This window comes from Mesorhizobium sp. WSM2240, from assembly GCF_040438645.1.
Lineage (GTDB): Bacteria > Pseudomonadota > Alphaproteobacteria > Rhizobiales > Rhizobiaceae > Allomesorhizobium.
Window position 1 is genome coordinate 1089207 of the sequence record NZ_CP159253.1, and the last position, 453544, is coordinate 1542750.

403 protein-coding genes, 5 tRNA genes, 22 pseudogenes and 1 riboswitch (2 of these 431 only partly in view) are annotated in these 453544 nt (G+C 62.6%); of the genes and pseudogenes, 260 read left to right on the forward strand and 170 right to left on the reverse strand.

All coding sequences use genetic code 11. The features are described from left to right. Positions 1–683, reverse strand: partial view of an acetyl-CoA carboxylase biotin carboxylase subunit family protein gene (locus tag ABVK50_RS05185; RefSeq protein ID WP_353642566.1) — the 5' portion only. It extends 544 nt beyond the left edge of the window; only the first 683 of its 1227 coding nucleotides appear in the window; it begins with the start codon at positions 681–683; the stop codon falls past the left edge of the window. 7 nt (positions 684–690) lie between these two features. Continuing rightward, positions 691–1071, reverse strand: coding sequence for a hypothetical protein (locus ABVK50_RS05190; protein ID WP_353642565.1), 381 nt, complete (start codon positions 1069–1071; stop codon positions 691–693). 1212 nt (positions 1072–2283) lie between these two features. Between ABVK50_RS05190 and ABVK50_RS05195 the strand changes: the two are divergent. The 3 genes and pseudogenes from ABVK50_RS05195 to ABVK50_RS05205 form a co-directional block, all read left to right on the forward strand. Next, positions 2284–2367 (forward strand): annotated as a pseudogene (locus ABVK50_RS05195) (transposase); the annotation flags it as partial. Between the two features lie 213 nt (positions 2368–2580). Next, positions 2581–3657: a recombinase family protein gene (locus ABVK50_RS05200; protein WP_353642564.1), complete on the forward strand. Its 1077-nt coding sequence runs from the start codon at positions 2581–2583 to the stop codon at positions 3655–3657. Then, the gene (locus ABVK50_RS05205) at positions 3638–4660 is read left to right on the forward strand and encodes a helix-turn-helix domain-containing protein (protein ID WP_353642563.1); all 1023 of its coding nucleotides are present in this window, start codon (positions 3638–3640) and stop codon (positions 4658–4660) included. Before ABVK50_RS05200 ends, ABVK50_RS05205 begins: the two co-directional genes overlap by 20 nt. A 193-nt stretch (positions 4661–4853) precedes the next feature. Here the strand turns inward: ABVK50_RS05205 and panD are convergent, their stop codons facing one another. Continuing rightward, positions 4854–5303: an aspartate 1-decarboxylase gene (panD, locus tag ABVK50_RS05210; RefSeq protein WP_353642562.1), complete on the reverse strand. Its 450-nt coding sequence runs from the start codon at positions 5301–5303 to the stop codon at positions 4854–4856. 537 nt (positions 5304–5840) lie between these two features. On the opposite strand from panD, the gene ABVK50_RS05215 reads away from it, so the two are divergent. The 21 genes and pseudogenes from ABVK50_RS05215 to ABVK50_RS05315 all read left to right on the forward strand — a co-directional run. Further along, on the forward strand, positions 5841–6455 hold the full coding sequence (locus ABVK50_RS05215) for a transposase (protein WP_353647011.1): 615 nt from the start codon (positions 5841–5843) through the stop codon (positions 6453–6455). A 26-nt stretch (positions 6456–6481) separates the two neighbouring features. Then, the gene (locus tag ABVK50_RS05220; protein ID WP_353642560.1) at positions 6482–7051 is read left to right on the forward strand and encodes a transposase; all 570 of its coding nucleotides are present in this window, start codon (positions 6482–6484) and stop codon (positions 7049–7051) included. Between the two features lie 628 nt (positions 7052–7679). Further along, a pseudogene (locus ABVK50_RS05225) lies at positions 7680–7925 on the forward strand (transposase); the annotation flags it as partial. A 772-nt stretch (positions 7926–8697) separates the two neighbouring features. After that, complete coding sequence (locus ABVK50_RS05230; RefSeq protein WP_353642559.1) at positions 8698–9948, forward strand: methylaspartate ammonia-lyase; 1251 nt, start codon at positions 8698–8700, stop codon at positions 9946–9948. A gap of 15 nt (positions 9949–9963) precedes the next feature. Next, positions 9964–11115 (forward strand): CaiB/BaiF CoA-transferase family protein, encoded by a 1152-nt coding sequence (locus tag ABVK50_RS05235; protein ID WP_353642558.1) that lies wholly within the window; start codon positions 9964–9966, stop codon positions 11113–11115. 135 nt (positions 11116–11250) lie between these two features. After that, positions 11251–12153, forward strand: a complete 903-nt coding sequence (locus ABVK50_RS05240) for a CoA ester lyase (RefSeq protein WP_353642557.1) — start codon at positions 11251–11253, stop codon at positions 12151–12153. Between the two features lie 127 nt (positions 12154–12280). Further along, on the forward strand, positions 12281–13207 hold the full coding sequence (locus ABVK50_RS05245) for a LysR family transcriptional regulator (protein WP_353642556.1): 927 nt from the start codon (positions 12281–12283) through the stop codon (positions 13205–13207). Positions 13208–13403: 196 nt separating this feature from the next. Then, positions 13404–14837 (forward strand): NAD-dependent succinate-semialdehyde dehydrogenase, encoded by a 1434-nt coding sequence (locus ABVK50_RS05250; protein WP_353642555.1) that lies wholly within the window; start codon positions 13404–13406, stop codon positions 14835–14837. 6 nt (positions 14838–14843) lie between these two features. Beyond that, on the forward strand, positions 14844–16388 hold the full coding sequence (locus tag ABVK50_RS05255; RefSeq protein WP_353642554.1) for a fumarate hydratase: 1545 nt from the start codon (positions 14844–14846) through the stop codon (positions 16386–16388). 206 nt (positions 16389–16594) lie between these two features. Continuing rightward, positions 16595–17080 carry an Lrp/AsnC family transcriptional regulator gene (locus ABVK50_RS05260; RefSeq protein ID WP_353642553.1) on the forward strand — a complete coding sequence of 162 codons (486 nt, stop codon included), beginning with the start codon at positions 16595–16597 and terminating at the stop codon, positions 17078–17080. A gap of 172 nt (positions 17081–17252) precedes the next feature. After that, positions 17253–18659 (forward strand): aminotransferase, encoded by a 1407-nt coding sequence (locus tag ABVK50_RS05265; RefSeq protein ID WP_353642552.1) that lies wholly within the window; start codon positions 17253–17255, stop codon positions 18657–18659. 189 nt (positions 18660–18848) lie between these two features. Beyond that, positions 18849–19079, forward strand: a complete 231-nt coding sequence (locus ABVK50_RS05270; RefSeq protein WP_353647043.1) for a hypothetical protein — start codon at positions 18849–18851, stop codon at positions 19077–19079. Beyond that, positions 19021–19454, forward strand: a pseudogene (locus ABVK50_RS05275) (electron transfer flavoprotein subunit beta/FixA family protein); the annotation flags it as partial. The gene ABVK50_RS05270 and the pseudogene ABVK50_RS05275, both read left to right, overlap by 59 nt. Before the next feature lie 76 nt (positions 19455–19530). After that, positions 19531–19833 (forward strand): annotated as a pseudogene (locus ABVK50_RS05280) (FAD-binding protein); the annotation flags it as partial. Between the two features lie 150 nt (positions 19834–19983). Further along, complete coding sequence (gene purU, locus ABVK50_RS05285; RefSeq protein ID WP_353646014.1) at positions 19984–20838, forward strand: formyltetrahydrofolate deformylase; 855 nt, start codon at positions 19984–19986, stop codon at positions 20836–20838. 135 nt (positions 20839–20973) lie between these two features. After that, positions 20974–21108: pseudogene (locus tag ABVK50_RS05290) on the forward strand (porin); the annotation flags it as partial. Between the two features lie 45 nt (positions 21109–21153). Beyond that, positions 21154–21602 (forward strand): annotated as a pseudogene (locus tag ABVK50_RS05295) (lytic transglycosylase domain-containing protein). A 26-nt stretch (positions 21603–21628) separates the two neighbouring features. Continuing rightward, positions 21629–22116 (forward strand): annotated as a pseudogene (locus ABVK50_RS05300) (IS21 family transposase); the annotation flags it as partial. Between the two features lie 839 nt (positions 22117–22955). Beyond that, entirely contained in the window at positions 22956–24008 is a 1053-nt protein-coding gene (locus ABVK50_RS05305; protein WP_353646013.1) for a KamA family radical SAM protein, read from the forward strand. Positions 24009–24087: 79 nt separating this feature from the next. Further along, positions 24088–24933: a LuxR family transcriptional regulator gene (locus ABVK50_RS05310; RefSeq protein WP_353642550.1), complete on the forward strand. Its 846-nt coding sequence runs from the start codon at positions 24088–24090 to the stop codon at positions 24931–24933. A 189-nt stretch (positions 24934–25122) separates the two neighbouring features. Continuing rightward, positions 25123–25919, forward strand: a pseudogene (locus tag ABVK50_RS05315) (transposase); the annotation flags it as partial. 304 nt (positions 25920–26223) lie between these two features. On the opposite strand, the gene ABVK50_RS05320 reads toward ABVK50_RS05315, so the two are convergent. After that, complete coding sequence (locus tag ABVK50_RS05320) at positions 26224–27444, reverse strand: IS110 family transposase (RefSeq protein WP_353646012.1); 1221 nt, start codon at positions 27442–27444, stop codon at positions 26224–26226. 248 nt (positions 27445–27692) lie between these two features. Here ABVK50_RS05320 and ABVK50_RS05325 point away from each other — a divergent pair. Continuing rightward, positions 27693–27887, forward strand: a pseudogene (locus tag ABVK50_RS05325) (IS256 family transposase); the annotation flags it as partial. A 168-nt stretch (positions 27888–28055) separates the two neighbouring features. Here the strand turns inward: ABVK50_RS05325 and ABVK50_RS05330 are convergent. Both ABVK50_RS05330 and ectB read right to left on the reverse strand, forming a co-directional pair. Beyond that, complete coding sequence (locus ABVK50_RS05330) at positions 28056–28895, reverse strand: hypothetical protein (RefSeq protein ID WP_353642549.1); 840 nt, start codon at positions 28893–28895, stop codon at positions 28056–28058. Further along, on the reverse strand, positions 28888–30144 hold the full coding sequence (gene ectB, locus ABVK50_RS05335; RefSeq protein WP_353642548.1) for a diaminobutyrate--2-oxoglutarate transaminase: 1257 nt from the start codon (positions 30142–30144) through the stop codon (positions 28888–28890). The genes ABVK50_RS05330 and ectB overlap by 8 nt, the downstream gene beginning before the upstream one ends. Positions 30145–31340: 1196 nt before the next feature. Between ectB and ABVK50_RS05340 the strand changes: the two genes are divergently transcribed. The 5 genes and pseudogenes from ABVK50_RS05340 to ABVK50_RS05360 all read left to right on the forward strand — a co-directional run. Next, positions 31341–31544, forward strand: a complete 204-nt coding sequence (locus ABVK50_RS05340; protein WP_353642547.1) for a hypothetical protein — start codon at positions 31341–31343, stop codon at positions 31542–31544. Then, positions 31541–32083 (forward strand): response regulator transcription factor, encoded by a 543-nt coding sequence (locus ABVK50_RS05345; protein WP_353642546.1) that lies wholly within the window; start codon positions 31541–31543, stop codon positions 32081–32083. Before ABVK50_RS05340 ends, ABVK50_RS05345 begins: the two co-directional genes overlap by 4 nt. Before the next feature lie 1268 nt (positions 32084–33351). Then, positions 33352–34071 carry a LuxR family transcriptional regulator gene (locus ABVK50_RS05350; protein ID WP_353646011.1) on the forward strand — a complete coding sequence of 240 codons (720 nt, stop codon included), beginning with the start codon at positions 33352–33354 and terminating at the stop codon, positions 34069–34071. Between the two features lie 189 nt (positions 34072–34260). Continuing rightward, a complete protein-coding gene (locus ABVK50_RS05355; protein WP_353642545.1) occupies positions 34261–35913 on the forward strand; it encodes an MFS transporter in 1653 nt (550 codons plus the stop codon). 392 nt (positions 35914–36305) lie between these two features. Beyond that, positions 36306–36448 (forward strand): annotated as a pseudogene (locus ABVK50_RS05360) (ribonucleotide-diphosphate reductase subunit beta); the annotation flags it as partial. A 284-nt stretch (positions 36449–36732) separates the two neighbouring features. On the opposite strand, the gene ABVK50_RS05365 reads toward ABVK50_RS05360, so the two are convergent. Continuing rightward, the gene (locus ABVK50_RS05365) at positions 36733–37515 is read right to left on the reverse strand and encodes an SDR family oxidoreductase (protein ID WP_353642543.1); all 783 of its coding nucleotides are present in this window, start codon (positions 37513–37515) and stop codon (positions 36733–36735) included. Between the two features lie 20 nt (positions 37516–37535). Next, positions 37536–38324 (reverse strand): annotated as a pseudogene (locus ABVK50_RS05370) (transposase); the annotation flags it as partial. Positions 38325–38945: 621 nt separating this feature from the next. Between ABVK50_RS05370 and ABVK50_RS05375 the strand changes: the two are divergent. The 6 genes and pseudogenes from ABVK50_RS05375 (at position 38946) to ABVK50_RS05400 (ending at position 43545) form a co-directional block, all read left to right on the forward strand. Further along, positions 38946–40210 (forward strand): annotated as a pseudogene (locus tag ABVK50_RS05375) (pitrilysin family protein). Between the two features lie 172 nt (positions 40211–40382). Then, positions 40383–40583, forward strand: a complete 201-nt coding sequence (locus ABVK50_RS05380) for a hypothetical protein (RefSeq protein WP_353642542.1) — start codon at positions 40383–40385, stop codon at positions 40581–40583. 16 nt (positions 40584–40599) lie between these two features. After that, the gene (locus ABVK50_RS05385) at positions 40600–41481 is read left to right on the forward strand and encodes a pitrilysin family protein (protein ID WP_353642541.1); all 882 of its coding nucleotides are present in this window, start codon (positions 40600–40602) and stop codon (positions 41479–41481) included. A gap of 584 nt (positions 41482–42065) precedes the next feature. Further along, positions 42066–42704 carry an acyl-homoserine-lactone synthase gene (locus tag ABVK50_RS05390; protein WP_353642540.1) on the forward strand — a complete coding sequence of 213 codons (639 nt, stop codon included), beginning with the start codon at positions 42066–42068 and terminating at the stop codon, positions 42702–42704. A 33-nt stretch (positions 42705–42737) separates the two neighbouring features. After that, positions 42738–42992, forward strand: coding sequence for a DUF6499 domain-containing protein (locus ABVK50_RS05395; RefSeq protein WP_353642539.1), 255 nt, complete (start codon positions 42738–42740; stop codon positions 42990–42992). A 37-nt stretch (positions 42993–43029) separates the two neighbouring features. Further along, on the forward strand, positions 43030–43545 hold the full coding sequence (locus ABVK50_RS05400; RefSeq protein WP_353642538.1) for a DUF2285 domain-containing protein: 516 nt from the start codon (positions 43030–43032) through the stop codon (positions 43543–43545). A gap of 30 nt (positions 43546–43575) precedes the next feature. Here the strand turns inward: ABVK50_RS05400 and ABVK50_RS05405 are convergent, their stop codons facing one another. Beyond that, positions 43576–43857, reverse strand: coding sequence for a DUF2285 domain-containing protein (locus ABVK50_RS05405; RefSeq protein ID WP_353642537.1), 282 nt, complete (start codon positions 43855–43857; stop codon positions 43576–43578). Positions 43858–44010: 153 nt separating this feature from the next. Between ABVK50_RS05405 and ABVK50_RS05410 the strand changes: the two genes are divergently transcribed. The 3 genes from ABVK50_RS05410 (at position 44011) to ABVK50_RS05420 (ending at position 47665) form a co-directional block, all read left to right on the forward strand. Next, positions 44011–44208 (forward strand): helix-turn-helix transcriptional regulator, encoded by a 198-nt coding sequence (locus ABVK50_RS05410; RefSeq protein WP_353642536.1) that lies wholly within the window; start codon positions 44011–44013, stop codon positions 44206–44208. Between the two features lie 1056 nt (positions 44209–45264). Next, entirely contained in the window at positions 45265–46533 is a 1269-nt protein-coding gene (locus ABVK50_RS05415; RefSeq protein WP_353642535.1) for a hypothetical protein, read from the forward strand. Between the two features lies 1 nt (position 46534). Further along, entirely contained in the window at positions 46535–47665 is a 1131-nt protein-coding gene (locus ABVK50_RS05420; protein WP_353642534.1) for a hypothetical protein, read from the forward strand. Positions 47666–47892: 227 nt separating this feature from the next. On the opposite strand, the gene ABVK50_RS05425 is transcribed toward ABVK50_RS05420, so the two are convergent. The 6 genes from ABVK50_RS05425 to ABVK50_RS05450 all read right to left on the reverse strand — a co-directional run bounded on the left by ABVK50_RS05425 (position 47893) and on the right by ABVK50_RS05450 (position 52084). Then, positions 47893–48327 (reverse strand): hypothetical protein, encoded by a 435-nt coding sequence (locus ABVK50_RS05425; protein WP_353642533.1) that lies wholly within the window; start codon positions 48325–48327, stop codon positions 47893–47895. 2 nt (positions 48328–48329) lie between these two features. After that, positions 48330–49034 carry a hypothetical protein gene (locus tag ABVK50_RS05430; protein WP_353642532.1) on the reverse strand — a complete coding sequence of 235 codons (705 nt, stop codon included), beginning with the start codon at positions 49032–49034 and terminating at the stop codon, positions 48330–48332. Further along, positions 49031–49639, reverse strand: coding sequence for a hypothetical protein (locus ABVK50_RS05435; protein ID WP_353642531.1), 609 nt, complete (start codon positions 49637–49639; stop codon positions 49031–49033). Before ABVK50_RS05435 ends, ABVK50_RS05430 begins: the two co-directional genes overlap by 4 nt. Positions 49640–49695: 56 nt before the next feature. After that, positions 49696–50478 carry a hypothetical protein gene (locus ABVK50_RS05440; RefSeq protein WP_353642530.1) on the reverse strand — a complete coding sequence of 261 codons (783 nt, stop codon included), beginning with the start codon at positions 50476–50478 and terminating at the stop codon, positions 49696–49698. A gap of 747 nt (positions 50479–51225) precedes the next feature. Next, complete coding sequence (locus tag ABVK50_RS05445) at positions 51226–51561, reverse strand: MucR family transcriptional regulator (protein WP_353646010.1); 336 nt, start codon at positions 51559–51561, stop codon at positions 51226–51228. A 91-nt stretch (positions 51562–51652) separates the two neighbouring features. Then, on the reverse strand, positions 51653–52084 hold the full coding sequence (locus ABVK50_RS05450) for a hypothetical protein (RefSeq protein WP_353642529.1): 432 nt from the start codon (positions 52082–52084) through the stop codon (positions 51653–51655). A 278-nt stretch (positions 52085–52362) separates the two neighbouring features. Between ABVK50_RS05450 and ABVK50_RS05455 the strand changes: the two genes are divergently transcribed. Beyond that, positions 52363–53373 (forward strand): ATP-binding protein, encoded by a 1011-nt coding sequence (locus ABVK50_RS05455; RefSeq protein WP_353642528.1) that lies wholly within the window; start codon positions 52363–52365, stop codon positions 53371–53373. A 52-nt stretch (positions 53374–53425) separates the two neighbouring features. Next, positions 53426–55972, forward strand: coding sequence for a S8 family peptidase (locus ABVK50_RS05460; RefSeq protein ID WP_353642527.1), 2547 nt, complete (start codon positions 53426–53428; stop codon positions 55970–55972). A gap of 1119 nt (positions 55973–57091) precedes the next feature. Here the strand turns inward: ABVK50_RS05460 and ABVK50_RS05465 are convergent. After that, on the reverse strand, positions 57092–58264 hold the full coding sequence (locus ABVK50_RS05465) for an IS110 family transposase (protein WP_353642526.1): 1173 nt from the start codon (positions 58262–58264) through the stop codon (positions 57092–57094). A gap of 356 nt (positions 58265–58620) precedes the next feature. Here ABVK50_RS05465 and ABVK50_RS05470 point away from each other — a divergent pair, with 356 nt between their 5' ends. From ABVK50_RS05470 to rlxS, 8 genes are all read left to right on the forward strand, one after another. Next, positions 58621–59583 (forward strand): zincin-like metallopeptidase domain-containing protein, encoded by a 963-nt coding sequence (locus tag ABVK50_RS05470; RefSeq protein ID WP_353642525.1) that lies wholly within the window; start codon positions 58621–58623, stop codon positions 59581–59583. Between the two features lie 50 nt (positions 59584–59633). Continuing rightward, positions 59634–60053: a DUF2958 domain-containing protein gene (locus tag ABVK50_RS05475; RefSeq protein ID WP_353642524.1), complete on the forward strand. Its 420-nt coding sequence runs from the start codon at positions 59634–59636 to the stop codon at positions 60051–60053. A gap of 76 nt (positions 60054–60129) precedes the next feature. Further along, positions 60130–61860 (forward strand): ParB/RepB/Spo0J family partition protein, encoded by a 1731-nt coding sequence (locus tag ABVK50_RS05480; RefSeq protein WP_353642523.1) that lies wholly within the window; start codon positions 60130–60132, stop codon positions 61858–61860. A 382-nt stretch (positions 61861–62242) separates the two neighbouring features. Further along, positions 62243–62566: a DUF736 domain-containing protein gene (locus ABVK50_RS05485; RefSeq protein WP_353642522.1), complete on the forward strand. Its 324-nt coding sequence runs from the start codon at positions 62243–62245 to the stop codon at positions 62564–62566. A 154-nt stretch (positions 62567–62720) separates the two neighbouring features. Beyond that, positions 62721–62990 carry a helix-turn-helix domain-containing protein gene (locus ABVK50_RS05490; protein ID WP_353642521.1) on the forward strand — a complete coding sequence of 90 codons (270 nt, stop codon included), beginning with the start codon at positions 62721–62723 and terminating at the stop codon, positions 62988–62990. Beyond that, positions 62987–63535, forward strand: coding sequence for a S26 family signal peptidase (locus ABVK50_RS05495; RefSeq protein WP_353642520.1), 549 nt, complete (start codon positions 62987–62989; stop codon positions 63533–63535). Before ABVK50_RS05490 ends, ABVK50_RS05495 begins: the two co-directional genes overlap by 4 nt. Beyond that, on the forward strand, positions 63523–64209 hold the full coding sequence (locus tag ABVK50_RS05500) for a transglycosylase SLT domain-containing protein (protein WP_353642519.1): 687 nt from the start codon (positions 63523–63525) through the stop codon (positions 64207–64209). Before ABVK50_RS05495 ends, ABVK50_RS05500 begins: the two co-directional genes overlap by 13 nt. 177 nt (positions 64210–64386) lie before the next feature. Further along, positions 64387–66357, forward strand: coding sequence for a relaxase/mobilization nuclease RlxS (rlxS, locus tag ABVK50_RS05505; protein ID WP_353642518.1), 1971 nt, complete (start codon positions 64387–64389; stop codon positions 66355–66357). Between the two features lie 753 nt (positions 66358–67110). On the opposite strand, the gene ABVK50_RS05510 is transcribed toward rlxS, so the two are convergent. From ABVK50_RS05510 to ABVK50_RS05535, 6 genes are all read right to left on the reverse strand, one after another. Further along, positions 67111–68457 (reverse strand): IS5 family transposase, encoded by a 1347-nt coding sequence (locus tag ABVK50_RS05510; protein WP_353642517.1) that lies wholly within the window; start codon positions 68455–68457, stop codon positions 67111–67113. 244 nt (positions 68458–68701) lie between these two features. Next, complete coding sequence (locus ABVK50_RS05515) at positions 68702–70636, reverse strand: UvrD-helicase domain-containing protein (RefSeq protein ID WP_353642516.1); 1935 nt, start codon at positions 70634–70636, stop codon at positions 68702–68704. Next, positions 70620–72587, reverse strand: a complete 1968-nt coding sequence (locus ABVK50_RS05520) for an AAA family ATPase (protein ID WP_353642515.1) — start codon at positions 72585–72587, stop codon at positions 70620–70622. Before ABVK50_RS05520 ends, ABVK50_RS05515 begins: the two co-directional genes overlap by 17 nt. 248 nt (positions 72588–72835) lie before the next feature. Continuing rightward, a complete protein-coding gene (locus ABVK50_RS05525; protein WP_353642514.1) occupies positions 72836–73288 on the reverse strand; it encodes a hypothetical protein in 453 nt (150 codons plus the stop codon). Then, on the reverse strand, positions 73285–74694 hold the full coding sequence (locus ABVK50_RS05530; protein ID WP_353642513.1) for a radical SAM protein: 1410 nt from the start codon (positions 74692–74694) through the stop codon (positions 73285–73287). The genes ABVK50_RS05525 and ABVK50_RS05530 overlap by 4 nt, the downstream gene beginning before the upstream one ends. Next, positions 74691–75281, reverse strand: a complete 591-nt coding sequence (locus ABVK50_RS05535; RefSeq protein ID WP_353642512.1) for a hypothetical protein — start codon at positions 75279–75281, stop codon at positions 74691–74693. Before ABVK50_RS05535 ends, ABVK50_RS05530 begins: the two co-directional genes overlap by 4 nt. 175 nt (positions 75282–75456) lie before the next feature. Between ABVK50_RS05535 and ABVK50_RS05540 the strand changes: the two genes are divergently transcribed. From ABVK50_RS05540 to ABVK50_RS05620, 17 genes are all read left to right on the forward strand, one after another. Next, positions 75457–76110: a hypothetical protein gene (locus ABVK50_RS05540; RefSeq protein WP_353642511.1), complete on the forward strand. Its 654-nt coding sequence runs from the start codon at positions 75457–75459 to the stop codon at positions 76108–76110. Beyond that, positions 76107–77027 (forward strand): Kiwa anti-phage protein KwaB-like domain-containing protein, encoded by a 921-nt coding sequence (locus ABVK50_RS05545; RefSeq protein ID WP_353642510.1) that lies wholly within the window; start codon positions 76107–76109, stop codon positions 77025–77027. Before ABVK50_RS05540 ends, ABVK50_RS05545 begins: the two co-directional genes overlap by 4 nt. Before the next feature lie 318 nt (positions 77028–77345). Beyond that, entirely contained in the window at positions 77346–79376 is a 2031-nt protein-coding gene (locus ABVK50_RS05550; RefSeq protein ID WP_353642509.1) for a conjugal transfer protein TraG, read from the forward strand. 114 nt (positions 79377–79490) lie between these two features. Further along, positions 79491–79904, forward strand: coding sequence for a CopG family transcriptional regulator (locus ABVK50_RS05555; RefSeq protein ID WP_353642508.1), 414 nt, complete (start codon positions 79491–79493; stop codon positions 79902–79904). After that, positions 79901–80869 (forward strand): P-type conjugative transfer ATPase TrbB, encoded by a 969-nt coding sequence (gene trbB, locus ABVK50_RS05560; RefSeq protein ID WP_353642507.1) that lies wholly within the window; start codon positions 79901–79903, stop codon positions 80867–80869. Before ABVK50_RS05555 ends, trbB begins: the two co-directional genes overlap by 4 nt. A gap of 12 nt (positions 80870–80881) precedes the next feature. Further along, positions 80882–81190, forward strand: a complete 309-nt coding sequence (locus ABVK50_RS05565; protein WP_353642506.1) for a TrbC/VirB2 family protein — start codon at positions 80882–80884, stop codon at positions 81188–81190. Then, positions 81190–81462 (forward strand): VirB3 family type IV secretion system protein, encoded by a 273-nt coding sequence (locus ABVK50_RS05570; RefSeq protein WP_353642505.1) that lies wholly within the window; start codon positions 81190–81192, stop codon positions 81460–81462. The genes ABVK50_RS05565 and ABVK50_RS05570 overlap by 1 nt, the downstream gene beginning before the upstream one ends. Continuing rightward, positions 81456–83891: a conjugal transfer protein TrbE gene (gene trbE / locus ABVK50_RS05575; RefSeq protein ID WP_353642504.1), complete on the forward strand. Its 2436-nt coding sequence runs from the start codon at positions 81456–81458 to the stop codon at positions 83889–83891. The genes ABVK50_RS05570 and trbE overlap by 7 nt, the downstream gene beginning before the upstream one ends. Before the next feature lie 14 nt (positions 83892–83905). Continuing rightward, on the forward strand, positions 83906–84628 hold the full coding sequence (gene trbJ, locus ABVK50_RS05580) for a P-type conjugative transfer protein TrbJ (RefSeq protein WP_353642503.1): 723 nt from the start codon (positions 83906–83908) through the stop codon (positions 84626–84628). A 33-nt stretch (positions 84629–84661) separates the two neighbouring features. Continuing rightward, the gene (gene trbL / locus ABVK50_RS05585; RefSeq protein WP_353647014.1) at positions 84662–85984 is read left to right on the forward strand and encodes a P-type conjugative transfer protein TrbL; all 1323 of its coding nucleotides are present in this window, start codon (positions 84662–84664) and stop codon (positions 85982–85984) included. Then, entirely contained in the window at positions 85985–86716 is a 732-nt protein-coding gene (gene trbF / locus ABVK50_RS05590; RefSeq protein ID WP_353642501.1) for a conjugal transfer protein TrbF, read from the forward strand. After that, positions 86706–87731: a P-type conjugative transfer protein TrbG gene (gene trbG / locus ABVK50_RS05595; RefSeq protein WP_353642500.1), complete on the forward strand. Its 1026-nt coding sequence runs from the start codon at positions 86706–86708 to the stop codon at positions 87729–87731. The genes trbF and trbG overlap by 11 nt, the downstream gene beginning before the upstream one ends. Positions 87732–87742: 11 nt before the next feature. Then, positions 87743–88960, forward strand: coding sequence for a TrbI/VirB10 family protein (locus ABVK50_RS05600; protein WP_353642499.1), 1218 nt, complete (start codon positions 87743–87745; stop codon positions 88958–88960). Positions 88961–88999: 39 nt separating this feature from the next. Continuing rightward, positions 89000–89272 carry a DUF2274 domain-containing protein gene (locus tag ABVK50_RS05605; protein ID WP_353642498.1) on the forward strand — a complete coding sequence of 91 codons (273 nt, stop codon included), beginning with the start codon at positions 89000–89002 and terminating at the stop codon, positions 89270–89272. 482 nt (positions 89273–89754) lie between these two features. After that, the gene (locus ABVK50_RS05610) at positions 89755–90264 is read left to right on the forward strand and encodes a hypothetical protein (protein WP_353647015.1); all 510 of its coding nucleotides are present in this window, start codon (positions 89755–89757) and stop codon (positions 90262–90264) included. A gap of 208 nt (positions 90265–90472) precedes the next feature. Further along, the gene (locus tag ABVK50_RS05615; RefSeq protein WP_353642496.1) at positions 90473–92083 is read left to right on the forward strand and encodes an adenylosuccinate synthetase; all 1611 of its coding nucleotides are present in this window, start codon (positions 90473–90475) and stop codon (positions 92081–92083) included. An 8-nt stretch (positions 92084–92091) separates the two neighbouring features. Continuing rightward, on the forward strand, positions 92092–92793 hold the full coding sequence (locus tag ABVK50_RS05620) for a hypothetical protein (RefSeq protein WP_353642495.1): 702 nt from the start codon (positions 92092–92094) through the stop codon (positions 92791–92793). Here ABVK50_RS05620 and ABVK50_RS05625 read toward each other — a convergent pair. Both ABVK50_RS05625 and ABVK50_RS05630 read right to left on the reverse strand, forming a co-directional pair. Next, positions 92790–94154, reverse strand: a complete 1365-nt coding sequence (locus tag ABVK50_RS05625; protein WP_353642494.1) for a hypothetical protein — start codon at positions 94152–94154, stop codon at positions 92790–92792. The genes ABVK50_RS05620 and ABVK50_RS05625 overlap by 4 nt on opposite strands. Before the next feature lie 882 nt (positions 94155–95036). Continuing rightward, positions 95037–95366, reverse strand: coding sequence for a hypothetical protein (locus tag ABVK50_RS05630; protein ID WP_353642493.1), 330 nt, complete (start codon positions 95364–95366; stop codon positions 95037–95039). A gap of 79 nt (positions 95367–95445) precedes the next feature. Here ABVK50_RS05630 and ABVK50_RS05635 point away from each other — a divergent pair. After that, positions 95446–96473: pseudogene (locus ABVK50_RS05635) on the forward strand (AAA family ATPase); the annotation flags it as partial. An 815-nt stretch (positions 96474–97288) separates the two neighbouring features. Here the strand turns inward: ABVK50_RS05635 and ABVK50_RS05640 are convergent. Then, positions 97289–97732: a hypothetical protein gene (locus tag ABVK50_RS05640; protein WP_353642492.1), complete on the reverse strand. Its 444-nt coding sequence runs from the start codon at positions 97730–97732 to the stop codon at positions 97289–97291. Between ABVK50_RS05640 and ABVK50_RS05645 the strand changes: the two genes are divergently transcribed. After that, on the forward strand, positions 97718–98938 hold the full coding sequence (locus ABVK50_RS05645; protein WP_353642491.1) for a histidine kinase dimerization/phosphoacceptor domain -containing protein: 1221 nt from the start codon (positions 97718–97720) through the stop codon (positions 98936–98938). The genes ABVK50_RS05640 and ABVK50_RS05645 overlap by 15 nt on opposite strands. A 176-nt stretch (positions 98939–99114) precedes the next feature. On the opposite strand, the gene ABVK50_RS05650 is transcribed toward ABVK50_RS05645, so the two are convergent. From ABVK50_RS05650 to ABVK50_RS05660, 3 genes are read right to left on the reverse strand one after another with little or no spacing between them, the layout of a single operon-like run. Then, positions 99115–99348, reverse strand: a complete 234-nt coding sequence (locus tag ABVK50_RS05650) for a hypothetical protein (RefSeq protein ID WP_353642490.1) — start codon at positions 99346–99348, stop codon at positions 99115–99117. Next, positions 99345–99530, reverse strand: coding sequence for a DUF3606 domain-containing protein (locus ABVK50_RS05655; RefSeq protein WP_353642489.1), 186 nt, complete (start codon positions 99528–99530; stop codon positions 99345–99347). The genes ABVK50_RS05650 and ABVK50_RS05655 overlap by 4 nt, the downstream gene beginning before the upstream one ends. A 15-nt stretch (positions 99531–99545) precedes the next feature. Then, positions 99546–100004: a DUF892 family protein gene (locus tag ABVK50_RS05660; protein WP_353642488.1), complete on the reverse strand. Its 459-nt coding sequence runs from the start codon at positions 100002–100004 to the stop codon at positions 99546–99548. A gap of 418 nt (positions 100005–100422) precedes the next feature. Here ABVK50_RS05660 and ABVK50_RS05665 point away from each other — a divergent pair, with 418 nt between their 5' ends. Together ABVK50_RS05665 and ABVK50_RS05670 are read left to right on the forward strand one after the other, a co-directional pair. Beyond that, entirely contained in the window at positions 100423–100605 is a 183-nt protein-coding gene (locus tag ABVK50_RS05665) for a DUF982 domain-containing protein (RefSeq protein WP_353642487.1), read from the forward strand. A 404-nt stretch (positions 100606–101009) separates the two neighbouring features. Beyond that, entirely contained in the window at positions 101010–101843 is an 834-nt protein-coding gene (locus tag ABVK50_RS05670) for an SIR2 family protein (RefSeq protein ID WP_353642486.1), read from the forward strand. Between the two features lie 964 nt (positions 101844–102807). On the opposite strand, the gene ABVK50_RS05675 is transcribed toward ABVK50_RS05670, so the two are convergent. Then, on the reverse strand, positions 102808–103020 hold the full coding sequence (locus ABVK50_RS05675; RefSeq protein WP_353642485.1) for a hypothetical protein: 213 nt from the start codon (positions 103018–103020) through the stop codon (positions 102808–102810). A 748-nt stretch (positions 103021–103768) separates the two neighbouring features. On the opposite strand from ABVK50_RS05675, the gene ABVK50_RS05680 reads away from it, so the two are divergent. Then, on the forward strand, positions 103769–103915 hold the full coding sequence (locus tag ABVK50_RS05680; protein ID WP_353642484.1) for a hypothetical protein: 147 nt from the start codon (positions 103769–103771) through the stop codon (positions 103913–103915). Between the two features lie 252 nt (positions 103916–104167). Next, the gene (locus ABVK50_RS05685) at positions 104168–105685 is read left to right on the forward strand and encodes an FAD-dependent oxidoreductase (protein WP_353642483.1); all 1518 of its coding nucleotides are present in this window, start codon (positions 104168–104170) and stop codon (positions 105683–105685) included. Here the strand turns inward: ABVK50_RS05685 and ABVK50_RS05690 are convergent. The 3 genes from ABVK50_RS05690 to ABVK50_RS05700 form a co-directional block, all read right to left on the reverse strand. Further along, entirely contained in the window at positions 105675–106157 is a 483-nt protein-coding gene (locus tag ABVK50_RS05690) for a DMT family transporter (RefSeq protein ID WP_353642482.1), read from the reverse strand. The two genes, ABVK50_RS05685 and ABVK50_RS05690, sit on opposite strands and share 11 nt — an antisense overlap. Positions 106158–106335: 178 nt before the next feature. Continuing rightward, the gene (locus tag ABVK50_RS05695) at positions 106336–106608 is read right to left on the reverse strand and encodes a DMT family transporter (RefSeq protein WP_353642481.1); all 273 of its coding nucleotides are present in this window, start codon (positions 106606–106608) and stop codon (positions 106336–106338) included. Between the two features lie 309 nt (positions 106609–106917). Continuing rightward, positions 106918–107433, reverse strand: coding sequence for a Crp/Fnr family transcriptional regulator (locus ABVK50_RS05700; RefSeq protein WP_353642480.1), 516 nt, complete (start codon positions 107431–107433; stop codon positions 106918–106920). A 115-nt stretch (positions 107434–107548) separates the two neighbouring features. Between ABVK50_RS05700 and ABVK50_RS05705 the strand changes: the two genes are divergently transcribed. Then, positions 107549–108640: a helix-turn-helix transcriptional regulator gene (locus ABVK50_RS05705; RefSeq protein WP_353642479.1), complete on the forward strand. Its 1092-nt coding sequence runs from the start codon at positions 107549–107551 to the stop codon at positions 108638–108640. Between the two features lie 426 nt (positions 108641–109066). Here ABVK50_RS05705 and ABVK50_RS05710 read toward each other — a convergent pair. From ABVK50_RS05710 to ABVK50_RS05725, 4 genes and pseudogenes are all read right to left on the reverse strand, one after another. Beyond that, a pseudogene (locus ABVK50_RS05710) lies at positions 109067–109150 on the reverse strand (hypothetical protein); the annotation flags it as partial. 438 nt (positions 109151–109588) lie between these two features. Next, a complete protein-coding gene (locus ABVK50_RS05715; protein ID WP_353642478.1) occupies positions 109589–110035 on the reverse strand; it encodes a MucR family transcriptional regulator in 447 nt (148 codons plus the stop codon). Between the two features lie 538 nt (positions 110036–110573). Beyond that, on the reverse strand, positions 110574–110972 hold the full coding sequence (locus ABVK50_RS05720) for a DUF982 domain-containing protein (protein ID WP_353642477.1): 399 nt from the start codon (positions 110970–110972) through the stop codon (positions 110574–110576). A gap of 666 nt (positions 110973–111638) precedes the next feature. After that, positions 111639–112277 carry a TetR/AcrR family transcriptional regulator gene (locus ABVK50_RS05725; protein WP_353642476.1) on the reverse strand — a complete coding sequence of 213 codons (639 nt, stop codon included), beginning with the start codon at positions 112275–112277 and terminating at the stop codon, positions 111639–111641. A 47-nt stretch (positions 112278–112324) separates the two neighbouring features. Between ABVK50_RS05725 and ABVK50_RS05730 the strand changes: the two genes are divergently transcribed. From ABVK50_RS05730 to ABVK50_RS05740, 3 genes are all read left to right on the forward strand, one after another. Continuing rightward, positions 112325–112849: a class I SAM-dependent methyltransferase gene (locus ABVK50_RS05730; RefSeq protein WP_353647016.1), complete on the forward strand. Its 525-nt coding sequence runs from the start codon at positions 112325–112327 to the stop codon at positions 112847–112849. Positions 112850–112854: 5 nt separating this feature from the next. Further along, positions 112855–113109 carry a hypothetical protein gene (locus ABVK50_RS05735; RefSeq protein ID WP_353647017.1) on the forward strand — a complete coding sequence of 85 codons (255 nt, stop codon included), beginning with the start codon at positions 112855–112857 and terminating at the stop codon, positions 113107–113109. Between the two features lie 947 nt (positions 113110–114056). Beyond that, positions 114057–117134 carry a DEAD/DEAH box helicase family protein gene (locus ABVK50_RS05740; protein WP_353642474.1) on the forward strand — a complete coding sequence of 1026 codons (3078 nt, stop codon included), beginning with the start codon at positions 114057–114059 and terminating at the stop codon, positions 117132–117134. 620 nt (positions 117135–117754) lie between these two features. Here the strand turns inward: ABVK50_RS05740 and ABVK50_RS05745 are convergent. From ABVK50_RS05745 to ABVK50_RS05795, 11 genes are all read right to left on the reverse strand, one after another. Beyond that, complete coding sequence (locus tag ABVK50_RS05745; protein WP_353642473.1) at positions 117755–118951, reverse strand: integrase arm-type DNA-binding domain-containing protein; 1197 nt, start codon at positions 118949–118951, stop codon at positions 117755–117757. Positions 118952–119163: 212 nt separating this feature from the next. Further along, positions 119164–119239: transfer RNA gene (locus ABVK50_RS05750), tRNA-Phe, on the reverse strand. A 158-nt stretch (positions 119240–119397) separates the two neighbouring features. Next, complete coding sequence (yacG, locus tag ABVK50_RS05755) at positions 119398–119601, reverse strand: DNA gyrase inhibitor YacG (protein WP_353642472.1); 204 nt, start codon at positions 119599–119601, stop codon at positions 119398–119400. Then, positions 119598–120227 carry a Maf-like protein gene (locus ABVK50_RS05760; protein ID WP_353642471.1) on the reverse strand — a complete coding sequence of 210 codons (630 nt, stop codon included), beginning with the start codon at positions 120225–120227 and terminating at the stop codon, positions 119598–119600. Before ABVK50_RS05760 ends, yacG begins: the two co-directional genes overlap by 4 nt. A 27-nt stretch (positions 120228–120254) precedes the next feature. Beyond that, the gene (infA, locus tag ABVK50_RS05765) at positions 120255–120473 is read right to left on the reverse strand and encodes a translation initiation factor IF-1 (protein ID WP_019172992.1); all 219 of its coding nucleotides are present in this window, start codon (positions 120471–120473) and stop codon (positions 120255–120257) included. A gap of 87 nt (positions 120474–120560) precedes the next feature. Next, positions 120561–120971, reverse strand: a complete 411-nt coding sequence (locus ABVK50_RS05770; RefSeq protein WP_353646009.1) for a low molecular weight phosphatase family protein — start codon at positions 120969–120971, stop codon at positions 120561–120563. Positions 120972–121021: 50 nt separating this feature from the next. Further along, a complete protein-coding gene (locus ABVK50_RS05775) occupies positions 121022–121507 on the reverse strand; it encodes a UPF0262 family protein (RefSeq protein ID WP_353642470.1) in 486 nt (161 codons plus the stop codon). An 8-nt stretch (positions 121508–121515) separates the two neighbouring features. Then, on the reverse strand, positions 121516–122808 hold the full coding sequence (gene hisD, locus ABVK50_RS05780) for a histidinol dehydrogenase (RefSeq protein ID WP_353642469.1): 1293 nt from the start codon (positions 122806–122808) through the stop codon (positions 121516–121518). 7 nt (positions 122809–122815) lie between these two features. Further along, the gene (locus ABVK50_RS05785; RefSeq protein ID WP_353642468.1) at positions 122816–123253 is read right to left on the reverse strand and encodes a DUF2948 family protein; all 438 of its coding nucleotides are present in this window, start codon (positions 123251–123253) and stop codon (positions 122816–122818) included. A gap of 85 nt (positions 123254–123338) precedes the next feature. Further along, positions 123339–124628 (reverse strand): UDP-N-acetylglucosamine 1-carboxyvinyltransferase, encoded by a 1290-nt coding sequence (gene murA / locus ABVK50_RS05790; RefSeq protein WP_353642467.1) that lies wholly within the window; start codon positions 124626–124628, stop codon positions 123339–123341. Positions 124629–124740: 112 nt separating this feature from the next. Beyond that, positions 124741–124929, reverse strand: a complete 189-nt coding sequence (locus ABVK50_RS05795; protein WP_353642466.1) for a hypothetical protein — start codon at positions 124927–124929, stop codon at positions 124741–124743. 144 nt (positions 124930–125073) lie between these two features. On the opposite strand from ABVK50_RS05795, the gene ABVK50_RS05800 reads away from it, so the two are divergent. Beyond that, positions 125074–125148 (forward strand) — tRNA-Thr (locus tag ABVK50_RS05800). A gap of 38 nt (positions 125149–125186) precedes the next feature. Here ABVK50_RS05800 and ABVK50_RS05805 read toward each other — a convergent pair. From ABVK50_RS05805 to ABVK50_RS05850, 10 genes are all read right to left on the reverse strand, one after another. Next, positions 125187–126176, reverse strand: a complete 990-nt coding sequence (locus tag ABVK50_RS05805; protein ID WP_353642465.1) for a branched-chain amino acid ABC transporter permease — start codon at positions 126174–126176, stop codon at positions 125187–125189. After that, positions 126173–127060 carry a branched-chain amino acid ABC transporter permease gene (locus tag ABVK50_RS05810; protein ID WP_353642464.1) on the reverse strand — a complete coding sequence of 296 codons (888 nt, stop codon included), beginning with the start codon at positions 127058–127060 and terminating at the stop codon, positions 126173–126175. Before ABVK50_RS05810 ends, ABVK50_RS05805 begins: the two co-directional genes overlap by 4 nt. 90 nt (positions 127061–127150) lie before the next feature. After that, a complete protein-coding gene (locus ABVK50_RS05815) occupies positions 127151–128344 on the reverse strand; it encodes an ABC transporter substrate-binding protein (protein WP_353642463.1) in 1194 nt (397 codons plus the stop codon). A gap of 50 nt (positions 128345–128394) precedes the next feature. Next, on the reverse strand, positions 128395–129141 hold the full coding sequence (locus tag ABVK50_RS05820) for an ABC transporter ATP-binding protein (protein ID WP_353642462.1): 747 nt from the start codon (positions 129139–129141) through the stop codon (positions 128395–128397). After that, positions 129134–129889, reverse strand: coding sequence for an ABC transporter ATP-binding protein (locus tag ABVK50_RS05825; protein ID WP_353642461.1), 756 nt, complete (start codon positions 129887–129889; stop codon positions 129134–129136). The genes ABVK50_RS05820 and ABVK50_RS05825 overlap by 8 nt, the downstream gene beginning before the upstream one ends. A 110-nt stretch (positions 129890–129999) precedes the next feature. Next, positions 130000–130953: a hypothetical protein gene (locus ABVK50_RS05830; protein ID WP_353642460.1), complete on the reverse strand. Its 954-nt coding sequence runs from the start codon at positions 130951–130953 to the stop codon at positions 130000–130002. Beyond that, a complete protein-coding gene (locus ABVK50_RS05835) occupies positions 130954–132261 on the reverse strand; it encodes a TRAP transporter large permease subunit (RefSeq protein WP_353642459.1) in 1308 nt (435 codons plus the stop codon). A 5-nt stretch (positions 132262–132266) separates the two neighbouring features. Continuing rightward, positions 132267–132800: a TRAP transporter small permease gene (locus tag ABVK50_RS05840; protein ID WP_353642458.1), complete on the reverse strand. Its 534-nt coding sequence runs from the start codon at positions 132798–132800 to the stop codon at positions 132267–132269. Between the two features lie 65 nt (positions 132801–132865). Then, on the reverse strand, positions 132866–133840 hold the full coding sequence (locus ABVK50_RS05845) for a TRAP transporter substrate-binding protein (RefSeq protein WP_353642457.1): 975 nt from the start codon (positions 133838–133840) through the stop codon (positions 132866–132868). A 26-nt stretch (positions 133841–133866) separates the two neighbouring features. Beyond that, positions 133867–135114 carry an FAD-dependent oxidoreductase gene (locus ABVK50_RS05850; protein WP_353642456.1) on the reverse strand — a complete coding sequence of 416 codons (1248 nt, stop codon included), beginning with the start codon at positions 135112–135114 and terminating at the stop codon, positions 133867–133869. Positions 135115–135308: 194 nt separating this feature from the next. Here ABVK50_RS05850 and modA point away from each other — a divergent pair, with 194 nt between their 5' ends. Genes modA through ABVK50_RS05870 form a run of 4 tightly spaced genes read left to right on the forward strand, consistent with a single transcriptional unit; the run spans position 135309 to position 138272 of the window. Beyond that, positions 135309–136103, forward strand: a complete 795-nt coding sequence (modA, locus tag ABVK50_RS05855) for a molybdate ABC transporter substrate-binding protein (RefSeq protein ID WP_353642455.1) — start codon at positions 135309–135311, stop codon at positions 136101–136103. A gap of 9 nt (positions 136104–136112) precedes the next feature. Next, complete coding sequence (gene modB / locus ABVK50_RS05860; RefSeq protein WP_353642454.1) at positions 136113–136805, forward strand: molybdate ABC transporter permease subunit; 693 nt, start codon at positions 136113–136115, stop codon at positions 136803–136805. Further along, entirely contained in the window at positions 136802–137911 is a 1110-nt protein-coding gene (gene modC, locus ABVK50_RS05865) for a molybdenum ABC transporter ATP-binding protein (RefSeq protein ID WP_353642453.1), read from the forward strand. Before modB ends, modC begins: the two co-directional genes overlap by 4 nt. A 19-nt stretch (positions 137912–137930) precedes the next feature. Continuing rightward, positions 137931–138272 (forward strand): LysR family transcriptional regulator, encoded by a 342-nt coding sequence (locus ABVK50_RS05870; protein WP_353642452.1) that lies wholly within the window; start codon positions 137931–137933, stop codon positions 138270–138272. 12 nt (positions 138273–138284) lie between these two features. On the opposite strand, the gene proC is transcribed toward ABVK50_RS05870, so the two are convergent. Genes proC through ABVK50_RS05885 form a run of 3 tightly spaced genes read right to left on the reverse strand, consistent with a single transcriptional unit; the run spans position 138285 to position 141442 of the window. Next, complete coding sequence (gene proC / locus ABVK50_RS05875) at positions 138285–139100, reverse strand: pyrroline-5-carboxylate reductase (protein WP_353642451.1); 816 nt, start codon at positions 139098–139100, stop codon at positions 138285–138287. A gap of 58 nt (positions 139101–139158) precedes the next feature. Further along, complete coding sequence (locus tag ABVK50_RS05880) at positions 139159–140475, reverse strand: O-antigen ligase (protein WP_353642450.1); 1317 nt, start codon at positions 140473–140475, stop codon at positions 139159–139161. Further along, entirely contained in the window at positions 140444–141442 is a 999-nt protein-coding gene (locus ABVK50_RS05885; RefSeq protein WP_353642449.1) for a glycosyltransferase, read from the reverse strand. Before ABVK50_RS05885 ends, ABVK50_RS05880 begins: the two co-directional genes overlap by 32 nt. A gap of 165 nt (positions 141443–141607) precedes the next feature. Here ABVK50_RS05885 and ABVK50_RS05890 point away from each other — a divergent pair, with 165 nt between their 5' ends. Genes ABVK50_RS05890 through ABVK50_RS05900 form a run of 3 tightly spaced genes read left to right on the forward strand, consistent with a single transcriptional unit; the run spans position 141608 to position 144470 of the window. After that, on the forward strand, positions 141608–142783 hold the full coding sequence (locus ABVK50_RS05890; RefSeq protein ID WP_353642448.1) for a glycosyltransferase family 4 protein: 1176 nt from the start codon (positions 141608–141610) through the stop codon (positions 142781–142783). Continuing rightward, entirely contained in the window at positions 142780–143559 is a 780-nt protein-coding gene (locus tag ABVK50_RS05895; protein ID WP_353642447.1) for a WecB/TagA/CpsF family glycosyltransferase, read from the forward strand. The genes ABVK50_RS05890 and ABVK50_RS05895 overlap by 4 nt, the downstream gene beginning before the upstream one ends. Beyond that, complete coding sequence (locus ABVK50_RS05900; RefSeq protein ID WP_353642446.1) at positions 143556–144470, forward strand: DUF6492 family protein; 915 nt, start codon at positions 143556–143558, stop codon at positions 144468–144470. The genes ABVK50_RS05895 and ABVK50_RS05900 overlap by 4 nt, the downstream gene beginning before the upstream one ends. 3 nt (positions 144471–144473) lie before the next feature. Here the strand turns inward: ABVK50_RS05900 and ABVK50_RS05905 are convergent, their stop codons facing one another. Then, positions 144474–145769, reverse strand: coding sequence for a lipopolysaccharide biosynthesis protein (locus ABVK50_RS05905; RefSeq protein WP_353642445.1), 1296 nt, complete (start codon positions 145767–145769; stop codon positions 144474–144476). 183 nt (positions 145770–145952) lie between these two features. On the opposite strand from ABVK50_RS05905, the gene ABVK50_RS05910 reads away from it, so the two are divergent. The 4 genes from ABVK50_RS05910 to ABVK50_RS05925 all read left to right on the forward strand — a co-directional run bounded on the left by ABVK50_RS05910 (position 145953) and on the right by ABVK50_RS05925 (position 152327). Then, positions 145953–148556: a Wzz/FepE/Etk N-terminal domain-containing protein gene (locus tag ABVK50_RS05910; protein ID WP_353642444.1), complete on the forward strand. Its 2604-nt coding sequence runs from the start codon at positions 145953–145955 to the stop codon at positions 148554–148556. 117 nt (positions 148557–148673) lie between these two features. Next, a complete protein-coding gene (locus ABVK50_RS05915) occupies positions 148674–149573 on the forward strand; it encodes a bifunctional methylenetetrahydrofolate dehydrogenase/methenyltetrahydrofolate cyclohydrolase (RefSeq protein ID WP_353642443.1) in 900 nt (299 codons plus the stop codon). A 51-nt stretch (positions 149574–149624) separates the two neighbouring features. Next, positions 149625–150587 (forward strand): GlxA family transcriptional regulator, encoded by a 963-nt coding sequence (locus ABVK50_RS05920; RefSeq protein ID WP_353642442.1) that lies wholly within the window; start codon positions 149625–149627, stop codon positions 150585–150587. An 84-nt stretch (positions 150588–150671) separates the two neighbouring features. After that, positions 150672–152327: a VWA domain-containing protein gene (locus ABVK50_RS05925; protein ID WP_353642441.1), complete on the forward strand. Its 1656-nt coding sequence runs from the start codon at positions 150672–150674 to the stop codon at positions 152325–152327. 2 nt (positions 152328–152329) lie between these two features. Here the strand turns inward: ABVK50_RS05925 and edd are convergent, their stop codons facing one another. From edd to zwf, 3 genes are read right to left on the reverse strand one after another with little or no spacing between them, the layout of a single operon-like run. After that, positions 152330–154153, reverse strand: coding sequence for a phosphogluconate dehydratase (gene edd, locus ABVK50_RS05930; RefSeq protein ID WP_353642440.1), 1824 nt, complete (start codon positions 154151–154153; stop codon positions 152330–152332). A 58-nt stretch (positions 154154–154211) separates the two neighbouring features. Then, a complete protein-coding gene (pgl, locus tag ABVK50_RS05935; RefSeq protein ID WP_353642439.1) occupies positions 154212–154910 on the reverse strand; it encodes a 6-phosphogluconolactonase in 699 nt (232 codons plus the stop codon). Positions 154911–154915: 5 nt separating this feature from the next. Next, entirely contained in the window at positions 154916–156388 is a 1473-nt protein-coding gene (zwf, locus tag ABVK50_RS05940; RefSeq protein ID WP_353642437.1) for a glucose-6-phosphate dehydrogenase, read from the reverse strand. A 185-nt stretch (positions 156389–156573) separates the two neighbouring features. On the opposite strand from zwf, the gene ABVK50_RS05945 reads away from it, so the two are divergent. Then, positions 156574–158049, forward strand: coding sequence for an aldehyde dehydrogenase family protein (locus ABVK50_RS05945; RefSeq protein ID WP_353642436.1), 1476 nt, complete (start codon positions 156574–156576; stop codon positions 158047–158049). 7 nt (positions 158050–158056) lie between these two features. After that, positions 158057–158803, forward strand: coding sequence for an SDR family oxidoreductase (locus ABVK50_RS05950; protein ID WP_353642435.1), 747 nt, complete (start codon positions 158057–158059; stop codon positions 158801–158803). 6 nt (positions 158804–158809) lie between these two features. Here the strand turns inward: ABVK50_RS05950 and ABVK50_RS05955 are convergent, their stop codons facing one another. Then, positions 158810–159844 (reverse strand): GlxA family transcriptional regulator, encoded by a 1035-nt coding sequence (locus ABVK50_RS05955; protein ID WP_353642434.1) that lies wholly within the window; start codon positions 159842–159844, stop codon positions 158810–158812. A gap of 145 nt (positions 159845–159989) precedes the next feature. Here ABVK50_RS05955 and ABVK50_RS05960 point away from each other — a divergent pair, with 145 nt between their 5' ends. Further along, positions 159990–160961, forward strand: a complete 972-nt coding sequence (locus tag ABVK50_RS05960; RefSeq protein WP_353642433.1) for an alpha/beta hydrolase — start codon at positions 159990–159992, stop codon at positions 160959–160961. A gap of 246 nt (positions 160962–161207) precedes the next feature. Here ABVK50_RS05960 and ABVK50_RS05965 read toward each other — a convergent pair whose 3' ends face one another. From ABVK50_RS05965 to aceA, 5 genes are all read right to left on the reverse strand, one after another. Continuing rightward, positions 161208–162494, reverse strand: a complete 1287-nt coding sequence (locus ABVK50_RS05965; RefSeq protein ID WP_353642432.1) for an FAD-binding oxidoreductase — start codon at positions 162492–162494, stop codon at positions 161208–161210. Between the two features lie 16 nt (positions 162495–162510). After that, entirely contained in the window at positions 162511–163944 is a 1434-nt protein-coding gene (locus ABVK50_RS05970; RefSeq protein WP_353642431.1) for a glutamine synthetase family protein, read from the reverse strand. A gap of 66 nt (positions 163945–164010) precedes the next feature. Beyond that, positions 164011–164466 (reverse strand): response regulator, encoded by a 456-nt coding sequence (locus ABVK50_RS05975; RefSeq protein WP_353642430.1) that lies wholly within the window; start codon positions 164464–164466, stop codon positions 164011–164013. A 208-nt stretch (positions 164467–164674) separates the two neighbouring features. Next, positions 164675–164920: a hypothetical protein gene (locus tag ABVK50_RS05980; protein ID WP_353642429.1), complete on the reverse strand. Its 246-nt coding sequence runs from the start codon at positions 164918–164920 to the stop codon at positions 164675–164677. 140 nt (positions 164921–165060) lie between these two features. Continuing rightward, entirely contained in the window at positions 165061–166350 is a 1290-nt protein-coding gene (aceA, locus tag ABVK50_RS05985) for an isocitrate lyase (RefSeq protein ID WP_353642428.1), read from the reverse strand. A gap of 283 nt (positions 166351–166633) precedes the next feature. Between aceA and ABVK50_RS05990 the strand changes: the two genes are divergently transcribed. Next, positions 166634–168082, forward strand: coding sequence for a short-chain fatty acyl-CoA regulator family protein (locus ABVK50_RS05990; protein WP_353642427.1), 1449 nt, complete (start codon positions 166634–166636; stop codon positions 168080–168082). 7 nt (positions 168083–168089) lie between these two features. On the opposite strand, the gene ABVK50_RS05995 is transcribed toward ABVK50_RS05990, so the two are convergent. The 3 genes from ABVK50_RS05995 to ABVK50_RS06005 form a co-directional block, all read right to left on the reverse strand. Continuing rightward, the gene (locus ABVK50_RS05995; RefSeq protein ID WP_353642426.1) at positions 168090–169307 is read right to left on the reverse strand and encodes an MFS transporter; all 1218 of its coding nucleotides are present in this window, start codon (positions 169305–169307) and stop codon (positions 168090–168092) included. Next, positions 169304–169852, reverse strand: a complete 549-nt coding sequence (locus ABVK50_RS06000) for an NAD(P)H-dependent oxidoreductase (protein ID WP_353642425.1) — start codon at positions 169850–169852, stop codon at positions 169304–169306. The genes ABVK50_RS05995 and ABVK50_RS06000 overlap by 4 nt, the downstream gene beginning before the upstream one ends. Before the next feature lie 166 nt (positions 169853–170018). Then, entirely contained in the window at positions 170019–170894 is an 876-nt protein-coding gene (locus tag ABVK50_RS06005; protein WP_353642424.1) for a LysR family transcriptional regulator, read from the reverse strand. Positions 170895–170924: 30 nt separating this feature from the next. Between ABVK50_RS06005 and ABVK50_RS06010 the strand changes: the two genes are divergently transcribed. After that, a complete protein-coding gene (locus ABVK50_RS06010; protein WP_353642423.1) occupies positions 170925–171236 on the forward strand; it encodes a hypothetical protein in 312 nt (103 codons plus the stop codon). 23 nt (positions 171237–171259) lie between these two features. Here the strand turns inward: ABVK50_RS06010 and ABVK50_RS06015 are convergent, their stop codons facing one another. Then, on the reverse strand, positions 171260–171958 hold the full coding sequence (locus tag ABVK50_RS06015) for a YrbL family protein (protein ID WP_353642422.1): 699 nt from the start codon (positions 171956–171958) through the stop codon (positions 171260–171262). 245 nt (positions 171959–172203) lie between these two features. On the opposite strand from ABVK50_RS06015, the gene ABVK50_RS06020 reads away from it, so the two are divergent. From ABVK50_RS06020 to ABVK50_RS06040, 5 genes are all read left to right on the forward strand, one after another. Beyond that, positions 172204–173157 (forward strand): DMT family transporter, encoded by a 954-nt coding sequence (locus tag ABVK50_RS06020; RefSeq protein ID WP_353642421.1) that lies wholly within the window; start codon positions 172204–172206, stop codon positions 173155–173157. 327 nt (positions 173158–173484) lie between these two features. Continuing rightward, the gene (locus ABVK50_RS06025; protein ID WP_353642420.1) at positions 173485–174585 is read left to right on the forward strand and encodes a polyamine ABC transporter substrate-binding protein; all 1101 of its coding nucleotides are present in this window, start codon (positions 173485–173487) and stop codon (positions 174583–174585) included. 71 nt (positions 174586–174656) lie between these two features. After that, the gene (locus ABVK50_RS06030; RefSeq protein WP_353642419.1) at positions 174657–175796 is read left to right on the forward strand and encodes an ABC transporter ATP-binding protein; all 1140 of its coding nucleotides are present in this window, start codon (positions 174657–174659) and stop codon (positions 175794–175796) included. Positions 175797–175802: 6 nt separating this feature from the next. Next, a complete protein-coding gene (locus tag ABVK50_RS06035) occupies positions 175803–176777 on the forward strand; it encodes an ABC transporter permease subunit (protein ID WP_353642418.1) in 975 nt (324 codons plus the stop codon). Beyond that, the gene (locus ABVK50_RS06040) at positions 176774–177592 is read left to right on the forward strand and encodes an ABC transporter permease subunit (protein ID WP_353642417.1); all 819 of its coding nucleotides are present in this window, start codon (positions 176774–176776) and stop codon (positions 177590–177592) included. Before ABVK50_RS06035 ends, ABVK50_RS06040 begins: the two co-directional genes overlap by 4 nt. Positions 177593–177597: 5 nt before the next feature. On the opposite strand, the gene ABVK50_RS06045 is transcribed toward ABVK50_RS06040, so the two are convergent. Beyond that, complete coding sequence (locus tag ABVK50_RS06045) at positions 177598–179424, reverse strand: AsmA family protein (protein ID WP_353646008.1); 1827 nt, start codon at positions 179422–179424, stop codon at positions 177598–177600. A gap of 209 nt (positions 179425–179633) precedes the next feature. Here ABVK50_RS06045 and ABVK50_RS06050 point away from each other — a divergent pair, with 209 nt between their 5' ends. Then, positions 179634–181592, forward strand: a complete 1959-nt coding sequence (locus ABVK50_RS06050) for an acetoacetate--CoA ligase (RefSeq protein ID WP_353642416.1) — start codon at positions 179634–179636, stop codon at positions 181590–181592. Positions 181593–181870: 278 nt separating this feature from the next. On the opposite strand, the gene ABVK50_RS06055 is transcribed toward ABVK50_RS06050, so the two are convergent. The 3 genes from ABVK50_RS06055 to ABVK50_RS06065 all read right to left on the reverse strand — a co-directional run bounded on the left by ABVK50_RS06055 (position 181871) and on the right by ABVK50_RS06065 (position 188651). Beyond that, complete coding sequence (locus ABVK50_RS06055) at positions 181871–183565, reverse strand: iron ABC transporter permease (RefSeq protein WP_353642415.1); 1695 nt, start codon at positions 183563–183565, stop codon at positions 181871–181873. Positions 183566–183663: 98 nt separating this feature from the next. Next, on the reverse strand, positions 183664–184713 hold the full coding sequence (locus ABVK50_RS06060) for a Fe(3+) ABC transporter substrate-binding protein (RefSeq protein WP_353642414.1): 1050 nt from the start codon (positions 184711–184713) through the stop codon (positions 183664–183666). A gap of 254 nt (positions 184714–184967) precedes the next feature. Continuing rightward, on the reverse strand, positions 184968–188651 hold the full coding sequence (locus ABVK50_RS06065; protein WP_353642413.1) for an ATP-binding protein: 3684 nt from the start codon (positions 188649–188651) through the stop codon (positions 184968–184970). A 245-nt stretch (positions 188652–188896) separates the two neighbouring features. Here ABVK50_RS06065 and ABVK50_RS06070 point away from each other — a divergent pair, with 245 nt between their 5' ends. The 3 genes from ABVK50_RS06070 (at position 188897) to ABVK50_RS06080 (ending at position 190400) form a co-directional block, all read left to right on the forward strand. Continuing rightward, a complete protein-coding gene (locus ABVK50_RS06070) occupies positions 188897–189361 on the forward strand; it encodes a phasin (RefSeq protein WP_353642412.1) in 465 nt (154 codons plus the stop codon). A 325-nt stretch (positions 189362–189686) separates the two neighbouring features. After that, positions 189687–189763 (forward strand) — tRNA-His (locus tag ABVK50_RS06075). Positions 189764–189959: 196 nt separating this feature from the next. Then, positions 189960–190400, forward strand: a complete 441-nt coding sequence (locus ABVK50_RS06080) for a hypothetical protein (RefSeq protein WP_353642411.1) — start codon at positions 189960–189962, stop codon at positions 190398–190400. A gap of 166 nt (positions 190401–190566) precedes the next feature. Here the strand turns inward: ABVK50_RS06080 and ABVK50_RS06085 are convergent, their stop codons facing one another. Both ABVK50_RS06085 and xseA read right to left on the reverse strand, forming a co-directional pair. After that, positions 190567–190830 carry a hypothetical protein gene (locus tag ABVK50_RS06085; protein ID WP_353642410.1) on the reverse strand — a complete coding sequence of 88 codons (264 nt, stop codon included), beginning with the start codon at positions 190828–190830 and terminating at the stop codon, positions 190567–190569. A gap of 132 nt (positions 190831–190962) precedes the next feature. Further along, positions 190963–192594, reverse strand: a complete 1632-nt coding sequence (gene xseA / locus ABVK50_RS06090; protein ID WP_353646007.1) for an exodeoxyribonuclease VII large subunit — start codon at positions 192592–192594, stop codon at positions 190963–190965. A gap of 88 nt (positions 192595–192682) precedes the next feature. Here xseA and ABVK50_RS06095 point away from each other — a divergent pair, with 88 nt between their 5' ends. Continuing rightward, the gene (locus tag ABVK50_RS06095; RefSeq protein ID WP_353642409.1) at positions 192683–193678 is read left to right on the forward strand and encodes a DMT family transporter; all 996 of its coding nucleotides are present in this window, start codon (positions 192683–192685) and stop codon (positions 193676–193678) included. 1 nt (position 193679) lies between these two features. Here the strand turns inward: ABVK50_RS06095 and ABVK50_RS06100 are convergent, their stop codons facing one another. From ABVK50_RS06100 to ABVK50_RS06110, 3 genes are read right to left on the reverse strand one after another with little or no spacing between them, the layout of a single operon-like run. Further along, positions 193680–193979, reverse strand: a complete 300-nt coding sequence (locus ABVK50_RS06100) for an addiction module antidote protein (protein ID WP_353642408.1) — start codon at positions 193977–193979, stop codon at positions 193680–193682. After that, positions 193979–194314, reverse strand: coding sequence for a type II toxin-antitoxin system RelE/ParE family toxin (locus ABVK50_RS06105; RefSeq protein ID WP_353642407.1), 336 nt, complete (start codon positions 194312–194314; stop codon positions 193979–193981). The genes ABVK50_RS06100 and ABVK50_RS06105 overlap by 1 nt, the downstream gene beginning before the upstream one ends. A 16-nt stretch (positions 194315–194330) precedes the next feature. After that, a complete protein-coding gene (locus tag ABVK50_RS06110; protein WP_353642406.1) occupies positions 194331–195287 on the reverse strand; it encodes a LysR substrate-binding domain-containing protein in 957 nt (318 codons plus the stop codon). A gap of 176 nt (positions 195288–195463) precedes the next feature. On the opposite strand from ABVK50_RS06110, the gene ABVK50_RS06115 reads away from it, so the two are divergent. After that, positions 195464–195754 carry a DUF1127 domain-containing protein gene (locus ABVK50_RS06115; RefSeq protein WP_353642405.1) on the forward strand — a complete coding sequence of 97 codons (291 nt, stop codon included), beginning with the start codon at positions 195464–195466 and terminating at the stop codon, positions 195752–195754. A gap of 126 nt (positions 195755–195880) precedes the next feature. Here ABVK50_RS06115 and ABVK50_RS06120 read toward each other — a convergent pair whose 3' ends face one another. The 3 genes from ABVK50_RS06120 to ABVK50_RS06130 form a co-directional block, all read right to left on the reverse strand. Further along, a complete protein-coding gene (locus tag ABVK50_RS06120) occupies positions 195881–196753 on the reverse strand; it encodes an alpha/beta hydrolase (protein ID WP_353642404.1) in 873 nt (290 codons plus the stop codon). A 176-nt stretch (positions 196754–196929) separates the two neighbouring features. Beyond that, positions 196930–197832 carry a DUF937 domain-containing protein gene (locus ABVK50_RS06125; protein ID WP_353642403.1) on the reverse strand — a complete coding sequence of 301 codons (903 nt, stop codon included), beginning with the start codon at positions 197830–197832 and terminating at the stop codon, positions 196930–196932. A gap of 134 nt (positions 197833–197966) precedes the next feature. Then, positions 197967–199340: a glutamate--cysteine ligase gene (locus ABVK50_RS06130; RefSeq protein WP_353642402.1), complete on the reverse strand. Its 1374-nt coding sequence runs from the start codon at positions 199338–199340 to the stop codon at positions 197967–197969. Positions 199341–199829: 489 nt separating this feature from the next. On the opposite strand from ABVK50_RS06130, the gene ABVK50_RS06135 reads away from it, so the two are divergent. Beyond that, positions 199830–200486: a TerC family protein gene (locus tag ABVK50_RS06135; RefSeq protein WP_353642401.1), complete on the forward strand. Its 657-nt coding sequence runs from the start codon at positions 199830–199832 to the stop codon at positions 200484–200486. Between the two features lie 190 nt (positions 200487–200676). Here ABVK50_RS06135 and ABVK50_RS06140 read toward each other — a convergent pair whose 3' ends face one another. The 3 genes from ABVK50_RS06140 to ABVK50_RS06150 form a co-directional block, all read right to left on the reverse strand. After that, a complete protein-coding gene (locus ABVK50_RS06140) occupies positions 200677–201411 on the reverse strand; it encodes a 16S rRNA (uracil(1498)-N(3))-methyltransferase (protein ID WP_353642400.1) in 735 nt (244 codons plus the stop codon). A 56-nt stretch (positions 201412–201467) separates the two neighbouring features. Next, positions 201468–202160 (reverse strand): pentapeptide repeat-containing protein, encoded by a 693-nt coding sequence (locus ABVK50_RS06145; RefSeq protein WP_353642399.1) that lies wholly within the window; start codon positions 202158–202160, stop codon positions 201468–201470. 107 nt (positions 202161–202267) lie between these two features. Beyond that, positions 202268–202915, reverse strand: coding sequence for a hypothetical protein (locus tag ABVK50_RS06150; RefSeq protein WP_353642398.1), 648 nt, complete (start codon positions 202913–202915; stop codon positions 202268–202270). A 73-nt stretch (positions 202916–202988) separates the two neighbouring features. On the opposite strand from ABVK50_RS06150, the gene ABVK50_RS06155 reads away from it, so the two are divergent. Beyond that, complete coding sequence (locus tag ABVK50_RS06155; RefSeq protein WP_353642397.1) at positions 202989–203687, forward strand: type 1 glutamine amidotransferase; 699 nt, start codon at positions 202989–202991, stop codon at positions 203685–203687. A gap of 343 nt (positions 203688–204030) precedes the next feature. Next, entirely contained in the window at positions 204031–204162 is a 132-nt protein-coding gene (locus ABVK50_RS06160) for a hypothetical protein (RefSeq protein WP_353647059.1), read from the forward strand. A 32-nt stretch (positions 204163–204194) separates the two neighbouring features. Here the strand turns inward: ABVK50_RS06160 and ABVK50_RS06165 are convergent, their stop codons facing one another. The 5 genes from ABVK50_RS06165 to ABVK50_RS06185 form a co-directional block, all read right to left on the reverse strand. Then, on the reverse strand, positions 204195–204890 hold the full coding sequence (locus ABVK50_RS06165; RefSeq protein WP_353646006.1) for a metallophosphoesterase: 696 nt from the start codon (positions 204888–204890) through the stop codon (positions 204195–204197). Positions 204891–204998: 108 nt separating this feature from the next. After that, entirely contained in the window at positions 204999–205673 is a 675-nt protein-coding gene (locus ABVK50_RS06170; protein ID WP_353642395.1) for a lactate utilization protein, read from the reverse strand. After that, positions 205670–207103, reverse strand: coding sequence for a LutB/LldF family L-lactate oxidation iron-sulfur protein (locus ABVK50_RS06175; protein WP_353642394.1), 1434 nt, complete (start codon positions 207101–207103; stop codon positions 205670–205672). The genes ABVK50_RS06170 and ABVK50_RS06175 overlap by 4 nt, the downstream gene beginning before the upstream one ends. A 117-nt stretch (positions 207104–207220) precedes the next feature. Continuing rightward, positions 207221–207994 carry a (Fe-S)-binding protein gene (locus ABVK50_RS06180; RefSeq protein WP_353642393.1) on the reverse strand — a complete coding sequence of 258 codons (774 nt, stop codon included), beginning with the start codon at positions 207992–207994 and terminating at the stop codon, positions 207221–207223. 22 nt (positions 207995–208016) lie between these two features. Beyond that, a complete protein-coding gene (locus ABVK50_RS06185) occupies positions 208017–208796 on the reverse strand; it encodes an FCD domain-containing protein (protein ID WP_353642392.1) in 780 nt (259 codons plus the stop codon). A 206-nt stretch (positions 208797–209002) separates the two neighbouring features. Here ABVK50_RS06185 and ABVK50_RS06190 point away from each other — a divergent pair, with 206 nt between their 5' ends. The 4 genes from ABVK50_RS06190 to ABVK50_RS06205 all read left to right on the forward strand — a co-directional run bounded on the left by ABVK50_RS06190 (position 209003) and on the right by ABVK50_RS06205 (position 213294). After that, positions 209003–210499 (forward strand): FAD-linked oxidase C-terminal domain-containing protein, encoded by a 1497-nt coding sequence (locus tag ABVK50_RS06190; RefSeq protein WP_353642391.1) that lies wholly within the window; start codon positions 209003–209005, stop codon positions 210497–210499. A gap of 103 nt (positions 210500–210602) precedes the next feature. Continuing rightward, positions 210603–211808 (forward strand): glycolate oxidase subunit GlcE, encoded by a 1206-nt coding sequence (gene glcE / locus ABVK50_RS06195; protein WP_353642390.1) that lies wholly within the window; start codon positions 210603–210605, stop codon positions 211806–211808. Position 211809: 1 nt separating this feature from the next. Further along, entirely contained in the window at positions 211810–213111 is a 1302-nt protein-coding gene (gene glcF / locus ABVK50_RS06200; RefSeq protein WP_353642389.1) for a glycolate oxidase subunit GlcF, read from the forward strand. A 15-nt stretch (positions 213112–213126) separates the two neighbouring features. After that, positions 213127–213294 carry a hypothetical protein gene (locus ABVK50_RS06205; RefSeq protein WP_353642388.1) on the forward strand — a complete coding sequence of 56 codons (168 nt, stop codon included), beginning with the start codon at positions 213127–213129 and terminating at the stop codon, positions 213292–213294. A 21-nt stretch (positions 213295–213315) separates the two neighbouring features. Here ABVK50_RS06205 and ABVK50_RS06210 read toward each other — a convergent pair whose 3' ends face one another. Both ABVK50_RS06210 and ABVK50_RS06215 read right to left on the reverse strand, forming a co-directional pair. Further along, on the reverse strand, positions 213316–214236 hold the full coding sequence (locus ABVK50_RS06210; RefSeq protein ID WP_353642387.1) for a bifunctional 5,10-methylenetetrahydrofolate dehydrogenase/5,10-methenyltetrahydrofolate cyclohydrolase: 921 nt from the start codon (positions 214234–214236) through the stop codon (positions 213316–213318). Between the two features lie 197 nt (positions 214237–214433). After that, complete coding sequence (locus tag ABVK50_RS06215; protein WP_353642386.1) at positions 214434–215189, reverse strand: L,D-transpeptidase; 756 nt, start codon at positions 215187–215189, stop codon at positions 214434–214436. Positions 215190–215407: 218 nt separating this feature from the next. Between ABVK50_RS06215 and ABVK50_RS06220 the strand changes: the two genes are divergently transcribed. From ABVK50_RS06220 to hisG, 4 genes are all read left to right on the forward strand, one after another. Continuing rightward, positions 215408–216046, forward strand: a complete 639-nt coding sequence (locus ABVK50_RS06220) for a DNA-3-methyladenine glycosylase I (protein WP_353642385.1) — start codon at positions 215408–215410, stop codon at positions 216044–216046. A 795-nt stretch (positions 216047–216841) separates the two neighbouring features. Beyond that, positions 216842–218368: a histidine--tRNA ligase gene (gene hisS, locus ABVK50_RS06225; protein WP_353642384.1), complete on the forward strand. Its 1527-nt coding sequence runs from the start codon at positions 216842–216844 to the stop codon at positions 218366–218368. A 147-nt stretch (positions 218369–218515) separates the two neighbouring features. Continuing rightward, on the forward strand, positions 218516–219637 hold the full coding sequence (locus ABVK50_RS06230; RefSeq protein ID WP_353642383.1) for an ATP phosphoribosyltransferase regulatory subunit: 1122 nt from the start codon (positions 218516–218518) through the stop codon (positions 219635–219637). Beyond that, on the forward strand, positions 219634–220332 hold the full coding sequence (hisG, locus tag ABVK50_RS06235; protein WP_353642382.1) for an ATP phosphoribosyltransferase: 699 nt from the start codon (positions 219634–219636) through the stop codon (positions 220330–220332). Before ABVK50_RS06230 ends, hisG begins: the two co-directional genes overlap by 4 nt. Before the next feature lie 3 nt (positions 220333–220335). On the opposite strand, the gene ABVK50_RS06240 is transcribed toward hisG, so the two are convergent. After that, positions 220336–221250: a hydrogen peroxide-inducible genes activator gene (locus ABVK50_RS06240; protein ID WP_353642381.1), complete on the reverse strand. Its 915-nt coding sequence runs from the start codon at positions 221248–221250 to the stop codon at positions 220336–220338. Between the two features lie 139 nt (positions 221251–221389). On the opposite strand from ABVK50_RS06240, the gene katG reads away from it, so the two are divergent. The 5 genes from katG (at position 221390) to guaA (ending at position 228080) form a co-directional block, all read left to right on the forward strand. Beyond that, positions 221390–223624 (forward strand): catalase/peroxidase HPI, encoded by a 2235-nt coding sequence (gene katG / locus ABVK50_RS06245; RefSeq protein ID WP_353642380.1) that lies wholly within the window; start codon positions 221390–221392, stop codon positions 223622–223624. A gap of 172 nt (positions 223625–223796) precedes the next feature. Next, complete coding sequence (locus ABVK50_RS06250) at positions 223797–225086, forward strand: RsmB/NOP family class I SAM-dependent RNA methyltransferase (RefSeq protein ID WP_353642379.1); 1290 nt, start codon at positions 223797–223799, stop codon at positions 225084–225086. 168 nt (positions 225087–225254) lie between these two features. Continuing rightward, positions 225255–225713, forward strand: coding sequence for a PaaI family thioesterase (locus ABVK50_RS06255; RefSeq protein WP_353642378.1), 459 nt, complete (start codon positions 225255–225257; stop codon positions 225711–225713). A gap of 43 nt (positions 225714–225756) precedes the next feature. Further along, positions 225757–226365, forward strand: coding sequence for a 5'-methylthioadenosine/S-adenosylhomocysteine nucleosidase (locus ABVK50_RS06260; RefSeq protein ID WP_353646005.1), 609 nt, complete (start codon positions 225757–225759; stop codon positions 226363–226365). A gap of 152 nt (positions 226366–226517) precedes the next feature. Next, the gene (gene guaA / locus ABVK50_RS06265; RefSeq protein WP_353642377.1) at positions 226518–228080 is read left to right on the forward strand and encodes a glutamine-hydrolyzing GMP synthase; all 1563 of its coding nucleotides are present in this window, start codon (positions 226518–226520) and stop codon (positions 228078–228080) included. 310 nt (positions 228081–228390) lie between these two features. Here the strand turns inward: guaA and ABVK50_RS06270 are convergent, their stop codons facing one another. The 4 genes from ABVK50_RS06270 to ABVK50_RS06285 all read right to left on the reverse strand — a co-directional run bounded on the left by ABVK50_RS06270 (position 228391) and on the right by ABVK50_RS06285 (position 231601). After that, a complete protein-coding gene (locus ABVK50_RS06270; RefSeq protein ID WP_353642376.1) occupies positions 228391–228822 on the reverse strand; it encodes an Rrf2 family transcriptional regulator in 432 nt (143 codons plus the stop codon). Between the two features lie 24 nt (positions 228823–228846). Next, a complete protein-coding gene (locus ABVK50_RS06275) occupies positions 228847–229767 on the reverse strand; it encodes an NAD(P)/FAD-dependent oxidoreductase (protein WP_353642375.1) in 921 nt (306 codons plus the stop codon). Positions 229768–230146: 379 nt separating this feature from the next. Beyond that, positions 230147–230545 carry a RidA family protein gene (locus ABVK50_RS06280; RefSeq protein ID WP_353642374.1) on the reverse strand — a complete coding sequence of 133 codons (399 nt, stop codon included), beginning with the start codon at positions 230543–230545 and terminating at the stop codon, positions 230147–230149. Between the two features lie 207 nt (positions 230546–230752). After that, positions 230753–231601, reverse strand: coding sequence for an SDR family oxidoreductase (locus tag ABVK50_RS06285; protein ID WP_353642373.1), 849 nt, complete (start codon positions 231599–231601; stop codon positions 230753–230755). Between the two features lie 100 nt (positions 231602–231701). On the opposite strand from ABVK50_RS06285, the gene ABVK50_RS06290 reads away from it, so the two are divergent. Continuing rightward, positions 231702–232604, forward strand: coding sequence for a LysR family transcriptional regulator (locus ABVK50_RS06290; RefSeq protein WP_353642372.1), 903 nt, complete (start codon positions 231702–231704; stop codon positions 232602–232604). Between the two features lie 79 nt (positions 232605–232683). Here the strand turns inward: ABVK50_RS06290 and ABVK50_RS06295 are convergent, their stop codons facing one another. Next, a complete protein-coding gene (locus ABVK50_RS06295) occupies positions 232684–233094 on the reverse strand; it encodes a hypothetical protein (protein ID WP_353642371.1) in 411 nt (136 codons plus the stop codon). Next, positions 233073–233258, reverse strand: coding sequence for an epoxide hydrolase N-terminal domain-containing protein (locus ABVK50_RS06300; RefSeq protein WP_353646004.1), 186 nt, complete (start codon positions 233256–233258; stop codon positions 233073–233075). Before ABVK50_RS06300 ends, ABVK50_RS06295 begins: the two co-directional genes overlap by 22 nt. A 994-nt stretch (positions 233259–234252) precedes the next feature. On the opposite strand from ABVK50_RS06300, the gene ABVK50_RS06305 reads away from it, so the two are divergent. Together ABVK50_RS06305 and ABVK50_RS06310 are read left to right on the forward strand one after the other, a co-directional pair. Beyond that, the gene (locus ABVK50_RS06305; RefSeq protein ID WP_353642370.1) at positions 234253–234627 is read left to right on the forward strand and encodes a hypothetical protein; all 375 of its coding nucleotides are present in this window, start codon (positions 234253–234255) and stop codon (positions 234625–234627) included. 282 nt (positions 234628–234909) lie between these two features. Further along, complete coding sequence (locus tag ABVK50_RS06310; RefSeq protein ID WP_353642369.1) at positions 234910–235695, forward strand: DUF899 domain-containing protein; 786 nt, start codon at positions 234910–234912, stop codon at positions 235693–235695. A gap of 160 nt (positions 235696–235855) precedes the next feature. Here the strand turns inward: ABVK50_RS06310 and ABVK50_RS06315 are convergent, their stop codons facing one another. The 4 genes from ABVK50_RS06315 to ABVK50_RS06330 form a co-directional block, all read right to left on the reverse strand. After that, positions 235856–238069, reverse strand: coding sequence for a xanthine dehydrogenase family protein molybdopterin-binding subunit (locus ABVK50_RS06315; RefSeq protein ID WP_353642368.1), 2214 nt, complete (start codon positions 238067–238069; stop codon positions 235856–235858). Next, positions 238066–239043, reverse strand: coding sequence for a xanthine dehydrogenase family protein subunit M (locus ABVK50_RS06320; RefSeq protein WP_353642367.1), 978 nt, complete (start codon positions 239041–239043; stop codon positions 238066–238068). The genes ABVK50_RS06315 and ABVK50_RS06320 overlap by 4 nt, the downstream gene beginning before the upstream one ends. Before the next feature lie 3 nt (positions 239044–239046). After that, positions 239047–239562 (reverse strand): (2Fe-2S)-binding protein, encoded by a 516-nt coding sequence (locus tag ABVK50_RS06325; protein WP_353646003.1) that lies wholly within the window; start codon positions 239560–239562, stop codon positions 239047–239049. Between the two features lie 366 nt (positions 239563–239928). Next, positions 239929–240690: an AraC family transcriptional regulator gene (locus ABVK50_RS06330; RefSeq protein WP_353642366.1), complete on the reverse strand. Its 762-nt coding sequence runs from the start codon at positions 240688–240690 to the stop codon at positions 239929–239931. Positions 240691–241160: 470 nt separating this feature from the next. Here ABVK50_RS06330 and ABVK50_RS06335 point away from each other — a divergent pair, with 470 nt between their 5' ends. The 8 genes from ABVK50_RS06335 (at position 241161) to ABVK50_RS06370 (ending at position 248351) form a co-directional block, all read left to right on the forward strand. Continuing rightward, positions 241161–241490, forward strand: coding sequence for a metalloregulator ArsR/SmtB family transcription factor (locus ABVK50_RS06335; protein WP_353642365.1), 330 nt, complete (start codon positions 241161–241163; stop codon positions 241488–241490). Further along, positions 241487–241951 carry an SRPBCC domain-containing protein gene (locus ABVK50_RS06340; RefSeq protein ID WP_353642364.1) on the forward strand — a complete coding sequence of 155 codons (465 nt, stop codon included), beginning with the start codon at positions 241487–241489 and terminating at the stop codon, positions 241949–241951. The genes ABVK50_RS06335 and ABVK50_RS06340 overlap by 4 nt, the downstream gene beginning before the upstream one ends. Before the next feature lie 36 nt (positions 241952–241987). Beyond that, a complete protein-coding gene (locus ABVK50_RS06345) occupies positions 241988–242401 on the forward strand; it encodes a GFA family protein (RefSeq protein ID WP_353642363.1) in 414 nt (137 codons plus the stop codon). Positions 242402–242631: 230 nt separating this feature from the next. Further along, positions 242632–243789 carry a fumarylacetoacetate hydrolase family protein gene (locus ABVK50_RS06350; RefSeq protein ID WP_353642362.1) on the forward strand — a complete coding sequence of 386 codons (1158 nt, stop codon included), beginning with the start codon at positions 242632–242634 and terminating at the stop codon, positions 243787–243789. 139 nt (positions 243790–243928) lie between these two features. Continuing rightward, positions 243929–244939 (forward strand): ATP-binding cassette domain-containing protein, encoded by a 1011-nt coding sequence (locus tag ABVK50_RS06355; protein WP_353642361.1) that lies wholly within the window; start codon positions 243929–243931, stop codon positions 244937–244939. Then, positions 244936–245742 carry an ABC transporter permease gene (locus tag ABVK50_RS06360; RefSeq protein WP_353642360.1) on the forward strand — a complete coding sequence of 269 codons (807 nt, stop codon included), beginning with the start codon at positions 244936–244938 and terminating at the stop codon, positions 245740–245742. Before ABVK50_RS06355 ends, ABVK50_RS06360 begins: the two co-directional genes overlap by 4 nt. A gap of 145 nt (positions 245743–245887) precedes the next feature. Further along, the gene (locus tag ABVK50_RS06365) at positions 245888–246148 is read left to right on the forward strand and encodes a DUF982 domain-containing protein (RefSeq protein WP_353642359.1); all 261 of its coding nucleotides are present in this window, start codon (positions 245888–245890) and stop codon (positions 246146–246148) included. 181 nt (positions 246149–246329) lie between these two features. Then, positions 246330–248351, forward strand: coding sequence for an OmpA family protein (locus tag ABVK50_RS06370; protein ID WP_353642358.1), 2022 nt, complete (start codon positions 246330–246332; stop codon positions 248349–248351). Between the two features lie 649 nt (positions 248352–249000). Here the strand turns inward: ABVK50_RS06370 and ABVK50_RS06375 are convergent. Together ABVK50_RS06375 and ABVK50_RS06380 are read right to left on the reverse strand one after the other, a co-directional pair. After that, positions 249001–249531 carry a dihydrofolate reductase family protein gene (locus ABVK50_RS06375; RefSeq protein ID WP_353642357.1) on the reverse strand — a complete coding sequence of 177 codons (531 nt, stop codon included), beginning with the start codon at positions 249529–249531 and terminating at the stop codon, positions 249001–249003. A 108-nt stretch (positions 249532–249639) separates the two neighbouring features. After that, positions 249640–250197 (reverse strand): dihydrofolate reductase family protein, encoded by a 558-nt coding sequence (locus ABVK50_RS06380; protein WP_353642356.1) that lies wholly within the window; start codon positions 250195–250197, stop codon positions 249640–249642. Positions 250198–250297: 100 nt separating this feature from the next. On the opposite strand from ABVK50_RS06380, the pseudogene ABVK50_RS06385 reads away from it, so the two are divergent. After that, positions 250298–250473, forward strand: a pseudogene (locus ABVK50_RS06385) (transcriptional regulator); the annotation flags it as partial. Between the two features lie 108 nt (positions 250474–250581). Further along, positions 250582–251124 (forward strand): RNA 2',3'-cyclic phosphodiesterase, encoded by a 543-nt coding sequence (locus ABVK50_RS06390; RefSeq protein ID WP_353646071.1) that lies wholly within the window; start codon positions 250582–250584, stop codon positions 251122–251124. A 195-nt stretch (positions 251125–251319) separates the two neighbouring features. Here ABVK50_RS06390 and ABVK50_RS06395 read toward each other — a convergent pair whose 3' ends face one another. Further along, positions 251320–252234 carry a LysR family transcriptional regulator gene (locus tag ABVK50_RS06395; protein ID WP_353642355.1) on the reverse strand — a complete coding sequence of 305 codons (915 nt, stop codon included), beginning with the start codon at positions 252232–252234 and terminating at the stop codon, positions 251320–251322. A 101-nt stretch (positions 252235–252335) separates the two neighbouring features. Between ABVK50_RS06395 and ABVK50_RS06400 the strand changes: the two genes are divergently transcribed. Then, positions 252336–253517 (forward strand): MFS transporter, encoded by a 1182-nt coding sequence (locus ABVK50_RS06400; RefSeq protein WP_353642354.1) that lies wholly within the window; start codon positions 252336–252338, stop codon positions 253515–253517. A 34-nt stretch (positions 253518–253551) separates the two neighbouring features. Beyond that, a complete protein-coding gene (locus tag ABVK50_RS06405; protein ID WP_353642353.1) occupies positions 253552–254586 on the forward strand; it encodes an aldo/keto reductase in 1035 nt (344 codons plus the stop codon). A 52-nt stretch (positions 254587–254638) separates the two neighbouring features. On the opposite strand, the gene ABVK50_RS06410 is transcribed toward ABVK50_RS06405, so the two are convergent. The 4 genes from ABVK50_RS06410 to ABVK50_RS06425 all read right to left on the reverse strand — a co-directional run bounded on the left by ABVK50_RS06410 (position 254639) and on the right by ABVK50_RS06425 (position 258019). Beyond that, on the reverse strand, positions 254639–254806 hold the full coding sequence (locus ABVK50_RS06410) for a hypothetical protein (RefSeq protein ID WP_353642352.1): 168 nt from the start codon (positions 254804–254806) through the stop codon (positions 254639–254641). Positions 254807–254851: 45 nt separating this feature from the next. Continuing rightward, the gene (locus ABVK50_RS06415; RefSeq protein ID WP_353642351.1) at positions 254852–256204 is read right to left on the reverse strand and encodes a TRAP transporter large permease subunit; all 1353 of its coding nucleotides are present in this window, start codon (positions 256202–256204) and stop codon (positions 254852–254854) included. Then, complete coding sequence (locus ABVK50_RS06420) at positions 256201–256812, reverse strand: TRAP transporter small permease subunit (protein WP_353642350.1); 612 nt, start codon at positions 256810–256812, stop codon at positions 256201–256203. Before ABVK50_RS06420 ends, ABVK50_RS06415 begins: the two co-directional genes overlap by 4 nt. 91 nt (positions 256813–256903) lie before the next feature. Then, a complete protein-coding gene (locus tag ABVK50_RS06425; protein WP_353642349.1) occupies positions 256904–258019 on the reverse strand; it encodes a TRAP transporter substrate-binding protein in 1116 nt (371 codons plus the stop codon). 178 nt (positions 258020–258197) lie between these two features. Between ABVK50_RS06425 and ABVK50_RS06430 the strand changes: the two genes are divergently transcribed. The 11 genes from ABVK50_RS06430 (at position 258198) to ABVK50_RS06480 (ending at position 273210) form a co-directional block, all read left to right on the forward strand. After that, positions 258198–258803 (forward strand): ANTAR domain-containing response regulator, encoded by a 606-nt coding sequence (locus tag ABVK50_RS06430; protein WP_353642348.1) that lies wholly within the window; start codon positions 258198–258200, stop codon positions 258801–258803. Continuing rightward, positions 258800–260035, forward strand: coding sequence for a CmpA/NrtA family ABC transporter substrate-binding protein (locus ABVK50_RS06435; RefSeq protein ID WP_353642347.1), 1236 nt, complete (start codon positions 258800–258802; stop codon positions 260033–260035). Before ABVK50_RS06430 ends, ABVK50_RS06435 begins: the two co-directional genes overlap by 4 nt. Positions 260036–260382: 347 nt before the next feature. Beyond that, the gene (locus ABVK50_RS06440; protein ID WP_353642346.1) at positions 260383–261678 is read left to right on the forward strand and encodes a nitrate/nitrite transporter; all 1296 of its coding nucleotides are present in this window, start codon (positions 260383–260385) and stop codon (positions 261676–261678) included. 17 nt (positions 261679–261695) lie between these two features. Continuing rightward, positions 261696–264146 carry a nitrite reductase large subunit NirB gene (gene nirB / locus ABVK50_RS06445; protein WP_353642345.1) on the forward strand — a complete coding sequence of 817 codons (2451 nt, stop codon included), beginning with the start codon at positions 261696–261698 and terminating at the stop codon, positions 264144–264146. 5 nt (positions 264147–264151) lie between these two features. Then, on the forward strand, positions 264152–264481 hold the full coding sequence (gene nirD / locus ABVK50_RS06450; RefSeq protein WP_353642344.1) for a nitrite reductase small subunit NirD: 330 nt from the start codon (positions 264152–264154) through the stop codon (positions 264479–264481). A 3-nt stretch (positions 264482–264484) separates the two neighbouring features. Then, entirely contained in the window at positions 264485–267268 is a 2784-nt protein-coding gene (locus tag ABVK50_RS06455) for a molybdopterin-dependent oxidoreductase (protein ID WP_353642343.1), read from the forward strand. A 187-nt stretch (positions 267269–267455) separates the two neighbouring features. Continuing rightward, positions 267456–268364, forward strand: coding sequence for a GlxA family transcriptional regulator (locus ABVK50_RS06460; RefSeq protein WP_353646002.1), 909 nt, complete (start codon positions 267456–267458; stop codon positions 268362–268364). 107 nt (positions 268365–268471) lie between these two features. Continuing rightward, positions 268472–269776, forward strand: coding sequence for a Xaa-Pro peptidase family protein (locus tag ABVK50_RS06465; RefSeq protein ID WP_353642342.1), 1305 nt, complete (start codon positions 268472–268474; stop codon positions 269774–269776). Next, complete coding sequence (locus ABVK50_RS06470; RefSeq protein WP_353642341.1) at positions 269777–270460, forward strand: isochorismatase family protein; 684 nt, start codon at positions 269777–269779, stop codon at positions 270458–270460. A gap of 145 nt (positions 270461–270605) precedes the next feature. Beyond that, positions 270606–272243: an ABC transporter substrate-binding protein gene (locus tag ABVK50_RS06475; RefSeq protein ID WP_353646001.1), complete on the forward strand. Its 1638-nt coding sequence runs from the start codon at positions 270606–270608 to the stop codon at positions 272241–272243. Positions 272244–272265: 22 nt separating this feature from the next. Next, on the forward strand, positions 272266–273210 hold the full coding sequence (locus tag ABVK50_RS06480; protein WP_353642340.1) for an alpha/beta hydrolase: 945 nt from the start codon (positions 272266–272268) through the stop codon (positions 273208–273210). Positions 273211–273283: 73 nt separating this feature from the next. Here ABVK50_RS06480 and ABVK50_RS06485 read toward each other — a convergent pair. From ABVK50_RS06485 to ABVK50_RS06495, 3 pseudogenes are all read right to left on the reverse strand, one after another. Further along, positions 273284–274244, reverse strand: a pseudogene (locus tag ABVK50_RS06485) (substrate-binding domain-containing protein). Continuing rightward, positions 274231–275554: pseudogene (locus ABVK50_RS06490) on the reverse strand (ABC transporter permease). Before ABVK50_RS06490 ends, ABVK50_RS06485 begins: the two co-directional pseudogenes overlap by 14 nt. After that, positions 275551–276698 (reverse strand): annotated as a pseudogene (locus ABVK50_RS06495) (sugar ABC transporter ATP-binding protein); the annotation flags it as partial. The pseudogenes ABVK50_RS06490 and ABVK50_RS06495, both read right to left, overlap by 4 nt. 269 nt (positions 276699–276967) lie before the next feature. On the opposite strand from ABVK50_RS06495, the gene ABVK50_RS06500 reads away from it, so the two are divergent. Beyond that, positions 276968–277987 (forward strand): LacI family DNA-binding transcriptional regulator, encoded by a 1020-nt coding sequence (locus tag ABVK50_RS06500; RefSeq protein WP_353642339.1) that lies wholly within the window; start codon positions 276968–276970, stop codon positions 277985–277987. 156 nt (positions 277988–278143) lie between these two features. On the opposite strand, the gene ABVK50_RS06505 is transcribed toward ABVK50_RS06500, so the two are convergent. Next, complete coding sequence (locus ABVK50_RS06505) at positions 278144–278719, reverse strand: DUF1349 domain-containing protein (RefSeq protein WP_353642338.1); 576 nt, start codon at positions 278717–278719, stop codon at positions 278144–278146. A gap of 145 nt (positions 278720–278864) precedes the next feature. Here ABVK50_RS06505 and ABVK50_RS06510 point away from each other — a divergent pair, with 145 nt between their 5' ends. From ABVK50_RS06510 to ABVK50_RS06525, 4 genes and pseudogenes are all read left to right on the forward strand, one after another. Beyond that, positions 278865–280193, forward strand: a complete 1329-nt coding sequence (locus ABVK50_RS06510) for an NAD(P)H-dependent oxidoreductase (protein WP_353642337.1) — start codon at positions 278865–278867, stop codon at positions 280191–280193. Positions 280194–280195: 2 nt separating this feature from the next. Continuing rightward, positions 280196–281230 (forward strand): thiamine pyrophosphate-dependent dehydrogenase E1 component subunit alpha, encoded by a 1035-nt coding sequence (locus ABVK50_RS06515; RefSeq protein WP_353642336.1) that lies wholly within the window; start codon positions 280196–280198, stop codon positions 281228–281230. Further along, positions 281231–282229, forward strand: a complete 999-nt coding sequence (locus ABVK50_RS06520; protein ID WP_353642335.1) for an alpha-ketoacid dehydrogenase subunit beta — start codon at positions 281231–281233, stop codon at positions 282227–282229. Between the two features lie 2 nt (positions 282230–282231). Then, positions 282232–283687 (forward strand): annotated as a pseudogene (locus ABVK50_RS06525) (pyruvate dehydrogenase complex dihydrolipoamide acetyltransferase). A 189-nt stretch (positions 283688–283876) separates the two neighbouring features. Here the strand turns inward: ABVK50_RS06525 and ABVK50_RS06530 are convergent. Next, a complete protein-coding gene (locus tag ABVK50_RS06530; protein ID WP_353642333.1) occupies positions 283877–284575 on the reverse strand; it encodes an HAD family phosphatase in 699 nt (232 codons plus the stop codon). 109 nt (positions 284576–284684) lie between these two features. Then, on the reverse strand, positions 284685–285326 hold the full coding sequence (locus ABVK50_RS06535; RefSeq protein WP_353642332.1) for a hypothetical protein: 642 nt from the start codon (positions 285324–285326) through the stop codon (positions 284685–284687). A gap of 193 nt (positions 285327–285519) precedes the next feature. Between ABVK50_RS06535 and ABVK50_RS06540 the strand changes: the two are divergent. The 5 genes and pseudogenes from ABVK50_RS06540 to ptsP all read left to right on the forward strand — a co-directional run bounded on the left by ABVK50_RS06540 (position 285520) and on the right by ptsP (position 290300). Next, positions 285520–285956: pseudogene (locus ABVK50_RS06540) on the forward strand (transcriptional regulator GutM). 56 nt (positions 285957–286012) lie between these two features. Next, positions 286013–286771: a PTS glucitol/sorbitol transporter subunit IIC gene (locus ABVK50_RS06545; protein ID WP_353642331.1), complete on the forward strand. Its 759-nt coding sequence runs from the start codon at positions 286013–286015 to the stop codon at positions 286769–286771. A 14-nt stretch (positions 286772–286785) separates the two neighbouring features. After that, the gene (locus tag ABVK50_RS06550; RefSeq protein WP_353642330.1) at positions 286786–287805 is read left to right on the forward strand and encodes a PTS glucitol/sorbitol transporter subunit IIB; all 1020 of its coding nucleotides are present in this window, start codon (positions 286786–286788) and stop codon (positions 287803–287805) included. Positions 287806–287879: 74 nt separating this feature from the next. After that, complete coding sequence (locus ABVK50_RS06555) at positions 287880–288260, forward strand: PTS glucitol/sorbitol transporter subunit IIA (protein ID WP_353642329.1); 381 nt, start codon at positions 287880–287882, stop codon at positions 288258–288260. Positions 288261–288314: 54 nt separating this feature from the next. Beyond that, positions 288315–290300: a phosphoenolpyruvate--protein phosphotransferase gene (gene ptsP, locus ABVK50_RS06560; protein ID WP_353642328.1), complete on the forward strand. Its 1986-nt coding sequence runs from the start codon at positions 288315–288317 to the stop codon at positions 290298–290300. Here ptsP and ABVK50_RS06565 read toward each other — a convergent pair. Further along, the gene (locus ABVK50_RS06565) at positions 290297–291121 is read right to left on the reverse strand and encodes a hypothetical protein (protein ID WP_353642327.1); all 825 of its coding nucleotides are present in this window, start codon (positions 291119–291121) and stop codon (positions 290297–290299) included. The genes ptsP and ABVK50_RS06565 overlap by 4 nt on opposite strands. A gap of 127 nt (positions 291122–291248) precedes the next feature. Here ABVK50_RS06565 and ABVK50_RS06570 point away from each other — a divergent pair, with 127 nt between their 5' ends. Continuing rightward, a complete protein-coding gene (locus ABVK50_RS06570) occupies positions 291249–292292 on the forward strand; it encodes a sugar-binding transcriptional regulator (protein ID WP_353642326.1) in 1044 nt (347 codons plus the stop codon). A 40-nt stretch (positions 292293–292332) separates the two neighbouring features. Here ABVK50_RS06570 and ABVK50_RS06575 read toward each other — a convergent pair whose 3' ends face one another. Further along, positions 292333–293241 carry a LysR substrate-binding domain-containing protein gene (locus tag ABVK50_RS06575; protein WP_353642325.1) on the reverse strand — a complete coding sequence of 303 codons (909 nt, stop codon included), beginning with the start codon at positions 293239–293241 and terminating at the stop codon, positions 292333–292335. Positions 293242–293340: 99 nt separating this feature from the next. Between ABVK50_RS06575 and ABVK50_RS06580 the strand changes: the two genes are divergently transcribed. The 3 genes and pseudogenes from ABVK50_RS06580 (at position 293341) to sbmA (ending at position 296219) form a co-directional block, all read left to right on the forward strand. Next, on the forward strand, positions 293341–293544 hold the full coding sequence (locus tag ABVK50_RS06580; protein ID WP_353642324.1) for a hypothetical protein: 204 nt from the start codon (positions 293341–293343) through the stop codon (positions 293542–293544). 227 nt (positions 293545–293771) lie between these two features. Then, positions 293772–294825 (forward strand): annotated as a pseudogene (locus ABVK50_RS06585) (YbfB/YjiJ family MFS transporter). A 119-nt stretch (positions 294826–294944) separates the two neighbouring features. Further along, entirely contained in the window at positions 294945–296219 is a 1275-nt protein-coding gene (sbmA, locus tag ABVK50_RS06590) for a peptide antibiotic transporter SbmA (RefSeq protein WP_353642323.1), read from the forward strand. 22 nt (positions 296220–296241) lie between these two features. Here the strand turns inward: sbmA and ABVK50_RS06595 are convergent, their stop codons facing one another. Further along, positions 296242–297228 (reverse strand): polysaccharide deacetylase, encoded by a 987-nt coding sequence (locus ABVK50_RS06595; RefSeq protein ID WP_353642322.1) that lies wholly within the window; start codon positions 297226–297228, stop codon positions 296242–296244. Positions 297229–297387: 159 nt separating this feature from the next. Between ABVK50_RS06595 and ABVK50_RS06600 the strand changes: the two genes are divergently transcribed. The 9 genes from ABVK50_RS06600 (at position 297388) to ABVK50_RS06640 (ending at position 304343) form a co-directional block, all read left to right on the forward strand. Then, positions 297388–297957: an NnrU family protein gene (locus ABVK50_RS06600; RefSeq protein WP_353642321.1), complete on the forward strand. Its 570-nt coding sequence runs from the start codon at positions 297388–297390 to the stop codon at positions 297955–297957. A 118-nt stretch (positions 297958–298075) separates the two neighbouring features. Continuing rightward, the gene (locus ABVK50_RS06605) at positions 298076–298741 is read left to right on the forward strand and encodes a tetratricopeptide repeat protein (protein WP_353646000.1); all 666 of its coding nucleotides are present in this window, start codon (positions 298076–298078) and stop codon (positions 298739–298741) included. Positions 298742–298747: 6 nt separating this feature from the next. Continuing rightward, positions 298748–300187 (forward strand): ribosome biogenesis GTPase Der, encoded by a 1440-nt coding sequence (der, locus tag ABVK50_RS06610; RefSeq protein ID WP_353642320.1) that lies wholly within the window; start codon positions 298748–298750, stop codon positions 300185–300187. A 109-nt stretch (positions 300188–300296) separates the two neighbouring features. Next, complete coding sequence (locus ABVK50_RS06615; protein WP_353642319.1) at positions 300297–301484, forward strand: cell wall hydrolase; 1188 nt, start codon at positions 300297–300299, stop codon at positions 301482–301484. Positions 301485–301715: 231 nt separating this feature from the next. After that, positions 301716–302129: an AtpZ/AtpI family protein gene (locus ABVK50_RS06620; RefSeq protein ID WP_353642318.1), complete on the forward strand. Its 414-nt coding sequence runs from the start codon at positions 301716–301718 to the stop codon at positions 302127–302129. A gap of 34 nt (positions 302130–302163) precedes the next feature. Then, positions 302164–302913: a F0F1 ATP synthase subunit A gene (locus ABVK50_RS06625; RefSeq protein ID WP_353642317.1), complete on the forward strand. Its 750-nt coding sequence runs from the start codon at positions 302164–302166 to the stop codon at positions 302911–302913. 73 nt (positions 302914–302986) lie between these two features. Continuing rightward, positions 302987–303211: a F0F1 ATP synthase subunit C gene (locus ABVK50_RS06630; RefSeq protein ID WP_165025109.1), complete on the forward strand. Its 225-nt coding sequence runs from the start codon at positions 302987–302989 to the stop codon at positions 303209–303211. A gap of 67 nt (positions 303212–303278) precedes the next feature. Beyond that, positions 303279–303854 (forward strand): F0F1 ATP synthase subunit B, encoded by a 576-nt coding sequence (locus ABVK50_RS06635; RefSeq protein WP_353642316.1) that lies wholly within the window; start codon positions 303279–303281, stop codon positions 303852–303854. 9 nt (positions 303855–303863) lie between these two features. Next, complete coding sequence (locus ABVK50_RS06640) at positions 303864–304343, forward strand: F0F1 ATP synthase subunit B (RefSeq protein WP_353642315.1); 480 nt, start codon at positions 303864–303866, stop codon at positions 304341–304343. A 51-nt stretch (positions 304344–304394) separates the two neighbouring features. Here ABVK50_RS06640 and ABVK50_RS06645 read toward each other — a convergent pair whose 3' ends face one another. Both ABVK50_RS06645 and ABVK50_RS06650 read right to left on the reverse strand, forming a co-directional pair. Next, positions 304395–305084, reverse strand: coding sequence for a ribonuclease HII (locus ABVK50_RS06645; RefSeq protein ID WP_353642314.1), 690 nt, complete (start codon positions 305082–305084; stop codon positions 304395–304397). Positions 305085–305222: 138 nt separating this feature from the next. Beyond that, a complete protein-coding gene (locus ABVK50_RS06650; protein ID WP_353645999.1) occupies positions 305223–306377 on the reverse strand; it encodes a PA0069 family radical SAM protein in 1155 nt (384 codons plus the stop codon). A gap of 151 nt (positions 306378–306528) precedes the next feature. On the opposite strand from ABVK50_RS06650, the gene ABVK50_RS06655 reads away from it, so the two are divergent. Together ABVK50_RS06655 and ABVK50_RS06660 are read left to right on the forward strand one after the other, a co-directional pair. Next, entirely contained in the window at positions 306529–307035 is a 507-nt protein-coding gene (locus tag ABVK50_RS06655) for a glycosyltransferase (protein ID WP_353642313.1), read from the forward strand. A gap of 196 nt (positions 307036–307231) precedes the next feature. Further along, entirely contained in the window at positions 307232–309493 is a 2262-nt protein-coding gene (locus ABVK50_RS06660) for a VCBS repeat-containing protein (protein WP_353642312.1), read from the forward strand. Between the two features lie 44 nt (positions 309494–309537). On the opposite strand, the gene moaB is transcribed toward ABVK50_RS06660, so the two are convergent. The 6 genes from moaB to ABVK50_RS06690 all read right to left on the reverse strand — a co-directional run bounded on the left by moaB (position 309538) and on the right by ABVK50_RS06690 (position 313183). Then, complete coding sequence (moaB, locus tag ABVK50_RS06665) at positions 309538–310086, reverse strand: molybdenum cofactor biosynthesis protein B (RefSeq protein WP_353642311.1); 549 nt, start codon at positions 310084–310086, stop codon at positions 309538–309540. Next, positions 310073–310978, reverse strand: a complete 906-nt coding sequence (locus ABVK50_RS06670; RefSeq protein ID WP_353642310.1) for a 4-(cytidine 5'-diphospho)-2-C-methyl-D-erythritol kinase — start codon at positions 310976–310978, stop codon at positions 310073–310075. The genes moaB and ABVK50_RS06670 overlap by 14 nt, the downstream gene beginning before the upstream one ends. A 1-nt stretch (position 310979) precedes the next feature. Beyond that, positions 310980–311165: a hypothetical protein gene (locus ABVK50_RS06675; RefSeq protein ID WP_353642309.1), complete on the reverse strand. Its 186-nt coding sequence runs from the start codon at positions 311163–311165 to the stop codon at positions 310980–310982. Positions 311166–311240: 75 nt separating this feature from the next. Beyond that, positions 311241–312110, reverse strand: coding sequence for a S49 family peptidase (locus ABVK50_RS06680; protein WP_353642308.1), 870 nt, complete (start codon positions 312108–312110; stop codon positions 311241–311243). Positions 312111–312184: 74 nt separating this feature from the next. Then, positions 312185–312952: a methyltransferase gene (locus ABVK50_RS06685; RefSeq protein ID WP_353642307.1), complete on the reverse strand. Its 768-nt coding sequence runs from the start codon at positions 312950–312952 to the stop codon at positions 312185–312187. A 6-nt stretch (positions 312953–312958) separates the two neighbouring features. After that, the gene (locus ABVK50_RS06690; RefSeq protein ID WP_353645998.1) at positions 312959–313183 is read right to left on the reverse strand and encodes a DUF2007 domain-containing protein; all 225 of its coding nucleotides are present in this window, start codon (positions 313181–313183) and stop codon (positions 312959–312961) included. Between the two features lie 328 nt (positions 313184–313511). Between ABVK50_RS06690 and ABVK50_RS06695 the strand changes: the two genes are divergently transcribed. After that, complete coding sequence (locus ABVK50_RS06695) at positions 313512–314528, forward strand: polyprenyl synthetase family protein (RefSeq protein WP_353642306.1); 1017 nt, start codon at positions 313512–313514, stop codon at positions 314526–314528. A 42-nt stretch (positions 314529–314570) separates the two neighbouring features. Here ABVK50_RS06695 and ABVK50_RS06700 read toward each other — a convergent pair whose 3' ends face one another. After that, positions 314571–315419, reverse strand: coding sequence for a sterol desaturase family protein (locus ABVK50_RS06700; RefSeq protein ID WP_353642305.1), 849 nt, complete (start codon positions 315417–315419; stop codon positions 314571–314573). Between the two features lie 96 nt (positions 315420–315515). Continuing rightward, complete coding sequence (locus ABVK50_RS06705; RefSeq protein WP_353642304.1) at positions 315516–316565, reverse strand: helix-turn-helix domain-containing protein; 1050 nt, start codon at positions 316563–316565, stop codon at positions 315516–315518. Between the two features lie 293 nt (positions 316566–316858). Between ABVK50_RS06705 and ABVK50_RS06710 the strand changes: the two genes are divergently transcribed. Continuing rightward, entirely contained in the window at positions 316859–318856 is a 1998-nt protein-coding gene (locus tag ABVK50_RS06710) for a tetratricopeptide repeat protein (protein ID WP_353642302.1), read from the forward strand. Positions 318857–318979: 123 nt separating this feature from the next. After that, positions 318980–319885: a glycine--tRNA ligase subunit alpha gene (locus ABVK50_RS06715; RefSeq protein WP_353645997.1), complete on the forward strand. Its 906-nt coding sequence runs from the start codon at positions 318980–318982 to the stop codon at positions 319883–319885. Between the two features lie 12 nt (positions 319886–319897). Here the strand turns inward: ABVK50_RS06715 and ABVK50_RS06720 are convergent, their stop codons facing one another. Further along, on the reverse strand, positions 319898–320080 hold the full coding sequence (locus ABVK50_RS06720; protein ID WP_353647018.1) for a hypothetical protein: 183 nt from the start codon (positions 320078–320080) through the stop codon (positions 319898–319900). Between the two features lie 259 nt (positions 320081–320339). On the opposite strand from ABVK50_RS06720, the gene ABVK50_RS06725 reads away from it, so the two are divergent. Then, positions 320340–322931, forward strand: coding sequence for a glycine--tRNA ligase subunit beta (locus tag ABVK50_RS06725; RefSeq protein ID WP_353647019.1), 2592 nt, complete (start codon positions 320340–320342; stop codon positions 322929–322931). A 70-nt stretch (positions 322932–323001) separates the two neighbouring features. Here ABVK50_RS06725 and ABVK50_RS06730 read toward each other — a convergent pair whose 3' ends face one another. Next, positions 323002–323481 carry a hypothetical protein gene (locus ABVK50_RS06730; protein WP_353642300.1) on the reverse strand — a complete coding sequence of 160 codons (480 nt, stop codon included), beginning with the start codon at positions 323479–323481 and terminating at the stop codon, positions 323002–323004. Positions 323482–323587: 106 nt separating this feature from the next. Between ABVK50_RS06730 and ABVK50_RS06735 the strand changes: the two genes are divergently transcribed. From ABVK50_RS06735 to ABVK50_RS06745, 3 genes are all read left to right on the forward strand, one after another. Further along, the gene (locus ABVK50_RS06735) at positions 323588–324562 is read left to right on the forward strand and encodes an L-threonylcarbamoyladenylate synthase (RefSeq protein ID WP_353642299.1); all 975 of its coding nucleotides are present in this window, start codon (positions 323588–323590) and stop codon (positions 324560–324562) included. A gap of 8 nt (positions 324563–324570) precedes the next feature. After that, the gene (locus tag ABVK50_RS06740; protein ID WP_353642298.1) at positions 324571–326001 is read left to right on the forward strand and encodes an FAD-binding oxidoreductase; all 1431 of its coding nucleotides are present in this window, start codon (positions 324571–324573) and stop codon (positions 325999–326001) included. A gap of 259 nt (positions 326002–326260) precedes the next feature. Continuing rightward, positions 326261–326833, forward strand: a complete 573-nt coding sequence (locus ABVK50_RS06745; protein ID WP_353642297.1) for a DUF6101 family protein — start codon at positions 326261–326263, stop codon at positions 326831–326833. Here the strand turns inward: ABVK50_RS06745 and ubiA are convergent. Then, positions 326828–327811 carry a 4-hydroxybenzoate octaprenyltransferase gene (gene ubiA, locus ABVK50_RS06750; protein WP_353642296.1) on the reverse strand — a complete coding sequence of 328 codons (984 nt, stop codon included), beginning with the start codon at positions 327809–327811 and terminating at the stop codon, positions 326828–326830. The genes ABVK50_RS06745 and ubiA overlap by 6 nt on opposite strands. A gap of 126 nt (positions 327812–327937) precedes the next feature. Here ubiA and purD point away from each other — a divergent pair, with 126 nt between their 5' ends. Then, positions 327938–329212: a phosphoribosylamine--glycine ligase gene (gene purD, locus ABVK50_RS06755; protein ID WP_353642295.1), complete on the forward strand. Its 1275-nt coding sequence runs from the start codon at positions 327938–327940 to the stop codon at positions 329210–329212. 15 nt (positions 329213–329227) lie between these two features. Here purD and ABVK50_RS06760 read toward each other — a convergent pair whose 3' ends face one another. The 3 genes from ABVK50_RS06760 to ABVK50_RS06770 form a co-directional block, all read right to left on the reverse strand. After that, a complete protein-coding gene (locus ABVK50_RS06760) occupies positions 329228–330106 on the reverse strand; it encodes an aminoglycoside phosphotransferase family protein (RefSeq protein WP_353642294.1) in 879 nt (292 codons plus the stop codon). Positions 330107–330181: 75 nt separating this feature from the next. After that, on the reverse strand, positions 330182–331276 hold the full coding sequence (locus ABVK50_RS06765) for a GH25 family lysozyme (RefSeq protein WP_353645996.1): 1095 nt from the start codon (positions 331274–331276) through the stop codon (positions 330182–330184). A 134-nt stretch (positions 331277–331410) separates the two neighbouring features. Then, positions 331411–331641: a hypothetical protein gene (locus tag ABVK50_RS06770; RefSeq protein WP_353642293.1), complete on the reverse strand. Its 231-nt coding sequence runs from the start codon at positions 331639–331641 to the stop codon at positions 331411–331413. 165 nt (positions 331642–331806) lie between these two features. On the opposite strand from ABVK50_RS06770, the gene ABVK50_RS06775 reads away from it, so the two are divergent. The 3 genes from ABVK50_RS06775 (at position 331807) to ABVK50_RS06785 (ending at position 335433) form a co-directional block, all read left to right on the forward strand. Beyond that, the gene (locus ABVK50_RS06775; protein WP_353642292.1) at positions 331807–333585 is read left to right on the forward strand and encodes an acyl-CoA dehydrogenase; all 1779 of its coding nucleotides are present in this window, start codon (positions 331807–331809) and stop codon (positions 333583–333585) included. 24 nt (positions 333586–333609) lie between these two features. Next, positions 333610–334362, forward strand: coding sequence for a crotonase/enoyl-CoA hydratase family protein (locus tag ABVK50_RS06780; protein WP_353642291.1), 753 nt, complete (start codon positions 333610–333612; stop codon positions 334360–334362). Between the two features lie 111 nt (positions 334363–334473). Continuing rightward, positions 334474–335433, forward strand: a complete 960-nt coding sequence (locus ABVK50_RS06785) for an adenylate/guanylate cyclase domain-containing protein (RefSeq protein ID WP_353642290.1) — start codon at positions 334474–334476, stop codon at positions 335431–335433. A 13-nt stretch (positions 335434–335446) separates the two neighbouring features. Here ABVK50_RS06785 and pdxH read toward each other — a convergent pair whose 3' ends face one another. Continuing rightward, positions 335447–336064 (reverse strand): pyridoxamine 5'-phosphate oxidase, encoded by a 618-nt coding sequence (gene pdxH, locus ABVK50_RS06790; protein WP_353642289.1) that lies wholly within the window; start codon positions 336062–336064, stop codon positions 335447–335449. A 40-nt stretch (positions 336065–336104) separates the two neighbouring features. Between pdxH and ABVK50_RS06795 the strand changes: the two genes are divergently transcribed. From ABVK50_RS06795 to ABVK50_RS06820, 6 genes are all read left to right on the forward strand, one after another. Next, on the forward strand, positions 336105–336566 hold the full coding sequence (locus ABVK50_RS06795) for an RT0821/Lpp0805 family surface protein (protein ID WP_353642288.1): 462 nt from the start codon (positions 336105–336107) through the stop codon (positions 336564–336566). A gap of 75 nt (positions 336567–336641) precedes the next feature. Next, positions 336642–337580: a DnaJ C-terminal domain-containing protein gene (locus tag ABVK50_RS06800; RefSeq protein ID WP_353642287.1), complete on the forward strand. Its 939-nt coding sequence runs from the start codon at positions 336642–336644 to the stop codon at positions 337578–337580. A 170-nt stretch (positions 337581–337750) separates the two neighbouring features. Further along, positions 337751–338407 carry a LysE family translocator gene (locus tag ABVK50_RS06805; protein ID WP_353642286.1) on the forward strand — a complete coding sequence of 219 codons (657 nt, stop codon included), beginning with the start codon at positions 337751–337753 and terminating at the stop codon, positions 338405–338407. Positions 338408–338529: 122 nt separating this feature from the next. Further along, a complete protein-coding gene (locus ABVK50_RS06810; RefSeq protein WP_353642285.1) occupies positions 338530–340293 on the forward strand; it encodes an adenylate/guanylate cyclase domain-containing protein in 1764 nt (587 codons plus the stop codon). Between the two features lie 74 nt (positions 340294–340367). Then, on the forward strand, positions 340368–341186 hold the full coding sequence (fabI, locus tag ABVK50_RS06815) for an enoyl-ACP reductase FabI (RefSeq protein WP_353642284.1): 819 nt from the start codon (positions 340368–340370) through the stop codon (positions 341184–341186). Positions 341187–341243: 57 nt separating this feature from the next. Continuing rightward, entirely contained in the window at positions 341244–341831 is a 588-nt protein-coding gene (locus tag ABVK50_RS06820; protein WP_353642283.1) for a histidine phosphatase family protein, read from the forward strand. Between the two features lie 12 nt (positions 341832–341843). Here the strand turns inward: ABVK50_RS06820 and ABVK50_RS06825 are convergent, their stop codons facing one another. Beyond that, complete coding sequence (locus tag ABVK50_RS06825) at positions 341844–342092, reverse strand: DUF1344 domain-containing protein (protein ID WP_353642282.1); 249 nt, start codon at positions 342090–342092, stop codon at positions 341844–341846. 185 nt (positions 342093–342277) lie between these two features. On the opposite strand from ABVK50_RS06825, the gene aroC reads away from it, so the two are divergent. After that, positions 342278–343378, forward strand: a complete 1101-nt coding sequence (gene aroC / locus ABVK50_RS06830) for a chorismate synthase (protein ID WP_353642281.1) — start codon at positions 342278–342280, stop codon at positions 343376–343378. An 87-nt stretch (positions 343379–343465) separates the two neighbouring features. Further along, complete coding sequence (gene ribB / locus ABVK50_RS06835) at positions 343466–344566, forward strand: 3,4-dihydroxy-2-butanone-4-phosphate synthase (protein ID WP_353642280.1); 1101 nt, start codon at positions 343466–343468, stop codon at positions 344564–344566. Between the two features lie 51 nt (positions 344567–344617). On the opposite strand, the gene ABVK50_RS06840 is transcribed toward ribB, so the two are convergent. Further along, the gene (locus ABVK50_RS06840) at positions 344618–345841 is read right to left on the reverse strand and encodes an MFS transporter (RefSeq protein WP_353642279.1); all 1224 of its coding nucleotides are present in this window, start codon (positions 345839–345841) and stop codon (positions 344618–344620) included. A 119-nt stretch (positions 345842–345960) separates the two neighbouring features. On the opposite strand from ABVK50_RS06840, the gene ABVK50_RS06845 reads away from it, so the two are divergent. Then, complete coding sequence (locus ABVK50_RS06845; RefSeq protein ID WP_353642278.1) at positions 345961–346557, forward strand: TetR/AcrR family transcriptional regulator; 597 nt, start codon at positions 345961–345963, stop codon at positions 346555–346557. Between the two features lie 12 nt (positions 346558–346569). Here ABVK50_RS06845 and ABVK50_RS06850 read toward each other — a convergent pair whose 3' ends face one another. Further along, positions 346570–347817, reverse strand: coding sequence for a S41 family peptidase (locus tag ABVK50_RS06850; RefSeq protein ID WP_353642277.1), 1248 nt, complete (start codon positions 347815–347817; stop codon positions 346570–346572). 130 nt (positions 347818–347947) lie between these two features. Here ABVK50_RS06850 and ABVK50_RS06855 point away from each other — a divergent pair, with 130 nt between their 5' ends. After that, positions 347948–348925 carry a hypothetical protein gene (locus ABVK50_RS06855; RefSeq protein ID WP_353642276.1) on the forward strand — a complete coding sequence of 326 codons (978 nt, stop codon included), beginning with the start codon at positions 347948–347950 and terminating at the stop codon, positions 348923–348925. A gap of 9 nt (positions 348926–348934) precedes the next feature. Here the strand turns inward: ABVK50_RS06855 and bluB are convergent, their stop codons facing one another. Further along, positions 348935–349759, reverse strand: a complete 825-nt coding sequence (gene bluB / locus ABVK50_RS06860) for a 5,6-dimethylbenzimidazole synthase (RefSeq protein ID WP_353642275.1) — start codon at positions 349757–349759, stop codon at positions 348935–348937. Beyond that, positions 349717–349901, reverse strand: a riboswitch (cobalamin riboswitch). It overlaps the preceding gene by 43 nt. A gap of 121 nt (positions 349902–350022) precedes the next feature. On the opposite strand from bluB, the gene ABVK50_RS06865 reads away from it, so the two are divergent. The 12 genes from ABVK50_RS06865 to ABVK50_RS06920 all read left to right on the forward strand — a co-directional run bounded on the left by ABVK50_RS06865 (position 350023) and on the right by ABVK50_RS06920 (position 360269). Next, complete coding sequence (locus ABVK50_RS06865) at positions 350023–350949, forward strand: histone deacetylase family protein (protein WP_353642274.1); 927 nt, start codon at positions 350023–350025, stop codon at positions 350947–350949. A 3-nt stretch (positions 350950–350952) separates the two neighbouring features. After that, positions 350953–351204 carry an exodeoxyribonuclease VII small subunit gene (locus ABVK50_RS06870; RefSeq protein ID WP_353642273.1) on the forward strand — a complete coding sequence of 84 codons (252 nt, stop codon included), beginning with the start codon at positions 350953–350955 and terminating at the stop codon, positions 351202–351204. A 90-nt stretch (positions 351205–351294) separates the two neighbouring features. Further along, positions 351295–351561, forward strand: a complete 267-nt coding sequence (locus tag ABVK50_RS06875) for a DUF2277 domain-containing protein (RefSeq protein ID WP_353642272.1) — start codon at positions 351295–351297, stop codon at positions 351559–351561. A 53-nt stretch (positions 351562–351614) separates the two neighbouring features. Then, entirely contained in the window at positions 351615–352535 is a 921-nt protein-coding gene (locus ABVK50_RS06880) for a pirin family protein (protein ID WP_353642271.1), read from the forward strand. Between the two features lie 10 nt (positions 352536–352545). Then, complete coding sequence (locus ABVK50_RS06885; RefSeq protein ID WP_353642270.1) at positions 352546–352746, forward strand: hypothetical protein; 201 nt, start codon at positions 352546–352548, stop codon at positions 352744–352746. 24 nt (positions 352747–352770) lie between these two features. After that, positions 352771–353568 carry a cupin domain-containing protein gene (locus ABVK50_RS06890; protein WP_353642269.1) on the forward strand — a complete coding sequence of 266 codons (798 nt, stop codon included), beginning with the start codon at positions 352771–352773 and terminating at the stop codon, positions 353566–353568. Between the two features lie 144 nt (positions 353569–353712). Continuing rightward, on the forward strand, positions 353713–355626 hold the full coding sequence (dxs, locus tag ABVK50_RS06895; protein ID WP_353642268.1) for a 1-deoxy-D-xylulose-5-phosphate synthase: 1914 nt from the start codon (positions 353713–353715) through the stop codon (positions 355624–355626). A 158-nt stretch (positions 355627–355784) separates the two neighbouring features. After that, the gene (locus tag ABVK50_RS06900) at positions 355785–356732 is read left to right on the forward strand and encodes an IS630 family transposase (protein ID WP_353642267.1); all 948 of its coding nucleotides are present in this window, start codon (positions 355785–355787) and stop codon (positions 356730–356732) included. Positions 356733–356851: 119 nt separating this feature from the next. Next, entirely contained in the window at positions 356852–357169 is a 318-nt protein-coding gene (locus tag ABVK50_RS06905) for a hypothetical protein (RefSeq protein ID WP_353642266.1), read from the forward strand. Between the two features lie 39 nt (positions 357170–357208). Further along, positions 357209–357970, forward strand: a complete 762-nt coding sequence (locus tag ABVK50_RS06910; protein WP_353642265.1) for a TlyA family RNA methyltransferase — start codon at positions 357209–357211, stop codon at positions 357968–357970. Further along, complete coding sequence (locus ABVK50_RS06915; RefSeq protein ID WP_353642264.1) at positions 357967–359208, forward strand: class I SAM-dependent RNA methyltransferase; 1242 nt, start codon at positions 357967–357969, stop codon at positions 359206–359208. The genes ABVK50_RS06910 and ABVK50_RS06915 overlap by 4 nt, the downstream gene beginning before the upstream one ends. 632 nt (positions 359209–359840) lie before the next feature. Next, positions 359841–360269: a DUF930 domain-containing protein gene (locus ABVK50_RS06920; RefSeq protein ID WP_353642263.1), complete on the forward strand. Its 429-nt coding sequence runs from the start codon at positions 359841–359843 to the stop codon at positions 360267–360269. A 30-nt stretch (positions 360270–360299) separates the two neighbouring features. Here ABVK50_RS06920 and tldD read toward each other — a convergent pair whose 3' ends face one another. Further along, positions 360300–361712 (reverse strand): metalloprotease TldD, encoded by a 1413-nt coding sequence (gene tldD / locus ABVK50_RS06925; protein WP_353642262.1) that lies wholly within the window; start codon positions 361710–361712, stop codon positions 360300–360302. Between the two features lie 78 nt (positions 361713–361790). After that, positions 361791–362309 (reverse strand): invasion associated locus B family protein, encoded by a 519-nt coding sequence (locus ABVK50_RS06930; RefSeq protein ID WP_353642261.1) that lies wholly within the window; start codon positions 362307–362309, stop codon positions 361791–361793. A 359-nt stretch (positions 362310–362668) separates the two neighbouring features. Here ABVK50_RS06930 and coxB point away from each other — a divergent pair, with 359 nt between their 5' ends. The 6 genes from coxB to ABVK50_RS06960 all read left to right on the forward strand — a co-directional run bounded on the left by coxB (position 362669) and on the right by ABVK50_RS06960 (position 367925). Then, positions 362669–363535: a cytochrome c oxidase subunit II gene (gene coxB, locus ABVK50_RS06935; RefSeq protein WP_353642260.1), complete on the forward strand. Its 867-nt coding sequence runs from the start codon at positions 362669–362671 to the stop codon at positions 363533–363535. A 37-nt stretch (positions 363536–363572) separates the two neighbouring features. Continuing rightward, positions 363573–365222 carry a cytochrome c oxidase subunit I gene (gene ctaD, locus ABVK50_RS06940; protein ID WP_353642259.1) on the forward strand — a complete coding sequence of 550 codons (1650 nt, stop codon included), beginning with the start codon at positions 363573–363575 and terminating at the stop codon, positions 365220–365222. 72 nt (positions 365223–365294) lie between these two features. Beyond that, positions 365295–366239: a heme o synthase gene (locus tag ABVK50_RS06945; protein WP_353642258.1), complete on the forward strand. Its 945-nt coding sequence runs from the start codon at positions 365295–365297 to the stop codon at positions 366237–366239. 3 nt (positions 366240–366242) lie between these two features. Beyond that, positions 366243–366401: a hypothetical protein gene (locus ABVK50_RS06950; protein WP_353642257.1), complete on the forward strand. Its 159-nt coding sequence runs from the start codon at positions 366243–366245 to the stop codon at positions 366399–366401. Positions 366402–366409: 8 nt separating this feature from the next. After that, positions 366410–367039, forward strand: coding sequence for a cytochrome c oxidase assembly protein (locus ABVK50_RS06955; RefSeq protein WP_353642256.1), 630 nt, complete (start codon positions 366410–366412; stop codon positions 367037–367039). 1 nt (position 367040) lies between these two features. After that, positions 367041–367925 carry a cytochrome c oxidase subunit 3 gene (locus tag ABVK50_RS06960; protein ID WP_353642255.1) on the forward strand — a complete coding sequence of 295 codons (885 nt, stop codon included), beginning with the start codon at positions 367041–367043 and terminating at the stop codon, positions 367923–367925. A 199-nt stretch (positions 367926–368124) separates the two neighbouring features. Here the strand turns inward: ABVK50_RS06960 and ABVK50_RS06965 are convergent, their stop codons facing one another. Next, positions 368125–368805 carry a peroxiredoxin-like family protein gene (locus tag ABVK50_RS06965; RefSeq protein WP_353645995.1) on the reverse strand — a complete coding sequence of 227 codons (681 nt, stop codon included), beginning with the start codon at positions 368803–368805 and terminating at the stop codon, positions 368125–368127. A gap of 352 nt (positions 368806–369157) precedes the next feature. Here ABVK50_RS06965 and ABVK50_RS06970 point away from each other — a divergent pair, with 352 nt between their 5' ends. The 5 genes from ABVK50_RS06970 to rnhA all read left to right on the forward strand — a co-directional run bounded on the left by ABVK50_RS06970 (position 369158) and on the right by rnhA (position 372830). After that, positions 369158–369544, forward strand: a complete 387-nt coding sequence (locus tag ABVK50_RS06970) for a DUF983 domain-containing protein (protein ID WP_353642254.1) — start codon at positions 369158–369160, stop codon at positions 369542–369544. Then, on the forward strand, positions 369541–370281 hold the full coding sequence (locus tag ABVK50_RS06975; protein WP_353642253.1) for an SURF1 family protein: 741 nt from the start codon (positions 369541–369543) through the stop codon (positions 370279–370281). Before ABVK50_RS06970 ends, ABVK50_RS06975 begins: the two co-directional genes overlap by 4 nt. A 70-nt stretch (positions 370282–370351) precedes the next feature. After that, a complete protein-coding gene (gene ispH, locus ABVK50_RS06980; RefSeq protein ID WP_353642252.1) occupies positions 370352–371362 on the forward strand; it encodes a 4-hydroxy-3-methylbut-2-enyl diphosphate reductase in 1011 nt (336 codons plus the stop codon). Continuing rightward, the gene (locus ABVK50_RS06985) at positions 371362–372324 is read left to right on the forward strand and encodes a homoserine kinase (protein WP_353642251.1); all 963 of its coding nucleotides are present in this window, start codon (positions 371362–371364) and stop codon (positions 372322–372324) included. The genes ispH and ABVK50_RS06985 overlap by 1 nt, the downstream gene beginning before the upstream one ends. Then, entirely contained in the window at positions 372321–372830 is a 510-nt protein-coding gene (rnhA, locus tag ABVK50_RS06990) for a ribonuclease HI (protein ID WP_353642250.1), read from the forward strand. Before ABVK50_RS06985 ends, rnhA begins: the two co-directional genes overlap by 4 nt. Positions 372831–373017: 187 nt before the next feature. On the opposite strand, the gene ABVK50_RS06995 is transcribed toward rnhA, so the two are convergent. Both ABVK50_RS06995 and ABVK50_RS07000 read right to left on the reverse strand, forming a co-directional pair. Then, the gene (locus ABVK50_RS06995) at positions 373018–373503 is read right to left on the reverse strand and encodes a peroxiredoxin (protein WP_353642249.1); all 486 of its coding nucleotides are present in this window, start codon (positions 373501–373503) and stop codon (positions 373018–373020) included. Between the two features lie 74 nt (positions 373504–373577). Further along, positions 373578–374381 (reverse strand): protein-disulfide reductase DsbD domain-containing protein, encoded by an 804-nt coding sequence (locus tag ABVK50_RS07000; RefSeq protein ID WP_353642248.1) that lies wholly within the window; start codon positions 374379–374381, stop codon positions 373578–373580. Between the two features lie 148 nt (positions 374382–374529). Between ABVK50_RS07000 and ABVK50_RS07005 the strand changes: the two genes are divergently transcribed. Next, a complete protein-coding gene (locus tag ABVK50_RS07005; RefSeq protein WP_353642247.1) occupies positions 374530–375138 on the forward strand; it encodes a YqgE/AlgH family protein in 609 nt (202 codons plus the stop codon). Here ABVK50_RS07005 and ABVK50_RS07010 read toward each other — a convergent pair. The 4 genes from ABVK50_RS07010 to thrC are packed head-to-tail and all read right to left on the reverse strand — an operon-like array spanning position 375129 to position 381335. Further along, entirely contained in the window at positions 375129–377990 is a 2862-nt protein-coding gene (locus ABVK50_RS07010) for an EAL domain-containing protein (protein ID WP_353642246.1), read from the reverse strand. The genes ABVK50_RS07005 and ABVK50_RS07010 overlap by 10 nt on opposite strands. Positions 377991–378020: 30 nt before the next feature. Further along, complete coding sequence (locus tag ABVK50_RS07015; RefSeq protein ID WP_353642245.1) at positions 378021–378617, reverse strand: GNAT family protein; 597 nt, start codon at positions 378615–378617, stop codon at positions 378021–378023. 16 nt (positions 378618–378633) lie between these two features. Beyond that, positions 378634–379926 carry a pitrilysin family protein gene (locus tag ABVK50_RS07020; RefSeq protein WP_353642244.1) on the reverse strand — a complete coding sequence of 431 codons (1293 nt, stop codon included), beginning with the start codon at positions 379924–379926 and terminating at the stop codon, positions 378634–378636. Positions 379927–379937: 11 nt separating this feature from the next. Beyond that, on the reverse strand, positions 379938–381335 hold the full coding sequence (gene thrC, locus ABVK50_RS07025) for a threonine synthase (protein WP_353642243.1): 1398 nt from the start codon (positions 381333–381335) through the stop codon (positions 379938–379940). Between the two features lie 140 nt (positions 381336–381475). Here thrC and ABVK50_RS07030 point away from each other — a divergent pair, with 140 nt between their 5' ends. Then, positions 381476–382042 carry a hypothetical protein gene (locus tag ABVK50_RS07030; RefSeq protein ID WP_353642242.1) on the forward strand — a complete coding sequence of 189 codons (567 nt, stop codon included), beginning with the start codon at positions 381476–381478 and terminating at the stop codon, positions 382040–382042. Between the two features lie 43 nt (positions 382043–382085). Here ABVK50_RS07030 and ABVK50_RS07035 read toward each other — a convergent pair whose 3' ends face one another. Continuing rightward, positions 382086–382772 carry an HAD family hydrolase gene (locus ABVK50_RS07035; RefSeq protein WP_353642241.1) on the reverse strand — a complete coding sequence of 229 codons (687 nt, stop codon included), beginning with the start codon at positions 382770–382772 and terminating at the stop codon, positions 382086–382088. Positions 382773–382932: 160 nt separating this feature from the next. Here ABVK50_RS07035 and ABVK50_RS07040 point away from each other — a divergent pair, with 160 nt between their 5' ends. Continuing rightward, a complete protein-coding gene (locus tag ABVK50_RS07040; protein ID WP_353642240.1) occupies positions 382933–384063 on the forward strand; it encodes a site-specific DNA-methyltransferase in 1131 nt (376 codons plus the stop codon). An 86-nt stretch (positions 384064–384149) separates the two neighbouring features. Here ABVK50_RS07040 and ABVK50_RS07045 read toward each other — a convergent pair whose 3' ends face one another. Continuing rightward, positions 384150–384761 (reverse strand): HAD family phosphatase, encoded by a 612-nt coding sequence (locus tag ABVK50_RS07045; RefSeq protein WP_353642239.1) that lies wholly within the window; start codon positions 384759–384761, stop codon positions 384150–384152. Then, positions 384758–385876, reverse strand: coding sequence for an A/G-specific adenine glycosylase (gene mutY, locus ABVK50_RS07050; protein ID WP_353642238.1), 1119 nt, complete (start codon positions 385874–385876; stop codon positions 384758–384760). The genes ABVK50_RS07045 and mutY overlap by 4 nt, the downstream gene beginning before the upstream one ends. Positions 385877–385943: 67 nt before the next feature. Here mutY and ABVK50_RS07055 point away from each other — a divergent pair, with 67 nt between their 5' ends. The 3 genes from ABVK50_RS07055 to smc all read left to right on the forward strand — a co-directional run bounded on the left by ABVK50_RS07055 (position 385944) and on the right by smc (position 390840). Continuing rightward, a complete protein-coding gene (locus tag ABVK50_RS07055) occupies positions 385944–386441 on the forward strand; it encodes a DUF721 domain-containing protein (RefSeq protein ID WP_353642237.1) in 498 nt (165 codons plus the stop codon). Between the two features lie 139 nt (positions 386442–386580). Then, positions 386581–387321, forward strand: coding sequence for a DsbA family protein (locus ABVK50_RS07060; protein WP_353642236.1), 741 nt, complete (start codon positions 386581–386583; stop codon positions 387319–387321). A gap of 60 nt (positions 387322–387381) precedes the next feature. Continuing rightward, positions 387382–390840 carry a chromosome segregation protein SMC gene (gene smc / locus ABVK50_RS07065; protein ID WP_353642235.1) on the forward strand — a complete coding sequence of 1153 codons (3459 nt, stop codon included), beginning with the start codon at positions 387382–387384 and terminating at the stop codon, positions 390838–390840. 58 nt (positions 390841–390898) lie between these two features. Here smc and ABVK50_RS07070 read toward each other — a convergent pair. Then, positions 390899–390973 (reverse strand) — tRNA-Gln (locus ABVK50_RS07070). A gap of 147 nt (positions 390974–391120) precedes the next feature. Continuing rightward, a complete protein-coding gene (locus tag ABVK50_RS07075) occupies positions 391121–391465 on the reverse strand; it encodes a VOC family protein (protein WP_353642234.1) in 345 nt (114 codons plus the stop codon). Positions 391466–391652: 187 nt separating this feature from the next. On the opposite strand from ABVK50_RS07075, the gene ppdK reads away from it, so the two are divergent. Both ppdK and ABVK50_RS07085 read left to right on the forward strand, forming a co-directional pair. Beyond that, complete coding sequence (gene ppdK, locus ABVK50_RS07080; protein WP_353642233.1) at positions 391653–394325, forward strand: pyruvate, phosphate dikinase; 2673 nt, start codon at positions 391653–391655, stop codon at positions 394323–394325. A gap of 87 nt (positions 394326–394412) precedes the next feature. Then, entirely contained in the window at positions 394413–395462 is a 1050-nt protein-coding gene (locus ABVK50_RS07085; RefSeq protein WP_353642232.1) for a GSU2403 family nucleotidyltransferase fold protein, read from the forward strand. 79 nt (positions 395463–395541) lie between these two features. On the opposite strand, the gene ABVK50_RS07090 is transcribed toward ABVK50_RS07085, so the two are convergent. The 3 genes from ABVK50_RS07090 to ABVK50_RS07100 all read right to left on the reverse strand — a co-directional run bounded on the left by ABVK50_RS07090 (position 395542) and on the right by ABVK50_RS07100 (position 397854). Further along, a complete protein-coding gene (locus ABVK50_RS07090) occupies positions 395542–395955 on the reverse strand; it encodes a DUF427 domain-containing protein (protein WP_353642231.1) in 414 nt (137 codons plus the stop codon). Between the two features lie 49 nt (positions 395956–396004). After that, a complete protein-coding gene (locus tag ABVK50_RS07095; RefSeq protein WP_353642230.1) occupies positions 396005–397399 on the reverse strand; it encodes an aminotransferase in 1395 nt (464 codons plus the stop codon). Positions 397400–397497: 98 nt separating this feature from the next. Next, on the reverse strand, positions 397498–397854 hold the full coding sequence (locus ABVK50_RS07100; RefSeq protein WP_353642229.1) for a hypothetical protein: 357 nt from the start codon (positions 397852–397854) through the stop codon (positions 397498–397500). Positions 397855–398012: 158 nt separating this feature from the next. Here ABVK50_RS07100 and ABVK50_RS07105 point away from each other — a divergent pair, with 158 nt between their 5' ends. Beyond that, on the forward strand, positions 398013–399644 hold the full coding sequence (locus ABVK50_RS07105) for a fatty-acid--CoA ligase (RefSeq protein ID WP_353642228.1): 1632 nt from the start codon (positions 398013–398015) through the stop codon (positions 399642–399644). 66 nt (positions 399645–399710) lie between these two features. Beyond that, positions 399711–400505 carry a DUF1499 domain-containing protein gene (locus ABVK50_RS07110; protein ID WP_353642227.1) on the forward strand — a complete coding sequence of 265 codons (795 nt, stop codon included), beginning with the start codon at positions 399711–399713 and terminating at the stop codon, positions 400503–400505. A 13-nt stretch (positions 400506–400518) separates the two neighbouring features. Here the strand turns inward: ABVK50_RS07110 and ABVK50_RS07115 are convergent, their stop codons facing one another. Beyond that, positions 400519–401424: an MBL fold metallo-hydrolase gene (locus tag ABVK50_RS07115; protein WP_353642226.1), complete on the reverse strand. Its 906-nt coding sequence runs from the start codon at positions 401422–401424 to the stop codon at positions 400519–400521. Positions 401425–401543: 119 nt separating this feature from the next. On the opposite strand from ABVK50_RS07115, the gene ABVK50_RS07120 reads away from it, so the two are divergent. The 4 genes from ABVK50_RS07120 (at position 401544) to cysQ (ending at position 406036) form a co-directional block, all read left to right on the forward strand. Further along, on the forward strand, positions 401544–402137 hold the full coding sequence (locus ABVK50_RS07120) for a biotin transporter BioY (RefSeq protein ID WP_353642225.1): 594 nt from the start codon (positions 401544–401546) through the stop codon (positions 402135–402137). A 266-nt stretch (positions 402138–402403) separates the two neighbouring features. Beyond that, entirely contained in the window at positions 402404–403309 is a 906-nt protein-coding gene (gene cysD / locus ABVK50_RS07125; RefSeq protein ID WP_353642224.1) for a sulfate adenylyltransferase subunit CysD, read from the forward strand. 2 nt (positions 403310–403311) lie between these two features. Further along, positions 403312–405246 (forward strand): sulfate adenylyltransferase subunit CysN, encoded by a 1935-nt coding sequence (cysN, locus tag ABVK50_RS07130; protein WP_353642223.1) that lies wholly within the window; start codon positions 403312–403314, stop codon positions 405244–405246. A 10-nt stretch (positions 405247–405256) separates the two neighbouring features. Then, positions 405257–406036 (forward strand): 3'(2'),5'-bisphosphate nucleotidase CysQ, encoded by a 780-nt coding sequence (gene cysQ / locus ABVK50_RS07135; protein WP_353645994.1) that lies wholly within the window; start codon positions 405257–405259, stop codon positions 406034–406036. A gap of 13 nt (positions 406037–406049) precedes the next feature. Here cysQ and ABVK50_RS07140 read toward each other — a convergent pair whose 3' ends face one another. The 3 genes from ABVK50_RS07140 to ABVK50_RS07150 all read right to left on the reverse strand — a co-directional run bounded on the left by ABVK50_RS07140 (position 406050) and on the right by ABVK50_RS07150 (position 409687). Beyond that, positions 406050–407189, reverse strand: a complete 1140-nt coding sequence (locus tag ABVK50_RS07140; protein WP_353642222.1) for a DegT/DnrJ/EryC1/StrS aminotransferase family protein — start codon at positions 407187–407189, stop codon at positions 406050–406052. A gap of 243 nt (positions 407190–407432) precedes the next feature. Continuing rightward, positions 407433–408356, reverse strand: a complete 924-nt coding sequence (locus ABVK50_RS07145; protein WP_353642221.1) for a carbohydrate kinase — start codon at positions 408354–408356, stop codon at positions 407433–407435. Between the two features lie 113 nt (positions 408357–408469). Next, the gene (locus tag ABVK50_RS07150; RefSeq protein ID WP_353642220.1) at positions 408470–409687 is read right to left on the reverse strand and encodes an ROK family transcriptional regulator; all 1218 of its coding nucleotides are present in this window, start codon (positions 409685–409687) and stop codon (positions 408470–408472) included. Between the two features lie 223 nt (positions 409688–409910). On the opposite strand from ABVK50_RS07150, the gene ABVK50_RS07155 reads away from it, so the two are divergent. The 14 genes from ABVK50_RS07155 (at position 409911) to ABVK50_RS07220 (ending at position 431498) form a co-directional block, all read left to right on the forward strand. Beyond that, the gene (locus ABVK50_RS07155) at positions 409911–410927 is read left to right on the forward strand and encodes a sugar ABC transporter substrate-binding protein (protein WP_353645993.1); all 1017 of its coding nucleotides are present in this window, start codon (positions 409911–409913) and stop codon (positions 410925–410927) included. A gap of 87 nt (positions 410928–411014) precedes the next feature. Next, complete coding sequence (locus ABVK50_RS07160) at positions 411015–412100, forward strand: ABC transporter permease (RefSeq protein ID WP_353642219.1); 1086 nt, start codon at positions 411015–411017, stop codon at positions 412098–412100. After that, positions 412100–412882, forward strand: coding sequence for an ATP-binding cassette domain-containing protein (locus tag ABVK50_RS07165; protein ID WP_353642218.1), 783 nt, complete (start codon positions 412100–412102; stop codon positions 412880–412882). Before ABVK50_RS07160 ends, ABVK50_RS07165 begins: the two co-directional genes overlap by 1 nt. 131 nt (positions 412883–413013) lie before the next feature. Beyond that, positions 413014–415482, forward strand: a complete 2469-nt coding sequence (locus tag ABVK50_RS07170) for a glycogen/starch/alpha-glucan phosphorylase (protein WP_353642217.1) — start codon at positions 413014–413016, stop codon at positions 415480–415482. A 45-nt stretch (positions 415483–415527) separates the two neighbouring features. Then, positions 415528–417744: a 1,4-alpha-glucan branching protein GlgB gene (gene glgB / locus ABVK50_RS07175; protein ID WP_353642216.1), complete on the forward strand. Its 2217-nt coding sequence runs from the start codon at positions 415528–415530 to the stop codon at positions 417742–417744. Between the two features lie 17 nt (positions 417745–417761). After that, the gene (gene glgC / locus ABVK50_RS07180; RefSeq protein ID WP_353642215.1) at positions 417762–419027 is read left to right on the forward strand and encodes a glucose-1-phosphate adenylyltransferase; all 1266 of its coding nucleotides are present in this window, start codon (positions 417762–417764) and stop codon (positions 419025–419027) included. A gap of 2 nt (positions 419028–419029) precedes the next feature. Continuing rightward, positions 419030–420481 carry a glycogen synthase GlgA gene (gene glgA, locus ABVK50_RS07185; protein ID WP_353642214.1) on the forward strand — a complete coding sequence of 484 codons (1452 nt, stop codon included), beginning with the start codon at positions 419030–419032 and terminating at the stop codon, positions 420479–420481. Next, entirely contained in the window at positions 420478–422106 is a 1629-nt protein-coding gene (locus ABVK50_RS07190) for an alpha-D-glucose phosphate-specific phosphoglucomutase (protein WP_353642213.1), read from the forward strand. Before glgA ends, ABVK50_RS07190 begins: the two co-directional genes overlap by 4 nt. A gap of 37 nt (positions 422107–422143) precedes the next feature. Beyond that, positions 422144–424171 (forward strand): glycogen debranching protein GlgX, encoded by a 2028-nt coding sequence (gene glgX, locus ABVK50_RS07195; RefSeq protein WP_353642212.1) that lies wholly within the window; start codon positions 422144–422146, stop codon positions 424169–424171. A gap of 2 nt (positions 424172–424173) precedes the next feature. Next, the gene (locus ABVK50_RS07200) at positions 424174–425805 is read left to right on the forward strand and encodes an alpha-glucosidase family protein (RefSeq protein WP_353642211.1); all 1632 of its coding nucleotides are present in this window, start codon (positions 424174–424176) and stop codon (positions 425803–425805) included. A 287-nt stretch (positions 425806–426092) separates the two neighbouring features. Next, a complete protein-coding gene (locus ABVK50_RS07205; RefSeq protein WP_353645992.1) occupies positions 426093–427610 on the forward strand; it encodes a peptide ABC transporter substrate-binding protein in 1518 nt (505 codons plus the stop codon). Between the two features lie 190 nt (positions 427611–427800). After that, positions 427801–428724, forward strand: a complete 924-nt coding sequence (locus ABVK50_RS07210) for an ABC transporter permease subunit (protein WP_353642209.1) — start codon at positions 427801–427803, stop codon at positions 428722–428724. Continuing rightward, complete coding sequence (locus tag ABVK50_RS07215; protein WP_353642208.1) at positions 428717–429865, forward strand: ABC transporter permease subunit; 1149 nt, start codon at positions 428717–428719, stop codon at positions 429863–429865. The genes ABVK50_RS07210 and ABVK50_RS07215 overlap by 8 nt, the downstream gene beginning before the upstream one ends. A gap of 1 nt (position 429866) precedes the next feature. Beyond that, positions 429867–431498: an ABC transporter ATP-binding protein gene (locus tag ABVK50_RS07220; RefSeq protein ID WP_353642207.1), complete on the forward strand. Its 1632-nt coding sequence runs from the start codon at positions 429867–429869 to the stop codon at positions 431496–431498. A 39-nt stretch (positions 431499–431537) separates the two neighbouring features. Here the strand turns inward: ABVK50_RS07220 and ABVK50_RS07225 are convergent, their stop codons facing one another. Beyond that, a complete protein-coding gene (locus ABVK50_RS07225; RefSeq protein WP_353642206.1) occupies positions 431538–431729 on the reverse strand; it encodes a hypothetical protein in 192 nt (63 codons plus the stop codon). Between the two features lie 189 nt (positions 431730–431918). On the opposite strand from ABVK50_RS07225, the gene ABVK50_RS07230 reads away from it, so the two are divergent. Further along, complete coding sequence (locus ABVK50_RS07230) at positions 431919–432503, forward strand: peptidase S14 (RefSeq protein ID WP_353642205.1); 585 nt, start codon at positions 431919–431921, stop codon at positions 432501–432503. Between the two features lie 102 nt (positions 432504–432605). Here the strand turns inward: ABVK50_RS07230 and ABVK50_RS07235 are convergent, their stop codons facing one another. Further along, complete coding sequence (locus ABVK50_RS07235; protein ID WP_353642204.1) at positions 432606–433625, reverse strand: LacI family DNA-binding transcriptional regulator; 1020 nt, start codon at positions 433623–433625, stop codon at positions 432606–432608. Positions 433626–433977: 352 nt separating this feature from the next. Here ABVK50_RS07235 and ABVK50_RS07240 point away from each other — a divergent pair, with 352 nt between their 5' ends. The 16 genes and pseudogenes from ABVK50_RS07240 to purU (ABVK50_RS07315) all read left to right on the forward strand — a co-directional run bounded on the left by ABVK50_RS07240 (position 433978) and on the right by purU (ABVK50_RS07315) (position 450181). Beyond that, complete coding sequence (locus tag ABVK50_RS07240) at positions 433978–435585, forward strand: extracellular solute-binding protein (RefSeq protein ID WP_353642203.1); 1608 nt, start codon at positions 433978–433980, stop codon at positions 435583–435585. Positions 435586–435661: 76 nt separating this feature from the next. Then, complete coding sequence (locus ABVK50_RS07245) at positions 435662–436522, forward strand: carbohydrate ABC transporter permease (RefSeq protein ID WP_353642202.1); 861 nt, start codon at positions 435662–435664, stop codon at positions 436520–436522. Between the two features lie 26 nt (positions 436523–436548). Next, a complete protein-coding gene (locus ABVK50_RS07250; protein ID WP_353642201.1) occupies positions 436549–437478 on the forward strand; it encodes a sugar ABC transporter permease in 930 nt (309 codons plus the stop codon). Beyond that, complete coding sequence (locus tag ABVK50_RS07255; protein WP_353642200.1) at positions 437475–438575, forward strand: ABC transporter ATP-binding protein; 1101 nt, start codon at positions 437475–437477, stop codon at positions 438573–438575. Before ABVK50_RS07250 ends, ABVK50_RS07255 begins: the two co-directional genes overlap by 4 nt. Continuing rightward, positions 438568–439629: an ABC transporter ATP-binding protein gene (locus tag ABVK50_RS07260; RefSeq protein ID WP_353642199.1), complete on the forward strand. Its 1062-nt coding sequence runs from the start codon at positions 438568–438570 to the stop codon at positions 439627–439629. The genes ABVK50_RS07255 and ABVK50_RS07260 overlap by 8 nt, the downstream gene beginning before the upstream one ends. Before the next feature lie 35 nt (positions 439630–439664). After that, complete coding sequence (locus ABVK50_RS07265) at positions 439665–440756, forward strand: Gfo/Idh/MocA family oxidoreductase (protein WP_353642198.1); 1092 nt, start codon at positions 439665–439667, stop codon at positions 440754–440756. Positions 440757–440784: 28 nt separating this feature from the next. Continuing rightward, positions 440785–441699, forward strand: a complete 915-nt coding sequence (locus tag ABVK50_RS07270) for a sugar phosphate isomerase/epimerase (protein ID WP_353642197.1) — start codon at positions 440785–440787, stop codon at positions 441697–441699. Positions 441700–441728: 29 nt separating this feature from the next. Continuing rightward, positions 441729–442667: a substrate-binding domain-containing protein gene (locus tag ABVK50_RS07275; RefSeq protein ID WP_353642196.1), complete on the forward strand. Its 939-nt coding sequence runs from the start codon at positions 441729–441731 to the stop codon at positions 442665–442667. Positions 442668–442762: 95 nt separating this feature from the next. Next, a complete protein-coding gene (locus ABVK50_RS07280) occupies positions 442763–443713 on the forward strand; it encodes an ABC transporter permease (RefSeq protein ID WP_353642195.1) in 951 nt (316 codons plus the stop codon). Further along, on the forward strand, positions 443710–444492 hold the full coding sequence (locus ABVK50_RS07285) for an ATP-binding cassette domain-containing protein (RefSeq protein WP_353642194.1): 783 nt from the start codon (positions 443710–443712) through the stop codon (positions 444490–444492). The genes ABVK50_RS07280 and ABVK50_RS07285 overlap by 4 nt, the downstream gene beginning before the upstream one ends. Further along, positions 444492–445679 carry an aldose 1-epimerase family protein gene (locus ABVK50_RS07290; protein WP_353642193.1) on the forward strand — a complete coding sequence of 396 codons (1188 nt, stop codon included), beginning with the start codon at positions 444492–444494 and terminating at the stop codon, positions 445677–445679. The genes ABVK50_RS07285 and ABVK50_RS07290 overlap by 1 nt, the downstream gene beginning before the upstream one ends. A gap of 88 nt (positions 445680–445767) precedes the next feature. Further along, a complete protein-coding gene (locus ABVK50_RS07295) occupies positions 445768–446862 on the forward strand; it encodes a fatty acid desaturase family protein (RefSeq protein ID WP_353642192.1) in 1095 nt (364 codons plus the stop codon). A gap of 67 nt (positions 446863–446929) precedes the next feature. After that, positions 446930–447256: a MocE family 2Fe-2S type ferredoxin gene (locus ABVK50_RS07300; protein ID WP_353642191.1), complete on the forward strand. Its 327-nt coding sequence runs from the start codon at positions 446930–446932 to the stop codon at positions 447254–447256. Beyond that, the gene (locus ABVK50_RS07305; RefSeq protein WP_353642190.1) at positions 447249–448481 is read left to right on the forward strand and encodes an FAD-dependent oxidoreductase; all 1233 of its coding nucleotides are present in this window, start codon (positions 447249–447251) and stop codon (positions 448479–448481) included. Before ABVK50_RS07300 ends, ABVK50_RS07305 begins: the two co-directional genes overlap by 8 nt. Before the next feature lie 11 nt (positions 448482–448492). Beyond that, the gene (locus tag ABVK50_RS07310; protein WP_353642189.1) at positions 448493–449293 is read left to right on the forward strand and encodes a 3-methyl-2-oxobutanoate hydroxymethyltransferase; all 801 of its coding nucleotides are present in this window, start codon (positions 448493–448495) and stop codon (positions 449291–449293) included. Next, positions 449290–450181: pseudogene (gene purU, locus ABVK50_RS07315) on the forward strand (formyltetrahydrofolate deformylase). Before ABVK50_RS07310 ends, purU (ABVK50_RS07315) begins: the two are co-directional and overlap by 4 nt. Before the next feature lie 89 nt (positions 450182–450270). Here purU (ABVK50_RS07315) and ABVK50_RS07320 read toward each other — a convergent pair. From ABVK50_RS07320 to betA, 3 genes are all read right to left on the reverse strand, one after another. Beyond that, a tRNA-Pro gene (locus ABVK50_RS07320) sits at positions 450271–450347 on the reverse strand. A gap of 125 nt (positions 450348–450472) precedes the next feature. Then, positions 450473–451936, reverse strand: a complete 1464-nt coding sequence (gene betB, locus ABVK50_RS07325) for a betaine-aldehyde dehydrogenase (RefSeq protein WP_353645991.1) — start codon at positions 451934–451936, stop codon at positions 450473–450475. A 59-nt stretch (positions 451937–451995) separates the two neighbouring features. After that, on the reverse strand, positions 451996–453544 hold the 3' portion of the coding sequence (betA, locus tag ABVK50_RS07330) for a choline dehydrogenase (RefSeq protein WP_353642188.1). It continues 104 nt past the right edge of the window; the window shows 1549 of its 1653 coding nt (coding positions 105–1653); its start codon lies off the right edge, out of view; it ends in the stop codon at positions 451996–451998.

The following is a 453544-nucleotide window of genomic DNA, read 5'->3' on the forward strand; positions in this document are numbered from 1 at the left end:
TTACGAAAGACGAAATGCGGTGGGGCGCCGAAATCAACGGCGACAATCCCAACAACCTCATTTCCCATTATCTCGACGCTATAAAAGGCGCCTTGTGCGAATTCTTCAACCAGTATCCTAGGCGAAGACAGCAAAATGTGCTCCCCGCCCAACAGGTAACTCGTATGTTCGGCCAGCTCATCGACGTTGTGGCACAATCGAACCCCCATGCTGCCGCCGCCCACGATCGGCTTAAGAATCACTGGCAGGCCGATCTGCAAGGCAGAGCTTTCTACGTCCGCCGCATTCGCTGCCACGCGATAACCAGGTATTGGAATGCCAGCCTGCGCGAGGAGCTCACGTTGGGCAAATTTGTCACAGCATCGTTCAATGGATGCAGGGTTCGGTCCCGCTAGACCGAAATACTGACAGAGCTTGGCGGCTGTCGCATAGAACCTCTCCCTGGCGCTCGTTATGCCAGCAATGTCATAGGTCGCACGCAGCCGGGAACATTCGAGGATCAGGGAATCGAGATTGGCAGTATCGACACGGATAGCCTCAAGACTTTCAGGTGCAAGATAGTCGTACTGAGCTGGATCAGCCGACAGGGTAATTGGATGGAGACCAAGACGAAGGGCCGCTTGGATGAACAGCGGGCCATTGTTCTCTATGCCTTCAATCAGGATGAGCGCTCTTCGTGCCATTGTCTATCTATTGACCTTCCGTTTCGTGCTGCGCCGCTATCAGCTTTTTAGCCCTGCCTGACCTCAGGCTTTGTGGTGAGCGCCATTGATTTGCTGAGCAAGTAACATTGTTTGCAATCTGCCGTCGTAAAATTCCTGTAAATCTATTTGAAGGATTTATTTGCAACGGCTGAAGTATGACGCAAGGAGGATCGGCGAGCCACTGGCCGGGCGCGCGACTGGCGAACTGCTCGGCCAAGGAATTTCGGCAAGGGCCGCCAGCACCTCCATCGGCTGTTTTAAGCCAGGTGCAACGTATGGCATTCACGATCGCGATGGTTGATGCGGACTCGGGATCAACAGCGACCTCGATCCCGTCACCGCGGCCGTTGCGGTCGCCTTCGTCCATTCGCGGCTTGGCGGGGCGACGCGTGTTGAATCGCTGGCGGCCCCCGCGAGGCCCAATGCTTGCACTGGTTTGCGGAAGCCATATCCATGCTCGATATATCGAGCTTGCCATTGGGATCGCCTATCGCTCCGTTCGCTCCTATCGTAACGCCCCGACGGAAAGCTTGGCGCCGCAAACGCTTACTACGTTGCCGTGGTCGCGATCCGACTTGGCCTGATTGGATGGAGGTTGCCTCTATTCAGTCGGACGGGAAGGCTTCGGAAGCACTGATATTTCGTCGAGAACGACTGCGGCCTTGATTTCGAATTTGCGGGAAATCGCATGTTTGCGGATCGTTTTCTTTGCGGGTTGCGGCGGTTTCGCGACCGAGCGAAGCAGTGTTCATTGCCCTCATCGCCGTGAACGGAGTCACAGGGGATGGTCAAACGACGCGAGCCGCGCGCTGCGGGGCGCGCAATTTGGGCATGCCGTGTTGCCGACTGGGCTGATGGCCTTGAATTCTTGTGCATAACTTCGACCTGTCGGACGAGGGTTGTGCGCGCGCTGGGTCGAAAATTAGCAAACATCTCGATCGAGCGGTGGTCGCGCAATTCCGCGGAGCCGTCTCCGGTCACCTCGTCCATCTCGTCGAAGCCGACTCATGTGAAGACCATTGAGGGGCAGTAGCCGAGGTCGAAACCAGCCTGCAGAGCGCCGCAGGCGATCTGCCGTAGTTGTCGGCCGGTGGAGATCGTGGCTGGTCCGCCAAGATCGAGATAGTCGCGATCCCATATATCGGCCCGACGATGCGCCAGCGACCGACCAGGTGGCACCCTGCTGGCGCAGTCATGCCTGCACCGTCAGCAGCTTCGGAGGGCACCAGATTGTCCGCGGCGGCAGCGAAGGTGAAGGCCCACTCGACGCGATGGCGCCCCCGGGAACTTTGTCTTGTCCTAGCTCTAGAAAACATCCTAGTGAGGCAACGGCAGGATCATTTGGGAGCATTCATAGTGAGGCAATCCGAATCTTATCCTGATCGCCGCACCGCACCAGAAGCCGTCTAGTCCAGCCGCCTGGATGACAATGATCCGGAAGCGCTCCCCCGGTTCGTGCCCGAGCCTTTTCCCGGACCGTGCAAACAGTTCCAGGAAACCCGCAACGTCCCCGCTCCGCAGAGAATGCTTGGACATCTTCTCCCCGCCACCCGGCGACATCCAGGCCAAGGCCTGGGACATGCGAGAGGCGATCGAAGCTACCCGTGCAAGGCTAATGTTCCTGCCGCCCTACAGTCCTGACTTCAATCCGATTGAAGACGCATAGTCGGGAGACCTCTGAAGGTGAGGTTCCGTTGATACCACGCATTGGCCACAAAGCGCTGATTCTGTTGGTTCAATGGATAGTGAGTCGCGATGAACCAGAAGCGGACACACATCCGATGGACGGATTTGCCAGCAGACCGGCGTCGACGCCTCGTGGCGATGATCAGCAGTCTGATACAACGGAATGTGTCGACGGATCGGGAGATCGGTCATGAATGCGGAACCGAGCCTGCTCACCTTCGCGTTGCCGGAAAAGATCCACAGCCGCCACAATGATCGCCAGGCCATCGTGTACGTTCGGCAGTCGACGGTTCGACAGGTCGAGCACAACCGCGAGTCAACACTGCTTCAATACGCCTTGGCGGATCGAGCACTCCGGCTGGGATGGCGTCGTGACCAGATAACGGTGATCGATGACGACCTGGGCCGCTCGGGCGCATCGGCCCTTGATCGGCCGGGCTTCCAGCGCCTCGTCGCGGAGGTTGGGCTTGGCCATGTCGGAATGGTCATTGGCATCGAAGTATCCCGCCTCGCACGATCATGCAGGGACTGGCATCAGATTTTGGAAATGTGCGCGTTGTTCGACACGCTGATCGGCGATGCCGACGGCATCTACGATCAGAGCACCTACAATGACCGGCTGTTGCCCGGCCTGAAGGGTACGATGAGTGAGGCTGAACTTCATATCCTGAAGGCCCGTATGCACGAAGGGCGCAAAGCCAAGGCGCGGCGCGGCGAACTCATTCTCGGTCTACCGCGCGGTTACGTGCTGAAGCCCTCGGGCGAAGTGGCATTGGACCCGGACGAGGGGGTTCAAAGGGTCATACGCCTGGTCTTCACCTTGTTTGAAAAGCGTCGCTCGATCAGTGGTGTCCTACGTTACCTCGTGGACCATGACATTGCGCTTCCCGATCAAATCCGGAGCGGACCTGAAAAGGGCGACGTGTGCTGGAACCGGCCTAATACAGCGACGCTCGGCGACATGCTTCGTCACCCTGGTTATGCCGGCGCCTATGTCTTTGGGCGCCGACGCCACGACGGCCGGCTCCGGGTTCCCGGCAAACCTCACAGTGGCCGACGCTTTGTTCGCGATCCGCAAAAATGGATGGTGCTGCACCAAAGCGCACTTCCGGCGTACATTGACTGGCAAACGTATGAGCGGAACCAGGAGCTGATGGCGGCAAACCGTTCGCGATATTCCGGCGTCGCGCGCGGTGGCGCAGCACTGCTTGGCGGCTTGATCTCGTGCGGCGTGTGTGGCCGAAAAAATGGTGACCGGCTACAATGACGACGGGCGGGAAGCACGATATAGCTGCAGCTATGAGGCCACCACCTACGGCGGTCCACGGTGCCAGTCGATCAGCGCTCGTCCGGTGGACACCTGTGTGACCGCGTTGATGCTCGAAGCCCTCTCACTCTCGGCAATCGACGTCAGTCTTCAAGTTGCCGAGGATATCGAACTCGAACGGCAGCAGTTGCACGAAGGCTGGAAGCAGCGACTGGAACGCGCGGATTATGAAACGGCGCTCGCGCGCCGACGCTACGAAGCTGTCGACCCTGACAACCGCCTGGTCGCGCGGACGCTGGAACAAGACTGGGAAGCAGCACTGGCGACGAAACAGGCGCTCGCGGATGACCACCAGCGAGCCCTTGCGCGACAACCTGAGCGGCTAACGGCACAGGAAAAGGACGCGGTTCGCCAGTTGGCAGAAGATGTGCCTTCCCTGTGGAAGGCGCAGTCCACTACATCGCGAGACCGACAGACTATCGCCCGTATGATGCTTGATCGCGTGGTCATCCGGGTGTTCGGAGACACCGAACGTGCCGAAATAAAATGCCACTGGGCAGGCGGGATCGTGACAACACATCCGATCATTCGAACCGTGAGACGCTTTGAACAACTCGAGCATCACGACGAAATACTGGATCGGATCGCTGTGCTGCGTGCCGAGGGGGCGACCGCTCGACAGATCGCCGAGGATCCCAATGCGAAGGGCTGGACGCCTGCGAAGAAACCAATGTTCGACGCCCCGATCGTCCAGAAGCTCCTGGTGCGAAAGGGACTTGGAAAGAAGCGACCGATCTGGTCCGGCAACGTTCCCCGTTGGAATGACGACGAGGTGACACTGCAGGAACTCTCCGAACAGCTCGGGGTCCATCGTCAGACCGCCTACGGTTGGCTCCGACGCGGAAAGCTCAAGGGGCGCGTCGCGAAAGTAGGGGCACAACGAATCTGGCTTGTCAGCCTGTCTCACGCCTCAACAGGAGTCCGGACTGGAGAGTCATCATGACAACACGATCGAAAACGCCTTCGCAAAGCTCAAGACGCTCCTGTGGGCGAGGCCGAGCGAAGAATCGTAGCCCTATGGGACACCGTCGGCGCGCTCGTCGACCTTTTTACCCAGAATGCGCAAACTACTTCAAGGCCGCAGGCTATGAACCGGCGTAAACCGGACGTGCTCTTGGTCCGTCCCTCTTGAGTTATCAGCGATTGGCCCGACCGGGGTTTAGAGCGTTGCCAGGAGAGCCCTTGCGAATCGCGAACGTCATCGTTCCATCATCGTTGAACCCACAATCGTAGAACAAGCGATCGCGGAGGGAATTGTCCCGGTCGAAAGTTAGCACTCGCGGTTTGATTTCTACGATCTGATGCTCCTCAATGTATGTGGAGGAGCAAATGATTATCTCATCTCCGATCTGGCAGGTGCGCGCGGCGGCTCCGTTCAGAACACAGCAACGAGAACCCCTCTCACCGTAAATGACATACGTGCTGATTCGCGCGCCTGAAGCCCTATTCCAGATCTCAACGAATTCTAGCGGAAGAATACCCGCCTCATCGCAGTGATCTGGATCCAACGTTATTGATCCGTGATAGTTCAGATCCGCGTCGGTCACGGTGATGCCGTGAAGCTTGGCGGCAACGACTTTTCTCATCTGGTTTTCCTCTTACAGTCGTGGATCGCCGCGCCCACGGGCTACGGCGGTGGGGTCCTTAGTCGCAGGGACACGGAATTGGTCGATGCGCTGCGATAGATCGAAGCGTGGCTTTCAGAATGGATCGGCAATCACGCCGGAGATCGCCGTCATCGTGTGCCAGCAGACGGAGAAGGTTAGGCGCAGGTTGGCTCGCTGCGAGGTGGAGGCATCGCGGGTCTGCAGATGCCCTCGTTCCACGGAATGAGATCTGACGGATACCTGACACGTCTGTTTCCTTAGCAATTGTCGCCCAGTCGACAGCTTCCGCCGCCTTACAACCAACTCAGCAAATCTCACGCCAAATAGCTGATCGAGCCACAGAAAACTTATATGGCAGCTTTTCAGCTGTGCAGTCTCAGGCCAACAAAAGATTGGTACAAAAAGCCTGTCGCGGACCCGACAAGATGTCGGTGTGCGTATTGCAGGCGATCGTGAGCACGGATTGATTTCGGTCGCGTCCCGCTGAGTAGATGCTATGGGGCGAGCGGCGAGGGTGTGGCATCCTTCGGCGCTGTTGGATCCACCATCAGAAGGAGGCACCCGATGTCGCAGTCTTTTGACGCGAGCCGGTCCCTTTCCGCTCTTGAACAGGATAACACGGTCATCGCCGTCATCGAAATGAGCAAGGCGAAATGGCTGATTGCCGCGCTCGTACCCGGCCTCGAGCGCCAGCCCCTCAAGAAGATCGATGCCGGCGCACCATCACTGTTGAAGCTGCTGCAGCGCTGGCGCGACGAAGCCGGCCAGGCCGGGCATGCGATCAAGCGGATCGCCATCGCCCATGAGGCGGCCGGCGACGGCTTTTGGCTGGCACGTTGGCTGTGGGCGCGCGACATCGAGGCGTATGCCATCCACCCCGCCAGCGTTGCGGTGTCGCGTGAGCACCGGCGCGCCAAGACCGATCGTCTCGACACCGAGCTTTTGATGCGCGCCTTTCTGGGCTGGCTGCGCGGCGAGAAGCGCCATTGCAGTATGGCGGCAATCCCGACGCTCGAAGAGGAGGACGCGCGGCGGCCGAATCGCGAGCGGCAAACCTTGGTCGGTGAGCAGACGCGGCTCATCAACCGCATCAAGGCGATTCTTGCTCGGGCATTCGCAGCTTCCGCTTAAGCCTGCGCAATGCGGCCGACAGGCTCATGGCCATCCACACAGCGGAGGGAACGCCGCTGCCAGACAACACCCGCGCCGAGCTGCACCGCTTGCTCGAGCGGCTCGACCTCGTACGTGCGCAGATCCGCGTCATCGAACAGGACCGCCTGCGTAGGCTCGCCGCGGCTCAGGCTGCACCAGAAGGCCGGCATGCGATGGTGCGCCTCATCGCACGGATCATTGGCGTCGGGGTCGAGACGGCGGACATGCTGGTCCACGAGATCTTGTCGCGCGGCTTGCGCGATCGCCGCGCGGTGGCGCGCTATGCCGGGCTCACGGGGTCGCCGGATGAGAGCGGCAAACGCCGCCGCGAGAAGGGGCTGGCATGCGCCGGCAGTGCCCGCGTGCGGCGCGGTATGATCCAATTGGCCTGGCGCTTTCTCCTCTTCCAGAAGGACAGTGCCCTCGTCCAATGGTTCCATACGCGCACGGCCGACGGCCGCAAAGCCACGCGCAAGACGATGATCGTCGCGCTGGCGCGCAAGCTTGTGATTGCGCTGTGGCGCCTCGTCACCACGGGCAAGACGCCGCAGGGCGTCAGTTTGCGTGCGGCGTGACGGGGGCATGTGGAAGAGGAGAGCAAACGCACATCCGATTGGCTGGCCCGCAGCAGGGTCTGCCGATGATGATCCGAGCGGCAACCCGAAGCTACACATGGTCCTCGGACCGCGGACGTAGAATGGGCCCGCCGCCCCGGAGCTTCGCCCACCGATGTGCATGCTGCATCATGGTTCAGATCCACTGAGATCGACCGAATACAAGTCTGCCGCGCGGCACCCGCGCCTGCTTATGGCGAACTCCGCCTCGGAATCCATTGTCGGCACCTCGCAGGGCTCCCTGCCGACCGAGCAAGCCTGCCACCATGCTCGTGACCGTCAAGGACAAGTCGCTGCGCGATCGGGCCTGCAGCCCTGCCTTGACCGTTACTGCGCGCGGCGGCCAGAGCAAAGGTAGGTCGGGGCGAGGAGATGGTCACCAATCGGCCGAACTAGGAGATGGACGAAATGAAGCAGGAGCTGGCTTGACAATCATCGCCCCATACAGGTGTAGCTGGGCGGTAGTGCAGCCGCTCGCGAGCGCGCCCTCGACAGCGCTGTAGCGAGCGAGCGGCGGAGCGGATGGTCATCGATGTTTCTTCGGTAGGGTCGGGTTGCTGAACACCAACCTGATTCGAAGGAACGACTGATGACCGACGACATGATGAACCTGCGCGCGTTCGTGGAGAAGTCCCCCGATGCCGATCTCTTGCGCGAGATGATCGGCTTTGCCGCCGAACGGGTGATGGAGCTGGAGGTGGGTGCCGCCACCGGCGCCGCCTATGGCGAGAAGACCCCGCTGCGGACGGCGCAGCGCAACGGCTACCGCGACCGCGACTGGGAGACGCGGGCCGGCACGGTCGAGCTGCGCATCCCGAAGCTCAGGAAGGGACACTGACCCGCAAGTATTCCGCGTCGCGGCGCGAAACACATGGTTTTGCCCTCTTACTCGCATGATCTCTTTGTTGGCTCGCCGATTGCTGAGATGTTAGAACGTGGTCGCTTTGGAGCGCCACAAACATCGGGTAGGAGCACCCATGAAGTACTTTGTTGGACTTGACGTAACTTTGGAAGAACCGTGATCTGTGTGGTCGACGAAATGGCCGGGTCGTAAAGGAATGCGCGCGGCGAGCGAGCCTCGGGCCCTTTCGGCCGCCTTGCGGGACGTCGATCTACCAATGCAACGGATAGGTCTAGAAGCGTGTTCGCTGGCGGCTTGGCTTCATGATGAACTGTGCGCCGAGGGTCTGCCGGCGATCTGCACCGTCTGCGGCGACGATGGGCAAGGCGATCTCGTTGAGAGTCCAGAGCCTGTGGGTCCGGATGCCGCAAGGTCCTAGCACAGATTGAGACGCCTCGCCCTCCTGAGCCCGTCATGCGGCGGCCTGCGCTGACCGTGAAGAGAAGTGCGTGACCCGCGGACGATACGATCCGGAAAAAGAACAGAGCTTGACGTCAGCGATCCCAACCAGAGAGGACTCCCAGGAATATTTGGCCCTTTCGCTTTGCGTCGGCGCCGTTTGGCAGGTGCCTGCCATCTGGAAACGCGATGGCAACATCCGGGAGATTATATTGGCGACCTGAATACCATATGGCGCATATTGGCGAGCAGTGGCTTGTACTACATCCGTCCACCAACATAGTCCGGCAGAAATTGAGCAAAGCAAGTGCAGATCAAAGACGTCCTTCTTGCGGCTGGCAATGGTGCATTTTTCTATGACGATCAAGCTGCGATCGGGGCCGGGGTCCCGCAGGACGGTTTCATCTATGTGGGCGAACCTGTCACATCCGGCTTCATAGCCATTCGCGTTCCAGCATCTTCGCTTAGCGTCGGATTGGTTCTAACCGACGATACGGTTGTCTGGGGCGATATGATGAGTGTCCAGTACTCTGGTGCTGCCGGGCGCGATTCTTTGTTCGACGCCGATCGAATCTCGTACCTGACGTCGCAGGTCGTGACGCGGCTTGTGGATGTTGACGCGTTTCGCTACCTTGATGCCTGTGCGAAGGTCTTCGAGCCATTCGAACAAGAGCGGATACCCCTCGCGCTTGAGTATGGCGTCAGCCAGGCTCTGCTTCGCGCAGCGGCACATCTTCAACGCACGACAATGGCGGAGATCATATGCGCGGAGTTTGATCTGCCGCTACCGATGCGCAGAGTCCCGATCTACTGCCAGAGCGGCGATGCTCGCGAAATTAACGTCGATAAGATGGTTCTGAAGGGCGTGGATGTGCTTCCCCACGGTCTGATCAACTCACGGCAGAAATTCGGCGTTAACGGCCAGACGTTCGTGGAGTTTGTCAAGTGGGTTGCGACGCGCACGCGTGAAATCGGCCGCCCCGGCTATCACCCGGTGCTGCATTTCGATGTGTATGGTTGGATAGGGCTGGAATTCGGCCTAGAGCCGCAGCGGATCGCCGACTTTATCTGCGGGGTTGCCGATACCGTTCCGGGCTTTACGCTCAATATCGAGTGCCCGGCGGATTTTGGCTCGACGCAAGCCCAAATTGATAACTACGCCCGGATTGTATCGATTTTGGATGACCGGGGTTCCAGCGCTCGCATTGTCGTAGACGAGAGGTGCAATACGCTCGAGGACATCCAGCTCTTTGCCGAAGCAAAAGCCGCGCATCTCGTCCAAATCAAAACCCCCGATGTCGGCTCAATTGCCGACACAGCGCGTGCCGTTCTCCTGTGCAAGGCAAACAAAGTCGGAGCGTATGTCGGAGGAAGCTGTACCGAGACAGATCTCTCCGCACAGGCTTCGGTCCATGTATCAGTGGCAACCCAGGCCGATATGATGCTTGCAAAGCCCGGAATGGGTGTTGACGAGGCATTCTCGATTGTTGGGAATGAACAAAACCGATTGCTGGCGATGCTGAATCGTCGTCGGGCTCAGAACGAAAACGTTGGATGAAGAGCACGGTGTCGCATGCAGAACTCTCTTGAAGGGGTCACCGTCGTTGCGGTGGAACAGGCCGTGGCCGCGCCTTACGCATCGTCGCGCCTTGCGGACGCAGGCGCCCGCGTCATCAAGATCGAACGGCCCGAAGGGGACTTTGCCCGCAACTACGACAAGTTGGTGCGGGGGCAGAGCGCTTACTTCGTTTGGCTCAATCGGGGTAAGGAGTCGGTCTGTCTGGACCTGAGGTCGGAGGCGGACCGCGCCGTCCTGGACACGCTCATTGCCAGTGCGGACGTCTTTATTCAAAATCTGAAGCCGGGCAGCATCGAAAAATTGGGTTTCGGGACTGCTGATCTCCGTCGACGATATCCGCGGCTGATCACCTGCGACATCTCTGGGTTTGGGCAGACAGGGCCGTATTCCCACTTGAAGGCTTACGATCTCATCGTCCAGGCCGAAACAGGTCTGTGTGCGATTACCGGCAATCAACAAGGGCCCGCGCGTGTAGGGGTTTCGGTTTGCGATATCTCGGCGGGCATGACGGCGCATAGCGCCATTCTCCAGGCGCTGTATCACCGCGAGGTGACCCGCGAAGGAACAAGCATCCAGGTGTCCCTGTTCGATGCCATCGCCGACTGGATGAATGTGCCGGTTTTGCAAAGCGACTACAGCGGCTATCACACGGTGCGTGCGGGCGTGAAACATCCGTCGCTGGTGCCCTATGGGGCTTATCGTTGCACCGATGGCAAAGAGGTCATCTTTTCCGTTCAGAATGACCGCGAATGGGTGAATTTCTGCGAGAAATTCCTCAAGCGCCCCGAGCTCACACGCGCACCTGGTTTTGCTGACAACATGGAGCGCCTCGGTAATCGGGTGCAACTTGATGAGATTATCGAACTGCGGTTTTCCGAACTATCCTGCCAGGAAGCAATGCAGGAGCTCGAGGCGGCCGGTCTGGCTTATGGCCGGCTGAACGAAGTGGCAGATGTTACAAGGCATCCACACATTCGCAGGGTGCAGGTTGGCACACCCGATGGGACTGTCGAGACGATAGCGCCGGCCGCGATTTTCAACTCTGAGCGCCCCTCGCTACGTCCAGTACCGGCTCTTGGCGCTCACACTGAGGCTATCCGCGAGGAGGTTCTGGGGCTTTTACGCGAAAGAGCCGCGTCAGCGTGAAGCGCGCGTCTCAGCAAGTTGCGTGCGCTCGCGATTTACAAAGAGACTGTGTACCTCGGTTCATCTCAGCGCATCGGCCGACCAGCAAGCTTCACCGCCACCGGTCTCGTTAAAGTCGACCGCAGAGGCGATTTCATGATCAGGAAATCCGTCCCGGCCGTTGAAAGCGCGATGTCTGTACCTCGTTGGAGATCCCTACTTTTCGTGCCCGCCCACGTTCCACGCTTTGTGAGGACGGCCCATGAGCGGGGTGCGGATGGCGTCATTCTCGACCTGGAGGACTCCGTTCCCCAGCATCAGAAAGGCGAGGCGCGCCGCCAGCTGCCTGATTCCGTGGCAAAGGTGGGCCGTGGGGGTGCTTCGGTTTTGGTCCGGGTCAATCGTGGTTTGCGCGCATTAGCGGCGGATCTCGATGCAGCCGTCATAGCGGGTGTCGACGCGCTTGTTCTGCCGAAGACGGATTCAGCGGAGTGGGTGTCAGAGATCGCGAATGCGATATCGGACCTTGAACGAGAAAGAAATCTTCCGCTGGGACGCATCCGGTTCCTTGCCCAGATTGAAACCCCGGGCGCCTTGCAAAGGCTCGCTGCCATTGCGTCGGCGCATCCAAGGATAGTCGCAATGGCGCTTGGGCCTGAAGACTTCAGCGCCGCTGTTGGCGGCGCCCCGGAATTCGACCTTCTGTTGGCGCCGAACCTTTCCGTTCTGTTTGCTGCCCGTGCTGCCGGATTGCTTCCGCTAGGCTTCGTTGGAAGCATCGGCGAAATTTCCGACACTGAAAAACTTCTGGAGGCCGCGACACATGCGCGGCGGCTTGGCTTTGCCGGAGCTTTGGCGATCCATCCGACACAGGTCGCCATATTCAACGAGGCTTTCTCGCCAAGCGCACAGGAACTCGAGTGGGCCCATCGTGTCGTCGCGGCGGAAAACGATGCCGCCATGCACGGACTATCTGCATTCGCGATGGATGGGAAGATGATTGACTCGCCCGTGGTGCGGCGGGCCCACCAAATCCTAATCCTCGCCGGCGATGACTGACCTCTATGCACAACTGGACAGGGAGCTTATTTCCGGTCAACTCGGCTATATTGCAGCTTGCTCGCCATCTCGTTACGAGATAGATATGAAGAGGGTAGAAACAGCGCCCGGGTTGGGTCCCTAAACCGTGGACATCAGGCAGTTAAGATACTTTGTCGGCGTCGTCGAAGCCGGCAGTTTCACGAAGGCAGCTGCGACCCTCAACGTTGCTCAAAGCGCTCTAAGCCTGCATGTTCGGCAACTGGAGGAAGGATTCGGCACCCAACTGCTGGTTCGCGACAGGACCGGTGTCAGCGTCACGACGTCCGGGGACAAGCTGCTTGAACACGCGCGGACCATCCTGAGGGAAATTCAGCTCACTGAAGCCGCACTGACCAGCTCGGTGGCTGCTCCTTCCGGAGAGGTGACCATAGGCATTCCGTCCGGAGCCGCTCGGGTCCTTAGCGGTCCGCTGCTTGAATCGGTAAGAAGCGAATTGCCGAGGATCTCGCTTAAGATGATCGAGGGCATGACGGGGCCGCTGGAGGAGTGGATGGCTGCTGGCCGCTTCAATCTGGCTGTCTTGTACCGCACTGCCGAGAGCGTGGGGCAAATGACGGTGTTGGCTCGCGAAGAGCTTTCTCTGGTGGCGCCGACGGAGGAACCGCCTTTCGAAGACTCCGTATGTCTTGCGGACCTGCACGCGTTCGCGCTGGCGGTCCCTATGCGAAATAACAATGTCAGGCGTTCCGTGGCTGATGTCGTTGCACAGCACGGTTGTATGCTGGATGTCAGGTTTGAAGTGGACTCCCTCTCGACCATCATCAACATGGTCATAGAGGGAAAGGCATATTCTATTCTCGCCCCGTCGGCCGTTCAGAAAGAAGCCGCTCAGGGACTGGTTCGGACGGTCAAAATCGTAGATCCGGTGATTACCCGTTCCGTCGTGCTTGCGGTAAACCCGAAAGATGAGCGTTCTCCGGCCGTCTCCGCGGTCCGCAAACTAATCCCCAAGGTCGCAAATACTTTGATCGAGAGCAAGCACTGGTCAGCCACGGCCCCGGACCGGGCTTAGGCACATCCCAATCAGTTTCAGTGCTTTAGCTCCTTCGCGGCTGCCTGAGCCGTATCAATCTGTATTCGAGATGGTTTTGGTCGATATTCCGTATTTGACCGGGCGTGGCCATCGCGATGAAACTGCAGAGAAGTGGGCCTATGTTCGATATCGGCGGGCCTCCATTGGCAGGAATTCAGTTCAAGCGGAGCATGCGATGTCCAACGACCCGAGCTATCAGCTTTTCATCAATGGCAGGTGGCGAGCCGGTAGTGATGGAACTACTCTGCCCGTAATCAATCCGGCGACAGAGAAGGTGTTTGGCTCGGTGGCGGCCGCTTCAGCGTCTGATCTGGATGAGGCCCTCGCTTCGGCAGAACGAAGCCGCAGGGCCTGGTCCTCACGGCCTGCAAAAGAGCGCGGCGAGATCCTTTTGGCGGCCGCTAGGATCCTTGCCACGAAGGTGAAAGGCGCAGCGAAGGATTTGTCGACCGAACAGGGAAAGACGATTGCCGAAGCGACAGGTGAGTACGCGCGCGCTGTAGAAACACTGGGGTGGAACGGCATCCACGCCGAAGAGCTGTCGGACTCGATTCCGATGGGCCCGAACCGGATGATCGTACCGGAGCCCCTTGGCGTCGTCGCTGCCTTTACGCCTTGGAACTATCCCGCCGTTCTCATCGCCCGCAAGCTCGCCCCCGCTTTGGCGGCAGGCTGCCCGGTGATCCTCAAAGGGGCTGAAGAGACACCAAGCGCAGCTGTCCATTTCGTCGAAGCCTTGCGACAAGCGGGTATTCCGGACGGCGTGGTCAATCTCGTCTTTGGTGTGCCTGTGCAAATATCCCGCCATCTCCTCAGTTCGCCGATCGTCAAAGTGCTAACTTTCACGGGTTCTACCGAGGTTGGAAAACAGCTCGCCAAGCTCGCCGCGAATAACTTGCAGCGGTGCATCCTCGAACTCGGTGGACACTCCCCGGTCGTTGTATGTGAGGATGCCGACCTGGCGACGGCCATACCGGCAATTTCAGAATACAAGTTCGAGTGCGCGGGCCAAAGCTGCAACGCGCCCAGCAGGATCCTCGTCGCGCGGACCCTATATGAGGAATTCCTATCCCGGATGACGGAAGCCGCTCGCAAGATCAAGATCGGCCCACCGGACAACCCGGCAACGGAGATGGGCCCGATGGCAAACGCCCGGCGAATCGAGGCCATGCAGCGTCTGGTCCAGGATGCTGTCGATCGCGGCGCCCGGATCGAAACTGGCGGCACACGCCTTGACCAGCCGGGCTTTTACTGGCCACCAACCATCCTGACGGGGGTCCCAAAGGATGCAAAAGTGCTTCATGACGAGCCGTTCGGGCCGATCCTCACCGTGGCGCCCTTCGACACGATCGATGAGGCAATCGAAGAAGCCAACGCCACTGAGTATGGCTTGGCTGCCTACTTCTTCACCGGCGCCAACGATGCGAAACGGACGCTGATCGGCGGTCTTGCGGCGGGCGCGATCAGTGTAAATTACCTGAAAGGGGTTTCTGCAGATGCACCATATGGGGGCGTCAAACAAAGCGGCTATGGATATGAGGGGGGCGAGCAGGGGGTACGGAGCTTCCAAAGCCTGAAACTGGTCAACGGGTTCGGGTCATTCGGATAAGATTTCATGGATAAAAAAACGCGGACCATTGCCGGCGAGGATATAACAAAGAGCGTCGCCGACGCCCTTCAGTACATCTCGTACTACCATCCCCCTGATTACATCCGGTACCTTTCGCAGGCATACGTGCGCGAACACAGCCCGGCGGCTAAAAACGCCATCGGGCAGATTCTGCTGAACTCCCGCATGGCGGCCTTCGGACGGCGTCCGATCTGCCAGGACACCGGTTTCGTGGTTGTCTTTGCAAAGGTCGGCATGGGCGTCCGCATCAAATCAACGGCCAGTTTCGCAGACCTCGTGAATGAGGGCGTCCGTCGGGCATATCTCGACCCGGACAATCCCCTTCGGGCATCGATCGTGGCGGATCCGCTCGCCGGACGGGTCAACACCCGTGACAACACGCCGGCGGTTATCCACATCGACCTTGTGCCCGGCAATCGGATTGAGATCATCATTGCCGCAAAAGGGGGAGGGTCGGAAAACAAGGCGCGTTTCACCACCCTGAACCCCAGCGCGTCCGTTGCCGACTGGGTGGTCGACACCGTTTCGACCCTTGGCAGCGGATGGTGCCCGCCCGGCCTGATCTCGGTTGGCATCGGTGGTAGTGCTGAAAAGGCGATGCTGCTGGCCAAGGAGGCCATGAACGAGCCCATTGACATGTCGGAACTGATCGCCAGAGGGCCGTCAAGCGCGGAGGAGGCACTGCGGATTGAGCTGTATGAACGAATTAACGCGCTGGGCATCGGCGCCCAGGGCCTTGGTGGTCTGACGACAGTCGTTGACGTCAAGGTTGCGACCTACCCTACCCATGCGGCGTCCAAGCCCGCGGCGCTAATTCCGCAATGCGCCGCCAACCGGCACCTGAAGTTTAACTTGGACGGCTCTGGACCTATCAGGCTTGAGCCGCCCGATTTGCGCGAATGGCCAGAGATTGGGATCGAGGAATTGAAGCCAGCCAGCGTCCGGCGTGTTAACCTAGATGCGCTTACGAAGGAAGAGACGGCATCGTGGCGCTGCGGGGAGACCCTCCTCTTGTCCGGAAAGATGCTGACGGGTCGTGACGCCGCCCACAAGCGAATGGTCGAATTGATCGATGCCGGCAAGCCGCTTCCGGTCGATCTGCGGGGACGCGTGATCTACTATGTCGGACCAGTCCGCGCGGTCAGGGATGAGGTAGTCGGGCCGGCTGGCCCAACAACCTCCAGCCGTATGGACGGCTTTACCGATAAGATGCTTGCCGAAACCGGGCTTTTCGCCATGGTGGGTAAGGCGGAGAGGGGTCCGGCGGCCATCGAGTCGATTGTCAGACACAGGACCCCCTATCTCATCGCAGTGGGTGGCGCTGCCTACTTGATTTCAAAATCGATCAAGTCGGCGCGGCCCGTTGCCTTCGAGGACCTGGGCATGGAAGCCATCCATGAATTCGAGGTGCAGGACATGCCGGTCATCATGGCTGTAGATGTTGAGGGAAACTCCATTCACAATTCCGGACCTGTTGAGTGGCGTATGCGCATGGCGGCCGACAGCATCGCGCGCAGCATCGGCCTGTAAATCTTTGCCGCTATGCAATCGGGCCGGCCTGTCGAAGCCCGTCGAAGCGCTGCACAAGTTCCAGCGGATCGTCTTTTGCCCCGATCACCGGAAGCCAACATACTACAGAAAAATCGCTCCCCGCCTACCGGTTTGACGGAATTGAATTCAACAATAGATTGGTTGGGCATCAATTCCACGCCGACAGCGGGTTAGAGTAAAAAGTCATGAAGTCGAAACCCAACACTGTGCGCCTAGACGCCTGGGACATCCGGATTCTTTCGGAGGTCCAGGCAGACGGTCGGATTTCGAAAAGCGAGCTTGCGAGACGCGTTTATCTTTCGGCTTCGGCTTGTTCGGAGCGGCTCCGTATACTCGAAGCTGCAGGGATCATTGAAGGATATTACGCGCGGCTGAGTCCGACTCTCACTGGGGGCGTGATCTTCGTGATGGTGGAAGTGGTGCTGAACCGCCATCGTCTCGAGGACCAACGACATTTCGAGACCGCGATTCAAGAGATCCCGGAAATCCTGGACTGCTGGGCTATTGGGGGACGGATCGACTACCTGATGCGCGTCGCAGCTCCTTCTATGGCTGCGTATCAGGATCTCATGGAGGGACTGCTGCAGGCAGGCTTGGGAATCGATCAGTACTACAGCCTTATTGTGACGAAACCCGTGAAATCCAATTCCGCGATCCCCTTGGCCGCCTAGGGATCGGTGACTTCGGGAGGCGTTGTTTCGACGCCAACTAAGGCCAATTCCGTGAATTCGTCGGCTACGGACGCGCATTCCCGCGAAACGCGAGGTGTGTTTGCCGATATGATTGTTTCTAAAGAAGCGGTTAACCGGGTGTTCTCCGCCGAACGATCGCAAGGAGAAGACGATGAGCCTGATCAATCTAGGAACCGAGCAACTCCGCGAGAAGGATCGAAGCTTCGTTTTTCATCCGTCCACGCACTTAGCCAAGCACAGTCGCGGTGAGACGCCGAACCGGATCATGGCCGGTGCAGAAGGCGTCTACATCTGGGATACGGATGGCCGAAAGAGCCTCGATGGTTTCGGCGGGCTCTACTGCGTCAATATGGGATATGGATGCACGGAGATTGCCGATGCCATTGCCCGGCAAGCGCACGAGTTACCTTTCGCGCATGTCTATGCCAGCCAGGGCACGGAGCCAGTCGTCCTCTTGGCGGAGGCAGTAGTCGAATATTTCGGGCAGGAGATGCGAAAGGTCTATTTCGGCCTTTCAGGCTCTGACGCAAACGAAACCAACATCAAGCTGGTCTGGTACTACAACAACATTCTCGGCCGCCCTGAAAAGAAGAAGATTATTTCGCGACATCGCGGCTATCACGGATCCGGGCTGGTCACAGGAAGCCTGACGGGCCTTCCCTTCTTTCACGACTTTTTCGACCTACCTCTGGACTTGGTGCGCCATACAACGGCGCCGCACCACTATCGCCAGGCGCATGACGGCGAAAGTGAGAAAGCCTTCTCCCGGCGTTGCGCCGACGAGCTTGAAGCTCTTGTCCTCGCTGAAGGCCCGGAGACGGTTGCAGCCTTTATCGGAGAGCCGGTACTTGGGACCGGTGGCATCGTTCCGCCCCCAGAGGGATACTGGACGGCCATCCAAGGGGTGCTCGACAAGTACGATATCCTGCTAATCGCAGATGAAGTCGTTTGCGGCTTCGCGCGAACCGGCGCGAAATTCGGGTCCCACCTCTATGGTATGCGTCCGGACTTCGTCACCATCGCCAAGGGTTTGAGCTCCGCCTACCTCCCTATCTCGGGGTCAATAATTGGTGACCGAGTCTGGTCGGTATTGGAAGAAGGAACGGAAAAGCATGGCCCTCTCGGCCATGGCTGGACATATTCTGGTCACACCCTTTGCGCTGCGGCCGCACTCGCGAATATCCAATTGCTTAGGGAAAGAAACATCTTGGAACATGTCCAGGACGTCGGGCCCTACTGGCATACTCGCATGAAAGCCGAACTGGGGGGCCATCCCATGGTCGGAGAAGTTCGCGGCGTCGGCATTCTTTCCGCCGTGGAGCTAATGCAGAATCCAAAAGAACGGGTACCATTCAAGCCCGAACTTCAGGTCGGCGTTCGCGCCGCCGCAACTCTGCTTGAAAACGGCGTCATCGCGCGGGCCATGCCGCATAGCGATACCCTCGGCTATGCGCCGCCGCTGATCATCACCCGCAAGGAGATCGACGTCATAGTCGACGCGACTGCAAAATCAGTGGATACGACCTATCGCGCGCTGAAGGCGGAGGGCACTATATGACCCTGACGGAGGCGGTGAATACCGCCAATAAGTCAAATTCCCCGGCCACTCGTGTCCGCACAGCAGGCACTCGAGGTTTTTGGCGCACCGCGCACCCGGTAAGGCGCGTAGAGATGTTGATGGGTTATCGCGGTGGAGACGGAACGCGTGGGCGGCAAGGCGTTTTGGTATTTCCGCGGCGGCGAGGCCGTGGCCATCGACACGATCAATGACGCAAAGACGCATATGGCCGCCAGGCGACTGTTCGGATCCGGGTTGCACCTGTCACCGGACCTGCTCTTGGCCCCCAATTCGATCTATTACGGCATGGTCGCGCGGACGCGGCGGCATCGTGACGACTTACGGCATGGAGCAGAATACCATGAAGATCCTTGTCCCGGTGAAGCGGGTTGTGGATGCGAACGTCAAGGTCCGGGTTAAGGCGGACGGTTCGGCGGTTGAACTCGCCAACGTCAAGATAGCGATGAACCCGTTCGACGAGATCGCAGTGGAAGGGGCGATCCGGCTGAGGGAAGCCGGCAAGGCCGAAGAGATCATTCGTATCAATCGGGCCCGCGGCAGGCGCAGGAAACGTTGCGCACCGCGCTCGCCATGGGTGCCGACCGCGCCATGCTGGTAAACACTGATGAGAAGACCGAGCCGCTGGGGGTCGCCAAGGTGCTGAAGGGCGTGGTGGACGCGGAGAAGCCCGGCCTCGTCATCCTTGGCAAGCAGGCGATCGACGACGATAGCAATCAGACCGCGCAGATGCTGGCCGCCCTTCTCGGCTGGGCGCAAGGCACCTTTGCCTCCCGACACGTTCAAGGGGTCGATCTACGCCGGCAACGCTATCCAGACCGTGCAGGCGAGCAATGCCAAGAAGGTCATCACGGTGCGCACCGCTTCCTTTTCAAGCGCCTCCCAAGGCAATGCGGCTGCCGTCGAGAATATCTCGGCGGCAGCCGACCCGGGTCTCATCGAAAACAAGCTCTCGGATACAGACCGGCCGGACTTGACCTTGGCCAAGATCATCATTTCGGGCGGCCGCGCATTGGGCTCCTCCGAGAAGTTCCAGGAGGTCATCCTTCCGATCGCAGACAGGCTCGGCGCCGCCGTCGGCGCCTCTCGCGCCGCCGTCGATGCCGGCTACGCGCCGAACGATTGCCAGGTCGGCCAGACCGGTGAGGTGGTGGCACGCGATCTCTACATCGCCGTCCGTATCTCCGGCGCTATCCAGCACCTCGCCGGAATGAAGGACTCGAAGGTTATTGTCGCCATCAACAAGGACGAGGAAGCGCCGACCTTTTCGTTGTCCTGCCCTCCAGATCAATTTGACCCCGTTACAATGTCTCAACTCCAGATTCTAACTCTAACCTGCGATGACCGCCCCGGCATCGTCGCGGCCGTCGCAACCGGACTGGCTGCGCTCGGCGCCAACATTGCCGAAAGTAGCCAGTTCTGGGACCGCCTCAGCAATCGCTTCTTCATGCGTCTGGCGGTTCAAGGACACGGGTCGCTTTCGACCGCGTCAATCGAACGTGCGCTCGAGCCAGCAAGCGACCGCTTTGGTTTGTGTGTTCACGCCGTCGATGCGCGACGTAGGCCGAAGATTATCATCATGGTGTCAAAGTTCGACCATGGGATGCTTCATCTGCTTTACCAGATCAAGGCCGGTTGGCTGAACGCGGACGTGGTCGCGATTGTCTCCAATCACGAAGACTGCCGTGGAATCGCCGAGGGGGAAAAGGTCGCCTATCACTACTGGCCCGTATGTAAAGATAACAAGACCGAGCAGGAACAAAAGCTGTTGGATCTCGTACGCGAGACCGGGGCGGACCTCGTGATCCTGGCCCGGTACATGCAAGTCCTGTCCGACGACTTGTCAACTCGCCTGTTCGGCAAGATGATCAACATCCATCATTCCTTCCTGCCCTCCTTCAAGGGCGCAAAGCCCTATCATCAGGCATACGAGCGCGGAGTGAAGCTCATCGGCGCAACCGCGCATTACGTAACGCCTGACCTCGACGAGGGTCCCATCATAGATCAGGAGACTGAGCGCGTAACGCATGCGATGAGCCCGGAGGATTTGGTCGCGATGGGCCGCGACATCGAAAGTCGGGTTCTTGCGCGGGCCGTCAAGCTACATTTGGAGCGGCGGATCATGCTCAACGGAAACAAGACGATCGTGTTCTCACGTTGACTGACACACCGTGATGAAAACCACTTCCGGGCAGGGGGGCAATCAGCCGGGAAATCCTCGATGCGGTCAGCAGCCGAACACGGGTTTTCATGGCGGAGACGGCTGTAACCCCGCATCTAGCTGTGATCCTCGTCGGTGAAGATCCCGCGAGCCATATCTACGTGCGGTCGAAGGCTAGACAATCCGAACTTCTACGGCAACTGGGGTGGCGATTGGGCCGTCTGGGGCGGTGGCACCTTCACTGTTTCGGAAAAGACCAAGATCAACGTCCAGCTCTCCTATGACGAAGACGAAGACTTCGCTGCCGTTGCGAACGTGAACTACGCAATGGGCCTCATGCAAATGATGCCCGGCACCTGGCGGGAGATGCGTGTCGAGCACGGTCTGGGCGCCAATCCGCACGAACCGCGCGACAACATTCTCGCCGGAACTGGCTATCTGCGCACCATATATGATCGCTTCGGATTCCCCGGCCTGTTCGCCGCCTACAATGCCGGCCCCGAGCGCTACCAAGAGCATTTGCAGAAGAGTAAACCGCTTCCGAAGGAGACGATTTCCTGTGTTAAGGCGCTCGAAGAAGCGAGGGTTCGGCCGCCGACATGGATGAATTCAAAGGCGAATCCGACGGTTCAAAGTGGCGAAACGGCCCGTCCGGACGGTCGCTGTTCTTTCCTCGAGGCGGCCTCCCCGAAAGAGAGTCGAACGGCGATCTCTTCGTGCCGCTTGGGCGGGATCACACTCGGCCGGAGGAGCGGGATCGCTAGCTATGGTGCGGACGGTGCGCCCGAGGGAGGGGCGGGTCGAGAGCCACGTCGGGCTGGTGCGCGAGCGCTTCTTCACACGGCGCCTGCGCTTCAAGAGCTATGAGGAGCTGAACGCCTGGCTCCTCGACTAGTGCGTCGCCTGGGCCAAGGCGCATCGTCACGTCGATCAACCGGAGCGCACGATCTGGGAGATGTTCGAGGACGAGCGCGGCAAGCTGGTCGACCACCGCGGTCCCTTCGACGGGTTCCACACGGTGCCCTCCTCAGTGTCGAAGACCTGCACCGTGCGCTTCGACAACAACAAATACTCGGTGCTGTCGACCGCCGTCGGCGTCCGGTCGAGATCCAGGCTTATGCCGATCGCATTGTCAACGGCGCGCCTTTCCAGGACTGGGCTCTGCCATCGGCCATGGAGCGGGTGCGGCGCAGGTTGAAGGCCGCCGATGATGGGGACCGCCAGATGGTGGCGATCCTGGCCGCCGTTCTCGGCGATGGTGTCGCGGCCATTGAGGCCCTTGTGAACGCATTTATCTGCCTGCAGTTGGCTATCCCCGACTGAGTTGAGTTCAGATTTGCTTCCCGATTCCCTATCAGGCACGTACCACCCCTGAGCTGGGAACACATCAATCAAGCGCTGGCGCGAGAAACAGCAGAGACCGGAAATGCACCCAAGCTGGCCGCCTGAGGCCACCATTTTTCCCATGCTCCCATACCGTTGTGTGTCCACCTGCGTCCGGTTGGAGACGTCCATGTTCGGAACCTGACACACTGTCGCACAAGCATTCCGCGTTGCGGCCCGATACACGTGGTTTTGCCCCTCAATCGCACAACCTCTTTGGCCCGCTGATTGCATGGGACACGGTGGAGAACCATTACGAAGTTTGCGATCTGGCGGTCTCCGACAGATGAGGTCCATGTGAAATTTGCTCAACCGATGCAACTTCATGCGATATTCTACTGGACTGTTGAGTGCTGTCCCGCCAATCGAAGGTTTTCCGTGTTCGGCGCTGGCGCCGCTGTCGTTCACCCAGCAGCGGCTTGGTTCCTTTCTTGTCTGTCGGCGGCAGCGAGACCTCTCCCTTGCAACTGCGGGCTTCGGCTTTGCGGGAAGCTGGACGAGGGGCCGCAGTGGGCCTTGGACGATTGGTGGCGCGCCATGAGATGCTACACACCGTTGTGCTTGGGGCGGAGCCCTGCCAGGACCTTGGGGCGCAGGCGAAACAGACTCGGCAGGCAATTGTGGTTTATTGCGAGGACCGGAGTATGATCGATCGTAAGAGGGATGCGCGGACGACCTCGGCGCCGGCGCCTACATACCCCACTAACTGGGACTCGCCGTACCGTACCGCTGCCATGAATTTCATCGAAGGGACGCGCGAGGTAACCAAGGGTGAGCTACAAGCCCACAGTATCACGCGTTATCGTGTGACAAAATTCTACCGTGAACAAATCACAGACGGTGACTATTATGATCAGCTTAAACACATCGTCGAACCATCATTGAAAGAGTTTGAGAGTCCTGGCAATCTGGATACGAGCGGCGAGCACGACAACACGGTTGCACCCGGACTTCAACATAAGTATGCCCAGACGGGATTGTTGCTGGTGACGGACCGTTGCGCTTCATATTGCCGTTATTGCTTTCGGAAACGCATTGTCGGCCAGAATTCCGATGAAATCGCAACAGATTTCTCTCAGATTGCACAATATATTAGAGATCACCCCGAGATGACCAATGTGTTGCTTTCGGGGGGCGATCCCTTCGTGCTCAGCACGGCCAAGCTTCACAAAATTCTTGATCATCTGCTGCCGATCCCGCATTTGGATTCAATTCGATTCGGCACAAAAGCAGTCGCCTACGAGCCCAAGCGATTCGAAGATCCCACTCTGCCGGCTTTATTCCAACGAATCCATGAAGCAGGTAAGACCGCAGTCATCGTCACACATTTCGATCACATCGGTGAAATCTCACCAGCCGCAGAACGCAACATTGGCTCCTTGCGCGCTCAGGGCGTGCAGTTCCTCAACCAGGCCGTGCTCCTCGCGAAGGTCAACGATGACTCTAGGATCTTGGCGGCGACCTTCGCCAAATGTCATCAAATAGGGGTTCGCCCTTATTACCTCTTCCAGAGCAGGCCAGTGAAAGGCGCATCGCATTTCCAGGTTTCGCTGCGCCGCGGAATAGAGATTGCGCGCGGCATCAACCAACGTCTCAGCGGCATCCAAAAAACATTCAAATACATCATGTCCCATTACACGGGAAAGATCGAAATCCTCGACCTTGGGGCCGACGGCCGAGTGTATATGCGATACCATCAAAACAAAACTCCCGAAAAGATCGGAAAGATCTTTTCCCGACCTCATCTTGAGGGCGCGGGCTGGTTGGACGATTTGCCGGAAGGATGAGATCGAAAGGCGCGGATTGCTGACCGCCGTACCAGCTGGAGTGAACATCCTGCCCCCAAAACGCTGCTGAGAAGAGACTATGGAACGCCCGCAGATGAGTGCGGCCTCCCATTTTCTAGGGCTGGCAACCAGAGTGTCCGACCAGTTTTCTTTGGTCCCGTCGCTGCATTTCCCGAAGGCCCATACAGGAGCGCTTGCGGTCGAGTTTGGTCGCTTTCTCGAACAGACTGATGGTGTTATTCAATCCGAGCAATTGTTTGAACTACTATCTGCTTTTGCCTTGAATCTTGATTTTCCGTGGATCGCCTATGACACTCTTACACCCGACCAAAAACGTTTAATGCTTGTCCGACGCGATGCGGCGGTCATGCTGAACTATGCTGATGAATGGCAGAAGCGCCATTTTGAAATGGGTTATGACAGGATAGCCCCCATTTTAAAGACGTGTCGAAAGCGGGCAGGCGCCATTCGATGGAGCGAGGTGTATAACGACGCAAGCACGACTGAAAACGAGCGGCGCGTTTTCGATGAGGCTGCGACGTTCGGCTTGAGGTCAGGCATTAGCGTTCCATTGCACGGCCCCCATGCCACCTTCGCGATGATGAGCTTTGCTCAACCCTGGGCCTGCGAACTCCAAAATAGAACAATAACTTATTTGCAGCTTGCCGCGTTACAATTCCATCTTAAGGTCGCGAAATACACGAATCCGAATGATCGCAAGGAGGCGCCTCAGCTTACTGTAAGAGAGAATGAATGCATTCTATGGGTGGCGCGAGGGAAATCGTCTTGGGAAATAGGCAGAATACTAGGAATATCCTTAAACACTGTCAATTTCCATATAAAAAGTGTAATGCGAAAATTGGAGTCTGCTAATAGAAGGGTCGCTGCTGTAAAGGCTTTAAACTTAGGAATTATAGAGTTGTAAAAACGGCCAAATACTTAGCTATCGCTGCCGCGACCGGCAACGTCTGAAACGTCAGGACAATCAGAATGATGCCGGTCCTTCGAAGGTGCCGTCCGGGAAGTGGTTGGAATTGGGAGTTGGCGTGGTCTCCGGGGTGTCAAAGCTCGAATCATCCGGCGTTGGAGCGCCGGACAGGAGACCGCGCCATGACAAGGACCGCGGATGCGCCTCGATGTCGACGAGGACAAGACGGCGGAATGGAAGAGCAAGGGCTTGCGCGCCTATCAGCGGCGCACGATGGCCGCCGACGCGCTGATCGCCTCCGTTTATCTGGCCGGCACCAACACCAGGCGGGTGCGGCGTGCGCTCGGCGGCGCGATCGGCAAAGGACGTCGTCAGTCGCATCTTGCGCAAGGTGAAGACTGACTGGGACGCCTGGAATGCGCTCGCTGGCCGACGAGCCGATCGTGCGCCTGATCCTCGACGGGACGGTGGTTCGTGTCAGGCTCGACCGCAAGGCGACCGCGATCTCGCTGCTCGTGGTCATCGGCGTGCGCGAGGACGGCCAGAAGATCCTGCTCGCGGTCAAGAATATGGGCGGCGAGACGACCGAGGCCTGGCGGGCCATCCTCGACGATCTCGTCGGGCGCGGCCTGCGCCGACCTGAGTTTCTCATCGTCGATGGCGTGCCCGGCCTGGACAGAGCGATCGCCGCGCTGTGGGACGGGGTGCCGGTGCAAAGATGCACGGTTCACAGGCACAGGAATCTGCTTGCCCACGCTCCCGAACGCCTGCACGAGGAGATCAGCGCCGATTACACCGACGTGATCTACGCGGCCACGCCGGAGGAGATCGAAACCCGCCGCAAGGCCTTTATCCGCAAATGGCGGCTCAAGTGCCGCGCCGTGGCCGATAGCCTGGAGGAAGCCGGCGAGCGTCTCGTCCCCTTCACCCGCCTACCGCCGAGCCAATGGAAAAGCGCCAGAACAACGGATGAGATCGACAAGCGCTATGTTGTGACGAGCCCTAAAACCTCCCCGAGTATGTTCTTTGGTTCGACCGCGTCGCTGGTGTTCTTCCGTCACGACCGCCCCATTCACAGCCGCCGCGCGCAGGGGGCAGTCAAGGCTGGCCGCGTTTTTACGCGGCCACCGCAAGGCTTGGGCCTTGACCGACCCGAGCACGGCGGCCCGATCGGATCGGGTTGCAAGGCGCAACTGGAAATACCCGACGCAGTCCGCTATTGTCGTCGTGCGCGGGCGACCTCGTGGCGAAGCGTGGTGCATCGGCTGAAAGCGCCGCCGGGCCGCCTTATTCGAGCCTTGCCGGACTGAGGCGCCCGCGCGCCTTTTCCTTTGGCAGGCGCGGGCGCCAAGCCTCAACGAAGTGTTCGTATCCTTTCTGGGCCTGCTCGGCGATGCGCATCTCCTGGTTCCGCAGATCCTTGACATTGTAGGCATAGGTCGGTCCGCGGCTGTTGCCCTTCTTCTGCGGCTTGCCGGCCTGCAACTCCATGCTGCGCATCTTGTGTGCAACGAGACTGGGTCTCGCCCAGAGGTAGTCCGCCTCTTTCGTCAACATATGCCAGACGAGCACAGTCAGCTTGTGCGCCACGGCGACGGCGGCAACCTGATGGCCGCGCCGGGCCCGGATGCGGACAAAGAACGCATGGAGCGGCCCCGGGGTCTTGGCGGCCGCCCAGGCGGCTTCCACCAGCATCGCGCGGGCATGGCTGCGTCCGACCTTGCTGATCCGTCCGTGATGGGCAGCGCCGAGCCCCGACTGGCGCACTCGTGGGTTCAGGCCGAAATAGCTCACCAGCTTTTGCGGGCTGGAAAAACGGCCGATGTCGCCGATCGCCGCCATCAACCCGGCCGCCACCGCCAGATTGACGCCAGTGATTGTGAGCAGCCGTTTGATCGCCGCATCGTCGAGCGCGCGCTCGGCAATCTCCCGGTCAAGCACGCGGAGATCGTCACCCAGCCGATCCAGTTCCCGGATATGGCGCTCGATTGCGGCGCGCTCGTCATCCGGCACCGGCTGTCCGATGAGCCAGGCACGACCGAGCCGCCCGAACAGGTCCGCATGGGGACACCGTGGAATCAGATGAGCGTAGAGGATCGAATGTACCTCGTTCTTGATCCGGGTCCGATGCCGCACGACCTGGTAGCGCCGCGCGACCAGTCTGCGCATCCGCTCGGTGGCGGCATCCGGTGTCCAGATCTCCGGCAGGTAGCCGGCTGCGTACAAGCTGGCCAGCGTGCCGGCGTCGATCTTGTCGGTCTTCACATGGGCGTGCGCGATCGCCTTCACCTGCAGCGGGTTGGCGATCACCACCCGCTTCACGCATGGCGACAGCACCCGAGAGACCGCCATGCAGTTGCCAGTGGCTTCGATGACCACCTCGTCGTCGGCCAGAAGGGTTTTGCCGAAGCCTTCCAGCGCGGTTCGCGTCATGTCGACCCGGCCCACATGCCGCAGTCGACCATCTTCCCAGATCACCACCTCCCCAAAGGTGCGGTGCGTGTCGATTCCGATTACACGTCGCATTCCCTTGTCTCCTCTCGATCAGTTAGTGGGGAGCCGCGGGCGACACGACAACTACGGATTCGCGCTCTCAGCGCAACCGGGCGAGTCGCAGAGGCGGCCATCTACTAACACGAGCTCGCAGCTCAACGTACTGGATCGGCCTGCCCGCACCTTCGTGCTCCCGGTGCCTCTGTCCCGGATGGTCGCACCATACGCCGCGATCGCGAAAACCGCAGAATCTTATACCGGTTACAAACGCGATTGAGCGTCTGCATGAGGAGTTCAAGCGGCGCATCAAGACCCAGACCGTTCTGCCTTCGGCCGAAACCGCGGCAATGTTGTTCTGGGCCTTGATGGCGTCCGGCCAGATCTCGATGCGAAAGATCAACGGCTGGCAAACGCTGCCTACGAAGCCACTCGATCAGCAGATTGACGTCGCCGCATGAGACGATAATCTTAACCTACCGGAGGCTGCTCCGCCAAATTCCACACGATCCGCTACGGGCACCCCTTCGAACAGCACGACAGTCTGTGACGGGAGGGGGTTCCCGTCACAAAGGATGTTGACGCCTTAACTGCCGGCGGAAGCAGGTTCAGTTGCTGCGACGTCGACTTCAAGTCCACCAGAGAACAAGATCCGGCCGCGCAAACCCGAAAAAGCTATTCAGCACTATGCGAGGCTTTCCAGTCCCTGATTGACCGGTGACGCCGTGGACGAACCCGCCGTCGATCAGGCCGATGTCCCCCGCCTTGAGTTGGAATTCGTGGCAAGGAACGGCTTGGAGATAATCTGCGGAATAGGGATAGCCCGTGGCCTCCACACCCTGCGACTTTCGGTCGGTGACGGTCGGTTTGTGGCTCCAAAGCCGCAGATTACCGCCTTCCTCGGCCATGCTGGGATAGAAGTTGAGCGCTGCTACGATGTTGTTCGCCACCGCAGGAAGCTCGTAATCGTTCCCGGCATTTAGGACTTGAGCGACATCGTCGTGAGGCTCCAGGGAATACGTGCCCCCGCCAGTCCAGCTAAGAGCGCGACAAACGTTAGCCTGTCCGTCCGCCGACCGTGCCAGGCGCAATTCAATGCCCTGGTCGTGCAGTTCGCGCTTTAGGGCGTCGAATACTCCGCGGACCGGATCAACCAAATTGCCAAAAAGCGCGTCGACATACGGCCGCGCATTTTTTGCCTCTGCGAAATAGTTGGATGCATCCTTCCTGTAGTGAGAAGCGCCGACGTATTCTCCTGGGACACCGTCTTTGCGCTCCTTGCGGCCAGGATTGCGAATAAAGTTGGCGGTGATCTCTTCGGCTACTTGCGTGCTGAAAGCTTGCTTGATGTGCACAGCGGTGATCTCACCTTTCAGCACCGAGATTATCTCCGCAGTGCTGATCGAGCCGGTTCGTTCTTTAATAACAACAGGGGAGATGGTTGGCTCTTGAGATACGTGGTCAGTCATTGTCTTGCTCCTGTAGTGCCTGATCGAGGATGGCGATGCCATCATGGAGTTCGTCATCGCTGATGGTTATTGGCGGGAGGACTTTGATGACGTCGCGATTTGGTCCTGATGATTCGATCAGCAGGCCGTTTTCGAACGCGACATCGTGCACACGGCCGACAATGGCCGGTGAACGGCACTTGAGACCGGCCATCAGGCCGCGGCCGCGCTTTTGTTCGATGCACTTGGGAAATTTCGCAACGAGGCGATCAAGGAGTGCTTGCAGTTTGACGGCTGTTCGCTCGACGCCTGCAGTAAACTGCCTGTCGGACCACAATTTGCACATTGCCCCTGCAGTCACGAAGGCGAGATTGTTGCCTCTGAAGGTCCCGCTATGTTCTCCGGGATTCCATATGTCTAAATCGGGGCGGATCAGAACAATGGAAAACGGACTGCCTGAACCGCTGAAGGATTTCGAAAGGCAGACGATGTCGGGTTGGATTTTGGCGAACTCGAACGAAAAGAAGTCGCCCGTTCGCCCCGCACCTGCCTGAATGTCGTCGACGATGAAAACGACGCCGTGCTTGCGGCAAATGCGCTGAATGTCTGTGAGCCACGCTGCGGATGCGGTGTTCATGCCGCCTTCTGCCTGGATGGTTTCCAGAATGATTGCGGCGGGCTTTTCTATGCCGCTTCCTGGGTCGCCCAATAGGTGATCAATGTAACTCGCGGAATCGAAAGCTTGATTTGGATAGCCATCGTAGGGAACACGGATCACATCGTGGCGAGCAACGCCGCCGAGCTCCCTGGTTGACGCCGAACCCGACACCGCCAGCGAGCCGAGCGACATGCCGTGGAAGGCATTTGTGAAGGCCATGACGCTCGATCGGCCCGTATATTTTCGCGCCAGCGCCAGCGCCGCTTCGTTAGCGTTTGTGCCCGTTGGCCCGGGGAACTGTATCTTGTAAGAAAGGCCCCGGGGTTTCAGAATCGAATCGACAAACACCTCGATGAATTCCCTCTTTGCTGCTGTATGCATGTCCAGCGATAGAAGGATGTTCTCGCCAACGAGATATTCAATCGCTGGCGCCATAATATTTGGATTGTTGTGTCCGTAGTTGAGTGCGCCGGACCCCACAAGAAAGTCAATATAAGTCTTGCCGGCCTCGTCCCAGATTGTCGCCCCAAGGGCCTTCGTGAACACGGTGGGAAACGACCGCCCATAGCGCTGAACGTTGGATTCATGAGCCGTAAAAACGTCGGTATTCATTTAGGGATCCCTCTGCACGTAGGCATTGCGTTCAACTAGATGGCAACTAAACGCGTTTGGTCGGCGATCGACATTCTTGGCCAATCTCCGAGCCACAGGGTATGGATCACGCATTAAAAGCGATTCATTTGGTGATACATACCGGTGTGGCGCCTTGCCAATCACTCCATCCATGGTGGTCTCCTTCGCAAGTAAGTGGTTTAAATGACCACAAGCGTGCTGTTCTCAGATCGGGCGAGCTGTGCGCGATAGCGGGCCGTAACGTGCGCGCGTTTCGGCGGAAGTTAACTCACATTGCGTGACGCGTGTCCGCACTCGATAACCTCAGAAATGCGAACGACCAACCTACTAAGGCTGGTAGTCTCCTCGGATCCAGTGGTACTTCTTTATCCTGCCGCATAGGCTCGCGTCGTCCATTCTGGATAAACTGACGCGTTTCAGTGTTGCGATGATCGGCTTCCGACCTAAGAGGATCAGGAGCTGTTAACGTTTGGTACGCGGCCGACTGAGGTGGTCCCGCCTCAGACTTGCGTTGTCTGCTGGGTCGTCGAGGTTGGGAGACACTTGCCTCGCGAGAAAGTACCCTACATCGGCGCTCTGCCTCTCCCGGGAGCGGCCAATGGAGACCGCGCTCAATTTTCGACAACGCGCCCCCAAGCCGGCGTCGGCCGATGCAATGGAAGCGGTGCTTTAAGGGGTCTACGTCCACGCCACCTATTAGCTGTGGGCGGAGCGTCGCCGGCAAAGTCGAGACGCCCTTCGTGCGAGCACGATCTATCTGATGCAGGCCTGACACATTGGCTTCCTTTCGTCGTTCCATCGTTCGCGATGTCATCACGAGATGATACGGCAGCTCCTGCCGTCTTCTGAAAGGGAGCGTCAAAATTCATGCCAACTAAAAGTTTATTATTAAGGTCTAACGAGTTGCAGCAGCGAGCCAGACCGAACGCCACCGTGTCACGGACTCGACAAACCCGACATAAGGTGTCGGTTGCGCAGCATTTTCCAGGAATGGTGGACAGGATTTCTATTTTGGGTACATCTGTTTACGGCAACCCGAATTTCCAGGCCGTCGCGGGGGATGGTCGGTAGGATCGGGCAGATGAAGCGATGTGGCAGGCGCAACGGACCGGCCCTTACGAGTAAGTTGCCGACGACACTGGTGCCGCTCCTTGATTGAGGCAGGGAGCCCGCAGATGAAGCCACTGGTTCTGATCTGTTCGGAGGATGCTGAGTTCTACCTGTACCTCAGCCTCATCCTGGAGGTGGACGGCTTCGCGACCGAGCTGGCCGGCGGCGTCGAGGAAACGGTCGGGCAGGCCCTGAGCGAGAGCCCCATGCCGTCGTTCTCGACTGCCAGCCGGCCAGCGCTGTGGGGCAGGCGATCTGTGCCCGGTTGAAAGGCGAAATTCGGACCAGCGCCCGGCCCGTAGTCGCCTTAATCGCGCCCGGCGCCGAGCACCAGCACCTCGATTTGCTCAAGACCGGCATCGACGAGAGTTTCGCGCGGCCCTTCGCGCCGGCCAAGCTGCTCGCCTATCTGCGCGCGGAGCTGGGGATGGCGCCCCTTGGTTCCGATGGCGGGGAGGGCGGGGGGTCGCTGATCTTCGGCGAGCTCGAAATCCAGCCTGCCAGCCACCGGGTGCGCTGCAATGGCCATCAACTCCATTTGGGGCCGATCGAGTTCAACCTCCTGTATCATCTGATCGAGAATCCCGGCAAGGCGTGCAGCCGCGACGAACTGATCGGCGCGGCTTGGCCCGCTAACATCCATGTGGGCCCGCGCACCGTCGACGTCCATATGAGTCGGCTCAGAAGGACCCTGAAAAAGGTCTCGTCCGAGAACGTCATCCGTACCATACGCTCGGCCGGCTATGCCCTCGAAGAGGAGGGAAGCTGGCCTGACTACGCACCGGCAGCTATTGCTAAAGGGCAATAACTTTGGCTTAGGGGTGATATGGCTTCCCGACCAGGTCGACCGCCTCGTTGATTGCGTCATAGAGCCGGTCAAGCTCCGCCGCAGTTGCGCAAGGCGCCGAATGTCCCCCGCGAAAGCGGCGGATCGGCGCGACCCACCGCAGACTCTGCCGTCTTATTTCGCTGCCCCTGTGGCACACGGAAGCAGAGTAAATTGGTGGTTCGACGGGCTTCGAGTCATCTCGCTTCCAGATGCCGAGGGTATGTAAACTGAATTTGACGCAAGCCGTTCGGCGGTTGATCCTCAAGGGAAAGGCGCGTAGCGCCATCGAAATCGGGAATCTGCAATGCAAGGGGGTGAGACCGTCCGGAATCTCCAGAACGAGGCAACCATATGGCACCGTTACCTCCATCACAATCGTGATCTGGATCTCCGGCTACAGGCCACTGCAAGGTTCGTTACCGAGCAGCGGGTCTCATTCGGTATCGCCCACATCATAACTGGGATATCTGAAGCCGCCGTCGCCGCTTCGATTGACTTAAGCGGCAAGCTGGAAGCCGAGTTCAACCCTCAGAGAGGCGGAGACGGTCGAGAACGGCGCTGCCAAACTCGAACACAGGGATCGCTGTAACCGGTGCCAAGGTGGGGAGGGCGCGCTTCTTTATGCAGCGGCTGGCACCTCGAACCAATGGATTCGTCCGATGTCGTGGTATGCCGCGGTCCGGTGTCGGCATGCAACGAGGACGCGTTGATTGTTCTTCATCAAGCCAGGTGCGGCCCCAAAAGACAAATAATCGCCGCCGCTTTCCGGTCGCCACGTGGCCGCGAGTTTTGCGCGGCGTGCCCTGCCGGTGTGCCTCCCAACCGGCAGGGCAGTCTTTCAAAGCGCCGGATGGCGCTTTCGCAAATCGATGTTTGAGAAGAAGGTGATCCGCGTATTGGGAAGGCACATTGAGCTCTCGCATCTCCGCTGCGCCACCGCCCACCGCCAGCTTCCGGCGCGCGGCAGACGTGCGTTACAGCAAGGTGTCGATACTGAGCCGGTGCTTTCTACCCTTGAACATCGGGTTCGCTGTCGAAGGCGACCCGGTGGGGTACGGCTTGACCAAAGCCCAATGAAGATCGAGCACAGGTCGCGGAACCGTGTCTGGACCGTGCGTCACAAGGGAGCCAACCGCGAAGGAGACTGCCCGCGACCACATCGGTCGTATGGGGATCTGCTTCCGTAAGGCTGGATCATGCGCGGCAGACGGATCGAGGGGATTGCGTTCAAGACAATGATGAAGGGAATGCAATTTGTATTTGAAACATTCCTGGAACAGCTCTCTGAAAGCGTCGATGAGACGGATTTCCGCGAAGCCATGGCGCGTGCAGCCGCAGCACTCGATCTCCTAACATTCGCTTATCTGTCCTTGCCACCGCGTCCTTCGGGCAAGCCAAGGCTGATCTCGAATTATCCGCCTCCCTGGACCGCACATTATCTGAACAACGGTTATCAGAGAGTCGACCCCGTCATTACGCGGGCGCAGTGTGGCGGATGCCCATTTCGCTGGGGACCTGAACACAGCCGCAATTCAAAATTCGAGCAGCAGCTGTTCGAGGAAGCGGCCGAGTTCGGCATCCGCTGGGGCCTGACGATCCCGATCGTTGATAGGCGGGGTTGCGTTGCGGCGATGACCTTTGCCGCTGCTCAGCCCAATCCCGCTTTCCTCAGCGTCGCGGAGCGATATGAACAGGCTCTTCAGTTCATGGCGACCTGCTTTCACATTTTTGCCCGCCGCAAGCTCTCAGCCGGTCGAATCGTAAACGGCGTTCCGCTGACGCCCCGCGAATATGAGTGCCTGCAATGGGCCTCGCGCGGCAAGTCCGCCTCGGATATCGGCTGCATCTTGGGTATCAAGCGCCGCACAGCAGCGTTTCATCTGGACAATGCGAGGAAGAAGCTTGACGTGCGCACTCTCATGCAAGCCGTCGCGCAATTTTCCGCCTCCAAAAACTTTTCGTCGTGACAAAGCGTCTTCACCTGTGCGGCTGCACAGGCTGTTTCGAAATGACGGTTCACCTCCAAATGGCACGGGAAGCATGTCGATCGGATTTCCGATGCGAATATCAGCGAGGCGGGCGCCAAATGATACTCTCGTTTTTTTGCAGTCGGGAAGACTCAGCAACGGCATGGCGGTCCAACGTGAAGACTTGATATGAGCAAGGCGGCGCGCACGAATGGGGCTCCAGTTTCGTCGGCGACATTTGCGCCGCTGAGCAACCAGACGTTCCGATCGATTTGGCTCGCCACCCAGGTGTCCAGTCTCGGCTGGCTGATACAGACCGTTGCCATTAGTTGGCTTATGGCAACGATCTCACCGTCTGACCTTATGGTCGCGTTGGTACAAGGTTCATCGACGCTGCCCGCGTTCTTTCTATCCATATTCGCTGGGGCCATTGCCGACAATTTCAGCCGTCGCAATATCATGTTTGCTGGTTGGTGTCTGATAGCGTTGGCATCGGCGATGCTGACCGGCCTTGTGGGGCTGGGCGTTGTCGATCCGTTGATCATCCTCGGCCTCAGCTTTTTGGTGGGATGCGGCGCCGCTTTCACCGATCCCGCTTGGCACGCTTCGGTTGGCGATATCTTGAACAAACGCGATGTACCAGCTGCCGTCACGCTCATGTCGGTCGGGTACAATGCTGTCCGGAGTGTCGGCCCGGCGCTCGGCGGGATCATCGTTGCCTCCTTTGGATCTCTGACGGCGCTCGCCCTGGCGACGCTTAGCTATCTGGCGTTGCTGTGGACGGTAGGGCGCTGCAGCTGGAACGGTCCGTCTTCTCCCCTGCCGCGCGAGCCTATGTCTACCGCGGTCCATGACGGTGTGCGGTTTACAGCGATGTCCTCGGAAATCAAGGCAGCAATCGCGCGCGGAACTCTTTTTGGATTGGCGAGCATCTCTATATTGGCGCTGCTCCCTCTGGTTGCTCGCGATCAGTTGGGGGGAGGGCCAATCGCTTATGGCACCCTGATGGCTGGTTTCGGCACCGGCGCCTTGGTCGCCGGCATCAGCAACAACTTCTTGAGAAGGATCATGTCTCAGGAGCGGCTGACAACACTCGCCTGCCTCGCCTGCGCCGCATGTTCTTTTTCTCTTGCTTTGACCTCTTCGCTTGCACTGGCGGCCATGGTACTCGCGCTCGGCGGCGCGGGTTGGGTCATCACTTGGACTGGCCTGGACGTCAGTGTGCAATTGTCGAGTCCGCGGTGGGTCGTAGGTCGCACGCTTTCGATCTATTATGCCCTTTCTTACGGCGGCATCGCGGCCGGCAGTTGGGTGTGGGGTACGGTAGCCCAGGATTACTCGCTGCCGCTGGCCCTGGAGGGCTCCGCTGTCGCTCTCTTGCTGGTCGCTGCCACCGGGTTCCTGTTGCCCATTCGTCAATGGAAAGAATCTGACCAAGACCCTTTGGAGTTCACGGCGCCGGAAGTTGCCCTCGATCTGAAGCCAAGAAGCGGCCCCATCGTCGTCAAGATCGAATATCTAATACCAGGGAAAAACGTGGAAGCGTTCCTGGAGCAGATGCACGAACGGCGGCGTCTGCAGAGCAGCGCCGGTGCTCGGCACTGGAGTCTCCAGCGAGACCTCCAAGAGCCGTCCGGCTGGACTGAGACATTTCGCACGCCGACCTGGACGGACTACCTTCGCCTCAACTATCGCCACACGGCAGCGGACAAGGAACTGGAGAAACGTCTACTCGAATTGCACACGGGAGAGCGCCCGCCGCAATTGAAGCTTTCAATTGAGCGACCGGCGGGCCCTGTGCGCAAGCGTGATCAACCGGCGCGTTTTCGCTCCTATCCTTGAGCCCGTTGGCTTGTCTATACCGAGGATGAGTTGATCGTGTCATCCTTCATCGGCGCGGCAGAGCATTGCCAACAAAGAGCGCGAACGTAGGCACACGTGACCGCAGCCATGCCGGTCTGCTTCCGTAAGTCTGGATGGCGCGCAGCAGAAGGATTGAGGGGACAAGTAAGCGAATGCAAATTGTCTTCGAGACATTCCTGGAACAGCTCTCTGCAGCGTCCTGACGCGTCGCTAATGCTCGCGCACTCTGGGCACTCTGGCAGCCAAGTGACGGGAATCGCCTAGACTTTTTTGGGGACGTATTTCAAGTTCGGCTGACCGCCTTACAGGATGAGGTGCGCGGCATGCTGCGGTCAGCCGAACTGGGAGCCGCCGGCCTGTGGGCGGGACACGTGCCCCGCGGCTTCTCGGGCTCAACGCTGCGCTCTGCGAGAGTATATCCCACTTCATCGCGAACCGCCGCTGCGCCCAACTGGGGCTGGCTCCCGTGTTCGCGGAAGCCAAGAACCCGTTTCCTTGGATGTCGGAAGCAATGTACGCCTCCGGCGAGGCTTCACCGGATGCATACGGCGATCCTGACCTGTGTAAACGATCATCTGTATGGGCTAGGCGCGCGCACCTGCCTGTTTCTCGGTCCAGCGGCGTTTGTGCGTATGGCGGTATGGCGGAACGGCTGGATTGGGAGTACAGGGTGCTGGAATTCCTAGTGGTAAAAGCCTGACACTTGGTACCCGTGGGGCAGCTCAGGCTGAAAGACCGCCAATCAGGCAATCACGGACAAGATGGAAGGTCAGCCCCGCAATCGCGCGCAGGGCGTCCTCAATAAGCCCGAGTGAATCCGCCATCGTGTACAATGTTCAAGCCTGTCATGTGATCAGTGAGGGGTGACAACAAGCCCTCGACGACGACGGCAACTTCAGACGGCGTCCCATACTTTTTGAGTGGAATATTGCCGGTCTCGACCGCAATCCTTTCTTCAAACGTCACGCCGGCGTCCTGCGCTCGCCTGCCAATTGCATCCCGATACCGGGGCGACAGCGTGCCGCCGAGTGAAAGAGTGTTCACATGAATACCTCTTTCGCCTAGCGCAAAGGCAAGCGTCTTCGCTTCTCCAAGCCACGCGGTGCGGATGACGTTGGCGGTGGCGTAGTGGCTAAGAACCTGAGCCGAAGAAATGCCGGAAATGATTACGACCTTGCAGCGACGGCCTGCTTCAGGCGCCGGTTCCATCCGAGCGATTGCCGACTTCAACAGGGACAACGGCCCAACGAAGCTTGTCTGAAACAGCGTTCGCCAGACCTCCGGCTCGGGCATAGGGTCAGCGGACGAATGCGGTTGGGGCGGCATAAGAACGACCCCATCAAGCTTGAGGCCCGACGTGGCGAGGTGTCGATCAAACTCGCCCAACGCGGCTTCCGATGCCATATCAACAGGTATAGCTTTATGCGAACCGTCGGCTGGTGCAGGCAGGGTCGAAACCAGCGACTCAAGCCGCACCTGATTGCGGGCCGCCACCATCAGCCGCGCGCCACCGGCCGCAAGCCGTTCGCAAATTGCTTTCCCGATCCCACCCGTTGCCCCAGTCACAAGTATGGTCGACATCACACCACCCCGCCAGTTTCGAAGACCCTTTCGCCCTCCTTGATGCGCTCCAGGATGTAATCAGCAAGCATCTGCAGCTCGAAGCCCAGATGCCCCATCCAGTGCGCCATCAGCGATCGGCTGAGTTCGACGCCATCACGCAGATAGATCGCCTCCTGCCGGAAAAGCGGAAGGCCATCGGCGTATTTCGACACGGCGATATGGGCAAGCAGCCGCTCTGTCGGCAGGCCGCTTTCGATGATGCGCGCCAGCGCCAGTGCCTGAACCACGCCGTCCCGATCCCGGAAGGCATATTTGGGACGGCGCGTCACGATGACCCGGAACTTCGGCGGCACGACGTCCAGCCGCTCGGACCGATCCTCGCCGATCAGAACCTTTTCCAGCCCTGCGCAGTCGGCTGGGATTTCCGGTTCGACAACTTCCTCGATGCGCTCGAGATGAACGGCAAAGCCCTTGCGCGGACGCGGGGCACGCTTCGGCTTGTCCCCGACCGCGTGATCGAATTCGCTCTGGATCGCGGAAAGGCCAGTCTCGACCTCTTCGAAGGCAAAGGATGCCTGCTCATCGTTGATTGACAGGTGCAGCCGTTCGGAACGCTTGCCGTATTGCGCGCGCTCCAGCACCTTCACGATCGACGTGAGGTTGGCGATCCGCTCGTTGGCGCTTCTCTCGACGGCCGTCAGCCGGGCGACCTCCGCCGTCGCTGCTGCAAGCTGAGCTTCGTTTGCAGTCCGCTCGCTGGCCATCGCGAGGATCATCGCCTTCAGCGGATCGACGTCGTCCGGCAGGTCGGGAGCAGGCAAAACCATGGCGGAAGGAGAGCACAAAAACAGCCGCCTTCCCAACTGTTACAGCCGCATGATTCATCTTGCCGCAGCCAGCGCCTCCGCAACAAGCCGCGCCTTGTCCTCGTCCGACCAATGACGCGGCTGCCGATCCGAACGGGTGAACTACTGGACGCGACGTGGGACGAGGTCGTAAAATTTGGCGCCTATGGTTCAATATCTTAGATCCAGTGCGGCAGGAGGCGATCCCGATCACTCCCACTCTGTCGCGGACTCGCCAACCCCATGAGTAAGTATCGGTTGCCCGGCCTTATCGGTAGTGGCGCACAGGATTCCTCTGCTGGAGAAGCTGCATTCACGCGCATTCACCACGTTTCGGCGGTGTCCGATATATCCGACAAAGGTCCGAAACCCTGCACAAATGTCGGACTTACACATACCGGCATTATCGCCGCATTGTTCTGAAACGATTTCGGTCTTGGCACGGTGCATGCTCGATGATCCGCAAACCCGTCACGGAATGAGGAGACATCGTCCCATGATCACGCTCTCCGAAAATGCCGTCGGATGGCTACCGGCGACCACGTTGGCTTTTATTACGACCGCGCCGGCGCTGGCCGCCGAAACGCCGCCGGCAGGTCTCAGGTGAGGCATTTCCGGCTCGACAACGGCATGGAAGTTGTCGTCATTCCGACCATCGCGCGCCGATCGTCACCCATATGGTCTGGACCAAGATCGGCAGCGCCGACGAGCCCCCCGGCAAATCCGGCATAGCCCATTTCTTCGAGCATCTGATGTTCAAGGCAACGAGCAATCACGCCGCCGGCGAGTTCGAGCGCGCTGTGGCCGAGGTCGGCGGCTCAATGAACGCCTTCACTTCTTACGACTATACCGCCTACTACGAGACGGTGCCGCCCTCGGCCCTCGAGCAGATGATGGGTTTCGAGGCCGACCGTATGCGCAACCTCGTCCTCACCGACGACGTCGTCAAAACCGAGCGCGACGTGATCCTGGAGGAGCGCCGCTGGAGTATCGACAGCAAACCCGAGGCGGTGCTCAACGAAGCAATCAAAGCCACGCTCTGGCAGAACCAACCGTACCGCATCTCGGTGCTTGGCTGGATGCAGGAGATGGAACAGCTGAATCGCACCGACGCCGAGGCATTTTACGACAGCTACTACCGGCCGAACAACGCTCTGTTGGTGGTGGCGGGCGATGTCGATCCGGATACGGTGAAAGCGATGGCCGAAAGGACCTACGGCAAGGTGGCGCGCGGGCCGGATCTGCGACCGCGCATCCGCCCGGTCGAGCCGGAACAGAAGACGAGGCGCACGGTTACGCTCACGGACGCGCGCGTTTCGGTGCCGAGCTTTTCGACGCAATGGGTGGTGCCGTCCTATCGTACGGCGCAGCCTGGCGAGGCCGAGGCGCTCGACCTGCTGGCCCAGATCCTGGGCGTCGGCAAACGCAGCCGCCTCTACCAGCAGCTGGTGGTCAAGCAGGGCATCGCCGCCAAAGCCGTCGCCTCGTTCCAGGGCACCATGCTCGACGACACCCGCTTTACCGTTTATGGCTCTCCGCGCAGTGATGCCAAGCTTGCCGAAGTCGAAGCGGTGGTGAATGCCGAGATCGCCTGCATCGTCAAGGACGGCGTGACCGACGGCGAGCTTGAGCGGGCGAAGATTCGCTCTGTCCGCTCGATGATCTTCGCCCGCGACAGGCAGGATCTCATGGCCATGCTGTATGGCCGGATGCTCGCCACCGGCGGCAATGTGCAGGATGTGGAGGAATGGCCGGACCGCATCCGCAAGGTCACTGCTGATCAGGTGAGCGCCGTGGCCGCCCGCTACCTGGTGCTCGACCACTCGACCACCGGCTATCTCTTGCCGCAGCAACAAGCGGGGAATTGATGATGAGCTCTGCCCTGATGCCTAGGCGCCGCACGTTCCTCCCTTCTTGCACGAAGGGGGAAGGAAAGATGGCGCGTGCTTTCGATACCCTTTGTTTCGCGCTTTTCTTGCTGCTGCTGCCGGCGCTTGCCGCGCGCGGCTGCTGCTGCCGGCGCTTGCAGGGCGCGCCGATATGAACATACTGGAGGTCAAATCGAAGAAGGGCATCACCGCCTGGCTGGTCGGAGACCATTCGATCCCGCTGATCGCCATCCGCTTCGCCTTTGATGGCGGCACGGCGCAGGATCCCGCCGGCAAGGAAGGTCTGGTCAACCTGATGACCGGCCTGTTCGAGGAAGGCTCCGGCGACCTTGACAGCGAGGCCTTCCAGTGACCGCATTCGCGCCAAAGTGCTCTCCGGCATTTTGGCCGATGAGCGCGAACCCAATACGGTGGCGCAGAAGCGCTGGCTACGTGCGATCTATGGCGAGCATCCCTACGCGCAGCCTGACAAAGGGACCAAGCACAGCCTGACCACCATCACGTCGAAGGCTATCAAGGCCTTCCATAGGGCGAATTTCGCCCGCGGCGGCCTGCATGTGGCGGTGGTGGGCGACATCGACGCGGCAACACTAAGCGGCAAACTGGACGACGTGTTCGGCGATCTGCCGGAGAAGCAGATGCTGACTCCCGTGGCCGATGTGACGCCGAAGCTCGGCCAGCAGCTCGAGGTAAACTACGAGCTGCCGCAGGCCTCGCTGCGGCTTGCCTGGCCTGGCGTGAAACGCAGTTCGCCCGATTTCTACGCTGTGGAGTTGATGAATAATATCCTCGGCGGGCGGGCTTTCACCACGCGGCTGTGGAAGGAGGTACGCGAAAAGCGGGGCCTTGCCTATAGCGTTGGTTCCACACTGACCGACGACCGGCATTCCAACGCGCTTATCATCACCACCGCGACGCACTCGGATCGTGCGTCCGAGACGCTGGGCATCGTGCGCGACGTAGTGAAGAAAATGGCTGAGGAGGGCCCGACTGAGGCCGAGCTGGAAGCGGCCAAGAAATACATGATCGGCGCCTTTGCCATTAACAATCTCAACTCGTCTTGCGCCATTGCCGCGACGCTGGTCGAATTGCAGCTCGATGAATCCGGCATCGATTATATGCAGCGCCGCCCCGGCCTCATTAACGCGGTGACGCTGGACCAGGTGAGGGCGGCGGCAAAGAAGCTGCTTCCAGTTGATCCGGCAGTCATGGTCGTCGGGCCGCCGCTGGGCCCGGGTGGCAAGGGATAAGCCGGAGCCCCATTTCCCAGCACAGGCCCGCGCCGGTTCAGCAAGCGGGCAGGGCCGGGCAATCGCTTCACGTTATTTGCCCCGTTTTTCCTGGTTGGCGCCGCCCCTCATTCACCTACCGCCCATTCTCCCGGTACAGGGACGGGCAGGAAGGGATCTGCGGCTGCGGCGCCCTTCTTTGTGACGCCGGCGGTTGGCGAACTCGCGGGCAACATCAGACGCTATATCCTCACGGGCGGGCATCGGCTCCTTGTTGCACTGTGTCTATCGTCCTCGGCCAGGCGATCGGTGGTAAGCGGCGTTCCGCGACGCCCCGCGAATATTGTGCCTGCAAATGGCCAGCGGACAAATCGGCCTGGGAGATCGGCTGCATTCTGAGGATCAAGCGCCGCACAGCAGCGTTTCGTCTGGACGATGCCAGGAAGAAGCTCGGCGTGCGCACTCTCACGCAAGCCGTCGCGCAATTTTCCACCTCGAAAGACGTTCTTAGCTGACGAAGCGGCTTTCACCTGTATAGGTGCACAGGCTGTTTCGAGATGACGGTTCACCTCCAATGGCAGGGTCATTCCTGCAAGGAGGCCCGCATGATCCAGCTAATTGCACCCGAATGGTACGGCGACTTCGCTGACCATCTTCACGCGATGCACCGTCTGCGACACCGCGTCTTCAAGGAGCGGCTCGACTGGGACGTGGGAACCAGTGGCGGCTACGAGATCGATTCCTTTGATGCGCTCAGACCGCATTATCTCTTGCTGGGCGGTACCGGCGCTGACGTCGACGGTTGCGTCCGTCTTCTTCCCACGATCGGACCGATCATGCTTCGCGACACTTTTCCGGTCCTGTTGGAAGAACAGACGGCGCCGCAAGATCATCTCATCTGGGAAAGCAGCCGTTTCGCGCTCGACCTTCCAGCGTCCGCCCCGAAGGGGGCGGGTGGCATTGCCATCGGCACTTACGAACTCTTCGCCGGCATGATCGAGTTCGGGCTGTGGCAAAGTCTCAGCCGAATTGTCACGGTCACCGATTTGCGCATGGAGCGCATCCTTCGTCGAGCACAGTGGCCACTGGAGCGGATCAGCGAACCGCGCACGATCGGCAATACCCGGGCCGTAGCAGGATATCTAGACGTTTCCACCGAGAGCCTTGATGCGGTTCGACACAACGGCGGTCTCAGCAGCCCGGTGCTGTGGGCGCCGGTAGTCCACAGGCCGCGTGATGCTTGACGGTTGCCTCCATGCTTCAGGCGGGGACGCATCATGAGCCTGGCAGATGGCACCGCCGCCCACCAGCCGGATTGGTGGGATGAACGGTCGTACGACTACGCCACTCAGCTGACGCGACGCGGCTGGGCATGGGAGTTCTTGCGGCGCAATCCGGCCTTTCAGCGTGACCTGATCGCTGCGCAGGAACAGGTCAGATATCAGGCAAGCCGGCCACCCCTGGACGTGATCGAGTCGGCCGCCGATCTGTCGCGCTGGGGCGTTTCGTTTCGCGGGCTCGCTAGGGTTTGATGCGGCCGTGCTTTGGTGTCCGCGCCAGTGCAAGCACGTGCTGCCTCTCATCGCCGAACCGGTATCCTCGTCATCCACAAGATCGCCGTTTGATTTGGTGGCGCTCCCATGCCAGGCAACAGTCCAGCTCACCTCCGACGACAAGCAACATGTCCTGCTGCGGACCGCCGATCGTCACCTTCAGCTCATCGTGACGGGCGCCAGCGTTTTGCAGCCGGTTGGACTCCGCGCCGACGCGGTGTGGCCCGCGGATCTGCCGAAGCACCGCCTATGGGCGCTCGAATGTCTCAATGCTCTTTGCGCGCACGGACAGCTCCCTGCGAGATTGTTTCCGCACGAAAAGCGCAGCCGCCGTCTGCATTTTGTCATTCGGGCGCTCGACGGCTCGCTTGCCGGAGCCTCGCACCGTGACATTGCCCAGGCCGTGTTCGGCAAAGGGCGCGTCCGGGCCGACTGGATGCATCCCGGCGATCACCTGCGCGACCACATCCGCCGCGCCGTGAGGCGTGGCCGCGCCCTCATGAATGGCGGTTACAGAGATTTCCTTGACTGACAGCATCGAGGAAATGCGTTGCCCGCTTTTTCAGCTGGCGAATAATTCCTTGTAGCCACTCGTGACCATCCAGTTCGCACGGTCCAAATGGCTTCGCAGTGCCTTTTGGGCCCGTTCCGGTTCGCGTGCCGGATCGATACCGAGGATCAGCTGTGCCATTTCCTCTTCGCTGGCATCGTCAGCAGCCGCGTCCAGGAGCCGAAGATAGATGGTGAAGTGCTCGTTGTCGTAAGCCGTGAGGCTGTCCGACCAAGGCACTTCGTCAGACAGTTGCGATTTTTGAGCCTCATCAGTTTGGGTTGGTCGATTCATTCTCTGCTGCGATCCTCGTGTCTTCGCGTGCTGGAGCGAAGCAGAATATCCCAAAATGGGATAATCCGAAACCGGGATTAGTCGCTGAGCCGGTCATTTCCCGACCGGTTCGCCCACATGCCCAAATCTCTCCGATCGCCCCGGCACCTGCGATTGCTGGATCAACTGATTTCGCTACGCAAGGCCAACAACCTGACCCAGACGCAGGTTGCCGAGAAGCTTGGTCGCCCGCAATCCTTCGTCGCCAAATACGAAGGTGGAGAGCGGCGCCTCGATGTTGTTGAGTTTCTCGAGGTGACGGCTGCGCTTGACGCGGATCCATGCGAGATTCTGTCCAAGCTTCGGTCATAGTTGGGCGCCCGGCCGCCTGACGGCGCTCGCCGGCTCCTCGTAAACCGAGCCCGCTTTCCTTCGGCAGGCTCAGGCGGTTTTGGCCATTCGGCTTAGCCGCCCGGCGTGGAGCGCTGGCCGATCAGCCGCCCCTGGGGTGAGGGGAAGCACAATTCACCTGCGCTACCACGGTTTCCTGTGATTCGGCAGGCGGGAAACATCCTCGTGCAATGCCTGTCGCTGCCTTGACACTACAGGGGTCGCAGGTTCAATCTCTGTCACGCCCACCATCCAACCTCCTGTAGAGACTTCGTTTTCCGCTAAGCGACACCCGCCTCAGGACTGATCGAATTCGTAGCTGTCACACTCTTGTCATAGTAAAAGGGTTCGGCCACAATTCGCAAGCGGCGGGCCAAATGGCAGGTCCAAATCCGGCGGAGGGGAATCGCCCCGATAACATGTTCTTTCGTCACGAAGGCGGATGCTAAGGCTCGGGACCGAGAGGTTCTAGCTGACCGGCAAGACCTACCCGCCTAACCCAAAAGTTTTGGAACAATCACGTTGCGGGACCTCGTGGTTCGATATCGCGATGAGGTGGTTCCGGCGAAGCGGGGTGCCGAGACTGAAACCATCGTGCTGAACGCGTTCCTCCGCGATCCAATTTGTGCCAAACGCCTGTCGAGACTTACCACGTCCGATTTTGCCAATTATCGCGACCGGAGACTTGACAAAGTAGCCACTGCGACGCTCAGGCGCCGGTTAGCCCCTCTCCACAACCTGTTCGAAATTGCACGAACGAGTGGCATGTTCCGCTGAAATCAAACCCCCTCAGCAAAATTGCCTTGCATGGATTCGACAGGAAAAGCGCAGCAGGGCTGAAGTTGTATGTCCATTCGATTGCCCTGGGTCGGATCGCGAACTAGGCATTCCCTTCGAAAAATTGCGGCAAAACACGGCATTTCGGTGAGTACGTGCACAAATTGGCGTGCGCGCTGCCCTCACACCCCTAGTTAAACGCGCCACGTCGTCTAAAAGGGCCTTGGGCAAAATGGGGAGTGGCGAGTCGCGCCAAATTGCATGGAAAAGAAGACGAAAGGCGCGTGGCTTCTTGCCCAGTCTAAAAACTTAGATTCCGTCACTGGAGCCGGTGCCGCTCGGTTGGAAACAATTTCCTATGCTGGACGGGTCGGCAGGCTTTATAATCTCCTCCGACGCAATATCGCCGATAATCCAAATCCAACCCTAGATAAACGGACGATTTCCAAGGTCTGCCAGCTGAATGGCATTGATCGTTCCACGCGTGAAGTCGGGCTCAATATTTTACAAGATCTTGGGCGTATAGATGTTGCTAAAAATGAATCTGTGAGCGTCCTTGGTGCGACAAGCACCGCTGTTCTGGAGGTCACTGCTGACATTTTCACCGACGCGACACCCACCACGGACGAAGAAGCCGTAATCGAGCTTTCAGAAAAGGTGGCAGAAAAGCCGCTTAGCCGAAAAGACGCTATGGAATATGTTGCTGACGTTTTTCATATAGCAAGCAATGATACGTCGAACCTGATCGAACTCTGCAAAACCACTGCAATTATCGACGAAGAGACCGATCGCGGACGAACGATCCTATTCAATTCCAATACATTTCGGGACGGTCAGTATGCAGCGAAAGCTCTCCTTGTTTTGGAGGGCCTCACAGATTTGGAGAAATCTAATCTACTGGAGGTTCAGGAAAAACTTCGAAGAAACGGCGCGCTTTTCGACAGAGAGGTCGAAAGGATTCTGGGCCAAGATTTGTACAGGCGGTTAGTAAGTGTCGGCTTCTTTGACAGAATGGAAGTTAGCAACAGCACCGAAGCGGTTGGTTATATAGCGTCACCCAATGATTTTCAGAAGTTCGGCAGACCTTTTGAGGACGATCCAATCGATGATGCAAAGGCTCTTCTTGCCTCGCTCACATATGGCCAAACCAGGAGCAACTACGTCAGGGGAAGTATCACAATGCCCGACGCCCTACTTAGAGCTTTGATCGCAGGACGAGAGATTGGAAAAAACGGCGTTCGCGCTATTGGCGAAGATTATCGGGAGCTTGAAGCTCGACAGGTTGTCCAGGTCCATGAGCGTGGGTATGGACGCTACACTATGAGCTTGCTCAAGAAAGATGTTGGTGAACTCGCTCTAACGATCGTTCGCGGCGGAGCGGCTGCGCAGGAGGCTGTTCTTATGGATGATTCAGCCGCGACTTCCTTTAAGGGACCGCACAATGTGCGATCGGACGTTAGGCAAAAGAACACCGTTGGCGACAAGCGTTTCGTGACCGACGCTTTGGACCGCCTGAGAAGCGGAGGCTAGAATGGCGGCGGCACCGAAGGGCGCAGCGCTAGAAGAACTTGTTAGGGCATACTTCGCCCGCCAGGGTTTCTTCGCGCTAAGGGGTGTTTCGTTACGCTTCGACGAGGAAGAGGTAACAGATATCGACGTCTGGCTTTATGGTAGACAGTCGGCCAGCTTGAGAACCCGCACCATCGTCGACGTTAAAGACAAGCGCTCACCAAAGGCATTTGAGCGGATTTTGTGGACGAGGGGGGTTCAGCTGGCGCTTGGGTGCGACCGAGGGGTGGTGGCCACGACCGACAACAACCCAAAGATAGTGAGGTTTGCCCAACAGCAAAAGGTTGCCCTCTTGACGAGGCAATTTCTTGAGCGCCTGCAAAAGAATGTGAGCACCGAAACTCGCCAATCGGCCGAGCAGTTCGTGGCGAATATCCAGAGCAATCCCAATCACAAGCAGGACGGAGATTGGCTTCGCCGGATAGCTGACGCGAAATCAGCACTTATTAGCCTTTCCGGATATCCAGCATTTAACAAGGCGATCTCGACGTTTCGCTTTTTTGGAGAGCGGGCGGAAACGAGGCCACTACATCGAGAGCAGGCGTTAAGGGGGGCCTATATCGCAGCTGCGTTGGCGTGTATCGCGTTGGACAGTGCTCTAGAGCGTTCCGTTTATGAGGACGCCGCGACAAGATTCAGGTCAATTGCGAACGGTGTTACGTATGGTGACGCTGGTGATGGGCGCGTTCAATCGAGCATTGATTCGGTTTTGACCGTATTGTCTGGCGCAATGGAAAATGGGCGGGTGGTAGCGACTCAGGCTAGAGATGCTTTTGAGCGTCTCTTTGAACAAGTCAGATCAGATATAATAGCAGAATTTTTTTCAAGGGAGCACAATTCTTCGTCGCTATTTTCGGTCGCTAGGGAATTCGACGAGAAAGCGCACAGTATTGATCCGTTGACTATGCTAGACCTATCGACCGAAGCGAAATCGGTTTTGGGAGTATTTGCCGATTTTGTAGCTGTAAAACGGGGTCCACTGTTCGCAGGACAGTCTCAGAGGAGCTCAGGGAACAGAGCCTCCGAAACTGGTCAACCCAAATCAGCCGATGATCAGGAGCCATCGAAATTGAAACAGGATAAGCTGCTTTAGCCAAGGCAATCGGGCCTAGTTGAAGCTATGTCTTCCTGTCACACTCCTGTCACAGCGGGATTCGAAAATATTCAAAGCCGGCTTCGGATTGCGTGTAGCCAAAGAAGATCGTAGACTGCGCTAAGCAGCTGAATTTATTCAATCTTTCGATAAGAGTGTAGCGAAGCGGAACTCTCTCTCAGCGGGAGAGCCCTGCATTGACATGGCAGCGCGGAAAGCCCGCCAAATCAGGGGAACGTTATTCTCACCAATTTCGGATCGTGATCGCTGACCCTCCGGCTATCCGGCTGGACCGAATTCACATGGAGCGCCTGCATCGACGCTGCCTGGTCATTTCCCAATTGGACAAGCATGTGATCGAGCGACTGCGAATTGCCTTCGAAGACATAGCTGATGCGTTCAAGCGGCGGCTCGTCCAGCGCGAGGTTCCTGAACGCCGGCTCGGCGCCGGTAAGCAGAAGCAGTGGCGTTTCGTACCAGAACGCGTTGAAGTCTCCGAGGACGATAACTGTCCGGTTCGCGTCGTGGGGTAGTCCTCGTACAAAGTCGCGCACAGCCCGCACCTGGGCGATCCGTGCCGGCTCCGCCGGATCCACCGGTGGCCGCACGATGCCATAGACGCCGCCGCTGCCAGCCTTCGATGAAAGGTGCACGTTTATCAATTTCACCTCACGGTCACGAAACGTGAAGGTCGCAACGAGCGGGAGCCGGCTTCTGCCGAACGCCGGCGCAACGATCTGACTCGGACCGGCGGGGTCGGCGCTGATACGAGCCGATTGAAGAGATCGGCCACCCGGATATTGCCGCCAGGCTGACCGCCGTATGTGTCATCAATCGGATCGATGGACAATGGCTCATACCGCGGACCACCAGCGTCGATGATCGCGTCAATGAGCGTTGTCAGCGTCACATCCGACGCAACGACCTCGCTGTATTCGCCGCCGTCATTGTCCTGCACTTCCTGCAAGGCCAGAATGTCCGGTGAGCCGAGAAGTCTGACGACGTGATCCGCGATGGAGCTGAATTTTCCGCCGCTGACATCATCATCAGGATCGCCGACCGGCGTGCGCTCGACACGCTCGAGAACAGGGTCCAAGTTCTCAACATTGTAGCCGGCGACCGTAAGGACGTCATCGGCAGGAGCGACACTTATGGCAACGATCTCCTGCTCGTTCCGGCTGGCGCCGCTCGCATTCACCAGCCGTAGTTCGTAGAGGCCGCGGTCAAATGCAATGTAGCCTTCGATGCTTGCAAACGTGTCGCCGACGGTGTGCTGGAACTGCGGCGCCTGCGCTTTCGTCACCTGTATCTGAATTCGTTCTGGGTTGCTGTCCCCGGGGGTTGCCGAAATACCGCTGAGTGAGTTCATCCCAGTTGCGCCGACACCGCGTTCAGCCACCACCCAGAACTCGCCGAACTCATTCGTTGGGCCGACGACAACCGGGTTGTTGATTCTGACAAGGGTGTGCTCTCGAGGCTTTCATAGAAGTCGGTACCGGAAATCGACGGATCGCCGCTGTCCTCTGATATGTAGAGCACCTCGGTGGGCGGCATCCTGCCGCCAGTTCCAATTGCTACCGGCGCAAGCGGAGCCCCAGAAGGCAGTTTCTCGAACACTGCATCGGCTATGACCGTCGTAGTTCTAGTCTCATCGCGCTCGTCAGACTCGCGAACGGCGCCCTCGACTCGAACCCGGTCTCCGACGGCAAAGCCATCCGCCTTTCGCCGGACGATGATGCTGTCGGAGTTTGCGTCGTTTCCATCACCTATCTCACGCACAATGAAGTTGTTGCCGAATATGTACGTTACGACACCTTCGAAGATCACCGGCGATCGAACGTGGGGAGAGGTGTGCCCGCTATCTTGAATCTGTGGAACTCTTAGTCTTTCGGCAGCCTGAAGGTCGGCAGCTCCAGCTGCCGCGACGCCTAAAAGCAATAACGCTATCCATCGTGCCCTCATGCCATCCACCATAAGACGTCTCCAACTATACCGTAGATCAGCAAGTCCCATGGACTCACGACGCTACGCTATGCCCTCGGCCAGATGGACTTGGCTCCTGCCTGCCCGTCAGCTATTTCGGGGACTTGGTTGCTAGGTTTGCCCGGCGCTGTCTCATTGTTGAACCACTCAAATATCTCTATCGAAACTCTTGTGATCCTGATGGCAAGGGCCGCGGCGAGAAGAAAGAAGCCAAAAAATCTGTATTGCGCGAGCACGCCGCGAGCGTCGTGAACAAATAGGCTCCCCCTTAATCCCTCGACGATGGATCGGATGTTCACGACATCGGGCGCCAAGAAACTGTCCTCTGGATTGTCGAGTACATGGTACTCGTTTTGTAGGGCGCGGGCCCATCTTTCCAGACCCTCGATCCCGTCAATGGTCGGCTTGAGGTTCACCTCGTTCAGTCGGAAGCGGAAATTCGTTGGAATTTCCTGCAGGGCCTTGCATTTGTCGGATTGGTCTTTGTCTTGCTGGCACATGAAGGCGAGATCGTCCATCACCACGGGAAGCTGTGACAACGCGTCAAGTGCGCGCTCGAACGCCGCACGAACATCGGCCTCGTATTGCTGCCGTGAAAACTCGAGCCCCGCCGCTAGCAAGCCGACCGCAGTGACACCCAGATAAAGATAGTCGATGTATTTGGTGACGTTTTTTGTATGGAACCGGCGTACAAAGTAGAACCACGCATGGTAGACTGTTAGCGCGATCGCGAAGCATATGGCTATTTCCAACGGAACGTCTTGGTCCGTGCCGAGACGACGCGATATGAAAGACCCCGCGACAGCGACGCCGATCACGATCGCGGTCAATAAGGCAAACTCAAGAGCGACTGACGCTCTCCGCATTTTTCCAGGCATCTCAAGCTCTCACCCTCCTGCCGCCGAGCGTATGCCTTTTGCACGCTCAGTCAAAGGGCTGCCATCGCGCGTCCAAGTCGCCCGTCAGCCAGGTCGCACCGACGCCACAGCTCTTCTGCAAGGCCAACGCGGAACCACCTCGGCGGGGGCACTAGCGTTGACCAGAAGTAATACGCCCTGCGGCGGACCGCCCGTATAGCATCTCTCGCGCATCAACGAGCTCGACGAGCCTCGGTCGAGCGCCACGGGCATAAAGCGGCACCGACTTTTGCTCCGGACAACCCTACAACCCTTCGTAAGGCGCGGCACGGTAACCGCCACATCCCTACCATCAAGCCGAAGCAGCGCGTAGGCGGAGGCGTTGGCGGGCATTGCGGGTGCTCCGTCCGATCGAGCAGGGCGAGGAGCTGCACCGCACGGGCGTATCGACACAATTTTTCCTTGGCGGCAGAAAATAAGGCCCCCTTTCCTCGCAATGACGAGGTGCTGGTCCGAATGAAAGTCATTGTGATTGCAGAAGCGTGATTGCGACAATCCCAGCTTGCCGCTCGGTGAGGCTTTTCATAAGGAAAAGACCCGTCCGACGTTGTGGCGGGGGGCGGGACGCCGGACGGGTCGATGCGGGCAGGCAAAGGTCCGCCGCGAGGTGGTATTGGCACGACTAGCTGAGTCGGGCAATGCGTGGCCCGACCAGGCCCGCTAATCAAGGGACGGCGGAAGGACGCAGCCTTCCCTACGCGGCCTTCTTGAGGCCCCGGCGCGTATACCGGCCTCACGTCCCAACCCTGATGCTTTGGCCGGTCGCGAACGCGCGGCCGCGTAACTCGGCGCCACCATCGGCAGATTCCATTTCGCCCGGTATTCGTCCGGAGTCATGCCGGAGCTGGTCATTAGATGGCGCTTCAGCGGCTTGAACGGTTTGCCGTCTTCAAGGCATAAGATGTAATCCGGTGTCACCGATTTCTTGACCGGAACGGCGGGCTGCTGCGGTTCGACCTCGACCGGAACTGTGGTGCCGTGACCTGCGTTCACCATAAGGATACATCTGGCATTGTGTCGGGGAAGGTTGCCAATGATCCGGCTTTTATGCACCGGAAAACTGGCTCGGTTGCGATAGCAGGATCATTTACCGTGCACCTGCGTCATACAAGATCGCGTCATAGCGATTGACGATATCCTCAACCCACGGCGTCATGCGTGATGCGGTTGCGCGCCACTCTTGGAAATGGTGGAGCGTCTTATCCCAATCAACGAGGCCCTTTGCGTTGGCGATTTGCTTCTTATAGTCCTCGGCCATCGCCATGATCTTCAATGCCGCGTCCCTTTGGTCATTGAGGACTTTGACCATGCTGTCGCACATTTCGGGACTGTCGCCGCAGACTTGAGCGCAGCGACGGGTCAGGCGTGGCATGGCAGCGGTGATGATATCGAGCGCCCGACCTGCTTCACTCGCGACCTCAGCGTTCAATTTGGCTATCTCGGCGCGCCTGTCGCTCCGGTGCATCGCCCTATCGCCAGCAATCCCGATTAGCGCGAGAAGCCAAGAAACGAAATCCATCGCGGTGATCCTCCCAAGCTGGAGGATCATATCTCACAGGATGCCGCCGGGCGATGCCCTCCCGAATTCGCTGAACTGGCCCCTGGAACCCTACACACCGGGAAATCGGAATCTCCCTATCTGCACGACGCCGACGATTTTGTTTCCACAGCTGATTCCAGCTGCGTCAAGATGGGCAGTCTGGAAAGTGCCCCATGATCATGTTATGTTCTGTCGGCCAGCGTAGAAACTTAACGTTTCTGCGCTTTCTTTGTGATTCGAAATAAGGGGAGGCGAGCATGTCGACGAAGCATATCCTCGCGCTCCTGAGTTCGCATGTCGAGGGAGACGAAGAGCAGCTGCTTTCGATCGCCTTGCAGATCGCGGCACAGGAAGCCCGTCAGGGCCGCGCCGAGGACGCCGAAAAGTTGAAACGGCTCGTTCAGAAGGCTCGCGATCAGCGCCGAATCGGCAAGCCTGCAGGCGGCCAGACGCCGATCCCGCTTGCCCGCCCCCGAGGAGAATTGCAGGGGCTTGTCGAAAGCACCTATCCGAAAATCAAGCTGGCGAACATGGTGCTGTCCGACGACGTTGCCAAACGTCTCGCACGCATTGTGCGCCAGCAGCAGGAGCGCGTAGCCCTACGCGAACATGGGCAGACGCCTGCCACCCATATGCTGCTTGTGGGCCCGCCTGGAACCGGCAAAACGATGACGGCCTCGGCGCTGGCTGGCGAACTGCATCTGCCGCTCTTCACGGTGCGTCTCGAAGCCCTGTTCAGCCGCTTCTTTGGAGAGACTGCGGGCAAGTTGCGTTTGCTTTTCGATCAGGTCGCCCAGACGCGGGGTGTCTACCTCCTCGACGAGTTTGATGCGATCGGTGCTCGCCGAGGCGACCCTAATGATGTCGGAGAGATACGCCGTGTTCTAAACTCCGTCCTTGCCTTTATGGAGGAACCCAACTCCACCGACAGCCTCGTTCTGGCGGCGACAAACCATGTCGAGATCCTCGATCAGGCTTTGGCACGGCGCTTTGACGAGGTGATCGAATACACGTTGCCCGACGCGAAGTCCGCCCGAGCGATAATCGAGCGGCGGTTGGGCAAGTTTAAATTTAAGGCCGGGTCCTGGCTCACGCTTGAAACGGTCCTCGAAGGGCTAAGCCAAGGAGAATTGGTGCGGGCCGCCGATGCCGTCGTCAAGGATGCCATCCTCGAGGGTGCATTGAAGGCTGCGCCGGAGACATTGCGTGACGCATTGGAGAACCGTCAATCGCTTAGGAGCAAGTTCCGTCGCTCGTCCGGCAGTTAGGCAGGCTCCGCCGACCGGATCAAATGGAATGTAACTTACCAGGTAGGGTCTTATGGCGGAGCCTGAAAACGACGACGAAAGAAACCGTTCCCATATCAAGATCGACGTCTTCCGCGAGGAGGCCGCCTACGAGTATCCGTCGCGCAACCAGCAGCGCAAGCCGATGCGTGACGACTATGCCGCCCACGCCGAGCATCTCCTTGACCAACTGGCGCAAGCACTTGGCGATCAGCCGGCCGCAGGCGCCGATCAGCGGTTGCCCATTCAAGGACTGAAGCCCGGAACGATTGTCGAGGTCGAAACGGTGCCTCCGGCTGAGGGTTCGCGGACCAAGGCCGTGAAGGTGCCGACCAATCTCGAATTTCCCAACCAGGATGTGGTCGTCCTGCGGTCTAGGCGAAATGACGATCGCACAGAGAGCGCGCTTTTATTCGTGCCGGATGATGCGCGTGACTTCCTGCGCGGCCGGATCGAAAACTACGGTCGCGATCCTGGAAACCAGCGCCGGCCGGATGTGGACCGTTTCGAGGCGATCGACCACGTTCGCGCCATCGAAGCGACGGCACTCTTCACCGGCGAGGTGGACTTAGCCGCGCCGGCTGCAGCCTGGTGGGAACTGTGGGTCCGCCAACCGGTTGCGCTTGCGGAACGTATTGCTGCCGCCGCGCAGAACGCGAACATCGACGTTCACGCGGATCGTCTGCTTTTCCCCGATACCACCGTGCTCTTCCTGCACTGCGCCGCCGGGAGTGTTGCTGCTTTCTCAGCACGCATTCCCGGTGCCGTCATGGAGATTCGTCGGGCGACCGGCACGATCGAGATTTTTCTTGCGGGCGGCGGCGGTTTGGACCAGCACGATTGGGTTGCGGAGTTGGCGCCGCGTGTCGGAGCTCCACCCGAGAAATCTCCGGTCGTTTGCACCCTCGATACCGGTGTAGCCGCCGCCCACCCACTGATTGCCCCTGGGCTTCGCGGCGCTTGGGCCTACGACGTGGGATGGGGCGCGGATGATCACCATCCCAATGGTGGTCATGGAACACCCTTGGCCGGTCTCATCCTTTATGGTGATCTCGAGCCGCTGATGAACGGGATCCAGCCCGTTCAACTGACCCACGGCGTCGAATCCATGAAGCTCCTGCCGCCGCAAGGCTTCCCGCCCACTAAACCGCCGAGCTACGGCGTTGTCACGCAGGGCGCGGTCAGCGCTGTGGAGATCGAACAGTCAGATGTTCTGCGCAGCTTCTGTCTGGCAATCTCGACCACTGATTTCCCGCCGAGCCGGCCGTCGACCTGGAGCGGCGCACTCGATCAGATTGCCGCCGGCGCCATGCACGGGGAAGCGGCAGAAGGAACACCAGCATCGGAACGGCCGAAGCGCCTGCTTGTGGTTGCGACCGGAAACGTGTTGGAGGGCATGGCAGTGGACGTGCTGCCATGCCAGTCGCTTGAAGACCCATCCCAAAGTTGGAATGCCGTGACGGTCGGCGGCATCACCCGCAAGGAGCAAGCTCCGGCACCGCCACCCGCTCTCAGCCCCGCTGTTCCGGCCAATCATCGCAGCCCCTTCAGCAGGGGATCGCAGTCGCTTCCCGACGATCTGACGCCGATCAAGCCGGAAGTCCTGTTCGAGGCTGGAAACATGCTCTCGGCTGCTACCGGCCTTTGCGATTGGCATCCTGCCGTCTCGCTCTTGGCGCCGGGATCGGATGTTGTTGCGGAACCTTTGGTGCCATTCTGGGCGACCAGCGCGGCCGTCGGCATGGCCGGCAACTTCGTCGGGCAACTGCAGGCCGCGCTGCCCGATCTCTGGCCTGAGACACATCGCGCGCTCACAGTTGATTCGGCCCGCTGGCCGGAGCCTATCCGCAAGAATTTCATCGGACGCGGAGCCCATTGGAAGACCGGGAAAAACGCCACCAAAGCGAAGGTGCAGGAAATGCTTCGCGAGGTCGGCTACGGCGTGCCGGATATCACCCGGGCGATCATGTCCGCGCGGAACGACGCCACAATGATCGCACAGGCGGAGATTCAACCATACACGATGGGCGCGGCAGGCGCTGCTGTGTTCAACGAGATGCACTTTTACGACCTGCCTTGGCCTAAGACCGCGCTGGAGCAACTCGAAAATGAAATCGTCACGATGAAAGTGACGCTCTCATATTTCATCGAGCCGAACCTTACCGGCAAGGCTGCCACACGTCCGGACACTTATCGGTCCTTCGGGCTCCGCTTTGACATGAAGAAGCGAGGCGAAACAGATGCGCGTTTCCGCAGCCGTGTTTCTGCCAGTCAGGAGAAGGACGGCACGCAATCCGATAGCGAGCAGAGCTATTGGCTGCTCGGCCCCAAAGCAGTGCAAGCCGGATCGCTGCATTGTGACCTCTGGCGTGGCTATGCGGCCGACCTCGCCTTGCATGATGCGATCGCAGTCTATCCGGTCGGAGGGTGGTGGAAGTCCCACGCAGGCCAGAAGCGCATTACGGACAAGGCCCGATACGCCTTGGTCATCTCAATCTCCGCGCCGGGGCAGAACATTGACCTCTATTCCGAGGTCACGGCCCTTGTTGAGGCGAAGGAGGTCGAGGTGTTGGTGGGATGAGGGCTAATTGAAACAGGACCACCATCGAACTCGTATCAATGGTGGGGGATTGGTGCGGATCTACCCGTCGAGTGCTGGGGGTGTGTCATATTTCGTGTGTGGCGCACTCAGGAGCCTTTGTCTCAATGCGTAGCGCTCCTCCGGCACACTCAACTGCTAAAAGCCAATAAAGGTGCTAACCAAACTTGCTAATTAGCCTTGTTAAGCCGCTGATTTTTTGAGAAAAACAAGCTGTCTGGAAAGCCTAGATTCGAACCGGGACTAACGGAGTCCTTGTCCGGACAATACATCTCCTGCCGCCGAAAGTGCGGTCAGCGTTCATGGGCAGGGGAAGGGAACATTCCGCAACTTGTCCAACCGCGTGGACTGCGGGCCCGGCCGCAGCCCCCAAATCTCTTCATACGACGCTGGAGAGCGGCGCCTCCATACCGTTGAATTTCTCGACGTGACGGCTGCGCACGGCTCGGATCCATGCGAGATTCTGTCCAAGCTCCTGTATAATTGGGCGCCCGCGCGCCCTTGGCGCGCACCGGGTGCTCGTGAACCGAGCCCGCTTTTCTTCGGCAGGCTCAGGCGGTCTCGGCCATCCGGCTTCGCCCCCTGGCGCAGGGCAGCCTCTCGGCTGCTGATGGCCGCCGTCCTTCGGCCGGCGCGGTTTGTTTGTCAGCCTGTCCCGGTGGCGCGGGGTGGGCGGCACTCCCTTCTAGGCCCGCCGCGGCGGCCCGCAACCCTTCGCTTGTCGCTCCGGGTCCTCCACCTCCGTTCCGGTCCTGCGGATGCAGACCGCCTTTGACGGCGGGCCTTTCCGGTCGCGTCTCGCCGCCCACCCCACTCACATGGGGACTTTGTCGTCAAGGCTATCTTCGCATATCAACCTCAATGCGTTGTGATCCAAGGTCCGAGCCTCTCGTCTTGGCGCGGTGACAACACCGGTCCAAACTCACATACGGTCGCTGCGCTGTGGCAGCTGCACCAACATCCCGCTTTCGTCGGTAAGGCTCAGGGGAACGCGACCAGTCTTCCGGACGGCATTTTTAGGCCAAGTGGGGTGGGAGGTTCGTTCGCCCTGGATCAGCCGGGAGCGATCAATCCCGGCGGATGGGACAGAGAGTACGTTGATTATGCCGGCTTCATGACCGCGCCCTCAATGACAGCACCATGGTGAACATACTTCCACAGCGCGATCAGAAGTTTTCTCGCGAGCGCTATGATGGCCGGCTTGCGGCGCCTGCCACCGTCGAGTGTGACCCGCTCCTGGAACCACTGTGCCAAAGCCGATCGAGGTTGATGCAAAAGCCAGAACCACGACAATTGCACCATCACGGTCCTCAGCCTCGGATTGCCCGCCTTCGATACGCCCTGTTCCCGGCTGATCGATCCGCTTTGCCACGGTGTCGGTGTCAGGCCAGCATAGGAGGCAAGCTGCCTTCGGTTCGCGAATTCGCGGTACAGTCCCTCGGACCACAGCACCTCGGCAAAGTCCGCGCCCACGCCGCGCAGCTGTTTGAGCATCGATATCCCATTGGCGACCTTTGACGGGGCGCATTCGTTGCGGGCCACTTCGTCACGCGCTGCTTCCACGTCCTTGATCTGCCGAAGCACGAGTTCAATCCGGTCCAGGGCACGCCCAATCTCCGTTTTCAAATTCGGCGGCAGCTCCCGGCCGTCTCCGGTTCTGAGCTCTTCCAGCCGAGTGCGTCGGTCCTGCTTCAGCGGCTCAAATCCAACGACACCTTGCGAGAACAAGAGCCCCTTCACCCGGTTCACGATTTTGATCCGCTCCGCGATGAGAGCGCGTCGCTCGCGGCTGTTGCGCTTTCGGTCCTCTTCCTCCGGCGTTGGTGGAACGACCATAGCGCAGACACGCGGCTCGCCGCGCTTGTAGGCAAGCAGGGCGCGAAGGAGAGTCTCGCCGTCCAGCTTGTCTGTCTTCGCTCGGCGTTTCTTACGTGACGTGGCGATGGATGCGGCATCGACCACATGGCTTTCGATTCCGTCACGCTCAAGGATCCGATGTATCCAGAAGCCGTCTAGGCCAGCCTCCTGGATTGCGATCACCGGCACGTCACGGCACGTTCTGCGCCGAACCGTCGTCTTTAGCTGGCGGACAAGGTCCAACAATCCGGCCGTATCGCCCGCCTTGACGACACGCTTTGACATCTTCTCTCCGTTGCACGGCAACAAGCTCGTCACCAACCAGGTCGAACGACTGAGTTCCATGGACAGGAAGATGGCGCCGAGCGTCGTATGGACCGCATTGGTTTCAATCTCAGTCGCGTATTCAGTCTTCATGTGTCTGGTCCCTCCAAGTCTTCATGAGCAATATGTTGGTCAAAGCGAGTTGATCGCAGCTGCGGTCATCGCTTCGCGATGCGGTTTGATTGTTGCCCGCCCCCGTTTCGCGGGGTGGGCGACGCTCCTTTCTAGGCCCGCTGCGGCGTGCCGCAACGCTCGCTGCGCTCGCATCCTCCACTCCGTTCCGGCCCTTCGGGTGCGGCCCGCCTCATTCAGCGGGCCAAGCCAGTCGCGTTCTGCCGCCCACCCCACTCAACGGGGGCAGGCACGCGAGATTGGGATCGAGCGCTGCCTCCACCTCCCCATGGGATCTTCCGGGGAAAGGCGCGCGAGTGGGAGCGGAGGACCAGACGATGCGCGCAACCGAAAAGCGTTCTGCCCGAGGCGAGGCCGGCGCAAAGAAGGGCAGCCGCCCGAACGCGAGCCTTTATCAGGAGATCACCGACCGCATCATTGCCGATCTGGAGCGTGGCAGCGTGCCGTGGGTCAAGCCATGGGGCAGGGCCAATGCCGGGCTCGGTCTGCCGAGGAACGCCGCCACCGGGCGCTGCTATTCCGGCATCAACATCCTGATCCTGTGGGGCGCGGTCATCGAGCGCGGTTACCACAGCCAGAACTGGCTGACCTTCCGGCAGGCGCTTTCCCTTGGCGGCAATGTCAGGAAGGGCGAGCGCGGCGCCACCATCGTGCATGCCGACCGCTTCATCCCGAAAGACGAAAAAGAGCGCGCCAAGGACGAAGGCGACGAGCCGCAGGCCGTGCCTTACCTCAAGCGCTTCACCGTCTTCAATGTCGCGCAGTGCGACGGCCTGCCCGAGCACCTCTGTGCCGCCGCCGAGCCGCTGCCCGAGCGCGAAATCTTGCCGCAGGCCGAGGCGCTCATTCGCGCGAGCGGCGCGGATTTCCGGATCGGCGGCGAGCGCGCCTTCTACAGCCAGTCCGCAGACTACATTCAGGTGCCGCCGCAGCCGGCCTTCTTCGAGCAGATCGACTATTACCGCACCTGCTTCCACGAGCTTGGCCACTGGACCGGACACCCGAGCCGGCTTGCCCGCGACCTTTCCGGCTCTTTCGGTTCCAAGGCCTATGCCCGCGAGGAACTGGTCGCGGAAATTGCCGCTGCCTTTATCTGTTCCACGCTCGGCATCGAGCCGACCGTGCGCCATGCCGACTATATCGGCTCATGGCTAAAGGTGCTGCGCGAGGACAATCGCGCCATCTTCCGCGCCGCCAGCCTTGCCTCCAAAGCCGCCGATTTTCTCCTGGCTTTCCACCAGGATGAAGCCGAGCCGCCGCAGGAGGAGATCGCGGCATGAGCAGGCGCGCGGAAAATCAACTCGACCTGTTGTGACGAGGAGAACCCGACATGATCCTGATCACCGATGAACTGCGCGCGCGGCTCCTCGCCAACGGCGCAGCCGATGCCGAAACCGACCATGTCCCCATCGTGAAACTGTTCGATCCGGCGGGGGCGGCGACCTGGCTTCTGACCGAACTGGACGCGGACGGCGACACGCTCTTCGGACTTTGTGACCTTGGCTTCGGCTTTCCCGAACTCGGCAGCGTCAGCCTTGCCGAGCTTCAAACCGTCAAGGGACCGCTTGGCCTCGGCATCGAGCGCGATCTCCACTTCGCGACGCGGTTTCCGCTCTCGGTCTATGCCGAGGCCGCGCGCATCGCCGGCCACATCACCGAGGCCGAGCGGCTCCTCCGGCAGGCCGCGGCGGCACTTTCAATTCCCGTTTCCGAGCTTCCGCCCGACACGGCGGAGGACAAGCGCCGTTAGGCGCAAAACCGTCCCCGCCGCTCGGCCTTCGGCCTCGCGGCGGGGCTATTTTCACCCACCCCAAAGGAGACAAACCATGCAGCTTGCCCACATTTCTATCGACCAGTTGAGCGTGTCAGCCATCAATATGCGGCATTCCAAACGCGCGCCCGACATCTCCGACATCCTGCCGTCCGTCCGTGCGCGCGGCGTGCTCGTGCCGCTTCTGGTGCGGCCCAATGGCGAGCCGGAAACGTTTGAAATTGTCGCCGGGCGGCGACGCTACTTTGCCGCCAAGACGGTCGCCGACGAGCGCGGCGAGGCCGAACCACTGCCCTGCGCGGTTCTGGAGGACGGCGACGATGCCGATGCGCTCGAAGCCTCGCTGATCGAGAACCTCGCCCGCCTCGATCCCGACGAGGTGTCGCAATGGGAGACATTCGCCCGGCTCGTCAGGCAAGGCCGAACCGTCCCCGACATCGCCGCAACCTTCGGCCTTACCGAGCCTCTGGTAAAACGCATTCTGGCGCTCGGCGACCTCCTGCCGAAAATCCGCGAGGCCTATCGCCGCGAGGAGATCGACGCGGAGACGGTGCGCTATCTGACCATGGCCTCCAAGGCTCAGCAGAAGGACTGGCTGGCGCTGTTTGCCGATCCCGAAAAATATGCGCCCCGTGGCTACCAGCTGAAACAATGGCTGTTCGGCGGCCAGTCGATATCGACGGCGGTGGCGCTGTTTGCTGTCGAGGACTATCCCGGCCTGATCGTCTCCGACCTGTTCGGCGAGGACAGCTATTTCGCCGATGCCGACCTGTTCTGGGAAAAGCAGAACGCGGCGATCGCCGCCAGACGCGATGCCTATCTGGCGGACGGCTGGGCCGAAGTGATCGTGCTGGAACCGGGTCAGCATTTCCACTCATGGGATCACGAAAAGACGCCGAAGAAGAAGGGCGGCAAGGTCTTCATCACCGTCTCGCATCGCGGGGAGGTCGAGTGCCACGAAGGCTGGCTGTCGCGCAAGGAAGCCCGCCGCGCCCGCGCGAAAGGCGAGGGCGGTGGGGAAGCGGAGACGGCTGCCAAGCCCTCGCGGCCGGAACTCTCCGGCCCGATGCAGAACTATGTCGACCTCCATCGCCACGCCGCCGTGCGCACGGCCATGCTTGACCATCCGGGAGTCGCGCTGCGCCTGATGGTGGCGCATGCCCTCGCCGGTTCGGGCCTGTGGCAGGTGCGCCCCGAGCCGCAGCGCGCCGCCAACGAGGCAGTGGCGGCGAGCATTGCCGGCAGCAAAGCCGAGGCCGCATTCTCCGAAAAACGGCGCGAGGTCTTGGCCCTGCTCGGCGCGCCGGATGAGGACGGAACCGTCTCCGGGGGGAATGGCGACGACTATGCCAAGGCCCGCGTCTTCGCCCGCTTGCTGGCACTCTCCGAAGACGATGTCATGCGTGTTCTCGCCATCGTCATGGCCGAGACGCTTGAGGTCGGCAGCGCCGTGGTCGAGGCGCTCGGCAATCATCTGAATGTCGATATGGGAAGCTGGTGGCAGCCGGACGATGCCTTCTTCGATCTGCTGCGCGACAAGGAAATCGCCAACGCCATGCTGGCCGATGTCGGCGGCAAGCACGTTGCGGACGGCAATGTCGCCGAGAAGGTGAAGACGCAAAAGACGATCATCCGCGATTGCCTCTCGGGTGAGAACGGCAGGCAGAAGGTCGAGTGCTGGCTGCCGCGCTGGCTGAAATTCCCGGTCGAAAGCTACACCGAGCGTGGCGGTTTCCGCACCGCAGATCAGTGGGCCAGGGTCCGGTCGCTGTTTACCTCCGAATAAGCCCGTCACGCCGGGCGGCGGCTTGTCGATAGCCGCCGCTCGGCGCTTTTTTAGGGTTGCACTGCTGCACATTCTCGCCCTTGCAACCCGTCTCGCGCGGCAAGAATCTGGCCGACAACCTCGTCCCTGTCCGCGCTCGATCACCACGCCGGCATGTCTGCCGGGGCTGCCGGTCGCATGGGCACATCTGTCGATCCGGCAAAGCATCCAAGCGGACGCATACCTGTCGCCGCACGTCGTCTGCTCGTTGCGTTCACCGCGATCAGGCGACCTGTCTCCTTGCGTCTTGAAGGACCATTTCCCTGCGGCTGGCTTGTCGACCTATGGGCGGTCCGCCATCGCAGGGGAATGGTCCCCGGCGACAACAAAAGGAGACTTCGAAATGACCGCGATCGGTTACGTCAACAAGCAGGAAAACGGCGGCTACAAGGGCCAGCTGAGGACGCTCAGCGTCCGCGCCGACATCGACATCGTGCCCAACCAGAGCAAGTCCGCCGACAACCATCCCGACTTCCGGGTGCTGACTCAGGGCGTCGAGGTCGGCGCCGGCTGGATCCGCACCGGAGAGATGTCCGGCAAGGACTATGTGAGCTTGTCCATCGCCGCACCGGAGTTCGGTCCGCGCAAGCTCTACGCCAATCTCGGCCGCGCCGCCGGCCAGGACGATGACGACACCTACGCTGTCATCTGGAACCCGGCCGACTGACCGGCCGATTTGAGCCCTCGCGCCGCGGCCGGCGCGGGGGCTTTTGCCTTCCGAAGGGGCGGCGAAAACTCCCACCCGACTCTTCGCCCGTCCCGGAAGCGCTCTCGCTCGCCGATCCTCGCCGTCTCCTTCCGTGAGCGAAACGAGGACCACCATGGACGACGAAAACGAGCGCGCGGCCCGCGCCAAAAAGGGCAGTCCGTTTCTCAACACCGCGCAGGCCGCCTTCTATATCGGCCTGTCGCAACGGACGCTGGAAAAGATGCGGCTGACCGGCGGCGGCCCGAAATACCGCAAGCACGGCCGCTATGTCCGCTACCACATCGACGAGCTCGACGACTGGTCGAAAGGCCGCTCCCAGCACACCAAATCCGAGGATGATCGCGGCGGTTCCGGCTCTGCCGGCGATGGGGGCCGGTCATGACGGGGCGGCCTTCGATCCATCTGATCGGCAGCCGGCTGAAGCGCGCCCGGGCGCGCCGGACCATCGCAGTTGCCTCGATCGGCCTGAGCCTGATCGGTTTCACCGCCTTCGTCAAACCATCGCCCTGGCTGGTCTGGAACCCCTCGGCGAGCGCGCCGGTCGGCTTTTACCGGATCGCAAACGACGCACCGATGCGCGGCGATCTCGTGCTTGTCCGCACGCCTGAATCCGTCGCCAATCTCGCCGAAAAACGCGGCTACCTGCCCCGCAACGTGCCGCTGGTGAAGCGCATCGCCGCGCTGCCTGGCGAGCATGTCTGCGCCTTCTACCACCTCATCATCATCGGCGGCGAGATCGTCGCGCGCCGCCTCGAGACGGATGTCCAAGGCCGTCCGCTGCCATGGTGGAACGCGTGCCGCAGGCTCTCCGGTAACGAGGTCTTCCTGCTCAGCGGCGAGGCACCCGGCTCTTTCGATGGCCGGTATTTCGGGCCGGTTCCGGTCGGAAACATCATCGGGAGGCTCGTGCCGCTATGGACCGAGTGACCCTCCTGATGCTGGGCATGATAGCAGTCGCCCCATGCGCCTGTGCCGCCTCGACCGGCGCTGAACCGGTCGCCATCTCCCATGATCCGCAGCTTGAACGATGGCAGGCGTTCGTATCGCAAGCAAGCCGGCGTTTCGGTATTCCTGAGCCCTGGATTTACGCCGTCATGGACGCTGAGAGCAACGGCGAGACCATGCTCGAAGGCCGTCCGATCACCTCCCACGCCGGCGCAATGGGCCTCATGCAAATGATGCCTGGCACCTGGCGGGAGATGCGTGTCGAGCACGGCCTGGGCGCCAATCCGCACGAACCGCGCGACAACATTCTCGCCGGAACAGCCTATTTGCGCGCCATGTATGACCGCTTCGGATTCCCCGGCCTGTTCGCCGCCTACAATGCCGGACCCGAGCGCTACCAAGAGCATTTGCACAAGGGCAGGCCGCTTCCGAAGGAGACGGTTTCCTATGTGAAAACGCTCAAAGAAGCAGCGATTTCGGCTGCCGACATCGACGAATTCAAAGGCGAATCCGATGCCTCCAAGAAGCCGGACACACCTTCCGGGCGGTCGCTGTTTTTCCTTCGCGACGGCATTCGCGCCCGTGAATCAAAGGGTGATCTGTTCGTGCCGCTCGGCAAGGAACGTGTTCGGCAGAAGAAGCCGGATCGCGGGTGATGTGTGGGCGGTGCGGGCAGGGGGAAGGGGCGGGCGCGTAAGGCAAGATAAAGGCACCGCCTCCACGAGGCGGTTAAGTTCCTGTCTGCACATCGTTTTTGTCAGAGGCTGCTTGCACGCGCCGGAGGCTATGACCTGAAAGTCGCTGATCTTGCTGCTAAATATCCGGAGGCTGGCGTGAAGGATGACGAGTTCAAGCCCAGGCTTGGCAAGATCCGGTCGAATGGCTCGAAAGCAGGAACGCGCTACGCCAACCAGCTTCGGTCGGCGATCAATCGGGCAGGCGGCAAACACCAGCGTGGCGCCCGTTTCAGCGGAAGCCGGGCAGGACGCGGCGGGGCGGTCGCGACACTGCTTAAGTCACGCGACCGCCATGCCGCGTTTCGCCAGCGCCGGGTGATGGTCAAGGCGCGCATCGTCAAGCTGGCCGGCAAGGGTATTGACGGGGCGCGGGCGCATCTGCGCTATATCCAGCGCGACGGCGTCACCCGCGAGGGCGAGCCCGGCGAACTCTACGGCGCCGAGAATGATCACGTGGACGGCAGGGAATTTGTCGATCGCTCGAACAGCGATCGTCATCAGTTCCGCTTCATCGTCGCGCCGGAGGACGGCATCCAGTATGACGACCTCAAGCCGCTGACCCGGCGCCTGATGGCGCAGATGGAGGAAGATCTCGGCACCAAGCTCGACTGGGTCGCCGTCGATCATTTCAACACAGGCCATCCCCACACCCACATCATCGTCCGCGGCAAGGACGACAGGGGCGAGAATCTTGTCATTGCGCGGGAGTATATTGCGAGCGGCATCCGAGAACGAGTGGCCGAGCTGGTCAGCCTCGATCTCGGCCCACGCACCGACCGCGAGATCGAACTTCGCCTGCGCCTGGAAATGGACCAAGAACGCTTCACCAGCATCGACCGGCAGCTGCTGCGCATGCGCGACGATGATGGAATGGTCTCGCCGGTGGGCCGCGACGCGCCTCGCCAGACGCTTCACCAGCGACGCCTGCGCAAGCTGGAGCGGATGGGTCTGGCCGAAGAGACCGGTCCGGGCCGCTGGCGCCTGAACGATGCTCTCGAGCCCACGTTGCGCCGCATGGGCGAGCGCGGCGACATCATCAAGACCATGCATCGCGAGCTGACCGGCAAGGGGCTCGTCCGCAGTGCCGCCGACTGCATCATCCACGATCAATCCAGCGAGCCGGCTCAGCCTGTCGTCGGCCGCGTCGTGGCGCGCGGGCTCGCCGACGAGATCAACGACCGGCATTATCTCATTGTCGATGGCGTGGACGGCAGAACGCACTGGATCGATATCGGCAGGGGCGAGGCGACGGAACCGACGACTGAAGGCTGCATCGTGCGCGTCACGGCAAGCAACACCGAACCCAGGCAGGCTGACCGCACCGTCGCCGAGATCGCCGCCGCCACTGGCGGGCGCTACAACATCGACATCCATCTGAAACATGACCCGTCCGCAACCGAACGTTTCGCCGAAACGCACGTGCGGAGGCTAGAGGCGATCCGTCGTGCGACCGGCGGGCTGGAGCGCGAGCCGGACGGCACCTGGATCATCGCGCCGGATCATCTCAGCCGTGTGGCGGAATACGAGCGTCAGCGGGCCAGGGCCGAGCCTGTCACCATCGACAAGCTCTCGCCTTTGTCGCTGGAGCAGCAGGTCGGTTTCGATGGCGCTACCTGGATCGACCGCGAGCTGGTTTCCGATAGACCGGAGCCCTTGCATGATTCGGGCTTCGGCCATGACGTGCGAGAGGCGCAGACTCGTCGGCGGCAGTGGCTGATTGCAGAAGGCCTTGCGCGTCAAGAGCAGGATCGGGTCGTCTATCGCACCAACATGCTGGCGGTTCTGCGCCAGCGCGAGCTGATCCGTGTTGCCGGTCAGCTCTCGGAAGAACTCGGTCTGTCCTATACCGAAGCGCGACCCGGAGACCGGGTAGAGGGAACGCTCCGCCGTTCAGTTGAACTCGCCAGCGGCAAATACGCCGTCATCGAGAAATCGCGTGAGTTCACGCTGGTGCCGTGGCGGCCGTTGCTGGAGCGGCATATCGGCAAGCCGGTTGCCGGCGCTATGCAGCGGGAGGGGATTTCCTGGACAATCGGGCGGCAGAGAGGGGGACCCGGCGTTTCTTAGGTCGGAATGGATAGCGTCATTGACCGCAGAGCGGAGCTCAGCGCTATGGCCCGCCGAGCGCATTTGCGGGCATTGGGGGCCGCACCAGGGCTCATCAGAAGCGTCTCTACAGAGCTAATGTTCGGCGTAGTCCCGTCGCAATTTACAAAACCGCTCCTACATTGGCTTCCCAAGCGATGCGCACCAAGCATTGAGATCCGAGTGGAAAATCGAAGTAGGGCCGCGATTGCCTTCAACTCACATCCGCAAGAAAAACTGCAAATGCGCGTCGGAGCGGCCGGTCGTACTGAGATGGCTATGCGGGTCTATTCCCGCAAGCCGGTAAGCGTGGGGAACAGCAAACCTGTTTGTCCGGCTCGCAAGACGCTGAGCGCGCTGCGAATGCAGCTCCGGTCGATGCGGGCAAGCTCGTCGAACTTGCCGTAGCGTCACATGGGCGAGGTTCGTGTCGTTGTCCCGAAACGTCACGATCAAAAGGAACACTTTCAAGGCGTTTAGTTCAGCCACGCTCCGAAGCTTGAAATCCGAAAACGCCGCGATCACCCTACCGCCGTAGAGACTTGCAGGCAGCTTTCCCCATCCTTCGTTCGGATTGAATCCCACCCGCTGGAGAAATTTAGCCGAGGAGAACGTTTATCTTCTAGAGACAGTGCGGGGGCAATTAGGCCGTCGATTGGATACTTTCCTTTTAATCAGAATGATGGGTTCACAATTGACGGTTCAGGAATGTGTCGACCGTGAACAATCCGGGTCCTAAGCGGCGACCTGTTTTTCCCGGGGTTGAAGCACAGCGATCAAGAGCGACAAAAGCGCCTTCAGCCACCTGAGCAGGAGGGAGAAGTTGTAACCCGCGGCGGCCAGGATGGCGTTGATCGCGTCGCCTTGGGCGTGGGCGAGGTCGTTGCGGCCCATCCTGTGTTCGCTTTTGATATGGCCGATCACCGGCTCGACCGCGGATCGTCGTCGCATCTGGCGTTTGATGGCCGGCGTCACGCGACGCTTCTGGCCTGCAGTGAAGACCCTAAACCTGTGACTTTGCGGCGCGTTGTGGCCGCGGTAGCCGGCGTCTGCGAGGATGCGCTCAATCTCGGCGCCGATGGTGTCTTCCATCGCGGGAATGACCGTTCCCAGCGTGTGCCCGTCATAGGGGTTGCCGGGAAGGGCCATGGCGTGCAGGGCGAACTGGCCGCCCTTCGAGCGCTTCAGCGTGGTGGCGATGGAGACTTTGACGCCGAATTCGTAGGGCGCGTGCGCCTTCCCCTTGCCGATGCACTCGACCTCATGGGCGTGCAAGCTGTAGATCTTGCGGCCGCGCTGACGCTGCCTCTGTTCGAGAACGGTCGAGGCCTGGTAGAGCGGCCACTTGAAGATCGTGTCCAGCTCCGCATCCTCGGCGATCTGGCGCTTGATGTCGCGGATGATCCGCCCGAGATAGGTCTTCAGTTTGCGCAAGGCCTTGCTCGCCCTCTTGAACTGCTTGGCGTGCGCATAGCGCTGATGCTTGATCAGCGCCAGCTTGCCGACCCGGACATAGCTCTGGCGCAGGTCAAGCCCCACTCTTTTCGCCAGCCGCACCAGCCGCTCGCGGGCGCGATGGATGAGCTTGGCGTCGGTCGGGAACATCACATTCTTGGGCTGCACCGTTGTATCGACGATGACCCGCCGCGTGTCCTGCGGCTTCATCGCTCCGGTCTTCACCGCCACCGCCAGGCTTTCCTGCAGCAGGGCCGTGATCCGCTCCTCGCCCATGCGCTGACGCCAGCGCGTCATCGACGAGCGGTCAAACGGCAGTTCATGTTGGAAGAACTCCTCGCCGCACAGGTACTGGAAATAGGGATTTTCGATCCAGCGCTCGCACAGTGCCTCGTCCGACAGGTCGAAGGTGTGCTTGAGGATCGCCAGCCCGGCCATCAGCCGTGTCGGCAAGGGCGGCATGCCCGGTCCGTCGGAATAGACCGCGCCGAAACGCTCTTCCAGCACCGACCAGTCGATGGCCTGCGTCAACCGCACCAGTTCGTGCTTCATGTTGAGAATCTGATCAAGGCGGGCGCGGAACAGATCCTGTTCTCCCCTCTCGCGCCGCTCGCGTGGTTTGCCCATCCCCTGGCTCTCCGATTCACCGCGATAAGGGCAGTGAATCACGCTTTGCCGGGCAGGAAAACCACAAACTGGAATTGCAAGGAAACGACCCACAAATAGGCCGTTTCCTGCAATCTCGAAGTCAACACCGCAGCCATTATCTACGAAATATCAGTGGCTTCCGAATTCTTCACGGCCGACGAATGTATCTGAAACAGTTCACGAACGACGCCTTGTGAACTATTAGGTCGCCAAACCGCCTGCGTCAGACGGCGAGAGTAACAATCGCCCAGCCCTTGACACCTTGAAGAGCGTCACGATGTGCGGCCGAAATCCGATCCCGGTGCACCGCTAGACAAATCAGATGACGTGCGCGGCTGGTTGCAACATAGAGCTTCTTCATGAAGCCGGCGCGCAACGAGGCGTTGGTCTTTGGATGCGCGGGGTCGAAGGCAGGCCTTTGGAGCCCGTCGTCGATGAGAAAGGGCAGCATCTCGGCCACGTCAAAGAGCTTGTTCAGCTTGGTCTCCAGCACCAGGGTTGCATCGTGCGTTTCGCCTTTGACGCCGTGAATTGTCGAAACCTCCATTATGATTCCGTTCGGCGCGGCATAGACGTTGCCTGGAAGGGCAGCCGCGTCTTGAAGCTCGGCCGGGACATCGGAAAATGCCATGAACGGAGCGACTTCCGCACTGGCAATATCGACTTCGCAGCATTCTCCCAGTTTCGTCGCCAAAGAGCCCCAGTGTTCCGGGGAAAGACGATCCGTCATCATCATTTCGGCCATCAGGCGATTGAAGTTCTCACCCTCGTTAGTGCCGGCAAAGTAGCGGCTTAGGTTCGCCAGCGAAATCGCCCCCGCTTTGCCGTTGCGTCCGACTAAGGTTTTGCCCCCCAGCCGAAGTAGTTCGACGGCGCTCTGCTTCAGCAAATGATAATGGCTGTGAACGGGACCATCTTGAAGTTCAACGCAGAGCCGAAGCGCACCGCAGAACGTGGAAGGGAGGGGAGCGCGATGGCCGCGCGAGCGATCAAAGGCAGGCCAATAGCTCTGAATGTTAAGCGGATTGTTGGCGCCTTCTGCATTCTGAGAGATTCCACCTACTACCTTGATTGTGCGGCGATGCTCCGCCGGGAGGCCCTCAACGATTTCACCGAATTTCGCGAGCACGTCACCTATCGTGGCATCGTCATAGACAATCACAGTGCAAATGGGGGAGTCCGGGAGCGCCGCCCTCGAACCGGTAAGGGCGATCCGGCGCGTGCTAAGGCCGCGCACCTTCGACGCGATCGCTTGAGTGAACCGGCCACTGTCTGGAATAGGCTGCAAAACCACGGCGGCACCGTTGAAGCTTTCGTTGGGCTGGTCGCCGGGCATTCCATCGAAAATTGCCTGATCCGGATCACCGACTTTCTGAAACTTAACGTCGTCCGAATTCGAGAAGAGTCGCCCAAGGAACTCGTCCTGGTATTTCTGTGTGTCTTGCATCTCATCGATCATAACGATCGGGAAGCGGTGCCGCAGCGCGGCCGCGACAGCAGGATTGGAAACCATCAAATCCTCTGCCAAGGCGAACATTTCCGAGAAGAAAAAGAATCCGTTTTCTATGGCGGCTTTCTTGGCCGCCATCATGAAGTTGTATGAGTGGGTGTGCGCTCCCGGATTGCCCGGAACCTTGATGGTAAGCGCGCCATTCTCAAACACAACGCGCAGGTCCGAGACGCTCGCGTGTTTGTTCAGTAGAAACGTGCGAGTTCCAACTGGCAGTTTGCGGAACAGAAATGCGTCGGTCGAGGCGTCGTCGATACGTTGCGCTGGATAGCCCTTCGATCGGCAAGCCGGCAGCGCCAGGAACGTGTGCGTGAAATCCTGGATCGTCCCGATGAAGTGGGGGTAGGAGAGAAGGCGCCGTCCCGAGGCATCTCTTTTGATGCGGGACAGAATTTCATCCTTCGCGATATTGGTATGAGTGAGTACGCATACTCCCTGGTGCGAGGCGGACCATTTTTGCGCCAAAAGCATCAGCTTCAGGGCAATAACGGTCGTCTTTCCTGCTCCTGGGCAAGCGTGGATATGTTGGTAGTCTCGAATTGCGCCGCGTCGCGCATCGTCCAGCACAAGAACCCGATCGGCGCTCGCCCCTTCATTGAGGCGAACGAGCAAAGCCTCGATGGCCTCATCCTCAAGCTGCGGCAGCATTCACTTCGGCCTCCTCGGCGGGCGGTGCCAAAGGAACGCCCGTGATGTACCCCAAGGCAGCGAGGATATAACGGGGCAGCTTCGCTCTTAGTGCGTCTTTGCGGGCGAGACTTTCGGCCTCAGCTGCCTTCTGACGACCTTCGGCCTGCTCTGGTGTCTCGCCCGCGACGGGGAGGGAAATCACTGGTCCGTAACGCTCGGCCAGCAGCGCGGAGAGTTTGTAGGCAACGGATGTTTTACCTCCGCGCGATTCGGCGATTTCTTTGAAAATCGCGATTGCGCGCAACTCCTCGTCCGCGGGCAGTTCAGCAAAACCATTGGTGCTGCCTTTCAACGCCTCGTACACCTCGGCAGCGAGGCCCGACCGAATGAGCGCGTATTCAAACGTCCAGTGATCAGAAAGTTCGACGCGGACATTCTGACCGGCAAGCGCTTTACGATTGTTCATCCATTGGGTCCGACCAGCGGCATTCCCCGCGTAGTGCGATTCCCAATAGTGCTGATTGCGTTCTTTGGACTCGATGAAACCGTACGGATTTCCTTCGGCAATCTTCGCCCTCTCGGGCCAGAGGTCGAGATCACGCAGGCAGGCTATCCGGGTGCTCAGCCATTCGACGGGCTCTGCATCTTTGCCTCTGCGCTGGAATATGTTGGCAAACGGCGCGAACGCGATGCTCCCGACATTTATGACGGACACCCCGAAATCCTCGAAGGATGCGCCCAGGAGATCAGCAAATGTGGATAGGAGAATATTCTCTCCGTCGCCTTCCACCAAGATGACGCCCTTTGCGAAGAAGAGATTCGATTTCGTCACGTCGAGAAATTTCTCAAGGTAGACGTAATTCTCTGGCGCGAGTTGGGTCTCTTCCTTACGCAGAGAGAAGGCCTTTCCCGCCGACATGATGATGATGCTTTCGAGGGGAGCTTTCGACGCGAGGTTTGGGCTGTGTGTCGTAAGGACGCTTTGAAGGGACGAATTTCGCCCGCCGAAGCCTTCGCGCAGCGCTTTCAGAAACTTCATCTGAAGCTGGGGATGCAAATGCGCTTCAGGTTCTTCGACCAGGAGCAAGGGAAAGTCGTGCTGCTCCTGCTCTAACAGCAAGAGCTCCGTCGCTATAAATAGTAGGTTGCTGTAGCCGAGTCCTTGATAGCGCTCATGTGCATCAATCAGCAGCTGAAGCCGTTCCAGAATGGCTTTGAACATTTGCCGCCGCTCGACGTCTGTAAGCAGCGCGAGGTCGGTCCCACCCATAATGCTGATCAATGGACTCAAGGGATTTGTCTTGAAATCCAGATCGCGAATCTGGGTTTGAACGCGATCTCGCGCGGAAGTGACGCCCTCATTTCCCATGATCGTCTGATTAGCCGTAACGATCGCAGAGAGCAGCTCGTCCACCACGTTCGCCTGCCCGAATTGCTCTGAGGCATCCAAAATTTGCGCAAGGCGAGAGCCGCGCCCGCCCATCAGTTCAGCTTCTGCATCACGCAGCGGCCGAAGGTAGGTTGTCGCGAGAAATTCGCGCGCTTCACGTTCGATACTCGGCCCGTCCGCATTCGGTCCTGAGCGGATCTCAGTGCGAATTTGCCGTGTCCCTCGAGCCAGCGGCGAAGTCTGCTCGGCCAAAAGATTTAAGTACAGAACCGACTTGCGACCTTGTGCGTCCGTCAGTTTTTCGTGGGTGAGGTGCTCGACGAATGCAGCAGCCTGACGGCTGTTGATGTCCTCAAATTTCAGCTGAATAGAGAAGGATGTAGCGCCCTTCCGGAAATCGCGGTCCTGAATGCGTACCCACTCGCCGGAATTGACCGATAGTGCATACCGCAGCGCGTCGATGAGCGCTGTCTTTCCACTGTTGTTCTCGCCAACGATAATGTTGATTCCAGAGTTCAGGCGAACCTTGAAATCCGCAAACAGCCGGAAATTCCGAATCGTGATCTCAGACAAAAACATATCTTCCCCCAACGCCAGAATAGTCGCCGCGCGTGCGTCCGGCTACCGAATTTCGCGAACCAGACTGAGTATGCGTCGTTTGAAATGCTACACTTCGCCCCAATGAACGTTGTTCCCTGCACTGGCCGCGGTTAAGCTAATCCGATCCGCGGACGAGGAAGCAGGCGATGAAGTGCTGTTTCCTTGTGTATCCATTATGGGGACGACGGCACAGCCAACAATGCTCTGCAGCCGCATTTCTCGAAGAGCTAGGCGATCTCAGTCATGGCAACGGCCAGCGAAAGCTCGCGAGCGTAGGCATCACGTCGGCTTGCTGGTTGACGCAACGCGTAGGATGGATGCTGGAAAAAGTATATCGGTGTCCGGGTCGGACGTTCAGCCTGCAGCACTTCAAACGCCCGCTTGGCCTCGCCGCCGAACACCACAACGGCTGCCAAGGAACTGTTCTGCCAAAGACGATGCTTGCGCAACCACGGCAGAAGCTCGGCCCACGTAGGGTTCCGCTCGTCGCCGTCGGGTCCTTCCACAGGACCAGGAATAATATTGTCCCGCGTGATTGAGATACGGTTTAAGGGCAGATCAGCAAGGAGGGAAGTGAGAAAGCGGCCCGACCGCGAGGTTGGTGCGAGTGGCGCGTGAAGTCCGCCTTTGGCGTTTTTCTTAGCACACAGGCCCAGGAACAGGATTGTCTTATCTGTCATCTTGCATGCTGTAACGCCATAATGGTGTATAAATTCTTTCTAACCTGGTCCACGGGAACCTCTCCGAACTGCAGACCGGTCGAAAAGTTGAACTCGTCGCGGCCGACCGAAGCCCCGGTCTCAACGGAGGCAGGTGAACCATACCAAAGCATTTCGGAAGCCGAATAGCCGGATCGAAGGAGCCGGTTCCAGTCCGGTGTCCCAGGGTAGGGCCGGTACTCGAACGCGCTGCATCGGAATCTGCCCGGCATTCCCGCGGTTAGATTCCAGAGATTCTCGATCAGCCGCAGCGTCGCTTGATGCTCTGCGTGGGTTTCGGTGGGCAGCCCCAGCATGAAATAGCCTTTGACCGAGATGCCGGCCCTGCATAGCCGGGTTACAACGCGCATCACTTGCGCAACAGTGATTTTCTTGTCGATGTGACTAAGCAGGCGGTCGCTTCCAGTTTCAATGCCGAGAGCAACTTCACGACACCCCGAATCGACCATGAGATCGATGATCGACTCCGGCACCTTGTCGAGAATATTGATGCGACCGGTGGCGTCCCACCTCAAACCCAGAGAAGCGTTGGAAAATGCACGAAGCGTGTTTGTGATCACCTTGGGACTGGCGAGGAATAGGTCATCAACAAAGCGGATTCGGGTCACGCCATAGCGGTCTCTCAGCTCTGTCATTTCGGCGATGATGTTGTCTGCCGTGCGAATTCGGATGCTGACGTCGGGATTGCCGCTGATCGCCGCCCCGCAAAAGGAACAATCAAACGGACAGCCGCGGGACGCAACCATGGCGGACTCCACCTGATCCTCATCGATATACGGATCTTGCGGAAGGAACGAACGGTCCAGCAACGGAAGCGCATCAATGTCCGGCGCCAGCAATGCCCTCTCGCCTTGCAGCCGGGGAACCATCGCTTTATCGCCATCGCGCCATCCGACCAGGGGCATGTCTTCGCGAGCGCAGATATCGCCAAGCAACAGCGGGATGCGTGTCTCCGCCTCGCCGACGACCAGAGCATCAATGCGAGGAAGGATCGGGTCCGCAAGAATTTCCGCCGGCATAGCCTTCGCCTGATGTCCGCCTAGCATGACGTGTATCGACGGATCCGCTTTGGCGAGTACCGCTTGGCTATAGCGATATGTTGGGGCGAGAAGGTTCAAACCGACCCAGCGAGGGGCAGCTTCGTTGATAATCCTAGCTGTCTCGTCGATTCCGACGCCAAGCGCTTCGCTGTCGAGCAAGCCGACCGCGAATCCTGCTGCTGTGGCTACCGTCGCTATGTAGCCGAGACCGAGGGTCGGCAACGTGAAGTCGTTGACACGGCGCTCGTGCCCATAGTCTTTCAGCGGAGAGTTTACGAGCAGAAGATCAAGTGTGTTGGCCGCGCCTAGAATCCGGGAATCCTTCATGATGCAATGTCCAGGCGTCCAATGATGTCAGCAACCTTCATTGCAGTCGCTGCCGCGTCCTCATTGGCGTTAACTGAGATGACCGGATGACCTCGCGCCCGCAGGAACGCAATTCCTTCACCGTAAAGGGCAATTTCGTCCTCAAGCCCCAGACTTCGCTTGAAAAAGTCAGATTGGTTTGATTGCCGGGTCTCCCGTCTACCGGCAATAACCTGAGCCCGCGCCTCAAGGGCGACAGTGACAACGCCAGCGAGGAGCGGCGCGTTGATCTGATAAATGTACTCCCGGTCGATCCCCGAGAAAGTCTGGTAGACGAGGCTGGATAGCACGTACCTATCAACCAGCAGGTTGCCGGTTGTCCTCTCAAGCAGCAACGCCCTCGCCGCTGCCAATGCCAGACAAAGCGCAATCCCGGGTTTTTCGCTTCGGGCAAGCTCGCGGATCAGTGGCTGGAGGCTGGTCGTCTCGACGTTGCTAGTCGCTTGGAAGGGCGGAGCTCTCTTCGCCAGCGACGGCATCAGTCGCCGTAGCAACTCCGACTTGCCGATTCCGCTGGGGCCTTCGATGGCAATGATCAGGCGGCTCATCGGCCTCGTTAGCCAGAGAAACAAAGCATTTCGAATCAAGTTCGACGTGGAGATAAGCGCCTCGGCTACTGTGGAGTCAAGTATACCGAGGAGTGAATATCAGTCTTTGAGGAAGGGCCGAATTATGCAGTTGATATGTTGACAAGCCTGTTGACGGCCCACGTGGGATACACGATTGCTGGTAGCGATCTGGACCCGCAACCCGACGGAACCCACCGCAGTGCAACTTAGGCTTCCCGTCGCGGCGATCATTTTCGTGGGAAGCTACCTGCCGCTTAGCCTGATATTGTTGGCTCAGGACTATAATTTTACGATGCTTAGCAGGCCGATATGTTGGGGGTGGATCCGAGGGGCACCTGACTGCGTGCTCCCATTTCAGAACCCCGGGTACTCGATCAGTATCTTTGCCGGCTGCCTGCTGTGCTTCCTAACCACACTACTCGCTCTTTGGCTATTGCCAGCCAAGCGCACCATAACGATAGTCGAGGCAGAGTACATCGCGGTCGATTTGATGAATTACACATTGCCATATGTTGTTTCTTTCATGAGTATAGACTATCGCGATAATGGAAAATTTCTTGGCCTGCTTATATTTTTAGCATGGATGTTCTGGCTTACTTATCGATCTGGTCAGATCATTCTAAACCCATTGCTAATCGCGTTTGGCTGGCGTCTTTACAACGTGAGATATCGCCATGCCGGGTCGGATAACGTCCATATTAAGCACGCCCTGGCAAAGGGCATCTTGACAGCGGAGCGCCCGGAAAAATTCGCTGAAATGCAGGACGTGTTCATCATCAAGCCGAAACAGACCGAGAGCCTTCCGTGACAGCACTCAACGACTTGCGGGATTTCGATGTTGACGCAGCAGAGGTTACGCTTTGGACGTTTAAAACGTCGAGGGCAGGTGGCACATTGGGCTTCAAGGGCAGGTGGGTCGAAACATCCGAGGCATTGGATAACGCGCTGCGCGAAGCCGTGAAAGCCGAACGGGCACACATTGAGGAGATGATTGAGTATGGCCTGCTCGCTCAGAACAACGAGGCAAGCGCCCTCAGGCTCGACGCGGATGAAACGCATGCCTCATGGATTGTTGATGTCGCGGAGGACGACTCAGCTCAGAACCGGGTCCGGAACCTGAAAGATCTTCGAAACTCGGGATTCTATGCGATTAAGCTCGTGCAAGGCGAAACAGTGCTATACGGCGTGAAGAAAACAGACGCGTCATGGCACACCCGGAGAGTCCAGAATGCGGTTTCCGCCATATTTGTGGAAGACGTAATGGGGATTGAAGAATCGCCGAGCTTTGACATCGCCAAAAGCGTCGATTTCTTCATAGTTGGTGACTCCCTCCTTGTTGCGGACAAAGGCAGGTTCGAATCCATCATGCAATACAAAGCGGCTCACCGAGAGGATTTCGCTGCTTTGACGGCCGAGCCTGCTTTCCTTGCCATTTTGGCGGACGTGGGGCCGATCGTAGCCTTCGTTGGAGACAATAAAATCCATCTTCGGCGAGCCTCGGCGATCCGTCAGAAGGCCTATTATTCCGACGCGGCCTTCATGAACAACCTCCGCGCGCGGCGTGATGAAATGGGCTTCAATTTTGAATTCGACGCGGTTGGTCGGATAATTGCTACAGCCGAGCATTGCCGAGAAATCTTTCAGGCCCTCTTAGATCATAGGCTTTTGTCAAGGCTTTCGGAAAACATTTACGACGTTCAGGACGCTGTCTCGATTGCGGTCTGAAACTATCATTGCATCTGTGAGAGCCGGCGCTCGATAGTGAATCTTCGTGCGGCCCGCCAGCAACACCGCGGCGCGCCCTTGAATCCGCTAAGTCTGCCAGCGCATTGCCAATCCGCGGACGTATCATCTCCAAGGCCGGATGTTTCAGTGGCCTAACCGAGGACGTGGCACTGCCCCCATCGTCTTTGAAATCGCGCCTGTGGCGGTTTCAAATTCTCAGCACTGCCTATCGTATCAAGTAGTACGTATGGGCCGTTCGAAATTTGCATCGCCCGGCGAGATGTTTGTTCCACCTGTCCAGAACAGAGGAGCAACCCAATGACACCCACGAAGCTGCTTATTGGGCAGATCGCCGTTGTGTTCGCAATCGTCATTCTCGGCGTGTGGGCGGCGACACAATGGTGCGCCCATAGGCTCGGCCATCAGCCGGCACTCGGCGGGCCATGGTTTGAGGCGGCCGGCTGGCCAATCTATGGGCCTTGGAAACTCTTCGAATGGTGGTTCCAGTTCGATGCTTATGCACCAGAGGTTTTCGACAAGGCCGGCATGCTGGCGGCGGCCAGTGGCTTGATGGGATGTGCCGCCGCGATTGCTGGCTCGCTGTGGCGGGCACGGCAGCGTGGCCTGGTCACCACCTACGGCTCCTCGCGATGGGCTGCGAAGAGCGAGATTGAGAAGGCCGGACTGTTTCAGCCGGCAGGCGTTTTCCTCGGCAGGCTGAACAATCGCTATCTGCGCCATGACGGGCCCGAGCATGTCATAGCCTTCGCGCCGACACGTTCGGGCAAGGGCGTCGGCCTGGTCGTTCCTACACTTTTGTCCTGGCCCGGCTCGGCAGTCATCCACGACATCAAGGGCGAGAACTGGCAGCTGACCGCCGGATGGCGCTCGAAGTTCTCGTACAGCCTCCTGTTCAATCCGACCGATCCGAGATCTGCGCGCTACAACCCATTGCTGGAAGTACGCAAAGGCCCAGACGAGGTACGCGACGTCCAGAACATAGCTGACATCCTGGTCGATCCCGAAGGCGCGCTGGAGCGGCGGAACCATTGGGAGAAGACCAGTCATTCACTCTTGGTCGGCGCCATCTTGCACGTGCTCTACGCGGAAGAGGAAAAGACACTTGCTCGCGTCGCCACTTTCCTGTCGGACCCTCAGCGCTCGTTTGCCGCGACGCTGCAGCGGATGATGACCACCAATCATCTCGGCATTGCGGATAAGCCTCAAGTGCATCCGGTCGTTGCCTCTGCAGCGCGCGAAGTGCTCAACAAGTCAGAGAACGAGCGTTCAGGCGTTCTCTCGACCGCCATGTCGTTTCTCGGGCTCTATCGTGACCCAACAGTCGCGGCGGCAACATCGGCCTGCGACTGGCGCATTGCTGACCTCGTGGATGCGAAGCGACCGATCTCGCTCTATCTGGTAGTGCCGCCATCCGACATCTCGCGTACCAAGCCTCTGGTGCGACTGGTGCTTAATCAGATCGGCCGGCGGCTCACCGAACGGCTGGAGGGTGACCCAAAGAAGAGCCGCAAGCACCAATTGCTCATGATGCTGGACGAATTTCCGGCGCTCGGCCGGCTCGATTTCTTCGAGACGGCGCTCGCCTTCATGGCGGGTTACGGCATCCGAGCCTATCTGATCGCGCAATCCTTGAACCAGATCTCCAAGGCCTATGGCGAGAACAACGCCATCCTCGACAACTGCCATGTCAGGATCGCTTTTTCTTCCAATGACGAGCGCACGGCCAAGCGCATCTCCGACGCGCTCGGCATGGCGACGGAGCTGCGTGCCATGCGCAACTATGCCGGCCACCGCCTCGCGCCCTGGCTCTCCCACGTCATGGTCAGTCGCCAAGAGACCGCCCGCCCGCTGCTGACGCCCGGCGAGGTGATGCAATTGCCGCCGGCTGACGAATTGGTGCTGGTCTCTGGGCTTGCGCCAGTCCGGGCAAAGAAGCTGCGCTACTACGAGGACAGCAACTTCACCGAGCGGGTGTTGCCTGTGCCAGACCTCGCAGACGGTCCTTATGCGGACCGACCGGCGCCACGGGCCGACGAATGGAGCGGGCGGGTACGCGGCGTGGACCGTCGGCTTCTCACAGGCGAAGAGCGTTCGGGCGCAATTTCCGAAGATGAAGGCGGCGTGCAGCAGCAGCGTCATCCCGGCCTGCCCGAGGAAGATGCCGTCGCCAAACAAAAACCTGGGCAGGATGACCTGTTCGGACCGCCCGATGACGAAGGCGATATGGCGGCCGAGAAGAAGGTCATCGACCGGATTTCCAATGTCGCGCGGGCGTACGGCATCAATGAAGGCGGGGGCGAAGACAAGGACATCCTGCCCGGCTTCTGACCCTCCAGTGCCGGGCGCATCTCAGCGTAAATAAGGGGCGTAAGCAATTTCGGGCTTCTGAACGATGCTTGTTCGGAGCGGGCGCAGCAGCGCCGGCCAACCGGAATGAGCAGCATGAAACCCGCACGCATCCGCCATCAGTTTCTGCTGGATTCAGAGCTGAGCGAAAAGCTCGCTCAGCTCAGCCGCAATCCTTCAACCACCAAATCGGAGGTCGTGGCGAAGGCGGTCCAAGTCTTCATCGATCAGCGCGGGGAGAACGAGCTCGACCGGCGCTACGGCAAGAGGCTCGACCGTCTTTCCCGTGACCTCGACAACGTCAGGCGCGATGCCGAAATGATCCTGGAGAGCCTGGCGCTCTTCATCCGCTTTTCCATCACGTTGCACGCTCACACGCCGGCGCCTGACAAGGCAACCCAGGCGATCGCGCAGGAGCGCTTCCAAAAATTCGTCGAGCAAGTCGGCCGCCAGATCGCGTCCGGCAAGCGCTCCCTGCGCAACGAAAACAGTGGGGGAGGGGGCGAATGACTTCTCATCCCGAGGCCGATCACCGTCGCCGCGCCATGTTGCGCACCGCCATGGGCCAGGCCATCGCGGAAGCGTTGGCCGATCCAGCCGTCATCGAGGTGATGGTCAATCCCGACGGCGTGCTACGGCTCGACCGTCTAGGCGAGGGTCGTGTCGACACCGGCGTGTGCATGCACCCGTCCGAGGCGGAACGGATCGTCCGCCTGATCGCCTCGCACGTTCGCGCGGAGGCCCATACGGACAATCCGATCGTCAGCGCCGAGCTGCCGTCCGGCGAGCGTTTCGAGGGCCTGCTGCCGCCCGTGGCGCTGGCGCCGTGCTTTTCCATTCGTAAACCGGCGGCGCGTGTCTACAGGCTCGCCGATTACATTGCCGACGGCATCATGATGCCGCTGCAGGCCGATGCCTTGCGCAAGGCTGTCCGGGAGCGCCGCAATATCCTGGTCGCCGGGGGAACGTCGTCGGGCAAGACGACGCTCGCCAACGCGCTGCTGGCGGAAGTGGCGGAATGCGACGAGCGGGTGATCCTGATCGAGGATACGCGCGAACTGCAATGCGCGGCCAAGGATTGCGTCGCGCTCAGAACCCGCCGCGGCTCCGTCACGCTTGCCGATCTTGTGCGCTCCACACTGCGGCTCAGGCCCGACCGCATCATCGTCGGCGAGGTGAGAGGCGCCGAAGCCCTCGACATGCTGAAGAGCTGGAACACGGGCCATCCGGGTGGCATCGCCACGGTTCATGCCAATTCGGCGCGCTCAGCCCTCTATCGCATCGAGCAGCTCGCCCAGGAGGCCGTCGTCACCGTTCCCCGCCGTCTTATCGCCGAAGCCATCGACCTGATCGTCTTCATCGCCGGGCGCGGCTCGTCCCGCCGGGTCGATGCGATCGCCGAGGTCACCGGTCTCGACGGCAATGGCGACTATGCGGTCACCCAGCTCACCCTCGCTCAACTCCAGCAGCTTTGAAAGGCCTCCCTCATGCGCAAGAAACTTCGATTTTTATCATCGGCCGTCATCACGTTTGTCCTCACGGCGCCGGCCCATGCGGCCGGTTCCGGCATGCCGTGGGAAGAACCGCTGCAGCGGATCCTTGAATCGGTGCAAGGGCCTGTCGCCAAGATCGTCGCGGTGATCATCATTATCGTCACCGGCCTGACGCTCGCCTTCGGCGATACGGCTGGCGGGTTTCGCCGGCTGATCCAGATCGTCTTCGGCCTGTCGATCGCATTCGCGGCAAGCTCCTTTTTCCTCTCCTTCTTCTCCTTCGGCGGCGGGGCGCTCATCTGATGGCGGCCGGCGAGCAGCATAGCGAGGGCTTCGAGGTTCCGGTTCACCGGGCGCTGACCGAGCCGATCCTGCTCGGCGGCGCGCCGCGGGCCGTGGCGATCCTGAACGGCACGGTGGCCGCGGCGATCGGGCTTGGGATGCAGCAGTGGATCGCGGGCCTGGTGCTCTGGATAGCCGGCCACACGCTCGCGGTCTTCGCCGCCCGCCGCGATCCGGATTTCGCGAGCGTGCTCGTCCGCCACCTCCGCCTGAAGGGCTGGCTCGCATGCTGAACCTTTCGGAATACCGCTCCCGCGCCGACCGGCTTGCCGACCATCTTCCATGGGCGGCATTGGTCGCGCCCGGCATCGTTCTCAACAAGGACGGCAGTTTCCAGCGGACCTTCCGATTCCGCGGGCCTGATCTCGAAAGCGCGACGGAAGCCGAGCTCGTCGGAATCTGTGCGCGGGCGAACAATGCGCTGAGAAGGCTCGGCTCTGGCTGGGCATTTTTCTTCGAGGCCGAGCGCGTCGAGGCGCTCGATTATCCTAAATCGGACTTTCCCGACGCCGCGTCATGGCTGGTCAACGAGGAACGGCGCGCGGCCTTCGAGGGCAAGGTCGCGCATTTCGAGAGCCGCTACCACCTGACCTCACTGTTCATGCCGCCGCCGGATGGCCAGGCGCGAGCGGAGAGCGCACTGGTCGACGCCGATCGTGAGAATGGGAAACGCGACTGGCGTCAGGAACTGACGCGATTCCGCGACGAGACCGACCGTGTGCTCGATCTGCTCTCCGGCTTCATGCCCGAGGTGCGCGCGCTCGACGATGCCGAGACGCTCATATTCCTGCACGGTACGATCTCGACCAGGCGTCACCCGGTCACTGTACCGCAGACGCCGATGTACCTCGATGGCGTCCTGGTCGACACGCCGCTTACGGGTGGACTGCAGCCGATGCTGGGCGAACAGCATCTGCGCATGCTCACCATTCTTGGTTTGCCGAATGTCACCCGGCCCGGCATCCTCGATGCGCTCAATCACCAGGACTTCGCCTATCGCTGGGTGACGCGGTTCATTCCACTCGACAAGACGGAAGCCGCGAAGACGCTGACCCGCCTGCGCCGGCAATGGTTCGCCAAGCGCAAATCGATCGCCGCCATCTTGCGCGAGGTGGTCACCAACGAGCCGGTTCCGCTCGTCGACAGCGATGCCGAGAACAAGGCGCTCGACGCGGACGCCGCGCTGCAGGCGCTGGGTGGCGACCATGTCGGCTTCGGCTATCTCACCGCCACGGTGACAGTCTGGGACGACGACCGCCAGGCCGCCGAGCAGAAGCTCCGCGCGGTGGAGCGGATCGTGAATGGACTCGGCTTCACCACGATTCGCGAGAGTGTCAATGCGGTCGAGGCCTGGCTCGGCTCCCTGCCAGGTCACGTCTATGCCAATGTCCGCCAGCCACTCGTCCATACGCTAAACCTTGCCCATCTCATACCGCTATCGTCGGTGTGGGCCGGGCCGGCTCGCAACGAGCATCTGGGTAAGGTCATTGGGACAGAAGCTCCGCCGTTGCTCATTGCCGAGACCAGCGGCTCGACACCGTTCCGGCTGTCCACCCATATCGGCGATGTCGGCCACATGCTGATAGTCGGGCCGACCGGCGCCGGCAAATCGGTGCTGCTTTCCCTTATCGCTCTGCAGTTCCGCCGCTATCCCGGCGCGCAGGTCTATCTCTTCGATAAGGGCAATTCTGCGCGAGCCGCAACGCTCGCCATGGGCGGCGAGCATCATGCTCTTGGCGCTGACGGTTCATTCGCCTTCCAGCCCCTGCGCAACATCGACGACCACGCCGTCCGCGGCTGGGCGGCGGAATGGATCGCTGGACTGCTCGCCCACGAAAGCGTCACTGTCACCCCAGAGGTGAAGGAAGCCGTCTGGTCGGCGCTCACCAGCCTTTCCACCGCTCCGGCGGAAGAACGCACGCTCACCGGCCTATCGGTGCTGCTTCAGTCTAATGCACTGAAGGCGGCACTCATGCCCTACACGCTCGACGGCCCTTTCGGCCGGCTGCTCGACGCCGATGACGACCGGCTGGCGCTGGCGGACGTGCAGTGTTTCGAGACCGAGGAATTGATACACAGGCAAGGCGTGGTCTTGCCGGTGCTCACCTATCTGTTCCACCGGCTCGAGGAACGCTTCGACGGGCGGCCGACGCTACTCATCCTCGACGAAGCCTGGGTCTATCTCGATAACCCCCTGTTTGCCGCTCGCATCCGCGAGTGGCTGAAGGTGCTGCGCAAGAAGAATGTTTCGGTGATCTTCGCCACGCAGTCTCTGGCTGACATCGCGGGCTCTGCCATAGCGCCCGCGATCATCGAGAGCTGCCCGCAGCGCATCTTTCTTCCCAATGACCGGGCGGTCGAGCCGCAGGCGCGCGAAGCCTATGAGCGTTTCGGATTGAACGAGCGACAGATCGAGCTGATCGCCCGCGCCACGCCAAAGCGCCACTATTATCTGCAGTCGCGGCGCGGCAACCGGCTGTTCGAACTGGGATTGGGTCCCGTCGCGCTCGCCCTTTGCGGCGCCTCAGATCCGGCCGCGCAGACTCTCATCGACACGGTCATATCCGAGCACGACCGGAGCGAGTTCGCTTCCCGATTCCTGAGCGCTCGCGGCCTCGAATGGGCCGTCGAGCTTCTCGGGGATTTCCCCCAACCAGAATAGGAGCATTCAGAATCATGCGGCGCCACCTTGTCACGGGTCTTGTCACCGTCTCCCTTATCCTCAAGCCGATCGCCGGATTTGCCCCACCGGCTTTCGCCGTCACTGTTTTCGATCCCAAGAACTACGCGGAAAACGTGCTGACGGCGGCACGCTCGCTGGAGCAGATCAACAACCAGATCCAGTCGTTGCAGAACGAGGCGACGATGCTGCAGAACATGGCGCGCAACCTTCAGCGCCTGGATTTCTCCTCGCTAGGCCAGCTGACCGGCGCGCTCAACCGTATCGATGGACTGATGATCCAGGCCGACGGGCTGAGTTTTGACCTTGGCCAGCTCGAGAGTGAATGGCGAGAAAAGTATCCGGAAAGCTACGACGGCACGATCAAGGTGAACGACCTGGCCTCAGCAGCACGCGAGCGCTGGCAAAGCGCCATGAAAGCCTTCCGCCAGACAATGCGGGTGCAGTCGCAGATCGTCGAGAACGTCCAGGCCGACGGCGACCTGCTTGCTGAGCTCGTCAACCGCAGCCAGGGCGCCACCGGCGCACTAGAGGCCCAGCAGGCGACGAATCAGCTGATGGCGCTGTCGGCCAAGCAGCAGATGCAGATCCAGACGCTGCTTGCGACCCAGTACCGCGCCGAAGCCGAGGACGCCGCCCGCAAGGCGCAGTCGGAGGAAGCCGCGCGCAAGACGACGCGGCGCTTCCTCGGCTCTGGCAAGGCCTATTCCGGCAACTGAGCCGGCATCGCCTGAAGCGAGGAAATCGGCAGCATGAACGATCTCGGCGTCATCGACCGGTTCATGGAGACCTTTATCCGCTACATCGACAGCGGGTTCGGTCTGCTCTCGGGCGACGTCGCCTTCCTCACCACCATCCTGATCGGCATCGACATCACGCTGGCCGGTCTGTTCTGGGCGTTCGGTGGCGAGCCAAATATTCTCGGCCGGCTGGTCCGCAAGGTTCTATATGTCGGTGTCTTCGCCTTCATCCTGAACAATTTTTCGAACCTCGCCGGCATCATCTACCGCTCCTTGGCCGGCCTCGGGATCAATGCGTCGGCCGGCAACCTGTCGGCCGACGATCTGCTGCGGCCGGGCCGCATTGCCGCCGCCGGCTTCGAAGGCGCCTGGCCGCTGCTGGATCAGGCAAGCCAGCTTGTGGGCTTCCCCGAGTTCTTCGGCAATGCGCTGACGATCTTCGTGCTGTTGCTCGCCTGGTTCCTGGTCATCATTGCCTTCTTCATCCTCTCCATCCAGCTCTTCATTACCATCTTGGAGTTCAAGCTCACCACGCTCGCCGGCTTCGTGCTGGTGCCGTTCGCGCTGTGGAACCGCTCGGCGTTTCTGGCCGAGCGCGTGCTCGGCAACGTAATTTCCTCCGGCATCAAGGTGATGGTGCTTGCCGTCATCGTCGGCATCGGTTCGACGCTCTTTGGTGAGTTCGCTTCCGCCCTCCAGGGCCAGGAACCAGATCTTGCCGCCGCCATGGCGCAGGTCCTGGGCGCGCTGGCTCTGCTCGGTCTCGGCATCTTCGGACCAGGCATTGCGTCCGGACTCGTTTCTGGCGCACCTCAGCTTGGTGCAGGCGCCGCGCTCGGAACCACAGCAGCGGCGGCCGGCGCGACGCTCGTTGCCGGCGGCACGGCATTCGCTGGCGTCCGTATGGCTACCGGCGGCAGTCTGGCCGCGGTCCGCGCCGGCTCGACCATGGGCTCTGCTACCTCGACGGCCTACCGCTTCGGAAGGATTACATCCGGCGAGTCTGGTCTGTCAGGTGTGGCGGCTGGAATGGGCGGAGTCGCACGAGCCGCCGGCGGCGCAGTGATGCAGAGCGCACGGTCCGTAACAAATCCGATGCGTCAAAGCGTTGAAGCCGGCCGCGACGCCGCCGGGGCGGCGACGGGCGGTGCTCCGACCTCATCCCGGCAGGAACCCGCTGCCAACACGGCGGTCAATGCCGCGCCAGCGTGGGCAAAACGCCTGCGTTCCGAGCAGACGGCCCGAGCCCATCGCCACACTGCCATGCAGGCCGTCCGTGATGGCGACCGGCCAGGCGGCGGAGCCAATCCCTCCCTCAACGACAAGGACGACTAGATGCTCTTCAAGCGACCCGTTCAGCGTTACGGGAAGACACCCGAACCCGTCACGCCCTATCAGAAGGCGGGGCAGCTCTGGGACGAGCGCATCGGTTCGGCGCGCCTGCAGGCCAGGAACTGGCGGCTCATGGCCTTTGGCTGCCTGGCCCTGGCGACCGGCCTTTCCGGCGCGCTCTTATGGCAGTCGATGCAAAGCCGCGTCGTGCCTTACGTCGTCGAGGTCGACCGTTTTGGTGAGGCGCGCGCCGTCGCGCCGGCCATCCAGGACTATGAGCCGTCCGATGCCCAGATCGCCTGGCATCTCGGCCGATTCATTTCGAATGTCCGCTCTGTCTCCACTGATCCAGTACTGGTGCGGCAGAACTGGCTGTCGGCCTACGACTTCGCAACCGACCGCGCCGCGCTTTTCCTCAACCAATACGCCAAGGCGAACGACCCGTTCGGCAGAATCGGCACGCGCAGCGTGTCGGTGCAGGTGACCAGCGTGGTCAGGGCGTCCGAGAGCTCGTTCCAGGTCAAATGGACCGAACAGGTTTTTGAGCGGGGTAGCCTCGCCAGCACCACCCGCTGGACCGCGATCCTCACGATGGTGATCCGCCCGCCAGACAACACCGACCAACTGCGCAGGAACCCGCTCGGCGTCTTCGTCAATGCCATCGACTGGTCTCGCGAACTCGACAGCGCCGCGCCGACACCCGTTTCCCCGAAGGAGCCAGCAAATGAAGAATAGAGTGCCATTGTTCCGCGCTGCGCTGATCGCATCAACCTCGGCGCTTGTCCTTTCGGCCTGCGCGTCCAAGCCGGTGCCGCCGCCCGAAATTTCCTACGATGCGGCGGGCTTCAAACCGGCGGCAATCGAGAAGGCGCCGGTCAAGCCGGTCAAGATCGTCGAGGTCCCAAAACCTCTTCCGCTGCCGGGCCAGTTGCAGCCCGAACCGGGAATAGTGGCCAAGGACAAGCGTCCGCCCACGGAGCGCGTCGCCGATGCCAATAAGGCCGCCACTCAGGAGCCCACGAAACATGGCTATGTCAACGCGGTCCAGGTCTACCCATACGCTGAAGGCGCGCTCTACCAGCTCTATGCGGCGCCCGAGCGCGTCACCGACATCGCGCTGCAGCCGGGCGAGACGCTCACATCGGTGTCGGCCGGCGACACGGTGCGCTGGGTGATTGGCGACACGGTGAGCGGCACCGGAGACAACCAACGCACCCATGTCCTGGTCAAGCCTTTCGCGCCGGGACTGACGACTAATCTCGTCGTAACGACGGACCGACGCTCCTACCATCTACAGCTCGAAAGCACGGAAAAGACCGCCATGGCAGCGATTTCCTGGACCTATAGCGAGGACCAGATCATTGCCCTGCGCCGGCGCAATGCTGAAGCCGAGGCTGCCATGCCGGTGGCGTACAACGTGGCGCTGGACGATATCCGCTTCCGCTATTCCATTACCGGCGACACGCCTCCCTGGCGCCCGGTGCGCGCCTTCGACGACGGCCATAAGGTCTATATCGAGTTCCCGCGCCGCATCGACCAAGGCGAGGCCCCGCCGCTCTTCGTGGTCGGCGTCAAGGGCGACAACCAGCTCGTCAACTATCGGATGCGAGGCAACTACTACGTCGTTGACCGGCTCTTTGCCGCCGCCGAACTGCGGCTTGGTACGCAGCCGCAGCAGGTGGTGCGCATCACGCGGACCGACGGCAAGCCACGGCGGCATCCATCGCTCTTTGCCCGCTCCGGCCGGTGAGGGGAGGTGTCATGACCGGCACATTCCAATCCGATGTTCCTCCGAAAGCCGATCCCGAGGATCTGCAGCTGCGAGCGTCGCCGCGCCGCGTCGTGCGGTTCAGACGCGGCGTCATCATCGCCATCGCTGCGCTTGGTTCGGGCGCCATTTTGGGCGTCACGATGATCGCGCTGCAGGGACCGGCTCTGCGCATCAAGGAGCAGGCCGAAGAGCTCTACGACACGGAGCGTAAACCGACAGCGGAGGGGCTTGAAGCGCTTCCTGGGGACTACTCCAAAATCAAGCGCGAAGCGCCGCTGCTCGGACCGCCTCTCCCGGGCGACCTTGGGCGACCGATCCTCGAGCGCCAGCGCCAGCTCGGCATTGCGCCGGGACAGGACGTTTCCGCCGAGGAACAGCGCCTGGCGGAGCAGGCGATTCAGGCACGTGAGTCGGAAGTGTTCTTTCGAATCGAGAACAGGCCGGGGGAGAAGGATACCGCACGGAACAGGCAGGATGCGCGTTCGCAGTTGGGGGCAACGCTCAAACAGCCCGACACCGGGCAGGCACGCGCTTCCGTGGCGCCGGCCGAAGGTGACCAGAACAACCAGCAGCGCAAGCTGGATTTCCTGCAATCGCGCGACACCGGCGGCATCTACAATCCGCACGCACTGCAGGTGCCGGCCTCGCCCCATCAGGTCATGGCCGGCAGCGTGATTGCCGCGAGTCTGATCACTGGGATTAAGTCCGACCTGCCGGGTCTCGTCGTCGCCCAGGTCACCGAAAACGTCTACGACACAGTCACCGGCAGTGTCCTGCTGATCCCGCAGGGATCTCGCCTCATCGGTACCTATGACAGCGTCGTTGCCTTCGGCCAAAGGCGCGCGCTGCTCGTCTGGCAGCGCATCTTGCTGCCCGACGGCTCCTCCATCGAAATCGACAACCTGCCCGCCAGCGACACCGCAGGCTACTCCGGCCTTGAGGACGAAGTGGACTTCCATACGTGGCAGCTGATCAAGGGCATCGCGCTCGCCACGCTGCTCGGCGTCGGCACTGAGCTGAGCCTAGGCGAAGATGAAAGTGATCTGGTCCGTGCCATCCGCGAATCCACCCAGCAGAACGTCAGCCGCGCCGGCCAGCGCATCACCGAAAAGAACCTCAACATCCAGCCCACCATCACTGTCCGTCCCGGATGGCCGCTGCGTGTGATCATCCATAAGGACCTCATGTTGCGGCCGTACAGTGGCTGAACTGTTTACGCGAACGATCGGACAGGGGAGGGATCACCAATGGCAAATTTGAAGCTGGGAAAGCTGCCCGACCGCTCGCCCTCGAAAATCACCATCACTGTCAGTGCTGAGCTCAACCGGGCGCTTCACGACTACGCATCGCTGTATCGTCAGACTTATGGCGAATCCGAATCTGTCGCTGAACTCATCCCGTTCATGCTTGAGGCATTCCTGGAAAGCGATCGGGCGTTTGCGAAGGCGAAAAGGGATGGCTTGGCGGCCGCCGATATGTCAAAGGAATCGCGGCGCCGACCAATTTCTGGTTCAGAATAGGGAGTTAAGGCCTGGGGCCGATTAGGCGCGGTTCTTCCACTTTGTGAACAAAAAGATCGCGCACAGGAGCGGCCACTCGGCGGCGCGTCAACAAATGGCCAAATTGACCCAAAGAGACCTGTCGTGCGCGCACAACATGGCTGTTCCGCTCGGAATCGGACAATCGATTACCGGTATGCTTCTCGCGAAAAAGTCTGATGAGCACCAAACAGAAGCGTCTAAGGCTTTCATGCGAGGAGCCACTCGATGCGGTTTCGTTTATCGTTGCTGCTTGGTCTACCTCATCCATGCTCAACAACTTTTCCCTCAATCGAATTTGGTGAGGGGTGTCGACAGTATGGCGCGTCCAGGCTATTCGCATCAGCAGTTCGACCGCGGTGACGACGGCACACGCGTGCCGACCTAGCGGGTAGGCAGTAGTAACCATGGGGTGTCGACGGATGCAGGTGACGGCGTTGAAGGTGGAAGTCGGGCCATCAATCATGCTCCACAGCGGGGCATGGCTTGATCTTCGCTCGCCGGCAACAAGCAAGTTCACCATCGAGGACATCGCTCAAGGGCTGGCAAACCTTTGCCGCTACGCTGGGCAGTGCCGCGGCTTCTATTCCGTTGCTGAACACAGCATTCTGGTGAGCGAAATGGTCCAGGAGCATGCCCTTGAGGCCTTGCTCCACGATGCCGCCGAGGCGTTTCTGGGGGATATAACTCGGCCATTGAAGCAAATGTTGCCGGACTATCGGAGGATCGAACGTGAGGTACAGGACGCCATCCTGAAGCGTTTCGATTTGCCGGTTGAGCCGATCCCAGCCGTCAAGCGGGCCGACCTGAGGGTTCTGGCCGCCGAGCAGAGCCAGATCATGCCGGCTGGGACCGATGCTTGGGCCAGGGCGGAAGGCATAGAGCCGGCACCCATTGTCGTCCGATATCTGGCCCCGGAAGCGGCGAAGGAAGAGTTTCTCGTCAGGTTCGATCGGCTGAGCGCCGGCCGCTGAGCGTGACAAGATTCCCGAGCCCAGCCCTGCAAGGCATTCTCCTGTGCTGTGTTGCTCCCGACCTTGTCGAATCGCACCCCTCCCTGCTATTCAGGCTTACCAAGTATTTGAGGTGTCCAGACAGGCGATTGCAAGCTGTCGTGCTTGAGCGCGACAGCCCAGCGAAATCGACGGCATGGACAGTTCGAATTCACGCCCGAGGGGGGCCATGCACACAATCTTCCTGCTGTCCGGCGCAATGTCGTCCGGCAAGTCTCAGCTTGCTGGAGCTTTCAAGGCTCGCTTCGGCGCTAAGCACGTATCCACCCGAGAGCTGCTGTTGCAGGTGCAGCCGGATGCCGACAGAAAGGCTCTAATCGCTCTAGGCCTCCGATTGGACGGGGAAACCGACGAGAAGTGGGTGCTCGACGAGTTCCTCAAGGCAAGCGGAACGAAACTCGACAAGCACGTCTGGTTAGTGGATGCGGTGCGGACGATAAAACAGGTCGAGCACTTCCGCGAGCATTTCACGGAGCGCCTGGAGTATCAGATCGTGCATATCCATCTCACTGCACCGTTAGGTGTGCTGCGCGACCGCTATCTCAAGCGACCTCAGGATATCCAGGAATTTCCCAGCTATGACGAAGCAAGGAAGCACGGCACTGAGGCCAACATAGAGAACTTGGCAGCTATTGCTGATCGAGTACTGGAGACGCATCGCTGCGATGCGTCATCGCTTCTGGCACGCGCCGTCGCGGGACTGGGGCTGTTCCCAGGAGAGGTGGAACGTTGCGTCGATGTACTGGTCGGCGCTCAGTTCGGCAGCGAGGGCAAGGGCAACATCTGCGCGCACATCGCCGACGAGTACGACGTGCTAATGCGTGTCGGCGGCCCTAATGCCGGGCACAAAGTGGCTTACCCGAAATACGACTACGTCCAGCTGCCCGCGGGGACGCAGTCCAACACGAGTGCTCAGATTCTCGTCGGTGCAGGTGCCACCCTATCCATCAAGCAAGTGTCGAAGGAGATCCAAGATCTCCGACTCACTGGAGAGCGCCTGTCGATAGATCCCCAGGCGATCATCATCGAAGACACCGATATCCAGCAGGAAGAGGGCAGCCTTGAGGTAATCGGCTCGACCAAGAAAGGGGTGGGGGTTGCCACGGCACGCAAGATCATGGGGCGGGATAGCGAGGAGTACTGGGGCAGCCGTGTCCGCCTCGCTCGGGACATTCCCGAGTTCAAGGACTTTGTTCGCTGCACTAAGACCGAGCTCGAGAAGGCGTTCGCCGTGGGAAAGAAGGTGCTACTGGAGGGCACTCAGGGTACGGACCTCAGCATCCATCATGGGAGCTACCCGCACGTGACCTCGCGAGAGACTACGGCCTCTGGCTGCCTGGCAGACGCCGGTATCGCTCCGACTAGGGTTCGCAAAGTCATCATGGTGATGCGAACCTACCCCATCCGAGTGGGCGGCACGTCTGGGCCGATGATGGAGCAAATCCAGTTCGATGCCATCGCGGAACGCAGCGGGATTACGGTGGAGGAAATAAAAAAAATCGAGGTGGGCACCGTGTCTGGCAAGCAGCGTCGTATTGGCGAATTCGACTGGGAGCAAGCTCGCCGTGCGGCGGTTCTAAACGGCGCCACGGATATCGCGCTGACTTTCGCCGACTATATCGATATCGCAAATCGAAAGGTCCGTCGGTTCGATCAGCTGACGTCGGAAACCAAGGCCTTCATCGAGGAGGTGGAGCGGGTCACCAACGCCACAGTCTCTCTGATAGCCAAGGACTTCGGCAAGGACGCCGTGATCATCGACCGTCGCAACTGGCGCTGAGGACTCGATTGGACGAGCAAGAACTCATTCGCATTTACCCGCGCCTCTTCCACATGGCAGAGGATGCGTCGTTCGACTCCATCCGCGCGCAGGGCTTGCTGAGCACGTCGGCGCTGCTCGATCGGTACGGCATAGTGGGTCAGGAGCGGGTTCTTATTGAGAATCGACGGCGGCCGAACAGCGTGATCATTCGACGGCAGGGATTCCCCGATGTAACCATTCGGGACAACAAGCCGATGAGCGACTCCGCGCTTCTGAAATGTCTTGGCGACGGTCTGGTCCCCAGTGATTGGTATCGCACTCTTAACCGCAAAACCTTCTTCTGGCTGCACCGGAAGCGTCTTTGGCGGCTGCTCCGCGCAAAGGCGTACCGGTCCTCGCCTCATACCATTCTCACCGTCTCTACCGCATCCCTGGTAGAGGCACATCAGGACCGCATCCTGCTTAGCCCGATCAATAGCGGCTCGACCATCATGAGCGCGCAGCCGCGGGGCAACGGCACGTTCGTGCCGATCGCCGACTACCCCTATGCCGAGCGCCGCAGTAAGCCTCGTCCTGTGGAGGATGCCCTTGTCGAGCTGGTAGTGACGGACGCCGTGCCGGACATTATGGATCACCTGATCGCTGCTCACCGCTTCTCGGACGGGCAATTGACCGAGCTGTGGCGCCGGAAGGGAACGGCGCCCGACGATGGACCCTTCGAAGCTTAGGCAGGAACGGCGATCCTTGCCGGCTTGCGCGCCTTCCGGATCAGGTCGGCTAAGTGGCTGGTCAGACCAATCTCTCCCTCGATCGAAACCCCGCCGTCCTCGGGGACGTCTCGGAGGAAGGCACGCAACGCCTCCAGTCCGTTGGCGGCCTCGAAACGATACCAGCGGCTGGCTTCCCCGGGGACCAGCACGGTCCCGGATGTGACCGTGGCGCCACGATGTAACTGAACGATCCACACCTGCTTGCCATCGTGGACCCATTCGAAGCGAACAGCGCCAAGCATGCGGGAGAGTTCGGTAAAGACGTTGGTCACGTCTTGATGAATTTGCAGCGGCAGCTGTTCCGGATGGTCGTGCCCCAGCATCAGACCATCTCCTTCGCCCGCGCGGCCCTCGATGTGCAGAGCGCCTCCTATTGTGACGATAGCCGCGCCCGAATAGGTTGCAGGAACCGCATCTTGGCTGATCACGGATGCTATGGCCTCGTGCCTGGGATCTTCCTCCGCCATGAGGCGGAAGGGATCGGTCCAACCTTTGCGTGTAGTGTAGAGGCCGGGCTCGGGCTCATGGGGGCATGTCCGAGTCCAAACCTCGCAACTGCCAGTAGGTTTCCCGAAGGAGAACGGCGCAACGCGACGCCCGATTACGGTGGTGCGGGGAACGCTTAGCCCCGCGACATGCGCCATCAACAATCCGTACGCCTTATCGCCAATATGGCGGCTGAAGCGGTTAGGCCAGGTTAATGTCGGTTTTGGACTCGCTTCGCTGAGCCGCTCCAGCTCCCAAGCCAGAGTGTGACTCTGCTTCCACCCCCTGGGTCGCGGATGGATGCTGAACTCAAGCCGACTCTCCGAACCTGTGTCGATGTCGGGAGAAAAGCCGTATACGATTTTCAGCATGGCAATAGCCCATGCCTTCGGCAGCGATGCTACGCCTGGCTTTTCCACACAACGTGGCGTATCATCGGGAGCGAACTCTACGATGTCCCCCTGCACGACACCGGACACGCCGCCATCGTTAATGTCGATCGTTTCGTTAGCGATGATGAACAGCCCCTGTGCAGCGAGGCGATGCGCTGCGGCAACAGCCTCGTCCAACGACCGTAGGCCGTAGACGAACTCGTGGCTCCTGGGACTATCAGGGGCGTAGCTGCGAATGTTGACAGAGAGGTCGGAGCTCCTGGAGAGCAGAGCACCCAGCGCTTCCTCCAGATCAGCGAACTCGTAGTTGGGCTCGAACCCGGTGACACGGGAATATTGCTGTTTAAGCTTTCCCGCCGCAGCCGGCATGAAGCTAACGAATTGGGCAACATTCCCCGAGCGAGCCAAGGTGTCGAGAGAACGATCCTTGCGGAGCTCCATGTCAGTACTCTTTCTTCACGCGCGTTGAGTACTGCATACCCCAGACGTTTCGAGTATGCACCCTGTGGATCTCGATCAGAGCCACGCCGCGTGTAATCTTCCCCAGGTTGGGTGAAGTTTTGCACAGGCACACCGTATGGGGCACTGTTGAGCCAAAATTACAACTGGAATACCGGCTCGTTTCCCGGGGCGGCAGCAATATCGTCGATCAGCCGCCGACCGAGCTTGGGGGATATGCGCCTGTAAGGCTGATCGTCGACGGCCAGGGCGATGGACGAGGAACGAAGGGTTGTCTCTTCCAGGGGTACGAGCAATTCGGCGAGCCAAGACGGTCTGATCGGTCGGATGAGGCCGAATACGACGCGTGAATAGAAGTTGCCGCGGTCTGGAGGGAGCGCACCCATCGCAGCGCGCGACATCGTGCGGAAAAGTCAACGAGAAGCGAATGCTGCGATGCCGCGTCTTCTCAATGTTTTCTCGCTCATCCTCGCTGAACCGGAGAAGAGCGAGCCCGCGCCGGGAGAGTTCCTTTAGTTCTTTTTTGTCCATAGTGTCAGATCGGCTTAATTGCCCCACCGGATTCTGGCTGCCATGGCAGAATTGGCAACGCCCTTTGCACCTACTGTCTTGAAGCAATTGCGAGGGCGCTCGCGCCAAGTGGCCCGGTCCTTCGCGCAAGGGATCGTTCCGAAGGCCGAGACGCGCGTTTCCCGAAGGGCGCGGCTCTCTGATCGCCTTGCGCCGGAAGTTCAGGAAATCGTGAAAAAATTGCATGGCATTTCGGTATCGAGAAACGTCAGGGGATTGCTCGGGCCAAGGACATATTCGGGCCATTGCATCGCAAGAACATCGACCGCCTTGACGGCGGAGGAAACACCGTCGTCAAAATCGGAAAAGCAGCGCTTCCTGTGGTCCGGCCGCAATGTGTTGTGCGCTGCCTCGGCTATTTCCTGAAGCATCGGCACGATGGACGGCCCTGCCGGAAATGCTGGGAACGGTCAACCTGATCGAGCTGCGTTGAGCATTCAGACAGACATGGCACAGCTGCGGATGAAACCGGCGCGTTTGTTTGAGGAAGGAACCATAGTCAAAAATTCGGCTGCGCCGTCCAGACATCGTCACGTCATAAAAGAATCCAGGACGCCCCATGACCGATCCAGGCTGCCGCGCGTTTAGCCAAGGGCGGCGCAGAAACTCGACCGTGACGGCCATTGTCAGGTCATCGGCGCATGTCCGATACGAGCAAACGTGTTTGGCGTGATTTCCGTCCACGGAACGGGTCAAGATGCGCCATGACGAAAAGGAGCAGACGCTGAACCAGCTCCTGGTGGAACTGGATGGCTTCGATTCCTCGGCCGGACTGGTGCTGCTTGCAGCAACGAACCGGCCCGAAATTCTCGATCCCGCTCTTTTGCGAGCTGGCCGTTTCGACCGGCAAGTCCTGGTCGATCGACCGGACCGGGTCGGCCGCATTCAGATCCTCAAGGTGCACCTGAAGAAGGCGAGACTCGGCCGCGATGTCGACGCAGAAAAAGTTGCAGGGCTGACACCCGGCTTCACCGGCGCCGACCTTGCCAATCGGGTCAACGAGGCGGCCCTGCTCGCGACCAGGCGAGGTGCGGACGCGGTCACCATGGACGACTTCAACAATGCGGTGGAGCGCATTGTCGCCGGCCTGGAGAAGCGCAACCGTTTGCTCAATCCGCGCGAGCGCGAGATCGTTGCCTATCACGAGATGGGGCACGTCACGCTGGCGCTGCCAGGGTCGATCCCGTGCACAAGGTATCGATCATCCCACGCGGCGTGGGCGCTCTCGGCTATACGATCCAGCGTCCGACAGAGGATCGTTTCCTGATGACCCGCGAGGAACTGGAAAACAAGATGGCGGTTCTCCTGGGCGGCAGGGCGGCGGAGTGGATTGTGTTCGGGCATCTATCCACCGGCGCGGCAGACGATCTTGCCAAAGTCACAGACATCGCCCGTGCGATGGTGACCCGGTATGGGATGTCCGAAAAGCTGGGCCATGTCGCGCTGGAAAGCGACCAGCGGACCTTCCTCACGCCCAATCCTGTGGCAGGAGGTCCTCGCGATCGCGATTTTTCCGACGAGACTGCAACGGCCGTGGACGAGGAGGTGCGGGAGATCGTAGACCCAGCCTTTGCCCGAACGGTGAAAATGCTCGCCGAGCGACGTGACCTGCTCGAGACGACCGCGCGCACGCTGCTCGAGAAGGAGACGCTGGATGAAGCGGAACTGAAGGCGCCGCTGGATGCGAGGGCTAATGCAAGAGAGACAGCCTACTCATCCCGCGAAGCGTAGACGAATGACCGCTTCGCAAACCTGCGACGGTCGACGCGATGGGGCCCCAAACGATGGCTGTCTGTCAGCAACTTCGTCCCGAAAGCCGATTGACGGCTTCCGTGAAGAGTTTCGGGCGCCGGCAGGCGTACGAAAATCCCCGAGGAAGGAACCCGCGGGCCACAGGCGAAGGCTATGGGGATTTCGGTTTTTCGGCTGGTGTCGGCGATGGCACGACCGGTGTCGGGAAGCTCTGGGGGTGAACGCGGACAGACTGCTTCGTTGCGCCTTCGCGCGGTGTTGTCGAGATGGTGGGCGGCTGGGCGCGGGTCTGTCGGAGTCGATAATCACCATAGACGTACGTCGGTCCTTGCCGGACGCTGTATGCCTGCCGCTTGAGACTGGCCATGCCGGGTCATGGGTGGTTCTCCGGGTTCGGTGTCGTTTTGTCGGGGGTCCGCGCGGCTGCCCCCATCGGTCGAAGGTCTCGATGACGATCATGCGTCCGCCGCAGCAGGGGCACGGCGGGCGGAAGTCGTCCGGTTCGTCCGGGGTGTTGTCATCGGGCGGCGCGGCGACGTTCAGAAGTTCGCGAGCAAGCGCAAGGCTGGCCTTGCCACAGAGCGCTTGAAGGAGCAAGTCGGCGAGCTGGCGGAGAAGATCGGCGAATTGGGTGCGAGACGGCGGAAGCAGTGAAGGAGCAAACAACTGAGCTGGCTGGTGCCGTCAAAGAGAGAGTGCGGGATTGGAGCGCCGGGACACCGAACATAGTTGACGATATGCGGCAGACCTCCGGCGAGGCGGCCCAACGAGTAGCCGCCACAGCCAGCCGGGCGTCATCGGCTGTTCAGGGCGTCCTGAGCGATCAGGAGATGCGTGACAAACTCCTGCTTAGGGCCGCGGGAGTAGCCATAGCTGCCGCCATGGCCTTTGCGTATCAGCGGCGGGATGAGGAGAGGACGGCGGGCGATCGACGGCGGAAGCCTCAGTCGATGGGTTCGAAGCCGAAACGCTGAGCCGACGATAAAACGTTGCGAGGCTGCTTTCCTGCTGCCCAAGTGCCCAGGATGCAACTGCCGCCGTTGATGGAATTTGCGGGCCGGCAACAATGATGAGCCGTCAATATTCGCCGAATGTGGCTTCACGTGTTGCGGCATGGTTCGTGGGCTGCCGCAGCGCTTCCGAACGACCCAGATATTCTTTGGATTTGGGGAACTTCCACCGTCTTTGATCGCTTTGAGCAGATAGGGAGGGAGAAACGTCTGTTGATAGCGGAACACCCCAAAACCCCCGCAAACTCACCCGAGCAGGGCAGCGCTGCCGAAGAGCTGCGCTATCGTTTGCGCCAGCAGCAGCTCACCGGCGAATACGCATACTTCGCCCTCCAAACCCACGATGTTCAGGCCTTGCTACAAGAAGCAACGAGGGTTTGCGCTGAGGGGCTCCAAAGCAAGATGTGCAAGATCATGGAGTACCTCCCGGCTGAGCATCAGTTCCTGGTGCGAGCCGGCGTCGGCTGGAAACCGGGCGTCGTCGGGCAGGCAAGGGTCAGGGCCGATACCACGAGCCCCACCGGCTACGCCTTCAAGACAGGTGAGCCGGTTATCTCCAACCACCTGGAGGGGGAGAGCCGCTTCCGGACACCCGCACTTCTTGCCGAACATAATGTCAAGCGGGCCATCAATGCCTTGATCCACAGCGGCGGCGAACGGTTCGGGGTTCTTGAGGTGGACAGCCCCGTCGAAGGACGGTTCACCGAAGCAGACCTGGTTTTCGTAAAGGGCTTTGCCAACCTGATAGGAGTAGCCCTTGAGCGGCAGCGCACAGAAGAGGCTCTGAAGCAGCAAGAGAACCTGCTGCAGGATGCACTACGCCATCAGGAATTTCTTACCAAAGAGATCAGCCACCGGGTCAAGAACAGCCTGTCCATGGTCGCCAGCTTGTTGAGCATGCAAAGCCGCGCGACAGACGATCCCGCGCTCCTGCAGGCACTCGCCGACGCTCAAGCACGCGTGCAGACCATTGCCAGGGTGCATGACCAGCTATGGCGTAGGGACGATATCCGGGCTGTCGACCTTGCCGATTATCTTGGCGATCTGTGCGACCATATTCGCGCCTCGGCGCCGAACCACCAGTTGATATGCGACGTGGCGTCCGTAAGCGTGCCGACCGATCAGGCCATACCTGTCGGGCTTCTCGTCAACGAACTGATCACCAATGCCGTGAAATACGCCTATCCTGAAGGCTTCGGCGAGGTGCGGCTTGTCATTGCTCCAGCAGAACAGGAAGGCCAGCTATGCCTAGAAATATCGGACCGAGGCATCGGCCTTCCCGCCGGTCAGGACTTCGCAAAATCCGGCGGGCTCGGGACAAAGCTGGTTTCGACGTTGAGCCGTCAGTTGGGCGGAGAGGTCCAGTGGCAGGATGCCAAGCCCGGAACACGTTTCGTCATGGTCTTTCGACCCCAGAAGAACCATACGCAATAGCGTTTGAGGCAGGCAATCTCACAGAGTAGGGGGGTACTGTGATGCTGGCTAGGATCACCATTGCACAAGACCCACAGCCCGGTTGCAGCGCGAGGCTCGCCCGCTTAAGGGATGGAGCGACCGCAATAAACCACCCATAGAAAATCTAGCCGAGACTACGTGTACTGAGGCGGGACCTATTGGCTCGTCAATGGGGCACGGCAGATCACCTTCTTATAGATCGAGCCGGTGCGGTTCAGCGACCGCAGCATGGCGAGTGTCTTTCGGTCATCCAGCGTATCTCCCCAGCTTCCTTCGATGCACAACAGCGCGAAGTCCCGCGGGCCGTATTTTGTCCTGGCGATAGCTATCTGACGGCGAATTTTGGCCTTGATGTCATCGTCGAGCGGAACGATTTCGGCGCCCTTCATTTCTTCAGTTTCCTCGCCTCGCGCTCAAGTGTCTCGCGGTCAGTGCCGAAGCGCTCAATCAGATCGCGAGCCTCGCCTGAGGAGATGCCAAACTTATCAGCGAAGTCGCGGACTTCGTATTCTTGGCCTCCGGCGACGCGGATGCGATCCGCTCCGCCGGTCTTGCTCTTATTGTCTGCCATGACAAGGTTCCTGCGCTACCTCTTCGCCTCGTCGCGATCGGCTTCGGCCCGGGCCAGGAACATCGCAGTCGTCGGGTCCAGGTTGCGGCGCAGCCATTCCGCCATCGCCTCCTCCTCCCGCAGATTTTGCTCGCAGACCCTGACCACATCGGCTTCCCCGGCGGCGTTGGCTGCCGCGATAAGGATCGTGTAGGAGGCAATTTCCATGTGTTCGAAGGTGTAGCTGGCGAGCGATCCCTTCATGACCTCATCGCCCGCGAAAACGCCGCTGACAGATTGCGCCGTAGCCATCAGCTTGCCGCCGGCATCCTTCATCGTCGAGGTGCCTTCGCCGATCCTGTCCAGGCATTCTTTCAGCCTGGAAGCCTGCTGCTTCGTTTCATCGAGGTGGAGCTGGATGCGCTGGCTTAGCTCCGGGTAATTCTCAAGCCGGCTTAACTGCCCCGACAACATGGTTTCGGCCTGCTCCTCCATGGCATGAGCATCCCGCAGCCATTGGATCAGCCATTCACGAGCTTCTGACATTGCACTCTCCCGTTCGATTGCTGGCCACAAACCCAAGAGCGTGGTGAATGTTCCGGAAAAATGTGTGGCTTGATAGCTTGGTATGTTTGAGCTTGCGACCGGGGGCTGGCAGTGGGGCGATGCTATTCGCAAGCACGGGCTCTTTTGGGCGCGATCCAAATTGCTAAGGCACGAGAATGGTCTGAAAGTGCACAAACCACACGATCGCGACCGAGGACGACGCCGGCAAGTCGTCTCGGGCTGGTCGCCCACCGGGCTCGGATCCATGATCCAAGAGTAAACGTGACAGCTTCGGCGGCGCTGGACTGTCACGAGTATCCATGATCAAATTCGGAACACGAGCGTAAGACGGACGTTCCGGAGCGTGATGAAACAGATCCACTTCGATCGACCGGTTCGCATCAGTTTCGGTAAAGTTGGGAAAACCCGCCTTGTTCACACGGTCTGGGAAGCGATGAAATGCCTTTCCAGCGACAAATGGCCGAACCGTGCCGGCCCGATGTGTGCAATGGCGGACAGAGCCTGCGCGGAACCATCCAGGGACAGGTGACCGCCGAAGAAGCTGGCCGCGCATTCGCTGACGCGGCGCTCGAGGCGCGAATACTTGTAGAGGCTGACCCGCAAACAGGAACCCATCACCATCCAGCGACCTCGTCCAGGTCTTCGTCTTCGGGGTCGAGAGGCGGCGCGGAGACCATCTAAAGGACCTCGGAACACAGCGGCGAAGTCGATCGGTAAGCTAAGCCGGGCTCTGGCCGCGTCCCTTTTTGCCTCTCGCGTGCGAGTCCTTTTTGGCGGCGCAGCTGCCTGCGAACTGGATAGCAGCGCGGCGCTCTTCTCCGATAGCCCAGATCTGAGGCATAAAACCAGATGCTCCGGTTAGCCGTTGCAGTGTCTGCTCACTGCTGCCGATTCGATGGAACGCCCATCATATTTGCCGGTTAGGCGCCAATGATGAAGACGAGGCGATGTGCAGGCACCATCGAGGACCTCGCCAAAGCGGTCCGGGAGCGGAAGGCGATCCTCTTCGTGGGCGCCGGCGTCTCACGAAGTGTCGGGCTTCCGTCTTGGGAGACGCTGATTGACCATATAGCGTCGGAACTCGGGCTGAACGAGCGGCGCGCGGAGAATGGCGTCAATCATCTCACGCTCGCCGAATATTACCGGTTGAAGAAGGGCAGTCTTGGTGCGCTGCGCAGCTGGATGGATCGCAATTGGAGCGTATCCCGCAGCGAAGTGGAAAAATCGGTTCTTCACCGGCTGATCGTAACGCTTGATTTCCCCATCATCTACACCACCAACTACGACCGCAACCTCGAAGTCGCGTTCGAGATTCTAGGAAAGGAATTCGTCAAGGTCGCCAATGCGCGCGACGTGGCACGGGCACGCGAGGGCGTGGCCCAGATCGTCAAGTTCCATGGTGACTTCGATGACGATGATTCACTGGTTCTGACGGAGACGGATTATTACGACCGGCTCTCCTTCGACTCACCGCTCGATATCAAGTTCAGGGCCGACGCGCTTGGCCGTACAATCCTGTTTATCGGATACAGCCTATCGGACCTGAACATCAGGCTCCTCCTACACCGCCTGTGGCAGACCTGGAAACACTCCGGCTATGCGAAGGACCGGCCGCTATCCTTTGTCTTCATGGCGCGTCGGGACCCGATCGAGGAGGCTGTGCTGGCGAATTGGGGAATTGCCGCCCTCAGTGGCGAATCTGACGATGCGCAGCAGGCGTTGACGGAATTTCTTGAGCGCCTGACCGCCATCGTTGCAGAGGCTTAGTGGCCGCCGCAGTCGAGTGGTCGAGGTATTCCCGATTAAAAAGCGGACTGGCGGCAAATCCGGGCCAGCAGGTTCCTTGCGTTCGAGACCTGCCACTGGAACCGGTCTGCCCCCGTGATGCAGGCCGGGCGTCCTCTGGCTGCCGCTTCGGCGGCATTGCTCGGGTTGCCGTGCCTGGTCCCGCTGCGCTTTCGCGAGGAGAGGGCGGCTCTGGTCCGTTCCGAGATGAGCCTGCGCTCCCTTAGAGGTGAAGCATGAACAAACCGGCCTCCGCCCGTTGGTGATGGCTCCCTAGCCGTAACTGCGGGGCCGCTGGGTGCCACTCGCCTCTGCCGTCTGTCCCGACAAGGTGGAGCGGAAGCCTGCCGTTCCGCGGAAGCACGCCATGTTTGAAGAAAAGTCAAAGAAGCGATTGCCGACGAGTTTGAAGCGCCAGGCGGAGTTGTGACCGGACGCGTTGCGCGGTGCGCGTGACTCCAAGATCTTTGTAAACGGCGAGATCGATCTCGACGATTTGGCGATGGTGGTGATTGCCTCAGTGGCAGGTGGCCCTTAATCCTAGAAAACCCTGGCCACGAATGCGGCGCTCGAGCGCGACTTTCTCCATCTCGGGCCTTAACGCCCACGACGTCCACCTGGATTTCCGCACCCGACCCAACGAGCTTATCGGCGCCCCCGGTACTGCGTGCCTGCAACAGCCTTGCCACTCATCGACACCTTCCATCGCGGTCAGAACGGCTCCTAAGGCTTTGAAGTTCCTTCGCTTCGGAGTTCAAACGCAGAAGACGGCTCCTGAGAACTCAGTTCCGAACACAAAGACCCCGCCGCTCGCAGTTGCCGAACGAGCGGCGGGGATTTTGGCTCTTTCAAAGGAGGGGACGCCTTTGAAGCTTCAGAATCAAGAAACCTGCGGCTTTGTTCCAGCTTAGATGCATAGAAATCCGCACGTCGTCGGATGGGCGGATCACCTCCCACCATTCTGATGCGCAATCGCTTCGAGGATGACCGCGGCTATGCTGTCCAGGTCTGGTTCCGTCTCGTTAATCCGGATGCCTTTTCCCGCCGCAGCCGCGGCGGCCAGCTCCGCCAGTTGTTCGACAGACGTCCAGCCCAGTTCCCGTCCAATGACGTTCTCGCCGATCCAGCGGTGCAGGAAGTCTGCAGCCTTGCCACTCATCCTCAACGCATTCGGAGCCATCGCGCAAGAACCGCTCAAGGGCTTTGAAGTTCCCTTGGAAACGAAAACTACGTGTTCAGTCCTAGAGCGGAGGACGCGGAATCATTCGCCAGTTTGACGGCTGTCGCTTCATCTCCGACAAGAATGGCGGCGGCGACTGGCCGGCATGTTCGGGAACATTCTGTCGCTGCCGTTATTGAGGTCGGGTAAAGGGGGCCTTGAAGGTAGAACCCGTGCGCAACATCCTATTTGGAGCTTTGGCGGGCATATCGGCCACTTTGGCGATGACGACAGCTATGCGCCGGCTGTTCAGAATGCTTCCTGATGGCCACGATTATCCGCTGCCGCCGCGCGAAATCATTGAGCGGGTGGATGTTGCCGGAACTCGCGAAGCTGGGCTGCGTACCGCAACCGTGACGGCCCATTTCGGTTACGGCGCCCTCGCAGGGATTATCTATGCTCTGCTGCCGCGGCGGATGATCAGCGGCGGCAGCTATGGCGTCCTAGTCTGGGCGCTGAGCTATCTCGGCTGGATACCTTTTGCGCGGATACTCTTGCCCGCCACAGAGCACCCAGGGACGCGCAATCTCCTGATGCTCGGGGCACATCTAGTGTGGGGCGCGAGCCTCTCTGCGAGCCTCCACGAACTCAGACGGTCAACCGGGGACGTCTTCAGCCGGGGACCTCTTTTAGATGCTCGGCACCCACGGCGCTTGGCGCGAGGCATGCCTCGAACAGGAGCAGGCGAATGAAACGTCCCGAATACAACTGGCCGTTCTGGTTTCCATCAGACGAGAATGCGAAATCCTATCCGCCGCTCGCGGACAGCATCTCCGTGGACGTCGCGGGCGCAGTTCATGACCAAATGACCGCTGTTGAACCACGCGCGACGTAGAACACTGTTGCCGTACGGCAGAGCCGAATCCTTTGGCTCACTCGATCGCGCGCCCTTCCCGAAATTCCGGGCGCTTCTTCAGATCCTGCACGACAAGCGGGCTTGACAGGGACGCTCATGGGACCTCGGAGTTTGCATGCCGTTGGCCGACAGAGGGAGCATTCGCCCCGGGCACCACACACGCCTCCGTTGCTTAGGAACTCCGGCCGTGAAAGCGAGTTGTGAGGAGAACCGCATCCGTCGAGGTTCTCCATGAACGCCGAGAAGGAACGTAGCCGCTCGCTTTGGATGGAACACCCGATGGACCAAGATGGTCCACAACTGGTGGGCGATTCGGCGACGGAAGTGCTGGTGATCGGCTCCGGAATCGCAGGTCTTTCATGTGCATACGAATTGGTCTGCTCGGGCCACCAGGTGGCGGTGGTAGACCGAGGGCGGATCGGCCGCGGCATGACTGCGCGTACGAGCGCTCATCTGGCCTTCGAACTTGATGACTTCTTCGAAGAGCTGCGTTCACTGCGCGGAGAGGATGTATGCCGGCAGTATTATGAGAGCCAGAGCGCGGCGGTGGATCGCATCGAAGACATCTGTCGGCAGGAAGCGATCAACTGCGATTTTGCGCGGGTCGATGGCTATTTCGTTCCGGTGGAAGAGAAGGATATCGACTATCTGCGCAAGGAGCTGGATGCAGCTCGTGCCGCAGGCTTCACAGACGCGGAATGGGTCGAGAACGGCCCCGGCCCATGGCGCTCCAACCCAGCCGTGCGGTTCCCGCGGCAGGGGCGCTTCCACCCACTGAAGTATCTCGACGCACTCGCCGAGGCTCTGCGCCGCCGAGGTGCCACCCTCTGCGCCGAAAGCCCGATCGTCGGCCTCGACGAGAAGGATGGTCAAGTGCGCGCCAAGACCGGAACCGGGGGGATCATCACGGCCGCTCACGTTGTGGTGGCGACCAACTCTCCCTTTCACCTTCGTATTCCCATCCACACCAAACAGGCCCCCTACCGCACGTATGTGATCGTCGGCCCAATTCCAAAGGGCGCAGCCCCTGATGCGCTGATCTGGGACACCTTGGAGCCTAGCTATCACTACGTTCGTATCCATCCGGGACGTGACGAGGACATGCTCATCGTCGGCGGTGAGGATCACAAGGCCGGCGAAGCAGACGATATGGATGAGCGTCTATACCGGCTTGAGGTCTGGGCACGGGAGCGCTTTCCGGAACTCGGCCCAATAAGCCACAAGTGGTCGGGACAGGTGTTCGAGCCCTCGGATTACGTGCCGTTTATAGGCAAAAGCCCAGGATACGAGCGGGTCTACCTTGTCACCGGTGACAGCGGAGAAGGCCTTACCGCCGGGGTGGCCGGTGCGCTGCTGATCCGGCATCTGATAGACCAAGGTGCGAGCCCATGGTCCGACGTTTATGACCCCGATCGCCTGATGATGCGCGGCGCGATCGAGTTCGCAAAAGAGAACCTGCACGCCGCGAAGCATTGGGCGGCCCATCTCGGCGGCGGCGAAGTACGCTCGGTCGACGACATCCCTCCCGGCGAAGGGGCCCTGGTCAGGATCGATGGTAAAATGACTGCGGCTTTTCGAACTGACGAGGGCGATCTCAAGCTGTGCAGCGCGAGCTGCACCCATATGGGCTGCGTCGTGCGCTGGAACCCCTTCGAACAGTGTTGGGATTGCCCCTGCCATGGATCCCATTTTTCGGCGGACGGCGAGCCACTGCAAGGTCCTGCTTTCGAGCCGCTTTCTAAGCTCTGAACTTGCGGACCCTTACCGTTGTTTGGCGTACTTTCAACGCGATGCAGGAGTGCTGACATACTGGCTTCTCCTGACCTGCCGCCTGAACCGGCCACCTGCCTTTACGCCCCCTTGAGTCGTCATGTCGCGACATTCGGGCGTGCTCCCACGAAATTAGCAGAACCCCGGCGAACACTACGGCAAACCCCAGAAGGTGCATCCAGCGGAAGGCCTCTCCCAACAGTACGTAAGAGAGGACGAGCGCCGAGGCGGGCATGACGCCCATGAATGCGGCCGCGATCGAACCCTCAGCCTCGGAAACGCCCGAATACCAGAGCCAGCTGCCAAGCGCGAGCGTGCCCAAGCCATACCAGGCGAGGGCCAGCCAGGCGCCGACAGTGACCTCTGACGTGTCGAGCATCATCCATTGCCAGTAGGCAAATGGCAGGAAGATCGGCAGCGAGAGGCCTGCTGCAAGGCCAGCCACAACCACGGGTCAGTCCTCTCGGATGCGTGTTTGCCCAACAGCGTATAAGCTGCCTCGCAACAGACGGCGCCGAAAACAGAGCAGCGCCGACCCACGGATTGCCGTCTTGACCATTCCCTCCAACCTGTCCGAGCTGGAGGATGAGCACGCCGATGACCGCTAGCGCCACGGCAGCGAAATTGCGCTAGGTCGGGTGTTCCTTGAGGAACAGGATTGCGCCGAGGGCAGTAACGGCTGGGGTCGTGCTCATAATCGTGGCGCCGACGACACCGCTGACCAACTGCATGCCGTAGAGCATGAGCGCGGTGAAGCCGAACATGCCGAAAAGCGCGATCAGTCCGATCAGAAGCCAGTCGCGCCGTTCGAGCCGCGCAATGCCCACAGGATGGGACCGATCATGATGGAGATGAGCGTGCCGATCATCTGCCTGTTCAAAGCGGTATCGCGCATTGGCCATCACCCGATCAGCCGCGGAAAGACGTGGATCAGGACCAAGACGAAAAGCCCTTGAGCGCTGGTGTAGTAGTGAAAAGGGCCGCGTTGTTGAAAGTGACGCGCCGCCGGTTGTCGAGCTGCCCGACAAGGCCGACTAGGCCAAGGAAAGTATTCCAATCGTTCTGACCGATTCCAACCACCGCGTCGTACCGAGCTTCAGGACAGACGTGGCCGTGTTCTCTTCACCGCGCCCATGTGTTCGAGATCCTGATCGAACCGGATGACCAAAGGGGCAGGCGGGAAGCAGGCGGCGGGAAGCAATCCGGTAGCATCAGTGGGAGTTGGCCTTAGAAGCAACTGCGAGCAGGTTTCCTTGCGCCGGCCCGGCAATTTTGCCGATCAGCCTTTCATATTCGGCTTCGGGAACCCCATATGACCCAGCTGACGCGGCAACCAGACCTCCTCGATCGCGGACGATGACGACACCGCGATTCGCTCGGATGAGACCGTTTCCTTCGAGTAGCTGTATAGCCACCGTGACACCCGGCCTGCGAATGCCGAGCATGATTGAAAGATATTCGTGAGTTAGGTTCAGGTGGTCTCCGTGCACACGATCTGCGCACATGAGCAGCCAGCGCGCCAGGCGCTGTTCGACGTTCGAGCGTGCATTGGCCAGCGCGGTGAACTCAGTTTGGATCGAAAGGCTCTGAGCGTACCGCAAGAGGAACAGTCGGTCGGGCTGGTGCTCAGGGCTGAAGACGCGGACGGCATTGCCGATCACGTCGGCGGCAGTCTCAAAACGCTTCATTTGAAGCTGGCGCAGAGGTAAAATGAGTTGCGTTGTCAACAAAGCGCTGCAAGTTATTGGCATGTTGCTGCCGCGCTGACATCCGGAATGCACGGCGCTGTACGAAAACTGGGAGCGGGATCCAGTGACGCTATCGGCGACTGAGGACAAACTGGTGGATGCCATCTATGGCACCGTTTTCGGGGAAGCGACTTGGCATGATTTCCTCGACAAGCTGAGCCGGATACTTCCCGACGGTCGGTCCACCCTTTTTTACCATGATAGCAGACGAAGCAAGGGTGCCTTCAACCTCAACTCCGGCTTCGATGCCGACGCGGTCGCCAGGTACGGAGAATACTACTCCAGCATCAACCCGTGGATGCCGGCTGCGGCGGTCAGGAAAGTAGGTGTGGGTGTGGTCGCCGAGCAGATGTTCCCGCGCGACCGCTTGGTGAAGACCGAGTTCTACAATGACTTCTGGTCGAAGAACGGCGGGGAGTCGGCAGTGGGAGTGACAATCGTCAGGGAGGAAGGGCGCTCGTTCCTCCTGTCGACGCTGACGTCATGTCCGGATCCGGAAGCGAACAGGCACGCCGCCGACACCCTGACCAGGCTAGCGCCGCACCTTCGCCGCGCGTTCAGACATTTCAAATCCGAGCCGGGCCAAAAGACAATAGCGGAAATCGGAGGTGAGTTGTTCGATGCTGTCGACATCGGCATGGTGGTCGTCGGCGACAGCGGCATCATCAAGTCCATTTCCCCAGCGGGCCAGAGAATAATCGACACAGGCCATTGCCTGCGGGCAAACCTGCTCGGAAAAATCAACGTCTGCCAGGAGAGGGCGAACCATGTGCTCAGCCAGATGCTCGACAGGTCGTACCAGGGACCGCGAGTGGCGAGCTGCATGGTTGACGCCTATAAACTGACCTTCATCCAAGTCGCCAAGGACCCCCTGTCATTCTACTTCCAGGGGCCGACGATCGTCGTCCTAATAGAACATGGAAGCACCTCGCAGCGGATGAACGGGGAGTATTTCTCGAAAGCGTACGGGCTGACCGCGGCGGAGACACGGGCGCTGGCGGGCATCATGGCGGGCAAGAGCGTCGACGAGATCGCAGATGCTGCCGCGCTTTCGCGGGAGACAATCCGATCACAAATGAAGAGTCTCTACGCCAAGACGGGAACGAAGGGCCAGCTCGACCTGCTCCGACTTGCCAAGTCATCCCTCCTTCCTATCGAAGCGGCGAGCGGCGAAAGGGGCCGATAACAGGAGCGCGAGTTGTCCGATGCCCGCAAGGCGGTTGCTCTTACTGTAAGGCTTGGTTGAACTGCCTGACCTTTTTGCAGGGCATATCGGAATCCCCTGATGCGGGACAGGAAACTTGCAACCGCTTTGCGGCGGCATTTCGGAATACGGGTTATCGCTCAGCGACGCATGTCTGCCGGCCAGTGCGATTTCACCCTTCCGGGTGAAGCGCCTTCTCGCCGTTCATGTCATACAAGCAGCGGGTCCTCCCGGAGCCAATTGCATCTGAGACCCGGCAACGATGCCGTGTGTTGGCGGGGGCCGTATCCAGGCCCCACACGGCTCCCGCCCTTTTCACGATCATTTTCCAACGGACTAGAAGTGCGACGCGGTGTGTGAGTCGTCTCTTTTGTCTTCTCTTACAACCGAATTCCGCTATCGAGAGCGCCTCCCGAAGACGCTTCTGATCGCCGCAATTTCCCCGATATCGCCGACTGGCGTGGAGGTCGTGTGGGCATTGAGGTGGCTAACCGACGTGCCGCGCGAGTTCGAACTGACGCAACGGTCAGAGAGTGGCGATGGCGCGGCGTTCCATTCCCCCGATGGAGCCCTCCTCGCCGTCTGGGGCATCAACCTTGAAGAAGATGACCTCCTGTCTCGGATTAAAGACCAGATCAGTCGAGACGAAAAGGACGGCTGGGAATTCACCTATCGGCGGCTGACGCGTGAATGGGCGAGTTACTCGGGAATCAAAGACGATCAGATCCGCTACGTCAGAGCCATAACCGTGTGCAGCGACCGTGCCGCTTTGTTCCCATGGACTACAGCAGGGATAAAAAAGTTGCCTACGATCCGGTCGTCACCCGGATGGTGCGCTCGCCCAAGCCTGAAAATTGCTGACAACTAGGCGGCAAGGTCGATCAGAAAGCGAAGAGGCGGGTTAATCACCCCGCCTCTGTTTCTTGCTTGCTAGGCCGCCTTTTTGCGCGCCCGCTTTACAGGTTCCGCTGCCTTGGGTTTGCGGCCGAGCCCCATCTTCTTGGCGAGTTCCGAACGCGTCGCCGCGTAGGACGGAGCGACCATCGGGTAGTCGGCCGGCAGATTCCACTTCGCCCTGTATTCTTCAGGCGTTATCCCGAACGTTGTCTTCAAATGCCGCTTCAGGGATTTGAACTTCTTCCCATCATCGAGGCAGACTATGTATTCCGGGGTCACCGATTTCTTGATGGGAACGGCGGGTACAGGCTTTTCCACCGGCTCAGTCGCGGAACCATTCGTCAGTCCAACCAAAGATTGGTGGACCTGCGCGATCAGAGCGGGCAACTCCGACACAGGAACCGGATTGTTCGAGACGTAGGCCGAGATCACGTCTGCAGTCAGGCCGATGGGGTCGGTATTGTTTAACTCGTCAGTCAAATTGGTATTCCTTATATGTTCGTAAAGATCGCCCAGCGCGTAGATATTGCTTCTTGGAGAGGATGCAACCCTATCGGGTGTTGATTAAGGAAGTCCGATTGACGCGCTGGCATAGTTCCGAGCCAAATAGATCCAGGGACGTTTGCTGGCGTGATCGATCCGATGGCGGCCTTGCAATCAGAACCGAATGACTGCAACGGGTGTGCGGAGCGGGCTATAACCAGCGACAACTCGCCTCCTTCCCACCGGGCGGCGAGTTTTTTGCATTTGAGCCGGAGCAGGCATTTGTCTTGACGGTGTTGAGTTCCCCAAGGGTCCCCTCGACGCCACCCCTTTGGAACAGAGAAGCCCGCCGTTGCTCCCTTTCGGTTGCTCTTGGCGGGTTTCTTGCGTTCTGGCGCTACTCTGAAAGGGGCAGGGCGGTTTGGGCGCGGCTTTTGACAGCGCGCCTGCAGAGTTGAAGCCGACCATCATGGCCGTCGCCAAGCTGGGGCAGGGATGCGCCGGAGTGACACTTCGACAGGCTCAGGACAATGGATCAGCGCCTGCCCGGCTTGTGGACGCGGTCGACGTCGCCGATGAGGTTGCCCGCTTCTTCAACGGCCAGGCGGAACGCCAGGCGAGCAACTTCAGCATCGCCACCGTCCAGGGCCGCGACGCAGGCTTGCCGCGCCGCGCGCGCCTTGAGGCTGTCAATCGCGCCGTCCGGCCATTCGTAGAGCAGCCAATCCGAGGCCTCGCGCGCGCTGCCGATATTGAAGACATCACCGGCTCGATGTCCATATACCGCAACCGCCTGGCCGAAAGACTTGTCGTCGGGCAGCTTCATCTTCTGCAGTTCCGGCGGCAGCGCATGCATCTCGCGGATCGCCTGGCTGTTGCGGCGCGCTTTCGCGAGCGCCGCGCCGAAGCGTCCGATTTCATCGACCATGGGCATGGCAAATCTCCCTCAAATAGTCACCGACACGGAGTCTTCCGCATGAGGCGGCGGATCAATGCGCCACCGATGTTTCAGGACGATTTCAGCGAAAAAGCCTTTTGGTTTCAAAGCTGAAACATTTGCATGCGAACGAGATGCGGTCGCGCCGATCCAGGATACGCTGGGCGCTCAGCGTAGCGACTGCCAGTATGCCGACTGGAAACGCGCTCCGCTTCGCGAGCTTTGAGCCGCAGGCCAGCGGATTTTACCCGAAATCCTTATACGATCGCGTGGCGAAGGCGACAACCTTTATCAAATATCGGCGGTAGGGCCGTAGATAGCTAGCGACCGCTGACCACCACCGATCTGAGCCGTCCAGGTCTTCTTTCGGCCGACCATTGGCGACGTTCATCGCGCGGCGCGCAATGACCGCTTTGCGCCCCCAAAGTCGGCCGTAGAGATCAGCTTTGCCGCTTCCTGAAAGAAGACATGCCAGAGATCACCCTGCGGCACCTTCGGACAGCGGCGCGGCTTCAGCGCACAGGCGTCGCAATCATGCTTGCTCGCCCGATAGCGTAGCATATTGTCTTTTTCTATCCGGTCCGTGGTGCCGAGAATCGTCGACGGTAGTGCCGGAGACGCTTGCCACCCGGGCAGCGGTAGGTATCGCCCGCATGATCAGGCTCACTCTTGCGATGGTCCCTTCAGTGCGCGCTGCGAGCGGTAACCGTCGATTAATGCAGAGAGCGCCTCGCGCCACATCCGCTCCTCGTGACCCGGCGGAAGCAATCCGCGCATTTCGAGAGCGGCCAGCCCCTCGCATAATGCGTGGAATTGGCAAGCCTCTTCGTCAATGGATCCTCTGCCCAGAGCGTCATGCTCGTGGAGGCGCTCGAACCGTAAATGGAGCCTGCGCAAGGCGCTCCGGGCGGCACTTCGGAACTGCCCCATGAGATGAACGGGTACATCGCGGTGCTGGACGCCAATCTTGAACAGAGCCGGGTGGTCGACGGTCAACCTCCGGAACACAAGAACGCCGGCTTCCACCAGATCCCTGGCCGGATCGTTGCTGGCTGGAAGTTCATCCATTGCCCGACCCAGCAAGTCGAATGCCCGCTTGCCCAGAGCAACAATAAGCCCCTCTTTCGATCCAAAGACTGCGTATACGGCACGGGTAGTCGTGCCCGTCTGGTCGGCGACGCGCCGGACCGACAGCCCGGCCATGCCGTCCGCCTGTATGATCTTCTCGCAGGTGTCGAGAAGCGCCTCGCCGGTTTCGGTATCGTGTTCTTTTGGACGTCCCATATTGACCGGATAACGCAACAATCGTGACGTAACAACTGTTTCGTATTCCGAAATGGGAGGAAATGATGCAGGCACCGAGCCTGGACTGGAGTATTGGGGGTTACGAGACGATCGCCGCCCTGTTGTTGCCCGCGGCAGAGACTGTCGTTGCTGCCGCCGGACTGAAGCGTGGCGACCGGGTTGTGGACATTGGCTGCGGGACCGGCAATGCAGCCCTTTTGGCGGCAAGGCAGGGGGCCGAGGTGATCGGGGTCGATCCGGCATTGCGGCTCATCGAGGTCGCAGCCGAGCGGGCCGCTCGTGAGGGGGTGCAGGCGAGCTTCCGCCAGGGCGAAGCCGCTTCCCTTCCCATACCCGATGCAAGCATGGATGTTGCGATATCCGTCTTCGGCATCATCTTTGCAGGCGATGCCGCGGCCGCTATAGCCGAAATCGATCGCGTGCTGACGGCGCCTGCCCGGATCGTGTTAAGCGCCTGGCTGCCCAGGGGAGCCGTGTTCGAGATGAACGCGGCGGCCGCGGCCGCCGTCAGAGCGGCGGTCGGAGCTCCCCGCCCCCGGCATTCAATTGGAACGACCGCGACGAGCTGACCCGGTTGCTGCAGCCCTACGGGTTCACGCTCTCGACCGAAGAACATGAACTTGCCTTCACGGCCACCTCGGCGCGAGATTTCCTTGAGGAGCAATCCAGGGACCATCCGCTCGCGGTTGCCGGCCTGGGGCTGCTCGCAAAATTTGGAAGGGCCGAGCGGGTCCGCAGTGACCTTCTCGATATCCTCGAGAAGGGAAACGAAGATGCTACTGCGTTCCGCGCGACCAGCCGCTACATCGTGGCCGTGGCACACCGCTGATCCGCTGAATTGCAGTGTCGTCAACACCCGTGATGTCGGCATTGATGGACTAATGGCGCCAGCGAAATCCGATGCTTGAGGGGCGCGTTGCCCGGACGCCATTGGGGCAGACAGCGGAATGGCGGCTTCTGGCGTCCAAGGGATGATCAGTGCACGCCGCGACGACCTCGGCCTGGCGGATCGCACGCCTAGCCTAGACGTCTACGATGACGGCATGGTCCATGTCGATCAAATATAATTGACCCCGAAGCGAAGGCGATTAAACCGAAACGCCTTGAACGGCCGCTCTTCTACTTCCGCGCCTTTAAGCGGACCGCCTGCTCCCGGCCCCCAACCTGCCTGAATGAGTCCTTCCCGACCCGGAGCATCAGGGGCGGACGGGTAGGACTTGATTGGGGTGGGAAACAGACTGGCAGGTTTCGGGCGGCTACGTATAAAAAGCTGCCTTCATCTAGTCGACGAGCTTCGGCGGCAACGCGCCGCCATCCCAGTCATCCCGCCGACCCTATGCTGCCGTTCGCGGAAACCAAGCACCGACTGGTTGAAGGACCGGGTGTGGGAACATTGCTGCCGGGCAGCTTTTGGATCGCAGCGAGCGAAAGCTGCTCGATGGCGCCTAAAACGTCGGCGCAATTGGCGAAGATGTAGAAGACGCCGTCAGGGGTCTTGGCCGAAGGCTCCGGCGCCTAGTTGATCAGCTCGACGGCGGCCGGCTGATCGCCAGCATGCTCCGTGCGATGATCGATCGACTTTGAAGAGTGCGATGCGCCGTTCAATCGCGGACTCCGAGGCGCTGCATATGAATATGTGCCAGAGACCTTATTCCGCACCGCCTCCGTAAAATCGCCATAGCGGCGCAGGTTCATCTGGACCTTTGAGCCGTTATTCCTTTCGGGAGACGAGTGAGCTAAACGGGAAATCTATTTGGGCTTTTGGGGGAGAGCGATTTGCTTGGGGGCGAACTGTCCAGGATCGCGCTTGCGCTGTGGCCGCATCAGCATGCGGCGCTCGACACGGTCGACGCTTATTTCGCGTCGGCGAGCGCCCGCGCGTGCCTCGTCAATATGCCGACAGGCACCGGCAAAACCGGGGTGATGGCGACGATCGCGCGCCAACGCGCCCAGGTCCGGCCGGTGCTAGTCGTCTGCCCTTCGGCGGCTTTGGTCGAGCAGCTCATCGCCCAGTTCGAGGACCGCTTCTGGGATAAGATCGGCGCCAACCCGGCCTGGAAGCCCGACAGGGTCTGGAATGTTCTGCCGAGTGATATCGAGAGCCTCGCGCAGCGCCTCGACGGTCATGGTGGCGAGCGGATCATCGTGGTCGGTACCGTGCAGGCCATCCAGCAGATCGACGCTGACGGCAAGATCGATCAGCTCCATGGCCGCATCGGCACGATACTGTTCGACGAGGGTCATCGCGAGCCTGCACCTAGCTGGGCGCGCGTCGTCCGCGGTTTTGCTGTACCTACCGTCCTGTTCAGTGCCACGCCGTTTCGGGGCGATCTCAAGATCTTCGACGTCGATGACGATCATATCCATTTTCTCGGCTTTGCCGACGCGGTCGATCAGGGCCTCATCCGTGGGGTTGAAATCGACGAACAGCCATTGCCCCTGTCGCCGGACGACTATGCCTTGGCGCTGATCGCCAGAGTCGACGCGCTCATGGCCGAGGGGCGTTTCACGGCTGCCAACAAGGTGATTGTGCGCTGCGACAGCGAGGAGTCGGTCACCGAAATGCACCAGGCGCTGACCGCGGGGCTTGCCAGTCGGGCCGACGGGGTCCTCGCGATCCATCATAATTTCCCCGAGCGGCCCGATGACGGCATTTTCGACGCGGTGCCGCGGGACCTGGCGGCGCGGGCCGAACGCTTTCTCGTCCACCAGTTCATGCTGATTGAAGGGATCGACGATCCTCGTTGCACGATGCTCGCGCTCTACGAACCGTTCACGAATACGCGCATGCTGGTCCAGCAGATTGGCAGGCTGATCCGCCATCCGGGGCCGATCGGCGACGCCGCGCCGGCCGCCTATGTCCTCGCGCCTAAGGGTCGTGACATCGCCAACGAATGGAACAGCTTCCTCGCCTTTGACGCAGCCTCGAAGGCGAATGGCAACAAACCGTTCGTCCGCAACGACGCGACGATCCTGGAAAACCTGATCGCGGCCCTGCCGACCCTCGACTATGTTATGGGGCGCTTCCGCGAACGACCTGATCTCGACGATCCCGGTCTCCATGACGACCTGCGCTTCCCGAGCGCGGCGGTCGCCTTCACGATCGAGCCAGATCTCGATCTGGACGAGCTCCAAAAGGCGATCAAGGCCGAACTCATTCGCGAGGATCGCCACGAAGCGCTCACCGGTCGAACCGCCGACGGCCATTGCCGCTATCATATCACGCTTCGGCTGACTCCATCACCGTTCCTGTCGGGCAGCCTTTTTCAGGCGCCGAGCCTCGAGGCGACGATCTATGCGAAGAAGAACAAGCGTCTCTTCTTCTTCGACAGTGCGGGGCTCTGGATCAACGAACTCGATGGCATCGGTCCGCGCGTCAACGCCAAGACCTTGCGCGCCCTTCTACCCGATGGACACGACAACAGCATTTCTTTCATGAGCGTCAAAAATACCGATCTTGGGCCGCTGGCGCTGCGATCGCGCAGTCTGTCGGCACGCTCGCTCGATCGGTCGGGCGTGTTCATGGGCGAGCATCTCAACGTCGTGACCCGCGCGACCGGCTATATTCACCCCAAGGCGGCCGAGGATGGGATCCGCCGGGCGGTTGGTTTCTCGCGATCGCGCGTGCGCGACGGCAAGGGCAATGATCTGACCGCGCAGCAATATGCCGATTGGTGCGGCACGGTCGATGCGCAGCTCGACGCCGCCGCCCGGACAGCATCGATCTTCACCCGCTTCGCCGTTCCCGACACGGTGCCTGCGGACACGACGCCGCTCAATATTCTCGTCGACATGGTCGAGATGGGCGATCAGTTCGTCGCCAAGGGGCAGACCGCGGCGGTCAGGATCGAGGATCTGTGTGTCGCGGTCGAGGAGGACACCGACCTCAAGGCGCCGGCGCGGTTCCGCTTCCTCCTGCATGTCGATGGAGAGGAGCATCCGGTCTGGATCGACTGGAACGCCAAGAAGGCAAAATATTGGCTGGTGTCGCCTGGCCTTAGCCGGATCAAGACCAAGGACAATCCGAAGATCTCGCTAACTCGTCGCTTGAACCAGCTGCAGCCTTTCCGGATCATCACCCGCGATCTCGCCCACACCTATGTCGGCGGGGATTTTTACCGGCTCGACCTGGATCTCACCGACCCAAAGGGTGCCGCGAGTTTGGTTCTCGATCTGATTACCGCGATCCCCGGTCTCGGCGCGGTGACGTCGGAAAAGGGTGTGCTGGTCGACGGCCATGTCGATTATTGGGCCGACGGCTCGCTGTTTGAGTTTCTCGATAAGGCGCTCAGGCCCGACCGTGGCCCGGCGCTGTTCGGGCGGAGTTTTCCTGATCTGGTGTGCGACGATCTTCAGGACGAGGTCGGCGACTTCCTCGGCTTAGATGAGACATCGGCCAGTCCGGCGGCGGTGGCCGTCGCAGGCAAATGGAAAAGCGGCAATCCCGGCGTGTCGGCGTCAGCCTTCTACGACGTCTGCGCGCAGGGCCTCAAAAATCTCGCATATATGAAAAGCGACGGGGTCGTTCTGCCGGGCAGCCAAACTCGGTTCGATGGCCGTTGGCGACTGTCAAAGCGCAATTCGCCCATTCCCCAGACGGTCGATCGCAAACGGCATGGCCGCGGATCGAAGGCCTTCGGCGGCGCCTTCCAGCGTCTGCGCGCCGCCCCGACGACCGACCGGACGATCTGGCTGGTCTGTTCGGGCGGGATGCTCTCGCTCGCCAAGCTCAAGGCCGAGTTCGCTAAACTCCAGCCCGAGCCGCACGTTCTCCAATTCTATCACCTGGTACTCTCGACATATTCGGCGTGCCAGTCGGTCGGGGTTCAACTCCGGATCTTCTGCGCTGAATAGCGCCCGACCACCCGGCCACTTCGACAGCCCTTGTTGTCAGCGCGTAAGTGCGCGATTGCCATCGATGGATGTCGGCTTTAGGCAACCGCGCCGGCAGCCGGGAATGGCTGATGTTGGTCGGCACCCGTCACCGCGGGCCCGCCGAGGAAAGGGCAGCCATTCGACTTTTGCCGTCCAAAACCTGCTAGGCCGAAGTCGGCCCCGGCTCTGCCGTTTGGCGGAACAGAACGAATGGCAAGTTTCGGGCGGCGACGGCAGCATTCCGAGCGACGACAATGGGGGTCGGAAGCCGTCCTAGAGATCAGCCCTCGTTGACGGCAGCTATTCGACCCCTCGACGCCCCAAGCGGACGATCTGAAAACGGGCCCCAAACGCGACGTCCGAGAAATGGTTTGGCCATGACCAACTGGGTGGGGGTCTAGATCAACACATCGCCTGCTAATATGCCCAGGGTGCTCGGGACTTCGGCCTCAAATCAGTCCTTGTCTTGATCAAGAGGTTCGCCAGACCATACGAGATTATACGAGGGAAACGGGTCGGCGAACCAACTGCTAACGTATTGATTTTTTCGTGTAGAACCCTGGCCCTCTGGGCCCACCAAGTGCTGCGGCGAATTTCGCCTATCGAAGTCGAACTACTGCTCGGTCGTTGCGCAGCTTGTCTAGGTAATCTGCCCACCATTGCATCATCTTGACACGCTCGTCCCAATGCTCAGCGCGGACATAGGCGCGCCGAACGCTGTTGTTTTCAATGTGGGCCAGCTGTCGCTCTATGGCGTCCGGATGCCACTTGCCGCATTCGTTCAGCAGAGTTGATGCCGTTGCTCGAAAACCGTGCGCCGTTGCTTCTTCCTTGCTGTAACCCATGCGACGCAACGCGGCATTGAGCGTGTTGTCAGAAATCGGACGGGAACCCGATCGCACACTTGGAAACAGCAGCGTCCCGGCGCCGGAAATTGCTCTAAGCTCAGTCAGGACGCTGATAGCCTGTCTTGAGAGGGGAATACGGTGCGGCCGCCTCATCTTCATGCGTGCTTCTGGAATGGTCCACACCGAATTCTCAAAGTCGAACTCGTCCCATGCGGCGGCGCGTAGTTCGCCGGGCCGCGGAAATAAGAGCGCCATCAAGTTCAGGGCTGCTCGGGTTTCAGGTTGCCCGTCAAATGCATCGATGGCGCGGAGCAAGCCGCCCAAGGCCTTTGGATCAGTGATCGCGGCACGCGGAGTGACCGTTGGCCTGATGAGCGCGTTCCTCAGCGCGGACGTTGGGTCTGTGTCGGCGCGCGCGGTCGCGATCGCGTATCGAAAGACGCTGCCAATCGTGGAGCGCAGCCGCCTGGCTGATTCGTATCGACCGCGCACCTCCACGCTACGAAGGGCGGCAAGGATAGTGGCCGCATCGATCTCCCGAATGCATTTGTCGCCAAACTTGGGATGGGCAAAGTCGAGCAGCCATTTGACCTTGGTGATCGTCCGGTCAGCACGTCCCTCCTTCCGCAATTTGTCAACATATTCCTTTGCAATTGAGCGAAAGGTGTCCTTCGCCGAACTCTTGCGCAACTTCCGATCCTGTCCGGGGTCGAGGCCGCCAGCGAGCAGGTGTTTGGCGTCATCTCGCGCCTGGCGGGCCTCAGCGAGGGAAGTGAGGGGATAGCTGCCCAACGCCAAAACCTTCTGCTTGCCGTCAAAGCGATAGGCGAGGCGCCATAGCCGCGCTCCCGAGGGCTGCACCCAGAGCTGAAGCCCACCGCCATCGGACAGCTTCTGGAGCTTGGTTGTGGGACGAGCGTTCCGGCATTTCACGTCGGAGAGAGCCATTTTCGGAACCTCCCATTGGCTGCTTCGATACCAACAGGTTGTCAGATACCACCAAAAATACCAACACTTCACCTCGTTGGACCAAATACACCCAAGTGCCCTGAAACACGCTTATCCACGCGATGCGTGTCGAAAATACCAGCAAATTCAGGCAATTATCGAAGCTGCAGCGTAGCGGCTTCGGTGAAGGGGAATGTCGGGAGAAAAGGGAGTGGTGCCCAGAGGCGGATTCGAACCACCGACACGCGGATTTTCAGTCCGCTGCTCTACCAACTGAGCTATCTGGGCCTGTTTCGATGGCCGGCTGCGCAGGCGTCCGAAACTCGCGAGGCTTGAGTGAAACCTGCGAAAGCGCGTGGGTTATAGCACGGGATTTTGCGCTGTCCAGCGCCGGCGAAGCGTTTTGAGGAAGAAACCGAACTTCGTTCGTTTCCGGGTTCGCGACGCTATTTCGGCTCGCTCTCGTCGCCGTCTTCCTCGTCCTCCCGGACCGGAATCGTATAGCTGCCGGACAGCCAGCGGTTGAGGTCGACCTGCTTACAGCGCATCGAGCAGAATGGATAGGCTTCACGCGATGAGGGCTTGCCGCATTCGGGGCAAGGGCGCTTGGGTCGCAGCGGGGCGACATTGCCGGTTCCTTCGCCGCTCATGCGCGTGTGCCCGACAGCCAGTTGAAATGCACCTTGAAGCCTTCAGCCGTCAGCAGGCCGACGGTTTCGTAGAGCGGCAGGCCGACGACATTGGTGTAGGACCCGACGAGCTTCACGACGAATGTGCCGGCAAGCCCCTGCACGGCATAGCCGCCGGCCTTGCCGCGCCACTCGCCCGAGGCGAGATAGCTTTCCAGCTCTTCGCGGCTGAGCCGCTTGAAGCGAACGCGGGTTTCCACCAGCCGCTGCCGCAGCTTGCCTTCCGGCGAAATCAGGCAGACGCCCGAATAGACCCGGTGCGAGCGGCCCGAAAGCAGTTGCAGGCAGTTCGAAGCCTCGTCCACCAGTTCGGCCTTAGGCAGGATGCGCCGCCCGACCGCGACGACGGTGTCGGCCGCCAGTATGTAGGCGCCGGCGAAATCCGACTCAATCTGCAGCGATTCGAGCGCCTTCTCCGCCTTTGCCTTGGACAGCCGCTTGGCCAGCGAGCGCGGATGCTCGGCGCGCAGCGGCGTCTCGTCGACTTCGGCCGGGACCGCCCGGTCCGGCTCGATGCCGGCCTGCTGCAGAAGCTCGATCCGGCGCGGCGAACCCGAGGCGAGCACAAGCTTCTGGAAAACGCTCATCGTGTCCGGTCGCGGCCTGCGGCCGTCCTATTTGAAGCGGTAGGTGATGCGGCCCTTGGTCAGGTCGTATGGCGTCATTTCCACCAGGACCTTGTCGCCCGTGAGCACCCGGATGCGGTTCTTGCGCATGCGGCCGGCGGTGTGGGCAATGATCTCGTGCTCGTTTTCAAGTTTTACCCGAAACATCGCGTTCGGGAGCAATTCCGTGACAGTACCCGGAAACTCGAGGACTTCTTCCTTCGGCATTCTCTACCTTTGGTTTGGATGAAATTTCCGACGCCCGGCCGGAATTTGCGCGGAACCTATATGATTATAGGCTCTTTGTGAACACGCTTAATCGCCGGCCCTTTCGGACGCTCCTTCGGTGAAGCGCTGGACGATCCTGGCCTTCAGCCGCTCGCGCACGTCGCGATAGGCCGCCATGATCTGCTCGCGCGTGCCGGCGGCCGTCGTCGGATCAGCCGTCGGCCAATATTCCACCTCGACCGCCATCGAGCGGGTGAGTTCAAGCGCGGTGTGATGGGCTTCCGGCGCAAGCGTCACGATCAGGTCGAAATAGAAGTCCTCCAGATCGTCCAGCGTCCTTGGCAGCCGCTCTTCGAGCGACAGGCCGTCCTCGGCGAGCACGGCGTCGACGAACGGATCACGCTCGCCCACCCGTACGCCGGCCGAAGCGACGAAGATCGTCGGCGGCAGCGCCTTTCGCGCAATCGCCTCGGCCATCGGCGAACGCACGGCGTTCATTCCGCACATGAACAGGATCGAACGGGGATGCTGAAGAGCCGAAGCCAGGGTCAGCCCCGCCAGTGCAGCACGCAGACCAGCGTGAAGACGCGGCGAGCGGTGTCGAAATCGATGTCGATCTTGCCCGCCAGCCGGTCCATCAGCGTCTGCGAGCCCTCATTGTGCAGTCCGCGCCTGCCCATGTCGATCGCCTCGATCTGGCTCGGCGTCGAGATGCGGATGGCCTCATAGTAGCTCTCGCAGACCATGAAATAGTCCTTAACGATGCGGCGGAACGGCGTCAGCGACAGAATATGCGTGACGACCGGCGAGCCGTCCTCGCGCGAAACGGCGAAGACAAGGCGTGCGTCCGCGAGCGACAGTTTCAGCCGGTAGGGGCCGCAGCCGTCATCGTCGACCGGCTGAAAACTGTTCTCCTCGATGAGATCGAAGATCGCCACCGCCCGCTCATGCTCGATGTCGGGCGTCGAGCGGCCGATGGATTCGTCGAGTTCGACGTCGATCAGCCTTGAGCGTTGCCCTTCGTTCCGCGCCATCCCATGCTCTAAATATTCAGCCGGATGGCGACGGAGCGTCCGTGCGCCTCCAGCCCCTCGGCCTTGGCCAGAGCGATAGCGGCTGGCGCCAGCGCGCGCAACTGCTCCGGCCCGAGCTTGAGGATCGAGGTTCGCTTCATGAAGTCCAGCACCGAAAGTCCGGACGAGAACCGCGCCGAGCGCGCGGTCGGCAGGACGTGGTTCGATCCGCCGACATAGTCGCCGATGACCTCCGGCGTGTGGCGTCCGAGGAACACCGCTCCGGCATTGCGGATGTGCGGCAGGAAGGCGTCGGCATCCCTGATCGCAAGTTCGAGATGCTCGGCCGCGATGCGGTTGATGAGCGGAATCGCACGGTCGAGCGTTTCGACAAGGATGATCGCGCCGAAATCGCGCCAGCTTGCGGCGGCGGTCCCGGCCCGCGGCAGCGATTTGAGCTGGCGCGTCACCGCAGCTTCGACCGCGCTTGCGAGGGCAAGATCGTCGGTGATCAGGATTGATTGCGCGGCGGCATCGTGTTCGGCCTGTGCCAGGAGATCGGCGGCGATCCAGTCGGGATCATTGTCGGCATCCGCCACGACAAGCACTTCCGACGGGCCGGCGATCATATCGATGCCGACGGTCCCGAACACCTTGCGCTTGGCCGCGGCGACATAGGCATTGCCCGGCCCGACGATCTTGGCGACCGGCCGTATCGTCCCGGTGCCATAGGCGAGGGCGGCGATGGCCTGCGCACCGCCGACCCGGTAGATCTCGGAAACGCCGGCGATGTCGGCCGCCACCAGCACCAGCGGATTGATCGCGCCGCCCGGCGCCGGCACCACCATGACGATGCGCTCGACGCCGGCGACCACAGCGGGGATCGCATTCATCAGCACCGAACTCGGATAGGATGCGGTGCCGCCCGGCACGTATAGCCCGACCGCCTCAACCGCCGTCCAGATCGAGCCGAGCTCGACGCCGGCCGCGTCCGTGTAGCGGTCGTCGGCCGGGCGCTGGCGCTGGTGGTGCGCCCGGATCCGGTCGCGCGCGAACTTCAGCGCCTCGACGGTCTCGGCGTCGGCTTCGCCATACGCATTGGCGATATCGGCTTTCGAGACCGCGATGCCTAGGCTGCGCAAATCGGCTCCGTCGAATTTCCGCGTATAGTCGGCCAGCGCCTCGTCGCCCCTTGCGCGGACATCGGCGATGATAGCGGCGACGGCGCTGTCGACATCGGGCGAAGCTTCGCGCTTGGTCGTCAGGAAGGCGGCGAAACTCTCCTCGAAGCCGGCGTCGGACTGGTTGAGTGTGATGGCCATAAAGCGCTCAGACTTTGTGATGCGGGCGTGACGACGCCTGCCATGCGCCGCCGAGATCGGCGAGGCGGACCTCCACGCATTCGACGTCGAGCATGATCGCGCCGCCGCCCGAGAAGATGAGTTCTACAATGCCGGCGGGCGCGTCCATCGGCACGAAGCTGATGGCGAGCAGCGACAGTATCTCGGCCGGCTGGTCGCGCTTGATGCCGCTGGTCTTGGCGTTGAGCACACGGTCGAAATGCAGCACGCTATTGCGCCGCTGCGGGCGCGGCCGGAAGAATAGGCGCGGCTTGCCTTCCCACACGAAGCGGTTCATCGGCACGATGAAGCGTTTGAGCGAGGGCAGGAATTCGAGGTCGCCGACCTTCATGACGGCGTCCTGGACATGCGCCGACACGATTCTCAGGTCCTCTTCGTCGAGGGCGACAAGTTTCAACTGGTCCATATCTCAACGCCTGTGGAAGGTGATCGCGCCTGCCGCCTTGTTAGGCGGTCTCGGCGAAGCGCGCAACCGAGGGAGATGCGGACCCTTACGACGAGATGCGCTCGATGGTCGCGCCGCAGCCGGAGAGCTTTTCCTCCAGCCGTTCAAACCCGCGGTCGAGATGATAGACCCGGTTGACCACGGTCTCACCTTCGGCTGCCAGCCCGGCTATCACCAGCGAAACCGAAGCTCGCAGATCGGTCGCCATCACCGGTGCGCCCTTGAGCTTCCGCACGCCGTCGACGATCGCCGTCTGGCCGGCCAGCGTTATATGCGCGCCGAGCCGGGCGAGTTCCTGCACATGCATGAAGCGGTTCTCGAAGATCGTCTCGGTGATCCGCGACTTTCCTTCGGCCATGGTCATCAGCCCCATGAACTGGGCCTGGAGGTCGGTCGGAAAGCCCGGGAATGGCTCGGTCGTCACGTCGACCGGCGCGATGCCCGAGCCGTTGCGCCTGACGCGGATGCCGGAATTGACCGGGATGATTTCGGCGCCTGTCTGGGCGATCACGTCGAGCGCGCCCTGCAGCAGGTCGGCGCGCGCTCCCTCGAGGATGACGTCGCCACCGGCCATGGCCACCGCCATCGCATAGGTGCCGGTCTCGATGCGGTCGGGAATGACATGGTGGCGCGCGCCGGACAACGCCTCGACGCCGTCGATCACGATCGTCGAGGTGCCGGCGCCGGTGATCTTTGCGCCCATGGCGTTGAGGCATTCGGCAAGATTGACGATTTCGGGCTCGCGTGCGGCGTTTTTCAGGACGGTCTCGCCCTTGGCGAGCGACGCCGCCATCAACAGCACATGGGTGGCGCCTACGGAAACTTTGGGGAAGTGATAGCGGTTGCCGGTTAGACGCCCGTTCGTTTTTGCGATGACATAGCCGTTTTCGACGTCGATCCGGGCGCCGAGCGCCTGCAAGCCGTCGAGAAACAGATCGACCGGACGCGTGCCGATGGCGCAGCCGCCGGGCAGCGATACCTTCGCCTCGCCCATCCGGGCAAGCAGCGGTCCGATCACCCAGAAGCTGGCGCGCATCTTCGACACGAGCTCATAGGGGGCGGTGGTGTCGACGATGCTGCGGGCGGTGAAATTGATCGTGCGCGAGTAGCCTTCGTTCTGGCGCTCGCGGCGGCCGTTGACGGAATAGTCGACGCCGTGATTGCCGAGGATGCGGATCAACTGCTCCACATCGGCAAGATGCGGCACGTTCTCAAGCGTCAGCGTGTCATCGGTGAGCAGCGACGCGATCATCAGCGGCAGGGCGGCGTTCTTTGCGCCCGAGATCGGGATGCGGCCATTGATCTGGTTGCCGCCGACGATTCTGATGCGATCCATGGAAATTCATTTCTCCGGCTGTTGGTCGTTGCCGAGCGGCCCGTCTAGACCATCACGTAAATCGGTTCAAGGAATAGGATTTATCCCACGGCGCCTCCTATAAGAAGCGACGTCACCGCTCCGTCTTTGGTTGCGGTGCTGCAATCGCGATGCCTTCCGGCCGATTGTCGGCTTCGCCGGTGCGGCGCGAACGCGCCTGCGCCTTTCGCTTCTGGAGATTGGCGCGGAGTTCTTCCGCGAGCCTTTTCTTGCGCTCGACGCTGCTTCCCGTTTGGCCGCTGGCGGTGTTTTTCGTGTTCATCCGGCTGTTTCGTCGCGAACTGCTTCGACCTTATTGAAATACGTATCATTGTGGCCGCGCAATGTCGAAAAACTTGAGGCTGAAAACTCTGCACCCAACTTGCGCTAGCCCGATTGATATGGCAGAAGTCCGCCGCATTCGGCGGCTGCGGTAGCTCAGTGGTAGAGCACTCCCTTGGTAAGGGAGAGGTCGAGAGTTCAATCCTCTCTCGCAGCACCAGAATGCAGGCCGCGGCCTTTTAGTCCCGCAGGATACGCCTACAGCGGCTTCTTCAGCGCCTTCGACAAAATTCCGATCACGCCTTCGCGGAACAGCATCACGCTGATCACGAAAATTGTCCCCTGGATGACGGTGACCCAGGCGCCGAACGTAGCGAGATAATTCTGCATCGTGACGATGATCGCGGCGCCCACGATCGGGCCGAACACGGTACCCATGCCGCCAAGCAGCGTCATCAGCACCACTTCCCCGGACATGGTCCAGTAAACGTCCGTCAGCGACGCAAGCTGGAACACAATGGCTTTCGTTGCGCCGGCCAGTCCGGCAAGCGCCGCCGACAGTACGAACACCAGGAGCTTGTAGCGGTTGACCCGGTACCCGAGCGAGACCGAACGCTGCTCATTATCCCGGATCGCCTTCAGAACCTGTCCGAAAGGCGAATGGATGATCCGGTAGATCGCCAGCAGGCCCGAAAAAACGATCGCCAGCACAAAGAAATAGAGGTTGAGGTCCGGAGCCATGTCGAACAGGCCGAACAGATGCCCGCGCGGTACCGACTGGATGCCGTCCTCGCCACCAGTGAACGGCGCCTGCAGCGAGAAGAAGAACACCATCTGGGCAAAGGCGAGTGTGACCATTGCGAAATAGATGCCCTGGCGGCGGATTGCCAGCGAGCCGATCAACAGCCCGAGCAGCGCCGCGCATCCGGTACCGAACAATATCGCCAACTCCGGAGTGAAGCCCCAGATCTTTGCCGCGTGGGCGCTCGCATAACTTGCCGAGCCGAAGAAAGCGGCATGTCCAAAGGACAGCAGGCCGCCGAAACCGAGCAGCAGGTTGAAGGCGCAGGCAAACAGCACAAAGCAAAGAACCTTCATAAGAAATATGGGATAAAGCAGGAAGGGCGCCGCCAGCCCGAACACCAGCAAGCCGGCAAAGATCGCCACATGATGCCGGGGCGTGCTGGTCGAATGCGACTGCAACAGCGGACCCACTCCTGCCCCTGTCTCGGTATCGGCCGCCATCATGCCGCCCTTCCGAAAAGGCCGGCCGGCTTCACCAGAAGCACGATCGCCATGACCACGAAAATCACCACGGCTGAGCCTTCCGGATAAAATACCCTGGTCAGGCCTTCGATCAGGCCGAGGCCGAAGCCGGTCACGATCGAGCCGAGAATCGACCCCATGCCGCCGATAACGACAACCGCGAAGACGATGATGATCAGGTCCGCACCCATATTGGGATTGACCGCATAGATCGGGGCGGCGAGCACACCCGCGAAAGCAGCGAGCGCGACCCCGAACCCGTAGGTCAACGTAACCATGCGAGGCACATTGATGCCGAATGCACCGACCAGGGTCGGGTTCTCGGTCGCGGCGCGCAAATAGGCGCCCAGCCTTGTCTTCTCTATAATGAACCAGGTGGCGAGACATACGATCAGGGACGCCACAATGACCCAGCCGCGATAATTGGGCAGGAACATGAAGCCGAGATTCTGGCCGCCCGACAGCACATTTGGGATTTGATAGGGCAGGCCGGATATTCCGTAGTAGTTGCGGAACAGACCTTGGATGATCAGCGCCAGGCCGAATGTGAGGAGCAGGCCGTAGAGATGATCGAGGTGGTAGAGCCTCGAGATGAGCAGGCGTTCGATGATGACGCCGGTGATTCCCACGATCACCGGCGCCACGATCAGCGCCGCCCAATAATTTATGCCGAGGTAGTTGAGCAGCATCCACGCCACGAACGCGCCCATCATGTACTGCGCGCCATGGGTGAAGTTGATGATGTTCAGCAGGCCGAAGATGATCGCGAGCCCGAGGCTTAGAAGCGCGTAGAACGAACCGTTGATCAGTCCGAGCAGCAATTGCCCGAACAGCGCCTGCGGTGGAATTCCCAAGAGCTCGAACATGCGTCCGTCCTGCGACCTCGCCGCCCGTCCAGGGCGGCATTCGGGGAATGGGTGGACATGCCGGCGGGCCGGCATGTCCTTGGCGTCAGCTTATTTGACGAGTTCGCAGCCGCCGTCGGCGAGCGGCCGGAACGCCTTGTCGGCCGGGATCGTGGCGACCGTCTCGTAGAGGTCCCACTCGCCCTTGGACTGATCCGGCTTCTTGACGCGGAAGAGATAGGCGTCGTGCGTTTTGCGACCGTCGGCGCGGACCACGCCCTTTCCGAACAACGGGTCGTCGGTCGGCATTTCCTTCATCTTGGCCATGACCTTCGTGGGATCCTTGTCGCCAACCGCCTCGACCGCCTTGAGGTAGTGCAGCACCGCCGCATAGACACCCGCCTGGATCATCGACGGCTTCTTGCCGGCTGTCTTCTCGAAGCGGGCAGACCATTCGCGGGTCTGGTCGTTGAGATCCCAGTAGAAGGTCTCGGTTAGCACCAGGCCCTGCGCGATATCGAGGCCGAGCGCATGCACGTCGTTGATGAAGACCAGCAGGCCGGCGATCGCCTGGCCGCCCTGGGTGATGCCGAACTCGGCGGCCTGCTTCATCGAGTTGATCGTGTCGCCTCCGGCATTGGCAAGGCCGATCACCTGCGCGCCGGACGACTGCGCCTGGAGCAGGAAGGACGAGAAGTCGGTGCCGGGGAACGGCGTCTTGACGCTGCCGATGATCTCGCCGCCTGCTTCCTTCACGACCGCCGCGGTGTCACGCTCCAAAGCGTGGCCGAAGGCATAGTCGGCTGTCAGGAAGAACCAGGTCTTGCCGCCGGCCGCCACCATCGCACCGCCGGTTCCGTGGGCGAGCTGCCAGGTGTCGTAAGTCCAGTGCACGGTGTTGGGCGAGCACTTCGCCCCGGTCAGGTCCGACGTTGCGGCGCCCGAGTTCAGGAAGATCTTGTTCTTCTCGCGGGTGATGTCGTTGACGGCGAGCGCGACCGACGATGTCGGAACGTCGGCGATGACGTCGACGCCCTCGGTGTCGTACCACTGGCGGGCGATATTGGACCCGACGTCCGGCTTGTTCTGGTGGTCGGCCGACACGATCTCGACGTTGATGCCCTTGTCGGCGGCCCCGAAGTCCTCGACGGCCATGCGCGCCGCGATGACGGAGCCTTCGCCGCCGATATCGGAATAGATGCCCGAGCGATCGTTCATCACACCGATCTTCACGTCTGTCGCGTAGGCCGAGCCGGCCATCAGCAGGCCGGCGAGCGCTCCCAGTATCTTTCCTGTCGTCTTCATTGTGTCTGCTCCTCCTGTTTCGACGCACCGCGCCATTCTTTTCGTTGGTCTCAGACGCCGAGATACCCGTGAAGCTTTTCGATGTTGGCGTCGAGTTCTGAATTGGGAATCGTGTCGATCACGCGCCCCTGTTCCACCACGTAGTGACGGTCTGCGACCGACGCCGCGAACCGGAAGTTCTGCTCAACCAGAACGATGGTGAATCCTTCGCGCTTCAGCCGCGCAATGGTAAGCCCGATCTGCTGGACGATGACGGGCGCCAGGCCTTCCGTGGGCTCGTCGAGCAGCAGGAGCTTCGCGCCCGTGCGCAATATGCGCCCGATGGCCAGCATCTGCTGCTCCCCGCCGGAAAGCTTCGTGCCCTGGCTGGACAGCCTCTCCCGGAGATTGGGAAACAACTCGAAGATCTGCTCGACGGTTAGCCCGCCCTCGCGCACCCGCGGCGGCAGCATCAGGTTCTCCTCGACCGAAAGGCTGGCGAAGATGCCGCGCTCCTCCGGGCAGAAGGCGATGCCTGCCCTGGCGATGGCGCGCGCCGGCAGCGAGACGGTTTCGCGGCCGTCGAAGGTGATCGAGCCCTTGCGCTTGGCCAGGATGCCCATGATCGCCAAAAGCGTCGTGGTCTTGCCGGCGCCGTTGCGGCCGAGCAGCGTCACGACCTCGCCCTCGCGCACGTCGAAATCGATACCATGCAGGACATGGCTCTCGCCGTACCAGCCTTGGAGGTTCCTGACCGAAAGCAGCGCGCCGGGCGAGGCGGCGGAAGATGCGCGCTCCATGGTTTCCGCCTCAGGCATGTCCGGCTCCGATATAGGCCTCGACGACGCGCGGATCCTTCGACACGCTGGCGTAGTCGCCCTCGGCCAGCACCTTGCCGCGTGCCAGCACCGTGATGTAATCGGACAGGGCGGCGACAACGGACAGATTGTGCTCGACCATCAGGATCGTCCGGTTGGCCGAGATTCGGCGGATGAGCTGCGAAATGCGGTCCACGTCCTCCTGCGCCATTCCCGCCATGGGCTCGTCGAGAAGCAGCATTTCCGGCTCGAGCGCCAACGTGGTGGCGATCTCCAGAGCGCGCTTCCGGCCATAGGAGAGTTCGCCAGCGCGAACTGCGGCGAACTCGGACAGGCCGACATCGTCGAGAAGCGCGGCGGCCCTGCCGTTGAACGCCGTCAGCACGCGCTCCGAGCGCCAGAAATCGAAGCTGTCGCCACGCTTGCGCTGCAGCGCTATGCGGACGTTCTCGATGACAGTCAGGTGCGGAAACACCGCTGAAATCTGGAAGGAACGGACTATTCCTAGCCGGGCGATGTCGGCCGGCTGCTTCCTGGTTATGTCGCGATCATTGTAGATGATCGTGCCGCGGCTCGGCTGCAGGAACTTGGTCAGGAGGTTGAAGCACGTGGTTTTGCCGGCGCCGTTTGGCCCGATGAGCGCATGGATGGACCCTCTTTCGATCTTGAGATCCACATCATTGACGGCAAGGAATCCCTTGAATTCCTTGGTAAGTCCGTTCGCGGACAAGATGATGTCTTGCGCCATCCGCTCCCCATGATCTCGCCAAGCGCTGCACGCCGAATAGCGACGCCAACGAGGCAGTGCACCACGATCGACTGGCGGCGGCCATACGCCTAAAGTCTAACGAGCGCCCACTACACCCCGCCATCGCCATTCCGACGCGCATCGGCGTTACGATAAAATCGCCCGAGAAGAAGCGGCGTGAGATACATCGGAATCTGGTAGCAGCCGATGAAAAGAAGCAGCGGATCGGTAATGGTGGCGGGCAGTGCCGTCAGGAACAGCGCTATGTTGCGGTTGCCGGCCACGATGGCGAGCGGCGTTGCGAGCCGGTATCTGCCGCTACGGCGCAGCAGCATCGCCACCATGATCTGAAGGCCGAAATTCGCGCCGAAGGCTACGGCCAGATTGATCGCGAGGCTGGAGGGATCGGAAAAAATCGCCGGCCCGACCGCCGACATCAGCCCAACAACCACCACCGCCATTGCGATGGCCGATGCGCCGTCGATCGCTTGCAATTTACTGACGCTCAAGTCACTCAGAAATCGCCAGCGCAGAATGAAGGCAAGACCGCCCGCCGCAAAGATGATCAGGAGCAGTCGGCCGGCCGCGGCGAAGACCTCCGATGTGTTGTCGAGCGCGGGGGTGAGCCAGAAAGCCGGCAGCACGGTCAGCGGCAGCAGCGCTGTGCCCACGATCAGCAGGCGAAGCGCAGGCGCCGGATCGTGACCGGTCATGACGGTCAGGTTCGGGCTGCCGGAGATCGACGATGCTGCCGCCATGAGCACCAGCGCCGTCGGCAGAATCCCGGTCCAGCCTATACCGAGCATGACCAGGATAAGCGCGACCGGAAACAGCACCTGGAAGACGAGTACAATTCCGACCGAAAATCTGATATCGCGCGCGGCGCCAAGCGCTTGGCGTGGGCCGACGCGAAGCGCTGCCAGGAACAGCAGCGCGGCGACCATCTCGCCGATCCACGGCTTTAGTGTTAGCGCCAGATCAGGCAGCGCGATGCCGGCGACCAGTCCAAGCACCAGCAGCAGGCGACCGTGTTTAGCGGCCTGGGTGAGGAACGCGTTGAGCAACTAGCGCGCCTGCCGCATGTTCTCGGGCAGCCAGGTCGCCAGTTCCGGAAAGGCGATCAGGATCAGCACCATGAGCGCCATGATCAGGAACATCGGAAGCGCCGCGCGTGTGATGTACCCCATAGGATGTCCGGTCATGCCCTGCAGGACGAACAGGTTGAAGCCTATCGGCGGCGTGATCTGCGCCATCTCGACAACAACAACAATGAATATGCCGAACCAGATTATATCAATACCCACCTGCCGGATCATTGGTTCGACGATGGCGATCGTCAGCACCACGACGGAAATCCCGTCGAGAAAGCAGCCGAGAATGATGTAGAAGAACAGAAGGACCATCAGCAGTTCGAACCGGCTGAGCTCGATCGATGCAATCCATTCGGCAAGCGCTCGCGGCAGTCCGGTAAAGCCCATCGACAAAGACAGGAAGGCAGCCCCCGCAAGGATCAGCGCGATCATCGCCGAGGTTCTCGTCGCGCCCATCAGGCTCTCGAAGAAATTCCCGGCCGTCAGCGCGCCCTGCGCGGCAGCCAACGTCAGCGAGCCGATAACGCCGATCGCGGCGGCTTCGGTCGCGGTTGCGACGCCCACATACATAGAGCCGATTACGGCCGCTATCAGAAGCAGGACGGGGGCCAGGAACCGCGACCGCTTCACCTTGTCCCAGAAAGGCAGTGTCGGCTCGGCGGCCGGATTGTAGTCCTTCGAGACCATAGAAACGACGACGACATAGCACATGAAGAGGGACGCCAGCACGAGCCCGGGGAGGACACCGGCAATGAACAGCTTTGTGATTGATTCATTGATCGCCACCCCATAGACGATCAGCGTCAGCGAGGGTGGGATCATCAGACCGAGCGTCGCCGCGCCGGCAAGCGTTCCGATAGTCAGGCGTTCCGGATAGTTCCGCCTGCGCAGTTCGGGGATGGTCATTTTGCCGACGGTCGTCAGCGTGGCGGCCGAGGATCCGGAAACCGCGGCAAAGATCGTGCAGCCGGCGACATTGGTGTGAAGCAGTCCGCCCGGCAGCCGGCCCATCCAGGGAGCAAGCCCCTTGAACATGTCTTCCGATAGTCGCGTCCGGTAGAGAATTTCTCCCATCCAGATGAACATCGGCAGCGCCGTCAGCGACCAGGACGACGACGAGCGCCAGATCACCGTCATCATGGCGTCGCCGGCGGGCCGGCTGGTGAACATCTCCATCCCGACATAGGCGACGCCGAGCAGGGCAAGACCGATCCAGACGCCGGACCCGAGCAGCAGGAAGAGGACGAAAAGAAAGATGCCGATGGCATAAAAGGGTTCCATCGGCGTTATTCCGCGTGGCTCTGCTCGGCGAGGTCGTCGCGGATGTTGTCGCGTCCGGTAACCAGCAGGGTGATGAGGTTGTCTATCAGGCAGATCGCGAGAATGACGGCGCCGACTGCCATCGGGGTTTGGGCGATCCACAACGGCGTCACGTCCTGACCCTGGCTGACATCATTCAGCTTCCACGACCAATAGACCATCTTGACCGCATACCAGGCGAGATAGGTCGAAGCCGCCGAGGCGATAGCGAGCGACCAGAGTTCGCCCCAGAAACGCCGTTCGCCCAAGGCGGTCAGAAGCAGGCCGACGCGGATATGGGCGCCGCGGTTCAGTGTATGCGCGAAGGCCAGGAACGAGGCCGCAGCCATGAAGTAGCCGGCATATTCGTTGGAGCCGTGGAAAGGAATGCCCATCCAGCGGGCGGCAACCTGCGCCGTGATGACGACCAGTATCGCAATCAGACACAAGGCCGACAGCCAGGCTGCGAAATCATAGACGAAGTCGAGGCTTCGGCGGATTATGCTGGCTTCGCCGTCCACGGAACGCTCCTGGATAGAATGAAGATGCAGACCCGGCGCTACCGCCGGGTCCCGGGCCGGCTATGTCAATTGGCGCGGTAAGCGTCGATGATAGCCTTGCCGTCGTCGCCGGCGCTTTTCAACCACTCGTCGGTCATGATCTGACCGAAGCCTTCGAGTTCATTCGCCAACTGCTCGCTGGGCGGCGATACCTTCATGCCGTTCTCTTCCAGCGTCTTGAGATAGCCGCCCGAAAGCTCCTTCACCTTGGCGAGACCATCCGCTGCCGCCTTTTCGCCGCAGGTGGTGATCGCCGCCCTGGATGCGTCGTCAAGCGCGGTCCAAGCATCCTTGTTGACGAAAACGACGTTGCGCGGCAGCCATGCCTGCACGTCGTAGAAATGCGTGAGCTGTTCCCAAACCTTCGAATCAACGCCGGTCGCGCCTGACGAAATGAAGCTTTCGACGACGCCGGTCGCCAACGCCTGGCTGAGTTCGGCCGCCTCGATCTGCACCGGCGCCATGCCGGCGAGTTCGGCGATCCGCGCGGTCGCGGCGTTGTATGACCGGAACTTCACGCCCTTCAGATCAGCGACCGAATTGACGTCCTTCTTCATGTAGAGGCCCTGCGCGGGCCACGGCACCGCGTAGACATAAACCAGGTTTTCGGCATCGAGAGCTGCCTTGAGCTTGTCGCTTGCAGCGGCCCAGAGCTTTTCCGAGGCGTCGAAGGATGTCGCGAGGAAGGGGATGGAGTCTATGCCGTAGAGCGGGTTTTCATTGGCGTGCGCCGAAAGAAGCCGCTCGCCGATGGGAGCCTGACCGGTCTGCACGGCCCGCTTGATATCGTTGCCGCCAAACAGCGAACCCCCCGCATGGGTCACGATCTCCAACTGGCCGTCGGTGCCTTCGCCGACGCATTTCGCGAAGGCTGCTGCGTTCTCGGAATGGAAATTGGTTGCTGGATAAGCCATCGGCATATCCCATTTTTCCGCGAAGGCGGCGCTTGCGGAAACGGCGGTAAACGCGGTCGCCGCCATCAGGCGTGCAAAATACTTCATTGCGATTCTCCCATTGAATTCGATTGTTACCGCCTAGTGAAACGTGAAGGGGCATAGGGCGCAAGGTCTAAGTTCGGTCGTTGGCCCGAAACCAGTTGCGCGAGAAGCCTGCCAGTCCTGGGCCCTGTCGTAAGCCCGATATGGTGATGGCCGAACCCGAGCCAGGCGCCTTCAATGCCCGGCACGGCTCCTATCACAGGGATGGAGTCGGGTGTTGCGGGCCGATGCCCCATCCATTCCTTCGCGTCACGCCAGGTCAGATCCGGCATTGTGGCGCGTATGTTCCTGAGCAGCAGATCGATAGGTGCGCGGGAGGGCGGCGCGGCCAGCCCGCCGAACTCGACTATGCCGGCAAGCCTGAGGCGGCCTTCCATCGGTGTTGCGACGAATTTCGCTGACGCGAACATCACCGGCGATCTGAGCATCCGGTTCGGCTCGTGCAGGTCGATGTGGTATCCGCGTTCAGTCTCAAGCGGCACCTCAAGCCCCAACTTCTTGGTCAATGAGCCCGACCACACCCCCGCCGTGACGATCGCGGCGGAGCAGGCGATGGTTTCGCTGCCGGCGCGGACGCCGGTGACGCGGCCGTTTTGATGCACGATGTCGGTCACTTCGGCGCGGATGACACGCCCGCCGCGGACTTCTACGTGCCGCGCCAGCGCTTTGACGTGGCCTCCCGGATCAGTGATGCGGCCATGCCCGCCCAGCCGAATTGCAAAGCTCAGGTCCGGCCGGAAGATCGGGTCATGCTCGCGAAGCGCTGTTCCGTCGAGTTCGTCCCATCGGAAACCATGTTCCCTGCGGATCGACCAGCCGAGGGTGTCGGCCTCGAACTGAGACCGATCGCGATAGACGTAGAAATAGTCGCAAGGCACGACGAATGGCTCCGCTCCGGTACCGTCGGCAAGCGCCTGATGCTCGGCAAGACTGTCGCCGGTAAGGGCAAAGAGCGCATTGGCGATCCGTCGCGTGTCTTCGGGCGTGCAATGGCTGAGATATGCTCTGAGCCAAGGTGCGAGCTTTGGGAGGTGTCGCCATTTCAGGAAAAGCGGTTGGCGCGGATCGAAAAGCATGCGAGGCGCCTTGCGCAGCAGGCCCGGCACCGTGACTGGAACGATCGCGCAGGAGGCAAGGACGCCGCCATTGCCGTAGCTCGTCCCTTCGCCGGGTCCGCCACGGTCGATCAGGATTACTTCATGACCTTCCCGCTGCAGCCAGATGGCCGCCGACACGCCCACAATGCCGGCTCCGACAATGACAACCGCTCCCTTCATGCTTTCAGTTGTTCCTCCCGCCCGTTGCCTTCCGATAAGCGGCCTCTCGATGCATATCGTGGACTAGCACGGATCAGTATGGCCGTGCCGCATCTCGGCGTTGTACCAGCCGCACTGGCTAGTGTTATATTCATCTGGATATATCGCTAGCCTTCGCATAGGTTGATTGCGATCTGCTTTGGAGAGTGGTCGAGATGGGCAGAAATGGATGGAGGTTCGCCGCGCTGATTGGCGCGATGGTAATGGCGCTTTCATCCGCGCCTTCCGTTCATTCGGCCGAGAAAGTGGTCGTGTTTGCGGCCGCCAGCCTCAAAAACGCACTCGATGCGGTCAATGAGACTTGGCAGACCAAGACTGGCCAAACGGCGACCATTTCCTACGCGGCAAGTTCGGCGCTGGCCAGGCAGATAGAGCAGGGTGCCCCGGCCGATATTTTTATTTCGGCCGATCTCGACTGGATGGAATATCTGTCGGAAAAGCAGCTTATCGCGCCCGGCTCCCGGACAAACCTCCTCGGCAACCGCATCGTCCTGATCGCAGCCACAGGCTCGACAATCGAAACCAGCATCGCGCCGGATTTCCCGCTTGCCGAGCTTCTCGGCAATGGCAGGCTGGCAATGGGCGACGTGAAGGCCGTGCCTGCCGGCAAATATGGCAAGGCAGCGCTCGAGAGGCTCGGCGTCTGGGCCGAGGTCGAAGACAAGGTGGCGCAGGCGGAGAATGTTCGCGCCGCGCTCAAACTGGTTGCGATCGGCGAGGCGCCGCTCGGCATCGTTTACCAAAGCGACGCCGTAGCCGAGCCGGCTGTAAAAGTGATCGGCATATTTCCGGAGGAGACGCATCCGCCGATCGTTTATCCCGCCGCAGTGATCGCGGATTCCAAAAATCCGGACGCCGTGAAATTTGTAAAACATCTGCAATCGGCCAAGGCGAGGCGACAATTCGAGGCGCAGGGCTTTACGGTGCTCGCTCCGGTCGCCTCTAACTAGCAATCTCGCATGGAACTGACGCCAGACGAATGGAATGCGGTGCGGCTGTCGATCAAGGTCGCTGTCTGGGCCATGCTGGGGAGCCTGCCGCTCGGCCTGCTCACGGCTCTGATTCTAGCGCGGGGGAATTTCTGGGGAAAGTCGCTCCTCAACGGCATCGTCCATTTGCCGCTGATCCTGCCGCCCGTCGTCACCGGCTATCTCCTACTGCTGAGCTTTGGCAGGCGGGGGCCGGTGGGCGCGTTCCTCGCCGAGCATTTCGGCATCGTATTCTCGTTCCGCTGGACCGGGGCCGCGCTCGCCTGTGCGATCATGGGTTTCCCGCTGATGGTGCGCGCGATCAGACTATCCATCGAGACCGTCGATCGGCGGCTGGAGGCCGCCGCCGGTACGCTCGGCGCAGGACCAGTCTGGGTCTTCGCGACCATCACCCTGCCGCTTATCCTGCCCGGGATTATTGCGGGCATGATCCTGTCTTTCGGCAAGGCGATGGGCGAGTTCGGCGCAACCATCACTTTCGTGTCGAACATCCCCGGCGAAACGCAGACTCTGCCGTCGGCGATCTACACGTTCACGCAAATCCCCGGAGGCGATGCGGGCGCGTTGCGGCTCACCCTGATTTCCGTTGCAATCTCGATGGCGGCGCTCATGGCTTCGGAAGCGCTCGCCCAGCGTGCCACCCGCCGGATCGAGGGCGCATGACCATCTTAGTCGATATCAATCACCGGCTCGGTGGCTTCCAGCTGGAGGCGCGGTTCGCGAGCGCAGGTCACCTGACGGCGCTGTTTGGACCGTCGGGTTCGGGCAAGACCTCGATCATCAGTATGATCGCGGGACTGATCCGGCCCGATCATGGCAGCGTTGCGGTTGACGGCCGCGTGCTCACCGACCGGATGTCCAACGTTTTCGTGCCGCCGCACCGCCGCCGCATCGGCGCGGTGTTCCAGGATGCGCGGCTGTTTCCGCATATGAGCGTCCGGCGCAATCTTGGCTACGGCAAGTGGTTCGCTCCGGCACGCGAACGTTACGCGGACACCGGCCGCATCGTGGAGCTGCTCGGCATCGGCCATCTGCTGGAGCGCAGGCCGAATTTGCTTTCCGGCGGCGAAAAGCAGCGTGTCGCCATAGGCCGGGCCTTGCTCGCCAGCCCGCGGCTGCTGCTGATGGATGAGCCGTTGGCCTCGCTCGACGAGGCGCGCAAAAGCGAGATCATGCCCTATATCGAGCGGCTCCGCGACGAGCTGAAAATCCCGATCGTCTATGTCAGCCATTCGATTGTCGAGGTCGCCAGGCTTGCGACGGATATCGTCGTGATATCGGACGGCAAAGTCGCTGCGGCCGGCCCGACCGGCGAGATCATCCAGAGGCTCGATCTTCTCCCGGCCGAAGAACGGGGCGAGGGCGGCGTCGTGCTCGATATGATTGTCGCCGATCACGACATCGGTTACGGCATGACAGTGCTGAAGTCGGCCGCCGGCGAAATCCGGGTTCCGCGCTTACGCACTGAGACCGGCTCGGCTATCAGGCTCCGGCTCCGGGCGCGCGACGTCATGATCGCGACCACCGAACCGGTCGGGCTCAGCGCCCAGAACATATTGCGCGGGAAGGTCGCGCGGATTGCCCATGCGGGCGATCCGCTGGTTGAGATAAATATCGATTGCCAAGGGCAGCAGGTGCTGTCGCGGATCACCCGCCTGTCCCTTGATGCGCTTCGGCTGCATGTCGGCCAGGAAGTCTTTGCGGTGATAAAATCTGTGGCTTTCGATCAGGAAAACCTGTCGAATAGCCTGATCGACCAAGGCTTCTGAATGGGAGCGCCTTACAAGAATGCCTTCGCTCAGCTTGCGGATAAATCTCGACCCCGAAGGCCGGATTGGACCCGGCAAGATCGCGCTGCTCGAAGAGATTTCTTCGTCGGGTTCGATCTCGGCGGCGGCCCGCGCCATGGACATGTCCTACAAGCGCGCCTGGGATCTCGTGGACGATCTCAACCGTCTGTTCGGCAAGCCGCTCGTCTCTGCCCGTACCGGCGGGAAAAGCGGCGGCGGCGCAGCGCTGACGCCCCTCGGACTTTCGGTCGTCACCCGGTTTCGCGCCATCGAGAACGCCGCAGTCGCCGCAGCCTCGCACCAATTGGCGGCGCTGCAGGCGGAGATCGAGGCGGGGTAGTCCAGGCGGGCGCTATTTGCCCAATTCTATGCTTCTGATCCTCGCTGCCTCCACCGCATCCGTAACCAACCGCTTGAGCCGGTCCTCGCCCATCAAAACAGCGAGCGCCGCCGCCGTGGTGCCGTTCGGGCTGGTCACCTGCTGGCGCAGCACGCCCGGATCCTCATGGCTTTCAGCAGCCAATGAAGCCGCCCCATAGACCGTCTGCATCGCCAGCAATTTTGCAGTCTCCGTCGGCAGTCCGGCGCTTTCTGCCGCCGCCGTCAGGCACTCGATGAAATGGAAAATATAGGCCGGGCCGGAACCGGAGACGGCGGTCACCGCATCCATGAGGCGTTCGTCGTCGATAGAGGCGACCTCGCCGCTGGCCGAAAGCAGGTCGGCGACGAATTTGCGAGTGCCGTCCGACACTCGGTCATTGGCATACGTAACCAGCATGCCCTTGCCGATTGCAGCCGGAGTGTTGGGCATGCAACGGATGATCGGCACGTTTTCTCCGAGGATTTCTTCGAATGTCGCCATCGCTGTTCCCGCCGCGATGCTGAGAAATATCGTGCGGCCGTCGCCGAAGCGCCGGTACCCGGCCGTCACCTCGCGTATCACTTGCGGCTTCACCGCCAGTACGACCAGGGCAGGGACGGCGCTCGGCGGAATGTCGCCGGCGTCGCTGCCCACGCTGCTGCCGAGTGCTCCAGCCCGTGCCCGCAATTCTACATTGGGCTCGATGACGAAGGTCTCGTCTGGCCTGAGCTTGCCCGATTTCAGCCAGCCCGAAAGCATGGCGTATCCCATGTTGCCGCAACCGGCGAGCACGACCTTCACTGTCATTCCGAGCCTCCGTCCTGCCTCCGTTTAGACGGTCCGGCACTCATGCGAAAGAGGCCGATTAGTCCGGATTGGAAGCCTTGAGTGGGAAGCGGGCGGTCAGCCTGAGCCCGATGACGCTGAACACGAAGAACAGCCATACGGGGTCGACACGCCGGAAGAAAAAGCTCTCCAGAAAAGAATTGAGAGCCGTGAACAGCAGGACCATCATGAAGAAATCGCCGAGAAAAATGTTCTCCTTGCGCAAAGGAATGCGCATGTAGTCTCGCAGCGGTGCGATGAGGAACGCCCAGATGGCGACAAACATTGCGGGCAGGCCCATTGTCACTGCGATATCGAGATAGCCATTGTGGCCATGGACGATGCCGCGCACGTCCCAGGCACGATCGAAAGGCTGGGCCGTACTGGTGACGGCGTCGGTGCCCCAGAAGCTGATATAGCCATAGCCGGCCCAGGGACGCTTGGCGATCATCTCGCCGACAAACTCCCAAAGCGTCGTACGCCCCGTATAGGTAAGCTCGGGGAAATGCTCCGCTGCAAGCTGCTTCAGAGGGTCGATGAAGACGATGCCAAGCGTGGCGAGCGACGTGCCGATCATCGCAAGCGCAAACAGCAACGGCGTCATCAGCCGCATTCCGAACAGGCTCGGCACGACTACGACGAGGATCGAAGCCGGCACCAGACCTGCTGTCGTCTTGGAGCCTGTGTTGATCATGAAGACCATCGCGCTGACAAACAGCAGCACGCCTGTCGCCTTCCAGCCGCGTCGAAAGAGGTAGATACCACCGAAGCTCAGGCAGGCCATCACCGGGCCGGCGATGTTCTTGTGGCTGAAGACGCCACGCCAGAGCCCGGCGTGCTCGGCCTCGATGGAATCGGCCGTGTGCATGGCGTCGTTCGGAAATATTATCAGGCCGGCGAAGCTCAGCCCGATGACGAAAAGCCCCGCCACCGCGATGACGGTCGAGAACGCGTCGGCATCGCGGGGTATCGCCAATACAGTCGCCATCGTCAGAATGCCGATGAGCGTAAAGGAGGCGGCGCGCATCGCGGCATTTGGGTCGGTGGCGTTGAATGCCGAAAGCAGCAGGAAGCCGATCATCAATAGAAAGGTCGGGCTGAACAGGGCGCTGACAACGCGCGGATTGGCAAAGGCCACCAGTGAGAAGATCGAAAGCGCGCCCAGCGAACCGAAGCCGAGCTGATTGACGATATCACCGCCGTCGCCGACGTTCGTGGCAGCTGGCTGGAATGGCTTGAACGACACCATCGCGACGGTCAGCAGGATCGTCGCGATGGCTGTGGTGACGCCGCTCCGCGAAAATGCCGCCGTGATCGGCGCGGCGTCAGTTTTTTTCGGGCTGACGGTACTGTTCATTGGCGTATCCGAACTCGGCCAGAACCCGGCCGAGCGCGACATGGACCGGATAGATGCCGATCGCCGGTGAGCCGGTCCTGGCGGTCCGGGCCAAAGCCCGGAGCGGCGACGCGGCGAGGAGCGCCAGGCTCTTTGCAAACACTCGAGCGTTGGAAAGGGGCGTGCCGGCCCGCTTCTTCTTCTCGACCAGCGTGGAGATGACGCCGTTGCGAAGGCTGCGTGCGCGGATCCAATCGGTCTCGACCCGGCGCGGTGGCACCGCTTCATGCACCGGCGCCTCGGCGCACCAGGCCAGCTTGAACCCGCGCTGCGCTGCCCGGCTCAGGAAGTCGGAATCGCCGCCGCCCATGAAGTTGAATTTGAGGTCGAGAAATGGCGGACCCATAGCAGCCAGCACATGCCGGCCAACCAGCAGATTGCCTGACGAATAGAGCGCGCCGACCCTTCCGCTCTTCGTGTAGGGCGGCGCAAAGACGGGATGCTCCGCCCATTTGGCGTGCGCCGGGCTGGCAAAGACCGGAACCTGCGGTCCGCCCACGATGTCCGCTTCGTACTTCTCCGCAGCGGCGCACATGTTTTCCAGCCAGCGGCGGTCGGCCACCTCGTCGTCGTCGATGACCAGCAAGTACCTGAAACCCGGAAAATGCATCACGGCGGTCTGCCAACCGGCATTGTAGGCGCTGCAATTGCCGCGCTCATGCGCGATGATGACCATCCCCTCCAGCGCGCCCGTGTCGAAAAGCGGCACCGCGGCGTAGGCGCCCTCGCGCGCATCCGCCTCGTTTTCCATCACGATCACTGCGAACGGGCGCGCCGTCTCCTGCAGCCGCAGCGATTCCAGCGTGGCCAGCAACTGTTCCGGCCGACGGAATGTCGGCACCGTCACAACGGCCTCGATCGTCGCCGGGACCAGTCCCGGAGATCGGCCGGCGATCGAAACCGGTCCATCTTTTTGCAAGGGCTTCATGCGAACGTCCGTAACTTCCTGGCTTGAATAGCACCGGCGGCGATAAGGATTCGTTAAACACCTTTCGCGGATGGCTGTCTGCTTGCCGCGGTTTGCCCCCGCCGGGTCGGCATTTTAAGCAAGGCTTCACTGGGTTTGGCTATTCGACATCTCAGGATAGGTGAGATGCATCTGCTGTTTGCCACTTCGATCGTGCCCGACGGCGGGCTTGGCTCGGGTTACGAGATCGCCAACGCCGCGATCATCGCGGCTTTGCGCCGTGCAGGCGTTCGCGTGACCGTAATCGGCTTCACCTGGCCCGGCCGGCAGGCACTGGATCCCGAAAACACGATCGTTCTTGGTTCCGTCGACGTTCGCAACGAGCATGCGTCGATCGCGCAGAAGCTCAGATGGCTCGCCAAGGCGGTACTGGCCGGCCTGACATTCTCCTCGGTAAAGCTGCGGCTGGTCAGCCCGGAACGTCTGCACCGCGCCGTCACAGGGGCCGGGCCCTTTGACGGCTACGTGCTGAACTCCGTGCAGTTTGCCGGCGCCTTCGAAGACCTGTTCGACGACCGGCCCTCGATCTTCGTCGCCCACAATGTCGAGCATGTCTCGGCAATGGAAAACGCGACCGCCGCGAAGGGCGCTTTCGAGCGTTTCCTGTTCCGGCGTGAGGCGCGGCTTCTGAAACGCCTGGAGGCGCGGCTCTGCGGCAAGGCACGATTTGTCTTCACGCTTGCGGAAGAAGACCGGGCGGCGCTGGGCGTGGCTTCCGATGCCAAATCGGCCGCACTGCCATTGGTGACTCGGCCCGATGCCCCGCCGTCACCGGCCGCACGCCGCAGGGATTGCGACGCAGCCCTTGTGGGCACCTGGACATGGCAGCCCAATCGCATTGGTCTCGACTGGTTTCTGGGTGAGGTCGTGCCGCGCTTGCGCCGCGATTTCACGATCCGCATCGCCGGCTCCAAACCCGCCGGCGTCACCTCGTCCCATCCGGGCGTGACATTTGTCGGTCGCGTTCCCGACGCGCAGGATTTCGTCTGCAGTGCTGCAGTCGTGCCGCTGATCAGCAGGGCAGGGACCGGCGTGCAGTTGAAGACCATCGAGGCATTCGAACTCGGTCTGCCGACCGTCGCCACGAGCTCATCGTTGCGCGGCGTCGGGCATATTCCCGCAAACTGCTTCGTTGCCGACGATCCGGCGGCCTTTGCGGCAGCGCTCGAGCGCGCCGCCGCAGGCGAGATCGCCGATGCCGACGGCGCCGCGTTCTATCGCCGCCAGCGCGCCGAACTCGACGCGCAGGTCAGGCGCGGCCTGGAAGCGCTCGGCCACCAGCGGCACGAGGCGTTGGCATGAACATGCACGCCGCCAACGCCATCGGCATTTCCGCCTGCAAGACCATACTCGGCATCTCCGTTGCAAGCGCCGGGTGGGACGAAGCGATCGGCCTCTTGAAGCGCATGCTGGCCGAACGAAGGTTCACCAAAGTCAGTTTCCTCAATGCGCACAACGCCAATGTCGCTTCCATAGACGCGGCGTTCGCCGATGCGCTCGAAGATTTCCTCATCCTGCCGGACGGCGTCGGTGTCGATATGGCGGCGAAGATCCTTTACGGCTCGCCTTTTCCGGCAAACCTCAACGGCACGGATTTCATTCCGGGCTTCCTCAGGGCCGCTTCCAAACCGCTGACCGTCGGGCTGCTCGGCGCAACACGCCGCAACGCCGACGCGGCCGCCGGCAAGCTGGCTGCCATCGCTCCTCAGCACAGTTATATCGTGATCCATGACGGGTATTTTTCACCGCAGGAAGAACCGGGCGTCATCGAAGCCATAAGAGAGTTACGGCCGGATGTGCTGCTGGTCGCCATGGGCGTGCCGAGGCAGGAACTCTGGATCGCGCGGAATCTGACGGATAAGCATTGCACGCTGCCGATAGCTGTCGGCGCGCTGCTCGATTTCCTGAGCGGAGCCGTGCCGCGCGCGCCCGGTTGGATGCGGCGCATGCGCCTGGAATGGCTTTTCCGGCTGATTATAGAGCCCGGGCGCCTCTGGCGACGCTATATTGTCGGCAATCCGCTCTTCCTTGCGCGCGTCCTGCGCCAGAAGCTCGCCCGTGGCAGGGGCAGCCGGTGAACAGCCGCTTCTTGCCGCAAGCGGCCGCGCTCGGTCTGATCGGCAAAACGGCCGCTTCCGCCATGGTGACGGCCAGCTATGCGCCCGATTTCGAGCGCTGCCGCCTGCTTTGCGAGACGGTGGACCGGCATGTGACCGGCTTGTCGCATCATTACCTACTGGTCGAGCGGGACGACGTGGCGCTGTTTCGCCAGCTTGAAACGAGGTCACGGACCGTGGTCGACGAGCGCGACCTGCTCCCAACGTGGCTCCACGCGGTCAGCGATCCTGCGAGCCTCTTCCGCCGCCGCATCTGGCTGAGTTGGAAAACAATGCCACTGCGCGGCTGGCACGTTCAGCAGCTTCGGCGCATCGCCATCGCTGCCCATGCGGAGGAGGACGTTCTCGTCTATTGCGATTCCGATGTGGTCTTCCTGAAACCCTTCGACTGCGCGGCGTTTCGGAGTGACGGCCGGCTGCGGCTGTTCCGGCGCGACAATGCGCTGCCGGGCACAGGCGATCACGCAACCTGGTCTCGAAACGCCGGCGCGGCCCTGGGCATCGAGCATCCGGCGATTTCGCCGCATGACTATATCTCCACCCTGATAGCCTGGAGCAGGCGGGACGTTCAGGGGATGTGCGCGCAAATCGAGCGGCTGCACGGCCGCAACTGGGTCGAAGTGGTCGGCTCGTCCCGCAAATTTTCCGAATGCCTGATCTACGGTCGCTTCGTCGACGAGGTGCTCGGCGGTGCCGGGCATTTCCATGCCGGCGAGGAATTCTGCCGCGTCCACTGGACCGGTTCCGCCATGTCCGACGACGAATTCCGGCGCTTCGTCGCCGGCATGTCGCCACAACAGGTGGCGATCGGAATGCAATCTTTCATAGGCACCGATATCGACCGTATCCGTCGCCTGACCCAGGCGGCGTAGCCATCAGACCGGCTTGGCCGGCATGCGCAGCGCCGAATAAGTCAACAGCGCCGACACCAGATAGAGTGCGGCGAACATCGCGTTCAGCGACCATATGAAGACCGCGGTGTCGAGGCTGTTCGTCATGATGAAGATCAGCAGGACGGCCTTCGCACCCGCCAGCAAGGCAAGATTGAGCGCCCGCACGAGCGTCTGCCCGCGCGCGAACAGCAGTTCGGCCTGATACTCGACTAGGTTGCGCAGCCCCGGTACGAAAACCGCGAGTCCGACCAGCGGCGCGGCCTCCGCTACGGTTCTGCCTAATGCCGCCGGGAAAAAGTGAAGGACTATAGCAAGGCTCAGCAACGCGCCCGTCGAAACAGCAAAGATGCCGGCTTCGATGCCGCCGCGCATGCGCCAGCTTTTCAGCATGTCGGGGGTGCGCATCATCCGCTGCACCAGCATCATCGAAAACGTGCGGATCGGGATAGCGGTAAGATCGACCAACCGCATGACGATCGCATAGAGGCCTGCAAGCTGCGGTCCACCGATGGCCAGCACGAGCAGTTTGTCGAACTCCATCTGCAGGTAGAACAGGATCTCAGCCCCTGCGACATAGAGCGAATCGGCAAGCCGCCGCCAGTAGAGACGCGGCTGGAAACGTAGTCGCTGGCGCGGATAGAACAACGCGACCGCCGCAATGAGCGCGATGGCGTTGACGGCGATATAGATGCCTGACCAGGCGGCCAGGCTGTCGATCGGCCAAAACGCGAACACGACGGCGCCAGCCGCCCGCATCACAGTGCCGAAAATGGTCAGCGAAGCCGCTCGCCCGAACCGGTTCAAGCCGTTGTTGACGATGATGACGACTTCGAAGGGCCGCCACAGCAGCACCTCCGCGAATATCACGGCCGCAAACAGGGAAAGCGCCATCTGGCCGGAAAAGAACAGCAAATAGGTCAGCCAGGACGCGGCTGCTACGACCGGCAGCGATAGCGCCGCTATTGCGCCGAAGCCCGCGGTATACGTACCGATCAGGTTCGGGCGGATTGTCGCCGTTCGGTAGAGCGCCGAGATGAAGCCGAACGCCAGGATCCGCGACAGCATGACGCCTGCGGCCGATGCGGTTGCGAAAAGCCCGAAATCGGCCAGTGACAGCGTGTTCGCCAGCGCGACGAAGTAGAGCAGCGAAAACACCAGTCGGCCGCCGGCGCCGCTGATCGCCGCGAAATAATCGCGCAGGAGACCACGCCGCTCCGAAAGGAACGCGCCAATTCTGGCGAAAGGCCGCCTTTGCCGGATATCGCTTGCCTCGGTCATGTCTGGGCAATGCTAATGCGGAAAGTTTAATGGCCGGTTCCGGGAGAGGCCGACATAGGTTCAAGGACCAAATGATGCACGTCTTCAAACCAGGAAATTAACCTTTTGTTTTCCATGGCTGTTTAGCGTGGCTTAACGTTTGCATTCACCAATCCGGCATGCGTCGAGAAACGGCCGCAATCCATGTTTGACACCGACCAACGCGACGATCCACGGCGTGAGCGCTCGTTGCTTTCGTTTGGCGATCCGCGCCCGGGCGAGGAGGTGTCGCGGCGGTCCGGGTCGCTTCTTGCTGCAGCGGAGCCGCCGCGCTCTGACAATGCTGCCGCTCGCCATCAAGTCGCCCGGCAGAAGCGGGAAATGTGGAGCGATCCGCCTCAGCAGCGCCTCGAAAACGCCCCCGCAATCGATCAAAAACCTGCCCCCTTGGCCGAGCCCGCGTCAGCCAAGACGGGCCGGATCGGCCGCCTCCTGCCGGACTGGATTAGGCGGCCCCTGCAGGCCGAAAGCGATGAGCCTCGTCCAGCTTGGGATGCCCCCGTCGGCCGCCGCGAGCATAGCCGCGTCGATATCTCTAAGGTCGAAATCGCCGAGCCGGCTGCCGATCGCGACGTACCGGACGAACATTGGAAGCCGCTCATCGACCCCGGCAAGGTGGTCGCCGGCATAGCCAAATCGAAATGGATCATTGTCGGCACGACACTCCTCGGTGCGATTCTGGGCGTCATGATCGCCCTTTCCACCCCGAAGAAATACGAGGCCACAGCCGAGCTGCTGGTCGATCCGCGCGACCTCAATCTGGTCGAACGCGATATCACCCAGAGCGGGCTCTCCAATGAGGCAACTCTGGCGATCATCGAGAACCAGGTCCGGATTCTGACCTCCGGCACGGTTCTGATCAAGGTCGTGGATCGCCTTAACCTCGCCAGCGATCCCGAATTCAACGGCGAGGGCAGCGATGGCGGGATCGGCGCGTTTATCTCGAATCTCCGCTCGCTTCTGTCGCGCAGCGATGGCGATGGCGCCGGTGACAGACGGCACACCCTTGCCGTCCAGAATCTTTCCGAGGCCCTGACGGTCGAACGTGGCGGCAAGACATTTGTCATCATGATCAGCGCGGTCACCAGGGATGGCGAGAAGTCGGCGCTGATCGCCAACACGATGACCGATGTTTTTTTGCAGACCTACGGCCAGATCCAGTCCAATACGGCCGGGCGGGCCGAGGAGGAACTGACTTCGCGACTCGACCAGCTCCGCGCAGGCGTCGAGGCGGCCGAGCGCAAGGTCGAGACCTTCAAGGCGGAAAACGACATCATCGACGCCCAAGGTCGCCTGATCACGGATGACGAGATCGTCAAGTTGAACGAGCAGCTTTCGGTGGCGCGTGCGCGAACGCTTGAACTGAACGCAAGGGCAGCGTCGACGCGCTCGGTCAATGTCGATGCGGTGCTCGGCGGAACTCTGCCGGAAGAACTCACTTCGCCGACGATCCAGGAGCTGCGCGCCCAATATTCGGCGCTGAAAAGCGACGCCGACCGGATGGCGGTGCGGCTCGGCCCACGTCACCCCGAACGCATGGCGGTCGAGGCGCAGCTTGCGGGCGCACGCGACATGATCAACAGCGAGTTGCGCCGCATCGTCTCGTCGACGCAGACGGAGTTGAAGCGGGCGGTCCAACTCGAACAGGAACTTGCCTCGCGGCTCGCGCAGCTTAAGGTGCGCCAGGGCGACCTCAGCAATGAACTGGTCACGCTGCGCGAACTCGAACGCGAAGCGTCCGCCAAGCGCGCCGTCTACGAGGCATTCCTTTTGCGTGCACGGGAAACCGGCGAGCAGAAGGACATCAACACCGCCAATATGAGCGTGATCTCCAAGGCCTGGCCGCCGCTCAACGCCAATCCGCCTTCGCGTTCGACAATGGCGCTGACCGGGCTGATGCTCGGCTTCTTCGCCGGCGTCGGCTTCGGCGGGATGCGCGGAGCCTATGAGAGCCTGAGCGAAACCGCCAGTTCGCGCTCGGCGCGACAGAAGCCGCGAAGGCGCGATCCATCCAGCCCGATTACTCCTGCAAAAGGCCCGGAAGGGACTGGCTCATCCCTGCCGGCGGATCAGGAAACCGGGTATCGCGCCGTCCGGCCGGAAACGAGCAGCCAGCAAGCCGCTCCGGCCGACGTCGCGCCCGAGGCGCAGCCGGAGCCGCAGAGCGCGCCGCGCCGCCATGAGACGTCCGAAAGATCGAGGGGAAGTTCGATGCAAGATCCAGTCTATGCCTATCCACCCTTTGGCGCGCCACATCCTGCGTCCGCCCCTGCGGTCTATCCGATGCAGCCGCAGGCCTACCCGCAGCCTTATCCGCCGGCACAGCCGCAGCCCGTTTACGGGCAGCCGCAGATGCAGCAGCCGTACTATGCAGATCCCAACGCACCTGCGACGCACTATGCGCCGCAGGTGGCTTACCCGCCTGCCCCGCTCCAGCAGCCGCAGCATTGGCAGCAGCCGCAGATGCCGCCGCAATCTTATTATCCCTATGCGCAGCAGGGGCAGCAGCCAGCGGGCTTCTATCCGGCGCACATGCCGCCGCAGACGCTTTATCCTCAGCATGCAGCAGTGCAACCTTACGCATCGCACGCTGCGGCGCCGGCTGCGCCTTTCCGGCAGCCGGAAGCTCCTCCTCCGCCTGTGGAGACGCAGCAGGCCCCGATCGACGAAATCCGGTCCAGCCTGCGCGAATTTCGCGAGGCCGTGCGCGACTTCACCGAAGCCCGGCAGCGCCGCCGCTATTTCTGAGCGACGAATTCCGCAGCGGTTTCGAGTTTACGCCACGCGACGCCGCTTTGGCGGATTGCGCCGGCAATTTTTCGCCACTATGCCGCAGACTGCCAAGCTCCAGTCAAAGGATCGATCATGGCCGAAATCATTGACGGAAGAACCGTAGCCGATGAGGTCGTGCAGACTGTAAAGCGGCTCACAGGTGAACTGGTGAATGCCAAGGCGATCACGCCTGGCCTGGCGGTCGTCATCGTCGGCGAGGATCCGGCAAGCCAGGTCTACGTCTCCTCCAAGAGCCGCAAGGCCAAGGAATGCGGATTCCATTCGGTTCAGCACACGCTGCCTGCCGAAACGTCGGAGGAACAACTGGTCGCGATCGTACGCGATCTGAATGCGGACCCGGCGATCCATGGCATATTGGTGCAGCTGCCGCTGCCGGCCCACATCGATGCCGGCCGCATCATCCAGACCATCGCGCCCGAAAAGGACGTCGACGGCTTCCATTACATCAATGTCGGCAAGCTCGGCACTGGTGAACTCGACACCGCCTTCGTGCCCTGCACGCCGGCAGGCTCCATGCTTCTGATCGAGCGTGTGCGCGGCAAGGATCTGTCCGGCTTGAATGCTGTTGTTGTCGGCCGCTCGAACATCGTCGGCAAGCCGATGGCCAACCTCCTGCTGGCCGCAAACTGCACAGTGACCATTGCCCACAGCCGTACGAAGGATTTGCCGGCGCTTGCCCGCACCGCCGACATCCTGGTTGCCGCCGTCGGTCGGCCAGAGATGGTCAAGGGCGATTGGGTAAAACCCGGCGCCACAGTCATTGACGTAGGCATCAACCGAATCGCGGCGCCGGAAAAGGGTGAGGGCAAGTCGCGGCTGGTCGGAGATGTGGCATTCGCCGAGGCCGAAAAGGCCGCCGGCGCGATCACGCCGGTGCCGGGCGGCGTCGGCCCGATGACAATTGCCTTGCTGATGGCCAACACGTTGGTTTCCGCATATCGTGCCGCGGGTCTCAAGCGCCCGACATTCTAAACCCAGGTCCGAGCTTTGCCCCCGCTTCCTGTTGCTGTAGAACGGCCGGCCATGCCCGACCAAATCCAGGGGGGCCGGCAGTTTGCGTTTCTGCTGGTCGACAAATTCTCGATGTTTTCGCTGGCCGCCGCGATCGACACGTTCCGATCGGCGAACCGGCTGCTGGGCTATGACTACTACGGCTGGACCACTGTGTCGGCGGACGGCGACGCGGTCATGGCGTCGAACGGCCTGCCGCTGAAGATCGACTACAGCGTCGCCGATCTTCCGCCTGTCGACATTCTGTTCGTTTCCGTCGGCCTGACCACCGAATTTCCGGGCAAGAGCAAGGTGCTTGGCGCGCTCCGCAGCTGGGGCAGGCGCGGCGGCGCGCTCGGCGCGCTTTCAGTGGGTTCCTTCCTTCTTGCTGAGGCCGGCCAGTTGGAAGGCCATCGCTGCACCATCCATTGGGAAAACCGGGCCGGCTTCATGGAAAAATTCCCGGATATCGAATGCACCGGCAACGTGTTCGAAATCGACCGCAAGCGCTATACCTGCGCCGGCGGCACGACCTCCATCGACCTGATGCTGGAGATCGTGCGCACTGACTTCGGCTCCGGCATCGCCAACGGTGTCGCCAACCAGTTCCAGCACGAGCGCATCCGCTCCGCTGGCGACCGCCAGCGCGTCGGTCCGGAGCGCGACCTGACCGGCAAATCGGAGAAGCTGCGTAAGATCGTCGAACTGATGGCCGACAATCTCGACGAGCCGTTCTCGGCGGTGCAACTGGCGAAGTCCGCTGGGTTGTCGGTGCGTCAGGTCGAACGCCTGTTCCTGCGCCATCTCAACGTCACGCCCGGCCGCTATTACATGCGGCTCAGGCTCGAGCGGGCGCGCGAATTGCTGCGCCAGACCAACATGCCGATCCTTGATGTGGCGATCGCCACCGGCTTCACTTCGCATTCCTATTTCGCGCAGAGCTATCGGCTGCAGTTCGGCCGCCCGCCCTCGGAAGAACGCCGCACCACCTATTGAGCTTGGATGCCCCTACGGGTTGTCAGCCCCTGGCGGCTTCGTTAGCTTGCGGCCGCGAGAGAACGGCGGATCGAGGGGGACATCATGATCGCATTGTCACGAGGCGTGCTGGCTACCTTTCTGGTCTTCTGGATGGCGGCCGCGGCCGCAGCTACGGATCGCACGATCATCGTGCTCGATGCGTCGGGCTCCATGTGGGGCCAGATCGGCGGTCAGCCCAAGCTCGAAATCGCACGCCAGACGCTGAGGACGGTGCTCCAGACCATACCGGCCGACATGGAATTGGGGCTTCTGGCCTATGGCCATCGTGAAAAGGGCAATTGCGACGACATCGAACTGGTGGTCGCGCCCGCGCCGGGCGCAGCCAGTTCCATAACCGCCGCGGCGGATACGATGAAGTTTCTCGGCAAGACGCCGCTTTCCGCCTCGGTCCGGCAGGCCGCCGAAGCACTGCGCTACACCGAGGACAAGGCGACAGTCATTCTGATCACCGACGGCCTCGAAACCTGCAATGCCGACCCTTGCGCTGTCGGAACCGAACTCGAGCAGGCGGGCGTTGACTTCACCGCCCATGTCGTCGGCTTCGGCCTGACGGCGGAAGAGGGCAAGCAGGTGGCGTGCCTCGCCGAGAACACCGGCGGCAGATACATCCGGGCGTCGGATGCAGGCGCACTGAAGGATGCGCTGATGGCGACGGTTGCGGCTGCTCCCGAACCGGAACCGCAGCCCGCGCCAGAACCTGCGCCCGAGCCGGCCGCGCCCGAATTCAACTTCATCCCGCAGACGATCATGGCCGAGGGCCAGCCGGCGTTGAACGAAGCTGGAAACGCTTACGAAATCTATGCGGTGAAGGCTGATGGCACGAAGGGTGAGCGCGTCGCAACGGAATACAACAACTACAAGGGCAGTCTCGAACCCGGCGATTATATAGTCAGGGCGACGCTCGGCGAGGCTTCCGCCGAAATGCCGGTCAAGATCGAAGCCGGCAAGGTCGCCGAGCCGGCCTTCGTGCTCAACGCCGGCACGTTGATCGTCCGGCCGCTTGCGAGCGAGGGCGCGGAGGTCAGCGACGGCGCGACCGTCGTCACCGAATATCCGGGCGGCAAAGCCACCAATTACGGCCTGACCAGGATTGTCCTGCCCGCCGGCGAGCAGAAGGTTACTGTCAGGATCGGCAAGGGCGAAGTCACAGAGCCGCTGAGCTTGGCCGCCGGCCAGACTGTCGAGAAAGATGTGGTGCTCGGCATTGGCAGCGTTATCGTCAACGCCCTTTATGCCGAAGGCGGCGAAAAGGTCGGCGCCTCCGGGCTCGACGTCAAGATATTCAAGGCCAAAAAGAACATCGACGGCTCGCGCGAGCAGGTTACCTACGGCTTTGGCCCCGATACAAAATTCGAGCTGTCGCCGGGCGACTACGTCGCGATGGTGCGAATGGATAAGGCGGAGGCGGAGCAGCCCTTCAACATCCGCGCCGGCGAGGCGAAGGACGTCACCGCTGACCTGAACGCAGGCGTGCTTGCCGTCTCAGCACCGGGCGCGAAGCATATTGAGGTGTTCGAGGCCAGGAAGGACATTCAGGGCAACCGCAAGGCGTTCGGCTATGCCTTCGACGAGAGGCACCAGGCGACCTTGCCTGCCGGCGACTATGTGATTGTCGCCGATCGAGGCGACAATGGCGGCAAGAAGGAAGCGACTGCGACGGTCAATGCCGGCGAGCGAACCGAGGTGACAGTTCCTTAGCGTTATGCCGTCCCGAACGCACTGGCTCCATGGTCGGCGCGTGCGACCATCTGGCGGAAGCCGGCGAACAGTTCACGACCAAAGCCGTGCTCGTTGGCCGAAAGGTCGATATCCGGGACTTTCCGCACCGCCAGTTCGGAAGCGGGTGCAAGCACCTCGAGCGCGCCGTTGTCGGCGTCCAGCCGGATGATGTCGCCGTCCCGGATCTTGCCGATGACGCCGCCCTCGAGAGCTTCCGGCGTCACATGGATCGCCGCCGGAACCTTGCCGGAAGCGCCTGACATGCGGCCGTCAGTGACAAGCGCCACTTTGTGACCGCGGTCCTGCAGCACGCCCAGTATCGTCGTCAGCTTGTGCAGTTCGGGCATGCCGTTGGCCTTGGGTCCCTGGAACCGGATCACTGCCACGAAATCGCGATCGAGCTGGCCGGCCTTGAAGGCGTCGTTCAGCGCCTGCTGGCTGTCGAGCACGATCGCCGGCGCCTCGATCAGCCGCCGTTCGGGCTTCACCGCCGACGTCTTGATGATGGCGTGGCCGATATTGCCCGCGAGAACCCGCAAGCCGCCGGTCGGCTGGAACGACCTAGCGAAGGTGGTCAGAACCTTGTCATCGCCGCTGATCTTCGGCGCAGCCTCGCGAATCACACCGCCATCGAAGCCAAGCTTGGCTTCGACAGCGTATGGACGCAGGCCTTCGCCCCAGACGGTCTGAACGTCTTCATGCAGCAGGCCGGCATCGAGCAGTTCACGGATCAGGAAGCCTAGCCCGCCGGCAGCGTGGAAATGGTTCACGTCGGCCAGCCCGTTCGGATAGACCCGTGCCAGCAGCGGCGTCGCTTCGGAAAGATCGGAAATGTCCTGCCAGGTGATCTGGATACCCGCAGCCTGAGCCATCGCGATCAGGTGGATCGTGTGGTTGGTCGAGCCGCCGGTCGCGTGCAGCCCGACGATGCCGTTCACCACCGATCGCTCGTCGATCATCCGTCCCACCGGCGTGTAGGCGTTCCCCATGGCCGTGATCGCCAGCGCCCGCTTCGCCGCCTCCCTGGTCAGCGCATCGCGCAGCGGCGTGTTGGGATTGACGAAGGAGGCGCCCGGCGTGTGCAGCCCCATGATCTCCATCAGCATCTGGTTGGAATTTGCAGTGCCGTAGAAGGTGCAGGTGCCCGGCCCGTGATAGGATTTCGACTCGGCCTCCAGCAGCTCGGCGCGGCCGACCTTGCCTTCCGCGTAAAGCTGGCGCACCCGCGCCTTCTCGTCATTCGGAATGCCGGTGGTCATCGGTCCGGCCGGGATGAACACCGCCGGCAGATGACCGAAGGTCAGCGCGGCGATCACCAGGCCTGGCACGATCTTGTCGCAGACGCCGAGATAGACGGCGGCGTCGAACATGTTGTGGCTGAGGCCGATCGCGGTCGCCATGGCGATCACGTCGCGCGAAAACAGCGACAGCTCCATGCCCGGCTGGCCCTGCGTGACGCCATCGCACATGGCCGGCACGCCGCCCGCCACCTGTGCGATGCCGCCCGCCTCCTGCGCAGCCTGCTTGATCAGTTGCGGAAACGTCTCGAAGGGCTGGTGCGCCGAGAGCATGTCGTTATACGAAGTGATGATGCCGAGATTGGGCACCCTGTCTCCGGCGAGCGCGGTCTTTTCGGCGGGCGCGCAGGCCGCGAAACCGTGAGCGAGATTGCCGCAGGAAAGCACCGCGCGGTTGGCGCCGCTGCTCGCGGCGTTATCGATCCGCTCCAGATAGATGTCGCGCGAACTCCTCGAGCGCTGCCGGATGCGTTCGGTGATGGCCTCGATATCTTTTCTGGCGGTCATGACGGCAGATCCTCTTCGGTGATGCCGGAGCGGGAGACTTCCGGCATCGGCATTCAAACTACGGCGCCCAGAACACCTGTACCGGCTGTGGCGCGTGATCCGGCACCGCACGAACCGGCAGATGCTCTTCCGTGCTGAACGCTGCCTCCAGCACACGGCGCTTTTCCGCACCTTCGATATGGAGGGCGACGAAGCCTGCTTCCACGATCCGCGCCAAGGTCAACGTCAGTCGAGGCTCGCCGCCGCTTGCCGCATGGACCGGCGCGACTATTGCTTCGCTGGAAGGGTCGAGCAGCGATCCCAGATTGCCGGCGTCCGGAAAAAACGAGGCGGTGTGGCCGTCGGTTCCCATGCCGAGGACCACTGCATCCAGCGGAAGCGAAAGGCGGCTCAACCTTTCGCCGGCCCTGTCCGCCGCGTCTTCGACCGTGCCCACGTCCGAAAACAGCCCGGTGAACCGGGCGGTCGCCGCCTTGTTCCGGAGCAGGTTTTCCCGGACCAGCCGGGCATTCGAGCGAGGCGAATCTTCCGGGACGAAGCGCTCGTCGACAAGCGTGACGGTCACACTGTCCCAGTCGAGTTCCTGTTGCGACAGTTGGCGAAAGAATAGCGCAGGCGTGCTGCCCCCGGAAACTGCCAGCAGCGCAGTTCCGCGCCTCTCGATCGCCCCTCGCAGCACGTCCGCAACAGCGCTCGCCAATCGTTCGGCGAGTTCCTCGCGTGAGGCGAATTCGTGCCGGGTAACGCCGTCGGCCATGCCGCTCAGTCACTCTCGTGCCACGTGCGGCCGTCGCGCTCGATGAGCGCGATCGAGGCGGACGGACCCCACGTGCCGGCCGTGTAGCCCTGCGCCTCCTGGCGGCTGTCTTCCCATGCGCCGAGGATCGGGTCGATCCACTTCCAAGCGGCTTCCACCTCGTCGCGGCGCATGAACAGCGTCTGGTTGCCGCGCACCACATCCATGACCAGCCGTTCATAGGCGTCGGGATTGCGCTCATTGAAAGATTCCGCAAAGCTCATGTCGAGCGCGATCTGCCTTAGCCGCATGCCGCCAGGCCCGGGATCCTTGATCATGATCCACTGCTTGACGCCTTCATCGGGCTGCAGCCGGATCACCAACTGGTTGGCGCAGATATTGCCGGCACCTTCGCCGAAGATGGAATGCGGGATCGGCTTGAACTCGATGACGATCTCAGAGACTCTCGAGGCAAGGCGCTTGCCGGTCCTGAGATAGAAGGGCACGCCGGCCCAGCGCCAGTTGGCGATTTCAGCTTTGATCGCCACGAAGGTTTCGGTGTTGCTGTGGCCGTTGCCAAGTTCCTCGATGTAGCCCTTCACTGCGCCGCCGGACGACGCACCCGCGCGATACTGTCCTCGAACCGTCGATCGTGGAGCCTCGGCGCCATTGATGCGCTTCAGCGAGCGCAGCACTTTCAGCTTCTCGTCGCGAACGGAGTCGGCTTCCATGGAGCCTGGCGCTTCCATTGCGACGAGACATAGAAGCTGCAGCATATGGTTTTGCACCATGTCGCGCAGCGCGCCCGCCTTGTCGTAATAGGTGACGCGGTCTTCAAGCCCGACGGTTTCGGCCACGGTGATCTGGACGTGGTCTATATGGGCGGAGTTCCACAGCGGCTCGTAAAGCGCGTTGGCGAAGCGCAGCGCCATAAGGTTCTGCACCGTCTCCTTGCCGAGATAGTGGTCGATGCGGAAGATCTGCTGCTCGTCGAACACCGCGCCGATCTGGTCGTTCAGCGCACGCGCAGACGCCAGATCCCGCCCGATCGGCTTTTCGACCACGATGCGGGAATTGGGCGACACGAGACCGTGTTCCTGCAAATTGCCGGCGATGTCGCCGAAAAGCCCCGGTGCGACGGCGAGATAGAAGACGCGGATCACCTCCTTGGACCCGATCGCCTTGTTCAGCTTGGAAAAACCTTCGCCGGTCTTGGCGTCAACCGAAACGTAGAACAGCCGGGTAAGGAATCGCTCGACCTGGTCGCCTACAGTGTCCTCCGGCTTGACGTGTTCGGCGATGGCCTTGCGGGCGAAAGCGCGGAACTCGTCGTCGGTCATCTTGGAGCGCGACGCACCGATGATGCGGGTCGGTTCCGAAAACTGGCCGGCGCGCTGGCGGTGGTAGAGCGAGGGCAGGAGCTTGCGCTCGGCGAGGTCGCCGGTACCGCCAAAGACGATGAAATCGAACGGTTCCACGGGGATGATCTGACTGGTCATGGTGATTCCGTATACCTGACGGTCGCTGCTATAATCTAATCGATTTAACGTGGCCAGTGTCACACTGTCACATCTTCAAACTTGACACTGGCGCAACCCACTTGTTTGTCGAGGGTGGTAGTCGCGCTTGATGACGGCGGCGCAACATAGGCGTGGCGCGGGCGAAAGCCAAAGGAGAATGGCCGATGGGCACGCATCTTTCCGCAACGGTCGCCGAGGGCCGCGCCTTCATGCAGTTCATCGACGGCAAGCCGGTGGACGCGCTGTCGGGTGAGCGCATCGACGTGGTTTGTCCCTCCGACGGCAAGGCGTTCGCCTCCATCCCTGCCTCCGGCGCCGCCGATGTCGACCGGGCGGTGAAGGCCGCGCGGCGTGCCTTCGACGAAGGTCCGTGGGCGAGAATGTCGGCGGTGGAGCGCGGGCGCTGCCTGACCAGGCTTTTCCATCTGGTCGAACGCGACGGCGCCGAACTCGCCGCGCTTGAGTCGCGCGACACGGGCAAGCCGGTGCGGCAGGGCAGGGCGGATGTCACCGCTACCATGCGCTACTACGAGTTCTACGGCGGCGCCGGCGACAAGATTCATGGCGACACCATCCCGTTCCTCGACGGCTACACGGCGCTGACATTGCGCGAACCGCACGGTGTGGTGGCGGGCATCATCCCGTGGAACTACCCGCTGCAGATACTTGCCCGAGTCGCTGGCGCGGCGCTGGCAATGGGCAACACGCTGGTCGTAAAACCCGCCGAGGATGCGTCGCTGACCGCGATCCGCATGGCCGAACTGGCGCTGGAGGCCGGTTTTCCCGAAGGCGTCTTCAACGTCGTGACCGGCTACGGCCGAGAGGCGGGCGCAGCGCTCTCGGCGCATCCGCTGGTCGACTACGTCACCTTCACCGGCTCGCCGATGACCGGAACCGCTATCCAGCAGGCGGCGGCGATCAACAATCGCGGCGTGACCATGGAGCTTGGGGGCAAGTCGCCGCAGATCGTCTTCGCCGACGCCGATATCGACAAGGCGCTTCCCGTTCTCGTCAACGCCATCATCCAGAATGGCGGTCAGACCTGCTCGGCGGGAAGCCGCGTATTGATCGAAAGGTCGGTTTACGAACAGGTGGCCGCAGGGCTCGCCGAGCGGTTTTCGAAGCTGGTCGCCGGCCCGCACGATGCCGATCTCGATCTCGGCGCGCTGATCAATCCCAAGCAGAAAAGCCAGGTTGCCGGCATGGTCGCGGCGGCCGAAGAGATGGGGATTCCGGTTCTCGCCAAAGGCTCGGTGCACCCGGATGCGCCGGCCGGCGGCTATTATTACGCGCCGGTGCTGTTCGGTTCGGTCGATCCCGAAGCCGCGATTGCGCGGCAGGAGATTTTTGGCCCCGTGCTGACGCTGTTCCCGTTCGAGGGCGAGGACGAGGCGGTGAACCTCGCCAACGGCACCGATTTCGGCCTGGTCGCCGGCATCTGGACAAAGGATGGCGGCCGTCAGCACCGCGTCGCCAAGCGCGTGCGCGCCGGCCAGGTCTTCGTCAACGGCTATGGCGCGGGCGGCGGCATCGAACTGCCCTTCGGCGGCTTCAAGAAATCGGGCCACGGTCGCGAGAAGGGTTTCGAGGCGCTCTACGACATGTCCGCCACGAAGACGATCGTTTTCAATCACGGGTAAAAAAAGCATGCGTCTGAAAGACAAGGTCGCCATCATCACCGGCGCGGCGTCGGGTTTCGGCGAGGGCATGGCGAAGCGCTTCGCCGAAGAAGGCGCGAAAGTCGTCGTTGCCGACCTGAACGCCAAGGGCGCTGAGCGCGTCGCCGACGAGATCGGCAAGAACGCCATTTCCGTCCAGACGGACGTTTCGCTGCAGTCGGAATTCGATCAGATGGTGGCGGCGGCGATGGACGCCTTCGGCCGCATCGACATCATGGTCAACAATGCCGGCTACACGCACCGAAACGGCGACATGCTGGCGGTCGAGGAGGACGTGTTCGACCTGATCACCGCCGTCAACATGAAGGCGATCTACCATTCCGCCCGCGCCGTCGTGCCGATCATGGACGCACAGGGCGGCGGCGTCATCATCACCACCGCCTCGACCGCGGGCCTGCGTCCGCGTCCGGGCCTGACCTGGTACAACGCCTCCAAAGGCTGGGCGATCACCGCGACCAAGTCGATGGCGGTCGAGCTTGCGCCGAAGAACATCCGCGTCAACTGCCTTTGCCCGGTGGCCGGCGAGACCGGCATGCTGGCCCAGTTCATGGGCGAGGATACGCCGGAACTGCGGGCTAAATTCCGCGCCTCGATCCCGCTCGGCCGGCTGTCGACGCCGCTCGATATTGCCAACGCCGCTTTGTGGCTCGCCTCCGACGAAGCCGCCTTCATCACCGGCGTGGCGCTGGAGGTCGATGGCGGGCGCTGCATCTGAAGTGTTTCAGGCCGGCAGGCCCGCTGCCTCCAGCGGCGTGGCCGCCCGGCTCTCCTCCAGGTCCCCCACGAAGAAGCGCCGGCGGTATTCGCCGGGCGACAGGCCGAGCACCCGACGGAAGATTTTTCGGAACGCGCCGACGTCCTCATAGCCGATCTGCCATGCGACCTGCTCTACCTTCAGACTGGAGATCTCCAGCAGCTCGCGCGCCTTGGCGATGCGCAACTGCTGCAGATATTCGGTCGGGTTGAGGCCGGTGGCTTTCTGGAAACGGCGCAGGAACGTCCGCTCGCCCATGCCAGCCTTCTCGGCCATCATCTGGAGCGACACTCTGTCGGTGTGATGCGCCTGGAGCCAGTGCTGGATCTTCAGCACCGCGCTGTCGCCGTGGTGCAGTTTCGGTGCGAAGGTGGTGTAGAAGGCCTGCTCGCGCCCGGCCGGATCGACCAGCATGAAGCGCGCAGTCGCCAGCGTGACGCCCGGGCCCATGAACCTTCCGACGAGCTTCAGTCCGAGATCGATCCACGCCATCATCGCGCCTGACGTTATGATGTCGCCGTCGTCGATGATGAGCTTGCCGATATCGAGGCGAATGCGTGGAAAGCGCGCGGCGATCTGCTCGGCATGGCTCCAGTGAGTCGTGGCGAGGCGTCCGTCGAGCAGTCCGGCCTCGGCCAGCAGATAGGCGCCGCCGCAGATCGAGCAGATCATCGCGCCGGCTGCATGCCGGCTCCTGATCCAGTCGGGCAGGCAGCCGACGCGGTCGCCGACCGGCAGTTCCGTGGTCAGGCTCGGCGGCAGAAGCAGCGCGGCCGGGCCGGCGCTCGGCCCCTTATGGCTGTCGAAGACTTTCGCGACCTCGCGCCCGTCCGCCGTCATCTGCCAATGCGTGACCCTGAGCCGCGCCGGAGCGCGGCCGCCGCGCTCCTCGCTCATCAGATTGGCGACATGAAAGAGATCGGTCAGCCCGTGGATCGCGGCCCTCTGCGCCTCGGGATAGATCAGTATGCCGATTTCGACCGGCTCGTCGCCCATCGTCATATTTGTCAGTTCCGTCGCGGTTAATGTCAGTTTCGCCAAGCGCGAGCTTAGGAGCCGCGGGCTATCAACACAACCAGACGGCGGCGCAGTGCAGACATGCAAACAGCGCCGCCGTCTCGAAACCGAAAGCCCGAAGGAGCCGAAAATGACCGACCAGACATCGTTCGCCGACACCGTTCTCTCTCGCCGCAACTTGCTTGCCGGCAGCGCCGCCGCCGCCGGGCTTGCAATCGCGCCCGCAGCAGCGGCAAGTTCCACAGCAACCTCCACCCAAGCAGAAGGAAGAATGACCGTGAGCAAGATCGTCACCCGCGACGGCGTTGAAATCTACTACAAGGATTGGGGCAAGGGGCAGCCCGTCGTGCTCAGCCATGGCTGGCCGCTCAGCGCCGACAGCTGGGAATCGCAGGCGCTCCATCTGGCCTCCAACGGCTTCCGCGTCATCGCCCACGACCGCCGCGGCCACGGCCGCTCCAGCCAGCCATGGGACGGCAACGACATGGACCACTATGCCGACGATCTGGCGGACGTCATCGAGGCGCTGGACCTCAGGGACATCTTCCTGGTCGGCTTCTCCACCGGCGGCGGCGAGATCACCCGCTATATCGGCCGCCACGGCACCGGCCGCGTCGCCAAGGCTGGGCTGATCTCCGCCGTGCCACCGCTGATGGCCAGGACCGAAGCCAATCCCGAAGGACTGCCGATCGACGTGTTCGACGGCCTGCGCGCGGCCTCGATCACCGACCGCTCGAAGCTCTACCGCGATCTCGCCAGCGGCCCCTTCTTCGGCTTCAACCGCCCGGGCGCTACCGCCTCGCAGGGCATGATCGACGCCTTCTGGCTGCAGGGCATGATGGCCGGCCACAAGAATGCCTATGATTCGATCAAGGCGTTTTCCGAAACCGACTTCACCGAGGACCTGAAGAAGTTCGACGTGCCGACCCTGATCGTCCACGGCGACGACGACCAGATCGTACCGATCGGCCGCTCGGCCCACGCCGCCGCCAAGCTGGTCCCGAATGCGACGCTAAAGGTCTATCCCGGCGCGCCGCACGGGCTCGGCGACACGCACAAGCAGCAGCTCAACGACGACCTGCTCGCCTTCGCCAGGGGGTAAAGGCGCTTCACTGCAGCGATGCCCTAACTCCCTTTGACGGGAGGTAGGGCATCTGCGCGCATCATCATTGCCACGCCCAGTCTGCCGCAGGGGAAGTTTACTTTTTGGCCCTAGCGCGACATCGCCACGGCCCGAGTCTTTCCGGGCCAAGAAAGTAAACTGTCCCTATCGCCACGGCAGCCTTGCAGCCGTAAACCAAAAAGCCCTCAGGTGCGGAGCCGGAGCGAAGCCGACCGCATTCCTCTCCTAAATCCGGTCCCTCAGCGCGAACCAGTTGAGCGCGAGGAACAGCAGCGGGGCGCGAAGGCGGCGGCCGCCGGGGAAGGCCGGGATCTTCAGTTCCTCGAACAGATTCAGACGGTCGCGGTTGCCGGCGACCGTCTCGGCGTAGAGCTTGCCGACGAAATTGGACAGCATGACGCCGTGGCCGGAATAGCCGCCGGCCGAGATGACGCCCGGCATGACTTCGCGGACGAACGGCTTGCGCGGCACGGTGATGCCGACATAGCCGCCCCAGCCATGGGTGATCTCGATGTCCTTCAGCGCCGGATAAATCTCGGCGATCTGGCGGCGGATGTGGATGTGTATGTCCTTCGGGTCTTTGGCCGTGTAGATCTCGCGCCCGCCGAACAGCAGCCTGTGGTCCCGCGTCTTGCGGAAATAGCGCACCACGAAGCGTGAATCGTCGACCGCCTCACCACCCGGAAGCACCGGGCTGTCGGCCGGAAGCGGCACGGTCGCGCCGATGAACGAGCCGATCGGCATGACGTGCGAGGCGCTGACCGGCTCCAGTTCGCCGCCATAGGCGTTGACCGCGACCAGGCATTTTTCGGCGGTGATCGCGCCGGTCGGCGTCGTCACCCGGATCTTGCCGCCCATGGACGAAATGCTTGTCGACCGCGTGTTCTCGAAAAGCCGCGCGCCGGCTTCGGCCGCAACCCGCGCCGTGCCGATGAGCAGCTTCAGCGGGTGGATATGGCCGGTGCCCGTGTCGCGTATGCCGCCGTAGTAATGCGTCGAGCCCAGGCGTTCGGCGGTCTCGGCCGCGTCCATGAACGTCATATGCGGATAGCCGGCCTTGTCACGCATGTAATCGGCGTAGCGGCGGTAATCGTCGACATAGCGTTTCTTGTGCGAGACCGAGAGCTGGCCGGGCATGAAGTCGATGTCGATTGCGTTGACGCGCGCGAACTCCAGAAGGTGCGCCTTGGCCTCCTCGGCGAGATCGAATAGCGCCTTGGCGCGCGTCCAGCCATAGGCGGCCTCCAAATCGTCGAGCGAGCCGCGCTGGCCGGTGCCGAGCTGACCGCCATTGCGGCCCGACGCACCGTCGCCGAAGCGGCTCGCATCGATCAGGACGACATCGACGCCGGATTTTGCGAGGTGCGCGGCCGCCGACAGGCCGGTGAAGCCGCCGCCAATGATGACCACGTCGGCTTTCGCGTCGCCATCGAGGGCGGGGTAGGTGGGGCGCGGGCCGGCACTGTCTTCGTACCAGGAGACACCGGGGGAAATGGGAGATTGGTAGGTCAATGAAGCACCTACTCCCCTACACGTTGAGCAGCAGATATTCCCGCTCCCACGGGCTGATGACCTCCATGAAGGTCTCGAACTCGGCCCGCTTGATCGCAGCGTAGGTGGCGGCGAAGGAGTGGCCGAGCAATTCCTTCAAATCCTCGTCGGCCTCGAACAGGTCGACCGCTTCGAGCAGGCTGCGCGGCAGGTCGATCTCGTCCTCGTTTGCGGTTGTCAGCACCGCCGCGTCGGGCGTGATCTGCTTCGACATGCCGATCAGCCCGCAGGCGAGCGAGGCTGCAAGCGCCAGATACGGGTTGGCGTCGGAGGAGGGGATACGGTTTTCGAGACGGCGCGCAGCGGGATCGGAGCGCGGCACGCGGAAGGCGACGGTGCGGTTGTCGTAGCCCCATTTCGTGTTGACCGGCGCCGACGCCGCCTGCGTCAGCCGTCGATAGGAATTGACGTAGGGTGCAAACATCACCAGCGCGTTGGGCACATGCTTCTGCATGCCGCCGATGAAATGGCCGAAGGCCTCGGTTTCTGTGCCATCCGCATTGGAAAAGACGTTCCTGCCGGTCTTCTTGTCGATGATCGACTGGTGGATGTGCATGGCCGAGCCGGGCTGGCCCTGGATCGGCTTGGCCATGAAGGTGGCGTAGGTCTCGTGCTTCAGCGCGGCCTCGCGGATGGTGCGCTTGAACAGGAACACCTGGTCGGCGAGTTCGATCGGATCGCCGTGGCGAAGGTTGATCTCGAGCTGGCCGGCGCCCTCCTCGTGGATCAGCGTGTCGATCTCCAGGCCCTGGCTTTCGGAGAAATGATAAATGTCGTCGATCAGCTCGTCGAATTCGTTGACACCGGCGATCGAATAGCCGGCGCCGCCGCCGATCGGACGGCCCGAACGCCCGACGGGCGGCACCAGCGGATAGTCGGGATCGGGGTTCTTGCGCACGAGATAGAACTCGATCTCAGGCGCCACGACCGGCTTCAGGCCGCGCTTGTCATAGGCGGCGACGACGCGCTTCAGCACGTTGCGCGGGGTGAACTCGACCGAGCGGCCATCCTGGTGGACGAGATCGCAGATGACCTGCGCGGTCGGATCGGTCTCCCACGGCACCGGCGACAGGGTGGAGAGATCCGGCATCAGCTTGAGGTCACCGTCATCCTCCGGATAGGAGAAGCCGTTGCCGTTTTCGGGGTAACCGCCCGAAATCGTCATCATGAACACCGCCGAAGGCAGCGCCAGCGAGGTGTTGGAGGTGAACTTCTTCGACGGCATCATCTTGCCGCGGGCGACACCGGCCTGGTCCGGGGTGATGCACTCTATGTCCTCGATGCCGCGCCATTCCAGCCACTCGCTGGCTTCCTTCCAGTTCTTCACGCCGCGCAGGTTTTTCACGAATGCGGGCGTGCGGGCTCGTCCCCCGCGGCTCGACGGACGGGCTTCCTTCTTTGCAGGTGGCATCAATCACCAGATTGTGGTTGCGGATTTTCCCACTATAGCCGGGCCGCAACGCGGAAAGGAAGGGGGCTACTGTCGCGCGCGCTCGAGCAGGCGGTCGATGACCGGCTGCAGCAATTCGGTGGTGATCGGCTTGGCGACCACCGCGTCGACAGCGGCGAGCGGCGCCGGATCGGCCTCGCAATGCGATTTCGTCGCCAAAAGGATGACGGAAGGCGCGTCGTGGCGGCATTCGCTGCGCAACGAGGCAAGCCGCGCCATCAGGCTCTCGCAATCCCTGTTATCGGCGCCGCCGTCGAGAATGACGGTGCCGGGGAATACCGAGCGCAGCATCTTTGCCGCCGCTTCCGGCGTTTCGGAAATCGGCTTGAGCCCCGACTTTTCAATGATCTTCGAGACGACGACCCGGTTTACCGGCGACCGTCCGACGACGAGAACCCGGGAAAAGTCCGGCGCCAGCACTACGCCCAGGGGGACTGCGTTCGTAAGCCGGCGGCGTGCCGGTTCGTGGCCTGATTTGGTCATGCTGGCAATGCCGATCGTCAAGCGCTCAATTTACGGTTGCGGACGGAACATAGCCGGCATTACGCTTACGTCAAGCTCAAAATGGGCTACATTTCTTCAAGTCTCAAGAAAACAAAAGCAGCCGGCCTTCAATCGTGAAGGCAGGCTGCCCTTATAGTCTGGAACGAAATGTGGCCGGCTGGATGTCGACTGCCGGATAGGTTGTATTTTAGTCGTTTTGTCTGGACTGCGTGACGATCACCGGGATCAGCAGATCGCCCCAATTGCCATTGCCGCTATGGTGGCGCGCCGAGCGAACCAGTTCGACCGACACGCCGGCCTCCACCGCTTTCATCACCGACTGGTTGAGCCGGTGCAGGTCGTTGGCCAGCATCCGGATTGTCGCCTGCTGATCGGAGTTCATGGCCGACGACTGTTCCTCGGCCCTTTCCTTGACGCGGCTGATCGATGCCATTGAGATTCTCCTTCGTGCCTGTTCTGCCCTTTCGGGCGTTATTTTTGATGGGTGCCGGGGACAGTTTACTTTTTTCCGCCCGTGCCGACCTGGAGGCGTCGCGGCCTTTCGCGGAAAGAAAGTAAACTGTCCCCTGCGTCTTACTCCGCCGCCGGCTTGAACTGGTCGTGCTCGGTCGATTCTTTCATCGCCGTCGTCGAGGACTGGCCGCCGGTGATCGCCATTGAGACGGCGTCGAAATAGCCGGTGCCGACCTCGCGCTGGTGCTTGGTGGCGGTGTAGCCGTTCACTTCCGATGCGAATTCCGCCTCCTGCAGCTCCGAATAGGCAGCCATCTGGCGGTCGCGATAACCCCGCGCGAGCTCGAACATACCGTGGTTCAGCTGGTGGAAGCCGGCCAGCGTGATGAACTGGAACTTGTAGCCCATGGCGCCGAGCTCGCGCTGGAACTTGGCGATTGTCGCGTCGTCGAGGTGCTTTTTCCAGTTGAAGGAAGGCGAGCAATTGTAGGCGAGCAGCTTGTCCGGATGGTGCCGCCGCACGCCTTCGGCGAATTTCCTGGCCTGCGCCAGATCCGGCTTGGAGGTCTCGCACCAGATCAGGTCGGCATGGGGCGCATAGGCGATGGCGCGGGCAATGCAGGGCTCGATGCCGTTCCGGACCTGGTAGAAACCTTCGACGGTGCGGCCGGCGCTGTAGTCGACGAAGGGCTGGTCGCGCTCGTCTATGTCGGAGGTGAGCAGCTTGGCGGCCTCTGCGTCGGTGCGGGCGATGACCAGCGTCGGCGTGCCCATCACGTCGGCGGCGAGCCGCGCGGCGTTGAGGTTGCGGATGTGCGCCGCCGTCGGAATCAGCACCTTGCCGCCGAGATGGCCGCACTTCTTTTCCGACGCCAGCTGGTCCTCGTAGTGGACGCCTGCGGCGCCGGCCTCGATGAAGGCCTTCATGATCTCGAAGGCGTTGAGCGGACCGCCGAAGCCGGCTTCGGCGTCGGCGACGATCGGCGCGAACCAGGTGTCGACGGAGAGGCCTTTGCCTTCCGAGGTCTCGATCTGGTCGGCGCGCTGCAGCGTCTTGTTGATGCGCTTGGCGAGTTCGGGCGCGGCGTTGGCGGGATAGAGCGACTGGTCGGGATACATGGCGGAAGCGGTGTTGGCGTCGGCCGCGACCTGCCAGCCCGACAGGTAGATCGCCTTCAGGCCGGCGCGCACCATCTGCATGGCCTGGTTGCCCGAGAGCGCGCCGAGCGCGTTGACGAAATCCTCCTCGTGGATGAGCTTCCACAACCGGTTGGCGCCCATTTCGGCCAGGCTGTGCTTGATCTGGACCGAGCCGCGCAACCGCGTGACGGCCTCCGGCGTGTAGGGTCGTTCGATGCCGTCGAAGCGGCCTTCCGGCGCGGAGGGGACGAGGTTGTAAAAGTCAGTCATAGATCGGCTCCAGATGGTCGAGGTCTCGGACGGTCTTCCCGTATGGATAGCTTATCCGTGTATGACTTCATTTACATTGCAGTGCGATAGAGGCGAGAGAAATCACTGGATGCGGGAGAAAATAAGGGAAAACCTGTGTTGTGTTTGACAGAAAGCGGCTGTAATTTGTCAAAATTGTAAATCTCCAGTGACGATGACGGGGTCGGACGCCATGTCAATTCCAGTAAATTTGCCAAGGCGTGCACTCCGCGTTGCCTCCCCGCAAGGGGCGCGGCGCTGACCTATGGCCGAGCAAAAAATCTTCGCCGGGCCGCGCATCCGCCGCATCCGCACGGCCCGCGGCCTGACCCAAACGGCGATGGCCGAGGGGCTGGGCATCTCGCCCTCCTATCTAAACCTGATCGAGCGCAACCAGCGCCCGCTGACGGTGCAACTCATCCTGAAGCTGGCGTCAGTCTACAAGGTGGATCCGGAGGAGTTGCAGGGCGAGGCGCGGGGCTCAATCGCGGCGCTGCGTGAGGTTTTCGCCGATCCGCTTCTCGCCGGCGAATTGCCGGGCGACCAGGAATTGATCGAGGTCGCCGAGGCGGCGCCAAACGCGGCGGCGGCGATGATAAAGCTGTTTCGGGCCTACCGGGAGCAGGCCGAAAGGCTGTCGGACCTCTCCGAGCTTCTGGCGCGGGAGGGCAGGGCGACCGCGCTGCTGGGCGCCAGGCTGCCCTACGACGAGGTGCGCGAGATTTTCGAGCGACGCCCGAACCATTTTCAGGCGATAGAGGAAGAGGCGGAGGCGTTCACTACGCTGCTCGATCCGGGCGACGATTTGTTCGGCGCGCTGAAGGCGTGGCTGAAGGGCGAATACGGCATCGTGGTCAAGGTGCTGCCGGTGGCGACGATGCCGAACTGGCGCCGCCGCTATGACCGCCACTCGCAGCGATTGTTCATCTCCGAGCGATTATCGCCCTTCGACCAGTTGCGCGAAGTGGCGATGGAAGCATGCCTGATGCGCATGCAGGTCGCCGTGGCGGGCGAAATCCAGGGGCTGAAGCTGTCGTCCGACGAGGCGCGGCGCATCGCCCGGTTCGAACTCGGCCGTTATGCGGCGCATGCGCTGATGATGCCCTACCAGGCGTTTCAGGCGGCGGCTGTTCGCGCTCGTTACGACATCGACGTGTTGAAGTCGCGGTTCGGCGTTTCCTTCGAGCAGGCGGCGAACCGGCTGACGATGCTGCAGCGCCAAGGTGCTTCGGGCGTGCCGTTCTTTATGCTCGAGGTCGACAATGCCGGGCACCGCTTCCGCAAGGCGGGTAGCCAGGGTTTTCCGCAAAACCGCTTCGGCGGCGGCTGCCCGAAGCTGCCGGTGCACGCAGCCTTCACCCAACCGGGCCAGATCTTCGTCGAGGCGGTCGAAATGCCGGACGGCGCGGAATTCCTCTGCGTGGCCCGCACGCTCGAAGGTCCCCAGGGCGCGTTTTCGGAGCGCCCGCGCCGCACGGCGCTGCTTCTCGGCTGCGACGTCGGCTTCAAGGACGAGATCGTCTATGGCGCGGCGCTTCCGGGCCGTCCGGCCGGGGTTGGCTCGAAGCCCGGTGCGGTTCTGTCGACGCCGGTCGGGCCGGCCTGCCGCCTCTGCGAGCGCTCCGGCTGCCTCTCGCGCGCCGAGCCGCCGGTGACCCGGCCGCTCGGGCTGGACGAAATGGTGACAGGGTTGAGCGCCTTCGATTTCCAGTAGGCTCTCTTCAGGATGCGGTCGCGGCGGCAACTCGTCGCCTGCGCAGCAGGGCGGCCGCCGCAGCGCCGGCCGCTATCAGGCCGACGACCAGTCCCGTATAGATGTAGGTGTCGGCGAAGCCGAAGGCGGCGATCATCGGCTGGCTGACGAAGGGCGATATGAAGTGCCCGGCAAAGACGCTCGCCGTCATTCCGCCGGCGACGCGCCCGCGCATTTCGGGCGCTGCCGCGGCCATGGCTGCCGCCGCGATATTGGGCATTACCATGCCGAGACCCAGGCCAACGACGCCGGCGCCCGACAGCACCACGACCAGCGAGTTCGCCTGTCCTAGCAGCACATAGCCTGTGGCCATGAAGCCGAAGGCGAGGCCGAACACGCCGGTCACGCCAAAACGGGCGCGCAGCCGGGCGTAGAGGAGAGACGCAATCGCCCCGATCATGTTGCCAAGGCCGATAGCAAGCCCCGCCAGCGTAGGCGAGCCGATGCCCATGGAGTTGAGATAGAAGGGCAACTGCGTTGGGATCAAATAGAAGGCGACGCTGTTCAGCACAGCGGCCAGATAGACCGCTGCGACGGCGAGCCATAAGGTCACCTGGGCCGCTTGCGCGGGAATTGCGGCAGCCGCGGGATGGCTGCGCGCCGGCTCGTTGATGAACGCAAACACCGCCGGGATCAGAAGCAGCGACAGGCCATAGACGGCAAAAGGCGCACGCCAGTGCAGTTCGGCCAACATGCCCCCGCCTGTCAGGAAGACGAGCCCGCCGATGCCGACGAATGCCGCCTGCAGTCCCATGAAGCGATCACGCGCCGGCCCGCTGAAATAGTCGCCGACAAGGGCGGTGGCCGTCGTCATCACGCCGGCGACCGCGACGCCGAGCAGCGCTCGGCCGACGAGGAGCCCCGGCAGGCTGTCTGTCAGCAGTCCGTACATGCCGCTCAGCCCGTAGAGCAGCGCGGCTGCGATCAGCAGCGGCCGGCGGCCGAAACGATCCACAAGACTGCCGGCAAGTGGTGCGCACACGACGATGAAGAGCGCCGGCAGCGTGAGTACGAGCCGGGTGAGGATCTCGACATTGTCGCTACCGACAAAATGACTTTCGATGGCCGGCAGCGATGGCGCGATCGTGGCGCCGGCCATGATGGTGAGCATGCTGACCAGCAATAGTGTCGCGTTGCGGCCGATGCGTGTGGTTTCGGCCGGCTCGATCCGCTGAAGCGCGTTCATGCCGCCACCTCGGCGTAGGGCGCGTTTGCGCGGGCATCCCGCAGGTTGATAGCCCACCATTGCAGCCGCGACAGCAAGACGTTCATCGCCCGGCGGGCCTCCCGCGGCTCGATCAGTTCCCCTTTTTCGTCGAACTTGCTCCAGGCGCTGGTAAAGCTCACCGTGTCGCGGATGGCCACGACGTGAAGCTCGGCGAATACCAGGCGCAACTGCTCGACGGCGCGCAAGCCGCCCGAGATTCCGCCATAGGACACGAAGGCGAGCGGCTTGGCCTGCCATTGCTTGCTGTAGGCGTCGATCAGCGATTTGAGATCGGCCGTGTAGCCGTGGTTGTATTCGGGCGTGACGACCACAAAGGCGTCGGCGTCGCCCAGGCGGCGCGCGAGTTCGGCGCGGCCAATGGTGAGATCGCGCGGGTCGATCAGGTTTAGGGTGAACTGTTCGCGGCCGCGAATCTCGCTCGCGACCCAGTTGGCGACCGTGTCGCAAAAGCGGCCTTCGCGGGCGCTTCCATAGATCAGGCCGAGCTTTATTTTCTGAGGCATTGCGGAGTGGCTCCGTTTCGGGATTCAAGTGGGAGCCTCGTCTATAGAACCTCAACTAAGGTTTAGGTCAAGGGCGAAAAGCGCGACGGCGATGCGATACGCGAACCCCGCTCAATGCCGATTGCCGTGACATCCCGACGACCGCAGGATGGGAGGCCAGTATCGCCTACCCCTCGCCAAACGGCCTCTCCCCCGCAAATAGCGCGGAATGTGCAGTGACGAGCGCAACAATGCGGTCGATGACGGTGCGCACCTCGCGGCGGTGACGATCGTCATTATGCATGACGATCCACTGGCCTTCGCGTAGTTCCTCGATCGTGCCGCCGGCCCGCTCCAGCAACGGGTCGCGATCGCCGGCAAAGCACGGAAGCACTCCTGTGCCGACGCCGGCGCGAATGAGGTCATGCAGCGTCCGGGGTGTATTCGCCCAGGCGGCTATGTCGATGCCCGGTTGCGCTGCGACCCAGTTGGCCGAGCGGGTCGCCCGGTCTTCCGGGGTGATGGCAACCCAGTCGTCCCGCTGGGCGCCGGGACGGTTGCGGGCGCGGAACGGCGCCTGCGCTACTTCGACGGTGCGTCGCGCCGCAAGATTGGGGCTGTCGGGCTGGCGGTTGCGCACGCCGATCTCGACTTCGCGGTGAGCAATGTCGAGCTTTGCTTCCGTGGTCTTGAAAGCGATGCGGAACGGATCGGAAGGCGTCCACAGCCGCGCGAAGTTTTCCGCGAAGAAATTGGCCGTCCAGGTGCCGGCCGAGATACGCACCGTGGCTCGATTGTCGTCCGCTTCCAGCCATTCCTCGATCGGCCTGGCGCTCGCCTCGACGGCAAGCGCCTTGGCGAGCAGCGCACGGCCATGCTCGGTCAGTTCGTAACCGGTCTGGCGCCGCACGAAGAGCGGCCGGGCCAAAACCTGTTCAAGCGCCAGCATGCGCCGCCCGACCGTGGCGGGGCTGGAGCCGAGTTCGGCGGCGGCCGCCGACAGCCCGCCGCCGCGTGCCACGCGAACGAAAATCCGAAGATCGTTCCAGTCGATGTTTTTCATTGCTGAAAAACATACTGCGGATTTCAGCCGATGAACAGCTTGGCAACGAGCCTTATCATTCAATTACGAAACAGCGGCGAAAGGATATATGCCGTGGAACAGATGCTTGTCTGGACCTTCATTCACCGGGAGGTGTTGCGGACGCGGGCCAACAGGAGGCCTGTCGATATCGTCGATATCTGCGAAGATAATACGTCCACGCTTGGGCTTTTCCGGCGCATCGGCCGTGTGCTCAACTGGGTGACAACGCGGCGAGAACTGCGCAAACTCACATCGGACCGCGGATTGGAACCGCCGAAGGAAGGCCGGCAGTGCCTGGACACATGCGATCTGCGGCGATGAGGCCGCAACGCTTCTAGGGGCGGTCAGGCCTGCACGCCGGCGAGACCAACCGCCGGGGCGGGTTCCGTCGAGGCTTTCCCAAGGCCGTCAACGAACTTCCAAATCCTTTGAGCGTTGCGCCGAGTGCGGCGCGCGTTGAAGAATTTGAACCAGTCCCTGACCGGCAACAGCGTTTTGGCCCCGAGCCCGTCGATCGCAACGAAACGCCCGCCATTCTCGATGTCGCCGGCAAACACGATGTTGCTCGGATGCGGATCGCACATGCAGATGTGCCGTTCTTCCAGATCCTGGAGAAAGCGCTGCAGCGCCGCCCGATGGCGGGGTGAAAATTGCCTGCCACGAACCAGAGCGACCAATGTCGGCGCGAGTCCACCGTCCGGCGCTGTCAGTTTTTGGGTCAGCACTCCGAGGCCGATTTCGGTCTCGACGAATCCGAACATCTTCGCGATTGGCCATTGTTCGCCGCGGTTGGAGCGTCTTGCTTGAAACGCGAGGAATTCTGCGATTTCGCGGTTGACCTGTACAAACGCGCCCAGGCGGCGGCGGAATTTCATCCTCTTCCGCTTCTTGCCGACGAAATGTCCTTCGTCGTCTATGGCGTCGGGCTTGTAGACCTTGATGAGCATGCCCGGAAAATCATCGTGCTCGTAAACAAACCTTACGCCTCCCTGCGCGACCAGACGCGCCTGGGAGAGATCAAGGGAACCCATGAATGCCGGCATGCATCGCGCCTCCCGCTATGGCCGATACTCTTCCCCCCATGGCCGTTTATTCGAAGACCGCCAACATCATAGGAGTTTTTGTCGGCTAAGAATAGCGATTGTACGCAAAAGGCCTGCCTTTTGCCCGAAACGTGCCACAAAGGGAGCAGGCCGCTGGACCACGCGGCGGCCAGCCGTTTCGGATACGCCGCTCGTGTCCGCCTGTGCCTGTGATCCGGCGGCTCCTCGAACCGCCGATGAACCGCATGAACGACAGAGCTTCGCAACAAGCCGCCGCCGCGCCGCAGGTTTCGCGGCGCGAGGAGAATATCGGCCTGCTGCTGGTGTTCCTGTCGGCGCTGTTCTGGAGTTTTGGCGGGGCCATCGGACGCTTCATCGAAACCGGCGACAGCTGGACGGTGGTGTTCTGGCGCTCCTTCTGGGCGGCCGCCTTCCTGTTCGGCTTCATGATGTGGCGCGATGGCTGGCGCGGCATGCTGAAGATGTTCGGCGATATGGGTCTGCCCGGCTTCGCCGTTGCGCTGTGTTTCGCCACCGCCTCGACCTCCTTCGTCGTGGCGCTGGCCTACACCACCGTCGCCAATATACTTCTGATGCAGGCCGGCGTGCCGCTGATCGCGGCGCTGATCGCCTGGGTGCTGTTTCGAGAGCGCGTCGCCGGCGCCACCTGGGCGGCGATCGCCGCCGTCATCTGCGGCGTCGCCATCATGGTCTCGGAATCCTTCAATGGCGAGGTGTCGCCGGTCGGCGACGGGCTGGCTCTGCTTATCGCATTCGCATTTTCGATCGCGACCGTCATCACCAGGCGCTTTGCCCATGTGCGCATGACGCCGGCGACCTGCCTCGGCACTGTGTTCGCTGCCCTTTTTGCCTTCACCCAGGCCGAATACCTTGGCGTCGCGCCGCGCGATATGGGCTTCCTGTTCGCATTCGGCGCGCTCAATCTCGGCCTCGGGCTGGCCTTCTTTGCCACCGGCGCAAGGCTGATCCCGGCGGCTTTCGCGGCCCTGCTCGGCACGTTCGAGACCATACTCGGACCGGTCTGGGTCTGGTTGATCCATGCCGAGGTGCCGTCGGCGCGCACCATCCTCGGCGGCGCGGTGGTGTTCCTCGCGCTGCTGGTCCATATCGGCCTGGAATTCAAGCGCCAGACGCGGCCACAAAAGCCCGGCACGACCGGAATGCCGTCCCCCCATTGACATCCGCTTGCAGGAGCGGGCAGGCTGGCGCATCGGCAACCAAAGCACAGGCGTGTCTTGCCATTTCCGAAGGCCGAAGCGGCGGGCGTCGGCACACAGATACACTTCATGGAAGCGTTCGCGCAGAACTTCGCGTCGCACGTTTTCGCTGCCGAAACGCCGGTAAAACTCAACGTTAAATCAACAATATATGCGGGGCGCACATGCGGCCTTCGGGCACGCCGAATGCGGCTTGTCGCACCGCAAAAACGCCAATAGGATTCACCCGATACCCGGCCGCAAATCCTTCGAACGAGCCGGGACGGACGCCGAACAGAGGAGAACACCATGATCCACAAAGCGCTATGGCTATCGGCCGCTTCGGCAGCTCTTGCCGCAGCCTTGACAGTTTCCGCGCAGGCGCAGGAACGCGTCGTCAACATCTACAACTGGTCGGACTATATCGACGAGTCGATCATCACCGACTTCACTAAGGAAACCGGCATCAAAGTCGTCTACGACGTCTTCGATTCCAACGAGATCCTGGAAACCAAGCTCCTCGCCGGCGGCTCTGGCTACGATATTGTGGTGCCGACGCATAATTTCCTCGTCCGCCAGATCGAGGCCGGCGTCTACCAGAAGCTCGACAAATCGAAGCTCCCGAACATCTCCAATATGTGGGACGTGGTGAATGAAAGGGTCGCGAAGTTCGACCCGGACAATGCCTATTCCGTCAACTGGATGTGGGGCACGGTCGGCATCGGCTACAATGTCGACAAGGTGAAGGAAGCGCTCGGCATCGAGAAGGTCGACAGCTGGGACGTGTTCTACAAACCCGAAAACCTCGCAAAACTCGCCGGCTGCGGCGTCTATGTGCTGGATTCGCCGTCGGACATCATCCCGACCACGCTGAATTACCTCGGCCTGAACCCCGAAAGCACGTCCACCGAGGATTTCGCCAAGGTCGAGGAGGCGCTGCTCGCGCTACGGCCGCATATCCGCAAGTTCCATTCGTCCGAATACATCAATGCGCTGGCCAATGGCGACATCTGCCTCGCGGTCGGCTGGTCGGGCGACGTCTTCCAGGCACGCGACCGCGCCGCGGAGGCCGACCAGGGCGTGGTCGTCGACTACGTCATTCCCAAGGAAGGCGCGGAAATGTGGTTCGATCAGATGGCCATTCCCGCCGACGCCAAGAACGTCGACGAGGCGCATGAATTCCTGAACTACATCATGAAGCCGGAAGTGGCGGCCAAGGCGACCAATTACGTCTACTTCGCCAACGGCAACAAGGCCTCGCAGGAATTCATCGAGAAGGAGATCCTGGAGGATCCGGCGATCTATCCGGACGAGGCGACGCTGCAGAAGCTGTTCACGGTCAATCCCTACGACCCGAAGACGCAGCGCGTGGTGACGCGCACCTGGACCAAGATCGTCACCGGGCAATAGCACCCGGCTGAAAACCCCTGCGCATCGCGCCGGGGTTTCCGCGCTGGCCGCCAAAAATGTCGGAGCAGAACATGAAGTCGCTTGGCAGCATCCGCAGGGATTTCGCGCCCTGGGCCGATCCCGGCGCCAAGCCTTACATTTCCTTCGAGAACGTCACGAAAAAGTTCGGCAACTTCACCGCCGTCAACAATCTGTCGCTGAGCATCTACGAGCGAGAATTCTTCGCGCTGCTCGGCGCGTCGGGTTGCGGGAAGTCGACGCTGCTCAGAATGCTGGCCGGCTTCGACGATCCGACTTCGGGCCACATCCTGCTCGACGGGCAGGATCTGCGCGGCATCCCGCCCTATCGCCGCCCCGTCAATATGATGTTCCAGTCCTATGCGCTGTTCCCGCATATGACGGTGGAGGGCAACATCGCCTTCGGCCTCAAGCAGGACAACATGCCGAAGGCCGAGATCGAGGCGCGGGTCAAGGAGATGCTGCGCCTGGTCAAGCTCGAGCAGTTCGCCAAGCGCAAGCCGCACCAGCTCTCCGGCGGCCAGCGGCAGCGCGTAGCGCTCGCGCGCTCGGTCGCCAAGCGCCCCAAAGTGCTGCTCCTCGACGAACCGCTCGGCGCGCTCGACAAGAAGCTGCGCGAGGAAACGCAGTTCGAATTGATGGATTTGCAGCAGTCGCTGGGGCTGACCTTCGTCGTGGTCACCCACGACCAGGAAGAGGCCATGACTATGGCCGATCGCATAGCCATCCTCGACAGGGGTGAGGTGATGCAGGTGGCGACGCCGGCCGAAGTCTACGAGGCGCCGGGTTCGCGCTTCGTCGCCGGCTTTGTCGGCACGGTCAACATGTTCGAGGGGCGTGTGGCGGCGCGGGATGCCCGTAGCGCCCGTATCACCGGGGCGAGCGGCGCCGAGATCATCGTGGAGAATGCCGGCGACGCCGAAACCGGTAACGCCGTGTCCTTCGCCATACGCCCCGAGAAGATCAAGGTCTCGTCGCGCCGGCCCGAAAGTGCTGTAAATGCTATGGAGGGCGAAGTTTTCGACCTGGCCTATCTCGGCGATATGACCGTCTACCACGTCCGGCTCGATGACGGCCAAGTGGTCAAGGCGAGTTCGCTCAACGCCTCGCGCGTCGCCGAGGATCCGCTGACCTGGAACGACCGCGCGTGGATTTCATTCGCGCCGGACGCCGGCGTCGTGCTGACCCGGTAGGCCGCGATGTCGGATGCGGTGATCGATCGCGAGAATGGAGCCGTTGCTGCGGCGCAGGACCGCTCAGTCGCGGATCGCGCGGTCAATGCCGTCGCCAGCCGGCTGGTCATACTGGTGCCTTACCTCTGGCTCCTGTTCTTCTTCCTCGCCCCATTCGTCATCGTCTTTAAGATATCGCTGTCGCAGACGGCGATTGCCATGCCGCCCTACGATCCGGTGCTCAGCCTCGCGGAGGGCGTGTCGGGATTGCTCGAACAATTGCGGCAGCTCAGCATCGACAATTATGTCTGGCTCACCGAGGACGCGCTCTATTTTAACGCTTATGTGTCAAGCGTTGTCATCGCGGCGATCTCGACATTCCTGACGCTGCTCGTCGGCTATCCGATCGCCTACGGCATGGCGCGCGCGCCGGTGTCGTTTCGGCCGACGCTCCTGATGCTGGTGATCCTGCCGTTCTGGACCTCGTTCCTGATCCGGGTCTATGCCTGGATAGGCATCCTTAAGCCTGAGGGACTGCTCAACCAGTTCCTGATGGCGCTCAACATCATCGACAGCCCGCTTATAATCCTGAACACCCACACGGCGATCTTCATCGGCATCGTCTATTCCTACCTGCCCTTCATGATCCTGCCGCTCTATTCGTCGCTGGAGAAGATGGACTATTCGCTGATCGAGGCTGCCAAGGATCTGGGCTGCACGCCGAACGGCGCGTTCTGGAAGATCACCTTTCCGTTGTCGCTGCCGGGCGTGATCGCCGGCTGCATGCTGGTGTTCATCCCGGCGGTCGGCGAATTCGTCATTCCCGACCTGCTCGGCGGGTCGCAGACGCTGATGATCGGCAAGACGTTGTGGAACGAGTTTTTCGCCAACCGCGATTGGCCGGTCTCTTCCGCCGTGGCGGTGATCCTGCTTCTGATCCTGATCGTGCCGATCATGATCTTCCAGAATGCGCAGGCGCGGGCTCAGGAGCAGGAGCGATGAACGCGACCTGGAGCCGCTTCAATATCGCCTCGATCGTTCTGGGTTTTGCATTCCTTTACCTGCCGATCGTGCTTCTGGTGGTCTTCTCGTTCAACGCGTCGAAGCTGGTCACGGTCTGGGGCGGGTTCTCGACGCGGTGGTACGGCGAACTGTTCAACAATCGCGGCCTTATGGACGCGGCGTGGGTGACGATCCGCGTCGGGATGATCTCGGCCACCGTCGCGACAGTACTCGGCACGCTCGCGGCACTCACGCTCACCCGCTACACGCGGTTCCGGGGACGGATGCTGTTCTCGGGCATGGTGTTCGCCCCGCTCGTCATGCCCGAAGTCATCACCGGCCTGTCGCTGCTGCTGCTGTTCGTCGCGATTGGCCTCGACCGCGGCTTCATGACGGTGACGCTTGCGCACATCACCTTCTCCATGTGCTTCGTCGCGGTCGTCGTACAGTCGCGCCTGGTCAGTTTCGACCGTTCGCTTGAGGAAGCGGCGATGGATCTCGGTGCACCGCCGGTCAAGACCTTCTTCCAGATCACGCTGCCGGTAATCATGCCGGCGATTGTGTCAGGCTGGATGCTGGCTTTCACTCTTTCGATCGACGACCTCGTGATATCAAGCTTCACCTCGGGGCCGGGCGCCACGACGCTGCCGATGAAGATCTACAGTCAGGTGCGGCTGGGCGTGACGCCGGAGATCAACGCCGCCTGCACTCTGCTGATCGCCGTCGTCGCGATCGGTGTGATCGTGGCGTCGCTCGCCAATAAGCGCCGCGAAGTGCAGCGCCTGCGCGACGAGCAAACTGCGCTGAGGGGGTAAGGCCGCTATTCCGCCGGCTGGGACGGAATAACCGGCGAGATGAACGGTGCGCTCCAAGAGCCGCCGACGAAGAAAGCCGCATTGCCGTCTTGCGCGCCTTCGACGGTCGACGTGATCCCGCCCGAGAGCGCGAGGCCGCGGCCGACATAGGGCACGATGCCTTTGAGCCACAGCGTGTGGCCGGTGGCTCGGGCCTCGGCCTTTTCGATCCGTGCCACGCCATCCACGACGGCGGCCTTAAACTCCGCGCCGCTAATCGGCACGGTTCCTTTGGACACCTCGTCGAGCGCGAAGAATCCGCCTTTTTTTACGCGCGTCAGCAGCCCGGCAAGGTCGAGGCCGGCCAGCGCTCCCTGTCCGAAGCGGGCTGAAATCGAGCCGTTGGCGTTCTCAAGTATGGATTCCCACGAGGCGCCCGGACCCTTGAGGATCATCGAGATCGTGCCCTGGCCTATCGGTACCAGCTTCGTCATCCCGGCGGCACTGACCAGCGCGCCACCGTCTATATTGGAGGCCAGGAGCCGCATTTCGGCATAAGGGCCGTCCTGCTTGCGGTCGAAACGGACACTTGCCTGAACGATACCGCCGAAAGCGGCTGCATCCGAGACATCGAACACCGTAAGCCCATCCTTTACCTGCACGGTGGCGGCGACATTGGCCAGCTTGATCGTCCCGGCCACCGCACGTTCCGCCGACAGCCGGAGGTCGATGTCAAGCACGCTGGAAAGGTCGGCTTCAGCTTCTTCGGCATCGCCATCGAAGGCGAGCGTCAGCGGCGTAAACACCGAAAGCAGCGATCCGAGATCGATCCCGTCGAAGGCCAGAGAGCCCGACAGTGCCGGCCGGCGCGGCTCGAATTCGAGGTTGAGCGCGCCCACGCCACGGTTTTGATCGAGCGAAAGCGCGACGTTTTCGAACTTCACACGGGCTGCATCGGCGACGATGCGGCTGGTGAACGCCACCTCGCCGACCGGCGAGACCGACGGCATGTGTGATCCGAACCATTCGGCCGCGCGAGTTACCGAAGGGATGGAAAGTTTGGCGTCGCCGTCCAGATAGCCATTCCTGGCCAGCTTCGCCGAGCCTGTGAAGGAGACTGTGGCCGGCGCCGCGGCGATGTTGGCAGTGAGGGGCGCCGCGCCGCCCGCAAACAGCGGAAGCGGGTTCTCCGAAGCTAAGTCGATCTTCACGGTTTCGCCGCGCCAGAGGCCGCTGGCCGAGAGCGAGCCGGCCCTATCGAAGGCAGGCCAGTCGACCTTGCCGGCAATTCCGGTGACGATGTCCGTGACCTGTCCGCTCTGATGGAGCGCAATCCTGCCGCCGCTGATTTCAACCGTGCCGAATGGATCGGACGGAAGATGGCGTGGTTCTCCAGAATCCTCCGCGATCGCATTGCGCGCCCGCGCGATCGACGCGGCAATGCGGCCGCCGCCGGGCAGTTCGGGCATGTAGGCGCCGTTCGCCGTTCGCTCGATATGCAAAGTGGGGTTGACGAAACGGGCGTTGGAAAAAACGACATTGCCGCGCAACGCGGCGAGCGCCGACAGTTCGATCTCGACGCGCTCGGCAGCGATGACCGGCGGGCCGGACGAACTCTGCCAGGGCGAGAGCCGGACATCGGTGAGGATAGCCCGGAAAGTCGGCCAGACCTCGATCTCGGGCGGCGCGCCTATGCTGACGCGGTATCCGCTCCATGAACTCATCTCCAGCGCGATACGGTCGCGGACGATGCGCGTCGAGGCGATGGTCGGAAGCAGGAGCGCGATCAGGACGGCAAGGAGAACGGCGATGCCGATCCCCCATATGCTTCGCCTGACGATAGGTGATGGCATGATGCCCCGTTTGGTGACCTGTCCAGATCGGATGCCGCGCTGTGCGTGGCGGTCGCTCCAGCAGGTGTGGTCCGATGGCTCCCGCATTTCAAGCCTTTGTGGCCTTGCAATGGCATTTGCGCACAAGTGGATGGCGCGGCCGGCGCCACGTCTTGCCCTGCTGCGCTGCAATATGCATAACCGGGAAAAATTTGTCAGGGAGGACAAGCATGGCCGAGACCGCTCCGCTCTGGACGCCGACGCAGCACCAGATCGCGTCCGCGCCCATGACCGCCTTCATGGCGGCGGCTTCGGACCGGGCGGGAGTTGATTTCTCGAATTATCCCGAACTGCACCGCTGGTCGATCGACGAGCGCGAGGCATTCTGGGCCCTTGTCTGGGAGTTCTGCGGCATAATCGGCGAGCGCGGCGAGACCGTGCTCACCGATGGCGACAAGATGCCGGGCGCGGCCTTCTTCCCAGACGCGCGGCTGAACTTTGCCGAAAATCTTCTGAGCAAGACGGGTGGCAGCGACGCCCTCGTCTTCAGGGGCGAGGACAAGGTCGAGCGGCGCATGTCGTGGGACGAACTGCACGCGCTGGTCTCGCGGCTGCAGCAACTGTTCCGGTCGCTCGGCGTGAAGCAGGGTGACCGCGTCGCCGCCATGATGCCGAACATGCCCGAAACAGTCGCCGCGATGCTCGCAGCCACGTCGCTCGGGGCGGTCTGGTCGTCATGTTCGCCGGATTTCGGCGAGCAGGGCGTGCTCGACCGGTTTGGCCAGATCGAGCCGGTGATCTTCATCGCGCCCGATGGCTATTGGTACAACGGCAAGGCCATCGAGGTGGCCGAGAAGATCGCGGCGGTATCGGCGAAGCTGCCGACCGTGCGGAAAGTGCTGATCGTCGACTATCTCGGCACGTCGGGCGACGTCGCTGAAACCATCGACAAGGCGGATGCGCTGGAGGCGGCGATTGCACCGTTCGCGCCGGAAAAGGTTGCGTTCGAGCGGCTGCCTTTCTCGCATCCGCTCTACATCCTGTTCTCCTCGGGCACGACCGGTATCCCGAAATGCATTGTCCATTCGGCCGGCGGCACGCTGATCCAGCATGTCAAGGAACAGCGGCTGCATGCCGGCATCGAGGATGGCGACCGCTTCTTCTACTTCACCACCTGCGGCTGGATGATGTGGAACTGGCTGGTCACCGGCCTGGCGTCCGGCGCAACCCTGCTGCTCTATGACGGGTCGCCCTTCTACCCGGACGGCAATGCGATCTTCGATTTCGCGCAAGCCGAGAAGATGACCTATTTCGGCACCTCGGCGAAGTTCATCGATTCGGTGCGCAAGTCGGGGCTGAGGCCGATCGAAACACATGATCTTTCCAGTGTGCGCACGCTGTCATCAACCGGGTCGCCGCTGTCGCCGGAGGGTTTTGCCTTCGCCTATGACGGCATCAAGAGCGATGTGCATCTCGCCTCGATCTCCGGCGGCACCGACATCGCGGCCTGTTTCGTTCTCGGCGTGCCGATCCAGCCGGTTTGGGTCGGCGAGATCCAGGCTCCAGGTCTCGGTATGGCAGTCGATGTATGGGACGATGACGGCAGGCCGGTGCGTGGCGAGAAGGGCGAACTCGTCTGCACGCGCGCGTTCCCGTCGATGCCGGTTATGTTCTGGAACGACGCCGGTGGCGAAAAATATCACGCCGCCTATCTCGAGCGCTTCGACAATGTCTGGTGCCATGGCGATTTCGCCGAATGGACCGAGCATGGCGGCATCATCATTCATGGCCGCTCCGACGCGACGCTCAATCCCGGCGGCGTGCGCATCGGCACTGCGGAAATTTACAACCAGGTCGAACAGATGCCGGAGATCGCCGAGGCGCTATGCATCGGCCAGGATTTCGAAGGCGACGTGCGTGTCGTGCTCTTCGTGCGCCTCGCGGCCGGGGTGAGTCTCGATGCGGAACTGGAAAAGCGCATCCGGACGAAGATCCGCACCGGCGCCAGCCCGCGTCACGTACCGGCCAAGATCGTTGCGGTGGCCGACATACCGCGCACCAAATCCGGCAAGATCACCGAACTCGCTGTGCGCGATATCGTCCATGGCCGCGCAGTCAAGAACAAGGAGGCGCTGGCCAACCCCGAAGCGCTCGAACTGTTCCGTGACCTGGAGGAATTGCGCTCGTGAGGCGGCGCAATATGGTTAAGCAAGGATGATCTGCAAATTTACCTCGTTTTCACGAGTGGTACACTTCCGTAAACTTTCTGGGATCCCGGTAAGGATTTGTTAAGGGCCGGCGCTGATATTCGCAGGTAACTTGACGGAGAAATCCGGTTCCTCCGCCCCCGAGGAAGCGTAGTTCGCTCAAGCCCCGTTGTGACAGCATCCCAACAATTCAGGCGCCCCTTTCGGGCGCCTTTTTCTTGGCGATCGTTGCAAATCCACCTTGCGTTTCCGAGGGATAGCTACATCGTTGCGGCGCGGTCGCGGGCGAGCGCCCTCGACAATAGAATGACGGGCACGGTCGCGGTCACGATGATCAGCAGCGCCGCCACAGCCCCGTCCTCGACCACCGCGCGCGAGGCGTTCTCATAAACCAGCGTCGCTAGCGTGTTGAAGCCGAAGGGTCGGAGCAGGATGGTTGCCGAAAGCTCCTTCACCGTGTCGACGAAGACCAGCACCAGCGCGGTCAGTATCGCCGGCTGCAGCAGCGGCAGCAGTACGAGCGCCGCGCTCTTCGCCGGCGTCTTGCCGAGGCTGCGGGCGGCTTCGTCGAGGTGAGGGGGCAACTTCTCCATGCCGGAGCGGACCGCGCCTTCAGCCAGCGCCAGGAAACGGATCGTGCAGGCGAGGATGACGGCGGCGGCCGATCCCGTCAGCAGGAGCCCGGTCGAAACGCCGAACGCCTCTCTGGCGAAATGGTCGACGGCGTTGTCGAAGCGGGCGAGCGCGAAGAGCAGGCCCAGGCCCAGGATCGTGCCGGGCAGCGCGTAGCCGACCGAGCCGATGCGCACCAGCCAGACGGTCAGGCGCGAGCGCGACAGCCGCACTGCGTTGATGAGGAGCAGCGCCAGCGCGATGGTGAGCAGCGCGGCAGCGCTCGCCGTGAAGATGCTGTTGACGAAAGCCTTCGCGAGATCGGCATTGAGCAGGTAGTGGAGCCGGCGCGAGGCGTATTGTCCGAACACGAGAAGCGGAATGCCGAAGCCGAACAGGACCGGCAGGCTCACCGCGACCAGCACGCCTATCTGGCCGGGCACGCTCAGCCGAACGCGCGGCGGACGAGCCTTCAACTGGGTGGCGCGTACGTTGTGGAAGCGCTGCCTGCGCCTGGCGAACTGCTCGGCGGCTAGCAAAAGCAGCACGAGGATGAGCATGATCAAGGCGAGCTGGGCGGCGCCCTCCAGGCTGCTGCGGTTGATCCAGGTTGTGAAGACGGCGGTGGTCAATGTGCGCACGCCGAGAAACTCTGACGCGCCGATGTCGTTGATCGTCTCCATCAGCACCAGCGCGACACCCGCGCCGATCGCCGGCCGCGCCACCGGTAGGAGCACGCGGAAGAAAACCTTCGCCGGCCTTGCGCCGAGTGTGCGCGCGACATCGGCGATGTTGCGGCCCTGCATCAGGAACACCACGCGGCTGGTCAGATAGACATATGGATAGAGGACGCAGGTGAGCACGAAGGCCGCGCCCCCGGTCGAGCGGATTTCGGGGAACCAGTATTGCCGCGGATTGTCGAAACCGAACACCGCCCTCAAAGCCGACTGCACCGGGCCGCTGAACAGGAAGAATTCGCCGAACGCGTAAGCCGCCAGATAGGGCGGCACGGCGAGCGGCAAAACCAGCGCCCAGGAGAAGAACGGGCGCAGCGGAAAATCGTAGCCAACGACAAGCCAGGCGGTGGCGACGCCGATAATCGCGGTGCCGATCGACACCATGACCAGCAGATGGAGCGTGGTGAGGGTGGCGCCGGGCAGGACGTTGCGGGCGAGGTGAGGCCAGTCCTCCCCCGTGCCGGAGAGAGCGATTGCCGCCAGCGTGATGACGGGGAGCAGGACGATGGCGCAGATGGCCACGGTCAACGCAACGACAAAGGGATGGCGATAGCGCTTCACGCGCCCGGTCGCGGCTGCCTGCGGCAAGTCCACGCCAGTGGTCATTTGCGGTGCGTCGTCTTTGGCCAGCATCATGAACTCGCAACGAGAAAAGGCCGGACCGCTTTCACGGACCGGCCTTCGCGCGTCTTCACAAACCAGGCTTAGCTCGACGGGCCGTCATCGACGCCGACGCGGTCGACCATCTCGGAAGCCGTCTTGCGGTTCTTTGCGATGTCGGCGAGCGGCAGCGTGTCGGCCTTAAGTTCGCCGAACGCCTTCACCACGTCGGACGGTTCGAGGCCCGGCTCGACCGGATATTCGAACACCTGCTCGGCATAGATCTGCTGCGCCTTGTCGCTCGACAGGAACTGGATCAGCTTCACGCCGTTGTCGCGGTTCGGCGAGTTCTTGGCGAGGGCTGCGCCCGAAATGTTCACATGCGTGCCGCCTTCCTCGAAAGTCGGGAAGATCACGTTGATGGCTGCCGCCCATTCCTTCTGCTCGGGCTCCTTCTCGTTGGTCTGCATCAGACCGACATAGTAGGTGTTGCCGAGCGCGATGTCGCATTCGCCGGCCGCAATGGCCTTGGCCTGGTCGCGATCGCCGCCGTCGGGCTTGCGCGCCAGATTTGCCTTAAGACCCTTCATCCATTCTTCGGCCTTTTCCGCGCCCCAATGAGCGATGGCTGCCGAAAACAGCGCGAGGTTATAGTCGTGCTGGCCGGAGCGGATGCAGATCCTGCCCTTCCATTTGGGGTCGGCGAGATCGGCGTAGGTCAGCGCCGTGTCGGTCACCCGGTCCTTCGACGCGTAGACGACGCGGGCGCGCTTGGTGACGCCGAACCAGTGGCCTTCCGGATCGCGGTATTCGGCCGGCAGGTTGCCGTTGACCGTCGCGTCGTCCAGCGCCTGCGTGACGCCCTTTTCCTTGGCGTTGGTAAGGCGGGCGATGTCGACCGTCAGGATCACGTCGGCCGGCGAATTCGTGCCCTCTGCCAGGATGCGGTCTTCCAGGCCCTTGTCGAGGAACAGTACCTCGGTCTCGATGCCGGTTTCGGCCGTGAAGGCATCGAGCACCGGCTTGATCAGGTCGGGCTGGCGATAAGAATAGATGTTCACCGTGCCGTCGGCGAGCGCCGAGCCGGCGAACAATGCGGCAAATGCGAATGCTGCGCAGCCGGCCGCTTTCGACCGGGCTTTCGTGAAGGTCATGACACTCTCCTGTCCGTCGAGGGGTTAAAGGCCCCGGGGAACGCGTTCCTCTGTCGGCTCCGTCGTCGAAACCGAACGTCTATTGGGCGAAATCCGGCGGAGGGTCAATAGAAAGAGCAACAAATTCAATAGTTTAGAATAATTCTAAACTGGACTAATATACGCAGCTTTTCAATGACTTGTGCGAGTATCGCTTCAAAACGCAACGCAAATCCGTTTGCTGCGGCTTGACGTAACGTCAAGAAAGGCCCTGCTCAGTCCGCCAGCACCCGCGTGGAAGGGAAGGTAATCTCGACCAGCGTACCTTCACCGGGCGTCGAATTGATGGAGAATCGCGCCCGGTTGGCCTCGACCATGGCCTTGGTGAGCGGCAGGCCGAGCCCGGTGCCGTCTCCGCGCGTCCGCTTCAGCGAATTGATCTGCTTGAACGGTTTCAGCGCCTGCTCGATCTCCGCCTGGCTCATGCCCACGCCGGTGTCGCGCATCCGGATGACGACATCGCCGGATGGTTCGTAGGCGGTCGAGATGATGACCTGCCCGCCGGCCTGCGTATAGCGCACCGCGTTCGACAATATGTTGAGCGCGATCTGGCGCACGCTGCGCAGATCGGCGACGACTTCCGGCAGCTTGGAAGCGAAACTCGAGCGGATGATGACCCGCTCGCGATTGGCCTGCGGCTGCATCATGGCGACGGTCTCGGCCAGCGTGTCGTTGAGCGAGACGGCCTCATAGGCCATCTCCTGCTGGCCGGCCTCGATCTTGGAAATGTCGAGCAGATCGTTGACGAGGTCGAGCACGTGGTTGCCCGAGCGGTTGATGTCGCGCAGATAGTCGCGGTAGCGGTCGTTGGCTATAGGGCCGAAGCGCTCGTCGACCATCAACTCGGAAAAGCCGATAATGGCGTTGAGGGGCGTGCGGATCTCATGGCTGACCCGCGCCAGGAAGTCGGTCTTCTGCGAAGACGCCCGTTCGGCAAGCGCGCGCGCTTGCGTCAATTCCTCCTCGGCGCGCTTCCATTGGGTGATATCGCGCACCACGGCGCAATAGCCGCTGTCATTGGGCAGCTTGCCGATGGTCATGAACAGCGGGATGAAGCGGCCCTGGGCCTCGCGGCCGATGACCTCGCGGCCGTCGTTCAGAACGCTCGCCACGCCATGATCGGACAGGCCGTTCAGATAGTCGCGCGCCGCGCGCTGGCTCTCGATAGCGAACAGCGAGATGAACGGCTTGCCGGCGACCTCGTCGCTGTCGAAGGAGAACAGCGCCTCCGCCGGCCGGCTGATCGAGCGGATGGAGCCGTCATTGGCAATCAGCACCACACCGTCGGTCGCCGTGTCGATGATGGTGCGCATCTCCGCCAAGCGGGTGCGCAATTCCTGCACTTCGGCGGAACGGTCCGGCGCGGGCTCGGCCGGGAGCTCTTCCTCTCCGGTGCGCCGCACAACCAGCATCAGCGCCTTGCCGCCGTTCCAGGGCACCGAGCGCAGCAGCGCGTCGATCGGGAATTCCAGCCCATCGCGAGTCGAAAGCCTGAGCGAGCGGTCCGCCTCGTCATGCTGGTCGTCGCCGTAAGGAGCGGAAAACAGCGCGTCGAGCCCGCCCGCTTCCGCCAATTGCTCGACGGAATCGTAGCCGGTCAGATGTAGGAATTCGTCATTGGCGTAGTGAAGCGCGTCGCCCGAATGGATCAGCACCGGAACCGGCAGTTTTGCCAGTATGCCGGTATTGGCCGCCAGTATTTTCCGCGGCTCGGCTTCGGCGGCTTCGCCCGCTTCGCTTGGTTCTGCGGCTTCGCCCGGCTCAACACCGTCGCTTTCTGCCGCGCCTGAAAGTTCCACAGGCTCCGGAACTTCGGCCCCTTCTTCCGCGTCTGGTTCGTTCTCGGCAGGCTCGGAAGGCTCGGCCTTAGCTTCCGCTTCGACGGCCTCTGATTCCCCAGGCTCTGTGATCTCCTCGGCGGCGGCTTCCGCAGCCTCTTCGATTTCCACGGCCGCTACCGGTTCCGTGGCCGCCTGATCCTCGGCGGGGGCAATTGGCTCGGGGAGCTGCTGCGCTGGGGCCTCGGCGGCCGGCGGAGTTTCGTCCGCGGCTTCGGACGGCGTGGCGGTGGCCTCGCCCTTTTTCGACCGAGCCTCGGCCGCCGCCTTGGCGGCTTCCTCCAGCATTTCGGCTTCGGCCGTCGGAGCTTCGGCGACAGGGCTTGGGGGCTGCGCCTTTCCGGCGGCATCGGCCGCAGTTTTTTCGGCAGCGGGGGTGGCCTCCTGCGTGGCCGTCGCCTCCGCTTGCTCTGGCGCGGTGGGCTCGCCGATCAGCCTCAGCCGCTCGCCGATTTCGCGGAACGCGCTGCGCTCGATGCTCGACAGGCCGCCCCTTTCGGGAGCGGACTGGCGGTGCTCGGCGAGTCGGATCACCTTGTCCGCGAAACGGCGGTCCGGCTTCGGGACGATTGCCAGCGCCGGCACCTCGCCCTTGAACGGGTCGGCGGTATCGGGTTCGCTTCCGTCAGTCTCGTGCTGCGGGGTCTCGGCCGGCGGTTCGGCAGGCTGAGCCGCAGCCGTTTTCTCGGGCGGCGCAACCAGGACCATGCCGATCTCCTCCGGGTCGGCGACCGCGTCGCCGCTGCGCGCCACGCCGAAGCCGCGGAAGCCCTGGAAATCGCGGTCGCGGCCATAGACGGGCAGGGCGGCCAGGTCGACCGGAATTTTCAGCGCGGTTCCGGCGACCGGCCACAGCACCGATCGGCCCGACCAGGTGTCACGGCGGTCGAGCAGGCCGGCGATATCGCCCGACGGGTCAAGCGCGAAAGTAGCGGCGACATCCTCGAAGCGCCTGCCTACGACATCAGCCGCGAGCGCGCCGACGGCATCGGCGAATTCAGGCGAGACGGCGCTGAACCTGCCTTCCGCGTCGGTGCGCCAGACAAACCGCACCGGCGTCGTTGCGCGCTCCGTCGCGACAGGAGCGGGTGTTTCCGCCTCCCGGGTTTCTGGCTGCTCGCCGACCTGTGATGATTGATCATGCGAAGGCTCGCGGGCCGCGCTGAAATACCAGTTGTCGAGCTGCGCCGGCGCTTCGCCGGCGGGCTTTTCGCGGACATCCGGCGTAGGCTTCTCGTCGGCGGCTGGTGCTGCTGCCGGCTCCGCGGCCGCGCGCGTTGCCGAATTGTCCTGCTCGATCGCATCGGCGCCAGCCACAGGTTCCGGCTCTTGCTCGCGACCCGCGGGTTGGGCCCCGTCTGCGCCTTCGTCAGTCGCAAATTCTTCGCCGGCGGCCCGGCGTTCGTCGATCACCACCAGGAGGTGCCGCGCCGGCTCGTCGGTGAGCCGCGCCAGACCCGCCGGCAACCGGGCCGATCCGCCGCGGATGACGCGCCGGGCAATACGCTCCGGTCCGCCGCCGATTTCCGCGACGAGGGCGGCGAGCGTCTCATGCGAAATGCCGAGTTCGTCAAAGCCGGCTGAAGCCGCCTCGACCTCGCCGCGCCCATCGATGAAGGCGACGAAATGGCCGGGCTCGTTGAAGCCGCCGATCGCGCGCTCGGCCGCTTCCGCCGGACCGCGTGACGCCGCTTGCGCGATAGGGGCCGCCAGCAAAATTGCCTTTTCGCCGTCCGGAAGCGTCAGCGCGCTGGCGATGAAAGCGACGGCATGGCTGGTTACGCCCGTTGTCATGCGCACCATCAGCGGCCTGTCGCGTCCGATATCCGGATACCCTCTCACGGCCATGATCTGGCGTCTGGCGGGCAGGCTGAGGCGGCTCGGCGCGCCGATGATCGCCTCGATGTCGTCATGGCCGAACAGTGCTGCGCCCGGGCCATTGGCCCAGATCACCTGTTCGAGATCTGTTGAAAGGATCGCCAGCGCATCGCCGGCGGCAAAGCGCTCGCGCACCTCGTCGAGCACGACAACGTCGATGAAGGAATAGGCTTCTGACGGCATAAGCTGACTTGACCACCCTTGCATGGACGCCGCAATTAACCGTTTGTTAATAAAACTCGCGGGTTCGCGCGTCCACAAAACAGCGCGTGAGCAACCCCGGAAACTCGGTGTTTGGTTAACGCGGAATCGCGGATTTGGTGCAACGCAACAATTATGTTGCAACGCACCATTACTTGTAGTATATGCACGTCATGCATGAACGAGACGGCCTTCGTGAAGGCTGTCCACCGAAAAAGGATGGAAATATGTCCAAGACCGCAGGCAAGACCGCTGAGACCATCGGAAACGTCGAATTCCCGACCTTCGACGCCTCCAAAGCCTCCGACCAGTTCCGCGCTATCGCCGAGAAGGGCGTCGAGCAGTCGAAGGAAGCTTATTCGAAGTTGAAGACCGGGGCCGAGACCACCCAGAAGGCCATCGAATCGACCATCGAGACCGCCAAGGCTGCCGGCAACGACGTTTCGCTGAAGACGATCGCCGCCATGCGCGCCAACGCCGAAGCCGGCTTCTCGCACCTCGAGGCTCTGCTTACCGTGAAGTCCGTTTCCGAGTTCGTCGAACTGCAGACCGCCTTCCTGCGCAAGGGCGTCGAGATGACCGTCGAGCAGGCCAAGGACCTCCAGGCCGTCAGCACCAAAGCCGCCGAGGACGTGTCCAAGCCGATGAAGGACGTTTTCGAGAAGGCGATGAAGGAACTCAAGGTCGCCTGACGCGTTCAGTCGACGAGAAATACCTGAAAGGCGGTATCCTCCTCCCACCGCCTTTCGGGAACGCGGCCAGCACCTCCTCCCGCTGGTCGGACATAGGAAAAAGGCCGGCACCTCCTCCCGCCGGCCTTTTTCTTTGCCGGGACGCACCATTCTCCGGCAATTCGTTCGCTTCGAGCGCTGGGCTTGCGCCCTGCGGCGAAATCGAACGGCAACTCCGCCCCAAACGTCTTGAAATGTCGTTCGTTTGCCCGTATTGGACGCTTCGTCGGCGATAGGCGCCTGCATTGGACCCTGCTAGGTCCAGGCAATACCGCCGCCCGAATGTGCGGTTGTAGCTCAGTTGGTTAGAGCGCCGGATTGTGGATCCGGAGGTCGGTGGTTCGAGCCCACCCAACCGTACCAAACTGCTCTCAACGATTTCAGTTATTTGGCTGTTCCGACCGGCCGCCATCAGCGCCACTTCATGTCACGTCATGAAGGCGTTCCCTGACGGTTCGTAACAGTTGCAACGGAAGCGGGCTCAATTGGCCTTCCGACTGCTTGTTATGTTCTTTGGCCCACGCTTATCACGCGAGAAACCCGCCGCGAACAAGAGGGCTTGAAGACCGCGACTGGCTTCTTCTTTCCAAGGGATGCATCGGAATCCAGGAATGAAAACCCCGGCCTGAGCCGGGGAATTCAGTCTAGAAGTGGAACCAAATCCAAACACGCCGACGACGGCAGCGGCGCCGCCAGCGACCATGCCAGCGAACTCGACGACAGTAACGTCTCCAAACCCGCCGACGACGGCGCCTGCGGCGGCGACGCCAGTGGCCGCGACGCCAGTGGTTGCGACGCCAGTGGCGGCGACGCCGGCGGCCGCGGCGGTGCCTCACATCCTCTACCTCGGCGGGGGGGCGTCGCCCTCGATGATAGCCGGTTCGGGTGCATCAATTTCGTCGAGTATCCGGTTACCGCTGGGTACGAAGGCATGCGCCGGCCGCGCCACGCTGGCAACGGCCGCCGTACCGGCAAGGCCAAGCAGTCCGGTCAGGAATAATCGTCGCTCCATTTTCATGCTCCAATCACTGAGCAGCCCTTCCATCGGGAAAATAGAGGGGGTGGGGCGGAAGGCGAGGCGTTCGCCGCCGCGTAGGGTTAGCGAAAACGCATCTTGATGGGGCAAGCGTACTTGGAGTCCTGAAACGTAGAGGAAAGACGCTGGCCTACTCAGCTGCAGCGGGAGCCGGCGCGCCAGGAAGCGGAGGCTTGCCAACCATCCCGCCGTCCTGATTGAATAGCTCGGCGCTGTCGCGCCTCGGATTGTTGATCCGGCGGTCGGTGAGCCCCATCCAACCGTCGCCGCCCGAGATCGTGTCGGCGCCCCCTAGACCGCTGATTCGATCGCTTCCTCCCAATCCCCGGATCGTGTCGAGACCGTCGGTTCCGTTCAGGGTTTCGCTGGCATGAGTACCGGTGATGTTCGCCATGGCCGAGCCTCTTGATATGCCCCGACGCTCCATCCCGTTAAACAGTAGCACAAATCACGATCACGCGCTACCCGGCCAGCAACGCGCGCCACCCTCGCGAGGCCGGCTATTACTCCCGCAGTGACGAGCTTTCTAAAATAAGCTCCCTTGGCCGCCGCTGACCTTCGGTTTGTCCGCGGGTTTCGGCCGGGGGCGGGCGGCGGCATCGGCACTGGTGGCGATGGCGTTGGTCTTGCCGTCGGCGAATTCGATGCCAAGCGCGGCGCCCGGCGCCACATCGGCGGCGCGCCGCACCACAGCGCCGGAAACATCGGTCACCAGCGCGAAGCCGCGGGCCAGGATCGCCTTGTGCGACAGCGTCGACAGCAGCCTGTCCGCCTGGGTCAGGCGGCCGCGAAGACGTTCGAGGCCGCGCATCGCGGTTTCGTCTTGCCGGCGCGTGGCGAGAGCCAGCCTGTCGCGCGCAGTTTTTGCCGAGCGCAACAGCGGCTGGATGGAGATGCGCGGCTGCAGGGACTGCAGCCGCTTCTTCTTGAGCGCGAGCGCGGCGTCCGCGCATCGCGGCAGTTGTGACGCTGATCGCAGCAATCGCGCCCGGCTTTCGCGAGCTATGCCGCGCAACGCCGCCTGCGACCGCAGCAGGTCCCGGTCGGTCAGCCTGCGCCATTCCCCGATCCGCCGCGACAGCGTGGCGGCCGACAGCCGGACGCCGCCGAGCCGCGCCCGCTTGCGCTCGGTGCTGACGATCAGCGCGCGCGAGAGCCGGGTCGTCGCCTCGTCGAAATGCCGCCTGGGCAGCGCCAGAAGCTGGTCGGGCGAGGGCAGGGCGCGCGCGGCCGCCCTCATCGCCTGCCGCTTGCGCTCGAAATTGCGCGAGGCGCCGGCCTTCAGCCGGGCGGCGAGGCTCGCCAGATTAGCCTCGAGCTCAGCCTTCACCGGCACGGCGATTTCGGCCGCGCCGGTCGGCGTCGGCGCTCGCATGTCGGCGACGAAATCGACCAGCGTCCAGTCGGTCTCGTGGCCGACCGCCGAGATCACCGGGATGCCGGACGCAGCCACGGCGCGCGCCAGCGCCTCGTCGTTGAAGCCCCAGAGATCTTCCAGACTGCCGCCGCCGCGCGCCACGATCAGCACGTCCGGGCGTGGAACCGGCCCATCTGCGGCAAGCGCGTTGAAGCCGTTGATGGCGGCCGCGACCTCCGCGCCGGAGGTCTCGCCCTGCACGCGCACCGGCCAGACCAGCACATGCAGCGGAAAGCGGTCCTTGATACGATGTATGATGTCGCGGATTACCGCGCCGGTCGGCGAGGTCACCACGCCGATCACCTTCGGCATGAACGGCAGACGCCGCTTGCGAGACGCTTCGAACAGGCCCTCGGCGGCGAGCTTGCGCTTGCGTTCTTCGAGCAGCGCCATCAGCGCGCCTGCGCCGGCAGGCTCAAGATTGTCGATGACGATCTGGTAGTTCGATTTGCCGGGATAGGTGGTCAGCCGGCCGGTGGCGATGACCTCCATGCCTTCTTCGGGGCGGAATTTGAGGCGGGCCATCGCCGTCTTCCACACCACCGCATCGAGCCGGGCGCGGTCGTCCTTCAGGCAGAAATAGGCGTGGCCGGAGGAATGCGGCCCGCGATAGCCGGAGATCTCGCCGCGCACCCGGACATTGCCGAATGCGTCCTCGACGGTCCGCTTCAGCGCGCCGGAGATCTCGCTTACCGTGTATTCGGCGGCGTTGGTTTTCGATTCGGTGAAGAAGTCGCTCATCGGGGGATTGGTGCTGCTCCAGGGCTCGGGGTCAAGGGCATTCGGCCCCATCTATCGTTTGCCTCAATGGTTCGATCAGAAGAATTGGATGGACCGCGAGGCAGACACGGGCATAGGCAAGGCCATGACCGCACGAACCGACACCATCGACGCAGCCCCTGCTCGCCCTGCCGCGAGGCCCGCAAGCGCCGACCAGCCGTTCCAGCCGCTCGACTACGGCCTCTACGCGCTGACCGTCGTCGCCTGGAGCGCGTCGTGGTTCGCCATCGAGTTGCAAATCGGCAGCGGCGTCTCCAACGAGGTCAATCTGGTCTGGCGTTTCGCCATCGCCACGGTGCTGATGTTCGCATGGGCGGCCTTTTCCGGCCGCCGGCTGCGCTTTTCGATTGCCGATCATCTGCGCTTTGCCGCGCTCGGCGTCCTGATCTTCTCGTCCAACTTCCTGTTCTTCTACTACGGCGCCGGCTATCTGGTCAGCGGCCTTCTGTCGGTCGTGTTCTCGCTGGCCTCGGTCATCAACATGCTGCTCGGCGCGCTCGTCATGCGCGAGCGCCCGTCGCCGCGCATTCTCGCCGGCGGCCTGATCGGCTTTGCCGGCATCGCGCTGATGTTCTTTCCGGAGATCGCGGCTCATGGCCTATCCGGCGGAACGATGACGGGGCTCTTGCTTTGCCTCTGCGGTACGCTGAGCTTCTGCGCCGGCAATCTGGTCTCGGCGTCCAACCAGCGCCGCAGCTTGCCGCTGGTTTCGACCAGCGCCTGGGGTATGCTTTACGGCACGCTGTGGTCGGGTTTTCTGGCCTTCCTGATGGGAAAACCGTTCATCATCGACCTAAGCGTTTCCTATATCGGGTCGCTGATCTTCCTTGCCGTCATCTCGACGGTGATGGCGTTCGCCGCCTATCTCACCCTGCTCGGCCGCATCGGCGCGGCGCGCGCCGGCTACGCCACGGTCATCTTCCCGGTATTCGCGCTGCTCATCTCGACGGCGCTGGAAGGCTATGCCTGGACGGCCTACGCGATCCTCGGCCTAGCCTTCGTCGCCGCAGGCAACGTGCTGGTCATCCGCGGTGGAAGACGTTGAACTAGGCAGCCTCTGCGTCTTCCGCTTTCAAGGTCAGTTTGAAGCCAAGCGAATTTAGGACGCCCAGAAAAGTCGTGAGTCTGGGGTCGCCTGTTGGTCCCAGCGCTTTGTAGAGGGCCGCCCGTGTAACCCCTGTCCCGCGCGCCACATCCGTTATTCCGCGCGCCCGAGCGATCGTCCCGAGCGCGGTTGCAATATAGGTAGCATCACCGCTTTCAAGCGCATCAGCGAGGAGCTCGGCCTGGGCTTCCGGCTCGCGCAGATACTGAGCGGCGTCGAAGGGAATGGTTTCGGTTCTCATCACATATCGTCCTTCAAGCCTCTGGCCAGCGTCTTTGCCAAGGCGATGTCGCGATCCTGCTGCCGCTTGTCTCCACCGCATAAAAGCACGATCAGAGTTCGCCCTCGCTGGGTGAGGTACAAACGGTAGCCGGGACCGTAGTCCACTCGAAGCTCGCTGATCCCGCCACCTACCGGTTTGACATCGCCGAAGAGACCGGCCTCCAAGCGAACCAGACGCTGTGCAATTCTGGTCACGGCGCGGCGATCCGCGAGACCGTCGAGCCATTTAGCGAACTCTCTGGTCTGCCGAATTTCGATCGTCGGAATTTTAGGCGCAGATACCTTGTTTGTCAACTATAGTATACAGATGTTACCACCCCGGCAATATGTGGCTGGGCTTCAGCCGGCGGCCGCGAAGGGCGGCCATGGCGGCGAAGTCGAACGTGCCGGTCTCCTCGGCCGCAGGCACCGAAATGTTGTCGAGGCTTTCGGAAATATGCCGGGCGATCGCCTCGACGATGTCGGCGCGCGCGGTGTGGCCGCGCATAATGCCGATCTTGCACTCGGGCAACGTGCCGAAGCCGTCAGCTTCGCCCAGCACCCGCATGCCCGGCCGCAGCGCGCATTCCGGCAGGACGGAGATCGCCAGCCCTGAAAGCACGGCGGCGGTGATGACGGTCGCCGACCAGCTTGTGAACAGGATGCGGTATTCGCGGTTCATTTCGTCGAGCACGTCGCAGGCGGCGCGCCGCCAAATGCATGTCGGGCGCCCGAAGGCCAGCGGCAGGATTTCCTGCTCATGCGTGGCATGGTTGGCCGAACCAACCCACAGCAGCGGCTCGCGGCGCACCACCTCCGACTGCCCCTTGGCGTCGTCATGGGTGACCAGCGCCAGGTCGAGATGGCCGCGCTTTATATGCTCGACCAGGTTGAAGGTCGGCTCGCAGATGACGGTGAGTTCTACGCGCGGGTTGGAGCGGGAAAACCGCGCCATGATCTCGGGCAGGAAACGGTCGGCATAGTCATCCGGAGTGCCGATCCGGATCGTGCCTTCCAGCCGCCGGTCGTCGAATGCGGCCAGCGTCTCGCGGTTGAGGTGGATCATGCGCCGCGCGTAAGAAAGCAGCCTTTCGCCTTCCTCAGTCAGCTTGTTGGTACGGCCGTCCTTTTCGAACAGCGGCTTGCCGATGCGCTCTTCGAGGCGGCGCATCTGCATCGACACCGCCGACTGGGTGCGATGCACCTCCTCCGCGGCGCGGGTGAAGCTGCCGGTGTCGGCGATCATGATGAATGTCTGCAACTGGTCGAGATCGAGCGGCGCTGCCATGGGAATATCCATCATCCATGTTGATGCTAAAGATTAAAAACATTCGTTGGATTAATCAATGGCAGGAGAGCATTGTCGTAACGTCAACACGAGGCCTGTGATTTGCCCCCGGATCGCCGCGCTCCCGCGCTTTCCGACGGATTCATGCGCCCGCATTTTGAATGAGGAGACCAGATATGACTGCGCTCGATCACACGACCCAGACGATGCACGCCGCAACCCGTCCGGCGGCTGTGACGCGCGTCGTAAACGCGGTCTCGGCCTTCTTTCGAACCTGGAAAAACCGTCGCGAATTCTATCGCCTCGGCGACATGTCGGATGCCGAACTCGCCGATATCGGCTTGACGCGCGCCGACCTGCATGTCGCAGTCGGCCTGCCTTTCGGCATCGATCCGACAGTGCGCCTTGGCGCGATCGTCCGGGCCCGCTCGGAATCCGTGGAAGACATGGCCCGCCGGATCTGCTGAACCGGATCAGGAGTTTACGCAGGCTCCCCCACTCCCAGCCGGTTTCCCACAACCGGCCAGCCTGCACATTGCCCGGCCTGCGAAGGCCGGGCTTTTTTATCAGCCGGCCCAGGGCGATCCGTAGCGCTATCGAGTGGGGATGCGGCTGAGGAAATCACGCGTCAGGGTGACGATTTCCTCCAGATTCGTTTCCAGCGCCCAGTGGCCGGCGTCGAGCAGGTGCAACTCGGCATTTGGCAAATCCCGCAGATAGGCGCGCGCTGATCCTTCCGGCATGTAGCCGTCCTGCGGTCCCCAGACGATGAGCGTCGGCGGCTGGTGTTCCCGAAGATAGGCCTGGTATTTTGGAAACCAGTTGAGGTTTTCCTTCAGCGCCGCGATCACGTCGACCGCGATCTCGCGCCGCTTGGGCGTCATCAGCGACCAGTGCAGTTTCCAGAGATCCGGCGGAATGCGCTCGGTCAGTTCGTCGCGAACATCGTTCAGGAATTCGTCTTTAAACCCTTCTTCGCTCACAGCGTCCGCGAGCTTGGCGCGTCCTTCCGGCGTCGGATTGCGCCAGTACTCCTCAAGCGGCGCGTATTTGGGGCCGAGTTGGTCCTCATAGATGTCGCCGTTCTGGATGATCAGCCCCGCGATGCGCTCCGGCGACCTGATGGCGAGCCGCAAGCCTATCTGTGAACCGAAATCGTGGAGATAGAGGACGTAACGCTCGATACCCAGCCTGGCCGAAAAATCGGCCAGGAATGCCGCGTAACCGTCGAAACTGTAGTCGAAATCCTCCGGCGTGTCGCTGTAGCCGCAGCCGGGAAAATCGGGCGCGATCAGGCGCCAACGGTCGGCCAGGAATGGCATGAAATTGCGGAACTCGTAGGACGAGCAAGGATAGCCGTGGGGCAGGAGGATGACGGGAGCGTCCGCCGGCCCAGCCTCGCGATAAAATGCGCCAAGTCCGTCAAGGTCGATCCGACGGTGCTTTACGATTGCCGAACTGTTCAAGGTGACATCCCCAGCCGTTGTATCGGAATGCGAGCAACGGCGGGAGGGCGTCAGGGCATCTGCTTTGGCTCTGCCAGCCGCGCCCGCCAAACGTGCATCAAGGCGTGATGTTCCGGCCCGGGCGCGATCTCGGAGCGAGTTCGGCTAATATTCGAAGATTCAGTCCGGCAAACGCTCTACCTATGCCGGTCCATGCCCTTGGTGAACTGCTCGAAAATCGATTCCATGCTCTTCTGGTATTCGTCGCGCTGCTTGGCGCCGGTCTCGAACATCTCGCCGAAGAGGTCGTCATAGGGGTTGCGTGGCCGGCCGCTCGGGTTTTCACGCGGCTGGGACTTTTGTTGCGGCTGCGGTTCGGGCTCCGGAGTGCGCTGCGCCTGTCCGCCGCCCAGCATCTGCTCGAAAATCTTGCCCAGCGGATTGTCGCCATAGGGGTTTTGCACCTGTTCCGGTTGCCGGCGCTGCTGCTGTCCGCCGCCGCCGAACATGTCCTGCAGCACCTTGCCGAACGGATTGTCGAATGGGTTGGCCGGCTGCGCATCCGGTCGTTGCTGCGGAGCAGGCGCGCCACCGCCCATCATGTCGCCGCCTTGCCGCATCATCTGCTCGATGATCTCGCCGAGCGGATTGGAGCCGCCCATGCCGCCGGCCTGCATCTGGTTGGTGGATTGCTTGAACAGCCCGCCCATTATCATGGAGGCGATGACTGGCAGCATCTGCTTCAGCACGTCCTGGCCGATGCCGGTGGCCTGCGCCGCCTGCGCAGCGACCGCGCGGCTGAGTTCCTTCGAGCCGAACAAATGGCCGAGAATGCCGTTGCCTTCCGCGACGCCCTGCGGCGCGAAAGCCTTCTGCGCGTCCTCGAAATATTTGGCGTGCTGTCCCGAGGCCATCGCATTCAGGAATCCGGCGACGCCGTATGGATCGGAGGCGTTGCGCTTCAGCCCCTGCGAAAAAGCCGGCAGCAGCGCTTCGACCGCAAGCTCGGCCTGCTGCTGGGAGAGGTTGAACTGCCGCGCCAGAATTTCCATGCCGTGGCCGTTCTGGGCGTTGGCGAGCATGTCATATAGTGGGAGCATCTTGTCCTCCTCGGAACTTCCGCCGGAGGGAGCGTAGTGGGTTTTCCATCAGGATTGAAGGGGAGACGACGGACCTGGCCGCCTCGGCCTGCGTGATCCCGACAACGGCGAGGCCGGAAAACGCTCCATCCACTCTAATAAGCATACTCCAGGAAAACCGGCTCGATCGAGCCGCCCCAGCGCGTGTGGTAGGCGTTGAGCATTTCCTCCGCACTGGTGGTGCCGCGCGCCACCACTTCGTCCAGCGTCGACAGGAAGCCCGTTTCGTCATAGCCTTCGCGGTTCTTGCGGTCGCGGTTCTTCAGGCCGAGCCGCGAGATTTTGAGCGCCTCGCGCGCGATGCTGCGCAAATCGGTGTCGCGGAATTCGGTGGCGATGCCGTGCTCCGGCACCGCGGCGCGCATGTCGCGGACCTCCTCGAAGCTCCAGTCGGCGGTCAGCTGCTCGGCGGCGTCGATCGCCTCCTCGTCATAGAGCAGCCCGACCCAGAAGGCCGGAAGCGCGCAGATGCGCCGCCACGGTCCGCCGTCGGCGCCGCGCATTTCGAGAAAACGCTTCAGCCGTACGTCGGGAAACAGCGTCGACAGATGGTTCGCCCAGTCGCCGATCGTCGGCACACCGTCCGGCATCTGGTTGTGCGCTGACCCCGCCATGAACTGGCGAAAGGTCATGTGGGTCATGTCGTGATAGCGCCCGTCGCGGATGACGAAATACATCGGCACGTCGAGCGCCCATTCGACATAGTCGGCAAAGCCGAAGTCGGGCGAGAAGCAGAAGGGCAGCAGGCCCGAGCGCTGGTTGTCGGTGTCGGTCCAGATCTCGCCGCGCCAGCTCTGCAGGCCGTTGGGGCGGCCCTCGGTGAAGGGCGAGTTGGCGAACAGCGCGGTGGCGAGCGGCTGCAGCTTCAGCGACACTTGCATCTTGCGGCGCATGTCCGCCTCGCTCTCGAAGTCGAGGTTAACCTGGATGGTGCAGGTGCGGTACATCATGTCCAGGCCCTTGGTACCGACCTTGGGCATGTAGCGTGTCATGATCTCGTAGCGCGATTTCGGCATTTTCGGCGTTTCGGAAAGCCGCCATTTCGGGCTGCCGCCGAGACCGAGGAAGCGGATGCCGAGCGGCTCGGCGATCTCGCGCAGTTGCGCCAGATGCGCGTTACCCTCCCGGCAGGTCTGGTGGATCGTCTCCAGCGGCGCGCCGGAAAGCTCGAACTGGCCGCCGGGCTCCAGCGAGATCGCGCCCTGACCCGTCGGTTCGACCAGTCCGATCACCCGCTCGTCATCGAGGATTGGGTCCCAGCCCAGCGTACGCTGCATGCCTTCAAGCAGCGCGCGGATGCCGCGCTCGCCGCCATAGGGCACCGGCGCATTGCCGTCCACATAGAACGGGAATTTCTCGTGCTCGGTGCCGATGCGCCATTTGTCCTTGGGCTTGTTGCCCTCGGCCAGATACTCGACCAGTTCGTCGATGCTCTCGATCGGCCGGAAATCCGTTGTGTCGCGCGCCATTCAATCTTCCTCTGCACGCTCCTGACAAGCGCCGCGCTTGATGGACGCAATCGTGCCGGCCGATCAAGCAAAAAATCCTGACCATCCTGTCAAGAGCATTGATGCCCACGTTCTGCCGGGGACGGCACGGACGCAAAATCCGTCCCGCGGGGCGCTTGGGCGGGGTGAGATCCGTTCAGCCTGAGCTACCAAGCTTTGATCCGACCGCCTGCGGCCCCCGCGGCATCTTTCGCACGAAATATCCTGGACAGGTCTCTTGAATTCGATCGTTCCGGCGGCTACACGGAAACCACCAGACCGGGCCCCTCTGGCAGCTCGCACGAGCTGTGATGTCGGACTGGCATTCCAACCTGGGGTCTGGTGTTCGTGGAATCCACGTGACGACTGCATAATCGAACCTGCTGCGAAGGCGTTTGAACACATCTTTGCTGGCCCTTGCGCGTCGCTATCCACCCATGCCGGCACTCCCATTCAAAAAAAGGGTGCCAAATGACGGAATACTTTACTGCGGACGCCTTGTCCGCGCTTCTCCAAGTTATCATGATCGACCTCGTATTGGCCGGTGACAATGCGATCGTCATCGGCCTTGCTGCTGCCGGCCTGCCGAAGGAACAGCGCGCGAAAGCCATCCTGATCGGCATCATCGCCGCCACGGTGCTGCGTATCGGCTTTGCCGCTGCCACGACCCAGTTGCTGCAGATCGTCGGCCTCCTGCTTGCCGGCGGCGTGCTCCTGCTCTGGGTATGCTGGAAGATGTGGCGCGAGCTGCGCACCACCCATGCCGAGGAGGTTGCCGGCGCCGAGGCGCTCGAGAACAAGGATCTCGACGCGGACGGCAAGATTGCGGCTGGCGTGCCGCGCAAGACTTTCGCCCAAGCAGCGTGGCAGATCGTCATTGCCGACGTGTCGATGTCGCTCGACAATGTGCTGGCCGTTGCCGGCGCGGCGCGCGACCATCCGGGCATCCTGGTGTTCGGCCTTATCCTGTCGATCGCGTTGATGGGCATCGCCGCTACCTTCATCGCGAGGTTGCTACAACGTCACCGCTGGATCGCCTATGTCGGTCTCGCCATCATACTCTACGTCGCCCTGGAGATGATTTATCGCGGCGGCTTCGAGGTCATGGCAGCGGTGAACGGAGCGTAAGAGTGAAGCTCTAGCATCGACTGTCTCAGTTGCTCCTCATCGCCCTGCCGGTCGGCGGTTTCGCCGATCGGCAACGTTGCAGCAAACGGGGCCGGCAGTGCGGCCGGCTACTCTCTCCCCGTCTAAGGTGAGGGGCCGACAGTCAAAAAAACGACTTTGGAAGGCCGACTGACCTGCCAGGATCCGTGGCCTACCAATCCCCCACCGTCGCCTGGATGACGGCGAGCGCCGCCACGGCTGCCGTGTCGGCGCGCAGGATGCGCGGCCCGAGCGGGATGGCGCTGACGAACGGCAAAGCGCGAAGCTGGCGCCGCTCGGCGTCCGAGAAGCCGCCTTCCGGCCCGACGATCAGCCCGAGCTTGCGGTCGGAAATGCCCTGCAGCGCCGGCAGCGGATTGTTGGTGGAAGCATCCTCGTCGCAGAAGATCAGCCGGCGTTCGCTGTCCCAATCGGCGAGCAGGCGATCGAACTTCTGCGCCTCGCGCACTTCCGGGATCGCAAGAATGCCGCACTGTTCGGCCGCCTCCACAGCGTTGGCGCGCAATCTTTCAATTCCGGGTTTGGCTATCTGCGTGTGCTGGGTGATGACCGGCTGCAGCACGCCTGCGCCCATCTCCACCGCCTTCTGGATCAGATAATCGAGCCGGCCCTGCTTCAGCGGCGCGAAGCAATAGACAAGATCGGGGAGCGGCGGCTGCGGCCTTGTACGCTCAACAGCCCGCAGCCGGACGGATTTCTTGGCCTTCACCTCGATGCGGGCCAGCCATTCGCCGTCACGGCCGTTGAAAAGCAGCAGTTCCGCCCCCTCGGCCAGGCGCAGGACGTGGCTGAGGTAGTGGCTCTGTTCCGGGCTCGCCTCGACGACGGCATCTTCGGCCAGTTCCTGTGGCACGAACAGCCGCTGCATCTTGTAATTCGCGCGCATCAGCGACTGATGGGACAGAGCGCGTCGGCGGTCAAGCGAGGGGCGGCGCTAGCGCCTTAGTCCAGTTGGCAGGGCCAGCTCGCCGGGGAGATCAATCCCGCCGGAAGCCTGGTTTCGGCGTCGCCGCAGGCCATGTCGATCTGGTATTGGGTGAGGCCGGTGGCGGCGCTTAGGTCGAGGCCGGCGAGCCTCGTCAGGTAGAAGAAGGCATTGCTGAAATCGAGTGGGCCGGTGAATTTCGCCTTGCTGAGATCGGCCCGTGTCAGGTTGGCGAGGGTGAAGCGGCTGCCTGTCAGATCGGCGTTCTTGAAATTGGCGCGACCGAGTTCCGCCTTCTCGAAGCTAGTGCCGACGAGATTCGCGCCTGAAAAGTCGACCCGCTGCAGCTCTGCATTGACGAATGCCGAGCCTTGGGCGTCGACGCCGCTGAAATCGGTGCGATAGCCTTCGACCTTGGCGAAGTTCGCGCCCTTGGCGCTGGACCCGGCCAGCGAGGAGCGCACCAGCGTCGCGCCTTCGAGGTTCGCGCCGTCGAGATTGGAATTCCTGAGGTCGGTTGACGTAAAATCGGTTTCGACCAGGTTTGCGCGACTGAGATTGCTTTCCCTGATGATTATCCCGCGCTTCGGGCAATCCTGCCAGTCTATGCCCACGCCAGGCATGCTGGCGCAATCGGCTGACATTGCGGGGCTGGTAGCCAGAAAAGCGGCGAACCCGGCGGCAACCGCGGATAGAAGGCTGTATCTCAAAATTTACCTCCGGCCCCGCCTGTCGGGTTCACGCTTTACATTACAACCAGCGATGCTCTTCCTGAAAGGCGATTTTTCCCGGCACCCCGTTCCATGGTTCAGAAAGCCTATCCGCCGGCCTTGCCGGCCCACACCGGCCTGTAGCCGGAACGAAGAATCGCAACCGTGGCAGGCGGCGTGACGAGCCGCAGCGCCGGGCTGCTCAGCGCCTCGCGATCGAGCGCCGGGCCATAACCTGAAAAGGTCCAGGGCAGGGCGACCCCACCTTTAAGCGCGAATGCCCGGCCGCCCGAAGCCACGACCGTGCCGTCGGGCAGGGCGCGCAGCGCTTCCGCGTCGACCGGCTTCGCCTGGCCGCCGGAAGCAAGACGCTCCCCATGCAGCCTGGCGTCGATCTCACCGGCCTTCGGTGCAGCGACCCGGAAAGCGTCGCCATAATGGCCGGCAAAGGCCTTGGCCCGCTCGCGCTGGCAATAAAAGCAGGGGCGGTGGCCGGCGGCCAGCGCCGTCACCTCGTCGAGGAAGAACAGTTCGGTCCAGCCGGCATTGCCGGACGGCGCATTGCGGCCCATCACCGCGCGCCTGCGGCCGCGGAACTCACATACGCAGATGAGCCAGGCGTTCGTGGTCCAGCGCCGCGCAAGCAGCGTGCGCGTCGCCGGGTCGTGGATGACGCCGCGGTTGCCGGTGAACATGCCGCGCGCCGGGACCGCGTGGATTTCGCCGAACGGGTCGACGCGGTTTTGCAGCGGCATGGCCGGCTCCCTTTCTGGCGTGCGCAAGCCATGATATCGATCGCGACACCTTTGTCATTCCGAAGGATTTTCGATGCGCGTTCTTGTTGTCCAGAACTACGACAACACCGGGCTTGGCCAGATCGGCACGGCGCTTCGCGAAGCAGGCGCCGAGATCGATATGCGCAACGCCCATCTCGGGGATGCGCTGCCTCCGGAAGCGAATGGCCACGACGCCCTCGTGGTCTTGGGCGGCGGCCAGAATGCGCTCGCCGACGATGAGTATCCCTATATTCCGGCGCTGCTTGCCCTGATGCGCGATTTTGAAAGCCGCGACCGGGCGGTGCTCGGCATTTGCCTTGGCAGCCAATTGCTCGCCCGCGCCTACGGGGCCGAGAACCAAATCGGGGCAGCGCCGGAGTTCGGCTGGCAAAAAGTCTCGCTGACCGAAGACGCGGCTGCCGATTCTGTGCTCGGCGCGCTGCCGCGGGAGTTTTCGATCTTCCAGTGGCACGACGATACCTTCACGCTTCCGTCCAATGCCATTCGCCTCGCCTCCAATGCGGCCGCGGCGAACCAGGCATTCCGCATCGGCCGTGCGGCCTATGGCTTCCAGTTCCATTTCGAGGCCGACCGGTCACTCATCCGCCACTGGAACACGGCCTTCGCCGCCTTTCTCGCCGACCGCCAGCCCGACTGGCCGGCACGCTTCGACGCGGAGGCGGAACATCACGGGCCGGATGCCGATGCTGCTGGCCTGGCGCTCGCCCGCGCCTGGGTGGCCGCGATTTAGCTACACTCGAAGCTGCCGCCCCTCATCCGCCTGCCGGCTCCTTCTCCCCGTGAAGTGCGGGGAGAAGGAAGACTACCGCGACGCTGACGCCTCCCTCTCCCCGTTTTTTTCACGAGAGAGGGTAAGGGTGATTTGTAGTCTGCCACGCCGCCAGCCCAGTGACAAAAATGCACCGCCGCCGAAATCTCGTGTGGATGGCCGCTCCGGCCGCTGGCGGATTTCTCGGCAAACGCCTAGAAGGCGGCCGCTTTCTGCGGCGCGAACGGCTGACCGGCTTCGCGGTGGAAACCGAAAAGTAACCCTGACAGTGCAGACATACCGAAGTCCAACCGAGATGACCCCCGTGAAAGCAGCACTCCTGTCGTTCGCAATGATGTCCGCCATCGTGCTGTGCGGATTCGGCATCTATACGGCCACCGCTTCCGCGGACCATGTCGTCATCGACGGCTACGGCGTCACCGCTTCCCGTTTTTGAGCGCCGGGCCCGGAGCGCCAAGGCAACTGCGATCACGTCCGGACCGAGAGCACCCGCTTCTCGGCGCCATCCACAACCAGCGCCGTGAGCACGCCCGACCGGTAGGCCAGCGTGTCGACATTGACGCGGTTCGGCAGGATTTGGGGCTCGGCGAACGGCGTGTGGCCGTGCACGATGATCTTCGGGTGCAGGCCGTTATAGTCTAGGAAATCCGCGCGTATCCAGATCAGGTCCTCCGCCGCCTGCTTGTCGAGCGCGACTTCGGGGCGAATGCCGGCGTGGCAGAAAAAGAAGTCGCCCATGGTCGCGCTGAACGGCCGCGCCCGAAGGAAGGCTACATGACTTTCGTCGACGGTCTTCATCAGCGCCGAATGGCTTTCGCGCAGGGCGGCGAGGTTGCCACTGTCCAGTGTCACGCCGTAGGATCGTGCGGTTTCGGCCCCGCCGAAGCGCGCGAACAGCGTCGCCGGGTCGGGATTGTCGAGAAATTCTAGGAAACCGATATCATGGTTGCCGGCGAGCGAAACGATCCGCTCATCGCGCCGATGGGCCGCGACCAGGAAATCCAGCACCGCCTTCGAATCGGGACCCCGGTCGACATAGTCGCCGAGATGGACGATGCGCCAGTCGGCTGGCCGGTCGCGCGCGATCTCCGCCTCGATCCGTTCGTGCATGAGCTTCAGGAGGTCGGCGCGCCCATGAACGTCGCCCATGGCGTAGATGCGCATGCCTTCCGGACCGCGCGCATCGAGGAAATGGATGCCCGGCCGCGTTGGTCCTTCCGGGCTTTGGGCATCCTTGCCGGGTTTCGGATTGTAAGCGTCCATGGGCTGGATCTATGCCCCCACGACGAGGATGTGCAGCGCCCGCGGGCCATGTGCGCCGAGGATGAGCTTCTGCTCGATGTCGCCGGAGCGCGAAGGCCCGGAGACGAGATTCAGAGTGCGCGGCATCTTTCCCTTTCCGAACGTCTTTCGGACCTTCGCGATCGCCGTTTCGAGGTCGCCGTCGATATCGGCGGCGTCGATGACGACAATATGATGCTCGGGCAGGAAATTGATCGTCGTCGGATTGCCGGCGCCCGAAAGCATGACCAGCGTCCCGGTCTCGGCGATGCCGCCCGCCGCATGGCTGACGCCGGCCGCGTCGTCGCCGTCCGAGGGCCCCTGCTTGACCTCCAGCGCCCGCTGCTTGCGCCACGGCATCGTCGCCAGCCTCGGATCGCCGCCCATGCGCACTGACGCGGGCAAATTCTTGCCGCGTAAATATTCCGCCACCGCCGCCGGTACATGTTCCGGTTTCGGGATGCGCTGGACCGTGGCGAACAGTTTTTCAGCCATGGCGCAGAACAATTCGACGCGGTCGGCCGCCGGAAGCTGCCCGCGCGCCGGAATGACGCCCTGCGGCGCTTTGTTCAGCCTGTCGGCCACGATCTTCCGGCGCATCTCGTCGCTCGACGGATGGCCGAGCGACTGCCGCACCTTGTTCAGGATCGCGTCGCGGGAACTCATCGCGCCGCCTCCCGCGCTATGTCGCGCTTGCCCAATTGCTGCATAAAGGTTCGCTTCTCGGGCGCTGGCAGCTCGCGATGCTTCGTCCAGCCGCCGGCGAGCGGCAGATAGCCGAACCTGCCCCGGCCGCGGTCGAGCAGCGACAGCATCGGGATCGCGATCGACGTTGCGAAGCGGTAAAGCGAGGGCCGTTTGGCCAAGAATGCCCAGAGCTTCAGCCCGGCGCGCTGGGTGGCGGGATTCAGCCCGCGCTCGAATTCGCGCTCGCGCCAGTGCCGCATCATTTTTGGCAACGGGATCTTCATCGGGCACACGCTTTCGCAGCGGCCGCAGAAGGTCGAGGCGTTGGGCAGGTGGCCTGCCTTGTCGACGCCGATCAGCGACGGCGTCAGCACCGCGCCCATCGGGCCGGGATAGACCCAGCCATAGGCGTGGCCGCCGACCGCGTGATAGACCGGGCAATGGTTCATACAGGCGCCGCAGCGTATGCAGCGCAGCATGTCCTGGAACTCCGTTCCGAGCATCGCCGATCGGCCGTTGTCCAAGAGCACGACGTGGTACTCCTCCGGCCCGTCCGGATCGCCGGGACGGCGAGGCCCGGTCGACATCGTCGTATAGACGCTCATCTCCTGCCCGGTCGCCGAGCGCGCCAGCACCCGCAAGATCTGCGCGGCGTCCTCCAGCGTCGGCACGATCTTTTCGAGCGACGCCACCACGACATGGACCCTGGGCAGGATCTGCGTCAGGTCGCCATTGCCTTCATTGGTAACGATGATCGATGTGCCGGTCTCGGCGACGAGGAAATTGGCGCCGGTGATTCCGACATCGGCATCGAAATAGGCAGAGCGCAGCACCCGGCGCGCCTCGTTGAGCAGTGTTTCGGGTTCCGACAGGTCGCGGCCGGGCGGCAGATGGTCGTGCACGCGGCGGAAATCCGCCTCGACCTGCTCCTTATTCAGGTGAACCGCCGGCGCGATGATGTGGCTCGGATGCTCGCCGCGCAACTGGATGATGTATTCGCCAAGATCGGTCTCGACCGGTCGGATGCCTTTCTCGGCGAGGAAATCGTTGAGCGCGATCTCCTCGGTGATCATCGACTTGCCTTTGGTCACCGTCCGCGCGCCGGCCGAACGGCATATGTCGAGAATGATGTTGCGCGCATCCTCCGCTGTCTCGGCCCAATGCACATGGCCGCCGGACGCCTTCACTTTCGCTTCGTAGGCCTCGAGATAGAGATCGAGATTTTCCAGCGCATGGTCCTTGATGGCGCGGGCGCTGTCGCGCAGCCGCTCGAATTCCGGCAGCGCGTCGACGGCCTTGAGTCGCTTGTCGATAAAGCCTGAGCGGACATTGCCGAGCGCCTTCTGCAATTGCACGTCGGCCAGCGCGCCGGCCGAGTTTTGCTTGAAGGTGGGGGAGGTGATCTGCATCAGCGCGCCTCCTCACAAAGCCGGCGCTGCCCCTCACCCTTACCCTCTCCCCGTAAATTACGGGGAGAAGGTGCCGGCAGGCGGATGAGGGGCGATTCCAAGCTGAAACCTGTCATCTTAATCCTTCCCCCCGATCGGCGGCGTTTGCGTCATCCCGGCCAGCACCTCGGCCACATGTCGCACCTCGACCTTCGAGCCTTCGCGCTTCAGCTTTCCCGCCATGTTCATCAGGCAGCCGAGATCGCCGGCAAGCAGCGTCGAGGCGCCCGAGGCGGCGATGCTCTTGGTTTTCGTTTCCACGATCGAGTTGGAAATGTCGGGATATTTGACGCAGAACGTGCCGCCGAAGCCGCAGCAGACATCCGGATCCTGCATCTCGACCAGCTTCACGCCGGCGACGGAGGCGAGCAGCGCGCGCGGCTGCTGCTTGATGTCGAGTTCGCGCAGGCCCGAGCAGGAATCGTGGTAGGTCACCGCCGCGTCGAGGCGGGCATCGACGCCGCGCATGCCGCGCACGTCGACGAGGAAGCTCACCAGCTCGTGGACCTTGGCCGAAAATGCCTGCGCCCGCGCCTCCCATTTGGCGTCGCCCTTGAACAGGCTGGGATAATGCTTCTTCAGCATGCCGGCGCAGGAGCCCGAGGGCGCGACGACATAGTCGAAACCTTCAAACGCCTCGATAGTGTTTTCCGCGATGGCACGGGTGTCGGCGCGGTCGCCGGAATTGTAGGCCGGCTGGCCGCAGCAGGTCTGCGTGCGCGGCACGTCGACCGTGCATCCGGCCTCCTCGATCAGCTTGATCGCGGCGAAGCCGACTGTCGGCCGGAACAGGTCCACCAGGCAGGTGACGAACAGCCCGACATTGGGTTTTTTCTCGATTGGCTGGGTCACTGATTTCCCTGGCTTTTATGCTTCATTGTCTTGCTTCCGACCGCTGCTTTAGCCGCAGCCGCGAGACGCGCTGCCAGTCGCCGGTGCGCTCGGCCTCGACCATCGCCCGCTCGACATAGGTGATGTGGTCCATCGCCGCCTTGCGCGCGCCGGCCGGGTCGCCGCCGGCCACCGCCGCGTGGATCGCACGGTGCTGCGCAAGCAGTTGCTCGCGCGCACCGGGGAGACCGAACACCAGAAGCCGGTTGTGGAACACGCCGTCCGACAGCAGCCGATAGCAGGAGCGCAGCGTATGCAAAAGGATGATGTTGTGCGCGCATTCGCCGATCGCATTGTGGAATTCGACGTCGACCGCGGCCTCCTGCTCGAAGTCGCCGCGCTCGTGCGCCGCCTCCATGCGCGCCACGATCTGGGCAAGCAGCGCCAGATCGTCGGCGGTCGCCCGCCGCGCCGCATATTCGGCGGCGACGCCTTCGATCTCGCGGCGGTATTCGAGATAGTCGGCTGCGGCCTTGCGATGCGTGGCGATCAGATCCATCACCGGCGCGGTGAACACCTGGCCGATGACATCGGCGACAAAAGTGCCGCCGCCCGGACGCGTCACGATCAGTCCACGAGCCTCCAGCGCCTTCAGCGCGTCGCGCAGGATCGGCCGGGACACGTCGAACTGCCGCGCCAGTTCCCGCTCGCCCGGCAGCCGGTCGGCGGCGCGCAGCACGCCTTCGAGGATCATGCCCTCGATCTGCTGCACGACCTCGTCGGCGGTGCGCGAATGCTCTATCCTGGAGAAGATTTCACTCAATGCTCGGCGTTCCGGGCGGTTCGTTGTCGCCGCCGACAATAACGGCAACGTCTTCTTCCGGTCAATTTATTTATCCGCTTGCCAGGCAGCTCCGCCGGCATTTCGATGGATTTGACCGACATACCAACAGAAGCAGCAATTCACGATTTGCAGAGCGTTGGCGCAGCTGGTAAAAGCTTTTTACCAGTTATTCCGGAGAAACCGCAATGTCCGGTTTGGCCATGCCGAAGCCCGATGCCGACACGATGCGCCGCCGCGACGAGATCGTCGCGGATATGCGCATCATCGTGCCGGGCGAAGGCGTGGTCGACGCCGTCAACGAGATGCGCGCCTTCGAAAGCGACGGGCTGACCGCCTATCGCCAGTTGCCGCTCGTTGTCGTGCTGCCGGAAACGACCGCTCAGGTCGCAAGAATCCTGAAATACTGCAATGAACGCAACATCCGCGTCGTGCCGCGCGGTTCGGGCACCTCGCTTTCCGGCGGTGCGCTGCCGCTGGAAGACGCGGTGCTCCTCGTGATGAGCCGCTTCAACCGCATCCTCGAGATCGACTATCCAAACCGTGCCGTCGTCGCCCAGCCGGGCGTCACCAATCTCGGCATCACCACCGCCGTCGAGCAGGAGGGTTTTTACTACGCCCCCGATCCATCCTCCCAGATCGCCTGCTCGATCGGCGGCAACGTCGCGGAAAACTCCGGCGGCGTGCACTGCCTGAAATACGGCCTCACCGCCAACAATGTGCTTGGCGTCGAGATGGTGTTGATGAACGGCGAGATCGTGCGGCTCGGCGGCAAACATCTCGATTCGGAAGGTTATGACCTACTCGGCGTCATGACTGGCTCGGAAGGGCTTTTGGGCGTCGTCACCGAGGTAACCGTGCGCATTCTGAGGAAGCCGGAGACTGCGCGTGCGTTGCTCATCGGCTTTCCGACCAGCGAGCAGGCCGGTCAGTGCGTCGCCGACATCATCGGCGCCGGCATCATTCCGGGCGGCATGGAGATGATGGACCGCCCGGCGATCCACGCGGCGGAAGATTTCGTCCAGGCCGGCTATCCGCTGGAATGCGAGGCGCTGCTGATCGTCGAGTTGGACGGGCCGGGCGTCGAGGTCGACCATCTGATCGGGCTGGTCGAGGAAATCGCCCTGAAGAACGGCTCGACCACCTGCCGGATTTCTGGCTCCGAACAGGAGCGACTGGCGTTCTGGGCCGGCCGCAAGGCGGCTTTCCCGGCGGTTGGGCGCATCTCGCCCGATTACTACTGCATGGACGGCACCATTCCCAGGAAGGAATTGCCGCGGGTGCTCGCCGGCATGCGCGACCTGTCGGAGCGCTACGGCCTTCGCGTCGCCAACGTCTTTCATGCCGGCGACGGCAACCTGCACCCGCTGATCCTCTACGACGCCAACGTGCCGGGCGAGCTGGAAAAGGCCGAGGAATTCGGCGCCGACATATTGCGGCTTTGCGTCAAGGTTGGCGGCGTCTTGACCGGCGAGCACGGCGTCGGTGTCGAGAAGCGCGACCTGATGCCGGAAATGTTCAACCAGATCGACCTGGACCAGCAGATGCGGGTCAAATGCGCCTTCGACCCAAATCATTTGCTCAACCCCGGCAAGGTCTTCCCGCAACTGCGCCGCTGCGCCGAACTCGGCCGCATGCACATTTCCGGCGGGAAAATGCCGTTCCCGAACATTCCGAGGTTTTGAGGATGGCGTCGCATAAGGGTTTCTCGGCCCTGCGAAGCGGGCGAGACGAAGAGGGGGTGCTTGGCAATTCCATCAAAAGTCAAGCAACCAGTGGGGAGTGTCCATGACCACCTTTAACCCCACGACCCCCGCCGATATCCTCGCCACCGTCCAATGGGCGCTCGCGGAGGAATCGCCGCTGGAAATCATCGGCCAGGGCTCCAAGCGCGGCATCGGCCGCCCGCTGCAGACGGAACATACCCTCGACCTGTCAAAACTTTCCGGCGTGACGCTCTACGAGCCGGCCGAACTGGTGCTGTCGGCCCGCGCCGGCACGCCGCTCGCCGACATCGAAAGGCTGCTTGCCGAAAATGGCCAGCAGCTCGCCTTCGAGCCGATAGATTACGGCCCGCTCTTAGGCGGACAACCGGGAAGAGGCACGATCGGCGGCGTGCTCGCCGCAAACCTCTCCGGTCCGCGCCGGTTGAAGGCGGGGGCTGCGCGCGACCATATCCTTGGCATCAATGCCGTCTCGGGACGGGGCGAGGCGTTCAAGTCAGGCGGCCGCGTAGTGAAAAACGTCACCGGCTACGATCTCTCGAAGCTGATGGCCGGCTCCTGGGGCACACTGGCCGTCACTACCGACGTCATTTTCAAGGTGCTGCCCGCCGCCGAGACCGAAACCACATTGGCCATCCGCGGCCTGCTCGACGAGGAGGCCGCGGCCGCGATGGCGCTCGCCGTCGGCTCCAGCGCCGAAATCTCCAGCGCGGCTCACCTTCCGGAAGGCATTGCCGGCCGCGTGGCGGACGGCGCGATCGGGAGCGAACCGGCGACGCTGCTGCGGATCGAGGGTTTTGGGCCCTCCGTCGCCTATCGTGCCGCGGCCGTGAAAGATCTCCTGAAAGCCGCAGGCCTGATCGATGAGATTTCCGGCGATGCGTCGAAGGCGCTCTGGCGCGACATCCGCGATTGCGCGCCCTTTGCCGACGGCACCGAGCGCCCCGTCTGGCGCGTCTCGGTGGCGCCGTCCGAAGCCCACAAGATGACACTGGCGCTGCGCATGGAAACGCCTGCCGAGGCTTTTTACGATTGGCAGGGTGGCCTTGTCTGGCTGCGCATGCAGGCCGATCCGGAAGCCGAACTTTTGCGCGCGCTGGTGAAAAAATTCGGCGGCGGCCATGCCACATTGATCCGCGCCACCCCTTCGCATTGCGCCGCGCTGCCCGTCTTCGAGCCGCAGCCTCCGGCGCTTTCCGCACTCTCGGCGCGGCTGAAAGCTGAGTTCGATCCGAAGGGCCTGCTCAATCCAGGACGGATGGAAGCCTGACATGCAAACCTCCTTCACTCCCGCCCAGCTCGCCGATCCGCATGTCACGGAATCGGAAAAGATCCTGCGCAAATGCGTGCATTGCGGCTTCTGCACCGCGACCTGCCCGACCTATGTCATGCTCGGCAACGAGCTCGACAGCCCGCGCGGGCGCATCTACCTGATCAAGGACATGCTGGAAAACGGCCGGCCGGCGGACAAGGAGGTCGTCACCCATATCGACCGCTGCCTGTCCTGCCTCGCCTGCATGACGACCTGCCCCTCGGGCGTCAATTACATGCATCTGGTCGACCACGCCCGCGCCCACATCGAGAACACCTACAAACGCCCGCTGCCCGACCGGTTCATCCGCGCGGTGCTCGCCTTCGTGCTGCCGCATCCCGCTCGTTTTCGCGCCGCGCTGAAGCTGGCGCGGCTCGGCAGGCCGTTTGCCAAACTGTTCGAGCGGGTCGGCCCGCTCCGACCGCTTGCGGCGATGCTGAGGCTGGCCCCAACGTTCATCCCGCAAACTTCCGCGACGGCATCACCGGCAGTTTATCCGGCTGCCGTCGGCGCGCGGCGCGGACGCGTCGCCATCCTCACCGGCTGCGCCCAGCCGGTCCTCGACCCCGGCATCAACGAAGCTGCCATCCGCCTCCTGACGCGGCTCGGCGTCGAGGTCGTCGCGCCGCGGGGCGAAGGCTGCTGCGGCGCGCTTGTGCATCATATGGGCCGCGAGGCGCAGGCTCTGGCCTCGGCGCGGCAAAACGTCGACGCCTGGATGCGCGAGATCGAGGGCGGCGGCCTCGACGCCATCATCATCACCGCGTCGGGTTGCGGCACGACGATCAAGGATTACGGCTTCATGCTGCGGCTGGATCCTGACTACGCGCAGAAGGCCGCGAAAATTTCTGCGCTGGCGAAGGACATCACCGAATATCTCGCCACGCTCGACCTGCCGGAGCCGGCGCAAAAACCCGGCCTTACCGTCGCCTATCACTCCGCCTGCTCGATGCAGCACGGCCAAAAAATCACGCGCCAGCCGAAGGAGCTTCTCGCCCGCGCCGGCTTTGTCGTGAAGGAGCCGCGCGAGGGCCATCTGTGCTGCGGCTCGGCCGGAACCTACAACATCACGCAGCCCGAGATTTCGGCACAACTGCGCGACCGCAAGGTGAAGAACATCGAGGCCACCGGCGCGCAAATCATCGCCACCGGCAATATCGGCTGCATCACCCAGATCGCCTCGACCGCCAAGATGCCGATCGTGCATACGGTGGAACTGCTCGACTGGGCCTATGGCGGGAAGAGGCCGACGGGGATCTGAAAAGGGGAAGCAGGGATGGACCTATTTTTGTACGTGCTTGTTCCAGTGGGCATTGCAATCGGGATTTACCTTGGCGTCAAAGCAAGATCGTCGAACCGCAAGCCAGGAATAAGTGCCGCAGGCGACCTGACCGGAAACCAAGGGCTCGACTTCGACGGAGGTGGCGATGGTGGCGGCGACTAGCTGATTAAGTCCAGGCTTCACCTACTCCGCCGCGACCCGCCGCTCCCCCGTCCCGTAAGTCTCCTGATACAGCGCCCGCTGCCGGTTCAGCGCCACCATCGTGTTCCGGAGCAGGATCGCCACCGTTACCGGCCCGACGCCGCCCGGAACCGGCGTGATCCAGGATGCGACCTCCTTCACGCTGTCGGTGTCGACGTCGCCGACGATGCGCGTTGAGCCGTCGGGCAGCGTCTCGGCATTGATGCCGATGTCGATGACGGCCGCGCCCGGCTTGACCATGTCGGCCTTGATCAGCCGCGGCTTGCCGACAGCCACGAACAGCGCGTCGGCGCGCCTCGCATGCGCCGCCACCGAGCGCGTCATGTGATGGCAGACAGTCACCGTCGCGCCCTCGCTCATCAGCAGGAAGGCGATCGGCTTGCCGACGATCTCCGAATGCCCGACCACCACCACTTCCAGCCCCTTCAGGTCGAGCCCGGTCGCCTTGAGCAGTTCCACCGAGGCGGCCGCCGTACAGGGCGCCAGGTCGAGCTCGTTGTAGACGATGTTGCCGATCGATGCCGGGTGCATGCCTTCGACGTCCTTCAGCGGGTGGACTGCCGCCTGGATCGCCTTGATGGGGATATGCGGCGGTACCGGCCGCTGGATGATGATGCCGGTGACGCGCGGGTCGGCGTTCATGCCGTGGATCGCGGCCTCCAGTTCGCCCGCCGTGAGCTCGGCCGGAAAGCGCCGCTCCTCGAAGTCGATGCCGGCCAGTTCCGCCTTGGCGCGCTGGTTGCGGACATAGACGTCCACCGCCTCGATGTCGCCGACGGTGATCGACACCAGCTTCGGCCGGAAACCTTCGGCCGTGGCGGTGTCGGCGGCGGCGCGGACTTCGGCGATGATGCGGGCGGCGACCGGCCCGCCCTTCAGGTAGCGCGTGTCTTCAAGCGGCATCGGAGATCCTTGTGCGGCGATAATTTTGCCACGGGATAGCAGGCGAGAATGCGAAAGGGCAGCATGGATACGAACCGTGCTGCCCCTCCCGCGACGTCGGGCAAGACTCCTCAAAAGAAAAAGCGGCCGCGGCATTCGCGCCGGGCCGCTCCCGGACCTGCCGCCCCCTGCGGCATCGGTCCGTCCCCCGTTCGAAATTACATCACCACGACCTTCGTCCCGACATGGACCCGCTCGTAGAGGTCGATGACATCCTCGTTGCGCATGCGGATGCAGCCGGACGATACCGCGCCGCCGATCGTCCAGGGCTGGTTGGTGCCGTGGATGCGGTAAAGCGTCGAGCCGAGATAGAGCGCCCGCGCGCCGAGCGGGTTTTCCGGGCCGCCGGCCATGTGCACGGGCAGGTGCCGTCCCTTGGCGCGCTCGCGCGCGATCATCTCGGCGGGCGGACGCCAGTCCGGCCATTCGCGCTTCTGGGTGACCTTGTGCGTGCCGGCCCATTCGAAGCCCGGCTTGCCGGTGCCGACGCCGTAGCGCCGCGCCTCGCCGCCCTCCAGCACCAGGAAGAGAAAATTCTCCCGCGTGTCGATGATGATGGTGCCGGGCGCATGCGGGCCGTCATAGGCTACGGTCTGCGGCAGGTAGATCGGGTTCATCTCGCGGCGGGGCTGGGCCTTGGGCTTGGCCGGCGCAGGCACCGCCGCGGTGCGTATGCGGTCCGGCCCGATCTCGCGATAGCGCGGCGCCGGCTGCACCTCGACGCCAAACGAATTCTGCCGCCGCAGCTGCCGCTGCACCACCTTGCCTGGCTTGCGACCGAGCTGCATCACCCAGGGCGCGGAAAGATCGGGACTGACCACCACCGGCGGCCGCTCGATATAGCGGTCGTTGGCGGCGGCGGGCGCCGCAAACCCCAGCACGGCGGCCGATATCAGGAACGCTAGGCTTTTCATGAACACTCTACCCTCGACAGATGGTCACGATTTTTGCGGGAAAACTCCCCCGCTTCAATCTGATCGTTGACCGGTTCCGGCAAGGAATGCGTGAATCGGAATGCTTAAAATGCCGCTTTGTCAGTAAACCTTTTGGTGTGGTTACCGCCCGGTTCAGGAATCTGGTAAAGGCCGGGTAAAGCAGGCCGTTTGCGCCGTTAAGGATCGGGTTTGATGTTATGGATGAGGTGAAGACAGGTTTGAGGGTGGGCGCGGACGGGGTCACGCGCTGCTTCTGGCCGGGCGTGCTGCCCGACTATCTCCACTATCACGACCACGAATGGGGCCGGCCGGTCGCCGACGACAAGAGGCTGTTCGAAAAGATCTGCCTGGAGGGTTTCCAGTCCGGCCTGTCCTGGCTCACCATATTGCGCAAGCGCGAAAGTTTCCGCGAGGCTTTCGCCGGCTTCGACTATGAGCGGGTCGCGGAATTCGACGAGGCCGATATCGAACGGCTGCTTGGCAATGCCGGCATCGTGCGCCACCGCGGCAAGATCGTCTCCACCATCAACAACGCGAAGCGCGCCCGCGAACTGGCGGAAGAGGCGGGCTCGCTGGCCGCCTGGTTCTGGCGCCGCGAGCCTGGCGCGGATGAGCGGCCCGCCATCGTGAACTACAGCACGCTCGTCGCAAATCCGACGACGCCGGCCTCGGTCCGCATTTCCAAGGAATTGAAGAAGCGCGGCTGGAGCTTCGTCGGCCCCACGACCGTCTACGCCTTCATGCAGGCGATGGGCCTGGTCAACGATCATATCGAAGGCTGCGCCTGCCGTGCCGAGGTGGAAAAGCAGCGGGCGGCGTTCGTAAGGCCGGGGTGAGGGGAGTGTCGCCGCTGATCCTCCCCCGTTTAAGGGGAGGGGACCACGCGAAGCGTGGTGGAGGGGTGAGCCTCGCTCCAACAGTCGCTTGATATCAACTTTCTGTCAGCATCTGTCAGGATTATTTTCTTAAGCCTCATCCACACCCCCTCGCAGCGCTCTTATCCTGTGCTCACCTCCCGCGCGGGAACTCGGGTCATGAACCGGATGAGCGAGGCGGGAGGCGGCGTCCGGGCCGGCCGCGTGAATCGGTGACGTGGCTGGGTGATGAGCCCCCAGGTCCGGGCCCGAAGGGAAGGACAGCGTGCGCCAATGCACCCTCCTTCCCAGGGCAAGAACGCCGGCGGGGCGCGAGGTTCGCGCCACGTATAAAATTTAGGAAGGCGTTGGCCTCGCGCCCCGCTTCCCGACTTCTCCCTCCGTGGCAGGGAGCGTTCTTTGAAAGGCCAGGGCGGAAACGCAGCGTGGCGACGGGGAGGTGTGAGCGGTGCAGAAGCTGGGTTCCTCGCCCCTTCGAAGCGGGGAGAGGTGGCTCGGGCGAAGCCCGAGACGGAGAGGGGGCTTGGTCGAAAGGCCCAGGCAATTCCCGAACCCTCTCGACGCTTCCCATATGGGCAAAGGAAGATCGGTCGCGTAACTCCTCTCCGTCTCGGCTTCGCCTCGACACCTCTCCCCCCGCAAGGGCAGGGGCGAGGAACGCCAATCGCCAAACCCTTGCCGCTCCATGCGCCATCGGTTAGGACACCGGCGCTGCATTTTGATGCACGATATTCATCCTCAAAAGCGACAGATCATATGGCCGACACATCATCACGAACCAAGGCGCGCCAGCCGCGCGGCTTTGTCGACCGCTCGCCGGAAGACATCCGCGCCGCCGAGAAGATGATGGCGAAGATCAAGGAGGTCTTCGAACTCTACGGTTTCGAACCCGTCGACCAGCCGCTGATCGAATACACCGACGCGCTCGGCAAATTCCTGCCCGACCAGGACCGGCCCAATGAGGGCGTGTTTTCCTTCCAGGACGACGACGAGCAGTGGCTGTCGCTTCGCTACGACCTGACCGCGCCGCTCGCCCGTTATGTCGCCGAGAATTTCGAGCGCCTGCCGAAGCCATACCGCAGCTACCGCGCCGGCTGGGTGTTCCGCAACGAGAAGCCAGGACCGGGCCGCTTCCGCCAGTTCATGCAGTTCGATGCCGACACGGTCGGCACGCCGGGCGTGGCCGCAGACGCCGAAATGGCGATGATGATGGCCGATGTCATGGAGGCGCTGGGCATCAAGCGCGGCGACTATGTGATCCGCGTCAACAACCGCAAGGTGCTCGACGGCGTGCTGGAGGCGATCGGCCTCGGCGGCGACGAGAATGCCGGACGCCGGCTGACTGTACTCAGGGCGATCGATAAGCTGGACAAGTTCGGCCCAGAGGGCGTGCGCCTGCTGCTCGGTCCAGGCCGCTGGGACGGCGGCAGGGAAGGCGATGGCGATTTTACGAAGGGCGCCGCGCTGAGTGATCTTCAATCTTCGTACCTGCTGGCCGTAATTCTAAAGCAGCCCTATCTTGATGCCGGGCCAAGCCAAGACGTTGCTCGTTGGAACCAAACTCTTCAGTCTAATGCTGCTGAATTGGGTTTCAGGGAACTAGATGAAATCCACGCTCTAGTGACGGCCGCCGGTTACGGTCCCGACCGTATCCGCATCGACCCCTCCGTCGTGCGTGGCCTCGAATACTACACCGGTCCCGTCTACGAAGCCGAACTGCTGGCCGAAATCCCCAATGAAGAGGGAGTAATCGTCCGCTTCGGCTCGGTTGGCGGCGGCGGGCGCTATGACGGGCTGGTGTCGCGCTTCCGCGGCGAGCCGGTGCCGGCGACCGGCTTTTCCATCGGCGTCTCGCGCCTGATGACGGCGCTGAAGAACCTCGGCAAGCTCGACACGTCCGACGTCGTCGCCCCGGTCGTCGTGCTGGTCATGGACAGGGATACGGATAGCCTCGGCCGTTACCAGAAGATGGTGTCGCAGCTTCGCCAAGCCGGCATCCGAGCCGAAATGTATCTCGGCGGCGCCGGCATGAAGGCGCAGCTGAAATATGCCGACCGGCGCGGCTCCCCTTGCGTGATCATCCAGGGCGGCGACGAGCGCGCGAAAGGCGAGGTGCAGATCAAGGATCTGATCGAAGGCGCGCGCCAGGCGAAGGCCATCGCCGACCATGCCGAATACAAGGAGGCGCGGCCGGGCCAGATCACCGTGCCGGAGGCGGATCTGGTCGCCGAGGTGCGGAAGATTCTGGACGCGCAGGCGAGGGAACGTAGCGGTGGCAAGTAGGCGCCGGCGCCTTACCCTCCCCCTTGTGGGGAGGGTCGATCCGCGCAGCGGAGCGGGGTGGGGGTGGATGCGGTTGAGCTCCATTCTCAATCACTCCCACCCCGGCGCGTGCCGCACCGACCCTCCCCACAAGGGGGAGGGTAAGAAGTGACCTCCCGCTACCCGGCCATCGCCCCGAAAATCCTGGCGCTCTTCGCCGAGCGCGGCGCGGACCCCGTGGAAGTTGCGGTGCTGCAGCCGGCCGACCCGTTTCTCGACATGGCCGGCGAGGATTTGCGCCGCCGCATTTTTCTCACCGAAAGCGAGACCGGGCAGACGCTGTGCCTGCGCCCGGAATTCACGATTCCCGTCTGCCTCGACCACATAAGCTCGCAGGCCGGCACGCCGCGCCGCTACGCCTATCTCGGCGAGGTGTTCCGGCAGCGCCGTGAAGGCGGCAGTGAATTTTTTCAGGCCGGCATCGAAGACCTCGGCGAGAAGAACACGGCCGAAGCCGATGCGCGCTCGGTCGCCGACGCGCATGCGCTGCTTGCGCTCGCCCTGCCGGGCCGCGACCTGAAAATCACGCTCGGCGACCAGACCATCTTCGAGGCCGTGCTGGCCGCACTTGGGCTGCCGCGCGGCTGGCGCATGCGGCTCGCCCGCGCCTTCGGTTCGGCAGACATGCTGGCGGCCGCCCTTGCCGACCTCGCCACACCGCCGCGAAGCAACTCACTGGCCGAGCCGGTCGCCTCTCTGGTGGCCGGCGGCGATGCCGAAGCGCTCGCCACCCACATCGCCGCGGGCATGGAAGAAGCCGGCCTGTCGCCGTCCGCCGGGCGCACTCCGGACGAGATCGCCCGCCGGCTGATCGAGCGGGCCGAACTCAGGAGCGTGCGTCTCTCGGCCGAGGCTTTTGACGCGCTGAAGGCCTTTCTGGCCATTCATGTCCCGCTCGCCGACGCGGCCGGCGCGCTCGAAAAATTCGCCGCCGGGTCGGGGCTATCGCTGGGGACGGCGCTGAAGAATTTCGCCGCCCGCGCCGCCGCGATTTCCGCCTACGGTCTGCCAGTTGAAGCTATCCACTACGACGCCGCATTCGGTCGCCCGCTCGATTATTACACCGGCCTGGTGTTCGAGATCGCCGTGCCGGACTCCGACCGGCCGCTGGTCGGCGGCGGCCGCTACGACCGGCTGCTGACGCTGCTCGGCGCGCAAAAGCCTATACCCGGTGTCGGCTTTTCGGTCTGGCTCGACCGCATCGAGGCGCTGCGCGAGGGCGGCAAATGACCATCACCCTCGCAATCCCCTCAAAAGGCAGGCTCAGGGAGCAGGCGCTGGAAGTGCTGGCGAAGGCCGGCCTCGCCGTCAGCATCCCCGGCGACGACCGCAAATACCGCGCCCGCGTCCAAGGCCGCGACGACATCGAAGTTGCGTTCCTGTCGGCATCGGAGATCGCCGGCGAGATCGGGCAGGGGACCGTCGATCTCGGCATCACCGGCGAGGATCTGCTGCGCGAGAATCTCGCCGACTGGGAATCGCGCGCCGAAATCGTGGCCAGGCTCGGCTTCGGCAATGCCGATGTCGTCGTCGCGGTGCCGGAAATCTGGCTCGATGTCGACACAATGGCCGACCTCGACGATGTCGCCGCCGACTTCCGCCAGCGCCACGGCCGGAGGCTTCGCATCGCCACCAAATACTGGCGGCTGACCCAGAACTTCTTTTCGCAGAAACACGGCATCCAGGTTTACCGCATCGTCGAAAGCCTTGGCGCAACGGAAGGGGCGCCGGCGGCAGGGTCGGCGGATGTTGTTGTCGACATAACCACGACCGGCTCGACGCTGCGCGCCAACCATCTGAAGGTGCTGCAAGACGGCGTCATCCTGCGCTCGCAGGCCTGCCTGGCGGCCTCGCGAAAGGAGCGCAGCGCTGCCGACGAAAAGGCCGTCCGCTCGATTTCGGCCGCGCTCGCGAAGCTGGCGTAAAACTCACGCCGCCTGGGGCAAAAGCGCGCCGCGCAGGCCGCGCATGATCCCGGCGAGTTCGACGCATTCGTCATGCCTGCGGCTGTTGCGCCGCCATGCCAGGCACACGGTCCGCGACGGCATCGGCTCCATGAACGGTACGATCTTCAAATCGCGCATATCGCTTGCCGGCCCCATCGCCATTTCGGGTATGAGCGTGACACCGAGCCCGTGCGCGACCATCTGGAGCAGCGTCGTCAGGCTGGTGGCGCCGTAGCTCGCCATCGCCACGGGTTTGACGCTGCCGCATACCGACAGCGCCTGCTCGCGCAGGCAATGGCCTTCCTCGAGCAGCATCAGCCTTTCCAGCGCCGGGCTTTCAGGCGGCACCGGGGGCGAGGCGAATTCCGGATCGTTCGCAGGCACCGCCAGGAAGAAGCGGTCCTCGAACAGCGCCTCCGTGACCAATCCCGGAAAATCGAGCGGCATGGCGGCGATGAACCCGTCGAGGCGGCCGGCCGCGGTTTCCTCGGCCAGGGATGCCGTCACCGCCTCGCGCAGTTCAAGCACCAGCCCGGGATAGCGCGATCTCACTTCGGGCAGCACATGCGGCAGGAGATAGGGCGCGATGGTGGGGATGATGCCCAGCCGGAACCGCCCCTCCATCGCGGATCGGCTGCGCCTGGCAAGGCTTTCGATGCCGCGTATCTCGGCCAGGACAGCCTCGATGCGCGGCAGCAGCGTTTCCGCTTCCTGCGTCATCCGCACGGCTTTTCCGCCCCGCTCGAACAGCCGGCAGCCGAGCCGCGCCTCCATTTCCGAGAGCTGCGCAGACAAGGCCGGCTGGGAGACGCCGGCGAGTTCGGCGGCGCGGCCGAAATGCAGGGTCTGGGCCAACGCCTCGAAATACTGCATCTGCCGTATGGTTAGCTTTATCATAAGGAAAAACTATCGAGCCCAATAGAAAAGGCAATTTGTTTTTATCACCCAGCCGCTCTACGCTGGAATCATTCCAGACTGGCCTGCCCCCCGTTCCGGCCGTCGGACAAACAATCACAGAACACGATCGGAGAAGAAAATGGACGCAAAAACTGACGAGAATGCCGGCAAATGCCCGTTCACAGGCGGTAGCCGCGGACGCTCCAACCGCGAGTGGTGGCCGGATGCGCTGAGCATCGAGATGCTCCATCGGAACTCCGACCTGTCGGATCCGATGGGCAAGGATTTCGATTACGCCGAGGAGTTCAAGAACCTCGACCTCGATGCGGTGATCAAGGACCTGCATGCGTTGATGACGGATTCGCAGGAGTGGTGGCCGGCCGACTTCGGCCACTATGGCGGTCTGATGATCCGCATGGCATGGCATAGCGCGGGCACCTACCGCATCACCGACGGTCGCGGCGGCGCCGGCGCGGGTCAGCAGCGCTTTGCGCCGCTCAACTCCTGGCCGGACAACGCGAATCTCGACAAGGCGCGCCGGCTGCTCTGGCCGATCAAGCAGAAATACGGCCGCAGGATCTCCTGGGCCGACCTGATGGTCCTCGCCGGCAACGTTGCGCTGGAGTCGATGGGCTTCAAGACCTTCGGTTTCGCCGGTGGTCGTGCCGACGTGTGGGAGCCCGAAGAACTCTATTGGGGTCCCGAGGGGACTTGGCTGGGCGACGAACGCTACAGCGGCGAACGCCAGCTATCGGAGCCGCTCGGCGCAGTCCAGATGGGCCTGATCTACGTCAATCCGGAAGGGCCGAACGGCAATCCGGATCCGATCGCGGCGGCCAGGGACATCCGTGAGACTTTCTTCCGCATGGCGATGAACGACGAAGAAACCGTCGCGCTGATTGCCGGCGGCCACAGCTTCGGCAAGACCCACGGCGCGGGCGATCCGTCGCTGGTCGGACCGGAGCCGGAAAGCGGCGCCCTTGAGGATCAGGGCCTCGGCTGGAAGAGCAAGCACGGCACGGGCGTCGGCGCCGACGCCATCACCGGCGGCCCGGAAGTCACCTGGACGCAGACGCCGACGAAGTGGAGCAACCTCTTCTTCAAGAACCTGTTCGAAAACGAATGGGAGCTGACGACGAGCCCTGCCGGGGCGAAGCAGTGGAAGGCGAAGAGCAGCGAGCAAACCATTCCGGACGCCTTCGATCCGTCGAAGAAGCACGTTCCGACCATGCTGACCACGGACCTTTCGCTGCGCTTCGACCCGGAATACGAAAAAATCTCGCGGCGCTTCTACGAAAACCCGGCCGAGTTCGCGGACGCTTTTGCCCGCGCCTGGTTCAAGCTGACGCATCGCGATATGGGTCCGCGCGTCCGCTATCTCGGGCCGCTCGTTCCGCAGGAGACGCTGATCTGGCAGGACCCCGTTCCGGCCGTGGACCACCCGCTGATCGACGAGCAGGACATTGCCGCGCTGAAGGCGAAGACCCTCGCCTCCGGACTGTCGGTGCCGCAACTGGTCTCGACCGCCTGGGCGTCGGCCTCGACCTTCCGCCGCTCCGACAAGCGCGGCGGAGCAAACGGCGCGCGCATCCGCCTCGCGCCGCAGAAGGACTGGGAGGTCAACCAGCCGGCCCAACTGGCGACGGTGCTGCAGAAGCTCGAAGCGATCCAGCAGGAGTTCAATGGTTCGCAGTCCGGCGGCAAGAGGGTTTCGCTTGCCGACCTTATCGTTCTCGCCGGCTCGGCTGCGGTCGAGAAGGCCGCGAAGGACGCTGGCGTCGACGTGGCGGTTCCCTTCGCACCGGGCCGCACGGACGCTTCCCAAGAACAGACGGACGTTCAATCCTTTGCGCCGCTGGAGCCGCGTTATGACGGTTTCCGCAACTATACGAACAGCAGCAAGCCTAAGTTCATGCAACCCGAGGAAGCCCTGGTGGATCGGGCGCAATTGCTGACGCTGACGGGGCCCGAGATGACGGCGCTGCTCGGCGGTCTGCGTGTGCTCGGCGCCAATACAGCGGACTCCAGGCACGGCGTGTTCACCAAAAAGCCCGGTACTTTGACGAACGATTTCTTCGTCAACCTGCTCGACATGGGTACGCAGTGGCAGCCGCTGGCCGGCTCGGACGGCGTTTATGAGGGACGCGACCGTAAGACGAACGAGTTCAAGTGGACCGGCACCCGCGTCGACCTGATTTTCGGTTCGCACTCGCAGTTGCGCGCTTACGCCGAAGTCTATGCCACGGCGGACTCCAAGGAGAAGTTCGTGAAGGACTTCGTGAGGGCGTGGAACAAGGTGATGAACGCCGACCGCTTCGACCTCGAAGACCGCCCGGTGGCCTCGGTGACGCCGCTGCGGGAAGCGGCGGAATAATCCGCCACGTCAAGACGCTGACAAGCGGACAGGCGCGGAGCGATCCGCGCCTGTTTTTCTTTTGCGGACGGGCCAACTAAATCTTTTGCGCAGTGGACTGGCGGCGGCTTGTGCGGCGCGCGCCCGACAGGTAGGCAGGCGTTCTCACGGGTTCACCGAAATAGGGAATACCATGCGACTTGGTGGAAGGTTGGCGGCAGCCATCGAAGTGCTCGATGATATCGAGAAAAGGCGCCGGCCGGCAGCCGATGCTCTGAAGGACTGGGGCCTCTCGCACCGCTTCGCAGGGGCGGGCGACAGGGCCGCGATCGGCAACATCGTCTACGACGCGCTGCGCCGCAAACGTTCGGCGGGCTGGATTCTGGGCGACGACACGCCGCGCGCCATCGGCTTCGGCGCGCTGCTTCTGGAATGGCGCGAAACCGCGCAATCGCTGAATCAGGCGCTCGAGGGCGACCGCTTCGCCCCGCCGCCATTGAACCCTGACGAACTGAACGCTATCGCCTCGCGCTCCCTCGATGAGGCGCCCGAGGCTGTCCGCGCGGACTGCCCCGACTGGTGCGCGCCGCTTCTGGAGCAGGCCTTCGGCGCGGATTGGGTCGAAGAGGGCAAGGCGCTGGCCGCGCGGCCGCCGCTTGACCTCAGGGTCAACACGATCAACGCCAATCGCGACCGCATTCTCGGCGAACTGTCCGGCATGGGCGCCGCCCCGACGAACATCGCCTCGCAGGGCATTCGGATCCCGCCGATCGACGGCAGCGGCCGCCACCCCAATGTGCAGGCCGAACCGGCTTTTCAGAAGGGCTGGTTCGAGGTGCAGGACGAGGGCTCGCAGATCGCGGCCGAGCTTGCCGGCGCCAAGCCTGGAATGCAGGTGCTGGATTTCTGTGCCGGCGCCGGCGGCAAGACGCTGGCTTTGTCCGCCATCATGGAAAATCGTGGTCAGATTTTTGCCCACGACGCCGAGAAGATCCGGCTTGCGCCGATCTTCGACCGCATCAGGCGGTCGGACAACCGCAACATCCAGATCGTCACGAAGCCGGCAGAGCTTGCCACCTTGCAGGGTCATATGGACATCGTACTGATCGACGCGCCGTGCACCGGCAGCGGCACATGGCGGCGGCGGCCCGACGCGAAATGGCGTCTGACGCAGCGACAACTCGACGTCCGCAAGGCGGAGCAGGCGGCGATCCTCGACGCCGCCAAGGTCCATGTGAAACCGGGCGGACTGCTGGCCTACATCACCTGCTCCGTCTTCGACGAGGAAAACCGCGACCAGGTCGGCCGCTTCGCCGCGGATAATCCTGTTTTTTCCGCCGTCGATCATCAGGCGCTGTGGGAAAGCCACTTCCCGGGCCACGCGGACGCCGCCCGCATCGCACCTGACGGCGGCATCGTGCTGACGCCCGCGCGGAGCGGCACGGATGGCTTCTACTTCGCCGCGCTTCGTCGAGCCGGCTAACGCATAATCCCGAAAAGTTTGCAGATTTTTCGGATCAGATCATGCGGGCATCGACACCCTGGAACCTGCTCCATTCCGATCCATCGAAGTGGGACAGGTTCGATTGTTGCATTGCAACATTCCCCCGCCTTTGCGATAAAGTCGGACTGAACAACGAGGGCATGGCAAATGGATGCGACGATCGTGTCGGCTCCCGACTATGAGGAGCGCGTGAGGAAATCCTTCGCGCGCCAGAGCGTCATGACGACGATCGGCGCCGAGCTGACGGTGGTGACGCCCGGCACCGTCGAGATCGAGATGGCCTATTCCGGGGCGCTGACGCAGCAGCACGGTTTTCTTCATGCGGGCATTATCTCCACCGCGCTCGATTCGGCCTGCGGCTATGCGGCATTTTCGATGATGCCCGAAAACGCAGCGGTCCTTACCATCGAATTCAAGGTCAACCTTCTCGCGCCGGGCAAGGGCGAACGTTTTCTGTTTCGCGGTTCGGTCACAAAGCCCGGCCGCACAATCGTTGTCGCCGACGGCCAGGCATACGCCTTCGCGGCGGACGGCGAAGCCAAGCTTATCGCCACCATGACCGGCACGATGATGACCGTGCTTGGCCGCGACGGGATGGAAGGCTGAGCCCGTGGCTGAGAGCGTCGCCGGCAGATCCGTACTCTTCGTCATGGCCGTCGATGCCGAATACGGCCCGCATCTCCGGCGCCTCATTGCGCCTCTCATGATCGGCGTCGGCCCGGTCGAATCCGGCGTCGCCATGGGTGCGGAGCTGGCGCGGCTGCACGCCCAGAGCGAACTTCCCGACCTTGTCGTTTCGCTCGGCTCGGCCGGCAGCCGCACGCTCGAACAGACCGAGATCTACCAAGCCGTCTCGGTGTCCTACCGAGACATGGATGCTTCGGCCCTCGGCTTCGAGAAGGGCGCAACGCCCTTTCTCGACCTGCCGGCCACCGTTTCCCTGCCGCTGCGCGTACCCGGCATCCGGGAAGCGACCCTGTCGACCGGAGCGGCGATCGTCTCAGGCTCGGCCTATGACGCCATCGCCGAGGACATGGTCGACATGGAAACCTTCGCGGTGCTGCGCGCCTGCCAGCGCTTTGGCATCGAGCTGATCGGCCTGCGCGGCATTTCCGACGGCGCGGCCGAATTGAAACACGTCTCGGACTGGACCGAATATCTGCACGTCATCGACGAAAAGCTGGCTGCGGCGGTCGAAAGGCTGGAGACCGCAATCGAGAACGGCGCGCTGCGGATCGAAGGCAAAACAACGCTTTAGAGCCGCGCTTCGATTCAACGGATGGAACGGGCTGCCTTCGGCTCATTTGTCGGATGAAGGATTTGAATCGGCGCGTGAGCCCGGTGAATCGGATTCTGCGAACGGCGCGCCAACCCATTGCGCCGACTCAGTCTTTTCTTTAAATGCCCGCCATGAAAACCTCCAATCACCCCGACACCGTCCTCATCATCGATTTCGGCAGCCAGGTGACGCAGCTCATAGCGCGTCGCGTGCGGGAGGCCGGGGTCTTTTCCGAGATCGTGCCCTTCCAACTGGCCGATGAGGCGTTCCGGCATATCCGGCCGAAAGCCGTGATCCTATCCGGCAGCCCGGCTTCGACCGTCGACATTGGAAGTCCGCGGGCGCCTGACGCGGTCTTCAACTCCGGCATCCCGGTGCTCGGCATCTGCTACGGCGAGCAGACCATGTGTGCGCAGCTCGGCGGCAAGGTCGAGGCCGGGCATCACCGCGAGTTCGGTCGCGCCTTCCTGGAGGTCGCGGAAGACAGCGCACTCTTCGACGGCGTCTGGGCCAAAGGCACGCGGCATCAAGTTTGGATGAGCCATGGCGACCGGGTGACGGCGCTACCGCCGGGCTTCCGCGTCATCGGCACTTCGACAGGCGCTCCCTTTGCGGCGATTGCGGACGAGGAGCGCAAATTCTTTGCCGTCCAGTTCCATCCCGAAGTGGTGCACACCCCCGACGGGGCAAAACTCCTGCAGAATTTCGTCCACAAGATCGCCGGCATCGAAGGCGATTGGTCGATGGCCGCTTATAGGGAAAAGGCGATCGAGACGATCCGCAACCAGGTCGGCAAGGGCAAGGTGATCTGTGCGCTGTCGGGCGGCGTCGATTCCTCGGTGGCCGCGCTCTTGATCCACGAAGCCGTCGGCGACCAGCTGACTTGCATCCTCGTCGACCACGGCCTGATGCGCAAGAACGAGGCAGCGGACGTCGTTTCGATGTTCCGCGACCATTACAATCTGCCGCTGATCCTGGTCGACGCGGCTGACCGCTTCGTCGGCGCGCTGGAAGGGGAGGCGGACCCGGAAACAAAGCGCAAGACAATCGGTCGGCTTTTCATCGAGGTGTTCGAGGAGGAGGCCAAGAAGCTCGGCGGGGCGGAGTTCCTGGCGCAGGGTACGCTCTATCCGGACGTCATCGAGAGCGTTTCATTCACCGGCGGCCCGTCGGTGACGATCAAGTCGCACCACAATGTTGGCGGCCTGCCCGAGCGCATGAACATGAAGCTGGTCGAGCCGCTGCGCGAACTGTTCAAGGACGAGGTGAGGGTGCTCGGCAAGGAGCTCGGCCTGCCTGAGCATTTCATCGGCCGCCACCCGTTCCCCGGTCCCGGCCTCGCTATCCGCTGTCCGGGCGGCATCACGCGCGAAAAGCTCGAGATCCTGCGAGAGGCTGATGCGATCTATCTCGACGAAATCCGCAAGGCAGGTCTCTACGACGCCATATGGCAGGCCTTCGCGGTGCTGCTGCCGGTTCAGACGGTCGGCGTCATGGGTGATGGACGCACGTACGAATTCGTCTGCGCGCTGCGGGCGGTGACATCGGTCGACGGAATGACCGCGGATTTTTACCACTACGACATGAGCTTCCTCGGCGCCGCCGCCACCCGCATCATCAACGAGGTGCGCGGCATCAACCGCGTCGTCTATGACGTGACAAGCAAGCCTCCAGGGACGATCGAGTGGGAATGAGGGGGCAAACGGCGGCTATGGCGTAGTTTTCGGGCAGCGATTTTCGCTGCCGCGCAGTTGCCGTTCTGTTTCGTTTCTCACCTCCGCTGCACTGGGCGTTCTTTCTCTCTGAACTCGCAGGTTCGATCTGCGCCCAGGCCCGGATGATGTAAAGCGGTTCAAAGGGCGAGAGGGCCGGCATATCTCCAAACGCACGGGCCTCAACCAGAAAGCTCAGCCAAGTAGCAGGCCGCCGAGCGCCTTGGCGGATGCGATTGTGTCCCCGACCTGGTCTAGGAGGGCGCTACGCTGATCCTGCGCGAGTACAACCCTACGCACCGGCGCGACACAGACTGGCGAAGTTCACCGCAATATCGGCAAGGGTGACCTGGCCCAGCCTCTCGATGAGAAGTGCTTCAGCTTTCTGCAGCGCGTCCTTCAGCGCCATGTTCACCCCACGCTCGACTGCGCAGTTGGGATGGGGATTGTCGACGCCAATCGCAAACACATGGGAGCCGCCAACAGCGCGATGAACGTCTAGCAAGGTGGTGGTTTTCAAGTCGCACGAAATCGACCAACCGCCGCCCCGACCTGTGACCGAGCGGACATAACCGGCCTTCCTCAGGCCGGCCATCGTCCGGCGGACCACCACTGGGTTCGTCTCCAACATTGATGCGATCTGCTCCGAACTCAGCGGACGGTCGTGATACGCCATGTGCAGCAGGACATGGAGCATCCGAGACAGACGGCTATCTATTCTCACGCACCAACCCCGTGTTCGAGGATTCTACGCTGCGGACTTCGCGTTTCGGCGTTCAGCGAGTATCTGCTCGAGCAGATACATTGTGACCATCGGCCCGACAGCTGTGCCCGCCGCCGAGGCGTGGGCAAGATGTGCCACAGGGTCGTTCGCATTGCCGATGGCGAAGACGCCCGGCCTGCTTGTGCGCCCCATCTTGTCCGTTAAGGCGAGGCCGGACACATCGACGTCGCAAAGCTTTGCGGCGAGGGAGGACGCGGCCTTGATGTTCGCGGCGATCCACGCTGCGTCGCATGGAACTTCGCGTCCGCTCGCCGTCGAAACCGCTACCAGCTTGCTGTTGTCATGGACTAGTCCGGTCACCTCGTCGGAGACGATTGAAATGTCGAGGAGCCGCAGGCGTTCGGCATCCGCTTCATTCAGCATGGCTCGCGAAAAGACGGTCACGTCGGGGGACCACATCCACACCCACGATGCCATGTGCGCCAGACGCTCGGGCAATCCAAAGACCACGAACCGTTGCCCGCGAACTTCATGTCCATCGAAACAGGGACAGACCCGCACCTCGTTCCCCCATTGCTCCGGCATTCCGGAGAGAGGAGGAATCTCGTCGATCACCCCCGTCGCCAGGATGATTGTGCGAGAGATGACGCTGGAACCCTCGCTCTCGACCGCAAAATGGCCGTTTTCCAGCGGTGTGATGGCGTTCACGCGTTCCTGCCTGATCTCGGCGCCGTAACGGACGGCTTCCGCGCGAGCCTGCGACATGAACTCCGCCGTCGAACGGCCATCGAAGCCGAGATGTTCCCGAACAGTCGCGACGGTGAAAATCCGCGGGGGACCGCCGTCGAAGACGATTGTCGATCGTCCCGCCCGTCCGAGAAAGAGGGCCGCGCTGAGGCCGGCGACGCCGGCACCGACGACCACGCAATCCACGATCTTGTTCATAACTCCGTTCCTCATTCCTGGGGGCAAGGATAGCGGTTCGTTGCTTTCGTTACAACAAAAGTTACGGGATGCAAGCCCACCGTCTTGAGGTGCGCTGATATTCGGTACCGGCTCCCGGACTGAGGTGGAGACGACGTGGTCGCTCGATTCCATCGTGATTGACGGCAACGGAACGGGCGAGATCGTCCGCCGCCGATCCCGCACAGACCAAGCCAATCATCAGTTCAGAGCCGACTTTCTCATCGGTATCCGCCAAAACCAGACATTCGAACTTGCATGGGAGCCTGAAAGCGACCCTTACTGCCCTTACCGTCGTCGGAACAATCGCCGGTACAGAAACTGCGGGGTGAGCGATCAGCGCTTGTCCGCCGGCTGGATTCTAATCGTCGAGGGGGATGCGGGCGATGACCTTGATCTCAAAATCGAAGTCCGCCAGCCAGTTCACGCCCACTGCGGTCCAGTTCGGATAAGGCGGTTCGCCGATCACCTTCTCGCGGACAGCCATGATCGTTTCGAACTGGCGTTCCGGATCGGTGTGGAAGGTGGTGACGTCCACCACGTCATCGAACGTGCAGCCGGCGGCCGCCAGCACGGCGTTCAGATTGTCGAAGGCGAGCTGGACCTGCCGCGGGAAGTCCGGCTCGGGCGATCCGTCCTTGCGGCTGCCGACCTGGCCGGAGACGAACAGGAGGTCCCCCGAGCGGATCGCCGCCGAATAGCGGTGAACGTTGTAAAGTGCATGTCGATAGGCAGGGAAGATTGCGTCGCGTTTGGCCATGGCGTTGCCTTCCTGTAATTGAGATGAGTTGTATCTTGCCGCCGCCCGGGCCGCACCTCAGTAGAGGCGCGCCGAGCATGGAAGTAGCTTGCCGGCTTCGGCGCTGCTGTTCCGGGATCTTGGCCGCTGTCGCAAAGTTGTGGCCCCCAGAAGCGTTGGCGGACGAGCCTTCCAATTGGCCGGGCGAGAATGCCGCCAGCCACTCCGTCACAGCCGCGCCAGTTCCTCGTCTGTGAAATCCGCCGCGACCGCGATGTCCTTCTGCCTGTCGAGCTCCTCGATACGCCCACCGAGTGCCTTGCGGATGCCGGCATAGGCCTCGGCGCCGAGCACCAGCCGCTTCGGAAGTGGACCATCCTGATCGGCAAGCCTGATCATTGCGTCCGTCATGCGGTCGGGGTCGCCCTTTATCACCCAGGAGCCGCGAAGAGCCTCGCGGACCTGATCGGCGGGAGTTCCTTCGTAGGCCGCGAGCGGCTTGGTTTGCGAGAGATTGCCGCCGAACCCGGTCCGCGCCGGCCCGGGTTCCACTAGGGTGAACTCGATCCCGAAGGGAGCGGCCTCCTGGGCTACGGATTCAACGAACCCCTCGATGCCCCACTTGGTCGCGTGGTAGAGGCTGAAAGCCGGATAGGCGATCTGGCCTCCCTCGCTCGATACCTGAAGAATCCGGCCGCCATCCTGGCTGCGCAGATGCGGCAACGCCGCCTGGACGAGTGTGTTCGAGTCGATGAGATTGGTGTCGATGATGTCCCGGACCTGCACATCGCCAGCCTCTTCCGCCGCGCCGAGCAGGCCGTAGCTGGCGTTGCTGACAATGATGTCGATCCGAGCGGACGCGGCGAAGGCGTGGTCGACGCCGGCGCGGACCGAGCTCTGATCATTGAGGTCCATTGCGACGATGCGAAGTTGTTGGGGGTAGGGTGCACGCTGGTCGGGAAGTGCATCCCCGCTGCGGCTGGCGCCGACAACGCGGTCGCCCCTGATCAGGGCCTTCTCCGCCAGCAGCCGGCCTAGGCCGGACGACACACCCGTTATGAGCCAGGTCTTTTCCATTTCTTATATCTCCGAGTTGATACAGGCAGGAGAGATAGGGCAACCGCATTGCGCGTATTAGCCGTTGAAATCGGCATGAGGTGATGCAAAATTCCCATCAATGTCCCGCCCGTCGCTTAACGATCTCACCGCCTTCGTGGCCGTTGCCACGCACCGCAGCTTCCGCCGCGCAGCCGACGAGATCGGCACGGCACCTTCCACATTGAGCCATGCGATGCGTGCGCTCGAGGAACGCATGGGCGTGCGCCTTCTGAACCGCACCACACGCAGCGTCTCGCCGACGGAAGCTGGTTTCCAGTTGCTCGGCCGCCTTCAGCCGGCGCTCGCCACGTTGGACGAGGCGCTCGACAGCGTCGTGGGGTTCCGGGGCAATGTCGCAGGAACGGTCCGCATTAACGCACCGCGATTGGTGGCCGGGCTTCTCGTGCGGGAGGTGCTTCCGCGGATGGCGGAGCGCCATCCGGACGTGACCGTGGACATCGTCGTCGAGGGGCGGCTTGTCGATATCGTGTCCAGCGGGTTCGATGCCGGCGTGCGCCTCCTCGGATCTGTCCCCAAGGACATGATCACCGTGCCGCTTGCACGTGCGTTGACGTTCCTCTGTGTCGCATCGCCCGCCTATCTCGATCGCTTCGGCGAACCGGGAACCCCCGAGGAATTGCAACGCCACCATTGCATCGGCCACCGGATGCCCAGCGGCAAATTCTATCGATGGGAGTTCGAACGCGCCGGCCAGGAACTGGTGATAGATGCAAACGGCCCCATCGTGCTCGATGACGAGGAACTGATGGTCGATGCCGCAATAGAGGGTCTGGGCATAGCCTATGTGGCGGATTGGGCGGCCGAAGCGGCCTTGTTCAACGGCCGGCTACGCAAGCTCCTGACCGCGTGGATGCCCGCTCCGGAAGGGGTTGCGGTTTATTATCCCGGACATCGAGCCGTGCCGCCGGCACTGCGGGCTTTTCTTGATGTAGTCAAAAACCTGCGGAAGAAGGAACCTTGATCAGATCAACGTAGCAGCCGCGCTATGACCGTCCCTTGGACCAGACCGGCGGATGCGGCACGAAGAGGATTCGGAGCGCTCAGTTCATCGCCATCACGCCAAGAACCAGAGTTCTGTCTCTGATCGCAGTGGCGTCACAAACCCACATTCGTCCAGCCCTGTCAGCTCGTACTTCGTTAGCTACGGCTTCCCGGCTCGAAGGCGCACGGAGGTCTTCGGCCAAAAGCTCCGGCTGCTCTAACGCTGCGAAATGTCCACCGCGCGGCATCTCGGTCCAGCGGACTACACGCAGCCCGCGTTCAACCCAAGAGCGCGGCGGGGGAGGCAATTCCTTGGGAAAATGCGCGACGGAGAACGGCACCTCGACCGGTGGGAAGTCGGCCAGCGCGATGGGGTTCAAGCGGTTCTCCTTGTAAATCCGCAGCGACGCGTCAAGGCTGTTGCCGAACCAGTAGATCGAGATGATCGTCAGCAGCCGGTCGAGCGGCACGACCCTTTCGAGATCGCCGTCGTGGTCGGTCCAACCGATGAATTTCTCGGCGATCCAGGCCGCCAGCCCGACCGGGTCGCGGTGAACTGCGGGAGCCGGTTCAGCCGGCGTTCCTGTGCGCGCCAGTCGAACTCGTCGCGCCAATAATCGAGCAAGCGGTGCATGAAAGGCAAGCTGACTCCATCCTCGGCACCGCTTCAGAAAAGGGCTCCGGGAAGCCTGGCACCGCGCAGTCGCCGCTGCAGATCATTGATTTGATCGTCTGAGATATGGATTTTGAATGGGCGCATACAGTCTGGGCCTCTCATCGATAGGCCGGTCGAGCCCGTTATCAGGGTCATCACTCCGTCAGTTTCCTAGATTGCCTTGCAAAATCAAAACATCGCTTTTGCCTTTCGGGAACAACCTCCAGCGCCGATTTACACCTTCCCGCGAAACCGCGTGATCCTGGACACCGCTCCGGCGATCCGCATCTTTTCTGCCTGGCAGTGTCGACGACCCAGGTGTCTTTGCCAACAGCGGAGCCACTCTGGAGGTGGCCGCCGCTCGTCACCACGCCCGTGACGTCGTCGGCCCAGAGTTGCCAGATCTCGGCCGGACTGGATCTGCCCGGCTTCTCCTGGGCATGCGCCAGAGGACGAGGACAGGGCAGTCCAGCTTGCGTCCCGTTGCGCAGTCCGCTTCGTCGTGGACAAGAGGTGCGGAAGCCGGGAAGAAAGCTGGCTCCGCGCCATTGCCGGATCCAGCTCCGGCATCTGCTGCTGCGGCCCGCGTCTGCAGGATCGTATCGCTGGTTCGGGTTCACGTCGACCCTCTCAGCCTTGTTGGCGGCCGTGCGGCGCGCCGATGTCTACCACCGAACTTTTTGCAAATGTCTGCAATGGGCCGCAATCCCGCTCGGGCATTTTCCACCGCAGGAGACGATTAAGGCCGCCGGCCGACTTGAAACTGCGCGCCCTCACGCCAACTCTCCATTCTAAGTTGCCGGCTCGAGCTCGCCCGCCGGCGGTTCGCTTCCGCGAATCGGATCAAGTGAAAACCAGCAAAAAGGCCGGTGCGCACAGGATGATTTTTTGCCATGTTCGAACTCCAGCCCTGATGGCCCTCTTCGCCGGCGTTGCCGCGGTGTCTTCGTGTGTCGAGAAGGAGGCTGCAACCGTGGCCGTTGCGCGCACGGCATTGCTCGGCCTGAGCGATGTCGACATACGAATGTGCGCAGGCTTCCCGTCGCGTACGGTCGACATCGAGTCCGGCCAGATCTGGACCTATGAGCGCGCCATCAATCGAGGCGGCTTGAACGTCGCCCTTCCCACCGTCGGTGTGGGCGCCTTCCCGGGGCTCGGCGGTTCGCTAAACGTAGCTCCCGGCGGCTATTGCAATGCCCAGGTGCGCTTCACCAACGGCCGGGTCGTCGATATCGCCTATGCCGGCGACAATGATCTGCCGCAGCGCCGCAATGCGCTCTGCACGACTGTCGTCGAGGAATGCGTGGCCTATGCCCGCAACCCACATCCCACCGTCAAGGGAAGGTAAGCGCAACATGCTGTGCTCTCACGTGAGCGGAGCGAATCCTCTGTAATGGCCACGGAGGGTATCGCCGCGCAACGTCTGCGGATCAAGGCGCTAGATCACATGCATCGAGCGCATGCGCCACGGCCTTGGTCAGCGCCTCCATCGGAATGCCGCCACATTTGTTACTCTCACCGTTCCATTTCCGGTGCCAAACTATCTCACGACCAACAACGAGCGAGCAGCGAATGGAACCGCGCTTCAGCTCGAGGCGTGGGAATTCGCCCAATCAGGAGGTTAAAAGCCATGACTACATCATCCGAAAACGGACGTGGACGGACCGCCATGCAAACACCATCGGTCGTGTCGCGGCAGGAGTGGGAAGCTGCGCGCCAGCGACTGCTCGGGAAGGAAAAGGCCCAGACCCGCGCCCGTGACGCTCTGGCGGCCGAGCGCCGGCGAATGCCATGGATGGCGGTGGAGAAGGAGTACGAGTTCGACGGACCCGAGGGCAAGGTGAGCCTGCTCGACCTGTTCGAGCGCCGCCATCAGCTGATCGTCTACCGCGCCTTCTTCGAGCCGGGAGTGTTCGGCTGGCCTGACCACGCCTGCCGGGGCTGCTCCATGGTGGCCGACCAGGTCGCCCACGTCGCCCACCTGAACGCCCGTGACACCACCCTCGCCTTCGTGTCTCGTGCGCCCCAGGCGGACATCGCACGGTTGAAAGCGCGCATGGGCTGGGAGATGCCCTGGTTCACCATCACGGACAACTTCGACGCGGATTTCGGCGTGGACGAGTGGCATGGTACGAACGTGTTCTACCGCGACAGCGACCGCGTGTTCCGCACCTACTTCATCAACAACCGCGGCGACGAGCAGATGGGGAACACCTGGAACTACCTCGACATCACGCCGCTAGGCCGGCAGGAGGTCTGGGAGGACTCGCCCGAAGGCTATCCGCAGACCCCGACCTACAAGTGGTGGAACTGGCACGACAGCTACGTCGCCGACGCAGCGCCCGACAAGAAGTGGATCGAGGTATCGGACGCCGGAGAGGCGGCGTTCCGGAATCAGGAAGGCACGAAACCATGAACCACGCCTGTTGCGGTGGCTTCGACGGGCAGGCGGCCGTCGTTCTGAGGGTCGCAATCGGCCGTAGGCAGGGGCCGCTTTTCAACGACAGAACGGTGGCGATGCCACAGCCAACGCAGTCCGACAGTCGGCATCTAGCGTGGAAAGCCAATCGCGTGGCCTATGCAGTCAGGACATCCTCAATCTTGATCGGCAGTGTGCGCATGCGCTTGCCTGTTGCGTGGAATACGGCGTTCGCAATCGCAGGAGCGGTTCCTACCAGTGCGATCTCGCCTAGCCCTTTCACGCCGAGCGGATTCACGTGCGGGTCGACTTCGTCGACGAACAGCGCCTCCAGTTGCGGAGTGTCGAGGTTCACGGGCATGAGGTAGTCAGCCATGTGCGCGTTGACTGGTCGTCCGTCACGCGCGTCCAGAACGGTTCGTTCCATCAGCGCCATGCCCATGCCGCCAATCATCCCGCCCGTGCACTGGCTCCTGGCGAGGAGTGGGTTGACTACCCGCCCAATGCCATACGCGCCGACAAGGCGGCGTACCCTGATCGTCCCCACGTCGGGGTCGACGGACACTTCGGCAAAGACGGCGCCGAAGGAGTGCATCGAATATCTTTCCGCTGCTTCCGGGTCTCGCCGGGCGGAACCCTCAGCCTCGATCGGATTGCCCGTCTTCGCAAGGATGTCTTGGTAAGACAGTCCCGGCGAGGCATCACCGCGTCGACGGAGGCGTCCGTCCGCCCATTCAAGGTCCTCGATAGACGCCCCGAAGACTGGCGAGCCAGCATCCGTCACCGCATGGCGAACCGCTTGCGACTGCACTTCCAGGCAAGCGGCACGGATGGCCGACCCTACCGAAGCCATGGTCCATGAGCCGCCGTGGGACGGCGTTGGCGGGTAGTCCGTCGTGCCAAGCCCGAACCGCACCTGCTCCGGTGGCAGTCCCAGGAACTCGGCCGCGACCTGCGTCATTGACGTGTAGGTGCCTGGGCCCATGTCGCTGGCGGCCGCTTCGACCTCGGCAGTGCCATCTGCGAGAAGCCGCACCCTGGCGCTCGAGGGAGCGTGGAAGGCAGGGTAGGTGGCCGTAGCCGTGCCCATGCCGATCAGAAGGCGTCCGTCGCGCATCGAGCGAGGTTCGGGCGTCCTTCGGGCCCAGCCGAAGCGATCGGCGCCAAGCTCATAGCACTGCATCAGCGAGCGGCTGGAAAATGGTTTGTTTTCGGCCTCGTCGATCTGCGGTTCGTTTCGGCGTCTTAGCTCGATCGGATCGATCCCTAGCTTGTAAGATAGCTCGTCCATGGCACTTTCGAGCGCAAAGATGCCGCTTGCCTCTCCCGGACCGCGCATGTGGTTGGGAGTGCCGGTATCGAGTTGCGCCAGACGGTATTGGGTGCGCACATTCGGGCAGGAATACAGGTAGTCGGTGACGGCGGTCAGAGCCTCCGTGAACTGCTCGTAGCGGCTCGTCTCTCCCGTGCCCTCGTGGATGATACCCGTGAGTTTGCCCTCTGAAGTTGCGCCGAGCGCAACCCTCTGAACGGTGCGCGGCCGATGGCCCGTGGTGAAGAACATCTGCTTGCGGGTGAGCACAAGCTTGACGGGCCGCCCGACATGGCGCGCCGCAAGTGCAGCCAGCGTCACGTGCGGCCACGTCCTCAGGCTCGTGCCGAAAGCGCCTCCAATGAAAGGACAGATCACCTCGACATTGTCGACGGGCAGGCCAAATATCGCGGCAATCTCGGCCTGCTCATTCATGAGAAACTGGCTCTTGCTCCACAGGGTCAACCGATCGCCGTCCCAGGCCGCGACCGTTGCATGCGGCTCCATAGGATTATGATTTTCGCGGGCCATGTCATAGTTCTCGTCGACCTTGACGGCCGCCTCTGCCAGGGCGGCATCTGCATCGCCCCGCGATCTGTCCGCCGTGCCCGCCCCCGGAACGATTCTGGCTACCTGCTGGTCTGCGTGATCGACGGTCGGTTGGCGAGCGTCGTAGGTGATACGGAGCGCCGTGGCAGCGCGCTCAGCATGATCGAGGGAGTCCGCCACAACGACGGCGACGGGCTGGCCGTAGAAACGAACGCTATCGTCCTGCAGCACATGGAGCCGTTCCCCGACTGCTGGGTCGATGACGCCCTTGTGCGGCAGATATGGCAATTTGGGCGCATTGCGGTGAGTGATCAAAGCGACGACGCCGGGCATGCCTTCCGCCGCGGCGCTTTTGATCTCCGTCACTCGACCGAGTCCGACCGTCGCGCTGACGATGACGGCATAGAACTGGTCCGGCTGATTGAAATCAGCGGCATAGCGCGCCCTGCCTGTGACCTTGGTGCGCCCGTCGACCCGCGTCAAAGGCTTTCCAATGACGTTCATGTTCATGCGACCTCTCCCGCCATTTCCAGCGCCCGGACGATCGTCCTGGGCAAGAGCGCGACTTTGAAGGCGTTGTGGTGCAACGGCCGGGCCCCTTCAGTCGCCAATTGCGCGGCTTCCTCGAAGGCCTGCCTGTCCGGCTTTCTCCCGGCAAGCGCGGCCTCGCATGCGCGCAGCCGCCAAGGACGCGTTCCAACGCCGCCCGCCGCAATGCGCGCTTCGCGGATGACTCCGTCCTCAATAGCGAGGGCGGCGGCGGCGGACACCAGGGCGAATTCGTACGAGGCGCGGTCGCGGACCTTGAGGTAGCGCGCATGAAGCGCATGCGGCCCGCCCGGCACGCGTATTTCGACGATCAGTTCGCCGGGCAACAACGTGTGTTCTAGATGCGGCGTGTCGCCAGGAAGCCGGAAAAGTTCCCCGACCGGGAAGCTGCGCTCGCCTTGTGGACCTTGGACCCGCATCGTGGCGTCCAGCGCCACCAGCGCTACCGCGACATCCGACGGATGGGTCGCTACGCAGTGGTCGCTCGTGCCGAGGATCGCGTGCCCCGCGTTCAATCCGTCGATGGCAGCGCATCCCGATCCGGGAGTGCGTTTGTTGCAGCCGACATCGAGCATACGGAAGTATGGACAGCGCACCCGCTGCAGCAGATTGCCGCCCATGGAAGCCATGTTGCGCAACTGCGGCGACGCGCCTTCGATTAAGCTTTCCGCGATGAGTGGCTGCAGCCGCTGAACATTCTCGTCGGCGGCGACGTCAGCCATGCGTGCTAGCGCGCCAATGACCAGATGTTCGCCTTCGACACGGATGCCGCCCAAGGGAAGCGCGTTGATGTCGATGAGCCGGTCCGGGCGCTCGACCTCCTCGCGCATGAGATCGACGAGCGTGGTGCCGCCGGCGATATAGCGCGCGCCAGATGCGGCCGCCGCAATCGCGTCCTCGGCCTTACCGGGCTTCTCCAACACGAAGGGAAACATGGGTCAGGTCCTCTCCGCTGCGTCCGCGACTGCCGCGACGATGCCTGGGTAAGCACCGCAGCGGCAAATGTTACCGCTCATCCAGAACTGAATCTCCTCAGGCGATCCCGCATGACCTTCGGCAATGCAGCCAAGGCCGGACATGATCTGGCCCGACGTGCAGAACCCGCATTGAAGGCCCTCGTGCTCAACGAACGCTTGCTGGAGCGGATGGAGGTCACCGTCCTTTTCAAGACCTTCGATCGTTTCGATCTGCGCGCCGTCATGCATGACCGCGAGTGTCAGACAGGAAACGATTCGTCTGCCGTTCACCAGAACGGTGCACACGCCGCAGGCGCCCTGATTGCAGCCCTTCTTGGTGCCGGTGAGGTCAAGCGTTTCGCGCAGAACGTCGAGCAGTGATTGTCTGGGATCGAGTTCCAGTTCCGTCGGCTTCCCGTTCACGACGAGACGGACCGGCCCGGTTGCGATCGCGCCTACACCAGTTGGAGGGATTGTCTGGGCTGCCGCATGAGGCATCGCTGCGAGCGACGCCGCGCCGCCAGCCAGCTGAAGGACTGCGCGGCGCGATAGTGATGTGGAGGCAGAGGGCGAATGAATGTCTGTCCCTGCCTCGCCTGACGGTGTCAGGTGTTGGTTGGTCATCTATGGCCTCCTGGCGAACGCGGCATGGCGGCCCAGTTGGCCCGGCCCCCCGCGGTACCTGCAGGAAACGCTATCTGCCGGTTGCCTGCGGGCCAGCGCGCGGAGTGCTGTTTTTTGTATGTCAGTGCTGTCTTGTGAAGACAGCGCTCTTCGCTCAAGCGAATGTGATCGCACCCTCACGCCGCCGTTCAAACTCGAACTGTGAGGAAATGCCGCGAATATCGCCGGGAGCTGCGCTAGCTAGAAACGGCGCGTACGCCGCCATGCGCCGGGAGTGACGTTGACGATCCTGAAGAATGCCCGGGTGAAGTGGCTCTGATCCGCAAAGCCGCAGTGATGCGCGATTTGATCAATCGGCAGATTGGAGTTCAGGAGCAGATCTTTCGCTCGCTCGACGCGCTGGACCAGCAACCACTGTAGAGGCGGCATGCCCACTGCGGTCTTGAACGCGCGCGCGAAGTGGCTTCGGGACAGACCGCATGCGCGAGAGAGTTCATCGAGGCCGATCTGCCCGTCAAGATTGGCCAGCAGCATATCTTTCGCCCGGCGCTCCTGCCACCGCGCCAAGCCTCCCCGGATCGGACGCGTAATAACTGGCTGCTCGGCGTAAAAGGTGGCGAGATGAGTCAAAAGCGCTAGCGCGACCTGGTCGGTGAAAAGCTGGCTTGCGGCGTCTGGCCGGTCGAAGGCCGGAACCAAGCACTCGCCAAGATTTCTGATGATTTCATCGTGGAACGCGACGCCGTTAGCCGCCCGCAACGATCTGAATGGTCGCAGATCGTGCTCGTCATGGAAGTTCTGGAGAGCCTCGCGTGAGGCGAACATCGAGATGCAGTCCACGTTTCCGCGGGTCACGGAGGCGTGCTCTTCATTCAGATCCAGAAGAAGGAACTTACCGCGATGGAGCGGCATCATTGGCGTCGGCACGCCGTTGACCCAATAGGGTACCGAAGGCAGGTCATTTCGCTGAAGGCAGATGAGATAGCCGTCGCGCTTTTCCATCCTTACGGGGTCGCCGGCATCCGCTCCGTGCCAGCGGATGCGGCTGCCCACGATTTCCGCCAATTGCAGGAAACGGGTGGATAGGGTTCGCGGTTCGTCGAGCCCTACAAATCTGCCTACGCTGCGTACAACTTCCGTTCCCATCGCCACCCTCCAAGCGTTGAGAAAAGGTTTTTGAGAGTAGCAAGGATGATAAGCAACTTAACCTTAAATCTACGTGACAAGCAGATGGCGAACGGGCGGTAACATGCGCCATCATCAGAGCGACCGCTATGGAATCAGGATGACCACGCACGCGGTGCGAGGCGTCCGAGCCGTCTTCTGCCTAGGGCACGCCAACGGATTGGAGGACGTCGCGAACCGGCACCGCGGCCAAGAAGCTCGGAGCGAACCAGCCCCCAACCGCTAAGGCGCCGCGGTAAAATAAAATAGTGTTGACTAATCAATCAGTGCATACTAATAGTTTTGTCATGACTGAAGCAGCCCCAATCAACGCCGTCATGCGCGCGCTTGCCGATCCCACCCGGCGAGCCCTGTTCGAGCGGGTGGTCAGATCCGACGAGATCACAGTGGTCGAACTGACGCGGGGGAGCGGCGTGACGCAAGGCGCTATCTCCCAGCACCTCAAGTCGTTGAAGCAGGCCGGCCTCGTCGCCGAGCGCCCCGAGGGCCGCAACGTCTATTACCGCGCCCAGCCCGAGGGCCTGGCGCCGCTGGTCGACTGGATGAGCCACTACGGCGTCTTCTGGCGCGAGCGGTTCGCCAACCTTAGAACCCTCCTGAAGGAAATAGATCCATGAACGACGCCGCATTGAAGTCCTACACGCAAGATATCGTGGTCGACGAGGTCTTCCCGCATTCGCCGGAGACGATCTGGAAAACGTTGACAACCGGGGAACTGATCCACCGTTGGCTGATGCCGCCGACAGGATTCGAGCCGGTGGAGGGCAAGCGTTTTACGTTTCAGACCACGCCGGCCGGCGCATGGGACGGCACCATTCACTGCCAGGTTCTGGAGGTGAAGCCGAACGAACGCTTCGCCTATGCCTGGAAAGGCGGACACGAGGAAAACGTCGGATACGGCTCGCGACTGGAAACAGTCGTCACGTTCATCCTCTCCAAGGCTGATAACGGCACGCGCCTTCGCCTTATCCATTCCGGCTTCGTGCTGCCCAGAAACGATACCGCGTTCAAGAACATGAGCGAAGGCTGGAAGAAAGTCGTCAAGAACATCGGCGCCACCGCCGGCGAGAAGAACTGACGCGTCCGCGTTCCAACGGCATTTGAGGGAAAAGACATGAGCAAGCCCTATACCGGCGGATGCGCCTGCGGAGCGATCCGCTATGAAATCTCGGCCGAACCGGTGGTGATGGTCGACTGCCAGTGTCGCCAATGCCAGCATCAAACCGGCGCCGGCCACGCATCGTACCTTACCTTTTCTGGCGCGGCCCGGAAGGTAGAGGGCGAAGCTAAGACCTGGGAAGTGGTCGGCGATGGCGGAACCGTCAAAAGCTGCGCCTTCTGCGCCACCTGCGGGTCGCCGGTGTTCATCACTTTTCCCGCCATGCCCGACGTCGTCGCCGTGCGCGCTGGCAGCCTCGATGATCCGAGCCGGTACAAGCCGCAATTCGTTACGTGGCACGCCGCCGCCAACGCATGGGACCATCTCGATCCGGCCCTGCCGAAATTCGAGAAAATCCCGCCGACCTGAATGCGTCCTGCTCAGACTGTCAGCGTTAAGCCGCCACCAGGCGCGCTGGAGCTGGCGATCGCCAGACCTGGAATGCCGGTCGTCGATTGGGCCAAAGTGCCGGCGCTTGGCCCTATCCAAATGGTGTTGTCGGACGGTAGGCGAACGCTCTACAAAGCCATCGGCGTCTTTAGCACGAAAGGTGCTGTGGTCGCCTTTGCAGAGCACTCGCCGGCAGCACAGGAATCACCATGAACGATTATCGAAACCCACCCTCCGAGGGCGCCTATCTCGGACGCGCAATGGCCGGCGGCTGGCTGCATCCGGCGGTGGTTACCGTGCGCGACGGCGAGGTGCTGGATATCACTTCGGCCACTGCGCCGACGGCGCGCGATATTTGCGAAATGGACGACCCGGCGGGCTTCGTAAGGGCTGCTCCCGGCAGAAGCGTCGGCACGCTCGACGATATTCTCCGCAACAGCTTGCGCGAAAACCGCGATCCCGCTCTGCCCTGGCTGCTGTCGCCTGTCGACCTGCAGGCGGTCAAGGCGTCGGGCGTCACCTTCGTCGTCAGCCTGCTGGAGCGGGTGATCGAGGAACAGGCGCGCGGCAATCCGGAAAAGGCCGATGCGATCCGCGGCGATATCGCGAGCCTGATCGGCGACGACCTCTCCCGGTTGAAGCCCGGATCGGCGGAAGCGCTGGAGTGCAAGAAGAAGCTGGTCGAGCGTGGCGTCTGGTCCCAATATCTGGAGGTCGGCATCGGTCCCGACGCCGAGATCTTCACCAAATGCCAGCCCCTGGCGTCGGTCGGATTCGGCGCGGATGTCGGGCTGCATCCGGTCTCGACTTGGAACAATCCGGAGCCGGAGATCGCCGTTATCGCATCCAGCACGGGCAGGATCGTCGGCGCGACGCTCGGCAACGATGTCAATCTGCGCGATGTCGAGGGCCGCTCGGCGCTGCTGCTCGGCAAGGCCAAGGACAACAACGCCTCCGCCGCGCTCGGGCCGTTCATCCGCCTCTTCGACGGCACCTTCTCAATCGAGGATGTGAAGCAGGCTCGCGTTTCGCTGAGGGTCGAGGGCGAAGACGGCTTCTCGCTCGAAGGGGCGAGCTCGATGGCCGAGATCAGCCGCTCTCCGGAAGAGCTGGTGGCTGCTGCCATGGGGCCTCATCACCAATATCCCGACGGAATCGCGCTTTATCTCGGCACGATGTTCGTGCCTTCGAAAGATCGCGGTGAAGCAGGCAAGGGCTTTACGCACAAAGTCGGCGACACCGTCATTATAAGTTCCGAAACGCTCGGTGCGCTGATCAACCGCGTGAAGCTTTCGCCGGATTGCCCGCCATGGACCTATGGTGCGAGCCATTTGATGCGGGACCTCGCCAAGGCAAATCTGATTTGAGGACAGGCGCGGGGTTGGGACGAGCATCCAGTCCACCGGCGTTTCAGAAGCTGACCAGCGGTTGTAAAGCTGATATATGCGTCGGCTCGCCGCAGCCCCAGCGTGTAAGAGCCCTTTGCAAATTGCCGGATCGATGGCCATGAACGATTTTTCTCCTGCGAGGATTCCGACAGCCTTTACCGACGTCACACCTGCAATTTCGGCGCGCGGTCTGGTGAAGACGTTCGGCGACGTGCGCGCCGTCGACCGGATCGATCTCGATGTCCCGCGCGGCATGATTTTCGCCATCCTGGGTCCGAACGGCGCCGGCAAGACCACTCTGATGCGGATGCTGGCGACGCTGTCCCGCCCGGACGCCGGCTCGGCCACCGTCATGGGCCATGATATCGTGCAGGCGCCGCATGAGGTCCGCGCCGCGATCGCAATGACCGGGCAGTTCGCCTCGCTGGACGAGGATCTGACCGGCCGCGAAAACCTTGTCCTGCTCGCTCGCCTTTGGGGCTTTCGCGGTCGTGCCGCGAAGAGCCGCGCCAACGATCTGCTCGCTGCCTTCGGTCTGTCCGACGCGGCGACGAAGCAGGTGAAGGACTATTCGGGCGGCATGCGGCGCAGGCTCGACATCGCTGCGTCGCTGATCATCACGCCGGGCGTCCTGTTCCTCGACGAGCCCACCACCGGCCTCGATCCGAACGCCCGCAAGGATGTCTGGGGCATGATCCGCGGGCTGGCGGGCTCCGGCGTCACCATCCTGCTCACGACACAGTATCTCGAAGAGGCCGATCAACTCGCAGCGCGCATCGCCGTCATCGACCATGGCAGGAAGATCGCCGAGGGCACCAGCCGCGAATTGAAGGCCGCAACCGGTTCCGGCTTCCTGCATGTCGCCATTTCCGATCCGGCCCGGCTCGACGAGGCGGCGGGCATACTGGAGCGGCGGCTGCAACATCCAGTCCAGCGCAGCACCGAGGGCGCGCAACTCTCGGTCATGGCCGGCGCCGCGAAAGCTGCCAATGAAGCGCTCGCCGAACTGGTCGCCAGCGGCATCGAGCTGTCCGATTTCTCCATGGGCCAGCCGAGCCTCGACGAGGTCTTCTTCGCCCTGACCGGTCAGCCAGGTTCGGCCAACAGTCACGAGGACGCCAGGATATGACCGAAGCTACTTCTCTGGGGCGGCTGCCCAAAGTTGCCCGGCCAGCCAGCCCTTCGGCCGTTTCCAACGCGCTGGTCTTTGGCTGGCGCGCTGTGCTGAAATTCAAGCACGTTCCCGAGCAGCTCTTCGATCTGGTGATGACGCCGATCATGTTCACGCTGCTCTTCACCTTCGTCTTCGGCGGCGCGCTTGCGGGTTCGCCCGCCGAGTATCTGCAGTTCTTCCTGCCCGGCATCCTGGTCCAGACCGTCGTGTTCAACGCGGTCTATTCGGGCATGGGGCTCTCGACCGACCTCGGTAAGGGCCTGTTCGACCGCTTCCGCTCCCTTCCGATCTGGTCGCTTTCTCCCTTCGCCGGCCTGATGGTAGGCGACATCCTTCGCCATCTGATCGCCGCATCGATCATCCTCACCATAGGCCTTATTCTGGGCTATAGGCCCGAGGCAGGTATTCCTGGCGTTCTTGCCGCCTTCGCCATGCTCGTGGCTATCGGCTTCGGCATGGGCTGGGTGTTCATCGTGCTCGGCCTCTTGATCCGCACGCCGACCACGGTGATGACGCTGGGCTTCACGTTCCTGTTCCCGCTCGTCTTCGCCTCGAACATCATGGTCGACCCTGCCACCATGCCTGACTGGCTGCGCGCCTTTGTCGACGTCAATCCGGTATCGCTGATGACCACGGCGCTTCGCGGATTGATGGGCGGTGGCGCGACGTTAGGCCAGGTTGCGCTCGCGCTGATCGCACCGGTGGCGCTGACCGCGATTCTCGCTCCAACGACACTGTGGCTGTACCTTAGAAGGTGAGAAGGGTCCTATACTGCCGGGGCGACGAGGCGATCGCCGCCAATACGTGTTAAGCCTCTGTTCATCATCTCCCGAGATGCCGGGCCCGCGAAGGAACGAATGTGACCGGCCCCCCGTTGCTGGCGATCTTCTCGAGGAGAGCGCCATGCGCGACGAACCGTTCGATGTGCCCGTGACAGTCAGGGCCGGCAGGCAACGCGTCGTGAGGAGCACCGTGCAGGCCGCATTTTTGCTGGTCGACCGGTGGCCCGATAAGGATCGCGGTCCGGAATATCGCTTTGCCCTGCAGGCGTGCATGGACGCGATGGAAGGGAGGAGGGCGGCCGCTTCTGCGCGCCGGGCCTTCATCCGCGCCGCCAAGGAAGCTGCGCTGTTCGTGCGCGAAGGCAAGGCGCGCCGCCACTAGGTCGTGAACCTGGCCGTCGCGGCCTGTGGCCGTGGCCGGAGGTCTTAGCTCCGTGCGGCTCCGTGCACAGTCGAATGCTCTTCAGGTCACAGAGCTGCCGCCTCGCCGCCCTACTCGGAACCAATTTCCGTGCGGTTGATTGGAGACAGGACGGGACTGCCGCAACGGAGAAATTTTGACGATGAAACGCCAACCAAGGATTCTGGCGGGGACGGCGCTCGGGCTGCTGATGGCCTGCGGATCGGCCGCCGCCATGCCTCTGCACGCCGGCGGCCCGCAAATCCCGTCGATTGCGATTCCGGGTGCCGCTCCGTTGATTCTGGCGCAAGGCGAAGGAAGCCGGGGCGCCGAAGTTCTCAAGAAAAGGCGCGCCGAGCGCGCCGAGAAGAAGGCGCGAGAGGCCTCGGAAGAAGCCGGGCGCGAGGCTGGCAAAAAGAGCGAACAGGCTGAGAAGCGCCGCGAGAAAGCAGATTCCGACGCCGGCGCGGCCAGGAAGCGCCAGGCCGAAGCCGCCGCCGCCAAGAAGCGCCAAGCGGCCGAGGAAGCGGCCGGCCAAGCCGAGAGACGCCGCGAAAAGGCCGAGTCCGACGCAGCGAAGAAGCGCCAGGCCGAAGCGGCGAAGAATCAAGCTGAAAACGCCGCCAAAAAACGCCAGGCCGAAGCGGCTGCCCAAAAGCGTCAGGCGGAACGGGCCGCGCACCAGGCCGAACAACAAGGCGAGCAGGCCAGGAAACGCCGTGAACAAGCCGAGGCCGAAGCGGCTGCCCAAAAGCGTCAGGCCGAACGTGCCGCCCGCCAGGCCGAACAACAAAGCGAGCAGGCCGAGAGGCGCCGCGAAAAGGCCGAGGCCGACGCCGCGAGAAAGGCTAAGGCCGCGCGTGACGCGGAAGAGCAAGCCGCTCGCCGCAAGCGGCAGGCCGAATCCGAAGAGGCTTCGCAACGCGAGCGGCGCGCGCGCCGCGACCGCGAAATCATCGTCGACGAGCAGCCCCGAGCCGAGGAGGAGCCGCAGCGCGTCAGGCGCGCCCGCGAGGCGGAAGAGAGACGCATACGCGAGCGGCAGGCGAGGGAGCGGGATGATGACCGCGACGAGATTACAGAATCCGACAGGGACGCTGCCGAGGCACGCCGCACCCAAAGACGATTTTTCGACAGCGCCAAGGAGCGGCGCAACGCCCGCCGCGACCGTGATGCGGAAGTCGACGAGGCTGAGATCCGGCCATTGCCCAGAAACGACCGCGATGCTCAGCGAGAAACGATCGCCCGTCAGGTGAGGCCGGCCATCGAGGAAGACGGCGTCCGCGTCGAGCGCCGCGAGCGCCGCCGCGAAAGGCGGCCCGAGGGCGCCGAGATCCTGCGCGAGATGGGCGACCGCCTCATCCTGCAGTTCGGCGATCAGGTCCTGGTCGAAAGCGACGACCGCCGGCGGCTGTCCCGCGGCGCGCGCGAGGTCTACACCGAGGAACTGCGTAACGGCCGCACCCGCGAGACCGTCATCCGTCCCAATGGGACCCGCATCGTCACCATCCGCAACGTCTATGGCGACGTCATCCGCCGCTCCCGCTTTACGCCGGACGGCCGCGAGCAGGTGCTGTCCTATGTCGACGAGTCCGACTACGACCGGCTGCGCGACTGGCGCGATCCGGGGCTCGATTTGCCTCCGATCAGGATCGACATCCCCAAGGACGAGTACATTCTCGACGCCTCCGGCGAGTACGGCGCCGACGACTATTACGCGTTCCTCGACCAGCCGCCGGTCGAGCAGGTGCAGCGGCTCTATTCGGTGGACGAGGTGAAGCGCTCCGCGCGGGTGCGCGATATTACCCGCCGGGTCGACCTCGACACGATCACCTTCGAGTTCGGCTCGGCTTCCATCGCGGAGTCCGAGATCGAACGGCTGGAGGGCCTCGCCGATGCGATGGACCGCCTGCTCAAGGAAAATCCGGCCGAGACGTTCCTGATCGAGGGCCACACCGATGCGGTCGGTTCGAACCTCGCCAATCTGGCGCTTTCAGACCGCCGCGCCGAGGCGGTCGCGCTGGCGCTGACCGACGTCTTCGGCCTGCCGCCTGAAAACCTCACCACGCAAGGCTATGGCGAGGAGTATCTGAAGATCGATACGGACGAGCCCGAGCGGGAGAACCGCCGCGTCGCCGTCCGCCGTATCACGCCGCTCGTCGCCCCGGTGGCGAGCGCGGATTGACGCGCCGCCCGATCGAGCGGGGCCGACTCTCCCTCCCCTCAAAGGGGAGGGAAGCGCCGGCGCGCTTCATCATCGCCACGCCCGGTTTTCACCGTCTGGCCATTGTCAAAGAACGCTTCTCTCCTTCGACAAGCTCAGGATGAGGAGAAGCGGGGCGCATGGCCGAGCCTTCCGAACTTTTAATACGTGGCGCGACTTCCGCGCCCCGCCGGCGATTTCTGTCCCCGCCCGTTCCGCTGCGCCCCTTCCAGCCAGTGCGGCTTTCGCGGCCTCCGTGCTCGTCCAGCACTCCAGGACCGTAGTGTCCCGGCGGGAACCCTTGGACGTGTTCGGACCGGAGACATGGTGAACACCTGTTCGGAGACATGGTGAACAGGGCGCAGGTCGATGCGGGCCAGGATGTGGCGACGGTAGCACAGCTCGAACAGGCCGTCCTGGTCGGTTGGGCGCAGGGCCAGGCGCTTTCCGGCGAAGGCTAAGGAGCAGTACAGTCTGTGGCCGGCGAAGTGGATGCGGCCCTTGGCGTCGGCGGTGCGGACCTGAGCCTCGGCGTCGTATTCGGGCGGCAGCAAGGCGGGTCGTTCCCATCGCTTTGGGCCCAACCCGAGACCGGACTTCAGCGGTGATTTCCATCCGGCGAGTCGCGAAATCAAGCAGGAACGTAGGTCAACCTGATCACATCCTCGCCAACCCGATCACTGGTCATAAGGCGGAGCGGCGGCCGGGGTCCGGCGAAATATGGCTTGCCGTGACCAAGCACGACGGGGTGCAGATAGATTCGATACTCATCGATCAGGCCAAGTTCGGTGAGGCTGCGCGCCAAGTCCGGGCCAGCAACTTCGATCTCGCCGTCGCGCTCGGCCTTCAGCTCGCGGATCGCGCCCTCAAGATCATCCTCAATAAGCCTGGCGTTGGGGCCGACCGACTTCAACGAGCGCGAGACGACCCATTTCGGCTGGTTCCGCCACGCCGCTGCGAAGGCGTGTCGCTCTGCATCCCATTCAGGATAATCGTCGTCCCAGTAACGCATGACCTCATACATTTGGCGACCGTACACACTGCCCGCCTGCCCCTGAGCCTCCTCGATGAAGTGGTGGAAGAGCGTGGGGCTTGGCGCAAACGCCATATGATCGACGTAGCCGTCCAGGGACTGGTTCATTCCGAATACGAGCTTAGCCATACCTACTTCCTTCCTTACACGGCACATCCGCGCGGTTCTGATTGCGAATTCCGGGGCACGATACTCCCGGAACACATCATTCAGACTTCAATTGGCTCGCTGACGGCATCACCGCCTAGCCGAGAACCGCAGCGCGATGCCGCCGAGCGGCAACGGGTCCATGCTCGTTGTCTCAAACGCAATTTCTTTGTCGAGATTGTCGAACAGCCGGCGCCCACAGCCCAACAAGACCGGTGCGAGATCGATCTCCAGTTCGTCAACCGCGCCTTTTTGCAGCAACCCCTGGATAAGAGATGGTCCGCCAACCACGGTTACCTGTTTGCTGCCTGCGGCAGCCTTGGCTTGAGCAATCGCGCTATCAAGACCATCCTGGACGAAGGTGAAAGTCAGGCCGGAGCCCTCCTTGGGATGCTTGGCCGGTGGATTGCGCGTAAGCACAAAGACCGGCACCTGAAATTCATAGTTGCCCGCGTAGAGGTCCGGGTCGTCCGCCATTTCAAACGTCTTTCGGCCCATCATGACTGCGCCGGTCGCGGCAATGCATGCCTTGCCGCGTTCGGTGTTTCGAAAGTCGGCTTCGCCGGTGGAAAGCGCGGCCGAACTTCCGTTGGCATCCTGCATGAATCCGTCAAGTGACATTGCCATACCAGTGACGATTTTGGCCATAGTGAAGCTCCTCTTCGTTTCTGTTACCGATTGCATTTTACAATCGGTTTGTCCATTGCATAACTGATTGCACTGTGCAATCAGTTGCTTTAGAACACAAATGCCGCAAAATCGCTCGGGCTGTCCGATCAATCTCGCTCGAGGCGCTGGGGATCGCTGGAACCTGATCGTCATCCGCGACCTGACGTTCGGCAACCGCCATCACTTCCGCGAGTTGCTGACCGGGTTGGAGAGCGGATAGCCTCGAACATACTGGCCGACCGGGTGACGCGCCTGGCGCCGACCCGAGTGAATGACCGCCTCTGGATTTGGCGCGCTAAGTCCGAAACGGCGTACTTGAGATCGGAAGCCGAAATTCAAACTGCGACGCTAGCTGAGAGCGACGTGAGCCTTGAATGTGTTCTCGTTTTGTTCTATCCTGCAATTATGCAGACACCGAAGGAAATCTGGAGTATTCGGGGCCGGAAGGTCGCGGTTCATCCCGGTACAGGCGCTTGGCAGCCGACCTTCCCGGGCATGGAGATCAGGCGGCTCGACAACATCTTCTTCGCGATCCGTCCCGGCGAGGCCGCCGCCAGCCAGATACACGACATCGCCCAATCGTTAGGCACGGAATTTGGACTGCGCGGCCGTCTGCTCGACAGATTGTGTCTCCACATCACGCTGCACGGCGTCGGTGAATTCGAAGGCCTGCCGCGATCCAGGATTGCGCAGGCGAACGAAGCCGCATCTTCAGTGTCGATGCCGGCTTTCGACGTCGGTTTCGACCGCGCCATGAGCTTCGGCGGCAACGGGCAAAGCAGCCCGCTGGTTCTGAGGGGAAGCGTTGGGCACGCGGAGCTTCGCCGGCTGCATCGGCTGCTCGGCGAGGCGATGCGGCGGGTGGGACTTTGGAGGGCGGTTCGAAGCTCGTTCACCCGCATGTGACAATGCTCTACGATTCCCGCAGTGTCGCCGAAAAGCCCGTACCGCCTGTGCGCTGGACCGTGCGTGAATTCGTCCTCGTCCACAGTCCGCAAGGCCACTCGCGCCACCATCAGCTTGGCCGGTGGGAGTTGGCCGGGTAACGCACTGTAAGCTCGGCGAGGGGGGGCAACGGATGAAGGTTCGCCGTCGGACATCCTATCTCCGGAACGCCGGCGGCGCGCGCTCGGCTAAAAAGTCGAGCAGGGCCCGGACCCGTGCGGGCAGCGGGCCGCCCTGGCCGAGATAGACGGCATGGACTTCTTCGAGATCGCCGGCGTTGCAGTCTTCGAGCACGGGCACAAGGCGGCCGGCACGAATGTCTTCGCGCACGGCGAAGGCGGCGAGCCGCGCGAGGCCGACGCCGGCCACCGCCATGACGCGCAGCGCTTCGCCGTCGCTCGCCTGGATGTTTCCGATCGTCGGCAGCGTGACGACCTGCCCGCCGCTAGTCAGCGGCCAGCCTTCGATAGCGCGCAAATAACAGAAGCCGAGACGGTTGTGCCCTTCCAGTTCGGCTATGGTCCTTGGTTCTCCGGCGCGCTCCAGATATGAAGGCGCGCCGACGATCATCATCCGCGTCGCGCCGAGCTTGCGGGCGATCAGGCTGGAGCTCTTGAGCGGACCGGCGCGCACGGCAACGTCCATGCGCTCTTCCATCAGGTCGATCACCGCGTCGGTCTGCACGATGTCGAGCGATACGCCGGGATAGCGGACGAGAAATTCGGGCAGAAGCGGCGCCAGTATGTGCGTGCTGAAGGAGGCGTTGGTGTTCAGCCGGATGCGGCCGACAGGCTTGTCGCCAGAAGCGGCAGCCCGCTCCGCCTCGTCGATGTCGGCGAGAATGCGCGTGGCGCGGTCGTAGAAGGCCGAGCCCTCCAGGGTCAGTTGCAGCTTTCTGGTCGAGCGGTTGACCAGCCGCGCGCCGAGACGCCCTTCAAGGCGGGCGATCAGCTTGCTCACGGCGGACGGCGTCATCCGGAAGGCGCGTGCGGCCGCGGAGAATCCGCCCAGTTCCACAACCCGCACAAACACGTCCATCTCGCCCGAGCGGTTGATCTCCAATCGCGCCATGATGAGTTCAACTCACAAATGCTGTTCCTGATAGCTGTCTAGTTCATCACAGGGCGCGCGTCCATCTAGAGGCGACCAAGCAATTATCGGGGATGTTCCTTATGCCTCTTGCTCTCTATGCCCTCACCGCCGGCGCCTTCGGCATCGGCGTCACCGAATTCGTCATCATGGGCCTGCTGCTCGAAGTGAGCGGCGACCTCGGCGTTTCCGTTGCGACCGCCGGCCTGCTGATTTCCGGCTATGCGCTCGGCGTCGTCGTCGGCGCGCCGCTGCTTACCGCCATGACCAGCCGCTGGCCGCGCAAGCAGGTCCTGATCGGGCTGATGGTGATATTCACCCTCGGCAACGCCGCCTGCGCGCTTGCGCCGAGCTACGGTCCGCTGATGGCTGCGCGGGTGCTCACCGCTTTCGCGCACGGCACCTTCTTCGGCGTTGGATCGGTAGTCGCCACCAGCCTCGTCGCGCCGGACAAGCGCGCTTCAGCGATCGCGGTCATGTTCACCGGGCTGACCGTCGCAAACATTCTGGGTGTGCCTTTCGGCACATGGCTCGGCCAGCAGTTCGGCTGGCGCGCCACTTTCTGGGCCGTCGCGCTGATCGGGCTCGCGGCGCTCGCCGTCATCGCGCTGCTCGTTCCGAACGACAAGAGCGCCCCGCAGGCCGAGGACTGGCGCGCCGATTTGAAGGCCATGGCGCGGCGGCCGGTGCTGCTCGGGCTGCTCACCACCGTGCTCGGTTATGCCGGCGTCTTCGCGGTGTTCACCTACATCGCTCCCGCGCTGACCGAGATCACCGGCTTCTCGTCCGCCGCCGTATCGCCGATCCTGCTGGTCTTCGGAGGCGGGCTTGTTGCCGGCAATCTCCTGGGCGGCAAGCTCGCCGACACAAATCTCGTGCGCACCGTGTTCGGTACGCTTGTCTTGCTCGCTGTGGTTCTCGGCCTGATGACTTTCGCGCTGCAGGACCGCATCGCCGCTGTCCTGTTTGTCGGGCTATTGGGCGCCGCCGCCTTCGCCACCGTCGCGCCCCTGCAGATGTGGGTGCTGGAGAAGGCGGATGGAGCGGGCCAGAGTCTCGCCTCGAGCTTCAATATCGCCGCCTTCAATCTCGGCAACGCGCTCGGCGCATGGGCGGGCGGCGTTGTGATTGCGCATGGCGCCGGCCTGGCGACCATTCCTTTCGTCGCGGCGCTCTTTCCCGCCGCGGCCGTTCTGATCGTCGGCCTCAGCCTGCATCTCGACCGCAAGCAGGCCCTGGCCGCGCCGGCGACCTGCTCAGCCTGACTTCCCTAAAAACCCAAAAAATCGGAGACACATCATGGATTATCGACGTCTTGGCGCATCCGGCCTGAAGGTTCCGGCGCTCAGCTTCGGGGCTGGCACGTTCGGCGGTTCGGGGCCGCTGTTCGGCGCCTGGGGCAACACCGACGTGACGGAGGCGCGGCGGCTGATCGATATCTGCCTCGAGGCCGGCGTTACCCTCTTCGACACCGCCGACGTCTATTCCAACGGCGCGTCGGAAGAGGTGCTGGGCCAGGCCATCAGGGGCCGGCGGGCGGATGTGCTGATCTCGACAAAGAGCTCGCTGCCGATGGGCGAGGGGCCGAACGATGCCGGCTCCTCCCGCTCGCGCCTGATCCGCGGCGTCGACGACGCGCTGCGCCGGCTCGGCACGGACTATATCGACCTGTTGCAACTGCACGCATTCGACGCCGGCACGCCGATCGAGGAGGTGCTGTCGACGCTCGACGGCCTCGTCCGCGCCGGCAAGCTGCGCTATGTCGGCGTCTCCAACTTTTCCGGCTGGCAGGTGATGAAATCGCTCGGCCTTGCCGACAGGCACGGCTGGCCGCGCTACGTCGCGCATCAGGTTTATTATTCCCTGGTCGGCCGCGATTATGAGTGGGAACTGATGCCGATGGGGCTCGACCAGGGTGTCGGCGCACTGGTCTGGAGCCCGCTGGGTTGGGGCCGCCTGACCGGCAAGATCCGCCGCGGCCAGCCACTGCCGGAAGGCAGCCGACTGCACCAGACCGCCGAATTCGGGCCTCCCGTCGACGACGAGCGCCTGTTCGACATTGTCGATGCGCTCGACGAGGTGGCGCTGGAAACCGGCAGGACGATCCCGCAGATCGCCATCAACTGGCTGCTCCAGCGTCCGACGGTTTCCTCCGTCATCATCGGAGCGCGCAACGAGGAGCAGCTTCGCCAGAACCTCGGGGCGGTCGGCTGGTCGCTGGCGGCCGAGCAGATTGCCAGGCTGGACAAGGCAAGCAGCGTCACCGCGCCCTATCCCTATTTCCCCTACCGGCGGCAGGAGGGCTTTGCCCGGCTCAATCCGCCAGCGGTTTGAACGGGGAGCCCATGCCAAGACGATCGGGATGGGCTCGCTCTTCCGCTGTTTTCTATCGGCGGCGCGGCCGCAATTGCGTCCAGAGATCGTAGGCGGCGAGTGCGACTCCTATCGCCAAGACGGTGAGCAGATCGACCCGCTTGACCGACAGGCCGACAATGCCGAGGAAACCGACGAAGAGCGCGAAGGCGAGCAGCGCCAGGATGCGATCAGACGACATTGCGACCCTCCGATATCTGCAACTTTTGATCCTCCCGATCTCTCGCTAGCGCCCGTAAAACAGCCGCGGCAGCCAGTAAACAACGTCGGGGATGACATAGAGGAGGAACATGGTGAAAAAAACCATGGCTACATAGGGCAGCGACCCGGCAAATATCTGCGTCAGCCGAATGTGAGGCGGGGCTATGCCTTTGAGGTAGTAGGCGGACATGGCCATTGGCGGGGTCAGAAACGACGTCTGCAGATTGAGCGCAATCAGAATGCCGAAAAACAGCGGATCGATGTCGAACAGCGGCAGGAGCGGCAGGAAGATCGGCACGAAGATGATGATGATCTCTGACCATTCGAGGGGCCAACCGAGCAGGAAGATGATGAGTTGCGCCAGCAGAAGGAACTGCAGCGGCGTCATGTCTAGCCCAACAACGAATTCGCGCACGACCTGTTCGCCGCCCAGGTAGGAAAACACGGAGGCGAAGGTCCAGGAGCCGACGAAAAGCCAACACACCATCGCGGTGGTGCGCACGGTCAGATAAACCGATTCCTGCAGGCGCTGCCATGTGAGAGCACGGTAGGCGGCGGCAAGCAGCAGCCCGCCCAGCGCGCCTATGGCGGCTGCCTCCGATGGTGTCGCAAACCCGAACAGGATCGCTCCGAGAACGGCCAGGATCAGGATCGCAAGCGGGAAGAAGGAGGTGGCGAGCATCCACAACACCTTGCCGGTCGAAACGCTGTCGCTGCGGCGTTCCGCCTGAGGCGCCAGGCTCGGATTGAGCACGGCGCGTCCGACAATGTAGATCAGGTACATGCCGGCGAGCAGGAACCCGGGCAGCAGCGCGCCGGCATAGAGCCGGACGATCGACACGCCGGAAGCGGCCGCATAGACGATCAGCATGATCGAGGGCGGAATGAGGATGCCCAGCGTTCCGCCCGCGCAGATAACGCCGGTGGCGAAGCGCTCGTCGTAGCGGGCCTTCAGCATGGCCGGCAGAGCAAGCAGGCCCATCAGCGTGACGACCGCCCCCACGATGCCGGTGGCGGTGGCGAACAGCGCACAAGTGATCAATGCCGCCACAGCCATGGAGCCGGGCAGCCGCCGGGTGGCCACGTTCAACGTATCGAACAGCCGCTCGACGATGTTGGCACGCTCCACGATGTAGCCCATGAACAGAAAAAGCGGGATCGCGGTCAGCACGTCATTGGCCATGACTGAATAGGTCTGGTTGACGAAAAGGTCGAAGACGCGGTTGTCAAAGACATGCCGCATCCGGTCGGCGTCGAAATAGGCGTAGTAGCCAAAGCCTATGCCCATGGCCATCAGAGTGAAGGCGATGGGAAAGCCGAGCATAATGACAAAGATAAACAGGCCCAGCATCAGGAGGGCGATCTGCGGGTCGGTCATTGTTCTGCTTTCCTCTCCGCCGGGTCACTGGCGTGGGGGTCAAGAGCGCCGATGCCCTCCTTGATCAGCACGTCCTCGAGTTCCTCGACATCCTCCTCGGGCGTCGGCCAAGCGCCGGTCCGTATTGTGATAATGCAGCGGAAAACCTGGGCGATGCCCTGGATGACCAGAAGGATGCCGGCGACGATGATGACCGCCTTAAACTGATAAATCGGGATGTTGGCCGGGCTCATCGTGCTGACTTCGAGATAGCGCCACGAGCGGCTGACGTAGCGCCAGCCCGAAATAACAAGCGCGATCACGCCAGGAAAGAAGAACAGGAAATACAATACCAGTTCGACGGTCGCCTGGGTTCTTGGCCGCCACAGCCGGTATATGAAATCGCCGCGGACATGCCCGTCGCGCGACAGTGTGTAGGCTCCCGCCATCATGAACATGGTGCCGTACATCATGTAGGAAAGGTCGAATGCCCAAGGCGTCGGAGCGCGGAACAGATAGCGCACAACCACCTCATAGCTGACGCCGAGCGTCATGATCATGACGCACCAGGCGAAGACCTTGCCGAACCAGGCCGATAGTTTGTCGGCAAACCAGATGTAACTTTCCAAGGCGCACCCGCTTGGTTGATCGCGGAATTCAGCCCGAACCGCGCCGGCGGGGGTTGGTCACCCTGCCGGCACGGCGCGGAGTCTAAGTCGATCAGATCTTGTCCGGGAAATAGTGCTGATAAGCCAGCTTGTAGTCGGGCGCGTTGAGCAGGCTGTAATAGACGACGCGGTCGCACCAGGCTTTCTGGCTGTCCACGACCTTCTTGAAGAATGGGTCTTCCATCAGCGGTGGCAGGATCTGGTCCCAGGCCTCGAGCTGCGCCTGCAGAACGGAATCGGGCGTGCGTTTGACGTTGACGCCGGATTCGGTCTGCAGCTTCTGCAGATCGGCCGAATATTGCTGCATCGCCAGCGCATAGTTCGCCAGATGGGCGGCTTCGACGCCGTATTTGAGGATTGCCTGAAGGTCCGGATCGAGGCCCTCGAACGTGTCCTTGTTGAAAATGTACTCGAATGATTCGCTCGCCTGGTGATAGGAGGCCAGCATGTAGTTCTTGGCGACGTCCTGCGCGCCGAAGCGCATGTCCGAGGTCGGATTGTTGAACTCGAAACCGTCGATGACGCCGCGCTCCATCGCCGGCACGATTTCGCCGCCCGGAAGCTGCGCGACGCTGGCGCCCATCGCCTGGAACAGGTCGGCAGCCAGGCCCACGGTGCGGTATTTCAGGCCCTGAAGCTGGTCGGCGTCCGTGATCTCGTTCTTGAACCAGCCGAGCGGCTGGGCCGGCATGCCGAAGGACAGGAAGCCGACGATGTTGAGGCCCAGTATGTCCTGGGTCAGTTCGCGATAGAACTCCTGGCCGCCGCCGTGATAGAGCCAGGCGATCATCTGGTTGGCGTCGGCGCCGAACACCGGGCCCGTGCCGAAGAGCGAGGCGGCTTTGTTCTTGCCGTACCAATAGACCGGCACGGTGTGAGCGGCATCGATGGTGCCGTCATGACAGGCGTCCTGCACCTGGAAAGCGCCGACCACCGCGCCCGCGGGCAAAAGGTCGATCCTGAGGCGGTTGTTCGACATTTCCTGAACGCGCTGGACATATTGCGCGGCCATCTCCTGGAAAACGTCCGAGGCCGGCCAGGAGGATTGCATCTTCAGAGTTATCGGCGCCTGGGCGAGCACGGCGGGCGCCGCAAGTGTGCCGGCGGCCGTGGCGCCTGCCGCCGTCGTTCCAAGGAAGCGTCTGCGCGAAATACTCTTGCCAGTCATGATTTCCTCCCAAGCTGGTCATGTTTTGATCTTCAGCGGGAAACAGAATAGGGCAACATCGACGCGATGCAAGACCGCTGGGCTCCGACTTTATATCCAGAGTTGCAATGGAAGCGTGGGCGTTTCAGCTTTTGGGATAGTGCATTGCACAATCCGTTAGCATGCGCAAAATGACGACATGGCCGCCCCCAGTTCACTCGCCATCCTCGTGATCGACGAAAACCGCATCCGCGCTTCCATCATCGAAGCCGGATTGCGGGAGGCCGGGCATGAGCAGGTGACGGTTATCCACGACGTCGCCGGCATCGCCCGGCGGATCGCCGAGATCGCGCCTGACGTCATCGTCATCGATCTCGAAAACCCCAACCGGGACATGCTGGAGAACATGTTCCAGCTTTCGCGCGCGGTGAAGCGGCCGATTGCCATGTTCGTCGACCGCTCCGACCAGGCCTCGATCGAGGCGGCGGTGGACGCCGGCGTGTCGGCCTATGTGGTGGACGGGCTGCGGCAGGAGCGGGTGAAGCCGATCCTCGACATGGCCATCAGCCGATTCAACGCATTCTCGCGGATGGCGCGCGAACTGGAGGAGGCTCGCGGCGAGCTGGAGAACCGGAAGGTTATCGACCGCGCCAAGGGCATTCTGATGAAATCGCGCGGGCTGTCGGAGGAGGCGGCTTACGCGCTGCTGCGCAAGACCGCCATGAACCAGAACCGTAAGATCAGCGATATCGCCCAAAGCCTGGTGACGGCCGCCGGACTGCTGGGCTCGCAGGAGGAGCCATGAACGCCGAGCACCAGATCACCGCCGGCTTCATGCCGCTGCTCGACAGCGCCTTGCTTGTCGCGGCGAGGGAAATCGGCTTCGCGGAGGAGGAAGGCATCGCGCTGACCCTGGTGCGCGAGACCTCCTGGGCGAACATCCGCGACCGGCTCGCCGTTGGCCATTTCAACGTGGCTCACATGCTTGCGCCGATGCCAATCGCCTGCAATCTGGGCCTGACGCCGCTCGCCTCCCGCACCATAGCGCCGATGGCGCTCGGTCTCGGCGGCAATGCGATCACCGTTTCAAATGCGGTTTGGGCGGCGATGGAAGCACATGGCGCGCGGCCGGACCTCGATCCCAGGAGTGCGGGTGCTGCTCTGAAGGCGGTGGTCGCCGAGCGCGCCGGACGCGGCGGCGAGCCGTTGCGCTTCGCCGTCGTGCATCCGCATTCGGGTCACAATTACGAACTGCGCTACTGGCTCACCGCTTGCGGCGTCGCCGAGCGGGGTGTCGAAATCGTCATCGTGCCGCCGCCTTTGATGGCGGATGCGCTGCGCGCCGGAAACATTGATGGCTATTGCGTGGGCGAGCCATGGAGCACGGCCGCCGCACTTTCCGGCAGCGGCCGGATCGCCACCGTGAAGGCTGCGATCTGGCGCTCCAGCCCTGAAAAGGTTCTGGGCGCAGGCGCAGGCTGGGCGGAAGCCAATCCCGAAGCGCTGGCCGCGCTGCTGAGGGCGCTCTACCGCGCCGCGATCTGGTGCGCGGATAAGGCCAACCATGCCGAACTCGCATCTTTTCTCTCAAGCCCGGCCTATCTCGGCAAGCCGGAAGAATGGATGCTTCCCGCGCTGTCCGGGCAAATCCGGACCGGCGGTGATGGAGAACGCCTCGTCGAGGATTTCTTCATTCCGCTGGCCAAAGCTGCGACCTTTCCTTGGAAGAGCCACGCCCTCTGGTTCTATACCCAGATGGTTCGCTGGGAGCAGATCCGGCATAGCCCGGCGCATGAAGCGATCGCGCGCGACTCCTATCGCCCGGACATCTACCGCTCGGCGCTGAAGCCGCTCGGCGTGCCGCTTCCCGGCGCGAACGCGAAGGTCGAGGGCGCACTGACGGCCGCTACGCCGGTCGGCTCGGCCGGCGCGAGCCTGGTGCTCGGGCCGGATGGGTTTTTCGACGGCGGCATCTTTGATCCGGATGAGATCGAGAGCTATATCGCGGCGCAGAATTCTGGCCGCTCAGGCTCCTGATCATTTCCGCGCCATCTTTTGTGCATTGCACAACATTTGTGCTCCTGCCTAGCTGAATGATCATTGTTTGGACCAGAGAGGCTCGCCTCCGATCCAACGAAATTTTCCCTCGCCATTGATTCCGTGAAATGTTTTCCGGTTTCCTTGAACTGGCACGGATCCTGCTTCTCGTCATGCAGGTCCTCGCGGGCCAAAGATTCAGCGTCCAAAGACGGGCGCGTCACAGGCAAAGCTGCCGATCAGGAATTCGCGGTCCCGGATAGACGGGCGCGAAGACTTGGCCGGCAGCTTTTTGTTTTTGATCCAAACCCAGCGCGGCGCCTCCCACGCCGCTCAAGGAGCCGACAATGACCGCAACTTCTCCAGCCGCATCAAGCCAGGACAATGCTCCGGGCAGAGCGCTGACTATGTCGACAATCGCCTTCACCGTCTGCTTCGCCGTGTGGACGATCTTTTCCATCATCGGGGTGCGCATCAAGGATGAGCTCGGCCTGAGCGAGACGCAGTTCGGTCTGCTGGTCGGCATGCCGATCCTCACCGGCTCGCTCGTCCGGGTGGCGTTAGGGATCTGGACCGACCGCTATGGCGGCCGCCTTGTCTACACAGCGACCATGCTCGCTGCCGCCATAGCCACGTTCCTGCTGGCCTTCGCGCAAACCTACGCGCAGATGCTGGTCGCGGCCCTCGGCGTCGGGCTCGCCGGCGGATCCTTCGCGGTCGGCGTCGCCTATGTGTCTCGCTTCTTTCCGGCAGAGAGGCAGGGCACGGCGCTCGGCATTTTCGGCGTCGGCAATGTCGGGGCGGCGGTGACCAAGTTCATCGCTCCGTTCGTGCTGCTCGCCGGCGGCTGGCAGGATGTCGCCCTGATCTGGGCGGCGGTTCTCGGCTTCATGGCCTTCATCTTCTGGTTCGGCACGGAGGACGATCCCGTCATCCGCCAGCGCAGGATCCATGGCGGGCAGCCCAGGAGTTTCTGGAGCGAGTTCGCGCCGTTGAAGGACATTCGCGTCTGGCGCTTCGCGCTCTACTATTTCTTCGCCTTCGGCGCGTTCGTGGCGCTGGCGCTTTGGCTGCCGCGCTATCTGATCGGCGTCTACGGCTTCGGCATCGCCACGGCCGGCATGATCGGCGCGGCCTATTCGGTGCCGGCGTCGATCTTCCGGGCCTATGGCGGCGTGCTGTCCGACCGCGTCGGTGCGCGCACGATCATGTACTGGACGTTCGGGGTCTCGGCGGTTGCCACGTTGATCCTGTCGCTGCCGCCGACCGACTATATCGTATACGGCATAGACGGCCGGATGGGCTTTCACCTGGCCGTCGGACCTGTCGCCTTCATCGTCGTGATCTTCGTGCTCGGCTTCTTCATGAGCCTCGGCAAGGCGGCGGTCTATAAGCACATTCCCGTCTACTACCCGCAGAATGTCGGCGCCGTGGGCGGCCTGGTCGGCATGATCGGCGGGCTCGGCGGCTTCATCCTGCCGATCCTCTTCGGCATGCTCAACGACCTGACCGGGCTGTGGACCAGCTGCTTCATGCTGCTCTTCGTGCTGGTCGTGGTGTCGTTTGCCTGGATGCATCTCGCCATCCGCAGGATGGAGCGCAAGGCGAGCGACGCCGACCAACTCGCCTTTGCCGCGCAGTGAAGGGAAGGCGAATCGTCATGACAGAGAAACTCGTCATCATCGGCAATGGCATGGCGCCGGGAAGGATGCTAGAGCATCTGCTGGAGAAAGCGCCCGGCCGCTATGCCATCACCATCTTCAACGCCGAGCCGAGGGTCAATTACGACCGCATCATGCTGTCGCCGGTGCTCTCCGGCGAGAAGGATTATGAGGAAATCATCATCCACGGCGATGGCTGGTACATCAAGAACGGCATCACGCTATACAAAGGCCACAAGATCGTAGCGGTCGACCGCTCGGCGAAAACCGTGACCTCCGACCACGGCGTCGTGGAACCTTATGACAGACTGGTGATCGCAACCGGCTCGGTGCCTTTCATCATTCCGGTTCCCGGAAACGACTTGCCGGGCGTGCTGACCTATCGCGACCTCGACGACGTGCAGGCCATGCTGCTTGCGGCGCAGTCGCGGGCAAAGGCGGTGGTCATCGGCGGCGGTCTGCTCGGACTGGAGGCGGCGGCAGGCCTCAGCGAGCGCGGTATGGACGTCACCGTGCTCCATGTGATGCCGACGCTGATGGAGCGGCAGCTAGACCCTGCGGCGGGCTATCTCCTGCAGCGCGCCGTCGAGGAGCGCGGCATCAAGGTCATGACCAAGGCCAACACCAAGGCGATCGTCGGAAACGGCAAGGTGGAAGGCGTGGAACTGGCCGGCGGCACCACCGTGCCCGCCAGTCTGGTGGTGATGGCGGTCGGCATCCGGCCGAATGCAGCGCTCGCGAAGGACGCCGGGGTGACGGTTAATCGCGGCATCGTCGTCGATGCCGGCATGCGAACATCCGATCCCGACATCTTCGCGCTCGGCGAATGCGCCGAGGTGGGCGGTCAGGTCTACGGGCTCGTCGCGCCGCTCTACGAAATGGCGCGGGTGGCGGCATCGCATCTCGCCGGCGACGAAACCGCCGCCTTCGTGCACAACGATACGCCGACGAAGCTCAAGGTGACCGGCATCGAACTGTTCTCGCTTGGCGACTTCGCCGATGGCGACGACCGCCAGGAGATCGTGCTGCGCGACGCCTCCGCCGGCGTCTACAAGCGCCTCGTGCTCAAGGACGACCGCATCATCGGGACCGTGCTCTATGGCGAGACGGCCGACGGGGCATGGTTCAACGATCTGAAGAAGAAGCAGATCGACATTTCAGAGATGCGCGACACGCTCATCTTCGGCCAGGCCTATCAGGGAGGCGCTCCCCTGGACCCTATGGCGGCCGTTGCAGCCTTGCCGGATGATGCGGAAATCTGCGGCTGCAACGGCGTGTGCAAGGGAACGATCGCTGGCTCGATCACGGCCAAGGGACTGACCTCGCTCGACGATGTCAGGGCGCACACGAAGGCCTCGGCTTCCTGCGGCTCGTGCACCGGCCTGGTCGAGCAACTGATGTCGCTGACGCTGGGCGACGTCTACAACCCGGCGGCGGTCCAGCCGATGTGCGGCTGCACCACGCTCGGTCATGACGATGTCCGCCGGCTGATCAAGGCGAAGGGTTTGAAGACCATTCCCGCCGTCATGCAGGAACTGGAATGGAAGACTTCCTGCGGCTGCGCCAAATGCCGGCCGGCGCTGAATTATTATCTCGTGGCCGACTGGCCGGACGAATATGCCGACGATTACCAGTCGCGCTTCATTAACGAGCGCGTGCACGCCAACATCCAGAAGGACGGCACCTATTCGGTAGTGCCGCGCATGTGGGGCGGCGTGACCTCGTCCAAGGAGCTGCGCGCCATCGCCGACGTGGTCGACAGGTTCGATATCCCGATGGTGAAGGTGACCGGCGGCCAGCGCATAGACATGCTGGGTATCCGCAAAGAGGATTTGCCGGCGGTGTGGGCCGATCTCGGCAAGGCTGGCTTCGTCTCTGGCCACGCCTACGCCAAGGGGTTGCGCACGGTAAAGACCTGCGTCGGGTCGGACTGGTGCCGCTTCGGCACGCAGGATTCGACGGGGCTCGGCATCCGCATCGAGAAATTCATGTGGGGCTCGTGGACGCCGGCCAAGGTGAAGATGGCAGTGTCCGGCTGTCCACGCAACTGCGCCGAGGCGACCTGCAAGGATGTCGGCGTGATCTGCGTGGATTCAGGTTTCGAAATCCATTTCGCGGGTGCGGCCGGCCTCGACATCAAGGGCACCGAAGTGCTGGGTCTGGTGAAAACAGAGGACGAGGCGCTAGAGGTGATCGTGGCGCTCGTCCAGATGTACCGCGAGCAGGGCCGCTATCTCGAACGCATCTACAAATGGGCCAAGCGCGTCGGCATCGCCGAGGTCAAGCGCCAGATCCTGGACGATGCGGAGAAGCGCAAGGACTATTACGACCGCTTCGTCTTTTCCCAGAAATTCGCGCAGGTCGACCCGTGGACGGAGCGCGCCTCCGGCAAGGACAAGCACGAGTTCCGGCCGATGGCTTCGGTGGGATTTGCAGAGGCGGCGGAGTGAGCGGCATGAACTGGATTGCGATCGGCTCGATCACCGACATTCCCCAGCGCGGCGCGCGATGCGTGGCGACGCCGCAGGGCAAGATCGCCGTCTTCCGTACGGCGGAAGACCAGGTCTTCGCCATCGAAGACCATTGCCCGCACAAGGGTGGACCGCTGAGCCAAGGCATCGTGCACGGCGCGGCGGTGACCTGTCCGCTGCACAATTGGGTGATCTCGCTGGAGACCGGCAAGGCGCTCGGCGCTGACGAGGGCGCGGTGAAGACGATCCCGGTCAGGGTCGACGGCGAGAGGCTGTTCATCGCGCTCGAAGCGCTGGCCAGCCGCGCGGCCTGACACATGCAGATCGACGAAGCGCGCGAGGTGAGGACCACCTGCCCCTATTGCGGGGTGGGCTGCGGCGTGCTGGCGAAGGTCGCCGCGGACGGCGAAGTGAGCGTCCGCGGCGACCCCGACCATCCGGCCAATTTTGGCCGTCTCTGCTCCAAAGGGTCGGCGCTCGCCGAAACGCTTGGGCTGGAGGAGCGGCTGCTCCACCCGGAGATTCGCGGCCGCCGCGCCGACTGGGACGAGGCGCTCGACCTCGTCGCCTCGACCTTCTCCAGCACGATCGCCGAGCACGGCCCCGACTCGGTCGCGTTCTATGTCTCCGGCCAGTTGCTGACCGAGGATTACTACGTCGCCAACAAGCTGATGAAGGGATTCATCGGCTCGGCAAATATCGACACAAACTCCCGCCTCTGCATGGCCTCGTCGGTGGCCGGCCACCGCCGCGCCTTCGGATCGGATACCGTGCCGGGAACCTACGAGGACCTGGAACTTGCCGACCTCATCGTGCTTGTCGGCTCCAATCTCGCCTGGTGCCATCCGGTGCTCTACCAGCGCATCGTGGCGGCGAAGGAGAAGCGGCCCGGCATGAAGATCGTGCTGGTCGATCCGCGCCGGACGATGACCGCCGATATCGCCGACCTGCACCTCGCCATCGCGCCGGACGGCGATGTCGCGCTGTTTTCGGGCCTGCTGGCCTTCCTCGCCGAACGCGATGCGCTCGACCGCGACTATATCGCCGCGAACACCACCGGCTTCGAGGCGGCCCTGGCCGCCGCATCGGAATCCGGCATGGCGGAGATCGCGCGCCGGACCGGCCTCGACGAGGAGACGCTTCTCCGCTTCTTTACGCTTTTCGCCGATACGCCAAAAACGGTCACCGTTTACAGCCAGGGCGTCAATCAGTCGGCCTCGGGCACCGACAAGGTCAACGCCATCATCAACTGCCATCTGGCGACCGGCCGCATCGGCAAACCCGGCGCAGGGCCGTTTTCGGTCACGGGCCAACCCAACGCCATGGGCGGCCGCGAGGTCGGCGGGCTCGCCAACATGCTTGCCGCCCATATGGAGATCGAAAATCCGATCCATCGCGACCGCGTGCGGCGCTTCTGGAACGCGCGCGCAGTCGCGGAGAAGCCGGGGCTGAAGGCGGTCGACATGTTCCGCGCCGTGGCGGACGGGCGCATCAAGGCGCTGTGGATCATGGCCACCAATCCGGTGGACTCAATGCCGGACGCAGACGTGGTCGAGGCGGCCATCAAAGGTTGCCCGTTCGTGGTGGTGTCCGATGTCTCCGCCGAGGCCGACACAATCCGCCATGCCCATGTAAAACTGCCCGCCGCCGCCTGGGGTGAGAAGGACGGTACGGTGACCAATTCCGAGCGCCGCATCTCGCGCCAGCGGCCTTTCCTGCCCATGCCCGGCGAGGCGCGGCCGGACTGGTGGATAATGGCCGAGGTGGGGAAGCGGATGGGATTTTCCGACGCCTTTTCTCACGCTGCGCCGGCCGAGCTATTCGCCGAGCATGCCGCGCTTTCGGGCTTCGAGAATGGCGGCGAGAGGGATTTCGACATCGGCGCCCATGCCGGCATCGGCACGGGCGCCTATGAGGGATTGGAGCCGTTCCAATGGCCGGCGCGGGCTTTACCCTCCGCCTTGCGGGGAGGGTCGGAAGGCAGCGCCGGGGTGGGGGTGGCGCAGGACAGAGCTCAATCGTCTCCGCCCCGATCCGCCTTGCGGATCGACCCTCCCTGCAAAGGGGAGGGTAAGGCTGCCGCAATCCGCTTCTTCGCCGATGGCGGCTTCTACACACCCGACAGCAAGGCACGCTTCATCGCCGTCCGCCTGGCCACTGAAGCCAGCGCCAGCGGCGAATACCCGATGATCCTCAACACCGGCCGGGTGCGCGATCACTGGCATACCATGACCAGGACCGGCCAAAGCCCGCGCTTGTCGCAGCATCTGGCGGAGCCTTTCGTCGAGATCCATCCGGCTGATGCCAGCCGCCACGGCATTGGCGACGCCGATATCGTCCGCGTATCGTCCGCCCGCGGCGAGGTGCTGGTCCGCGCGCTGCTGACCGCGCGCCAGCGCCAAGGCAGCGTATTCGCGCCGATGCACTGGACCGACAGGTTTTCGGCCAAGGGCCGCATCGACGCACTCGTCGCGCCGCTGACCGACGCGATTTCCGGCCAGCCGGCGCTGAAACACGCCGCGGTTCGGATCGAAAGATTTGCGGCGCGGGCGTTCGGTTTCGCGGTCCTGCGCCAGCGGCCGGTGGCGATCGGCGCCGACTACTGGGCGCTGGCCAGGTGCCGGCACGGATGGCGCGTCGAACTGGCCTTCGCCAAGGAAATAGACTGGCCGGGCTTCGCGCAAACGCTTTTCGGCGCGGATGAGGGCGTGGAATTTCTCGCCTATCACGATCGCGACGCCGGTCAGCACCGCATAGCCGCGTTCGACGGCGAAAAACTGGCTGGCGCGTTGTTCGCCGCACCGGGACCGGTGGCCGTCTCGCGCGGCTGGGCCGCCGACCAGCTCGGCGAAACCCATGCCGGCCAGCGAAGCCGCTTCCGGATCGTGGCCGGACGCGCCGGCGCCGACCGGCCCGATGCGGGCGCGATGGTCTGTTCCTGCTTCTCCGTGGGCGCAAACCAGATCGCAGCCGCCGTCGCCGCTGGGTGCGCCAGCGTCGAGGCTATCGGAGAAGTTCTCAAGGCGGGAACCAATTGCGGCTCATGCCGGTCCGAGATCAGGGCGATCGTCAACGCCGGCCGCGTCCAGGCCGCCGAGTAGCCCGGAGCGACCAGCGCGTTGACGTTTGGCGCCGGCAGGAGGAAGTATCGCGCCCGGAAGGCAATCCTGCCCGACGGGAACAAAAATGGCGCAACGCCACGCAATCCGGAAAACCGACGATGCGCCCGCTTCTCTTTCCGAGGCGGTGGTCAGCTTCGCCGTCCTCGTCTTTCCGGGTTTTCCGCTGATGGCGTTCAGCTCGGTCATCGAGCCGTTGCGGGCGGCGAACACGCTCGCCGGCAGCAAGTGTTATTCCTGGATCACCGTCGGCCTGAGCGGCGACAAGATTTTCGCCTCCAACGGGGTCGGTATCGAACCCGATCACTCGGTCCGCACCGCGCCTGTGGTCGACCGCATCGTCGTGTGCTCGGGCGGCGACGCCGACCATGTCGTGGCCGAAGAAGCGCTGGTCTGGATAAGGCGCAGCCTGCGGGCCGGCGCACAGATCGGCGCGGTCGCCGATGCCGCTTTCTTCCTCGCCCGGGCCGGCCTGCTCGACGGCCATTCCTGCACGCTGCACTGGACCAGCCAGCCGGCCTTCCGCGAAGCCTTTCCCGACCTCGACATGCGGCGCGACCTGTACGTCATCGACCGCCGGCGCTTCACCTCCGCCGGCGGCGTCGGCAGCCTCGATATGATGCTGGAGCTGATCGCCAAGGACTATGGCGCGGAGCTCGCGGCGGGTGTCGCCGAATGGTATGTGCACAGCCCGCTGCGCTCGAGCGTCGACAGGCGGATGATGCCGCTGCGCCTCCGAACCGGCATCCGCGACGAACTGGTGTTGTCGGCGGTGGCGATCATGGAAGACGCAGTGGAGGACCGCCTCGGAATGTCGGACCTGGCCCGCCGGCTCGGCGTATCGCCCGACAAGCTCGAACGCGCATTCCAGCTGGAATTCGACACCGTTCCCAGTGCTTATTACCGGAGCCTGCGGCTCAGGCGCGCGGCGGATCTGCTGGCCCACTCGACGCTTCGGATAGGCGAAGTCGCCCTTTCCTGCGGCTTCTCCAACGCGTCGAGCTTCTCGCGCGCCTTCAAGGAGCAGTTTGGCTACGCGCCCAACCAGGCCAGGCGGCGCAGAGCACCGGCCAAATAGCCAAGTCAAGCCGTCCGCATGGTGGCGGAATCCGGCATGGATTCTGCGGTTTTGTGAACACCGGAAGCGGCGATGATGGTCCATCTTCCGCTCAAACGGAGGTAGCCATGAGCATTGTTGTTTTCGATCCCGACAGCGTCGACGATGTCGATTTCGCCGACCGCATGCGCCATCCCGCCGCCGCCGATCCGGCAGGCGGCATGTGGCTGTCCGACACCGAGCCTTCCTTCATTGATGCGGATGCGCTGCGCAAGGGCCGGCTGAAGAAGCTGCGCGACTGGATGAGGGGGGCCGGCTACGGCGCGGTCGTGCTGTTCGACCCCTATAACCAGCGCTACGCCACCGGCTCGCGCAACATGTTCGGCTATTTCCTGCGCAATTCGACCCGGTATTTTTTCATCCCGACCGAAGGGCCGATCGTGCTGTTCGAGTATCCGCAGAGCTACCACGTCTCCATGGTGCTCGACACGATCGATGAGGCGCGGCCTTCGAAGCTGGTCTGGTCGTCCGTGTCGGGCCGCGACGACGAGACCGCGGGTCCGTTCGCCGACGAGATCACTGATCTGCTGAAGACCCATGGCTGCGGCTCGATGAAGCTCGGGCTCGACCGCTGCAGCCATCTTCAGGCGCTGGCGCTGGAAAAGCGCGGCTGCGAGGTAAAGGACTGCCAGGGCGAGATACTGGCGGTGAGGGCGGTGAAGACGCCCGAGGAGATCAAATGCCTGCAAGTCTCGATGGCAGGCGCGGAGGCAGCGGTCGCTGCCGTGCGCGAGGCGATCAAGCCCGGCGTTTCCGAGAATGATCTGTTTGCCATCATGTACCACGAGGTTATCCGGCAGGGTGGCGAGTTCATCGAGACGCGCCTGTTAACCTCCGGCCAGCGCACCAATCCCTGGTTCAACGAGGCCAGCGGCCGCAAGCTCAGGCCCGGCGAGCTGGTCGCGCTCGATACCGACACGATCGGCTGCTACGGCTACTATTCGGATTTCTCGCGCACCTTCCGCTGCGGACCGGGAAGGCCGACCGACTACCAGAAGTCGCTCTACCGAATGGCGCATGAGCAGGTTCAGCACAATATCGGCATTATCAAGCCGGGCATGGCCTTCCGCGAGATCGCGGAAAAGGCGTGGAAGATCCCGGAACGCTTCGTCGAGCAGCGCTACACATCTGTCATGCACGGCGTGGGCATGCATGGCGAGACGCCGTTCATCGCACATGCGATGGACTACGACACCTATGGCCGCGACGGGCATCTGGTGCCCGGGATGGTGGTCAGCATCGAAAGCTATATCGGCGAGAAGGGCGGGCGCGAAGGCGTCAAGCTGGAGGACGAAGTGCTGATTACCGACACCGGTACCGAACTCCTGTCGCGCTTCCCCCATGAAGACGAATTCCTGGACGGGCAGATCTGAATGAAAAGACCACTAGCGATCGAGCGCGGCAAGACGGCCGCGCTCTTCATCGATCTGCAGGAAGAGCACCGCAAGGACCGGCGTTATCTGGTGGAGGGGTTCGATACGATACTTTCCAATGTCGGACGGCTCCAGCAGGCGGCGCGGGCAAACGGCATTCCGGTGCTCCACTCCGCCTATATCGTCGATCTGGACTCGGACACCGCGCCGCCTTTGCATCCGGTAACAGCGGATGGCCTATCGGTTTTCAGCGACAAGAGCGATCCGCTCACGGCGGTGTGTCTCGAGGTCGGCCCGGTCAACGGCGAACCGCTTTTAATCAAAGCTGAGGCCAGCGCCTTCGGTGCGGCTTCTCCCGCCGACGATCTCAAGGCTCGCGGCATCGAATGGCTGGTGGTCGCCGGCGTGTGGACCGAAGCGTGCATCGACGCGACCGTCAGGGATGCCATCGCGCTTGGCTTCCGTGTACTCCTGGTCAAGGACGCCTGCGGCAGCGGTACGGCGGCCATGCACCAGACCGCGATCCTGAACCTCGCCAACCGGCTCTATGGTGGCGCGGTGGTGGATACCGACGGCGCCTGCCGGCTGATGGCGGGAGAAACCACCGATGCCTGGCAGGTCCAGGGCTCAGTGCCGCTGCGCTTCACCTTCGAGAATGCTGCTGAGCTTTATCGCGGGCTTTGAGGAGGCGGCCGCACGACTTGCATCTGCGGAATCCCGCACAAGATTTGCGGGAGAGAGAACATATCCCGTCGGAAACGCGACCTATCATTCCGCTGCGGCATAGGGGAACTGGAGCCGCGGCAGAGACGAGCGGGAGATACCGATGATCAAACTGATGTTGACGAACAGATCCCTGCACCCGAAGGCGCAGCCGGTCGCCGACGGCTTCAAAAAGGGCCACATGAACCGGCGCGAATACCTCGCGACCATGGCTGCACTCGGCGTCAGCGCCGCCGGCGCTCTCTCCCTCGGCGGTCTTGCGCCAACCCCGGCCAGCGCGCAGGAGCCGAAGAAGGGCGGCGTCCTGCGCGTGGCGATGAACGTCAAGGGGTGGCGCGATCCACGCACCTTCGACGGTGTGGAAATGTCCAACGTCGCCCGCCAGTGCAACGAATATCTCGTGCGCTGGAACCGCGATTTCACCTTCGAGCCCTGGCTGCTGGAAAGCTGGGAAACCAGCGACGACGCCAAGGTGCTGATCCTCAACGTGCGGAAGGGCATTACCTGGTCGAATGGCGATGCGTTCAATGCCGACGATGTCATCCACAATCTCACGCGCTGGTGCGACGCCTCGGCGGAAGGAAACTCGGTCGCCGGGCGGATGGGCTCGCTGGTCGATCCCAACACCAAGAAGGCGGTCGAAGGCGCCATCGAGCGCGTCGACGATCACACTGTCCGGCTCACGCTGCCGCAGGCGGATATTTCGCTGATCGCAGGCATGGCCGATTATCCCGCGCTCATCATGCACCGCAGCTATGATGGCGGCGGCGACCCGATGGAGGCGCTGGCGATCACGACTGGCCCGTGCGAACTGGTGCGCTGGGAGCCGGAAACGATCGCCGAGGTACGCCGCAAGGACGAATGGTGGAAGGGCGATTTCGCGCTGGATGGCATCCGGTGGATCGATTACGGCTCGGATCCCAATCCTATGTTCTCGGCCTTCGAATCCGCCGAGATCGATACCAACCACGAAACCTCGGCCGACACGCTTTCACAGGCCGAAGCGCTAGGTCTCGCGAGTTCCGAAATAGCCACTGGCTCCACCATCGTTGCGCGCTTCAACGTGACCAACGCGCCCTATGACGACGTCAAGGTGAGGCGGGCGGCGCAACTGGCGGTCGACAATGGCGCGGTCCTGACGATCGCCCTCAGCGGGCGCGGCACGGTGGCCGAGAATCATCATGTCGGACCGATGCATGCAGAATACGCGGATATCGGGCCGCATGTCCGCAACGTCGAAGAGGCCAAGAAGCTGATCGGCGAAGCGGGCAAGGCCGAGCATGAGTACGATCTGATCTCGGTCGATGTCGAATGGCAGAAATCGGCCGCCGACGTGATCGCGGCGCAGATGCGCGAAGCAGGCCTGAAGGTGAAGCGCACGGTGCTGCCGGCATCGACCTTCTGGAACGACTGGAACAAATATCCATTCTCCTGCACCGAATGGCTCGGCCGGCCGCTGGGCGTCCAGGTGCTGTCGCTCGCCTATAAATCCGGCGGGGCGTGGAACGAGAGCGGCTTTTCCGACAAGGAGTTCGATACCCTGCTCGACCAGGCGTTGGCGACGCCGGACGCCGCCGCTCGCCGCGAGATCATGGCCAAGATCGAGACCATCCTGCGGGATTCAGGCGTCATCATCCAGCCTTACTGGCGCTCGGTCTATCGCACTTACCGGGAAGGCGTGCATGGGGTGGAGCAGCATCAGGCGCTCGAGCAGCATTTTGAAAAGGTCTGGCTGGAGACATAGTCTGATCGCGTGGAAAGACCCGATGGCGCCCGATTACCGGAAGCTGCTCGACGCAGAGATCTGGGCGTTCATCGACCGCATCAACAGGTTCTATCCGCCCGAGGCCATCGATTGGCCGATCGGCAAGAACCGCGAGGTCTACGACCGGATGAGCCGCGCCTTTCACGCCGGCCGTCCGGAGGGCGTGGGCACGGAAACGACGGCGATCGTCACGCCGACGCACCGCATTCCGATCCGCATCTACCGCAGCGCGGCGCCCGACGCTGCGGCCATCATCCTCTACTTCCATGGCGGCGGCTTTATCCTCGGCGGGCTGGAGAGCCATGACGACATCTGCGCCGAGCTTTGCGCGGGAGCCGGATATGCGGTGGTCTCAGTCGACTACCGCCTTGCGCCCGAGCATACCGGCACGGCGGCCTTCGACGATGCGGTGGCCGCCTTCGAATGGATGGCCGCCACCTATCGCCAGCCGATAGTATTGGTAGGCGAGTCGGCCGGCGGCAATCTCGCCGCCTGCCTCGCGCATCATGTGCGCCGCCATGCCCGCGCGCCTATTGGCCAGATGCTGATCTATCCCGGCTTCGGCGGCGACATGACGATGGGATCCTATGTCACCCACGCCGAAGCGCCGCTGCTGACCACGAGCGACGTTGGCTTCTATCACGATGTCCGCACCGGCGGCGCGGATGTTTCCACGGACCCGCGCTACACGCCGCTTGCCGCTTCCGATTTTTCCGGCCTGCCGCCGACAGTCATTTTCGCCGCCGAATGCGATCCGCTGTCATCCGACGGCGAGAGCTATCGCGACCGGGTTCTGGCGGCCGGGGGCAGGGCGCATTGGATCGAAGAGCAAGGCCTTGTCCACGGATATCTTCGCGCCCGCCATATGGCGAGCCGGGCGACTGCAAGTTTTTCCCGCATTGTCGAGGCGGTAGCGGCGCTCGCCAGAGGCGAGTGGAGATACTGAGTCAGGCGACCTGCGCCGCCTCGCATAAAATGAACCGGGCGACCTGCACCGCCCAGCTCCGACATTCAGGCTCTCAGAGCCCGTTATCTTTCATGATCTGCGCTGCGTTTTCCTTGGTCACCTTCATCGTGTCGAGCGTGATGGTCTTTTCCACCTTTTCGCCCTTCAGGTGTTTCAGCGCCTGGCGCAGGCCTTCCGCGCCCGGCGTGGCGTAAAGGAAGGTCGCCGTCAGCTCGCCATTGTTGACCCACGCCTTCGCCCGGCAGCGCGTCGATGCCGATGAATTTTATCTCTTTCTCGCGCCCGACATCCTTGGCCGCGAGATAGGCGCCGTATGCCATCGCATCGTTGTGGCCGTAGACGATGTCGACCTTCTCATGGTTGCGCAGCGCGGTCGCCATGATGTTGTAGGCCTCGTCCTGCTTCCAGTCGCCCGACTGCTGGTCGAGGAGGTGCTTGATGCCCGGCTCCTTGTCGGTGAATTCATGGAAGCCGTCATGACGGTCATGCGCCGGCTGGGTGCCCATGCCGCCCCAGATCTCGACGATGGTGCCCTCCGCTTTGCCCGGACCGCCCAGCAGTTCGACTGCGAATTCACCCGCCGCGCGGCCGATCAGCTTATTGTCTCCGCCGACGAACTGCGTGTACTGGTCGGTCTCGACATTGCGGTCGAGCACGAAGACCGGGATCTTGGCGTCGATCGCCTGCTGCACGACGCCCGTGAGGCCGGCCGATTCCTTCGGCGAGACCAGCAGCGCGTCGACTTCCTGACGGATCAGGTTCTCGACGTCGGCGACCTGCTTTTCGGTCTTGTCCTCGCCGTCGGTGACGATCAGCTCGACCTCGGGATGCTTGGCCGCTTCGGCGATAATGTCCTTGTTGAATTGGGCGCGCCAGGGTTCGATCGTCGTCGCCTGGCTGAAGCCGATCTTGAACTTGTCCTGGGCGATGGCGTCCGCGCCCGGCAGGAATGCGGTGGTTGCGGCGAGCGCTGCCGCAAAAGCGGCGAGCCTCATGAATTCACGACGTTTCATTGGCGTTTCCTCCGATGTTTCGAGACATTGTCTCTTCCGACGGCCGCTCGCTGGCGGACGTCTGCTGGTGCGCCGATCGGCGGGCCGGCAGGCGCAGATGGGCGAAAAGGTCGGCGGCGTTGCGCTCCTGCATGAGCACCGCCCCGAGGATGATCAGTCCCTTCGGCACCAGCTGAAGGTTCGAATTGATGTTGTGGAGCTGCAGGAGGTTCGACAGCAGGCCGAAGATCAGGACGCCGACCAGCGTGCCGGCCAAGCGCCCCCGCCCATCAGGCTGGTGCCGCCGATGACGACGGCGGCGATGGCGTCTAGCTCCAGCCCGGCGCCGGCGTCCGGCTTGCCCTGGCGATACTGCGCCACATAGAGCACGGCGGCGATGCCGGCGAGCAGGCCGGATATGGCGTAGGTGACGATCTTGACGCGCCCGGCGTCGATGCCGGAAAGCCGTGCGGCCTCTTCATTGCCACCGATCGCATAGACATAGCGGCCGAACGGCGTAAAGCGCAGCACCGCGCCGTAGATGACGATCGCGGCGATGAAGAACAGGCCGGGCATCGGGATGATGCCGAACACCAGCGAGCGCAGGATGTCGAACTCGGCGACGGCGTTCGAGCCGGTATAGACGGGCAGCACCGCATTGTTCTGGCCGGCGGTGAGGCGGGCAATGCCCAGCGCCGTCACCATCATGGCCAGCGTAACGATGAAAGGCTGCAGCCGGCCGGCGACGATGATGAAGCCGTTGATCGCGCCGAACAGCATGCCGACGCAGGGTGCGACAAGCAGAACGCCGAGCACGCCGAACTTGGTCTGCACCTGCGGCAGCAGGAACCACAGCGCCAGACTGCAGAGAACCAGGCCAACCACGCCGGGCACGATGGCGCCGCGCATGGCGTCGAGCCTTACATCGCGGGTCGGATCGCTGCCCGCGCGCTGCTTCCCGAGATTGAGGAAGACGAAACGAGTGACGGCGACGCCGATCAGCAGTGCGAACAGCGCAACGGTTGGCACGCCCATGAGGGCGGCGGGCGTGTAGCCGGGCATGGTCAGCAGCATGGCGCAGACCACGCTCGCGATCGCCATCAGCGAGCCGACGGACAGGTCGATGCCGCCGGTGATGATGACCGCCGTCATGCCGGTGGCGATCAGGCCGGTTGTCGACACCTGGCGCAGCACGTCGAGCAGATTGCCGTAGGACAGGAAGAGTTGTTGCCCTTGGACGTGATCGGCGAGGACAAGACGCCGATCAGGAAGATCGCGATCAGCCCCCAATAGAGCTTGGTGCGGGAGAGAAGTTTCAGTGCTGCGCTCATGCGACCGCCTTTGCGCCGCTGCTGCGTGGAGCTGCAAGCTGCATGATGCGCTCCTCGGTTGCCTCGGAACGGGCAAGCATGCCGCTCTGGCGGCCTTCCGACATCACCAGGATGCGGTCGGCAAGGAGCAGGAGTTCGGGAAGTTCGGAACTGATGACCACTATGGCTAGCCCTCGCGCGCCAGCCGGAAGACGAGATCGTAGATTTCGCGTTTCGCTCCGACATCGATGCCGCGCGTCGGCTCGTCGAGCAAAAGCACACGCGGCCGGGTGGCGAGCCATTTGCCTATCACGACTTTCTGCTGGTTGCCGCCCGACAGCGTGCCGGCGGGTTGTTCGATGCCGCTGCAGCGCACGCCCAGCGTCTCGACCGCGTGCTCGGCGATTTGCGCCTCGCCGGCAAAGGAGCGGATGCCGAAACGCGCCAGCGCGCCGACCAGCGGCAAAGCGACATTGTCGGTGATGGAGGCCTGCAGATGCAGCCCCTGCGACTTGCGGTCCTCGGTCACCAGTGCGATGCCGAGCCGACGGGCATCCCGCGGCGAGCGGATTTCGACCGCCTGCCCGTCGAGCCGGATCTCGCCGCCGGACTGACCTTCGGCCGAACCGAAGATCGTCTCGAGTATTTCGGTGCGGCCCGAGCCGAGAAGGCCGCCAATGCCGAGGATTTCTCCGGCGTGCAGATCGAAGCTGACGCCTTCCAGAACCTGCCGCCAGCCATGCCGCTGCGGAATCGACAGCGAAAGGTCGCGGATGGCCATGACGATCCTGTCGTCCGCGACGCGCTCGTCATGGACCGCGTCGAGCAGGCTGCGCCCGACCATGGCGGCGATGATGGCCTCTTCGGTCAGACCACTCATCTCGCCGGTGAGCACGTGCCGCCCGTCGCGGAAGACCGTGACCCGGTCGGCCAGATGCATGACTTCGTCGATGCGGTGCGAAATGTAGACGATGGCGACGCCATCGGCGGCAAGCTGCCGGATGATTCCGAACAGTCGCCGGCACTCGGCGGGCGACAGCGCCGATGTCGGTTCGTCCATGATCAGGATGCGAGCGTCGAGCGACAGCGCCTTGGCGATCTCGACGAGCTGCTGTTCGCCGACGCGCAGCGAAGCGATGCGCGCCTCTGGGTCGAGATCGATGCCGAAGGGTTTGCGCGGCCTGCATCGATCTGGACGGCGGAATCGTCATTGAATAACAATGGCGGCCTCCCTTCCGACGTCGTCAATTCCGAGAAAGCTAATCTAAACGTTTCGGATGAGTCAAGTTGCCGAGAATGCTCTCTGTGCTTGAGTTGGGCAATTATGTTGCGGATTGCCCTAAATTCTCGTAATCGATGATCCAGGGTTCATCAAAACGTTTCGAAATGACGAACAGCAACCGGACCAGACCCCGCCGATCGACCGCACCGACAATGCTCCACGTGGCCGAGGCGGCGCGGGTTTCGGTGGCGACGGTTTCGGCCGTCATCAACGGGACGGCGATCGTCAGTCCCGAGCTCACCGCGCGGATCGAGGCTGCGATCCGCGACATCGGCTACAAGCGCAACGCGATCGCCCGCAGCCTCAAGATGGGCAAGACCCGCACCATCGGCCTGACTGTTGCCGACATTACCAATCCGTTCTTCACCGATGTCGTCGCGGTCCTGCAGGAGGTGCTGCACCGCGCCGGCTATGCCGTCATGCTGTGCAGCAATGACGAGGACATGGAAATGCAGGACGAGCAGATCCAGCTTCTGCTCGGCCGCATGGTGGATGGGCTGATCATTGCGCCGGCCGGAGACGACGCCAATCTGAAGCGGATACTGGGCGGTGCGAAAGTGCCTATCGTGCTGATCGACCGCATCTGCGATGGGGTCGAAGCAGATGCCGTGGTTCTCGACAATCAGCGCGCGGTGTTCAACGCCATGAGCTACATGCTGCAACTCGGACATCGGCGCATCGGCTATGTTTCCGGGTCGCTCGACACCTCCACCGGCCGCGACCGGCTGGAGGGCTATCACCGCGCGCTGGAAGCGAGCGGCATTCCGTTCGACGAAAGACTGGTTCGGTTCGGCAATTTCCGCGAAGCCGACGCCTACAAGGCTTCGATGCAGTTGCTGACCCAGCCCGATCGCCCGTCGGCGATATTTTCGGCCAACAATCTGATGGTCATTGGCGTCATGAAGGCGATCCGCGACATCGGGCTCTCCTGCCCGGAGGATGTCTCCGTCGCCTGCTTCGACGACTTTCCCTGGGCCGACGTGTTCCGGCCGCAACTGACCGCGGTTGCCCAGCCGGTGCGGGCGATCGGCGAACAGGCCGCCCAACTCATCCTCGATCGCCTCGCCGGCAGGATGGAGGACGAGCCCCGCCGGCTGGTGCTGCAGGGAAGGCTGATGATTCGCAATTCATGCCGCCCGCATGCCTCGCTGATTCAGGGAGCGACGGCTTAGCGCACTTGGCGGTTCAGAGGGATCACGCTTCTTACCCCCACCCCTACTTCAACGCTGCCGCCTAAATGAAGACAAGGCTGGAACGGCGGAATGGTCATCCCCCTCCCTCTTGAGGGGAGGGGTTAGGGGTGGGGGTAAACCCCTCCGGACGAAGCCTCAATCCGCGTGCAGTTTCCGGGCGATCGGCGGCCCGACCATCAGATCGCGAAACGTTGCGCGAAAACCTTCCCGCTGCGGGGAGCAGGCCATCACGCCGATCTCGGCGTCGTCGGCCTGGAACGGGCAAAGCCGCGCCATCTGCCATGCGGCGCCGTTGACCGAGAACTGCACCCGGACCGCATCGCCATGGCGCGTCAGCCGCATCGCGATCTCGTCGCTCGGCTTGGCGTCGGGCAGGGGAATCACCGACCAGTCCGACACGCCGTTGGTCACCACGACGCTGAAATGCATCATCCCATCTGTGTATTCGATGCCGGCCTTGATCCAGTGTTTCTCGTCGGCCCGCAGGTAGAGCCCGGCCTGATCGTAGAGAACCTGGTAGTCGCCGGAGACGACAGCGGCGGCCGTGAAATCGCCTGACACCGGGCGGATGTAGGCGTGTCCATTGTCGCGTATGAAGCCATAGAAGGTCTCACGCCAGAAATCCGTTTCGGCGTCTGTGCGCAGCTCAAATATTCTCGCATCGCCGCTCCAGACGGACGGTTCGTTGAGCCAGTGAAACGCTTCGTGCATGGCGGAGTTCCTGTCGGTAGTATCGACTGCATAGCGGCGCGCTGGCGCGTCGTCTACGTCGGAGTGTTATGGACATTAGTATTGACAGAAATACATATGTTCAGTAACCCTCGCATCACTTAGCGATATCAGGAGGAGTGTCGGGATGGCTTCCAATGTAGCTTTGACGGGGCTCGCCCGCGATCTCGATGAGCGGGGCAAATCGGGCAAGCCGATTCGCATCGGGCTTATCGGCTCGGGCGAAATGGGCACCGACATCGTCACCCGCGTGGCGCATATGTCGGGCATCGAGATCGGCGCGATTTCGGAATTGAACGTTCCGGCGGCCAGCAAGGCCGTCGACATCGCCTTCCGAGAAGCAGGTCATTCGCGCGAGGTGTCCAATGCGTCGGCCATGACCGCCGCGATGGAAGGGGGCAAGATCGCTGTCACCAGCGACGCCGACCTGATCATCAACAACGATCTCATCGACGTGGTCGTCGACGCGACCGGCGTTCCGGCCGTCGGCGCCGAGATCGGCCTGCGCGCCATGGAGCACGGCAAGCATCTCGTGATGATGAACGTCGAAGCCGACGTGACCATCGGCGCTTACCTGAAGAGCGAGGCCGACCGGCTCGGCGTCACCTATTCGCTGGGCGCCGGCGACGAGCCTTCATCCTGCATGGAATTGATCGAATTCGTCTCGGCCATGGGCCATCCGATCGTCGCCGCCGGCAAGGGCAAGAACAATCCGCTCAACATCGACGCCACGCCTCCGGATTACGAGGAGGAGGCGGAACGCCGCCACATGAATGTGCGCATGCTGGTCGAATTCGTCGACGGCTCGAAAACCATGGTCGAGATGGCGGCGATTGCCAACGCGACAGGGCTCGTGCCCGACAAGGCCGGCATGCACGGCCCGTCGGCCACGCTTGGCGAGCTCAACAAGGTGCTGGTGCCTCAGAAGGACGGCGGAGTGCTGTCGAGGGTCGGCGTCGTCGACTACACGATCGGCAAGGGTGTTGCGCCCGGCGTCTTCGTGGTGGCCGACATGTCGCATCCCAGAATTTCGGAGCGCATGGAAGATCTGAAGATGGGCAAGGGTCCGTACTTTACCTTTCATCGCCCCTATCACCTGACCTCTCTCGAGGTACCGCTGACCTGCGCCCGGGTCGTGCTCTACGGCAAGGCCGACATGGTGCCGCTGGCGAAGCCGGTGGCCGAGGTCTGCGCCGTCGCCAAGAAGGACATGCAGCCCGGCGAAAAACTCGATGCGATCGGCGAATATTGCTACCGCGCCTGGATCATGACCGCGCCGGAGGCGCATGCGGCGAGGGCGGTTCCCTGCGGGCTGCTGCAGGGCGGCTCGGTAAAGGCTCCGATCAGGAAGGGCGAGCTTCTCACCTACGCTAATGCAGCCCCGGCGCCGGGATCGAAGATCGCCGAATTGCGGGCGCGCCAAGATAAACTCGTTTACGGCATGGCGGAGGCCTGAGCATGGCTGCTCCGAAGCGGGTCCAGCCGGAAGCGGCGGCGCGCGCCAACCTGCCTTTCATCTATCGCGAGTACAGCCCGGAGCAACTGCGTCAGGTGCTCCACAAGATGTATCTCATCCGCCGCTTCGAGGAGGGCGCGGAGGAGTGCTACACGCGCGGCCTGATCCACGGCACCATGCACCTGTCGATCGGCCAGGAAGCCAGCGCCATGGGCGTCTGCATGCCGCTCGGCAACGACGACTACATCACCTCAACCCACCGCGGCCACGGCCACTGCATCGCCAAGGGGGCCGAGGTGAAGAAGATGTTCGCCGAGTTCTTCGGCAAGACGACGGGGTATTGCAAGGGCCGCGGCGGCTCGATGCACATTGCCGATGTCGCCAAGGGCAATCTCGGCGCCAACGGCATTGTGGCCGGTGGCATTCCGATCGCGGTCGGGGCCGCGCTCTCGGCCAAGAGGATGAAAACCGGAAAGGTCGTGGTGTCGTTCTTCGGCGACGGCGCCAACAATGAGGGCGCGTTCCACGAGGCGCTGAACATGGCTTCGATCTGGAAGCTGCCGGTCGTCTTCGTCTGCGAGAACAATGGCTACGGCATGTCGACCTCGACCGAGCGGTCGACGGCGGTGAAGAACATCGCCGAGCGGGCGGCGGCCTATTCGATGCCGGGCGTGATCGTCAACGGCAACATCTTCTCCGAGGTCGCGGAAGCCTCGCACCGGGCAGTGGAGCGGGCGCGGGTCGGTGAGGGGCCGACGCTGATCGAATCCAAGACCTACCGCCATCGTGGTCACTCCAAGAGCGACCGCAACCGCTATCGAACCAAGGAGGAGATCGAGGACTGGATGTCCAACCGCGATCCGATCACGCTGTTCGAAAACGAGTTGCAGGAATGCGGCATCATCGACCGGAAGGGCGTCGAGGCCATCCGCGAGGCGGTGCGGCAGGAAATCGCCGACGGCATCCAGTTTGCCAAGGATAGTCCGTCACCGGACGTCCGCGACATCGAGAACTACGTCTATACGGAGCCGGCTTGAATGGACGCGATGGTTCGCGAACTGAGCTACGCCCAGGCGATCCAGGAGGCCATGGCGCTCGCCATGGAGGCTGACGAGCGTGTCTTTCTGATGGGCGAGGATATCGGCGTCTATGGCGGCGCGTTTCAGGTGACCGGCGATCTGGTCGAGCGCTTCGGCACTGAGCGGGTGATGGACACGCCGATCTCCGAACTCGGCGGCGCCGGCGTCGCGGTCGGCGCGGCGATGACCGGCATGCGACCGATTTTCGAGTTCCAGTTCTCCGATTTCGCCACGCTCGCCATGGAGCAGATCGTCAACCAGGCGGCGAAGATGCGCTTCATGCTGGGCGGCGAGGTCTCGGTGCCGGTGGTGATGCGCTTTCCCGCCGGTTCCGGCACGGGCGCCGCGGCCCAGCACAGCCAGAGCTTCGAAGCGTGGCTCGGCCACGTGCCCGGCCTGAAGGTGATCCAGCCGGCGACGCCGCACGACGCCAAGGGCATGCTTCTGGCGGCGATCGACGATCCCGATCCGGTGATGATCTTCGAGCACAAGCTGCTCTACAAGATGAAGGGCCCGGTGCCGGAAGGGCATTATACCGTTCCGATCGGCAAGGCGGAAATCCGCCGCGAAGGCCGCGACCTGACCATCGTCGCTACCTCCATCATGGTGCACAAGGCGCTGGAAGCCGCGCAAACGCTGGAAGCGGAGGGCATCGATGTCGAGGTCGTCGATCTGAGAACCATCCGGCCGATGGACAAGCAGACGATCATCGGCAGCGTCAAGAAGACGTCGCGGCTGCTCTGCGTTTATGAGGCGGTCAAGACGCTCGGCGTGGGCGCCGAGGTCAGCGCCATGATCGCCGAGAGCGAGGCCTTCGACTATCTCGACGCGCCGATCGTGCGCCTGGGCGGGGCGGAAACGCCGATCCCCTACAATCCCGAACTCGAAAAGGCGACGGTGCCGCAGGTTCCCGACATCGTCGCGGCCGCGCGCGGCCTGGTCCAGGGAACGCGCTGAGAATGCCGGTTGAGGTCATCCTGCCCAAGGTCGACATGGACATGGCAACCGGCCAGATCTCGCGCTGGTTCGTCGAAGAGGGCGCGGCGGTAAAAAAGGGCGACGTGCTCTTCGAAATCGAGACCGACAAGGCGGCCATGGAAATCGACGCGCCCGCCAGCGGCACGATCCGCGACATCACCGGCAGGGAAGGCGTGGACATCCCGGTCGGCGAGGCGGTGGCCTGGATTTACGAGGCGGGAGAGGATGCGACCGCCGAAAGTAGTGGTGAGGCGGCGAAGAAAGAAGCTCCAATCTCACCCCTTGTTGTGGGGGAGATGTCGCCGAGGGCGACAGAGGGGGGCGCTGTCCCTCTGGCGTCTCAGGCCCAAACTGAGGGGCAAACCGGAAATGGGGTGCGTCCTACGTTGCCCCCCTCTGTCCTGCCGGACATCTCCCCCACAAGGGGGAGATTGGCAGCGGAACTGTCCGCGCCACGCCGCTTGCCCGCCGCCTGGCGCGGGAAGCAGGGATCGACATTGCGGCGGTGATCGGCTCTGGCCCGCGTGGCCGTGTGATCAAGGCCGATGTGGAGAAGGCGGTCGCCAGCGCGCCTTCCTCCCCCCTTGCGGGGGAGGTGTCTGCGGAGCAGGCGGAGGGGGTGGTTCCGCTTCACAGTCGGCCCAGGTTTCACCACCCCCACCCGGCCCTTCGGGCCACCCTCCCTGCAAGGGGGAGAGAGATGCGCTGAAGCTCTTTGCCGAAGGCTCCTACGAACTCGTCCCGCACGACAATATGCGCAAGACCATCGCCCGCCGGCTGGTCGAGGCGAAGTCGACCATCCCGCATTTTTATCTGACGCTCGACTGCGAACTCGACGCGCTCCTGGCGCTGCGGTCGCAGCTGAACGCCGCCGCCCCGGTCAAGAAGACCGACAAGGGCGAGGTCCCGGCCTACAAGCTGTCGGTCAACGACCTGATCATCAAGGCGATGGCGCTGGCGCTGCGCGACGTGCCGACCGCCAACGTCTCGTGGACGGAGAGCGCCATGGTCCAGCACAGACATGCCGATGTCGGCGTCGCCGTCTCCATCCCCGGCGGCCTGATCACGCCGATCGTGCGCAAGGCCGACGAAAAGACGCTGTCGGTCATCTCCAACGAGATGAAGGACATGGCGGCAAGGGCCCGCAACAAAAAGCTGAAGCCGGAGGAATATCAGGGCGGCACCACGGCCGTCTCCAATCTCGGCATGTTCGGCATCAAGGATTTTGCCGCCGTCATCAACCCGCCGCACGCGACGATCCTGGCGGTCGGCGCGGGCGAGGAGCGGGCGGTGGTCAGGAACGGCGAGATCAAGATCGCGACGATGATGTCTGTGACGCTGTCGACCGACCACCGCGCGGTCGACGGCGCGCTCGGGGCCGAACTTCTCAGCGCATTCAAGCGCTATATCGAGAACCCGATGGGAATGCTGTTGTGAGGACGCTCGACGCGAGACCCTCCCCCTTGCGGGGAGGGTGGCCCGGAGGCCCGGTGGGGGTGGTGACGCTAGGCTCGGTGGTGGACGGAGAGCGGATGCCGCTGGCAGGCGCCTGGACGAAAGGTCGCGAGCCTGACGGAACCACCCCCACCCTAACCCCTCCCCGCAAGGGGGAGGGGAACTGGGGCGCTAACCCGCAGCCGCTCCGGCGCCCTCCTTGAGAAAACCTCGCATCGCGAGCTGCCGCCCGACTTTATTCCAGTCGGCGCAGACCGCCACCGCGCCGCAAGCCGTCAGGCGCGCGCCGTGTTCGGGATAGGTGTGGCCGCCGCCCGTATAGCCGATGGCCGTCATGCCGGCAGCGATCGTGCCCTCGATGCCGAATGGAGAATCCTCGATCACTACGCAGTCCGCCGGGTTCGCGCCCATTTTTTCGGCGGCGTGGAGAAAGATGTCCGGAGCGGGCTTGCCGCGCCTGACCATCGAAGAACTGTAGATGGACGAACCGAAGAACCGCGCCAGCCCGGTAACGCCAAGGCTGTGGTTAATGCGCTCGACCGACGATGAGGACGCGACGCAGCGTTCGACTGCAAGCGAATCCAGGAACGGCATGATGCCCTGGGTCGGCTTCAACTCCTCGGTGAACAGGATTTTCGTCTCGGCCCAGATGTCGTCGCCCGCGTGTTCCGGAAACTGGTGGCCGGTCAGTTCCCTGATCCGGACGATGATGTCGGACTGCTTCATGCCGACGCATTGCGCAATGATGTCGGCGCCGACCCCGCTCATGCCGTGCTTTTCGTAGACGCGCTCATAGGCTCGCGCCGCCAACGGTTCGCTGTCGACCAGGACGCCGTCGCAGTCGAAAATGATCAGCTTCGATCCTGTCACACAATTCTCCCGGACAACTCAAAAATCGCGTACATCGCTATCCACAAAGAGCCAGATGTTCAATAGCTGGGGGATGCAGCCTGGCCGAGACTCCGCCGACTAGCGGCAATCAAAGCTGCGCTATGACGCCGCCGCGGCGCGATGCGCCCAGCGCCCGCTGCATGGCCTGCCGGGCCTGTGCGCGGTCGGGCGCGATCCAGTTGGGCTCGGCGCCGAGGAAACGGTCCAGGAAGGCGACGGCATAGGCGGGCATCTCGGTGACGTTCTCGCGATAGGACCACCAGGTGCGCAAATCGTCGGCGCATTTGTCGATCGTGGGTACACGGCCGAATTCCTGTTCGTAGATCGCCGCGATCGCCGACACGCAGTAATTGGTATAGAGAAAACCCTCCGGCCAGAAGCGGACGATTTCGAGCGCCTCCGCATTGGCGGCGTCCTCGTTGAGGCTGTCGATGCCCGAAACCAGCCGCGCCGGCTCCTGTCGAATCAATTCGCGTAAAACCAGCCCGGCTGCAAAGACGATGAAATCGGCCCGGTCCACCTGGGCGAAGCGCTTTTGCGCTTCCATGATCTCGACCCAGTCGAGAAACGCCCGCGTCAGCTTCGTCTCGTCGATCTCGAAGTGCAGGCCGTAAGTTGCCGAGACCTCTTTGGCGCTGGCGCGGAACGTCGCCCTGAACCAGCGCAACTGCCGCAGCCGATGCCGAAGGTCGGGCATCAGGGCCAATTCGTCCTTGAACCGCAAATCCATTGTTCGGGGCATCCTTTTCCGGAAGAATTTAGCACGCCTGCCTGATAAACCAAATGAGTCCACCGCTTTGTGGCGGGTTCCAAATGCTGCGTTATCATACATATTGACATCGCAGGAAACAAATGTTCTCTAATTGAAGCCGTTCGGTGCCGGGTCTGGTGTGGTTCGGCAAATCCTCGGGAGGAGGAGAAATATGGCGATCTGGCAATGGGGATTGCTGCTGCTGGTAGTGGTCTGGGCGCTTCAGTCGCTCGGCGTCTGGGTCCAGATGCGGCACTATTCAGGCGTCTTCAAAGGCATCACCGAAAAATACAGTGACGGTTTCGTCGGCGCCGGCAACCATCGCGGCCGCTTCGGCAAGGGCACCATCGTGCTGATCGTGGTGACGCCCGATCTGATCGTGCGCCGCTTCCTGGCGATGACCGGGCGCTCGGTGTTCGCCAAGTTCAAGAGACATGAGGAATTCGAGGGCGTCGCCCTCGACAAGCTCCGGTCCGATCCCGCGGTTATGGGTGAGGGGGAACCCGGTGTGGCCGAGGCCGTGAAACGGGCGATCGAGCAGATCGACCGCGCGCGGTCGGAGCCGGTCAAAGAGCCGGCCTGTCCGGCTTGAACACAGCACGCGCATAGAGGACTGCCGCGAGCCGGGGGGATAAAGCCGGCAAGGGCTGAGAAGAGGAGGAGAAATGTCCATAGTTTCTATGTTGGCGCAGCATGCCGACATGGCCGTACAGAACCTGCATATCGCGGGTTCGATGGTTTCGGATGGTGCATTGCACGGCAAGCTCGCCGTCGGGCACGGTGCGAACGATCTTGTCGTTCTCGCCCAGGCCGATGGCGGCATAAGCGTCGACGAATTCAGGCAGAAGCTGGAAAACGTCCAGCAGGAGGAGCAGCTCGGCTGGCTCACCGCCATCGGCAAGTATTTCATCGGCATCTTCCAGAAGGGCGGCGAGGTTTTCGCCGGCTTCGTCACCGGCATCATTCCGACGCTCGTTGTGCTGATGACGGCGTTCTACGCAATCACCGAACTGGTCGGCGAAGAGCGCGTGCACGGGCTTGCTCGCGGGGCGGGCAAGATCGCGCTGACCCGCTATACACTGCTGCCGCTGCTGGCGGTGTTCTTCCTGACCAACCCGATGGCCTACACCTTCGGGTCGTTCCTCGAGGAAAAGCACAAGCCAGCCTTCTACGATGCGGCGGTGTCTTACGTTCATCCGCCGCTCGGCCTGTTCCCGCACATCAATCCGGGCGAATATTTCGTCTGGGGCGGCGTGCTCGTGGCGCTTCTCGAACTGGAGCGCAGCGGCGCGGTCCCGTCAGGCTACCACATCAACGTCGCCATCTGGTACGCCATCGTCGGCCTCATTGTCATCCTGCTCAAGGGCATGCTGACCGAACGCATCACAGCCATCATGGCGCGCCGCCAGGGCGTCGAGCTGTAGCCAGGGAGGACGATATGGACGTAACCAAGACATACAAGGCCGTAAAGATCTCCCGCGGCTCCGGCGGCTGGGGCGGCCCGCTCGTCATACAGCCGACTGAACAGCGCAACAAAGTGGTGTCGGTGACCGGCGGGGGGATCCACCCCGTTGCGAAGCTGATCGCCGAAATGACCGGGGCGGAAGCCGTCGACGGCTTCAAGGCGCCGCCCATCGAAAGCGAAATGGCGGTGGTCGTCGTCGACTGCGGCGGAACCGCCCGCTGCGGCGTCTATCCGCGCAAGCGCATTCCGACCGTCAATCTGACGCCGGTCGGCCAGGCCGGGCCGCTTGCCCAGTTCATCACCGAAGACATCTATGTCTCGGGGGTGAAGCCGGCCAACATCGCCATGGCCGACGGGTCCGAGCCGGTCACGACCGCGGGCGCGGCCACGGGAACCGGCCCTGCCCCGACGGATTCGCCGGCGGTCAGGGCGGCCGACATGGCGCCCCAGAGCGAAGGTGGGCTTGTCGGGCTAATCAGCTCGATCGGCCGCGTCATGGGACGGGTCGTCGGCATCTTCTTCAACGCCGGCCGCCGCACCATCGACCAGGTGATCCGCAACGTGCTGCCGTTCATGGCCTTCGTGACCATGCTCATCGGCTTGATCCTCTATACGGGCATCGGCGACGTGCTGGCCCAGCCGATGGGACCGCTGGCCAACAACATCGTCGGCCTGCTGATCATCTCGGCGATCTGTGGTCTGCCGTTCCTTTCTCCCATTCTGGGGCCGGGAGCGGTCATTGCCCAGGTCATCGGCGTGGCCATTATCGGCCCGCAGATAGCGAACGGCACGATCTCTCCCGCAATGGCCCTGCCGGCGCTGTTTGCCTACAATACCCAAGTGGGCTGCGACTTCGTTCCGGTCGGTCTGGCGCTCGGCGAGGCCAAGCCCAAGACGATCGAAATAGGCGTCCCGGCGGTCCTCATCAGCCGCCAGATCATGGGGCCGGTGTCCGTGCTGATTGCATGGGTATTTAGCCTGTTCGTGCTCTAGATCTACTCAAACTCTGCTCCGGCGACCCTGCAAAAGGCTCGCCGGGGCAGGTACTGATAAGGAAGAAGAAGCCGATGACAGTTCTCTTGCGGACACGGATCACGGAGATCGGGCCTGAAGTTGCGGATCTCGCCGAAGGCGGCGTGGTTATCCTGTTTGCGGACGGTTCGCCGTCGGAACTCGCGGAAGTCTCCGTGCTCCACAAGACGGAGCAGGGACCAAGCGACGGCGCGCCGCAAGCCGGCGCATCGATTGCGATCGGTCCGCTGTCGGCCACGATCACCGCGGTCGGCCCGACCGCCTGGAACAAGGTGCGCGAGATCGGCCATGTGGTGATTTCGTTCAACGGCGCGGGCGAAGCCGAACGGCCGGGCGAAATCTGCGCCTCCAAGGTCGACCATGAATCGCTGGTGGCCGCGCTGAAGACCGACGCGATCATCGAGATTGCCGCCTGACCTGACTGCGCCGCCGCTTGCAGCGGTGGCGTTCCCGAATACAGAGTATGCGCCATGGAACGCTCGACCATCGTCAGAGTGCATGAAGGATTGCACGCCCGTCCGGCCACGCGGTTCGTCAAGCTCGCCAAGAGCTTCGAATCCGACGTGGAGATCATCAAGGCCGGCAAGGCGGCGAGCGCAAAAAGCTCGGTGAAGCTGATGCTGCTCGGGGTCAAGGAGGACCAGGAGGTCACCATCCGGGCGACGGGCGCCGACGCGATCGAAGCAGTCGAGGCGCTGATCGGCTATCTGGAAAATCCGCTATCCGGCCTCGACGACGACGTGCCCGCGCCGGGCGACGCGGCTCCGGCCGTCGCAGAATCAGCCCCGGCCGCGCCGGTTGCAGCTCCGGAATCGGCAGCGGTGGCGGATGGAACGTTACGCGGCGTCGCCGCGAGCGAGGGTGTTGCCATCGGGCCGGCCTTCGCGCATTTCCCGCCTGAAATCCGGGCGGAAGGTAGCGAGCTTTCAACCGGCGAAATTCCGGCCGAGATCGAAAGGCTGAGGAAGGCGATTGCCGCTGTCCAGCGGCGCATGGACAAAGCCCTGGCTGAGAACAGCCTGTCGGCGGGCGACCGCGGCATCATCGCCGCCCTGAAGGACATTGCCGCGGACGAGATTTTGACTGGCGAAGCCGAAACGCTGGTCGTCAGGGGCGTTGACGCGGTTTCGGCGGTGATCAGCGCGACTTCGAAAATCGCGTCGGAATTCGGCGGCGTCGACGACCACTATCTGAATGCGCGCGCCGACGATGTCCACGCCGTCGGCCGGCAGATCTGCCTCGCACTGCTTGGGCAGGACGATGTCAGCCTCGAAAACATCCCGGAGGGCGCGATCCTGATCGCCGACGACATCGGCGCCTGGGATCTGGCGCGCGCGCCGTTGAAGCGCGTCGGCGGCGTCGTCTGCGGCCATGGTGGCGCGACTTCGCATATCGCCATCATCGCCAGGTCGCACGGCATACCCGCCGTGCTCGGCCTCGGCGAACGCGTGAATGCGCTGCGTGACGCAAAGGAAATAGCCCTCGACGGCGACGCCGGCATTGTCATCGCCAATCCGGACGAGACTGCGCGCGCCGATTTCGCCCGGCGCGTGAGCCAGGCCGCTGTCGAACGCGAGACGCTGACGGCGCTCAGGGATTTTACGCCGAAACTGGCGAATGGCACGATAATCGAGGTCGCTGCCAATATCGGCTCGCTGGAGGAGATCGAAGCCGCGAAGGAGGCGGGCGCCATGGGCGTCGGCCTGTTCCGCACCGAGCTCCTGTTCATGCGCCATATGCATCTGCCCTCAGAAGACATGCAGGCCGAGACCTATTCGGCGCTGGCGCGCGCCTTCGCGCCGCATCCGGTAATCGTGCGCACGCTCGACATTGGCGGCGACAAGCCTATCGCGGGGATAGAATTTCCGGAGGAGGAAAATCCCTTCCTCGGATGGCGCGGAATCAGGATGTGCCTCGACCGGCCCGACATCTTCAAACGCCAGTTGCGCGCGCTGCTGCGGGCGGCGGTCCACGCCAACGTCAAGGTCATGCTGCCCATGGTGTCCGACATAGAAGAGGTGCGGCGAACGAAAACGCTGATCGGTGAATGCGCCGCCGAACTCGATGCGGAGGGCGCGCCTTATGCGAGCTTCCCGCTCGGCGTGATGATCGAGACGCCCGCCGCCGTTCTCATAGCCCCTGCGCTGGCGCGCGAGGTGGATTTCTTTTCGATCGGCACCAATGATCTGACGCAATATGTCATGGCGGCCGACCGCCTCAACCCGACCGTGGCGAAACTCAACGATGTCGCCAACCCGGCGGTGATGTCGGCGATCGAGATGACCACGAGGGCCGGCGTTGAAGCCGGCATCATGGTGGGAATGTGCGGCGAGGCCGCCGGCCGCCCCGACCTCATCCCGGCCTTCATCCGCATGGGCCTGACGGAACTCAGCATGAGCCCGGCCTCGATCCCCCGCGCCAAGAAGCGGATCGCCGATCTGGCAGCCGGAGGCTAAGGCAGATGGGCGAGCAGCACGGCGAACACGGTCGTCAATTCGCCGAGCCGGTCCGTCTTGCCGTAAGCCTGGACGATGCGGTCATGGCGCACATCCGCGGCAAGCATGGTGATCTCCAGCATGTCGGCCGCCGGCAGATCGTCCGCGCCGATGGTCGCAAGCCCGCAGGCCAGCGCAAGCGGCGCAAGGAAACGGATTTCGAGATCGAGGTTCCGGCCGCCGCCCTGCGTGCCTTCATTGAAGCGAATCGGGCGATGCTCGACGAAGCGAATCGGGCGATGCTCGACGAGTTCGATCAGCAGCGCCGCACAGAGCGCCGCGGCTACCGCTACACGCTCGTCCGGCTCCGCAGCGATATCGAGTTCGGCGATGAGATCTCCGTGCAGCCTGCGCATCGCTGCATGCGCGGCGGCGAGGCTCGCTTCGTAGATGCGCGGCGCGCCGGTGGTCTTCTTCGCCGCGATCGCCTTGGCGAGATAGTACATGTCGCGCCGGAACGCCCGCTCGCCGTCCAGCGAGGCGCCGCGGCCATTGCTGCGGAAGTAGTGGTCGAAGCTCCTGACCGTCGCGGCGTCAGCGCTGGCCGGTCGTTCGTGCGGCACCAGCGATTCGGCGAGCGACATGGCGTCGTCGACGACGCTGGCGGCATGTCCCAGCAGATCCTCCAGGCCCTTGGCCGGCGAGGAAGGCGGATTACGTCCCTCCGCCTCGAGGGCGGCGTTCCGCGCATGATCGTGGCGGCTCTGGCGGATGACGTGGCGCACGTCCCGCAGCCGGTCCTTGAGGTTGACGCGGACATCTTCGGAAATTTGTCGCAGCATTCAGGTCGCCTCGGCACTCCTCCCGGCGGCGGGCGCTTCCGCCCATCGCCATGCACAAGATTGTTCTACAGATTGGTAGATCAATAGGCGATACTGCGCCAGTGCGCAGAATCGGCAGGCCGAAAGAGTGGGGGACGAATTGGCGAAGCGACGGTCGAATGGCGGAACCGGAGGCGCTGCGCGCGAAGCAGGCTTTGCCGAACAGCAGGTAGCCGAGAGCAGGACCGACCGCCTCCGGATCCGCGCGGCCTGGATGTATTTCATCGAGCAGATGACGCAGAACGAGATCGCCGAGGTGCTCGGCGTCGGGCGCATCACCATCGTGCGCATGCTCGCGGACGCGCGTGCCCGCAGCGAGGTGAAGATCGCCATAGAGAGCGAACTGGTTGAAATCGTCAGATTGGAACGCGAGCTGGAAAAGACGTTCGGGCTGCAGCAGGCGTTCGTCGCCCCGCTGTCGACTCCCGACGCCGATCCGATCCCGGCAATCGCCGCCCGGACCGGCAGCTTTTTGTCCGATACGATGAAGTCCGGCATGCGGGTCGGCGTCGGTTGGGGCAGAACGCTTTTCTCGAGCCTGCCCTTCATCAGCGCCAAGGCGCTGCCCGACTTCAAGGTGATCTCGCTGCTCGGGGGCGTGGGCGTGGCGCGCCAGATCAATCCGGCGGAGTTTGCCTGGCGCTTTGCGCAGGTGTTCCAGGGAGAAGGCTACCTGATTCCGGCGCCGGCGGTAGTCGACAGCGTCGAGACCAAGGTCGCGCTGGTCGAGCGCTGCGGTCTGCAGGACATCTTCCGCATGACCGAAGATCTCGACGCCGTGCTGCTCAGCATCGGCGGCATTAGATCCGCGACGACATTCTATCGCGGAGGCTTCCTCAAGGAGACCCAGCGCGAGGAACTGATCGCGCTGGGTGCGGTCGGCGATGTGCTCTTCCACCCGTTCGACATTGACGGCCGGATCGTCGATCATCCGATCAACGGCGTGGTCATGTCGGTGGATGTCGACCGGCTGCGGAAGGCGCCCATCCGCATACTGACCTCGGGCGGCCAGGAGAAGATCGAGGCGCTGCTTGGCGCAATGAACCTGATCGCGCCGACCGTGCTGATTACCGACGAGGAAAGCGCGCGGCGGATGCTGGAGATGCACACGGCACGGGAAGGGCGGCAGTAGCGGCCTTAAACAAGGCGATCGGCCGCCAATCGCCTTTTGGTCAAGGCTGCCGCTGCGAACCGAAACCTGCCATCGTCGCCTTCACTTCGCGGGTGATCCAGCGTTTGAATTCGGCGGCCTTGGCGCTCTGCCGGCCTGATGCGCGCGTCACCAGATAATAGCCGAGGCCGCTGGCCACCGTGACCCCGAACGGTGCGACCAGGCGGCCATCGGAAAGCGCATCCGCCGCCAGCAATTGCCAGGCAAGCATGACGCCCTGACCGGCGATCACCGCCTCTAGGCAAAGCACCGGGTCGGTGAAGGTGGCGCCCGGAAGCGGCGTCACCGGCTCGACCCCGGCCGCCGCGAACCAGCGGTCCCAGCTGAGCATGGTGTTTTCGTCCTGGATCACCGAGACTTGGGCGAGATCGGCCGGAGAGCGCAGGCGCTTCGCGAGTTCAGGTGAGCAGACCGGAAAAATCTCCAGCGGAAGCAGGAGTTCGGCCCGCACGCGCGGCCAGTTGCCTTCGCCCATGCGGATGGCGAGTTCGACATCGGAGTGCTCGAGATCGACGAGACGTGTCGATGCGTCGATCCGCAGAAGGATTTCGGGATGAAGCGCGAAGAATCGGCTGAGCCGCGGCACCATCCAGCGCGAGGCGAAGGCCGGCGGCACCGACACGACCAGTGTGTTGGTCCCCTGCTCGTCAGCCATCGCCACCGCCTGCGCAAGCTCGTGGAATCCGACCGAGAGCCGCGCCGTGAACAACGCGCCGAATGCTGTCGGCGTCAGCCCACTTCCCTTGCGCTCGAACAGTTTCTTGCCGAGCTGCAATTCGATCCTGCCGATCTGTTGGCTGACGGCGCTGGGCGAAACGCCGAGTTCTTCGGCGGCTTTGGCGAGCGATCCGCAGCGGGCCGCCGCTTCCGCGGCGCGCAGGCCGTTCAAATGCACGGAATTGAGGTTCATGGCTTTAGATTTTTTAATGTTGCTCCCGGCATTTCTGGATTGAAAATAGCCGGATTCGGCAGATCATAACGCCATTCAACCAGACGAGGCGAGAGAAACATGAAGATTTTCTCAATCGGAACCAGAGCGTTTGGCCGGGTGCTGAGAACGTCGCGCGATGCGCTCGCCAGCGAAGAAAGCTGGATACTCGACCCGCTGTCGCATCCCGACGTCGAGGCGATGACGGAGCGCGAACTGGCCGATCTGCCGTTCAACCGCGGCTATCGCGGCGCGGAATGCTTGGGCGAACGGTTCTGCGGCTGAGGCACGGACGACAAGCAACCGAAGCGCCGTTATAGAGCGTTCCAGCGTTGCCGCTGGTCCAACGGGAAAGCGCGTACCGCTATTGTATGCTCGTCCGGCGGCAATATTGTCGCGCCATGGTATCGAGCCCCGCGCCTCCGCTCCGCTTCGCCGTCGCCGGCATGATCGCGATGGCGGTTGCCATGGGCTTCGGGCGTTTCGTCTATACGCCGATCCTGCCCGGCATGATGGACGAACTTGGCCTGTCATCGACCGATGCCGGGCTGATAGCCTCAGCCAATTATCTCGGTTACCTCATCGGCGCCATCGTCGCGGCCGGCGGCTGGGCGCATGGCGGCGAACGGGCGCTCATGCTCAGTGGGCTGGCGGCCAGCGCGCTGCTCTCGGCGCTGATGGGCCTGAGCGACAGCCTGCCCGTTTTCCTGCTGATCCGCTTCCTGGCGGGACTGGCCAGCGCCTTCGTCATGGTGTTCCTGACCAGCATCGTCTTCAGCCATCTGGCGGCGGCGAAACGCGGCGATTTGCAGGCTATGCATTTCGGGGGCGTCGGCGTCGGCATTGCCGTGTCGTCGGCGATGATGGCCGTGCTGCTCGCCGCCGGTTCGCACTGGCCCGCCGGCTGGTTGTGGTCGGGCGTGATTTCGGCGGCCGGCTTCGCGGTGGTCGCCCTGCTCATCGATCGCGGCCCGCTGAGCGTCGGACCCGCCCGCCGCGAGCCGCGCCTGCCCAAAAGTGCGGCGCTCGCCAAGATCATCCTCGCCTACGGCGTATTCGGCTTCGGCTATATCGTCACCGCGACCTTCCTGGTGGCGATCGTGCGCCAGGGCGAAGCCGGCCGGCAGTTCGAGGCGCTGGTCTGGCTGACGACGGGACTGGCGGGCATTCCGTCCGTTTGGCTATGGAACCGCATCGGCGCGCGTCGGGCTGACGGCGACGTTTGCCGTCAGCTGCATCGTCGAGGCGGTGGGCGTGACAGCGAGCGTCGCATTCGGCGGCTTCGCCGGCCCTCTGCTTGGAGGCGTGCTGCTCGGTGGCACGTTTATCGCCATCACGGCGCTTGGGCTGCAGATCGGGCGGCTGCTTGCGCCGGAGGCGCCGCGGCGGGTGCTGGCGCTGATGACCGCCTCGTTCGGGGTGGGCCAGATCCTCGGGCCGATCGCGGCGGGCTGGGCTGCCGAATGGACCGGGAATTTCGTTGCGGCCTCTATCGGCGCGGCTGTCGCGCTGCTCTTGGCCGGCGCAATTGCATGGTCTGGTGGGCCGTCGCCAAAATCGCCATGATTGCCGTTTCTATCGGCGGCGGCATGGGCATCGGCGTTTTCTTTCAGCCCGAAATGTGACTTCATGCCGGACCCGCAACGCCCGCAGAATTGCGCGCCACGACCAAGGAATCCGCCGAAGTGTTCGTATCCTTTTTCCCGCTGCCGAAGTCGTTCTTCGTTTCGGCCGTCGTTTGGAGCCTGGCGCTCGTCATCCTCTGGTTTCTGGGCGGCGAGCAGCTTGGCGCGATGGTTGGCCTGCCGCCTGCTGCGCCGGGCGCAGCACCGATCATCTGGCCAAGCCGCTTTCTCACGCCGCATTTCCTCTGGTTCTACATCTATTTCGGCGCGGGCATCGGCCTCTTCTACCTCTTCTGGTCCTGGTACGCGCCGCACCGGTGGCAGAACTGGTCCATCCTTGGGTCCGGCCTGGTCATATTCGTCACGAATTTCTCGGTGCAGGTCAGCGTCGCGCTCAACGACTGGCGAGGCATGTTTTACGACATGGTCCAGAGGGCGCTGGGAACGCCGGGAGCAGTTTCTCCCGTCGAGCTTTATTTCGGCGTCCTGCAGTTCCTCGCGCTGGCGATGGTCGGCATAACGGTGGCGGTTCTCAACCTGTTTTTCGTCAGGCACTACATCTTCCGCTGGCGCACCGCGATGAACGACTATTTCATCGCCTACTGGCCGCAGTTGCGCCACATCGAAGGCGCGTCGCAGCGTGTGCAGGACGACACGATGCGGTTCTCGGGCACGATGCAGGGCCTTGGCGTCAATTTCATCGATTCAGTGATGACGCTTATTGCGTTCCTGCCGCTGCTTGCGAGTTTGTCCGTTCATGTGTCGGCGTTGCCGGTTGTCGGATCAATTCCCTATCCGCTGGTGATTGCTGCGATCACGTGGTCGTTGTTCGGCACATTGCTGCTGGCCGTGGTCGGCATCAAACTGCCGGGGCTTGAGTTTCGCAACCAGCGCGTGGAAGCCGCATTCCGCAAGGAACTGGTCTATGGCGAGGATGACATCAGTCGTGCCCAGCCGCCAACTCTGAACGAATTGTTCGGCAATGTGCGAAAGAATTATTTCCGCCTGTACGCGCATTACGTGTATTTCGACGTGGTGCGCTATCTCTACATTCAGGCGGATGCCGTCTTTGCTACCCTGATCCTCGTACCCACGGTAGCGATCGGCAGAGTTACCTTGGGGGCCTTTCAACAGATCGTCGCCGCGTTCACGCAGGTCGCGAATTCTTTTCAATATCTCGTCAATTCGTGGCCAACGATCGTTGAACTGATCTCTATCTACAAGCGCTTGCGCGCTTTCGAAGCGACGCTGGAAGGCGCTCCGTTGCCTGAAATAGATCGCAGCTATCTGGAGCGGGAGGAAAAGCTCGGCGAGGAGGCGGCGACCGCCGAATGACTGGAGGCGAAAGCCAGACGGCTCAGCCGCCCACGCCTCGGCTCGCTTTATGCTTGTCAGCCAGCCAGGCCTCATAGCTGATGCACTCGACGTCCTGCTTGACGCAGACCTCCTCGGCGAAGCGCTCGAGCGCGCGCCAATAGGCGCCGCCATTCATCAGCGTGAAGTGGAAGCCGATCTGCAACGGAATGCGCTCGCCGGCATATTGCGCGTCAAAGGCCGCGCGAAATGCTTCGAGCGAGCGTGCTTCGAACAGAGCCGCCTCGTTGGCCCGCTCCAGGCCACCCGAATGGCGCACGAAAAGATTGTAGTCCATGGCGATCACCCGCCGCGAAGCGGGCCCCTCGCTTATTTGCGGCAGGGCGAAGCGGGTCACGCCGCCGGCTGATTCTGGTTCCGCCGGTCCGCGCGAGACGCCGCTTGCGTCATAGTCGAATTTCGACTCGGCCAGCGCGGCGTAAAGTGTCGTGCCCGTCGACAGATAGGGTGCGCGAAAGCCGGAGATTTCGGTTTCCACGAATTCTCGCCAGTCCGCCGGTTCACCGGCAATGCCGTTGATCGAATAGGCTTCGCGCAGGATGGTCGTGAACGAAGCGAATTCGTCGAGCCAGTCGGCCTTGCTCCAGTTCTTGCCGTCGAAATGGCCGCAGCCATGGCTGGCGATCTCATGGCCTTCGGCGCGCGCGAGCCTGATCTGGGCGAGCCGCGCTGCCACTTCCGCTGCCGACTGGGCGAAGCCGACATTGGACTTGCCAGCGCCCTTGCCGGGCGCGTCGTATTTGCCGCGCGTTTCCTTCGAAAGCAGGAAGACACAGGACAGAAAATAGGTGAAGCGCGCTCCGGTTCGTGCCGCCAGCGTGCGGCTTCGCTGCCATTGCGCCAGGTCATGCGCGCCGTCGAAGGAGATGATCACATGCTGGATCGGCCGGTCGCCCGAATAAGCGGAGCCTGAAACCGAGGCGGAAAGAAGGGCGCAAGCGGAGGCAAAGAAGCGGGACGCAACGGACATTGGCATCAATTCTGAAGAGAATGAATTTAAAAGGAATGAAACGGTTCGACGGTGGCTAGGCACCGAACGTGGCCGAGGTTGGATGGCCTGTCGCCGCGTCATAGGCAAGGGTGCCGCTGCGCGCTAGGATGCCGCGTCTCGTCGGTACGGGAGGCCGCGATGGTTCCGCTCATTCTGGGCTTGATCGTCTTTCTGGGCATCCATTCGGTGCGCATAGTCGCGCCCAGATGGCGTGACCGCCAGTTGGCGGCGATGGGCGAGGGGCGCTGGAAAGGCATCTACTCGCTGGTTTCGGCTGCCGGGCTGGTTCTCCTCGTCTGGGGCTATGGCGAGGCCTGGGAGGTGGCGCCTGTCCTTTACGAGCCGCCGGTCTGGATGAAGCACATCGCAGCGCCATTGATGTTCGTCGCCTTCGTTTCGCTGATGACGTTCGTCTTCCCGGCGGGACGGCTGAAGCCGGCCTTCAAGCATCCGTTCCTGCTGGCGGTGCAGATCTGGGCGTTCGCGCATCTGCTCGCCAATGGCGATCTGGCTTCGGTGATCCTGTTCGGCGCCTTTCTCGCCTGGGCCCTGGCCGACCGCCTTGCGGTCGCGTACCGCGGAGAGCCGGCGCCGCAGCCCGGGCCGGTCAAGTGGGACATCCTTGCCGTGGGCTCGGGCGCGGTGTTTTTTGTTCTGTTCATGTGGAGGCTGCATCTCTGGCTGATCGGAGTGCCGCCGCTCGGCTGAATTCTGTTCCGGACCAAGGCAGGCCGATTTTCGGCGTCGCCCCCTTCCATGCCGGCGAAATATCGCTAAAACGCAGGCTCACGAAGGCCCCTTCGGGGCAGGTATGGTTTGGAATGTAATGTCGGACGACAGCTTCATCCGCGAAGTCAACGAGGAGATGCGCAAGGATCAGGCGCGCGCTCTCTGGGACCGTTTTGGCCCGGCGGCGATCGGGCTCGCTGTGGCCGTCGTCCTCGGCACGGCCGCCTATGTCGGCTATGAGTATTGGGTGGAAACGCGGGCGAATCGTTCCGGCGACCAGTTCTCGCAAGCCTTGGCGCTCGCCAATTCCGGCAAGACCGACGAAGCCCTGGCCGCGCTGAAAACCCTGGAGGCGGAAGGCTACGGCGCCTATCCGCTGCTGGCGCGGATGCGCGCTGCGACGGTGCTCGCCGAAAAGGGCGATTTCGCCGGCGCGGTCAAGGAATTCGACGCGGTTGCTGCCGACACCTCCATCCCGCAGTCCATTCGCGACATTGCGCGGCTGCGATCAGCGCTTCTGCTAGTGGATAACGGTTCCTATGCCGACGTTTCCGCGCGGGTGGAAACGCTGACCTCCGACACCAACACGCTGCGCCACGCTGCCCGCGAGGCGCTCGGGCTGTCGGCCTGGAAAGAGGGCAAGTCGGCCGACGCGCTGAAGCTGTTCGAGCAGGTCGCATCCGACGATGCCGCACCCCGCAACACGCGCGAGCGCGCGACTTTGATGTCCGAACTGATCCGCGGTTCGGGCAGTGCGTCGTGATGCAAGATGAGCTTCAAAGTTGCCATTCTCGGCCGGCCTAACGTCGGCAAGTCGACGCTTTTCAACAGGCTGGTCGGGAAGAAGTTGGCGCTCGTCGACGACACGCCGGGCGTCACGCGAGACCGCCGCGTGCATCCGGCCAAGCTCTATGATCTTCATTTCGATGTGATCGACACGGCCGGTTTCGAGACTGCCGCCGCCGCCACCCTGCAGGGCCGCATGCGCGCGCAGACCGAGATCGCCATTCGCGAAGCCGATCTGATCTTCTTCATGGTCGATTCCAAGTCGGGCCTGATGCCTGACGACAAGGCCTTCGCCGATATCGTCCGCCGCTCCGGCAAGCCGGTGGTGCTCGTCGCCAACAAGGCCGAGGCGCGCGGCGCGCAGGGCGGCATGTTGGAAGCATGGGAAGTCGGCCTCGGCGAGCCGATACCGGTTTCGGCCGAGCACGGGCAGGGCATGCCCGATTTGCGAGACGCGGTGATCGCTGCACTCGGGGAAGAGCGCGCCTTCGGAGATGAGGAAGACCACGGGCTCGGCGAGTTCGCGGAAAGCGAAACGTTGATCGGCGAGGACATCGCCGATCCGGACGCCGAAGACGTACCGGCTTACGACGAAACCAAGCCGATGCGGATCGCCGTCGTCGGCCGTCCCAACGCAGGCAAGTCGACGCTGATCAATGCGCTGATCGAGGAGGAGCGGCTGCTCACCGGCCCGGAGGCCGGCATCACCCGCGATTCCATCTCGGTCGACTGGGAGTGGCGCGGCCGCCGGATGAAGCTGTTCGACACGGCCGGCATGCGCCGCAAGGCCAAGGTTCAGGAAAAGCTGGAAAAGATGTCGGTGTCGGACGGCCTGCGCGCTATCCGCTTCGCCGAAATCGTCATCATCGTCTTCGACGCGACCATCCCGTTCGAGAAGCAGGATCTGCAGATCGTCGACCTGATCGTCCGCGAGGGCCGCGCCCCGATTATCGCGTTCAACAAATGGGACCTGATCGACAACCCGCAGGAGATGCTTGCCGAACTGCGCGAAAAGACGACGCGCCTTTTGCCGCAGGTGCGCGGCATCAGGGCGGTGACGCTATCGGCCGAAACCGGCCGCGGCCTCGACCGGCTAATGGAAGCGGTGCTCAGCACGCACAGGATCTGGAACAGCCGCGTCTCGACCGGAAAGCTTAACCGCTGGCTGGAGGGAATACTGGCGCACCATCCGCCGCCCGCCGTTGCCGGCCGCAGGCTCAAGATAAAATATATCACTCAGGCCAAGACCCGCCCGCCGGGATTCGTGCTGTCGACATCGCGCCCGGACGCTATGCCGCAGTCCTACATACGCTACCTCGTCAACAGTCTACGCGACGCCTTCGACCTCCCCGGTGTGCCGATCCGCATGGTGTTGCGGGCCTCCGAGAACCCGTTCGCCGGCAAGGCCAAAAAGCGGGGATGACCAGACGGCGCGCCACACTCCCGCCGCAAGCTAACCGTTAACGCTCCATCAAGGTTAATGCAGCATCGTCTCCTGAAGTGGGGTCTTGTTGCGTTCTGGAGAGTAATCTGTGCATCGACGTCTCGTGACGCGGCGGCTGGCTGCGGCCATCCAAAGCAAGCGCTCATTCCTGCCTCCCTTGATCATCGGGCTCGGCTTCTGGATCGGCTTTCCGACCACGGCGGCCTTTCAGGACATGAGAAGCCTGGTTTCGGGCGCCGAGGCCTCCAATGCGCGCTGGGGCGCCTTCGTCGAGAAATCCGTGGCGGGTTCGGTGCACGCAGCTGAAATGCCCTTCGCCGACGCCAATCTGCCGGTCGGCTCGATTTCAGGCGGCGGCGTGGCCATTCCCGGCGTCGGCGACGTGTCGTTCCGCACGAAAAACGGCGCGGTCGGCGAGACGCCGGATGAAGACCGCGTCAGGCGCGGCGACAAGAAGGGCCGTATCGTCAATGTCGCCCCGGTAGCGCCACCCAAGGCCTTCAATGCCGGCTCGGTTCTGGACCGCACCTCCTTCCTGCGGCGGCCGACTGCCGGCAAGGGCCCGGCGATGACGTTTGTAATGCCCGACATCAAGGGCAAGGAAATCCAGATCGCCACCGCCTTCTACGTCAAGGAAGACAAGAAGCCTGATCTCGGCGTTCCGGCCGTGCTGGCGGCACTGGTCAACAACGACAAAGCCGACATCCTGGCAACCGCATATGGGCCGATGGAGCCGGACTACGCCAAGGCATCGCCTTTCGCGAGTCTGCTGCAGGACGAGGACCCAGCCGCAGGCCGTTTCATACCGCCGGTGGGCGAGGGCGACCATTATTGGATGAGCCAGCCGCTGCCGGCGTCGGTGTTTTCCAATGCGGAGCAGACATGCCTGGCGAATGGCATCTATTTCGAGGCGCGCGGCGAAACGCCCAAGGGACAGGCTGCGGTGGCGCAGGTCATCCTGAACCGCGTACGCAATCCCGCCTATCCGAACACCATCTGCGGCGTGGTCTACCAGAACGACCACTTGAAGAACCGCTGCCAGTTCTCGTTCGCCTGCGACGGCAAAAAGGATAGAGTCACCAACCCTTCCGTCTACCGGATGGCGGAGGAGGTCGCGATGGCGGTGACTGCCGGCAAGATCTTCATTCCGGAAGTAGGCTCGTCGACGCATTACTATGCCGACTACGTCAATCCGCGGTGGGCCCGCACCATGGAGAAGATGAAGAAGATCGGGCTTCACATCTTCTACCGCACCTATGGCGGCGGCTGGAGTTGAGCGCCTTCCGCTCGTTCCACGATGCCGTCGATTTTTTCGGGATTCGCCGGTACCGCCGAGCACAAAGCGCGGGGCAGGATGTCGCACTTTCCTAAGTATCTGATTAAACTAGATAAATTACAGGTGTACCCTCCCCATTGCGTGGCTTGACGGGGGCGGGAGCGCTAACTATGTTGCCCGCGACTTTGAAGCGGATGGACGATTGCCTTCCATCCGGGCATGGGGGTTGCGGTGGCCGACAAAAACGGGCCAGACGAAACCGGAAAAACCGGGCCCGGAGAGCAAGGCAGACCCGACATTCGCGACGACGACCTCGAGCGTCGCCGGCAGAAACTTGAAGCATTGCTTGCGACAAGACGCCCGGACCGACGTGAAGGGGGAGAAGGCGCTAGATCGAGCAGCACGGCCGGATACGGCCAGGCCCTGAAGCTGTCCAGCGAGTTCATCGCCGGCATTGCCGTGGGCGCGGGGCTTGGCTGGGTAATCGACCGGATGGCGGGGACCTCGCCATGGGGGCTGATCGTGTTCCTGCTGCTCGGCTTCGGCGCTGGTATTCTCAATGTCCTGCGTTCCGCGGGCGTCGTTGCAGACCAGGGTTTGAAGGCGTCCGACAAGGCTGCCAGCAAGCCTGAGAAAGAACAATAGCGCCTGCGGGCGCGTCTTGCCGAGGGGGCCCGAATTGGCCAACGATCCGATCCATCAGTTTCAAATCGCGAAATGGATTCCGATCGAGATCGGCGGGCTCGATTTCTCGTTCACAAATTCCTCGGCCTTCATGGTCGCGACCGTCGGCGCCGCCGGCGCTTTCCTGTTCCTGACCACGTCGAGCCGCGGCCTGATCCCGAGCCGTCTGCAGTCGGTCTCGGAGATGTCCTACGAGTTCGTGGCATCCATGCTACGCGACGCGGCAGGGTCGCAGGGGATGAAGTTCTTCCCCTTCGTGTTCTCGCTGTTCATGTTCGTCCTGGTCGCAAACCTGCTCGGCCTGTTCCCCTATTTCTTCACCGTAACCAGCCACATCATCGTTACCTTCGCGCTGGCGCTGCTCGTGATCGGCACGGTCGTGGTTTACGGCTTCATGAAGCACGGTCTGAGCTTCCTGAAGCTATTCGTACCACAAGGTGTGCCTGCGGTTCTGGCGCCGCTGGTCGTGTTGATCGAGGTGATCTCGTTCCTGTCGCGGCCGATCAGCCTATCGGTTCGTCTTTTCGCCAACATGCTGGCCGGCCACATCACGTTGAAGGTGTTCGCCGGCTTCGTGACCTCGCTGAGCGCGCTGGGCTTCGTCGGCGTCGCCGGCTCGATCCTGCCGCTCCTGATGACCGTCGCCATCACCGGCCTCGAAGTTCTGGTGGCCTTCCTGCAGGCCTATGTGTTTGCAGTCCTGACGTCGATGTACATCAACGACGCTATCCATCCGGGCCACTGACGACAATTTCGCCGGCGGATTTCCCGCCATCCTGAAGATTTCAACCGAACTTAGATCCACAAGGAGTTGGACAATGGAAGCAGAAGCAGCAAAGGCAATCGGCGCGGGTATCGCCTGCCTAGGCATGGGTGGCGCGGGCATCGGCCTGGGCACGATTTTCGGCAACTACCTGGCGGGCGCGCTGCGCAATCCGTCGGCTGCTGACGGCCAGTTCGGCCGCCTGATCTTCGGCTTCGCGGTGACGGAAGCTCTGGGCATCTTCTCGCTCCTCGTCGCCCTGCTGCTGCTCTTCACGTAAGAGCGGGCCGCCTGCCTAAAATGCCTCCGGCCGCACTGTGCGGCCGGGTGATCGACAGGGGACCGAAATGTTTGTGACACCGGGATACGCGCAGGAAACGACTGCTCCCGCGTTGGATGAAGCCCATACGGTGGAGGACGCCGCCCATGGCGGCGGCGCGTTTCCGCCATTCGATTCGTCGACCTTTCCCTCGCAGCTCCTGTGGCTGGCGATCACTTTCGGCCTTTTTTATCTTTTCCTGAAGAGGGTGGTGCTGCCGCGGGTCGGCGGAATCCTCGAAGTGCGGCGCGACCGCATCGCGCAGGATCTCGACCAGGCCGCCCGCATGAAAAGCGAGGCGGACGCCGCGGTTGCGGCCTACGAGCAGGAGCTGGCTGAGGCGCGGGCCAAGTCCAACGCCATCGCCCAGCAAGCCCGCGACAAGGCCAAGGTCGACGCCGACGCCGAGCGCCGGGCCGTTGAGGCGGCGCTTGAAAGCAAGCTCGCCGAAGCCGAGTCCCGGATCGCATCGATCAAGGCGTCGGCGATGAAGGAAGTTGGCGCTATCGCCGAACAGACTGCCGCGACGATCGTTCAGGAATTGGTCGGCGCCAAGGTCGACAAGGCCGATGTCGCCGCCGCGGTGACCGCGGCGCGGAAATAGGAGCGGGCCATGGACGCAACATTCTGGGCGACAGTCGCCCTCCTGATCTTCATCGGCATCGTCTTCTACATGAAGGTGCCCGGCATGCTGGGCAAGTCGCTCGATGATCGCGCCGAGCGCATCCGGGCCGAACTTGAGGAAGCCCGCCGCCTGCGCGAGGAGGCCCAGCAATTGCTGGCTGAGTACCAGCGCAAGCGCAAGGAAGCCGAGAAGGAGGCAGCCGACATTCTTGACGCCGCCAAGCGTGAGGCCGGTCAGCTGGTCTCGGAGGCGCAGCAGAAGACGGAGGACTATGTCGCCCGCCGCACCGCCCTTGCCGAGCAGAAGATCGGCCAGGCTGAACGCGAGGCAGTCCAGGAAGTGCGCGCCAGCGCCGTCGATATCGCGGTCGAAGCCGCGCGCGCGCTGCTTGCCCGCAAGGTGGATTCGGCCACCGGCGCGAAGCTTTTCGAGACTTCGGTTCGCGACGTGAAGTCGAAACTGAACTGAGCTTTCAGCCTGTCATTCGATGAAAAAGCCGCCGCATCCCAGCGGCTTTTTTCATGCCTCTTGGACGAGGCTTTCCTCGATGGGTTCCTCGATGAGGCGGAACGGTGCGAAGCTGGCTCGGTGGAGCCGCGGCACGGCGCCATGCGCACCGATCGCGGCGCGGTGGCGCTCCGTCGCGTAGCCCATATGGCTTTCAAAGCCGTAATGGATGTGGGTCTGGCCGCAGCCGGCCATCATGCGGTCGCGCATCACCTTGGCGACGATCGATGCCGCCGCGATCGACTGCGAACGCTGGTCGCCCTTGATCAGCGCCCGGCAGCCGCAGGGCAGGCCTGGCGGTATGTCGCGGCCGTCGGCCAAAGCGTGGCGCGGCTCGATCGGCAGGCCGATCAGCGCGCGGCGCATCGCCTCCAGGCTGGCGCGCAATATGTTAAGCCGGTCTATGCCGTCGGCGCTGACCGACGCCATCGAGACGCCGAGCGCGGTGGCGACGATTTCGGCGAACAGCTCTTCGCGCCGCGCCGCCGTCAGTCGCTTGGAATCATCTAGGCCATCGGGAATGCGGGCCGGGTCGAGGATCACGGCGGCGGCGACCACGGGTCCGGCGAGCGGCCCCCGGCCGGCCTCGTCGAGACCGGCGACCGGCCACAGGCCCTGCCTCTTCGCCTTCCTTTCGAAGGAGAAGTCGGGCCGCTCTATGATCTCGAAGAGGAGCGGAGAATCGGAACGCGATTGAGCCATGGTGCGGCAATGCTCGCATCGGTTCCGATTCTCCGCAAGGCCTTCCCGGCCATTGGGGCGGGGCGGGAAGGCGCCGTCGGGCTGCGGGGAAAAGCCGGACGGATTCTTTCAAACGCGCAGGTGGGCGCGGAGTTCTCTTCAGAGCAGCATCAGCTGCTCGTGACGCTTTTCGGCTGCGACAAAAAGATCCGTGCGCAGCGGCGTCTTTTCGACGTTGAGGCCGAGCCGGCGCGCCGCGATCTCGAAGCGCCGGCCGATCTGCCAGGCATAGGGACCACTGCCCTTCATGCGCTTGCCCCATTCGGAATCGTAGTCCTTGCCGTCGCGCATCGAGCGGATCAGCGACATCACATGCCGGTAACGGTCGGGATAATGGCGCAACAGCCAGTCTTTGAAGATCGGGCTGACCTCGAGCGGTAGCCTGAGGATTACATAGCCCGCTTCGCGCGCGCCGGCATTGCGCGCCGAGTCCAGGATGCGCTCGATCTCCGGATCGGTCAGGCCGGGAATGATCGGGGCGACCATCACCGATGTCGGAATGCCGGCATCGGTGAGCTGGCGGATTGCCTCCAGCCGCCTGGTCGGCGTCGCAGCGCGCGGCTCCATCGTGCGGGCCAGCATGCGGTCCAGCGTCGTCACCGACAGCGCCACCTTGGCGAGGCCCTTCTCTGCCATGCGCGACAATATGTCGATGTCGCGCACCACCAGCGCCGATTTGGTGACGATGCCGACCGGATGGTTGCGAGCTTCCAACACTTCCAGCACCTCGCGCATGATGCGGTACTGCTTCTCGATCGGCTGGTAGGGGTCGGTGTTGGTGCCGATTGCTATGGTGCGCGGCTGGTAGCTTTCCTTCGACAATTCCTTGTCGAGCAGCTTGGCTGCGTCGGGCTTGGCGAACAGTTTCGATTCGAAATCGAGTCCCGGTGACATGCCCATAAAGCTGTGGGTTGGCCGAGCAAAGCAATAGACACAGCCATGCTCACAACCGCGATAGGGATTGATCGAGCGGTCGAAGGAAATGTCCGGCGACTGGTTGCGGGTGATGATGGTGCGCGGCTTTTCGACCTGAACCTCGGTCTTGAAGGGCGGCAGCTCGTCAATCGAATTCCAGCCGTCGTCGAAAACGTGGCGGGTCACCGGCTCGAAACGGCCGCTCGGATTGATGCCGGCGGCGCGGCCGCGATTGCGGTCGGGCCGGACCCGAACGCCGCTCTGCTCGATCAGCGCATTCGCCATGTCGGCCCTTCCGGCTCCGAAGGCGGCAATATCGGCGCGCACGATCTGTTCCATCTTGGCCCTCTCCCAAGGCATTTCCGCTGGTCTGCGAATCGCTGTGCTCATGAAACTATTCCTATGTTCTCCATGAGAACAAATCAAGAACCTTTTGGTTCCAAGAGGGGCAACTGGCGTGCCGGGCGGCTTTGGGCTATTCGGCTAGGATATGCTCACCGTGCTGATCGAAACGCATAATTCCGAAGAGGCGCTGGCGCGAACGCTGGCTTCGCTGATCGGCGCCGCCGTCGAGGGCGTGGTGCGCGAGGTGATCGTCTGCGACCGCGGCTCCACCGACAATACTCATAGGGTCGCCGACCAGGCCGGCTGCCATTATCTGGCCGATGGCGGCATCGACGTGGGCGTGCAGCAGGCCAAGGGCGACTGGCTGCTTCTCATTGAGCCCGGCGCGCGGTTGGTCGAGGGCTGGACCGAGGAAGTGCTGGAGCACATCGGCCGCACGGCCGGCCCGGCGCGATTCTCACGCGCCCGGGCTGACCGGACGCCTTTCCTGGCGCGGGTGTTTTCGGCGCGCCGCACGCTGGCGGAGGGGCTGGTGATCAGCAGGAAGCAGGCTGCGGCGCTGTGCAAGTCGGCCGGCAGTTCCGAAGCGCTTGCGCGCGGATTGGCGACGAAGCGGCTGGCGGCGGAGATCCGCATCGCACCGCCACTGTGACGCGCTCCTCCAAAGCTGCTGGCCTTCTTTTTGTTGTCCATGCTTGGACTTGTGTTGCTTCTATCTTTCAAGTGCTCGTCATTCGGTTTGGCGTTTGATGCGATAAGATAAGAATACTGGTATCACCCCGCCATTTTATCTGATATTTTACAGGAACTACTTAGTGCCTCTTCTTCGGAGCGCTCTGGAGGTCCTCATGCTTAAACTTTTGTGTACGGTGACTTTGGCGGCAGTTCTCGTTGCTGAACAGGCGAGCGCGCAGACGGCTGACGTAGATCAGGCGGCAGAGGTGGAACAAACGGAAATCGGCGTCGTGCCGTCCGTGGGCGGGTGCCCGGTCGATCCCGCGCCAGAAATCATCGAGATTCGGGAAGCGGATCCTGCTGCCGACAAGGTAAAGCACGATGAGATGCGGCAGCTTCTTTTCGACACAGCGCAGAAGGCGAATACGACGATCCTGCTTGGTCCGAACGTCGTGCTGGATTTCTCCGACGCGCCGGGGCTTGTGCCCGTGAGCTTCGGCCCCTGCGTGACGCTCAAGAGCGTGGCTTCCTTTCCGCCACGTCCCACCGGAACGATCCTTTCGCGCACGGCGCCTGCTTTTGCCAAGCGCCTGGGTCCCGGAGATGTGATCGACCTCTCCGATCTGGTCTTGGAGCAGCCCCGGCCGGAGCTTCCCGTCGGCTCAGCCCGCACGCCTAGTTCGCCCGGCCCCCTACTCAAATTCGGCAAGCATGGGCGGGACGTCGCAAGCTCCTTCCTGTCCATCCGTTGCGATGAGGGCGACGATACGCCGAGCGACCACGTCCGCCTTTCAGGCTTCCGAGTGGAAGGTCCGAGCCGCGGTCAGCAGACGGTCGACCAGTTCGGCATCTTCATATTCCGGTGCCTCGACATCGAAATCGCCAATATGGAGGTCGCCGGCTGGGGCGGCGCGGCGATACGCGTACTCGATGGCGGCGGCCACGGGCCCGGCCAGGAACCGCCCTCCAACCGTCCGGGCGACAGGATCGGCCGGCCGGAGCAGGTCCGCATCCTGAACAACTATATTCATCACAACCAGCATGAATCGTCCGAGGAAAACGACGGAGACTCGAACCCCTTCACGCAGCATGCGGCGGGCTATGGCGTGGATGTCCACCACGGCGCATGGGCCCAGATCACCGAAAACCTGTTCGACTTCAACCGCCATGCGATCGCCTCGTCAGGCCATGCCGGCGGTTATGATGCGACTCGAAACCTCGTCCTAAAGGGCGGCGGCTATCACGGCAGGATGTTCAATACCTGGACGCATATTTTCGATATCCATGGCACCGGCTGCATCGCCTACAGCTGCGGCCAGGCGGCAGTACAGTCCTGGTTCACCGACAACGCTTTCCAGTACCGCAACGACAATGCCATCAAGATCAGGGGAAAGCCCCATGTCGCGGCATACATTCGCGGCAACGTATTCCCGCATGAAGGGTTGGAGGACGATTGGGGTGACGATGCCATCGCGCTGCAGACCACGCAGAACGTCCATATCGGGTCGGGCAACATCATCGAAACCGATACTTATGGCCGCTATGGCGTGTGCGACTTCGATGCTGACGGCGTCGATGATCTCTTCCTCGCCAGCCGCGCCGGCTTCTGGTTCTCCAGCTTCGGCGAATTTCCATGGGTGTATCTCGGCCCGCAAAAAGACAAGCTCGGCGACATTCGCCTAGGCTATTTCGACGCCGACCAGCGCTGCGACGTGCTGGCGGAGGATCGCGGGGCGTGGGTGATCTCGAGCGGCGGCACGGGACGCTGGCACCCGATCGGCGCCTTCGGCGCCAGGCTCGCCGACGTGGCCTTCGGTCAGTTCGACCCCAACAAGCGCGACCATAGGCCGGGCGCGACACGCAGGACCACGCACGCCTTTCTGCGCGGCGCGGATGGCCAATGGTTCGTAACCGCCTTGGCTCAGCCCGACTGGCAGCCGGTGCAAAGCTCGGGCAAGCCGATGAGCGAACTTCGTTTTGGCGACTTCACCGGCGACGGCGTAACCGACGTGCTCTCGGTGGACGGCGGCCGGTGGGCGATTTCGGAAAGCGCGCGCGGGACATGGCAGCGCATAAACCAGCACCATGGCGACGCGGTGGGATCGCTGTTCATCGCCGACCTCAATCACAACAACATTGACGATCTGATCCGCCTCGAGGCCATCGGCGCAGCCGCGGCCGGGTCGGGAGGCGCCAGGCTGACCTGGTGGGTGTCGGATGACGGGCGCGGGCGGTGGCGCCGGCTCAAGACTTACAATTTCCAGGCCATCTTCGAGGGGAGACTGCCCACCCTCTTCGGCCTCGCCGGTCGTTTCGGCGCAGCTCCCGGCGGCGGCGTGCTGGTAGGCGACTTCAAGCGCTTCGGCCATTTCTTCAGCGAGGCCGAAATCGCTGCCGGCGCTTCGCCCGACTGGACGAGCACGTTCCAATACTGAGCGAGCGGATATCCGCCCCGCCGCCGAGCCCGCGGGGCGCTTGACTAAGCTTTCCCACGCTTCAGATGCTCGTCCAGCCTCGGCATGATCTCAACGAAGTTGCAGGGCATGTGCCTGTAGTCGAGCTGCGGCTTCAAAATTCCATCCCAGGCGTCCTTGCAGGCGCCGGGCGAGCCGGGCAGCACGAAGATAAAGGTGGCGTTGACGACTCCGCCCGTCGCTCTGCTCTGGACGGTCGAGGTGCCAATCTTGTCGTAGGAGATGCGGTGGAAGACTTCCGAAAAGCCGTCCATGCGCTTTTCGAAGATCGGCTCCAGCGCATCGGGCGTTACGTCGCGGCCGGTGAAGCCGGTGCCGCCGGTCGTGATGACCACGTCGATCTTTTCATCCCTCGACCATGAAAGCACGGTTTCGCGGATCTTTTCCCGGTCGTCGGTGACGATGGCGCGATCGGCAAGGACGTGGCCGGCTTCCGTGATGCGGTCGGCGAGCGTCTGGCCGGATTTGTCGTCCGCCAGCGTGCGCGTGTCCGACACGGTGAGCACCGCGATGCGGACCGGAATGAAGGGGCGGGTCTCGTCAAGCCGGGACATCGGCAGAATCCTTCGAGGCAATGCTTTCGGTGGCGACCACCCACCATCCGGATTGGCGCGCGCGGATTTCGTCTGCGGCGCGGGCGGCAGCGCCTGCTGTCTCGAACAGGCCGAAGCAGGTGGCCCCTGAACCGGACATGCGGGCGAAACCAGCGCCGGCGGATTCCAGCGCTTCGAGAGCCTCTGAGATGACGGGTGCGATGGACATTGCGGGAGCTTGCAGGTCGTTGCGGGTGGCCGCGAGCCAGCCGCAGACGTCGCCAAAGGGACGGTCGAAGAAGGGCAAAGATGACAGGCCGGGGTTCTCATGCGATTCGAGTGCGCGGAAAACATCAGGTGTCGACACCGCCACGCCCGGATTGACCAGCACCATGTGCAGGGCCGGGAAGGCGATGAGGGGCTCGATCTTTTCGCCGATGCCGCGTGCGATCAGCGGTCGGGAAGCAAGGCACATGGGCAGGTCGGCCCCGAGCCGAAGGCCCAAGCCACAGAGCGCGTCTACATCCGTTTCGATCCGCCAATGACGGACGAGTGCGCGCAATGTCGCCGCCGCGTCGCTCGACCCGCCGCCAATACCGGAAGCAATCGGCAGATTCTTTTCGACGCTGATCGAGACGGAACTGCGTGCAAGCGCCGGGAAGGCTGCACGCGACACATCCCTCGCTCGCACCACGAGATTGCCGCCATCGAGCGGGATCTCGGCGCCGAACGGGCCGCTGGCCGAAAAGGAATCCTCGGAAGCGGCGGCTACCGTCACGCAGTCGCCGACCTGCGTGAACACGGCCAGGCTTTCGATCAGGTGAAAACCATCCGGCCGGCTGCCGGTGACATGCAGAGCGAGATTGATCTTGGCCGGCGCGTGCTCGGCCAGTGATGCTGTGCTGAGGTCCACGTCAGTCCTTGGCGAGGCGGTATTCGCCCGTTTCCGGGTCGCGGACCAGCGTGCCGTGCGCGCCGCTCGCCGACTGTTTTTCCTCACGCCGCACCTTGGCGGTGACGCGCTCCGCCTCGCGGACGAAAGAGCGATAGCCGAAATACGCAACCAAGCCGATCAGGGCGAAAAAAATAAGCTGCGGCATGTTTTACTCCTCCCTCTTGGCTCCGGCGTTGCCGGTCGGGCTGGGCAGCCGACCATAGCCGGCTTTGCGGCATTCTCAAAGGCCGAAGCGGCCCCATAGCGCGCGCTCGTCGGCTGCTTCGATCAGGCCGGCTGCGGCTGCGCCCGCAATATCGGGCGCGGAAAACCCGCGCGACGATCCGAACAAGCCGAGCTTGCGGCCGAACAGTCCCCGCGGCGGCGTGATCAGCTTGAGGTTGGTCTTTGCTCCATAGCGGTCCTTGAGCACGGTGCGAATGTCGCCCAGCGCGTCGACCAGTCCGAGCGAAACGCCCTTCTTACCGGTCCAGAACAGGCCGGTGAACAGATCCGGGTCGTCCTTGAGCTTGCCGCCGCGGCGCTCCTTGACCATGTCGATGAAGGCCTCATGCACTTCGAGCTGCAGCGCCTTCAGCCGCTCGACATCTTCCTTTTTTTCCGGCTTGAACGGGTCGAGTAGCGCCTTGTTCTGCCCGGCGGTGTAGACGCGGCGCTCGACGCCGATCTTCTTCATCATCTCGGTGAAGCCGAACGAGGCGGAAACCACTCCGATCGAGCCGACGATGGAGGAGGGGTCGGCGATGATCTCGTCGCCGGCGACCGCGATCATGTAACCGCCGGAGGCGGCGACATCTTCGACGAAGACCAGCACGTCCTTGTTCTTCTCGGCCGCGAGATCGCGGATGCGCTTGTAGATGAGGCGTGACTGCACCGGCGAGCCGCCGGGCGAGTTGATGGAGATGGCGACCGCCGGGGCGTCGGGATAGGAAAACGCCTTTTCAAGCACGCCCGCCGTGGAAGCGAGCGACAGCGTCGGCCGGAACTGGCCGCCGCCGGCCATAATGGTGCCGTGCAGGCGCACGACCGGGATCGTCACCACACCCGGCCGCATCGACTTCGGAAGCAGGCGGCTCAAAAACTGTTTCACAGTCAGGAATCTCCGATCATGTCTTGTTTCGCATGTAGGAATTCGCCGGAAAACCGCAATCCCGTCTGCGCAGGTCAGTCTCCGAAAAGCGAAGCCTGGCCGGCATTGATCGCCTCGGCGCGGGCGGAAAAGGCATCGCTCGAGCCTTCGTGCAGGACGAGCGGCGGCATCAGCGACAGCCCCCCGCGTGCGCCGCGGGTCGCGCGAAGCACGATGCGGATGGCCGGGGCGTTCGGGCGGGCATGCACCGGAACGATCTGCGCGGTACCGAAACGGCCGTCGAGTGCGGCAAGCATCGGAGCGAACGACACCGGCCGGGCGATAACGGCGACGCCGCCGCGCGGCCTGACGATGGCTGCCGCAGTCCGGAGCCAGGCTTCGAACAGCCCGTCCTCCATAACATGCGCCTGACGCCGCAGATCATTGGGTGTGGCGCGGTCGATCTCCGCGTTGAAGGGCGGGTTCATGATGGCGAAATCGAAGGAGTTATCGGTAAGGCCGGCGGCCGTGCGCACCTTGCCGGTCAGCGCGACATCGGCTTCCAACACCCCGACACGGCCGCCAAGCCGCGCATTTTCGGGGAGGTCGAGGCTTTGGCGGGCATAGCCGGCCATGGTCGGGGAGTTTTCAACGAGAACCACGCCTGCCGCCGGGCAGCGCGACGCCACGGCGAGGCCGGCAGCACCCGCTCCCGCCCCGAGGTCGGCGAGCCTGCCGGTAAAGCCGGACGGCACGGCGGCGGCGAGCGCCAGCGCGTCCATGCCGGCGCGGTGGCCCCCACGCGCAGGCTGCACGAGGAAAAAACTGCCGCGATGGAAGGCGTCGGTCGTCTGGCCGGGCACGAGCGTCTAGCTTTCGCGCATCTCATTGCCGATGCCGGCGTCGGTGATCAGGCGGCGCGCGGCGGCGGCGTCATCGGCGGTCACCATGACACGGCGCGGCAGGATGCCGATCGAACCGTCGAGCACGCTCATATTCTGGTCCGCGACGAAGCATGCGATGCCAGCGTCGCGCAGCAGCGATTCGACGAAGGAGATGATGACGGTGTCGTTGGTGCGGATGAGCTCGATCATGCGCGGAAGTTCGCAGGTCGCCGCCGCGATGTAAACCGGCGGGGCGGCGTTACGCTCCATGCAAGCGAAGCGCCTTTGTTTTCTCGCGCTTGATGATGCCCCATCTCGGCGTCGACACGCTCATCTTGCCTGGATGGTTCACGTCCTCGATTGCGATTTTCGTCATGGCTGAGGCTCCTGGCGCGAATTGAACAGTCCTGATCGTGTCACAGGACGCGCCGCTTGGCTGATTCCGACAACGCGCCTAAATTTCTGCGCCAATTCGCCACTTGCCGGACACACCGTCGCCGCCCTAAATCAGACCGGTTCCAAGACGGGAGTACTGGCCGTGGGTGTCGTTCTCAATCTCGAAAACGGGAAGCGCGGATCAGCTTCAATCAAGGAACTCATCGGCCTCACGGCGGCCGATATGGGCCGGGTCAACGAGTTGATCCTGTCCAAGGCTGGTTCCGACGTCGAGATGATCCCCGAAATCGCCAACCATCTGATCTCGTCGGGCGGCAAACGCCTGCGCCCGATGGTGACGCTCGCGGCCGCCCAGATGTTCGGCTATTCCGGCGACGGTCACGTCAAGCTCGCCACCAGCGTCGAGTTCATGCACACGGCGACGCTTCTTCATGACGATGTCGTCGACGAAAGCGGCATGCGGCGCGGCAAGAAGACGGCGCGCATGATCTGGGGCAACCAGGCGAGCGTGCTGGTGGGCGATTTCCTCCTCGGCCAGGCCTTCCGCATGATGGTCGATGTCGGCTCGCTCGATGCGCTGGACATTCTCTCGACCGCTGCCTCGATCATTGCCGAGGGCGAGGTGATGCAGCTTGCCGCCGCCAAAAATCTGGAAACCACCGAGGACGAGCATTTTGCCGTGATCAAGGCCAAGACCGCGGCGCTGTTTTCGGCGGCCGCCGAGGTCGGGCCGGTGATCGCAGGCGCCACGCGCACCGATCGCGCGGCATTGCGTTCCTACGGCATGAATCTCGGCCTCGCCTTTCAGCTGATCGATGATGCGCTCGACTATGGCGGCAATTCCAAGGAACTCGGCAAGAATGTCGGCGACGATTTCCGCGAGGGCAAAGTGACCCTGCCGGTGATCCTCGCCTATCGCCGCGGCACAGCCGCGGAACGCGAATTCTGGAAGCGCGCCATCGAGACCGACGCATCGGACGATGCGGCGCTGGAGAAGGCGATCGGCCTGATGACGCGCCACGGCGCGATCGCCGATACGATCGGGCGCGCCCGCCATTTCGGCGAGATCGCGCGAGACGCGCTCGCCCCGCTCGACGCCACACCGCAAAAATCGGCACTGGTCGATGTGATAGACTTCTGCATCAGCCGCGTCGGGTGAGAGCCGCCCTATAGCCATTCGGGCGACCCCTACGCCTTCAGACTAGATGGCAGCCTTACGGCTCGTGCGGTCCGTAGCAGAGCTGACCGCGGGGCCTGCCAGTGTCCGGCCGACAGAACGAGCGAATTCGCTATAGTAGTTTGGGTCCTCGGTGCCCATCGCGCGGTCCCAGAAGGTGAAGTAGAGGCCGAAATTCGTCCGCGCACGGGCGTGATGAAGATCGTGATGGGTGACGGTGGTCAGCCAGTCGAACCGCGGTCGCCCGTCGGCGCGTGCCGGGAAGACTTCATAGCCGCAGTGGCCGATCGCATTACGCAGCATCATGTGGCCAGTGAAGATGAACGCCGCGAGAATGCTCGTCGGCATCAGGATCATCACGAGCGGCAGATAAATCGCATTGACGAGCGCCTCGCTCGCATCGAAGGCGTAGGCTGTCCATGGCGAGGGATTGTACGAGCGGTGGTGCAGACGGTGGAACCAGCGGAAGAGCCGTGGCCGATGCATGATCCTGTGGGTCCAATAGAACCAGGCGTCGTGAGCCACGATCAGGACGATAACGTTGAGCACAAAGTACGGCCAGCCGCGTGCTGCCGGATTTTCATAGACAGTGAGCAGGCCAAGCCGCACCGAGACGGCGATCGCCAATCCAATCAGCGAGAAGATCAGCACAGTTCTGAGAGAGGCAAGAATCTCGCGTCCCATCTGGCTCCAGCTGGGCTCTTCCACCCGGATCTTGCGCTTCGCCAGCCACCCGGCGAGCAGCGTGTTGATTACCAGGAATGTCCCTCCAGCCCCGACCAGATAGCGGTAGAGATCGCTCTGGAGAATAAACGGATAGATACCGGCGGCGAAACGGGCCAGCGTAGCGTGGTCGATGCAAGCGTCGAACATCTTTGGGTTCCTTCCGTGGATGACGAAAGAAACCTGCGGCATTGTCGCGAGGCGGTCTGCGCGCTTACCGAAATAAGGATTGAATTCCGGTTCCGATCAATCTTTTCCGGAATCGATCATCTGCGAAAGCTTCTGCGAGCGATATTCGGACGGGGTCTTGCCGGTCAATTGACGAAAGGCGCGATTGAAAGGCGCGAGCGACGCGTATCCGACACCGAACGCGATCGACACGATCTGTTCGCGCGACCTCACCGGGTCGGCCAGCCGCCGCTTGGCTTCCTCGATGCGGTGAGCGTTCAGGAAGGCAGCGAAATTCCGGTAGCCGAGTCCCTTTCCGATCAGTCGGCGGAGGCGATGCTCTGGAATGGCGATTTTGCTTGCGAGCGCGCCGAGCGACATCTCGGGTTCAAAGCACGCACCACTGCCCACCGCCGACTTCAGTCGCTTAAGTTCGATCAATTCGGCAGACGTCAGGAGATCGGATCTCGGCTGCGGAGCCTCCGCGGTCAAGGCAAAAAGTTCAGGCTTGGTTGCCGTCAGCGACAGAGCGAACAGGAACGACAGCGCAAAAAGCATCAGCGCGTGAAGCGGACCGAGCCAAACGGGAAGCGTGCCATAGAGTGCGTATGTCTCGACGCTGGCGATTGCCATGCCCACCAGGGGAAGTATCAGCGCGATGGTCAGACGGAAGCGCCGTCTTGCGTCGACGAGATCGTTCCTGAAGTCCAGGACCGCGAGCGAGAAGACGTGGATCAGAAGCAGGACAACGGTCGCCTGATGCAGCAGGGCGCCGGCAACGAGATAGGTTCCGCCCCCCTGCCGCAGCCCATAAAATGCAAGCAGCAGTAGGAGCGGCACGAAATAGATGTGTCGCCACTCGAAGGAATCGCGAAACAGCGCAATCCCGAACCACCAAAAGAATACCGGGGTGAGAACCGCAAGAAGCACGAGCGCCTCGCCCGGAACGCCCGGGCTGGGATCCGATACAAGCGTATAGGATGCTATGCCGAGGCAAAACAGCGCCCCGGCGGCCGTGACAAACCGCAAGGGCCGGAATCGCGCGAACTGCACCATCATCAGCATGCTCAGCGCTGCGGCCGCGGCGCGCAGCATGAGGTCGGCCGTATAGAAGGGTTCCGATATCATCGCGATCCAGTAAAACCTCTTTATCGCCGCTGGCAACGGGGCGACCGCGGATCGTCCAAAGCCGTCGCGCCGCCGCCTTGGACGGCATCATGTTCACCATGGCCGAATGTCGTCGTCGAGACGATGTGCTTTTTGGAGTTCCGCGCCTCAATGGCATACCCCGTTGCAAAAAGGTCTCGTGACCGGATTGTGAAGTGCGGCGGCATTGAACCGCGACCCTAAAAAGGCCATGCTTTTGCGCTTCACGGTGTGACAAAGGTTCGCCAAGAGGCGGCGTGGCGGGAAGGATAGTGATGCGGCAACGACGTTTGAGCTGGCTTGCGGGTGTATCTGCACTGGCGGGATGTATGATGGCAGGGCTGCCGGCCGAGGCCAGGCAGACGGCAGAACCCGTTGAAATCGGCTCGTTTACCGGTGCCTATCTGGCAGCGCGCGTGGCCGAAGTGGACAACGATCTCGACAGCGCGATCACCTACTACAAGCAGGCGCTGGCCTTCGACCCCCAAAACCGGCAGCTCCAGCAAAGCCTGATGCTCGCGCTGATCGCACAGGGGCGATTCGACGAATCGCTGCCCTATGCCGAAAAGCTGAAGGCAGTTCCCGACATCGAGCGGTTCTCGCGCGTGGCGCTGGCCGTCGATGCGTTCCGCAAGAAGGATTATGCGGCTGCCGAGACCATGCTCAAGCTGGCGGTCGAATCCGACCTCGACCGGCTGATCACAGCCGTCATGACCGCCTGGACAAAGTCCGGCGCCGGGCAAAGCACCGAAGCGCTGGCCGGCCTCGACAAGATCAAGGGCCCCGAATGGTACGCTCTGTTCAAGACGTATCACCGCGCGCTGATCGCCGAGTCCGCTGGAATGACCGGCGAGGCTGAAAAGGCTTACCAGGCAACGTTCGACAATGTCTCGGCCGGGGGTGCTGCGCCCGAGACCTGGATCCGCGTGGCCGAGGCTTATGCCGGCTTCCTCGCCCAGCGCGGCGACAAGGACAAGGCGATCGAGGTGCTCGACAAGGCGGAGGAGTTTTCCACCGGCCGTCTACCGCTGGTGGCTCTGCGCGAAAAGATCGAAAAGGGCCAGCCGATTTCCCGCCTTGTCGCCGGTCCGGCCGACGGCGCCAGCGAAATCCTGCTCAATCTCGGCGCCGCACTCAATCGCGGCGGCGGCGAGCCCTTCGTGCGGCTCTATCTGCAATTGGCGCTGGCGCTGAGGCCCGACAGCGATATCGTGCTTCTGCAACTCGCGGCGGTGGCCGAGCAGCAGGACCAGGCGGAGGAAGCGATCGCGCTCTATGGGCGCATTCCCGCGGACTCGCCGATCAAGCGCGCCGCCGAATTGCAGCTCGGCTTGAATCTCGCCGATCTCGACCGCCACGACGAGGCGATCGTCCATCTGAAGGCGCTGCTCGACGCCAACCCCGACGACATGCGCGCCTATCTGGCGCTCGGCGGCGTCTATGCCTCCAAGGAGGATTACCGCCAGGCGGCGGAAGTCTACGACCGCGCCGTTGCCCGGCTGAAGGAGCCGACAAACGGCAACTGGAACATCTTCTACCAGCGCGGCATCGCCTATGAGCGGCTGAAGGAATGGCCGAAGGCCGAGCCGAACTTTCGCAAGGCGCTGGAACTCCATCCCGACCAGCCTCAGGTCATGAACTATCTCGGCTATTCCTGGGTCGACATGAACATGAACCTGGAGGAAGGCCTGGACCTGATCCGCAAGGCCGTCGATCTGCGGCCGAGCGACGGCTACATCGTCGACTCGCTCGGCTGGGCCTACTACCGGCTTGGCCGCTTCGAGGAAGCGGTGATCGAGCTCGAGCGCGCCGTGTCGCTGAAGCCGGACGATCCGGTGCTGAACGACCATCTCGGCGATGCCTACTGGCAGGTCGGCCGCAAGCTGGAGGCCACCTTCCAGTGGAGCCATGCGCGCGACATGAAGCCTGAACCCGACGTGCTGGCGAGCGTGCAAAAGAAGCTCACAGCGGGCCTGCCGCCTGCGGAGGGCAAGACCGCGCAGGATGCGCCGGTGAAGCCCGCGCCGGTTGAGGCAAAGCCTGCGCCGGCCGTCGACCCGGAAAAGAAGAGCGAGGCGCCGGCGCCGGTCGAGACGCTTGCCGCCACGCCCGCGGCCTACAAGGTGCTGCCGGGGCAATCGCTGTGGTCGATCGCCGACGATGTGCTCGGCAATGGCGGGCGCTACATCGAAATCCTAAATCTCAATCCGCAGCTGCAGGGCAACCCGGGCCGGTTGGTGCCGGGGCAGGAATTGGTGCTGCCGGGGCAATAGCATGACGTCTTCCTTCTCCCACAGGGGGAGAAGGAAGAGGTCGCCTTGACCCATCGCTACTGCCGCACTAGAGCCTTGGCGGTTCCCATCGCAGAGGCCCCGCCCGTGACCTTGCCAGCCCACATGCACCCCAGCCGCTCGTTCCAGGGGCTGATCCTGACGCTCCACAATTATTGGGCGGATTATGGCTGCGTGGTGCTGCAACCCTACGATATGGAGGTCGGCGCGGGTACCTTCCACCCGGCCACCACGCTGCGCGCGCTCGGCCCGAAGCCCTGGCGCGCCGCCTATGTGCAGCCGTCGCGCCGGCCGAAGGACGGCCGCTACGGCGAGAACCCGAACCGGCTGCAGCATTATTACCAATACCAGGTGATCCTGAAGCCGAACCCGCCGAACCTGCAGGAGCTCTATCTCGGCTCGCTGGCGGCTATCGGCATCGACCCGCTCACGCACGACATCCGCTTCGTCGAGGACGATTGGGAAAGCCCGACGCTCGGCGCCTGGGGGCTCGGATGGGAATGCTGGTGCGACGGCATGGAAGTGTCGCAGTTCACTTACTTCCAGCAGGTCTGCGGCATAGAATGCGCGCCTGTGGCCGGCGAGCTAACCTACGGGCTGGAGCGGCTGGCCATGTATGTGCAGGGCGTCGACAATGTTTATGACCTGAACTTCAACGGCCGCGAGGGCGCGGAAAAGGTCACCTATGGCGACGTTTTCCTGCAGGCCGAGCAGGAATATTCGCGTCACAATTTCGAATATGCCGACACGGCGGTGCTGCTTCGGCATTTCGACGACGCCGAGGCCGAATGCCAGGCGCTGCTGAGGGCTGGGGCGGGCGGTGGTTTTCACCGCATGGTCTTTCCGGCCTACGACCAGTGCATTAAGGCCAGCCACGTCTTCAACCTGCTCGATGCGCGCGGCGTGATCTCGGTGACCGAACGGCAGAGCTATATTCTGCGGGTCCGCAATCTCGCCAAGGCATGCGGCGAAGCGTTCTTGCAGACGGAGGCCGGCGGGCTGGCTGCCTGATTCAGGCGGTGCTTACCCCGGCCGGGCCGTGCCAACCATTGTGAACTCCTGCAAGCTGGTCTGGCTGGCAGAACCCGCCATTGTCTGGAGCGCCTTGCGGACGCCGGGCATGCGGGCTTCATCCGATCCGCCGAGAGATGCCGCCAGGCAGGCGCTTAGCGCAAGAAGCTGGAGGAGGGTCGAGGCCGTTTTCATGGTCGTTGTCCGTGACGTTCAGTGTCGATCGTTCTGTGTTCCGGGTCGGCGAAATGGTTCACACACAGGCCGCAGATTTCCCGGTCTGAGCGTTGGTCGCTTCAGCGCAGCATTCGGTTCATGGAAATCTGCCCGTAGGACGAATGGGCTCGCCGCGGTCCGACAGGCGGGCGAATGATTTTTGCGGATTGCCCGTGAAGGGTGACAGCGCGCGGCCGACTTGCTATGCCCGCGCGAACCTTTTCCTAGAGACCGAACTATGCCCGATCTTTTGCTCGAACTACGATCCGAAGAGATACCTGCTCGCATGCAGCGCAAGGCGGCCGGCGACCTCAGGAAGATGGTGACCGACGGCCTGGTCGAGGCCGGGCTGACCTATGACGCCGCCCGCGACTACTGGACGCCGCGCCGGCTGACGCTCAACGTGCGCGGCCTGACAGCGCGGTCGAAGGATGTGCGCGAGGAGAAGAAGGGCCCGAGCACCAAGGCGCCGGAGCAGGCGATCGCCGGCTTCCTGCGCTCGGCGGGGCTCGACGACATCAGCCAGGCGCATGTGCATTCCGACCCGAAGAAGGGCGATTTCTATGTCGCCCATATCGTCAAGCCGGGCAGGGCGGCGGAGGAGATCATCGCCGAACTCATCCCAGGGATCATCCGGGACTTTCCGTGGCCGAAATCGATGCGCTGGGGCGCGGCATCGGCAAAGCCCGGCTCGCTGCGCTGGGTCCGGCCGCTGCAGTCGATCGTCTGCACCTTCGGCCCCGAGACCGAGGAGCCGGTGGTGGTCGACTTCGAGGTCGACGGCATCCGCGCCAGCAACGTTACCTACGGCCACCGCTTTCACGCGCCCGATGCGATCGTGGTGCGCCGTTTCGAGGATTATGCGGCCAAGCTCGAGGCGGCGAAGGTCGTGCTCGACGCCGACCGCCGCAAGGAGATCATCCTTGCCGATGCGAAGAACCTCGCCTTCGCCAATGGGCTGGAACTCATCGAGGATGACGGGCTGCTGGAGGAGGTGGCTGGGCTGGTCGAATGGCCCGTCGTGCTGATGGGCGAGTTCGAGCAGGATTTTCTCGACATTCCCGCCGAAGTGATCCGGCTGACGATCCGGGCGAACCAGAAGTGCTTTGTGACAACGCGCCCAATCTCCCCCCTTGTGGGAGAGATGTCGCCGAAGACGACAGAGGGGGGCGCTGTCCTGCCAATCTCTCAATCAACCGAAAACCTTGAGGGCGGCGACGGTAAGCACTCTACGTTGCCCCCCTCTGTCCTGCCGGACATCTCCTCCTCAAGGGGGGAGATTAGCCAATCGTCACTCTCCAACCGCTTCATCCTGACCGCCAATATCGAGGCCAGGGACGGTGGCAAGGAGATTGCTTACGGCAACGGCAAGGTGGTGCGGGCGAGGCTGTCGGACGCGCTGTATTTCTGGAAGACCGACCAGGCGGACCTGCCCGACCTCGACGAGTTGAAAGGGTCGGCGGAAAAATTCGGGCTCGATTTGAAGAAGCCGCTCGATCAGCGCATGGCGCGGCTCGACCATCTCGGCGTGACCTTCCACGCCAAGCTCGGCACGCAGGGAGAGCGGGTGGAGCGCATCGCGCGGCTGGCGGAGGAGATCGCGCCTATCGTCGGCGCCGATCCGAAGCTCGCGCGCCGCACGGCGGTGTTGGCCAAGGCCGATCTCCAGACCGAAGTGGTGGGCGAGTTCCCCGAACTGCAGGGCGCGATGGGCCGCAAATACGCGCTGCTGCAGGGTGAGCATACTTCGGTCGCCGCCGCGATCGAGGAGCACTACAAGCCGCAGGGGCCGTCCGACCGCGTGCCGACCGACCCCGTCTCGGTGGCCGTGGCGCTGGCCGACAAGCTCGACACGCTGGTCGGCTTCTGGGCGATCGACGAGAAGCCCACGGGCAGCAAGGACCCGTATGCGCTGAGAAGGGCGGCGCTGGGGGTGATCAGGATTGTGGTCGAGAATGGGGTGCGGTTAAGGCTTAATCCGATTAGCCTCCGCAGTTCGCTTGCCACTGCAATCTTCCTGCATGCACGCCGCTTTGCCGCGGCAGGTGAAAGACTAGCGCTAGCTGATGAATTGTCGCTTCTCGCAGACACCGATTCTTTGAGGGAAATGGTCGGCAAGCGGATTGGAGAGATGTTCGATGGCAATGAAGAAGAAACAATCTGGACCGCCGCAAACACGTCGAGTTCCGACCTCCTCTCCTTCTTCCACGACCGCCTGAAGGTCTATCTCCGCGACCAGGGCGCGCGGCACGATCTGATCGACGCTGTGCTGGCGAGTGGCGCGCCAATCTCCCCCCTTGAGGGGGAGATGTCGGTGAAGCCGACAGAGGGGGCCGGAACATCGTCGAGGCACCCCCTCTGCCCTGCCGGGCATCTCCCCCTCAAGGGGGAGATTGGCCAATCTTCAAACGACGACCTCCTGATGATCGTCCGACGCGTAGAGGCCCTGTCCGCCTTTCTCGATACCGAGGACGGAAAAAACCTGCTCGCCGGGACCAAGCGCGCGGCGAACATTCTGGCGGCCGAAGAGAAGAAGAAAACCCTCATCGCCGACTCCGTCGATCCCGCGCTTTTGCGTGAGGATGCGGAAAAAGCGCTGTTCGCCGCGGTGAATCAAGCCGAGAGCCAGGCCGGCCAAGCGATTCAGAATGAAGACTTTTCCGCCGCCATGCGCGCGCTTAGCGAGTTGCGTGAACCGGTTGATTCATTCTTTGAACGCGTTCTCGTGAATGATGAGGATGTGGTTGTCCGCGCCAACCGGCTGGCGCTGCTCGCCCGCATCCGCGCGGCTACCGATCAGGTCGCGGATTTTTCCAAAATAGCCGGATAGCCTGCCGCACTGGCTCGGAACTGGCGGCGTGCTCGGTTGCGCAACGGGAAAGCGCGCATCAAGCGGCGGATCAGCGGTCGATGATTACAGGATCGCCGGACGGTTTGGGTGCGCGAGGCGCTTCGGGGGCTTCGGGGGGAGGCGGCTCGGCCGGCTTTTCGGCGAGGGTCCGCTTCGGGTCGTAGACGACGGCCGGTTCCCGTTCATCCGCGTGCGGCAAGCCGTTTCCCGTCGGGAAGGCGCCGCCGGCGATGCCGCCGCGCAGCACCATCGGCGAAAAATCGCGCTGCGTCTTCTCGCCGACGGAGGCGACGTTCTCATAGGCGACATTGGACGGGCCGAAGGCGATGATGGACCGGCTGACCATGTGGCGGTCGTCGGTCTCCGCGGCCGCCGGAGCCTCGTCCGGCGGTCCGGCGATCACAAAGGATGGGCCGAGCTGCTCCGTCATCGCCTCGAGCGTCACGATGGACGAGGCGTGAGCGGAGCCCGCGCAGCAGGTCGCCGCGGCGACAAGGGCAAAAGGCTTCCAGAACGATCGCACCGGCATGCTCCATTGCATTTCCACGCTGGTCCCTTATCAGTCCGGGGTTGATGCCCGCTTGAGGCGATGCGCGGCATTTTAGCGATCGGACATATTCGAAGGATTGCGGGAAGTGGCGGAAATTCGCGACGCAGCCGAGGCGATGGACGAGGCGCTGGCCCTGCTCAGGGCCGGCGAAATCGTCGCGATCCCGACCGAAACCGTCTATGGGCTCGCCGGCGATGCGACCAATGGCGCGGCCGTCGCGAAGATTTTCGAGGCGAAGGGCAGGCCGCGCTTCAATCCGCTGATCGCCCATGTGGCGACGATGGCGATGGCCGAGGAGATCGCTGAATTCGATCCGCTGTCGCGAATACTGGCGGAAAGATTCTGGCCAGGTCCGCTGACCCTGGTGCTGCCCTTGAGGCCCGGCGGCGCGATCCACCCGCTGGTTACGGCCGGGCTAGACACAATCGCGCTCAGAATGCCGCGCGGCTTCGGTGCCAAGCTCATCGAGCACCTCGGCCGGCCGTTGGCCGCGCCCAGCGCCAATTCGTCGAACAGGATAAGCACGACGACCGCCGCGGCGGTCGCCGACGATTTGGGCGACAGGATCAGGCTGGTGGTCGACGGCGGCGCGACGCCGGTCGGGCTGGAATCGACCATCGTCAAGGTCGAGGATGGAAGACTGCGGCTGCTGCGGCCGGGCGGCATAGCCGCCGAGGAACTGGAGGCGGCAGCGGGCGTGGCGCTGGTGCGCGGCGCGGAAAATGGCGTCGAGGCGCCGGGCATGCTGGCCTCGCATTATGCACCGGGCGCTCTGGTGCGGCTCAACGCGGAGGATGTGGCGGCCAGCGAGGCGCTGCTCGCCTTCGGGCCGGAACGCGTCAAAAATGCGGAAGGCGCGTTTGCGGTGTTAAACCTTTCCGAGACCGGCGATCTCACCGAGGCTGCGAGCAACCTTTTCTCGCACCTCCAGGCGCTCGACCGCAGCGGCGCGAAAATGATCGCGGTGGAGCCGATACCATATGAGGGGCTGGGCGAGGCGATCAACGACCGGCTGGCGCGCGCGGCAGCGCCGCGTGACAGCGGCGCTTCGTATCAGTAGGAACGGCCATGGAAGCATCCGAGCAAGGCATCGACGCAGCGCTCCTCGACCGCTTTGCGGGAATCGTCGGCGAAGCCTATGCGTTGCGAAGCGACGCCGACATCGCGCCTTACGTCAGCGAGCGGCGCGGCCTCTATCCCGGCCGGACGCCGCTGGTGCTGCGGCCGGGCAGCGTCGACGAGATCAGCCGCATCATGCGGCTGGCCACCGATACTAGAACGCCGATCGTGCCGCAGGGCGGCAATACCGGCCTTGTCGGCGGGCAGATGCCCGACAGTTCCGGCCGCGAGATCGTGCTCTCAATGTCGCGCATGAACCGCATCCGTGAGATCGACCTTTTGTCAAACACCGCTACCGTCGAGGCCGGCGTGGTGCTGCAGACGCTGCGCGACGCGGCGGATGCGGCCGACCGGCTGTTTTCGCTGTCGCTGGGGTCGCAGGGCTCGTGCCAGATCGGCGGCAATCTTTCATCGAATGCCGGCGGCACCGGCGTGCTTGCCTATGGCAATGCGCGCGAGCTCTGCCTCGGCCTCGAGGTGGTGCTGCCGACCGGCGAGGTGCTCGACGATCTGCGCAAGCTGAAGAAGGACAACACCGGCTATGATCTGAAGAACCTGTTCATCGGCGCGGAGGGCACACTCGGCATCATCACGGCGGCGGTCCTGAAGCTTTACCCTAAGCCCAAGGGCAGGGAGGTCGCCTGGGTCGGGCTCAATTCGCCGGAGGCGGCGCTGGCGCTGTTCAGCAACGCGGTGGACCAGGCGGGCAGCGGCCTGACCGCGTTCGAGCTGATCGCTGACCGGCCGCTAGAATTCGCCGTCCGCCACATCCCGGGAACGGTGCGCCCGCTGGCGGGAGCCTGGCCATGGCATGTGCTGATGGAGGTGTCGTCGGGACGCTCCACCGAGGATGCGCGCGGCATGATTGAGGATATTCTTTCCGCCGGGCTGGAGAAGGGGCTTGCCGGCGACGCGGTGATCGCCGCAAGCCTGGCGCAGGCGGATGCGTTCTGGCGCATCCGGGAGTCGCTTTCCGACGGCCAGCGCCCGGAAGGCGCGTCGATCAAGCACGACATTTCGGTGCCGGTCGCTTCGATACCCGAATTCATCGGGCGCGCCGCAATCGCCGTTGAACGGGTCAGCCCGGGGGCTCGCGTGGTCTGCTTCGGCCATATGGGCGACGGCAATTTGCACTACAACATCTCACAGCCTGTGGGCGCGGATGGCGCGGCGTTCCTCGGCCTATACCGGGCGATGAACAAGGCCGTGCACGACATCGTGCGCGACCTCGGCGGATCGTTCTCGGCCGAGCATGGCATCGGCAGACTGAAGCGCGAGGAACTGATCGCCACCGCCCCGCCCGTGGCGATCGACCTGATGCGCCGCGTCAAGACGGCATTCGATCCGGCGGGCATTATGAACCCGGGCAAGGTGATTTAAAATCAGGCGATGCCTGCCGTCGTCATTTTGCAGCGGCATCTGCGGTCAGTCCATTCACACCTTCTTCACACCCCTTGCCAACACCTTGCACTTGGTCGCAAAGCGATAACCATGCCCCGGATCAGCAAAATTTAACCGACTTTCTTAAGCGCGGCGGTAAGGTCCGCGGCGTAGGCTTCTTCCCATAACGAGACCGGGAAAACCGGTTCGGAGAGACCGGAAACCGGCTCTCAGGAGTAACAGGAAGAAGGCGCACTCAATGAGCACCGGACTGAAGCCAGTCTGGGCGGGACGCAACATGCGTCTCGACCCGTTTCGTCTGCCGCAAATGGTCAGCTACGCAACCCGCGACGCCTATGGCGATGTGACCTTCACCATCGATCATCGCGGCGCGGTGCTGCGCCGGGTGCTGGAAATGAGCGGCCTGCCGGTGACGGTGGCGCTGCCGGCCAACGCCTTCCGCGGCGTCGCGGCGCGGGCTCTGGAGGACGAGCACGGCACGGTGACGGTGACGCTGGAACTGCTGCACAATGATCCGATGCTGTCTGTGCCGCTGCTGGTGGCCGACGATCTCGACGATGTCGCCGCTGACTGGCGCGCATGGGCCGACGCCTACCGCCTTCCGATGCTTTTGATCGAGGCCGACGGCATCGCCCGCACGCTAGAGGAATCGCTCGGCGCCGCGATCAAGGCGCTGCCGCCGCAGGAGCGCCGCAAGGGGCGCACAACGCCGACGCGCAGGCCACGCTTCCTCGCCCGGCGCAAGGCCGGCAATCTCGGCCTGAGGCTGGTTGTCGACGGCGCGGAAATCATCGCGCGGGACGATCTATAGAAGCGGCTTCAGCGCCATCCAGGCGCCGCCGGCGACGAGCCCGAGGAAGATCAGCCAGCCGACGACCTTGTTCGAATGGAACAGCCTCAGACATTGCGCCGGATTGTCGATGTCCAGCACATAGATCTGGCGCGCCATGTGCGCGCCGGCGGCGACGAGGCCGGCCAGCGCCGGCATCGGCGCTTCCGCCGCGGCGAAGGCGATTGCGAAGAACATCAGCGCGAAGCCGTAAAGGCCGGTCAGCCAAATCTTGGTGTTGTCGCCGAAAAGACGCGCCGTCGAGCGCACGCCGACAATGGCGTCGTCTTCCTTGTCCTGATGCGCGTAGATGGTGTCGTAGCCGATCACCCACAGGATCGAGCCGAGATAGAGCATGATGGCCGGGCCGTCGAGATCGCCGAACTCGACCACCCAGCCCATCAGCGCGCCCCAGGAAAACGCAAGCCCCAGAACCAGTTGTGGCCAGTTGGTGATTCGCTTCATGAACGGATAGATGGCCACGACAGCGAGCGAGCAGAGGCCGAGCACGATCGCGAAGCCGTTGAACTGCAAGAGCACCGCGAGCCCGGCGAGCGCCTGGACAATGAGAAAAATCCAGGCCTGCCGGCGCGTGACCTGGCCGGACGGCAGCGGCCGCGAGCGGGTGCGCTCGACCTCGGCGTCGATCCGCTCGTCCACGATGTCGTTGTAGGTGCAGCCGGCGCCGCGCATGGCGACCGCGCCGAGAAGAAACAGGACGAGCGTGAGCGGCGAGGGCAAGAGCGACAAGAGCGGGTCGCCCGGCCGCGCAAACGCCGTCGCGGCCAGCGCCGCCGACCACCAGCATGGCCACAACAACAACCACCAGCCGATCGGCCGATCCCACCGCGCAAGCTGCGCATAGGGCCACATGCCGCGCGGTAGCGCGCGGTAGACCCAGTGACCGCTCGGCGCGTCGGCGACGCGGCCCTGGCCGGTTCGCGATTGAATGGTTTCCATTGAAGTGGAGTGGCAGCGCGGGGCGCAGGCGTCAAGAAGGCGAATTGTCCTTGATAAGCGAAGCCTATACTTGACCGGCCTGTTTCGCGGCCATACCGGGTGAACCGGAAACCGGAGGCATACGGCATGAACATCCTTCTCATCGGTTCCGGCGGGCGTGAGCATGCGCTGGCCTGGAAACTGGCCGCCTCGCCGATGCTGACCAGGCTTTACGCCGCGCCCGGCAATCCGGGCATCGCCAAGGCGGCCGAATGCGTGGCGCTGGATGTCGCGGATCACGCGGCGGTCGCGAATTTCTGCCGTGAGAAAGCGATAGATCTCGTAGTGGTAGGTCCGGAAGGGCCGCTGGTGGAGGGGTTGGGCGACGATCTGCGCACCGCCGGCATTCGCGTTTTCGGGCCGTCGAAAATGGCCGCGCAGCTCGAGGGCTCGAAGGGCTTCACCAAGGACCTCTGCGCCAGATACGGCATCCCCACCGCCGCGTACGGCCGCTTCGGCAGCGCCTCAGAGGCCAAGGCCTATATCCGCAAGATGGGCGCGCCGATCGTCGTCAAGGCCGACGGTCTGGCCGCCGGCAAGGGCGTGACCGTCGCCATGACGCTGGAGGAGGCGCTGGAGGCGGTCGACACCTGCTTCGACGGCGCGTTCGGCGGAGCCGGCGCGGAGATCGTGGTCGAGGAGTTCCTGACCGGGGAGGAGGCGAGCTTCTTCTGCCTGTGCGACGGCGCGACCGCGCTGCCCTTCGGCACCGCGCAGGACCACAAGCGCGTTGGCGAGGGCGACACGGGCCCCAACACCGGCGGCATGGGCGCCTATTCGCCGGCACCTGTGATGACGCCGGAACTCATCGAGCGGACGATGCGCGAGATCGTCGAGCCGACCATGCGCGGCATGGCCGAGATGGGCGCGCCGTTTTCCGGCGTGCTGTTCGCAGGCCTGATGATCACCGAGAATGGCCCGAAGCTGATCGAATACAATGTCCGCTTCGGCGACCCCGAATGCCAGGTGCTGATGATGCGGCTGAAGGACGACCTTCTGGTGTTGCTCAGCGCTGCCGCCGACGCGCAACTGGCGCACATGTCGGCGCGCTGGCGCGACGATGCGGCGCTGACCGTGGTGATGGCCGCGGACGGTTATCCCGGCACGCCGAAAAAGGGTTCGGCCATCCGCGGTTTGGAGAAAACGGGCGACGGCGTCGAGATTTTCCACGCTGGCACGGCCGAGCGCAACGGAGAGATCGTCGCCAATGGCGGGCGCGTGTTGAACGTAACGGCAATGGGCAGGACGGTGAGCGAAGCGCAGCGGAAAGCCTATGCCGCGGTCGACCTGATCGACTGGCCGGAAGGTTTTTGCCGCCGCGACATCGGATATAAGGCGGTGGAAAGGGAGCGGGGGCTCTAAGCGGCGAGGCCGTCATCATCCCGCCCGCCTGTAATCCTCAATCACCTCCTCGAGCACCCGCTGCGCCCATGGCCCCAGCGGCTCGGCGTCGCGGTGCTCGGCATATGTGATCAGCGCCTTCCACAGCGTCCAGCCGCGGCCGCGCGCCCAGGTTGCCTTGTCGGCGGGCATGGCGGCGCGGAACGCCTCGCGGCTTTCGCCTTCGAGGAACGTCCAGGCGATGTAGAGGTCGCATGCGGGATCGCCGACGGCCGACGAGCCGAAATCAATGACGGCACTGAGCCGGCCATCCTTGACCAGCAGGTTCCCGACCGCCACGTCTCCATGCACCCAGACAGGCTTGCCACGACATGGCGCGGCAAGCGCCGTTTCCCAGATCTCGGTCGCCGTATCGGCGTCGATCGCGCCGTCGAGTGCGGCGATCGCCCGTCTCGTTTCGCCGTCATAGACGGTCAGCGACCCACCGCGGAAGAAATTGTGCTTGCCGGGCGGAGGCCCGCCGGTGGCGTTGGCCTGCTGCAGCGCGACGAGGAATTTTGCGAGCGCGGTCGCGAATCCCGTCATGTCGTCGATGCGGTCGACCGAAGCGGTCTCTCCGTCGAGCCACCGGTAGATCGACCACGGCCAGGGATAGAAGTCGGTCGGCTCGCCTTTCGCCAGTGGCGTCGGGATCGGAAGCGGCAGGTGCGGGGCGAGCTTCGGCAGCCAGCGCTGTTCCTTTTCGACCTGCGCTGCATAGGACGCGGCGCTCGGCAATCTCACCGTCATGCGGTCGCCGAGATGAAAAGTCCGGTTGTCCCATCCGCCGAATTCGACCGGCCTGATCGCCAGGCTGGCCCATTGAGGAAATTGCGCGGCCACCAGCCGGCTCACCAGCGCTGGTTCAATGTCCATTCTGTCGGTCGTCATGCTGGCGGGAAAGGCTCTCTGCTGTGATCGCCTTCCAATTGCGGCATCGGCCGTTGATCGCTAGTTCTGCCCTTCCGGAACCGTGGCGGTGACGATCGGGTCGATCCCGGCCGGTGGTGAGTCTCCGATGCCCGCCCATGCGACCATGCTGTTCCTGATCGACGCTAAATAGCCGGCGAGCGCCTGAAACCACGAGCCGCTCGTTTCGTATCTATCGGGATAGTGCTGGCCGCGCACCTGGAATGCTGAGGCCAGCGCAACGGCGGCGCTTGCCTGCTCGACAGGCGCGTAGGACAGCGCGACATGGCCGTCAAGCGCTTGCTGCCGGGGGACTGGCACGGGAATGCTGGCGATCATCTCGACGGGAACGTCGAGCAGACCGCCGAACGGCCAGGCTTGGCGCAGTTCCTCCACACTCATCGAGGCGACGTTGACGTCGATGTCGAGCGGCGTTCCAGGAACGCGATAGGGGCACTGGCGCGCATTGCAGTTTGCCTGCGCGGAGAACTGCCAGAGCGTGTAGGTCGGCCAGTTGCCCTTCGGGAAATGCATGCCGATTTCAGGCTTGTAGCGGGCATACCAGAGCGGCAGCCGCGACAGCAGCGGGTACTTTTCACGGTTGTCGGCGATGTGCTGCGCCGTCGTGCCGTTGGTGTAGAGGATTGGGAAGCGGCCGACGCGGCGATGGACGTGGCGCGCGAATTCCTCCGCGTCCTCCAGCGACATCCATTTTTCCGGGTCGTTTTCCTCGATATCGAGCGCCAGCAGATCGTCCGGGCCGGGTTCGGCGAAGTCGATGAAATTGTTGGCCTGGTCGACCGGGTTGCCCGGCCGGGCAAGATGATAGGCGCCCCATTCGAGCCCGAGTGCGCGGGCGACGGTCCGGCGGGTGTGGAACAGTTCGCGTGCCACCGCATGGCGCTTGAACAATGCCTTGCAGAGCGCGATTTCCGTCTGGTTACCGGAGCAGGCATAGGGCGGCGGCAGGCCGTCGGAGGCCTTGCTGATGAAGCCGGCGATGCGTTTGTCGGTTGCGAGTTTCTGCCAGTCGATCGAATTGTATTCGTAGGCGTCGATCACCAGCGCCCGGTCGCTCTTTTTCCAAGGCTCGGAAAACTCAGACGCGGGCGCAGCTGGCGCGAATGGCGTCGCCATTGCCGCGCCGAGCGTCAGCGAGATCAGAAAATGGCGAACGGTCTTGCCGAACAAGGCGCAGAATCCCCGCGGGTCAAGTGGGCATTCTTGCCTGTCGTGGTTAATAAAATGCTGCTTGCGCGCTGTCCCGAGCTTTATCTGCCCGGAATGAAGGTGAAAGGATCGGGCGCCGGCCTGTCCGGCAGGCTGCCATCCGCCTCGCGCCTGCGAAAATGGGCGAGTGAACATTTCGGCGAGCAGAGGATGCCGCGGTCGCTCCAATAGGCTGGACCGTTGTCGATGTTGCCGTGATAACACCAGAAGCCGGTGGCGCCATAAGGCAGACTGCATTCGATGCAGCGGCGGGTCTCTGGTCTTGCCAGCATTTTTTCACGTGTTCGGTTTCCGGCATATTTAGCCTCGACGGCGCGACGTGCAACGCTGGATCATTATTTGACGTTTACGTCAAAAGTAACTAGCCCTTGCGACCGACAATTGGCTAGTGTGGCACTGCAGCGGGTAGCGACCGCCTGAATGGAGGAGAGGGCAGAATGTATCGAGCGCCGGTCGAAGACATCGCCTTCACGTTGAAGCACGTCGCGGGCTTGAAGGCCGCGCTGGATGCCGGCGCGCTCGGCGACCTCACCGAGGATCTAGTCGACGCGATCCTTTCCGAGGCGGGACGCTTCGCCACGGAAGAGATCGCACCGCTGGCCAAGATCGGCGACGAGCAAGGCGCGGTGCTGAAGGATGCAGCCGTCACGATGCCGGCCGGTTGGAAGGATCTTTACAAGCGCTGGACCGAGGGCGGCTGGAACGGCCTGTCGGCGCCGGAAGAATATGGCGGTCAGGCGCTGCCCATGATGCTCGGCGTTGCCGCGCTCGAAATGTGGAATTCCGGCTCTATGGCGTTTGCGCTCGGCCCGACGCTGACAATTGGCGCGGTCGAGGCGATCGAGAAGCACGCTTCCGACGAACTGAAGCGGACATATCTCGAAAAGCTGGTGTCGGGCGAGTGGATGGGCACCATGAACCTGACGGAGCCGCAGGCGGGCTCCGACCTCGCAGCGCTCCGCATGCGGGCCGAACCGACCGGCGACGGCTCCTACCGCATCTTCGGCCAGAAGATATTCATCACCTATGGCGAGCACGATTTCACCGACAACATCGTGCATCTGGTGCTGGCCCGGCTGCCTGATGCGCCGGCGGGCACCCGCGGCATTTCTCTGTTCCTGGTGCCGAAATTCATTCCAAACGAAGACGGCTCGCTCGGCCGGCGCAACGATGTGTTCTGCGCCAGCATCGAGCACAAGCTCGGCATCCACGGCTCGCCAACCTGCACCATGATCTATGGCGATGGTTTTGCCGAGGGCATTACGCCCGGCGCAGTCGGCTGGCTGATCGGCGAAGAGAATCGCGGCCTCGCCTGCATGTTCACCATGATGAACAATGCGCGGCTGGCGATCGGCATACAGGGCGTGGCGGTGGCCGAAGCCGCGTTCCAGAAAGCGCTCGCCTACGCCAATGAGCGGCGGCAGGGCAGGGCCGCCGGCTGGTCCGGCGAGGGCATGGCGCCGATCGTCCGCCACCCCGATGTGCAGCGAAATCTCCTCACCATGAAGACGCTGACGCAGGCGGCGCGCGCCATCTCCTATGCCTGCGCGCATGCAACTGACATGGCGCGAAACAGCCAGGGGGAGGAAAGCGCGCACTGGCAGGACCGCGCCAATCTGCTGACGCCGATCGCTAAGGCGTTTTCCACCGACATCGGCGTCGACGTGGCCTCGCTCGGCGTGCAGGTACACGGCGGCATGGGGTTCATCGAGGAAACCGGCGCGGCCGCACTCTACCGCGATGTCCGCATAGCGCCGATCTACGAGGGCACCAACGGCATCCAGGCAATTGATCTCGTGGTGCGCAAGCTGCCGCTCGGCGGCGGCGAGCATGTGTTCGGCTATATCGCCGAACTCGACGAAATCGCCAACGCGATCGCGGTATCCAATCGCAGCGGCTTCGGGCGAACCGCGCTCCTTCTCGAACAGGCGCTCGACTGCCTGACCAATGCGACGCGCCATCTCCAGCAGCGCCTTGCCGATGGAAGAACAGACGACGCGCTTGCCGGCGCCACGCCCTATCTCAGGCTGTTCGCGCTGACGGCGGCGGCGGCCTATCTGGCGCGCGGCGCGCTGGCAGATGATGGGGAGGAGCGTACGGTGCTCTGCCGGTTTTTCGCCGAAAACCTGCTCGGTGAGACGCGGGCGCTGAAGGACAGGGTGACCGGCGGCGCCGAAAGCCTGGCGGCCGCCGCAAAGACGCTGATCCTTGGCTGACGCCCGCAAGAGGATTCATAGACAATGAGCGAACATATCATCCTCGAGCGGCAAGGCGCCGTTCAGATTATCCGGATGAACCGTCCGGACAAGAAGAACGCCATCACGCGGAAAATGTATGCCGATATGGCGAGCGCACTTGCGGCGGGCGATGCCGATCCGGCGGTCCGGGTCCACGTCTTCTTCGGGGTTCCCGGCGCGTTTTCGTCGGGCAACGATTTGGCCGACTTCATGGCCGTTGCCATGGGCGATGAGGGCGGCACGGAAGTCTGGGATTTCCTGCTGGCGCTGGCCACCACACGAAAGCCGGTCGTTTCGGGCGTCGACGGCATCGCCGTGGGCATCGGCACGACGATCAACCTGCATTGCGACCTGACTTTTGCCACGCCGGGCACGATTTTCAGGACGCCCTTCGTCGATCTGGGCCTTGTGCCGGAGGCAGGATCGAGCCTGCTGGCGCCTGCGGTGCTCGGCTGCCAGAATGCATTTGCGCTGCTCGGTCTCGGCGAAGGATTTTCCGCCGAGCGGGCGAAGGATGCCGGCCTGATCTACGCCGTCGTGGACAAGGAAAGGCTGGAGGCGGAGACGCTTGCCGCGGCGCAAGCGATCGCCGCCAAGCCGCCCGAGGCGCTGAAGATCGCCCGCGACCTGATGCGCGGCTCGCGCGAGGACGTTGTCGCGCGCATCAAGGAAGAGGGGGCGCATTTCCAGGACCGGCTGAAGTCGGACGAGGCCAAGGCGGCTTTCGTGGCCTTCATGGAACGCAAGAAGGCGTGATGAAATTTGCGCTGACAGGATTGCGCCGGCGCCGTCTCGCACCGATATAGGCTACGCCAAGGCAAACGGTTCGGTGGGCACCCGGCGCCGCTTTCAGAGGAGGACGCAAGCGTGACGTCCACGACGCGCCGCAAGCTGACGACGATCTTTTCGGCGGACGTCCAAGGCTATTCACGGCTGATGGCTGCCGATGAGGAAGGCACCCTTGCTACCCTCAAGCGCTATCGCGACGCCATGGCGCGGCTGATCGAGGCCCATTCCGGCCGCGTCGTCAACACCTGGGGCGACGGCGTGATCGCCGAATTCCCGAGCGTGGTGGAATCGGTGCGCGCCGCGATCGATGTCCAGAACGAACTGGCCGAATACAATGCCGGCCGCTCAGCCGACGAGCGTATGCTGTTTCGCATCGGCATCAATCTCGGCGACGTTATCGTCGAAGGCGACGACATCTATGGTGACGGCGTCAACATCGCCGCGCGCCTGCAGGCGTCTGCTCCGCCGGGCGGTATCGTGATCTCAAACACGGTCTATGATCAGGTCCGCAACAAGATGACGGTGGGCTTCGAGTTCCTGGGTCAGCTTTCCGTGAAGAATATCGAAGAGGCGGTGCCAAGCTATGCCGTCAGGATCGGCAACACTCCCGTGACAAGCCCGGAGCCGAAGGAGCCCCGGACCGAATGGGGACGGCAGCCGGCCCCGTCCGCACCGCAGGCGCGTGGTTCCGTCGCCCCGAATCTCGCCCGAAGCCCTGCAATCAGCCGGAAAATGGCGATTATCGGCTTCGTCGCTGCCATCCCGCTGGTCGTCAATCTGCTTTCATGGGAAGGCGAGTTCTGGGCGCGGTGGCCACTCTTCGGCTTCGCGATGCTGGCCGGACTGATCTGGGCGCGGACCAACAGGCTGATCGATCCTATTCTTGCAATACTCGGCGTCGCCGGGCTGGGCGTGATTGCGGTCAATCTCCTGTCCTGGAGCGGCGAATTCTGGGCCGCCTGGCCGTTGCTAGGCATATCGATTGCTGCGGGGATTCGTTGGATTACCGGTCCGGGGCGCAGACGGCAGGCACGGTGAGCGTCCACGGCAGCTACGGATAAAGCCGCGTCTTTTCCCATCCGCCGGCATCGGTGCGGCTGAACATGATGCGGTCGTGCAGGCGGAAGGGCCTGTCGTGCCAGAATTCGATGGTCTGCGGCTTGATGCGAAAGCCCGACCAGTAGGGCGGGCGGGGGATGTCGCCAAAGGCGTAGCGGGCGGTGTATTCGGCGACCGCCTTTTCCAGCGCGAACCGGCTTTCGAGCGGGCGCGACTGCTTCGACGCCCAGGCGCCGATGCGGCTGCCGCGCGGCCGCGTCGTATAGTAGGCGTCGGCCTCGGCGTCGCTGACGATCTCGACCGGCCCGCGCACGCGCACCTGGCGGCGCAGCGACTTCCAGTGGAAGCACATCGCAGCCTTCATCGAGGATAGGATCTCGCGGCCCTTGGTGCTTTCGAAATTGGTGTAGAAAACAAAACCCTGCTCGTCGAAGCCCTTGAGCAGCACCATCCGCACGTCCGGCATGCCGTGCTCGTCGACGGTCGCCAGCGCCACGCCGTTAGGGTCGTTCGGCTCGCTTTTCACCGCATCGTCGAGCCATTCTGCAAAGAGCCGGAACGGCTCCGCGGCCTCGGTAAAGTCACCGCTTGTTAACTCTGTTTGGCTCATAGTTTCAGCTCGTATTCATCGGGTTCGGGGAGATTGCCGATTGTCGCGCGCCGCGCAAGCGTCTGAAGGCGGTTTCCTGCATTCGCTGCGGCGGCAAGGGCTCAATGTGGCGCTTTTGGCGGCGATGCTGCCGCTCTGCGCCTGCGCGTCGGGTGGCTTCAGCCTCGAAAAGGCCGAGATCGACCAGACCATCCTGACCGGCAATGTGTCGCAAAGGGGAGTGCCCATAGCAGATCCGGAGCGCCTGTCGGACGAAGCGACTATCCGCAATGCCGTGTCGTCGGCCGACATGGAATTGGGCGGCGTGCCGCTGCCCTGGGCAAATGTCGGCACCGGCTCGCGCGGCACGATCACTGCACTGGCCGAGCATAATGACAGGGGCCCGCTCTGCCGGCACTTCACCACCTCGCGCGAAAGTTTCGACGGCGTCAGCCTCTACCGGGGAGAGGTCTGCATGGTCGCGCCGGGGGCGTGGCGGATGGAATCGTTCAAAGCCTTGTAAGTTGCCGCGCACTGGAATCTCTTCCTACGCAGGCGCATATAGAGCGCACAATCTGAATTTTCGCAGGCAGGAAGCATGCGCGATCCATATGAAGTTTTGGGCATTGCGAAGAACGCATCGGCCAAGGACATAAAATCGGCGTTCCGGAAGCTCGCCAAGAAGCACCATCCGGACCAGAATCCCGATCCAAAATCAAAGGACGAGTTCGCCGCAGCGAACCAGGCCTACGAGATTCTCGGCGACGAGAAGAACCGCGCGGCGTTCGACCGCGGCGAGATCGACGCCACCGGCAAGCCGCGCTTCCAGGGTTTCGACGGCCATCCGGGTCGTGCGGGCGGAGGCGATCCGTTCGCGGGTTTCCGGCGGCAGCAGGGGCCTGGCGGCACGCGCTTCGAGTTCAGGTCCAGCGCGCCGGGCGGCGATCCATTCGCCGGCGCCGACATATTCTCGGAACTCTTCGGCGAGGCCTTTTCGCAGCGGCCGGGCGCCGGCCCCGGCGCTGGGATGGGCGCCGGCATGAGGCGGCAGGCGGGCGATCTCAACGCCACGCTCGACATATCGATCGAGGAGGCGGCGACCGCGGCCAAGGTCAATGCGATGTTCCCCGACGGGCGCAAGCTCGCGGTGAAGCTGCCGCGCTATGTCGAGGATGGCCAGACGATCCGACTCAAGGGGCAGGGCGAGCAGGGTCCGGGCGAGCCGGGCGATGCGCTCGTGAAGATCCGCTTCCGCCGCCATCCGCGCTACCGCGTCGAGGGCCGCGACCTGCATGCCGATCTGCCGGTTTCGCTGGAGGATGCGGTGCTCGGCGCAAAAGTGCCGGTCGAGACGCCGACTGGCCGTCTGTCGGTCAGCGTGCCGGCCTGGTCGAGTTCGGACAAGGTTCTGCGGTTGAAGGGCCGCGGCTTGCCGGAAAAGGTCGGCGGCAATGCCGACCTTTATGCGCATGTCCGGATCATGCTGCCGGAGCGCGGCGATGAGGAACTGGAAGCGCTGATGAGGAAGCGGCAGTAAAAGGCATCGGGGCGGCGCCCGCCGCGTCTGCTTTCGCCCTTTCCGGAGCCGGCGCCCGCAGGAATAGCGCGAATATCTCGCGCTCAAGCTGCGCACTGCTCAATGGCAGAACCAAACGCTCGCGGGAAAGTTAGCTGAGTCACTGCTGATGAAGCGGAGATGTGACCGCCATGCCGGAACTCGCCACCTATCTCGCTCCTCGGGGCGGTGCTTGCCTATCAGTTGTCCGGGCCGGGCCCGACATGCTGCTCGTCATGAGCCGCGGCGTCGGACAGGGGTGGCGCGTGGCGCTTTCGACAGCGCTCGGCTGCGTCGCGGCCGGAGTGATCCAGATTCCGCTGCTCGCGCTCGGCATTGCCTCCCTTGTCGCTTCGTCGCCCGTCGCCTACGAGATCCTGCGCTGGGCGGGGGCCGGCTACCTGATCTATCTCGGGATAGGCCTCTTGCTTCCGCGCCGGAATGCGGCAGGCGTGGAGAGCATGGTGGGCACGACGCCCGACGTGACATGGAGCGCGGCATTCCGGCAGGGCATGGTCTGTAATCTGACCAACCCCACCGTGCTGACTTTCATGCTGGCCATCCTGCCGCAGTTCGTAGATCCCTCGTCGGGTCCGGCTGGAGTGCAACTGCTGGTATTTGGAGCCACGATGAAGGGCACGGGCCTGCTGACCCTCGGATCGGTGGCTCTGGCCTCGGGTGCGGTAGGCGGTTGGCTCTCGCGCCACAGCGGGTTGCTACTATGGCAGGAGCGTTTCGCGGGCGTCGTGATGATCGCTCTCGGCCTGCGTCTTCTTTTCGCCGGAGAGGCGCGTCCGGCATTGCGCTGACGCGGGAATTTCTTAACTGAATGCTAAACCGGTGACAGCAGGGCGGCGTCATCCGAATAGACTTCACAGCGGGGCGTCGGTAGAATCTTGTCGAAAGCATTTCCCGGAAGGCGCCAATCATAATGGCCACTGAACATATTCGGCGCAGGCTTGCGGCGATTCTGGCAGCCGACGTGGTCGGCTACAGCCGGCTGATGGAGCGCGACGAGACGGCCACGCACACCACGCTCACCGCGCGGTGGAAGGAGGTTCTGGAGCCGCTCGTCGAGCAGCATCAGGGCCGCGTCTTCAAGCGGACCGGCGACGGCGTGTTCGTCGAGTTCGGCAGCGCGGTCAATGCGGTGGAATGCGCGGCTGCGTTGCAAGGCGCGATGAACGCGGCCAACGACGACATGCCGAAAGACCGGGCGATCGTTCTGCGCGTCGGGGTCAACCTCGGCGACATCATGGTCGACGACAGCGACCTTTTCGGCGACGGCGTCAATATCGCCGCGCGCCTCGAGATGCTGGCTGATCCCGGCGGCGTGGCGATATCGGACGGCGTCTACCAGCATGTGCACGGCCGCGTTGGCATCGATTTCGTCGATGGCGGGCTTCACGAGGTCAAGAACATCGAGCGCCCCGTGCACATTTGGACCTGGTCGCCGAACGGCCGCGCAAATGCTGTTTCCGAGGCTGTCGCCGAGACTCCGCCGCCGCTTCCCGGGAAGCCGTCGATCGCCGTGCTGCCGTTCGACAACATGTCGGGCGACCCGGAGCAGGGCTATTTCGCAGACGGCATCACCGAGGACATCATCACCGACCTGTCCAAAGTTTCGGGCCTGTTCGTGATCGCCCGCAATTCGTCCTTCGCCTACAAGGGCAAGGCGCCGGACATCCGCAAGGTGAGCCGCGAACTGGGTGTCCGTTACGTGCTGGAAGGCAGCGTGCGCAGGGCCGCCAATCGCATCCGGATTAACGCCCAGATGATCGACGGCACGACCGGCGGCCATCTTTGGGCCGAGCGCTACGACCGAGGCATCGAGGACATATTCGCGGTGCAGGACGAGGTTACCCGCACCATCGTCAGCGCGCTCAGGGTGAAGCTGACGCCCAGCGAGGAGACGCGGCGCGAGGGCCGCGCCAAGGTCGATCCCGAGGCGTACGACCTGCTCGTCCGCTCCCGTGAGACCATGCTGCAGCTCAGCGCCCAGGCGTCCAGGGAAGCGCGCGGCATGCTGGAGCGCGTCGTTGCCATCGATCCGCATCTGGCGGCCGCCTATGCCCGGCTTTCGATCATCGCTTTCGCCGAATTCGTCAACCAGTGGAATGATGCCACGCCGGAAAATCTCACACAGGCGATGGACCTGGCGAGGAAGGCGATCGAGATCGACGATACGGAGGCGCAGGCCCATATCTCGCTGGCCCTCGCCCTTGCCTGGATGCGGCGCCTGGACGAGGCGGAAAGCCACGCGGAGCGGGCGGTGGCGCTCGACCCGAACTCGGCCGACGCCTATACGTCGCTTGGCACCGTAAGGGATTATCAGGGAAAGCACGAAGACGCCGTGGCGCTTTATACACGGGCCCACCGGCTCGACCCGCAATTCGACATGTCGCTGCATTTCCTTGGGCGGGCGCTGTTGACGCTCGGGCGCTTCGACGAGGCGGAGATCGCTTTCAAGAGACGGCTGACGCTTGCCCCGCGCTCCGACATGACGCGTTTCTATCTCGCCTGCCTCTACGGCCGAACCGGCCGTCACGAGGAGGCGCGGCGCTATTGGCAGGAGACGCTGGACGTCAATCCGAGCTTTTCCGTCGGCCACCTGAAGCAGATCCTGCCCTACCGGGACCCGGATACGCTCGACCGGCTGGTGGCCGGACTCCGCGAGGCCGGGATTTCGGTCTGAGCACCATCAAAGCTTGCTGGCTTTGGACGCCTATGCGATAGGGCTGTCCGTATAAAAAACGCGGAGATAGTCATATGGCGGGTGGACAGGGCCTCATGGCCGGCAAGCGGGGCCTCATCCTCGGCGTGGCCAACAACCGGTCGATCGCCTGGGGCATAGCGAAGGCCTGCGCCGACCAGGGCGCCGAACTTGCGCTGACATACCAGGGCGACGCCTTTAAGAAGCGGGTCGAACCGCTGGCGACGGAACTCGGCGCCCATATCGTCGGCCATTGCGACGTGACTGACGCCGCGAGCGTCGACGCGGTGTTCGACAATGTTGCGAAGCTCTGGGGCAAGCTCGATTTCGTTGTTCACGCCATCGCCTTCTCCGACAAGGAGGAACTTGACGGGCGTTATGTCGAGACCACGCGCGCCAACTTCCTGCGCACCATGGACATCTCCGTCTATTCTTTCACCGACGTCGCCAAGCGCGCCGAGCCGCTGATGACCGACGGCGGCTCGCTTTTGACGCTGACCTACTACGGCGCCGAGAAGGTGATGCCGCATTACAACGTCATGGGCGTCGCCAAGGCGGCGCTGGAGGCGAGCGTGCGCTATCTTGCGGTCGATCTCGGCGGCAAGAATATCCGCGTCAATGCCATCTCGGCGGGCCCGATCAAGACGCTGGCCGCCTCGGGTATCGGCGACTTCCGCTATATCCTGCGCTGGAACGAATACAACTCGCCGCTCAAGCGCACGGTGACGCCGGAAGAGGTGGGCGATGCGGGCCTGTATTTCCTGTCCGACCTGTCGCGTGCGGTGACCGGCGAGGTGCACCATGTCGATTCCGGTTATCATGTCGTCGGCATGAAGGCCGTCGACGCGCCGGACATTTCCACCGTCAAGGAGTGACGGCCGGTCCGCCTGATCTTCCCTGTCCAGATGTCACATCCCAGGTAGTCCGCCGCGATGTTCCCGCTTGTCTATTTCGTGCGCCACGGCCAGACGGACTGGAACAAGGAGGGGCGGCTGCAGGGTCAGGCCGACACCGACATTACCGAGCTCGGCCGCCGGCAGGCCGACCGCAACGGCCGCAAGCTCGCCGAGCTGATCGGTAGGGCGGAAGGCTTCGACTTCGTCGCCAGTCCCATGCGCCGCACCTGCGAGACGATGGAGCGCGTTCGCGCCGCGATGGGGCTTCCGCCCGACGACTACCGCACCGATGCGCGGTTGGTTGAAGTGCATTTCGGCGACTGGCAGGGGCACACATTCGTCGAGCTCGAATCGCGGCAGCCCGGATCGACCATGGCTAGGTCCAGGGATAAATGGAACTTCGTGCCGCCCGGCGCGAAGGGCGAAAGCTATCAGATTCTGTTGGAGCGCGTGCGGCCGTGGTTCGAGGCGCTGGAGCGCCCGACGGTCTGCGTGGCGCATGGCGGGATCATACGCACGGTCTTCAGGATGGTCGAGGACACGCCGGAACGGCAAGCCGCGAGGCTCGACGTTCCCCAGGATCGGGTGCTCAGGCTGTCGGACGGACGTCTCGACTGGCTTTGAGCAGAGTTTCGGCTATTCCAACAGCTCCATGTCGGTGATGAGCTTTTCGCCGCTTACCTCGTCATAAGCGAGCAGAACGTCCATGCCTTCTTTGAGCGCCGCGACGTCAAATTCGCCCGGCAGCTTGTAGGACTTTCCATCGTCCAGCGTGATCGTCAGGCGTTCGGTGTCGATGGCCTGGATCGTGCCCTCGGCTTCGGCGGCGAAGGCGGCGGTCGAAAGCATCAGGGAAGCGGCAAAAACGCCAATGAGAGTGCGCATTCTCGTCCTCTTTTTTCTTGCGCTTCGCATCTTTGGGCGTGCGAACGCGGGGGCGGTTCGAAGAGAGCAGCATCAACGAGAATATGTCAAAACTAAAACCGCTCCGATCACGGTTTGACCACCGCAAAAAACGACAATAGAACGCTGGCGTGAAACCGGCCCGCCGCCGGCGGGGCAATTCTGCGATGTCGCACAACACTTTCGGCCATCTGTTTCGCGTCACCACCTGGGGCGAGAGCCACGGTCCGGCCCTTGGCTGCGTGGTCGATGGCTGCCCGCCCGGCATCCGCTTCACGCTCGCCGAAATCCAGGGCGAACTGGACAGGCGCAAGCCCGGCCAGTCGCGTTTCGTCACGCAGCGTCGCGAGCCGGACGAGGTGAAGGTGCTTTCGGGCTTCGTCATGGATCCGGACGGCGAAACGATGATTTCGACCGGCACGCCGATCTCGATGATGATCGAGAATGTTGATCAGCGCTCCAAGGATTACGGCGAGATCGCCAGGCAGTACCGTCCTGGTCATGCCGACTACACCTACGATGCCAAATATGGCGTGCGCGATCATCGCGGGGGTGGCCGCTCCTCGGCTCGCGAAACCGCGGCCCGCGTCGCCGCTGGCGCGATCGCGCGCAAGATCGTGCCGGGCATGTCCGTCCGCGGCGCTCTGGTCTCCATGGGCGTCAAGGAGATCGACCGCTCGCGCTGGAACTGGAATTTCGTTCGCGATCCAGAAAACCCGTTCTTCACCCCCGACCCGGACTCGGTGAAGATTTTCGCCGATTACCTCGATGGCGTCCGCAAGGCAGGCTCCTCGGTCGGCGCGGTCATCGAGATCGTCGCCGAAGGTGTTCCGGCCGGACTTGGCGCGCCTGTTTACGGCAAGCTCGACCAGGACATCGCGTCGAACCTGATGTCGATCAACGCGGTCAAGGGTGTCGAGATCGGCAATGGCTTCGCGGCCGCCCGCATCACCGGCGAGGAGAACGCTGACGAGATGCGCATGGGCAATGACGGCAAGCCGGTGTTCCTGTCCAACCATGCCGGCGGCATTCTTGGCGGCATTTCGACCGGCCAGGCGATCGTTGCGCGCTTCGCAGTCAAGCCGACTTCATCGATTCTTACGCCACGCAAGTCGATCGATACGGACGGCAAGGACGTGGACGTCACGACCAAGGGTCGCCACGACCCCTGTGTAGGCATCCGAGCCGTGCCGATCGGCGAGGCGATGGTTGCCTGCGCCATCGCCGACCATTATCTGCGGCATCGAGGACAGACGGGAAGAACTTAGCGAATAGTGAGCAGCGAATAGCGAGTAGTGATTTCCTCCTATTCTACTCACTATCCCTACTCACTCAAAGCGAGCGAAGCGAGCATCATGCCTTACGATCAGAAGGAAATCGTCGAAGCGCTGCGGGCGTTCGAGCGCGGCGAGATCGTTGTCGTCATGGACGATGACGGCCGCGAGAACGAAGGCGATCTGATCGTCGCGGCGGTGCATTGCACGCCGGAGAAGATGGCCTTCATCGTGCGACACACCTCTGGCATCGTCTGCGCGCCGATGACGCGCGAGGACGCGAGGCGGCTGAACCTGTCGCCCATGGTCGCCGACAACGATTCAGCCCACACCACCGCCTTCACGGTGAGCGTCGATTTCAAGCACGGCACCACCACAGGCATTTCGGCCGACGACCGCACTCTGACGGTGCGCAATCTCGCCAACGGCAATGTCGGAGCGTCCGATTTCGTACGTCCCGGCCACATCTTCCCGCTGATCGCGCGTGAGGGCGGGGTGCTGATGCGCTCGGGACATACCGAGGCAGCGGTCGATCTCTGCAAGCTGGCCGGGCTGCCGCTGGTCGGCGTGATCTCCGAACTGGTCAATGACGACGGCACGGTGATGCGCGGCCCGCAGGTGCAGGCTTTCGCCGAACAGCATGGGCTGAAGCAGGTTTCGGTTGCCGATCTGATCGCCTACCGCCAGCGCCAGGAGACGCTGGTACAGCGCGTCGAATGCTCCGACATCGACACGCCCGGCGGCAAAGCCAAGGCCTATACCTACATGCTGCCCTGGGATGTGATGCACCATCTGGCGATCGTCTTCGGCGACATTCGCGACGGCGAGGAGGTGCCGGTGCGGCTGCATTCTGAAGACGTGGTCACCGACGTTTTCGGCACCGGCATGACCCTGCACGAGATCATGAAGTCGATGGGCGAACGCAAGCGAGGCGTAATCGTCTATCTGCGCGAGGGCTCTGTCGGCGTCGCCCACCAGCAGCGGGCGCGGCCGCTACCCGGCGAACGCGAGGACCATGAGGAAGCGCGGCGGCGCGAAAGCGAGTGGCGCGAAATCGGCCTCGGCGCGCAGATACTCAAGGATCTCGGCATTTCCTCGATCAACCTGATCGCTTCGCGCGAGCGCCACTATGTCGGCCTCGAAGGTTTTGGCATCCGGATCGCCAGGACGGAAATTCTCTAGAAAGAATGAGGGCTCCGATCGGTTCGATCGGAGCCCTCGACCAAGCCGAAACTACTCGGCGGCCTGCGCCAGGGGTGCGGGCGAAGCCCTGTATCGTTCTCCGGCGAGGGTCTTCTGGCCCAAAAGAACAGTCAAAAGGGACACCGTTCCAGCCACGACCGACACCCAGAAGCCGTTCTGCGCGCCGAAATTGTCGACCACCCATCCCGTTGCGAATGCACCGAGCGCCATGCCGATGCCTATGCCGGTCATCACCCAGGTGATGCCCTCGGTCAGCACCGCTTCCGGCACACGGCGCTCAATCAGGCCGAAGGCGGTTATGAAGGTCGGCGAGATCGCCACGCCGCTGGCGAAGACGGCGAGAGCCAGCAGCGGCACCGTATTGGCGACCAGCAGCGGCAAGGTCGTCAGCGCGATGACGCCAACGGCGATGGCGAGTTGGCGCTGCAGCGGCATCGTCAGGTTCAGCGCGCCGACGATCAGCCCTACCACGAACGAGCCGACGGCATAGACGCCGATGACGAGGCTGGCGGCGCCCGGCTGGCCGAGTTCCTTGGTGATCGCCACCGCGCTGACTTCCGCGGTCGCGAAGATCGCGCCGACGAAGATCAGGGCGAAGGTTATGATCTGCACGGGCCGCTGCCGGATCGCCGAGCCATTTCCGCTGCCATGTTCCAGTAGCCTCACGCGAGGCTCTGTCGCGCGCTGCGCAATGAACGCCGTCGATCCGAATGCGAGGAACAGCGTGCTGGCCAGCATTCCCGCCTCAGGAAACAGCGCGACGCTGAGGCCCACCGACAGGGACGCCCCGGCGATGTAGACGAGTTCGTCCGCCGCCGATTCGAAGGCAAAGGCCGTATTGAGTTCGGGACGGTCGCGGAAAATCTCGGACCAGCGGGCCCGCACTAGGGCCGGAATGCTGGGCATAGCGGCGGCGAGAAATGCCGATACGAACAGCGTCCACATCGGCCAGTCCTGGTTGGCCGCCACCATCAGCGCCACGAAGGCGAGCACCGAAATCACAGTGGTGGGCACGACCACCCGGGTCTGGCCAATCCGGTCGACGAGCCGCGAGATCTGTGGTGCAACGACAGCGTTGGTCAGCGCATAGGTTGCGGACACGGCGCCCGCCAGCCAGTATTCGCCATGGGTCTGCGACAGCATGGCGACGATGCCTATCGGGGCCATGGCCATCGGCATGCGAGCGACGAACCCGGCCGACGCGAAGCCCTTCGTTCCGGAAGCCTTGAAGATTTCACTGTAGGGATTAGCCATGGTGGCCTCCTCGATTGCGTGGAGCGCCACTGACATACGTGGCGTATGTCAATCGAAGTAATTGCATACGCTGCGTATGTCAACTATTATACGTGGCGTATGTGAAAGGAAAGTGGAAAATGGCGCATAAGCCGCGCAAGGAGATGATCGCCGAAACCCGCGCCAAGCTGGTGAGCGCTGCTCGCCAGGCGTTTGGAACGGTGGGCTACGCCGAAGCGTCGATGGACGACTTCACCGCCGCCGCAGGCCTGACGCGCGGCGCGCTCTACCATCACTTCGGCGACAAGAAGGGGCTGCTCGAGGCTGTCATCGCTGAGATCGACGCCGAGATGAATGAACGGCTCTGCGCCATTTCGGCCAAGGCGTCCAACCGCTGGCAGGGTTTCGTCGACGAGTCTGTTGCTTATATCGAGATGGCGCTGGAGCCCGAGATCCAGCGCATAATGCTGCGCGACGGGCCGGCGGTGCTTGGCGATCCCTCGCAATGGCCCAACGCCAACGCCTGTGTCTCGTCCATGACGAGGAGCCTGACCCTACTCAAGGATGAAAGAGTCGTTGGCGACATCGATCCGGAGGCGGCCGCGCGCCTGGTGAGCGGCGCTTCCCTCTATGCGGCGCAATGGATCGCCAACGCGCAGGATCCGGCAGCCACCTCGAAGAAGGCGGTCAAGGCGTTCAAGGCGCTGCTCGACGGGCTGTTGGTGGAGAAAAAGTAGGCCAGGGAGCAATCACCCCCTGGCGAGTATACGCCTCATCTCCTCGATTGCGGCGTCGCGCTGCGGGTCGCTGCCGGCGGCGTAGGGCAGGCTGAACGAAACGGGGAGATCGGGCTCGACGCCGTTTCCTTCCAGGCGCGTATTGTTTTCGAGCACGGCATCCGACACTGCGATTTCGAGCAGGCTGTCGTCCGGCAGCAGATAGGCGCGGCCGGCAAGCAGCGCACCGGCCGTGCGCGCGCCGACCAGCGGGATACCGTTCACCTTCAGCGCATAGGCGAAGACTTCCAGGCCGCTTCTCGAGCCCTCGTCGATGATGGCGACGACGGGCCGCCGCCAGCGAACATTGGCCAAAACGTCCTCGCCCTTGCGCGGGATCAGCCGGAAGGAAGGCGTGTCGCCGACGAAGAGTTCCGCAGCATCGGAGCTGCCGCCGCCCCACCGCCCGCGCAAATCCAGCACCAACCCGTCGGCATCCTTCAACGCGCCTTCGGCGAGCGCCTCCGCCATCACGCCCATCGAGTTGCGCGCGGCGAGAGTCCACAGCCGGATATAGCCGATCCTGCGGCCGTCATGGCTGGTCACCTCGGCACTTTCCTTGATCGCCTTCTCGAAATTTGGCAGCGGCCTCAGCCTCTCGACAAGGACGTCGAGCGTAATCGGCTCCGCCCCGGCGCGCCGGCGCAGCTTGATTTCGACCGGCTTGCCGGCCTTGCCGCTGAAGGATTCGATCTCGTGATAGGGTTGGCCGTCGACCGACAGTATCTCGTCGCCGGCAAGGATGCCGGCGCGGTCGGCCGGCGAGCCGTCATAGACGTCGCTGACGAAGCGGGCGCCGTTCTGCGGCCGCGCGATCATGCCGATGCCGGGATAGCTGACCTCGCCTTCGGGCGGAAACAGCCGGCGCATCTCGTCGCGGATGGCGAAGCGGAAAATGTCGGCCAGCTCGAAATAGTCGATCGTATCCGGCTCGAAGCGCCCCACATGGGAGGCGTTGAGGCTGGCCAGCACGGCGTCGATCGCCTCGTCGACGCGGTCAGGCCCGCTTTTGGTGTTCATCGGAGAGGCCGGATCGTCGATCTCGCGCCGCACCGCTTCGACAAACTCATCCAGCGCCGATTCGTCATGGAAATTGTTGGTCACCAGCTCCACGGCGCGGTCGAACACCGGATGGCCGGAGCGCGGCGGATCGGCGGCGGGAGCCTGGACGATTGCGAGAAAAAGCAGCGGCACCGCCGCGAGATATCCGGCACGTTTCATCTGGCTGGTCCGCATCCGTTTCGCATCGTCATGATTATCGACCCAAACGTGGCCGGATCGAGCCCTTCGGTTGACAATATTCCGTGAGCGGCGATGCTTGCGCTCAAAATCCTGCGGGGGGATTCGGGGCATGTGGGATTTCGAGATCGGCCGGACCTTGGGCATCGTTGTCAGGACGTGGCCCTTCGTGCTGTTTCGCATGATCGTCTATTTCGGCATCACCATCGCCTACATTGCGGCAACCGGAATGGGCGCCGGCGTCGGCTATGGGACCGGCCACATACTCGGCGACGGCGGCGGCCCGATCACCTTCGCGCTGTGGGGCGGCATCATCGGCTTCGGGCTGGTCTCGGCCGCGGTCTACTGGATCCGCGAATACATCCTCTACATCGTCAAGGCCGGCCACATCGCCGTGATGGTCCACCTGATCGACGGCCGCGAGGTGCCCGGCGGGCAGAGCCAGATCGCTTATGCACGGCAGGTGGTCACCCAGCGTTTCGCCGAAGCCAATATCCTGTTCGTGTTGGATCAGCTCATCAAGGGCGTGCTGAGGGCCATCACCGGCCTTCTCGGCGGCATCGCCGCCTTCGTCGCGATCCCCGGGCTGAGCGGGCTGGTCAAATTCTTCAACGCCGTCATCCGCATGTCGCTGACCTATGTCGACGAGATCATACTGGGCTACAACATCCGCTCCGACAGTGCCGCGCCCTTCGATACTGCGAGGCAGGGCGTGGTGCTCTATGCTCAGAACGGGAAGACCATGCTGAAGAACGCGTTGTGGCTGTCGATCTTCATGTGGGTGCTGGCGCTGATTGTCTTCCTGACGACGCTCGCTCCGGCCGCGGCCGTACTCTACGCAATGCCGGGCGAACTGGCGGGCTGGGGGTTCGTGCTCGCCATCGTCTTCACCTGGGCGTTCAGCGCCGCCTTCATCGAGCCCTTCTGCATCGCCGCCCTGATGCAGGTCTATTTCAGGGCGATCGAAGGCCAGACGCCGGATCCGGATTGGGACCGGCGGCTGTCGGAGACCTCGAAACAGTTCCGCGAGTTGAAGGACAAGGCGTCGGCGCCGTTTGGCGGCTGGGCCGCCGGCGCTCAACCGGGCTGATTGCCTGGCTTAGCCATGCGACGACCTGCTCGGAGATGCCATCTGGTCCACGATCTCCTTCAGGGCGGTTTCGCCCGGCCCGGAAAAAGTCTCGCTCATGATCAGGTTTGACAGGCTGAGGCGCTTTGCCCAGCCGCGCGCCTCCAGGTCGGGCTTGGGCGCGAACTCTGATACTCGGCCGACGCAGAGATAGGCGACGGGAACCGCGTGTTCGGGGATTTGCAGCAACTCCCGCAGCGCCTGCGTATCGAGGATCGAGACCCAGCCGACGCCGACGCCTTCCGCCCGCGCCGCCAGCCAGAAATTCTGGACCGCGCAGACTGTGCTGTAGAGGTCCATTTGCGGATTGTGCCAGCGGCCCAGCGGGGAATTTTCCGATCGCCGCCGGTCGCATGTGATGCATAGATTGAGCGCGCTCTCGCAGATGCCCTCGAGCTTGAGCTTGCGGTAGAGCGCCTGCAGCTCCTCAGCGATGTTGGGCAATTCCTGCTCACGCGCGGCGAGGAAGAGATCGCGCACCTCTTGCCGGCGCAAGGCGTCGCGAATGAGGATGAAATTCCACGGCTGCATGTAGCCGACCGAAGGCGCATGGTGGGCGGCCATGAGCAGGCGCGCCAGGACGGCGTCGTCGAGTGCGTCGGGCAGGAAGTGGCTGCGCACATCGCGGCGCGAAAAGATCGCGCGATAGACAGCGTCGCGCGCGATCTGGTCAAAAGATTCGCCGTTGTCGGCGGTCGGCTGTTCGGGCATCGCTTTCCCCGTGCGATCGAAATCGGCCCGCCTGACCATGCGGTCGACAATGTCTGCGAGGCCGGTCTTCTGGCTCGAGATCAACCCGCAACCGGCGCCTTCCCGTTGCAAGCAACAGTGGCACTGGCCGATGCGGTCCCTCTTACAGCGTTGGGCACGCCACGGATTTCAACCGTGTTCCCGATTCTCCCGCTTGGCAGCGGGCACCTGGCAGCATCGGCGACGATATGCGAAAGCGGGGCAGGATGCATCCTCCGCCAACGACATTGGCGGGCACAGATGCTATTTCCTCAGCCTTCGGGCATGTATGACATGGCCACCACCGCCATTGCTGATAGACTGACGGGATGACCACACGCCTCTACACCCACCCGATCTTTCTCGAACACCTGACGCCGCCCGGTCATCCGGAACGGCCGGACCGGCTCCGCGCCATTGCGCGCGCGCTGGAGGATGAGGCTTTCGCCCCGCTCGATCGCGTCGAAGCGCCCGAAGGCGACCAGGCGACGATCCTCTATGTCCATCCCGAAAGCTACATAGAGCGCATCCGCCGGTCGATTCCGGAGCAGGGCATCGCCAGCATCGACGCCGACACATCGGTCAGCCCGAAAAGCTGGCAGGCGGCCTTGACCGGCGTGGGTGCTGCCAATGCCGCTGTCGACGACGTGTTTTCAGGCAAGGCCGACAATGTCTTCGTCGCCTCGCGCCCGCCCGGCCACCATGCGGAAAAGACCACCGCCATGGGCTTTTGCCTGTTCAACAATGCCGCGATCGCCGCGCGCCACGCGCAGAGGAAACACGGCGCTGGTCGCGTCGCCATCATCGATTGGGATGTGCATCACGGCAACGGCACCCAAGATATTTTTTGGGACGATCCGTCAGTTCTCTACTGCTCGACGCACCAGATGCCGCTTTATCCCGGCACCGGAGCCGAGGATGAGACAGGCGCCGGCAACATCGTCAATGTGCCGCTCGCGCCGCAGAGCGGCAGCGAGGTGTTTCGCGAGGCGTTCCGCTCGCGTGTGCTGCCGGCCGTCGATGGTTTTGCGCCCGATTTGATCATCATCTCCGCCGGCTTCGACGCGCATCACCGCGATCCGCTGGCCGAGATCAACCTAACCGAGGAAGACTTCGACTGGGCGACCGGGCAATTGATGGGCCGCGCCGCGCGCCATTGCGGGAACCGGCTGGTCAGCGTGCTGGAAGGCGGCTACGACCTGCAGGGACTGTCGTTTTCGGTCGCGGCCCATGTCGCGCGCATGATGAAAGGATAAGGAATGGCGGACGAAGCCAACGAGGATATCAAGGCGATGAGCTTCGAGCAGGCGCTGGAGGCGCTGGAGCGCATCGTCGACGATCTGGAGCGCGGCGACGTGCCACTCGACAAATCGATCAAGATTTATGAACGCGGCGAGGCGCTGAAGATCCATTGCGACCGGCTGCTGAAGGCCGCCGAGGATAAGGTCGAGAAGATCAGGCTGTCGCGTGACGGCAAGCCGGCCGGGGCAGAGCCGCTGGACGCGGAGTAGGGCGGGGCAGTTGATAGCCAGGCGTATCGGGCCCAGATAGAGGAAAACCAAAACCGCAGCGCTGAGTGTCGGACAGACCGGGAGCAAGTCATGTGCCGAAACATAAGAACCCTGTTCAACTTCGATCCGCCCGCGACGGATGAGGAAATCCATGACGCCGCGCTCCAGTTCGTGCGCAAGTTGAGCGGAACGACTAAACCGTCGAAGCGCAACGAGGCGGCGTTCGAGAAAGCGGTCAACTCTATCGCGGCATGCGCCCGCGAACTCATCGATTCGCTGGAGACGACGCAGCCGCCGAAGAACCGCGAGGAGGAAGCCGCCAAGGCGCGCGCGAAAATGGTGATCCGCTTCGCGTAATTGGGCTCGGGGACTATGATGGGTTCTGCCGTCGAATGGAATGGGAATAGACCATGAGCTTCTTTCCGGGAAATGACCCCGTCGCCGGCGACGCCTTCGCCTGCGACCAGATCGAGCTGATGGTTATCCCCAATGCCCGCGACATTGGCGGTTTCCAGGTGCGCCGCGCCCTGCCCACAGCCAGACGTCGGCTGGTCGGGCCCTTCATCTTCTTCGATCGCATGGGGCCTGCGATCCTGCGCGCCGGGCAGGCGCTGGACGTGCGGCCGCATCCGCATATCGGCCTGTCGACGGTGACATACCTGTTCGACGGCAAGATCAGGCACCGCGATTCGCTCGGCACCGAAATGGTGATTGCGCCGGGCGACGTGAACCTGATGACGGCCGGCCGGGGCATCGTCCATTCGGAGCGGACCCCGGAGGAACTGCGCGGCGCGCCGATGTCGGTTTCCGGGCTGCAGACCTGGCTGGCGCTGCCCGACGACAAGGAGGAAACGGCGCCGGTTTTCGAGAACACCGGCCGCGATCTGCTGCCGGAGTTCGAAGCGGATGGGGCTTCGGGCCGCTTGGTGATGGGCAGCCTTTCCGGCATCCGCTCGCCGGTGCGCACCGATACGGACACGCTCTACGCTGACATCAGGCTTGCACCCGGCGCGCAGATAAACATTCCTGCCGACGCCGAGGAGCGGGCGATCTACGTCATCGAAGGCATGGTGACGATTGCCGGCGACGAATTTCCGTCCGACCGCCTGCTTGTGTTCAGGCCGGGCGACGAGATCGTGGTCTCGTCGAGTGAGGGAGCACATTTCATGCTGTTCGGCGGGGCCTCGCTCGGCTCCAAGCGCTATATCTGGTGGAATTTCGTATCTTCGTCGAAGGAGCGCATCGAGCAGGCCAAGCACGAGTGGAAGACCGGCCGCTTCGACATCGTGCCGGGAGACGAGGAGGAATTCATTCCCTTGCCCGAGGGATGAAGGGCTGCGCATGTCGACTTCACCGTTAAAACCCATCTCGTCCGCCATAGTGCCTTGGGTCGAGTTCTCCGAGGTTCCACGCTTCGGCATACGCTATCGCCATCTGACGCTGGCGGCGGTCGGCGAACACTATCATGTCGGCGTGGCGATCGAGGAACTGACGTCCGGCATGCGCAGCAACCCGGCGCATTATCACATCTTCGAGGAGTAGCATGTCTATGTCCTCGAAGGCTCGATGATTGTGCGCATCGGCGCGGCATCGTACGAAATGAAGGCGGGCGATTATGCCTGCTTTCCGGCCGGGAAGAAGGCAGGGCACGGCTTCGTCAACGAAAGCGGTGCCGTCTGCCGCTATGTCATCCTGGGGGAGAACAAGCCGGACGAGGTGGCCGTCTACACCGACTCGAAAAACGTGCTCGTGCGCTCGCTTGGGCGGCGCGCGATCTTCGACCTCTCTGCGTTGCGCGGCTATTGGGATGGCGAGGACACCGGCCTGCCGGACGGGGAGAACGCGCCGTCGGAGGCCTCGACCGACGCGCTCGACGGAGCGGCCAGCATCGCGCCGCCGATCGCGGCCGGCGACGTCGAGTGGACTGTCGAGGGCGAGGGTCCGCGCTTCGGCGGCAGGTCGAAACACCTGACCTATGCGGCCGTGGGCGAGGACTATCATGTCGGCGTGCTGATCGAATCGCCGGCGCCCGGCATGCGTTTGTGCCCCAGGCACTATCACATGCTGGAGGAGGAACATGCATTGGTCCTCGAAGGCGAAGTGACGCTTCTGCTCGGCGACGAACGCCACGTGATGAAGCCGGACGACTATGTCTGCTTTCCCGCCGGCCAGAAGGTCGGGCACTCCTTCCTGAACAGCGGCAGCGGCCCGTGCGCCTACCTGATGATCGGCGAGCGCAACCCAAACGAGGTGTGCGTCTATCCGAACTCCAACAAGGTGATGGTGCGCGCCCTGCGAAGCGAGAATGACATTTTCGACATGGCGGCGACCCGCCGCTATTGGGATGGCGAAGAGACGGTGTGAGCCGCCGGGCCGCCGTTTGCATCGTACGGAGGCAATTGCGAAGGCGGCGCGTCACCGTCACGCATTTACAAGGCGCAGTTTGATCCTTATGCCCTTTGGCTGATCCTGCGTGCAGGCGAGAAGACACGTGCAGGCGAGAGACAATTGAACAAGTCCCCGAAAACGCCGCTTCTGGACAAGGTGCGCATCCCTTCGGATCTGCGCGCCCTGCCGGAGAGCCAACTGCCTCAACTCGCGGCGGAACTGCGCGCCGAACTCATCGACGCGGTCTCTCATACGGGCGGGCATCTCGGCGCCGGGCTCGGCGTCGTCGAACTGACGGTGGCGCTTCATTATGTGTTCGACACGCCGGGCGATCGGCTGATCTGGGACGTGGGCCATCAGGCATACCCGCACAAGATCCTGACCGGCCGGCGCGACCGCATCCGCACGCTGCGCGCCGAGGGCGGGCTTTCGGGCTTTACCAAGCGGCAGGAGAGTGAATACGACCCGTTCGGCGCGGCGCATTCGTCGACCTCGATCTCGGCCGGGCTCGGCATGGCGGTGGCGCGCGACCTGACCGGCGGCCGGAACAATGTCGTCGCGGTGATCGGCGATGGCGCCATGTCGGCTGGCATGGCCTATGAGGCGATGAACAATGCCGGCGCGCTCGATGCAAGGCTGATCGTCATCCTCAACGACAACGACATGTCGATCGCGCCGCCCTCCGGTGCGATGAGCGCCTATCTGGCGCGGCTTGCATCGGGCAGGGCCTATGCCGGTTTCCGCGAACTGGGCAAAAAGCTGACCTCCTATCTCGGCAAGCGCGCCGACCGGGCGATCACCCGCGCGGTCGAGCATGCGCGCGGCTACGTGACCGGCGGAACGCTGTTCGAGGAACTCGGCTTCTACCATATCGGCCCGATCGACGGTCATAATCTCGAGCATCTGGTGCCCGTGCTCCGGAACGTCCGCGACAATGGCGACGGCCCGGTGCTGATTCATGTCGTCACCCAGAAGGGCAAGGGCTACGCCCCGGCGGAGGCCGCGAGCGACAAATATCACGGCGTGAACAAGTTCGATGTGATCACCGGCGCGCAGGCGAAAGCGCCGGCCAATTCGCCGAGCTACACGAAAGTCTTTGCCGAAAGCCTGATCCAAGAGGCGCGGGATGACGACAGGATCGTCGCCATCACCGCTGCCATGCCTTCCGGCACCGGTCTCGATTTGTTCGGCGAGGCCTTTCCGTCGCGCACCTTCGATGTAGGCATCGCCGAGCAGCACGCCGTTACCTTCGCGGCCGGCCTCGCCACCGAGGGGCTGAGACCCTTCGTCGCGATCTACTCGACGTTCCTACAGCGCGCCTACGACCAGGTCGTGCACGACGTGGCGATCCAGAAGCTGCCGGTACGCTTCCCGATCGACCGCGCAGGCTTCGTCGGGGCCGACGGCCCGACCCATTGCGGCGCCTTCGACACGACCTATCTCGCTTCGCTGCCCGGCTTCGTGGTCATGGCGGCGGCCGACGAGGCCGAGCTTCGCCATATGGTGCGCACGGCGGCTATCTATGACGAAGGCCCGATCGCCTTCCGCTATCCGCGCGGCAACGGCGTCGGCGTCGACATGCCCGAACGCGGCGCGGCGCTCGAGATCGGCAGGGGCCGCATCGTCCGGGAAGGGACGAAGATCGCGCTGCTGTCGTTCGGAACGCGGCTGCGGGATTGCCTGCTCGCCGCCGAGGAACTCGCCGCCGCTGGCCTGCCGACCACCGTTGCCGATGCGCGTTTCGCCAAGCCGCTGGACGAAGATCTGGTCCGTCGGCTGGCGCGTTCGCATGAGGTGCTGGTGACGGTTGAGGAGGGCGCGATCGGCGGCTTCGCCAGCCATGTGCTTCAGTTCCTGGCGCGGGACGGCCTGCTGGATTCCGGCCTGAAAGTTCGCCCGCTGGTGCTGCCCGACGTCTTCACTGACCACGCCAAGCCGGAAAAGATGTATGCCGATGCCGGGCTGGACAGCGCCGGCATAGTGCGGACGGTGTTTGCCGCACTCGGCCGGTCCGCGCGAGCCGCGCGCGCCTGAACCTCTTACTGACGAATCTGAATCTCTTCCCGAACTATCTGAATCGCTTTCGCAGGTAGCCATGCTAGAGCATCTTCAATGAACGCGGAGTCGGTTTGAGGATTCACGCGGTCGGGTTTGTCTGATTCACTGCTCTTGGTGATTTGCAGGAGGTTGTGATGACGAGGAGCCTTAGCGGCGACCTTCGCGGTCGGGTGATTGCTGCGATTGAAGACGGGGTTTCGACGCGGGAGGCGGCGCGGCGCTTTCGGATCGGGATCTCGACGGCGGGGGCCTGGCATCGCCGCTATCGCGAGACCGGCGAGATGCAAGCACGCAAGCAAGGCCAGCCGTCGCGCTCGAAGCTCGATACGCACGAGGCTTTCATTCTCGCCCTGATCGAGGATGCGCCGGACATCACGCTTGCCGAGATCGGGGAGCGCCTTGCCGCCGAACTCGGCGTGCGTGCGGCACCCTCGACGGTTTGGCTGTTCCTCGACCGGCGCGGCATCACGTTCAAAAAAAAGACGGCGCACGCCTCAGAGCAGCAGCGCCCCGATGTCCTGCGCCGCCGCATTGCCTGGTTCGACGGTCAGCTCGACCTCGACCCCGAAAGACTGATCTTCATCGATGAGACCGCGGCGTCCACGAAAATGGCCCGGTTACGTGGCAGGGCGCCATGTGGCGAGCGATGCCGGGCGGCCGTTCCACACGGCCATTGGAAGACAACCACGTTCACCGCCGGTCTGCGGCTGGACGGCATGGCCGCGCCGATGCTGCTCGACGGCCCGATGAACGGTCCGGCGTTCCTGGCCTACGCCGAGCAAGTTCTCGCGCCCGAGCTTCGCCCCGACGATATCGTGATCATGGATAATTTGCCGGCCCACAGGATCAGCGGCGTGCGCGAGGCCATCGAGAAGGTCGGGGCGCGGCTCCTGTTCCTGCCGCCATACTCGCCGGACTTCAACCCGATCGAGATGGCCTTCTCCAAGCTCAAGGCCCTGCTCAGAAAGGCCGCTGCCAGAACCGTCGACGAACTCTGGTCCGTTGTCGCCGATTGCCTCGCAGCGTTCACCGCCCAGGAATGCCGGCACTACTTCGAGGCAGCAGGATATGACCCGGATTAAGTCGAATCTGCTCTAATCGGCTGTTTACGCTGATATTTGGCGTTTCGGTTACCCTGTCTCTTGGCCGTTTCTTAGCGCTGCTTTGCTAAGCAAGCGCGCAAGGCAGGGAGCATAAGAAAATGATCAGGCTACTGAGCGGCGCGGCCTTTTTGGCCGTCATGGCCGCGTCGGCGGCGGCTGAGCCGCGCCATGATGTCAGGCTGGAACAAGCGGTGATGAAGATTGTTGCCCAAAGGATCGGCGAGATCCGCGGCGGCTTTTCACATCAGGAGACGCCGGTGTTCATCCGTACCGCGGCGGTGTCGGCAAGCGTCAGCCCGACCGATCCGATCGAGACCGGCACGGTTCCCAGGGTCTATTCCGACCGGCGGGTCATGACCCCCGACGACATCGCGGCGTTGCGCCAGCGCAAGGTCTCGCGAGTCATCGTCTTCTGACGTGCTTGCCTTCGGCGGCGGCATTCGCCAATGAAGGCTATGACTTCTAGGAAAACCGGCGACAGGCTCAGGCTCGACGAACTTCTCGTCGAGCGCGGCTTCTTTTCCAGCCGCTCGCGCGCCCGCGATGCAGTCGAACGCGGCACCGTCACGGTCGACGGCGCCCTCGCAACAAAGTCGGGGCAGAGCGTGCCGGCGGATGCCGTCGTCGAGGTGAAGGATCCGGCGCAACATTATGTTTCTCGCGCGGCTCTGAAGCTGCGCGCCGGCTTCGATCATTTCTGCCTCGATCCGCGTGGCGCGGAGGCGCTCGACATTGGTGCATCGACCGGCGGCTTCACGCAGGTGCTGCTTGAACGTGGCGCGGCCCATGTCACGGCGATCGATGTCGGCCACGGCCAGATGCATCCGACCCTCAAGGCCGATCCACGCGTAACCTGCCTCGAAGGGCTGAACGCGCGCGAGCTCACCGCCGAGGATCTCGGTGGGCGGCTGCCGGACTTTGTCGTCTCCGATGTCAGCTTCATTTCGCTGACGCTGGCCTTGCCGCCCACCCTCGACTTGGCGCAGCCGGGCGCGGCCGGCCTGTTCCTGATCAAGCCGCAATTCGAGGCTGGGCGCGAGGCGATCGGCAAGGGCGGGCTCCTGAAGAATCCGGAGGACGGGCCGCTGGTCGCCGCGCGGCTGGTGGCCTGGCTCGGCTCGATGCCCGGTTGGCGCGTGCTCGGCCTCACCGCCTCGCCGATCGAGGGCGGCGATGGCAACCGCGAATTCCTGCTCGCCGGGATCAAGGACCAATGATGGAACGGTTCGAGATTGCGCGCCTCGGCGCACAGGGCGACGGTATCGCCGAAACCGGGAGCGGGCCGGTTTTCATTCCGTTCTCGCTGCCCGGCGAGACGGTGACGGTGACCCGAAACAAGGATCGCGCTGCGCTGGTCTCCGTGGTCGAAGCCTCGCCGCTGCGGGTCGCCCCGCCCTGCCGTCATTTCACCGAATGCGGCGGCTGCGCGCTGCAGCATCTGGAGCCTGCAGCCTATCTCGAATGGAAGGGCGAGAAGGTGGCCCAGGCGCTGCTGGGCAAGGGCATCGAGATAGCTGTGGCCGCGACGATGCCGAGCGCGCCGAATTCCCGCCGGCGGGCGGTGTTTTCGGCAAGGCGTGGTGATGGCGGCATGATCTTCGGCTATCACCGCGCACTATCGCATGAGATCATCGACATCACCGAATGCCCGATTTCCGTGCCCGAGATCGAGGCGGCGCTGGATCCGCTGAAGGCGCTCGCCGACCTGATCTGCAAGGTACAAACCCCGTTCCATATGACCGTCACCCAGACTGCGTCCGGGCTGGACATCGCCGCCGAGGAATCCGGCGTGCTTTCGGAAAAGGCGCGCAAGGCGGCCTCCGATTTTGTCATACGGCACGGATTTGCCCGGCTGACCATCGACGGCGAGATCATCATCGAGCCGAAAAAGCCGATGATCTTCTTCGGCGAGGTTTCCGTGTTTCCGCCGCCGGGCGGCTTCCTGCAGGCCGTGGAGTCGGCGGAAGCGGCGATGGCCGACCTCGTGACGGGCCATTTGCGGCGGGCCAGGAAGGTGCTCGACCTGTTCGCCGGATCGGGCGCCTTCGCCCTGCGCCTGGCGCGCAAGGCGGAGGTTCATGCGGTGGAGGGAGACGGCGCGGCGCTTGCCGCACTCGACCGCGGCTTCCGCTTCGGCTCCGGCCTGAAGCGAGTGATTTCAGAAAAGCGCGACCTTTTCCGTCGTCCGGTGACCTTCAAGGAACTCGCCGCCTATGACGGCCTCGTCTTCGATCCGCCTCGCGCCGGGGCGGAAGACCAGGCCAAGCAGATCGCCAGGTCGGAGGTGCCTTACGTCGCCGCCGTCTCGTGCAACCCGACGACGCTGGCGCGCGATCTGCGCATCCTGATCAATGGCGGCTACGCCCTGAAGAGCGTCACGCCGATCGACCAGTTCCTGTGGTCGCCGCATGTCGAGGCGGTCGCGCTGCTGGAGAAGCCAAAGAGAAGACGGTAGTGGGTCGTCTCTTCCACGCTCGTGCGTTTGGATAGAAGGATCAAACGAGGACAATGCGTTCTGGATGGCGGAGGAGAGCGAATGAACGAAATTGAGAGCGAGGCTCAAACGTTCAAGCTGATAAGGGGCAGTGACGTTCAAAGAGACGAATGTACCTGGAGTTGTCATACACGGACACGGGAAAAGCTGACGCTGAAGTCTTTTACTCGGATGAGACAGCCCCGATGACCTTCACAGCTTTTGAAGAAGATCTTCCGCTCGAAGCGATTGAGATGCTGATCGACCGCAGCAAACAACTTCTTCCTCCCATAGTGGGAAAGACACCGTAGGTGCCTTCCGACAGCCTCAGCCTGCCGGAATACGACGGATGCCGGTCCATACTGATCATGTAGCCTCATCTGCGGCTGAGCGTGGATGGCGCCCCTGACACTGACCATTGACCCGCGAAGCTACCGCCCGGGGGACGCCACGAAGGATCGCCCCCGATCCGTTGCTGACCAGAGCCAGACGTCAGTGGAGAACATCAGCCTCGCGCCGAGGCAAACGAACCCTCGCAAACCTATGCTCTTTCGCTGAGCTTATTTTAAACTTCGCCAGTTTAGGTTGCGCTTCGGACAAGTTGGAGAGACACTATGAAGGGAAACGCCAGGGTTGTTTTCGGCGGAGCAGTGGTGCTCTGGCTCTGCTTCGTGGGTTCGGCGACATTCGCCGCGACCGTGCTATCGAAGGCACAACAAGATGTGGTCGCCGCGCAAATCGCAGAGCTTCAAACGAGTGAAGAGCGTGGGATGGCCTCGGAATGGAGCGATGCCAAGAAGGTCGCCGAGTTCATATGCCGGCCGCTTGCGATGAGCGAGGTCAAGAAGTGGAACAAGGACGCAGACCGAGTTTTCCTCGGCACTGACGATCCCGATACGCTCGACCTGCCAACCAATCGGCTGCTCACCGGTTCAGGCCAGGTGCGGACCGGAAACGATTGGACGACCTTCACCTTCAACTGCGAATTGGACGCCGGCACAGGCAAGGCTTTGTCGTTTGAGACGAGCCTCTCTTCCAAATAAAGGTGGCGATCAAGCCCGCAGTGGCGGCTCTTAAACCCTTGTCCCGCCGACCGTCATCTGGTTCATCCGAAGATGCGGCTGGCCGACACCGACCGGCACGCCCTGGCCGGCCTTGCCGCACATGCCGATGCCGGTGTCGAGCTTCATGTCGTTGCCGATCATGGTGACGCGGTGCATTGCGTCGGGGCCGTTGCCGATCAGCATCGCGCCCTTGATCGGCTGGGTCACCTTGCCGTCCTCGATCATGTAGGCCTCGGTGCAGCCGAACACGAATTTGCCTGAAGTGATGTCGACCTGGCCGCCGCCAAACGAGACGGCGTAGACGCCGTTCTTAACCGAAGCGATGATCTCCGCCGGCTCCATATCGCCGGCGGTCATATACGTGTTGGTCATGCGCGGCATGGGCTGGTGCGCATAGGATTCGCGCCGGCCGTTGCCGGTGGCGTTCATGCCCATCAGCCGCGCGTTCTGACGATCCTGCATGTAGCCGACGAGTTTTCCATCATCGATCAGGACGGTGCGGTTGGTCGGGGTGCCTTCGTCGTCCACCGACAGCGAGCCGCGCCTTTCAGAAATGGTGCCGTCGTCGACGACGGTCACGCCTTTCGCCGCGACTTGGCTGCCCATCAGGCCGGCGAAGGCCGAGGTCTTCTTGCGGTTGAAATCGCCCTCCAACCCGTGACCCACTGCCTCGTGCAGCATGACGCCCGGCCAGCCGCTCGAAAGCACGATGTCGAAAGTGCCTGCGGGGGCGGGGATAGCCTCTAGATTGACCAGCGCCTGGCGCAACGCTTCGCCGGCGGCGTGCTTCCAACTGTCCTCGATCACGAATTCGCCGAAACCCTTGCGCCCGCCCATGCCGTATGTGCCGGTTTCCTGGCGGTCGCCTTCGCCGACCATGACCGACACGTTCACTCGCACCAGCGGCCGGATGTCGCGAACCAGCTGTCCGTCGGCGCGCAGGATCTCGACATGCTGCCAGGATGAGGCCAGCGACGCGGTGACCTGCCGCACCCGGGAATCGCTGGCGCGAAGCCATGCGTCGATCTCCTGAAGCAGTTTTGCCTTCTCCTCGAAGCCGGGCGAGGCGATCGGGTTTTCGTCGCTGTAGAGATGGCGGTTGGTGCGGGGCGGGGCGGCCGCAAGGATGCCTGAATACCCGCTCTTGACGGTGGACACTGCATCGGAGGCTCTGAGCAGGGCGGCTTCCGAAAGCTCGCTCGAATGCGCATAGCCGCTGGCTTCGCCGGCGACCGCGCGCAGGCCGAAACCCTGGTCGGTGCTGAAATTCGCGGTCTTGAGCCGGCCATTGTCGAACATCAGCGCTTCGCTCTCGCTGTATTCGAGAAAGAGCTCGCCATCGTCGGTGCCTTCGATCGTGTCGGTCACGATGCGGCGCAGTCTGTCTTCCGAAACGTCGAATTGGCCGAGGAGGCTGTTCATGGCGTACCCACTATATCACGGGAAATCAGCCCACGATGTAGGCGCGGCGGGCCGGTTCGGCAATGCGCGGACGGACAATCACTTGGGCAGGGCGGCAAAACCTTCGTCGAAACCGTTGAGGTCGACGGGAATGCCGATGCCTTCCTCCGGCGTCTGGAACACGATGAATGTCGCCGACGTGCCGCCCTTCAGCGTGTCCAGCAGCGGCTTTTCGAGGATGACTTCGGCATAGCAGCCGTCCTGGAAGCAGCGCACGAAATAGGCGCGGCCGATATCCTTGCCGTCGACATTGAGGCCGAGGCCGTTGGGCAGCAGGACGCCGAGCGGAGCGAGAACGCGCAGTATCTCGGCCTTGTTGTCGGCGGTGCGCAGCACCACCACGGACAGGCCCATCTCCGGGCGGTCCTCGGCGATCACGTTCTGCATCATCACGCATTGCTCGGCCGTGGCGCCGGCCGGCGTGTCGCAGATGATCGACCAGGCGCCATGTGTGGAGCGGACGGCGCCGCTTTGCTGAGCGCCGGCCGGCATGGCTGCGGACGACAGGGTGGCGACAAGGACGACTTTCGCCAGACTTCCCGAAAGCCGAGATTTCATGGTGGCTCCATTGCGAATCACGACGCTATCCGCCGCAACGGTGTCAACTATAGGACAAGAAAAGGGCTGAACCAGCCGGACGAGGTGAGTTTCTTCGCTTTCGCGACCGAATCCGTCCGAATTGCGGCCTTGCCGGCGAGGCTGGCGAACGGCTTCGGGAGGCAGGCGAACGCGGCGCAACCGGCTGCGCCAGCACGGCTCTTCGCGCGCAAAAATGCCGCATGACTTCTTCCGCTCCTTTCTTGCGGTTGGTTACAGAGTATGGTTTGAACCCTGCGACACCGTCGGCGGGGATTCCCGCCGCGCGGACGGCAATTCTTGGCGCGCCGAGCGCATGGAATCGGGAGACTATGAAGGCGATGAAGAAATTTTTGACAAGCGCCGGCGCCGCGGCGGTTTCCTTTTTCAGCTCGGCGGCGTTTGCGGCGCAGCCCGAACCCTGGCAGACGCGTTTCCAGCCCGCCGCTACCGACATCATGCGGCAGACGACCTGGTTCGAGCAGTACACACTGTGGTTCATCGTACCGATCACGCTGCTCGTCCTGGTGCTGCTCGCCTATTGCATCTGGAGATTCCGGGCGAGCGCCAATCCCGTCCCCTCGCGAACCAGCCACAATACGCTGATTGAGGTAATCTGGACGGTTGGCCCCGTCATCGTCCTGCTTTTCATCGCCGTGCCGTCCTTCCAACTCCTGACCGCGCAGTACACGCCGCCGGAAGAGCCGGCGCTGACGCTGAAGGCGACGGGCAACCAGTGGAACTGGGACTACGAATACCAGATCGAGGAACCGCTTTCGTTCAACTCTGCGCTGCTTCCCGATGGCGACCGCGCTGCGGCCGGCAAGGAAGACCGCGCGGTCTATCCGCGGCTTCTGGCGGTCGACAATGAGGTGGTGGTGCCGGTCAATACGACGGTTCGCGTCCTGGTGACTGCGAGCGACGTGATGCACGCCTTCGCCATGCCGGCCTTCGGCATCAAGACCGACGCGGTGCCGGGCCGCATCAACGAGATCTGGTTCAAGGCCGAGAAGGAGGGCCTCTACTACGGCCAGTGCTCGGAACTGTGCGGTAAGGACCACGCCTTCATGCCGATCGCCATCCGGGTAGTGACGGAAGAGCAGTACAACACCTGGCTGACGGCCGCCAAGGCGGACCTCGCCGGCGCCAACCGGGCGCTGATGGCGGTGATCGACGGCGCCAACAAGGTAGCGTCCGCCGGCAATTGAAGCTGCGGACGATCAGGAATTGGGAATGGAGCGGAACATGGCAGGCGCGGCAACTCACGACGACCACGACCACAAGCCCCGTGGCTGGGTCCGGTGGGTCAATTCCACCAACCACAAGGACATCGGCACGCTCTATCTGATCTTCGCGATCATGGCCGGCATCATCGGCGGCGCGCTGTCGGTGGTCATGCGCTGGGAACTCGCCGAGCCGGGCATCCAGGTTTTCCACGGCCTGGCCGAAATGGTCTACGGCTTCCAGGGCGACGCGGCACTCGACGGCGGCAAGCACATGTACAATGTGTTCACCACCGGCCATGCGCTGATCATGATCTTCTTCATGGTCATGCCGGCGCTGATCGGCGGCTTCGCCAACTGGATGGTGCCGATCATGATCGGCGCGCCGGACATGGCGTTTCCGCGCATGAACAACATCTCGTTCTGGCTGCTGCCGCCGGCCTTCATCCTTCTGCTGCTGTCGATGTTCGTGCCCGGCCCGACCGGCGGCTTCGGCGTCGGCGGAGGCTGGACGATCTATCCGCCCTTGTCGACATCCGGCCAGCCGGGGCCGGCAATGGATTTGGCCATCCTTTCGCTTCACATAGCCGGCGCGTCCTCGATCCTCGGCGCGATCAATTTCATCACCACCATCTTCAACATGCGCGCGCCGGGCATGACGCTGCACAAGATGCCGCTGTTTGCCTGGTCGGTGCTGATCACTGCATTCCTGCTACTGCTGTCGCTGCCGGTGCTGGCGGGCGCCATCACCATGCTTCTGACCGACCGCAATTTCGGCACCGCGTTCTTCGCGCCCGAAGGCGGCGGCGACCCCATCCTGTTCCAGCATCTGTTCTGGTTCTTCGGCCACCCCGAGGTCTACATCCTGATCCTGCCGGGCTTCGGTATCGTCAGCCACATCGTTTCGACCTTCTCCCGCAAGCCCATCTTCGGCTATCTCGGCATGGCCTACGCCATGGTGGCGATCGGCGCGGTCGGCTTCGTGGTCTGGGCGCATCACATGTACACGACCGGCCTGTCGCTCGACACGCAGCGCTACTTCGTGTTCGCGACCATGGTTATCGCCGTGCCAACGGGCGTGAAGATCTTCTCCTGGATTGCCACTATGTGGGGCGGATCAATCTCGATGCGTACGCCCATGCTGTGGGCGATCGGCTTCATCTTCCTGTTCACCGTCGGCGGCGTCACCGGCGTGCAGCTCGCCAATGCCGGCCTCGACCGCTCGATGCACGACACCTATTACGTGGTCGCGCATTTCCACTACGTGCTGTCGCTGGGCGCCGTGTTCGCGATCTTCGCGGGCTGGTACTACTGGTTCCCGAAGATGACCGGCTACATGTATTCGCCGTTCATCGCGCGCTCGCATTTCTGGATCACCTTCATCGGCGTGAACCTGGTGTTCTTCCCGCAGCATTTCCTCGGCCTCGCCGGTATGCCGCGCCGCTACATCGATTATCCCGATGCCTTCGCCGGCTGGAACCTTGTGTCGTCCTACGGCTCCTATCTCTCGTTCTTCGGCGTGTTCGTGTTCCTCTACGGCGTCTTCGAGGCCTTCTCGAAGAAGCGCGTCGCCGGCGCCAACCCTTGGGGCGAGGGCGCCACGACGCTGGAATGGCAGCTTTCTTCGCCGCCGCCGTTCCACCAGTGGGAACAGCTGCCGCGGATCAAATAGGCGGCCTATACCGGAACCGCCGGCTCCTCGCCGGCGGTTTGCGGCAAACGGAATGAATGGACTTGGGTGCCGATGGCGCTGGTTGAAAACAACAGGCTCGACGATTCCGGCTTCCGGATTTCGGAAGCGACGGCGGCCGACTATGTCGCGCTCCTGAAGCCACGCGTCATGTCGCTCGTCGTCTTCACGGCCTTTGTCGGCCTGGTCGCGGCGCCGGTTACGCTCAATCCGCTCCTGGCGGTCATCGCAATCCTCGCGATCGCCATCGGCGCCGGCGCCTCGGGCGCGCTCAACATGTGGTACGATGCCGACATCGACGCTGTAATGACCCGCACCGCCAACCGGCCTGTGCCTTCAGGACGCGTGCGGCCGGGCGAGGCGCTGGCCTTCGGGCTCGTCCTTTCCGTGCTTTCGGTGCTCACCCTCGGCGTGCTGGTCAACTGGCTGTCGGCGTCGCTTCTGGCCTTCACCATCTTCTTCTACGTGGTCGTCTACACGATGTGGCTGAAGCGCTCGACACCGCAGAACATCGTCATCGGCGGGGCCGCCGGCGCGTTTCCGCCGATCATCGGCTGGGCCGCGGCCACCGGGTCGGTCGGCCTCGAAAGCGTCATCCTGTTCCTCATCACCTTCCTGTGGACGCCGCCGCATTTTTGGGCGCTGGCGCTGTTCAAGTGCGAGGACTACGGCCGAGCCGGCATTCCGATGATGCCGAACGTCGCCGGCGAAGCCTCGACCCGTCGCCAGATCTTCGCCTACACGCTGCTCGTCGCGCCCGTCGGCGTCCTGCCCTGGTTCTTAGGCTTCACATCGGCCGGGTACGGCCTTGTCGCCGCCGCGCTCGGCGCGGGTTTCATCTGGTATGCCTGGAACGTGCTCTCCATGCGCGACGGCGACCGCGCCATGAAGCCCGCCAAGGCTATGTTCGCCTATTCGCTGCTCTATCTCTTCGGCATCTTCGCAGCCTACCTGGCCGACAGCGTGCTCGCGCGCGCTTTGGCCTTGCCGGGAGCCTGAGCCATGAAGGACGACGAATTGGTCACGATGACCGAAAAGCAGAAACGCGCCCGGCGCAGCCGCTCGATTGCGATCGGCGTGGCGCTCGCAGTGCTGGTGGTGCTTTTCTACTTCGCCACCATCGCCAAGTTCGGCCCGGCCATTCTCGATCGGCCGCTGTGAGGATGGGCATGAGCGGCACAAAGGAAACAGTCGATCGGGGAGCGCAGCGGTCCAACAAGGTGATCGCCGGCGTCTGCCTCGCTTTCTTCGGCGGCATGATCTGCATGTCATACGCTGCCGTGCCGCTTTACGCGATGTTCTGCCAGGTGACCGGCTATGGCGGCACCACGCAGCGCGTCGAGCAGTATGCCGACCGCGTTCTCGACCGCGAGATCACCGTGCGCTTCGACGCCAACACGTCAAGCGTGCCATGGGATTTCAGGCCCGTGTCGCGCGACGTGACGATGAAGATCGGCGAGACCATGCAGGTTCACTATACGGCGAAGAATCTGTCCAGCCGTCCGACTTCCGGCCGCGCGACCTTCAACGTCACGCCCGAAATGGCCGGCGCCTATTTCAACAAGGTCGAGTGCTTCTGCTTCACCGACACGACGCTGAAGCCCGGCGAGACGCTGGATATGCCTGTTGTGTTCTACGTCGATCCCGACATTGTCGACGTGCCGGAACTCAGGAACGTCAAGACGATTACGCTTTCCTACACATTCTTCCCCATCGAAGGGGAAAAGCCGGTGGCCGCCGCGCCGCGGGTTCAGACCGAAACGATAAATGACAATACCGACGGAAAAGCCGGGGGCTGACATGGCAGACGCGCACGCTAAACCGCAACACGACTATCACATCATCGATCCGAGCCCGTGGCCGTTCCTCGGCTCGATCGGTGCGCTGATCATGGCCATCGGCGGCGTCGCCTGGATGCAGTACCTGAAGGCCGGTGATTTCCCGATCTTCGGCGTCAACATCGCCAATCCGTGGCTGTTCTTCATCGGCCTCGCCGTCGTGCTCTATACAATGTTCGGTTGGTGGTCGGACACCATCAAGGAAGCGCATGAGGGCCATCATACGCGGGTCGTCTCGCTGCACCTGCGCTACGGTATGATCATGTTCATCGCCTCGGAGGTGATGTTCTTCGTAGCCTGGTTCTGGGCCTTCTTCGACGCCAGCCTGTTTCCCGGCGAAGCCGCGCAGGTCGCGCGCACCGAATATACCGGGGGCGTGTGGCCGCCGCACGGCATAGAGGTGCTCGATCCCTTCCACCTGCCGCTCTACAATACCGTGATCCTGCTGCTTTCGGGAACGACGGTGACCTGGGCTCACCACGCGCTCCTGCACGATGACCGCAAGGGCCTGGTCAACGGCTTGGTGCTCACGGTTGCGCTCGGCGTTCTGTTCTCCATGGTCCAGGCATACGAGTACATGCACGCGCCGTTCTCATTCTCGGATTCGATCTACGGCGCGACCTTCTTCATGGCGACTGGCTTCCATGGCTTCCACGTGCTGATCGGCACCATCTTCTTGGCTGTCTGCCTGCTCCGCGCGATGCGGGGCGACTTCACGCCGCAGCAGCATTTCGGCTTCGAGGCGGCGGCCTGGTACTGGCACTTCGTCGACGTGGTCTGGCTGTTCCTGTTCGCCTCGATCTATGTCTGGGGTTCGGTGGGAGGTACCATCGCCCACGGCCATTGAGAGCGCCGATCTATTGCGAGGGGCGGCCGTGGCGACGCGGCCGCCTTCTCTTTTTCGGCGCTAGAGCATGACCCCGAACCGAAGGTCAGCGAAGCAAAAAGTTGCAGACTTTTCGGATACGCCTGAGCATCTCGATCTGGTCAAATTTAACAGAATCACCACAGGACGGTGGGCGTCGAACGAGTTTTCAGCAGCCTCATTAATGTGCAACTTGGGAAGCTGCCGACATCAATTCTTTGGGATTTGGAGCCCGGCATACATTTTCGCCTTCCTTTTCAGCTTCCGTGAAGCTCCAGCGCACAACGCCTTCCCGATCGAGCAAGAACTCGCCGATGAGTGGCATGTGACCGGCGATCATAATCTGTTGGTCGGCCTCCGTAATTTCGTACCCGTCCTTTTTCTCAAGAAAGTCGCCCGCCGCAGCCGGGTTCATCGGCTCGGGCAACTCCCCCGGCAGATCGATCCGCATTGTCATGACCGCGTCCATTCCGAGCTTGTGCGGCCATTCGGTTTCATTCTCCGTGAACTCGACGATGGGTAACCCGAAGGCGCGGTGTGAAGCGCCCTCCGGGTCGGATGCGCTAAGAAGATCGGGTAGCGGATGGTAACGAAAGTAGAGCCGCGCACGTTCGACCGGCGTCTTGACAACTGCGAGGCATTCTACGCCTTTCTCCTTCAGGGCCGGCTTGAGCTGCGCCATCGCCGCGACATGGCGCCGGCAGAATGGACAGTGCAGGCCTCGAAACAAACCGACCAGTAACGGGCTACGTCCTCGAAAATCGTCGAGCGCGATCTTGCCTTCGCGTGAGATCGCGTCGAGCACAATATTCGGTGCCCGGTCGCCGGGCTGCAGCGGGCGGTCGATACTACTCGTGGACATGGACAACCTCTTCGCCCCGGATCAGTCAAGAAAAAGCAGCACGACATGCTTTGGGGTTGAGCCCGTGCTGGGCGGGCGCAAAGTTTTCGGCCTCTGCTATTGCCGAGGTCGAGATTACGCGCGTTGCAAGCCCATTATAACACGAAAAAGCATCTGCGGGTCGTCGCCCGTTTCGCGGGCCGTATCGAGCGCTGCGGTAAACAGTGGGTCGTCTCATCCCGTGCGGCTATGACTAGTGGGCATGGCTGATCCAGATGTTCGACTGGACAAATGGCTATATTGCCGTAACGAACGAAGAGATGGCAGAGATATGGGAAATGGTTCCCAACGGCACGCCGATCGAGATTAGACAATGAATGACGATAAGGCGATCTGGCCCCCCGTCGAGCCGATCGCGGCCGGCATGAAGGGCCGCTGCCCGCGCTGCGGCGAAGGCCTGCTGTTCTCCGGTTTCCTGACGGTTGCGCCGCGCTGCAGCAATTGCGGGCTCGACTATTCTTTCGCCGACGCCGGCGACGGGCCGGCCGTCTTCGTCATCCTGATCATAGGCTTCCTCGTCGTCGGGCTGGCGCTGTGGATGGAAGTTTCGGTCAACCCGCCGCTCTGGCTGCACTTCATACTCTGGATTCCGCTGACGATCGTGCTCAGCCTCGCCGCTCTCCGCATCGCCAAGGGCATCCTGATCACGCTGCAATACAGCAACAAGGCCGCTGAGGGGCGGCTGGAGGGCAGGGAGTGACGCAGCGGGTCGTTTCACGCGTGTCGGTAGTTCTGCTGCTAGCGGTTGCTGTCTTCGGCTTCGCCACGCTCGTATCGCTTGGCATCTGGCAGGTGCAGCGGCTTCAGTGGAAAGAGGCGCTGATCGCCGACATCGACCAGCGCATCGCTTCCGAGCCGAAACCCCTCGATGAAATCGAACGGCTTGCCCGTGAGGGCGGCGATGTCGACTATTGGCCGGTGGAAATTTGGGGGCAGTTCGTCCATTCCGGGGAAAGTTTCTTCCTGGCCACCCATGGCGGCCGGTCCGGCTGGTATGTTTATACGCCGCTCCAAATGGCCGATCGCCGCTTCGTCTTCGTCAATCGCGGCTTCGTTCCTTATGACCGCAAGGACGCTTCCACGCGGGCGGAGGGCCAGATTCAAGGCCAAACGGCCGTGCAAGGCCTGGCGCGCAGCGCGCCGTCGCAAAAACCGTCGTCTCTCGTGCCTGACAACGACCCCGCCGCCGGGGTATTCCACTGGAAGGATCTGGCAGCGATGGCGAAAAGCGCGAACCTGCCGGCCGACGCCGAGGTGCTCCCCTTCTTTGTCGATGCGAACGCTGCGCCCAATCTGGGCGGCCTGCCGGTCGGCGGCGTCACCATCGTCCGCCTGCCCAACAGCCACCTGCAATATGCGGTCACCTGGTTCGGCTTGGCGCTCGCGCTCGCCGGCGTGGTCGGCGTTTGGCTTTGGGGACGTCGAAAGGCGGGGTGACACAGCGCCGCCCTTGACAGGGGAGGGGCGCAGACATCATTTCGGCACCATCGCACGCACCGGAACGCCTATGCTGAAGACATCCGTCAAATCGCCGCTGACAATCAGGCTCTGCCAGCCGCGCGGATTTTGCGCCGGCGTCGACCGCGCCATCCAGATCGTGGTGCTGGCGCTGAAGAAATACGGCGCGCCGGTCTATGTGCGGCACGAGATCGTGCACAATCGCTATGTCGTCGAAGGCCTGCAGAATCTCGGCGCGGTCTTCATCGAGGAACTTGACGAGATTCCGCCGGAGCATCGGCAATGCCCGGTGGTGTTTTCCGCCCATGGCGTGCCGAAATCGGTGCCGGCGGACGCCCAGGCGCGGCAGCTCTTCTATCTCGACGCGACCTGCCCGCTGGTCTCGAAAGTGCACAAGCAGGCCATGCGCCACCAGCGCCTCGGCCGCCATGTTCTCCTGATCGGCCACGCCGGCCACCCGGAAGTGATCGGCACTATGGGCCAGTTGCCGGAAGGCTCGGTGACGCTGATCGAGACCGACGCCGACGTGCAGAGCTTCGTTCCGCAGGACCCTTCGGCCCTGGGTTTCGTCACGCAGACGACGCTGTCGGTCGAGGACACTGCGGGCATTGTCAGGGCGCTGCAGGAGCGTTTTCCGCAGATGATGGCGCCGTCGGCCGAATCGATCTGCTACGCCACCACAAATCGTCAGGAGGCGGTGAAGGAAACCGCGCCCGGCGCCGATCTCTTCCTGATTGTCGGCGCGCCGAACTCCTCGAATTCCCGGCGGCTCGTCGAGGTGGCGGAACGCGCCGGCGCGAAAATGTCGCTTCTCGTGCAGCGTGCCTCCGAAATTCCGTGGGAGGAGATCGGTGAAATATCGACGCTGGGCCTGTCGGCGGGGGCATCCGCGCCGGAGATCATCGTCGACGAAATCATCGACGCCTTCCGCGCCCGCTTCGACGTTTCAGTCGAGCTGGCTGTGACGGCGACTGAAACGGAGAATTTCCCGGTCATGAGCGCCCTGCGTGACGTCGAACTGACCGCGGCCGACATGGCTTTCGTCAACGGGACCGCGTGATGGCGGTCTATACCGATGTTTCCGAAAGCGAGCTTGAAACCTTTCTCGGCAGTTATTCCGTGGGCCAGCTCCTGTCCTACAAAGGCATCGCCGAAGGTTCGGAAAACTCCAACTTCCTGCTCCACACGACGAGCGGCGCCTATATCCTGACGCTCTATGAAAAGCGCGTCGACAAATCGGATCTGCCGTTCTTCCTCGGACTGATGGAGCATCTGGCCCGCAAGGGCATATCTTGCCCGCTGCCGGTGCACCGGCGCGACGGCAGCGTCACCGGCACGCTCGCCGGCCGCACGGCGGCGCTGATCACCTTCCTCGAAGGCATGTGGATGCGCCGCCCGACCGCCGCCCATTGCCGCGAGGTCGGCAAGGCGCTTGCGGGACTGCATCTCGCGGGCGCGGATTTTCCGCTGTCACGCCCCAACGCGCTGCAGATCGACGGCTGGCGCAAATTGTGGGACGGCTCGCATGCCCGCGCCGACGAGGTCGAGCTTGGCCTCGCCGCGGAAGTGGATGCGGATTTCGCCGAACTCGGCGAAAAGTGGCCGAAAGACCTGCCGGCCGGCATAATCCATGCCGACCTCTTTCCCGACAATGTGTTCTTCCTCGGCGAAAAACTGTCCGGCCTGATCGACTTCTATTTCGCCTGCAACGATTTCTACGCCTACGACGTCGCGACCTGCCTCAATGCCTGGTGCTTCGAGAAGGATTTTTCGTTCAACCTGACCAAGGGAACCGCGCTTCTCGCCGGCTACCAGTCGGTGCGGCCGCTGACCTCGGCCGAGAAGGAGGCCTTGCCGATCCTGGCGCGCGGTTCGGCGCTGCGCTTCATGCTGACCAGGCTCTATGACTGGCTCACCATCCCCGACGGCGCGCTGGTGCAGAAGCGCGACCCCATGGAATATATCCGCCGGCTGCGTTTTCACCGGCAGATCAAATCGCCTTCGGAATACGGATTGAGATGACAAAGAGCGTGGAAATCTTCACCGATGGCGCCTGCTCGGGCAATCCCGGTCCGGGAGGCTGGGGCGCGATCCTGCGCTTCAACGGCGTCACCAAGGAACTGTCGGGCGGCGAGGCCAACACGACCAACAACCGCATGGAACTGATGGCGGCGATCTCGGCGCTGGGCGCGCTGAAGGAGCCCTGCGCAGTCGACCTCTACACCGACAGCAATTACGTCAAGGACGGCATCTCGGGCTGGATCGACGGCTGGAAACGCAATGGCTGGAGGACGGCAGCCAAACAGCCGGTGAAGAACGCCGAGCTGTGGCAGGCGCTCGACGAGGCGCGCAAGCGCCACAAGGTCACCTGGCACTGGGTGCGCGGCCATGCCGGCCACCCGGAAAACGAACGCGCCGACGAACTCGCCCGCATGGGCATGGCGCCGTTCAAGCCAAAGAAGAAAAATTCGCTCGCCGGGCCGGCTGTCGTCGCTCCTCGAAGGGTCGCTAAGCCAACCCGGCGATAGCAGGGGAAAGCCGGTTTTCCGAATCCATTTTACCCGGAACTGGCTTTGTATTGGCGCACGGAAGGATTTGTGAACAAATTCCGGCGCTCAACAGCGCCGGCCATGCGCCAAGCTGTTCTATTTATTGAACGATTTGGCTGCGTATTTCCGGCTGCGGGACCGATTCTATCCACACCTCCGGATTCGGCTAAAGCTGCTCCAGGATCCGCGCCGCACCAGTATCTATGGCCTGTCCGCGCTTGCTTTCGATATTCAGCGCGGTGACCCTGCCGTCGTCGACGATCATCGAAAAACGCGTTGCGCGCATGCCTAGGCCGCCGGCCCTCATATCGGCCTCAAGACCAGTCGCGCGCGCGAAATCGCCATTGCCGTCGGCCAGAAAGAGCAGCTTGCCTTCGCCGCCGCTGAAGCGAGCCCAGGCGCCCATCACGTGATGGTCGTTGACCGAGACGACCGCGATCGTGTCGACGCCGCGGGCCAGGATTGCGCCGTGGTTTTCAAGATATCCGGGCAGGTGATCGTTGCTGCAGGTCGGCGTGAAAGCGCCGGGAACACCGAAAAGCACTACCTTCTTACCGGCGAAGATCTCGTCGGTGGTGATGTTCTTCGCGCCGTCGGCGGTCATGGTCTTGAAGGTTACCTGCGGCAGCTTTTCACCGATCGGGATGGTCATTGCTATTTTCCTGGTCATGAATATGGAGGCCGGAGCAGTACCCGACTATCGCGTCGACGGCAACGTGCCGGCGATCACATGAAGGGTATGAGCCCGCCGACCGCGCCGGCGTCGGTGACAAGCGTGTAGTGCAGCCCGTCGCCTGCGGGAACCTTGTCCGGGCGGGCGAGAATCTCGACCGAAAACAGTGTCTTTCCATCCGTTTCTACCCGCTCCGGCGTGCCGAACGCATAGCCCTCGGCAGCGGCAAGAAAAAACTCCGCCGCCGCCGGATTGCCGGGGAATTCGGCCTCAACAATGAGCTTCGAGCCTTCCTCGCGGGTGGCGCTTACGCCGAATTCCGGCTTGGCCGGTGCGGGCAGGGCGGCGAATGCCGCCGCGACTGCGGCCACCTCCTCCGGATTGTCCGGGTCGCTTGCCGGGTCGAGCGACAGTCTGGTCTGGGCTGGAATGCAGATGGTTTCGCAGACCCCGAGAAACACATCGGCCTCGATGAGCGCTGCGTTTGCGGGCGATTTCAGCGTGAAAATGATCGGCAGGGCGACTGGCTCGTCGTAGCCGGCCCATTTGAAGCTGCCGTCATTGTGGCGCTCGGGTGCGGGGAAGGCGAACTCGGCCGATGCGATGTTCTCATTGGCTGAAACGTCGATCTGCGGCGGGACGCCGGCATCGCCTGGATCGCGCCAGTATGTCTTCCAGCCGGGCAGGAGATCGATCTCCAGCATGCCTTTCAAACGCCCGGCCTCGTCGGGCTTTCCCGCCGTGACCAGACGGAGGCGCCCGCCCTGCGTCTCGAACCAGTCGGATGACGAGGCCAGCGCCGAGGGCGGATTTGCTCCCAACAGAAGCGCAAGGAAGGCTATGGCGATGTTTCTCATGCGGACGATTTGAGCGCTCCACCTCGCCTTGGCAATCGGCAACCTTGCGGCCACGAGTCATTTTTTTGTGACAAAGCAGCCCAATCCGGCGGCATTTGCGCCCGGACCTATCTTTCAACCGGGCCGGAAAAGCGTTAGGTTTGCGGCTATGGACTTACTGCGGCACAAAAAAACCGCGGCAAAGCGCGGGTTTCTCGACGACCAGTTCCTGATTGCCATGCCGGGCATGAAGGACGACCGGTTCACGCGCTCGGTGATCTATGTCTGCGCGCACAGTGACGAAGGGGCCATGGGCCTGATCATCAACCAGGCGCAGCAGATGCTGTTTCCCGATCTTCTGGTGCAGCTCGGCATACTGGACGAGCAGGAGGCGATCCGCCTTCCGCCCCCGGCGCGCGACTTCGTTATCCGCAATGGCGGCCCGGTCGATCGCAGCCGCGGTTTCGTGCTGCATACGGGCGACTACAAGGTGGATTCCTCGCTGCCGGTTTCGGGCGACATCTGCCTGACGGCGACCGTCGACATTCTGCGAGCCATTTCTCTGGGACGCGGCCCGCGCCGCGCGCTGATGGCGCTCGGCTATTCCGGCTGGGGCGCGGGGCAGCTTGAGCGGGAGATCGCCGACAATGGCTGGCTGACCTGCCCGGCCATTCCCGAGTTCCTGTTCGACAGCGACATGGATCGGAAATACGACCGCATCCTGGCTTCAATCGGCGTCGACCTCGCCCACCTCAGCGTGACCGCCGGTCACGCCTGAGCGAGCGGATACTGCTCCTTCAGCATCTTGAGCACCGCATCGGCCGGTACCGGCGCGCCGAACATATAGCTCTGGACATATTCGCAGCCCATCTGGCGCAGTTCCAGCGCGTCGCTCTCGTCGGCGACGCCCTCGGCCACCACTGACATGCCGAGTTCATGCCCCATGCTGATCATCGACCTGAGCAGGACGGTCCTCTTGGGCGATGCGTCGTCGACGAAGCTCTTGTCGATCTTGATGGTGTCGAAGGGGAAACGCGTAAGATAAGCGAGCGACGAATAGCCGGTGCCGAAATCGTCGAGCGACAGCCCGATGCCGAGCTTCTTCAGCTTCGACAGGACATGCGCGCTCTGCTCCGGATTGTCCATTATCAGCGATTCGGTCAGTTCGAGCCGGAAGCAGCGCGCCTTCAGATTCGCGCGCGCGATCACCGAGCGCACGTCGCTGACCAGGTCGCGGCGGATGAGCTGCCGGCTGGAAAGATTGACCGATACGGAGAGCGGCGCGTCTCCAATCTGCTTTTGCCATCCGGCCAGATCGTCGGCCGCGCGCTGCATGGCGAACAGGCCGAGTTGCACGATCAGGCCGCAGCTTTCCGCAACGGGAATGAAATCGGAGGGCGGGATCGAACCGCGGCGCGGATGCTCCCAGCGCAGAAGCGCCTCGAAACCCGCGACAGACCTGTCCTCGAGGCGGACGATCGGCTGGTATGCTAGGGTGAATTCGCGGCGCTCGACCGCCCGGTGCAGGTCGGATTCGAGCTGAAGGCGGTCGGTGCCGACGGAGCGGAAAGCGGGGCGGAACGGCTCGATCCTGTCGCCGCCGAAGCGTTTGGCCTGATGCATCGCCAGTTCGGCATCCTTGACCATGTCCTCGGCCGAGGCCTGCGCCGACGTCCACGTGATGAGGCCGACCGAGGCGGTGAGGACGATCTCGCGCTTGGCGAAGTTGATCGGGGTGCGGATCGCCTGCTTGATACTGTCGGCGACTGCCGCGATGCGGGCCGGGTCCTGCTCCGATAGGAGCATCAGCGCGAACTGGTCTCCGGCGAAGCGCGACAGCGAATCCATGGGCTTCAGGAGCCGGTGCAGGCGACGCGCTATCGTCAGGAGTATGGTGTCGCCGGCCGAAATACCAAGGCCTTCATTGACCTGCTTGAAACGGTCGATGTCGATCACGAATACGGTTGGTCGGACCTTCTCTTCCGTCTTGGCGATCGAGATTACCGCCTCCAGCCGGTTCATGAAAAGCTCGCGGTTGGGCAGGCCAGTCAGATTGTCGTGGACCGCGTCGTGCAGCAGGCGTTCTTCGGACTTTTTCTGCTCCGTCACGTCGACCAATGTGCCGACGCAGCGGATGACCTCGCCGTCGGACCCGACGACAGGGCGGGCGCGCAGCGAAAACCAGTGATAGTGGCCGTCGGCGCCGCGCAACCGGAAATTCTGCGCCACGCGTCCGCGCCGATGCTCCAGAACGACATCGAGCGTTGTGCGGAAACTGTCGCGGTCATCGGCGTGCAGGACCGGCAGCCAGTTGCGGGCCGGTCCGCCGAGACTGTTCGGGGTCAGGCCTAGCTGAATGCTGACGTCGGGCCTCGTCACCACACGGTCGCGCAGCACGTCCCAGTCCCAGACGATGTCGCCCGAGCCGGAGACGGCAAGCGCCTGCCGCTCAAGGTCGCTGAACAGGCCCTGGTGCAGCGCGCCGCCGGCAAAGGCATGCTGGATAACGGTGAAGCCGATGAGCAGGATGATCAGGATGAGCCCGCCGCCCAGCGCCGGCTGGATGATGTCGTTGTCGAGCATGCCGGTGACCGTCATCCAGGAGGCCGTGAGCCAGGTCAGCACCATGACCCAACTCGGCACCAGCATGATAGCGCGGTCGTAACTCTGAATGCCGAGGAAGACGATGAGTCCGAGCCCTGTCAGCGCGGTCGCGGCGAAAGACAGCCGTGCGATGCCCGCCGCCACGGCGGGGTCGATGATGGCCACGCCGGCCATCAGGAACAGACCGAAGATCCAGACGAACGCGCCATAGCTGAAATGGCCATGCCAGCGGTTGAGGTTGAGATAGGCGAACAGGAACACCACGAAGGTCGCGGCCAGGCCGATCTCGGCGCCGGCGCGCCAAATCTGCTCGTTCCCCGGCGAAATCTCGATGACCTTGTTCAGAAAGCCAAAATCGACGCTGATATAGGCGAGCACTGCCCATGACAGCGCCGCCGTCGCCGGAAACAGGGAGGTTCCCTTGACCACGAATAGGATCGTCAGGAACAGCGCCAGAAGCCCGGCAATGCCGATGACGATGCCGCGAAACAGCGTGTAGGAATTGACCGTGTCCTTGTAGGCTTCAGGCTCCCAAAGATAGACCTGCGGCAGCTTTGGCGAGGCGAGTTCGGCGATAAACGTCACCACCGCGCCAGGATCGAGCGTGATCTGGAACACGTCGGCGTCGGGGCTCGCCTGCCGGTCGAGCGCGAAGCCCTCGCTGGGCGTTATGGCGGCAATGCGGCTCGAGCCGAGATCGGGCCAGAACACACCCGAATTGACCAACCGGAAATGTGGCGCGACGATCAGCCTGTCGAGTTGCTGGTCGGTGGTGTTGGCGAGCGCGAACACCGCCCAGTCGCCGGTCGAGCGTTCGTCGTTGGCCTCGACCTCGATGCGCCGCACGATGCCGTCGGGGCCGGGCGCAGTCGAAACCTGAAAATTCTCGCCCTGATTCCGGTAGATCTCGACCGCGCCCGACAGATCGAGCGCGATGTCGTCGCGCGCGATCTTGATAGGCTCGATCGCCAGGGCGGGAGAAAGGGCGAACAGCACCGCCAATGCCGCAACGGCAAAGACCAGCAACGCGCCGCTCCTGAAAAAATTCGCCAACAATCAGCCCTTTGTTCGTCCGCCGAGCTGATCGTCCGCGATCAGGGCGTAGAGGTAGTGGTCCTGCCAGATGCCGTTGATCCTGAGATAGGATCGCAAAAGTCCTTCACGCTGGAATCCGGCTTTTTCAAGCACGCGTATCGAGCGCTTGTTGTCGGGGATACAGGCCGCTTCGATCCGGTGCAACCTCATCGTATCGAAGGCGAAGCGAGACACCAGCCCGAGCGCTTCAACCATGTAGCCTTGGCCGGCGAACTGCTCGCCGATCCAGTAGCCTATCTGGCCGGATTGCGAGACGCCGTGGCGGATATTGGCGAGCGTGATGCCGCCGACGAGCTTGCCCGAGCCGGTCTCGAAAATTAAGAAGGCGACCGCCGATCCCTGCGCGAAATCCGCCCGGTAGCGCGCGAGCCGCTGCCGCCATGCGCCGCGCTCGAGTTCGTCGGCCGGCCAGCGAGGCTCCCACGGCTCGAGGAAGCGCCGGCTTGCCGCGCGCAAGGCGGCCCACTCGCGGTAATCTGCCGCGACCGGCATTCGGAGCATGACACGCTCGCCTTTCAGCGCCGGATATTCGCGGCGGAAAAAGGGAAACGAAAACATTGCTTGCGCGGAAAATTCAGACCGCGAGTTTGCGGATACCGGGATCGCTTCCGGTAAGCGCGTCGCGGATTGCCTCATACGGCGCCAGCGTGCCGACCGGCCCAACCGCGGTGACGGTAGGTTTGGTCGAAAACAGCCGCGACGACAAATCCCTCAGCCGCTCCACCGTGAGCGCCGAAAGCCGCTCCATGAGTTCGTCCTTGCCGATCGGCCGGCCGAAAAGCAGCATCTGGCGGGCGATTTGCGAGGCGCGGCTGGCGGGGCTCTCGGCCGACATGATCAGGCCGGCGCGGTATTGGGCGCGGGCCCGGTCGAGTTCCTCCTGCAGGATCTCGTCGCCGGACTTCTGCAGTTCCGAAATGATCACGGGAACCAGTTCGGCTATGTCGCTCTGGCCGGTGGCTGCATGGATGCCGAAAATGCCCGTATCGGAAAATCCCCAATGGAAGGCATAGACCGAATAGCAGAGGCCGCGCTTTTCCCTGATCTCCTGGAACAGCCGCGAAGACATGCCGCCGCCGAGGATCATGGACAATACCTGCGAGGCGTAGAAATCGCGCACATGGTAGGCGCGGCCCTCGAATCCGAGAATGATCTGCGCGTCCATCAGGTCGCGCTGCTCGCGGAAATCCCCGCCGACATATTGCGCATATTGCGGCAGCACGCTCTCCGATTTCGACCGGAAGGTGCCTAGCCGCTTCTCGACTTCGCGCACGAACACGTCGTGCTTTATGTCGCCGGCCGCCACGACGACCATGTCATCGGCGCCGTATTGCCGCTCCATGAAGGCATGAAGCTGGGCGGAGGTGAAGGATTTGACGGTTTCGGGAGTACCGAGAATGGAGCGGCCGATGGTCTGGTGGCGGTAGGCCGTTTCGGTGAATCGGTCGAAGACCACATCGTCAGGCGTGTCGTGGGCGGCGCCGATCTCCTGCAGGATCACATGCTGCTCGCGCTCGAGCTCTTCCGGGTCGAATTCGGAATCCTGAAGGATATCGGCGAGAAGATCGATGGCGAGAGGCGCGTCGTCGGCGAGCACTCGGGCGTAGAAGGACGTCGTCTCCACGCTGGTGGCGGCGTTGATCTCGCCGCCGACATTCTCGATTTGCGAAGCGATTTGGAAGGCGCTTCTCGTGCTCGTCCCCTTGAACGCCATGTGTTCGAGGAGGTGGGCCATTCCATGTTCGTCATCGCGTTCGTTGCGGGCCCCGGATTTGACCCACACGCCCAATGCGACGGATTCGATGCTTGGAAGGGTTTCGGTGGCGACTGTCAGGCCGTTCGACAGACGGCTTACCTCAACACCCATATAGATACTCCCTAACGCGCCGCCCGCGTGAGACGGCCAATATGATCTTCCACCACTTTCAGGTCGGATGGCAACACCGTGTACTTTTCCTCGCGCTCCATCAGCCCCGAGAGCCATTCAGGCAGCGCGGGCGTGACACCACAGGCTTCCTCGACGGCGGACGGAAACTTTGCCGGATGCGCGGTCCCCAGGATGATCATAGGCACATCGCCCGCCGCATGCAAATTGGCGACATGCATGGCGGTCGCGGTGTGTGGATCGAGCAGGTAGCCGCTGCCGGCGAGCGTTGCCCTGATCGTCGCGGCGGCCTCGTCCATCGAGGCGCGGCCGGCGTCGAATTCGGCGCGGATAGCGGCGAGCGCCGTTTCGCCGATCGTGAAGGCGCCCGACTGCTTCAGGCTGTCCATGTAGCGCCGGACCGAGACCGGATCGCGGTTCGCGGCTTCGAACAGGAGCCGCTCGAAATTCGACGAGACCTGGATATCCATCGACGGTGATGTCGTCGGGACGATGCCGCTCATCCGGTATTCGCCGGTTTCGAGCGTGCGGGCGAGGATGTCGTTGTCGTTGGTGGCGATCACTAGCCGCTCGATGGGTAGGCCCATGCGCTTTGCGGCATAGCCGGCGAAGATGTCGCCGAAATTTCCTGTCGGGACGGTGAAGGAGACCGGCCGTTCCGGCACCCCGAGCGACAGCGCGGAGGAGAAATAATAGACGATCTGGGCCATGATGCGGGCCCAGTTGATCGAGTTGACGGCCGACAGCGAAACGCGATCCCGGAAGCCGTGGTCGTTGAACATGTCTTTTACCAGGCCTTGGCAATCGTCGAAATTGCCTTCGATGGCGAGCGCATGGACATTCGGGGCCTTCGACGTCGTCATCTGCCGCTGCTGCACGGGCGAGACCCGCCTATGCGGGAAGAGCACGAACATATCGGTGCGGTCGCGCCCGGCAAATGCGTCAATCGCAGCGCCGCCGGTGTCGCCGGAGGTGGCGGCGCCGATCGTGGCGCGCTGACCGCGCTCAGCCAGCACATGATCCATCAGCCGCGCCAAAAGCTGCATCGCGACATCCTTGAACGCCAGCGTCGGCCCGTGGAAAAGCTCCAGCACGAAATGGTTCGCGCCGGTCTGGACCAGCGGACAGACGGCATCGTGGCGGAACGTGGCGTAGGCCTCGCGAACGATTTTCGCGAACACTGCCTCCGGGATTTCGCCGCCCAGGAACGGGGTGAGCAGCCGGATCGCCAGGTCGGGATAGGCAAGACCACGCATGGCGCGGATCTCGGCCAGGCTGAACTCAGGCCAGCGATCGGGAATATAGAGCCCGCCGTCGCGCGCCAGCCCGGCAAGCACGGTGTCCGAAAAGCCGAGTGCGGGCGCTTCCCCGCGGGTGCTGACATAGCGCATCGTCATCCTTCCATTGTGGTGACCGCCGATCGCCGGGCGGCAAGGCTGTGAAAATCCGCGCCCGTCAGTCGCATTTTCGCCGCGCGGTTGCTATAGACGGCCTGCGTTTTGAGAGGGCGGTGCGACATATGGAGTTTCGATTGAACAATTGTCGTTTTATCAAGGGGTTCGCGCTTACCGGCTTTATCCTTGCCGCCGCGGGTTGCCAATCGGGCGACAGCGGCACCGTGCTGAACGTTGGGGGAGACAGCAACGCCGCGGGCGAAACGAAAGTGCTCGAAAGCGAACTGCGCGCCTATTGCCCGCCGGTGACGCTGCGCGAAGGCACCGCCTATTTCAACACTTACGCCAAGGGCGGCCAGGACGATCCGACCAAGGTGCTGTACCAGGCCTCCATCACCGACGTTACCCGCACCTGCCGCAATGCCGGCGGAACGATGACCATGAACGTGGCGGTTGCCGGCAAGGTGGTTCCAGGGCCGGCCGGCGCGCCGGGCAATGTCATCATGCCGATCCGCGTCGCGGTCGTCCGCGGCGACGAGGTGCTTTACTCGCAGCTGCACAAATACCAGGTCCCGGTCGGCGATGCCTCTTCCGCTACGCAGTTCGTCTTCAACGACACTAACGTCAGCTTCCCATCCCCCTCGGGGCGCGATGTGGAGGTTTTTGCCGGCTATGACGAGGGCCCGCCGAAGAAGCAGCAGTAAGCGACCGTCCGACATTCCTTCGCTGGCCGGCATCTGATGCAGGTTACGCGTCCGACCATTCCGACAGCGCCAGGAGCACGCTGCGGAAATCCGCCCAGCGGCGGATGACAGTCTCTGCGCCCGCTTCGGTCAGCACGTCGGCGTGACCCGGGTAGGTATGCGCCGCGCCGGTAAAGCCGATGACGCGCATGCCGGCGGCTTTTGCGCCGGCTATCCCGTGTATTGAATCCTCGATGACAAAGGTGTTCGCCGGATCGGCGTCCATCGAGGCCGCGGCATGCAGGAAGACGTCGGGCGCGGGCTTCGGCTTCATTACCTCCTTGCCGCATGAGGAGAAGACGCTTCCGTTGAAGAGCGGCTTAAGCAGCGTCTTCGTGAGCATGATATCGAGCCGCTCGGGCTTTGAATTGGAACAGATGCAGCGCTTGCCCGAAACCGCCGCGATTGCCTCGCGCGCGCCTTCGATGATGCGGACTTCCGCGGCGAGGCGGCGGTCGACCAGTTCCTCCGCGCGGCCGATCAGCGATGCCTGGAACGGAATCTGCGACTGCTCCTCGATGCGCAGCATGATATCCTTGAAGGTCAGCCCGGCATAGACCTCCGACAGTTCCTCGCCCGAAATCTCATAGCCGGCTTCGGTCAGAAGCTCGGCTTCGACGCGTGCGGCGATGACTTCCGAATCGACGAGAACGCCGTCGCAATCGAAAATGACGAGATCAGGATGGGTCATGGCAATCCGGAAAATTTGGGGAACAACGCCGAGGGCAGTCGCGGCGCGGCATACACCATCGTCGCCGCCACGGCAAATTCCGGACCCGCTTCATTAAATATTTACGCGAAACGGTAACCATAACGGGGTGTAAACAGTAACGCGTATTCCGGGTATCTTAATGTCAGCCGTGCGTTCTCTCGCCGAACTTCGCCCCCACCCGCAAAAGGCCAACTGGCTCGACACAATCATGAAGGGCGACTGCGTCGCGGCGATGGACCGGCTTCCCGAAAAGTCGGTGGACCTGGTGTTTGCCGACCCGCCCTACAATCTGCAACTCAATGGCGACCTCCACCGTCCCGACCAGTCGAAGGTCGACGCCGTCGACAATGACTGGGACCAGTTCGACAGCTTCGCCGCCTACGACGCCTTCACCCGCGCCTGGCTGCTCGCGGCGCGCCGCGTCCTGAAGCCAACCGGTTCGATCTGGGTGATCGGCTCCTACCACAACATCTTCCGCGTCGGCTCCACGCTGCAGGATCTCGGCTTCTGGATCCTGAACGACATCGTCTGGCGCAAGACCAACCCGATGCCCAATTTTCGAGGTCGGCGTTTCCAGAATGCACATGAGACGCTGATCTGGGCGTCGCGCGACCAGAACGCCAAAAGCTACACCTTCAACTACGATGCGATGAAGGCGGCCAATGATGACGTGCAGATGCGCTCGGACTGGCTGTTTCCGATCTGCACCGGGGCCGAAAGGCTGAAGAACGACAATGGCGACAAGCTGCATCCGACTCAGAAGCCTGAAGCCCTGCTGGCCCGCGTGATGTTGGCCTCGACCAAGCCTGGCGACGTGGTGCTCGATCCCTTCTTCGGCTCCGGCACAACCGGCGCGGTGGCCAAGCGCCTCGGCCGCCATTTCGTCGGCATCGAGCGCGAGCAGGATTATATCGACGCCGCCAATGAACGTATTGCCGCCGTGGAACCGATGGAGGACGCCGATTTGACGGTGCTCTCCGGCAAGCGGGCCGAACCGCGTGTCGCATTCGTCAGCCTGATTGACGCCGGCATCATGAAACCGGGCACCGTGCTCTACGACGCGAGAAAGCGTTTCGCCGCAAAAGTTCGGCCGGACGGCACGCTTGCCGCCGGCTCAACGGCAGGCTCTATACATCGGGTGGGAGCCGAATTGCAGGGGCTCGATGCCTGCAATGGCTGGACCTTCTGGCATTACGAGCGCAATGGCGGCCTGACCCAGATCGACGAACTGCGCCGCATTGCCCGCCTCGGCATGGAACGCGCGGGCTAGGGTGTTGGTATTCAGGTGAGACCAGCCTGACCTGAATCTCAGCAACGCTTAGATTTATACCAGTTTACCGATGGGCCGGGCTCCAGTCACCGGCTGATCCCGAAACGCTCGAGGTCCTCCTCGAGCGTTTTGGCATTCTGGAACAGCACCGCCTGCCAGCCCGCCGCCTTGGCGCCGTCGACGTTCTTCTGGCTGTCGTCGATGAACAGCGAGGCTGCCGGATCGAGACCGAATGTCTTGACATGGTGGTCGTAGATGCCGCGATCCGGCTTGATCATGCCGATCTCGCCGGAGACCGTGACGCCGCGCGGACGTTCCAGGAACGGAAAGCGCCCGCGCGCCTCCGAAAACGTGTCCGCCGCCCAGTTGGTCAGCAGCGTGACGTCGTGGCCGGCATCGATCAACCCCTCCATCAACTCGACGCTGTCGTCATAGGAGTGCGGCACCATTTCGTGCCAGCAGCGGCGAAAATTGCGGATGTTCTCGGCGTGGTCGGGATGTGCCTTGAGCAGCAGCTCCTCGGCCTCCTCCCAGGTACGGCCGCGATCCTGCTCGATATTCCAGGCGGCTGTGCAGACATTCTCGAAAAACCAGCGGCGCTCTTCCTGGTCCGGAATGAGCCGGCTGAACGGCAGGTCGGGATCGTAATGGATAAGGACCTTGCCGATGTCGAAGACGATATGCCGGATTTCGCTCATGCATGCCTCGCTGGATTGTCACGTCGCGCCTTTGTCGCGCCGGGTATCGCAGCCTCGATTACCTTTTTCATGACGGTCGGCAAGGCCTCGCCGGAAATTCCGGCGGCCGGCGACCAGCGATGGCCGGCCGGAGCGGCCTTGTCGCCGGCGCTGGCGCGGTAGATTTCTAACTCCAGCGCAAAATGGGTGAAGACGTGGGCGATGCTGCCGGTGTGCTGCCAGTCGGCGGCGAACGGTGCGGATTTTGTGCTGGTGTCGCCGTCCAGACGCGCCGTCCAGCCGGTTGTCGGGACTTCGCTCATGCCGCCGAGCAGTCCCTTGTCCGGACGTGTGCGCAAAAGGATTGCGCCATCCTCGCGGATCGCGACGAAGGCAGCGCCGCGCCGCCGCGGCTTTTCGGCCCTTTCCGCGCGGACCGGCAGCAATTCGGGATCGCCGAAAAGTATCGCGCGGCAATCCTCACGAACAGGACAAAGCATGCAGCGCGGCCGCCGGGGCGTGCAGATCGTGGCGCCGAGATCCATCATCGCCTGCGCGAAATCGCCCGGTCGGCCAGAAGGAACCAGCCCTTCGACGGCTGCCCGGATTTCGACCTTGGCCTCGGGAAGTGGCGTGCGGATTTCGAAGAGCCGCGCCATGACGCGTTCGACATTGCCATCGACGACCGCCGCCGGGCGGTTGAAGGCGATAGCCGCGATGGCCGCCGCCGTATAGGCGCCGATACCGGGCAGCTTGCGCAATTCGTCCTCCGTTCCGGGAAACCCGCCCGGAAGCCCCGCAATGATGTCGGCGCAGGCCTTCAGATTGCGGGCGCGCGAGTAGTAGCCTAGCCCGGCCCAGGCCCTCATGATGTCTTCCGTTTCGGCGGCCGCAAGCGCCTTTACGTCCGGCCATTTTTCCAGAAAAGCGCGGAAATACGGCTTTACGGCCTCGACGGTCGTCTGCTGCAGCATGATTTCCGAGAGCCAGACGCGGTAGGGATCCGCCCGCCGGCCCGCGGCAAGATCACGCGGCGCCACCCGCCACGGCAGTTCGCGGTGATGGGCGTCGTACCAGCCGAGCAGGCGGACTGAGATGTCGCCTTCCTTGGCCTGCTGATCGCTCTTGCGGGTCATGCCTGCTGGTGTCATTGATCGGATAGCTGGCTTATTGTTGTCGGGTCGCATCATCTGGAGAACGCATATGGCAGGGAAAAGGCCGAACGGCTATCCTGTTCCGGTCAGCGATCTCGCTTCGGAAATCCTCGACCCGGTGCTGCGCAAACGGGCCGGCATTTCGATCGGTCTCGTCCAGTCATGGGAAGAAATCGCCGGGCCGCGCCTGGCGCAAAACACGCGGCCTGAAAAGATCCAGTGGCCGCGGCGCATGCATGAGGACGATCCCTTCGAGCCGGCGGTTCTCGTCATCGCCTGCGAAGGTGCGGCGGCCCTGCATCTCCAGCACGAGACTGGGGAAATCATCAGCCGAGTCAACGCTTTCCTGGGTTTCAACGCGATAGGCCGAATACGCATAGTACAGAAGCCGCTGTCGTCGAACGCCGGTATCCCTAAGCCTCGTCCTCGGCCGCTGACGGCGGGCGAGAAGGCCAAACTGTCGGGTATGGTCGGAAAAATCGAAGATGCCGGGCTTCGCGCTTCGCTCGAACGGCTCGGCGCCACCATTGTCGGAACCAGGAAATAGCGTCCTGCAACTCGCGGTATCGTGATCGCAGGCCAAGTTTTCCCGATTGGATTGGGGACGGCTATGCCTTATTTCGCGCGAAGTCTCGCTTTCTGGTGCATTCGCATCGCAACATCCCAACAGCAGCCAGGTGATTCGCATGATCCGTTCCATTCCGCGCAGGACCGTCCTCTCTTCGTTGGTCGCGCTTTCGGCTGCTTTTGCACTGGCCGGGTGCAGCGACAGCGGCGAAGAAAATGTGGCGGAAGCGGCAAAGCCAGCCGAGCCTGCAGCTCCCGCGCCAGCGGAAACGGCTGCTCCCGCCAAGCCGGCGGTCGCCGCACCCCCGTCGCAGGGCACGGTCGACATGGCCAAGCTGCTCCAGCCCGGTGCGCTGCCGGAAAAGAGCCTTGGCAAGGAGGATGCGCCGGTCACCATCGTCGAGTACGCCTCAATGACCTGTGGCCACTGCGCGCATTTCCACGAGACGACGTTTCCTGCGCTGAAGGAGAAATACATCGACACCGGCAAGGCGCGGCTGATCCTGCGCGAATTTCCGTTCGATCCGCGCGCCGAGGCCGGCTTCATGCTGGCGCGCTGCTCCAACGACAACTACTTCGCAATGGTCGACGTGCTGTTCAAGCAGCAGGAAGCCTGGGCAGGCGTTGAAAACGCCAAGGAAGCGCTGCTGCAGATCTCCAAACTTGCAGGTTTTTCACAGGAGTCGTTCGAGGCCTGCTTGACGGACCAGAAGCTTCTGGAGGATGTGAGAGCGGTGAGAGCCCGCGGCGAAGCTGATTTCAAGGTCGACTCGACGCCGACCTTCTTCATCAACGGCAACACCTACAAGGGGGCAATGTCGATTGAGGAAATGTCGGCGATCATCGACGGCATGCTCTGATCTTCATGCAGCGCCGGGGCGCGAAGGCCCCGGCATGACTGCGCGCGCCCGGCCGCGCCGATGAAATTTTCCCGGCTCCGCCTTCTCGGCTTCAAATCCTTCGTCGAACCCGGCGAGTTCGTTATCGAACGCGGCCTGACCGGCGTGGTTGGACCGAATGGCTGCGGCAAGTCCAATCTCGTCGAGGCGCTGCGCTGGGTGATGGGCGAAAGCTCGTACAAGAACATGCGCGCGTCCGGCATGGACGATGTGATCTTTTCGGGTTCCGGCACGCGTCCCGCGCGCAATACCGCCGAAGTGACCCTGTTCCTCGACAATAGCGACCGCACCGCGCCCGCCGCATTCAACGATGCCGACGAATTGCAGGTTTCCCGCCGCATCGAGCGCGAGGCCGGGTCCGTCTATCGCATCAACGGGAAGGAGGCGCGCGCCAAGGATGTGCAGCTTCTCTTTGCCGATCAGTCGACCGGCGCTCGCTCGCCGTCCATGGTCGGGCAGGGCCGCATCGGCGAATTGATCCAGGCCAAGCCTCAGGCGCGTCGCGCGCTGCTGGAGGAAGCGGCCGGCATTTCCGGCCTGCACACCAGGCGTCATGAGGCGGAGCTACGGCTACGCGCAGCCGAGCAGAACCTCGAACGGCTGGATGATGTCGTCGGTGAACTCGAAAGCCAGATTGACAGCCTGAAGCGGCAGGCACGGCAGGCTTCGCGCTTCAAGAACCTGTCGGCTGACATCCGCAAGGCCGAGGCGATACTTTTCCACCTGCGCTGGACGCAGGCCAAGGCGCAGGAAGGGGAGGCGCGCTCCGCGCTTGCTGCGGCCACATCGCTGGTGGGCGAGCGCGCGGCCGCGCAGATGAACGCCGCCAAGGAACAGGCCGTCGGTGCGCATCATCTTCCCGAACTGCGCGAGGCCGAAGCCGCCGCCGCCGCCGTCTTCCAGCGCCTGTCCATCACCAAGGCGCAGATCGAGGAGGAGGCAGGCCGCGTTCGCACGCGCCAGGCCGAACTCGACCGCCGCCTGCAGCAACTCGACGCCGACATCGCCCGCGAAGAGCAGATGGTGCGCGACAACGCTGATATTCTGGCGCGGCTTTCCACTGAAGAAGCGGGGCTGAACGCCGAGAATGAAGGCGCGGACGAACGGGAGATCGAGACACGGGCGGCTTTCGAGGAAGCCGCCGCGACGCTGGCGCTGAGCGAGGGCGCGCTGGCCAAGCTGACCGCCGAACGGGCAGAGGCGGCAGCCGCGCGCAACCAGATCGAACGGGCTTTGCGCGAGACGGCGGAGCGCCGCGACCGCTTTTCCCGCCAGCTTGCCGAGATCGACCGCGAGACGGGCGAGATAGAAGGCAAGATTGCCGGGCTGGCCGACCCGGCCGAGAAGAAGGTTCTCGCAGACGAGGCGCAGGCGGCGCTCGATCGCGCTGAGGGTATCGCAACCGCCGCCGAAAAATCTGTCGCGGAAGCGCGGCTCGCCGAAAACGCTGCCCGCCCGCCGCTGCAGGAAGCCCGCGCCGAACTGGCGCGGATCGAGACCGAGGCGCGGACGCTGGCAAAAATCCTGAATGCCGCCAGCGGCGATCTGTTTCCGGCGGTGCTCGAACAGGTTAGCGTCCAACGCGGTTTTGAGACCGCGCTGGGTGCTGCGCTGGGCGAAGATCTCGATGCGGCGCTGGATCGCGCAGCGCCTGTGCACTGGGGGGATATTGAACCGGCGGCCGACGACTCGGCCCTGCCGGAGGGCGTGCGGAGTCTTGCGACGGTCGTGCGCGGACCACATCAGCTTGCGCGGCGGTTGGCGCAGATCGGCATCGTGGACAACGCTGACGGCGCGAGGCTGCAAAGATTGCTGACGCCGGGCCAGCGGCTCGTCAGCCGTGAAGGCGCGCTTTGGCGCTGGGACGGTCTTACCGCGAGTGCCGACGCGCCAACTGCCGCCGCGCAGCGCCTTGCCCAGAAGAACCGCCTTGCCGAACTCGATGCCGAAGCGGTCGCGGCCACGCTGAAGGTGCGCGGCGCCGAGGAAACACTGGCGAGGGCCGAAAGCGCCGTACGCCAGAAGACCGAGGCCGAGCGTATGTCGCGGCAGGCCTGGCGCGACGCCCAGCACGCGGTGGGCGCGGCGCGCGATGCGCTGGCGCGGGCCGAGAAGGCGGCGGGCGAACTGTCGAGCCGTCGCGCAGCACTCGCCGAGGCGCGCATGCGTATCGCAGAAAGCCATGCGGAGGCCGAGAACGCATCCGGCGAAGCGGAGGCCCAGCTCAATTCAGCGCCCGATCTTTCAGAGTTGCAGGGGCGGCTCGACCAGGCGTCCGGTCATGTCGGCCGCGACCGCTCAGCGCTTGCCGACGCCCGCGCGGTCCATGAAGGGCTGAAGCGCGAGGCTGAACAACGCCTGCGCCGGCTCGACGCGATCGCCGCCGATCGGAAGAGCTGGACGCTGCGCGCCGAAAACGCCGCAAGCCATATCGCCGCGCTCGCCGAGCGGCGTGCCGAGGCTGGCGAAGAGCGGGATAAGCTTGCCGATGCGCCCGACGAGATCGACCAGCGCCGCCGCGCTTTGCTGACGCAGCTTTCGCAGGCCGAGACGCTGCGCCAGACTGCGAGCGACCGGCTGCAGGAGGCCGAGACGCGCCAGGCCGTGCTCGACAAGGCCGCCACCGCCGCGATCCAGTCGCTCTCCGAGGCGCGCGAGGCGCGCGGCCGCGCCGAAGAGCGGCTGACCGCCGCCGACGATCGCCGCAAGGAAATCGAGGCGCGCATCCAGGAAGCGCTCAACACTCCGCCGCATCTGGTGATCAGTCATACCGGCCTCGAAGCCGACAGCCCTCTGCCTGATATGGCCGAGGTCGAGCGGCAACTCGACCGGCTGAAGATCGAGCGCGAACGTCTGGGCGCCGTCAATCTGCGCGCCGAGGAGGAGCAAAAGGAACTTTCGGACCGGCTGGAAGCGATCGTGTCGGAGCGCGAGGACATCATCGAGGCGATCCGCAAGCTCAGGCAGGCGATCCAGAGCTTGAACCGCGAGGGCCGCGACCGGCTGCTGGCCGCCTTCGACGTGGTCAACGCCCAGTTCCAGAGGCTGTTTTCGCATCTCTTTGGCGGCGGCACGGCGGAATTGCAGCTGATAGAATCCGACGATCCGCTGGAGGCGGGGCTTGAAATCCTGGCCCGTCCTCCCGGCAAGAAGCCGCAGACAATGACACTGCTTTCGGGCGGCGAGCAGGCGCTGACTGCCATGGCGCTGATCTTCGCGGTGTTTTTGACCAACCCCGCGCCGATCTGCGTGCTCGACGAGGTCGATGCACCACTCGACGACCACAATGTCGAGCGCTTCTGCAATCTGATGGACGAGATGGCGCGCACCACCGAGACACGCTTCGTCATCATTACCCACAACCCGATCACCATGGCGCGGATGAACCGGCTGTTCGGCGTGACCATGGCCGAGCAGGGCGTCAGCCAGCTTGTGTCGGTAGATCTGCAGACGGCGGAGCAGCTGCGCGAGGCGAGCTGAAATCAGCAGTATCCTGTTCCGCCGATATCGCTGGCGGTCGAGACTAGGTGAAGAAGATTGGCTGGGGCGGGAGGGTTCGAACCTCCGAATGGCGGTACCAAAAACCGCTGCCTTACCACTTGGCTACGCCCCAACGACCGGGAGCCCCGAGTCGAGCATGTGCGGCCTTATATGCAAGCCCGTTGAAAAGCACAATCGGGGCAAATTTGCCTTTGTGCATTCCGTCGCAGTTATGTCGAGCGAGCGGGCGTGCGGCTAAATCAGCCGCGACAGTCGCGATTCACTCGCCCCACACCGCCAGTTCGTTGCCGGCCGGGTCGGTGAAGTGAAACCTGCGTCCGCCTGGAAAGGAAAAGATCGGCTTGACGATCTTGCCGCCGGCGTTTTCGACCGCCTCAAGCGTCTCTTCCAAATTTTCCGAATAGAGCACCGGCAGCGGTTTGCCCGATGCCTCCGTACTTTCCGCCTGGAAGCCTCCGTCGAGGCCCTCGTCGAAGGCAGCATAGGTCGGCCCGTAATCGGTGAAGGACCAGGAAAAAGCGGCGCTGTAGAACGCCTTGACGCTGTCGAGGGTGCCGCCGGTGGCGGTCATTTCGAGATAATCGAGCTTGCCGGTCTGTTTCATGTCTATTCCTCGCGTTCGTGGTATGTTCTAGGGCGCGACGGTTCTGAAATCAAGCGCTCCGCCCGCGCCAATTGCTTAATCGATTGTAAGACTTGGCTTGCCGTGTTCACGCCTTGCCTTTCGCACCGCAGCATTTTAACGCTCTCGCAATGCCTTCAAATAGTCACCGGACTGACGAGGAGAGTGCATGACCAAGTGGGTCTACACGTTTGGAGACGGGGCGGCCGAAGGGCGCGCCGGAGACAAGAACCTGCTTGGCGGCAAGGGCGCGAACCTTGCGGAAATGTGCAGCCTAGGCCTGCCGGTGCCGCCCGGCTTCACCATCACTACCGAGGCTTGCAACTGGTTCTACGCCAACGGCCGGACCTATCCGCCCTCGCTTGAAGCCGATGTCCTTGCGGCGCTCGATCACATCGGCGCCTTGACGAGCCGTCGTTTCGGCGATCCCGAAAAGCTGCTTCTCGTCTCGGTCCGCTCGGGCGCTCGCGCATCGATGCCGGGCATGATGGATACGGTGCTCAATCTTGGTTTGAACGACGAGACGGTGGAAGCGCTGGCGACCGATTCAAGCGATGCGCGCTTCGCCTATGACAGCTATCGCCGCTTCATCCAGATGTATTCCAATGTCGTGCTCGATCTCGACCACGAGGTGTTCGAGGAAATCCTAGAGGAGGAAAAGGCGCGGCTCGGCTACGAGCTCGATACCGAGCTTTCCGCGATCGAGTGGCAGGGCGTGATCGCCCACTACAAGAGGATGATCGAGGAGGAACTAGGCAGGCCTTTCCCGCAGGATCCGCGCGAGCAACTCTGGGGCGCGATCGGCGCGGTGTTCTCGAGCTGGATGAACCATCGCGCGATCACCTATCGCCGGCTGCACGACATTCCCGAAAGCTGGGGCACCGCGGTCAATGTGCAGGCCATGGTGTTCGGCAATATGGGAGAGACCTCGGCCACGGGCGTCGCCTTCACCCGCAATCCCTCCACCGGCGAGAAGATGCTTTATGGTGAATTCCTGGTGAATGCGCAGGGCGAAGATGTCGTGGCCGGCATCCGTACGCCGCAGAGCATCACCGAAAAGGCTCGCATCGACAGCGGATCGGACAAGCCGTCGCTGCAGAAGCTGATGCCCGAAGCCTTTGCTTCCTTCGTCGAGATCTCGGAGCGGCTGGAAAAGCACTATCGCGACATGCAGGATCTCGAATTCACCATCGAGCGCGGCAAGCTGTGGATGCTGCAGACTCGCTCGGGAAAGCGCACCGCGAGGGCGGCGCTGCGCATGGCGGTGGACATGGCGGCGGAAGGGCTGATCGGCAAGGAGGAGGCTGTCGCGCGCATCGATCCCGCTTCGCTCGACCAGCTTCTGCATCCGACCATCGACCCGAAGGCGGAGCGAAACGTCGTCGCTATCGGCCTGCCGGCTTCGCCCGGGGCCGCGACCGGCGAGATCGTGTTCTCATCGCACGATGCGGAGGAGGCCAAGGCGCTGGGCAGGAAGGTCATCCTCGTGCGGATCGAGACCAGCCCGGAAGATATTCACGGCATGCACGCCGCCGAGGGCATTTTGACCACGCGCGGCGGCATGACCAGTCACGCGGCGGTGGTGGCGCGCGGCATGGGCAAGCCCTGTGTGTCGGGCGCCGGCTCGCTGCGCGTCGACTACAGGGCCGGCACGCTGATGGTGATGGGCGAAACCTTCCGCAAGGGCGATGTCATCACCATCGACGGCGGCAACGGCCAGGTACTGAAGGGGCCGGTCGCCATGCTGCAGCCGGAACTCTCGGGCGATTTCGCCGCGATCATGGAGTGGGCCGACTCGACACGGCGCATGAAGGTGCGTACCAACGCCGAGACGCCGGCCGATGCGCGCATGGCGCGGTCCTTCGGCGCGGAAGGCATCGGGCTCTGCCGCACCGAGCACATGTTCTTCGAGGGCGACCGCATCATTGCCATGCGCGAGATGATCCTGGCCGACACCGAGAAGGATCGCCGCACGGCGCTTGCAAAACTGCTGCCGATGCAGCGGTCGGACTTCCTCGAACTGTTCGAAATCATGGCTGGACTGCCAGTGACGATCCGTCTGCTCGACCCGCCGTTGCATGAATTCCTGCCCAAGACGGAAGAGGAGATCGCCGAGGTCGCCTCGGTGATGAAGGTTTCAGCCGAGAAGCTGCGCCAGCGCACAGAGACTTTGCACGAGTTCAATCCGATGCTCGGCCATCGCGGCTGCCGGCTGGCGGTTTCCTATCCCGAAATCGCCGAGATGCAGGCCCGCGCGATTTTCGAGGCCGCCATCGAGGCCGGCAGGAAGACGGGCAACCCCGTGGTTCCCGAAATCATGGTGCCGCTGATTGGGCTGAAAACGGAACTCGATTTCGTCAAGGCGCGCATCGACGCCGTGGCGAAGAGCGTCATGGAAGAGGCCGGTGTGACTGTGGAATATCTGACGGGCACCATGATCGAGCTGCCGCGCGCCGCGATCCGCGCCCATATCATCGCCGAATCCGCCGAGTTCTTCTCCTTCGGCACCAATGATCTGACCCAGACGACCTTCGGCATTTCGCGTGACGACGCGGCGTCCTTCCTGGAGATCTATCGCCAGAAGGGAATCGTCGAGCAGGACCCGTTCGTCTCGCTCGACATCGACGGTGTCGGCGAACTGGTGCGCATTGCGGTCGAGAAGGGCAGGGCGACGCGGCCCGCGATCAAGCTCGGAATCTGCGGCGAGCATGGCGGCGACCCCGCCTCGATCCACTTCTGCGAAAAGGTAGGCCTCGACTACATCTCCTGCTCGCCCTACCGGGTACCGATCGCCAGGCTGGCCGCGGCGCAGGCGGCGGTGAAGAAAGGGTGGGGGCAGTGAGTTATACCCGTTTTGCAATTTGGGTATAACCGCTTGGCAGTCTGACAAAATCCAGTTATACCCAATTTGCAAAATGGGTATAACTGGATGGCAACTCGCCTGGATATCATTTACACAACGCTGATAGCGGAACTGCTCGAACGATCCCTCGACGCCCAATTTGACGCCGATTTCGATGAAGCTGGAGCGTTCATCAAAACAACGGCCAAAGGGAGGGACTATTGGTACTACAAGCCTTCGGCCCGGCAGGATGAAAAGCAGACCCGTATATACGTCGGTCCCGCTGAAGATGAACAGATCAGCAAACGCATCTTGGCATTTCAACGGAACAAGAGCGACTATCAGGCACGCAGAAAAATCGTCTCAACACTCACACGTGAAGCACGACTTTTTCGACCAGACTCACGCGTTGGCGATTTGGTAGAGGCTTTTTGGAAGGCAGGGCTATTTCGGCTTCGCGGTTGTCTCGTTGGAACAGTCGCATATCAGACATACGGTACCTTCCTCGGTTGCCGGTTTTCAAATGTGGCCATGCAAACCGGTGATATCGATCTGGCGCAGTTCCATTCCATTTCGGTGGCTGTAGACGACTCGATACCGCCGGTTTTGGATGTCCTGAGGAGCGTGGATGAATCGTTCAAGCCCGCTCCCCATCTGAATGATGCGGTAGGCGCGACAAAGTACATAGGCGCAAACGGCCTTCGAGTGGATTTCCTGACGCCAAATCGCGGAAGCGACGATCTGGTCGGCAAACCCGCCAAAATGCCCTCTCTTGGCGGAGCCGCCGCGGAACCGCTGCGGTTTCTAGACTTTTTGATCTACGAGCCGGTTAGAACCATAATGCTCCACAAGGGCGGAATTCCTGTCTTGGTCCCTGACCCCTGCAGGTTTGCGGTTCACAAGATGATCGTGGCCGCGCGCCGGTCCGCCGGCAGCCAGAAGGACCTGAAAGATCTCGGTCAGGCCAATCAACTTGCTGAAGCTTTGAAGTTGGTTGGACGTGCCGGGGATCTACGGGAGATGTTCCAAGCAGCTCGTGACCGGGGACCCTCTTGGCGGGAAGCCCTCGATACCTCGCTGGCCAGAATGGAGCTCCTCGGACTCTCGTCTGCGCCATCGGTTCTGAGAGCCGCCTGACTGATACCCTACGCGAGCAACTCACGTAGGGTATTTTGCCGCCGCTTTCGTTCGCTTGGGGTAAACCAGCAATCCCGCCTTACAAATCCGCTCCAACCGCGCCGGAGCTCGGATTGGCTTCGATCCGCACCTTGTCTGGATAGAAAGCGCCGTGATCTTTTATCCGGGCCATCTCGTCATAGGGCGCTTCGTAGGCCCACATGATGTCCTTGGCCGATTCACCCACGGCGCTAACGTCCCAGTAGGACGCATCGCCCTTGTAAGGGCAGTGGGTCGAGGTGTTGGACCGTGTGAGGAAATCGAAATAGATGTCCTTGAACGGGATGTAGAAGACCGGCGGGTAATCTTCCTCGCGCAGCACCAGCGCCTCGCCGGACGAGGCAATGATGGCGTCCGAAAACGTCACTGTGACCGCGCCGTCGAAAGGCTCGACCGTTATGCGCCGAGATGGGTTCCGCTGAAATCCGGGAGAGGGATTGGCTGCCTTGTCCATATCGATGCTCCTTTCACCGCCACAACGTCAGGCCACCGAGACCGTTCCCTTACGCGGCGCGCAGAGCCTCCGTGGAGACCCAGGCCTCCGCCTGGTCCAGCCCGGTCTCTAAGCGGTCGAACAATTCGTTCAACTCGGCTTCGCTGATGATCATCGGCGGGCAGACAGCGATGGTGTCGCCGAGCGCGCGCAGGATTGCGCCGTTTTCCTCGATCAGCTTGGACGCCATTGGCCCGACGCCGTTCCTCGGATCGAAGGAACGCTTCGTCGCCTTATCGGCCACCAGTTCGGCAGCGCCGACCAGGCCGCAATAGCGTGCCTCGCCGACCATCGGGTGCTCGCCGATCCTCTTCATCCGCTGCTCGAAGACGGGCATCAGCTTGCGCACATGGCCGATGATGTCGCGCTTCTGGTAGATATCGATCGCCTTGACCCCCAGCGCGCAGGAAAGCGGGTGCCCGCCATAGGTAAAGCCGTGTGCAAAGGTGCCGAGCGCTGCAGAATGGTCGACATAGGCCTGGTAGACGTCCTCCGGCACCATGACGGCGCCGAGCGGCGCGTAGGCGGAGGTCATCTGCTTGGCCGCTGAGATCGTCTTGGGGCGCATGTTCAGGGTTTGCGACCCCCACCAGTTGCCGGTGCGCCCGAAACCGGTGATGACCTCGTCGGCGATCAGCATGATGTCGTACTCGTCAAGCACGGCCTGGATGGCTTCGTAATAGCCTTTCGGCGGGATGACGACGCCGCCGGCGCCCATCACCGGCTCGGCGATCATGGCTGCGATCGTGTCGGGTCCCTCGCGCTCGATCAAATCGCGCAGCGATCGGGCCATGCGGCCCGCGAACTCGGCCTCGCTCTCGCCCTCGATGCCGAACCGGTAATGGTGCGGACAGTCCGTGTGGAGCACCCGGTCGACGGGAAGATCCCATCCATTGTGGTTGGAGGGGAGGCCCGTCAGCGACGCCGCCATCACGGTCACGCCGTGATAGGCCTTGATGCGCGAGATGATCTTCTTCTTATTCGGCCGGCCCATGGCATTGTTCATGTACCAGGCGAGCTTGACCTGCGTGTCGTTGGCCTCCGATCCCGACGAGGTGAAGAACACTTTCGAGACGGGGACCGGCGCGATCTCCTTAAGCTTCTCGGCGAGTTCGATCGCCGGTTCGCTGCTCTTTGCGCCGAAAATATGGTAGTAGGGCAGGGTGCGCATCTGCTCGATCGCCGCCTCGATCATCTCCTCGTCGCCGAAGCCCAGCCCCGCGCACCACAGGCCCGACATACCTTCGATATAGCCGCGGCCCTGTGTGTCGTAGACATAGACGCCCTTGCCCCGGCCCATCACGACTGTGCCGGTGGATTTGAGCTGATGGATGGGCGTGTAGGGGTGGACGAGGGATTCAATGTCCCTGATCTGGAGATTGGTCAGCGGCGGATTATCAAGCATGGACGGCTCCGGGAAAGAGGCGAAACTGCGTGGTCCCTCTTATCCCGTGCGCGCCTGCGCGAGAACCCCTTGTCGACTGGTCCAGCCGAGCCGTTTGATCAGGCCGCAGTGGCGAAGGCCTGCGCAAGCCCGGCATAGGAGGCCGCTATGCGGGCGACCGGGCTTTGGCTCTTGGACGCGGTTTCGACGCGCAGCCGACCGCCGCCGACAGGCAGCGTGAGAACCAGGAACTGCTGGCTTCCGCCCTCGCCGATGGAGGCGGCGGCGACATGCTGGCCGTCGTCGTCATTGCCGAGGCGCATCTTGAACAGCATTGTGCCGTGAACGGCGTCCAGCGCCTGGCGCACGAGATATTCGAAGGTCTCGTCCGAAATCGCATCGCCGGCCGGCGCGATCTCCAGCGCGGTTTCAGTGCCTGCCTTTTCGAGATTTTCCGCTACAGCTTGCGCGTCCATGCGAGGCCTCACATCATATCGCCAACAAAGCCCCCTTTAACGATGGTTAATGGCCTAAGTGGCCGGATTATGGCGCGCCGCCCAGTCCGACGCCGACACTGGACAATCCGCGTAGTTCCTTTCAACAATGCCGGAAAAACAATGCTCGGGAGGAACGCATGCTTGGACTGATGCAGGAATGGCCGCTGCTCTGCCATAAGATTATCGACCATGCCGGGATACAGCACCCGAACCGCGAGATCGTCTCGCGCTCCGTTGAAGGGCCGATCGTGCGCACCAGCTATGCGGAAGTGCGCAAGCGGGCGCTGCGCGTCGGCCAGCGCCTCGAGCGCGACGGCTTCGCTCTTGGCGACCGCATCGCCACACTTGCCTGGAACACGGCGCGTCACATCGAGGCCTGGTACGGCATAATGGGTATCGGAGCGATCTATCATACGCTCAACCCTCGGCTTTTCCCCGAGCAGATTGCCTGGATCATGAACCATGCCGAGGACAAGGCGCTGTTCGTGGACCTCACCTTTGTGCCGCTGGTCGAGAAGATCGCCGCCTCCGTGCCGTCGCTGAAGAAGGTGATCGTGCTGACCGACCCCGCCCATATGCCGGCGACCACGCTGCCGAACACCCTCGCCTACGAGGACTGGCTGGCAGAGGCCGACGGCGATTTCGCCTGGCACAGCTTCGACGAAAATACCGCCGCCGGAATGTGCTACACTTCGGGCACGACCGGAGAACCGAAGGGCGTGCTCTACAGCCACCGCTCCAACGTCCTGCACGCCATGATGGCCTGCATGCCCGACGCCATGGGCATATCGAGCCGCGATGTGATCCTGCCGGTCGTGCCGATGTTCCACGCCAATGCCTGGGGTCTCGGCCAGAGCGCGCCGATGATCGGCGCCAAGCTGGTGATGCCGGGCGGCCGCATGGACGGGCCGTCCATCTACGAATTGCTCGACACCGAAAAAGTGACCTTCACCGCCGCCGTGCCGACGGTCTGGCTGATGCTGCTCCAGCATCTGGAGGAGACCGGCAAGAAATTGCCGCATCTGAAGAAGGTGGTCATCGGCGGTTCGGCCTGCCCGCGTGCCATGACCAAGAAGTTCCAGGAGGATTACGACGTTCAGGTTTGTCACGCCTGGGGCATGACCGAGATGTCGCCGCTCGGGACGCTCGGCACCATCAAGCCGGAGTACACCGAATTGCGGGGCGAAGAGCGCCTCACCATCCAGGAGAAGCAGGGCCATCCGCCGTTCGGCGTCGAGATGAAGGTAACCGACGACCAGAACCGCGAGCATCCTTGGGACGGCAAGACATTCGGCCGGCTGAAGGTGCGCGGCCCTGCCGTGGCCCGCGCCTATTATGGCGGCGCCGGTCAGGAGCAGTTCGACAAGGAGGGCTGGTTCGATACAGGCGACGTCGCGCATATCGACGCTAACGGCTACATGCAGATCACCGACCGCGCCAAGGACGTCATCAAATCCGGCGGCGAGTGGATTTCTACCATCGATCTTGAAAACCTGGCCGTAGGGCATCCGGATGTCGCCGAGGCGGCGGTGATCGGCGTCAAGCATTCGAAATGGGGCGAGCGCCCCCTGCTGGTAGTGGTCCGCAAACCGGGCAGGGAGCCGGGCAAATCCGACATTCTGGGATTCTTGGAAGGAAAGGTCGCGAAATGGTGGATGCCCGACGACGTAGCGTTCGTCCAGGAGATACCGCACACCGCGACCGGCAAGATCCAGAAGACGACCCTGCGCGACCAGTTCCGGGATTACCGCCTGCCGACGGAACCATGATGCGAAAGCATTTGCGCTACCCGAGAAAAACGCCATAGGAAACGGCTCGGCAGGCGACGGAGATCGATGGCGGCATATCTGGAACAGCGCACAACACAGGCCGCGGGATGGTCGCGCGCTCTGGCTGTATTTTCGGCCGTGCTGTTCGTTTCCGCCGGCCTGGCGCATCGCTACGGGCTCATCCCCACACCGCCGTTTCTGTCCTTGCTGTCGATCGTCGCCGCGCTGGCGGTGGGATCGCTTGCGCTGGCCGCCTATGCGTTTACGCGGTTCTGGTATCATGGCGATCTCGGCGGCCGCGACCTGCTGGTCGGTGGGCTGGTTTCGCTCGCTGTGCTCGCGCCGTTTCTGACGACCGGCTACAGGGCGTTCGTCTATCCACAACTCAATGATATTTCGACCGACCTCGTCGCGCCGCCAATGCTGGTGGCCGCCGTGATCTCGCGCGGTCTCGACACGAACGAAGTTACCCCCTTTTCCGCTGAGCATCGCAGGCTGCAGACTGAAAACTATCCCGAAGTGACCGGCAGGCGCTACGAAATGCCTTTCGATCGTGCGGCCGAAATCGTCGAAGAGCTGCTCGTGCGCCAAGGCTGGACGGTCGCGACATCACGTCCGGCCTTCGTCGGTCAAAGCGAGATGACCATAGAAGCGCTCGCCCACACCCTCTTGCTCGGCTTTCCCGTCGATGTCGCTGTGCGGCTTACCGACGAGGGGACCTCTACCTATGTCGATATGCGTTCGGCCTCACGCTACGGCCGGCACGATCTCGGCGACAACGCCGCCCGGATAATCGCGTTCCTTCGAGAACTCGACGCCGAAATGGCTGTGCAGGCGGGAGCAGCGGCCCCGGCAGAATAGAATCGGCAAGCGTTCAGGCGGGCGCGAAGACGCCGTCGATGGACGGGGCGCCGTCGGTTGCCGCCAGCCCGCGTGTCACCAGATCCTCGAGATGCGCCAGAACCGACAGGCCGGCCGCGCCATGCAGCCTTGGATCGGTGTCGCGGTAAATTGCCTTCACCAAGTCGGCGATCGTGCGGTCGCCCTGGCCGAGTCGCTCCATGATCGCCCGCTCGCGCATCCTGCGGTGCGTCTTCAGCCCGCGAATGAAGGCGCGGGGCTTCCTGACCGGCCCGCCATGTCCGGGCAGGAGAATCCTATCGTCGCGCTGCAGCAGCCGGTCCAGCGAGGCCATGTAGTCGGCCATCGCGCCGTCGGGTGGCGCCACGATCGAAGTCGCCCAGGCCATCACATGGTCGGCCGAAAACAGTATCCCGGTCCCTTCGAGTGCGAAGGCGGCGTGATTGGCCGTGTGGCCGGGCGTTAGAATAGTCCGGATCGCCCAGCCATCGCCGGCCGTGACCGAATTGTCCCGCAACGTCAGGGCCGGCGCGAAGTCGGTATCAGCGCTGGCGTCCAGTGGATTGATCTCGCCGATGCGCAGCGGTCGCGCCGGGCGGTGCGGTCCCTCGGCGGCGGTGATTGCCCCGGTCTCGCGCGCAAGCCGCGAAGCGAGGGGCGAGTGATCGCGATGGGTGTGGCTGACAAAGATGTGGCTGACTGGTCGCCCTCCGATCGCCTGCAGTAAGGCCGAATAATGCGCCTCGTCTTCCGGACCGGGGTCGATGATTGCGAGCGTATCGCGACCGACAATATAGCTGTTTGTCCCGTAGAAGGTGAACGGGCCGGGATTGTTGACCGTCAGCCGCAAGACCCCGGGGGCAAGCTCGATCGCCTCGCCATAGGCAGGGTCGAATTGGGTGTCGAAGTCCAGAGCCATATTCGTTCGACCGAGCCTGTGGTGCGAAAGCCGTAAAATTGTTTGCCGCTTAGCATGGAAGCCAATATACGGAAACCCAACCGGCGTTCGCTCGGCCTCAATCGGAAATGGGGAAAACCATGGCAACTGCACTTACCGCCCGCCCGCTCGTTTCGCTTGCATTGCCCGAAAGCGGTGCCTGGCGGCTGGCAAGTCAATGTATCCTGGCGGTTGCCGGAACTCTGCTGCTGACGATTTCGGCCAAGACGAAGGTCGTGCTCGGCCCCGTCGACATGTCGCTCCAGACGCTGGCCGTCTTCATGATCGCGGCCGCATTCGGCATGCGGCTGGCGGTCGCGACGCTGCTTCTCTACATGGCGCAGGGCGCAATGGGCCTTCCGGTGTTCCAGGGTACGCCGGAGAAGGGCATCGGCATCGCCTACATGCTCGGCTCGACCGGCGGCTACCTTGCCGGCTTCCTCGCCATGGCCGCGATCGTCGGCTGGGCGGCCGACCGCGGCTGGGACCGCAATCCGTTCAAGCTGTTCGGCGCGATGCTTACCGCAGAAGTCGTCATGATGGCCTTTGGCTTCGCCTGGCTGGCTATGCTGATTGGGGTTGAAAAGTCCTGGCAGTTCGGCGTCATCCCGTTCATCGTTCCCGACCTGATCAAGGTAGCGCTGGCTTCAGCCTTGGTGCCTGCGATCTGGTCGGTGCTGCCCCGGCAACGCTGAGCGCTTTATCCGTCATTTGTTCAGCCGCGGCCAGCGCTGCGGCTGAATGCGTTTGAGGGGCCGGATTCCAGCCCCCGACGCTCTTTCGACGCTCCCCGGGGAATGGCATTCCACCAGCGTCGCACATCGCGCAAGTTCCGGCCGGGGAATGCCGCGAATTTGGTAGCGTTCTGCTTGAGAACCCGCCCGCTTATGGGAAAATCGCGCAAAATCCAGTATTTCGCCGCCGCGCCGCATCTGGTGGGCGACGCACATAAGGCGCCCTCATGCTTGCCAAGCTTTCTCATCTCGACCGGTTGGAGGCCGAGGCCATCCATATTTTTCGTGAGGTGGCGGCGACTTTTGCCAAACCGGTGATGCTCTATTCGGTAGGCAAGGATTCGTCGGTCCTGCTGCATCTGGCGATGAAGGCCTTCTATCCGGCCAAGCCTCCGTTTCCCTTTCTGCACGTCGACACGACCTGGAAGTTCCGCGAGATGATCGAATTTCGCGACTCGATGGCCGAGAAACTGGGCTTCGACCTTCTCGTCCACGTCAACGAAGACGGCGTGCGCGACGGCATCAATCCGTTCGACCACGGCTCGAATACCCACACCCATGTCATGAAGACGGTGGGTCTGCGCCAGGCGCTCGACAAATACGGTTTCGACGCGGCCTTTGGCGGCGCCCGCCGCGACGAGGAAAAGTCGCGCGCCAAGGAGCGCATCTTCTCATTCCGCAATGCGCAGCACGTCTGGGATCCCAAGAACCAGCGTCCGGAAATGTGGAAGATCTACAATACACGGATTTCGCCGGGCGAATCGATCCGCGTCTTCCCGCTGTCCAACTGGACCGAGCTCGACATCTGGCAATACATCTTGCGCGAGGAAATCCCGATCGTGCCGCTGTATTTCGCCAAGAAGCGGCCGGTGGTCGAGCGCGACGGCATGCTGATCATGCGCGACGACGACCGCATGAAGCTCCGGCCCGGCGAGGTCATCGAGAACCGCCTGGTCCGCTTCAGGACGCTCGGCTGCTATCCGCTGACGGGGGCGATCGATTCGGACGCTGACGATCTCGAAGGCATCGTCAATGAGATGCTGATTGCCCGAACTTCGGAACGCCAGGGCCGGCTGATCGACCGGGACGAGGCCGGCTCGATGGAAAAGAAGAAGCGCGAAGGATATTTCTGAGAATGCGCCACTTAATGGCAGAAAATCTTGTCGCGGCCGATACCGTTCGCGACTTCATTGCCGACCAGGAACAGAAATCGCTGCTGCGCTTTCTGACCTGCGGTTCGGTCGACGACGGCAAGTCGACGCTGATCGGCCGTCTCCTGTCCGACACCAAGCAGATATTCGAGGACCAGCTGGCCACGCTGGAGCGCGATTCGAAGAAGCACGGCACGACCGGCGACGACATTGACTTCGCGTTGCTGGTAGATGGGCTGGAAGCCGAGCGCGAGCAGGGCATCACCATCGACGTCGCCTACCGCTTCTTCGCGACGCCCAAGCGCAAATTCATCGTGGCCGACACGCCCGGCCATGAACAATATACGCGCAACATGGCGACGGGCGCCTCGACCGCCGATCTGGCCATCGTGCTGGTCGACGCCAGGCAGGGTGTGCTGCGCCAGACGCGCCGCCATTCGATCATCGCCTCGCTGCTCGGCATCCGCTACGTGGTGCTTGCGGTCAACAAGATCGATCTGGTTGGCTTCGATCGGGACGTGTTTGCGGAGATCGTGGCCGACTACACGGAATTCGCGAAGGATCTCGGTTTCTCCTCGATCGTGCCGATCCCGATGTCGGCTCGCTTCGGCGACAACGTCTCCCGTTGCTCCACGCAAACCGGCTGGTATGCCGGCCCGACCCTGATCGATCACCTCGAAACGGTGGCGGTCGGCGAAACGAGCGAACAGCCGTTCCGGTTTCCAGTGCAGTATGTAAACCGGCCGAACCTCGATTTCCGCGGCTTCGCGGGAACGGTTGCGTCCGGCTCGGTGGCGGAGGGCGACGCGGTCGTTGTCGCGAAATCCGGCAAACAGTCGCGGGTCAAACGCATCGTCGCGCAGGGCGGCGATCTCGAACGGGCGGTGGAAGGGCAGGCGGTCACCATAGTCCTGGAAGACGAGATCGAGGTTTCGCGCGGCAATCTTCTGGTTGCGCCCGAAGCAAGGCCGCAAGTCGCCGACCAGTTCGCAGCCAACCTCGTCTGGTTCGACGAGCAGGCGCTTCTGCCCGGCCGCTCATACATATTGCGCACCGAAACCGACCAGGCGAGCGCGACCATTTCGGACTTGAAATACCGCGTCAATGTCAATGACTTCGCACAGGAAGCGGCGAAATCGCTGGCGATGAACGAGGTCGGCGTAGTCAACATCTCGGCGCAGTCGCCGATCGCCTTCGACAGCTTCACCGAAAACCGCACCACCGGTGCTTTCATCCTGATCGATCGCATCACCAATGCGACCGTCGGGGCCGGCATGATCCAGCATGCGCTGCGCCGCGCCGACAACATCCACTGGCAGTCGCTGGAAGTGACGAAGAGCGCCCGCGCCGCGGCCAAGCACCAGAAGCCGGCGGTTCTCTGGTTCACCGGGCTTTCAGGCTCGGGCAAGTCGACCATCGCTAATCTGCTCGAGAAGAAGCTGCATGCGAGCGGTCGCCACACCTATATTCTCGACGGCGACAATGTCCGCCACGGCCTTAATCGCGATCTCGGCTTCACCGACGAGGACCGCGTCGAAAACATCCGCCGCGTTGCCGAAGTGGCGCGCCTTATGGTCGACGCCGGCTTGATGGTGATCGTCTCCTTCATCTCGCCGTTCCGCGCCGAGCGCCGCATGGCGCGCGAAATGATGGGCGAAGGCGAGTTCATCGAGGTGTTCGTCGATACGCCGTTCGAGGAATGCGCCGCACGCGATCCGAAAGGGCTCTATGCGAAAGCGCTCGGCGGCGAGATAAAGAACTTCACCGGCTTGGATTCGCCTTACGAGAGACCGGAAAACCCGGAAATTCACCTGCGGACGCTCGGCAAGTCTCCCGAGGAGATGGTAGAGATCCTCGAAAGCTGGCTGAGCGAGCGCGACATTGCGGACCAACAATACGACGACGGCGGCGGCATCTAACGACGAGGCGATGCTGGCGCGTTTCGAGCGCCTGGCGCTTGCGGCCGGGCGTCTGGTCATGGACGTGTTCCATGCCGGCATATCGGTCGAGCACAAGCTCGACGCATCGCCGGTGACGGAGGCGGACCGCGTAAGCGAGAAGCTCATCCTTGCCGGCCTGCGCGCCGAATATCCGGGCATTCCCTGCGTGGCCGAGGAGGAAGCCGCCGAAGGAATTGCGCCGCGCGACCCGGGCCAGACATTCTTCCTGATCGACCCGCTCGACGGGACGAAGGAATTCGTCAATCGCAACAGCGATTTCACGGTCAATATCGCGCTCGTACGCCGCGGCGTTCCGGAACTCGGCGTGGTCTATGCGCCGTGCAGCCGCCGATTCTTCTCCGGAAGGCCGGGCAGGGCGGAATCGATCGAGGTCTCGCCGGATCACCAGATCGTTGGGCGCCGCAGGATTTTCGTGCGCGAGGGCAGGACGCCGCTGACCATCGTGGCGAGCCGCTCCCACCGCACGCCCGAGACCGACACGTTCATAAGAGGCATCAAGGCGGCGGAGATTGTTTCGATCGGTTCGTCGCTGAAATTCTGCCTGATCGCCGGCGGCGAAGCGGATGTCTATCCGCGTTTCGGCCGCACGATGGAGTGGGATACCGCGGCCGGCGACGCAATCTTGCGTGCGGCAGGCGGCATGACCCGCACCGCCGACGGCAGGCCGCTGGCCTACGGGAAGCGTAGCCAGCCGGGCGAGGCCGATTACGCCAATCCGTCCTTCATCGCCAGCGGCAGCATTTCATAGACCGTTGGCCGATTCATTCTGCCGCCTGCGCAGTCTTCGTCTCGATGAAGCTGCGGATCGCGCCGACGATCCGGTCCTGGTCCTCGACCGTGAGGTAGGGATGCATGGGCAGGCAGAGAATCCGCTTGGGCAGCGATTCGGAAACCGGCAGCCCGCCCGGCGCGACAGGGTAGTTCCTGTAGGCGAGCTGCTGGTGCAGCGGCTTCACATAGTAGATGACCGACGGAATGCCCTGTTCCTGGAGGTAAGCCTTGAGTTCGTCGCGGTAGGGCGTCTCGATGGCGTATTGCGCCCAGGCCGAGCGGCTGCCTTCCGGCACATGGGCGGTTTTGACCAGATTGTGCAGAGCGCCGCGATAGCGCTGCGCGACAGCCTGGCGCGCGACCATCTCGTCCTCGAGGATGGCGAGCTTCTCGATCAGGATCGCCGCCTGCAGCGTGTCCAGCCGCGAATTCAGGCCGACATGGATGTTGTCGTACTGCGTCTCGCCCTTGCCGTGGAAGGCGAAGGAGCGGAGCTTTGCCGCCATCTCGTCGTCATTGGTGAACATCGCCCCGCCGTCGCCGTAGCAGCCGAGCGGCTTGGCCGGATAGAAGCTCGTCGCGCCGACGCTCCCGAAGGAACCGCACATCCGGCCTTGGGTCGAGCCGCCGATCGCTTGCGCGGCGTCCTCGATGACCAGCAGGTTTTCGCGCTCTGCGATCTCCGAAATAGCCGCATAGTCGGCGCCGAGCCCGAACAGATCGACCGGGATGATCGCCCTTGGCTTCAGCCGTCCCTCTTTCTTGACCATGGCGATCGCGGCTTCGAGGCTGGCGATGTCGATATTGTAAGTGTCCGGGTCGACGTCGACGAACACCGGCTCGGCCTTGGCGAGCGCAACGACCTCCGCCGTCGCGGCGAATGTGAAGCTCGGCACGAACACCGCGTCGCCAGGTCCGATGCCTGAGGCGTAGAGTGGCAAAAGCAGTGCGTCGGTGCCGTTGGCGCAGGCGACCGCGTGCTTGACACCGACATAGGCCGCGAGCTGGTTCTCGAACTCGGTGACCTCCGGCCCAAGGATGTAGCGGCCGTCATCGACCACGCGATCGATTGCCGCCTTCAGCCGGTCCCGAATTCTTTCGCGCTGCGCGCCGAGGTCGATAAACTGCATGCCTGCTCCGAAAACGTGCCCTGTCAGATGTTGCGCGCTGATAGCATGAGTTGATTTGGCCAAGAAAGCGCAGGGCGGGGCTGCATTGCCGCGGCGCTGCGTCGCGCGTTACCGGCTGTTTTCCGTCTTTAGCCAGAAAATGCACGGAATCCGGGGCATTTCGAGCCATGCCGGCGCCGAGGCTAACGTTTACGGAACCCTCCGGAAACATAAAGTGATGCACACTTCGACGATTCAGGCGCTTCAGGCGATTTCATGCCGCCAGGGCGGATTTGCGCCGGCGCGCGAGACGGTTATGGCCGCAGCCTTTGCTCCGAGCGCGAGCGCGTCGCGGATGGCGTGTTCGGAAAGCTCTTCCAAAGCTGTTTTCGACAGCAGGCCGCCGTCGTGCAGCGACGCGAGCATGCCGGCGTTGAAGGTGTCTCCCGCGCCGACAGTATCGACGACCGTGACACGTTCGGGCATCACTGAAACGGTGTGGCGCTTCGTGTATCCCACAGCACCCTTGCTGCCATGGGTCACGACGATGAGCTTGGGGCCGCTCTCCAGCCACTTGCGCACCTGGTCCTCCTCGGGACCGTCATTTCCGAACCAGGCGAGATCCTCGTCGGAAAGTTTCACGATATCTGCCAAGGCCATCATCCGGCGGATGCGGTCATTATGCTTGTCCTTGTCGGGGATGAAGCCTGGCCGAATATTGGGATCGAGCATCGTCACGCGGCGGTCGGCTTCCCGCTTCATCAGCGCCTCATAGGCCGAGCCGCATGGTTCCGGGATCAGGCTGATGGCGCCGAATAGCATCGCCTCGACGTCATCGCCGAGAAGCGGCAAGTCGGTCTCCGTCAGCATGCGGCCGGCGGTGTTCTCGTCATAAAACGTGTATGTGGCGTGGCCGTCGGTCAGCCGCACGAACGCCAGCGTGGTCGGCCGCGCCGAAACGTCCGCGTAGCGGGAGCCGGCATTACTTGAAGCCAGCACCTCGTGTATCTGCTGGCCGAACAGGTCGGACGACAGGCCGGAGAAGAACTCCACCGGCACGCCGAGCCGGCCGAGCGCGATCGCGGTGTTGAAAATGGCGCCACCAGCATAGGGCGCGAATGCGGCTTCGCCAGAAGTGCTTTCGCGCGGCAGCATGTCGATGAGCGCTTCTCCGCAGCACAGGATCATGATTTCCGACTCCGATGTTTACGTGCCCGGTTCAGGCACCGAAAGCAATAGCGTCTGGCGAGGTGAACCAGCAACCGGCCAGCACGGGCGATCCGGGCAGCATCTGCGCTGCCTCAGGAAAGCCGCGTGTCGCCGATGAGGAAGCGCTCCGACAATGGCAGGCTTGCACCGCCGAGCGCACGAGCATGTATGCCGACCGTACCCTCTCGCACGAGCGGGACGGTCAGGCCTTCGACATCGATCTTATGCAACGACGTCTTGACCGCTTCGACCAACCGCTTGCGCACCTCCGTCGGCATCCACCCGTCGATGATTGCAGCTTCGAAATCGATCACGGCGGAGGCCGCGACGATGGCGTAGGCCAGCGCATCGGCCGCGGTTTCTATCCAGCTATTCAGATCCGCGCCGATGTCTCCCCAGTCGTCCGGAGAGGTCCACAGATACGAAGCGTCGACGCCCTTACCGTTGAGCGTCCTTTCGAGGATGGCGATGGACGCCACATCGATCAGCTGGATCGGGCGGCCATTGGGGCCCGGCACAGGCATCGAACCAAGTGCTCCGGCATTGCCGCTGGGACCGCTATAGAGCCTGCCGCTCAGGACCAAACCGCCGCCGGCAAAAGCGCCGATGTAGAAATAGATGAAATCGCGCAGCGGTCCGCTCTGGCCGAACACCAATTCGGCGCCGCACGCCGATGTCGCATCATTTTGCAGATAAACGGGAAAGTTGCACTGCTGCCCGATGCGCTCGCGTATGTCGAGGTGCCGCCATTGGTCCATGATCTCGGCCGGAGCGCCGGCAGTCTCGGCCCAGCTCCAGAGTTCGAAAGGCATGGCGATACCCAAGCCGGCGATGCGCCTGTCCTGCTCTTCGTCGAGGCCGGCGCGCAGCTCCGTAATGCCGGATTTGACGAACTCGATCGTCTCCTCGGGCGCTGGGAAGTGATAGGAATGCTGGAGCATCGCGCGGACTTTGCCGAGGAAATCGATCAGGACGAGTTCGGCGCTGCGCCGGCCGATCTTCAGCCCGAGGAAATAGGCCCCTTCGGGATTAAGCGACATCGGGATCGATGGTTGGCCGATCTTTCCACGCACCGGCTCTTCGCGCAGGAGCAGCCCGTCCTGCTCGAGTTCGCGCATGATGACGGAGACAGTCTGCGCGGAAAGCCTGGTCATGCGCGCGATATCGGACTTGGCCAGACTGCCGTGGCGGCGTACGAGCGAGAGCACGAGCCTTTCGTTGTGGTCCCTCATTCCGCTCTGGTTCGTGCCATGATGAAACCGGCTCTCCCCCAGTTCGCGCGAACCGTGCCTGAGATCGCCGGATTGCACTTATTCCTCCCGATTGCTGGTTCCAGCCTTTTCCGCGAGAATGGCCAGTAACCCTCGGCCTGTCAATAATAAATAAGAGTGATTTAATTATTGACAAACCAATTGGGCTGCTGTTTTCTCATGCAAGATTGCCGAGGCGACAGCGTCTCGACGTCTGTAGGATGCCGGCTTTCCGGCATCGGTCGTGTTTCACTGGGAGGATACCGTGACCAAGAATGCAATTCTGAAATCCACCGTTTTCGGCGCGGCCGCTGCCGCTCTTCTGGCTTTCGCGCCTGCCGCTTCCGCGGCCGATATCAGCGCCTGCCTCATCACCAAGACCGACACCAATCCGTTCTTCGTCAAAATGAAGGAAGGCGCCACTGCGAAGGCGCAGGAACTCGGCGTCACCTTGAAGGCTTACGCCGGCAAGATCGACGGCGACAATGAAAGTCAGGTCGCCGCGATTGAGTCGTGCATTGCCGACGGCGCCAAGGGCATCCTGCTCGTGCCTTCCGATACAAAGGCGATCGTGGATTCCGTCAAGAAAGCCCGCGACGCCGGCATTCTGGTAATCGCGCTCGACACGCCGCTCGAACCGATCGACGCTGCCGACGCTACGTTCGCCACCGACAATTTCAAGGCGGGCGAACTGATCGGTTCCTGGGCGAAGGCTACGCTCGGCGACGCGGCCAAGGATGCCAAGATCGCCTACATGGATCTCACTCCGAGCCAGCCGACCGTCGACGTTCTTCGTGACCAAGGATTTATGACCGGCTTCGGCATCGACACCAAGGATGTGAACAAGATCGGCGACGAAGACGATCCACGCAACGTCTGCCATGACGTCACCAATGGCAATGAGGAAGGTGGCCGCAAGGCAATGGAGAACTGCCTCCAGAAGGATCCGGGCATCAACGTCGTCTACACGATCAATGAACCGTCGGCGGCAGGCGCCTACGAGGCGTTAAAGTCGGTCGGTATGGAATCGAACGTGCTGATCGTTTCGGTCGATGGCGGCTGCCCGGGCGTGAAGAACGTCGAGGCGGGTGTTATCGGCGCAACCTCGCAGCAGTACCCGCTGTTAATGGCCTCCATGGGTATCGAGGCGATCAAGAAGTTCGCCGACACCGGCGAAAAGCCTGCACCGACCGAAGGTAAGGACTTCTTCGATACCGGAGTGACGCTAGTCACCGACAAGCCGGCTGTGGGTGTGGAATCCATCGACACCAAGGAAGGTCTGGCGAAGTGCTGGGGTTGATTTGATCTGTTGACGTGACGTCAATAGTTTCGGTGGGGGCGGTCTCCGGACCGCCCTTGCACAAAGCATTTCGGGAGGAGTACAGCCATGAGCGACGCCACCGCGGCAGGCGGGAAACAACCGCAGGAATTTGAGAAGGTGTTGTCGGGCAGCGATACTTCGGTCGCCAACTTCGACACTCAATCCAGGACGCCAGTAGAGCGCGCCCAGCATTTCCTTCATTCAAATCCGGCAGCGGTTCCGCTGATCGTGCTACTGCTTTCGATCTTGGGTTTTGGAATTGCCATCGGAGGCAAGTTCTTCTCGGCGTTCACGATGACGCTGATCCTCCAGCAGGTGGCCATCACCGGCATCATCGGTGCGGCGCAAACGCTGGTGATCCTCACCGCCGGTATCGACCTTTCCGTCGGTGCGATCATGGTCCTGTCGTCCGTCGTGATGGGGCAGTTCACATTCCGTTATGGCCTTCCCGTGCCGGTAGCAATCCTCTCCGGCTTTGCCGTGGGCGGGCTCTGCGGCTGGATCAACGGTGCGCTGGTGGCTCACATGAAGCTGCCACCGTTCATCGTGACGCTAGGCACCTGGCAGATATTCCTTGCAGCCAACTTTCTCTATTCAGCCAACGAGACGATACGCTCGCAGGACATCGACGCCCAGGCGCCGCTGCTCAAAATATTCGGCGACACCTTCCGCCTGGGCGGCGCGGTCTTCACCTTTGGCGTTATCGTCATGGTGCTGTTGGTCGCGGTGCTCTGGTATATCCTGAACCACACCGCGTGGGGACGCCATGTCTATGCTGTTGGCGACGATCCCGAGGCGGCCAAGCTCTCCGGTGTTCGGGTCAAGGGCACGCTGGTGCAAGTTTATGTCCTGTCCGGCTTGATATGCGCGCTTGCCGGCTGGGTGCTGATCGGCCGCCTCGGTTCGGTTTCGCCAACCTCGGGTCAGTTCGCCAATATCGAATCCATTACCGCGGTGGTCATCGGCGGCATCTCGCTGTTCGGCGGACGCGGATCGATCCTCGGTATGATCTTCGGTGCGCTGATCGTCGGCGTCTTCTCACTCGGTCTGAGGCTGATCGGTACAGATCCGCAATGGACCTACCTTCTTATCGGTTTGCTCATCATCGTCGCTGTTGCGATCGACCAGTGGATCAGAAAGGTTGCCGGATAATGTCTCAGGAACCCATCCTCACTGCCCGCAGTCTCGTCAAGCGCTACGGCCGCGTTACTGCGCTGGATCACGCCGATTTCGATCTCTATCCGGGAGAAATCCTGGCCGTGATCGGCGACAACGGAGCCGGAAAGTCCTCGCTGATCAAGGCGATCTCCGGAGCGACTCATCCCGACGAGGGCGAGATTCGCCTGAACGGCGAGGTGATCAATTTCAGGTCGCCGATGGAAGCACGCGACGCCGGCATCGAGACGGTCTATCAGAATCTCGCTTTGTCGCCGGCGCTGTCGATCGCCGACAACATGTTTCTTGGACGCGAGATCCGCAAGCCCGGCTTTCTCGGCCAGTGGTTCAGGATGCTGGACCGGCCGGCCATGGAAAAGCGCGCCCGGGAGAAGCTGACGGAACTCGGGCTGATGACCATCCAGAACATCGGCCAGGCCGTCGAAACGCTTTCGGGAGGACAGCGCCAGGGCGTCGCGGTCGCGCGGGCGGCGGCATTCGGCTCGAAGGTTGTCATCATGGACGAGCCGACGGCCGCTCTTGGAGTCAAGGAGTCGCGCCGCGTTCTGGAACTCATTCTGGACGTGAAGAAACGCGGGCTGCCGATCGTTCTGATCTCTCACAACATGCCGCATGTTTTCGAGGTTGCCGACCGCATCCATATCCACCGGCTCGGCCGCCGCCTGACGGTCATCGACCCGAAGGAATACACGATGTCGGATGCTGTGGCGTTTATGACGGGCGCCAAGAAGGCGCCGGAACAGGCTATGGCCGCATAGCCACAATGCGCCAATTGCCTGCGGCGTTTAACCGATTGTACTTGCCGCGGGATCGGATAGCATGAAAACGGGAGGAATCTGGAGCCACGCCGCTTGACGAGGCTCCAATTCGAAAACGCTCAAGAGGCGATATGACGCTTGTAAAGACAACCGAACTCCCACGGCTGAATTTGACAAACTCCGATCCCAAAGCACTCGCTGCCGAAATCCTCGAAGCCCTGAAATACAGGGTCGGCAAGGACGCGGCGGTCGCAACTCGCGAAGACTGGCTGACCGCTTCGATCAAGGTCGTGCGAGATCGCATCGTCGACCGCTGGCATGAATCCACCAAGGAGGCGTACGAAGCCGGCGCCAAGCGTGTCTATTATCTGTCCCTGGAATTCCTGATCGGCCGGCTTATGCGGGATGCGTTCTCCAATCTGGGCGTAATGGACGCAATGCGCGAGGCGCTCGCCACCCTAGGCGTCGACCTGGACGTGATTGCCGCGCTGGAGCCCGATGCCGCACTCGGCAATGGCGGCCTGGGACGGCTTGCCGCCTGCTTCATGGAAAGCATGGCGACCGTCGGCGTGCCGGCACATGGCTATGGCATTCGTTACGCCAATGGCATGTTCCGTCAGGAAATCCACGACGGCTGGCAGGTCGAACTGCCTGAAACCTGGCTCGATCACGGCAATCCATGGGAGTTCGAGCGTAGGGAGCGGACGTTCGAGGTAGGCTTTGGCGGGACGGTCGAATCTGTCGCCGGTAAGGACGGACGCCTGGAGCGCCACGTCTGGAAGCCGCACGACCGGCTGCTGGCCGTCGCCTACGACACGCCCGTCGTCGGCTGGCGCGGCGCCCGCGTTAACACGCTGCGGCTATGGTCGGGCATGCCGATCGATCCGATCCTGCTCGACGCCTTCAACGCCGGCGATCATATCGGAGCGCTGCGCGAGAGCAACAAGGCCGATGCGCTGTCGCGGGTGCTTTATCCCGCCGATTCGAGCGAAGCCGGCCAGGAGCTGCGGCTGAGGCAGGAGTATTTCTTCTCCACCGCGTCCCTGCAGGACATCATCCAGCGCCATCTCAGCCAATATGGCGACCTGCTGTCGCTTCCCGACAAGGCGGCGATTCACCTGAACGACACTCACCCGGCCATAGCCGTGGCTGAACTGATGCGGCTCCTGATGGACGTGCATCTGCTCGATTTCGACACCGCCTGGGACATCAGCAAGCGGACTTTCGCCTATACGAACCACACGCTTTTGCCCGAGGCGCTGGAAAGCTGGGCGGTGCCGCTGTTCGAGCGGCTGCTGCCGCGTCACATGCAGATTATCTACGCGATCAACGCCGAGCTTCTGCTCGAGGCGCGTGCCTCGGATCGGTTCAGCGGCGAAGAGATCAGCCACATCTCGCTGATCCAGGAGAATGGCGAGCGCCGTGTCCGCATGGGCAATCTGGCCTTTGCCGGTTCGCACTCGATCAACGGCGTTTCGGCTTTACACACCGAATTGATGAAGGAAACGGTGTTCGCCGATCTGCACAGGCTCTATCCCGACCGGATCAACAACAAGACCAATGGCATCACGTCGCGTCGCTGGCTGTTCCAGAGCAATCCGGGGCTGACGACACTCATCCGCGAGGCGATCGGTGATCGCTTCCTGGATGACATCGACGCGCTGAAAGAACTGGACGGGTTCGCCGAAGACGCCTCGTTCCGCGAGCAGTTCGCGTCGGTAAAGCGCGCCAATAAGGAGCGGCTGGCGGCGATGGTCATGGAGCGTCAGGGCATCAGGGTCGATCCGTCGGCGCTGTTCGACATCCAGATCAAGCGTATCCACGAATACAAGCGCCAGCTCCTGAACATCGTCGAGGCGGTGGCGCTCTACGACCAGATCCGTTCGCATCCCGAACGGGACTGGATGCCGCGGGTAAAATTCTTCGGTGGCAAGGCCGCGCCCAGCTATCACAACGCCAAGCTGATCATCAAACTCGCCAATGACGTGGCCAGGGTGATCAACCGCGATCCGGCGGTGCGGGGGCTGCTGAAGGTGGTGTTCGTGCCGAACTACAATGTCAGCACGGCCGAGATCATGGTGCCGGCCGCCGACCTCTCCGAGCAGATCTCGACCGCTGGTATGGAGGCTTCGGGCACCGGCAACATGAAATTCGCGCTGAACGGCGCCTTGACGATCGGCACGCTCGACGGGGCGAATGTCGAGATCAAGGAATGCGTCGGCGACAACAACATCTTTATCTTCGGCCTGACCGCCGACGAAGTCGCCGAGCGGCGCAGCAACGGCTATGCGCCGCGTACCGTCATCGAAGGATCGCCCGAGCTGTCGCAGGCGCTGGCGGCGATCTCGTCGGGCGTGTTTTCACCGGACGACCGCAATCGCTACCGGGAACTGATGGACGGTCTCTATCAGCACGACTGGTTCATGGTCGCGGCCGATTTCGACGCCTATGCCGACGCGCAGCGCCAGGTAGATGCCGTCTGGCGCAACAGCCCCGACTGGTATGCCAGGACAATCCGCAACGTCGCTCGGACGGGATGGTTTTCTTCGGACCGCACCATTCGCCAATATGCCAACGAAATCTGGAACGTCCCGGCATGATATGAATTTCTGACCGTAGCGGAAGCCTGAGGAGGGGCGCCGACCATGAAGAAGCCGCGTGCGACCGCCGCGACCAAAGAGCTGACCGGTCTCACCACGCGCAGCGATGTCGAGGCGATTGTTTCGGGCCGGCATGGCGACCCGTTTTCGGTCCTGGGAGTTCACGAAGCAGACGGCAGGCTGGTGGCGCGCTGTTTTGTGCCGCACGCGGAACTCGTGACCGCCTTCACGCTTCAGGGCAAGAAGGCAGGGGAGCTTGCGCGTGTCCACGACGCGGGATTCTTTGAAGGCAAGCTGACCATCCGAAAACGCCAGCCGCTAAGATATCTGGCGAGGAACGCCGGTGGAGAATGGCGGCTGACCGACCCCTATTCGTTTGGGCCGGTTCTCGGGCCTATGGACGATTATTTCATCGCCGAGGGCTCGCATCTCAGGCTTTTCGACAAGCTCGGCGCGCATCTGATTTCGCATGAAGGCGCATCAGGAGTGCATTTCGCGGTGTGGGCGCCCAATGCCCAACGCGTCTCGGTTGTCGGCGATTTCAACGAATGGGACGGGCGCCGCCATTCCATGCGCCGCCGCATCGATACCGGCATCTGGGAGGTGTTTGTTCCTGATCTCGGCGAAGGCCGGCCCTACAAATATGAGATCATCGGGCCGACGGGAGAAAAACTGCCCTTGAAGGCCGATCCGTTCGCTTTCCGCTCCGAACTGCGGCCGGCGACGGCTTCGGTGACCACCGCGCCGCTTCAGCACGAATGGGGCGACGAAGCGCACAAGGCCTTCTGGCAAAACACGGACATCCGTCGCGAGCCCATCTCAGTCTACGAGGTCCACGCCGGCTCGTGGCAACGCCATCCGGACGGCTCCTTCCTGTCGTGGGACGAACTCGCCGACCGGCTTATCCCTTATGTCGTCGATACCGGCTTTACCCATATCGAGTTCATGCCGATAACCGAGCATCCCTACGATCCGTCATGGGGCTATCAGACGACCGGACTTTATGCGCCGACGGCGCGGTTCGGCGAGCCGGAAGGCTTTGCGCGCTTTGTCGACGGCGCGCATCGGGCGGGCGTCGGCGTCATCCTCGATTGGGTGCCGGCGCATTTCCCGGTCGACGAGCACGGCCTGATCTGGTTCGACGGCACCGCGCTCTACGAGCACGCCGACCCCCGCAAGGGATTTCATCCCGACTGGAACACCGCGATCTACAATTTCGGCCGCCGTGAGGTCGTGTCGTTTCTCGTCAACAACGCGCTGTTCTGGGCCGAGAAATACCATCTGGACGGCCTGCGCGTCGATGCGGTCGCCTCGATGCTCTACCTCGACTATTCGCGCAAGGCGGGGGAGTGGATTCCCAACGAGCTTGGCGGGCGCGAGAACCTCGAAGCCGTGAAGTTTCTGCAGAAGATGAATATCGCCGTCTATGGTGCCCATCCCGGCGTTATCACGGTCGCCGAAGAGTCCACGTCGTGGCCGAAGGTGTCGCAGCCTGTGCATGAGGGCGGATTGGGCTTCGGCTTCAAGTGGAACATGGGCTTCATGAACGACACGCTGGAATACCTGTCGAAGGAGCCGATCCACCGCAAGCACCATCATGGCGAGATCACCTTCGGCCTGGTCTATGCCTTCAGCGAGAATTTCGTACTGCCGCTCTCGCACGACGAGGTGGTGCACGGCAAAGGCTCGCTGCTCACCAAGATGGCAGGCGACGACTGGCAGAAGTTCGCGACGCTGCGCGCCTACTACGCCTTCATGTGGGGCTATCCCGGCAAGAAGCTTCTGTTCATGGGCCAGGAGTTCGCCCAGCGTGACGAGTGGAGTGAAGCCAAGCAGCTCGACTGGCATCTGCTCGACTATGCGCCGCATCGCGGCGTGCGGCAGCTGGTGCGCGATCTCAACTATCTCTACCGCTCGCGCCCGGCTCTTCATGCGCGCGATTGTGAGCCGGAGGGCTTTTCCTGGCTTGTGGTCGACGATAGCCAGAACTCGGTATTTGCCTGGCTGCGCACGACGGCAGGCGGCAATCCGGTTGCCATCATCTCGAATTTCACGCCCGTGCCGCGCGAAAACTATCGTATCCCGCTGCCGGCCGCCGGGCGGTGGCGAGAGGTCATGAATACCGACGCGACCTACTATGGCGGGTCGGGCAAGGGCAATGCGGGCGTGGTAGTGGCGATGAAGGAAGCAGGAGGAGAAGTTTCGGCCACGATGCTTCTGCCGCCGCTGGCCACGATCATGCTCGAGTGCATGCCGGAATGAGTATTTGGGAGGGTGCTATGGTGGATATGAAAAGAAATCAGCCGCTGGCGCGCGACGCCATGGCTTATGTGCTGGCGGGCGGGCGGGGCAGCCGCCTGAAGGAACTGACCGACCGGCGCGCCAAACCCGCCGTCTATTTCGGCGGCAAGACCCGCATCATCGATTTCGCCCTTTCCAATGCCCTGAATTCCGGCATTCGCCGCCTCGGCGTGGCGACGCAATACAAGGCGCATTCGCTGATACGCCATCTGCAGCGCGGCTGGAATTTCCTGCGGCCGGAGCGCAACGAGAGCTTCGACATACTGCCGGCGAGCCAGCGTGTATCCGAGACGCAGTGGTATGAGGGCACCGCCGACGCGGTTTACCAGAACATCGACATAATCGAGAGCTACGGCCCGGAATACATGGTGATTCTGGCCGGCGACCACATCTACAAGATGGATTACGAGTTGATGCTGCGGCAGCATTGCGAGGCCGACGCGGACGTGACCGTTGGTTGCCTGGAAGTGCCGCGCATGGAGGCGACAGGCTTCGGCGTGATGCATGTCGACAAGAAGGACAACATCATCTCCTTCATCGAAAAGCCCGCCGACCCGCCCGGCATTCCAGACAAGCCCGATTGTGCGCTTGCTTCCATGGGCATTTACGTGTTCCGGACGAAGTTTCTGATGGATCAGTTGCGCCGCGACGCCGCCGAACCGGATTCCAGCCGCGATTTCGGCAAGGACATCATTCCCTACATCGTCAAGAACGGTAAGGCTATCGCGCACCGCTTCGCCAAGTCATGCGTGCGTTCAAGCGCTGAAAACGAGGCGTATTGGCGGGACGTGGGGACGGTTGACGCCTATTGGGAGGCGAATATCGACCTGACCGATATTACGCCGGAACTGGACCTCTACGATCGCGATTGGCCGATCTGGACCTATGCCGAACTGAAGCCGCCGGCAAAGTTCGTCCATGACGAGGATGGCAGGCGCGGCGAGGCGATATCCTCGCTCGTTGCGGGCGACTGCATCGTTTCCGGCGCATCTCTCAGGCGAAGCCTGATTTTTACCGGCGCCCGCATAAATTCCTACTCGACGCTCGAGGACGTGGTCATGCTGCCGGACTGCCACGTTGGGCGCAGCGCACGCCTTCGGCGAGTCGTCATCGACCATGGCGTGAAAATCCCCGAAGGGCTGGTGGTCGGCGAGGATCCGGTTCTCGACGCCAGCCGCTTCCGGGTTTCGGAGAAAGGCATTTGCCTGATCACGCAGGAGATGATTGAGCGGCTGGACGCCTGACGATGCAGGTTCTTGCCGTCACGCCGGAGATATTTCCGCTGATCAAGTCCGGCGGGCTGGCCGACGTTGCCGGTGCTCTTCCGGTGGCGCTGGCCGGGCAGGGCGTGACGACGCGAACGCTCGTTCCGGGCTACCCGACGGTGATGAGCGCTTTCAGAAAGAAGAAGGCGCTGTATCAGTATTCAAGCCTGCAGGGCGGCAAGACGTCGGTCCATGCCGCCAGCATCTCGGGCCTTGACCTGTTCGTGCTCGACGCGCCGCATTTGTTCGACCGCGCGGGGGGACCTTACGGCGACGCGACCGGGGCCGACTGGCCCGACAATTGGCGGCGGTTCGCCGCACTCAGCCAGGCCGGCGCGGACATAGCGGGCGGCGCGATTTCCGGCTATGCGCCAGACCTCGTCCATGTCCATGACTGGCAGTCGGCGATGACGCTCGCCTATATGCGCTACGGAAAGGCCAACACCGTTCCGTCCGTAGTCACCGTCCATAATCTGGCCTTTCAGGGGCAGTTCGCCGCCGCGATATTTCCGGAGTTGGGATTGCCCGCATCGGCCATGGCGCTTGACGGCGTTGAATATTATGGCGGCGTCGGCTTCCTGAAGGCCGGCCTGCAAGCCGCGACCGCGATCACCACGGTTAGCCCCACCTACGCGCAGGAAATCCGTACGCCCGCCTTCGGCATGGGGCTCGACGGTCTCCTCAATCTGCGCGCAGGCGACCTACACGGCATCGTCAACGGGATCGACACCGGAATCTGGAATCCAGCGACTGATCCGCACCTTGTGGCGAACTATTCGTCGAAATCGCTCAAGGCGCGGAAGGCCAACCGCAAAGCTGTCGAAGAACGCTTCAATCTGGTTTCCGACGATAGCCCGATCGTCTGTGTCGTCAGCCGGCTGACCTGGCAGAAGGGCATCGACATCCTGGCCGGGTCGCTCGACGACCTCGTCGCGGCCGGCGCGAGGCTCGCGGTGCTAGGCTCCGGCGACCAGGGTCTGGAAGGCGCGCTGCTGGCCGGCGCGGCACGGCATCGCGGTCGCGTCGGCGTCGTGATCGGCTACGACGAGGCGCTGTCGCACATGATGCAGGGCGGCTGCGACGCCATCGTCATACCGTCTCGCTTCGAGCCTTGCGGGCTGACGCAGCTCTACGGGCTGCGCTACGGCTGCGTTCCTATCGTCGCCCGCACCGGCGGGCTGGCCGACACGGTGATCGATGCCAATGAGGCTGCCGTCGCCGCCGGTGTGGCAACCGGATTCCAGTTCGCGCCCGAAAGCGCGGCCGCATTCGGCCACACGATGAGGCGGATGATCTCGGCGCATGCCGATCCCGCCGTGTGGGCAGCGATACAGAAACAGGGCATGAAGTCGGACGTTTCATGGGATCGCAGCGCCCAAAAATACGTTCAGCTCTACACATCCTTGATAGCGAAAGGGCAGCCTGGCGGATGACAAGAACAGTCGAAACCAAACCGTTCAGCGACCAGAAGCCGGGCACCTCCGGCTTGCGCAAGAAAGTGCCGGTTTTCCAGCAGGAACATTATGCCGAGAATTTCATCCAGTCGGTTTTCGATTCCCTCGAAGACTTTCAGGGCCAGACGCTGGTAATCGGCGGCGACGGTCGCTACTTCAACCGCGAGGTCATCCAGACGGCCATTGCCATGGCTGCGGGCAATGGCTTCGGCCGCGTGATCGTCGGGCAGGGCGGTATCCTGTCGACGCCGGCCGCATCGCACATTATCCGCAAATACAAGGCATTCGGCGGCCTGATTCTCTCGGCAAGCCACAATCCCGGCGGCCCGCATGAGGATTTCGGCATAAAGTACAATGCCGGCAATGGCGGCCCGGCGCCGGAAAGGCTTACCGATGCCATCTTCGAGCGCTCCAAGACGATTTCGCGCTTCGTGATCGCCGACATCGGCCCCGTCGACCTCGACCGCCTCGGCTCTGTCGAAGCCGGCGGCATGAAAGTGGAGGTGGTCGATCCGGTCGCGGATTATGCCGAACTGATGGAGACGCTGTTCGACTTCGACGCGATCCGAAAAATGTTCAAGGGGGGCTTCCGCATGGCATTCGACGCCATGCACGCGGTGACCGGCCCCTATGCGAAGGAAATCCTCGAGAAGCGGCTCGGCGCGCCGGATGGAACAGCGCGCAACTTCGTGCCGCTGCCAGATTTCGGCGGCCACCACCCCGACCCGAACCTGGTCCATGCCAAGGCGCTTTACGACGAGATGATGGGTGACGATGCGCCTGATTTCGGTGCGGCATCGGACGGCGATGGCGATCGCAACCTGGTCATCGGCCGGCGCATTTTCATCACGCCGTCGGACTCGCTGGCGATGCTCGCCGCGAACGCGCATCTGGCGCCGGGCTACAAGGCTGGGCTGAAGGGCATCGCCCGTTCCATGCCGACCAGCGGCGCGGCCGACCGCGTCGCCGAAAAGCTCGGCATCGGCATATACGAGACGCCGACCGGATGGAAGTTCTTCGGCAATTTGCTGGACGCGGGCATGGCGACGATCTGCGGCGAGGAAAGTGCGGGCACCGGCTCCGACCATGTCCGCGAGAAGGACGGACTCTGGGCCGTGCTGCTGTGGCTGAACATACTGGCAGCGCGCGGCGAGAGCGCCCGCGATATCGTCATCAAGCACTGGGTGACCTATGGCCGGAACTATTATTCGCGGCACGATTACGAAGAGGTCGAGACGGAAGCAGCCAACCGGCTAATGACCGAACTGCGTGACAGGCTGGCGGCGCTGCCCGGAACGGCGATCCGCGGCATGACCATCGAGGCCGCGGACGATTTCGCCTACCACGACCCGGTCGATGGCTCGGTGAGCAAGAACCAGGGAATCCGGATCATGTTCGAGGGCGGCTCGCGCGCCGTTTTCCGGCTGTCCGGCACCGGCACTTCCGGCGCCACGCTCAGGCTCTACGTTGAACGCTACGAGCCTGATCCGACCCGCCACGATCTCGACACGCAGGAAGCGCTCTCCGACTTGATACTGGCGGCGGACGAGATTGCCGGCATCCGCCGCCACACGGGGCGGGACAAGCCGAGCGTCATTACGTGATACAGGTCATGAAGGCCCCGGTGCATCCAATCGCCCGATGAACCCAGCCAACTCTACCCAAAGACCCGGTTTGGGCGGCGTTCCTGTGCGGGACGGCATCCGCTTCTCCGTCTGGTCCAGCGCTGCCGAGCGGCTGTGGGTTTCGATCTTTGACGAAACAGGCGACTGCGAAACCGATCGGCTCGAACTTGTGCCGGAGGGCGACAATATTTTCGCGCTTACGGTGCCCGGCCTGAATACCGGAACACGCTACGGCTTCCGCGCCGACGGTGAATATGCGCCTGAACGCGGGCTGTGGTTCGACCCGGCAAAGCTGCTGATGGACCCGTATGCGCTGGCCATCGACCGGCCGTATGCGTTCGACCAGCGTCTTTCGGCCGGGCGCGGTGAGAAGATCGACACCGCGCCGCTGATGTCGAAGGCCGTGGTCCTCGAATTGCCGCATCCGGTAGCGGCGAAGCCGCCCTTGTTCAATCCGGGCGGGCTCATCTACGAGGTCGCGGTTCGAGCCTTCAGCAAGCTTCACCCCGACGTGCCCGAGGCGCAGCGCGGCACGATCGCCGCACTCGCCCATCCCGCTGTCATCGAGCATCTGCTCAAGCTCGGCGTGTCCGCCGTCGAACTGATGCCGGTGGTGGCCTGGATCGACGAGCGGCATCTGCCGCCGCTCGGCCTGCGCAATGCGTGGGGATACAATCCGGTCTCGTTCATGGCGCTCGACCCGCGGCTCGCGCCCGGTGGCATCGCCGAATTGCGTGACACGGTAGCGGCGCTGCGCGACGCGGGCATCGGCGTCATCCTGGACCTCGTCTTCAACCATACCGGCGAGAGCGACGAGCTTGGCCCGACGCTGTCGCTGCGCGGATTGGACAACCAGGCCTACTATCGCCACCAGCCGGGTGACCCCGGAAAGCTCGTCAACGATACCGGCACAGGCAACACGCTCGCCTGCGATCATCCGGCGGTGCGGCGGCTCGTTCTGGATACGCTTCGACATTTCGTCCGCCATGCCGGCGTCGATGGGTTCCGCTTCGATCTCGCCACGGTTCTGGGACGCTCCGGCGAAGGGTTCGACCCGAATGCTCCGCTCCTTGCGGAGATAAAAAATGACCCGGTTCTGCAAGACAGAATCCTCATCGCCGAGCCATGGGATATCGGCCCCGGCGGCTATCAGCTAGGCAATTTCCCGGCCCCCTTTCTCGAATGGAACGACAAGTATCGGGACGACGTCAGGTGGTTCTGGCGTGGCGACCGCGGCATGATTGGTACGCTGGCGACGCGGCTTGCCGGGTCATCCGACGTCTTCGCCGGCGAGGGTGTGGCTCGGACGCGAAGCGTGAACTTCATCGCCGCGCATGACGGTATGACGCTGGCCGACATCGTCCGCTACGAGCGCAAGCACAATGCAGCCAACGGCGAACAGAACCGCGACGGTCACAACGAAAACCTGTCGTGGAACAATGGCGCCGAGGGCGAGACCGACGATCCCGATATCGAGGCGCGGCGGCGGCGCGATGTCATGGCTATGCTGTCGACGCTGTTTGCCTCGCGTGGCACGATCATGCTGACGGCTGGCGACGAGTTCGGGCGGACGCAGCGCGGCAACAACAACGCCTACGCGCAGGACAACGAAATCACCTGGCTGGACTGGGGCGGGCGGGACAGGCAGATCGAAGACCATGTGGCCGCGCTGTCGGCGATGCGCAAGGATGTGGCCGCGCTGGGGGAGGTGGGTTTCCTCTCCGGTGATGCGCAGGCCGGCATCCGCGATGTCGAATGGCTGGGCGAAACCGGGCAGCCGCTCAACGAACGCGACTGGAATGATCCTGAACGACGGCGGCTGGCCATGGTCCTCGGCGGCGGGAATGGCGGCCGGTTCGCGGCGCTCTTCAACGGTTCGCTGGAGCCTGCCGATTTCTCTTTGCCGGCGCGAGCCGGATGGCACTGGAGCGGCCCGCCGGATTTGCCGGCGACGGTGAATGACTGGACGGTCTTCGTACCGGGCCGGTCGGTGGTGTTCGTTCTGGAACGGGAAGCCCGCAATAGCGGTTCAGGTCAGGAGTAAGCATGACGGCCATAGGCAAGGACGACTGGTGGCGTGGCTCGGCCATCTACCAAGTCTATCCGCGGTCTTATCAGGATACGACGGGAGACGGCAGCGGAGACCTCAGAGGCATTGCGCAGCGCGTTCCCTATATCGCCTCGCTCGGCATCGACGCGGTCTGGCTGTCACCCTTCTTCAAATCGCCCATGGCCGATATGGGTTACGACGTATCGGACTACTGCGCCGTCGATCCTATATTCGGCACGATCGAGGATTTCGACGCGCTGATTGAAGCGGCGCATGGCCATGGCTTGAAGGTCATCATCGACCAGGTGCTGTCGCATTCGTCGGACCGACATCCCTGGTTCATCGAAAGCCGCACCAGCCGCAGCAACCCCAAGTCCGATTGGTATGTCTGGGCCGATCCCAAGCCGGACGGGACGGCGCCGAACAACTGGCTGTCGATCTTCGGCGGGCCGGCTTGGGAATGGGATTCTACTCGCAAGCAGTACTATCTTCACAATTTCCTGGCGTCTCAGCCGGACCTCAACTTCCACAATCCGGAGGTGCAGGATGCGCTGCTCGAAACGGTGCGCTTCTGGCTCGAGCGCGGCGTCGACGGCTTTCGGCTCGATACCGTGAATTTCTACGTTCACGACCGACAATTGCGCGACAACCCCAAATTGCGCATGAGCAGGGCGGCCAAGGCTAGACAGACCAACCCATACGAGTACCAGAACCACCTCTTCGACAAGACGCAGCCGGAGAACCTGCAGTTCCTGAAACGCTTTCGGGCGCTGCTGGACGAATACGGCAACCGAACCTCGGTGGGGGAGGTGGGCGACGGCAGACGCTCGCTGAAGACGGTGGCAAGCTACACTTCGGGCGGCGACAAGCTCCACATGTGCTACACGTTCGACCTGCTCGGCCCGGACTTTTCCGCGGCCTATGTGCGAAAATGCATCGAGGCGTTCGAAGCGGCGGTCGCCGATGGCTGGATCTGCTGGGCATTTTCCAATCACGACGTGATCCGCCATGTGACGCGCTGGACCCCGCCGGGCGGCGATACCGACGTGATCGCGAGGTTCTCGATCGCGCTGCTCGCCTGTCTTCGCGGCTCGATCTGCGTCTACCAGGGCGAGGAACTGGGGCTGAAGGAAGCCGAGCTTGCCTTCGAGGACCTTCGCGACCCCTATGGCATCCGGTTCTGGCCGGGATACAAGGGCAGGGACGGCTGCCGGACGCCAATGGTCTGGGATTCGAACGCGCCGAATGGCGGCTTCTCCAGGGCCAAGCCCTGGCTGCCGGTTCCAGAAATTCACCGGGCGTACGCCGTCGACATGCAGGAGCAGGACGAGAATTCGGTTCTGGCCCGCTATCGCGCGACGCTGGCGTTCCGCAAACAGCACCCGGCGCTGACTGTCGGTTCGATCGAGTTGCTCGATGCGGGGAGGGATCAGCTGGCCTTCATCCGAGAAGCGGGTAATGAGCGGCTACTTTGCCTTTTCAACTTCGCCGGCACTGCGTCTGAGTGGCGCGTGCCGGTCGGAGCGGGGACGGTCGCTCCTGTCGATTTTCCCGGCTCGGCTGCTGCTGTCGATGGCGATCGGATATCGCTGCGGCCGCTAGGCGTGCTGGTCGCGCGGCTGGAGTAACCTCAACCCAGGGTTCGTCTCCCGGCAGCTTCCTTTACGTGAGCTACGCGCTGGTTGAATTAAGATTTTGCGGTGCTAGTGTCACCAACCAGAACGGCGGCCCCAACGACCGCCGGCTCGCTCGACGAAGCCGAAATGGTTTCGGCTTCAGGGCTTTAAAACGACGCTCGCCAAGGCTGAGGGGCCGCGGCAATACGGGAGAGACTAAGATGCTGCACAATGTGCTAAAGGCGACGGTGTTCGCCACGAGCCTGCTTGTCGTAAATGGCGCGGTGATCGCGCCGGCCATGTCCGAAGTGATCTACAACCGCGGAAACGACACCGATCCGACAACGCTCGACCACCACAAGACCTCGACCATTGCCGAAGCCAATCTGATGCGCGAGCTCTATGAAGGGCTGGTTGTCTACAACGCCAAGGCCGAAGTCGTTCCGGGCGTTGCCGAGAGCTGGGAAGTTTCCGATGACGGCCTGAAATACACCTTCAAGCTCCGCGAAGACGCCAAATGGTCGAACGGTGATCCCGTCAAGGCCAGCGATTTCGTGTTCAGCTTCCAACGCATCCAGGATCCCGCGGTGGCCGCGCCCTATGCGAATATGCATTACGCGATCGCCAATGCGGAAGCTGTGAACAAGGGCGAGAAGAAGCCGGAGGAGATGGGCGTCAAGGCTGTCGATGACCGGACGCTCGAGATCACGCTCGCCGCTCCGACACCCTATTTCCTTGAGCTTTTGACTCACCAGACCGGTTTGCCCGTTCACCAGGCATCGGTGGAGGAGTTCGGTAACGATTTCACCAAGCCGGGCAACATGGTGACCAACGGCGCCTATATGCTCGAATCGTTCACTCCGAACGACAAGATCGTGATGAAGAAGAACCCGCATTTCCACGATGCGGCGAATGTGAAGATCGACGTCGTCAACTTCATTCCGTTCGAAGACCGTTCCGCCTGCCTGCGCCGCTTCGAGGCCGGCGAGGTCTTGTCCTGCTCGGATATTCCGGCTGAACAGATGGACTACATGCGCGAGAAGCTGGGCGATCAGGTCCACATCGCGCCCTATCTCGGCAGCTACTACCTGCCGGTGAAGGTGAAGAAGGAAAAACTCTCCGATCCGCGCGTACGCCATGCGATTTCCATGGCTATCGATCGCGACTTCCTCGCCAAGGAAATCTGGCGCGAAACCATGCTGCCCGGCTATTCGATTGTTCCGCCCGGCATCAGCAACTACAATGATCCGGTATTCCTTGAATACAAGGACATGGACATCCTCGACCGCGAGGACAAGGCCAAGGAACTGCTAAAGGAAGCGGGTGTCGAGCCGGGCGAGCTTTCGATCGAGCTTCGCTACAACACCAGCGAAAACCACAAAAACACCATGACGGCGATCGCCGACATGCTGAAGAACATCGGCATCACGGCCACCCTCTTCGAAATGGAAGGAACCGGCTATTTCGACTACATGAAGCAGGACGGCGATTTCGATATCACCCGCGCCGGTTGGATCGGCGACTACAGCGATCCGCAGAATTTCCTGTTCCTGTTCGAGAGCGACAATCTCGGTTTCAACTATCCGCGTTGGGAGAATGCCGAGTATGACGCGCTGATGGAAAAGGCGGAAACTACCCTTGATCTGGCCGAGCGGTCCAAGATCCTGAGCCAAGCCGAAGCTATCTTCCTGAAGGAAGTCCCGGCCATTCCGATCCTCTACTACTCCTCTCGCGCGCTCGTATCGAGCAAGCTGAAGGGCTGGGAGGACAACATCCAGGACGTCCACGCCACGCGCTATCTGTCGATCGAAGGCTGACCCCGGCGGTGCAGCGTCCATGCGGGAGAAAACTCCCGCATGGACCTTCGCTTCCGGCGTGCGGCATGGTCGATATCTGCAAGGAACTTCGCTGCGGTGCGCGTTGGCGTCGACGAAAACCTCGGCCATCCGCATCCGGAACCCCTCACGATCAAGGGGCGTTACATCTGACGGCCCGCGGAGTTAGCCAATGTTCGCATATGTGCTGAGGCGATTTGCCGGCGCGGTGCCGACGCTTTTCATCATTGTCACGATCGCATTCTTCATGATCCGCCTGGCGCCCGGCGGGCCGTTCGATCTCGAACGCCCGCTCGACCCGCTGATCATGGAAAACCTCAACCGGGCATATAATCTCGACAAGCCGCTTCTCTATCAATACGGCCATTATTTGTGGAATCTGGCTCAGGGTGACCTGGGACCGAGCTTTACGCGCCGTGACTTTTCCGTGGTCGACCTGTTCCGCACCGGGCTGCCTGTCTCGGTCCTGCTCGGCGGAACGGCGATCTCGCTCGCACTTGTGCTGGGCACTTTCCTCGGAGCGCTGGCCGCGCTCAAGCAGAATACCGCCATCGACTACGCCGTCGTTGGAACCGCGACGTTCGGGATCACCATCCCGCCCTTTGTCATCGCGCCGATCCTGAGCCTGCTCTTTGGCGTCTGGCTGGGCTGGCTGCCGGCGGGAGGGTGGAGCGGCGGCTCGCTTCGGCACATGATTCTTCCGGTGGCGACGCTTGCACTGCCGCAGATCGCGATCGTGGCCCGCCTGACGCGCGGCGCCACCATCGAGGCGCTGCGATCCGACCATGTGCGGACCGCGCGCGCTTACGGCCTGCCGACCTACATCGTGGTCGGAGTCCATGCTCTGCGCGCGGCGATCCTGCCGGTCGTCTCTTATCTCGGTCCGACCGCCGCCGCGCTGCTGACGGGTTCGGTGGTTGTCGAGACGATCTTCGGCATACCCGGCATCGGCCGCTATTTCGTCCAGGGCGCGCTTGGGCGCGACTATACGCTGGTGATGGGAACGGTCGTCGTCATTGCCGTATTCGTTGTTGTCTTCAATCTTGTCGTCGACATTCTCTACGCATTGCTCGATCCGAGGGTGCGCTATGACTGACCATTCGACCATCGCGGCGCGCGAAGTGCTCAGCGAGGCCGGCCCCACGATCGCCGGGCGGTCGTTGTGGCAGGACGCCTGGCGGCGTCTGCGGAAGAACAAAGCGGCAGTCGCCAGCGCGATCGTACTGCTCATCCTGGCCCTGGCGGGCATTTTCGGTCCGTTGGTTGCGCCTCATCCATATGACCGCATCTACCCGCAATATGTCCGCACGCCGGCCAGCCTCGAGGCTTACCCCAAGGCCGAGCGTATCATTCCGGCATTCGAGAGCGTGGTGAGCCGCGCCCGCGTCGAGATGGGCCCCGTCGAGGTCGAAGGGTCGACGGTGCGGATGCCGATTTCGAGTGGCGAACCGCTCGACCCGCGCATCGTACGCTATGTCGACCGGTCCGACTTGTTCGAGAATGCGCGCATCGAGGAACTGAGCGCCGATGGCAGAAGCGGCGTAATGGTGGCCGACGTTCACCGGCTGCGCTTCCTCTTCGGTACCGATTCCAACGGCCGCGATCTTCTCTCGCGCATTCTGATCGGCATACGTGTCTCGCTGGCGATCGGCGTGCTAGCGTCCGCGATGGCGCTCTTGCTCGGCGTGTCCTACGGAGCGATTGCCGGCTATCTCGGCGGGCGCGTAGACGGCGTGATGATGCGCATCGTCGATATTCTCTATTCGCTGCCTTTCATCTTCTTCGTCATCCTGCTCGTCGTTTTCTTCGGGCGGAACTTCATTCTGATCTTCATCGCCATCGGGGCGACGGAGTGGCTGGACATGGCCCGCATCGTGCGCGGTCAGGCGCTGATGCTGAAACGCCAGGAGTTCGTGCAGGCGGCCGAGGCGCTCGGCGTCGACAATTCGGGCATTCTGCGGCGTCACATCATTCCCAACACGCTCGGCCCCGTGGTCGTCTTCGTCACGCTTCTGGTGCCAAAGGCGATACTGCTCGAAAGCCTTTTGTCATTCCTCGGCCTTGGCGTGCAGGAGCCGCTGACCAGTCTCGGCCTGCTGATCTCCGATGGCGCTGCCAACATCCAGGGCGCAACCTGGCTGCTGATCTATCCGGCAATCGCGCTGACTGTCATTCTGTTCGCCTTGAACTTCCTCGGCGACGGCCTGCGCGACGCACTCGACCCGAAGGACCGCTGAGATGGGGGAGAATAAGACCCATACGATCCTAAGCATTCGCAGCCTGAACGTGACCTTCGCCACGCATGACGGCGAAGTGCGCGCGGTGAAGAATGTCGATTTCGACGTGCGCCCCGGCGAAACGGTGGCCATCGTCGGCGAGTCGGGGTCCGGCAAGAGCCAGTCCATGATGGCGCTGATGGGGCTCCTGGCCTCCAACGGGCGCGCCACCGGCTCCGCCCGCTATCGCGACCAGGAACTGATAGGCATGTCCGAGCGCCGCCTCAACAATGTGCGGGGCGAAAAGATCACCATGATCTTCCAGGAGCCGATGACCTCGCTCGATCCTCTCTACAAGATCGGCCGCCAGATCTCCGAGCCGCTGATCCACCATGGCGGCCTCACCGCCAAGCAGGCGCGCCCGCGTGTGCTGGAGCTTTTGAGACTGGTCGGGATACCGGACCCCGAACGGCGTATCGATTCCTACCCGCACGAGCTTTCGGGCGGGCAGCGCCAGCGTGTCATGATCGCTATGGCACTTGCCAACAATCCCGACATACTGATCGCTGACGAGCCGACGACGGCGCTCGACGTGACGGTGCAGGCGCAGATCCTTGCGCTCCTGGCCGAGTTGCAGAGCAGGCTCGGCATGGCGATCGTGTTCATCACCCACGACCTCGGCATCGTCCGCCGTTTCGCCGACCGGGTCTATGTCATGCGCTCGGGCGAGGTGGTCGAGGAAGGCGCCACGGAGGCGCTGTTCTCCGCGCCGAAACATGCCTACACCAAGATGCTGCTGGAAGCGGAGCCGACAGGCCGCAAGGCGCCGCCTCCCGCTAATGCGCCGATCCTGCTGGAAGGCAGGAACGTCGAGGTGACGTTTACCATCGGCGGCGGCTTTCTAGCGGGCGAGCCGCTGATGCTGCGGGCGGTCAACCGCATCTCCATCGCGCTGAAGAAGGGGCAGACGATCGGGATTGTCGGCGAGTCCGGTTCCGGAAAGTCGACCCTTGGCCGCGCGCTGCTTCGGCTGCTGCCCAGCGACGGCGCCATCCGCTTCGGCGGCCGCGATATATCCAAGGCCGGCCGCGACGAGATGCGGCCGCTGCGACGCGAGATGCAACTGGTGTTCCAGGATCCGTTCGGATCCCTGTCGCCGCGCATGACCATCGGCCAGGTCATCACCGAGGGGCTGCTGGTCCACGAGCCGTCGCTGTCGGGCAAGGATCGCGACAAACGGGCGGTCGAGGCGCTGCGCGAGGTCGGGCTCGATCCGTCCATGCGCAACCGCTATGCGCATGAATTTTCAGGTGGGCAAAGGCAGCGTATTGCGATTGCCCGCGCCATTATTCTCAAGCCCAAGGTCGTGGTGCTCGACGAGCCGACTTCGGCGCTCGACCGCTCGGTCCAGAAGCAGATCGTCGACCTCCTGCGCGACCTCCAGCGGGCGCATGATCTGTCCTATCTATTCATCAGCCACGATCTCGCTGTTGTGCGGGCGATGTCGGACTACATCATCGTGATGAAGCAGGGGCAGATCGTCGAAGAGGGGCCGACAGCGGAAATTTTCGACGATCCGCGCGAGGAATACACGCAGACGCTGATGGCTGCCGCAATAGATGTGACGAAGTTCCGGGCGGCTATCTCAAGTTAGAACGAGCCGTCCGAACTCGCACAGCCTGCGCATCCCGGGTTAGCTTTCAGCCTTGAAGGTCTTGGCCAGTTCCATGAGCTTCTTGCGGTCATTGCCGTGGCGGCGAATGAGTTCGCGGGCCTGATTCGGCGACAGATCGGTCGCTTCGGCCAAATGAAGCGCCTCGGCCTCCAGATCGTCTGTCATGCTCGCCTGATGCTGACCGCCGGACTTGGTTTTGTCGTCTGTCATGGCGGCTCTCCTTGCCGGTTGGTGGTCTTTCTGAACCCCGTCCGGTGATTGTTTGTTCCGCCTATCGCGAGCTTACACCGACGGGAAAGGGTGAAGCTAACGTCCTGGCGTTAGCAGCGGATGCCGCAATCGCCCAGGAACTTCGGACAGTGTCAGTTGTTCATTCCCGTGCATAGGAGGCCAATTTGAATGGATGCCCAGATATCGCGCACCGCGACCTCGGTTCCGGATTGTCTGCTCCGGCCGCAGATTCGCATGTCCGGCCTGCTGACGGACAACAAATATCTCGATTTCCAATCGCAACTCGACAATGCGCTTAATGGTGAAGGCCCCATCGGCATCGAACTGACGACGACAGGCGGCGACGCCGATCTGGCCCGGCGCATCTGCATGGATATAAATCTGTTCGGCGAGCGTCTCGGTCGCGAATTCTGGTTCATCGGCAAGACGACCGTGTACTCGGCAGGCATGACGATCCTTGCCGGCTTTCCCCGTAAGCGCCGTTTCATCACAAGGGATTGCGTGCTGCTGATCCATGAGCGGCATCTGGACATGTCGCTGCAACTGTCCGGCCCGCTGCCATCCAGCCTGCAGCAGGTCCAGGAGATGGAGCATCAGCTGAAGACAGGGATCGAAATTGAGCGTGAAGGCTTCGAGATGCTCTGCCGGGATACCGGTGTAGGCCTCGACGAATGTATCGAAAAAGCGCGGACCAGTTGGTACGTCAAGGCCGATGAAGCGCTGAAGCTGCGCCTAGTCGAAGGCGTTCTCTGACGCCGAGAAGTTTCTGTCGCCAAAGGGTGAAGGCCGAATGATTCCGCGGTCTTCCGCATGAGCCCTACGGGCGTGGTGGCTGCGAGTATATGAGATCGAGAACTAAACTTCTGGGATGTTCTCTTTCAAAATCAGGTGCAGCCGCGGCGGATGCCCTTCGTATGGCAGGTCGCGCACGGCGTGTTCCAGCAGGTTGAGCGCTTCGCGCGCCTCGACGCGGGGATTCTGGTCAATGACCGCATCCATGGTCCCATCAAGCAGTAGCTGCTTGGTGCCTTCCGTCAGTTCGTGTCCCAGGAACACGATCGAGCGCTCTAGGTTTCGCTCTCTGAGGGCGCGTGCGACGCCCTGATTGCCCGCTCCGATATTGTATATACCCGCAAGGTCGCTGTGCCGATCGAGCAGAGCCGCCGCCTCCGTATAGGCGCGTTCGCGATCGTCTCGCATTTCGCGGAGTTCGACGATCTCCAGGTTCGGGAACTCTTCGGCAAGAACGTGCCTGAAGCCCATCTCCCGCTCCTGGTGGCCGCGATAGGACAGGGAGCCTGCGAACATCGCGACTTTCCTGGGCTGGCTTGTGCCCAGCAGACGCCCGAGCACGTAGCCGGCCAACCTGCCGGCCTGGCGGTTGTCGATACCGACATAGGCGACCCTAGGCACGTGGAGTATGTCGGTCGCGAGCGTCACGACCTTGATGTCGTTGGCGGAGAGGACGCGGATGGCTTCCCGTACGGTGGGATGATCGAGCGCGATGACGCCGACGCCGTCCGTCTTGCCATGCAGGTCGTGCAGCGTGCGGGCAAGGGTGTCGGGATTGAACCCCTCGATCGAACTGATGCGAACGTCGAGTTCCGGCCGTGCGGCGCCCTGGGTGCTCAACTGTTCGTGCAGCATCCGCATGAATGTGTTCGTGCCGACAGGCAGAACGAAATCGAGCCGGATCTTCGCCGAACTCTGCCGGGTCCAGGTCGATGCTGCCGCGAGGTAGCCGAGCTTCCGCGCGGTATCGAAGACGATCTCGCGGGTGCGGTCGCGAACGCCTGGGCGGTTGTTGAGAACGCGGTCCACCGTCGCAGCAGACACCCCGGCTTCACGTGCAATGTCCAAGAGGGTCGAACGCATGCTGTATAGCTTTCAAGCAAGGTGGAACGGGTGTCCACCAAAGGCAGAGGCCGAATGATTCTGATGGAAAAAGATGTACCCGGGCAAGGCCGGGCGGCAAGCGGCGCGACCGTGTTTAGGGAGCCAGCGGCCGTGCCGCAAGCCGAAAAGAGCGGGCGAAGACACCTCAAATGACATCATAATGGAATGCGTCAGCATTTGTGCGCTGCGGCAGGGGCTTGAATTTGCACGATGATCTTCCAATGGCCAGGTAGATGATGATTTTTGATTTGAAATGATGTTGACAGCCTCATAAGCAAACGTCAATATCCTCATACGGGGTCTTTAAAGTGGTTCCGGAGGGAGGAAATCAATGTCGAACCTTGTGCGCATCTCGCGGCGCGGACTGCTCGCGTCCGGCGGAAAAGCCGCCTTGCTTGTCGGTGCGGTCGGTATCGCCCCGAAGTTTATTCGCCCAGGCCGCGCCTACGCGGCTGACGCGCTTGCCGCGGGCATGATCGGTGGCCCTACCGGCTTCGAGGGGGCCGAACGTTACCAGTACGGTCCCGACACGCCCGAAGGGCGCGCCGTCGAGGCGGCCAAGGCAATGAAGGCCGGCGGCGTCGACAGGATCGTGCTTGGCCTTTCCGATGGTTCCATCGGCCAGTTGACCCAGCCTTTCCCGGCCGGCGCCCCTTCGATCAAGGATCTCTGGGAGAGGGAGACCGGCATCACGCTCGAAATCGTCGGCGTGCCGAACGGCCAGGAATTCACCAAGACGATGCAGGACATCTCCACCAAGGGTGGGGCGTACGACATCTATGCGGTCGAGTGGAATCGACTGGGCGATCTCGCCGAAACCGGCGGCATCATCAAGCTCGACGACTTCGTTGCAAAGCACAGGCCCGAATGGGACGACCCGGAGGCCGGCTATGTCAACGGCGCCAGCGGCGTGTCGCTGCTCAACCAGTACCGGGGCTCCACCTACGGCGTGTCGCTCGATGGCGATTTCCAGACCTGGGTCTACCGCACCGACCTCTTCAACGACGAGGCCGAGAAGAAGGCTTTCAGCGACAAGCACGGCTACGAGCTGGCGGCGCCGAGGACGTGGAAGCAGCTCGACGAGATCTCGCTGTTCTTCCATCGCCCGGACAAGAACATGCTCGGCTCGACCGACATCCGCAATCAGGGCTGGGGCTACACCAACTGGTACCAGCGCTACGTTTCGATGGGTTCCCCGAACCAGTTTCTGTTCGACGATACCGGTACGCCGCTGATCAATTCCGAGGCGGGCATCGCTGCGACCCGCGAATATATCGATTCGCTAGCCTACAAGTCTCCGGACGCCATTTCGTGGGGCTGGCCCGAGCAGTACGGCAATTTCGCCAAGGGTGGCGCGGCAATGACCTGCGCCTTCTCCAACCTGCCGAAGTTCCTCGACAATCCGGCGAACAAGGATTCGGCCGTCACCGGCAAGATCGGCTCCATGCTGCCGCCCGGCCGCGAGGTCGACGGCAAGCTGGTGAGCCGTTCGGTGCTGTGGCTCAACCTCTCGGCATCGGTGTCGTCTCAGGCCAAGAACCCGGAGGCATGCTACCTCTTCCTGCAGTGGCTTGGCTCGTCCCGGATCTATGCGTGGATGACCGCCAATCCAGGCGGCTATTTCGACCCGTTCCGCCTGTCGGACTTTTCCGATCCTCTGGTGCGACAGACCTATCACGCCTACCACATGGACGTGGTGCGGGAGACGGTGGCCCGCACGGTACCGACCATCAACTATCCCGGCGCCACGGCCTTCCACAATGCGCTCGACGAGAACCTCGTCGCCGCGCTCACCAAGGCAAAGACGGCCGAGCAGGCAATGGCCGATACGGAGACCGAGTGGCTCCGGATCGCGCGTCGCACCGGCGAGGACAAGCTGCTCGAGGCCATCAAGACCAACAAGGCGGCATGGCCGACCATTCTCGATCCGGTTGTTTGATCCTCCCAAGCAAGCCGGAAGGGAGGGACGCTAGCAGTCCCTCCCGCCCTTACAGCCAGCGGCGTCAGCATTCGACATGAAGCGTTCAATTCCATTCGAGATATTCCGGTACGCCGTCATCCTCCTGGCGCTCGCGGTGACGCTGATCCCGATCCTTTGGATGGTCTCGATGGCCTTCAAGCCGATCGGCGAATGGTCGGCGACGGGAGCGGAGCTCACCTGGTGGCCGAACGCACCGACGCTCTCGAACTTCCGCTTCATCTTCGGCGAATCCGATTCGAGCCTGATCGTCGCGCTCGACAGGACCGCCATGAAGCCGATCCTGTCGTCGCTGCTGTCCGCTACCCTGGGGACGCTGATTGCGATGACGGCCGGCACGGCCGCCGCATATGGCCTCTCCCGCTTCGGTGCCGGCCAGAACCTTCCATTGGCGCTGACGCAACTGCGGCTCTTTCCGCCGATGGCGGTCATGATCCCCGTCATGATCATGTGGGCTTTCCTCAATCTTACCGACACCTGGTGGGGCCTGGCTCTCGTCTACGGCATCGTCACGCTGCCCTTCGCATTCTGGCTGATGAAGACATTTTTCGACGACATGCCGCGCGAGCTCGAGGAGGCTGGACTGGTCGAGGGATGCTCGCGCTGGCGGGTGTTCACCAGGATTACATTGCCGATGATGCGCGCGCCGCTGGCGAGTGCGGCCCTCTTCGTCTTCATCCTGAACTGGTCAGACTATCTGATCGCGCTGCTGCTGACCACGCGCGAATGGGTAACGGTGCCCGTCTATATGGCGTCGCTCTCGTCTTCGATGACCGGCCAGCTTTACGGCGCGAAGGCTGCGCTTGGCCTGATCGCGGCGGTTCCGCCCGTCATCATGGGCATCGCCATCCAGCGCCATCTCGTGCGCGGCCTGACCTTTGGGGCGCTGAAGCAATGAGCCTCGCCACCGCCCCGGAGAACGCCATGGCGACCCTCGCCGCTGATGGCCGTGCAGAGACCCGGGACGAGGCCGCGCGCCTCGGCTTCCGGCTGGCGCTGCCGGCGCAGATCCTGGTGCTCTTCATCGCCGTCTTCCCGCTGCTGATGCAGCTCTACATCAGCCTGACCGACTGGTCGCCGCTTTCCGGCCTCGGCTGGTGGAACGCCTGGGAGCTCTGGAACAACTTCGCCAACTACACCGATCTCGCGGCCGACAATCGCTTCTGGAGCGCTCTCTGGCGCACTTTCGTCGTGATGATCGTCTGCGTCCCTGCCGAATTCCTGCTCGGGCTGGGCCTGGCGACGCTGTTTGCCGACGATTTTCCCGGCAAGCGGCTGTTCTATTCGATCCTGCTCATGCCCATGATGGTCGTGCCTGCGGTCGCCGGCTACATGTTCTTCATGCTGTTCCAGTCGGGCGGACCGGTGAACGACATCCTGTCGACGCTGACCGGAACTCGCGTCGCTATCGCCTGGCTGTCCGATCCGACGCTGGCGCTCGCGGCCGTGATGATTGCCGACACCTGGCAGTGGACGCCGCTGATGTTCCTTATCCTGCTCGCCGGGCTCGTCGGCGTGCCGGAGGATCAGATGAAGGCCGCGACCCTGCTCGGCGCCAATGCCTGGCAGCGATTCACCACCATCGTCCTGCCCAAGATGAAGACGATCATCATCATCGCGCTCGCCATCCGGGTGATCGAGAACTTCAAGATTTTCGACACGCTCTACATCATGACCGGCGGCGGGCCGGGTGTCGCGACCGAGACCATCTCCGTCTACATCTACAAGCTCACCACGCAGGATCTGATCTGGGGATATGTCGCGGCGATCGCGCTCGCCATCCTGGTCGTGCTCTCCATAGCCACCGTCTTTGCCATGAGGCGCATGGCTGCGGTGCGGGAGGCGCGGGCATGAGCGCGATCCGCCTGGAGAACTTGGTCAAGAAGTTCGGCGATTTCACCGCGCTGAAGACCATGGACCTGGAGATCGCCGACGGCGAGTTCATGGCGCTGCTCGGTCCTTCGGGGTGCGGCAAGTCGACGACCATGAACATGATCGCCGGAATGGAGGAACCGACATCCGGGCGCATCCTTTTCGGTGACCGCAACATGTCCGGCGTGCCGATGGGGCGGCGGGGGGTCGGGTTCGTGTTCCAGAACTATGCGATCTTCACGCACATGACCGTTCGGCAGAACCTCTCCTACGGGCCGCGCATGCACGGCACGCCGAAGACCGAGATAGACCGCCGCGTCGGCGCCATCGCCGAGCTTCTGCAATTGACAGCCTTGCTCGATCGCCGGGCGGATCGGCTGTCGGTCAATATCTTGCAGCGCGTCGCGATCGGCCGCTCCGCTATCATGGAGCCGGTAATCTTCCTGCTGGACGAGCCGCTCTCCAATGTCGATGCGGCCTTCCGCGCCGTTATGCGCACCGAGCTGAAGCACCTGCAGCGCCAGTTCAGGCAGACCATGGTCTATGTCACCCATGACCAGCTCGAGGCGATGACGATGGCCGACCGCATCGCGGTGATGGACCACGGCGTGCTCCAGCAGGTCGGCACGCCGATCGACGTCTACAACAATCCGGCAAACGTCTTCGTGGCGCGGTTCATCGGCGCGCCCGGCATGAACCTGTTGCCGGGCTGGCCGGCCGAGAGCGACGGCGGCATGGTGATCGATCTCGGCGTGCTTGGCGCGACCGCACCGCTTCCAGACCACCTGGCGCATGCCCTTCGCGGCCGATCGGGAGAGGTTCTCTTCGGCTTTCGGCCCGAGCAGGCGACCCTTGCGGGAGAAGGCCGCGGCATCGCCGCGCCGGTCACCGCGGTCGAGCGCATCGGCGCGAGGACGATCGTCCATCTCGGCGGGGGCGCCACGGCGATCAAAGTGGTTCTCGACAACGACCAGCAAGCCGCTTTCGGCGCTTCGGCGATCGTTAGGCCCAATATGGATGCGGTGCGGATCTTCGACCGCGCGAGTGGCAATGCGATCGGAGGTTGGGGCAATGGCTGAAATCTCTTTCAGGAACGTCAGCAAGCGCTACGGCGGCACGGTCGCGCTGTCGGACGCATCCTTCACGATCCACGACAACGAGTTCTTCTGCTTCTTCGGCCCGCCGCTGTCTGGCAAGTCGACGATCCTGCGGCTGATCCTCGGCTTGGAAATGCCGGATCATGGCGAGATCCTGATCGGCGGAAAGCCGGTCAATGCAGTTTCGCCGGCCGAGCGCAATGTGGCGATGGTGTTCCAGAACCTCGCGCTGTTTCCGCACATGAACGCGCGCGACAATATCCGCTTCCCGCTCGCCGAGCGTAAGATCCCGCAAGCCGAGATCGAGCGGAAACTCGCCGACGTCGCCGCCAAGCTCCACATCGGCCACATCCTCCACAAGCTGCCCGCCCAGCTTTCCGGCGGCGAACGCCAGCGCGTGGCGATCGCCCGGGCGCTCGTGCGCGATCCTGTCGCCTATCTCATGGACGATCCGATCTCCGCGCTCGACGCACGGCTGCGCGAGGAAACGCGCGTCGAGCTCAAGCGCATCCAGCGCGAACTCGGCAAGACGCTCATCTATGTGACCCACGACCAGGAGGAGGCTATGTCGGTAGCCGACCGCATGGCCATCCTGGAATCGGGTGCCATCCGGCAGATCGGGACGCCGCTCGAGATCTACGATCACCCGGCCAGCACTTACGTGGCACGTCTGCTCGGCTCGCCGATGATGAACATCCTGCCCTCGACGGCCAGCGGGAACGACATTCGCGTGGCGGACGGGGCGATCGCCGTCGAAGGCCTGGCCGGCGTCGCCGAAATCGCCGAGGTCGGGGTACGGCCGGAGGACATCAGGGTATCGGCATGGGCGCAGGGCCAGTCCGGAACGCCGGCGCGGGTCTATGAAGTCGAGCCGCTCGGCGGTTACACGGTTGTAACCGTCGATGCCGGGCCTTCGCGGGTGAGGGCGCTTATGCGTGGGCAACCCGACATCAGGCCGGAAACGATGGTCGCGCTGAGCTGTGACGCGGCTGCGGTCCATCTCTTTTCGCGAAACGGGACCGCGCTTTCGAGATGAGCAGCGCCGCACAAGGAATGACAGGGAGGGATCTGATGGCGCAAGCCGCCGAGTTCGAGCCGGACGTGAAAGTCCGCAACAAGGAGTACAAGATCGGCTGCATTGGCGCCGGCATGATAATGGCGGAGTGCCATCTGGCGGCCTACAAGGAAGCCGGGTTCCCAGTGGTCGCGATCGCCTCCCGGACCGAGGCCAATGCGCGGAAGGTCGCCGAGCGCTGGGACATTCCAACCGTCCACGACACGCCCGAAAAGCTGATCGAGGACAGCCAAGTCGAGATCATCGACCTGGCTTTCCCGCCCGACCAGCAGCCGGCGCTCATCCGTCACGCGTTGAAGCAGCCGCACGTCAAGGCGATCCTCGCCCAGAAGCCGTTGGCCCTGTCGCTTGGCGAGGCGATCAAGCTCCGCGATGAGGCGAATGCCGCCGGCAAGATCCTCTCCGTCAACCAGAACATGCGTTACGACCAGTCGATGCGCGTTCTGAAGCAGATCATCGACTCGGGCGCGCTCGGTGAGATCGTCTTCGCCCAGATCGACATGCATGCGATCCCGCATTGGCAGACATTTCTTGAGGATTACGACCGGCTGACGCTCGCCAATATGAGCGTCCACCATCTCGATGCGCTGCGCTTCCTCTTCGGCGATCCCGACGAGATCACCACGTTGACGCGCAAGGATCCGCGAACCCGGTTTGATCATTCGGACGGCATCACGGTCTCGACAATGAAGTTCCCGTCGGGGGTGATGGCGGTGTCGCTGGAGGATGTCTGGTCCGGCCCGCGCCGGGAGGGATACCAAGACGACCAGCACATCACCTGGCGGGTCGAGGGCGCCGAGGGCGTCGCCCGCGGCACGATCGGCTGGCCGACCGGCGCGGCCTCGACCCTGAGCTACGCTTCCGCGCGGACCACCGGCGGCGAGTGGGTCTCGCCGAGTTGGGACACGATGTGGTTCCCGCACGCCTTCATTGGCGTAATGGAGCAGCTGCAGCATGCGGTCGCCACAGGTACGCCGCCGGCGCTCTCCGTTGCCGACAATGTCAAGACCATGGCGCTCGTCGAGGCCGGCTACCGGTCTATCGACGAGGCGCGCACGGTCCGACTTACAGAAATTGCAATCAACTGAAGCCACATTCGGGAGGAGTTTTCACGTCATGATGCAAGCTGGTATTTTCACAGGTTACTTTCCCTACAGTCTGGAGGAGACCGCCAGGAAGATTCGCGCGCTGGATTTCAACACCGTCCAGCTCGACCTGCACTTCAAGGATGTCGATCTGTCGGCTGGCCAGATCACCAAGGAGAAGGCGAAGACGGTCCGCGATGTTTTCCGCGACCACAATCTGCCGATCTGCTGCATCTCCGGCTACACGAACATCATCCACCCGGACAAGGCCGAGCGCGAGAGGCGCGTCGGCTATCTCAAGGAGATCATCAGGAACGCCCGTCTCTTCGGCTCACCCTACGTGATCTCCGAAACCGGCACCTACAACACCGAGTCCGACTGGGTGCACCATCCGAAGAACAAGACCGAGGAAGGTTTTGAGGAGTGCCGCAAGGTCATCGCCGATCTTGCCCAGACCGCCTACGACCATGGCGCGGTGTTCCTGCTCGAGACCTACGTGAACAACGTCGTCGGTTCGGTCGAGGAGACGGTAAAAATGTTCGCGCAGGTCGATCACCCGGGCCTCGGCCTGCTGATGGATCCGACCAACTATTTCGAGACGCACAACATCGACCGGATGGACCAGATCCTAAACCAGGTCTTTGACACTCTGACCGACAAGATCAGGATCGCGCATGCCAAGGACGTGAAGCGTTCCGGCGACGACAAGACCGAAAAGCATGCCGACATCGGTGACGAGGACGCGCTGGAGAGCCACACCTTCCGCGGCGTCGGCGAGATCGAGCTGCCAGCGCCAGGGCTCGGTTCGCTGAACTACGATCTCTATCTCCAGCGGCTCGCCGAAAAGCACCCGAACATCCCGATGATCATCGAGCACCTGTCGGAAGACGACGTGCCGCGCGCGAAGAAATTCCTCGACGGCAAGTTCCGCCAGAACGGCCTCTGAAACCAAGATGAAAAGGGAGGAATGACGTGATGTTGAAATCGACAGTGAAAATCGCGGCTGCAGCGCTTCTGGCCTGCGCCACCTTTGCAACGCCGGGCCACGCCCAGGAAGAGAAGAAGACCTTCTATCTGCTGTCGCATGGAGGGCCGTCCGATGCTTTCTGGCTCGACTGGAATGCTGGCGCGACCAAGGCCTGCGAACAGTTGAACGTCACCTGCAACATTTCCTTCTCGGGCGGCGACATGGCTGCCCAGAAGGAGGCGTTCAACTCGGCGATCGCCGCGAAGCCGGACGGCATCGGCACCACTTCGGCGCAGCCGGGTCTCTGGAATGCCGAAGTCCAGGCGGCCAAGGATGCGGGCATTCCGATCGTCTTCTTCAACACCGACGACACGGCGACCGGCCGTCAGGCCTATGTCGGCGCGGATCTCCGCCAAGCCGGTGTGATCTGGGCGAAGTACCTGGTCGACAACAAGCTGGTGAAGGAAGGCGACACGGTATTCCTGCCCGTCGAAGTGCCGGGCGCCAGTTACCAGCAGCTCGAAACGGAAGGCATCGCCAGCGTCTTCGATCCGCTCGGCGTCAAATACGACGTGGTCGACGCCGGAACGGACCCGGCCGGCATCATCGCCAAGATGAGCGACTACATGCTCGCCAACAATCCGCCGGCGATTATAGCGCTCGGCGACTCGGTGGCGGCGGCCGTCCGCAAGGTGTTCGACAATGGCGGAATCCAGGCCGGCTCGATCCCCGTGGTCGGGTGGGGCAATTCCAAGGACGTCGCCGAAGCGGTGCGCGACGGCTACTTCAACGCCGCGGCATGGCAGTTCCCATCCGCTCAAGGCTTCATGCCGGTGGCGCTGCTCAACCTTGCCGCTTCGGGCGAGCCGATCGGCTACGACATCCAGACGTTCAGCCTCTACGACAAGTCGAGCTACGAGCCGATCCTCAAGCTCTACGGCGAGTGAGCTGACATCGGCTCCAACAGAGGACGAACATGGACACGGTCATGGCGGCGGTAACGGAAAGAATGGAGGGGCGGGGAGACAGGTGGCGTCGCCTTATGGCAACGCCACAGGTCGCCTCGCTGATCATCCTCGCCATCGTGCTGGCGGGATTCTCCATCGCCAATCCCAACTTTCTGTCGCCACTCAACATCTCCAACATGATGGCGTTCCTGCCGGAGCTGGGGATCATGGCGCTCGCCATGACGCTCCTGCTCACGGCCGGCGAGTTCGACCTCTCCGTCGGCGCGGTATTCGCGCTCGGTCCGGTGCTTGTCATGCTGCTTGCTCAGACAGCCGGCATGGACATCGGCATTGCCCTGCTCGTCGGATTGGTTGTGTGCATCGCCATAGGCGCAATCAACGGGATCATCGTCACCAAGATCGGCATCTCGTCCTTTCTTGTGACGCTGTCGATGCTTCTGATCGTGCGCGGCGTGGCCCTCTACATCACACAGGGCTTCCCGCTCAAATCGTGGGACCAGCCGGGGTTCTTCGTCACGCTTCTCGCAGGCAGTTTCGATTTCGGCCCGTTCCGGCTCTACACGTCGCTATTCTGGTTCATCGGGCTGACGCTCGTCTGCGCCTATATTCTGAACTGGTCCAAGGTCGGCAACTGGATCAGCGCCATCGGCTCTAACCGCAACGCGGCAGTGGCGCGCGGCGTGCCGGCCGACGCCGTCAAGATCTGGCTGTTCATCACGGCTTCGGTGCTTTCAGGCCTCGCCGGCATGATCAGCGCCTTCCGGATTTCCGCCGCATCCCCCGTCGCGGGCACGGGTTACGAACTGGAAGTGATCGCCATGGTGGTCGTCGGCGGCACTGCGCTCACCGGCGGGCGCGGCACCATTTTGGGCACAGTCGTCGGCGCTTTCATGCTGCGCGCGATCCGCAACGGGATCGTTCTGATCGGCGTGCCCGGCCTCGCTTTCAACATCTTCGTTGGCGCGATCATCCTCGTGATGCTGATCCTCCACGCCATGATCCAGAAGCGGAGCGTACGGCGATGACGGCTGAAGTCCTGCGCCTGGAGCGCGTGCGCAAATCGTTCGGCAGCGTCAATGCCCTGCGGAGCGCGTCGCTGACCCTTCGCGAGGGCGAGGTCGTCGCGCTTTTGGGCGATAATGGCGCCGGCAAGTCGACGCTGATCAAGGCAATCTCCGGCGTGCATCCGGTCGATGGCGGCGACATCTATGTCCGGGGAGAACGGGCGTCGATCCGATCGGCGCGCGACGCGATCGATCTCGGCATCGAGACGATCCACCAGGACACGTCGCTTGCCCCCGACCTTTCGATCGCACGCAACCTGTTCCTTGGTCGCGAGCCGGTGAAACTGCCTTTCCTTAGTGTCTTCGCCCCGCTCGATTTCCCGGAACTCCGGCGCGCCGCGTCTGCGCTGCTGCGGCGGGTCGGCATCTCCAAGAAGCTAGACGCCGATGCGCCGGTCAACACTCTCTCCGGCGGCGAGCGGCAGTCGATCGCGATTTCACGTGCGATGCAGTTCGCCGCCAAGGTGATCATACTCGACGAGCCGACCAACAATCTTGGCGTCGAGGAGACCCATGGCGTGCTGCGGTTCGTCAAGGAGGTGCGCGACGCCGGCCATACCGTGCTCTTCATCACGCACAACATCCATCACGTCTTCCAGGTGGCTGACCGTATCGTCGTCATGCGCCGCGGCGAGATCGTCGCCGAGCGCGCCGTCGAGGACACCGATTTGCTGACGGTCGAGAGCCTCATCATGGGGGTCGACGTGTCGTCCCTGGTCAAAGAAGCGAAGGCGCACTGATGGTTGAGCTCTACGGCCAGACGCTGACGCGCAGGCAGGTTTCGGAACGATCCGGAATGCTCTCGCAATTTGCCGGCGTGCGCCTGATGACGCTCGGCGACGGGGTGGAGCGCGGCATCCGTATGCTCGAATTCCGCACCGGCAGCGGGCTTCGGTTCACCGCGCTCGTCGATCGCGCGCTCGACATCGCCGACTGCGACTACAAGGGCCAGGCCATCGGCTGGCACTCCCCGAGCGGGTTCCGCCATCCCGGTCTGCACGACTACGAAGGGGAAGGCGGCCTCGCTTGGGCGCGATCGTTTTCAGGTCTGCTCCTGACCTGCGGCCTGGACCACATCCTCGTCCCCGAAGAGGTGCCTGCCGAAAACTACAATTATCCCGGCAGGAAAAGCGTACGGCATTCGCTCCACGGCCGCATCAGCACGATTCCGGCGCGGCTCACCGGCTACGGCGAGCGCTGGGACGGCGACCGCTGCGTGCTTTGGGCCGAAGGCGTCGTTCAGCAATCGGCGGTGTTCGGTGAGGACCTTCATCTCCATCGCCGGATGGAGGCGGATGTAGGCGGCAACGAGATCCGCATCTCGGACCGCGTCGTCAATCACGGCTTCACGCGCACGCCGCATATGTATTTCTATCATGTGAATGTGAGCCATCCACTGGTCGACGAGGGCTCGCGCTATCTGGCCCCGGTCCGAGATGTGGTCTGGGCGGCTCATGCCGGCGAGGCCTATCGTGCGCAGGGCGTGGGTTACCGAACGCTGCCTGGCCCGCGGATGAACTTTCGCGAACAGGTCTGGCAGCACGAACTTGCCGCCGACGCCGGCGGCAATGTGCCGGTCGCGGTGGTCAATGACCGGATCGGCCTCGGCTTCGAAATCGTCACCCGGAAGAACCAACTTCCCTGCATGTACCAATGGCAGAATTTTCAGGCCGGCCAGTACGCCATGGGGATCGAGCCGTCGACGCACCATGCGCTCGGCAACACTGCCGCACGCGATCGCGGCGAGATGATCTGGCTCGAACACGACGAATCCCGGTCCTACGAGGCGACGTTCAGGGTTCTCGACGGCCAGGCCCAGATCGGGGAGGCCGAGCGCCGGATCGCCTCGATCGCCAGACAGCCGGAGGAGGATTTTCCGGCGCTGTCGGGCAGGTTCCCCAGACTTGCCGAAGGATCGCGGTCATGAAGCCAGAGGGGAAGATAATCGGCATTCGGGAGAAATGCGCGAGGAGGATCGGGAGGAACGGGACAAGAGACAGTTCTTGGAGAATACGATGACGATCTTGGAAAAGAAGAAGCGCGACTACAGCCTCGTCGGCGAAAGCACGCGCATAGCGATCGAGACCGGTCTCGCCTCGGCCGAGTGGTATCACACCGAGGTGCCGCGCAAGGTGATGAAGGAACTGATGCAGCGTTCGGACGGGCCTGCCATCCGCGACACCATCATCTGGCTCGGTGTCCTAATTGCCTCGGCAGCCGGCGCGATCGCCTTCTGGGGCACGTGGTGGTGCGTGCCGTTTTTCCTCGTCTACGGCGTCTTTTACGCCTCCGCGAGCGACTCGCGCTGGCATGAATGCGGTCACGGCACCGCGTTCCGCACGCGCTGGATGAACGACGTGGTCTACCAGATCGCCTCCTTCATGCTGATGCGCAATCCGGTGACCTGGCGGTGGAGCCATGCGCGGCACCACACAGATACGTACATTGTTGGCCGCGACGCCGAGATCGCCGTCATGCGGCCGCCGGACCTCCTGAAAGCGGCGCTGATGTTCACGGGCATACTGGATTTCCGCTATTCGCTGCCGACGCTCTTCCGCAATGCATTCGGCAATCTCTCGGCCGAGGAGAAGAGCTACATTCCGGAAATGGAGTGGCGAAAGGCGATCGCCGCCGCCCGCTGGCACGTGGCGATCTATGTCGCGATTGTCGCCCTTGCCATCGCTACGCGATCATGGCTGCCGCTGATGCTGATTGGCGGCCCGCGCCTTTACGGAACTTGGCACATGGTGCTGACCGGCCTGCTTCAGCATATCGGCTTGGCCGATAATGTCGTCGACCACCGGCTGAACACGCGCACCGTCTACATGAATCCGATCAGCCGGTTCATCTACTGGAACATGAACTACCATGTGGAGCACCACATGTTCCCCATGATCCCCTACCACGCGCTGCCGCGGCTGCACGAACTGATCAAACACGATTTGCCCGAGCCGAACCCCTCGATGTGGCACGCCTATCGCGAAGTCTGGCCAGTGCTTCTCAAGCAACTGAAATACGAGGACTACTTCCTCAAGCGCGACCTGCCACCGACGGCGCGGCCCTATCGCGGCGAATTCCATGAGCTGACGACAGCGGCCGCGGCCGAGTAGTCAACCCGACGTAACAATCCCGACGCCGAACCGCGAGGCGTCTCCCGAGATCAATGGAACAACACAAATGCCTGAATGGATCGTGGCGTGCGCCGTAGACGATGTGGACGAGGAAGATGTGATCCGCTTCGACCATGACGGCCGGACGTTCGCCATCTACCGCTCGCCCGATGACGAGTTCTTTGCAACCGATGGCCTCTGCACGCACGAGAAGGTGCATCTGGCGGACGGGCTGGTGATGGACGACATCATCGAGTGCCCGAAACACAATGGCCGCTTCAACTACAAGACTGGGGCCGCCAAGGGCGCGCCGGTCTGCGTCAATCTGCAAACTTATCCGGTGAAGGTGGAAGCCGGAAAGGTCATGATCGAGATCGGCGAACGCGATGGCTGACGTCGGCATGGTCCTTGTGGGTGCCGGCGAAGCCGGCACGCGCGCAGCTTTCGCGTTGCGCGAGGAGGGGTATGCCGGACAAGTCACGTTGATCGGCGCGGAACGGCATCTCCCCTATGAGCGTCCGCCTTTGTCAAAAGACGCCATGGCTCCGGCCGGCGCTGGCATGAAAGCGATCGCGGACGCCGAGCGCTTCGAGCAGGCGGGCATACGGCTCGTTCTGTCGGCGGCTGCGATCTCCATCGACCGCGCCGCCCGTGAGGTCCAACTGGAAAGTGGCGCTTCCCTTGCCTATGACAGGCTGCTGCTGGCCACGGGTGCTCGTCCCCGCAGGTTGGCGATGGCGGAAAACTCCCGCCGATGCGTCTATCTCCGGACACATGATGATGCAGAGGCCATCCGCTCCCATTTGCGGTCCGGCGCCCGCATCGCGGTGATCGGCGGAGGCTTCATCGGCCTGGAACTGGCTGCGGCGGCGCGGATCAGGGGCTGCGAGGTCACGGTGATCGAGGCTGAGAAGCGCCTTCTCACGCGCGCCGTGCCGGCCGGGATCGCGGCAGTGCTGCATGAGGCCCACACGAGGAGCGGCGTCGACATCCGCTGCGGTGCAGCCATCACCGCCATTTGCGATGGCGGTGATGGCGTCTCAATCGCACTGGCCGACGGCGCTTCGATCGAAGCCGACGCGTGCATCATCGGCATAGGTGCGATACCGAACACGGATCTGGCCGAAAGAGCCGGGTTGGAGCTCGAAAACGGCATCCGTGTCGACGGGCGCATGGCGACGTCCGATCCGCACATCTTCGCCGCGGGCGACTGCTGTTCGTTTCCGCTTGGCGTCTATGCCGGCAGGCGGGTCCGTCTCGAAGCCTGGCGCAACGCCCAGGACCAGGGGAATTTGGCAGCTCGCAACATGCTGGGCAGGCAGGAAGACTTCGCCGCAATCCCGTGGTTCTGGTCGGATCAGTTCGATTTGTCTCTCCAGATTGCGGGGCTCGTCGACGAGGGTGTGGAGACCATCCGCCGGGAGATCGGCGAGCGCGCATTCATCCTGTTCCACTTGGCCGGCGACGGCAGGCTCGTCGCTGCAAGCGGCATCGGCCAAGGGAATGCCGTCGCCCGCGACATACGCCTGACAGAAATGCTTATCGGCAAAAGGGCGAAGCCGCCGCGCGACAAGCTGGCGACCGCCAAAACCAAGCTGAAGACATTGCTTGCCGCCTAAGGGGAACGAATATGAGCAGAACCAGACCGACTATCGCCGATCTACGCGCGATGAAGGGCAAGCGTCAGCTGACCATGCTGCGCGTCATGACGCTTGAAGAAGCCGAAGCCGCCGAGCGGGCCGGCATCGACATCGTCTCGATCCCGCCCGACCTCCTGCTCGACCCCCGGTATCGCGACGCCGCTCCGAGCCTTTTCTCCATGCCTGGGGACAATTTCTACGAAATCGGCACAGCGGACGATTTCCTGCGCTGGGCGTTCAAAATGTACAAGGCCAGCGCCGACGCGGTCTATTGCAGCGCGAGCTACGCAACCATCAAGCGGATGGCCGACGAAGCGATCCCGGTGATCGGCCATGTCGGCCTCATTCCGTCGCGCCGGACCTGGACCGGCGGCTGGAAAGCGGTCGGCAAGACCACCGAAAGCGCGCTTGAGATTCTGGCCGCGGTCCGGCAGCTGGAGGTGGCGGGCGCCTTCGGAGCGGAGATCGAGGTTGTCCCCGTGGAAGTCGCAACCGCCATTTCGGAGCGCACATCCCTGTTCATGATCTCCATGGGGGCGGGCGACGGCTGTGACGCGCAATATCTCTTCGCCGAGGATGTGCTCGGCCAGAACCGCGGGCACATGCCGCGTCATTCCAAGGTCTATCGCAACTTTGCAGCCGAGTTCGACAGGCTGCAGGCGGAACGCGTCGCGGCGTTCCGCGAATTCGTGGCCGATGTCGAGAGCCAGGCTTTTCCGGAAGATCGCCATATCGTACACATGGACATCGCCGAATTGCGGGCTTTCATGGACAAGATCGAGAAGCGATGAGCGCCTCAAACTCGCGGCCAGCCGAGTCCGTTATCGCTGGCGCCCCTGCCCATGTGATCACCCTTTCCTGCGAGGACCGTCCAGGCATTGTCGCCGCGGTGACTACGGAACTGGCGCGGCTTGGGGGCCAATATCACCGAGAGCAGCCAATTCTGGGATCGGCTGACGAACCGCTTCTTCATGCGGATTGCCTTTGCAGGGCCAGCCGATGCAACTCCCGCCAGTCTTGAACGGGCGCTCGCGGCTCCGATCGGGCAGTTCGGCATGACGGCAGCCATAGCGGACCAGTTCAGACGCCCGAAGATCGTGGCCATGGTGTCGAAATTCGATCACGCCTTGCTGCATCTTCTCTACCAGATCCGCGTCGGCTGGCTGAACGCGGAGGTGGTCGCCATCGTCTCGAACCATGAGAGCGGCCGGCGCACCGCCGACCTGGAGGGGGTGCCGTTTCACCATTGGCCGGTGACCGCGGCCAACAAGGCCGAGCAGGAACAGAAGCTAATGCGGCTGGTGGAAGAGACCGGCGCGGAACTCGTCGTTCTCGCCCGCTATATGCAGGTCTTCTCCGGCGATTTATCCGCCCGCCTCTCGGGCAGGGCGATCAACATCCATCATTCCTTCCTGCCGAGCTTCAAGGGCGCCAAGCCCTATCATCAGGCATTTGAGCGGGGCGTCAAACTGATCGGGGCAACGGCGCATTACGTGACCGGCGATCTGGATGAGGGGCCGATCATCGAACAGGAGACGGAACGGGTCTCCCACGCCCAGAGCGCTGACGACTTCGTGGCCGTCGGGCGCGACATCGAGAGCCGCGTCCTGGCGCGTGCCGTCAAGCTGCATCTCGAAGGCCGCGTCATGTTCAATGGCCACAAGACGATCGTTTTTTGACAAGCAGTTGAACAGCTGCCGGCTTGTCGGCGATTGCTGCCAAATTTGTGGGGAAGAATACGGTCTTTGCTGCAAGCCGTTGTTTTTACTGGTCGGAGTGGCAGGATTTGAACCTGCGACCCCGTCGTCCCGAACGACGTGCGCTACCAGACTGCGCTACACTCCGTGACCAGACGCGGGCTTATAGCCGCCGCGAAAAATTACCGCAAGCGCTTAAGCGGGGTTGCGCAGCCAATGCAACATTTTCCCACCATCCGCATGGCGCTCCGTTTGCGCCAGGCAGAGGAAACGTCAGTACGGGCTCGCGACATTGCCCGTCTCGACATAGACGGATTTCACCTGCGAATAATGTCCTAGCGCGGCGAGTGCGTTTTCGCGGCCGATGCCCGACTGCTTGTAGCCGCCGAAGGGCAGTTCCACCGGTGTCAGATTGTATGCATTGATCCAGCATGTGCCGGCCTGCAACTCGCCGACCACCCGGTGCGCCCGAGGCAGGTCGCGTGTGAACACGCCCGCGGCGAGCCCGAACTCGGTGTCGTTGGCGCGGGCAATCACCTCATCCTCGTCGTCGAAGGTCAGAACGCTCATCACAGGCCCGAAGATCTCTTCACGCGCGATGGTCATGCCGTCGCTGACGTTTGAGAAGACGGTGGGCTCGATGAAGAACCCGCCTTGGAATCCCTGCAGGGAAGGGACCTTGCCGCCGCAGACGAGGGTGGCGCCCTCGCTCCTGCCGGCTTCGATGTAGCCGAGCACCTTCTCGTGCTGGGCTTTGTTGATCAGCGGCCCCATCTGGGTGTCCGGATCAAGCGGATCGCCGATGCGGATCTTCTTGGTGCGTTCGGCCAGCCGCTCGAGGAAACGATCGTGCAGGCCTCGCTGCACGAAAACGCGGGTGCCGTTGGAGCAGACCTGCCCGGAGGAGTAGAAATTGCCGAGCATGGCGCCGCCGATTGCGTTTTCGAGATCTGCGTCGTCGAAGACGATCAGCGGCGACTTGCCTCCAAGTTCCATCGTTGCGTGCTTCATCAGCGAACCGGCGAGCGACATCACCCGTTTGCCGGTGGGGACCGAGCCGGTGACCGAGACCTTCGCCGTCACCGGATGTGAGACCAAGGCTGCGCCCACGTCGCCATAACCCTGGACGACGTTGAACAGCCCGTCGGGAAGTCCGGCTTCGGAATAGATTTCGGCGAGCGTGAGCGTTGAAAGGGGCGTGTTCTCGGACGGCTTGAACACCATGGCGTTGCCCATGGCGAGCGCCGGGGCGGACTTCCAGCCGGCAACCTGGATGGGATAGTTCCAGGCGCCGATGCCGACGCAGACGCCCAGCGCCTCGCGCCGCGTATAGCCGAACGGCCCGCCCAGGTCGACCAGTTCGCCATTGTAGGTGGGGACGGCTCCAGCGAAGAACTCCAGTGCGTCGGCAGCCGACGCTGCATCGGCGACAAGCGTCTCCTGGATCGGCTTGCCCGTGTCGAGTGTCTCCAGCCGCGAGAGTTCCTCGTTGCGCGCGTGCAAAATGTCGGCGGCGCGGCGCAGGATGCGGCCTCGCTCGACCGGCTTCAGCCGCGCCCAGGCCGGCTGGGCAGCGCGCGCCGCCTCTATGGCCAGTTCGACGATGTTGGGCGTCGCCGAATGCAGCGTCGCGATCGTTTCGCCCGTCGCCGGATAGATGACCGGCATCGGCGCGCCGCGCTCGTCGTCGACGAAGCGGCCATTGATGTAGTGCGATGCTTTGGGCTGGGCGCGCATGCTGATCTCCAGATTGTTCCAGGCATGACCTCGTTCCGAGGCCATGCGACTTCGTCTGCTCACCGGTCCGAAACCTGCCAGCGCGGATTGATCCACGGCTCCTGATTGGACGGGGGCAGCGGCGCGCGGCCGAGAATATGGTCGGCCGCCTTCTCCCCTGTCATAATCGACGGCGCGTTGAGATTGCCGTTGGTGACCCGCGGGACAATCGAGGAATCGGCGACGCGCAGACCCTCGACGCCAATGACCCGGCATTCCGGATCGACCACGCTTTGCGGATCGTCCGCCCGCCCCATCCGGCAGGTGCCGCAGGGATGATAGGCGCTTTCGGCATGCTCCCGGATGAAATCGTCGAGTTCATCGTCGCTCTGAACATGCGCGCCGGGGGATATTTCCTTGCCGCGATACGGATCGAAAGCAGGCTGGCCGAAGATCTCGCGCGTCAGCCGGATGCAGTGGCGGAAATCTGCCCAGTCGTCGGGATGCGACATATAGTTGAAGCGGATTTCCGGCTTCGCCCATGGGTCGCTTGAGCGCAGCGCAACGGTCCCCCGCGATTTCGACCGCATCGGGCCGACATGGGCCTGAAAACCGTGCGACTTGGCCGCCGCCTTGCCGTCGTAGCGGACGGCAGCCGGAAGGAAGTGGTACTGGATGTCGGGATAATCGACGCCGGCCTTCGATCGCACGAAAGCCGCCGCCTCGAAATGGTTGGTGGCGCCGAGGCCGCTCTTGAAGAACAGCCACTCGGCGCCAATGAGTGCCTTCGAGAACGGGTTCAGCACCGAATAAAGCGTGATCGGCTGGATAGATTCCTGCTGGATATAGAGTTCCATGTGGTCCTGCAGGTTTTGGCCGACGCCCGGCCGGTCCACGACCACTTCTATGCCGTGCCGGCGCAGCTGCTCGGCCGGTCCGATTCCCGACAGCATCAGGAGCTTGGGCGAGTTGATCGACGACGCCGCGACGATCACCTCACGCCGCGCTTTAACGACTTGAATCTGTTTGCGAGCTTCGATCTCGACGCCGACGGCGCGTTGATTCTCCATGACGATTTTTCGCGCCAAGCCTTTGACGAGGTTGACATTCTGGCGCTTCAGCGCTGGCCGCAGATACGCGTTGGCCGTCGACCAGCGGCGGCCGCCATGGATCGTCTGCTCCATCGCCCCGAAACCTTCCTGTTTCGAGCCGTTATAGTCGTCGGTAAGCTCGAAGCCCGCCTGCCTGCCGGCCTCGATGAACGCGGCGTAGAGCGGGTTCTTGCGCGGTCCGCGCTGGATGTTGAGCGGGCCGCCCTTGCCGCGCCAGCCTTCCTCGCCGCCGATCGAATTCTCCATCCGCTTGAAGTAGGGCAGCACGTCGGCAAAGGACCATCCGGTCGCGCCCTGTTCGGACCAGTGGTCGAAATCTCCCGCATGCCCCCGGACATAGACCATGCCGTTGATCGAGGACGATCCGCCCAGCACCTTACCGCGCGGCGTGGCGAGAATTCTGCCGCCCAGATGCGGCTCCGGCTCCGTGGAAAATCCCCAGTCGTAGCGGTTCATATTCATCGGCAAGGAGAGCGCCGACGGCATCTGGATCAGCGGGCCGAAATCCGACCCGCCA

What these genes read in the sequence shown, in the direction of transcription:
- ABVK50_RS06370 (WP_353642358.1), top strand. Translation starts at nt 246,330, where the DNA reads ATGAAACGCCAACCAAGGATTCTGGCGGGGACGGCGCTCGGGCTGCTG.
- panD (WP_353642562.1), bottom strand. Translation starts at nt 5,303, where the DNA reads ATGAGAAAAGTCGTTGCCGCCAAGCTTCACGGCATCACCGTGACCGAC.
- katG (WP_353642380.1), top strand. Translation starts at nt 221,390, where the DNA reads ATGGACGCAAAAACTGACGAGAATGCCGGCAAATGCCCGTTCACAGGC.
- ABVK50_RS07305 (WP_353642190.1), top strand. Translation starts at nt 447,249, where the DNA reads ATGGCTGACGTCGGCATGGTCCTTGTGGGTGCCGGCGAAGCCGGCACG.
- ABVK50_RS06865 (WP_353642274.1), top strand. Translation starts at nt 350,023, where the DNA reads ATGACCACACGCCTCTACACCCACCCGATCTTTCTCGAACACCTGACG.
- ppdK (WP_353642233.1), top strand. Translation starts at nt 391,653, where the DNA reads ATGACCAAGTGGGTCTACACGTTTGGAGACGGGGCGGCCGAAGGGCGC.
- ABVK50_RS05605 (WP_353642498.1), top strand. Translation starts at nt 89,000, where the DNA reads ATGGCAAATTTGAAGCTGGGAAAGCTGCCCGACCGCTCGCCCTCGAAA.
- ABVK50_RS06930 (WP_353642261.1), bottom strand. Translation starts at nt 362,309, where the DNA reads ATGAAATCTCGGCTTTCGGGAAGTCTGGCGAAAGTCGTCCTTGTCGCC.
- ABVK50_RS06965 (WP_353645995.1), bottom strand. Translation starts at nt 368,805, where the DNA reads ATGTCCACGAGTAGTATCGACCGCCCGCTGCAGCCCGGCGACCGGGCA.
- ABVK50_RS05220 (WP_353642560.1), top strand. Translation starts at nt 6,482, where the DNA reads ATGGCCATCCACACAGCGGAGGGAACGCCGCTGCCAGACAACACCCGC.
- ABVK50_RS06405 (WP_353642353.1), top strand. Translation starts at nt 253,552, where the DNA reads ATGGATTATCGACGTCTTGGCGCATCCGGCCTGAAGGTTCCGGCGCTC.
- ABVK50_RS06135 (WP_353642401.1), top strand. Translation starts at nt 199,830, where the DNA reads ATGACGGAATACTTTACTGCGGACGCCTTGTCCGCGCTTCTCCAAGTT.
- ABVK50_RS06995 (WP_353642249.1), bottom strand. Translation starts at nt 373,503, where the DNA reads ATGACCATCCCGATCGGTGAAAAGCTGCCGCAGGTAACCTTCAAGACC.
- ABVK50_RS06095 (WP_353642409.1), top strand. Translation starts at nt 192,683, where the DNA reads ATGGACCGCGAGGCAGACACGGGCATAGGCAAGGCCATGACCGCACGA.
- ABVK50_RS06740 (WP_353642298.1), top strand. Translation starts at nt 324,571, where the DNA reads ATGGAAGCATCCGAGCAAGGCATCGACGCAGCGCTCCTCGACCGCTTT.
- ABVK50_RS06800 (WP_353642287.1), top strand. Translation starts at nt 336,642, where the DNA reads ATGCGCGATCCATATGAAGTTTTGGGCATTGCGAAGAACGCATCGGCC.
- ABVK50_RS06085 (WP_353642410.1), bottom strand. Translation starts at nt 190,830, where the DNA reads ATGGCGAACATCACCGGTACTCATGCCAGCGAAACCCTGAACGGAACC.
- ABVK50_RS05615 (WP_353642496.1), top strand. Translation starts at nt 90,473, where the DNA reads ATGCACACAATCTTCCTGCTGTCCGGCGCAATGTCGTCCGGCAAGTCT.
- ABVK50_RS07250 (WP_353642201.1), top strand. Translation starts at nt 436,549, where the DNA reads ATGGCGACCCTCGCCGCTGATGGCCGTGCAGAGACCCGGGACGAGGCC.
- hisG (WP_353642382.1), top strand. Translation starts at nt 219,634, where the DNA reads ATGACCATCACCCTCGCAATCCCCTCAAAAGGCAGGCTCAGGGAGCAG.
- thrC (WP_353642243.1), bottom strand. Translation starts at nt 381,335, where the DNA reads ATGCGCTATGTCAGCACCCGCGGGGAAGCGCCCGCACTCGGCTTTTCG.
- ABVK50_RS06885 (WP_353642270.1), top strand. Translation starts at nt 352,546, where the DNA reads ATGTCGACTTCACCGTTAAAACCCATCTCGTCCGCCATAGTGCCTTGG.
- ABVK50_RS06210 (WP_353642387.1), bottom strand. Translation starts at nt 214,236, where the DNA reads ATGCCGCTTGAAGACACGCGCTACCTGAAGGGCGGGCCGGTCGCCGCC.
- ABVK50_RS05510 (WP_353642517.1), bottom strand. Translation starts at nt 68,457, where the DNA reads ATGGGCAAACCACGCGAGCGGCGCGAGAGGGGAGAACAGGATCTGTTC.
- ABVK50_RS06175 (WP_353642394.1), bottom strand. Translation starts at nt 207,103, where the DNA reads ATGCAGATCACCTCCCCCACCTTCAAGCAAAACTCGGCCGGCGCGCTG.
- ABVK50_RS05430 (WP_353642532.1), bottom strand. Translation starts at nt 49,034, where the DNA reads ATGAACTCACTCAGCGGTATTTCGGCAACCCCCGGGGACAGCAACCCA.
- ABVK50_RS06875 (WP_353642272.1), top strand. Translation starts at nt 351,295, where the DNA reads ATGTGCCGAAACATAAGAACCCTGTTCAACTTCGATCCGCCCGCGACG.
- ABVK50_RS06700 (WP_353642305.1), bottom strand. Translation starts at nt 315,419, where the DNA reads ATGTTCGACGCTTGCATCGACCACGCTACGCTGGCCCGTTTCGCCGCC.
- ABVK50_RS06655 (WP_353642313.1), top strand. Translation starts at nt 306,529, where the DNA reads ATGCTCACCGTGCTGATCGAAACGCATAATTCCGAAGAGGCGCTGGCG.
- ABVK50_RS05515 (WP_353642516.1), bottom strand. Translation starts at nt 70,636, where the DNA reads ATGCTGCCGCAGCTTGAGGATGAGGCCATCGAGGCTTTGCTCGTTCGC.
- ABVK50_RS06205 (WP_353642388.1), top strand. Translation starts at nt 213,127, where the DNA reads ATGGACCTATTTTTGTACGTGCTTGTTCCAGTGGGCATTGCAATCGGG.
- ABVK50_RS06315 (WP_353642368.1), bottom strand. Translation starts at nt 238,069, where the DNA reads ATGAACATGAACGTCATTGGAAAGCCTTTGACGCGGGTCGACGGGCGC.
- ABVK50_RS05390 (WP_353642540.1), top strand. Translation starts at nt 42,066, where the DNA reads ATGATCCAGCTAATTGCACCCGAATGGTACGGCGACTTCGCTGACCAT.
- ABVK50_RS05490 (WP_353642521.1), top strand. Translation starts at nt 62,721, where the DNA reads ATGGACGACGAAAACGAGCGCGCGGCCCGCGCCAAAAAGGGCAGTCCG.
- ABVK50_RS05570 (WP_353642505.1), top strand. Translation starts at nt 81,190, where the DNA reads ATGGCGGCCGGCGAGCAGCATAGCGAGGGCTTCGAGGTTCCGGTTCAC.
- ABVK50_RS06960 (WP_353642255.1), top strand. Translation starts at nt 367,041, where the DNA reads ATGGCAGACGCGCACGCTAAACCGCAACACGACTATCACATCATCGAT.
- ABVK50_RS06400 (WP_353642354.1), top strand. Translation starts at nt 252,336, where the DNA reads ATGCCTCTTGCTCTCTATGCCCTCACCGCCGGCGCCTTCGGCATCGGC.
- ABVK50_RS05450 (WP_353642529.1), bottom strand. Translation starts at nt 52,084, where the DNA reads ATGGATTTCGTTTCTTGGCTTCTCGCGCTAATCGGGATTGCTGGCGAT.
- ABVK50_RS07020 (WP_353642244.1), bottom strand. Translation starts at nt 379,926, where the DNA reads ATGGGTGTTGAGGTAAGCCGTCTGTCGAACGGCCTGACAGTCGCCACC.
- ABVK50_RS07085 (WP_353642232.1), top strand. Translation starts at nt 394,413, where the DNA reads ATGGCAACTCGCCTGGATATCATTTACACAACGCTGATAGCGGAACTG.
- ABVK50_RS07120 (WP_353642225.1), top strand. Translation starts at nt 401,544, where the DNA reads ATGGCAACTGCACTTACCGCCCGCCCGCTCGTTTCGCTTGCATTGCCC.
- ABVK50_RS05405 (WP_353642537.1), bottom strand. Translation starts at nt 43,857, where the DNA reads ATGAATCGACCAACCCAAACTGATGAGGCTCAAAAATCGCAACTGTCT.
- ABVK50_RS06220 (WP_353642385.1), top strand. Translation starts at nt 215,408, where the DNA reads ATGGATGAGGTGAAGACAGGTTTGAGGGTGGGCGCGGACGGGGTCACG.
- ABVK50_RS06630 (WP_165025109.1), top strand. Translation starts at nt 302,987, where the DNA reads ATGGAAGCAGAAGCAGCAAAGGCAATCGGCGCGGGTATCGCCTGCCTA.
- ABVK50_RS05455 (WP_353642528.1), top strand. Translation starts at nt 52,363, where the DNA reads ATGTCGACGAAGCATATCCTCGCGCTCCTGAGTTCGCATGTCGAGGGA.
- ABVK50_RS05305 (WP_353646013.1), top strand. Translation starts at nt 22,956, where the DNA reads ATGAATTTCATCGAAGGGACGCGCGAGGTAACCAAGGGTGAGCTACAA.
- ABVK50_RS05625 (WP_353642494.1), bottom strand. Translation starts at nt 94,154, where the DNA reads ATGGAGCTCCGCAAGGATCGTTCTCTCGACACCTTGGCTCGCTCGGGG.
- ABVK50_RS05970 (WP_353642431.1), bottom strand. Translation starts at nt 163,944, where the DNA reads ATGCCACCTGCAAAGAAGGAAGCCCGTCCGTCGAGCCGCGGGGGACGA.
- ABVK50_RS06040 (WP_353642417.1), top strand. Translation starts at nt 176,774, where the DNA reads ATGAACGCGACCTGGAGCCGCTTCAATATCGCCTCGATCGTTCTGGGT.
- ABVK50_RS06825 (WP_353642282.1), bottom strand. Translation starts at nt 342,092, where the DNA reads ATGCGCACTCTCATTGGCGTTTTTGCCGCTTCCCTGATGCTTTCGACC.
- ABVK50_RS06770 (WP_353642293.1), bottom strand. Translation starts at nt 331,641, where the DNA reads ATGCTGGCAAGACCAGAGACCCGCCGCTGCATCGAATGCAGTCTGCCT.
- ABVK50_RS05330 (WP_353642549.1), bottom strand. Translation starts at nt 28,895, where the DNA reads ATGACTGACCACGTATCTCAAGAGCCAACCATCTCCCCTGTTGTTATT.
- ABVK50_RS05660 (WP_353642488.1), bottom strand. Translation starts at nt 100,004, where the DNA reads ATGGAGGAGCAGGCCGAAACCATGTTGTCGGGGCAGTTAAGCCGGCTT.
- ABVK50_RS06850 (WP_353642277.1), bottom strand. Translation starts at nt 347,817, where the DNA reads ATGAAACGTGCCGGATATCTCGCGGCGGTGCCGCTGCTTTTTCTCGCA.
- ABVK50_RS05890 (WP_353642448.1), top strand. Translation starts at nt 141,608, where the DNA reads ATGCATCTGCTGTTTGCCACTTCGATCGTGCCCGACGGCGGGCTTGGC.
- ABVK50_RS06745 (WP_353642297.1), top strand. Translation starts at nt 326,261, where the DNA reads ATGAGCACCGGACTGAAGCCAGTCTGGGCGGGACGCAACATGCGTCTC.
- ABVK50_RS05945 (WP_353642436.1), top strand. Translation starts at nt 156,574, where the DNA reads ATGGGCACGCATCTTTCCGCAACGGTCGCCGAGGGCCGCGCCTTCATG.
- smc (WP_353642235.1), top strand. Translation starts at nt 387,382, where the DNA reads ATGAAATTTTCCCGGCTCCGCCTTCTCGGCTTCAAATCCTTCGTCGAA.
- ABVK50_RS07310 (WP_353642189.1), top strand. Translation starts at nt 448,493, where the DNA reads ATGAGCAGAACCAGACCGACTATCGCCGATCTACGCGCGATGAAGGGC.
- ABVK50_RS06050 (WP_353642416.1), top strand. Translation starts at nt 179,634, where the DNA reads ATGGCCGAGACCGCTCCGCTCTGGACGCCGACGCAGCACCAGATCGCG.
- ABVK50_RS06675 (WP_353642309.1), bottom strand. Translation starts at nt 311,165, where the DNA reads ATGCCGCAGCTTATTTTTTTCGCCCTGATCGGCTTGGTTGCGTATTTC.
- ABVK50_RS05630 (WP_353642493.1), bottom strand. Translation starts at nt 95,366, where the DNA reads ATGGCCGTCACGGTCGAGTTTCTGCGCCGCCCTTGGCTAAACGCGCGG.
- ABVK50_RS05820 (WP_353642462.1), bottom strand. Translation starts at nt 129,141, where the DNA reads ATGCCTGAGGCGGAAACCATGGAGCGCGCATCTTCCGCCGCCTCGCCC.
- ABVK50_RS06165 (WP_353646006.1), bottom strand. Translation starts at nt 204,890, where the DNA reads ATGCGCATCTACGCCATGGGCGACGTTCATGGGCGCGCCGACCTCCTG.
- ABVK50_RS06575 (WP_353642325.1), bottom strand. Translation starts at nt 293,241, where the DNA reads ATGAACCTCAATTCCGTGCATTTGAACGGCCTGCGCGCCGCGGAAGCG.
- ABVK50_RS05235 (WP_353642558.1), top strand. Translation starts at nt 9,964, where the DNA reads ATGCAGAACTCTCTTGAAGGGGTCACCGTCGTTGCGGTGGAACAGGCC.
- ABVK50_RS07295 (WP_353642192.1), top strand. Translation starts at nt 445,768, where the DNA reads ATGACGATCTTGGAAAAGAAGAAGCGCGACTACAGCCTCGTCGGCGAA.
- ABVK50_RS06115 (WP_353642405.1), top strand. Translation starts at nt 195,464, where the DNA reads ATGACTGCGCTCGATCACACGACCCAGACGATGCACGCCGCAACCCGT.
- ABVK50_RS05365 (WP_353642543.1), bottom strand. Translation starts at nt 37,515, where the DNA reads ATGTCGACCATACTTGTGACTGGGGCAACGGGTGGGATCGGGAAAGCA.
- ABVK50_RS06460 (WP_353646002.1), top strand. Translation starts at nt 267,456, where the DNA reads ATGGCGTTCAGCTCGGTCATCGAGCCGTTGCGGGCGGCGAACACGCTC.
- ABVK50_RS06730 (WP_353642300.1), bottom strand. Translation starts at nt 323,481, where the DNA reads ATGCCGGTGCGATCGTTCTGGAAGCCTTTTGCCCTTGTCGCCGCGGCG.
- ABVK50_RS05925 (WP_353642441.1), top strand. Translation starts at nt 150,672, where the DNA reads ATGATCGCATTGTCACGAGGCGTGCTGGCTACCTTTCTGGTCTTCTGG.
- ABVK50_RS05435 (WP_353642531.1), bottom strand. Translation starts at nt 49,639, where the DNA reads ATGGTGGATGGCATGAGGGCACGATGGATAGCGTTATTGCTTTTAGGC.
- xseA (WP_353646007.1), bottom strand. Translation starts at nt 192,594, where the DNA reads ATGAGCGACTTCTTCACCGAATCGAAAACCAACGCCGCCGAATACACG.
- ABVK50_RS06300 (WP_353646004.1), bottom strand. Translation starts at nt 233,258, where the DNA reads ATGCACCGCTTGCTCGATTATTGGCGCGACGAGTTCGACTGGCGCGCA.
- ABVK50_RS07205 (WP_353645992.1), top strand. Translation starts at nt 426,093, where the DNA reads ATGTCCGAAGTGATCTACAACCGCGGAAACGACACCGATCCGACAACG.
- ABVK50_RS06375 (WP_353642357.1), bottom strand. Translation starts at nt 249,531, where the DNA reads ATGGCTAAGCTCGTATTCGGAATGAACCAGTCCCTGGACGGCTACGTC.
- ABVK50_RS06905 (WP_353642266.1), top strand. Translation starts at nt 356,852, where the DNA reads ATGATCAGGCTACTGAGCGGCGCGGCCTTTTTGGCCGTCATGGCCGCG.
- ABVK50_RS06555 (WP_353642329.1), top strand. Translation starts at nt 287,880, where the DNA reads ATGACAGTTCTCTTGCGGACACGGATCACGGAGATCGGGCCTGAAGTT.
- ABVK50_RS05795 (WP_353642466.1), bottom strand. Translation starts at nt 124,929, where the DNA reads ATGAACACGAAAAACACCGCCAGCGGCCAAACGGGAAGCAGCGTCGAG.
- glgA (WP_353642214.1), top strand. Translation starts at nt 419,030, where the DNA reads ATGCAGGTTCTTGCCGTCACGCCGGAGATATTTCCGCTGATCAAGTCC.
- betB (WP_353645991.1), bottom strand. Translation starts at nt 451,936, where the DNA reads ATGCGCGCCCAGCCCAAAGCATCGCACTACATCAATGGCCGCTTCGTC.
- ABVK50_RS05720 (WP_353642477.1), bottom strand. Translation starts at nt 110,972, where the DNA reads ATGCCCATGGTCGATGAAATCGGACGCTTCGGCGCGGCGCTCGCGAAA.
- ABVK50_RS05825 (WP_353642461.1), bottom strand. Translation starts at nt 129,889, where the DNA reads ATGGCGCAAGACATCATCTTGTCCGCGAACGGACTTACCAAGGAATTC.
- ABVK50_RS06140 (WP_353642400.1), bottom strand. Translation starts at nt 201,411, where the DNA reads ATGCGCGCGAATTACAAGATGCAGCGGCTGTTCGTGCCACAGGAACTG.
- ABVK50_RS06000 (WP_353642425.1), bottom strand. Translation starts at nt 169,852, where the DNA reads ATGCCTCAGAAAATAAAGCTCGGCCTGATCTATGGAAGCGCCCGCGAA.
- ABVK50_RS05535 (WP_353642512.1), bottom strand. Translation starts at nt 75,281, where the DNA reads ATGAGCCGCCTGATCATTGCCATCGAAGGCCCCAGCGGAATCGGCAAG.
- edd (WP_353642440.1), bottom strand. Translation starts at nt 154,153, where the DNA reads ATGACCGCCAGAAAAGATATCGAGGCCATCACCGAACGCATCCGGCAG.
- ABVK50_RS06275 (WP_353642375.1), bottom strand. Translation starts at nt 229,767, where the DNA reads ATGAACAAGATCGTGGATTGCGTGGTCGTCGGTGCCGGCGTCGCCGGC.
- ABVK50_RS07115 (WP_353642226.1), bottom strand. Translation starts at nt 401,424, where the DNA reads ATGGCTCTGGACTTCGACACCCAATTCGACCCTGCCTATGGCGAGGCG.
- ABVK50_RS06840 (WP_353642279.1), bottom strand. Translation starts at nt 345,841, where the DNA reads ATGGCTAATCCCTACAGTGAAATCTTCAAGGCTTCCGGAACGAAGGGC.
- ABVK50_RS06595 (WP_353642322.1), bottom strand. Translation starts at nt 297,228, where the DNA reads ATGTCCGTTGCGTCCCGCTTCTTTGCCTCCGCTTGCGCCCTTCTTTCC.
- ABVK50_RS05960 (WP_353642433.1), top strand. Translation starts at nt 159,990, where the DNA reads ATGACCGACCAGACATCGTTCGCCGACACCGTTCTCTCTCGCCGCAAC.
- ABVK50_RS06290 (WP_353642372.1), top strand. Translation starts at nt 231,702, where the DNA reads ATGTCCCGCCCGTCGCTTAACGATCTCACCGCCTTCGTGGCCGTTGCC.
- ABVK50_RS05250 (WP_353642555.1), top strand. Translation starts at nt 13,404, where the DNA reads ATGTCCAACGACCCGAGCTATCAGCTTTTCATCAATGGCAGGTGGCGA.
- ABVK50_RS07145 (WP_353642221.1), bottom strand. Translation starts at nt 408,356, where the DNA reads ATGATCCTGTGCTGCGGAGAAGCGCTCATCGACATGCTGCCGCGCGAA.
- ABVK50_RS07055 (WP_353642237.1), top strand. Translation starts at nt 385,944, where the DNA reads ATGGCAGGGAAAAGGCCGAACGGCTATCCTGTTCCGGTCAGCGATCTC.
- ABVK50_RS05240 (WP_353642557.1), top strand. Translation starts at nt 11,251, where the DNA reads ATGATCAGGAAATCCGTCCCGGCCGTTGAAAGCGCGATGTCTGTACCT.
- ABVK50_RS06760 (WP_353642294.1), bottom strand. Translation starts at nt 330,106, where the DNA reads ATGGACATTGAACCAGCGCTGGTGAGCCGGCTGGTGGCCGCGCAATTT.
- glgC (WP_353642215.1), top strand. Translation starts at nt 417,762, where the DNA reads ATGGTGGATATGAAAAGAAATCAGCCGCTGGCGCGCGACGCCATGGCT.
- ABVK50_RS05610 (WP_353647015.1), top strand. Translation starts at nt 89,755, where the DNA reads ATGCTCCACAGCGGGGCATGGCTTGATCTTCGCTCGCCGGCAACAAGC.
- ubiA (WP_353642296.1), bottom strand. Translation starts at nt 327,811, where the DNA reads ATGGAAACCATTCAATCGCGAACCGGCCAGGGCCGCGTCGCCGACGCG.
- ABVK50_RS05910 (WP_353642444.1), top strand. Translation starts at nt 145,953, where the DNA reads ATGTTTGACACCGACCAACGCGACGATCCACGGCGTGAGCGCTCGTTG.
- ABVK50_RS06005 (WP_353642424.1), bottom strand. Translation starts at nt 170,894, where the DNA reads ATGAAAAACATCGACTGGAACGATCTTCGGATTTTCGTTCGCGTGGCA.
- murA (WP_353642467.1), bottom strand. Translation starts at nt 124,628, where the DNA reads ATGGATCGCATCAGAATCGTCGGCGGCAACCAGATCAATGGCCGCATC.
- ABVK50_RS07235 (WP_353642204.1), bottom strand. Translation starts at nt 433,625, where the DNA reads ATGCGTTCGACCCTCTTGGACATTGCACGTGAAGCCGGGGTGTCTGCT.
- rnhA (WP_353642250.1), top strand. Translation starts at nt 372,321, where the DNA reads ATGACAAAGAGCGTGGAAATCTTCACCGATGGCGCCTGCTCGGGCAAT.
- ABVK50_RS05950 (WP_353642435.1), top strand. Translation starts at nt 158,057, where the DNA reads ATGCGTCTGAAAGACAAGGTCGCCATCATCACCGGCGCGGCGTCGGGT.
- der (WP_353642320.1), top strand. Translation starts at nt 298,748, where the DNA reads ATGAGCTTCAAAGTTGCCATTCTCGGCCGGCCTAACGTCGGCAAGTCG.
- ABVK50_RS05525 (WP_353642514.1), bottom strand. Translation starts at nt 73,288, where the DNA reads ATGACAGATAAGACAATCCTGTTCCTGGGCCTGTGTGCTAAGAAAAAC.
- ABVK50_RS05500 (WP_353642519.1), top strand. Translation starts at nt 63,523, where the DNA reads ATGGACCGAGTGACCCTCCTGATGCTGGGCATGATAGCAGTCGCCCCA.
- ABVK50_RS05675 (WP_353642485.1), bottom strand. Translation starts at nt 103,020, where the DNA reads ATGAGTGGCAAGGCTGCAGACTTCCTGCACCGCTGGATCGGCGAGAAC.
- ABVK50_RS07005 (WP_353642247.1), top strand. Translation starts at nt 374,530, where the DNA reads ATGGACTTACTGCGGCACAAAAAAACCGCGGCAAAGCGCGGGTTTCTC.
- ABVK50_RS06320 (WP_353642367.1), bottom strand. Translation starts at nt 239,043, where the DNA reads ATGTTTCCCTTCGTGTTGGAGAAGCCCGGTAAGGCCGAGGACGCGATT.
- ABVK50_RS07275 (WP_353642196.1), top strand. Translation starts at nt 441,729, where the DNA reads ATGTTGAAATCGACAGTGAAAATCGCGGCTGCAGCGCTTCTGGCCTGC.
- ABVK50_RS06985 (WP_353642251.1), top strand. Translation starts at nt 371,362, where the DNA reads ATGGCGGTCTATACCGATGTTTCCGAAAGCGAGCTTGAAACCTTTCTC.
- ABVK50_RS05480 (WP_353642523.1), top strand. Translation starts at nt 60,130, where the DNA reads ATGCAGCTTGCCCACATTTCTATCGACCAGTTGAGCGTGTCAGCCATC.
- ABVK50_RS07225 (WP_353642206.1), bottom strand. Translation starts at nt 431,729, where the DNA reads ATGACAGACGACAAAACCAAGTCCGGCGGTCAGCATCAGGCGAGCATG.
- ABVK50_RS06440 (WP_353642346.1), top strand. Translation starts at nt 260,383, where the DNA reads ATGACCGCAACTTCTCCAGCCGCATCAAGCCAGGACAATGCTCCGGGC.
- ABVK50_RS06480 (WP_353642340.1), top strand. Translation starts at nt 272,266, where the DNA reads ATGGCGCCCGATTACCGGAAGCTGCTCGACGCAGAGATCTGGGCGTTC.
- ABVK50_RS06640 (WP_353642315.1), top strand. Translation starts at nt 303,864, where the DNA reads ATGGACGCAACATTCTGGGCGACAGTCGCCCTCCTGATCTTCATCGGC.
- ABVK50_RS05380 (WP_353642542.1), top strand. Translation starts at nt 40,383, where the DNA reads ATGAACATACTGGAGGTCAAATCGAAGAAGGGCATCACCGCCTGGCTG.
- ABVK50_RS06690 (WP_353645998.1), bottom strand. Translation starts at nt 313,183, where the DNA reads ATGATCGAGCTCATCCGCACCAACGACACCGTCATCATCTCCTTCGTC.
- ABVK50_RS06920 (WP_353642263.1), top strand. Translation starts at nt 359,841, where the DNA reads ATGAAGGGAAACGCCAGGGTTGTTTTCGGCGGAGCAGTGGTGCTCTGG.
- ABVK50_RS05760 (WP_353642471.1), bottom strand. Translation starts at nt 120,227, where the DNA reads ATGAGCGTTTTCCAGAAGCTTGTGCTCGCCTCGGGTTCGCCGCGCCGG.
- ABVK50_RS06060 (WP_353642414.1), bottom strand. Translation starts at nt 184,713, where the DNA reads ATGACCTTCACGAAAGCCCGGTCGAAAGCGGCCGGCTGCGCAGCATTC.
- ABVK50_RS06880 (WP_353642271.1), top strand. Translation starts at nt 351,615, where the DNA reads ATGAGCTTCTTTCCGGGAAATGACCCCGTCGCCGGCGACGCCTTCGCC.
- ABVK50_RS06765 (WP_353645996.1), bottom strand. Translation starts at nt 331,276, where the DNA reads ATGGCGACGCCATTCGCGCCAGCTGCGCCCGCGTCTGAGTTTTCCGAG.
- ABVK50_RS05680 (WP_353642484.1), top strand. Translation starts at nt 103,769, where the DNA reads ATGAAACGTCCCGAATACAACTGGCCGTTCTGGTTTCCATCAGACGAG.
- modB (WP_353642454.1), top strand. Translation starts at nt 136,113, where the DNA reads ATGGAACTGACGCCAGACGAATGGAATGCGGTGCGGCTGTCGATCAAG.
- ABVK50_RS07060 (WP_353642236.1), top strand. Translation starts at nt 386,581, where the DNA reads ATGATCCGTTCCATTCCGCGCAGGACCGTCCTCTCTTCGTTGGTCGCG.
- ABVK50_RS07280 (WP_353642195.1), top strand. Translation starts at nt 442,763, where the DNA reads ATGGCAACGCCACAGGTCGCCTCGCTGATCATCCTCGCCATCGTGCTG.
- ABVK50_RS07220 (WP_353642207.1), top strand. Translation starts at nt 429,867, where the DNA reads ATGGGGGAGAATAAGACCCATACGATCCTAAGCATTCGCAGCCTGAAC.
- ABVK50_RS06520 (WP_353642335.1), top strand. Translation starts at nt 281,231, where the DNA reads ATGGACGCGATGGTTCGCGAACTGAGCTACGCCCAGGCGATCCAGGAG.
- cysQ (WP_353645994.1), top strand. Translation starts at nt 405,257, where the DNA reads ATGCTGGCGCGTTTCGAGCGCCTGGCGCTTGCGGCCGGGCGTCTGGTC.
- ABVK50_RS05815 (WP_353642463.1), bottom strand. Translation starts at nt 128,344, where the DNA reads ATGAAGACGACAGGAAAGATACTGGGAGCGCTCGCCGGCCTGCTGATG.
- ABVK50_RS05995 (WP_353642426.1), bottom strand. Translation starts at nt 169,307, where the DNA reads ATGAACGCGCTTCAGCGGATCGAGCCGGCCGAAACCACACGCATCGGC.
- trbB (WP_353642507.1), top strand. Translation starts at nt 79,901, where the DNA reads ATGACTTCTCATCCCGAGGCCGATCACCGTCGCCGCGCCATGTTGCGC.
- ABVK50_RS05810 (WP_353642464.1), bottom strand. Translation starts at nt 127,060, where the DNA reads ATGTTCGAGCTCTTGGGAATTCCACCGCAGGCGCTGTTCGGGCAATTG.
- nirB (WP_353642345.1), top strand. Translation starts at nt 261,696, where the DNA reads ATGACAGAGAAACTCGTCATCATCGGCAATGGCATGGCGCCGGGAAGG.
- ABVK50_RS06260 (WP_353646005.1), top strand. Translation starts at nt 225,757, where the DNA reads ATGGCCGTCGATGCCGAATACGGCCCGCATCTCCGGCGCCTCATTGCG.
- ABVK50_RS05265 (WP_353642552.1), top strand. Translation starts at nt 17,253, where the DNA reads ATGAGCCTGATCAATCTAGGAACCGAGCAACTCCGCGAGAAGGATCGA.
- ABVK50_RS06345 (WP_353642363.1), top strand. Translation starts at nt 241,988, where the DNA reads ATGAGCAAGCCCTATACCGGCGGATGCGCCTGCGGAGCGATCCGCTAT.
- tldD (WP_353642262.1), bottom strand. Translation starts at nt 361,712, where the DNA reads ATGAACAGCCTCCTCGGCCAATTCGACGTTTCGGAAGACAGACTGCGC.
- ABVK50_RS06605 (WP_353646000.1), top strand. Translation starts at nt 298,076, where the DNA reads ATGTCGGACGACAGCTTCATCCGCGAAGTCAACGAGGAGATGCGCAAG.
- ABVK50_RS05205 (WP_353642563.1), top strand. Translation starts at nt 3,638, where the DNA reads ATGGTGACCGGCTACAATGACGACGGGCGGGAAGCACGATATAGCTGC.
- ABVK50_RS05255 (WP_353642554.1), top strand. Translation starts at nt 14,844, where the DNA reads ATGGATAAAAAAACGCGGACCATTGCCGGCGAGGATATAACAAAGAGC.
- ABVK50_RS07215 (WP_353642208.1), top strand. Translation starts at nt 428,717, where the DNA reads ATGACTGACCATTCGACCATCGCGGCGCGCGAAGTGCTCAGCGAGGCC.
- ispH (WP_353642252.1), top strand. Translation starts at nt 370,352, where the DNA reads ATGCTGAAGACATCCGTCAAATCGCCGCTGACAATCAGGCTCTGCCAG.
- ABVK50_RS05565 (WP_353642506.1), top strand. Translation starts at nt 80,882, where the DNA reads ATGCGCAAGAAACTTCGATTTTTATCATCGGCCGTCATCACGTTTGTC.
- ABVK50_RS07165 (WP_353642218.1), top strand. Translation starts at nt 412,100, where the DNA reads ATGTCTCAGGAACCCATCCTCACTGCCCGCAGTCTCGTCAAGCGCTAC.
- ABVK50_RS06510 (WP_353642337.1), top strand. Translation starts at nt 278,865, where the DNA reads ATGGCTTCCAATGTAGCTTTGACGGGGCTCGCCCGCGATCTCGATGAG.
- nirD (WP_353642344.1), top strand. Translation starts at nt 264,152, where the DNA reads ATGAACTGGATTGCGATCGGCTCGATCACCGACATTCCCCAGCGCGGC.
- ctaD (WP_353642259.1), top strand. Translation starts at nt 363,573, where the DNA reads ATGGCAGGCGCGGCAACTCACGACGACCACGACCACAAGCCCCGTGGC.
- ABVK50_RS06500 (WP_353642339.1), top strand. Translation starts at nt 276,968, where the DNA reads ATGCTCCACGTGGCCGAGGCGGCGCGGGTTTCGGTGGCGACGGTTTCG.
- ABVK50_RS06215 (WP_353642386.1), bottom strand. Translation starts at nt 215,189, where the DNA reads ATGAAAAGCCTAGCGTTCCTGATATCGGCCGCCGTGCTGGGGTTTGCG.
- ABVK50_RS07075 (WP_353642234.1), bottom strand. Translation starts at nt 391,465, where the DNA reads ATGAAACAGACCGGCAAGCTCGATTATCTCGAAATGACCGCCACCGGC.
- ABVK50_RS06565 (WP_353642327.1), bottom strand. Translation starts at nt 291,121, where the DNA reads ATGCTGCGACAAATTTCCGAAGATGTCCGCGTCAACCTCAAGGACCGG.
- pgl (WP_353642439.1), bottom strand. Translation starts at nt 154,910, where the DNA reads ATGGCCGACGGCGTTACCCGGCACGAATTCGCCTCACGCGAGGAACTC.
- ABVK50_RS06020 (WP_353642421.1), top strand. Translation starts at nt 172,204, where the DNA reads ATGAACGACAGAGCTTCGCAACAAGCCGCCGCCGCGCCGCAGGTTTCG.
- ABVK50_RS05475 (WP_353642524.1), top strand. Translation starts at nt 59,634, where the DNA reads ATGATCCTGATCACCGATGAACTGCGCGCGCGGCTCCTCGCCAACGGC.
- ABVK50_RS06505 (WP_353642338.1), bottom strand. Translation starts at nt 278,719, where the DNA reads ATGCACGAAGCGTTTCACTGGCTCAACGAACCGTCCGTCTGGAGCGGC.
- ABVK50_RS06150 (WP_353642398.1), bottom strand. Translation starts at nt 202,915, where the DNA reads ATGCCGCTGCAAAACCGCGTCGACCCGTTCGGCGAAATCCACGCGGTC.
- ABVK50_RS07240 (WP_353642203.1), top strand. Translation starts at nt 433,978, where the DNA reads ATGTCGAACCTTGTGCGCATCTCGCGGCGCGGACTGCTCGCGTCCGGC.
- trbL (WP_353647014.1), top strand. Translation starts at nt 84,662, where the DNA reads ATGAACGATCTCGGCGTCATCGACCGGTTCATGGAGACCTTTATCCGC.
- ABVK50_RS06515 (WP_353642336.1), top strand. Translation starts at nt 280,196, where the DNA reads ATGGCTGCTCCGAAGCGGGTCCAGCCGGAAGCGGCGGCGCGCGCCAAC.
- ABVK50_RS05695 (WP_353642481.1), bottom strand. Translation starts at nt 106,608, where the DNA reads ATGGCCAATGCGCGATACCGCTTTGAACAGGCAGATGATCGGCACGCT.
- ABVK50_RS07160 (WP_353642219.1), top strand. Translation starts at nt 411,015, where the DNA reads ATGAGCGACGCCACCGCGGCAGGCGGGAAACAACCGCAGGAATTTGAG.
- aroC (WP_353642281.1), top strand. Translation starts at nt 342,278, where the DNA reads ATGTCGCACAACACTTTCGGCCATCTGTTTCGCGTCACCACCTGGGGC.
- ABVK50_RS06780 (WP_353642291.1), top strand. Translation starts at nt 333,610, where the DNA reads ATGAGCGAACATATCATCCTCGAGCGGCAAGGCGCCGTTCAGATTATC.
- ABVK50_RS05905 (WP_353642445.1), bottom strand. Translation starts at nt 145,769, where the DNA reads ATGACCGAGGCAAGCGATATCCGGCAAAGGCGGCCTTTCGCCAGAATT.
- ABVK50_RS06055 (WP_353642415.1), bottom strand. Translation starts at nt 183,565, where the DNA reads ATGACCACTGGCGTGGACTTGCCGCAGGCAGCCGCGACCGGGCGCGTG.
- cysN (WP_353642223.1), top strand. Translation starts at nt 403,312, where the DNA reads ATGCGCCACTTAATGGCAGAAAATCTTGTCGCGGCCGATACCGTTCGC.
- ABVK50_RS07140 (WP_353642222.1), bottom strand. Translation starts at nt 407,189, where the DNA reads ATGCAGTTTATCGACCTCGGCGCGCAGCGCGAAAGAATTCGGGACCGG.
- ABVK50_RS05850 (WP_353642456.1), bottom strand. Translation starts at nt 135,114, where the DNA reads ATGAAGGGAGCGGTTGTCATTGTCGGAGCCGGCATTGTGGGCGTGTCG.
- infA (WP_019172992.1), bottom strand. Translation starts at nt 120,473, where the DNA reads ATGCCGAAGGAAGAAGTCCTCGAGTTTCCGGGTACTGTCACGGAATTG.
- ABVK50_RS05730 (WP_353647016.1), top strand. Translation starts at nt 112,325, where the DNA reads ATGCAGGCACCGAGCCTGGACTGGAGTATTGGGGGTTACGAGACGATC.
- modC (WP_353642453.1), top strand. Translation starts at nt 136,802, where the DNA reads ATGACCATCTTAGTCGATATCAATCACCGGCTCGGTGGCTTCCAGCTG.
- ABVK50_RS07270 (WP_353642197.1), top strand. Translation starts at nt 440,785, where the DNA reads ATGATGCAAGCTGGTATTTTCACAGGTTACTTTCCCTACAGTCTGGAG.
- ABVK50_RS05775 (WP_353642470.1), bottom strand. Translation starts at nt 121,507, where the DNA reads ATGGCGCGGAACGAAGGGCAACGCTCAAGGCTGATCGACGTCGAACTC.
- ABVK50_RS06255 (WP_353642378.1), top strand. Translation starts at nt 225,255, where the DNA reads ATGGATGCGACGATCGTGTCGGCTCCCGACTATGAGGAGCGCGTGAGG.
- ABVK50_RS06915 (WP_353642264.1), top strand. Translation starts at nt 357,967, where the DNA reads ATGATGGAACGGTTCGAGATTGCGCGCCTCGGCGCACAGGGCGACGGT.
- ABVK50_RS06325 (WP_353646003.1), bottom strand. Translation starts at nt 239,562, where the DNA reads ATGCCTCATGCGGCAGCCCAGACAATCCCTCCAACTGGTGTAGGCGCG.
- ABVK50_RS05685 (WP_353642483.1), top strand. Translation starts at nt 104,168, where the DNA reads ATGAACGCCGAGAAGGAACGTAGCCGCTCGCTTTGGATGGAACACCCG.
- ABVK50_RS05260 (WP_353642553.1), top strand. Translation starts at nt 16,595, where the DNA reads ATGAAGTCGAAACCCAACACTGTGCGCCTAGACGCCTGGGACATCCGG.
- ABVK50_RS06430 (WP_353642348.1), top strand. Translation starts at nt 258,198, where the DNA reads ATGGCCGCCCCCAGTTCACTCGCCATCCTCGTGATCGACGAAAACCGC.
- ABVK50_RS06025 (WP_353642420.1), top strand. Translation starts at nt 173,485, where the DNA reads ATGATCCACAAAGCGCTATGGCTATCGGCCGCTTCGGCAGCTCTTGCC.
- ABVK50_RS06015 (WP_353642422.1), bottom strand. Translation starts at nt 171,958, where the DNA reads ATGCCGGCATTCATGGGTTCCCTTGATCTCTCCCAGGCGCGTCTGGTC.
- ABVK50_RS06725 (WP_353647019.1), top strand. Translation starts at nt 320,340, where the DNA reads ATGCCCGATCTTTTGCTCGAACTACGATCCGAAGAGATACCTGCTCGC.
- purD (WP_353642295.1), top strand. Translation starts at nt 327,938, where the DNA reads ATGAACATCCTTCTCATCGGTTCCGGCGGGCGTGAGCATGCGCTGGCC.
- ptsP (WP_353642328.1), top strand. Translation starts at nt 288,315, where the DNA reads ATGGAACGCTCGACCATCGTCAGAGTGCATGAAGGATTGCACGCCCGT.
- ABVK50_RS05555 (WP_353642508.1), top strand. Translation starts at nt 79,491, where the DNA reads ATGAAACCCGCACGCATCCGCCATCAGTTTCTGCTGGATTCAGAGCTG.
- ABVK50_RS06355 (WP_353642361.1), top strand. Translation starts at nt 243,929, where the DNA reads ATGAACGATTTTTCTCCTGCGAGGATTCCGACAGCCTTTACCGACGTC.
- ABVK50_RS07100 (WP_353642229.1), bottom strand. Translation starts at nt 397,854, where the DNA reads ATGGACGCGCAAGCTGTAGCGGAAAATCTCGAAAAGGCAGGCACTGAA.
- ABVK50_RS06395 (WP_353642355.1), bottom strand. Translation starts at nt 252,234, where the DNA reads ATGGCGCGATTGGAGATCAACCGCTCGGGCGAGATGGACGTGTTTGTG.
- ABVK50_RS06705 (WP_353642304.1), bottom strand. Translation starts at nt 316,565, where the DNA reads ATGATATCGGAACCCTTCTATACGGCCGACCTCATGCTGCGCGCCGCG.
- ABVK50_RS07090 (WP_353642231.1), bottom strand. Translation starts at nt 395,955, where the DNA reads ATGGACAAGGCAGCCAATCCCTCTCCCGGATTTCAGCGGAACCCATCT.
- ABVK50_RS05350 (WP_353646011.1), top strand. Translation starts at nt 33,352, where the DNA reads ATGCAATTTGTATTTGAAACATTCCTGGAACAGCTCTCTGAAAGCGTC.
- ABVK50_RS05310 (WP_353642550.1), top strand. Translation starts at nt 24,088, where the DNA reads ATGGAACGCCCGCAGATGAGTGCGGCCTCCCATTTTCTAGGGCTGGCA.
- ectB (WP_353642548.1), bottom strand. Translation starts at nt 30,144, where the DNA reads ATGAATACCGACGTTTTTACGGCTCATGAATCCAACGTTCAGCGCTAT.
- ABVK50_RS07300 (WP_353642191.1), top strand. Translation starts at nt 446,930, where the DNA reads ATGCCTGAATGGATCGTGGCGTGCGCCGTAGACGATGTGGACGAGGAA.
- ABVK50_RS06410 (WP_353642352.1), bottom strand. Translation starts at nt 254,806, where the DNA reads ATGTCGTCTGATCGCATCCTGGCGCTGCTCGCCTTCGCGCTCTTCGTC.
- ABVK50_RS05665 (WP_353642487.1), top strand. Translation starts at nt 100,423, where the DNA reads ATGAAACAGATCCACTTCGATCGACCGGTTCGCATCAGTTTCGGTAAA.
- ABVK50_RS06910 (WP_353642265.1), top strand. Translation starts at nt 357,209, where the DNA reads ATGACTTCTAGGAAAACCGGCGACAGGCTCAGGCTCGACGAACTTCTC.
- ABVK50_RS07045 (WP_353642239.1), bottom strand. Translation starts at nt 384,761, where the DNA reads ATGAGCGAAATCCGGCATATCGTCTTCGACATCGGCAAGGTCCTTATC.
- ABVK50_RS07265 (WP_353642198.1), top strand. Translation starts at nt 439,665, where the DNA reads ATGGCGCAAGCCGCCGAGTTCGAGCCGGACGTGAAAGTCCGCAACAAG.
- ABVK50_RS06435 (WP_353642347.1), top strand. Translation starts at nt 258,800, where the DNA reads ATGAACGCCGAGCACCAGATCACCGCCGGCTTCATGCCGCTGCTCGAC.
- ABVK50_RS06285 (WP_353642373.1), bottom strand. Translation starts at nt 231,601, where the DNA reads ATGGAAAAGACCTGGCTCATAACGGGTGTGTCGTCCGGCCTAGGCCGG.
- ABVK50_RS06425 (WP_353642349.1), bottom strand. Translation starts at nt 258,019, where the DNA reads ATGACTGGCAAGAGTATTTCGCGCAGACGCTTCCTTGGAACGACGGCG.
- ABVK50_RS05805 (WP_353642465.1), bottom strand. Translation starts at nt 126,176, where the DNA reads ATGATGGCGGCCGATACCGAGACAGGGGCAGGAGTGGGTCCGCTGTTG.
- ABVK50_RS06415 (WP_353642351.1), bottom strand. Translation starts at nt 256,204, where the DNA reads ATGACCGACCCGCAGATCGCCCTCCTGATGCTGGGCCTGTTTATCTTT.
- guaA (WP_353642377.1), top strand. Translation starts at nt 226,518, where the DNA reads ATGAAAACCTCCAATCACCCCGACACCGTCCTCATCATCGATTTCGGC.
- proC (WP_353642451.1), bottom strand. Translation starts at nt 139,100, where the DNA reads ATGACAGTGAAGGTCGTGCTCGCCGGTTGCGGCAACATGGGATACGCC.
- ABVK50_RS06545 (WP_353642331.1), top strand. Translation starts at nt 286,013, where the DNA reads ATGTCCATAGTTTCTATGTTGGCGCAGCATGCCGACATGGCCGTACAG.
- ABVK50_RS05835 (WP_353642459.1), bottom strand. Translation starts at nt 132,261, where the DNA reads ATGGAACCCTTTTATGCCATCGGCATCTTTCTTTTCGTCCTCTTCCTG.
- zwf (WP_353642437.1), bottom strand. Translation starts at nt 156,388, where the DNA reads ATGACCAGTCAGATCATCCCCGTGGAACCGTTCGATTTCATCGTCTTT.
- ABVK50_RS06820 (WP_353642283.1), top strand. Translation starts at nt 341,244, where the DNA reads ATGTTCCCGCTTGTCTATTTCGTGCGCCACGGCCAGACGGACTGGAAC.
- ABVK50_RS06890 (WP_353642269.1), top strand. Translation starts at nt 352,771, where the DNA reads ATGATTGTGCGCATCGGCGCGGCATCGTACGAAATGAAGGCGGGCGAT.
- ABVK50_RS05880 (WP_353642450.1), bottom strand. Translation starts at nt 140,475, where the DNA reads ATGAACAGTACCGTCAGCCCGAAAAAAACTGACGCCGCGCCGATCACG.
- ABVK50_RS06130 (WP_353642402.1), bottom strand. Translation starts at nt 199,340, where the DNA reads ATGGCGCGCGACACAACGGATTTCCGGCCGATCGAGAGCATCGACGAA.
- hisD (WP_353642469.1), bottom strand. Translation starts at nt 122,808, where the DNA reads ATGGCCATCACACTCAACCAGTCCGACGCCGGCTTCGAGGAGAGTTTC.
- ABVK50_RS06010 (WP_353642423.1), top strand. Translation starts at nt 170,925, where the DNA reads ATGAACAGCTTGGCAACGAGCCTTATCATTCAATTACGAAACAGCGGC.
- ABVK50_RS07170 (WP_353642217.1), top strand. Translation starts at nt 413,014, where the DNA reads ATGACGCTTGTAAAGACAACCGAACTCCCACGGCTGAATTTGACAAAC.
- ABVK50_RS05520 (WP_353642515.1), bottom strand. Translation starts at nt 72,587, where the DNA reads ATGTTTTTGTCTGAGATCACGATTCGGAATTTCCGGCTGTTTGCGGAT.
- ABVK50_RS06645 (WP_353642314.1), bottom strand. Translation starts at nt 305,084, where the DNA reads ATGGCTCAATCGCGTTCCGATTCTCCGCTCCTCTTCGAGATCATAGAG.
- ABVK50_RS05670 (WP_353642486.1), top strand. Translation starts at nt 101,010, where the DNA reads ATGAAGACGAGGCGATGTGCAGGCACCATCGAGGACCTCGCCAAAGCG.
- ABVK50_RS06030 (WP_353642419.1), top strand. Translation starts at nt 174,657, where the DNA reads ATGAAGTCGCTTGGCAGCATCCGCAGGGATTTCGCGCCCTGGGCCGAT.
- ABVK50_RS06310 (WP_353642369.1), top strand. Translation starts at nt 234,910, where the DNA reads ATGACTACATCATCCGAAAACGGACGTGGACGGACCGCCATGCAAACA.
- ABVK50_RS05495 (WP_353642520.1), top strand. Translation starts at nt 62,987, where the DNA reads ATGACGGGGCGGCCTTCGATCCATCTGATCGGCAGCCGGCTGAAGCGC.
- ABVK50_RS06600 (WP_353642321.1), top strand. Translation starts at nt 297,388, where the DNA reads ATGGTTCCGCTCATTCTGGGCTTGATCGTCTTTCTGGGCATCCATTCG.
- ABVK50_RS07095 (WP_353642230.1), bottom strand. Translation starts at nt 397,399, where the DNA reads ATGCTTGATAATCCGCCGCTGACCAATCTCCAGATCAGGGACATTGAA.
- ABVK50_RS07210 (WP_353642209.1), top strand. Translation starts at nt 427,801, where the DNA reads ATGTTCGCATATGTGCTGAGGCGATTTGCCGGCGCGGTGCCGACGCTT.
- ABVK50_RS07105 (WP_353642228.1), top strand. Translation starts at nt 398,013, where the DNA reads ATGCTTGGACTGATGCAGGAATGGCCGCTGCTCTGCCATAAGATTATC.
- ABVK50_RS05990 (WP_353642427.1), top strand. Translation starts at nt 166,634, where the DNA reads ATGGCCGAGCAAAAAATCTTCGCCGGGCCGCGCATCCGCCGCATCCGC.
- ABVK50_RS06710 (WP_353642302.1), top strand. Translation starts at nt 316,859, where the DNA reads ATGCGGCAACGACGTTTGAGCTGGCTTGCGGGTGTATCTGCACTGGCG.
- ABVK50_RS06240 (WP_353642381.1), bottom strand. Translation starts at nt 221,250, where the DNA reads ATGATAAAGCTAACCATACGGCAGATGCAGTATTTCGAGGCGTTGGCC.
- moaB (WP_353642311.1), bottom strand. Translation starts at nt 310,086, where the DNA reads ATGTCCCGGCTTGACGAGACCCGCCCCTTCATTCCGGTCCGCATCGCG.
- yacG (WP_353642472.1), bottom strand. Translation starts at nt 119,601, where the DNA reads ATGAGCGGCGAAGGAACCGGCAATGTCGCCCCGCTGCGACCCAAGCGC.
- coxB (WP_353642260.1), top strand. Translation starts at nt 362,669, where the DNA reads ATGAAGAAATTTTTGACAAGCGCCGGCGCCGCGGCGGTTTCCTTTTTC.
- ABVK50_RS07255 (WP_353642200.1), top strand. Translation starts at nt 437,475, where the DNA reads ATGAGCGCGATCCGCCTGGAGAACTTGGTCAAGAAGTTCGGCGATTTC.
- hisS (WP_353642384.1), top strand. Translation starts at nt 216,842, where the DNA reads ATGGCCGACACATCATCACGAACCAAGGCGCGCCAGCCGCGCGGCTTT.
- ABVK50_RS06360 (WP_353642360.1), top strand. Translation starts at nt 244,936, where the DNA reads ATGACCGAAGCTACTTCTCTGGGGCGGCTGCCCAAAGTTGCCCGGCCA.
- ABVK50_RS05915 (WP_353642443.1), top strand. Translation starts at nt 148,674, where the DNA reads ATGGCCGAAATCATTGACGGAAGAACCGTAGCCGATGAGGTCGTGCAG.
- trbE (WP_353642504.1), top strand. Translation starts at nt 81,456, where the DNA reads ATGCTGAACCTTTCGGAATACCGCTCCCGCGCCGACCGGCTTGCCGAC.
- ABVK50_RS06335 (WP_353642365.1), top strand. Translation starts at nt 241,161, where the DNA reads ATGACTGAAGCAGCCCCAATCAACGCCGTCATGCGCGCGCTTGCCGAT.
- ABVK50_RS07230 (WP_353642205.1), top strand. Translation starts at nt 431,919, where the DNA reads ATGGATGCCCAGATATCGCGCACCGCGACCTCGGTTCCGGATTGTCTG.
- ABVK50_RS06845 (WP_353642278.1), top strand. Translation starts at nt 345,961, where the DNA reads ATGGCGCATAAGCCGCGCAAGGAGATGATCGCCGAAACCCGCGCCAAG.
- ABVK50_RS05885 (WP_353642449.1), bottom strand. Translation starts at nt 141,442, where the DNA reads ATGAAGCCCTTGCAAAAAGATGGACCGGTTTCGATCGCCGGCCGATCT.
- ABVK50_RS06775 (WP_353642292.1), top strand. Translation starts at nt 331,807, where the DNA reads ATGTATCGAGCGCCGGTCGAAGACATCGCCTTCACGTTGAAGCACGTC.
- glcF (WP_353642389.1), top strand. Translation starts at nt 211,810, where the DNA reads ATGCAAACCTCCTTCACTCCCGCCCAGCTCGCCGATCCGCATGTCACG.
- ABVK50_RS06970 (WP_353642254.1), top strand. Translation starts at nt 369,158, where the DNA reads ATGAATGACGATAAGGCGATCTGGCCCCCCGTCGAGCCGATCGCGGCC.
- ABVK50_RS07110 (WP_353642227.1), top strand. Translation starts at nt 399,711, where the DNA reads ATGGCGGCATATCTGGAACAGCGCACAACACAGGCCGCGGGATGGTCG.
- ABVK50_RS06280 (WP_353642374.1), bottom strand. Translation starts at nt 230,545, where the DNA reads ATGGCCAAACGCGACGCAATCTTCCCTGCCTATCGACATGCACTTTAC.
- trbG (WP_353642500.1), top strand. Translation starts at nt 86,706, where the DNA reads ATGAAGAATAGAGTGCCATTGTTCCGCGCTGCGCTGATCGCATCAACC.
- cysD (WP_353642224.1), top strand. Translation starts at nt 402,404, where the DNA reads ATGCTTGCCAAGCTTTCTCATCTCGACCGGTTGGAGGCCGAGGCCATC.
- ABVK50_RS06365 (WP_353642359.1), top strand. Translation starts at nt 245,888, where the DNA reads ATGCGCGACGAACCGTTCGATGTGCCCGTGACAGTCAGGGCCGGCAGG.
- ABVK50_RS05395 (WP_353642539.1), top strand. Translation starts at nt 42,738, where the DNA reads ATGAGCCTGGCAGATGGCACCGCCGCCCACCAGCCGGATTGGTGGGAT.
- trbF (WP_353642501.1), top strand. Translation starts at nt 85,985, where the DNA reads ATGCTCTTCAAGCGACCCGTTCAGCGTTACGGGAAGACACCCGAACCC.
- ABVK50_RS06955 (WP_353642256.1), top strand. Translation starts at nt 366,410, where the DNA reads ATGAGCGGCACAAAGGAAACAGTCGATCGGGGAGCGCAGCGGTCCAAC.
- ABVK50_RS05355 (WP_353642545.1), top strand. Translation starts at nt 34,261, where the DNA reads ATGAGCAAGGCGGCGCGCACGAATGGGGCTCCAGTTTCGTCGGCGACA.
- ABVK50_RS07190 (WP_353642213.1), top strand. Translation starts at nt 420,478, where the DNA reads ATGACAAGAACAGTCGAAACCAAACCGTTCAGCGACCAGAAGCCGGGC.
- ABVK50_RS06100 (WP_353642408.1), bottom strand. Translation starts at nt 193,979, where the DNA reads ATGAGAACCGAAACCATTCCCTTCGACGCCGCTCAGTATCTGCGCGAG.
- ABVK50_RS06715 (WP_353645997.1), top strand. Translation starts at nt 318,980, where the DNA reads ATGCACCCCAGCCGCTCGTTCCAGGGGCTGATCCTGACGCTCCACAAT.
- ABVK50_RS07200 (WP_353642211.1), top strand. Translation starts at nt 424,174, where the DNA reads ATGACGGCCATAGGCAAGGACGACTGGTGGCGTGGCTCGGCCATCTAC.
- ABVK50_RS05870 (WP_353642452.1), top strand. Translation starts at nt 137,931, where the DNA reads ATGCCTTCGCTCAGCTTGCGGATAAATCTCGACCCCGAAGGCCGGATT.
- ABVK50_RS06110 (WP_353642406.1), bottom strand. Translation starts at nt 195,287, where the DNA reads ATGGCAGCGCCGCTCGATCTCGACCAGTTGCAGACATTCATCATGATC.
- ABVK50_RS05470 (WP_353642525.1), top strand. Translation starts at nt 58,621, where the DNA reads ATGCGCGCAACCGAAAAGCGTTCTGCCCGAGGCGAGGCCGGCGCAAAG.
- ABVK50_RS06470 (WP_353642341.1), top strand. Translation starts at nt 269,777, where the DNA reads ATGAAAAGACCACTAGCGATCGAGCGCGGCAAGACGGCCGCGCTCTTC.
- ABVK50_RS05650 (WP_353642490.1), bottom strand. Translation starts at nt 99,348, where the DNA reads ATGAAGGGCGCCGAAATCGTTCCGCTCGACGATGACATCAAGGCCAAA.
- ABVK50_RS06945 (WP_353642258.1), top strand. Translation starts at nt 365,295, where the DNA reads ATGGCGCTGGTTGAAAACAACAGGCTCGACGATTCCGGCTTCCGGATT.
- ABVK50_RS05655 (WP_353642489.1), bottom strand. Translation starts at nt 99,530, where the DNA reads ATGGCAGACAATAAGAGCAAGACCGGCGGAGCGGATCGCATCCGCGTC.
- ABVK50_RS06660 (WP_353642312.1), top strand. Translation starts at nt 307,232, where the DNA reads ATGCTTAAACTTTTGTGTACGGTGACTTTGGCGGCAGTTCTCGTTGCT.
- ABVK50_RS06550 (WP_353642330.1), top strand. Translation starts at nt 286,786, where the DNA reads ATGGACGTAACCAAGACATACAAGGCCGTAAAGATCTCCCGCGGCTCC.
- ABVK50_RS06635 (WP_353642316.1), top strand. Translation starts at nt 303,279, where the DNA reads ATGTTTGTGACACCGGGATACGCGCAGGAAACGACTGCTCCCGCGTTG.
- ABVK50_RS06070 (WP_353642412.1), top strand. Translation starts at nt 188,897, where the DNA reads ATGTCCAAGACCGCAGGCAAGACCGCTGAGACCATCGGAAACGTCGAA.
- pdxH (WP_353642289.1), bottom strand. Translation starts at nt 336,064, where the DNA reads ATGAGCCAAACAGAGTTAACAAGCGGTGACTTTACCGAGGCCGCGGAG.
- ABVK50_RS06065 (WP_353642413.1), bottom strand. Translation starts at nt 188,651, where the DNA reads ATGCCGTCAGAAGCCTATTCCTTCATCGACGTTGTCGTGCTCGACGAG.
- ABVK50_RS07290 (WP_353642193.1), top strand. Translation starts at nt 444,492, where the DNA reads ATGGTTGAGCTCTACGGCCAGACGCTGACGCGCAGGCAGGTTTCGGAA.
- ABVK50_RS06720 (WP_353647018.1), bottom strand. Translation starts at nt 320,080, where the DNA reads ATGAAAACGGCCTCGACCCTCCTCCAGCTTCTTGCGCTAAGCGCCTGC.
- ABVK50_RS06950 (WP_353642257.1), top strand. Translation starts at nt 366,243, where the DNA reads ATGAAGGACGACGAATTGGTCACGATGACCGAAAAGCAGAAACGCGCC.
- ABVK50_RS05200 (WP_353642564.1), top strand. Translation starts at nt 2,581, where the DNA reads ATGAATGCGGAACCGAGCCTGCTCACCTTCGCGTTGCCGGAAAAGATC.
- ABVK50_RS06535 (WP_353642332.1), bottom strand. Translation starts at nt 285,326, where the DNA reads ATGGATTTGCGGTTCAAGGACGAATTGGCCCTGATGCCCGACCTTCGG.
- ABVK50_RS05445 (WP_353646010.1), bottom strand. Translation starts at nt 51,561, where the DNA reads ATGGTGAACGCAGGTCACGGCACCACAGTTCCGGTCGAGGTCGAACCG.
- ABVK50_RS05975 (WP_353642430.1), bottom strand. Translation starts at nt 164,466, where the DNA reads ATGACCAAATCAGGCCACGAACCGGCACGCCGCCGGCTTACGAACGCA.
- ABVK50_RS05920 (WP_353642442.1), top strand. Translation starts at nt 149,625, where the DNA reads ATGCCCGACCAAATCCAGGGGGGCCGGCAGTTTGCGTTTCTGCTGGTC.
- ABVK50_RS06465 (WP_353642342.1), top strand. Translation starts at nt 268,472, where the DNA reads ATGAGCATTGTTGTTTTCGATCCCGACAGCGTCGACGATGTCGATTTC.
- ABVK50_RS07285 (WP_353642194.1), top strand. Translation starts at nt 443,710, where the DNA reads ATGACGGCTGAAGTCCTGCGCCTGGAGCGCGTGCGCAAATCGTTCGGC.
- ABVK50_RS06035 (WP_353642418.1), top strand. Translation starts at nt 175,803, where the DNA reads ATGTCGGATGCGGTGATCGATCGCGAGAATGGAGCCGTTGCTGCGGCG.
- ABVK50_RS06580 (WP_353642324.1), top strand. Translation starts at nt 293,341, where the DNA reads ATGAAGATTTTCTCAATCGGAACCAGAGCGTTTGGCCGGGTGCTGAGA.
- ABVK50_RS05465 (WP_353642526.1), bottom strand. Translation starts at nt 58,264, where the DNA reads ATGAAGACTGAATACGCGACTGAGATTGAAACCAATGCGGTCCATACG.
- ABVK50_RS06380 (WP_353642356.1), bottom strand. Translation starts at nt 250,197, where the DNA reads ATGGCCAAAATCGTCACTGGTATGGCAATGTCACTTGACGGATTCATG.
- ABVK50_RS06190 (WP_353642391.1), top strand. Translation starts at nt 209,003, where the DNA reads ATGTCCGGTTTGGCCATGCCGAAGCCCGATGCCGACACGATGCGCCGC.
- ABVK50_RS05415 (WP_353642535.1), top strand. Translation starts at nt 45,265, where the DNA reads ATGGAAAAGAAGACGAAAGGCGCGTGGCTTCTTGCCCAGTCTAAAAAC.
- ABVK50_RS05460 (WP_353642527.1), top strand. Translation starts at nt 53,426, where the DNA reads ATGGCGGAGCCTGAAAACGACGACGAAAGAAACCGTTCCCATATCAAG.
- ABVK50_RS07245 (WP_353642202.1), top strand. Translation starts at nt 435,662, where the DNA reads ATGAAGCGTTCAATTCCATTCGAGATATTCCGGTACGCCGTCATCCTC.
- ABVK50_RS06870 (WP_353642273.1), top strand. Translation starts at nt 350,953, where the DNA reads ATGGCGGACGAAGCCAACGAGGATATCAAGGCGATGAGCTTCGAGCAG.
- ABVK50_RS06810 (WP_353642285.1), top strand. Translation starts at nt 338,530, where the DNA reads ATGGCCACTGAACATATTCGGCGCAGGCTTGCGGCGATTCTGGCAGCC.
- ABVK50_RS06350 (WP_353642362.1), top strand. Translation starts at nt 242,632, where the DNA reads ATGAACGATTATCGAAACCCACCCTCCGAGGGCGCCTATCTCGGACGC.
- ABVK50_RS07035 (WP_353642241.1), bottom strand. Translation starts at nt 382,772, where the DNA reads ATGACCCATCCTGATCTCGTCATTTTCGATTGCGACGGCGTTCTCGTC.
- ABVK50_RS06250 (WP_353642379.1), top strand. Translation starts at nt 223,797, where the DNA reads ATGCGACTTGGTGGAAGGTTGGCGGCAGCCATCGAAGTGCTCGATGAT.
- ABVK50_RS07015 (WP_353642245.1), bottom strand. Translation starts at nt 378,617, where the DNA reads ATGTTTTCGTTTCCCTTTTTCCGCCGCGAATATCCGGCGCTGAAAGGC.
- ABVK50_RS06155 (WP_353642397.1), top strand. Translation starts at nt 202,989, where the DNA reads ATGCGCGTTCTTGTTGTCCAGAACTACGACAACACCGGGCTTGGCCAG.
- mutY (WP_353642238.1), bottom strand. Translation starts at nt 385,876, where the DNA reads ATGACCCGCAAGAGCGATCAGCAGGCCAAGGAAGGCGACATCTCAGTC.
- ABVK50_RS07000 (WP_353642248.1), bottom strand. Translation starts at nt 374,381, where the DNA reads ATGAGAAACATCGCCATAGCCTTCCTTGCGCTTCTGTTGGGAGCAAAT.
- ABVK50_RS05770 (WP_353646009.1), bottom strand. Translation starts at nt 120,971, where the DNA reads ATGAACGCCGTGCGTTCGCCGATGGCCGAGGCGATTGCGCGAAAGGCG.
- ABVK50_RS06340 (WP_353642364.1), top strand. Translation starts at nt 241,487, where the DNA reads ATGAACGACGCCGCATTGAAGTCCTACACGCAAGATATCGTGGTCGAC.
- ABVK50_RS05485 (WP_353642522.1), top strand. Translation starts at nt 62,243, where the DNA reads ATGACCGCGATCGGTTACGTCAACAAGCAGGAAAACGGCGGCTACAAG.
- ABVK50_RS05600 (WP_353642499.1), top strand. Translation starts at nt 87,743, where the DNA reads ATGACCGGCACATTCCAATCCGATGTTCCTCCGAAAGCCGATCCCGAG.
- ribB (WP_353642280.1), top strand. Translation starts at nt 343,466, where the DNA reads ATGCCTTACGATCAGAAGGAAATCGTCGAAGCGCTGCGGGCGTTCGAG.
- ABVK50_RS05955 (WP_353642434.1), bottom strand. Translation starts at nt 159,844, where the DNA reads ATGACGATGGGCGACGAGCCGGTCGAAATCGGCATACTGATCTATCCC.
- ABVK50_RS06805 (WP_353642286.1), top strand. Translation starts at nt 337,751, where the DNA reads ATGCCGGAACTCGCCACCTATCTCGCTCCTCGGGGCGGTGCTTGCCTA.
- trbJ (WP_353642503.1), top strand. Translation starts at nt 83,906, where the DNA reads ATGCGGCGCCACCTTGTCACGGGTCTTGTCACCGTCTCCCTTATCCTC.
- ABVK50_RS06855 (WP_353642276.1), top strand. Translation starts at nt 347,948, where the DNA reads ATGTGGGATTTCGAGATCGGCCGGACCTTGGGCATCGTTGTCAGGACG.
- ABVK50_RS06455 (WP_353642343.1), top strand. Translation starts at nt 264,485, where the DNA reads ATGCAGATCGACGAAGCGCGCGAGGTGAGGACCACCTGCCCCTATTGC.
- ABVK50_RS05980 (WP_353642429.1), bottom strand. Translation starts at nt 164,920, where the DNA reads ATGGCATCGATCAGCCGCGTCAAGGAAAGGGCCGAGGAACAGTCGTCG.
- ABVK50_RS05745 (WP_353642473.1), bottom strand. Translation starts at nt 118,951, where the DNA reads ATGGCTCTCTCCGACGTGAAATGCCGGAACGCTCGTCCCACAACCAAG.
- ABVK50_RS06650 (WP_353645999.1), bottom strand. Translation starts at nt 306,377, where the DNA reads ATGGAACAGATCGTGCGCGCCGATATTGCCGCCTTCGGAGCCGGAAGG.
- ABVK50_RS07040 (WP_353642240.1), top strand. Translation starts at nt 382,933, where the DNA reads ATGTCAGCCGTGCGTTCTCTCGCCGAACTTCGCCCCCACCCGCAAAAG.
- glgB (WP_353642216.1), top strand. Translation starts at nt 415,528, where the DNA reads ATGAAGAAGCCGCGTGCGACCGCCGCGACCAAAGAGCTGACCGGTCTC.
- ABVK50_RS06125 (WP_353642403.1), bottom strand. Translation starts at nt 197,832, where the DNA reads ATGCTCCCACTATATGACATGCTCGCCAACGCCCAGAACGGCCACGGC.
- aceA (WP_353642428.1), bottom strand. Translation starts at nt 166,350, where the DNA reads ATGACTGACTTTTACAACCTCGTCCCCTCCGCGCCGGAAGGCCGCTTC.
- purU (WP_353646014.1), top strand. Translation starts at nt 19,984, where the DNA reads ATGTCTCAACTCCAGATTCTAACTCTAACCTGCGATGACCGCCCCGGC.
- ABVK50_RS06045 (WP_353646008.1), bottom strand. Translation starts at nt 179,424, where the DNA reads ATGCCATCACCTATCGTCAGGCGAAGCATATGGGGGATCGGCATCGCC.
- ABVK50_RS07260 (WP_353642199.1), top strand. Translation starts at nt 438,568, where the DNA reads ATGGCTGAAATCTCTTTCAGGAACGTCAGCAAGCGCTACGGCGGCACG.
- fabI (WP_353642284.1), top strand. Translation starts at nt 340,368, where the DNA reads ATGGCGGGTGGACAGGGCCTCATGGCCGGCAAGCGGGGCCTCATCCTC.
- ABVK50_RS05785 (WP_353642468.1), bottom strand. Translation starts at nt 123,253, where the DNA reads ATGGACCAGTTGAAACTTGTCGCCCTCGACGAAGAGGACCTGAGAATC.
- ABVK50_RS05845 (WP_353642457.1), bottom strand. Translation starts at nt 133,840, where the DNA reads ATGAAGTATTTTGCACGCCTGATGGCGGCGACCGCGTTTACCGCCGTT.
- glgX (WP_353642212.1), top strand. Translation starts at nt 422,144, where the DNA reads ATGAACCCAGCCAACTCTACCCAAAGACCCGGTTTGGGCGGCGTTCCT.
- ABVK50_RS05895 (WP_353642447.1), top strand. Translation starts at nt 142,780, where the DNA reads ATGAACATGCACGCCGCCAACGCCATCGGCATTTCCGCCTGCAAGACC.
- ABVK50_RS05340 (WP_353642547.1), top strand. Translation starts at nt 31,341, where the DNA reads ATGAAGCCACTGGTTCTGATCTGTTCGGAGGATGCTGAGTTCTACCTG.
- ABVK50_RS05530 (WP_353642513.1), bottom strand. Translation starts at nt 74,694, where the DNA reads ATGAAGGATTCCCGGATTCTAGGCGCGGCCAACACACTTGATCTTCTG.
- ABVK50_RS06330 (WP_353642366.1), bottom strand. Translation starts at nt 240,690, where the DNA reads ATGGAAAAGCGCGACGGCTATCTCATCTGCCTTCAGCGAAATGACCTG.
- modA (WP_353642455.1), top strand. Translation starts at nt 135,309, where the DNA reads ATGGGCAGAAATGGATGGAGGTTCGCCGCGCTGATTGGCGCGATGGTA.
- ABVK50_RS05190 (WP_353642565.1), bottom strand. Translation starts at nt 1,071, where the DNA reads ATGGACGAAGGCGACCGCAACGGCCGCGGTGACGGGATCGAGGTCGCT.
- ABVK50_RS06170 (WP_353642395.1), bottom strand. Translation starts at nt 205,673, where the DNA reads ATGAGTTCCCGCGACGCGATCCTGAACAAGGTGCGGCAGTCGCTCGGC.
- ABVK50_RS05550 (WP_353642509.1), top strand. Translation starts at nt 77,346, where the DNA reads ATGACACCCACGAAGCTGCTTATTGGGCAGATCGCCGTTGTGTTCGCA.
- ABVK50_RS05420 (WP_353642534.1), top strand. Translation starts at nt 46,535, where the DNA reads ATGGCGGCGGCACCGAAGGGCGCAGCGCTAGAAGAACTTGTTAGGGCA.
- ABVK50_RS06900 (WP_353642267.1), top strand. Translation starts at nt 355,785, where the DNA reads ATGACGAGGAGCCTTAGCGGCGACCTTCGCGGTCGGGTGATTGCTGCG.
- glcE (WP_353642390.1), top strand. Translation starts at nt 210,603, where the DNA reads ATGACCACCTTTAACCCCACGACCCCCGCCGATATCCTCGCCACCGTC.